The 461,373-nt window shown below is 37.6% G+C and carries 435 protein-coding genes, 1 tRNA gene, 8 pseudogenes, 2 riboswitches and 2 other annotated features (2 of these 448 running past the window's edge); of the genes and pseudogenes, 177 read left to right on the forward strand and 267 right to left on the reverse strand.

Annotation, left to right across the window (positions count from 1 at the left end; translation table 11 throughout):
- The 11 genes from QNH29_RS15750 to QNH29_RS15800 form a co-directional block, all read left to right on the forward strand.
- A protein-coding gene (locus QNH29_RS15750; protein ID WP_283860338.1) for an ABC transporter permease crosses the window boundary here: on the forward strand, positions 1-329 show its end. Its footprint begins 415 nt before the window's first position; only the last 329 of its 744 coding nucleotides appear in the window; its start codon lies off the left edge, out of view; its stop codon occupies positions 327-329.
- Between the two features lie 13 nt (positions 330-342).
- Positions 343-1,341, forward strand: a complete 999-nt coding sequence (locus tag QNH29_RS15755; RefSeq protein ID WP_283860339.1) for an ABC transporter substrate-binding protein — start codon at positions 343-345, stop codon at positions 1,339-1,341.
- Between the two features lie 9 nt (positions 1,342-1,350).
- Positions 1,351-2,121 carry a 3-oxoacyl-ACP reductase gene (locus QNH29_RS15760; protein WP_283860340.1) on the forward strand — a complete coding sequence of 257 codons (771 nt, stop codon included), beginning with the start codon at positions 1,351-1,353 and terminating at the stop codon, positions 2,119-2,121.
- A 268-nt stretch (positions 2,122-2,389) separates the two neighbouring features.
- Positions 2,390-2,734, forward strand: coding sequence for a heterocycloanthracin/sonorensin family bacteriocin (locus QNH29_RS15765; protein WP_283860341.1), 345 nt, complete (start codon positions 2,390-2,392; stop codon positions 2,732-2,734).
- Between the two features lie 170 nt (positions 2,735-2,904).
- Positions 2,905-4,824: a putative thiazole-containing bacteriocin maturation protein gene (locus QNH29_RS15770; protein ID WP_283860342.1), complete on the forward strand. Its 1,920-nt coding sequence runs from the start codon at positions 2,905-2,907 to the stop codon at positions 4,822-4,824.
- Positions 4,821-6,767 (forward strand): TOMM precursor leader peptide-binding protein, encoded by a 1,947-nt coding sequence (locus QNH29_RS15775; RefSeq protein ID WP_283860343.1) that lies wholly within the window; start codon positions 4,821-4,823, stop codon positions 6,765-6,767. Before QNH29_RS15770 ends, QNH29_RS15775 begins: the two co-directional genes overlap by 4 nt.
- A gap of 23 nt (positions 6,768-6,790) precedes the next feature.
- On the forward strand, positions 6,791-8,368 hold the full coding sequence (locus QNH29_RS15780) for a SagB family peptide dehydrogenase (RefSeq protein WP_283860344.1): 1,578 nt from the start codon (positions 6,791-6,793) through the stop codon (positions 8,366-8,368).
- 387 nt (positions 8,369-8,755) lie between these two features.
- Positions 8,756-9,709 (forward strand): MBL fold metallo-hydrolase, encoded by a 954-nt coding sequence (locus QNH29_RS15785; RefSeq protein ID WP_283860345.1) that lies wholly within the window; start codon positions 8,756-8,758, stop codon positions 9,707-9,709.
- A 263-nt stretch (positions 9,710-9,972) separates the two neighbouring features.
- Positions 9,973-10,425, forward strand: a complete 453-nt coding sequence (locus QNH29_RS15790) for a DMT family transporter (RefSeq protein ID WP_283860346.1) — start codon at positions 9,973-9,975, stop codon at positions 10,423-10,425.
- Positions 10,426-10,681: 256 nt separating this feature from the next.
- Positions 10,682-11,116, forward strand: coding sequence for a hypothetical protein (locus QNH29_RS15795; RefSeq protein WP_283860347.1), 435 nt, complete (start codon positions 10,682-10,684; stop codon positions 11,114-11,116).
- A 77-nt stretch (positions 11,117-11,193) separates the two neighbouring features.
- On the forward strand, positions 11,194-12,117 hold the full coding sequence (locus QNH29_RS15800; protein WP_283860348.1) for a patatin-like phospholipase family protein: 924 nt from the start codon (positions 11,194-11,196) through the stop codon (positions 12,115-12,117).
- 30 nt (positions 12,118-12,147) lie between these two features.
- Here the strand turns inward: QNH29_RS15800 and QNH29_RS15805 are convergent, their stop codons facing one another.
- The gene (locus QNH29_RS15805; protein ID WP_283860349.1) at positions 12,148-12,702 is read right to left on the reverse strand and encodes a DUF3967 domain-containing protein; all 555 of its coding nucleotides are present in this window, start codon (positions 12,700-12,702) and stop codon (positions 12,148-12,150) included.
- Between the two features lie 369 nt (positions 12,703-13,071).
- On the opposite strand from QNH29_RS15805, the gene QNH29_RS15810 reads away from it, so the two are divergent.
- The 10 genes from QNH29_RS15810 to QNH29_RS30485 all read left to right on the forward strand — a co-directional run bounded on the left by QNH29_RS15810 (position 13,072) and on the right by QNH29_RS30485 (position 20,755).
- Positions 13,072-13,242, forward strand: a complete 171-nt coding sequence (locus QNH29_RS15810; RefSeq protein ID WP_283860350.1) for a hypothetical protein — start codon at positions 13,072-13,074, stop codon at positions 13,240-13,242.
- Positions 13,243-13,818: 576 nt separating this feature from the next.
- The gene (gene ftsZ / locus QNH29_RS15815; protein ID WP_283860351.1) at positions 13,819-14,985 is read left to right on the forward strand and encodes a cell division protein FtsZ; all 1,167 of its coding nucleotides are present in this window, start codon (positions 13,819-13,821) and stop codon (positions 14,983-14,985) included.
- Positions 14,986-15,152: 167 nt separating this feature from the next.
- Complete coding sequence (locus QNH29_RS15820; protein WP_283865650.1) at positions 15,153-15,737, forward strand: cupin domain-containing protein; 585 nt, start codon at positions 15,153-15,155, stop codon at positions 15,735-15,737.
- Between the two features lie 368 nt (positions 15,738-16,105).
- Complete coding sequence (locus QNH29_RS15825) at positions 16,106-16,471, forward strand: STAS domain-containing protein (RefSeq protein ID WP_283865651.1); 366 nt, start codon at positions 16,106-16,108, stop codon at positions 16,469-16,471.
- Positions 16,472-16,474: 3 nt separating this feature from the next.
- The gene (locus tag QNH29_RS15830) at positions 16,475-16,888 is read left to right on the forward strand and encodes an anti-sigma regulatory factor (protein WP_283860352.1); all 414 of its coding nucleotides are present in this window, start codon (positions 16,475-16,477) and stop codon (positions 16,886-16,888) included.
- Between the two features lie 3 nt (positions 16,889-16,891).
- Positions 16,892-17,896 carry a PP2C family protein-serine/threonine phosphatase gene (locus tag QNH29_RS15835; RefSeq protein WP_283865652.1) on the forward strand — a complete coding sequence of 335 codons (1,005 nt, stop codon included), beginning with the start codon at positions 16,892-16,894 and terminating at the stop codon, positions 17,894-17,896.
- Between the two features lie 74 nt (positions 17,897-17,970).
- Positions 17,971-18,582: a PP2C family serine/threonine-protein phosphatase gene (locus QNH29_RS15840; RefSeq protein ID WP_283860353.1), complete on the forward strand. Its 612-nt coding sequence runs from the start codon at positions 17,971-17,973 to the stop codon at positions 18,580-18,582.
- A 91-nt stretch (positions 18,583-18,673) separates the two neighbouring features.
- On the forward strand, positions 18,674-19,495 hold the full coding sequence (locus QNH29_RS15845; RefSeq protein ID WP_283860354.1) for an STAS domain-containing protein: 822 nt from the start codon (positions 18,674-18,676) through the stop codon (positions 19,493-19,495).
- A 144-nt stretch (positions 19,496-19,639) separates the two neighbouring features.
- Entirely contained in the window at positions 19,640-20,551 is a 912-nt protein-coding gene (locus QNH29_RS15850; protein WP_283860355.1) for a TIGR01777 family oxidoreductase, read from the forward strand.
- A 120-nt stretch (positions 20,552-20,671) separates the two neighbouring features.
- A complete protein-coding gene (locus QNH29_RS30485; RefSeq protein ID WP_369689651.1) occupies positions 20,672-20,755 on the forward strand; it encodes a putative holin-like toxin in 84 nt (27 codons plus the stop codon).
- Positions 20,756-20,977: 222 nt separating this feature from the next.
- Here QNH29_RS30485 and QNH29_RS15855 read toward each other — a convergent pair whose 3' ends face one another.
- Positions 20,978-21,652, reverse strand: coding sequence for a response regulator transcription factor (locus QNH29_RS15855; RefSeq protein WP_283860356.1), 675 nt, complete (start codon positions 21,650-21,652; stop codon positions 20,978-20,980).
- Positions 21,653-21,814: 162 nt separating this feature from the next.
- Here QNH29_RS15855 and QNH29_RS15860 point away from each other — a divergent pair, with 162 nt between their 5' ends.
- Complete coding sequence (locus tag QNH29_RS15860; RefSeq protein ID WP_283860357.1) at positions 21,815-22,759, forward strand: alpha/beta hydrolase; 945 nt, start codon at positions 21,815-21,817, stop codon at positions 22,757-22,759.
- 48 nt (positions 22,760-22,807) lie between these two features.
- Entirely contained in the window at positions 22,808-24,457 is a 1,650-nt protein-coding gene (locus QNH29_RS15865; protein WP_283860358.1) for a flavin-containing monooxygenase, read from the forward strand.
- A 410-nt stretch (positions 24,458-24,867) separates the two neighbouring features.
- Here the strand turns inward: QNH29_RS15865 and QNH29_RS15870 are convergent, their stop codons facing one another.
- Positions 24,868-25,545, reverse strand: a complete 678-nt coding sequence (locus QNH29_RS15870; RefSeq protein ID WP_283860359.1) for a hypothetical protein — start codon at positions 25,543-25,545, stop codon at positions 24,868-24,870.
- A gap of 347 nt (positions 25,546-25,892) precedes the next feature.
- Between QNH29_RS15870 and QNH29_RS15875 the strand changes: the two genes are divergently transcribed.
- Complete coding sequence (locus QNH29_RS15875) at positions 25,893-26,972, forward strand: NAD(P)H-dependent flavin oxidoreductase (protein WP_283860360.1); 1,080 nt, start codon at positions 25,893-25,895, stop codon at positions 26,970-26,972.
- 111 nt (positions 26,973-27,083) lie between these two features.
- Positions 27,084-27,712: pseudogene (locus QNH29_RS15880) on the forward strand (5'-methylthioadenosine/S-adenosylhomocysteine nucleosidase); the annotation flags it as partial.
- A 97-nt stretch (positions 27,713-27,809) separates the two neighbouring features.
- Here QNH29_RS15880 and QNH29_RS15885 read toward each other — a convergent pair.
- The gene (locus QNH29_RS15885; RefSeq protein ID WP_283860361.1) at positions 27,810-28,820 is read right to left on the reverse strand and encodes a metal ABC transporter solute-binding protein, Zn/Mn family; all 1,011 of its coding nucleotides are present in this window, start codon (positions 28,818-28,820) and stop codon (positions 27,810-27,812) included.
- 411 nt (positions 28,821-29,231) lie between these two features.
- Here QNH29_RS15885 and QNH29_RS15890 point away from each other — a divergent pair, with 411 nt between their 5' ends.
- Positions 29,232-29,822 carry a copper resistance CopC family protein gene (locus QNH29_RS15890; RefSeq protein WP_283860362.1) on the forward strand — a complete coding sequence of 197 codons (591 nt, stop codon included), beginning with the start codon at positions 29,232-29,234 and terminating at the stop codon, positions 29,820-29,822.
- Positions 29,823-30,026: 204 nt separating this feature from the next.
- Positions 30,027-31,142 (forward strand): mechanosensitive ion channel family protein, encoded by a 1,116-nt coding sequence (locus QNH29_RS15895; protein ID WP_283860363.1) that lies wholly within the window; start codon positions 30,027-30,029, stop codon positions 31,140-31,142.
- 121 nt (positions 31,143-31,263) lie between these two features.
- Here QNH29_RS15895 and QNH29_RS15900 read toward each other — a convergent pair whose 3' ends face one another.
- A complete protein-coding gene (locus tag QNH29_RS15900; protein ID WP_283865653.1) occupies positions 31,264-31,350 on the reverse strand; it encodes a YjcZ family sporulation protein in 87 nt (28 codons plus the stop codon).
- 172 nt (positions 31,351-31,522) lie between these two features.
- Between QNH29_RS15900 and QNH29_RS15905 the strand changes: the two genes are divergently transcribed.
- Together QNH29_RS15905 and QNH29_RS15910 are read left to right on the forward strand one after the other, a co-directional pair.
- Positions 31,523-31,816 carry an RNA polymerase alpha subunit C-terminal domain-containing protein gene (locus tag QNH29_RS15905; protein ID WP_283860364.1) on the forward strand — a complete coding sequence of 98 codons (294 nt, stop codon included), beginning with the start codon at positions 31,523-31,525 and terminating at the stop codon, positions 31,814-31,816.
- Between the two features lie 103 nt (positions 31,817-31,919).
- Positions 31,920-32,804 carry an alpha/beta fold hydrolase gene (locus QNH29_RS15910; protein WP_283860365.1) on the forward strand — a complete coding sequence of 295 codons (885 nt, stop codon included), beginning with the start codon at positions 31,920-31,922 and terminating at the stop codon, positions 32,802-32,804.
- 85 nt (positions 32,805-32,889) lie between these two features.
- Here QNH29_RS15910 and QNH29_RS15915 read toward each other — a convergent pair whose 3' ends face one another.
- Both QNH29_RS15915 and QNH29_RS15920 read right to left on the reverse strand, forming a co-directional pair.
- Positions 32,890-33,402, reverse strand: coding sequence for a GNAT family N-acetyltransferase (locus QNH29_RS15915; RefSeq protein WP_283860366.1), 513 nt, complete (start codon positions 33,400-33,402; stop codon positions 32,890-32,892).
- 104 nt (positions 33,403-33,506) lie between these two features.
- A complete protein-coding gene (locus QNH29_RS15920) occupies positions 33,507-34,475 on the reverse strand; it encodes an NAD(P)-dependent alcohol dehydrogenase (protein WP_283865654.1) in 969 nt (322 codons plus the stop codon).
- Between the two features lie 241 nt (positions 34,476-34,716).
- Between QNH29_RS15920 and QNH29_RS15925 the strand changes: the two genes are divergently transcribed.
- The 4 genes from QNH29_RS15925 to QNH29_RS15940 all read left to right on the forward strand — a co-directional run bounded on the left by QNH29_RS15925 (position 34,717) and on the right by QNH29_RS15940 (position 36,427).
- The gene (locus QNH29_RS15925; protein ID WP_283860367.1) at positions 34,717-35,130 is read left to right on the forward strand and encodes a RidA family protein; all 414 of its coding nucleotides are present in this window, start codon (positions 34,717-34,719) and stop codon (positions 35,128-35,130) included.
- Positions 35,131-35,301: 171 nt separating this feature from the next.
- Positions 35,302-35,451 (forward strand): hypothetical protein, encoded by a 150-nt coding sequence (locus tag QNH29_RS15930; protein WP_283860368.1) that lies wholly within the window; start codon positions 35,302-35,304, stop codon positions 35,449-35,451.
- 135 nt (positions 35,452-35,586) lie between these two features.
- Positions 35,587-36,084 (forward strand): NUDIX hydrolase, encoded by a 498-nt coding sequence (locus tag QNH29_RS15935; RefSeq protein ID WP_283860369.1) that lies wholly within the window; start codon positions 35,587-35,589, stop codon positions 36,082-36,084.
- A gap of 100 nt (positions 36,085-36,184) precedes the next feature.
- A complete protein-coding gene (locus tag QNH29_RS15940) occupies positions 36,185-36,427 on the forward strand; it encodes a hypothetical protein (RefSeq protein WP_283860370.1) in 243 nt (80 codons plus the stop codon).
- A 389-nt stretch (positions 36,428-36,816) separates the two neighbouring features.
- On the opposite strand, the gene QNH29_RS15945 is transcribed toward QNH29_RS15940, so the two are convergent.
- Positions 36,817-37,233 (reverse strand): ribosomal maturation YjgA family protein, encoded by a 417-nt coding sequence (locus QNH29_RS15945; protein WP_283860371.1) that lies wholly within the window; start codon positions 37,231-37,233, stop codon positions 36,817-36,819.
- 114 nt (positions 37,234-37,347) lie between these two features.
- Between QNH29_RS15945 and QNH29_RS15950 the strand changes: the two genes are divergently transcribed.
- The 6 genes and pseudogenes from QNH29_RS15950 to QNH29_RS15975 all read left to right on the forward strand — a co-directional run bounded on the left by QNH29_RS15950 (position 37,348) and on the right by QNH29_RS15975 (position 41,571).
- A complete protein-coding gene (locus tag QNH29_RS15950) occupies positions 37,348-37,533 on the forward strand; it encodes a hypothetical protein (RefSeq protein WP_283860372.1) in 186 nt (61 codons plus the stop codon).
- Between the two features lie 3 nt (positions 37,534-37,536).
- On the forward strand, positions 37,537-38,040 hold the full coding sequence (locus tag QNH29_RS15955) for a GNAT family N-acetyltransferase (RefSeq protein WP_283860373.1): 504 nt from the start codon (positions 37,537-37,539) through the stop codon (positions 38,038-38,040).
- A 248-nt stretch (positions 38,041-38,288) separates the two neighbouring features.
- The gene (locus QNH29_RS15960; RefSeq protein WP_283860374.1) at positions 38,289-38,948 is read left to right on the forward strand and encodes a DUF429 domain-containing protein; all 660 of its coding nucleotides are present in this window, start codon (positions 38,289-38,291) and stop codon (positions 38,946-38,948) included.
- A 26-nt stretch (positions 38,949-38,974) separates the two neighbouring features.
- Positions 38,975-39,838 carry a PhzF family phenazine biosynthesis protein gene (locus tag QNH29_RS15965; protein WP_283860375.1) on the forward strand — a complete coding sequence of 288 codons (864 nt, stop codon included), beginning with the start codon at positions 38,975-38,977 and terminating at the stop codon, positions 39,836-39,838.
- 24 nt (positions 39,839-39,862) lie between these two features.
- Positions 39,863-41,116 (forward strand): MFS transporter, encoded by a 1,254-nt coding sequence (locus QNH29_RS15970; protein ID WP_481858732.1) that lies wholly within the window; start codon positions 39,863-39,865, stop codon positions 41,114-41,116.
- A gap of 52 nt (positions 41,117-41,168) precedes the next feature.
- Positions 41,169-41,571, forward strand: a pseudogene (locus tag QNH29_RS15975) (PNPOx family protein).
- A gap of 169 nt (positions 41,572-41,740) precedes the next feature.
- Here QNH29_RS15975 and QNH29_RS15980 read toward each other — a convergent pair.
- Both QNH29_RS15980 and QNH29_RS15985 read right to left on the reverse strand, forming a co-directional pair.
- Positions 41,741-44,053 (reverse strand): thiamine pyrophosphate-dependent enzyme, encoded by a 2,313-nt coding sequence (locus tag QNH29_RS15980; RefSeq protein ID WP_283860377.1) that lies wholly within the window; start codon positions 44,051-44,053, stop codon positions 41,741-41,743.
- 18 nt (positions 44,054-44,071) lie between these two features.
- Positions 44,072-45,082, reverse strand: coding sequence for a 2-oxoacid:acceptor oxidoreductase family protein (locus QNH29_RS15985; protein WP_283860378.1), 1,011 nt, complete (start codon positions 45,080-45,082; stop codon positions 44,072-44,074).
- Positions 45,083-45,438: 356 nt separating this feature from the next.
- On the opposite strand from QNH29_RS15985, the gene QNH29_RS15990 reads away from it, so the two are divergent.
- Positions 45,439-45,909, forward strand: a complete 471-nt coding sequence (locus QNH29_RS15990) for a hypothetical protein (RefSeq protein WP_283860379.1) — start codon at positions 45,439-45,441, stop codon at positions 45,907-45,909.
- 251 nt (positions 45,910-46,160) lie between these two features.
- Here the strand turns inward: QNH29_RS15990 and QNH29_RS15995 are convergent, their stop codons facing one another.
- Positions 46,161-47,228, reverse strand: a complete 1,068-nt coding sequence (locus tag QNH29_RS15995; RefSeq protein ID WP_283860380.1) for a sulfite oxidase — start codon at positions 47,226-47,228, stop codon at positions 46,161-46,163.
- 154 nt (positions 47,229-47,382) lie between these two features.
- Here QNH29_RS15995 and QNH29_RS16000 point away from each other — a divergent pair, with 154 nt between their 5' ends.
- From QNH29_RS16000 to QNH29_RS16025, 6 genes are all read left to right on the forward strand, one after another.
- Positions 47,383-47,808, forward strand: coding sequence for a DMT family transporter (locus QNH29_RS16000; protein WP_283860381.1), 426 nt, complete (start codon positions 47,383-47,385; stop codon positions 47,806-47,808).
- A 33-nt stretch (positions 47,809-47,841) separates the two neighbouring features.
- The gene (locus QNH29_RS16005; protein WP_283860382.1) at positions 47,842-48,540 is read left to right on the forward strand and encodes a Crp/Fnr family transcriptional regulator; all 699 of its coding nucleotides are present in this window, start codon (positions 47,842-47,844) and stop codon (positions 48,538-48,540) included.
- Between the two features lie 96 nt (positions 48,541-48,636).
- Positions 48,637-49,125: a DMT family transporter gene (locus QNH29_RS16010; protein ID WP_283860383.1), complete on the forward strand. Its 489-nt coding sequence runs from the start codon at positions 48,637-48,639 to the stop codon at positions 49,123-49,125.
- Positions 49,126-49,147: 22 nt separating this feature from the next.
- A complete protein-coding gene (locus tag QNH29_RS16015) occupies positions 49,148-49,858 on the forward strand; it encodes a YjjG family noncanonical pyrimidine nucleotidase (protein ID WP_283860384.1) in 711 nt (236 codons plus the stop codon).
- A gap of 26 nt (positions 49,859-49,884) precedes the next feature.
- The gene (locus QNH29_RS16020; protein ID WP_283860385.1) at positions 49,885-50,409 is read left to right on the forward strand and encodes a GNAT family N-acetyltransferase; all 525 of its coding nucleotides are present in this window, start codon (positions 49,885-49,887) and stop codon (positions 50,407-50,409) included.
- 145 nt (positions 50,410-50,554) lie between these two features.
- Positions 50,555-51,169 carry a DedA family protein gene (locus QNH29_RS16025; protein ID WP_283860386.1) on the forward strand — a complete coding sequence of 205 codons (615 nt, stop codon included), beginning with the start codon at positions 50,555-50,557 and terminating at the stop codon, positions 51,167-51,169.
- A 62-nt stretch (positions 51,170-51,231) separates the two neighbouring features.
- On the opposite strand, the pseudogene QNH29_RS16030 reads toward QNH29_RS16025, so the two are convergent.
- A pseudogene (locus tag QNH29_RS16030) lies at positions 51,232-52,592 on the reverse strand (IS3 family transposase).
- A 306-nt stretch (positions 52,593-52,898) separates the two neighbouring features.
- On the opposite strand from QNH29_RS16030, the gene QNH29_RS16035 reads away from it, so the two are divergent.
- The 3 genes from QNH29_RS16035 to QNH29_RS16045 all read left to right on the forward strand — a co-directional run bounded on the left by QNH29_RS16035 (position 52,899) and on the right by QNH29_RS16045 (position 55,438).
- The gene (locus tag QNH29_RS16035; RefSeq protein WP_283860387.1) at positions 52,899-53,639 is read left to right on the forward strand and encodes a TerC family protein; all 741 of its coding nucleotides are present in this window, start codon (positions 52,899-52,901) and stop codon (positions 53,637-53,639) included.
- Between the two features lie 76 nt (positions 53,640-53,715).
- A complete protein-coding gene (locus tag QNH29_RS16040) occupies positions 53,716-54,549 on the forward strand; it encodes a VOC family protein (RefSeq protein WP_283860388.1) in 834 nt (277 codons plus the stop codon).
- A gap of 34 nt (positions 54,550-54,583) precedes the next feature.
- The gene (locus QNH29_RS16045) at positions 54,584-55,438 is read left to right on the forward strand and encodes a P-loop NTPase family protein (protein ID WP_283860389.1); all 855 of its coding nucleotides are present in this window, start codon (positions 54,584-54,586) and stop codon (positions 55,436-55,438) included.
- Between the two features lie 60 nt (positions 55,439-55,498).
- On the opposite strand, the gene QNH29_RS16050 is transcribed toward QNH29_RS16045, so the two are convergent.
- Entirely contained in the window at positions 55,499-56,200 is a 702-nt protein-coding gene (locus tag QNH29_RS16050) for a Na-translocating system protein MpsC family protein (RefSeq protein ID WP_283860390.1), read from the reverse strand.
- Positions 56,201-56,343: 143 nt separating this feature from the next.
- Here QNH29_RS16050 and sda point away from each other — a divergent pair, with 143 nt between their 5' ends.
- From sda to QNH29_RS16065, 3 genes are all read left to right on the forward strand, one after another.
- The gene (gene sda, locus QNH29_RS16055; protein ID WP_283860391.1) at positions 56,344-56,496 is read left to right on the forward strand and encodes a sporulation histidine kinase inhibitor Sda; all 153 of its coding nucleotides are present in this window, start codon (positions 56,344-56,346) and stop codon (positions 56,494-56,496) included.
- A 294-nt stretch (positions 56,497-56,790) separates the two neighbouring features.
- Entirely contained in the window at positions 56,791-57,297 is a 507-nt protein-coding gene (locus QNH29_RS16060; protein ID WP_283860392.1) for a GNAT family N-acetyltransferase, read from the forward strand.
- A gap of 83 nt (positions 57,298-57,380) precedes the next feature.
- Complete coding sequence (locus QNH29_RS16065; protein WP_283860393.1) at positions 57,381-57,803, forward strand: DUF1801 domain-containing protein; 423 nt, start codon at positions 57,381-57,383, stop codon at positions 57,801-57,803.
- A gap of 50 nt (positions 57,804-57,853) precedes the next feature.
- On the opposite strand, the gene QNH29_RS16070 is transcribed toward QNH29_RS16065, so the two are convergent.
- A complete protein-coding gene (locus QNH29_RS16070) occupies positions 57,854-58,690 on the reverse strand; it encodes an RMD1 family protein (protein ID WP_283860394.1) in 837 nt (278 codons plus the stop codon).
- Between the two features lie 187 nt (positions 58,691-58,877).
- On the opposite strand from QNH29_RS16070, the gene QNH29_RS16075 reads away from it, so the two are divergent.
- Positions 58,878-59,012, forward strand: coding sequence for a hypothetical protein (locus QNH29_RS16075; RefSeq protein ID WP_283860395.1), 135 nt, complete (start codon positions 58,878-58,880; stop codon positions 59,010-59,012).
- Between the two features lie 36 nt (positions 59,013-59,048).
- Here QNH29_RS16075 and QNH29_RS16080 read toward each other — a convergent pair whose 3' ends face one another.
- Positions 59,049-59,819: a cell wall hydrolase gene (locus QNH29_RS16080; RefSeq protein WP_283860396.1), complete on the reverse strand. Its 771-nt coding sequence runs from the start codon at positions 59,817-59,819 to the stop codon at positions 59,049-59,051.
- A gap of 308 nt (positions 59,820-60,127) precedes the next feature.
- Here QNH29_RS16080 and QNH29_RS16085 point away from each other — a divergent pair, with 308 nt between their 5' ends.
- The gene (locus QNH29_RS16085) at positions 60,128-61,327 is read left to right on the forward strand and encodes an MFS transporter (RefSeq protein WP_283860397.1); all 1,200 of its coding nucleotides are present in this window, start codon (positions 60,128-60,130) and stop codon (positions 61,325-61,327) included.
- A gap of 4 nt (positions 61,328-61,331) precedes the next feature.
- Here the strand turns inward: QNH29_RS16085 and QNH29_RS16090 are convergent, their stop codons facing one another.
- The 3 genes from QNH29_RS16090 to QNH29_RS16100 form a co-directional block, all read right to left on the reverse strand.
- A complete protein-coding gene (locus tag QNH29_RS16090) occupies positions 61,332-61,802 on the reverse strand; it encodes a divergent PAP2 family protein (RefSeq protein WP_283860398.1) in 471 nt (156 codons plus the stop codon).
- Positions 61,803-61,971: 169 nt separating this feature from the next.
- A complete protein-coding gene (locus tag QNH29_RS16095; RefSeq protein WP_283860399.1) occupies positions 61,972-62,229 on the reverse strand; it encodes an HPr family phosphocarrier protein in 258 nt (85 codons plus the stop codon).
- Positions 62,230-62,417: 188 nt separating this feature from the next.
- Positions 62,418-62,660 carry a glutaredoxin family protein gene (locus QNH29_RS16100; protein ID WP_283860400.1) on the reverse strand — a complete coding sequence of 81 codons (243 nt, stop codon included), beginning with the start codon at positions 62,658-62,660 and terminating at the stop codon, positions 62,418-62,420.
- Between the two features lie 190 nt (positions 62,661-62,850).
- Here QNH29_RS16100 and QNH29_RS16105 point away from each other — a divergent pair, with 190 nt between their 5' ends.
- Both QNH29_RS16105 and QNH29_RS16110 read left to right on the forward strand, forming a co-directional pair.
- Positions 62,851-63,573: a TerC family protein gene (locus tag QNH29_RS16105; RefSeq protein WP_283860401.1), complete on the forward strand. Its 723-nt coding sequence runs from the start codon at positions 62,851-62,853 to the stop codon at positions 63,571-63,573.
- A gap of 118 nt (positions 63,574-63,691) precedes the next feature.
- A complete protein-coding gene (locus QNH29_RS16110; protein WP_283860402.1) occupies positions 63,692-64,570 on the forward strand; it encodes a proline iminopeptidase-family hydrolase in 879 nt (292 codons plus the stop codon).
- 38 nt (positions 64,571-64,608) lie between these two features.
- Here QNH29_RS16110 and QNH29_RS16115 read toward each other — a convergent pair whose 3' ends face one another.
- Positions 64,609-64,923, reverse strand: a complete 315-nt coding sequence (locus QNH29_RS16115; protein ID WP_283860403.1) for a spore coat protein — start codon at positions 64,921-64,923, stop codon at positions 64,609-64,611.
- Complete coding sequence (locus tag QNH29_RS16120) at positions 64,920-65,129, reverse strand: DUF892 family protein (RefSeq protein ID WP_283860404.1); 210 nt, start codon at positions 65,127-65,129, stop codon at positions 64,920-64,922. The genes QNH29_RS16115 and QNH29_RS16120 overlap by 4 nt, the downstream gene beginning before the upstream one ends.
- 186 nt (positions 65,130-65,315) lie before the next feature.
- Here QNH29_RS16120 and QNH29_RS16125 point away from each other — a divergent pair, with 186 nt between their 5' ends.
- On the forward strand, positions 65,316-65,990 hold the full coding sequence (locus QNH29_RS16125) for a nitroreductase family protein (protein WP_283860405.1): 675 nt from the start codon (positions 65,316-65,318) through the stop codon (positions 65,988-65,990).
- A gap of 131 nt (positions 65,991-66,121) precedes the next feature.
- Here QNH29_RS16125 and QNH29_RS16130 read toward each other — a convergent pair whose 3' ends face one another.
- Positions 66,122-66,586 (reverse strand): hypothetical protein, encoded by a 465-nt coding sequence (locus tag QNH29_RS16130; protein ID WP_283860406.1) that lies wholly within the window; start codon positions 66,584-66,586, stop codon positions 66,122-66,124.
- Positions 66,587-66,900: 314 nt separating this feature from the next.
- Between QNH29_RS16130 and crcB (QNH29_RS16135) the strand changes: the two genes are divergently transcribed.
- From crcB (QNH29_RS16135) to QNH29_RS16150, 4 genes are all read left to right on the forward strand, one after another.
- Entirely contained in the window at positions 66,901-67,287 is a 387-nt protein-coding gene (gene crcB, locus QNH29_RS16135; protein WP_283860407.1) for a fluoride efflux transporter CrcB, read from the forward strand.
- Positions 67,284-67,637 (forward strand): fluoride efflux transporter CrcB, encoded by a 354-nt coding sequence (gene crcB / locus QNH29_RS16140; RefSeq protein ID WP_283860408.1) that lies wholly within the window; start codon positions 67,284-67,286, stop codon positions 67,635-67,637. Before crcB (QNH29_RS16135) ends, crcB (QNH29_RS16140) begins: the two co-directional genes overlap by 4 nt.
- Before the next feature lie 92 nt (positions 67,638-67,729).
- Complete coding sequence (locus tag QNH29_RS16145; RefSeq protein ID WP_283860409.1) at positions 67,730-67,870, forward strand: hypothetical protein; 141 nt, start codon at positions 67,730-67,732, stop codon at positions 67,868-67,870.
- Between the two features lie 2 nt (positions 67,871-67,872).
- A complete protein-coding gene (locus QNH29_RS16150; RefSeq protein ID WP_283860410.1) occupies positions 67,873-68,127 on the forward strand; it encodes a DUF1292 domain-containing protein in 255 nt (84 codons plus the stop codon).
- Between the two features lie 74 nt (positions 68,128-68,201).
- Here QNH29_RS16150 and QNH29_RS16155 read toward each other — a convergent pair whose 3' ends face one another.
- Positions 68,202-68,342: a hypothetical protein gene (locus QNH29_RS16155; protein WP_283860411.1), complete on the reverse strand. Its 141-nt coding sequence runs from the start codon at positions 68,340-68,342 to the stop codon at positions 68,202-68,204.
- Between the two features lie 400 nt (positions 68,343-68,742).
- Here QNH29_RS16155 and QNH29_RS16160 point away from each other — a divergent pair, with 400 nt between their 5' ends.
- A complete protein-coding gene (locus QNH29_RS16160) occupies positions 68,743-69,870 on the forward strand; it encodes an NADH-dependent flavin oxidoreductase (RefSeq protein ID WP_283860412.1) in 1,128 nt (375 codons plus the stop codon).
- A 37-nt stretch (positions 69,871-69,907) separates the two neighbouring features.
- On the opposite strand, the gene QNH29_RS16165 is transcribed toward QNH29_RS16160, so the two are convergent.
- Positions 69,908-70,261: a hypothetical protein gene (locus QNH29_RS16165; RefSeq protein WP_283865655.1), complete on the reverse strand. Its 354-nt coding sequence runs from the start codon at positions 70,259-70,261 to the stop codon at positions 69,908-69,910.
- 193 nt (positions 70,262-70,454) lie between these two features.
- Between QNH29_RS16165 and QNH29_RS16170 the strand changes: the two genes are divergently transcribed.
- The 3 genes from QNH29_RS16170 to QNH29_RS16180 all read left to right on the forward strand — a co-directional run bounded on the left by QNH29_RS16170 (position 70,455) and on the right by QNH29_RS16180 (position 75,525).
- Complete coding sequence (locus QNH29_RS16170; protein ID WP_283860413.1) at positions 70,455-71,783, forward strand: MDR family MFS transporter; 1,329 nt, start codon at positions 70,455-70,457, stop codon at positions 71,781-71,783.
- Positions 71,784-72,198: 415 nt separating this feature from the next.
- Positions 72,199-72,448 (forward strand) — a binding site (T-box leader).
- Between the two features lie 83 nt (positions 72,449-72,531).
- Positions 72,532-73,803 carry a threonine ammonia-lyase IlvA gene (gene ilvA, locus QNH29_RS16175; protein WP_283860414.1) on the forward strand — a complete coding sequence of 424 codons (1,272 nt, stop codon included), beginning with the start codon at positions 72,532-72,534 and terminating at the stop codon, positions 73,801-73,803.
- Between the two features lie 129 nt (positions 73,804-73,932).
- Positions 73,933-75,525, forward strand: a complete 1,593-nt coding sequence (locus QNH29_RS16180; protein WP_283860415.1) for an amidohydrolase — start codon at positions 73,933-73,935, stop codon at positions 75,523-75,525.
- 37 nt (positions 75,526-75,562) lie between these two features.
- Here the strand turns inward: QNH29_RS16180 and yyaC are convergent, their stop codons facing one another.
- Positions 75,563-76,165: a spore protease YyaC gene (gene yyaC / locus QNH29_RS16185; RefSeq protein ID WP_283860416.1), complete on the reverse strand. Its 603-nt coding sequence runs from the start codon at positions 76,163-76,165 to the stop codon at positions 75,563-75,565.
- Between the two features lie 190 nt (positions 76,166-76,355).
- Here yyaC and QNH29_RS16190 point away from each other — a divergent pair, with 190 nt between their 5' ends.
- The 4 genes from QNH29_RS16190 (at position 76,356) to QNH29_RS16205 (ending at position 79,098) form a co-directional block, all read left to right on the forward strand.
- Complete coding sequence (locus tag QNH29_RS16190; protein WP_283860417.1) at positions 76,356-76,727, forward strand: DnaJ family domain-containing protein; 372 nt, start codon at positions 76,356-76,358, stop codon at positions 76,725-76,727.
- A 129-nt stretch (positions 76,728-76,856) separates the two neighbouring features.
- Entirely contained in the window at positions 76,857-77,318 is a 462-nt protein-coding gene (locus tag QNH29_RS16195) for a flavin reductase family protein (RefSeq protein ID WP_283860418.1), read from the forward strand.
- A gap of 85 nt (positions 77,319-77,403) precedes the next feature.
- Positions 77,404-77,634, forward strand: coding sequence for a hypothetical protein (locus QNH29_RS16200; protein ID WP_283860419.1), 231 nt, complete (start codon positions 77,404-77,406; stop codon positions 77,632-77,634).
- Between the two features lie 195 nt (positions 77,635-77,829).
- On the forward strand, positions 77,830-79,098 hold the full coding sequence (locus tag QNH29_RS16205; protein WP_283860420.1) for a S8 family serine peptidase: 1,269 nt from the start codon (positions 77,830-77,832) through the stop codon (positions 79,096-79,098).
- 42 nt (positions 79,099-79,140) lie between these two features.
- Here QNH29_RS16205 and QNH29_RS16210 read toward each other — a convergent pair whose 3' ends face one another.
- Both QNH29_RS16210 and QNH29_RS16215 read right to left on the reverse strand, forming a co-directional pair.
- On the reverse strand, positions 79,141-80,058 hold the full coding sequence (locus QNH29_RS16210) for a DMT family transporter (RefSeq protein WP_481858837.1): 918 nt from the start codon (positions 80,056-80,058) through the stop codon (positions 79,141-79,143).
- Positions 80,059-80,168: 110 nt separating this feature from the next.
- On the reverse strand, positions 80,169-80,573 hold the full coding sequence (locus QNH29_RS16215) for a hypothetical protein (protein WP_283860422.1): 405 nt from the start codon (positions 80,571-80,573) through the stop codon (positions 80,169-80,171).
- 284 nt (positions 80,574-80,857) lie between these two features.
- Between QNH29_RS16215 and QNH29_RS16220 the strand changes: the two genes are divergently transcribed.
- Positions 80,858-81,256 carry a c-type cytochrome gene (locus tag QNH29_RS16220; RefSeq protein ID WP_283860423.1) on the forward strand — a complete coding sequence of 133 codons (399 nt, stop codon included), beginning with the start codon at positions 80,858-80,860 and terminating at the stop codon, positions 81,254-81,256.
- A gap of 304 nt (positions 81,257-81,560) precedes the next feature.
- Here QNH29_RS16220 and QNH29_RS16225 read toward each other — a convergent pair whose 3' ends face one another.
- On the reverse strand, positions 81,561-82,829 hold the full coding sequence (locus QNH29_RS16225; RefSeq protein ID WP_283860424.1) for an S-adenosylmethionine decarboxylase related protein: 1,269 nt from the start codon (positions 82,827-82,829) through the stop codon (positions 81,561-81,563).
- A 56-nt stretch (positions 82,830-82,885) separates the two neighbouring features.
- Here QNH29_RS16225 and QNH29_RS16230 point away from each other — a divergent pair, with 56 nt between their 5' ends.
- Together QNH29_RS16230 and QNH29_RS16235 are read left to right on the forward strand one after the other, a co-directional pair.
- Positions 82,886-83,032, forward strand: a complete 147-nt coding sequence (locus QNH29_RS16230; RefSeq protein ID WP_283860425.1) for a hypothetical protein — start codon at positions 82,886-82,888, stop codon at positions 83,030-83,032.
- On the forward strand, positions 83,004-83,600 hold the full coding sequence (locus QNH29_RS16235; RefSeq protein WP_283860426.1) for a class I SAM-dependent methyltransferase: 597 nt from the start codon (positions 83,004-83,006) through the stop codon (positions 83,598-83,600). Before QNH29_RS16230 ends, QNH29_RS16235 begins: the two co-directional genes overlap by 29 nt.
- Before the next feature lie 236 nt (positions 83,601-83,836).
- Here QNH29_RS16235 and treR read toward each other — a convergent pair whose 3' ends face one another.
- The 3 genes from treR to treP all read right to left on the reverse strand — a co-directional run bounded on the left by treR (position 83,837) and on the right by treP (position 87,734).
- Positions 83,837-84,553 (reverse strand): trehalose operon repressor, encoded by a 717-nt coding sequence (gene treR, locus QNH29_RS16240; RefSeq protein ID WP_283860427.1) that lies wholly within the window; start codon positions 84,551-84,553, stop codon positions 83,837-83,839.
- 12 nt (positions 84,554-84,565) lie between these two features.
- Positions 84,566-86,233 (reverse strand): alpha,alpha-phosphotrehalase, encoded by a 1,668-nt coding sequence (gene treC, locus QNH29_RS16245; protein WP_283860428.1) that lies wholly within the window; start codon positions 86,231-86,233, stop codon positions 84,566-84,568.
- A 76-nt stretch (positions 86,234-86,309) separates the two neighbouring features.
- On the reverse strand, positions 86,310-87,734 hold the full coding sequence (gene treP, locus QNH29_RS16250) for a PTS system trehalose-specific EIIBC component (protein ID WP_283860429.1): 1,425 nt from the start codon (positions 87,732-87,734) through the stop codon (positions 86,310-86,312).
- A gap of 485 nt (positions 87,735-88,219) precedes the next feature.
- On the opposite strand from treP, the gene QNH29_RS16255 reads away from it, so the two are divergent.
- The gene (locus tag QNH29_RS16255; protein WP_283860430.1) at positions 88,220-88,630 is read left to right on the forward strand and encodes a VOC family protein; all 411 of its coding nucleotides are present in this window, start codon (positions 88,220-88,222) and stop codon (positions 88,628-88,630) included.
- Between the two features lie 155 nt (positions 88,631-88,785).
- On the opposite strand, the gene QNH29_RS16260 is transcribed toward QNH29_RS16255, so the two are convergent.
- A complete protein-coding gene (locus tag QNH29_RS16260) occupies positions 88,786-89,178 on the reverse strand; it encodes a thiol-disulfide oxidoreductase DCC family protein (protein ID WP_283860431.1) in 393 nt (130 codons plus the stop codon).
- Between the two features lie 153 nt (positions 89,179-89,331).
- Here QNH29_RS16260 and QNH29_RS16265 point away from each other — a divergent pair, with 153 nt between their 5' ends.
- Positions 89,332-89,703, forward strand: a complete 372-nt coding sequence (locus QNH29_RS16265) for a DUF2500 domain-containing protein (RefSeq protein WP_283860432.1) — start codon at positions 89,332-89,334, stop codon at positions 89,701-89,703.
- An 87-nt stretch (positions 89,704-89,790) separates the two neighbouring features.
- Here QNH29_RS16265 and QNH29_RS16270 read toward each other — a convergent pair whose 3' ends face one another.
- The 5 genes from QNH29_RS16270 to QNH29_RS16290 form a co-directional block, all read right to left on the reverse strand.
- Entirely contained in the window at positions 89,791-90,981 is a 1,191-nt protein-coding gene (locus QNH29_RS16270; protein ID WP_283860433.1) for a M14 family metallopeptidase, read from the reverse strand.
- 191 nt (positions 90,982-91,172) lie between these two features.
- Complete coding sequence (locus tag QNH29_RS16275; protein ID WP_283860434.1) at positions 91,173-91,844, reverse strand: DUF2642 domain-containing protein; 672 nt, start codon at positions 91,842-91,844, stop codon at positions 91,173-91,175.
- A 176-nt stretch (positions 91,845-92,020) separates the two neighbouring features.
- Positions 92,021-93,229 (reverse strand): hypothetical protein, encoded by a 1,209-nt coding sequence (locus tag QNH29_RS16280; RefSeq protein WP_283860435.1) that lies wholly within the window; start codon positions 93,227-93,229, stop codon positions 92,021-92,023.
- 65 nt (positions 93,230-93,294) lie between these two features.
- On the reverse strand, positions 93,295-93,840 hold the full coding sequence (locus QNH29_RS16285; RefSeq protein ID WP_283860436.1) for a hypothetical protein: 546 nt from the start codon (positions 93,838-93,840) through the stop codon (positions 93,295-93,297).
- Positions 93,841-93,992: 152 nt separating this feature from the next.
- Positions 93,993-95,078, reverse strand: a complete 1,086-nt coding sequence (locus QNH29_RS16290; protein ID WP_481858733.1) for a CotH kinase family protein — start codon at positions 95,076-95,078, stop codon at positions 93,993-93,995.
- Positions 95,079-95,357: 279 nt separating this feature from the next.
- Here QNH29_RS16290 and QNH29_RS16295 point away from each other — a divergent pair, with 279 nt between their 5' ends.
- The 16 genes and pseudogenes from QNH29_RS16295 (at position 95,358) to QNH29_RS16370 (ending at position 111,370) form a co-directional block, all read left to right on the forward strand.
- Positions 95,358-96,935 (forward strand): hypothetical protein, encoded by a 1,578-nt coding sequence (locus tag QNH29_RS16295; RefSeq protein WP_283860438.1) that lies wholly within the window; start codon positions 95,358-95,360, stop codon positions 96,933-96,935.
- 248 nt (positions 96,936-97,183) lie between these two features.
- Positions 97,184-98,539 (forward strand): arsenic transporter, encoded by a 1,356-nt coding sequence (locus QNH29_RS16300; protein ID WP_283860439.1) that lies wholly within the window; start codon positions 97,184-97,186, stop codon positions 98,537-98,539.
- A gap of 72 nt (positions 98,540-98,611) precedes the next feature.
- On the forward strand, positions 98,612-99,958 hold the full coding sequence (locus QNH29_RS16305) for a flavin monoamine oxidase family protein (RefSeq protein ID WP_283860440.1): 1,347 nt from the start codon (positions 98,612-98,614) through the stop codon (positions 99,956-99,958).
- A 3-nt stretch (positions 99,959-99,961) separates the two neighbouring features.
- Positions 99,962-100,195, forward strand: a complete 234-nt coding sequence (locus tag QNH29_RS16310; RefSeq protein ID WP_283860441.1) for a hypothetical protein — start codon at positions 99,962-99,964, stop codon at positions 100,193-100,195.
- 145 nt (positions 100,196-100,340) lie between these two features.
- Positions 100,341-101,240 (forward strand): mechanosensitive ion channel family protein, encoded by a 900-nt coding sequence (locus tag QNH29_RS16315; protein ID WP_283860442.1) that lies wholly within the window; start codon positions 100,341-100,343, stop codon positions 101,238-101,240.
- A gap of 108 nt (positions 101,241-101,348) precedes the next feature.
- A pseudogene (locus QNH29_RS16320) lies at positions 101,349-101,647 on the forward strand (cobalt transporter).
- A 135-nt stretch (positions 101,648-101,782) separates the two neighbouring features.
- Positions 101,783-102,466 carry a helix-turn-helix transcriptional regulator gene (locus tag QNH29_RS16325; RefSeq protein ID WP_283860443.1) on the forward strand — a complete coding sequence of 228 codons (684 nt, stop codon included), beginning with the start codon at positions 101,783-101,785 and terminating at the stop codon, positions 102,464-102,466.
- 21 nt (positions 102,467-102,487) lie between these two features.
- The gene (gene folE, locus QNH29_RS16330; protein WP_283860444.1) at positions 102,488-103,132 is read left to right on the forward strand and encodes a GTP cyclohydrolase I FolE; all 645 of its coding nucleotides are present in this window, start codon (positions 102,488-102,490) and stop codon (positions 103,130-103,132) included.
- Positions 103,133-103,287: 155 nt separating this feature from the next.
- The gene (locus QNH29_RS16335) at positions 103,288-104,088 is read left to right on the forward strand and encodes a hypothetical protein (RefSeq protein ID WP_283860445.1); all 801 of its coding nucleotides are present in this window, start codon (positions 103,288-103,290) and stop codon (positions 104,086-104,088) included.
- A 170-nt stretch (positions 104,089-104,258) separates the two neighbouring features.
- Positions 104,259-104,978: a YebC/PmpR family DNA-binding transcriptional regulator gene (locus QNH29_RS16340; RefSeq protein ID WP_283860446.1), complete on the forward strand. Its 720-nt coding sequence runs from the start codon at positions 104,259-104,261 to the stop codon at positions 104,976-104,978.
- Positions 104,979-105,046: 68 nt separating this feature from the next.
- The gene (locus QNH29_RS16345; RefSeq protein WP_283860447.1) at positions 105,047-105,682 is read left to right on the forward strand and encodes a pentapeptide repeat-containing protein; all 636 of its coding nucleotides are present in this window, start codon (positions 105,047-105,049) and stop codon (positions 105,680-105,682) included.
- Positions 105,683-105,811: 129 nt separating this feature from the next.
- A complete protein-coding gene (locus QNH29_RS16350) occupies positions 105,812-106,567 on the forward strand; it encodes a GTP cyclohydrolase II (RefSeq protein ID WP_283860448.1) in 756 nt (251 codons plus the stop codon).
- A complete protein-coding gene (ribD, locus tag QNH29_RS16355; RefSeq protein ID WP_283860449.1) occupies positions 106,560-107,663 on the forward strand; it encodes a bifunctional diaminohydroxyphosphoribosylaminopyrimidine deaminase/5-amino-6-(5-phosphoribosylamino)uracil reductase RibD in 1,104 nt (367 codons plus the stop codon). Before QNH29_RS16350 ends, ribD begins: the two co-directional genes overlap by 8 nt.
- 1 nt (position 107,664) lies before the next feature.
- Positions 107,665-108,237: a 5' nucleotidase, NT5C type gene (locus tag QNH29_RS16360; protein ID WP_283860450.1), complete on the forward strand. Its 573-nt coding sequence runs from the start codon at positions 107,665-107,667 to the stop codon at positions 108,235-108,237.
- 224 nt (positions 108,238-108,461) lie between these two features.
- Positions 108,462-109,934, forward strand: coding sequence for a SulP family inorganic anion transporter (locus QNH29_RS16365; RefSeq protein WP_283860451.1), 1,473 nt, complete (start codon positions 108,462-108,464; stop codon positions 109,932-109,934).
- Between the two features lie 290 nt (positions 109,935-110,224).
- The gene (locus tag QNH29_RS16370; protein ID WP_283860452.1) at positions 110,225-111,370 is read left to right on the forward strand and encodes a glucose-1-phosphate adenylyltransferase; all 1,146 of its coding nucleotides are present in this window, start codon (positions 110,225-110,227) and stop codon (positions 111,368-111,370) included.
- A gap of 77 nt (positions 111,371-111,447) precedes the next feature.
- Here QNH29_RS16370 and QNH29_RS16375 read toward each other — a convergent pair whose 3' ends face one another.
- The 10 genes and pseudogenes from QNH29_RS16375 to QNH29_RS16420 form a co-directional block, all read right to left on the reverse strand.
- Positions 111,448-112,149, reverse strand: a complete 702-nt coding sequence (locus QNH29_RS16375; RefSeq protein ID WP_283860453.1) for a hypothetical protein — start codon at positions 112,147-112,149, stop codon at positions 111,448-111,450.
- A gap of 127 nt (positions 112,150-112,276) precedes the next feature.
- Positions 112,277-112,603: pseudogene (locus QNH29_RS16380) on the reverse strand (thioredoxin domain-containing protein); the annotation flags it as partial.
- A 15-nt stretch (positions 112,604-112,618) separates the two neighbouring features.
- Positions 112,619-112,786 carry a hypothetical protein gene (locus tag QNH29_RS16385; RefSeq protein WP_283860454.1) on the reverse strand — a complete coding sequence of 56 codons (168 nt, stop codon included), beginning with the start codon at positions 112,784-112,786 and terminating at the stop codon, positions 112,619-112,621.
- Between the two features lie 145 nt (positions 112,787-112,931).
- Positions 112,932-113,288: a cytochrome c551 gene (cccB, locus tag QNH29_RS16390; RefSeq protein WP_283860455.1), complete on the reverse strand. Its 357-nt coding sequence runs from the start codon at positions 113,286-113,288 to the stop codon at positions 112,932-112,934.
- A 198-nt stretch (positions 113,289-113,486) separates the two neighbouring features.
- On the reverse strand, positions 113,487-113,828 hold the full coding sequence (locus tag QNH29_RS16395) for a hypothetical protein (protein ID WP_283860456.1): 342 nt from the start codon (positions 113,826-113,828) through the stop codon (positions 113,487-113,489).
- Between the two features lie 66 nt (positions 113,829-113,894).
- Positions 113,895-115,061 carry an MFS transporter gene (locus QNH29_RS16400; RefSeq protein ID WP_481858734.1) on the reverse strand — a complete coding sequence of 389 codons (1,167 nt, stop codon included), beginning with the start codon at positions 115,059-115,061 and terminating at the stop codon, positions 113,895-113,897.
- A gap of 265 nt (positions 115,062-115,326) precedes the next feature.
- The gene (locus QNH29_RS16405) at positions 115,327-116,964 is read right to left on the reverse strand and encodes a PhnE/PtxC family ABC transporter permease (RefSeq protein WP_283860457.1); all 1,638 of its coding nucleotides are present in this window, start codon (positions 116,962-116,964) and stop codon (positions 115,327-115,329) included.
- A gap of 1 nt (position 116,965) precedes the next feature.
- Positions 116,966-117,718, reverse strand: a complete 753-nt coding sequence (locus tag QNH29_RS16410; RefSeq protein ID WP_283860458.1) for a phosphonate ABC transporter ATP-binding protein — start codon at positions 117,716-117,718, stop codon at positions 116,966-116,968.
- 13 nt (positions 117,719-117,731) lie between these two features.
- Positions 117,732-118,640, reverse strand: a complete 909-nt coding sequence (locus QNH29_RS16415) for a putative selenate ABC transporter substrate-binding protein (RefSeq protein WP_283860459.1) — start codon at positions 118,638-118,640, stop codon at positions 117,732-117,734.
- A gap of 346 nt (positions 118,641-118,986) precedes the next feature.
- Positions 118,987-119,910 (reverse strand): DNA-3-methyladenine glycosylase family protein, encoded by a 924-nt coding sequence (locus tag QNH29_RS16420; protein ID WP_283860460.1) that lies wholly within the window; start codon positions 119,908-119,910, stop codon positions 118,987-118,989.
- A gap of 145 nt (positions 119,911-120,055) precedes the next feature.
- Here QNH29_RS16420 and QNH29_RS16425 point away from each other — a divergent pair, with 145 nt between their 5' ends.
- From QNH29_RS16425 to QNH29_RS16450, 6 genes are all read left to right on the forward strand, one after another.
- Complete coding sequence (locus QNH29_RS16425; RefSeq protein WP_283860461.1) at positions 120,056-120,565, forward strand: methylated-DNA--[protein]-cysteine S-methyltransferase; 510 nt, start codon at positions 120,056-120,058, stop codon at positions 120,563-120,565.
- Positions 120,566-120,636: 71 nt separating this feature from the next.
- Positions 120,637-120,777, forward strand: a complete 141-nt coding sequence (locus QNH29_RS16430; RefSeq protein WP_283860462.1) for a hypothetical protein — start codon at positions 120,637-120,639, stop codon at positions 120,775-120,777.
- A gap of 115 nt (positions 120,778-120,892) precedes the next feature.
- Positions 120,893-121,084 (forward strand): spore germination protein, encoded by a 192-nt coding sequence (locus QNH29_RS16435; protein WP_283860463.1) that lies wholly within the window; start codon positions 120,893-120,895, stop codon positions 121,082-121,084.
- Positions 121,085-121,189: 105 nt separating this feature from the next.
- Positions 121,190-122,695: a spore germination protein gene (locus QNH29_RS16440; protein WP_283860464.1), complete on the forward strand. Its 1,506-nt coding sequence runs from the start codon at positions 121,190-121,192 to the stop codon at positions 122,693-122,695.
- 20 nt (positions 122,696-122,715) lie between these two features.
- Positions 122,716-123,822 (forward strand): GerAB/ArcD/ProY family transporter, encoded by a 1,107-nt coding sequence (locus tag QNH29_RS16445; protein WP_283860465.1) that lies wholly within the window; start codon positions 122,716-122,718, stop codon positions 123,820-123,822.
- Positions 123,823-123,824: 2 nt separating this feature from the next.
- The gene (locus QNH29_RS16450) at positions 123,825-124,946 is read left to right on the forward strand and encodes a Ger(x)C family spore germination protein (RefSeq protein ID WP_283860466.1); all 1,122 of its coding nucleotides are present in this window, start codon (positions 123,825-123,827) and stop codon (positions 124,944-124,946) included.
- Between the two features lie 38 nt (positions 124,947-124,984).
- Here the strand turns inward: QNH29_RS16450 and QNH29_RS16455 are convergent, their stop codons facing one another.
- Complete coding sequence (locus QNH29_RS16455) at positions 124,985-126,295, reverse strand: nucleobase:cation symporter-2 family protein (protein WP_283860467.1); 1,311 nt, start codon at positions 126,293-126,295, stop codon at positions 124,985-124,987.
- Positions 126,295-126,888 carry a xanthine phosphoribosyltransferase gene (locus QNH29_RS16460; RefSeq protein ID WP_283860468.1) on the reverse strand — a complete coding sequence of 198 codons (594 nt, stop codon included), beginning with the start codon at positions 126,886-126,888 and terminating at the stop codon, positions 126,295-126,297. Before QNH29_RS16460 ends, QNH29_RS16455 begins: the two co-directional genes overlap by 1 nt.
- Positions 126,889-126,999: 111 nt before the next feature.
- Positions 127,000-127,101, reverse strand: a riboswitch (purine riboswitch).
- A gap of 208 nt (positions 127,102-127,309) precedes the next feature.
- On the opposite strand from QNH29_RS16460, the gene QNH29_RS16465 reads away from it, so the two are divergent.
- Positions 127,310-128,308 carry an NAD(P)H-dependent flavin oxidoreductase gene (locus tag QNH29_RS16465; RefSeq protein WP_283860469.1) on the forward strand — a complete coding sequence of 333 codons (999 nt, stop codon included), beginning with the start codon at positions 127,310-127,312 and terminating at the stop codon, positions 128,306-128,308.
- A 24-nt stretch (positions 128,309-128,332) separates the two neighbouring features.
- Here QNH29_RS16465 and QNH29_RS16470 read toward each other — a convergent pair whose 3' ends face one another.
- Positions 128,333-128,623, reverse strand: coding sequence for a hypothetical protein (locus tag QNH29_RS16470; protein ID WP_283860470.1), 291 nt, complete (start codon positions 128,621-128,623; stop codon positions 128,333-128,335).
- A 264-nt stretch (positions 128,624-128,887) separates the two neighbouring features.
- Between QNH29_RS16470 and QNH29_RS16475 the strand changes: the two genes are divergently transcribed.
- Together QNH29_RS16475 and QNH29_RS16480 are read left to right on the forward strand one after the other, a co-directional pair.
- Positions 128,888-130,078, forward strand: a complete 1,191-nt coding sequence (locus QNH29_RS16475) for a glycine C-acetyltransferase (protein WP_283860471.1) — start codon at positions 128,888-128,890, stop codon at positions 130,076-130,078.
- Between the two features lie 56 nt (positions 130,079-130,134).
- On the forward strand, positions 130,135-131,109 hold the full coding sequence (locus tag QNH29_RS16480; protein ID WP_283860472.1) for an L-threonine 3-dehydrogenase: 975 nt from the start codon (positions 130,135-130,137) through the stop codon (positions 131,107-131,109).
- Positions 131,110-131,344: 235 nt separating this feature from the next.
- Here QNH29_RS16480 and selD read toward each other — a convergent pair whose 3' ends face one another.
- Entirely contained in the window at positions 131,345-132,397 is a 1,053-nt protein-coding gene (selD, locus tag QNH29_RS16485; RefSeq protein WP_283860473.1) for a selenide, water dikinase SelD, read from the reverse strand.
- A 152-nt stretch (positions 132,398-132,549) separates the two neighbouring features.
- Here selD and QNH29_RS16490 point away from each other — a divergent pair, with 152 nt between their 5' ends.
- Entirely contained in the window at positions 132,550-132,789 is a 240-nt protein-coding gene (locus QNH29_RS16490) for an Rdx family protein (RefSeq protein ID WP_349654858.1), read from the forward strand.
- Between the two features lie 55 nt (positions 132,790-132,844).
- On the opposite strand, the gene QNH29_RS16495 is transcribed toward QNH29_RS16490, so the two are convergent.
- Positions 132,845-133,237: an Hsp20/alpha crystallin family protein gene (locus tag QNH29_RS16495; protein WP_283860474.1), complete on the reverse strand. Its 393-nt coding sequence runs from the start codon at positions 133,235-133,237 to the stop codon at positions 132,845-132,847.
- 97 nt (positions 133,238-133,334) lie between these two features.
- Between QNH29_RS16495 and selA the strand changes: the two genes are divergently transcribed.
- Positions 133,335-134,741 (forward strand): L-seryl-tRNA(Sec) selenium transferase, encoded by a 1,407-nt coding sequence (selA, locus tag QNH29_RS16500; RefSeq protein WP_283860475.1) that lies wholly within the window; start codon positions 133,335-133,337, stop codon positions 134,739-134,741.
- 260 nt (positions 134,742-135,001) lie between these two features.
- Here selA and QNH29_RS16505 read toward each other — a convergent pair whose 3' ends face one another.
- Positions 135,002-135,142 carry a small acid-soluble spore protein P gene (locus QNH29_RS16505; RefSeq protein WP_063254270.1) on the reverse strand — a complete coding sequence of 47 codons (141 nt, stop codon included), beginning with the start codon at positions 135,140-135,142 and terminating at the stop codon, positions 135,002-135,004.
- Positions 135,143-135,256: 114 nt separating this feature from the next.
- On the opposite strand from QNH29_RS16505, the gene QNH29_RS16510 reads away from it, so the two are divergent.
- Entirely contained in the window at positions 135,257-135,535 is a 279-nt protein-coding gene (locus tag QNH29_RS16510) for a hypothetical protein (RefSeq protein ID WP_283860476.1), read from the forward strand.
- Positions 135,536-135,576: 41 nt separating this feature from the next.
- Here QNH29_RS16510 and sspO read toward each other — a convergent pair whose 3' ends face one another.
- Positions 135,577-135,726: a small acid-soluble spore protein SspO gene (sspO, locus tag QNH29_RS16515; RefSeq protein ID WP_034673441.1), complete on the reverse strand. Its 150-nt coding sequence runs from the start codon at positions 135,724-135,726 to the stop codon at positions 135,577-135,579.
- Positions 135,727-136,084: 358 nt separating this feature from the next.
- Between sspO and acnA the strand changes: the two genes are divergently transcribed.
- The 4 genes from acnA (at position 136,085) to abc-f (ending at position 142,210) form a co-directional block, all read left to right on the forward strand.
- Entirely contained in the window at positions 136,085-138,796 is a 2,712-nt protein-coding gene (gene acnA / locus QNH29_RS16520; RefSeq protein ID WP_283860477.1) for an aconitate hydratase AcnA, read from the forward strand.
- 104 nt (positions 138,797-138,900) lie between these two features.
- On the forward strand, positions 138,901-139,266 hold the full coding sequence (locus QNH29_RS16525; RefSeq protein WP_283860478.1) for a DnaJ family domain-containing protein: 366 nt from the start codon (positions 138,901-138,903) through the stop codon (positions 139,264-139,266).
- A 26-nt stretch (positions 139,267-139,292) separates the two neighbouring features.
- On the forward strand, positions 139,293-140,258 hold the full coding sequence (locus tag QNH29_RS16530; protein ID WP_283860479.1) for a phosphotransferase enzyme family protein: 966 nt from the start codon (positions 139,293-139,295) through the stop codon (positions 140,256-140,258).
- Between the two features lie 257 nt (positions 140,259-140,515).
- Positions 140,516-142,210, forward strand: coding sequence for a ribosomal protection-like ABC-F family protein (gene abc-f / locus QNH29_RS16535; protein ID WP_283860480.1), 1,695 nt, complete (start codon positions 140,516-140,518; stop codon positions 142,208-142,210).
- Between the two features lie 115 nt (positions 142,211-142,325).
- Here the strand turns inward: abc-f and QNH29_RS16540 are convergent, their stop codons facing one another.
- Positions 142,326-143,366, reverse strand: a complete 1,041-nt coding sequence (locus tag QNH29_RS16540; protein WP_283860481.1) for an NAD-dependent epimerase/dehydratase family protein — start codon at positions 143,364-143,366, stop codon at positions 142,326-142,328.
- A 145-nt stretch (positions 143,367-143,511) separates the two neighbouring features.
- Here QNH29_RS16540 and QNH29_RS16545 point away from each other — a divergent pair, with 145 nt between their 5' ends.
- From QNH29_RS16545 to QNH29_RS16585, 9 genes are all read left to right on the forward strand, one after another.
- Positions 143,512-144,300, forward strand: coding sequence for a class II aldolase/adducin family protein (locus QNH29_RS16545; protein WP_283860482.1), 789 nt, complete (start codon positions 143,512-143,514; stop codon positions 144,298-144,300).
- A gap of 137 nt (positions 144,301-144,437) precedes the next feature.
- Positions 144,438-144,971, forward strand: a complete 534-nt coding sequence (locus tag QNH29_RS16550) for a redoxin domain-containing protein (RefSeq protein WP_283860483.1) — start codon at positions 144,438-144,440, stop codon at positions 144,969-144,971.
- A gap of 347 nt (positions 144,972-145,318) precedes the next feature.
- Positions 145,319-145,450, forward strand: a complete 132-nt coding sequence (locus QNH29_RS16555) for an FbpB family small basic protein (RefSeq protein ID WP_034672833.1) — start codon at positions 145,319-145,321, stop codon at positions 145,448-145,450.
- Positions 145,451-145,517: 67 nt separating this feature from the next.
- Positions 145,518-145,661 carry an acid-soluble spore protein N gene (locus QNH29_RS16560; RefSeq protein WP_179595565.1) on the forward strand — a complete coding sequence of 48 codons (144 nt, stop codon included), beginning with the start codon at positions 145,518-145,520 and terminating at the stop codon, positions 145,659-145,661.
- A 126-nt stretch (positions 145,662-145,787) separates the two neighbouring features.
- Positions 145,788-146,003 carry a small acid-soluble spore protein Tlp gene (gene tlp, locus QNH29_RS16565; RefSeq protein ID WP_283860484.1) on the forward strand — a complete coding sequence of 72 codons (216 nt, stop codon included), beginning with the start codon at positions 145,788-145,790 and terminating at the stop codon, positions 146,001-146,003.
- 119 nt (positions 146,004-146,122) lie between these two features.
- Positions 146,123-148,465: an AAA family ATPase gene (locus tag QNH29_RS16570; protein WP_283860485.1), complete on the forward strand. Its 2,343-nt coding sequence runs from the start codon at positions 146,123-146,125 to the stop codon at positions 148,463-148,465.
- A 4-nt stretch (positions 148,466-148,469) separates the two neighbouring features.
- Positions 148,470-148,898 (forward strand): acyl-CoA thioesterase, encoded by a 429-nt coding sequence (locus tag QNH29_RS16575; RefSeq protein WP_283860486.1) that lies wholly within the window; start codon positions 148,470-148,472, stop codon positions 148,896-148,898.
- 25 nt (positions 148,899-148,923) lie between these two features.
- Positions 148,924-149,214, forward strand: coding sequence for a hypothetical protein (locus tag QNH29_RS16580; protein WP_283860487.1), 291 nt, complete (start codon positions 148,924-148,926; stop codon positions 149,212-149,214).
- A 19-nt stretch (positions 149,215-149,233) separates the two neighbouring features.
- The gene (locus tag QNH29_RS16585; protein ID WP_283860488.1) at positions 149,234-150,145 is read left to right on the forward strand and encodes a Gfo/Idh/MocA family protein; all 912 of its coding nucleotides are present in this window, start codon (positions 149,234-149,236) and stop codon (positions 150,143-150,145) included.
- A gap of 50 nt (positions 150,146-150,195) precedes the next feature.
- On the opposite strand, the gene QNH29_RS16590 is transcribed toward QNH29_RS16585, so the two are convergent.
- From QNH29_RS16590 to plsY, 5 genes are all read right to left on the reverse strand, one after another.
- The gene (locus QNH29_RS16590; RefSeq protein ID WP_283860489.1) at positions 150,196-150,489 is read right to left on the reverse strand and encodes a HesB/YadR/YfhF family protein; all 294 of its coding nucleotides are present in this window, start codon (positions 150,487-150,489) and stop codon (positions 150,196-150,198) included.
- Between the two features lie 75 nt (positions 150,490-150,564).
- Positions 150,565-151,308, reverse strand: a complete 744-nt coding sequence (locus tag QNH29_RS16595) for a CPBP family intramembrane glutamic endopeptidase (RefSeq protein WP_283860490.1) — start codon at positions 151,306-151,308, stop codon at positions 150,565-150,567.
- A gap of 40 nt (positions 151,309-151,348) precedes the next feature.
- A complete protein-coding gene (locus QNH29_RS16600; RefSeq protein ID WP_283860491.1) occupies positions 151,349-152,500 on the reverse strand; it encodes a CapA family protein in 1,152 nt (383 codons plus the stop codon).
- Between the two features lie 460 nt (positions 152,501-152,960).
- Positions 152,961-153,134, reverse strand: coding sequence for a hypothetical protein (locus tag QNH29_RS16605; protein WP_283860492.1), 174 nt, complete (start codon positions 153,132-153,134; stop codon positions 152,961-152,963).
- A 131-nt stretch (positions 153,135-153,265) separates the two neighbouring features.
- A complete protein-coding gene (plsY, locus tag QNH29_RS16610; RefSeq protein WP_283860493.1) occupies positions 153,266-153,853 on the reverse strand; it encodes a glycerol-3-phosphate 1-O-acyltransferase PlsY in 588 nt (195 codons plus the stop codon).
- Positions 153,854-154,011: 158 nt separating this feature from the next.
- On the opposite strand from plsY, the gene QNH29_RS16615 reads away from it, so the two are divergent.
- The 6 genes from QNH29_RS16615 (at position 154,012) to QNH29_RS16640 (ending at position 162,590) form a co-directional block, all read left to right on the forward strand.
- Positions 154,012-155,751 (forward strand): glycosyl hydrolase family 18 protein, encoded by a 1,740-nt coding sequence (locus tag QNH29_RS16615; RefSeq protein ID WP_283860494.1) that lies wholly within the window; start codon positions 154,012-154,014, stop codon positions 155,749-155,751.
- 235 nt (positions 155,752-155,986) lie between these two features.
- Positions 155,987-156,487 carry an ATP-binding protein gene (locus QNH29_RS16620; RefSeq protein ID WP_283860495.1) on the forward strand — a complete coding sequence of 167 codons (501 nt, stop codon included), beginning with the start codon at positions 155,987-155,989 and terminating at the stop codon, positions 156,485-156,487.
- A gap of 132 nt (positions 156,488-156,619) precedes the next feature.
- Positions 156,620-157,033, forward strand: coding sequence for a CoA-binding protein (locus QNH29_RS16625; protein ID WP_283860496.1), 414 nt, complete (start codon positions 156,620-156,622; stop codon positions 157,031-157,033).
- A gap of 283 nt (positions 157,034-157,316) precedes the next feature.
- Positions 157,317-159,296, forward strand: a complete 1,980-nt coding sequence (gene parE / locus QNH29_RS16630) for a DNA topoisomerase IV subunit B (RefSeq protein WP_283860497.1) — start codon at positions 157,317-157,319, stop codon at positions 159,294-159,296.
- A complete protein-coding gene (gene parC, locus QNH29_RS16635; protein WP_283860498.1) occupies positions 159,293-161,731 on the forward strand; it encodes a DNA topoisomerase IV subunit A in 2,439 nt (812 codons plus the stop codon). Before parE ends, parC begins: the two co-directional genes overlap by 4 nt.
- Before the next feature lie 97 nt (positions 161,732-161,828).
- A complete protein-coding gene (locus QNH29_RS16640; protein ID WP_283860499.1) occupies positions 161,829-162,590 on the forward strand; it encodes a YybI family spore inner coat protein in 762 nt (253 codons plus the stop codon).
- A gap of 230 nt (positions 162,591-162,820) precedes the next feature.
- Here the strand turns inward: QNH29_RS16640 and xerS are convergent, their stop codons facing one another.
- Complete coding sequence (gene xerS, locus QNH29_RS16645) at positions 162,821-163,903, reverse strand: tyrosine recombinase XerS (RefSeq protein ID WP_283860500.1); 1,083 nt, start codon at positions 163,901-163,903, stop codon at positions 162,821-162,823.
- Positions 163,904-164,126: 223 nt separating this feature from the next.
- Here xerS and QNH29_RS16650 point away from each other — a divergent pair, with 223 nt between their 5' ends.
- Positions 164,127-164,426, forward strand: a complete 300-nt coding sequence (locus tag QNH29_RS16650; protein ID WP_283860501.1) for a protein YxiS — start codon at positions 164,127-164,129, stop codon at positions 164,424-164,426.
- Between the two features lie 29 nt (positions 164,427-164,455).
- Positions 164,456-164,540: transfer RNA gene (locus tag QNH29_RS16655), tRNA-OTHER, on the forward strand.
- Between the two features lie 44 nt (positions 164,541-164,584).
- Here the strand turns inward: QNH29_RS16655 and QNH29_RS16660 are convergent.
- Together QNH29_RS16660 and QNH29_RS16665 are read right to left on the reverse strand one after the other, a co-directional pair.
- Entirely contained in the window at positions 164,585-165,592 is a 1,008-nt protein-coding gene (locus QNH29_RS16660) for an LLM class flavin-dependent oxidoreductase (protein WP_283860502.1), read from the reverse strand.
- An 18-nt stretch (positions 165,593-165,610) separates the two neighbouring features.
- On the reverse strand, positions 165,611-165,895 hold the full coding sequence (locus QNH29_RS16665; RefSeq protein WP_283860503.1) for a DUF3219 family protein: 285 nt from the start codon (positions 165,893-165,895) through the stop codon (positions 165,611-165,613).
- A 137-nt stretch (positions 165,896-166,032) separates the two neighbouring features.
- Here QNH29_RS16665 and QNH29_RS16670 point away from each other — a divergent pair, with 137 nt between their 5' ends.
- Positions 166,033-166,293 (forward strand): DUF2533 family protein, encoded by a 261-nt coding sequence (locus tag QNH29_RS16670; protein WP_283860504.1) that lies wholly within the window; start codon positions 166,033-166,035, stop codon positions 166,291-166,293.
- Between the two features lie 101 nt (positions 166,294-166,394).
- Here QNH29_RS16670 and yiaA read toward each other — a convergent pair whose 3' ends face one another.
- From yiaA to QNH29_RS16690, 4 genes are all read right to left on the reverse strand, one after another.
- Entirely contained in the window at positions 166,395-166,865 is a 471-nt protein-coding gene (gene yiaA / locus QNH29_RS16675) for an inner membrane protein YiaA (protein WP_283860505.1), read from the reverse strand.
- Positions 166,866-166,998: 133 nt separating this feature from the next.
- Positions 166,999-168,096: a Ger(x)C family spore germination protein gene (locus tag QNH29_RS16680; protein WP_283860506.1), complete on the reverse strand. Its 1,098-nt coding sequence runs from the start codon at positions 168,094-168,096 to the stop codon at positions 166,999-167,001.
- Positions 168,089-169,168, reverse strand: coding sequence for a GerAB/ArcD/ProY family transporter (locus tag QNH29_RS16685; protein ID WP_283865657.1), 1,080 nt, complete (start codon positions 169,166-169,168; stop codon positions 168,089-168,091). Before QNH29_RS16685 ends, QNH29_RS16680 begins: the two co-directional genes overlap by 8 nt.
- An 11-nt stretch (positions 169,169-169,179) precedes the next feature.
- On the reverse strand, positions 169,180-170,631 hold the full coding sequence (locus tag QNH29_RS16690; RefSeq protein ID WP_283860507.1) for a spore germination protein: 1,452 nt from the start codon (positions 170,629-170,631) through the stop codon (positions 169,180-169,182).
- Positions 170,632-170,751: 120 nt separating this feature from the next.
- Between QNH29_RS16690 and QNH29_RS16695 the strand changes: the two genes are divergently transcribed.
- Both QNH29_RS16695 and QNH29_RS16700 read left to right on the forward strand, forming a co-directional pair.
- Complete coding sequence (locus QNH29_RS16695) at positions 170,752-171,591, forward strand: DUF2935 domain-containing protein (protein ID WP_283860508.1); 840 nt, start codon at positions 170,752-170,754, stop codon at positions 171,589-171,591.
- Between the two features lie 75 nt (positions 171,592-171,666).
- The gene (locus tag QNH29_RS16700) at positions 171,667-172,032 is read left to right on the forward strand and encodes a carboxymuconolactone decarboxylase family protein (protein ID WP_034672468.1); all 366 of its coding nucleotides are present in this window, start codon (positions 171,667-171,669) and stop codon (positions 172,030-172,032) included.
- Positions 172,033-172,084: 52 nt separating this feature from the next.
- Here QNH29_RS16700 and QNH29_RS16705 read toward each other — a convergent pair whose 3' ends face one another.
- The 6 genes from QNH29_RS16705 to QNH29_RS16730 all read right to left on the reverse strand — a co-directional run bounded on the left by QNH29_RS16705 (position 172,085) and on the right by QNH29_RS16730 (position 178,353).
- A complete protein-coding gene (locus tag QNH29_RS16705; RefSeq protein ID WP_283860509.1) occupies positions 172,085-173,269 on the reverse strand; it encodes a DHH family phosphoesterase in 1,185 nt (394 codons plus the stop codon).
- 99 nt (positions 173,270-173,368) lie between these two features.
- Entirely contained in the window at positions 173,369-174,280 is a 912-nt protein-coding gene (locus QNH29_RS16710; RefSeq protein WP_283860510.1) for a CBASS cGAMP-activated phospholipase, read from the reverse strand.
- A gap of 69 nt (positions 174,281-174,349) precedes the next feature.
- The gene (locus QNH29_RS16715) at positions 174,350-174,958 is read right to left on the reverse strand and encodes a DUF6944 family repetitive protein (RefSeq protein ID WP_283860511.1); all 609 of its coding nucleotides are present in this window, start codon (positions 174,956-174,958) and stop codon (positions 174,350-174,352) included.
- Positions 174,959-175,042: 84 nt separating this feature from the next.
- On the reverse strand, positions 175,043-176,770 hold the full coding sequence (locus QNH29_RS16720; RefSeq protein WP_283860512.1) for an aromatic amino acid hydroxylase: 1,728 nt from the start codon (positions 176,768-176,770) through the stop codon (positions 175,043-175,045).
- A 26-nt stretch (positions 176,771-176,796) separates the two neighbouring features.
- The gene (locus QNH29_RS16725) at positions 176,797-177,093 is read right to left on the reverse strand and encodes a 4a-hydroxytetrahydrobiopterin dehydratase (RefSeq protein WP_283860513.1); all 297 of its coding nucleotides are present in this window, start codon (positions 177,091-177,093) and stop codon (positions 176,797-176,799) included.
- A 162-nt stretch (positions 177,094-177,255) separates the two neighbouring features.
- The gene (locus QNH29_RS16730; protein ID WP_283860514.1) at positions 177,256-178,353 is read right to left on the reverse strand and encodes a metallophosphoesterase; all 1,098 of its coding nucleotides are present in this window, start codon (positions 178,351-178,353) and stop codon (positions 177,256-177,258) included.
- Between the two features lie 181 nt (positions 178,354-178,534).
- Here QNH29_RS16730 and QNH29_RS16735 point away from each other — a divergent pair, with 181 nt between their 5' ends.
- Complete coding sequence (locus QNH29_RS16735) at positions 178,535-179,686, forward strand: glycoside hydrolase family 18 protein (protein ID WP_283860515.1); 1,152 nt, start codon at positions 178,535-178,537, stop codon at positions 179,684-179,686.
- 42 nt (positions 179,687-179,728) lie between these two features.
- Here the strand turns inward: QNH29_RS16735 and trhO are convergent, their stop codons facing one another.
- From trhO to QNH29_RS16755, 4 genes are all read right to left on the reverse strand, one after another.
- The gene (gene trhO / locus QNH29_RS16740) at positions 179,729-180,676 is read right to left on the reverse strand and encodes an oxygen-dependent tRNA uridine(34) hydroxylase TrhO (protein ID WP_283860516.1); all 948 of its coding nucleotides are present in this window, start codon (positions 180,674-180,676) and stop codon (positions 179,729-179,731) included.
- 147 nt (positions 180,677-180,823) lie between these two features.
- On the reverse strand, positions 180,824-181,603 hold the full coding sequence (locus QNH29_RS16745) for a DODA-type extradiol aromatic ring-opening family dioxygenase (protein WP_283860517.1): 780 nt from the start codon (positions 181,601-181,603) through the stop codon (positions 180,824-180,826).
- 17 nt (positions 181,604-181,620) lie between these two features.
- Positions 181,621-182,040: a DoxX family protein gene (locus tag QNH29_RS16750; RefSeq protein ID WP_283860518.1), complete on the reverse strand. Its 420-nt coding sequence runs from the start codon at positions 182,038-182,040 to the stop codon at positions 181,621-181,623.
- 24 nt (positions 182,041-182,064) lie between these two features.
- Positions 182,065-182,709: an alpha/beta hydrolase gene (locus QNH29_RS16755; RefSeq protein ID WP_283860519.1), complete on the reverse strand. Its 645-nt coding sequence runs from the start codon at positions 182,707-182,709 to the stop codon at positions 182,065-182,067.
- Between the two features lie 193 nt (positions 182,710-182,902).
- On the opposite strand from QNH29_RS16755, the gene QNH29_RS16760 reads away from it, so the two are divergent.
- On the forward strand, positions 182,903-183,430 hold the full coding sequence (locus tag QNH29_RS16760) for a helix-turn-helix domain-containing protein (RefSeq protein WP_283865658.1): 528 nt from the start codon (positions 182,903-182,905) through the stop codon (positions 183,428-183,430).
- A gap of 63 nt (positions 183,431-183,493) precedes the next feature.
- Here QNH29_RS16760 and QNH29_RS16765 read toward each other — a convergent pair whose 3' ends face one another.
- From QNH29_RS16765 to QNH29_RS16775, 3 genes are read right to left on the reverse strand one after another with little or no spacing between them, the layout of a single operon-like run.
- Positions 183,494-184,648: a thiolase family protein gene (locus tag QNH29_RS16765; protein ID WP_283860520.1), complete on the reverse strand. Its 1,155-nt coding sequence runs from the start codon at positions 184,646-184,648 to the stop codon at positions 183,494-183,496.
- Positions 184,649-184,691: 43 nt separating this feature from the next.
- Positions 184,692-185,459 (reverse strand): 3-hydroxyacyl-CoA dehydrogenase, encoded by a 768-nt coding sequence (locus tag QNH29_RS16770; protein WP_283860521.1) that lies wholly within the window; start codon positions 185,457-185,459, stop codon positions 184,692-184,694.
- A 21-nt stretch (positions 185,460-185,480) separates the two neighbouring features.
- Positions 185,481-186,617: a CaiB/BaiF CoA transferase family protein gene (locus QNH29_RS16775; protein WP_283860522.1), complete on the reverse strand. Its 1,137-nt coding sequence runs from the start codon at positions 186,615-186,617 to the stop codon at positions 185,481-185,483.
- A 216-nt stretch (positions 186,618-186,833) separates the two neighbouring features.
- Here QNH29_RS16775 and QNH29_RS16780 point away from each other — a divergent pair, with 216 nt between their 5' ends.
- A complete protein-coding gene (locus tag QNH29_RS16780) occupies positions 186,834-187,439 on the forward strand; it encodes a TetR/AcrR family transcriptional regulator (RefSeq protein WP_283860523.1) in 606 nt (201 codons plus the stop codon).
- Positions 187,440-187,469: 30 nt separating this feature from the next.
- On the opposite strand, the gene QNH29_RS16785 is transcribed toward QNH29_RS16780, so the two are convergent.
- A complete protein-coding gene (locus QNH29_RS16785; protein WP_283860524.1) occupies positions 187,470-187,718 on the reverse strand; it encodes a hypothetical protein in 249 nt (82 codons plus the stop codon).
- A 143-nt stretch (positions 187,719-187,861) separates the two neighbouring features.
- Between QNH29_RS16785 and QNH29_RS16790 the strand changes: the two genes are divergently transcribed.
- The gene (locus QNH29_RS16790) at positions 187,862-189,229 is read left to right on the forward strand and encodes an aldehyde dehydrogenase (protein ID WP_283860525.1); all 1,368 of its coding nucleotides are present in this window, start codon (positions 187,862-187,864) and stop codon (positions 189,227-189,229) included.
- A 48-nt stretch (positions 189,230-189,277) separates the two neighbouring features.
- Here QNH29_RS16790 and QNH29_RS16795 read toward each other — a convergent pair whose 3' ends face one another.
- The 6 genes from QNH29_RS16795 to pruA all read right to left on the reverse strand — a co-directional run bounded on the left by QNH29_RS16795 (position 189,278) and on the right by pruA (position 198,149).
- A complete protein-coding gene (locus QNH29_RS16795; RefSeq protein WP_283860526.1) occupies positions 189,278-190,879 on the reverse strand; it encodes an amidohydrolase in 1,602 nt (533 codons plus the stop codon).
- Positions 190,880-190,925: 46 nt separating this feature from the next.
- Complete coding sequence (gene brnQ / locus QNH29_RS16800) at positions 190,926-192,257, reverse strand: branched-chain amino acid transport system II carrier protein (RefSeq protein ID WP_283860527.1); 1,332 nt, start codon at positions 192,255-192,257, stop codon at positions 190,926-190,928.
- A gap of 230 nt (positions 192,258-192,487) precedes the next feature.
- Positions 192,488-193,858 (reverse strand): sigma-54 interaction domain-containing protein, encoded by a 1,371-nt coding sequence (locus QNH29_RS16805; protein ID WP_283860528.1) that lies wholly within the window; start codon positions 193,856-193,858, stop codon positions 192,488-192,490.
- A gap of 196 nt (positions 193,859-194,054) precedes the next feature.
- Positions 194,055-195,320, reverse strand: a complete 1,266-nt coding sequence (locus tag QNH29_RS16810; protein WP_283865659.1) for a Glu/Leu/Phe/Val family dehydrogenase — start codon at positions 195,318-195,320, stop codon at positions 194,055-194,057.
- A 68-nt stretch (positions 195,321-195,388) separates the two neighbouring features.
- Positions 195,389-196,579 (reverse strand): ornithine--oxo-acid transaminase, encoded by a 1,191-nt coding sequence (locus QNH29_RS16815; RefSeq protein WP_481858838.1) that lies wholly within the window; start codon positions 196,577-196,579, stop codon positions 195,389-195,391.
- 25 nt (positions 196,580-196,604) lie between these two features.
- Entirely contained in the window at positions 196,605-198,149 is a 1,545-nt protein-coding gene (gene pruA, locus QNH29_RS16820; protein ID WP_283860530.1) for an L-glutamate gamma-semialdehyde dehydrogenase, read from the reverse strand.
- 206 nt (positions 198,150-198,355) lie between these two features.
- Between pruA and QNH29_RS16825 the strand changes: the two genes are divergently transcribed.
- Together QNH29_RS16825 and QNH29_RS16830 are read left to right on the forward strand one after the other, a co-directional pair.
- The gene (locus QNH29_RS16825; protein WP_283860531.1) at positions 198,356-199,780 is read left to right on the forward strand and encodes a sigma-54 interaction domain-containing protein; all 1,425 of its coding nucleotides are present in this window, start codon (positions 198,356-198,358) and stop codon (positions 199,778-199,780) included.
- Positions 199,781-199,879: 99 nt separating this feature from the next.
- Positions 199,880-200,293 carry a hypothetical protein gene (locus QNH29_RS16830; RefSeq protein ID WP_283860532.1) on the forward strand — a complete coding sequence of 138 codons (414 nt, stop codon included), beginning with the start codon at positions 199,880-199,882 and terminating at the stop codon, positions 200,291-200,293.
- Positions 200,294-200,329: 36 nt separating this feature from the next.
- On the opposite strand, the gene QNH29_RS16835 is transcribed toward QNH29_RS16830, so the two are convergent.
- The 11 genes from QNH29_RS16835 to QNH29_RS16885 form a co-directional block, all read right to left on the reverse strand.
- Positions 200,330-200,602, reverse strand: coding sequence for a DUF1292 domain-containing protein (locus tag QNH29_RS16835; protein ID WP_283860533.1), 273 nt, complete (start codon positions 200,600-200,602; stop codon positions 200,330-200,332).
- An 83-nt stretch (positions 200,603-200,685) separates the two neighbouring features.
- Positions 200,686-201,210 (reverse strand): type 1 glutamine amidotransferase domain-containing protein, encoded by a 525-nt coding sequence (locus QNH29_RS16840; RefSeq protein WP_283860534.1) that lies wholly within the window; start codon positions 201,208-201,210, stop codon positions 200,686-200,688.
- A 96-nt stretch (positions 201,211-201,306) separates the two neighbouring features.
- Entirely contained in the window at positions 201,307-202,680 is a 1,374-nt protein-coding gene (locus tag QNH29_RS16845; protein WP_283860535.1) for a nucleoside recognition domain-containing protein, read from the reverse strand.
- Entirely contained in the window at positions 202,677-203,372 is a 696-nt protein-coding gene (locus QNH29_RS16850; RefSeq protein WP_283860536.1) for a FeoB small GTPase domain-containing protein, read from the reverse strand. The genes QNH29_RS16845 and QNH29_RS16850 overlap by 4 nt, the downstream gene beginning before the upstream one ends.
- The gene (locus QNH29_RS16855; protein WP_283860537.1) at positions 203,362-203,616 is read right to left on the reverse strand and encodes a FeoA family protein; all 255 of its coding nucleotides are present in this window, start codon (positions 203,614-203,616) and stop codon (positions 203,362-203,364) included. The genes QNH29_RS16850 and QNH29_RS16855 overlap by 11 nt, the downstream gene beginning before the upstream one ends.
- A 131-nt stretch (positions 203,617-203,747) precedes the next feature.
- Positions 203,748-204,611 carry a DUF3307 domain-containing protein gene (locus QNH29_RS16860; protein WP_283860538.1) on the reverse strand — a complete coding sequence of 288 codons (864 nt, stop codon included), beginning with the start codon at positions 204,609-204,611 and terminating at the stop codon, positions 203,748-203,750.
- Positions 204,612-204,631: 20 nt separating this feature from the next.
- Entirely contained in the window at positions 204,632-205,402 is a 771-nt protein-coding gene (locus QNH29_RS16865) for a hypothetical protein (RefSeq protein ID WP_283860539.1), read from the reverse strand.
- A 93-nt stretch (positions 205,403-205,495) separates the two neighbouring features.
- Positions 205,496-207,772, reverse strand: a complete 2,277-nt coding sequence (locus QNH29_RS16870) for an ATP-dependent DNA helicase (protein WP_283860540.1) — start codon at positions 207,770-207,772, stop codon at positions 205,496-205,498.
- 154 nt (positions 207,773-207,926) lie between these two features.
- Positions 207,927-209,168, reverse strand: a complete 1,242-nt coding sequence (locus tag QNH29_RS16875) for a glutamate-5-semialdehyde dehydrogenase (protein WP_283860541.1) — start codon at positions 209,166-209,168, stop codon at positions 207,927-207,929.
- An 8-nt stretch (positions 209,169-209,176) separates the two neighbouring features.
- Positions 209,177-210,289 carry a glutamate 5-kinase gene (proB, locus tag QNH29_RS16880; protein WP_283860542.1) on the reverse strand — a complete coding sequence of 371 codons (1,113 nt, stop codon included), beginning with the start codon at positions 210,287-210,289 and terminating at the stop codon, positions 209,177-209,179.
- Between the two features lie 344 nt (positions 210,290-210,633).
- Positions 210,634-212,877, reverse strand: a complete 2,244-nt coding sequence (locus tag QNH29_RS16885; RefSeq protein WP_283865660.1) for a DEAD/DEAH box helicase — start codon at positions 212,875-212,877, stop codon at positions 210,634-210,636.
- Between the two features lie 492 nt (positions 212,878-213,369).
- Between QNH29_RS16885 and QNH29_RS16890 the strand changes: the two genes are divergently transcribed.
- Both QNH29_RS16890 and QNH29_RS16895 read left to right on the forward strand, forming a co-directional pair.
- Positions 213,370-214,776, forward strand: coding sequence for a multicopper oxidase domain-containing protein (locus QNH29_RS16890; RefSeq protein ID WP_283860543.1), 1,407 nt, complete (start codon positions 213,370-213,372; stop codon positions 214,774-214,776).
- A gap of 52 nt (positions 214,777-214,828) precedes the next feature.
- The gene (locus tag QNH29_RS16895; RefSeq protein ID WP_283860544.1) at positions 214,829-216,142 is read left to right on the forward strand and encodes a multicopper oxidase domain-containing protein; all 1,314 of its coding nucleotides are present in this window, start codon (positions 214,829-214,831) and stop codon (positions 216,140-216,142) included.
- A gap of 49 nt (positions 216,143-216,191) precedes the next feature.
- On the opposite strand, the gene QNH29_RS16900 is transcribed toward QNH29_RS16895, so the two are convergent.
- From QNH29_RS16900 to QNH29_RS16930, 7 genes are all read right to left on the reverse strand, one after another.
- Entirely contained in the window at positions 216,192-217,547 is a 1,356-nt protein-coding gene (locus tag QNH29_RS16900) for an aspartate aminotransferase family protein (protein WP_283860545.1), read from the reverse strand.
- Between the two features lie 16 nt (positions 217,548-217,563).
- The gene (locus tag QNH29_RS16905) at positions 217,564-219,030 is read right to left on the reverse strand and encodes a CoA-acylating methylmalonate-semialdehyde dehydrogenase (protein ID WP_283860546.1); all 1,467 of its coding nucleotides are present in this window, start codon (positions 219,028-219,030) and stop codon (positions 217,564-217,566) included.
- A gap of 81 nt (positions 219,031-219,111) precedes the next feature.
- Positions 219,112-219,330: a hypothetical protein gene (locus QNH29_RS16910; RefSeq protein WP_283860547.1), complete on the reverse strand. Its 219-nt coding sequence runs from the start codon at positions 219,328-219,330 to the stop codon at positions 219,112-219,114.
- Between the two features lie 29 nt (positions 219,331-219,359).
- Complete coding sequence (locus tag QNH29_RS16915) at positions 219,360-220,829, reverse strand: NCS1 family transporter (RefSeq protein WP_283860548.1); 1,470 nt, start codon at positions 220,827-220,829, stop codon at positions 219,360-219,362.
- 148 nt (positions 220,830-220,977) lie between these two features.
- The gene (gene hydA / locus QNH29_RS16920; protein ID WP_283860549.1) at positions 220,978-222,396 is read right to left on the reverse strand and encodes a dihydropyrimidinase; all 1,419 of its coding nucleotides are present in this window, start codon (positions 222,394-222,396) and stop codon (positions 220,978-220,980) included.
- A gap of 15 nt (positions 222,397-222,411) precedes the next feature.
- Positions 222,412-223,698 carry an NAD-dependent dihydropyrimidine dehydrogenase subunit PreA gene (gene preA, locus QNH29_RS16925; RefSeq protein ID WP_283860550.1) on the reverse strand — a complete coding sequence of 429 codons (1,287 nt, stop codon included), beginning with the start codon at positions 223,696-223,698 and terminating at the stop codon, positions 222,412-222,414.
- 79 nt (positions 223,699-223,777) lie between these two features.
- Positions 223,778-225,142 carry an NAD(P)-dependent oxidoreductase gene (locus tag QNH29_RS16930; protein WP_481858735.1) on the reverse strand — a complete coding sequence of 455 codons (1,365 nt, stop codon included), beginning with the start codon at positions 225,140-225,142 and terminating at the stop codon, positions 223,778-223,780.
- A gap of 505 nt (positions 225,143-225,647) precedes the next feature.
- On the opposite strand from QNH29_RS16930, the gene QNH29_RS16935 reads away from it, so the two are divergent.
- Positions 225,648-227,282 (forward strand): Na/Pi cotransporter family protein, encoded by a 1,635-nt coding sequence (locus tag QNH29_RS16935; protein ID WP_481858736.1) that lies wholly within the window; start codon positions 225,648-225,650, stop codon positions 227,280-227,282.
- Positions 227,283-227,342: 60 nt separating this feature from the next.
- On the opposite strand, the gene QNH29_RS16940 is transcribed toward QNH29_RS16935, so the two are convergent.
- The 4 genes from QNH29_RS16940 to QNH29_RS16955 all read right to left on the reverse strand — a co-directional run bounded on the left by QNH29_RS16940 (position 227,343) and on the right by QNH29_RS16955 (position 230,990).
- On the reverse strand, positions 227,343-228,020 hold the full coding sequence (locus QNH29_RS16940; protein WP_283860552.1) for an NAD(P)H-binding protein: 678 nt from the start codon (positions 228,018-228,020) through the stop codon (positions 227,343-227,345).
- A 33-nt stretch (positions 228,021-228,053) separates the two neighbouring features.
- The gene (locus QNH29_RS16945) at positions 228,054-228,818 is read right to left on the reverse strand and encodes a cobalamin-binding protein (protein WP_283860553.1); all 765 of its coding nucleotides are present in this window, start codon (positions 228,816-228,818) and stop codon (positions 228,054-228,056) included.
- Positions 228,819-228,874: 56 nt separating this feature from the next.
- Positions 228,875-229,339 carry a branched-chain amino acid aminotransferase gene (locus QNH29_RS16950; protein WP_283860554.1) on the reverse strand — a complete coding sequence of 155 codons (465 nt, stop codon included), beginning with the start codon at positions 229,337-229,339 and terminating at the stop codon, positions 228,875-228,877.
- A 118-nt stretch (positions 229,340-229,457) separates the two neighbouring features.
- The gene (locus QNH29_RS16955) at positions 229,458-230,990 is read right to left on the reverse strand and encodes a DHA2 family efflux MFS transporter permease subunit (protein ID WP_283860555.1); all 1,533 of its coding nucleotides are present in this window, start codon (positions 230,988-230,990) and stop codon (positions 229,458-229,460) included.
- A gap of 187 nt (positions 230,991-231,177) precedes the next feature.
- Here QNH29_RS16955 and QNH29_RS16960 point away from each other — a divergent pair, with 187 nt between their 5' ends.
- Positions 231,178-232,101 (forward strand): TetR/AcrR family transcriptional regulator, encoded by a 924-nt coding sequence (locus tag QNH29_RS16960; RefSeq protein ID WP_283860556.1) that lies wholly within the window; start codon positions 231,178-231,180, stop codon positions 232,099-232,101.
- Between the two features lie 119 nt (positions 232,102-232,220).
- Here the strand turns inward: QNH29_RS16960 and QNH29_RS16965 are convergent, their stop codons facing one another.
- The gene (locus QNH29_RS16965; protein ID WP_283865662.1) at positions 232,221-233,099 is read right to left on the reverse strand and encodes a cation diffusion facilitator family transporter; all 879 of its coding nucleotides are present in this window, start codon (positions 233,097-233,099) and stop codon (positions 232,221-232,223) included.
- A 192-nt stretch (positions 233,100-233,291) separates the two neighbouring features.
- Here QNH29_RS16965 and rluF point away from each other — a divergent pair, with 192 nt between their 5' ends.
- The 3 genes from rluF (at position 233,292) to QNH29_RS16980 (ending at position 236,534) form a co-directional block, all read left to right on the forward strand.
- Positions 233,292-234,008 carry a 23S rRNA pseudouridine(2604) synthase RluF gene (rluF, locus tag QNH29_RS16970; RefSeq protein WP_283865663.1) on the forward strand — a complete coding sequence of 239 codons (717 nt, stop codon included), beginning with the start codon at positions 233,292-233,294 and terminating at the stop codon, positions 234,006-234,008.
- Positions 234,009-234,119: 111 nt separating this feature from the next.
- Complete coding sequence (pepF, locus tag QNH29_RS16975; RefSeq protein ID WP_283860557.1) at positions 234,120-235,934, forward strand: oligoendopeptidase F; 1,815 nt, start codon at positions 234,120-234,122, stop codon at positions 235,932-235,934.
- A 135-nt stretch (positions 235,935-236,069) separates the two neighbouring features.
- On the forward strand, positions 236,070-236,534 hold the full coding sequence (locus QNH29_RS16980) for a YndM family protein (protein ID WP_283860558.1): 465 nt from the start codon (positions 236,070-236,072) through the stop codon (positions 236,532-236,534).
- Between the two features lie 69 nt (positions 236,535-236,603).
- Here QNH29_RS16980 and QNH29_RS16985 read toward each other — a convergent pair whose 3' ends face one another.
- The 5 genes from QNH29_RS16985 to QNH29_RS17005 all read right to left on the reverse strand — a co-directional run bounded on the left by QNH29_RS16985 (position 236,604) and on the right by QNH29_RS17005 (position 242,626).
- Entirely contained in the window at positions 236,604-238,388 is a 1,785-nt protein-coding gene (locus tag QNH29_RS16985) for a bifunctional metallophosphatase/5'-nucleotidase (RefSeq protein WP_283860559.1), read from the reverse strand.
- Positions 238,389-238,616: 228 nt separating this feature from the next.
- Positions 238,617-239,486: a DUF1259 domain-containing protein gene (locus tag QNH29_RS16990; protein WP_283865664.1), complete on the reverse strand. Its 870-nt coding sequence runs from the start codon at positions 239,484-239,486 to the stop codon at positions 238,617-238,619.
- 171 nt (positions 239,487-239,657) lie between these two features.
- Positions 239,658-240,704 carry a VanW family protein gene (locus QNH29_RS16995; RefSeq protein WP_283860560.1) on the reverse strand — a complete coding sequence of 349 codons (1,047 nt, stop codon included), beginning with the start codon at positions 240,702-240,704 and terminating at the stop codon, positions 239,658-239,660.
- Between the two features lie 193 nt (positions 240,705-240,897).
- On the reverse strand, positions 240,898-241,470 hold the full coding sequence (locus QNH29_RS17000; RefSeq protein WP_283860561.1) for a DNA-3-methyladenine glycosylase I: 573 nt from the start codon (positions 241,468-241,470) through the stop codon (positions 240,898-240,900).
- Between the two features lie 22 nt (positions 241,471-241,492).
- Positions 241,493-242,626 (reverse strand): acyltransferase family protein, encoded by a 1,134-nt coding sequence (locus QNH29_RS17005; protein WP_283860562.1) that lies wholly within the window; start codon positions 242,624-242,626, stop codon positions 241,493-241,495.
- 263 nt (positions 242,627-242,889) lie between these two features.
- Here QNH29_RS17005 and QNH29_RS17010 point away from each other — a divergent pair, with 263 nt between their 5' ends.
- Positions 242,890-243,300, forward strand: coding sequence for a CHRD domain-containing protein (locus QNH29_RS17010; protein ID WP_283865665.1), 411 nt, complete (start codon positions 242,890-242,892; stop codon positions 243,298-243,300).
- Positions 243,301-243,351: 51 nt separating this feature from the next.
- On the opposite strand, the gene chbG is transcribed toward QNH29_RS17010, so the two are convergent.
- The 13 genes and pseudogenes from chbG to QNH29_RS17075 all read right to left on the reverse strand — a co-directional run bounded on the left by chbG (position 243,352) and on the right by QNH29_RS17075 (position 257,337).
- Positions 243,352-244,059, reverse strand: coding sequence for a chitin disaccharide deacetylase (gene chbG / locus QNH29_RS17015; RefSeq protein WP_283860563.1), 708 nt, complete (start codon positions 244,057-244,059; stop codon positions 243,352-243,354).
- A gap of 16 nt (positions 244,060-244,075) precedes the next feature.
- On the reverse strand, positions 244,076-245,398 hold the full coding sequence (locus QNH29_RS17020) for a 6-phospho-beta-glucosidase (RefSeq protein WP_283860564.1): 1,323 nt from the start codon (positions 245,396-245,398) through the stop codon (positions 244,076-244,078).
- Positions 245,399-245,414: 16 nt separating this feature from the next.
- Positions 245,415-245,735 carry a PTS sugar transporter subunit IIA gene (locus tag QNH29_RS17025; RefSeq protein WP_283860565.1) on the reverse strand — a complete coding sequence of 107 codons (321 nt, stop codon included), beginning with the start codon at positions 245,733-245,735 and terminating at the stop codon, positions 245,415-245,417.
- A gap of 63 nt (positions 245,736-245,798) precedes the next feature.
- Positions 245,799-247,115: a PTS cellobiose transporter subunit IIC gene (gene celB / locus QNH29_RS17030; protein ID WP_283860566.1), complete on the reverse strand. Its 1,317-nt coding sequence runs from the start codon at positions 247,113-247,115 to the stop codon at positions 245,799-245,801.
- Positions 247,116-247,137: 22 nt separating this feature from the next.
- On the reverse strand, positions 247,138-247,443 hold the full coding sequence (locus QNH29_RS17035) for a PTS sugar transporter subunit IIB (RefSeq protein ID WP_283860567.1): 306 nt from the start codon (positions 247,441-247,443) through the stop codon (positions 247,138-247,140).
- 223 nt (positions 247,444-247,666) lie between these two features.
- A pseudogene (locus tag QNH29_RS17040) lies at positions 247,667-248,668 on the reverse strand (MFS transporter); the annotation flags it as partial.
- 221 nt (positions 248,669-248,889) lie between these two features.
- Positions 248,890-250,845, reverse strand: a complete 1,956-nt coding sequence (locus QNH29_RS17045) for a TRAP transporter permease (RefSeq protein ID WP_283860568.1) — start codon at positions 250,843-250,845, stop codon at positions 248,890-248,892.
- A complete protein-coding gene (locus tag QNH29_RS17050; protein WP_283860569.1) occupies positions 250,832-251,347 on the reverse strand; it encodes a DUF1850 domain-containing protein in 516 nt (171 codons plus the stop codon). The genes QNH29_RS17045 and QNH29_RS17050 overlap by 14 nt, the downstream gene beginning before the upstream one ends.
- A gap of 75 nt (positions 251,348-251,422) precedes the next feature.
- Positions 251,423-252,415 carry a TAXI family TRAP transporter solute-binding subunit gene (locus QNH29_RS17055; RefSeq protein WP_283860570.1) on the reverse strand — a complete coding sequence of 331 codons (993 nt, stop codon included), beginning with the start codon at positions 252,413-252,415 and terminating at the stop codon, positions 251,423-251,425.
- A 146-nt stretch (positions 252,416-252,561) separates the two neighbouring features.
- A complete protein-coding gene (locus QNH29_RS17060; RefSeq protein ID WP_283860571.1) occupies positions 252,562-253,545 on the reverse strand; it encodes a proline dehydrogenase family protein in 984 nt (327 codons plus the stop codon).
- 146 nt (positions 253,546-253,691) lie between these two features.
- The gene (ftsZ, locus tag QNH29_RS17065; protein ID WP_481858839.1) at positions 253,692-254,819 is read right to left on the reverse strand and encodes a cell division protein FtsZ; all 1,128 of its coding nucleotides are present in this window, start codon (positions 254,817-254,819) and stop codon (positions 253,692-253,694) included.
- A 304-nt stretch (positions 254,820-255,123) separates the two neighbouring features.
- Positions 255,124-256,044, reverse strand: a complete 921-nt coding sequence (locus tag QNH29_RS17070; protein WP_283860573.1) for a DUF1002 domain-containing protein — start codon at positions 256,042-256,044, stop codon at positions 255,124-255,126.
- Between the two features lie 117 nt (positions 256,045-256,161).
- Positions 256,162-257,337 (reverse strand): MFS transporter, encoded by a 1,176-nt coding sequence (locus QNH29_RS17075; RefSeq protein ID WP_283860574.1) that lies wholly within the window; start codon positions 257,335-257,337, stop codon positions 256,162-256,164.
- A 280-nt stretch (positions 257,338-257,617) separates the two neighbouring features.
- Here QNH29_RS17075 and QNH29_RS17080 point away from each other — a divergent pair, with 280 nt between their 5' ends.
- Positions 257,618-258,607 (forward strand): NADPH:quinone oxidoreductase family protein, encoded by a 990-nt coding sequence (locus QNH29_RS17080; protein WP_283860575.1) that lies wholly within the window; start codon positions 257,618-257,620, stop codon positions 258,605-258,607.
- Positions 258,608-258,650: 43 nt separating this feature from the next.
- Here the strand turns inward: QNH29_RS17080 and QNH29_RS17085 are convergent, their stop codons facing one another.
- The 13 genes from QNH29_RS17085 to QNH29_RS17145 all read right to left on the reverse strand — a co-directional run bounded on the left by QNH29_RS17085 (position 258,651) and on the right by QNH29_RS17145 (position 272,863).
- Entirely contained in the window at positions 258,651-259,427 is a 777-nt protein-coding gene (locus QNH29_RS17085) for an IclR family transcriptional regulator (RefSeq protein WP_283860576.1), read from the reverse strand.
- A gap of 51 nt (positions 259,428-259,478) precedes the next feature.
- Positions 259,479-261,662 (reverse strand): malate synthase G, encoded by a 2,184-nt coding sequence (locus QNH29_RS17090; protein ID WP_283860577.1) that lies wholly within the window; start codon positions 261,660-261,662, stop codon positions 259,479-259,481.
- Between the two features lie 18 nt (positions 261,663-261,680).
- The gene (locus QNH29_RS17095; RefSeq protein WP_283860578.1) at positions 261,681-263,129 is read right to left on the reverse strand and encodes an FAD-binding oxidoreductase; all 1,449 of its coding nucleotides are present in this window, start codon (positions 263,127-263,129) and stop codon (positions 261,681-261,683) included.
- Positions 263,110-264,462, reverse strand: a complete 1,353-nt coding sequence (locus QNH29_RS17100; RefSeq protein WP_283860579.1) for a (Fe-S)-binding protein — start codon at positions 264,460-264,462, stop codon at positions 263,110-263,112. The genes QNH29_RS17095 and QNH29_RS17100 overlap by 20 nt, the downstream gene beginning before the upstream one ends.
- 1 nt (position 264,463) lies before the next feature.
- On the reverse strand, positions 264,464-265,780 hold the full coding sequence (locus QNH29_RS17105; RefSeq protein WP_283860580.1) for an FAD-binding oxidoreductase: 1,317 nt from the start codon (positions 265,778-265,780) through the stop codon (positions 264,464-264,466).
- A 164-nt stretch (positions 265,781-265,944) separates the two neighbouring features.
- Positions 265,945-266,727, reverse strand: coding sequence for an NAD-dependent protein deacylase (locus tag QNH29_RS17110; RefSeq protein ID WP_283860581.1), 783 nt, complete (start codon positions 266,725-266,727; stop codon positions 265,945-265,947).
- Positions 266,728-266,881: 154 nt separating this feature from the next.
- Entirely contained in the window at positions 266,882-268,075 is a 1,194-nt protein-coding gene (locus tag QNH29_RS17115; protein WP_283860582.1) for a MalY/PatB family protein, read from the reverse strand.
- A gap of 147 nt (positions 268,076-268,222) precedes the next feature.
- Complete coding sequence (locus QNH29_RS17120; protein ID WP_283860583.1) at positions 268,223-269,287, reverse strand: sulfate/molybdate ABC transporter ATP-binding protein; 1,065 nt, start codon at positions 269,285-269,287, stop codon at positions 268,223-268,225.
- A 48-nt stretch (positions 269,288-269,335) separates the two neighbouring features.
- On the reverse strand, positions 269,336-270,184 hold the full coding sequence (gene cysW, locus QNH29_RS17125; protein ID WP_283860584.1) for a sulfate ABC transporter permease subunit CysW: 849 nt from the start codon (positions 270,182-270,184) through the stop codon (positions 269,336-269,338).
- Between the two features lie 15 nt (positions 270,185-270,199).
- The gene (gene cysT / locus QNH29_RS17130; RefSeq protein ID WP_283860585.1) at positions 270,200-271,036 is read right to left on the reverse strand and encodes a sulfate ABC transporter permease subunit CysT; all 837 of its coding nucleotides are present in this window, start codon (positions 271,034-271,036) and stop codon (positions 270,200-270,202) included.
- A gap of 19 nt (positions 271,037-271,055) precedes the next feature.
- Positions 271,056-272,102, reverse strand: coding sequence for a sulfate ABC transporter substrate-binding protein (locus QNH29_RS17135; RefSeq protein ID WP_283860586.1), 1,047 nt, complete (start codon positions 272,100-272,102; stop codon positions 271,056-271,058).
- Positions 272,103-272,235: 133 nt separating this feature from the next.
- A complete protein-coding gene (locus tag QNH29_RS17140) occupies positions 272,236-272,397 on the reverse strand; it encodes a YezD family protein (RefSeq protein WP_481858737.1) in 162 nt (53 codons plus the stop codon).
- Entirely contained in the window at positions 272,381-272,863 is a 483-nt protein-coding gene (locus tag QNH29_RS17145; protein WP_283860588.1) for an RrF2 family transcriptional regulator, read from the reverse strand. Before QNH29_RS17145 ends, QNH29_RS17140 begins: the two co-directional genes overlap by 17 nt.
- A gap of 359 nt (positions 272,864-273,222) precedes the next feature.
- Here QNH29_RS17145 and QNH29_RS17150 point away from each other — a divergent pair, with 359 nt between their 5' ends.
- The 3 genes from QNH29_RS17150 to QNH29_RS17160 all read left to right on the forward strand — a co-directional run bounded on the left by QNH29_RS17150 (position 273,223) and on the right by QNH29_RS17160 (position 276,519).
- Entirely contained in the window at positions 273,223-274,893 is a 1,671-nt protein-coding gene (locus QNH29_RS17150; RefSeq protein WP_283860589.1) for a ribonuclease J, read from the forward strand.
- A gap of 216 nt (positions 274,894-275,109) precedes the next feature.
- Complete coding sequence (locus QNH29_RS17155) at positions 275,110-276,237, forward strand: CAP-associated domain-containing protein (RefSeq protein ID WP_283860590.1); 1,128 nt, start codon at positions 275,110-275,112, stop codon at positions 276,235-276,237.
- Between the two features lie 87 nt (positions 276,238-276,324).
- Positions 276,325-276,519: an alpha/beta-type small acid-soluble spore protein gene (locus QNH29_RS17160; protein ID WP_283860591.1), complete on the forward strand. Its 195-nt coding sequence runs from the start codon at positions 276,325-276,327 to the stop codon at positions 276,517-276,519.
- Positions 276,520-276,569: 50 nt separating this feature from the next.
- Here QNH29_RS17160 and QNH29_RS17165 read toward each other — a convergent pair whose 3' ends face one another.
- Positions 276,570-277,412: a dimethylarginine dimethylaminohydrolase family protein gene (locus QNH29_RS17165; protein ID WP_283860592.1), complete on the reverse strand. Its 843-nt coding sequence runs from the start codon at positions 277,410-277,412 to the stop codon at positions 276,570-276,572.
- Between the two features lie 100 nt (positions 277,413-277,512).
- On the opposite strand from QNH29_RS17165, the gene QNH29_RS17170 reads away from it, so the two are divergent.
- Positions 277,513-277,881: an SET domain-containing protein gene (locus QNH29_RS17170; RefSeq protein WP_283860593.1), complete on the forward strand. Its 369-nt coding sequence runs from the start codon at positions 277,513-277,515 to the stop codon at positions 277,879-277,881.
- Positions 277,882-277,889: 8 nt separating this feature from the next.
- Here the strand turns inward: QNH29_RS17170 and QNH29_RS17175 are convergent, their stop codons facing one another.
- The 3 genes from QNH29_RS17175 to desA form a co-directional block, all read right to left on the reverse strand.
- A complete protein-coding gene (locus QNH29_RS17175) occupies positions 277,890-278,075 on the reverse strand; it encodes a hypothetical protein (protein WP_283860594.1) in 186 nt (61 codons plus the stop codon).
- A gap of 94 nt (positions 278,076-278,169) precedes the next feature.
- Positions 278,170-278,679 (reverse strand): response regulator, encoded by a 510-nt coding sequence (locus tag QNH29_RS17180; protein WP_283860595.1) that lies wholly within the window; start codon positions 278,677-278,679, stop codon positions 278,170-278,172.
- A 75-nt stretch (positions 278,680-278,754) separates the two neighbouring features.
- A complete protein-coding gene (gene desA, locus QNH29_RS17185) occupies positions 278,755-279,789 on the reverse strand; it encodes a Delta(5) desaturase DesA (protein ID WP_283860596.1) in 1,035 nt (344 codons plus the stop codon).
- 223 nt (positions 279,790-280,012) lie between these two features.
- Between desA and QNH29_RS17190 the strand changes: the two genes are divergently transcribed.
- Positions 280,013-280,408, forward strand: a complete 396-nt coding sequence (locus QNH29_RS17190; RefSeq protein ID WP_283860597.1) for a hypothetical protein — start codon at positions 280,013-280,015, stop codon at positions 280,406-280,408.
- 78 nt (positions 280,409-280,486) lie between these two features.
- The gene (locus QNH29_RS17195; protein ID WP_283860598.1) at positions 280,487-281,815 is read left to right on the forward strand and encodes an NAD(P)/FAD-dependent oxidoreductase; all 1,329 of its coding nucleotides are present in this window, start codon (positions 280,487-280,489) and stop codon (positions 281,813-281,815) included.
- Between the two features lie 45 nt (positions 281,816-281,860).
- Here QNH29_RS17195 and QNH29_RS17200 read toward each other — a convergent pair whose 3' ends face one another.
- A complete protein-coding gene (locus tag QNH29_RS17200; protein ID WP_283860599.1) occupies positions 281,861-283,108 on the reverse strand; it encodes an MFS transporter in 1,248 nt (415 codons plus the stop codon).
- A 322-nt stretch (positions 283,109-283,430) separates the two neighbouring features.
- On the reverse strand, positions 283,431-284,348 hold the full coding sequence (locus tag QNH29_RS17205; protein ID WP_283860600.1) for a ketopantoate reductase family protein: 918 nt from the start codon (positions 284,346-284,348) through the stop codon (positions 283,431-283,433).
- Positions 284,349-284,464: 116 nt separating this feature from the next.
- Here QNH29_RS17205 and QNH29_RS17210 point away from each other — a divergent pair, with 116 nt between their 5' ends.
- Both QNH29_RS17210 and QNH29_RS17215 read left to right on the forward strand, forming a co-directional pair.
- Positions 284,465-285,280 (forward strand): S1C family serine protease, encoded by an 816-nt coding sequence (locus QNH29_RS17210; protein WP_283860601.1) that lies wholly within the window; start codon positions 284,465-284,467, stop codon positions 285,278-285,280.
- Between the two features lie 133 nt (positions 285,281-285,413).
- Positions 285,414-286,196 carry an aldo/keto reductase gene (locus QNH29_RS17215; protein WP_283865666.1) on the forward strand — a complete coding sequence of 261 codons (783 nt, stop codon included), beginning with the start codon at positions 285,414-285,416 and terminating at the stop codon, positions 286,194-286,196.
- 163 nt (positions 286,197-286,359) lie between these two features.
- Here QNH29_RS17215 and QNH29_RS17220 read toward each other — a convergent pair whose 3' ends face one another.
- The 5 genes from QNH29_RS17220 to QNH29_RS17240 form a co-directional block, all read right to left on the reverse strand.
- A complete protein-coding gene (locus tag QNH29_RS17220; RefSeq protein WP_283860602.1) occupies positions 286,360-287,706 on the reverse strand; it encodes a multi antimicrobial extrusion protein MatE in 1,347 nt (448 codons plus the stop codon).
- 165 nt (positions 287,707-287,871) lie between these two features.
- Positions 287,872-289,422, reverse strand: coding sequence for a DUF4145 domain-containing protein (locus QNH29_RS17225; protein ID WP_283860604.1), 1,551 nt, complete (start codon positions 289,420-289,422; stop codon positions 287,872-287,874).
- A gap of 127 nt (positions 289,423-289,549) precedes the next feature.
- Positions 289,550-290,026, reverse strand: a complete 477-nt coding sequence (locus tag QNH29_RS17230) for an aminodeoxychorismate lyase (protein ID WP_283860605.1) — start codon at positions 290,024-290,026, stop codon at positions 289,550-289,552.
- Positions 290,016-290,396: a hypothetical protein gene (locus tag QNH29_RS17235; RefSeq protein WP_283860606.1), complete on the reverse strand. Its 381-nt coding sequence runs from the start codon at positions 290,394-290,396 to the stop codon at positions 290,016-290,018. The genes QNH29_RS17230 and QNH29_RS17235 overlap by 11 nt, the downstream gene beginning before the upstream one ends.
- A 230-nt stretch (positions 290,397-290,626) precedes the next feature.
- Positions 290,627-291,130: a DinB family protein gene (locus QNH29_RS17240; protein WP_283860607.1), complete on the reverse strand. Its 504-nt coding sequence runs from the start codon at positions 291,128-291,130 to the stop codon at positions 290,627-290,629.
- Positions 291,131-291,312: 182 nt separating this feature from the next.
- Here QNH29_RS17240 and QNH29_RS17245 point away from each other — a divergent pair, with 182 nt between their 5' ends.
- On the forward strand, positions 291,313-292,464 hold the full coding sequence (locus QNH29_RS17245; RefSeq protein WP_283860608.1) for an SLC13 family permease: 1,152 nt from the start codon (positions 291,313-291,315) through the stop codon (positions 292,462-292,464).
- 102 nt (positions 292,465-292,566) lie between these two features.
- The gene (locus QNH29_RS17250) at positions 292,567-292,803 is read left to right on the forward strand and encodes a hypothetical protein (protein WP_283860609.1); all 237 of its coding nucleotides are present in this window, start codon (positions 292,567-292,569) and stop codon (positions 292,801-292,803) included.
- A 9-nt stretch (positions 292,804-292,812) separates the two neighbouring features.
- On the opposite strand, the gene QNH29_RS17255 is transcribed toward QNH29_RS17250, so the two are convergent.
- From QNH29_RS17255 to QNH29_RS17275, 5 genes are all read right to left on the reverse strand, one after another.
- The gene (locus tag QNH29_RS17255) at positions 292,813-292,986 is read right to left on the reverse strand and encodes a hypothetical protein (protein WP_283860610.1); all 174 of its coding nucleotides are present in this window, start codon (positions 292,984-292,986) and stop codon (positions 292,813-292,815) included.
- 8 nt (positions 292,987-292,994) lie between these two features.
- Positions 292,995-294,116: a phosphatidylglycerol lysyltransferase domain-containing protein gene (locus tag QNH29_RS17260; RefSeq protein WP_283860611.1), complete on the reverse strand. Its 1,122-nt coding sequence runs from the start codon at positions 294,114-294,116 to the stop codon at positions 292,995-292,997.
- Positions 294,117-294,418: 302 nt separating this feature from the next.
- Complete coding sequence (locus QNH29_RS17265) at positions 294,419-295,171, reverse strand: GNAT family N-acetyltransferase (protein WP_283860612.1); 753 nt, start codon at positions 295,169-295,171, stop codon at positions 294,419-294,421.
- Between the two features lie 27 nt (positions 295,172-295,198).
- Entirely contained in the window at positions 295,199-295,891 is a 693-nt protein-coding gene (locus tag QNH29_RS17270) for an NUDIX hydrolase (RefSeq protein WP_283860613.1), read from the reverse strand.
- An 80-nt stretch (positions 295,892-295,971) separates the two neighbouring features.
- Positions 295,972-296,475, reverse strand: coding sequence for a hypothetical protein (locus tag QNH29_RS17275; protein WP_283860614.1), 504 nt, complete (start codon positions 296,473-296,475; stop codon positions 295,972-295,974).
- Between the two features lie 435 nt (positions 296,476-296,910).
- On the opposite strand from QNH29_RS17275, the gene QNH29_RS17280 reads away from it, so the two are divergent.
- Entirely contained in the window at positions 296,911-297,738 is an 828-nt protein-coding gene (locus QNH29_RS17280) for a formate/nitrite transporter family protein (RefSeq protein ID WP_283860615.1), read from the forward strand.
- Between the two features lie 58 nt (positions 297,739-297,796).
- On the opposite strand, the gene QNH29_RS17285 is transcribed toward QNH29_RS17280, so the two are convergent.
- From QNH29_RS17285 to QNH29_RS17310, 6 genes are all read right to left on the reverse strand, one after another.
- Positions 297,797-298,747, reverse strand: a complete 951-nt coding sequence (locus QNH29_RS17285; protein ID WP_283860616.1) for a ribose-phosphate diphosphokinase — start codon at positions 298,745-298,747, stop codon at positions 297,797-297,799.
- A gap of 253 nt (positions 298,748-299,000) precedes the next feature.
- A complete protein-coding gene (locus QNH29_RS17290) occupies positions 299,001-302,837 on the reverse strand; it encodes a hypothetical protein (protein WP_283860617.1) in 3,837 nt (1,278 codons plus the stop codon).
- Entirely contained in the window at positions 302,834-304,999 is a 2,166-nt protein-coding gene (locus QNH29_RS17295; RefSeq protein WP_283860618.1) for a hypothetical protein, read from the reverse strand. Before QNH29_RS17295 ends, QNH29_RS17290 begins: the two co-directional genes overlap by 4 nt.
- Before the next feature lie 24 nt (positions 305,000-305,023).
- A complete protein-coding gene (locus QNH29_RS17300) occupies positions 305,024-308,383 on the reverse strand; it encodes a tubulin-like doman-containing protein (protein WP_283860619.1) in 3,360 nt (1,119 codons plus the stop codon).
- 25 nt (positions 308,384-308,408) lie between these two features.
- Positions 308,409-310,631 (reverse strand): vWA domain-containing protein, encoded by a 2,223-nt coding sequence (locus tag QNH29_RS17305; protein WP_283860620.1) that lies wholly within the window; start codon positions 310,629-310,631, stop codon positions 308,409-308,411.
- 285 nt (positions 310,632-310,916) lie between these two features.
- Positions 310,917-311,669 (reverse strand): hypothetical protein, encoded by a 753-nt coding sequence (locus QNH29_RS17310; protein WP_283860621.1) that lies wholly within the window; start codon positions 311,667-311,669, stop codon positions 310,917-310,919.
- 227 nt (positions 311,670-311,896) lie between these two features.
- Between QNH29_RS17310 and QNH29_RS17315 the strand changes: the two genes are divergently transcribed.
- Positions 311,897-312,598, forward strand: coding sequence for an AIM24 family protein (locus QNH29_RS17315; RefSeq protein WP_283860622.1), 702 nt, complete (start codon positions 311,897-311,899; stop codon positions 312,596-312,598).
- A 101-nt stretch (positions 312,599-312,699) separates the two neighbouring features.
- On the opposite strand, the gene QNH29_RS17320 is transcribed toward QNH29_RS17315, so the two are convergent.
- The 3 genes from QNH29_RS17320 to QNH29_RS17330 form a co-directional block, all read right to left on the reverse strand.
- Entirely contained in the window at positions 312,700-313,473 is a 774-nt protein-coding gene (locus tag QNH29_RS17320; protein ID WP_283860623.1) for an NADPH-dependent oxidoreductase, read from the reverse strand.
- Between the two features lie 96 nt (positions 313,474-313,569).
- On the reverse strand, positions 313,570-315,384 hold the full coding sequence (locus QNH29_RS17325) for a LysM peptidoglycan-binding domain-containing protein (protein WP_283860624.1): 1,815 nt from the start codon (positions 315,382-315,384) through the stop codon (positions 313,570-313,572).
- Between the two features lie 186 nt (positions 315,385-315,570).
- The gene (locus QNH29_RS17330; RefSeq protein WP_283860625.1) at positions 315,571-317,277 is read right to left on the reverse strand and encodes a 2-isopropylmalate synthase; all 1,707 of its coding nucleotides are present in this window, start codon (positions 317,275-317,277) and stop codon (positions 315,571-315,573) included.
- 54 nt (positions 317,278-317,331) lie between these two features.
- Positions 317,332-317,551: a binding site (T-box leader), on the reverse strand.
- A 212-nt stretch (positions 317,552-317,763) separates the two neighbouring features.
- Between QNH29_RS17330 and QNH29_RS17335 the strand changes: the two genes are divergently transcribed.
- Positions 317,764-318,117, forward strand: coding sequence for a DUF1516 family protein (locus tag QNH29_RS17335; RefSeq protein WP_283860626.1), 354 nt, complete (start codon positions 317,764-317,766; stop codon positions 318,115-318,117).
- Between the two features lie 101 nt (positions 318,118-318,218).
- Here QNH29_RS17335 and QNH29_RS17340 read toward each other — a convergent pair whose 3' ends face one another.
- The 6 genes from QNH29_RS17340 to argH all read right to left on the reverse strand — a co-directional run bounded on the left by QNH29_RS17340 (position 318,219) and on the right by argH (position 325,591).
- Positions 318,219-318,659 (reverse strand): hypothetical protein, encoded by a 441-nt coding sequence (locus tag QNH29_RS17340; RefSeq protein ID WP_283860627.1) that lies wholly within the window; start codon positions 318,657-318,659, stop codon positions 318,219-318,221.
- An 80-nt stretch (positions 318,660-318,739) separates the two neighbouring features.
- Positions 318,740-320,005 (reverse strand): MFS transporter, encoded by a 1,266-nt coding sequence (locus QNH29_RS17345; RefSeq protein WP_283860628.1) that lies wholly within the window; start codon positions 320,003-320,005, stop codon positions 318,740-318,742.
- A 66-nt stretch (positions 320,006-320,071) separates the two neighbouring features.
- Positions 320,072-320,827: a class I SAM-dependent methyltransferase gene (locus QNH29_RS17350; protein ID WP_283860629.1), complete on the reverse strand. Its 756-nt coding sequence runs from the start codon at positions 320,825-320,827 to the stop codon at positions 320,072-320,074.
- Positions 320,828-321,076: 249 nt separating this feature from the next.
- Entirely contained in the window at positions 321,077-322,054 is a 978-nt protein-coding gene (locus QNH29_RS17355) for an NAD(P)-dependent alcohol dehydrogenase (RefSeq protein ID WP_283860630.1), read from the reverse strand.
- A 179-nt stretch (positions 322,055-322,233) separates the two neighbouring features.
- Positions 322,234-323,742 (reverse strand): malate:quinone oxidoreductase, encoded by a 1,509-nt coding sequence (locus QNH29_RS17360; protein WP_349654859.1) that lies wholly within the window; start codon positions 323,740-323,742, stop codon positions 322,234-322,236.
- 328 nt (positions 323,743-324,070) lie between these two features.
- Positions 324,071-325,591 carry an argininosuccinate lyase gene (argH, locus tag QNH29_RS17365; RefSeq protein ID WP_283860632.1) on the reverse strand — a complete coding sequence of 507 codons (1,521 nt, stop codon included), beginning with the start codon at positions 325,589-325,591 and terminating at the stop codon, positions 324,071-324,073.
- Between the two features lie 152 nt (positions 325,592-325,743).
- On the opposite strand from argH, the gene QNH29_RS17370 reads away from it, so the two are divergent.
- Positions 325,744-328,245 carry an NEW3 domain-containing protein gene (locus tag QNH29_RS17370; RefSeq protein WP_283860633.1) on the forward strand — a complete coding sequence of 834 codons (2,502 nt, stop codon included), beginning with the start codon at positions 325,744-325,746 and terminating at the stop codon, positions 328,243-328,245.
- A 216-nt stretch (positions 328,246-328,461) separates the two neighbouring features.
- On the opposite strand, the gene QNH29_RS17375 is transcribed toward QNH29_RS17370, so the two are convergent.
- Positions 328,462-328,986 (reverse strand): CBO0543 family protein, encoded by a 525-nt coding sequence (locus QNH29_RS17375; RefSeq protein ID WP_283860634.1) that lies wholly within the window; start codon positions 328,984-328,986, stop codon positions 328,462-328,464.
- Positions 328,987-329,152: 166 nt separating this feature from the next.
- Here QNH29_RS17375 and QNH29_RS17380 point away from each other — a divergent pair, with 166 nt between their 5' ends.
- Positions 329,153-329,317: a hypothetical protein gene (locus tag QNH29_RS17380; protein WP_283860635.1), complete on the forward strand. Its 165-nt coding sequence runs from the start codon at positions 329,153-329,155 to the stop codon at positions 329,315-329,317.
- A 37-nt stretch (positions 329,318-329,354) separates the two neighbouring features.
- Here QNH29_RS17380 and QNH29_RS17385 read toward each other — a convergent pair whose 3' ends face one another.
- Positions 329,355-329,918, reverse strand: coding sequence for a class I SAM-dependent methyltransferase (locus QNH29_RS17385; protein ID WP_283860636.1), 564 nt, complete (start codon positions 329,916-329,918; stop codon positions 329,355-329,357).
- Between the two features lie 249 nt (positions 329,919-330,167).
- Positions 330,168-330,791, reverse strand: a complete 624-nt coding sequence (locus tag QNH29_RS17390; protein WP_283860637.1) for an NAD(P)-dependent oxidoreductase — start codon at positions 330,789-330,791, stop codon at positions 330,168-330,170.
- On the opposite strand from QNH29_RS17390, the gene QNH29_RS17395 reads away from it, so the two are divergent.
- The gene (locus QNH29_RS17395) at positions 330,679-331,260 is read left to right on the forward strand and encodes a LysR substrate-binding domain-containing protein (protein ID WP_283865667.1); all 582 of its coding nucleotides are present in this window, start codon (positions 330,679-330,681) and stop codon (positions 331,258-331,260) included. The genes QNH29_RS17390 and QNH29_RS17395 overlap by 113 nt on opposite strands.
- Positions 331,261-331,447: 187 nt before the next feature.
- Here the strand turns inward: QNH29_RS17395 and QNH29_RS17400 are convergent, their stop codons facing one another.
- From QNH29_RS17400 to QNH29_RS17415, 4 genes are all read right to left on the reverse strand, one after another.
- Complete coding sequence (locus QNH29_RS17400) at positions 331,448-331,831, reverse strand: VOC family protein (RefSeq protein ID WP_283860639.1); 384 nt, start codon at positions 331,829-331,831, stop codon at positions 331,448-331,450.
- A 33-nt stretch (positions 331,832-331,864) separates the two neighbouring features.
- The gene (locus tag QNH29_RS17405) at positions 331,865-332,143 is read right to left on the reverse strand and encodes an ArsR/SmtB family transcription factor (RefSeq protein ID WP_283860640.1); all 279 of its coding nucleotides are present in this window, start codon (positions 332,141-332,143) and stop codon (positions 331,865-331,867) included.
- Positions 332,144-332,303: 160 nt separating this feature from the next.
- Positions 332,304-333,158, reverse strand: a complete 855-nt coding sequence (locus tag QNH29_RS17410) for a glycoside hydrolase domain-containing protein (protein ID WP_283860641.1) — start codon at positions 333,156-333,158, stop codon at positions 332,304-332,306.
- Positions 333,159-333,549: 391 nt separating this feature from the next.
- Entirely contained in the window at positions 333,550-333,852 is a 303-nt protein-coding gene (locus QNH29_RS17415) for an MTH1187 family thiamine-binding protein (RefSeq protein ID WP_283860642.1), read from the reverse strand.
- 217 nt (positions 333,853-334,069) lie between these two features.
- On the opposite strand from QNH29_RS17415, the gene QNH29_RS17420 reads away from it, so the two are divergent.
- A complete protein-coding gene (locus QNH29_RS17420; RefSeq protein WP_283860643.1) occupies positions 334,070-334,501 on the forward strand; it encodes a DUF192 domain-containing protein in 432 nt (143 codons plus the stop codon).
- A gap of 199 nt (positions 334,502-334,700) precedes the next feature.
- Here QNH29_RS17420 and QNH29_RS17425 read toward each other — a convergent pair whose 3' ends face one another.
- The gene (locus QNH29_RS17425) at positions 334,701-335,429 is read right to left on the reverse strand and encodes a MurR/RpiR family transcriptional regulator (protein ID WP_283860644.1); all 729 of its coding nucleotides are present in this window, start codon (positions 335,427-335,429) and stop codon (positions 334,701-334,703) included.
- A gap of 189 nt (positions 335,430-335,618) precedes the next feature.
- Between QNH29_RS17425 and QNH29_RS17430 the strand changes: the two genes are divergently transcribed.
- The gene (locus QNH29_RS17430) at positions 335,619-336,947 is read left to right on the forward strand and encodes a 6-phospho-beta-glucosidase (RefSeq protein WP_283860645.1); all 1,329 of its coding nucleotides are present in this window, start codon (positions 335,619-335,621) and stop codon (positions 336,945-336,947) included.
- A 299-nt stretch (positions 336,948-337,246) separates the two neighbouring features.
- Here the strand turns inward: QNH29_RS17430 and QNH29_RS17435 are convergent, their stop codons facing one another.
- The 3 genes from QNH29_RS17435 to QNH29_RS17445 all read right to left on the reverse strand — a co-directional run bounded on the left by QNH29_RS17435 (position 337,247) and on the right by QNH29_RS17445 (position 339,255).
- Positions 337,247-337,522 (reverse strand): sporulation initiation factor Spo0A C-terminal domain-containing protein, encoded by a 276-nt coding sequence (locus tag QNH29_RS17435; protein WP_283860646.1) that lies wholly within the window; start codon positions 337,520-337,522, stop codon positions 337,247-337,249.
- Positions 337,512-338,033, reverse strand: coding sequence for a response regulator (locus tag QNH29_RS17440; RefSeq protein WP_283860647.1), 522 nt, complete (start codon positions 338,031-338,033; stop codon positions 337,512-337,514). The genes QNH29_RS17435 and QNH29_RS17440 overlap by 11 nt, the downstream gene beginning before the upstream one ends.
- A gap of 460 nt (positions 338,034-338,493) precedes the next feature.
- The gene (locus QNH29_RS17445) at positions 338,494-339,255 is read right to left on the reverse strand and encodes an MBL fold metallo-hydrolase (RefSeq protein WP_283860648.1); all 762 of its coding nucleotides are present in this window, start codon (positions 339,253-339,255) and stop codon (positions 338,494-338,496) included.
- A gap of 117 nt (positions 339,256-339,372) precedes the next feature.
- Here QNH29_RS17445 and QNH29_RS17450 point away from each other — a divergent pair, with 117 nt between their 5' ends.
- Positions 339,373-339,783 carry an Lrp/AsnC family transcriptional regulator gene (locus QNH29_RS17450; protein WP_283860649.1) on the forward strand — a complete coding sequence of 137 codons (411 nt, stop codon included), beginning with the start codon at positions 339,373-339,375 and terminating at the stop codon, positions 339,781-339,783.
- Between the two features lie 87 nt (positions 339,784-339,870).
- Here QNH29_RS17450 and QNH29_RS17455 read toward each other — a convergent pair whose 3' ends face one another.
- The 4 genes and pseudogenes from QNH29_RS17455 to QNH29_RS17470 all read right to left on the reverse strand — a co-directional run bounded on the left by QNH29_RS17455 (position 339,871) and on the right by QNH29_RS17470 (position 343,638).
- Positions 339,871-341,142: an L-lactate MFS transporter gene (locus QNH29_RS17455; protein ID WP_283860650.1), complete on the reverse strand. Its 1,272-nt coding sequence runs from the start codon at positions 341,140-341,142 to the stop codon at positions 339,871-339,873.
- Between the two features lie 48 nt (positions 341,143-341,190).
- The gene (gene purT / locus QNH29_RS17460) at positions 341,191-342,333 is read right to left on the reverse strand and encodes a formate-dependent phosphoribosylglycinamide formyltransferase (RefSeq protein ID WP_481858840.1); all 1,143 of its coding nucleotides are present in this window, start codon (positions 342,331-342,333) and stop codon (positions 341,191-341,193) included.
- A 315-nt stretch (positions 342,334-342,648) separates the two neighbouring features.
- Positions 342,649-343,014, reverse strand: a pseudogene (locus QNH29_RS17465) (SDR family NAD(P)-dependent oxidoreductase); the annotation flags it as partial.
- Between the two features lie 30 nt (positions 343,015-343,044).
- A complete protein-coding gene (locus QNH29_RS17470; protein ID WP_283865668.1) occupies positions 343,045-343,638 on the reverse strand; it encodes a YdeI/OmpD-associated family protein in 594 nt (197 codons plus the stop codon).
- A gap of 231 nt (positions 343,639-343,869) precedes the next feature.
- A riboswitch (guanidine-I (ykkC/yxkD leader) is annotated at positions 343,870-343,967 on the forward strand.
- A gap of 66 nt (positions 343,968-344,033) precedes the next feature.
- Between QNH29_RS17470 and QNH29_RS17475 the strand changes: the two genes are divergently transcribed.
- Together QNH29_RS17475 and QNH29_RS17480 are read left to right on the forward strand one after the other, a co-directional pair.
- Positions 344,034-344,375, forward strand: a complete 342-nt coding sequence (locus QNH29_RS17475; protein ID WP_283860652.1) for a DMT family transporter — start codon at positions 344,034-344,036, stop codon at positions 344,373-344,375.
- A complete protein-coding gene (locus tag QNH29_RS17480) occupies positions 344,375-344,689 on the forward strand; it encodes a DMT family transporter (protein ID WP_283860653.1) in 315 nt (104 codons plus the stop codon). Before QNH29_RS17475 ends, QNH29_RS17480 begins: the two co-directional genes overlap by 1 nt.
- 277 nt (positions 344,690-344,966) lie before the next feature.
- Here QNH29_RS17480 and QNH29_RS17485 read toward each other — a convergent pair whose 3' ends face one another.
- Positions 344,967-345,746: a glycosyltransferase family 8 protein gene (locus QNH29_RS17485; RefSeq protein ID WP_283860654.1), complete on the reverse strand. Its 780-nt coding sequence runs from the start codon at positions 345,744-345,746 to the stop codon at positions 344,967-344,969.
- Between the two features lie 528 nt (positions 345,747-346,274).
- On the opposite strand from QNH29_RS17485, the gene QNH29_RS17490 reads away from it, so the two are divergent.
- The gene (locus QNH29_RS17490; RefSeq protein ID WP_283860655.1) at positions 346,275-347,510 is read left to right on the forward strand and encodes an IS110 family RNA-guided transposase; all 1,236 of its coding nucleotides are present in this window, start codon (positions 346,275-346,277) and stop codon (positions 347,508-347,510) included.
- Positions 347,511-347,727: 217 nt separating this feature from the next.
- On the opposite strand, the gene QNH29_RS17495 is transcribed toward QNH29_RS17490, so the two are convergent.
- The 12 genes from QNH29_RS17495 to QNH29_RS17550 all read right to left on the reverse strand — a co-directional run bounded on the left by QNH29_RS17495 (position 347,728) and on the right by QNH29_RS17550 (position 353,932).
- Entirely contained in the window at positions 347,728-348,039 is a 312-nt protein-coding gene (locus tag QNH29_RS17495) for a hypothetical protein (RefSeq protein ID WP_283860656.1), read from the reverse strand.
- A 217-nt stretch (positions 348,040-348,256) separates the two neighbouring features.
- Positions 348,257-348,691, reverse strand: coding sequence for a hypothetical protein (locus tag QNH29_RS17500; protein ID WP_283860657.1), 435 nt, complete (start codon positions 348,689-348,691; stop codon positions 348,257-348,259).
- Between the two features lie 124 nt (positions 348,692-348,815).
- Complete coding sequence (locus QNH29_RS17505; RefSeq protein ID WP_283860658.1) at positions 348,816-349,301, reverse strand: hypothetical protein; 486 nt, start codon at positions 349,299-349,301, stop codon at positions 348,816-348,818.
- Positions 349,294-349,488: a hypothetical protein gene (locus QNH29_RS17510; protein ID WP_283860659.1), complete on the reverse strand. Its 195-nt coding sequence runs from the start codon at positions 349,486-349,488 to the stop codon at positions 349,294-349,296. Before QNH29_RS17510 ends, QNH29_RS17505 begins: the two co-directional genes overlap by 8 nt.
- A 177-nt stretch (positions 349,489-349,665) precedes the next feature.
- Entirely contained in the window at positions 349,666-350,133 is a 468-nt protein-coding gene (locus QNH29_RS17515) for an HAD domain-containing protein (protein WP_283860660.1), read from the reverse strand.
- Between the two features lie 192 nt (positions 350,134-350,325).
- Positions 350,326-350,856 (reverse strand): dual specificity protein phosphatase family protein, encoded by a 531-nt coding sequence (locus QNH29_RS17520; RefSeq protein WP_283860661.1) that lies wholly within the window; start codon positions 350,854-350,856, stop codon positions 350,326-350,328.
- 218 nt (positions 350,857-351,074) lie between these two features.
- Positions 351,075-351,593 (reverse strand): O-acetyl-ADP-ribose deacetylase, encoded by a 519-nt coding sequence (locus QNH29_RS17525; protein WP_481858738.1) that lies wholly within the window; start codon positions 351,591-351,593, stop codon positions 351,075-351,077.
- 189 nt (positions 351,594-351,782) lie between these two features.
- Entirely contained in the window at positions 351,783-352,133 is a 351-nt protein-coding gene (locus QNH29_RS17530) for a hypothetical protein (protein ID WP_283860663.1), read from the reverse strand.
- Positions 352,134-352,299: 166 nt separating this feature from the next.
- A complete protein-coding gene (locus QNH29_RS17535; protein ID WP_283860664.1) occupies positions 352,300-352,695 on the reverse strand; it encodes a nucleoside 2-deoxyribosyltransferase in 396 nt (131 codons plus the stop codon).
- 173 nt (positions 352,696-352,868) lie between these two features.
- Positions 352,869-353,114 (reverse strand): hypothetical protein, encoded by a 246-nt coding sequence (locus tag QNH29_RS17540; RefSeq protein WP_283860665.1) that lies wholly within the window; start codon positions 353,112-353,114, stop codon positions 352,869-352,871.
- Positions 353,114-353,350: a hypothetical protein gene (locus QNH29_RS17545; RefSeq protein WP_283860666.1), complete on the reverse strand. Its 237-nt coding sequence runs from the start codon at positions 353,348-353,350 to the stop codon at positions 353,114-353,116. Before QNH29_RS17545 ends, QNH29_RS17540 begins: the two co-directional genes overlap by 1 nt.
- Before the next feature lie 240 nt (positions 353,351-353,590).
- Positions 353,591-353,932 (reverse strand): hypothetical protein, encoded by a 342-nt coding sequence (locus tag QNH29_RS17550; RefSeq protein ID WP_283860667.1) that lies wholly within the window; start codon positions 353,930-353,932, stop codon positions 353,591-353,593.
- A gap of 435 nt (positions 353,933-354,367) precedes the next feature.
- Between QNH29_RS17550 and QNH29_RS17555 the strand changes: the two genes are divergently transcribed.
- A complete protein-coding gene (locus QNH29_RS17555) occupies positions 354,368-355,171 on the forward strand; it encodes a hypothetical protein (protein ID WP_283860668.1) in 804 nt (267 codons plus the stop codon).
- A 283-nt stretch (positions 355,172-355,454) separates the two neighbouring features.
- On the opposite strand, the gene QNH29_RS17560 is transcribed toward QNH29_RS17555, so the two are convergent.
- From QNH29_RS17560 to QNH29_RS17595, 8 genes are all read right to left on the reverse strand, one after another.
- Positions 355,455-356,468 carry a glycosyltransferase family 2 protein gene (locus tag QNH29_RS17560; RefSeq protein ID WP_283860669.1) on the reverse strand — a complete coding sequence of 338 codons (1,014 nt, stop codon included), beginning with the start codon at positions 356,466-356,468 and terminating at the stop codon, positions 355,455-355,457.
- Between the two features lie 11 nt (positions 356,469-356,479).
- Complete coding sequence (locus tag QNH29_RS17565) at positions 356,480-357,682, reverse strand: glycosyltransferase family 2 protein (RefSeq protein WP_283860670.1); 1,203 nt, start codon at positions 357,680-357,682, stop codon at positions 356,480-356,482.
- A 103-nt stretch (positions 357,683-357,785) separates the two neighbouring features.
- The gene (locus QNH29_RS17570) at positions 357,786-358,856 is read right to left on the reverse strand and encodes an NAD-dependent epimerase/dehydratase family protein (RefSeq protein WP_283860671.1); all 1,071 of its coding nucleotides are present in this window, start codon (positions 358,854-358,856) and stop codon (positions 357,786-357,788) included.
- A 327-nt stretch (positions 358,857-359,183) separates the two neighbouring features.
- Positions 359,184-360,236: a glycosyltransferase family 61 protein gene (locus QNH29_RS17575; protein WP_283860672.1), complete on the reverse strand. Its 1,053-nt coding sequence runs from the start codon at positions 360,234-360,236 to the stop codon at positions 359,184-359,186.
- A 199-nt stretch (positions 360,237-360,435) separates the two neighbouring features.
- Entirely contained in the window at positions 360,436-361,614 is a 1,179-nt protein-coding gene (locus QNH29_RS17580) for a glycosyltransferase family 2 protein (RefSeq protein WP_283860673.1), read from the reverse strand.
- 300 nt (positions 361,615-361,914) lie between these two features.
- Positions 361,915-362,217, reverse strand: a complete 303-nt coding sequence (locus tag QNH29_RS17585) for an NAD-dependent epimerase/dehydratase family protein (protein ID WP_283860674.1) — start codon at positions 362,215-362,217, stop codon at positions 361,915-361,917.
- Positions 362,204-362,380, reverse strand: coding sequence for a hypothetical protein (locus QNH29_RS17590; RefSeq protein WP_283860675.1), 177 nt, complete (start codon positions 362,378-362,380; stop codon positions 362,204-362,206). Before QNH29_RS17590 ends, QNH29_RS17585 begins: the two co-directional genes overlap by 14 nt.
- A gap of 296 nt (positions 362,381-362,676) precedes the next feature.
- Complete coding sequence (locus QNH29_RS17595; protein ID WP_283860676.1) at positions 362,677-363,660, reverse strand: glycosyltransferase family 61 protein; 984 nt, start codon at positions 363,658-363,660, stop codon at positions 362,677-362,679.
- A 311-nt stretch (positions 363,661-363,971) separates the two neighbouring features.
- Between QNH29_RS17595 and QNH29_RS17600 the strand changes: the two genes are divergently transcribed.
- The 3 genes from QNH29_RS17600 (at position 363,972) to QNH29_RS17610 (ending at position 367,474) form a co-directional block, all read left to right on the forward strand.
- On the forward strand, positions 363,972-364,877 hold the full coding sequence (locus QNH29_RS17600) for a hypothetical protein (protein ID WP_283860677.1): 906 nt from the start codon (positions 363,972-363,974) through the stop codon (positions 364,875-364,877).
- Positions 364,878-365,042: 165 nt separating this feature from the next.
- On the forward strand, positions 365,043-365,996 hold the full coding sequence (locus QNH29_RS17605) for a UDP-glucuronic acid decarboxylase family protein (RefSeq protein WP_283860678.1): 954 nt from the start codon (positions 365,043-365,045) through the stop codon (positions 365,994-365,996).
- A 164-nt stretch (positions 365,997-366,160) separates the two neighbouring features.
- Entirely contained in the window at positions 366,161-367,474 is a 1,314-nt protein-coding gene (locus tag QNH29_RS17610; protein WP_283865669.1) for a UDP-glucose dehydrogenase family protein, read from the forward strand.
- 210 nt (positions 367,475-367,684) lie between these two features.
- Here QNH29_RS17610 and galE read toward each other — a convergent pair whose 3' ends face one another.
- From galE to QNH29_RS17630, 4 genes and pseudogenes are all read right to left on the reverse strand, one after another.
- Positions 367,685-368,668 (reverse strand): UDP-glucose 4-epimerase GalE, encoded by a 984-nt coding sequence (gene galE / locus QNH29_RS17615; RefSeq protein WP_283860679.1) that lies wholly within the window; start codon positions 368,666-368,668, stop codon positions 367,685-367,687.
- Between the two features lie 358 nt (positions 368,669-369,026).
- Positions 369,027-369,752, reverse strand: coding sequence for a glycosyltransferase family 2 protein (locus tag QNH29_RS17620; RefSeq protein WP_283860680.1), 726 nt, complete (start codon positions 369,750-369,752; stop codon positions 369,027-369,029).
- A gap of 233 nt (positions 369,753-369,985) precedes the next feature.
- A pseudogene (locus QNH29_RS30490) lies at positions 369,986-370,345 on the reverse strand (sugar phosphate nucleotidyltransferase); the annotation flags it as partial.
- Positions 370,346-370,793: 448 nt separating this feature from the next.
- Complete coding sequence (locus tag QNH29_RS17630) at positions 370,794-371,612, reverse strand: purine-nucleoside phosphorylase (protein ID WP_283860681.1); 819 nt, start codon at positions 371,610-371,612, stop codon at positions 370,794-370,796.
- Between the two features lie 239 nt (positions 371,613-371,851).
- Between QNH29_RS17630 and QNH29_RS17635 the strand changes: the two genes are divergently transcribed.
- From QNH29_RS17635 to QNH29_RS17645, 3 genes are all read left to right on the forward strand, one after another.
- Positions 371,852-373,069, forward strand: a complete 1,218-nt coding sequence (locus tag QNH29_RS17635) for an ROK family protein (RefSeq protein WP_283860682.1) — start codon at positions 371,852-371,854, stop codon at positions 373,067-373,069.
- A gap of 170 nt (positions 373,070-373,239) precedes the next feature.
- Positions 373,240-374,151, forward strand: coding sequence for an EamA family transporter (locus QNH29_RS17640; RefSeq protein WP_283860683.1), 912 nt, complete (start codon positions 373,240-373,242; stop codon positions 374,149-374,151).
- Positions 374,152-374,470: 319 nt separating this feature from the next.
- Positions 374,471-375,829: a TrkH family potassium uptake protein gene (locus tag QNH29_RS17645; protein WP_283860684.1), complete on the forward strand. Its 1,359-nt coding sequence runs from the start codon at positions 374,471-374,473 to the stop codon at positions 375,827-375,829.
- 50 nt (positions 375,830-375,879) lie between these two features.
- Here QNH29_RS17645 and QNH29_RS17650 read toward each other — a convergent pair whose 3' ends face one another.
- The 3 genes from QNH29_RS17650 to QNH29_RS17660 form a co-directional block, all read right to left on the reverse strand.
- Positions 375,880-376,173, reverse strand: a complete 294-nt coding sequence (locus QNH29_RS17650; RefSeq protein ID WP_283860685.1) for a hypothetical protein — start codon at positions 376,171-376,173, stop codon at positions 375,880-375,882.
- Positions 376,174-376,277: 104 nt separating this feature from the next.
- Positions 376,278-377,051: a YibE/F family protein gene (locus QNH29_RS17655; protein WP_283865670.1), complete on the reverse strand. Its 774-nt coding sequence runs from the start codon at positions 377,049-377,051 to the stop codon at positions 376,278-376,280.
- Positions 377,051-378,187, reverse strand: a complete 1,137-nt coding sequence (locus QNH29_RS17660) for a YibE/F family protein (RefSeq protein ID WP_283860686.1) — start codon at positions 378,185-378,187, stop codon at positions 377,051-377,053. Before QNH29_RS17660 ends, QNH29_RS17655 begins: the two co-directional genes overlap by 1 nt.
- Before the next feature lie 403 nt (positions 378,188-378,590).
- Here QNH29_RS17660 and gltC point away from each other — a divergent pair, with 403 nt between their 5' ends.
- Entirely contained in the window at positions 378,591-379,502 is a 912-nt protein-coding gene (gene gltC / locus QNH29_RS17665; protein ID WP_283860687.1) for a glutamate biosynthesis transcriptional regulator GltC, read from the forward strand.
- 634 nt (positions 379,503-380,136) lie between these two features.
- Here the strand turns inward: gltC and QNH29_RS17675 are convergent.
- The 19 genes from QNH29_RS17675 to QNH29_RS17765 all read right to left on the reverse strand — a co-directional run bounded on the left by QNH29_RS17675 (position 380,137) and on the right by QNH29_RS17765 (position 400,945).
- Positions 380,137-382,170 carry a YhgE/Pip domain-containing protein gene (locus tag QNH29_RS17675; protein ID WP_283860688.1) on the reverse strand — a complete coding sequence of 678 codons (2,034 nt, stop codon included), beginning with the start codon at positions 382,168-382,170 and terminating at the stop codon, positions 380,137-380,139.
- 479 nt (positions 382,171-382,649) lie between these two features.
- Entirely contained in the window at positions 382,650-382,790 is a 141-nt protein-coding gene (locus QNH29_RS17680; protein WP_481858739.1) for a hypothetical protein, read from the reverse strand.
- A gap of 12 nt (positions 382,791-382,802) precedes the next feature.
- A complete protein-coding gene (locus tag QNH29_RS17685) occupies positions 382,803-383,978 on the reverse strand; it encodes a thiolase family protein (RefSeq protein WP_283860689.1) in 1,176 nt (391 codons plus the stop codon).
- 62 nt (positions 383,979-384,040) lie between these two features.
- On the reverse strand, positions 384,041-386,197 hold the full coding sequence (gene scpA / locus QNH29_RS17690) for a methylmalonyl-CoA mutase (RefSeq protein ID WP_283860690.1): 2,157 nt from the start codon (positions 386,195-386,197) through the stop codon (positions 384,041-384,043).
- Complete coding sequence (locus QNH29_RS17695) at positions 386,185-388,335, reverse strand: acyl-CoA mutase large subunit family protein (protein WP_283860691.1); 2,151 nt, start codon at positions 388,333-388,335, stop codon at positions 386,185-386,187. Before QNH29_RS17695 ends, scpA begins: the two co-directional genes overlap by 13 nt.
- 265 nt (positions 388,336-388,600) lie before the next feature.
- Positions 388,601-389,170, reverse strand: a complete 570-nt coding sequence (locus QNH29_RS17700; RefSeq protein ID WP_283860692.1) for a hypothetical protein — start codon at positions 389,168-389,170, stop codon at positions 388,601-388,603.
- Between the two features lie 61 nt (positions 389,171-389,231).
- Positions 389,232-390,320, reverse strand: a complete 1,089-nt coding sequence (gene phaC, locus QNH29_RS17705) for a class III poly(R)-hydroxyalkanoic acid synthase subunit PhaC (RefSeq protein WP_283860693.1) — start codon at positions 390,318-390,320, stop codon at positions 389,232-389,234.
- A gap of 71 nt (positions 390,321-390,391) precedes the next feature.
- Entirely contained in the window at positions 390,392-390,805 is a 414-nt protein-coding gene (locus QNH29_RS17710) for a hypothetical protein (protein WP_283860694.1), read from the reverse strand.
- Between the two features lie 30 nt (positions 390,806-390,835).
- Positions 390,836-392,386, reverse strand: a complete 1,551-nt coding sequence (locus QNH29_RS17715) for an acyl-CoA carboxylase subunit beta (RefSeq protein ID WP_283860695.1) — start codon at positions 392,384-392,386, stop codon at positions 390,836-390,838.
- 32 nt (positions 392,387-392,418) lie between these two features.
- Positions 392,419-392,961 (reverse strand): acetyl-CoA carboxylase biotin carboxyl carrier protein, encoded by a 543-nt coding sequence (gene accB, locus QNH29_RS17720; protein ID WP_283860696.1) that lies wholly within the window; start codon positions 392,959-392,961, stop codon positions 392,419-392,421.
- Between the two features lie 29 nt (positions 392,962-392,990).
- Positions 392,991-394,343 (reverse strand): acetyl-CoA carboxylase biotin carboxylase subunit, encoded by a 1,353-nt coding sequence (gene accC / locus QNH29_RS17725; RefSeq protein WP_283860697.1) that lies wholly within the window; start codon positions 394,341-394,343, stop codon positions 392,991-392,993.
- Positions 394,344-394,373: 30 nt separating this feature from the next.
- On the reverse strand, positions 394,374-395,342 hold the full coding sequence (locus QNH29_RS17730) for an electron transfer flavoprotein subunit alpha/FixB family protein (RefSeq protein ID WP_283860698.1): 969 nt from the start codon (positions 395,340-395,342) through the stop codon (positions 394,374-394,376).
- A gap of 20 nt (positions 395,343-395,362) precedes the next feature.
- Positions 395,363-396,127, reverse strand: a complete 765-nt coding sequence (locus QNH29_RS17735; RefSeq protein WP_283860699.1) for an electron transfer flavoprotein subunit beta/FixA family protein — start codon at positions 396,125-396,127, stop codon at positions 395,363-395,365.
- 106 nt (positions 396,128-396,233) lie between these two features.
- Entirely contained in the window at positions 396,234-396,644 is a 411-nt protein-coding gene (locus QNH29_RS17740) for a MaoC/PaaZ C-terminal domain-containing protein (RefSeq protein ID WP_283860700.1), read from the reverse strand.
- A gap of 31 nt (positions 396,645-396,675) precedes the next feature.
- Entirely contained in the window at positions 396,676-397,119 is a 444-nt protein-coding gene (locus QNH29_RS17745) for a MaoC family dehydratase N-terminal domain-containing protein (protein ID WP_283865671.1), read from the reverse strand.
- Between the two features lie 70 nt (positions 397,120-397,189).
- Positions 397,190-398,332, reverse strand: a complete 1,143-nt coding sequence (locus tag QNH29_RS17750; protein WP_283860701.1) for an acyl-CoA dehydrogenase — start codon at positions 398,330-398,332, stop codon at positions 397,190-397,192.
- 127 nt (positions 398,333-398,459) lie between these two features.
- A complete protein-coding gene (locus tag QNH29_RS17755) occupies positions 398,460-399,242 on the reverse strand; it encodes an SDR family NAD(P)-dependent oxidoreductase (protein WP_283860702.1) in 783 nt (260 codons plus the stop codon).
- 253 nt (positions 399,243-399,495) lie between these two features.
- On the reverse strand, positions 399,496-399,972 hold the full coding sequence (locus QNH29_RS17760; RefSeq protein WP_283860703.1) for a 2,4'-dihydroxyacetophenone dioxygenase family protein: 477 nt from the start codon (positions 399,970-399,972) through the stop codon (positions 399,496-399,498).
- A gap of 184 nt (positions 399,973-400,156) precedes the next feature.
- Complete coding sequence (locus QNH29_RS17765; protein ID WP_283860704.1) at positions 400,157-400,945, reverse strand: SDR family NAD(P)-dependent oxidoreductase; 789 nt, start codon at positions 400,943-400,945, stop codon at positions 400,157-400,159.
- Positions 400,946-401,087: 142 nt separating this feature from the next.
- Here QNH29_RS17765 and QNH29_RS17770 point away from each other — a divergent pair, with 142 nt between their 5' ends.
- Entirely contained in the window at positions 401,088-401,993 is a 906-nt protein-coding gene (locus QNH29_RS17770) for a LysR family transcriptional regulator (RefSeq protein WP_283860705.1), read from the forward strand.
- A gap of 129 nt (positions 401,994-402,122) precedes the next feature.
- Here QNH29_RS17770 and QNH29_RS17775 read toward each other — a convergent pair whose 3' ends face one another.
- The 3 genes from QNH29_RS17775 to QNH29_RS17785 form a co-directional block, all read right to left on the reverse strand.
- A complete protein-coding gene (locus QNH29_RS17775; protein WP_283860706.1) occupies positions 402,123-402,296 on the reverse strand; it encodes a hypothetical protein in 174 nt (57 codons plus the stop codon).
- A gap of 33 nt (positions 402,297-402,329) precedes the next feature.
- Complete coding sequence (locus QNH29_RS17780) at positions 402,330-403,619, reverse strand: MFS transporter (protein WP_283860707.1); 1,290 nt, start codon at positions 403,617-403,619, stop codon at positions 402,330-402,332.
- Between the two features lie 154 nt (positions 403,620-403,773).
- Positions 403,774-404,826 carry a TauD/TfdA family dioxygenase gene (locus QNH29_RS17785; protein ID WP_283860708.1) on the reverse strand — a complete coding sequence of 351 codons (1,053 nt, stop codon included), beginning with the start codon at positions 404,824-404,826 and terminating at the stop codon, positions 403,774-403,776.
- A gap of 453 nt (positions 404,827-405,279) precedes the next feature.
- On the opposite strand from QNH29_RS17785, the gene QNH29_RS17790 reads away from it, so the two are divergent.
- Positions 405,280-406,053 (forward strand): SDR family NAD(P)-dependent oxidoreductase, encoded by a 774-nt coding sequence (locus QNH29_RS17790; RefSeq protein ID WP_283860709.1) that lies wholly within the window; start codon positions 405,280-405,282, stop codon positions 406,051-406,053.
- A gap of 104 nt (positions 406,054-406,157) precedes the next feature.
- On the opposite strand, the gene QNH29_RS17795 is transcribed toward QNH29_RS17790, so the two are convergent.
- The 6 genes from QNH29_RS17795 to QNH29_RS17820 form a co-directional block, all read right to left on the reverse strand.
- Positions 406,158-407,102 carry an alpha/beta hydrolase gene (locus QNH29_RS17795; protein WP_283860710.1) on the reverse strand — a complete coding sequence of 315 codons (945 nt, stop codon included), beginning with the start codon at positions 407,100-407,102 and terminating at the stop codon, positions 406,158-406,160.
- A 182-nt stretch (positions 407,103-407,284) separates the two neighbouring features.
- Positions 407,285-408,283, reverse strand: coding sequence for a TauD/TfdA family dioxygenase (locus QNH29_RS17800; RefSeq protein WP_283860711.1), 999 nt, complete (start codon positions 408,281-408,283; stop codon positions 407,285-407,287).
- Between the two features lie 151 nt (positions 408,284-408,434).
- Positions 408,435-409,814, reverse strand: a complete 1,380-nt coding sequence (locus QNH29_RS17805; RefSeq protein ID WP_283860713.1) for an MFS transporter — start codon at positions 409,812-409,814, stop codon at positions 408,435-408,437.
- Between the two features lie 16 nt (positions 409,815-409,830).
- Positions 409,831-410,886, reverse strand: a complete 1,056-nt coding sequence (locus tag QNH29_RS17810) for a TauD/TfdA family dioxygenase (protein WP_283860714.1) — start codon at positions 410,884-410,886, stop codon at positions 409,831-409,833.
- A gap of 32 nt (positions 410,887-410,918) precedes the next feature.
- Positions 410,919-412,433 carry a long-chain-fatty-acid--CoA ligase gene (locus tag QNH29_RS17815; RefSeq protein ID WP_283865672.1) on the reverse strand — a complete coding sequence of 505 codons (1,515 nt, stop codon included), beginning with the start codon at positions 412,431-412,433 and terminating at the stop codon, positions 410,919-410,921.
- 263 nt (positions 412,434-412,696) lie between these two features.
- A complete protein-coding gene (locus tag QNH29_RS17820) occupies positions 412,697-413,587 on the reverse strand; it encodes a LysR family transcriptional regulator (RefSeq protein ID WP_283860715.1) in 891 nt (296 codons plus the stop codon).
- A gap of 108 nt (positions 413,588-413,695) precedes the next feature.
- Here QNH29_RS17820 and QNH29_RS17825 point away from each other — a divergent pair, with 108 nt between their 5' ends.
- Entirely contained in the window at positions 413,696-414,745 is a 1,050-nt protein-coding gene (locus tag QNH29_RS17825) for a YeiH family protein (protein WP_283860716.1), read from the forward strand.
- A gap of 83 nt (positions 414,746-414,828) precedes the next feature.
- On the opposite strand, the gene QNH29_RS17830 is transcribed toward QNH29_RS17825, so the two are convergent.
- From QNH29_RS17830 to QNH29_RS17850, 5 genes are all read right to left on the reverse strand, one after another.
- Positions 414,829-415,644, reverse strand: coding sequence for a M15 family metallopeptidase (locus QNH29_RS17830; protein ID WP_283860717.1), 816 nt, complete (start codon positions 415,642-415,644; stop codon positions 414,829-414,831).
- 279 nt (positions 415,645-415,923) lie between these two features.
- Positions 415,924-416,850: a LysR family transcriptional regulator gene (locus tag QNH29_RS17835; protein WP_283860718.1), complete on the reverse strand. Its 927-nt coding sequence runs from the start codon at positions 416,848-416,850 to the stop codon at positions 415,924-415,926.
- A gap of 177 nt (positions 416,851-417,027) precedes the next feature.
- A complete protein-coding gene (locus tag QNH29_RS17840; protein ID WP_283860719.1) occupies positions 417,028-418,137 on the reverse strand; it encodes a Ger(x)C family spore germination protein in 1,110 nt (369 codons plus the stop codon).
- Positions 418,134-419,231, reverse strand: coding sequence for a GerAB/ArcD/ProY family transporter (locus QNH29_RS17845; RefSeq protein WP_283860720.1), 1,098 nt, complete (start codon positions 419,229-419,231; stop codon positions 418,134-418,136). Before QNH29_RS17845 ends, QNH29_RS17840 begins: the two co-directional genes overlap by 4 nt.
- The gene (locus QNH29_RS17850; protein WP_283860721.1) at positions 419,232-420,668 is read right to left on the reverse strand and encodes a spore germination protein; all 1,437 of its coding nucleotides are present in this window, start codon (positions 420,666-420,668) and stop codon (positions 419,232-419,234) included. It abuts the gene before it with no gap.
- A gap of 265 nt (positions 420,669-420,933) precedes the next feature.
- On the opposite strand from QNH29_RS17850, the gene QNH29_RS30495 reads away from it, so the two are divergent.
- Together QNH29_RS30495 and QNH29_RS17855 are read left to right on the forward strand one after the other, a co-directional pair.
- Positions 420,934-421,134: a helix-turn-helix domain-containing protein gene (locus QNH29_RS30495; protein ID WP_481858740.1), complete on the forward strand. Its 201-nt coding sequence runs from the start codon at positions 420,934-420,936 to the stop codon at positions 421,132-421,134.
- Positions 421,080-422,153, forward strand: a complete 1,074-nt coding sequence (locus tag QNH29_RS17855; RefSeq protein WP_283860722.1) for a transcriptional regulator — start codon at positions 421,080-421,082, stop codon at positions 422,151-422,153. Before QNH29_RS30495 ends, QNH29_RS17855 begins: the two co-directional genes overlap by 55 nt.
- A 93-nt stretch (positions 422,154-422,246) precedes the next feature.
- Here the strand turns inward: QNH29_RS17855 and QNH29_RS17860 are convergent, their stop codons facing one another.
- The 10 genes from QNH29_RS17860 to QNH29_RS17905 all read right to left on the reverse strand — a co-directional run bounded on the left by QNH29_RS17860 (position 422,247) and on the right by QNH29_RS17905 (position 446,228).
- Positions 422,247-430,223, reverse strand: coding sequence for a S8 family serine peptidase (locus QNH29_RS17860; protein ID WP_283860723.1), 7,977 nt, complete (start codon positions 430,221-430,223; stop codon positions 422,247-422,249).
- A gap of 545 nt (positions 430,224-430,768) precedes the next feature.
- A complete protein-coding gene (locus QNH29_RS17865; RefSeq protein WP_283860724.1) occupies positions 430,769-434,296 on the reverse strand; it encodes a S8 family serine peptidase in 3,528 nt (1,175 codons plus the stop codon).
- Positions 434,297-435,160: 864 nt separating this feature from the next.
- Positions 435,161-435,547 carry a hypothetical protein gene (locus QNH29_RS17870; protein ID WP_283860725.1) on the reverse strand — a complete coding sequence of 129 codons (387 nt, stop codon included), beginning with the start codon at positions 435,545-435,547 and terminating at the stop codon, positions 435,161-435,163.
- Positions 435,531-437,729 carry a S8 family serine peptidase gene (locus tag QNH29_RS17875; RefSeq protein WP_283860726.1) on the reverse strand — a complete coding sequence of 733 codons (2,199 nt, stop codon included), beginning with the start codon at positions 437,727-437,729 and terminating at the stop codon, positions 435,531-435,533. The genes QNH29_RS17870 and QNH29_RS17875 overlap by 17 nt, the downstream gene beginning before the upstream one ends.
- Before the next feature lie 49 nt (positions 437,730-437,778).
- The gene (locus QNH29_RS17880; protein WP_283865673.1) at positions 437,779-437,925 is read right to left on the reverse strand and encodes a S8 family serine peptidase; all 147 of its coding nucleotides are present in this window, start codon (positions 437,923-437,925) and stop codon (positions 437,779-437,781) included.
- A gap of 80 nt (positions 437,926-438,005) precedes the next feature.
- Positions 438,006-438,707: a protease inhibitor I9 family protein gene (locus QNH29_RS17885; RefSeq protein WP_283860727.1), complete on the reverse strand. Its 702-nt coding sequence runs from the start codon at positions 438,705-438,707 to the stop codon at positions 438,006-438,008.
- Between the two features lie 626 nt (positions 438,708-439,333).
- Positions 439,334-439,672, reverse strand: a complete 339-nt coding sequence (locus tag QNH29_RS17890; protein WP_349654911.1) for a M15 family metallopeptidase — start codon at positions 439,670-439,672, stop codon at positions 439,334-439,336.
- Positions 439,673-439,745: 73 nt separating this feature from the next.
- Complete coding sequence (locus QNH29_RS17895; RefSeq protein ID WP_283860728.1) at positions 439,746-439,892, reverse strand: hypothetical protein; 147 nt, start codon at positions 439,890-439,892, stop codon at positions 439,746-439,748.
- A gap of 502 nt (positions 439,893-440,394) precedes the next feature.
- On the reverse strand, positions 440,395-441,126 hold the full coding sequence (locus tag QNH29_RS17900; protein ID WP_283860729.1) for a M15 family metallopeptidase: 732 nt from the start codon (positions 441,124-441,126) through the stop codon (positions 440,395-440,397).
- Between the two features lie 440 nt (positions 441,127-441,566).
- Positions 441,567-446,228 carry a S8 family serine peptidase gene (locus QNH29_RS17905; RefSeq protein ID WP_283860730.1) on the reverse strand — a complete coding sequence of 1,554 codons (4,662 nt, stop codon included), beginning with the start codon at positions 446,226-446,228 and terminating at the stop codon, positions 441,567-441,569.
- 448 nt (positions 446,229-446,676) lie between these two features.
- Between QNH29_RS17905 and QNH29_RS17910 the strand changes: the two genes are divergently transcribed.
- Positions 446,677-447,462 carry an SDR family NAD(P)-dependent oxidoreductase gene (locus QNH29_RS17910; RefSeq protein ID WP_283860731.1) on the forward strand — a complete coding sequence of 262 codons (786 nt, stop codon included), beginning with the start codon at positions 446,677-446,679 and terminating at the stop codon, positions 447,460-447,462.
- Positions 447,463-447,940: 478 nt separating this feature from the next.
- On the opposite strand, the gene QNH29_RS17915 is transcribed toward QNH29_RS17910, so the two are convergent.
- From QNH29_RS17915 to QNH29_RS17960, 10 genes are all read right to left on the reverse strand, one after another.
- A complete protein-coding gene (locus QNH29_RS17915) occupies positions 447,941-449,281 on the reverse strand; it encodes a 6-phospho-beta-glucosidase (protein WP_283860732.1) in 1,341 nt (446 codons plus the stop codon).
- Positions 449,281-449,592, reverse strand: a complete 312-nt coding sequence (locus tag QNH29_RS17920) for a PTS lactose/cellobiose transporter subunit IIA (protein WP_283860733.1) — start codon at positions 449,590-449,592, stop codon at positions 449,281-449,283. Before QNH29_RS17920 ends, QNH29_RS17915 begins: the two co-directional genes overlap by 1 nt.
- A 149-nt stretch (positions 449,593-449,741) precedes the next feature.
- Positions 449,742-450,050, reverse strand: a complete 309-nt coding sequence (locus tag QNH29_RS17925; protein WP_283860734.1) for a PTS sugar transporter subunit IIB — start codon at positions 450,048-450,050, stop codon at positions 449,742-449,744.
- 14 nt (positions 450,051-450,064) lie between these two features.
- Positions 450,065-450,601: an RDD family protein gene (locus tag QNH29_RS17930; RefSeq protein WP_283860735.1), complete on the reverse strand. Its 537-nt coding sequence runs from the start codon at positions 450,599-450,601 to the stop codon at positions 450,065-450,067.
- 133 nt (positions 450,602-450,734) lie between these two features.
- A complete protein-coding gene (gene celB / locus QNH29_RS17935) occupies positions 450,735-452,075 on the reverse strand; it encodes a PTS cellobiose transporter subunit IIC (protein ID WP_283860736.1) in 1,341 nt (446 codons plus the stop codon).
- 75 nt (positions 452,076-452,150) lie between these two features.
- Positions 452,151-455,798 (reverse strand): hypothetical protein, encoded by a 3,648-nt coding sequence (locus QNH29_RS17940; RefSeq protein ID WP_283860737.1) that lies wholly within the window; start codon positions 455,796-455,798, stop codon positions 452,151-452,153.
- Between the two features lie 135 nt (positions 455,799-455,933).
- Positions 455,934-457,865, reverse strand: coding sequence for a BglG family transcription antiterminator (locus QNH29_RS17945; RefSeq protein ID WP_283860738.1), 1,932 nt, complete (start codon positions 457,863-457,865; stop codon positions 455,934-455,936).
- Between the two features lie 313 nt (positions 457,866-458,178).
- Positions 458,179-458,895 carry an SIS domain-containing protein gene (locus QNH29_RS17950; RefSeq protein WP_283860739.1) on the reverse strand — a complete coding sequence of 239 codons (717 nt, stop codon included), beginning with the start codon at positions 458,893-458,895 and terminating at the stop codon, positions 458,179-458,181.
- A gap of 27 nt (positions 458,896-458,922) precedes the next feature.
- Positions 458,923-460,314, reverse strand: a complete 1,392-nt coding sequence (locus QNH29_RS17955) for a nucleotidyltransferase family protein (RefSeq protein WP_283860740.1) — start codon at positions 460,312-460,314, stop codon at positions 458,923-458,925.
- A 69-nt stretch (positions 460,315-460,383) separates the two neighbouring features.
- On the reverse strand, positions 460,384-461,373 hold the 3' portion of the coding sequence (locus tag QNH29_RS17960; RefSeq protein WP_283860741.1) for a MupG family TIM beta-alpha barrel fold protein. The gene runs 138 nt beyond the window's last position; the window shows 990 of its 1,128 coding nt (coding positions 139-1,128); its start codon lies beyond the right edge, outside the window; the stop codon is at positions 460,384-460,386.

Here is a 461,373-nt window from a genome sequence, read left to right on the forward strand (position 1 = left end):
TTCAATACACCGATCCTAAAAAAATAGAATTGTTTCGGGTGTTAGGGGCAAACAGATGGCAAACATTGTTTAAATTAAAAATACCTGCTGGATTGCCGAGCATTATGGCGGGTTTCCGGGTTGCCGTTGTTCTAGCTGTTGTCGGTGCTGTAGTGGGCGAATTTATTGGCGGCAGTGAAGGATTAGGCGCTTTGATTATTGCTTCTCAAGGCATGATGGACACACCCTTGATGTTTTCGGTCCTTATTTTAATCACGATCCTTGGAACCTTTCTCTATCAAATTATTTATTTCATTGAACGTAGAATGTTTCAATATAAAAAGCGGTAAGGAGTGTTTACAAATGAAAATGAAAGTAATGGTTACAGCACTCATCTTAGTATTATTATTAACGGCTTGTGGTTCAAAAAATAATCAGCAGGCAGCTACTGTAACAGCGGTAGAAAACGTAAAAATCGCAAGCTGGAGTCAGCCGATTTCAGAACAAACGAATCTTCTTGTAAGTGAGGAAAAGAATTTTTTTAAAAATGAAGGTTTAGAAGTTGAATTTATCCCAGGTGCAGGAGGCGGAGATGCCATCAAAAATATTCTCTCAGGTAAGGCAGATATCGCCTTTACCGATCCTGGTTCACTCTATTTTGCGTTAAATCAGGGTGAGAAACTAAAAGTCATCTATAATATTTATCCCCAAAACGTATTCAATGTCGTTTCTTTAAAGGAAAGTAATATCTACAAACCAGAGGACCTAAAAGGGAAGAAGATCGGCGTATATAGTCTTTCCAGTGGTACTAGACAAAATCTTCTTGTTCTGTTAAACCAAGCTGGCCTTACAGAAAAGGATGTAACCATTGTTGAAACAGGTCTTTTGAATTTTGCCCCGCTGATGCAGGGTCAGGTCGATGCAACGGCTGCAACTGACACTGGCTTAATAACGGCAAAAGAAAAGGGATTGGCGGACGTCAATGTACTTGAGGTTAAAGATTATCTTAATATCCCAAGTGATATTTTTGTGGTAACCGAAAAAACATACAATGAGAAAAAGGATATTCTGAAAAAGTTTGTTGAAGCTTATCAAAAAAGTGCGGAATGGATGATCAAAGAACCAGAGGAAGCGGCTGCTTTAGCCGTAAAACATGCGATTGATGGCAAGGATGAAAAACATAATTTAGAGATTATTAAACTGCGAAACGACGCTAGTATTTCGCCGGCAACAAGCGAAAGGGGATTGGGTGCATTAGAAATGGATATCTTACAGCAGGGTGCTGATATCTATAAAAAATTGGGTCTAATCGAAAAAGAGTTACATATGTCAGATGTTAACGTTGAAGACTTTGTGAAATAGGAGGAGCATGTGAAAAAATTTCAGAATAAAACCGTACTTGTTACAGGTTCAAGCAGAGGAATCGGTGCAGCCATCGCAAAAGGTTTTGCAGCTGAAGGGGCGACAGTGATTGTTAATTACCTTCAAAATAAGGAGGCTGCAAATAAAACAGTTAACTCATGTCTTGAGCTTGGTGGTGATGCTTGGGCGATTCAAGCAGATGTATCATCTCAATCTGACGTTAAACGGATGATGGAGCAAATTGAACTCGAAGTAGGAAAATTAGATGTTGTCGTTAATAATGCCTTTAAATCCTATGTCTTTAATCCAGATACACGAAAAATGTTCTCACAAATAAAGTGGGAAGACTATCAAGAACAAATGGATGGAGCATTGAAATCAACTTATTATGTATGTGAACAAGCCGTCCCCTTAATGAAAAAACAAACGAAGGGAAGCATTGTTAATATCGTTACAAACTTAGTGCAACGTCCACTCATTCCTTATCATGACTATACAACCGCAAAATCAGCGCTAATCGGGTTCAGCCGCAATCTGTCAGTTGAACTCGGAGCCTTCGGGATTAGAGTGAATTGTGTGGCACCTGGTTTAGTGTATCCAACCGATGCAAGCCGACAGACAAAAGATGAAGTAAAAGAAATGATTATTGCTCAAACTCCGCTAAGACGAATTGCTCAACCGGAGGATATTGTAGGACCCGTCTTGTTCTTATCCTCGGAATGGAGTCAGTTTATGACAGGGCAGACACTTTTAGTCGATGGCGGGTTGGTCATGAGTTAAATCACTCTAAGGAAAAGCTTATGTAAATGTTTATAGAATAAAGGGGCCCATCGCTGGGCCTCTTTTCCTATTTATCCGAGGAACATCATATCACAAACTTGGAGGTTAGAAACAATAAAATAGGCTTTTGTATTAGTAGCAATACCCAGCCATTATACATATTTTGTTGGGGAAGGTATAGCGGTATTTACCTATTTTTTTTGTTTGTTCTGTGCCTTTTTACAAGTTGCTGCTGCCCTTTTTTAAATATATAAGGAGGTATTTAAAAATGAATGATTTCCAAAGTCAACTCCAGGGATTAAGTCTTGGAGATTTCCAAGCAACCCAGGCAGTTCCTTATGACCCAAGCTCGTATTATACTGATCCTACTCGATTTGGTGGTTTTGGCGGTATTGGTGGTATTGGCGGTTTTGGCGGTATTGGTGGTTTCCATCGATGTTTTAGTTGTTTTAGTTGCTTTAGCTGTTTTAACTGCTTTAATTGCTTCCATAATTGCTTTCATAATTGTGGTGGACATCGCTGCCATAATTGCGGCGGAGGTCATCGCTGCGGAGGCCATAATTGCGGAGGCGGACATCGTTGTGGTGGTGGAGGCCATCGTTGCGGCGGTTGATCGTTTTCGGTTTATAATGAAAACTCCGGTTCCATCTGAAGAGGAGAAGAGCCCCTACAATTGTAGGGGCTTTTCTCTATAACAATTAACATAAGGGACAAAATGAGATACATAAGATAATAGTGATGATAAATAAAAATGAGAAAAAGCTTCGGCTAAGGAGGAGCGCAATGACGAATATGAACCCTTCTATGCGTCTGAAAGTGAAAAGGGACACGTTTTTTCTCCCCGATTCCAACAGTGGTGTGTATTTTCGAAACAATGTAAGCTCATTTCGTATGGAAGGCAGTATGATCGATCAATGGGTTGAAAAGCTGATACCAATGTTTAATGGCGAGTATACCTTGGAGTATTTGACAAACGGTTTGCCTATTCCATACCGTGATAGAGTGTTTGAAATTGCAGAGGCACTATATCGAAATGGGTTTGCTCGGGATGTTAGCCAAGATCGTTCACATCAATTGAAGGAACCGGTTCTAAAAAAGTATGCATCTCAAATTGAATTTGTTGACAATTTGGTTGATTCGGGAGCGTTTCGTTTTCAGACCTATCGGCAGGCAAAAGTGTTGGCAGTTGGCTCTGGTCCATTTTTTGTTTCATTGATTTCTTCCTTACTTAATTCTGGGTTGCCCAAGTTCCATATGCTAATCAATGACAGTGTTCATACAAATAGAAGGCGGTTGATGGAACTTGAGGAACATACACGTAAAACAGACGCTGAAGTGGAGATCGAAGAGGTCACACTAAACCAGCAAGGGGAAAATTCCTGGCAGGAGATTATAAGACCATTTGACTATATTTTGTATGTGTCACAAAAGGACGATGTAGAGGAACTCCGGCTTCTACATAAGGTTAGCAGGGAAGAGGGTAAAGTGTTTCTCCCTGCTATTTGCTTAGAACAGGTTGGTATAGCGGGTCCGTTAGTGTATCCAGACTCAGAAGGGTGCTGGGAGTCTGCATGGCGACGAATTCACCAATCGGCTCTCTTCAAAGACCAACCCTTATCCGATTTCTCTCCCACAGCCGGAGCAATATTAGCTAATGTTATCGTATTTGAGTTGTTTAAAGACGTTACGGGTGTGTCCCAAAAGGAACAGAAGAATCAATTCTATCTTCTAGATTTGGAAACGTTAGAAGGAAACTGGAATTCGTTTATGCCTCATCCACTGGTAACAGGACAGCAAACAGCTAGATTGGTAGAAGATATTGATTTACGAGTAGCAGATGACATGGAGAGCGGAGATCCAGGTAAATTACTTCTTTACTTCAACCAGTTGACATCAAAGGTAACAGGGATTTTCCATTTATGGGAGGAGGGGAATTTAGGGCAGCTGCCGTTAGCTCAATGTCGAGTTCAGGTATTCAACCCGTTGGCAGCTGGGCCACCCGAACTATTTGGAGATATTGTCTTATCAGGTCTTACACATGAGGAGGCAAGACGGGAAGCAGGTTTGTCAGGTATTGAAGCGTATGTTTCACAACTTGTCGGTTTGTTCGACCTTCCTCATGAAGTTGAGGTTGGAGCTGGTGAAACGTTAGCGGAAAGTGTTTGTAGAGGATTGCAAAGATGTTTGGACGAAGAGTTAATCCAACAAACCCTTGAAGAGAAATATACCGTTTCTCGGGTACAATTGAGTACGGTAGAAGATGAACGCTGTCGGTTTTATTTGCAGGCACTGACTATGCTGCAGGGAGCACCAACTATAGGGGTAGGCGAAGAAGTATCAGGATTCCCTGTGGTGTGGATTGGTTCAGAAGATGGATGGTATGGCAGTGTTGATTTGAATATTACTAGGGCATTACGAAATGCCCTACAACAAGCACTTATCAAGATCCAAAATGAACAAGAAATCGTTACTGCCAGGTCTTTGGAGATTTCGTCCTTGCTTTTTGATGAAAAAGTGCCGCTAAACGTTGACATTCCTGCTTGTGAAGAGAGGATACAATCGGAGGACTTGCTGACTGCTATGAAAATCTTGAAACAGAACGGAAAGCAACTCTTGGTGTTTGAACTAGGACTTGAACCTTTTTTGAATGAGGGATTGGCAGGGGTATTTGGGGTGTTGGTTCAGGAGGAGGGATTAAGGTGAGTGCTGTCGTATTGGTTGTAGGAGAAGGGCTGCTGGCAGACCACATGTGTGAAGAACTGTCATCTCAATACTTGGTATTTCGCCAAACCGATTTCGGAGCAATCGTACCGGGAAGGATTGATTTGGCATTGGTTTTACATGATGCCTGGAGTCCTAAGGTTCATCAAAAAGCTGAAGAGTTGTTTCACCAAACCAACACTCCTTGGCTCCGAGGCTTTGTAGCTTTTGGAGAGGGGATTGTAGGTCCTTTGGTTCAACCTGGTATATCAGGATGCTCTCAATGTGCTGAATTGCGGCGTCATATTACAGCACGTGATCGCACAGAGGCGTGGAAGATGCAAAAGGGGTTGGAGTTATCGGGAGGAATTCAGCAGGAAGCATGGGCAACGCGCTCGGGAATATTACAGATTGCCCACTTGATAGGGGCTGAAGTACAAAGAATTATGCAGGGAGAACAAGCTAACTCTGAAGGAAAGATTTGTATCATCAATCTGAGAACATTGAAGAGTTCCTGGCACCGGGTTCTGCCAGTCGCCTTGTGTGAGGTATGTAGTCAATTACCTGACGATTCACCAGCCTTGGCTCAAATAACAATGCAGGAAAGTCCTAAGGTTAATAGCAGAAGTTATCGCAGCCGTTCATTACTTGACTTTTCTAACGTTCTCGTTAATGACTATCTTGATCCTCGAACAGGCATTATGAATGATAAAATGGTTAACCTCGTGCATACATTTGCTGATGTAGGTGTTAATTTGCCTTTGTTCGAAGGGGACGAGGGAACAGCAGGACGGACTAATTCCTTCGCGGTAAGTGAATTAACGGCCATTTTGGAAGGATTGGAGCGGTACTGCGGACTAGAACCTCGCGGCAAACGGACAGTGGTCTATGACAGTTTTAACAATTTGAAAAATCAAGCACTTAATCCAATCGAGGTGGGTGTACACGCAAAAGAACAGTATGAGAGACCAGGTTTTCCATTTATAGAATTTGATCCAGATCGCCCGATTGATTGGGTATGGGGATATTCGTTTTTGCAGGAGCGTCCGATTCTGGTTCCAGAGCTGCTTGCGTATTACAGTTTGGGAGGGTGTTCAAGAGGATTTGTCTATGAAACCTCCAATGGATGTGCGTTGGGAGGAAGTCTCGAAGAGGCCATTTTTTACGGAATTTTAGAAGTGGTGGAACGTGATTCGTTCCTAATGACTTGGTACGCGCAGATGTCACTCCCGCGTCTTGACCCAGACTCCATAGATGACCAAGAACTGATGTTAATGATTGAACGGATGCGTACGGTCGCGGGATATGACCTATATTTATATAACTCTACAATGGAGCACGGAATTCCCAGTATTATGGCAATAGCGAAAAACAGAAAGGAAAAAGGAATGAACCTTATCTGTGCGGCTGGAGCTCATTTAGACCCGGTACGGGCAGTGAAAACTGCCGTTCACGAGTTAGCGGGTATGATGCTGTCATTGGATGAGAAATTAGAGAAGAACCAGGAGGAGTATGTACGAATGTTGCAGGATTCTTCCTTAGTACAACAAATGGATGACCATGGCATGCTGTACGGTTTGCCGCAAGCAGAGGAGCGCCTGCAGTTTTTGCTCGACGAAAATCGCCCATTACGACCATTTCACGAGGAATTTCAGTGGAAGTCAAACCATTTAGATCTTACCGAGGATCTTCAGGATATTCTTCAAGTTTTTCGCCGATTAAACCTCAATGTGATTGTGGTTGACCAGACAGCACCAGAGACAATCCGAAACGGACTCTATTGTGTAAAAGTACTTATACCGGGGATGCTGCCAATGACATTCGGACATCACCTTACTCGTGTAACAGGGCTCGAGAGGGTGTTCAGGGTCCCTATGGAACTAGGATATTCAATTGAACCACTGACAGCCGAACAGCTAAATCCACATCCTCATCCGTTTCCATAAGCGCATCACTAGGAGGATAGCGTATGATTCTAGATGAGTTTCTGCACCATTTACATTTTGATATTGAAAAGGCCAACGTGCCAAATTGGGAAGTGGATTGGGAAGATGGACCACTTCCTTATAAACTATACCGGGGATTGCCTGTGGTCCCATTATCTTTAGAAGTACCACTGACACTTGAAGGACAGAAACAACCCTTACTGCCTGACCTGCGTCAAATGGGGCATTTCCTTTGGTATGTTTATGGCCTTACTCAATTTAGCCAAATGCTCTTTAACTTGGATCCTTCAGAACAAACAACAGAACGAATGCAATCAAACAGGAGGTTTGCTCCCTCGGGTGGAGCACTGTATCCAAACGAATTATACGTATATTTGAAAATCGAGGATTTACCAGCTGGCGTGTATCATTATGATGTGGCACACCATCGCTTAGTTTTATTGCGGGAAGGAAATTTCGATTCCTATATTGCCAGGGCACTTGGTAATCGTTGTGAGATTCCAGCATGTTTTGGAACGGTTTTTGTTTCGACCATGTTTTGGAAAAATTTTTTCAAATACAATAACTTTTCTTACCGATTGCAAGGATTGGATGCGGGAGTCTTAATCGGTCAATTATTGGAAGTATCGAAAGTGTTTGGTTTCGAATCTGGCGTATACTTCCAATTTCTTGATCGGGCCATGAATCATTTGCTTGGAATAAACGAAAAAGAAGAGAGCGTGTATGCGGTAATTCCGCTATCGGTGGAATCAACCATTTGGTCAGCCAACGGGAGTGAAAAGGACAGAATGGTTTCTGCTTCGGGGTTGTGCCAAGAATTAAAATTGATTCAGCCCGACCACTATGTAAAGTCACAGTGGGTTAAAGAGTATCCGATGTTAACCAAGTTAAATGAAGTGTCCATGTTGGAATCTACAACAATGTTTACGTTGATCGAGGCGAAGGAAAATGTGATTTGTGAGGGTCAATCTGTAGCTCTGCCTCATGTGGAGAGGCTGTCGTATGATCTGGGATCAGTTTGTAGAGCCCGATTTTCTCCAGATATGGATTTCATATTGGGAAAGGTAAGTCAAATCGAGCTGGCAAATCTGCTACACGAGGCAACAAATTCCTTTTTGTATCGAAATGATTTGGAGGCTGTCCATCAGAAGCATGGGCACCGTGTCTCGCTGAATGTCTGTTTGTATAATGTTGAAGGAATTCCTAATGGTGCGTATGAATATAACAGCACTGCTCATGCATTACGTCCGGTCCATCTCGGAGATCATCGACTCCTGCTGCAATCTGGTATGTCGTTATATAATGTAAATTTGCTCCAAGTACCACTCTGCATACATGTCACAGGAGTTAGGGATTACTATAAAACAACACTTGGATACAGAGGATATCGAATCCAACAAATGGAGGCAGGTATGCTCGTGCAACGATTACTATTATCGGCAGGAGCAATTGGAATGGGAGGGCACCCTCTCCTCGGATATGATTCCAACCTGTGTGATGAAGTTTACAGGATGGAACCACAAGGAAAAACCAGCTTAATTCAAATTCCGATTGGTCCCTATCGACATCGTCCTTGGTTATTGGGTGGTTTGTGTAATTAATAGCTTTACTTATTAATAGCAAAGTAGGAAATTTCCTAGTTCAATAAAACAAAAGGCTCAACAAAATAAAGCTCACCTTTGTAAAGTAGCTCGAATCTCAAAAAAACGGCATTTCTATTGGAACATAGAAATGTCGTTATGTTTTTACATAATATTAAGAAAAACAAACATTTCTAAAGGACGCTGAAGTATAGTGAAGACCACGAAATAGACAAAAGTAATCTTCACATAGAAACGAATGCTTGCCAGAGCAATTATTAAAGTTATAAGATCGATTAAATGAATTAGGTATTGCCTGTTATTCGGTCCATAAACGAATATGCGATAATCATACTCATTAAAAGACCGTAACAAATCCTATACTTAAGATAGAGGAGGTTCTAATAGATGGACCAGTACCCAACGCTAACTAAAATCTCGGAGGAAATCTATCAACTAGTTGTTCGGTATCCGTTTGGAATGTTTGAAATGAACAGTTATTTATTTCGAGGAGAAAACGGCTTTACGATTGTCGATACAGGTAGTAAGGCAAAAGAATCGATCGAACTTTGGGAGAAAACGTTAGCCTCGGGAATCACTGTTGAAAAATTAGTTTTAACACATGCCCATCCAGATCATTGTGGACTAGCTAAATGGTTTCAGGACCATTATCGCGTTCCTGTATTTATTTCAAGTCTAGGTTATCAAGAATTACAGAGAAAGCGAAACCATAAGAGAGTCAATTGGCTTCACAATTTCTTAAGATCACATGATTGCCCCGAAATCTCTCAAAATATTGGTAATTCAGAAGCTGATGCCTATGAATTTGAACCGGATGGTGTGTTTGAAAACCAACAATTGATCAAGTTAGGGAACGTAACGTATAACACGATCTGGACTCCAGGACATTCTTATGACCACTTCTGTTTCTATAATCAGAATCAGCAGGTGATGTTGACAGGAGATCATGTGTTAGGTGGACTTTCACCGATCATTGCACCATGGACCGAGAACGATGAAAATCCAATAAAAGATAACTTTTCCTCGTTGGAAAAATTAAAAGCATATTCTACGAAACTGGCACTTCCTGGTCATGGTGAACTGATTTACAACCTTAATGATCGTGTAGATGAAATGATAAAGAGTCACCAATTTCGCTTACAGCAAATTTTAAATATTGTTGGGAACGAAGAAAAAACGGCGTGGCAAGTTTGTCAGGACATTTACGGGACTCTCTCTGCTCCCAAATTCTTTCCTCCACTAATGGCAACCATTGCACGGCTTATTTACCTTGAAAAGAGTGGAAAATTACATAGTATCCTGAGAAACGGGAAATTGTATTATAAGCGCGATAGTAAATAGTAAACATAATATTGTCCAGTTCATTACAACAAAAGGAATATATATACGTAGACCTCGTTTTAGAATAGTTCTCTCCAGAGATAAGGTAATTGCAGCTCGTGCAAAAGAGAATAAGGAGTGGGACGAAGGACCTGTCCCTATGTCACATCACGTCCTTTTTTAAACAAGATTTACGATAATGTATTAGTCATTCAGCTAAAAGCATACTAATTAGTATTAATCTACCCTTTGGTATTGCCATAGGGATTTAGGTGGAATCACCCATGTATATGATTTTTTATTTATTATTAGCCATTATTGGCGGTACTTGTATTGGATTACAAGCTGGAATAAATGGAGTGTTGGGAAAAAGGATTGGAGTAATAGAGGCTTCTTTTGTTTCCTTTTTTATTGGAACAATTATTCTCTTATTACTCGTTATTTTTGCAGGGAAAGGGGATTTATTAAAAGTAACGAACGTACCGAAATGGCAGCTGTTAGGTGGAGCGCTTGGAGTTGCTTATGTCTCTATTATGGTAGCCATTGTACCAAAAATTGGCGTAGCCTCAGCCATCACGGCAGTCATTGTTGGACAGTTATTTATCAGTGTTACCCTTGATCATTTTGGAATCTTTACGAATCAACGAATTCCAATTGATTGGTACCGCATTTCAGGTTTGGCGTTATTACTTGTCTCGTTATTCTTAATCTTTAAAGGAAATATTAAATGGTTTTAAATAAAAAAATAATTTGCACCAAAAAGTGTCCCGCACCGATGAACGTCTAGGTTATCCAAGGTGTAGGATGCTTTTATTTATGTTTAGGGATTATTCCCCAATTCGCCAGTGGCTTTATAGGTACCAAGATTTGTTTTATTATGTACTTATTAAATTTTGGTATTATAGCTTTATAGTTTTAATTCCTATTTGTAAAATAGAATAGTATAGGAAAATTCAGATAGTAAACGCATACAGTTAAAGGGAAGTGTGAATTATGCTTTATATCAGAAATATTGAGAAAATCATTGATGAAACTTTAGAAAAGCACAAATTAGATATAAATTATGAAATTAACAATAAACTCACTGTGCCTATGAGTTTTAACGTTTCAACTAACACAATAAAATTTAATTACCTTCAAGTTAATGGTTATATTAATAAAATTAGAATTAAAGAGACAGATGAAAACTTGGTTAAGATTATTCTTTATCATGTGATTGGATATTATTTGGATTATAAGAAAAACAAATATGATTTACGAACCTTAATGTACGGAGAAGACTACGAAATAGCAAAGCTTAAAATGGAAATAGAAAGGAATGCTTGGGGGTATGGGAGAACATTGGTGCCTGAACAATTATTACAGTCATATGATCTAGTACGTGAATTAGATAAAGACCTAGTACATGGTCAACTTACCAATATATAATTATTCGTTTTTTGTAAACTTTGCGTGAAAGAACCTAGTATTTTAAAATTTATGTCACAGTACGTGAGGTGTAAAGGATGAAGGCAGACGCTGTTTTCGAAGGTGGTGGAGCAAGGGGAATTGCTTTTGTCGGAGCCATCCAAGCAATGGAAGAGGAAAAGGTTGAATGGCAAAGAATAGCTGGAACCTCAGCTGGAGCCGTAATCGCTGCTCTTCTGGCCAGCGGCTATAAAAGCTATGAAATTAGAAAGCACCTGAGTGAACTGGATTTTTCTAAGCTTCGCGGCAGGACGTTCATGAATCGAATTCCCATTATCGGCAGTTTACTTGAATTGATGTTTAATCTTGGTATCTATAAAAATGATTATTTAGAAGAATGGGTTGATTCACTTCTTTTAAAAAAGGGGATAAAAACATTTGCAGATCTTCCAGATGGAAAGTTAAAAGTCATCGCTTCTGATGTTTCGAATGGCAAAATGCTTATTTTGCCGGATGATTTAGTGCGCTATCGAATGACACCTGCAGATTTGAAGGTTTCAACCGCGGTAATGATGAGTGCATCAATCCCATTTTTCTTCCGTCCAGTTATTTGGAAATCAAAAGATCGTAACAAATCTTACATATTAGATGGCGGTTTGCTGAGTAATTTCCCCATTTGGATTTTTGATACGCCAAACCCTAGGTTTCCAACCTTCGGCTTTCGTTTTGTAAAAGACAAAGTTAGTATAGACCCAGTAATACCCACGCCGCTGCATCTTTTTAAAAATATATTTAAAACGATGCTTCAAGCACATGACTTACGGCATATGAACGAAGCTACACTAGAGCGTACAATAAAAATTCCGATAGGGGACATTCACGCAACTGATTTTAAACTGAATGAGGAGGAAATCGATTTTCTCTTTCATTCAGGCTATACTTCCACAAAGAAGTTTTTAGCTGGGTGGGATTTTGAACAACATAAGGCCAATAGATTAGAACGAATAGAGAAAGGGAGATAGAAAACGCCATTCAATAAAGAATGCCGTTTTTTATTTCCAAAATTGCCACCATTTCTTTTGCTGTGCAGCTGCAATCTGCCTTTTTGTTTCTTCCAACATGAAATTACTACGTTCCTCTAACAGTTGCTCTGTCCGTTCCACATACTTTAAGATTTGGTTCATTTTATCTTCTACATACGCTTCCCGTACAGCCTTCTCCTTTAGAAGTTTGATTAGATCCATGTTAATTCGCTCTAAATTTTCTATCCGTTCCATTAATTCATTAAACTCACCATTCAGCGACATTTCTTTGTCTGGTTCAGTTAATGCAAGATTGTCATTCGTAATGGTGATTGCTTTATTTTCATCAGAAATCGAGGTCATTAAGGCTTGGACTGAAAGTTCCAAGGTCATACCATCTTTCCTGATATAATCTTTCAATTTGCGAAGGGCGTTAATATCCTGTTCAAAATAGCCACGGTGCCCTCTGCTATTTCGGTGAATGTGATAACCGTGTCCTTCTAGCAGCGTAGCATACTTCCGTAATGTATTGCTATCTATGCTAAGCAATTCTTGTACATGACTAGGGGAGTGTAGTTCCGTCATAAAATGCCTCCTCTATTTCAATCAATTTTTTAAAATATATAGATAAGGTCATTATAACAAGTGATAATTAAGATTTTGTCGAACCAACAGATAATTAACGATTTGTATGTAGACGGTTAAATACTTGAACCATGGTTATCCGAAACTAATTTCAGTCCTCCGCAACTAAATCCGGCTTTCCGCAACTAATTCCTGCCTATCCGCAACTAAATCCAGCTATCCACAACTAATTCCGGCTATCCGCAACTAAATCAAAATCACCCTAAAAACTAATACAAAAAATTCTCTCTTATCGTGATATAAATCACATCAGAACGGAGGGTGAATCCCTTAAAATAACATTATGATAATGACAAAGGGGGAAATACAATGTTTCTTACTTGGTTAATGTGTATCAGTTATTTTATAGGTTCTTATTACATTACTGTTGTTATTTTCGATCGACTTAAAGAGAAAGATCAAGAAGATTTAGCTCAATTAGAATCTCAACTTCAATATATGTCTGCGAATCATAAACAAACTATTAAGCAAGCAGTTTAATTATTGTACTTAAATTAAGGCCAAAAGGCATCTGACTCTTCAGATGCCTTTTTGGTGTTATCATAATAAATAATTTGCATTTAAAGGAAAGCAGGTTGTTTTACTTTACAAATAAATCAAAACCAATTGTAATCAACCAGCCAACAGCAAGAGTAACGGTGAGATATGTACCTAGATAAAGCAATATTTCCGCCATATTACCTCCTTAACTTCCTTCTTCTAAGATATAAAGCCATTATAAACAAGCGAATTTTCAAAATTTGTCGAACCGACGGTTATTAAACAATTTGTAATTAGACTGTTAACTTCCTATAACAAAAGAAACACATTGAAAATAAACAGGACCTTGTCCCCCCTTTAAGGAAAAATATTACTGTAATTCTCATGGAAAAAGGGTGTGCATTTTCCCATTTGACCTTTTTTAATAATAGGTAACACTTAACTAGACAATAAAATTAATGTTCCGTAGACTAAAAACTATATTATTTTTCTAGTATTTTACTTAGGGGTTAAAAGTATCTCTACTAATTATTTAAATAATCATAAAGTAGGATTTGGGTGCAGGGAGGAATATCCATGTTAGAATTTGATACAAGTATGGACCAATTAGCCACGATTAAAGTAATCGGTGTAGGCGGCGGGGGAAACAACGCGGTAAATCGTATGATTGAGGATGGAGTTGGCGGTGTCGAATTTATCGCCGTCAATACGGATTCACAAGCGATCAAACAATCAAGTGCAGCAATTAAAATGCAAATCGGTTCCAACTTAACAAGGGGTTTAGGTGCCGGAGCTAATCCTGAAATAGGTAGAAAAGCTGTGGAGGAAAGTAAACATCAGATTGAAGAAGTATTAAAAGGGGCTGACATGGTTTTCGTTACCGCTGGAATGGGCGGCGGCACGGGAACAGGTGCAGCACCTGAGATTGCGAAAATTGCCCGAAAGCTTGGTGCGTTGACGATTGGAGTGGTAACGCGTCCTTTCAAATTCGAAGGCCACAAGCGTGCCGTAAACGCAGAAAATGGAATAAGCGAAATGAGGGAAGCAGTAGATACATTAATCATTATTCCAAATGATCGCTTATTGGAAATTGTCGATAAAAAAACACCGATGATTGAAGCCTTCCGGGAAGCGGATAACGTTCTTCGCCAAGGTGTTCAAGGTATTTCTGATTTAATTGCAGTGCCTGGTTTAATTAACCTTGATTTCGCAGACGTGAAAACCGTTATGTCGCATAAAGGAACGGCCTTAATGGGTATTGGAATTGCAAAAGGGAATAATCGTGCAATAGAAGCAGCGGAAAAAGCTTTAAATAGTCCTTTATTGGAAACCTCTATCAATGGAGCTCATGGAGTGATTATGAACATAACGGGGGGCAATAATTTAAGTTTGTTTGAAGTACAGGAGGCAGCAGAAATCGTTGCATCATCAGCCAACGAGGATTTAAATATGATTTTTGGTTCCGTTATTAATGAAAATTTAGAAGATGAAATTATTGTAACCGTTATTGCTACGGGTTTCTCGGAGAAAGAGGAAACCGTTGTCCAACATTCTACACAGCCAGCCATAGAGGAAACGCCGCGTCATAATCAAAGGGAACAACGTATACGATATCAAGAACCTGAGCCAATTATCCATTTTGAAGAAGTTCTAGACTATATTCCGTCATCAGATGAACTAGGAGAAAATCAGGATATACCAGCTTTTTTACGTAATCGAAGAAATCGTCTTCGTTCCTATTAATATAGGATCTTGTCAGAATAAGGGAAAAGTTTAACAGATATGGGCTGCTTATTTTGGTCAAATTTCCTTTATCCATACATTCAATTTAAATTGTTGTAGGGAACTAGTTACATTCCTTATTCAAAAAGAATATGATAACGGGATAAATCTCGAAGGGAATGAGCAGTATGTACTATGTTCCTTATATGTACCCCTATCCATATCAAGATCCTTATTATGACAGCGTTCCAATCTATAACCAAGAAAGACAAACCATGTATGGCGGCTACACAGACGAGTTTGACTGCGCACAACCATATCGTCATTGGCATCCGATTATTGAGGTACGAAACGTAGAAATAAAAGATTACGGAAAAGAACCGTTTGCTGTAAATATTAATGAGGCTACGAAACAAAACAATACATTTCGTACCGCCCTTTGGACAGGAAGTCATCTTCAAGTAACCTTGATGAGTATTGACGTTGGGGATGATATCGGTCTAGAAGTTCACCCAAATTTGGATCAATTCTTCCGCATTGAAGAAGGCCATGGAATCGTTCAAATGGGTGATGCAAAAGATAACTTAACGTTTCAAGAAAGGGTCTCAGATGATTTTGCCATCATGGTACCTGCTGGTAAATGGCACAATATAACCAATACAGGGAATAAACCACTCAAGCTTTATTCTATCTACGCACCACCACAGCACCCATTTGGTACTGTTCATAAAACAAAAGCAGAAGCAATAGCTGCTGAAGAAAACCATAGCTAACAAAGTAGTAGGAAAAAAGCTAAACAGAATATTATAAACTATATAAAATTAAACTGATAAAATGACCATTTTTTCAGTTTAATTTTTAAAAATACGGGTATGTAATAAATAGTTGCTTTCCCCTATATCCCCTTACTTTCTATTAAATTTGACTATCTTATTGATAGTCCTTTTTTTTGACTTGTTGGGATTTGAAATTATTCGTAAATGTAACAAGTATTTCGTCCAATGCTTACAGATTAGAGACCAAAGAACGATAAATCAAGCTTAAGGTACTATATAATTTAGAACTAAAGTTATGTTAATAACAGGAGAATCTAGTGATACGATAGTAATACCGAATCGAAAGGTTACACAATTGGAGGAATATAATGAATACCAAAATACCAATTTTAAAATTATATAATTATCTGTTTGTTTCCATTCAGTGGGAGCTTGATGATCAAACAGCTTTACAGTTTCAAGAATCTTTACTCGAAAGAATACACGAAACCGGTGCTAGCGGCGTAGTAATTGATTTAACTTCTGTTGATATGATTGATTCGTTTATTGCTAAGGTTCTAGGCGATGTAATTAGTATGTCCAAAATGATGGGTGTAAAAGTTGTATTAACAGGCATTCAACCAGCTGTAGCGATTACGTTAGTTGAACTCGGAATTCATCTCCAAGATGTCGATACAGCATTAGATTTAGAAAAGGGGTTAGAAATATTACAAAAGGGGTTGGGGGATTAAATCATGGAATATGAATCCTCTATAAAAATATTATCAGAATGGGATATTGTTACAGCTAGGCAGCATGGTAGAAACATTGCCAAAAAGCTTGGGTTTGGTACAGTTGACCAGACAAGAATTACCACTGTAATTTCTGAGTTGGCACGAAATATTTATTTGTATGCCGGTAAGGGAGAGATTCATTTCGAGCCTGTCAGTGCTCTTGAAAAACGAGGTTTAAAAGTAATTGCTCGTGATTATGGTCCGGGAATCCAGGATATTAGGAGAGCGATGGAGGATGGATATTCCACATCTGGTGGTTTAGGGGCAGGTTTACCCGGGGTAAAACGATTAATGGACGAATTTGATTTGACCTCCACAGTTGGGAAAGGGACAACCATCCAGGTAGTAAAATGGCTTCGCGGGAGGTTTCGATAAATGATAGATTTCAAACCAATTTTAGAATCCAGTTATCGGGAGATACTTCGCAGATATATAGAAGAATGTTCTGAAGCATCATTGTATCAAGCACAAATGTTCAGCAGGAAATCCATTAAACAGCAAATACCCCCTGAAGAAATTATTAGTATCCATTGTAAAGTCTTAAAGGATATATTTCCTGATATTAGAGAGGAAATTTTGTCTTCTTTTGATTTCCTTATTGAATTTATGATGAACTATGGCTTAGCTTATCAAGAATACCAAAGCTTGAGGGACAAGCAGTTTGAAATTAAATCGGAAATTGAAATGGCTGCGAGCATACAAGAAAACTTTTTAGAAACGTCCATTCCGCGGCTGGATGAAGTGGATATTGGCGCCATTAGTGTACCGGCGAAGAAAATAAATGGAGACTTTTATCGCTTTATTGAGGACGAAAAAAGTATTAGTGTTGCCATTGCAGATGTAATTGGAAAAGGAATACCTGCTGCACTATGTATGACTTTGATTAAGTATGGAATGGATAGTTTACCGAAGTGCATAAAGAATCCAAAAGAAGTGTTAGCAAATTTAAATAATGTCGTAGAAAATAATCTTGATTCCAGTATGTTTATTACCATGTTTTACGGAATTTATGATTTTTGTAACCATACATTTACATATGCTGCTGCTGGCCATGAACAAGGGTTCTATTATCATGCGGCTTCACAATCCTTTGAGGATCTTACTACAAGAGGCATGGTCTTAGGTGTACAACAGAATATTACATATGAGCAATTTGAAAAGAAGGTTAAACCTGGGGATATGATTATTATGCTATCTGATGGTGTGACTGAATCAAAGACAGAAAAGGGCTTTATTGAACGATCAATCATAACAGATTTAATTAAAACTTATATGCATTTGTCCGCACAAGAAATGGTAGAGAACATTTATCGTGATATTGAGAGATTACAAAATTACGAGATAAGGGATGACTTTACGCTAATTATTTTTAAAAAGCTATAGTGGATGTTCAACATCATATTGTGCATCGAATATAACAAAAACTAACCAAAAATTTATGAAAGGCACTGGTAAAGATGGAGGGTAAAAAAAGGCTTGAATGTAGCAACCAACATATTCAGGCAATTGCCTATCAAGCTCCTAAGGAAGGAAATGCATTTAACGGGGATAGCATTTATATGAAAGTAACGGAAGAATACTTTATTTGTGCGGTTTGTGACGGTTTAGGCAGCGGGGAGCATGCCTTTCATTCGTCGGATGCAGTTCGTAAGGAAGTGGAAAAAAACCATGATAAAGATGTAGAGGTATTAATTGACTATTGCAATCAGGTTCTCAAAAATAAAAGAGGTGCCACTCTTTCCATTTTAAAGGCACATTTTTCACAAAAGACTTTCACCTATAGCTCAGTGGGAAACATTCAATTTGTTCTTTCGTGCCCTTCTGGAAAGTTTATCTATCCACTGCCTATTCTAGGATATTTATCTGGGAGGCCTCAAAAATACCGATGCGAAACATTTACGTATGAGAAGGGATCCAAATTTATTATCCACACGGATGGTCTTACGATAACCGGTATAAAGTCATTAGCAAGCTCCTCTAGTTCGATTGAAGAAATCTCTAATTATATTGATAACCATGCAAAAACAGGGAAAGATGACCTGACTTATCTTGTAGGTCAACTTTTTTAAAATAGCCAAAAAAAGTTTAATTACTCAAAATTCGGGTATTAATATCGAGTTAACACTGTAAGCGTAAGAGGGAATTAGGAGGAATTAAAAATTGGAAACATTCTATGATACTACAAATATATCCGAATATATTACAATTAATAAACAGGAATTTCAAGAAAAACTATTATCAGAGGCTGTTAATGTTGCCACTAATATCGAGAGTATATTAAAAGATGGAAATATTGATTTATTAAAAAATGCTCAAAAGCTAGTTCTTTATGTAGTGGAAGATAGAAACGAAGAACTCATTGCATTCGCTAATGAAGAAGGCATTGCCTGGGCGAGATATTCATTAACTGTTGCGTTCAAATTGGAATGGGTTCATGCAATTAGACGTACGTTATGGTATTTTATCAAACAATATGATCAAATAAAAGAAGATGTTAATTTTGCAGACAATTTTTTCGAATTGGAGGAAAAAGTTAATGATGGGATTGATGAGTTTTTAAACTCGTTCTTTATTAGCTATTCTCAATATAAAGATGAATTAATCCTTTCCCAAAGGAAATTAGTAGAACATCTTTCGGTACCTATCATACCAGTCAGCCAAACGGTAGCTGTATTACCGTTGATTGGTACATTTGATGCTTATCGTATGGATATTATTGAAGAAAAAGTATTAACAGATATTGCAAAGTTAAGGATTATGACATTAATTATGGACTTATCAGGAATATCAGATATGGATGAAGTAACCATCGCTCGTTTTCAAAAAGTGTTAATTGGTATCACACTGATGGGGGCTAAGTCAGTTATAACCGGATTACGACCCGAACTTGTTAGACAAATGGTTCATTTAGGGATCGATCTTACTAGTTATACAGAAACAAAAGCAACACTGCAGCAAACATTAAATAATTATCTTAGTTAACTCTATAAATATATATAATACCCGGGAAGGTTCGCTTCCCGGGGTTTTATGCTTTTTTTCAATATAACTCACATCACCAACGATAATTTCTGCTATAAAATGGTATAATTTATGCAAGAGTATTGTCCAATTGGGGGATGTGTAATGAGGATAGTTATCGCTGGAGGATCAGGATTTATCGGTAAAAAGTTAACAGACTTGCTTCTTTCAGAAGGGCATCGTGTTGTTATTTTAACAAGAGGAAAACGTGAACCTTCCGAGAAGGTACAATATGTAAAGTGGCTGGAGAAAGGTAGTTCACCAGAAAAGGAAATAGGACATGCAGATGCTTTTATTAACTTAGCGGGTGTTTCCATCAACGATGGCAGATGGAGTGAAACCCATCAGAAACAAATTTATGAAAGTAGGATGACCGCAACAGATGAGTTACTAAGAATCATTGCCTCACTACATGAGAAACCTTCCGTTCTTGTAAATGCAAGCGCCCTAGGAATCTATCCTTCCTCGGTTCACGCAGTATATACAGAAAATTCCCCAGAACGCGCAAATGACTTCCTTGGAAAGACAGTCCACGACTGGGAAAAAAAAGCAAAACAAGTGGAAGAACATTCTGTTCGTGGGGTCTACATGAGATTTGGGGTAGTACTTGGTAAAGAGGGGGGTGCCCTGCCGCTTATGGCTCTGCCTTATCGACTATTTGCCGGAGGAAAAGTAGGGTCCGGCGAACAATGGGTTTCCTGGGTGCATGTCTTCGATGTTGTCCGTGCTATTCTTTTTGCCATAAAGAACGATCGACTGCGAGGACCGGTGAATGTTACTTCACCATCACCACTCCAAATGAATGATTTCGGAAAGGCCATTGGATCGGTTTTACATCGACCTCATTGGATTCCTGTACCTTCTTTTGCAATGAAAATGGTCCTGGGGCAAAAAAGTGCACTCGTTTTGGAGGGGCAGCAAGTGGTTCCTCAAGTGTTGCTGCAAGAAGGTTTTGAATTCATGTTCCCAACACTCCGTTCGGCTTTAGAAGATTTGCTTATACATAGTAATAGATAATTTTGATAAAGAATCGAATGTATGTTCTTATATTATGTTGTTTATGGTATACTAAAATGGCAATAGTAGGGTTGTCTCATGTGTGGCCGGTATGCTCCCAATGGAGGGGGGTGATGCTGGTTGACAGTTTTTGAAACGTTGATGATTATGTTTGGTTTTGCTAGTTTAGTTATTGCGATCCTAACATTTAATCAAAAAAAATAACCCTCCCATGAGTTAGAAGGCAAGGGAGGATTACAGATTACGTTATAAAACAGCCGTCCCATTTGAGAGGACCAACTATTGCCGGACCGACATGTTGCACCATGTTCGGTCTTTGTATTTTATGTTCATGCTTATCTATATTATAACGAAAAATAGTAAAAAAGAAACATAAATGACGGATAATCTAAATAGGAAAATCGATAGAAAGCGTTTACATTTCAACTAAGAGATAATACCTCTTCTTAAAAGTTCACCTACAGCATGGGAACGATTTTGTGCACCAAGTTTTTTAATTGCAGATTTTACATATTGCTTAACTGTCAGTTCACTAATATCCATTGCTGCTGCCATTTCTTTTGTGCTTTCTCCCCATGATATTTTTCTCATTACTTCTAATTCCCTTTTACTCAAATCTGGTGTTTCTTCAGGTGAGTTGGACTTCTCGAGATACTTTCCAACCATCCTTCCATAATCAGTAAGCGAGGTAAGCGTTCGTTCATCGATCACTGCAGTTTCTGAGAATTCTGTCGTGCAAATATAGCCTGTCACCACTTTACCAAAACAAATGGGGACGACGGCCAATGAATTCACATTCGAAGTAAGGATATATTTACTGCTTGTTTGTTTTAAAAATTCAATTCCACAGCAATATTTTGCTCTTCTTTCTAAGATGGCAGAGTAGATGAAAGGCAACGTACGTATATTATCGCGAATTTCGTTTATGTAAACAATTCCAGTTGAATTTAACATGATAATCCCTTCACCTAAATAACCTAATGGTGAAAAACGGAATAAATACGAATTCCGTGCAGGGTAGATCGACATGTATAATTCTAAAATTTTATACAGTTTCTCTTCATGATTAGCCGTTTCCTCTAACTGTACAATCTTTTCCATCAGGGTATGCTGTGAAGCCAAATTATCATCTCCTTTTGGGGGATTAGGTAGATACAAAATTAGGAATATTCAAATTATACAAAATATTTTAGTATTTAGATAGTACTTACTATGCTTATACAAAAAAAGATAAAAAATTTTTTATACGAAGGGAAGATGACAATGGCAAATTTAAAACCACAATCACAACTCTACTTAGAGGCATTTAAGCAAATGCCGCCAATCGCATCATTAGAACCGCAAACGGTAAGAGATATGTTTGCGATGGCACCGCCAGTAGAGGTAGAACTTGCTCCGCTGTCAAAGATTGAAGATCGTCTTGTTCCAGTGAATGGTGGAGAAATTAACGTAAGAATTTATACACCAGAAGGTCAAGGTCCCTTCCCGGTATTTGTATATTATCATGGCGGCGGCTGGGTATTAGGAGATATTCCAACAGCTGATGCCAGCTGTAGAATGTTAGCAAATAAGACCCAAAGAATAGTCGTCTCTGTCGATTATCGACTCGCTCCAGAGCATAAGTTCCCTGTACCGGTCGAAGATTCTTATGCAGCTTTACAATGGGTAAGTGACAACGCTGCGGCATTAAATGCAAACGCTTCCAATATTGTTGTAGGCGGCGATAGTGCAGGGGGCAATCTGGCTGCTGCCATGACGTTAAAGTCACGGGAAGAAAACGGACCCGCCATTGCTGGTCAGGTACTTATTTACCCGGTAACGGCCTTAAGTTACGATTCGCCATCCTATGAAGAATTTAAAGAAGGATTTGGTTTAGATCGAGACCTGATGATTTGGTTCGGTAATTATTATATCCGTAATGAAGAGGACGCGAAGAATGTATTGGTTGCACCGATTCTCGAAGAAAATTTACGTAATCTCCCGCCTGCCTATGTACTGACAGCAGAGTATGATGTGTTACGAGATGAAGGGGAAGCCTATGCAGAACGGCTTCGGGAAGCTGGAGTGTATGTAGAAACTTCACGTGAGGAAGGCTTAGTCCACGGATTCTTTACGAATATGGCGGTTTTCCCGGAAGATATTAAAGGGTCCATCGACAAATTTGCTTCTTTTTTAGCAAAAGTAGATCAAGAAGTAAGTAGAGTCTAATTCTTATAGAAGCTTTATCTGAACCTAATTTTAGGGAGGGAAATGCTAATGGCAACGAAAAATGAGGGTAATCAAACAAGTTTTGATGCAGTTGTAATTGGTGCAGGCTTTTCAGGTATGTATATGCTTTATCGCTTACGTGAAGCGGGATTATCAACTCGAGTATATGAGGCTGCCGATGGGGTTGGCGGTACTTGGTATTGGAATCGTTATCCTGGAGCGCGCTGTGATTCGGAAAGTATCTATTATAACTATACTTTTTCAGAGGAGCTTTATCGTGAGTGGACTTGGTCCTCACGTTATCCAGAGCAGCCTGAGATCTTAAAATATCTTAACTTTGTTGCTGATAAGTTCAATTTGAGACCTGATATACAGTTTAAAACCCGCGTACAGTCAGCGCATTACGATGATGGGAATAAGCAATGGCTGATTTCTCTAAATGATGGTACTTCTGTCACCGCGAAGTATTTTATCACGGGTGTCGGTTGTTTGTCTGCATCAAACCTTCCTAAATTTAATGGCTTAGAAAACTATAAAGGGAATTGGTACCACACTGGTCATTGGCCGCACACAAAGGTTGACTTTACAGGAAAACGAGTGGGGATTGTCGGGACTGGTTCAAGCGGTGTTCAAGCGATTCCAGTCATCGCCGCCGAAGCAGAGCATCTCACCGTCTTCCAACGGACACCGCAATACAGTGCACCAGCAAGAAATCATCCTTATGATCCTGAGTATATCCTCAATGCAAAGGAGAATTTTCAAGAAATTAAGCGCCAAATTCGTGAATCAGTAGGAGGAGCACCTGCAGAAGTGCCAACGAAATCAGCACTGGAGGTAACACCTGAGGAACGCTTGGCTAAGTTCGAAGAGGCGTGGGAGGTTGGCGGTCAAGGTATATTCACCTCGTACTATGACATTACCATTAATCCAGAGGCAAATGAGCTGGCGGCCGAATTCATCCGTTCTAAAATCCGCTCCATCGTTACAAAACCAGAAGTTGCAGAAAAGCTTCTGCCTTCCTATTTTTACGGAACAAAGCGCCCAATTATCGACACCGATTACTATGAAACCTATAACCGGGATAATGTTTCGTTAGTCGATGTGAAGAAAAATCCAATTGTAGAAATTACGGAGAAGGGTATACGTACCACTGAGGGAGATTATGAACTAGACGCCATTGTGTTCGCTACCGGATTTGATGGTATGACAGGTCCATTGTTAAAAATGGACATTCGAGGTAAAGATGGTGTGTCACTGAAGGAAAAATGGAATGGGGGAGAAAATACAAGAACCTACCTCGGCGTTGCCAATGCTGGTTTCCCTAATTTCTTCATGATTACCGGACCAGAAAGCCCTTCCGTTCTTAGTAATATGCCGGCATCCATTGAGCAGCATGTAGAATGGGTCTCGGATTGCATTGAATATATGGAAGCGAATAGGTTAGAGACTGTTGAAGCAAATGTTGATGCGGAAGAAGCATGGAGCAAGCATTGTGCCGAAGTTGCAGATGCCACATTGTTTACGAAAGCAGACTCCTGGTATACCGGGGCCAATATTCCTGGAAAAACGCGCAGATTCTTAATCTATTTAGGCGGCGTCGGTGCATATCGCCAGAAATGTATAGAAATCGCTGAGAAGGGATATGAAGGGTTTACATTTGAAAAATCATCGGTACCTATTCAGGGGAGTATAAAATAAATCATTTTTTTCAGAAATAGTCCCTAGACATTTGTCTAGGGATATTTGTATGGTGTGAAAATGGAATCAATAGTGAGCATGAACCCGAAAATACCAGTGATTTCAGAAAGTGGTCTCATGAATGGTTCATGAGACCAAAGTCATCAGTGTTATCAGAAAAGGGGACCTCATGAAGGGTTCATGAAGCCCAAAATTATAAATAATATCAGAAAAAAGTCCTCATGAAAGGTTCATGAAGCCCTAAATTATAAATATTATCTGAAAAGGGGCCTCATGAAGGGTTCATGAAGCCCAAAATCATAAATGAAATCAGAAAAGGAGTCTCATGAAGGAAATTCAATATTAAACACTAGCATGCTACTTTACTAGTCACCTGTAGAGTAGCATGACCATCATACTTACGGAACCTATTAATTTACTTCCGTAACTCCACCTTCATAAAAAATCTCAAAATACCGATTAACGCTATTGCCGGATTCATTCGTGGCAGTTATTCGGTATGCACGATAGTTTGGAGCTGATTCATCAAAGTGAATACTTTTTTCAAATGAATTTGATAACTGTTCTGTCATTTCCTCGTCAGTAAAAATGATACTCGGAGCATCCGAACAACCTTTGAATACGATATCATGTTCCCCTAAAGGAAGGTGTGTCACAAGCTGGGCTGGACTTTCAAGGTTTAGTTTTGGGAGTGTAGTATCTGGAGCTTGCTTAAATGTTAGACCTTTTAGGATAAAATGATACGAAAGCAGGGATGGATCTTCCGGTGATTCTGCTGGATTTGACGTAATCACTAACATATACTCTCCTGCTGGCAATTCATCGCCATTTCCATACATTGCAGACCAGTTTTTATCTGTGATGATATAATCGGATCCCACTGTATCGGGTCCCCAACTAATGTCAATGGTTCCTTTCTTTGAAGTTGAAAATAGGTAGTAATGCGTCTCCAAATCACGATGGATCTTGCCTTTATATTCAACCGTCATTTTGACTTTATCCTTTTGCTTTTTCTCTGTTTTCATCTCAGCCGCTGATATTCGCTCATTAACCGGCATAGGAGAAAACATCATAGGCGTAAAAAACATCAGGGACACCAAAAAACTGATCAGAAAAAAACGAAACCTTTTTGATTGATACATAACAATCATCCTTTCTTGATGACAATTAAAATTTGGATTACGACCAGTGCTTGGTTGTATGCTGCAACATTTTTCTCTATAAAGTAGACGTTTTCCAATGAGTATGGTTACACTGGTTTCTGTAAAGATGAGGGGTAATTTCAATTTTTGGGGCCTATTTTTATGAATCCTTTGTATTGTCCTTATTCTAATAAAGTAATAATATGGTAATATACAAATTTAAAGAAACAATCTTAAAGACTCATAGTGTTTGAGTAGAGGGATTTGAAAATATAAACCACGAGGTATAATGCATGTTTAATAATAAAATGACACAGCTTTTAAAAATCGATTACCCCATTATTCAAGCTCCTATGGCGGGAGGAATAACGACTTCCAACTTAGTCGTGGAGGTTTCTAATGCTGGAGGTCTTGGAATGATAGGAGCAGGCTATATGACTCCTAATCAAATCCGTGAGCAAATCAAGGAAATAATACAGTTAACAAAAAGGCCATTTGGCATTAATTTATTTGTTCCGAACGAGTTTGCTTATACAGATAGTGATATAAAGTCAGCCGATCAGCTCTTACAGCCATTTCGAGATCAATTACAATTACACGAGGATCAAAACATAGATATCCCTACATATGACCAACTAGTTAAAACATTCAATGAACAAATCAAAGTAATCATCGAAGAAAGAGTCCCCGTTTGTTCATTTACATTTGGTATTCCTTCTGAGGAAGTTATAGAAGAATTAAAAATTAATGGAATTATTCTAATTGCAACGGCTACAACAGTAGAGGAAGCCATTGAAGTGGAAAAATCAGGAATGGATTTGGTTGTGGTACAGGGTAGTGAAGCGGGAGGACATAGAGGAAACTTTATTCGTGAAAGTCATGAATGTTTAATAGGTTTAATGTCTTTGATTCCACAAGTAGTCGATCATGTTAGCATTCCGGTTATTGCAGCTGGCGGAATCATGGACGGAAGAGGTTTAATGGCTTCTCTATGCTTAGGTGCTATGGGCGTCCAAATGGGTACTGCTTTCTTAACCTGTGTGGAAAGCGGTGCACAGCAGATATACAAAGAAGCTATCATAAATGCGAAAGAAGACCAGATGGTGTTAACCCGAGCGTTTTCTGGCAAATGGGCAAGAGGAATTAAAAATAAATTTATCGCGGATATGGAGAAACACGAAGATTTATTACCAGATTTCCCAATTCAAAATGCACTAACTCAACCTATAAGAAAAGCTTCTTCTTCTCAACAGAACACAGATTATCTTTCACTATGGTCTGGACAAAGTCCTCGATTAGCGAAAAATCAGAGTGTTAAAATGCTATTCAATACCATTTTAACTGAAGCTAAAATCATTACTATAAAGATATAGAAGTAGCAGCGATCCTTCCGTACGAAGAATCGCTTTTCTTATTAATAGATGGGAATCACAGCCAGAAACATGTTACTTTTAACCTGAAATACGAACATTTTATTAGTTATTGTTATCGTTACGAAAACAGGAAAGGGAATGGAAAATTCAGCTGCTGCAACCGCAGTCGCCATTGAAAAATATAAACCGATCGCGATCATCAACCAAGGTACATCAGGTGGACATAATCCAGAGCTAAATGTATTTGACATTGTGTTAGGGGAAAGAACGACAAACATTGGTTCATTAAAAACAACCCATATGGAAGATGAACAAGGAATGATCCAACTACATGGATTCCGATGGATTTAATGGCTTCGGAAGGAAGCGGATCGGATGAAAATGCTAACAAGGTCCGTTACTACTACGGAGATGAAGATTTGCTCGCTGCTGCTAATGCAGTAAAAGACACATACACAAAGGGTAAGATTGTTGAAGGTACAATTGGTTCAGCAGACTTTTGGAATAGCGAGGTAGATAGAATTCAATGGATCCATGAAGTATACGGTACTGATGTAGAAGAAATGGAAGGGGCATCCGTGGCACAAATTGCCGATGCATACGATGTTGCATTCCTGGGTATTCGAATCCTATCGAATAATAAAACAAATGGCGGTACGTACGATCCTGGTACAGCGGCCGCAAATCAGGAATATGTTTATGAAGTTGTTAAAGAATACATCTCTAAGATCGAAAAATAAATAATTAATCTGTAGGGTGCGTTTCTACTTTTTGTGGAAACGCATTTTAAATTAAATCCTGCCACCATTCAGTGTGGCAGGATTCAATTTATTTTTACTAATTCAATGCCGTTTTAATAACATCTATGTTTTTTCTCATAATGCTTAAGTAGTCTTCCTGCTCTTTAACATTTTCCTTTGTTAAAGCCTCGAGATTGTGAAGAGTGAGCGACTTAGCGCCGATTTCATTTTGAATGATTTCAGATACTCTTTGTGAGACATTCTGCTCAAAAATCACATACTTGATTCCATGTTGTGTTGATTCTTTAATAATTTCCGCTAATTCTTTTTGTGAAGGTTCTTGTGTAGGTGAAAGACCATTTATCGCAATGGTTTCAAGACCATAACGTTCCTCCCAGTAGCCATAGGCGTCGTGGGACACTAATAGATGTTTAGTTTTTGAGTTTTCGACAACTGTCTGAAACTCTTGATCTAGTGTTTCTAATTCACCTTTTAACTTTAGAAAATTAGCCTCAAAATCATCTGCATGCTCAGGCTTTAACTCAGTTAGTGAAACTTTAATATTATTGGCCAAGTCAATGGCTAGGACAGGGTCCAGCCATACATGGGGATCAACATCTCCATGTTCATGTGCTTCTTCTACGTGTCCATGTTCTTCATCTTCGTGGGAATGTTCTTCATCTTTGTCGGCATGATCCTCCGCAGCCTCATGCTCATGACTATGGGAGGACGCTAAAAGATTTATTCCTTCAGCCGCCTTTACGATTGTGACATCTTCTTTTTCTAATGTTTCCACTGCTTTATCTGCAAAACCTTCAACACCAGCTCCCGTGTAAATGAATAGATCAGATTCAGCAAGAGAGACCATATCCTTGGTGGTAGGTTCAAATGAATGAGCATCAACCCCTGGAGGATAAATACTCTGGATTTCAACAAAGTTCCCGCCGATTTTTTTAGCAAAATCTTCAAGGGGATATATGGTAGTGGATACCTTTAACGTACCATTCTTTTCTGTTTCTTCACTTGTTTGAGTTTCTTTCGCGCTGCAAGCAGTTAACAATAGAGCAGACATCAGCATGGTTGAAAAAATAAATTTTGGTATTTTCATTTCTAAACTCCATTCATAAATTATTTATTTTGCGCAAATCGTAGTGATTACGTTTTGTATTATAGTATTAAATTATGAATCTGTAAATGATTTTAGGAATCATTTCGAATTAAAAAATATTACGACAGTTATGCTACATAATAAATAAAAGGGAGCTTCGTTATTTAGAATAAGGTAGATTGAATATTTTCAAAGACCACATGGAGCTTCCTAGTGAAATCAGGAAAGCTCTTAATTTGTTTATAAAATTTAATACTGATAATAAATTGTGAGACTTTTATGAAATTTTTCCATAGACTTAAAAACACTTATTCGTCGTGTTAATATGTATAAAGCTAGGAACAGCTACTAGAACTGTAACTAATTTAATCATTACAGAACATCAGTAGTCAGAATGAAAGGAGTCTTATCTTGAAAAAAATCATAATTATCTTGTTTTCTATCATTATGATAGTACCGACATTTGTAAGTGCACACACAAGTCTATCCACCTCCAATCCATCAGAAGGACAGGTTGTCACAGAGAATCTTGAACAAATCATCCTTACTTTTGCTACTACTATCGAGGAATTAAGCACGATGGAATTAGTTAAGGATGGAAATGTCATTCCATTAGAAGGAATCAAAGTTGAACAAAAGCATTTAATGGGAACAGTAACAAAACCATTAGAAAACGGATCATACAAAATCCAATGGAAAATTGTTGGAGAAGATGGTCACCCAATAAAAGGTGAAATTAATTTCGTTGTTCAAATTGAACAAAATGGAGTAGAATCTAATCCTGTTACTCCTGAGGATAGTGCTGTAAATCAAGGAGATGACAGCCAAACTGATCAAGGAGAAGAAAAAAGCGAAGAACAAAATATTGCTTCTGATGCAGTGGAAAATACCGATAATCAAAATAATAATCTTTCATCCATCATGTTCGTACCTTTTATTATTATCTTAATCATTATTTTAGGAATTGTACTTTTATTCTTTACTAAAAAGAAAAAGAGTTAATTGAATTGGCTGAGCATCCACTAAAAATCATGACAAAAAAGACAGGAAACCATTGTTCTCTTGTCTTTTTTTTCGAGGAGCAAAAAAATCTATAAATCTAAGACTTTGGTTGTATTCAAATATCAAGTTTAAGAAGTTATTATATTGAAATGTGATGGTTTTTGACCATTGTAATAGCTTAGAAAAAAGAAAGAGGTTTTGTGAATGGCGATTGATTCATTTGTCATGGCTTTTTTAGGTATGGATTTAGACTATGAAATGTGGAAAAACATAGGGATTTCTATTGGGATATTACTTTTATTCATACTATTTAGAAACTTATTTACCAAGTATGTATTCCGGTTAATTTTAAAATTGGCAGGTAAAACACCTACAGATTTTTTCACAAAAATCTTTTTAGCTTTTGAGCGTCCTTTAGGATGGGGTTTTATTATTTTAGGTTTATATCTAGCCATGGATTATTTTCCATTTATCGAACAGCATAATGCGTTATTTTTAAAATTCTTACGTTCGATGGTGATTGTATTAATTACATGGGGATTATTTAATCTGTCCTCTCCAACTAAAGGTATTTTAATTAGTGTGAATGAAAAGATTAATAATAAGATAGATCAAATACTGCTTCCGTTTATTTCAAGAACCATCCGCGTCATCCTGATTGCGATCAGTATCAGTATTATCGGGCAGGAATTTGATTATGACGTCAATGGATTGGTCGCTGGACTTGGTTTAGGAGGTCTTGCTTTTGCTTTAGCAGCAAAAGAAGCGGTTGGGAATCTAATTGGCGGTATCGTCATTGTCACAGAAAAACCTTTTTCGATTGGTGAATGGATTTTGACACCTAGTGTTGAGGGAACGGTAGAAGATATAAACTTCAGAAGTACTAAGATTCGAACCTTTAGTCAAGCGCTTGTAACCGTTCCAAATTCAACGCTAGCGAATGAACCGATTACCAACTGGAGCCGGATGGGGAAAAGAAGAATTACTTTCCATTTAGGATTAAACTATCAAACTTCTAAAGAACAAATTGAAAGAGTCGTTTCGCGGATTGAAAATATGTTGAGGACTCACCAAGATATTCATCCTGATACGATCATGGTAGCATTCGACCATTATAATGACAGCAGTCTTGATATTCTTTTATATTTTTTTACGAATACTACCGTTTGGGGAGAACATGTGAAAATTAAACATGAAATCAACCTGGCAATCATGGGAATTCTAGAGGAAGAGGGAGTAGAAGTCGCTTTTCCAAGCAGAACCATTTATGTATCTCCGCAATCTAGTGAACTATTTCAGACAATGGGATCATATGAATAACCAACTTTAAATAAACTCGCCAAAAGGTAACTCCAGCCTACATTTCAGAAATGTGGACAGTTAGCTACCTTGGCGAGTTTTTTCATTTACACAACGAACACATTAATGCCGGCAGCTGGAATCAGCATACAGCCCAAATTATAATTAACAGGATAAATAACACAACAATTAAATGAAAACCAAAACCTACTTCATATTCATTACTCATTTTGAAATACCTCCTTATTCTGGGAAGAATACATCTTATGATATTCGCCTAGAGATTGATACTAAAATGGAATAAAAATAAAAAAATACAGTGAATCAGGTTAAACAATTTAGCGGGCTATGTAGTATGATTAAGATTAATTCCAGTCTTTTTAAGTAGAGGTGACTAAAAAATGACTACTTCAGAAAAAAATGCAAGAACTTGCCCCAATGGACACAAGTATTATAAAAGCAGTGATTGTCCAACCTGTCCGGCTTGTGAGCAAATAAAGAAACCAAAAAATGGATTTCTTTCACAGCTCTCCGCACCAGCAAGACGAGCATTGGTGAACAATGGGATCACATCTTTACAGGAACTATCCACCTATAGTGAAAAAGAAATTTTGAAATTTCACGGAATGGGACCTGCATCTCTACCTAGACTTAGATCAGCATTACACGACGAAGGTTTATCATTTAAAAACTAACATCCTAGCTGTTAGTTTTTTATTGAACTTGCCTAAGCAGGATATTTTCAAAATAAGGAGAAATTAATAGTGATTATTGAAATAAAATGGGATGAGGAATTTCATGAGGTTGAAGAATGGGGAATATCAGATTCAAATTAATTCAATTAAACATTGGATAAAAATAGAGGGTAGTGAACATCAGACCACACCTTTGGTTCTTCTTCACGGCGGCCCTGGAGGAAACCATTACACTTTTGAAAGAACGATTGGCCCTTTACTCTCTGAAAAAAGGACAGTCGTCTATTACGAACAACGCGGATGTGGAAGAAGCCAAAAGCCTGTTTCTGATGAAGATTATAAAATTGAACAGCTTATATCTGATTTTAGTGAAATTAAAAAATGGCTCGATGTAGATAAGGTAGACCTATTGGGCTACTCCTTCGGCGGAGAGTTAGCGCTTGAAATTGCCTATGCACTGCCTGACGCTATCAATAAAATCGTGCTCTCTGGACCAAGTTTAATTGATTTAGAGATGGGAAAATTCATTCAAATTGCTGGCCTTATGTCAGTTGGTGAAACTCCTTTATTAAAACAAATCAATGAACTGCTAAAACAAAATCTCCCTATAAACATTTTATATGAAAAAGTTTGGAATTTGGTTGATACCAAAACAGTTGATCGGCTGTTATTTCAAAATCAAAGTATAGCGAGTCAGAACAGAAAGCTTTGGAGTGAAAGTCAGCTCACTAATACAGGATTAATGGCAAAAATAATTATGAGTCATCCTTTGGAAATTCCGTTACTGGATCGGTTAAACCACATTAATCAACAAACTTTAATTATTACTGGTATTTTTGATCGAAATACAGGTTTAACCATTTCCAAGCTCATACATAGTGCATTAAAAAATAGCCAATTGGTGCTCTTTAAAGAAAGTGCACATTTTCCTGACTTAGAAGAACCCTATCACTTTAGGGATACCGTATTAAACTTTTTAAATTCTTAATGTCCTAAATAGGAATCGCTCAATTAAAGAAGGATAAATGAATAATTTTAACCCCCAAAGCTATCGCTATGGGGGTATGCAAACTTTAGTCTTCTTCAGGGTTTTTAGGTCCGTTTAGATCCAATTGATAAAAAGCTAAATCCAGCCACGTATTGAATTTATATCCTGCATTTTTAATTGTCCCTGAATGAACGAAACCAAACTTCTCATGCATGGCAATACTTTTTTCATTTGCTGCATCGATACCAGCAATTAATGTTTTATACTCTCGTTCATTAGCAATTGAGATGATTTCTTTTAATAATGAAGTTGCAATCCCTTTTCTTTGAAAATTGGGATCTACATATATAGAATGTTCAATTGAATATTTGTAGGCAGGCCACGGTCTAAAGGGACCAAACGTTGCAAAGCCAACAACCCGTTTATCTAGCTCATAAACGATAACAGGATATCCTTCATCCATTTTTTGTTTTAACCAAATTTCTCGACTTTCTAGTGTTTGAGCCTTATAGGTATATACAGCCGTAGTGTGAAGGACTGCATCATTATATATATCTAAAATGTTCTGTAAATCCTTTTCCTGTGCAGATCTAATCAAAGTTGACACCCCTAAATTATAAATATGACGTTAATTATAACAGTGTAGGACTGCTATGAAAATAACTTTAGACAATGTTTGGATGGGTGCCAATTTTTTTCATATCATATGGTTATAACAACTTTTCCTTGGGCGTGACCTTGTTCGAAGTAACTAAACGCTTCTGACACATCACTTAACTTATATTTTCTATCGATAACAGGTTTAACTTCTCCGGTTTCGAGAAGTTCTTTCAGAAACAAAAGATCATGTTGATTGGGTCTTTGTAAAAAGCTGCCCATTTTCTTATTCGAGGTCTTGGAAATCCATGGCCCCAAGGTCATTGCCTGAAACATTTGCGCCTCCGAACCTCCAACATGAACAAAAATACCATTTTGATTTAAAGCACGTTTATAATCTGAAAGTGGTTGGTGCCCGTTAACACCAAGGATTACGTCATACCGGTAATTATTTTCGGTAAACTTTTCCTTTGTATAATCAATCACATGGTCAGCGCCAAGTGATTGCAAAATCTCTACATTTCTCGTACTGCACACACCGGTTACCTCAGCACCAAATGATTTTGCAATCTGTACAGCGAAAGTACCAACACCTCCAGAGGCACCATTAATCAATACCTTCTTTCCAGGTTGAATCTTTCCTTTATCCCGAAGACTCTGTAAGGCGGTCACACCAGCCATCGGAACGGCTGCTGCTTCCTCAAAGGATAGATTGGCTGGTTTTAATGCTATTGCGTTCTCAGGTACAGCTGCATATTCAGCATATCCACCCCAGCCACAGCCTGATAAGTCTCCGAACACTTCATCACCTGTTTGAAACAGTGTAACATTTTTTCCAACTGCTTCAACCGTACCTGCTATATCTCCACCAGGAATCGAATACTTTGGTTTAAACAAACCGAATGCGAATCGTGCTAAGAAAGGTTCTCCTTTTAAAAGAACGAGGTTCCCAAAGTTGACGGAGGTGGCGTGTACTTTTACCAATACTTGATTGTCCTTAGGAATCGGTTTTTCGACTTCTTTTACTTCAAGTACATCAGGTGGACCATATTTTTTATACACAATTGCTTTCATCATTACCTCCATAAAAAGTAATTACTGCATAAATAATGACTCTACAAGTATTAAAGTCCTAGATAAATAGATATTCCACAAATAGGGCTTCCATACATTGTTGTTAAAAATTTATGATGGAATCTCCTAGTAATGATGCTGGTATGTTGAATAGTGAGAAACTGCTGGCACAAGAACAACCATAGAAATTGCATATCTGATACAATATTCTAAATTGGAATAATTAGGAGGAATTAAAAAAATGACAAGGAAATTAGAGCTTATACATTCTAACCATTTAGCTCAAGTTGACTATGCCTATGCTAGTCGAGTTCCAGCAGGTATGGACTTATTATTTTTAGCCGGAGCATGTCCACTTACGAAAGAGGGAATCGTTCCTGATTCAAGTGATTATGTGAAACAGGCAAACCTTTGTGTGGAGAATTTGAAAGAAGCATTGAAAGAATGTGGTGCTGCTTTAGAAGATATCGTTTATACTAGAGTTCTGGTTGCGAGTCAAAACCAGGCGGACTTGGTAACAACGTGGGAAACGATTAGAAAAGAATTCGGTAATCATGATGTCCCAAGTACATTATCCGGGGTAACGGTATTAGGATATAAAAATCAACTGGTGGAAATTGAGGCAGTTGCTGCCGTAGAAAACCATACAAAATAATGATAGAGGACTCGATTTTTGAGTCCTTTTTTTCTAGGTGCAAGGTTACTATTTTCTAATTATTCTCTATTATTTTCCTATTCCGCCTATTTTGTAAGCGCTTTTATGTGAAGTGTCTCACATGTATAATAAGAGTATAGAAATCCAATAACCATAACTGGAGGAATCAAGATGCTGACAGAGCTTTTTCTTGAATTCAAAAATTGGTGGTTCGGTGAGTCAATGTATAATGAAGAGATAGAAGAATTTGAAAGAATTGAGTCTAAACACACAAGGGTTCATCATGATGAAGATATATATGAAATAATTCGAGTACATTAAATAATTCTATATTCTTAAGGAGACTCATTTGTGGAGTCTTCTTTTTTAATAGAGTCATTTCTTTATAGATATATAAAGGAGATGGCAACGTATTAGAGAATAATATCTTTATACTAATTAAAGGTAGGTAAAGAAATGGGAATGTCTCCATATTATAAAAAGATCAGAGAAAAAGTAGGCAGTGGATTAATTTGCATGCCAAGTGTTGCAGCCATAATACGGAATGATTCAGGAGATATATTATTTCAAAATAAAGGAAATGGCGAGAAATGGAGCCTTCCTGCAGGTGCAATGGAACCTGGTGAAGCTCCAGCAGAAGCTGTCGTTCGTGAAGTATGGGAGGAAACAGGATTAATTGTAGTTCCATCGAAGTTACTAGGAGTTTTTGGCGGCAAAGACTTTCGCTATCAATATCCAAATGGCCATCAAGTGGAATATAACATCTGTTTATTTGAGTGCAAGGTACAAAGTGGAACCCTGAGTCCAATTGATAACGAGACAGCCGAACTACGTTATTTCAGCCCAAAACATATGCCTGAGCTGGCATTACCTTATCCAAAACATTTATTTTACCAAAAGCAACATGATGAGGTATTTTTTCAGTGGGATGATGAGTGGTTAACAATCGAATAAGTTCATAATCTGTTTGATTTTTTGAGAATCGGAGGTTATTTTTCTATGCTATTCTTATTCTAATAGGAAGTCATATATCATATCCTTGGAGGGTTAAAGAATGAGCTGTGGTTGTTCAAGTCATATAAGAGATGGAAAAGATATCGTTGACCATGTGAAAAGTAAAGGAAAAGATAAACTTGCTCCAACAGTGGCACATGAAATTCACTGCGAATGTGGAGAAACATTCACGTTAAAAACAGTTGTTATGAATTGCCCAAAATGTGAAATGACTTACGCGGTAACACCTTGTGGGTCAAGTGATATCAATAATATTAAGCTTGCTGGTATAAAATACGCTTAGGTCAATATCTTAATGTTTAAGTTGCTGAAACAAAACCAGGCTGTCGAGAAAATCTCGACAGCCATTATTTTTTTCTCTTAACTTTTACCATACACCGGGAATATGATCTAATTCTTCTGACCGCATGTTAGCAATCCCTAAAACCCCTAGATGAAGGACTAATCTTTCTGGCGACTTGTTAGATTTGTCCTTAAGAGCCAAGATGAAGGACTAATCTTTCTGGCGACTCGTGAGATTTGTCCTTAAGAGCCTTTATGAAGGACTAATCTCTCTGGCAACTCGTAAGAATTGTTCTTAAGAGCACCGATGAAGGACTAATCCTTCTAGCGACTCGTAAGATTTGTCCTTAAAGGCCAAGATGAAGGCACAAGTATTCTGGAACATTGAATTTATTTGTTCTTCTGTTTTTTTATGATCGCTATCTTATCCAAGCTAGAGGCAATCACAATTCCCGTTGTATAGCGAATTAAATCGACAATAAGGAAGCCTTTACCAAGTACCAACGCTCCCAGTTGAGTTCCGCGAATCTGATTCATCCACTCCTCTTGATACAGCTGACTGAATTCGATACCATAGCTGAACAAAAAACTGAGAATAATCGCTGTCAACATATTCTTTTTCAAAAATAAGAAGCGTAAACCAAAATAGACCATCATTGCCCATAGGGCATCGCCAGCATTCTCTGCTATAAAGGAGAATAAGAGCTGGCTAAATTTTCTAGATGCTAGGCCCAACAGAATCGTGATTACAACAGCAATAAAATAGGTTTTCCTCAGTGGATAATGAGATACATTTTTAGAAATCATTGGCAGCACCTTTTTTCCAACGTATAATCTTCATTATATTAACACTTTTTTTAAGTATACAAGCATGAAATGTTAGATGGGGGGATTATAATGGACATATTTTTTATAGTGAGCATGTTGAGAAATATTATCGTTACTTTTTTTCATGATGCAATATGGGTGGCAGGCTTTTTTTTCTTATTACATAAGACCTTTGTAAGTGAACGACTTAAACAATTCTCTAAATATGTAATTCTAGTTGTTTTGGCTTCACTATTGCTTCATTCGGTTTTAACCAGTATCTATTTAATAGAGGTGTAAAGTATGCTAATAATTGAAGAAATTGAATCAATCGAGACCTATTTAGATCAACTCTCTAACCTTTTGGTGAAAGTGGTGGATGACGGTGCGTCCATTGGATTTTTACCGCCTATGAACTTATCAGATGCGAAACAATACTGGCAAACTGTATTAAATCCAAATGTCATTTTATTTATTGCTAAAATTAATAATGAGATCGTTGGAACTATCCAAGTTCATTTATGTACCAAGCAGAATGGTCTCCATCGAGCTGAAATTGCAAAGCTAATGACTGGTCCTAATGCACGACGAAAAGGGGTAGCTCGTGCCTTAATGAAAGTTGCCGAGGAGCGTGCGGTTAATGAAGGAAGAACGTTACTTGTTCTTGATACAAGAGAAGGGGATCCTTCCAATCATCTCTATCAATCCATAGGATTTATTCCAGCTGGAAGAATTCCGCACTTTGCTCTTTCCGGAAAAGGTGAATTAGATACCACTGTCATTTATTATAAAAAATTATCTAATTAACAAAGATTCTTTGTTCTTTTATTATATTTAAAAATATCAAGCATAAAGTGAACACAGATATCGAAATTAGCTTGTAGACCAGAAAAACAAATCCTTGGATACGTTCATATCCAGGGTTTATTTTTTTTAGAAGCATATGCAGGAGATATTAGTCGTGACGTATAGTGATAATGTTGATAAGATTATAAAAAAGAAGCTGACAAAAAACATTCATTAATGTGACTAGCGGGCTGAAAGCGGGATTGTTTATGAGAGTTATAGGTATTGATCTATCTGGGCCAAGTAATCATAAAGATACAGTTTTATCGGTATTTGAAAAACAGGATAGGGAATTGAAATTTCTTAAATTAATGAGTGATGTAAGTGATTTTACGATATTGGAAGAAATTAAAGCTCAAAGTAAGATTGATGAAGTTATCATTGGATTCGATGCTCCCTTGTCATATGAGGATGGCGGAGGGGATAGACAAGGAGATAAGCTTCTAAGACAGTTTATTATTTCGTTGGGGATGAAGTCTGGATCCATCATGCCTCCCACTTTCAATCGAATGGTCTATCTTACTTTGAGAGGGATTAAACTTACAAGGGAAATTGAAGATATGAAAACTTTCAATCCCATCTCCATTGTCGAAGTTCACCCAGGAGCTGTAATCGGTTCAAGACTTCCTCATGAAGATTTAAATTATGCCTTAAACTACAAACAAGATTTATTAGCTAGAACTTTTATAAGAAACTGGCTTGGCAAGCAACAATTAAAAGAGCTGCCTGCATTTATAGAAAAAGAAAGTCATACAATTGATTCGTGTGCAGCTGCTTTAGGAGCTTGGCATTGGAGGGACCCGTTGTTTCAGCCAAAATGGCTGCTTCCTGCAAATCCTCCGCTTCATCCATATGACTATTGTTGTTAATTTTATAAAGTAAGGGGGAATTAAGAGTGAGATATTATATTGTGGATGTATTTGCTGAAAACAAATATGAGGGAAATCAACTGGCTGTTTTTATTCCAGAGGGGAAAATGGAAACGACCGAAATGCAAAAAATCGCAAGAGAAATGAATTTCTCAGAAACAACCTTTATTTTGTCAGGGTTACAAGCTAATGGAGGGTATGATGTTAAGATTTTCTCTCCTGATTCTGAATTGCCTTTCGCAGGGCATCCGACCCTTGGAACAGCTTATGTTATCAGGAATCTATATGACCGTTCAGAAGAAAGGGAAATAAAACTTAATTTACCTGTCGGACAAATACCAGTTGTGTTTGAAGATCAATACGCCTGGATGACCCAAAATCAACCTGAATTTGGTTTGAATGTTGAGATTGATAGAATAACAGCAGCACTCCAAATTAGTCGAGAAGATATTAACACTGACTTTCCGATACAGGCTGTATCTACAGGATTACCAAGTGTAATTGTCCATTTAAATTCATTGGATGCTGTAAGTCGTTGTAGAATTAACCACGCTGCCTTTGAGAAGCTATTGCAAGATATTGGAGAAGTTAATCTACTAGTATTTACAACAGAAACTGCAAATTCCGAAAACGATCTTAACGTAAGATTGTTTATGTGCAATGCCGGATATTTAGAAGACCCGGCAACAGGAAGTGCGAATGGAAACTTAGCAGGCTATCTATTGAAATATAACTTTTTCCATTCAATCGAAATAAACTATCGTGTTGAACAAGGTGCTTTTATCAACAGACCATCGCTGCTAAAAATACATGGAAAAAAGACCGACGACCACTATCTGATTCAAGTCGGCGGCCGTGTTTTTGTCATTTCAGAAGGTAAATGGTATTAAGAATCAAGTGAAGGGATATTTACTATGCAAACATTGCCTCAAACACAACCAGTAAAAAAATACATACCACTTTCATTTTTTGTTATTTTTCTAGGATACCTCGTTTTTGGTTTATCAGAGAATATCAAGGGTCCAGCGATTCCTCAAATGCAACTCGATTATGGGATTGACGAGCTGCAGGTTGGGTTCCTATTAGCCATTAATTCGATTGGATTTTTAATTGCGTGCAGCTTTACTGGTGCTCTTTCATCAAAAGCCGGCATTAAGCTTACGAGTCTAATCGCTTTTGGTGTCATGGCAATATCAGGGGCATTTATTTATTTTTCTAGTAACTTTGCTATCTTTTCGGCATCCTACTTCATTATGTATTTAGGAAACGGGATGTTGGAAATTGTGCTGGCCATTTTAGCTGCCAGAATTTTCACAAAGAATACTGGCTTTATGATGAACCTGTCTCATTTCTTTTATGGACTTAGTTCAACTGCTGCACCATTAATGGCAGCGGGCTTAATGGGTATGACGTTTATCGGCGGTCAAGAGCTAGGCTGGAAGGGAATGTATTTTTTTATGCTCTCCTTATGCATCATCCCTATGATCCCAGCATTTTTTAGTAAACTTCCAGTTGATCAAACAACTACTCACGAGCGCCTGCCGATTAAGATGTTCTTAAAAGATCGGGTAGCATGGTTCATTATTATCATTCTGTCGTTTGGGGTAATTTTGGAAATTTCGATTGCAGGTTGGCTCGTAAACTTTCTTGAAAGATCTTTTCATTGGAGTGGAGCGGCGGCTTCCGGTATGTTATCCATCTTTTTTCTCTGTTTTATGATAGGAAGGTTACTTCTAGGCTTTATTACCGATAAGGTTGGATTTATGATATCCATCATTGTTTTTTCTGGTCTTGCCGGAATTACGACCATTTTGGCTACTTTATTCGGACCTTCAGGGGTTTGGTTATATGCAGCTGCCGGGTTTGGGATTGCCCCCGTATATCCAACCGTTATGGCATTAATAGCAAAAAGATATCCGAATGGAATTGACGCTGCTATAACAGTGACCGTAACAATTATGGGCATTGTCGTTGTGGTCAGTAATTTATTCTTAGGTGCATTGATTGAATTTTTTAAAAGATGGTTTACTAGTTTTCTTGGAGCAGAGATGGGTCTTATGAGAGGTTTTCAGGCAGGGTTTATTTTCATGGGCGTCTGCGGGTTGTTATGCTCTGTTTTTAGTATTATGCTATATCGCTATTTGAAGAAGCAGAATGAAGTGATGTAAACGAGGTGACCGTTTAGGTTGCCTCTTTTCATTGAGAGGAGGGGAAAGATCGGTGAATAAACCATTTAAAGAATTGATCCATTCCGAAGAAGAATTGCGTACGCTGATTGGTTTTCCAAGTGAATTAGTAGAAAGAAAGACCATTTCATACCTAGACCATAATTGTGCTGAATACATATCTAAATCACCATTTTAAGGATAGTGAGCAGCTTGAACAGATGGCAGTAAGAGGGCGTACTCCTTTATTGGGTATTGGAATAGAAGTAGAGGAATGTTTCATCCATTGCGCAAAAGCGTTTAAACGTTCAGGTGTATGGGATCCAAGTTCGTGGTTGGAAGAAAAATCATTACCGTCTGCTGCCAAAATACTATTTGAACATGCCAGGTTACCTGATAGCTGTACCGAGTCCATTGAAGAAAGGCTAAAAGAAAGCTATACAAAGAGACTCTATTAAATTTTGAACAAGCATATCTCGATACTCCGATATATACTTGTAAAAGAAACGTTTGATTCCCTTTCAGGATAAAAACCAGAGGTAACGGGAACCAAAGAACTTTGCCAGTATCCAAAAAAGTAATCTATAAAAAATCCCAAGTGAACCAAAATCACTTGGGATCTTATTTTTATAGATACGGACTTTCATGCTTCGCCTTAAGCATATTCCAACGACGGTCAACTTCCTTATCAAACATCTCTAACATGTCTTTGCTGTTCTCATTAAGCAAATGTTTCGTTTTACCCATCAGCTTTAACCATTCGGATACGGCTAACCGTTTATTTTTTTCTTCAGGATTATAAGTAACCGTTGTAATCCCGTGTTCGACTTCATAAAGAGGGAAGAAGCACGAGTTAACAGCAGCCTCAACAATCGTCTGACCTAATTCATCCTTTGATTTCCAGTTTAATGGACAGGTAATTAATATTTTGCCATAAACCAAGCCTTCATTGTTGGCATACCACTGGGCTTTAGCAGCTTTCTTTAAAAGGTCGCGATCGAAAGCTTCGGTACCGGTAAATACATAAGGAATATGAGTAGCTGCCATTATTTGAGCAGTATCCTTGTGATGGAATGGTTTTCCATTCTGGAACCCACCAATATTAGATGTGCTCGTCATATGCCCCATCGGAGTAGAGTAGGACAGCTGACTGCCTGTATTCATATAACCTTCATTATCGTACTCAAGGATAATCATTTTATGGTTCCTTAATGCCGTTCCAATCGCAGGACCCATGCCGATATCCATACCACCGTCACCTGTCACCATTACGAATGTAAAGTCATCGCTCAATCCTAATTCCGCTAATTCACCGCGTCTCTTTCTTTCATGGAACATCTCCACAAGCCCGGAAAGGGTAGCAGAGCCATTTTGGAATAGGTTATGAATATACGTGGCTTTATGAGAGCTATAAGGGAACCCAGTGGTTACAACCATTGCACACCCTGTATGGAATAAGGCAACGATGTCACCTTCAATTCCTTTAAAAAACAACTCCAGCCCTGAGAAAATACCACAGCCTGGGCAGGCACCGTGACCTGAAGCTAGTCGCTTTGGTTTCTTCGTTAAACTCCGTAACGGCGGGATTTTGACTTTGAGTTCCCCCGTTTTTTCATCAGGGGTTACCGTGATGAGGCCCGTATTTAAGTCTTCTTTTTTCATCGGATTTAAAACTCGTTTAGGCGCAAACTCTGGCTTCCCAGGATTATGCCCAAAGTAGTCGAACGGCTTTTCAACAATGCCTTTCTCAGTCGCTTCTAATGCTAACTGGAAAAATTGTTCCGCATCATCTGCATAAAAGTCTTTCCCGCCTAGTCCGTAGATTCGGTTGATCACCTTCGTATGTGCATTTCCAACCGTTTGCAGTGCTGCTCTTACTTCAAGCGCCATGTTGCCGCCATGTGCTCCGTAGGAATCGGCACGATCACCGACGGTTACCGCTTTTACGTTTTTCAAGGCTTCGGCAATTTGTTTTTGAGGGAAGGGACGTATCATATTTGGTGAAATCACACCAGCTCTAATCCCTTTCAATCGTAGGCGGTCAACCACGTCTTTACAAACCTCAGCAGCAGAATTCAGCATAAATACCGCCACCTCAGCATCCTCCATACGGTATAAATCAAGGATAGGATACTCACGACCCGTTAATTCAGCATATTCTTTTGAAATTCGCTCGAAAACGGCTTCCGCATTGTACATCGCTTCTGATTGTTGATAGCAGTTATTAATATAATCAGGTTCATTCATATATGGACCAATGGTTACCGGGTTCTCACGGTCTAAAGCATGAGGGAAGTTCCTTGGCGGTTCCCCGATAAATTTTTGGACATCACTTCTATTTTTAATCACCTGAACTCGGCGTTTTTGATGGGAAGTAAAGTATCCGTCAAATGAAACGATGACTGGCAGTCGGACAGCCGGATCTTCTGCTAATTTAATCGCAATAATGTTCATGTCATAAACAATTTGCGGATCACGGGCCATTAGGATTGGCCATCCAGTATTCAACCCGAAATATAAATCTGAATGATCACCATGGATATTTAATGGACCTGAAACAGACCGGTTAACTAAATTTAATACCATCGGAAACCGGGTTCCTGATTGAACAGGGAGCTGCTCTAACATATAAAGGAATCCATTCGCACTAGTTGCATTAAAAACACGCCCGCCGCCAGTTGAAGCCCCATAGCATATCCCTGCAGAACCGTGCTCGCCATCTGCCGGGATTAAAACAATATCATGTTCTCCTCTGGATTTCATCCCATCAAGGAATTGGGCAACCTCCGTTGATGGGGAAATAGGGAAGTATCCCATGACATGATAATTTATTTGATGAGCAGCATAGGCCGCCATTTCATTACCAGATTCAAATACAAAACTTTGTTCGACCGTACCTAGTTCGGTTTTGAGGTTTTCTTGGTTTATTTCAATGGACAAATTGATCCCGTCCTTTCCTTAGTTTTGAGTCACTAAATCAAATAAATGGGGTACACGGTTGTTATCCGCATAACCGTCATTGTATTCACGTTCTCCTGATAGCGCTTCCACAGGGCAGGCGGTGACGCATTTCAAGCAGCCTTTGCAATATTGGTAGTCAATTCCTTTAAGAAACATTTGCGGCCGGCCTTTTTTATCTGCTTTTTCTTCCCATACAAAGCAGAAATCTGGGCAGGCAGTATCACATGCGGCGCAATTGATACATTTTTCCTCATGAAAATGAGGGAGCATACCGGCGCGTGAAATACTTAAATCCTTTAAAATGCTGTTGCCTGGATTAATGATCATACCGCCAATGGCCTGAGTTTCATAACCAAGAACAGGTTCTGGTCTTGAAAAAGGTTTTGGTTCGACGCCATTTTTCGGAAGATACGTTTTAAATTCTACTTCATTAAATCCACGGTCAAATGTCCGAATATTCGGATCAACCAAATGTGGATATTTTTTTTCAAAGGTACGACGAATCGTTTGTTTCATGGACTCTGGATCTAAAAAGTCCAAAATACGATAAAGCGCACCGAGCATAGCAGTGTTTGCCTTTGTTTGTTCTTCAAGAGCGATACCAGTCGCGTCAATGATGGCAATGGTTCCACCCGCAATTTTCATGAGATTTTTTAGTTCGTCAGGGGATTTTTGTGAGTTTACTAAGATTGTGCTGTCAGGGAAGATCCCGCTTGTGCAGTCGATGGTTTTAAACAGGGCATCATGGAAAATACCGACAACATGAGGGCGTTCTATAGGTGTGGTGTCTCGAATGTTTGTTTCTGGTTCACAAAACCGAATATGGGCTTTTACTGGGGAACCTTTTTTCTCTGAACCGTATGATGAAAAACCGACTCCATTCAGTCCGTTTCCAACCACTCCATCCTCAGAAAGCATTTTACCAGCCAGATTCGCACCTAACCCGCCAATGGACTCAAGGCGGATTTCAAAAAATCCTAATTCATTTGTTTTTGGTAATTTTGACAAAAGTATTCCTCCTATCAGTGAATCGGAGTTTAATATAGAATATTATAAATATTCTATAAATTAAATTATTTTAATTGTAACAGGTCACCAAAACAAATACAACAGATTTTTGAAATCAGATGTAGGAACACATATGGTGTTGGTTTTATGAGATTATTGAAATATGAATGTGATATATAACAGATTTAATTATGTTATATAACATAAAGAGAGGACGAGAATGATAGGTTGTTTGTAGTTCACTTGTGCCCAGTTTATTCATATAATGCTAAAAGTAAAAGACATGAAAAACTAAAAATTCATCAAAGCCTTTTCAAAGTTAAGGTAAGAATTTTTAAGAGCAGGAGGGGAATTATGTGAAATTTACCATTCAATATATACCCCTAAATAAAATCAAACCTGATGTATCCTTGAAAGTAACAGAACACATAAAAAGAATGCAGAGATTGATGTGGGACTGCATGTTTGTATTGGTTGTCAGAAAAAATCGAAGGGATAACAGCTATACAATTATTAGCGGTCAAGATCGTTATGATTCCCTCCGAAAACACACGAAAAGTATTTATGCTCCTTGTATCGTTGATAAAAGCACACCTTCCGGAACCTTATCTTGGTTACATCGCTTTCGCAGAAAACAACCGCTGGATGATTTTCCGTTAATGCCATCAAGCTGGTCCATCGTACGTTCCTTTTTAAAACAAGAGCCTCGTTTTAAAAAACTTTCCCGATCACAACAAATAAGAGTCCTTCTTTTAGCTGCCCACTATAAAAAAACAGTCATTTATTCAATGAAAACGACTGTTGATGATCTATTAAGGGACCGATAAAAAAAGAGTTTGGATATTTCCAAACTTTTTTCTATTTTATAAGAAAAAAATAGAAAAACATATGTATGAGAATGCCAACTCCAATCATATTAAACTAATTAATAATCACCTTGTTTATGGCATTGATATACATCTAGTAGTATTTTACCATAATTATCCAAAAACAAGAGTAAAATCATACTTTTCTCCTTAAATGATGATGACTTAAAAACGGGGAGAAGAGCAGAAACTCATTTCCTGCTCTTTATTTACTACTCAATCTTTACCTTAATGTGATCGATCGCATTATATCCATAATCCTTTCTATTCCAATAAGGTTTGATCGGCTGCGTTTGACCATAAGAATCCGTCGCTTTGGACATAACGGTATAGTTACCTTTTTTAACTGCATACCAGTCAAAAGACCAAGAAACCCATTTGTAGCCCAAATTGTAATTTGTTACCTCCGCAATAGACCATGTTTTTCCATGATCTATACTGATTTCTACCTTTGTGATGGAGCCTTTACCAGTCCAAGCTATCCCTTTTATTTCATGTTTACCAGCATTTAAACTAGCCATATCTATCGGTTTTTGGATCGTTGAATTTACATTCATAGTGGTGACCGGGTGAGCACCATCGTCATTATCTTGATTTGGATAATACATATAGTCAATCTTCTGGAAAGGGCCAGTAAAATGGGAACCTATGACACTTATTTGCTTTATCCATTTAACAGACGCCATACCATACCAAGATGGAACAATCAATCTGAACGGAAATCCATGTTTAAAGGATAATGGTTGATGGTTATATTCATAGGCTATAATCGTATCTGGATGTAATGCCTTGTCTAATGGTAAACTTCGAGAATAAGAGACCTCCTTGTCTAAGTCGGTTCTTTTTCCAACATCATATCCTTCCACGACCACTTCTTTTGCTTCTTTTTTTATTCCCGAGATCTCAAGCAGAGTACGCAAAGGCACACCTTTCCAAACGCCTTGGCTCATAGCACCCTTTTCCCATTGTTCGCCAAATACCTTTGGCTCGAATAGGCTGCGCTTATTACCCGCACATTCAAGGACACCTTCTATGGTTTTAGAGGGCAATTGAAGGATATTTAGCATGGAAAGCAGTAAGGGGGTAGAAACCAATCCATTTATTAGAATAAAGTAGTTTGAATAGGTGAGTTTTGGATAAGAAAAGTGGTTACGCCGATAAAATAAAGGGGTTTGGATTATATCATTCTCAATAAAGTGAATCGGTGTTTCCTGATTTTCAGGTTCTAAACTACGTGTTGTTAAAAAAGGTTTCACAACAGGATGTTTTGGCTCCATCATTTCCTCCTTAAAAAAGCAGTCATTTAAAATGTATGTTTTATGTGGTCGTAAGAAAACCTTAAATTTACTTTTTGAGGACATATGTCCTAACGAAAAACTCTTGATTTATCATTTAATTAGAATATAAATCTAGATAAAATTGGAGAGAAGAGAGATGAAAGGGAGTTTATTTGCATTTTTAGGCGGTGCTTTTATTACACTTCAGGGTGTGGCGAATACACGTATTAGCGAAGATATCGGCACGTGGCAGACAGCAGCCATTACACAATTCACGGGATTTATCGTAAGTTTAATGATCATGATATTTGTAAAAGATGAGAAATGGAAAAGGTTAAAGAATGTAAAACCCCTATACTTGACTAGTGGTGCTTTTGCAGCAATTATTATTTTTAGTAATGTCGCATCCATACAATACGTGGGTGTTACCCTTTCGATTTCGGTCCTATTAATAGCACAGTTAAGTCTGACCTTTTTAATTGATGGCAAGGGCTGGTTCGGAATACCGAAGCAAAAGATGCGGTTACCTCAGTTCGTAGGAATTGCGATGATGATAGCGGGTGTGGTCATACTAAGGTTTTGATGTACCGAATTGCTCAATGTTGGAGGTAGAAACATGAAAGAAATAAAAGATCCCAAGTTATTACAGTCTTATTTGCAGGCTCACCAAATAGAATCCATTTTTAATGAAGCAATCATGCCATACTTATCAATATATCATTTCGACCAAGGGGAGCTGATCTTATCCCAGGGTGAACCATCCAAGTATTTGTATGTCCTGGTAAAAGGTAAAATAAAAATCTACACCACTTCAGCAGAAGGGAAAACACTTATTTTATCCTTTAAAACACCGATTGAAGTGATAGGGGATATTGAATATGTGCAGGAGATCGATACCATCAATACGGTGGAGGCTGTTTCATCGGTCTATTTGATTGGCGTGCAACATACTTTACTGAAAAAATTAACAAATGATTATTCACCATTTTTACAATTTATCTTATCAATTATTACCGAGAAGTTTTACTTAAAGAATAATTCAATGAGCTTCAATTTGATGTATCCGGTTGAGGTTCGTTTAGCAAGTTATTTATTGTCCGTTACCCAAGATGAAAATGAATCTTTATTTTCTGGGCAGCTATGTACCACTAGCTTGACTGATACCGCAAACCTTATCGGTACCAGCTATCGCCACTTAAATCGAGTTATTCGGCAATTTTGTACTGATGGTCTGGTAGAGCGTAGTAAAGGATACATCCTTATTAAAGATAGAGAAGGCTTAAAAAATTTAGCCGGAGGTAATATTTACGAGTAGATAAGATGAGGACCAAAAACGAAGCGTTGGAATCGTTATAGCTTGCAGCTAATCATGAGCTTCTATTAAAATATTACACATTGGAGTGAATCAAATATGATTCTAGGACTACTATTTGCCATACTGGCTGGAGCATTAGTCGGTCTGCAAAATATATTCAATAGTAAAGTGGGGGAACACGCTGGTTCATGGACAACAACTACCTTAGTCTTAGGTTTAGGATTTGTTGCTTCATTTACTCTAGGTTTCCTGTTTGAAGGTAAAGAACTTTTTCAATTACAAAATATGAAAACATGGTACTGGTTTAGTGGGTTGATAGGAATTGGAGTAGTAACCTGTGTCGTGCAAGGTATAAAGTTGCTTGGTCCAACCTATGCGATTTCCATTCTTCTTATATCACAGCTGGGAATTGCATTATTGTGGGATTCATTTGGCTGGATGGGAATTGAAAAGGTACCATTTACCCTTCAACAATTAATAGGTGTACTCGTAATCGTTGCTGGCATTCTTGTTTTTAAAATGAGCGGTGAACCTAACTCGACAAAGATGCCTAATGGCTTAAAAAGTGTACCTGCAGAAAAGTAAACAGAGGATGGAGAGTTACCTTTTGAAAAATTATAAAACGTTGTTTTTTGATGTAGATGATACTTTATTAGATTTTGGTGCAGCGGAAAAATTAGCGTTACAACTTCTTTTCGAGAAGCAGAATATTCCGCTTACTACTGAAATGGAAGAAAAGTATAAGAGAATAAATCAAGGTCTTTGGCAGAGGTTTGAAGAAGGAGAACTGAGCCGGGATGAGGTTGTCAATACACGCTTTTCTCTTCTTTTTCATCAATATGGAAAAGATGTTGATGGGACCTTACTAGAAAAAAACTATCGATCATTCCTCGAACAAGGACATCAATTGGTGAACGGTGCTTTTGAACTTATTACAGAACTTACTTCCCAATATGACTTATATATTGTCACGAATGGCGTGTCTAGCACACAGGATAAACGATTACGTGCTTCAGGTTTATATCCACTGTTTAAAGGGATCTTCGTTTCCGAAGATACAGGTTTTCAAAAACCAATGAAGGAATATTTTGATTATGTTTTCGCCAGAATTCCTCATTTTGAAGTGAACCAATCAATTATTATCGGTGATTCGTTAAGTGCTGATATTTTAGGCGGGGCACAGGCCGGGATGGATACCTGCTGGTTTAATCCCAAAATGAAACCGAACTATACTGATATTAGTCCAACGTATCAAATCCATAAGCTTGAAGAATTGAAACGAATATTAAATGTAAAGGATAGAATAGGTGCCTGTTAATTTGACATATAAAAGGAGTGTGGACGATGGAGTTAAACTATGAAATCATTACTGATGAAGAAATTGAAACCTGTAGAGATTTATGTAATGAACTGATGGCGTTTCAAAAATCGAAAGCTCATATAACCCCTGAGCTATTTGATCATATGAATTTTGACACTCGGATGGTTCCTTCCGTAAAAAACGCCATACACAATTACATTGTCGTTGTAAAAGATGGTGAGAAAATTATCGCTTACGTTTATTCCAATATCTCTCCGAAAGAAGCCTATTCTAATGATTTCGCAACATTCTTTGACCTGACATCGGTTCAAAAAAAGAATGTAGGTTGTCTATCGCAATTTTATATAAAAGATGAATATAGACACTATGGGATTGGATCTAAGCTTTTCAATATGTCCATGGAGTGGCTAAAACAATTTGATAATGTAGAGGATTATTTTATCTTTGTCTCAAATGGTAATGATCACGCCTTGGAATTTTATAAATATAAAGGATTTTCAGTAAGTCATACCATATTGGATGGTTTTATCACGGTTTTACGAAAATAGGATGTGACCATTCTTCCATACATACCTTGGGTCCTAGACACTCCTCTACTCCTCAAGTCTTAGATAAACTTACTACTTCAGTATCTTCAGCCAAATTTAATACTCTACTATACTAAGATTACATTATATAATGGAGTGGAGAAAGATGACTGAATCAATATTATCCCTAATTAAAGAATGGGGGATATGGGGTGTGTTATTTTCCTTATTTATTGAAGGAAGTGCTCTTCCTTTTATCGGCTCGTTCATCATGGTTACAGTGGGATTTATTTTAGATTTAACCTGGTTTGAGAGGGTATGGATTTCATTAGCAGGCAGCTTCTTGTATGCGATTGGGAGTTGGATTCCTTATTTTATTGGATATAAATTCGGAAAATCTGTTGAAGACAGGTTAAGTAATGCAAAAAAAGAAAAATTATCCAAGGCTAAGATGGCCTTTAGCAGGAATGGAATTTGGAGTGTGGCCATTTCAAGCCCGCTTCATTTAGGGAATTTTGTTCCTTTTTTAGCAGGAATGTCACATATGAAACTTCGAACGTATACACTACTTACAATAATTGGGATTGCGCCATCCACCTTACTATTTTTAAGTATTGGTCATTTTTATCCAGGTGATTTCCAAACCATTATGAATACAATAACGGATTATCAACGATTACTATTCATTTTGTTTGGCTTCATCACTTTATCTTATATGGGTATAAAATTATTCGGTTATCGTAAGCAAAAGAAATTGCTGAAGCATAATGTGTTGAGCTAGATATCCTTTTACTAAAAACACCTGAAATGAAGTGACCCCGTAAAGTTAGACAGGTTATTTCGTTAGGCAGCTTGTTGGGCCTGAACTCGGTACTGTACTGGGCTCAGGCCTTTTAATTTTGCCTTAATTCGTTTGTGATTGTAGTAATCTATATATTTTTCTAGTTCTTGTTTGAAATGGTCGACACTTTCAAATTCTTTTAGATACAGAAATTCTGATTTCAAAATCCCGAAGAAATTTTCTATAACGGCGTTGTCGTAACAGTTTCCTTTACGGGACATACTTTGCGTAATACCTCGCTCGTTTAGGGAATGTTGGTATTTTTTCATCTGGTAGTGCCAACCTTGATCTGAATGAATAAGTAGTTTATTGCCGTCGGTTAACCGTTCAAAGGCTTGATATAACATCCTTGAGACAAGTGAATAGGTCGGTCTTGATCCAATTGTATATGTAATAATTTCTCCATTATATAGGTCCAATATCGGGGATAAATATAGCTTCTCTCCAAATAATTTAAACTCTGTAATGTCTGTAACCCATTTCTCATTTGGTTCTTCAGCTTTGAAGTTGCGATTTAAAATATTTGGTGCAATTTTACCTACTTTACCTTTATAAGAGCGATATTTTTTCATTCTGACGAGACATTTTAGACCTAGTTCTTTCATGATACGCTGTACTTTTTTGTGATTTACTTTGTGTCCACGATTTCTAAGTTCATCACGAATACGGCGGTAGCCAAAACGGCCTTCATGTTCGTCATAAATGGATTGAATCAATCCCTTCAGCTCTGCATCTGTATCAGGACGCCCCATGTTTTTCACCCAATAATAATACGTACTACGGGGGATATCTGCGAGTTGTAAAAGTGCTTTCACCGGAAATTCATGCCTTAATTCAAAGACTACTTGCGCTTTGTCTTTTTTGGTGATTTTTCCTTGTTTTGAACTAAGGCATTCAACTTTTTTAAATATGCATTCTCCATACGTAAACGTTCTAATTCCATTTGGAGTGCTTCCATTGACCCTTCCGCTGGTACTTGTTTATTGGATGTTTTTTGATTCTCATTTTACATAAATGGACGTCCCTCTTTCTTTATTTGTAGGGCATCCAATCCTTCTGATTCATAAGCGATTTTCCATTTTAAAAGTGTTGAAGGTGATGGAATATTAAAGATCGCTGCTGTTTCCCTGATAGACGTCCCTTGCTCGTTCATATAATTGAGTACGTCTAGTTTATACTGTTGAGGATAGGATGTATACCGTTTTTCAAAGGCATCTTCACCAAAAAGATTATATTGTTTGATCCACTGAAGGAGTACACTATGATCTACACCGATTGAACGAGCAATTGTTTTCACTCCATCATTACCATTTAGATATTCTTTTACTGATTGTATTTTTTGCTCTGTCGAAAATTTCGCCATTAAAAAATGCACCTCGAATTGTTAGAGTGTGTCTAACAATTCGGGTGCACTTCAAAAAAAGGTGTTTTTTCCTTTACATGGGTGATACCCCGGAAGGGAAACTTATACAAGAGTAAAATCAATCAAGTGGATTTTTTTCGAATTCCGAGATTAAATTACCTATGTTCGGGGTATTTCATGTATATCAATTTCTATTTTTATTATAATAATGGAAATTTTTATGAAGAAATTGGTGCAAAATAGTATTAAATGGGTATAAACATAAATTATACTATTATCAGATTGCATCATGCATAGGGGGATAAAATGGAACTTTCATTGTTATTAGAGTATGGATGGGTTTTACTTATTTTAATTTTGTTAGAAGGCTTATTATCTGCGGATAATGCTTTGGTGTTAGCAATTATGGCAAAGCATTTGCCTCCAGACCAGCAAAAGAAGGCGATAAATATTGGTTTAATGCTTGCCTTCATCTTTAGGATTGGTGCGATCTTTATCATTTCGTTCTTGTTTCATGTTTGGTGGATTCAAGCAATCGGTGCTGCGTATTTAATCTTCATCGCATTAAAACACTTGCTTAAAAAAGACCATGGCGATAGAGACAAAGCAGGTAAGAGCTACCGGGCTACTGTCGCTCAAATCGCGTTAGCTGATATCGCCTTTGCTGTAGATTCCATTTTAGCAGCAGTTGCTCTCGTTATTGCACTACCGGGCACGCCAATGGGTGAAATTGGCGGAATGGATGGCGCGCAATTTATCGTCATCTTACTCGGTGCAATCGCTGGCTTAATCGTCATTCGGTTTGCAGCCGGTTTCTTTGTTAAAATCCTGACACAAAGACCAGCTCTTGAAACAGCGGCGATGTTACTAGTTGGCTGGGTTGGAGTTAAGCTATTAATGCATACTCTTGCTCACCCAGCACTGCACATTATTCCGCATGATTTTGTAGAAGGACCGATTTGGAATACCATCTTTTGGTCGGTTATGCTTTTAATTGCTTTAGGCGGATGGTTCTTATCAGGAAAAAAAACACAACACTCAACTTAATTTACGTCAATTAGAAAATGGCTTGGAATCATACCAAGCCATTTTCCATGGAAAATTGGGAGGGAAAATCGTAATAATGAATAGAAAGGATGAAAATATGAATTTTTCCTTCGATCATTTAGTCTGGTTTAACCATAATCCTGAAAACGCAATACATTCGCTTTCAGGACAGGGTATCCATGTGGTGCAGGGCGGCCGTCATGAATCATGGGGAACCTACAATACACTCAGTTATTTTGGTTTAAGCTATATTGAATTTTTGGGAATTGAGAAAATAGAGATAGCTGAACAACACAAAGAAAATCGATTAATTACACAAATTGTTCAGCAGCTCAATAAAGAAAATAGGGAAGGTCCTGCTAAAATTGCCATTCGAACCAATCAAATAAATGAATTGGCGATAAAGCTGAAACAAGACGGGTTTACCGTATACGGTCCGCTTCCTGGACAACGAGTTACTGCGGCTGGTGAAGTGATCGGCTGGTCACTACTATTCATCGAGGATCATCCTAATCAGCTATCACTTCCTTTTTTCATCCAATGGGAGAAAAGTGATAAACAAAGATTAGCTGCGTTTGAGGAACAAGGAATGTTAGGCAGGCATAGCGGCACAAATTCGCAATTTAAAAGTGTCGGTTTTGTTGTAAGGGATTTAGATGAAACGATAAGAACTTGGGGAAAACTCTTAAATCTAACCCCGTGTAAAGAGTTCTGGGACGAAGCCTTACATGCACGGTGTCAAACATTAGAATTACCTGGAACTGATCTCATGTTTTGCACACCACTTGGAGAAGGAACAACAGAAAAGGTCTTACATGAAAGAGGGGAAACACCTTTTCTTGTAAACCTGTCTGAAACAAACCAAAGCAAATTTATTGAAATCATGAATGGCTATTGGCGTTTTCGGTAGTCAGACTATTCTTAATTAATAGAGGGACGTTTACATGACAAAGACAAAATTAATTTTAGTAGAGGGACTGCCTGGTTCGGGAAAGTCGACAACTGCGGAAATGACACATGAGCTTTTAAAAGAATGGAATGTCGATACAAAGTTGTTTCTTGAGGAAAATGTGGAACATCCAGCAGATTATGAGGGACGCTCTTATTTCTCAAAAAATGAATTTGAGCAGTTTTTGGAACAATATAGTGAAGCAAAGCCCATATTATTAAAACATTCACTCGAACGCTGTGATGGATTTGTATTGCCGCAAAATAAGCTAAGACAAGACCTTGGTGAATTCAAAGTTCGTGATTCCTTTTGGGATCACATTTGGAATCATGATGTCTATGAACTGCCGTTAGAAAAGAACATAGAGCTAATAACGGATAAATGGAAAAGGTTTGTCGACCAGGCGTTATCGGGAAATGAGACGTATATTTTTGAATGCTGCTTTATTCAAAATCCTGTAACCATCAGTATGATCAAATATGGTGCCTCTCAGGATGTCGTCATGAATTATGTAACGCAATTAGCTCATATTATTGAGCCGTTAAACCCCGTTTTACTTTATGTAGAACAACAAGATTTGTCTCGATCCTTTAAAAAAGCTGTTCAAGAACGTCCAAAAGAGTGGTCAACTGGTTTTATGGATTACTATAATAACCAAGGCTACGGGAAAATGCATGGTGCTCAAGGAATCGATGGAACCATTGCAGTCTTAGAAGCAAGATATCAAGTAGAAACGGTTATTTTCAATTCACTCAAAATGGTGAAACATAGAATTGATAATTCAAAGTTTGACAAATCCCTTCACGCAAGCCAAATCAAGGAAAAGTTCTTGAATTCGGTAATAATGTAAAAATGTAAGGCTTGAAATCAGAGTGTGCACATTGCCTCTGATTTTTTTATCGTATTTTACTTATTTTGTTGGATTTACGACAAAGACAATAACACTTTTATCTAAATCAAAATCCCAGTCGACAAAAACATCAATGATTTGTGTATCCAGTATTCCTTCAAAGTGGTTATTGTTATGAAGCAGTCCTTTTTCGAGTGTCCGTTTTGCCAGTTTAAGTTGTTCCTGCATACCTTGTCTGATTAATTGCTTTTCAATTCTGACCAATATTCCATTTCGGATAACCAGAATGGACCGGTGATTTAGTTTGCAAGCATAAATTTCTTCAGGTTTCTTTTCTGATTCTTCACTTAAATTCATAATCTCACGAATAAGTTCTGCTTTCCCTGTAAACTCTTCATTAATAGGTACATCGATACTCGTTGAATCACTGCAAATTCCTGTGAACATCGCCGACTTGTTATGTAATCCCCAGTCATAGTAGAATTCTCTTATTTCCATTCCGGTAACAAATTTTATATAGGCTTTCATTTCAGGAATTAATGTCTGCATTACTAAATCTCGAGTTTTTTGCACACTTTCATCTTGGTTTTGATTCATAAGTACCCTTTCTGTTGGGGAAAGGAAATTACGAATATAAACGATCATAAAGGTTTTACCTAATGTAACATGTACGGCTTCAGGACCTTTCCCAAAATAATCGCGCAGGGTTTTACTTATATAACTGCTTAACTCGGCAGTTTTTTTGTAAATGGGTGTTTCCATTTTAATGGACTCCTTTCAACTAGGTATGTTTACCTTAGTGTACCCTTTTTACTGGAAATAATTAGCATGGTTTGTTGTTCGAAATAAAAATATAATGTAGGTAGGTGAAGGGACAGAAAGCCATTCGCTTTGAGGAGTAGGATATGTTTTCAAGCTTGGGCAACAAAGTTTTAATAGACACATATTTTAATGCAGTAAGATTAAAGTTAGACGAAGACTTTATTCAATTGTTAGAAGAAGAAATTGATCGGAGAGGGATACAATTAGATACGGTAGAAAGAATGGTTAAGCCATAGCTTTTTACAAAAGATATTTTGAACCTTCTTCAATGGTAATTGAAATGTAATAGAAACAGCAGCGATTGGCTTCTTGCTCTTCACTTCTTTCATAGAAATCGTACCAATTAAATTATAAGACTACTAATATTATTTACATAAGCTAGGCCATCAGCCTAGCTTTTTTCTTATAGATATTTTGACTAAGTGGTTTTTTTCCCTTATATAACTTTCAATAGTTTTGTATAATTTTATATAATAAGGAACTTTAATTTTGGGACAGTAATGATATTTTGGGAAAATGGAGTGTTTGTATTGTTAACTATACGTAACGTGACAATGAATGATTTACCTGATCTTGTCATCATTGAACACATTTGCTTTCCACAAGAAGAAGCAGCTACGGAAAAAGCGTTTAAACAGCGTATTCAATTAATACCAGATAGTTTCTTTGTGGCAGAAGAGTGTGGAGTGATTGTGGGTTTAGTCAATGGACCAGTAATTGATAAGGAATTTATTACAGATGATTTATTTGAAGAAATAAAGCCGAACCCTCCTTCCGGTGGTCACCAAACTGTCTTAGGAGTAGCGGTAACTCCTCATTTCCAAACCAGAGGAGTGGCAACAGCTTTACTAACACATCTTGAAAAAGATGCAATGTCAAAAAATCGTGAGAGCATTACACTTACTTGCAAAGAAGAACTAATACGCTTCTATGAAAACTTAGGATACCAAAATAAAGGTGTTTCGAAATCGGAACACGGCGGGGTAATGTGGTACAACATGAATAAAAAATTAAAGGGAATTCAACCCTCTAAATAAAAAAAGCTTGATGTTTAAACTTCTTCAAAAAGGAAAATAGTGGTGAATGTAATAAGAGTCCTAGCAACAGGGGAGTGATATAGATGTACGAATTAAAGACAAAAGAAACAGACAATAGTGTGATTGAATTTATCGAACAGGTCGACAGCCCGAAAAAACGGGAAGATGCCTATAAATTATTAGATATTTTTACAGAGACCACTGGTTATGAAGCAAAAATGTGGGGACCAAGTATTATTGGTTTTGGATCTTATCATTACAAATATGAATCTGGTCACGAAGGAGATGCTCCTCTCGTTGGTTTTTCGCCGAGAAAAGCAAAAATCAGCTTGTATTTTGCACCAGGTGAAACAAAGCGGGAAGAATTATTAAAACAATTTGGAAAACACACCACAGGGAAAGCGTGTGTGTACATTAATAAAGTAGCGGATATTGATATTGAAGTTTTAAAAGCATTAATTAATGAATCTGTTTCCTTTTTGCAAGCAATGTATCTGGCTAAATAATCCGTGCGAGGCCCTTAATAAAAAGTATAAGGGCCTCTAATTTTATACCGTTATGGCAGCAATCCTGCTATACCTAGTAATGATAAAACAATTTCAAAAAGGATCAGTATTACAATGATCCATTCAACAAATAGTCCACGAATCGAATGAGAGATGGTTGAAAAGCCATCCATGATGTTATAGAGGATTTCTGTTTTGCTTTTCAAGATTTTGTAGCGATCATTCAGTTCGAAAAACTCAAGCATTTTATCGTAAAATTCACCGGCTGTACTGCTTGTCCAAGTGATATCAGGCTTATCTAGAATCATAATATAAGCAAGAGTATTATACTCATGTCGAACAATTTTTGCTGTCGTTCTTGCCAGTTCTTTATTTCCGATTCGCAATTTTCCTTTTTCTAACCGATCAATCATCGTTTCTAATTTATCATTAATTTTCCCCAGCTGTTCCTCAGTCTTTTCCAAAGCTACGGACTTTGCCAGCACAGTAGAAATCAACTCGGGGTAGTATCTTTCATATTCAGGAACGACCACATATTCGTCTGTTAACTCAATGCTTTCGGTTTCTTTAATATGCAAATTGTAATCATCGGTGTATCGGTCTGCGTCTTTAACATCAATGTCTGGCTCAAAGGAGTGGAGGTAGTTCAACAAAGCAGTAACCTCATTCGGAGTTGAGTGATTAATGAAGACAATGCTGCCGAAGGAAAATACTAGAACCATTTGTGATTCTTCCACATCTTTATGGAGGATTGATTTTAATATTTCACCCCTTAGAATTAATGGCTCCTCCCAGGTAAATTTCTTGGGGATTCCGCAATGAACGGCGATTTTGTTCAGGTCAATTTCATTGGTAATTGCAAAGGCTTTAAAGGTTAGATCTCTCATATCCACCACTCATTTCAAATATTTTTGCTGCTTGTCTATAATAGTATATGAACCCATTAGGCAAAATAATGAAGGATTAATGACATGAGCGAGAATTTAATTAAAATTTTCTCCGCTGTAGATGGGAAAAGGGATGTAATACTTTCTCCTTTGTGTTGAATACTAAAAATAAAAAGGAGAGATAAGAATGGAAAATGAAAAAGATTATGTAGCTGCTGACCTGTCTTCAAACTTAATTAATGAAATCAAATCATTAGAAGAAAAATTAAGTCAGCAAGCCAATAAAGAAGTAGTGGTAATTGCATACGAAAAAGAAGAATAAAATAGCAAAAAGAGCCGATATCACCGGCTCTTACCTTTATTTTGCAAATACATGATTTCCAATTGTCTTTACTGTTTCGCGAGTCGTAATCCAAGTATCGGTTGCGATTTCTGGGTTATAAAAATATACGCTACCGTTTAAACGATCTTGTCGTGTTAAAGCTTCTTCAACTGCTCGAATTGCATCTTCTGAAGCGGGTTTATTGATTGCACCATTTTGTACGGGTGAGAAGGCATAAGCGTTACCAACGACTTCATGAATAACATCATTCACTGTGTTTGGAAAATCAGGTGAATCCACTCGATTTAATACCACTATCGCAACAGCTACTTTTCCTTCGTAAGATTCTCCTTTTGCTTCTGCTTCCACTAATCTTGCAAATAAGTCTTTCTCTTCATTGGATAAAGAAACGGCAGGTGTTGCTGGCGCAGCTGCTGTTTCCGAAGTGACCACTTCAGATTCATCTGCTTGTGGCTCGGAACTAATTGGGGTTGCAGCCTCCGGTTCAGCTGTTTGTTCATCTGCTTGTGGCTCGGAATTGGCTGTTGCTGCAGCCTCCGGTTCAGCAGAAGGTACTTCTACTAAATCCGGTTTATTAAGAATGAATTCTTTTTCTCCATTATATTGATTATCTTCTTGTTTCATTTCGTACATGATCGGACCATAGGCTTGTCCAATTTCAGCAAGGCTGTCTACTTTTACCATTTGGTATTTCGTAATCGCTTCAGCTGTCGGATTGTGTATACCAATGAATGCTAAAGTAGCTACACAAGCTACTGTAACTTTTTTTAAATAAGTGTTTTTCATGTGTGCTACCTCCTGATGTCTTGTATGTCTATAACACTAACATGGATAAGCACACGTTATACAGAACGAGAAAGTTACATTTCTTTAATGTTTGATGAACAACATTACAGTAGAGATGTGAATGTGACATTATACCCATAGGTTTGTCATAATCAAACCAATTTTACGGAATAGAGGAATATTTTGCATGAAAATAGATGGATACAGAAAATATTTCTGCAATCAAATATTTCGGGAATGAAAATAAATGGTAATTATGCTACTATTACACTATTATAGTTGATTAATATAATTGGAGATGGATTTACGTGCTTATTTGGAAGCGTAACTTATGGGTACTATGGATAGGAGTTTTCTTCGTATCAGCAAGTTTTTCCATGGTTATCCCATTTTTGCCTATTTTTTTGCTTGAAATTGGTGTACATGATCATACGGAAGTCTGGGCTGGTTTGTTATTTAGTGCAGCATTTTTCGCAGGTGCGATTGCTTCACCGTTTTGGGGAAGGGTCGCAGATAAATATGGAAGAAAGCCGTTGTTAATCCGAGCTGGCTTTGTTTTGTTTGTTGTCTATACATTAACAGCTTTTGTTACAAATCCGTATCAGCTATTAGGATTGCGAATTATGCAGGGGTTGTTAAGTGGATTTATTCCCGGAGCGATCGCCTTAGTTGGAACCAACACACCTAGCAATAAAGTGGGATACGCACTTTCGATGATATCCTCCGCTTCTGCTTCAGGTGGTATTGTTGGACCTCTTTTAGGAGGGGGGATTGCCTCATTGGTCGGAAATCGCGTGGCATTCGGAAGTGCTGGAATGTTCTCGCTAATTTCTACATTACTCGTAATCTTTTTCGTAATCGAGGAAAACTTCGTTCCCAGTAAAGAAAAAGGGTCAATTAAGAATGATTTCCGACTGGCACTCTCCAACCGTTCATTGATGACGGTTCTTGGATTAACCAGTCTTACAACTGCTTCCATAATGACGATAGAACCGGTACTTCCTTTATATATAGTGGAACTTGGTGGTTCTTCTCAGCATGCATCATTACTTGCGGGTATTGTTTTTTCCCTGCCTGGTATCGCAAGTGTAATTTTTGCCCCCATGTGGGGAAAATGGGCGGATAAGGTTGGTTTTCAAAAAATTCTATTTATCGGATTAATGGGTGGAGGAATCGGGACCATCGCCCAAATTGTTTTCAGTAATATTTGGGGGTTCTCCATTACCCGATTCATTTTTGGTGTCTTTTTCTGCGCCGTTTTCCCAGCGTTAAATGGACTAGTCGTAAGGTCAACACAAAGCGATTTTCGCGGGCGGGCGTTTGGTTTACACCAAACCTCTAATCAAATTGGCGGGATGATTGGACCTATTATAGGTGGAATTCTTGGCGGCATTTTTCCAGTACAAACTGTGTTTGTTGTGACAGGTATCTTACTTCTAGCAGCCACCGGTATGGCTTATTGGCATTCAAATGACCCAAATCGAAAACTTAAAACGAATGTTACATGAACTGTTAGAAAGGATAAAAATAAAATGTGAGACCACCAACAATAATTCCTGTTACCGCTCCAAAAAATACTTCTGTTGGTTGATGACCTAATAATTCTTTTAATTTTTCTCTAGACTCCCGTTTCTTTAAATTTGGGTCTTTTAGAGTTTCTATCAGAATATTAAAATCGGCTAAAAGCGTATTTAGTATTACCGCGTGGTACCCTGCATGCCTGCGAACTCCCATCGCATCATGCATAACGATCACAGCTACTACAAGGCAAATAGCAAACGCATTTGATTGTAATCCGGTCATTAATCCAATTGCTGTGGTTAATGAAACAATCATCGCAGTATGTGAACTAGGCATACCGCCTGTGCTAAACATTAATTTCCATTTCAATTCTTTCGAAGCCAGAAAGTGAATCGGTACTTTTACGAATTGTGCGATGAACATGCCCATAAAAGCAGCTACTATCGGACAGGATAAGAACATAATAACCTCCTTAGATGATCATCTATGTATTTATATTACCAATATATAACCTCTATTAATACGCATGAAACATGAAGAACGTGAAAGAATTATGATTCATTTACCACTTATTTAAAACAAAGAAGTAAGAGTGTTATTTTTCACTCTTACTTCTTTTATGTTATGAACTTTAAGCTAATGATTCTATCGTTTCAATTAATCGATTAAGTGCTTCGCGATCATCGGAGCCTGATGCTTCTAAACTAATTTCTGCATTGTTTGGTATGGCTAGGGATAAAACGCCCATTATCGATTTACAATTCACTTTATGCCCATTATACGTTAGGTAGATATCTGACTCAAATTGAGATGTCACCTGAACCAATTGGTTAATTGCGCGACTGTCTAACCCGGCCTTTCGTTTCAGTTGAATCGTCTTTAGTACCATTGAGGGATCCTCCTTACTATTCAAGTTAAATCACACTCTTTTATGTATGAGAGATTAAATACAAATATGATTTATTTAATCATTTAAGCTCATCTTTTACCCGATTGTACGTAACATTTTTTTACAACAGCACCAAAAATGAAAAAACAGTCACTCCTTATTTGGAATGACTGTTATGAGCGTTCTATTTAAATTCCTAGAAGTTCCGCTAATTTCTCTTGGTTAAACCCAAACACAACTTCTGAACCATTCTCATTCTCCACTACAGTAGCTGGTGTGGCAGAAGCACCTAATTCCACAATTTCATCTAGGTATTTAGGGTTCTCTCTGATATTTTTTTCTTCAAACTCAATACCATTATCCTTTAACCATAACTTCTCAGCTGTACATGGACCACAGCTTTCTTGTGTGTAAATAACTACCTTACGCATAGTACATTCCTCCTTCATTTCATTTTATTACAATTAATAAGAAAAGTCCCATCACTTGATTTTATAAATTTTACTTGTCATAGTACTTATCCATTTAAGGTTCATATAATCGATTGCCTAACATACATATACAATAAGATGACAAGCAGTTATCAAGGAAAATTCATGAAAAGGAGATAAGTACAAGGGGATGGAGTTCTTACAAGAAATCATCGCGAATTATGGTTCATTTTTATCATTAGACGCCTTGGGAGATGTATTAACAGATCCTGCTAGTTGGGGAATCATTGGTACCTTGGTCATTCTAGAAGGTCTATTATCGGCTGATAATGCGTTAGTACTTGCTGTTTTGGTCAAGCACTTGCCAGAAAAACAACGAAAGAAAGCACTTTTCTATGGAATAATAGGAGCATATCTATTTCGGGTGATTGCGATTGGAATTGGTGTTACGATAATTAATATTGGCTGGATAAAGATTGTTGGCGGTCACTATCTCCTTTGGCTGGTCCTCCAACACTTTGTAAACAAAAGAGATGGAGAGGAAGAAATCCAAACCAAACGTGTAAGTTTTTGGAGCACCGTCTTAACCGTAGAACTTATGGATATTGCGTTTAGTATCGATAGCGTTATCGCGGCGTTTGGGGTATCGAATCAGGTCTGGGTGTTGTTCTTAGGAGGAATTCTTGGAATTTTAATGATGCGTGGTGTTGCACAATTATTCTTAGCTCTAATTGAAAGAATACCTGAGTTTGAAACCACTGCATTCGTATTAATTGGAATGATTGGATTAAGAATGATTGGTGCAGCTTTTGGCCTGCAAATGCAGGAAGTGATCTTCTTTAGTTTATTAGTAGGAATCTTCATAGGAACATTCTTCGTACATTTTTTAAAAGGAAAACTGGTAACAAAATAGAAAACTTTAAGAGACCTGCTTATTGGTCTCTTTTTGATTAAGTTAAAATTTTCAACTAATTAAAAATAAGTTACTATTAAATTGTAGTAATATTGTTGTTTTACAAGGGGGAAGATTTATGCGTGAAGAGGGATACATAGCGGTAACAGGCGGGAGAGTCTGGTATCAACAATTCAATAAAGATTCTGAAGCTACTCCCGTCATCATTTTACACGGTGGACCAGGGTCTTCTAGTTATTCATTAGAAGGTTTACAAGCGCTTGAAAAAGATAGACCAGTTATATTGTACGATCAATTAGGCTGCGGCAGGTCAGATCGTCCAAGTGACACTTCTTTATGGCAGCTTGATCGTTTTGTTGAAGAATTAGCACTGGTACGAGAAGCTTTAAGATTGGATGAAGTACATATTTTAGGTCATTCATGGGGTACAACACTGGCAGCCGCCTATTGTTTAACAAAGCCTCTTGGAGTGAAGAGTGTTATTTTTTCAAGTCCATGTCTAAGTGCGCCGCGTTGGAAACAAGATCAAATGGAGAATCTTAGAAAGCTTCCAATTGAAATACAGGATACCATCAGGAGATGTGAAGAAGAGGGAATGACCGATTCCGAAGAATTTAAGGCAGCTATTAAAGAATTTAATAAAGAATTTGTTTGTAGAGTGCAGGGTGAACCAGACCCGGAGTGGGTTAAAAAGGGAGCTGGCTTTCGAAATCCTGAAATTTACAACATTATGTGGGGTCCATCTGAATTCAGTGTAAAAGGAAATTTAAAATATTTTGATTGTACCCCTCGACTCCATGAAATAAGTTGTCCAACACTTTTTACATGTGGACGATATGATGAGGCAACACCTGAATCCACTGAATACTTCAGCAGTCTTGTACCAAATGGGAAATTTCATGTTTACGAAAACAGTGCTCATTTGGCCTATTACGAAGAAAAAGATAAGTTTTTACAAGTAGTAGGAGACTTCCTAAAAGCAATTGACAGAGAGTGATTATTTAACCAGCCTATAGTAAAAGGCGGGTTTTTAATTTATGAATTCGTATTTTGGGATTGATTTAAATTAAGTGCAGTTTGAGCAGCTTTTAGGTCAACATTAAGTTGCTCTGAAAGATTATTCGGATGATAGTAGCCTTTATCTACCATATATTTTGAAATTTGCTCGTGTGTATCTACAGCATCCATAAGATATTGCTTTAATGCATCTCTTACTTCAGGGGTAGAGGTTTCTGTTAAAGCCAACGCAATATTTTTTACCCCTGACTTTGCAGCGATTAAAAAATCTGTTGCAATAACTTGGTCCGTCATTCCACCCATACCTACCATGTTTTGTACCATTCCATTCATGAATGTTCACCTCTGTTTGTCATAAATTCCTGAATACGTTGAATTTGCCCTGTTGTTTTCGTAACATCTTGCTGTAAGATACTTTTAAGTTGTGGGTCCTGGACAAGCGCACTCATGGTAGATGATTTCGTTAAACAAAGGTTTTTAAACGTTAATAATTCATGTAATTCATATGTCTCATGTGGTGCTAAATAGTGTGTGTTCACTGGATATCCTCCTTGGAATGGTATTTGCCACACAAAAAATAGTTTGACCTGATATAACAAATAAATGGGAGGGAATAAGTGGTTTTTTAAAGCGTTCAAGCGTGGAAAATCTTGTTTTTAATACACTTGGATTAATAGTAAATATGAAGGGAAACTATATTTAAAAATCGAACTGGGGGATACTGAATGCAGGAGACCAAAACACGAAAGCAAGAAATTATAGATGCATTTCATTTTCGCTATGCAACCAAACGGTTTAATGCTGCTAAAAAAATCAAAGAAGAAGATTTTCACTTCATCCTGGAAACCGGTAGATTGTCGCCTAGCTCAATCGGATTAGAACCTTGGAGATTTCTAATTGTCCAAAATCCTGATTTACGTGAAAAAATAAGAGAGGTATCGTGGGGAGCACAAGGCCAACTGCCAACTGCTAGTCATTTTGTTGTCATACTTGCAAGCAAGAATGTAAGATATGATTCCGAATATGTGATTGAACATTTAAAGAACGTTAAGCACTTTCCCGAAGAAATTCTCGGGGGCTTATTAGAAAGAATGAAAAGTTTTCAAGAATTTGATTTACCCATGTTAAATAGTGAGCGTGCGCTTTTGGATTGGAGCTGCAGGCAAACCTATATAGCATTAGCGAACATGATGACTGCTGCTGCATTAATTGGTATAGATTCCTGTCCTATAGAAGGATTTGACTATCAGGCAGTAAATGAGGTCCTCCAACATGAAGGTTTATTACAAGATGAAAATTGGTGTGCTTCCGTAATGGTTGCATTTGGTTACCGAGAAGAAGACCCACACCGTCCTAAAACAAGAAAAACTATCGATGAAGTTGTGCAATGGGTAAAATGAATACATAACCCTTAGTCAACACCGTTGTTATCTAAAGTATTAAGGAATAATAAAGGCTGTCTAAAATTTGACGACAGCCTGAAAAATTCACCATTATGGTATTTTTAAGTTCAAAGTCTATTTACTAACGATTACTCCTTCATTTCATCCTGATCTTTAGCTTCGATTCCATGTTCATTTTCATCCGAAAGCTGTTCTAATGCGTTGAAAAAACGAGCTAATGCCTCGGTTTCTTCATCCTTTTCATGTGAAACATCGGAATTTTGTAACGGAGCTTGGAATACGTCTGCCTCTTGAATAATAGATGGATCATAATATACAAATTCAGCTCGCTGGCTATCATCGAAATTCTGTCTTTTTAACGGCTTGTCCTCGACATGAACGTCTGAAGATTTATCCTTATGACGCTTCTTCTTTTCAAACTTCTTATCCTCGACTTTAGATTTATCCTTATGTTTCTTTTTTTCGACCTGCTTATCCTCGCTATAAGATTTATCCTTATGATGCTTCTTTTTTTCGAACTGCTTGTCCTCAACATAGAAGTCTGAAGATTCATCCTTATGGTGCTTCTTTATATGTTTTCCTTTAGGTGACATTCTTTTACACTCCTTAATTCTTTTTGGTTTTTCAATGGTGTAAATAATGGAACATAATTTGAATTGTTTCACTATTGGCACCTTTAAATTAAAATTTCCATTATCAGCATATGCATTTGGTTATTAAAATTCCTGCACTATTCGTCCAAAATTAAACAATAATAAGGCTATAAAAGAAAAATATGGTTTCATTCGATATTATATTAACTGTATAATTTCGGAGGGATATATAATTGAATAAAAATCTGACTTATTGAGGATTTGCAAAACCATTCAAAAAAAGCAATGTAAATTGTGAAAGAAGGCTGAATGTATTGAAAGTAATTGCTGTTATGCTTGGAGGTTTTTTTGGAGCGATAACTAGATATGGGTTTGGAGAATGGATTCAAACAGAAAATGGATTTCCTCTAGGAACCTTATTAATAAACCTCATAGGTTGTTTTTTCCTTGGATGGTTTCTTACGTTCATCACGATTAGAAAAAAGATAAAAGCGGAATTAACTTTATTAATTGGAACGGGCTTTGCAGGGTCATTTACCACTTTTTCTACTTTCTCTCTAGAAACAATTCTTTTATTTCAAAAAGGACAAGGTGTTTATGCTGTCTTTTATATTTTAACTAGTATTATTTTTGGTTTAATGATGGCGTACTTCGGCTTAAAACTGGCATCGATAAATGGGCGAAAAGGAGAATCAATTTGATTTGGTTAATTGGTATAGGAGGATCTATAGGCGCAGCATGTAGATATTTATTGGGCGATTTTATTAAAAAAAAGAAACCTGGACATTTCCCATTGGGAACATGGGTCATAAATATTACTGGATCCTTACTCTTAGGGATTCTTTATAAGCTTCATATAACAAACGAAATAAGTGATTGGGTGTGGCTTTTTGGGGGAATTGGTTTTTGCGGGGCCTATACCACTTTCTCGACGTTCGGTTATGAAACCATTACCTTAATGCAATCGAATAAAAAAATTTTAGCAGGTCTATATGTTTTAACTTCGTTAATCGTTAGTATTATAACTGCTGCTATCGGTTTTACCATTTAGCACCTACGCAAAATCTAAATATATTGATGATTAAATTGAAAAAAAGAATGCAAAATAAGAGGGGAAGATACTGATTATATAGGAGGATTTAAATGTCTAAGAAAAACTATACCCCATCTCCAGAAGTCGATCAAAAGCAATTACTTAATGATAAAGTAGAAAATGCCCGAAAAAACAATTTTGAAGATGATCATACTCGAAGAGTAACACCAAATGGCGGTCAGGGACAGTAAGTATGGTGCACGATGAACCCCGTGATTATATAACCATTAAGGACGATGATGGAAACCTTAAGGATTTCGCAGTTGAAGCGTTGTTCGAGATGGAAGGTAAATCGTATGCCCTTTTGGCAGCAGAAGATGAAACCATGGTGATGCAGGTTGAGGGAGAAGAAGGAAACCAATATTTGGTTGGAATTTCCGATCCAATCGAAAGCCAATCCATTTTGGATGCATACCAAATTGCTGTGGAGGAAGCTCCAGCAGAATAACTAAATGATTACATAATCATGTTATGTTAATTAGAAAAACGAAAGCCAGTCGTATCTGACTGGCTTATTTGCGGTTATTGGTCATTTAATTCATAAATATTTATTTTACGTGCTGAATATAATTCATCGACATACTTATTTTTCTTGAAAGTAGGTATATGCAGATGAAGTGTAAAATACATCGGTGTAATTGCAGAAAGGTCTGGTCGATTCAAAACCGAAAATTAAAAAATACTGCCCAATCTATTCTTCTTATTGGTGAGTGGTTTGCTGAATTAAAACCCGAAAGGAGTTGTGAGCCGAAAGGTTTTGTCGCAACGAAGAGGAGTGAGCACATAATCTTAAATCCACCAAACAAATATATGGAAAAATTTATAATTATTGATAAACTTATTTATGATAAGAAAAACGTCAATTTCAATATAAAAAACGGAAAATGTTTATTTTTTGCTGAGGATGGCATTTGTTATATCCTTAAAGAGGTAAAAGACCCTTAACAATGAATTTACCTTGCAAAAAGCAAGGTGATTTTTTTGTATTATTTACAAGTTTAATTTCGGTCTAGTAACTGAAAATAAGGAAGGGCAATAATAGATATTAGTATGGGGGTACATAATGATGAATAAGAAATATGCACCATTATTTGAAACAATGACATTTAAGAATGGAATACAATTAAAAAACCGAATTGTAATGGCACCAATGACCAATTGGTCTTCCAATCCTGATGGAACTGTTTCGGAGGCAGAGGTAAAGTATTATGCAAGACGCTCTAATGGGGCAGGGATGGTTATTACCGCTTGCACATACGTTACAGCAAATGGCAAAGGATTTCACGGAGAATTTGGCGGGGATCGGGATGAATTAATACCAAGCTTACGACAACTTGCAACAGCAATTAAAGAGCAAGGAGCCATCGCGATCTTACAAATGTTCCACGGTGGGAGGCAGGTGCCGCCTGAATTGATACCGGATGGTGATGTCGTTAGCGCCAGTAACATACCGGCAGAAGGGAATGGGAAGCCAGAACCACGGGAGTTATCCGATCAAGAAATTCGTTCCATTATCCGCGACTTTGGTGAAACAACACGACGTGCGATAGAAGCGGGATATGATGGAGTTGAGATTCATGGCGCCAACGGCTATCTCATTCAGCAGTTTTTCTCTCCTCATTCTAACCGTCGTGAAGACAAATGGGGGGGCAGTCTAGAAAAACGTTTAACCTTTCCTATGGCTGTTGTGGATGAAGTAAAGAGAGTAGTGTCTGAAAACGCTAAGAGACCGTTTATTGTAGGATATCGCTTTTCACCGGAAGAGGCTGAAACTCCTGGGATTACAATGGCAGATACTCTTGTTTTAATAGATGAACTAGCTAAAAAAGACCTTGATTATCTTCACGTTTCTTTACAAGAATTTTGGTCAAAACCAAGAAGGGGTGTGGACGATACACGATCACGGATAGAAATCATACAAGAACGAGTAGGAAATAGAGTTCCTGTGATTGGGGTTGGTTCCATTTATAATCCAGATGATGCTTTAAAAGCTTTCCAAACAGGGGTGCCGCTCATTGCCCTAGGACGTGAATTGATTATTGATCCTGATTGGGTACAAAAAGTATTAGATGGTAAGGAAAATGAAATCATTACTGAGATTAATAAGAATAATCAGGAACAGCTTGTGATTCCAGACCCGCTGTGGCAGGCGATTATTCACACACCAGGTTGGTTTCCAGGCATCCATTAATGGAAAAAGAGTTCATCCTCGGGTTGGGATGAACTCTTTATTGCTTATACTCAGCGTTATATGAATTTTCGCCGCAATGAACAGATAAAAGCGTATCAGCATAGCCTACCAGTCGATTAACAATTTCATCTCCAAGAGCATAAACAAGTTGATGCTGTTCGCTTTTATGCAGGCAAGGATCATCAAAAATAATTGTGGTATTAATAAAAATCTGTTTTGTATCATACAGGTTATAATGAATAATGGTTTTTCCTGCCGCCCCGCCAGTTACCGGGTCAGTATAACTGGGGAGAAAAATATACCATTCCTCTGCTGTTGGTGACCGAAAATTTTTCGTAAACTTCATTCCTCTTATTTCATATTTAATTTTTTCTTTCAAGCTTTCATCCATTACCTCTACAATATTATCTTCCAAGGTTATTCCTCCTTCGCTACTAGCATACCCAATTAAAAGAAGTGACTATCCATTAAACCATCATTCGAAAAAGTAGTTACATAAATATCCATTTTGCTATAATGGTAGAAGTGAATTTTTTCTTTATAAAAAATTTGAAAAGATCAACAACACCACCAGGAGGAACAAAATGAACAAGAATAAGTATGTGTTTATAGGGCTTGTGATTACGACACTTATTTCAGCTCTTGATACAAATATCATGCAAACAGCTAGTCCAACTATAGTCAATCAACTTGGTGGTTTGGAATTGTTTTCATGGATATTTGTTGTTTATATGTTAGCAAGTACGATAACCGTTCCTCTTTACGGGAAACTATCGGATATGTATGGCCGAAAAAAACTATTAATGATGGCGGTCGTTTTGTTTACCATCGGATCGATTCTTTGCGGTTTAGCTAATTCAATGGTCACTCTTATTATTTTCCGAGGAATACAAGGATTAGGTGCCGGTGGAATGATCCCACTATCCATGATTATAGTGGGGGACTTATTTACGATTGAAAAACGCGGGAAAATCCAAGCCGTCTTTAGCGCTATCTGGGCGATATCTTCAATCATTGGACCTATATTAGGATCCTTCTTTGTGGAAGCGTTGAGCTGGAGATGGATATTCTTTATTAATATCCCAATTGGTATTGCAACGGTTCTTTGCCTGATACCATACAAAGAAGCAGCAGTATACAAAAAGACGTATATTGATTATAAAGGTTTTTTCCTTTTTGGATGTTCTATAACACTTTTATTGCTATCAACCAGCTTGAGCAATCCTTTCTGGTATGTCGTAAGTGGTGTTATAGGATTAGTGCTATTTGTATTTGTAGAAAGAAAAGAGGAGTATCCATTTCTTCCTGTTACCTTATTAAAAAATAAAGGGTTGCAATCGACGAATCTTTTTATGTTAATTTATTGCCTATCTTTTTATGGAACATCCAACTTTATTCCATTATATTTGCAGGAAGGCAGTCAAATGAGTATATATAAAAGTGGGTTGATCCTGTTAAGTATCGCACTTGGCTGGATGTTTGGGAGTACCCCTGCAGGAAAATGGATTATCCGTTTTGGCTATAAGGTTTTATTTATGATTGGCAGTATTGTGACAACACTTTCAGGGTTGCTGCTCTATTTATTCATTCAAGATTTATCCTATCTTGGTTTGTTCATCATCTTAACCATTCAGGGTTTTTGCTTTGGTTTATTATTTGCCCTTGGAACCATTTCCTCACAGGAATTTGCGGAATCCACTATTAAAGGGATGTCTACTTCTCTTCAGATATTTTTACGAAATATCGGAACGTCTATAGGTGTAACTATTATGGGAGTGATCATTAACCATAGCGTTACACTCACCATAGGGATAAAAAATGTCTTTCTTTATGCTCTCATTTTGAGTTTCATTACTATTTTTCTTAGTTTACGAATCCCTCAAAAAACATCGCCTGGTGGAGAGTCAGCTTGATTGGAGTAAGGTTTATCGTGTTTTGAAATAAAATACTTAAGGAGATAAATAATAGACTTAGTGTTATCCAATAACACTAAACTTCAATGTGGAGGGATATACTTTGAATATACTTTTTAGCTTATTAAGATCCTTAATCCTTCTAGGGATTCGGTTAACTTACTTACTTAATAATGTTCAAGGTACATTGAACTTTCTTATAAGGAAACCAGTAAGACTAAGCCCAGTGTATTCGTAAAGTAGCATCATTTCGCATTGCAGGAACAGAAGGTGAGCATAACACTATGCTTGCCTTTTTATTATAGAAAAAAGTAGTTCGCAAAATGTAAGCGCTTTTATAATTAACAAAATAATTAAAATAGTCAAAAAACATTGACTCTGTCGCTTTACAGTGATAATCTTATTTATAATTTAAAACGAATTGATGACGAGAACAGTAGGTTAAGCACCTTGTCCAAAGAGAGTCGACATTTGCTGAGAGTCGATGGCAGGGCTTATCTGAAGATCATCTCTGAGATGTACAGCTGAAAATTAAAAGTAAGCTATACCGGAATAATCCACCGTTACATGGAACACGTATCATGACAGATACGTTAATCGAGAGCCGCAGTCTGGTGATTTGCTGCGGAAGTAGGGTGGTATCGCGAGTTAAACTCGTCCCTATACAAGGGGCGGGTTTTTTGTTGTTTTCAAATAACATGCCATAAAAGGCGATAGGTTTCATCAAGCAAAAGAGGAGGAAAGTGAAATGAATCAACAATTAGATCAAAAAGAAAAAACTGTACATGTAGAGGATATCATTATTGCCAGCCACACTATTAAGGATGTGATTTCGCCAACTCCTCTGCAGTATAATCACTTATTATCAGAGCGGTATAACTGTCATATTTATTTAAAAAGGGAGGACATGCAAAGTGTTCGATCCTTTAAAATCCGTGGTGCGTATAATCGCATTAAAAGGCTATCACCAGAAGAATTGGAAAATGGTATTATTTGTGCAAGTGCCGGAAATCACGCACAAGGGGTTGCATATTCTTGCAATCACTTAAAAATTAACGGAAAAGTTTTTATGCCGAGTACTACTCCGAAGCAAAAGGTGAATCAAGTAAAATTTTGGGGTAAGGAACATGTGGAGATTGTTTTAGTAGGAGATACATTTGACGATGCATATGAAAAGGCGATGGAATGCAGTCAATCAGAAAATAGAACGTTTATCCATCCATTTGATGACCCAGATGTGATTGCCGGTCAAGGTACTGTTGCAGTCGAGGTGCTGAATGATTGTCCTGATAAAATTGATTACCTATTTGGAGCGATTGGTGGAGGCGGCCTTTTATCTGGTGTTGGTACCTATATGAAGCATATTTCACCCGATACGCAATTAATTGGTGTAGAACCCCAAGGAGCAGCCGGGATGAAGGAGTCTATTTTTAATGGAGAAGTAACCTCTCTAAAAGAAATTGACCCATTTGTCGATGGGGCAGCAGTCAAGACTGTCGGTTCGATGACGTTTGAGATTTGTAAAGAGGTCGTTGATAAAATTGTAGTCGTTCCTGAAGGAAAAGTCTGCACTACACTTTTATCCCTCTACAACGAAAATGCAATTGTTGTTGAACCAACCGGTGCACTCTCGATTGCGGCACTCGACCAATTTACAGATGAAATTAAAGGCAAAACGGTTGTCTGTATCGTAAGTGGCGGAAACAACGATATCGGCCGAATGCAGGAAATCAAAGAGCGTTCGAAGTTATATGAGGGACTGCAGCATTACTTTATTGTACAATTCCCACAACGCCCAGGGGCATTGCGCGAATTTTTAGATGATGTCTTGGGGCCAAATGACGATATCAGTCATTTTGAATATACGAAAAAGAACAACCGTGAAACGGGTCCAGCCTTAGTGGGAATTGAACTGAAGTGTAAAGACGATTACTTCCCGCTAATGGAACGTATTAAGGCAAAGGGATTTGTTTACCGTGAAGTAAATAAAGACAGTACCCTGTTCCAAATGCTAGTTTAGAACCATTTTAAGAGCCCAGTTTTTGGGCTTTTTTTGCGTGGAAAATCTAATGGATAACAATTTTACCACTAGAAATGATTTTTCCTTTATAATGGTTTCAAGATGAAAATAAGGTAAGGTGGGGGCTACGTGTCGAAAACAATTTATACAAATGGGATTATCTATACCCTCGATGCTAACCAGTCAGTGGCTGAGTCTGTGGTCATAGAGAATGGCAGGATTATAGATTTAGGTTCACATCACGAGATGAGTCTACAATGGGGAAGAGCTGGTGTAAAAGTAATCGACTTACAAGGAAAAATGGTTACTCCAGGTCTAATAGACAGCCACTTACACATGTCAGGTGTGGCATTTAATTTCTTAGATTTAGATTTAACAGGTGTCACATCTAAATCCGAAATGCTCAATAAAATAAAGGAAAAAGCAGCTGCCGTTCCTCCCGGTAAATGGCTGATTGGAATGGGCTGGGATGAGAATCTTTTTACAGAAGGATCGATTCCAACGATTGAGGAATTAGATTACGTTGCTCCACATTGTCCGATTTACCTAAAAAGGATTTGCTATCATGCCTTTTTAGTTAATAGCAAAGCACTAGAAATGAGTCACTATCATCCATCCATTGAGGTCCCGCAAGGCGGAAGGGTGGTTTTGGATTCACATTCAAAAAAACCGACAGGGCTTCTGCTGGAGTCTGCTTCGCAATTAATTACCAAACATATCCCGGATAAAACATACGATGAGTTAAAAAGCGGGTTAGGTCAAGCCATGAAATTTGCAGTAAAAAAAGGCTTAACCAGCGTGCATACAAATGACCCGGCTTATTTAGGCGGTCTGGAACAAACTTATCAAATGTATGATGAATTACTGAATCATGAACAACAAGGACTACGCTGCAACCTTTTGATTGATTATCCCTATCTCCCTGCCTTAAGGGAAAGAGGGATGTTTGCTGGTTTTGGCAGCGAAAAGCTGCAAATCGGCGCGATTAAAATATTTGCAGATGGTGCATTTGGAAGAAGAACTGCTTTACTTTCGAAGCCTTATCATGATGAACCAGGTCAATTTGGAGAAGCGATGCAAACGGAAGAAGTTCTTTTTAACATTGTAAAGGACGCCCGTGCGCAATCTATGCCTATAGCTGTTCATACAATAGGAGATCAGGCATTGGAGAATGTTCTTAATATTTTAGACCAATTTCCAAAAGTGAACTATCGTGATCGGATCATTCATACCTCCCTCGTTAGGGAAGATTTACTAGCACGATTAGCAGACCCGAGTATCGTGGCCGATATTCAACCTAGGTTTGTTGTTGGGGATTATCCATGGGTACTCGAACGGATTGGCAAGGAAAGGGAACCCTATTTATATGCATGGAAATCCTTACTATCTAAAGGGGTTATTTGTGCCGGAGGGTCAGATGCACCGGTTGAACCTGTTGACCCATTACTTGGGATTCATGCTGCGGTTACACGCAAAACGCCAGGTAAGAATGAGTGCTGGAATGAGAATCAAAAACTCTCTATGCTTGAAGCCGTTAAGCTATTTAGCGTTGGCGGGGCTTATGCCACAAATGAAGAAGCAATAAAGGGTACCATTTCCAGAGGAAAGCTAGCGGATATGACGGTATATTCTAAGAATCTCTTTGAATTGGACAATCCTGATGAACTATTAAATACAAAAATCGAAATGACCATTATTGATGGCGAAATACAAGAAGTATAATAGAAAGGAGCATCGCAAATGGATGCTCCTTTCTTATTTAGCAAATTTGTATCAGGGAATGATTGGATGGGTATTTAAAATATTGTCTGACCGTTAATGAGATTCCCTTGGCAATCATAATGGCCATTGTATAAATAAGATTTAGATCTGTACATAACAGTGAATTTTTTAATGAAGGATCATTCTCTAGGACCACACCTGTTATACTGCAGTTCCCAATTGGGGGAAGTGTATTGCCTAACCCGCTGCCCGGTACCACCGGTCCGTCCTTGACCACGATAGAATTTAGGAATTTTTCGCTGCCTAAAACACTATCAATTGCGAGAACAAAACTATTTTTGCGCAAGTTGAGCTGACTTAGTTCAGGAACAAGAGACGTCGCATCAAGCGGGGCACGCAGGTTTCCAAGAACGGTTAAGTGATTAGGAAAATTGTTGTTTAACAGACTTCCAACAAAAGGACCAAGGCTATCACCATTAATCCGGCTAGAGCCGATGCCAATCACATAAATATGTTCAATACCATCTGGTATAAGAGAATAAAGCGCCTGGCGAATAAAGAGAGGTGCTAATCTATTATTATAGGGAATAACTATATTCGGTCTAGATTGTAAACTACTACTAACAGTGCTGCTACCCATGCTTTAACACCTCACCATTGTTTATATTGTCAAAAAATTCTTCACTCCTAATTAAAAATCCTTCTATTCTCGAAAAAATTATCAAACTGAAATTTTCCGAAAAGTCAACGTGCGATTCATAACAGGAATATGAAGGTAAAAAATAGAATAAAAGATAGTAAGTATTTTCAGAGGGGAGACTATTCTAGTCATGTCAAATAATAAAGGGAAATACGACCCATACGCTAGTAATGAAGATTTAGAAGAGGCAAAGAAACTGCCCGGTTTTGGGAAGCCGCTTCCAAAAAATTTGTTCTCTGGTGATATCTACTCTAATTTTCTTAAAACCGCCAAAGATGCTGGATATTTACCACCATTTGTTGCATTGCAAAAGGAAATTAGAAATGATATGTCAAAGCTGCTTAACGCAATTGAAGGTGGATCTACAGAAGAGGAAATAAATCATTTAATTGATGAAATAAATGTGAAGGTAAAAAAATATAATATAGAATGTCCATCGAGTATGCAAAAGATGTTGGTTTCCTTAGAGGATATAGAACTTCATACAAAAATCTGGAAATAGGTTACGGAATGTACTATTCATAATATTAGATAACAGGTACTAAAATTAACAACGAGTATCTCGTTATTTAGTTAACATACAAATGACTAAACAATTAGAGCTTCGTAAAATGATTAGGAGTGTGGAGATATGGACGATCGTTTTTTTCGAAATGCAATGGGGAAATTTGCAACGGGAATAACCGTTGTTTCAACGGAAGTTGAGGGTGAAGCACATGGTATGACAGCGAACGCATTTGTATCTGTCTCACTAAATCCTAAATTAATTCTTGTTTCCATCGACAAAAGGGCAAGGATGCTTCCATTGATTCAAAAATCCAAAAAATTTGCCGTTAGCTTTCTATCCGCAGACCAGCAAACAGAATCTATGCGTTTTGCAGGGCAAATCAAAGAGGAAACTCCCTATAACTTTGAACGATTTGGTAATCTGCCCGTTATCAAGGGGGCCCTTGCGAACATGACATGTAATCTTTATAACGAGGTTGAGGCAGGAGATCACGTTTTATTTATAGGTGAGGTTACTGAATTAAAGGTAAACGAAGGGAATCCGTTGCTATATTTCGGTGGCCAATATCGAAAATTATCAGAATAACGTCTTAGAAAAGCTGTCACATGGCAGCTTTTTCTTATTGTGATTCTGCTCAGGTTCTGTACAATTAGAAAAGGAGGGATTGTCCGTGTTAAAGAAAATTAGACTTATTTTAGGCATTATTGTATTAATTTTAGCTTTATTTGGATTGATTACGAAGAACTTTGTTGCTCAGCCCTTTATGATGTTAGGTTTATTTGCCTTCATCTTAGTGGGAGGTATAGATGAACTGAACCAAGGAAAAAAACGACGTGGTTATGTCAGTATCTTTGCAGCAATATTCGTTTTTGCGGTTGTAATCAAAACTATCTTTCCATAAAGCAGTGAATGGAAGAGACCTTCAATGATTTGAAGGTCTTTTTTATATTATCGGGGACCAAATACGAAAAAAATTACCCCAAATTATTTCCCAACTCTACTGTACTAACAATCTATTGATTTAATGGAAATTTCTAAATAAACTCAATATTGCAGCACTAAGTAAGCTGTACATAAAAATAGGAGGGAAAATTAGATGAAGAAGAAAAAAAAGATTGCCTCTGCATTACTAGCATTAACAATGGGGGTTTCGTTGTTTGCATCTGCCGCTTATGGGGAGGTCACGGATTCAAAAGAAACCTACCGAGTCATTATTAATGGTCCGAGTTCTGAAAAAGCAAAAGCAAAACAAACAACGGGAGCACGCTGGGATTTTGGGTCTGAAGGATATACCACAACGGTAAATGCGAAGCAGTATCAAGCATTACAAAATAATAAAAATTTAACGATTGACATGGTTTCTGAGGTCCAGTTAGATCGTATTGAAAATACTTCAAAAGACAAAATTGGAACAACTGCGATTACATCACTTCCAAGTGACCGAACACCTTGGGGTATGCAAGCTATCTACAATGATCCAAACCTTACAAGCACATCAGGTGGAGCTGGAATTAAGGTAGCCGTTTTAGATACAGGTACGTATATTAACCATTATGATCTAGTAGGAAGTGCTGAACAATGTAAAGACTTTACACAATCTTCATCACCTATTATTAATAATTCATGTACAGACCGGAATGGACATGGTACTCATGTTGCGGGAACTGTTCTCGCTCATGGTGCTTCAGATGGATTAGGTATCTATGGAGTAGCACCGCAGGCAAAGCTTTGGGCATATAAGGTTTTAACGGACAGTGGGTCTGGATATTCAGATGATATTGCTGGTGCCATTCGTCATGTAGCAGATGAAGCCGTAAGAACAGGTTCAAAAGTGGTACTATCGATGTCACTTGGATCCAGCGGCAAAGATACCTTGATTGCCAGCGCAGTAGATTATGCCTATGGCAAGGGAGTCCTAGTTGTAGCGGCTGCCGGGAATGACGGCTATGCTTCCAATACGATCGGGTACCCAGGTGCATTAAAGAACGCAGTAGCAGTATCTGCTTTAGAAAACGTTCAACAAAATGGCACCTACCGCGTGGCTAATTTCTCATCTCGTGGTAACCCTTTAACCGATGGTGACTATGTTATTCAAGAAAGAGATGTAGAGATATCCGCACCAGGTGCTGCAATAGAATCAACTTGGTATGATGGGAATTACAATACGATTAGTGGAACCTCCATGGCAACTCCTCACGTTTCAGGCTTAGCAGCAAAAATTTGGTCATCTAACACATCTTGGTCGAACGCTCAGCTTCGTTCTGAGTTACAAAGAAGAGCCAAACTGTATGATATTAAGGGCGGATATGGTGCAACAACCGGGGATGACTATGCTTCAGGATTTGGTTTTGCAAGAGTAAGATAATAATAGAGAATAAGCCATCTGATTTATCAGATGGCTTTTTCATTACCTTTTGACAACAGAAAGTATAAAGATCGTTGCGATAATCATAAAGGCTCCCATCCATTCAATTGGACTGAAAGGAACATGAAGCCAAGCTACTGCAAGAAATGCGGCAGAGAGTGGTTCAATACAGGCTAGCAGGCTTGCCTCAGATGCTTTTATGTATTTTAAGCTTTCCATAAAGCATAGAAATGCGAGTAATGTACCCACGAGTACGACAAAGGCAACTCCCATAAACGAAGCAGGTGACCAGTGGCCTTCAAATTTCCATGGAGGATGGAAGAAGCTCAAACCAATACCTCCAATTAACATACCCCAGCCGACTGTTAACGTTGTTCCCCATTTTGAGAGCAATTTTACCGGATAAAGAGTATAAAATGCCAAAGCAAAAGCAGATAGTATCCCCCAGCCAAAGGCAGAGGGTGATATCGATAATGACTGGATATTTCCTTTTGTGACCAGCATGAATGTCCCGCCTAGCGCAAACACTATGGCGGTCACCTCATGTTTTACCGGCAATGACTTTGTACGGAAGCAGAAATATAAAGCAATTAATACCGGGGCCAAGTATTGCAAAATGGTGGCAGTGGCAGCATTGCCTTGTTCAATCGCCATAAAAAAAGTATATTGAACACCGAGCATACCAAGAATACCAAACACCACTAGCTGTAAACTATCATGCTTATTTTTCCAAATACTCCAGATGTTTTGTTTCCCAACTATATGAGCAAAAAGTAATAAACCCATACCAGCCAAAAGTAGCCGTATTACTACCAGCCAGTTAGTACTGAAGCCTTGCTGATGAAAAAGGTATTGAGCAACTGTTCCTGAAACACCCCATGACGTCGCGGCAATTAGGACTAGTAGTATTCCTTTTGTCCGCGGGTACGACAAAGTAGCACCAATCGTGGTCAAAGATATCCCCTCCCAAATAAACCATTCTATAAATTTACCAGAAATTAAAAAAGTTTAAAAGAGGAAAAACTCAAAAGAAAAGTCATTAGACCGGTTCAGGTCTAATGACTTTTCAATCACCTTGGTGTTAATGTCTTTACAGAAATCGCTGGGGAGTAGGAGGTAACAATACAGCCGTCTAGATTGCTTTCATTCAATAATCCCAGTTGGAGTGCAGACTTAATTTTGACGTCATCTGGTTTTTTTACAACCTGAATGAGATCGTTCATCTGTAATTCTTCTAATCTTTTGACTGTCACTTCTTCATTATATTTTTCCGTTTTTCTAATTTGACGCTGAAGCTTATACCCATTTATTGTAATTTCGGCCTTTTTTGCAGGACCTACAAGTTTATTAAAATAGTCTTGAAATAAATCCTTTAATTGATTCATTTCCAGCTCAATTTCCTTTTTCTTCTTATTAAGCTCATAATATTTTACCAACATCTCATCTGTAATGAAGGAATCATTCTGTTTAACCAAGATCCTCTCCTCCTCATCGAACGTATATTCTATTGTATTAGCACCATTAGGGTATTAGTACCATTAACCTTCTACAAATATTTTAAAATACGCAATTTTTGAAAATGGGATGGGATGCGAATGCGATAAAAAATTTCCTTCTGACCGCTGCGTTTGGCTAGGTATAATTAAGGATATCAGAAAATAAGATGAAGGTAGGATTTGCCCATGCACATCGGTTTCGCTACATAGGGATAAAGACTCCCATGTATGGGCGATTTAAAAATTGAATAGAGGTGATAGGGTTGAAGAAGATTTTAAGTATTGTATTTTTTATGTTCCTAGCAGCTCTGCTGGCTGCTTGTGGGAATGAAGAACCGACTGCAAGTGATAAGCCTGCAGCTGAAGAAACAGCTGGCGGTGAAGATTCAAGCGGGGACAGTGATTCTGATACTACAGGAGATTCAACAGCAACATCTCTAGCAGGCAATGAAGTTTTCCAAAAGAGCTGCATTACATGTCACAGTTCTGGTGACATTACAGGTGGTCAGGCGAAGCTTGATGGTGCCAAAATTCATGCAGATTTTAAAACAAAAGAGGACCTCTTAGGTTTTGTTGAAAAAAACATGCCGAAAAGTGCTCCTGGCTCCTTATCGGCCGCAGAGTACCAAGCAGTAGTAGACTATTTATGGGATCAAAAATAATAAAAAAAGGTATTGGTTCGAAAGCGAACCAATACCTTTTTAACGTCACATAAAGAAGGAAAAAGTGTGCACTATAAAGGTACATAAAATATTGGATGGGATTCTTGTGCACTTATTATTTGAATTAATTGTTAGTTTCATTGTAGAAGTTCTTTTTCATGGTGTCATTCGATGGATAGGAAAATTGTTTCTTTTGGTTGGCAGGCTGCTTAAAATGTTTAAAAGATAAGTCTTATTTTTTCTCATCCAGCATCGTGCTGGATCGTATACATGCCTAATTATCTAAAATTAAGCTTAAGCAGTTTTAATCCTGAAATTCTCTCATACGGTCTAATAGCAATCCGTCTGTTTGAGGATTTTCTCCAATTACAAAATCTGTCATATAGTGGGTTAAATATTGCCCAAATTGGTTCGTTGTTTTTAGTAATAACTCGTCCACATAATAAACACTGTTTGGTATATTGTCAAGAAGGAGCACGGAAAGGGAAGCATAGATCCCGCATGCGACTTGGAAATACGTTGCGTTTGTTTTGTATTGAGCAAAGATTCTTTCGTTATCCAACACGTTATACATGTATCGCTCTTTATCTGGAAAAGCAAGCAGAACACCCACTAAATCCTCGCCTGTCAATGGGGCCTCCTGGGGATCGAGAACTTTCATTTCAAAGTCCCATAAAACATCTGTGTCATCTATATGATCGCGGATAATTTTAGTAGTATGCTCATTTACTTTATACAAAAATCCACTTTCCATATCATAAAGCTGACCTAACGTATAAACCTCTTCATGTGGCATTAAACTACCATAAAATATTTTCTTCCCTAAAGTTACTTTAAATTCAATATCATAAACGTTTTCATATAAAAACAGCGGTGTACCTTTTTTCATAAACATTGGGTAACACGAAATGGCTTCGTCCAAAAAACATTCAGGAGACCAAGTTGTATAAATGACATTCTTTTTTGCCTGAGACTTTTTCTTAAAAAAAGATGTATCGTGCTCAACAATGTAGCAGCCCAGCGGTTGTTCATCACCGTTTTGATTCATTAGTTCGAATGCCATCCACTGTACCACTCCTGGATTCATTCCGGAACAAACGATAGCACTGGTATTTTTAAACATGTCCTTATGTTTTTCAAAATAATGAATTCGTTCAATCAGCGGAAAACCAGCAAACTGTTCTTCATGGTCATCAATATACGTATTTTCTAGTGCCGAGTTAACATACTTTATACCTAATTCGTCACAGCATTGGAGCATTTCAACGGTATCGGCCCATGAAACATCGATGACAATACTCGTCTTGGTACCGGTTAGATGATTTTTCACCTGAGCTTTATCTTTAAGGTCGAATTGATGGCAGTGTATTTGGTTAGTTAAATGAGGAAATAGGTTTTGATAATACTGGGGTTCCTTTTGTTTAAGATCTATTAAGTGAATCGGACTATTTGTAATAAGATGATGTATAGGGTCTTTGGTATCACTTGCTGAATGATTTAAAATGGAAAGAACAGATTTTGCGACCCCGCCAGCACTTCCGAAAATGGATATGACTGTTTGGTGATCTTTCATTTCAACACCTCGTCCATATTTTTTATAATATAATATGTTCAAAGGGTGAATAAGGATTGGATGATTATATGAGAATAATAATATATGCAATTTTTAATATACCAGTAGACCTTAAGCCAGCAGAAGTGTTAAAAATAGTAGATATAGCAGCACTTAGATTAGGAGTTGAAGTAAGTGAGCAGCACATTTCCAAAATGGTATGATTTTTTTATGAGTCCACTGGAACGTAAGAAGTTTAAAAGGGTACGTAAAGATCTGCTTAAAAGCGCGACAGGGAAGGTACTTGAACTTGGTTCAGGGACGGGAGTTAATTTTCCACTGTATAGGAATGTTGATCATGTCATCGCCATTGAACCGAGTAAGCACATGATACAACAATCACTGGCAAAGCGTAATTTAGCAGTGGTACCCATTGAAATGGTTAATGCAAGTGCGGAGAGGCTTCCATTTGAAGATCATACATTTGATACCATCGTTGCAACATTGGTTTTTTGTACCATACCAAATGTCGAAGAGGCTATTAATGAACTAAAAAGGGTATGTAAACCTCAAGGAAAAATTCTATTATTTGAACATATTAAAATGGAAAATAAGGTGCTCAGCAGTTTACAGGGTGGTCTAACACCGCTTTGGAGAAAAATTTGTGATGGCTGCTGCCTGGATAGAGAAACATTAAAGGCATTTACGTCTCAAGGACTAAGGATTGAGAAAGTAGAAAAATTTTATAAAGACCTCTTTATTGTAGCTGAGCTGAGAAATAGAAAGGAGTAAGTACCTTTTGATTCCCGCTAATCAGCTTTTTTTACCTTGAAGGGAATCAAAATCAACTTTTGATTCCCACTTATCAGCTTTTTTCACTTAATCGGGAACCAAAGACACTTTTTGATTCCCTCATATCCACTTTCCTCACTCAGCAGGGAATCAAGGACAAACTTTGTTTCCCTCTAACAACCATTTTTCGAGTAGAAGGGGAACAAAAAGAAAAACCTCAAAATCGATTGAGGTTTTTACTGTGTTCTGCGGGCAAAGTCGACAAATCTAAACTTGTCAGGACGGTGCCGGGATTCTGTGTATTGGAAAAGATTTGCATCCTCTAAATATACATAGTTTTTGATGACGACAATATTATGAAAACCTTCTAAGTCTAAAAATGAACGGTCTTCCGCAGTGGGTTCTTCTACGACGATCTCCTTTTTTGCAAAGCTAATCTTTAGGTTTAAATCATTTTCAAGGTAGGCATAAATCGAGTTTGCACAAATCTCTTCGGTAATCGAAGGGACGTATTTTGCGGCAAGATAATCTTTATCAAGTATAATTTTCTTGCCGCCAATTTCCCGAGTTCTAACGATTTTCCATACTTGATCCTTTCCTGAAAGCTGAAGCTGTTGCTTGATATAGGCATCTGGTTTGATTATTAACGATAACTCATTGACAATCGTCCTTGGCTTTTTTTCCATTTTATCAGCCAGTTCTTTAAAACTGACCAGGCCCGAAACCGGAAAATCAAATTTATTGATATCAATGACAATCGAACCTTTACCCCTTACTTTTTGAATATAACCATTTTGAGCAAGCAGGTTTAATGCTTTTCTTATCGTTTCTCTCGATGTATCGTATTGTTCCTTTAATTCATTTTCAGAGGGGAGAAGGGAATTCGGCGGGATTTCCCCGCTTTTAATCTGATCCACAATCGTATTAAAGATACTTTGATACTTATTCGTCATAAAAATCTCCCATTATTTTTTCAAATGATAAACAATGGACTCATAAGGCCGTAAAGGAATTTCTTTGGCAAGTGGTGCTGAGTCCTCATAGTTTGAGAGTAACACACCAGTTGACAACCCATCAATGTCTAACTTTACTGGAAGAACATAATTCGCATCTTTTCCATAAAAATTATTAATCACCAACAACATTTCATTTTCCGTTTTACGTACAAAAGCAAAGATCGATTCATGGTCTTCAGAAATCAATTCATAATCCCCGTTCGTAATCACATCAATTTCTTTCCGCAAGCGAATGAGTTCTTGATAATGATAAAAAACAGAGTCTGAATCCTTCATTGCATTTTCTGCATTAATTTCCTTATAGTTTGCTGCGGTATGAATCCAAGGATTACCAGTGGTAAATCCAGCATGTTTGCTCGAGTTCCATTGAACTGGAGTTCGGGAATTATCACGAGATTTTTGTTTTAAAATCTCGATTATCTCTTGTTCTGGCACACCTTCGTTTTTCTTAATTTCAAATATATTTAGTGACTCGACATCTCGATAATCTGCAATCTTGTCAAAGTTTGGATTGGTCATCCCGAACTCTTCCCCTTGATAAATATAAGGAGTTCCTTGCATCATATGGATGGTCGTCGCAAGCATTTTTGCTGACTCTTTGTGGTATTGTTGATCATCACCAAATCTTGAGACTACACGAGGCTGGTCATGGTTGCACCAGAAGAGGGCATTCCAGCCGCCGCCTTTATTCATTTCAACCTGCCAATCTGACAGAATGTTTTTCAACGCTTGGAAATCAAAATCCGCTTTTGTCCATTTTTCTCCATTAGGATAATCCACTTTTAAATGATGGAAGCTGAACGTCATATTAAGCTCTTCTTCACGAGGACTTGTGTAGCGAATGCAATTATTGATCGACGTAGAAGACATTTCGCCAACCGTCATGATGTCGTATTTTGAAAATACCTCTTGATTCATCTCATGGAGGAACTCATGAATTCTTGGACCATCTGTATAAAATTTACGTCCGTCGCTGTCATCCTCAGGGAACTGTTGATTTTTTGATATCAAATTAATTACGTCTAGTCGGAATCCATCGACACCTTTTTTCAGCCAAAAGTGCATCATTTCGTATAATGCTTCACGAACTTTTGGATTTTCCCAGTTTAAATCTGCCTGGGTTACATCAAATAAGTGAAGGTAATACTGGCCAGTTGCTTCATCCCATTGCCAAGCTGAACCGCCAAATTTCGATTCCCAGTTAGTAGGAGGGAGGCCATCTTTACCATCTTTCCATATATAAAAATCGCGGTATGGATTGTCTTTTGAGGATTTCGCTTGCTTGAACCACTCGTGTTCAGTGGATGTATGGTTGATGACAATATCCATAATGATTTTGATTCCGCGCTTGTGTGCTTCTGCAAGAAGCTGGTCGAAGTCATCCATCGTACCGTATTCTTCTTGAATGTTGTAATAATCGCTTATATCGTAACCATTATCTCGTTGTGGGGATTTATAAATCGGGGTAAGCCAAAGTACATCTACACCAAGCTCCTTTAAATAGTCGAGCTTTTTGATAATACCTTGAATATCTCCTGTACCATTTCCAGTCGTATCATAAAAACTTTTTGGATAAATTTGATATACTACTGCTTTTTTCCACCATGATGTTGACATGATATACACCTGCCTATATTTTTTGAGACTCTAATAATGAAAAGGAGGGAGATGATCTCCCTCCTAAATTGGAGTCTTATCTTTTAAAAGTAAATTTGTTCATACCTGTTTTTGCAAAGATAATAGTTAAAAGGAATGGCACTACAATCGCAACTAACATTGCTACTGCAAACATCATCATATGCTGCGGCTGGATGGAAAGGAAACCAGGAAGTCCGCCGACACCGATTGAGTTGGCCATTACATCACTGCCTACAGAGATAACTGCTGCTACTAGAGACCCAATCATCGCTGCAAGGAAAGGGAAGCCATATTTTAAGTTAATCCCGAACATCGCCGGCTCTGTAACACCAAGGTAACAAGAAATTGCTGCTGGAATGGAAACTTGTTTTTCTTCTTCATTTTTACGATTGATGTAAATCATCGCCAGAACGGCAGAACCTTGAGCAATATTTGATAGAGCGATCATTGGCCATAGATTTGTTCCGCCAAGCTCAGACATTAATTGAAGATCAATTGCATTTGTCATATGGTGTAAACCAGTGATAACAAGTGGTGCATACGCAAAACCAAAGATGGCAGCAAATAACCAGCCAAATGCAGAAGTTAAACTTGTATATACAACATCAGAAATCCAAGAACCAATTGTCCAACCGATAGGACCTAAAACGGTGTGTGCAATTAATACAGTTGGAATTAACGCTAAAAATGGAACAACAATCATAGAGATTGAATTCGGAACAATTTTTCTAAGTCTTAATTCTAAAAACGATAGTACAAATCCAGCTAAGATAGCAGGGATAACTTGAGCTTGATAACCAATCATTTCAATTTGAGCAAAGCCAAAATCCCAAGTTGGAATTTCCTCCGCCCCAGCAACGCCGTAGGCATTTAGTAATTGAGGAGACACTAGCGTAATACCGAGGACAATACCTAGAATAGGTGTTGCACCCATTTTTCTAGCGACAGCCCATGTTATACCGACCGGAAGGAAGTGGAACACAGCTTCACCAATTAACCAAAGGAAGGCGTGAACACCGGCCCAGAATTGAGAAACTTCAACAATCGCCTTCGTTCCATCTTCAAGCAATTTAATATCACCGATCACGTTTCTAAATCCAAGGATTAAACCACCTACAACGAGCGCAGGAATTAACGGTGTAAAGATATCTGCAAGATGGGCGATTATTCGTTGCAGCCAATTCATATTTTGCTTTGCAGCCACTTTTGCTTCGTCTTTCGTTGTTTCACTAACACCGGCAACTTTAACAAAGTCATTATAGAAGGTAGAAACATCATTTCCGATGATTACCTGGAATTGTCCTGCCTGGGTAAATGTACCTTTTACAGGTTTAAGAGCTTCAATTTTTGTTACATCCGCTTTGCTTGGATCGTTTAACACAAAACGCATTCTCGTAACACAATGGGTTACGGCCGCAATGTTTTCCTTACCCCCAACGTGTTCGAGCAGTTCTTTCGCTGACTCAGTGAACTTCGTCATTATTTCTTCCCCCTGTGGAATTGGAAATCTCCAATTCTATATATTGTGTATTATGCCTTGTATTTACAGATAAATGTGTCCGTTTTCAATAGGATACTCGCAACCTGTATATACAAGTTCCTTGGTTACGTTTACATTCTAACTTGTATATACAAGACTGTCAACAAATTTATTTTCACTAAAAAATGAGGGGTTGACCGTTCCTAATGATTTACTTATTATAGTAGGTATTAATATAAGTTCATAACTTTTCAACTTTAACGCTTTAAACTGTTGAATGAATTTTCGGAAAATGATATAATAAACTTGTTTAAATTCTTCTGAGTTTAGACCTCCTAAAACTAGAGCTTAGCCTTGACCACTAAGCTCACTTTTGGCCTTTGACTTCTGTCAAAGGTTCTTTTTTTTGAGTTCTTTTGATTAAAATCTGTCGTTTATGAAAGACTAATATATTGTTATTTAATTAATATAAGGAAGTGTTGAGTATGAAAGGGCAGATTACACCCTATTTATCGTTTGATGGAAACGCAAAGCAAGCTCTGGAGTTTTATAAAGAAGTATTAGGCGCAGAAATTATTGGTCTCCAAACATTTGGTGAAGCTGATTATCCAACTCCGCCAGATGCAGATCATCGTGTCATGCATGCAAAGCTAAGTAAAGGAGACCTTTCACTTATGTTTTCAGATACCTTTCCAGGTCAGTCGGTTGTTGTAGGGAACAATATTACACTTACGCTTGAGCCTGAAAGTGAAGAGGAAATTCAACAGTTGTATGACTCTCTAAGCAAAAATGGAAAGGTACTCATGAAGCTGGAGAATACATTTTGGGGTGCCACATATGGAAGAGTTCAAGACCAGTTTGGGGTAATCTGGGAATTGAATTATCAAAAATCTTAGTCCCAAAGCACTTTTCTAAGTGCTTTTTTGATTGCAAAAAAAAAAGAAAGTGGTGGGGCCACTTTCTAAAGGAGGTATTGTATCATGGGTTAATATAATATATGTACGTCCTAGTACAGGCATGTAGTGAACATGTCCATTTTCAAAAATATTTTTTAATCTAGAAACCGTTTTTTCATTTCTTCAGTAGGCAGTATGCAGCTTTCCATTTTGCCAAACCAGTTATAACGATTTTTTGCTATCAGGTCATAAAGGAAATCTCTAAATATAGGAGGGAGGACCCTTAGTATCGATAGCAACCTCCAACATCCATTTAAATTTCTGCATATCTGTAATGCTGCACTTGATTTCATATATAGTTTTTGATTTTCAATGACAACGAGGCTGTCAATCTGTTTATTAACCTTATATTGTTGTAATAACCGCTGTCCTGTTTCACTTTGGAGTGAGGCGAACTTGAAATATCCCGTTGGATCTCTCTTGATAATAAACTGAACACTGCTATTACAGAGGTTACATATGCCATCAAACAAAATAATTGCTTCCATTGCCTCACTCCCATCCTTTTTACATTATAAACAATTTTTACAAAAAAAGAGAAATGTTAGCGAAATATAGAAAATTTCCTTGAGACTCTAGAATTCTATAGATATATTAAGAATATATTAATGATGATTTTGATGGAGTTAGGAGGGAAGTATATGGTCGTTGATCAGGGGTTTGATATGTTTTCCGTAATGGGTACGCTCTTTCCAATATTTTTTATCCTTGTATTTGGAATTATTTTATTTACTATTTTTAAAGGAATCAAACAATGGAACTACAATAATAAACAGCCAAGGTTGAATGTGGATGCAGTCGTGGTCTCGAAACGGACTCAAGTTAGTGGAGGAAGTAATGATTCCAGCGCCAGCACTTGGTATTATGTTACGTTTCAAGTTGAAAGCGGTGACAGAATGGAACTAGCCGTTAGGGGGTCTGACTATGGTATGTTAGCTGAAGGCGATTTCGGTGAATTGGTCTTCCAAGGAACGAGATATCATCGTTTTACACGGAAGCAGCAAGTGAATTAGGACACGTGATTATTCGTGTCCTAATTAATGTATAGTGGGTTAAGACTGGTAGAAATTTAGTTGCGGATAACTGATTTTAGTTGCAGATTACATATACAATCCAGCCAAAAATATCCCCAGCGCCTCTTCATAAATTTCATCAAATTGCGTAAGTGGGAGAGGGTTCGTACCTGTTCCGAGCTCGACCGTAAATCCTGGCCTCCGCCAATCTTGGATAAACCAATCCTTATACCCGGCATAGCTTTCGATTGTCTTGACAGGCTCATATCCACTAACTCTTGCAAACTCGTTTACCAGCACCTCAGATTCTGGCGGCTCCAAATTTTCAAATCCCCAGTAGATGACCTCACCTTGGGTATGAAAGGCTAAGACGCGGGCAAAGTCACGTCTTCTCGTCAAATCTGCCATCGCAATGGCCTCTGGCTCCGATAATGGCCGTTCACCCACATAATCCCGCGGACCAGGCTGAGCAGGATTCCTGGCCTTCTCCAATTCCCAGCGGGCAGGGAACTGGTCATTAAGGTCAACACCTCTTATATTTGCTTTCCAACCAGAAAAATCAGTACTTCCCCGATTTAGTTCAATCACTCTATTACTCACCGTTTCATTTTCTGGCGGACCATTCAATACTAGACTTACTCCGTCCGGGTTAACCATCGGAACAAGGGACAGCAAACTTTGCCTATATAGAGGAAAAGTCGAAAGACCACGGATGGAACTTCCATTCGTCAGCGATAAACAATAATCATTTAAAAATGTCATTAGAATAGGTGTAGTAATCCATTCATTTGCATGAAATGAAGCATTATAATGAACTCTTTTACTTCCATTGCCAATTAAAACCTCGGGAATACGATTGCCAAGTACTGAATTTCCTGCATTTGTTACCCGAAGGAATGGATAAACGTTTTGCAAACGTGCGATATCACTCATCATACGGCTAAAATCATAATGCTGCTTTCCTTGAACAAGCCTCCAAGTAATTCTTAAGGGTACCTTAATATTTTGTCCGACTACAAGACGATTAGGGTTCACATTAGGGTTAGCAAGCAGCAGCGCATCAAGTGAAAGATTACGGTTTTGCGCAATACTCCAGAAAGAATCCCCACGCCGGATCTGATAACTCTGCCCAACAAAACCCGGTATTCGGATTCGCTGTCCTGCTGCGATCTGGCTTGGTTGAATCTCACGATTAGAATCCAAAATAAGTTGAATATTAACTTGATACAGTTGGCTGTAATACCATAACGAGTCACCTTGTCTCACATAGATGTCCATGGAAACCTCCTGTGTCCAAAAATCGGCTTACTTTAAATGTATGCAGGAAAGCTGAGCATATATGTAGGTTTTATATTTGATAAAATTGAGAGGGGGCTAATAAATAAAAGAGTGCCGCCCTTAGGACACTCAGTGATAAATTATATAGAGCGAAATGTCGCTATTACCGAACAGCGGCTATCCCTCATCATTTATGTCATATGAACCGTTTTAATATGCTGAAGATTTAAATAAACAGGGTCACCTTTTGCCGTTGATACTTCTACAAAGTTATTTTTTATTCCCATTATTTTCCCCATATAACTCTCATTTTCTCCGAGATTAAATACAATTAGTGTCCCCATTAATTTTTCAATCTGGACTTCAAATGACCGTGCAAAGGTTATGTTAGAGGGGTTAACAGGTAAATTTGCATTGCTTAATCCATAGGGACGCTGGTTATTGGTATAAGGAATTAACCATTTTAAGTGGTTAAGGGAAATAAACATTGTTTTGTAAATAGGGGAGTAAAAAACAAAATAATTATTCATAATGCTGATAATGTAGCCGTGTATGGCTTGTTTACTTGTCACAAATATTTCTGTAAATATACCTTTAGCGGCAGTAAGGGTTTTTCGCAGTGAGATTTCTTCGTTAGGATTGAAGATAGGGGATTGGTCTTCTGATAGCGTAATTATTTCATCTATTTCTTCTATTTTAGGAATCTTCCAATTTTGAATATGAACAGTAGGAACATATAAATAATCATACCCATTGTAAATAACCCACAAATCACTGCCAATGTCGATTAAGATTCCGCTTATATGTTTATTTCCAGATATTTCAAGTTTGATATAGGTACCAATATGGTCTTTTACTTTCATTTCATCACTTCCTTTCTATTAAAATCATTCTACAAAAAGAGCAGGTGCACATAACTAGATACTACTGCGAAAGAATGCCCAGCTCTTTTTTGTAAAATTTATAATGGATAGAAATTGGCAAGGGAATTAGGAATTTTGCTTTATAAATAATCATTAGGTTGCAGATAGGGGAGTAATTAAATGCGTCTTTGTGAGTTATCTCGATTTGGCCATCCTGAGAAGATAGATCTTCGGTCAAAATTACGGGTTACGGGCTCACCTGAGAAACGCGATGCCCCAACTTCTTGTGCCTTTGGTTTATTAACCTCGTTTTTACTTTCTACGGCGTTTATTTTTGACTTTTCTATTTTCATTAGCGGATTGGTATCAATTGTTTCTTTTACCTTTTTCACTTTATTTAATAATTCCTTCGTAGAATTTGCAGTTACTTCTTTTTTCGGTGCAGGTTCAGCTTTCAATTGCTCACGGACTGACTGTTTGACCTGAGCCCTTTTTTCCATGGAAGGAGCAGCGGGTTGTTGAACATTTTCTTTATCATGTTTGACAATATTTTGAATCACCACTTCTGCTTTTTGCTTTTTCACTACTTCCTGAGGAGTTTGTGGTAATTCCGTTCTGGACCATTTACTTTCCTTGCTTTGTTTTGCAATTTGCTTAACGTCTTCATTGTGAACTTTTTGCTTTTTCTCTTCTTTTTTAGTTTCCATACTGATTTTTTCGAGTGATAATGAGGATTTGATAGGTTCTGCCCAAACCTTTTTCTCATTTTCTGGTTGATTTACAATTACTTTCGGTGAAGTAATGACATCATCGTCAACCATTTTCACCGCCGGTTGAACATCCGCTTCCTGTTTGTCAGCCTTCATAAAAACTTCTGTTTCAACATAATTGTCGTCTGAATCTTCCACTTTACTATCCGCAACAGCTGATTCGGTTTCATTTTTGTTTTCTTCTTGTTTTTCTTCTTTCCGAAAGCCTTTTAAAATATTGGAGATGTGTGAGATTTTGATTAATATTCGATTCTCACCATTGATTAACGTAACAAAGTCAGTATCAACAAAGCCTAGGACACCTTCAAAAGATTGCTTATTTAAACACAATATAGATACCCATGAATTTTTTAATGAGTTTAATAAGTCTGCTAGACTCTGAGTTTGCAAAAATTCGGTGGTGATTTCTTCACCTTTAAATTGTTTCGTGTTTTTTGTTATAGCATGAATTTTATCAATGCTATAGTAGTAGACGTATTCATTTTCATCTTCTAGGATGATATGGTCCGTCTCAACACCCATTAATTTTCCTTTTATAATTTCTTCACCAACATAAAGATTTACATTGTAACCTTTTAGTAAATCAACAGTCGATGAAAAATTATCAGATCCCATTCAACTTTCCTCCTTTGGGTAAATTTGTCGCTTCTTTTTAAAGAAGCGACAAGAGTTTTATATTTTTACTGTCTTACTTGTGCGTTTTCTGCACGTACGACTCTTTGTCTCACAACTTGTTTTTCTGTTTGAGACATTGTGTTTTCTTCTTTACCTTGATTTTTATTTTCTTCTTGTTTTTCACTTTCGATTTTTAATCCGTAGCTAACATTTCGGATATGCCACATAGAAACACGAACAACTTCTTCTTTGCTAATTAATGATACAAAGTCTTTATTAACTTCGCTTATTACGCCTTCAAGTTTTTCCGGACCTCCACGGTTAATTCTTACCCATTGGAATTTCAGGCATTCTAAAAGTCCTTGAAAGCTATCAGCACTTTTAAATTCGAAATTCTCCGGAACCTCAATACCTATATCCATAGTGTCCTTTGAATTTTCTGTTACACTTTTGACATGGTGTGTATTGTAATAAAGCACACCATCATCTTTAGTCAAAAGTACTAGATGGTCATCCAGAACGGCCATTAATTTACCAATTCTTGATTCTGGTCCTCCTCTGTCAACCTTGATCGTCTTCCCCACTAAAGACTTCCACATGTCGTTATTCACAATATTTATCCTCCTTTAAATAAATAAACATTTACACTGCATTTATATGTGTCACGGTGTGATGTTGTACTAAACGACGAGCCTTTTTTCTTACCTTTTTACAAAAATAGGCATAAAAAAAAGTATATGGAATCCATATACAAGGAAAAAGGTCATAATGATGCCAATTCTTTCTTTAAATAGCCATTTCTTTTCTTAATAAATTTGAGAATGACATCTTTTTCTTTATCAAAATATTTCTCATCCCTATTTATATAGGGATCTGTCCTAATAAACGGTTTTAATAGTTGAAATTGCTCTAAGATTATTGGCTCTAATGCTTCGATTGTAAAGTGCGTTTCTAAGATGGAGGATAAGATTTCTTTGTATTTCATTCTATATGGTTGAATATGGAGAAGTCGTCCAGTTAAGGTATTATACCCCGTGATGGGTACGAAATCGTAATCGAGCTTCCTTCCGTGAAGATCTCGTCCCCAGGTCCCATCATAATCCCAAGGGGTAATTTCAATCAAATTCGATTTACTATTTAGATAGAGAGCGTAGTTATGGATAAAGCCATCAAAGTTCTGTGTACATACAACACCAGCAAGCCATCTAAGATATTTCTCAATATCTAGGAATTTACCAACTTCTTTTTCAAACTCCTCATTTGGGAAAGTATTGATCATTGCAATAAATTCCTCTAATAATGACAGGTCTTTTTCCTCACCATATTTGATTGTATAGCCCTCATCTAAACTCGTTTTCAATTCGTTCTCAGGGGAGATTAAAGAGAAGTTTGCAAAATAATTAGTGGCATATATGATGGGTCCATCAGGAAGATTTCTTTTTTTCAAAAGATGTTGGTCAAAGGATTCAAGTTCTAAATAAATTCCTTTACAAAAACCATTAATATAAAGCAGTACGTGCTTGGAGTGTGGTGAAACAACTCCAATGGTATCAAAAAAATCAAGAGATAGTTTGTTCCGGCTTAGTGAAATATCATCGTATTCCGCATTCAGATGAATTTCGTGAGCACCATCATAAAGAAAAGGTTTTTGAAAAATGATATTATAGGATTTTTTTTTCTTCTTTCTAATTACATTTCCCCGATAGGTGAGTCCTATTTTGTATCGTTTATTCGCAATTTTCAATAAGGCTGGGACATGCTCATCCTCCCAAATATCATCCTCCAACTTTTGCAGCCACTTAGGATTAATGAAGATTTCATATTTTAACACGTAAATACTCCTATACATACATTTTTTCTAGATAGTATGCGGCATCTAGGAGGATTGTGCAGTACAAACATCTAGTATTTTGGTATAGGACAAATGTTGACCCTCAAATATTGGTAAAGTGAATGCAAAAAAATAAATGTTTGTCTATATCAAGAACCACTTTATTACCATAAATTAGAAAGTGAGAAGAATATATTTATGGAAAGTGGTGGAAAACCAACATGGGGATGGACATGAATCAGATGCTGTCAAAAGCTAAGGAAAATGGAGTCGTTTTATTTCTAAATAACAATCCAGATGAAAAGCAAGACAAAAAATGCTTCTGTGAAGATAATTCAGATTCCAGTGGCAGCAAAGGGTCCGATGGAAGTCAGGGTTCTAAAGGAAGTAAAGGTTCAAGGGGCAGTCATGGGTCTTGCGGCAGTGAAGGCAGTAAGGGCTCTAGCGGAAGTAAAGGCAGCAAGGGCTCTAGCGGAAGTAAAGGCAGTAAGGGATCTGGCGGAAGTAGTGGTTCAAAAGGCTCACGCGGTTCTTATGGGTCTCGACGGAAAAAGGGTCCGAAAGGTCCGAAAGGTCCAAAAGGTCCAAAAGGTCGTAAAGGACCGAAAGGAAGAAAAGGAAAACATAGTTCGGGTGGAAGCAGAGGTTCTAAAGGTTCACATGGTTCCGGTGGAAGTAAAGGATCAAAAGGATCTCGTGGTTCCGGTGGAAGTAAAGGATCAAAAGGATCTCGTGGCTCCGGTGGAAGTAAAGGGTCAAAAGGATCTCGTGGTTCCGGTGGAAGTAAAGGGTCAAAAGGATCTCGTGGTTCCGGTGGAAGTAAAGGATCAAAAGGATCTTGTGGTTCCGGTGGAAGTAAAGGATCAAAAGGATCTCGTGGTTCTGGTGGAAGTAAAGGATCAAAAGGATCTCGTGGTTCTGGTGGATCTGGTCGTAAAAAAGGTCCAAAAGGCCCTAAAGGTCCTAAGGGTAGAAAAGGCAGACATGGTTCTGGCGGAAGCAAAGGATCTAAGGGTTCACATGGATCGGCCGGAAGTAAAGGGTCTAAAGGCTCTCATGGTTCTAACGGAAGTAAAGGATCCAATAGCGGTTATGGTTATGGGGGTAAAAAAGACTCCAAAGGCGATAAGCACTCCGGCGGTAGCAAAGGTTCCAAAGGCGGCAAGCACTCCGGCGGTAGCAAAGGTTCCAAAGGCGATAAGCACTCCGGCGGTAGCAAAGGTTCCAAAGGCGGCAAGCACTCCGGCGGTAGCAAAGGTTCCAAAGGCGGTAAGCACTCTGGCGGAAGCAAAGGTTCCAAAGGCGATAAGCACTCCGGCGGTAGCAAAGGTTCCAAAGGCGATAAGCACTCCGGCGGTAGCAAAGGTTCCAAAGGCGGCAAGCACTCTGGCGGAAGCAAAGGTTCCAAAGGCGGTAAGCACTCCGGCGGTAGCAAAGGTTCCAAAGGCGGCAAGCACTCTGGCGGAAGCAAAGGTTCCAAAGGCGGTAAGCACTCCGGCGGTAGCAAAGGTTCCAAAGGCGATAAGCACTCTGGCGGAAGCAAAGGCTCTAAAGGCGATAAACACTCTGGCGGAAGCAAAGGCTCCAAAGGCGGTAAGCTTTCCGGTGGAAGCAAAGGTTCCAAAGGCGGCAAGCACTCTGGCGGAAGCAAAGGTTCCAAAGGCGGCAAGCACTCCGGCGGAAGCAAAGGTTCCAAAGGCGATAAGCACTCTGGCGGAAGCAAAGGCTCCAAAGGCGGTAAGCATTCCGGTGGAAGCAAAGGTTCCAAAGGCGGTCACGGTTCAGGGGGAGGAAAAGGCAGGGACTCAAAAGGAAAAAAATAATTTATCAAAAACCGGTACCTGTGGAGTACCGGTTTTTTTTGTTTTCCATTAAATATGTATGACAGCAGCCTATTAAGATACCCGCTAGGCATTGGTTTAGTTTCAAAAAGATAGGCATTTATCCAACCATTATTTCAAAAAAATTTCTAGTTACCTGCTGATTTACATAAAAACAAGATATTCGTTTAGTTCAAGCCTCCAAGGGTCTACGTATGATAAAGCAAAGGACAAGAAAAGACATGAAAAGGAAATTTCTTAGAATGAAATTTTAGATAAATCGAAAGGAGAGAAATAACATATATGTATCATCCATCGACGGTAATCATAACCATATTCGCTTTTACTCTAACCATGGTGATGATATTTATCCGTCCGAAAAATATGAATGAAGCTATTCCAGCAACGATTGGCGCAGTTATTGTTTTATTAAGTGGCAGCGTTTCGATGCTTGATTTAATGGATATAAGTTCGAAGGTAACCGGGGCTGCAGTAACGATTATCGCAACCATCGTTATGGCAATTGTACTTGAAAGTTTCGGCTTCTTTAGATGGACGGCGGCATTGATGTTAAAAGTATCAAAAGGGTCAGGAATTCGGTTATTCTGGTATACATTATTACTTTGCTTTTTGATGACGATGTTTTTCAACAATGACGGAAGTATTTTAATTACCACACCTATTCTCATCCTGATATTTAAAAATATCGGTTTAAAGAACCGCCAAAAAATTCCATACCTATTAAGCGGCGCCTTAATCGCGACTGCATCAAGTGCTCCAATTGGTGTAAGTAATATTGTAAATTTAATAGCATTAAAAATTATCGGAATGGATCTTTACCTTCAGACTGCTATGATGTTTGTTCCGAGTACCATTGGTTTACTATTCTTATCTTATCTGCTCCTCATTGTTTTTAAGAAGGACATCCCTAAAGAAATCAGACTTCATTCCTACACACTACCATTGTTGAATAACAACCGATTTCACCCATTACAAAGAAAAAACGAGGATATGTTTGAAAAACAAAAGAAGTTAATGATCCAAATGCTCATCTTTGTCTTTATCGTTAGAATCAGCCTTTTTGTCGCCTCTTTTTTAAACATTTCTGTTTCATTGGTAGCTGTACTTGGTTCAATCATTTTACTAGTCTGGAGATGGATCCATCTAAAGAAAAATCCAAAAGACGTTTTATTTAAAATACCTTGGCATATCTTGATTTTCGCTTTTTGCATGTATGTAATCATATACGGATTACACAATATCGGTTTAACAGCCTTTTTGGTAGAACATCTAAGTTCTATTGTTAATGGCAGTTTACTTCACGCAAGCGTTACCATGGGGATCATAACAGCTTTCCTATCGAATCTATTTAACAACCATCCTGCCCTAATGGTATCGACACTTGCATTAACGGAGATGGGATTAGAACCATTATTAACGCAGACAGTTTATTTAGCAAATATCATAGGAAGTGATATCGGTTCCTTAATCTTGCCAATTGGTACCCTGGCAACATTGATTTGGATGGATATCCTTAAGAAAAATAATATAAAAATAACATGGCTGGAGTATATTAAAGTTACAATAATTGTCATTCCGCCAACGCTCGTTTTTACTTTAATCGGACTGTACTTATGGCTGCTTCTGGTATTTGTTTAAAAATTAGTGCGAAGGATTCACCTCATGGTGGTCCTATTTTTTTCTTTGGATAGAAAGGATGGGGTGAACCACATGCATAATAAGGAGAAGCAAACAGACGTGATTATTATTGGAGCAGGTTTATCAGGCCTAGCAGCTGCACGTACCTTAAAAAAAAATGGGAATACTGTTACAGTCCTTGAAGCGCAATCTCGTGTAGGCGGAAGAATACTTAGTACCATCATTAAGGGCAGTATTTTAGATTTGGGTGCTCAATGGGTTTCTCCACACCAACATCGCATTCAGACCCTAATAAAGGAGTTCGGACTTACCACCACTCCTACCTATAAACAAGGTACCTCTCTATATTCCTTATTAGGCAAAAAGAAACGAGGATTAGGTAATAAACCACCTTTCTCACCATTGTCACTACTTGATATTACATTAATCGAACATACAGTAAAGAATATGTTAAAAAGCATCGGGCCAGCCAAACCATGGGAGGTTCCTTTGGGACAAAAATTAGATTCACTCACAATGGAAACATGGTTAGATAAGAAAATGTTTTCAAAATACGGTAAAGCTTTTTATCGTCAGGTTTATGAAGAAGGGTTATGTGGAAGATTGAGTGAAGTTTCCGTATTGGATATACTATGGAATATTAAATCAACTGGAAGTTTTAATGAGTATCTAAGTGCCGAAGACGAATGGATTACAAATGGTGCGCAAGAAATCCCAAATCGAATTGCCGAAGAGTTAGGTAACAACGTCCTGCTAAATCAAAAAGTGTGGCGGATTGATTGGGACGAAACAGAAGTAAAGGTGTACACAGAGGAGGGAGTATGGTTCAGTAAAAATGTAATTTTGGCGATTCCGCCAACGCTAACCAATCGAATTGTCTACCATCCACCATTACCTTCTTCAAGAGACCAACTATGTCAACGGATTTGGCAAGGATCTGTCATTAAATGTGTATTGGTATACGAAACTCCTTTTTGGCGAATTCGTGGTGAAAGCGGAATCGCTTTTAACAACTATGGACCAGTTAAGGCTACAATCGATGGTTCGAATCCAAGCCAAAAGGAAGGGATTCTAATAGCATTCGTTACCGGTGAAGAGGCACGTAGACTCGGAGAACTTTATAAAGAGGAAAGAAAAATACAAGTATTGAACTGCATCTCCTATCTTTTTGGACATGAGGGTTTGTACCCTAAAGAATATTTCGATAAAGACTGGTCCGCAGACCCATGGGCAAGAGGTGGTTACGCCGGTCATTTCCCACCAGGTGTTCTATCACAATTTGGAGAGGCACTAACCAAACCCATTGGACCCATCCATTGGGCTGGAAGTGAGACTGCGACTGAATGGCGGCTATACATGGAAGGTGCCTTAGAAGCAGGGGAACGTGCTGCTATAGAAGTGATAAAAAAACTTACATAAAATATGAGAACTATAAACTTTACCACCTATTTCCCTTTTATTTCATCAATCGTGCCGTATTCCAAATTTGTAATGGGGGAGATTAGCAAACTTGAAGTATTAATAAGTGGAACTGTCTTAGTCATTTCAGTTGGATTGATTGCTTATGCTGCATCACGAATTAATGTTAAAGGTGTAATGGTGTACGGGGAAAAATTCAAATGGACTCAGTTGAGTGCCATGGAAAAAAAATACTGATTCAAATAAGCCATCAGGACTAAGTTAATGATCCTGTTGGCTTATTTTAGTAAGTCCACTCTTCCTTTTATAATAGTACTTAGCTTTTCAATTCTTTTTTGATTTATGGGAATAGTAGTAAGGATATTATCTGAGGACGTGAATTATGGATTTTTTGTCAGTCTCACAAAATGTCTTGGAATATATAAGAGAGTATTTAGTCTTAAAACTGCTCATTATGATTTTGTTTTTGATGACAGCTACTTATTTAATTAATCGGACCGTCGCTTGGTTCTTTACGAAATCAAATTTATTGGATGAGGAAGTAGAACAAACCATTCAGGGTGTCATACGGTCCACTCTAAGATATGCAGTGGGAACGATTCTTCTTATTTTTATCATTGGTCAATTTGTTGATTTAAAAGGAATTCTCGCTGGTGCGGGGATTGTAGGGGTCATTGTAGGGTTTGCCGCACAGCAAATGTTAAAGGACATTCTACTTGGTTTTGTCAGACTATCAGATAAAGAATTCCGGGTCGGACATTTTGTCACGTTTAATAATCAAATTTCTGGGACGATTGAGGAAATCGGCATTCGTTTTATGCAAATTCGGGAATGGTCAGGAAAGCTTCTTACGATTCCACATGGTGAAATTAGGACAATACATAACTATAACAAAGGAAGAATGCGTGTTATCGAGAAAATTACTGTCAGCTATCAAGAGGACCCTAGAAGAATAAAGGAATTATTAGAGAGTGTGTGTGTTATTTGTAACGAAAAGCTTGGTCATAGTTTACTAAAGAACCCAGATGGATCACCAGAAGAAGGTTTTCAATACGTTGGAATAACGGACCTGAATCCCAACATAAAATATGTTGGTTATGAATTTTGTATAATAGGTTTAGTCAATCCCGATGATTATTTTGAAACCTCACGACAGGTTAGGTTTGAACTGATGTCTGTCTTCTATGAACATCAGGTACAAATGCCAGCGTCGAATTTAGCCCTGCTGCCGCAGCCGAATTATCATGAAAAGCGTGGTAATGAATCGATCAATAATCATTGAATATTGAAATTAACCATGATTACCTAATCTACTTACGTTTTTCGCCCATCCATTGGACATCTATCCTACATACAGTAAAAGGATAGATTTTTGCAGGGGGATGAAAATATGTTAAATGAAAGATTCGGCGGGCATCATCATGGAGGACACCATCACGGAGGACACCATCATGGCGGACATCCCATCACGGACATCATCATCATCACGGACACCACGGCCACTACCATGGTTATGGGTATGGTGGCTTTGGAGGAGCACCATTTGTAGGAGGTTTACTGGGAGGTTTAGCTGCAGGAGCATTAGGTTCCCCGGGCTACGGTGCCTATCCTTATCCCTATCCAGTAGCCACTCCTTATACGGCACCGGCACCATATCCTGGTTATTATAGCGGCTACCCATATTATTAACTTATTCACGTACATCCCTTTCAAAGCGAAAGGGTTTTTTATTTCTCTAATTAACCAAGTTTTCCATTGAAAAACTTGAACTAATCAACCTACACCTGAATATATTTTAGAAAGAATACTTAGGGAGGGAAGAATATGGGTTTACACGCTGACCATATGTCAGAACCACGCAGGAGGATTATACTGTTTATAAAAAACCACGGATCCTCATCAATGAGCGAGCTGGCTTCCTACTTAGATATTAGTGGTGAAGGTGTACGGCAGCACCTTCTTCATTTAGAAAAAGAAGGATGGGTAACTCGTTATTCAGAAAACAATGGGATTGGCCGTCCTGTATTACACTATCGATTAACCACTGCCGGCGAACATCTTTTCGAAAAAAATTACGATCACTTGACCATTGAAGTTTTAGATACATTGACAAATTTTCTTGGGGAAGGAGCACTAAAACATTTACTTTCAGCTATGATTGAACAAAGAATTCGCCTTTGGGAACCAAAATTAGAAGGATTAAATACAGACGAACGCCTCAATGTATTAAAGGATTTCTATCAAAAAGATGATTCATTTATGGAAATAGAAAATAAAAATCATGTTTATTCCTTAATTGAACGTAACTGCCCTTTCCATAATGTTGCATTGCAGCGACCTATTCTTTGTACTGTAAGCGTTTCTGTGTTAACTCATTTGTTAGGTTGTTCGGTAAAAAGAGAGAAACGACTTCAGAATGGTGATGGTTGTTGTGTATTTAAGGTTCTTTTGGATGAACCGGTGAGTGAAAACACGCCAAAAATCATCATAGAAGATGAGTATTCCTAAAATTTATAAAGGGATGATGTGATGATGAAGAGTGAGCAGTTACAGGTATTGAACAAAAAGTTCCCTCATTTATTTACCCAACAAACTGCATCTGAAAACTTTACCAACCTTACTCAGTTTTCAGAAGCAGTAAAACAGTTAATTAAACTTTGCGGCGATGATCCGGAGCGGGATGGTCTACTTGATACTCCTTTTAGAGTCCTTAAAGCATTTCTTGAGTATACAGAGGGTTATCAGGAAGATCCAAAAGTACATTTAGAGAAGACGTTTGATATACATCATAATGGGCTCATTTTAATAAAAGATATTGAGTTTTACTCTTTATGTGAACATCACTTTTCTCCGTTTTTCGGTGCTGCTCATATTGGCTATATTCCAAAAAAGAAAATAACAGGCCTTTCAAAAATGGGGAGATTGGTGGAAGGCTATGCAAAAAGGTTCCAGGTTCAAGAACGGCTTACCACTCAGATTGCCGAGGCCATCGAAGAAGTATTAGAGCCAGAAGGTACGATTGTTGTAGTGGAAGCGAAACATATATGTATGTGCAGCAGAGGAATTAAAAAGGCGAACACCATTACCACAACATCGAGTCTTCTTGGAATCTACGAAAATCGACCAGATCTTCGTGCAGAGTTTTATTCACTAATAAAAAACACAAGAGAATAAGAATTATAGAGGATGGCATCCGTATGATGTCGTCTTTTTTTATCTTTATAATCTTTATTAGAGCCTTTTTTTTAAAATTGCCTTTAAGGGAGGGTTTGTCTTTAACCTTTAATGCTTGCCTTCAATACTATAGTAATAAAAGGCAGGTGAGTAACATGTACTTGGTCGGCTTTTATTCGCCAAAGGCGAAATCGGGTGTAACCGAATTATCATTATCAATTTATCATTGGCTAAAGGCAAATACAGATTTATCCGCTGCGTTTATTTCTTATGGATCATTGGAAAAAGAAGGTCTCTCTGAAGAGGTTATCCATGAATTCTCTAAGTTGACATTAACAGAACAGAAACGAATCGTAAAAAATATGAAAAAAGAGTACGATATTATTATCTATGATGCCTCGAGTCAGCTTTCTGAAGGAGTATTAAAGCTTTTGCCGATTGTAGATAGATTATTTGTAGTCGGTGAAGAAAATACAGACCTTGCTGTCAAACTCCATCAAATTATTCAATTCAACAAAATCTTTGATAAAAGTGTAAAAAATTTTATACAACATTTAAAAGGAAATAAAACCTTTATTATTCGGGAGAATAAGGAAGGCCGTGTGATCGGCTTTAATCATACAAAAAAAGAAACAAATGATATTGGGCAAATGGTATATAGAGATTATGTTACACGGTATCTGGAAGAAAAATTTATTGAAAAAAACGAAAAAATCTATAGTAAAATTAAACAAATACCAAAAGAGACTTTGTTTCGCGGCTTATATGACCTTGGAATCGATTTCGAGAAAGCATTGTTATTTCATGAATATGTTCTTTTACGTGAAGCGCTAGGACAAAATTATGATGAAGCACTAGAAAATCTATTCCCGCTATTAATAAATTCATCGTTTGAAGAAATACTAGAAAAATTTCAAAATGAACTTAAATTTATTGCAAAACTAAAATTATCCTAAAAAGTCAGGAACCAATTTCCTGGCTTTTTACTAATTAGAATCATCAGTTGGGGCTTTTTTACTTAACAACTCTTTCAATTGCGGTATAATATTTTAGAAAATGGTTGAAGATGTAATCTATTTCTATTACTATTTTTATGTAGAGCCAAAGTTGAAAGTGAGTGGACAATATGGGCCGTAAATGGAACAATATTAAAGAAAAGAAAGCATCAAAGGATGCAAATACCAGTCGTATTTATGCTAAATTTGGAGTCGAAATTTATGTAGCAGCAAGAAGAGGCGAACCGAACCCTGAATCCAATCAGGCATTAAAATTCGTTCTAGAACGTGCAAAGACTTATAATGTACCTAAACACATTATCGACCGTGCTATAGACAAAGCAAAAGGCGGTTCAGAAGAAAGCTACTCGGAGCTTCGTTATGAAGGTTTTGGACCGAACGGGTCAATGGTTATCGTCGATGCCTTAACAAATAACGTGAACCGTACAGCTTCTGACGTACGTGCTGCCTTTGGTAAAAATGGCGGAAACATGGGGGTCAGCGGTTCTGTAGCCTATATGTTTGACGCAACAGCGGTTATTGGTCTAGAAGGTAAAACTGCAGATGAAGTATTAGAAATCTTGATGGAAGCGGATGTAGATGTTCGTGACATTATAGAAGAAGAAGAATCTGTTATCGTTTATGCTGAGCCTGAACAGTTCCATGCAGTACAAGAAGCTTTTAAAAATGCTGGTATTACTGAATTCACAGTTGCAGAATTAACGATGCTTGCTCAAAATGAAGTGACACTTCCAGAGGATGCTCAAGCAAAGTTCGAAAAAATGATTGATGCATTAGAAGACCTTGAAGATGTTCAACAAGTGTACCACAATGTTGACTTAGGTGAATAGGACTTGAAGAAGACCTTTGCTTATGACAAAGGTCTTTTCGTTTAGATAAAGCTTAAGGTAGGTGGAAAATGTCTAAAACAATAAAAATTCAACCCCCAAAAATTCCAGATGGTTTAACGTCTAAACCCTTTCAACTCATGGAAGATCCTTTTTATGAAATGTGTTTAATCAGTGATTGTTCTATTTTAGGTGAAGAAATACATAGAATACGTTTTGAACAAGTGATTTTTAAAAATGTCACTTTTTTGGATGTTTCGTTTAGAAATATCGAATTAACAGATTGTTTGTTTGAACACTGCGATTTATCTAATACGGATTTTAGAGATGGCAGCATTCATCGCGTAGAATTTAAAGAATCTAAAATACTCGGACTTAATCTTTCGGACGCTTCCCTTGGCAATGTTTTATTTGAAAATTGTAATGCAAATATGATTTCTTTTGGATATTCCAAACTAAAGCAAGTATACTTTGATTCTTGTTCACTGCGTAACGCTGACTATTACGAATCGAAATTTAATAAGGTAGCATTTAAAGACTGTAATTTAAATGAAGCCAATTTTGAACAAACCCCTTTAAAAGGGATTGATTTAAGTACTTGCAGCTTTGATCAATTAAATGTATCGATAAAAGACCTTGCGGGCTGTGAAGTTTCTTCAGATCAAGCCTTAGGATTTGCACGATTATTAGGATTGATAATAAAATAAACCTATTCGGGAGCAGCCTTATCGGATTGCTCCTACTTAAGTAATAGGAAGAATACATCGCTTATCAGCAAACCATAAGCATGAAATTAATATGGGTACGCAAACTATATAAAAAAAGGGGATATCTACATGAAACAAGGTCTGGATTCTAATGTATTATCAGTATTAGAAGATAAAATCCAATTAATAAAAACAGATAAAGGTGCAATTTATTTGGTCGGACCTATAAAGCTTCCTGTTAATTTATACGGAGAAACTGTGGAGTTTAAATGGTACTGCTGGTTAAATTGTGATGAAGTTACAGAGGACTACCAAAGGATTATTGATAAATTATCCTCATCAAACTTAGCGGAATTACAACAGTCAAGTGTCTTAGTTTATGGAGACTTTGAGTATGCTGATGAAGCGATTATTCGTATGCATTCTATTTGCCATACCGGTGATATTTTTGGAAGTAAAAGATGTGATTGCGGCTATCAGCTTAAAAAATCAATGAAAATGATCCAGGAACACGGAACAGGTGCCTTATTCTATTTAGCAAACCATGAAGGAAGAGGAATTGGCTTATTTAGTAAGGCAATGGCTTATGTGCTTCAAGAAAACGGGTATGACACGGTTGAGGCAAATGAAGGTCTTGGGTTTGTAGATGACTCCAGAAACTATAGCGATGCCATCCAAGTGTTAAAGGCGATTCGTCAAAAACCGGTTACTTTAATGACAAACAATCCTAAAAAATTGAATGCCTTAAAAGAAGCTGGTTTAGAAGTTTCAGGAAGACAGCCATTATGGGGAGATATCTCCGAATATAATGAGAAATACTTACAGACCAAGATTAATAAGTCTGGGCATCTTGAAGAGGATGAGGGGACTTGTCCAAATGACTAATCACGAATTTTATATGGATTTAGCCTTAAAAAATGCCCAGGCGATGAAAGGGCAGACTGACCCCAATCCATTGGTTGGCTCCGTTATTGTGAATGATAACCGTGTCGTGGGAATAGGTGCTCACTTGAAGGCAGGGGAGCCTCATGCTGAAATTCATGCCATTCGCATGGCTGGTGAAAAGGCAAAAGGCGGTACTATTTATGTGACATTAGAACCGTGTTCTCACCATGGCAGAACTGGTCCTTGTGCTGTGGCGATTGTTGAAGCTGGAATTAAGAGGGTTGTCATTGCAACTCTTGATCCCAATCCAGTAGTGTCAGGAAATGGTGTAAAAATATTAGAGGACGCAGGGATTGAAGTAATTATTGGTGTACGTCAAGAAGAGTCACAAAGGATGAACGAAGTTTTTAATAAGTTCATTGTTGAAAAAACACCTTTTGTGACATTGAAAGCAGGAATCACTCTAGATGGAAAAATTGCGACCCATTCATTTGATAGTAAATGGATAACGTCTGAAGATGCGCGAAAAGATGTGCATCACCTTCGAAACGAAAATATGGGGATTCTTGTTGGAGTTAACACCGTTATTAAAGATGATCCTGAGCTTACGACCAGGATACCGAACGGCCGTAACCCGATTCGAATTGTTCTAGATTCTACCTTAAGAATTCCCTTAGAATCTAGAGTCGTTACGGATAAGCTCGCTGAAACATGGATCTTTACAAGCGAAAATTATGATAAAGAAAAGCGCAAGGTATTAGAAGGTTTAGGAATTTTAGTTATTCCAACTAGCGGTTCCAAACATGTTAATCCAGCTGAAGTGCTTCAAATACTAGGCGAAAAACTTGTATCCTCTTTATTAATCGAAGGAGGAGGCACCGTTAACTGGGCTTTCCTCGAAAATAAATTAATTGATAAAGTTGTACTATATGTAGCACCAAAAATTATTGGCGGCCATAACGCTCCGTCCTTTTTAGCAGGAGCAGGGATGGATAAAATGAAAGATGCAGTGCAGTTAGCTGGCTTATCTGTTCAGCAAATTGGACCTGACTACAAATTTACTGGATATCCGATTTACTCACACGAGGGGCATTAAGATGAAATTTGGTTTCGATATTGATGATACACTTATCAATTTAAGAGAACATGCATTTAATATATACAATAAAAAATTAAACAAAAATGTACCAACTGAAGTATTCTACGATTTAAAAAGAGTGGAAATTCATGAGCCCTTTGGATTAACCGAAGAAGAGGGGGGCAAAATGTGGAAATCATCTTTAGAAGAGATTTATTATACAGACTGTCCGCCTTTTCCAAATGCGGTAGAAACGTTACAAGAACTAGATAAAAAAGGGCACGAAATCTATTACATAACCGCACGTCCAAAAGAACATGGAGAGCGGACGAAAAAATGGATGATTGAACAAGGCTTTCCTGTTCGGGATGACCGTTTTTTCTATGGAATGCTGGATCATGAAAAGGTAGAAATTATTAAAGAATTAGAGCTTGACTATTACTTTGATGATAAGGCTGAGGTTTTAGATACTTTAACGCATGACTCGTTAAAAGTGTTTGTAAGGGACCAGTCCTATAATCGACATTTGCAATATCCCCGGATTTTAAATTGGACAGAATTAAATGAAATTTTGAAAAAAGAACTTGAATAGGTGAAAGAAACAGGAGGGATATATAGCCCTTCTGTTTTTTGGTTTTCACCAATTTTGGTGATATCAAGAGAATGATCGTGAAAAACAGTAAAAATCACAAATGTGTGCGTTTACATTCAATTTCACAAATTTGTCACATTCGGATATACTGTGTTTTGTTCACAACGGACCCGGCTTTCATGAGAGTTGAAAGTCATAAATAAAAAAATAGAAAGAGGTGCTTCATGAACCTTAACACAATTAAATATGAATGGTTCGGAAATATAAGAGGAGATGTATTGTCCGGAATTGTTGTTGCTATGGCATTAATCCCTGAGGCTATTGCATTTTCGCTCATTGCTGGTGTTGACCCAATGGTGGGTTTGTATGCATCATTCTGTATTGCTGTTGTCATCGCATTTACAGGGGGAAGACCTGGGATGATTTCGGCCGCAACGGGTGCAACCGCCTTGGTAATGGTGACGTTAGTGGCAGACTACGGTTTACAATACTTACTCGCTGCAACCATACTTACGGGAGTAATACAAATTATAATGGGTGTACTCAAATTAGGGCGTCTAATGAAATTTGTGCCGCGTTCTGTTATGGTCGGCTTTGTAAACGCACTTGCCATTTTAATTTTTTCTGCCCAGTTAACACACTTTGCTGGGGAATCTTGGGTTATGTATGCCATGGTAGCAGGATCTCTAGCTATTATTTATATTTTTCCTCGGTTTACAAAGGTTGTACCTTCCCCATTAGTTGCAATTATAACAATTACGGTTATTGCGGTTATGACGGGAAGTGGAGTTCGAACGATTGGAGACATGGGAGAATTGTCTCAAACTCTGCCATTTTTCTTAATTCCTGACATTCCATTTACTTTTGAAACACTACAAATCATTTTCCCATATTCACTATCCATTGCGATTGTTGGTTTGGTTGAATCTTTGTTAACAGCTTCAATTGTGGACGATATGACGGATACAACTAGTGACAAGAATAAGGAAGCAAGAGGGCAGGGAATAGCCAACATCGTTTCAGGATTCTTCGGCGGTATGGCTGGTTGTGCTATGATTGGACAATCTGTTATTAATGTAAAATCTGGCGGTCGTGGAAGACTATCGGCGTTTGTAGCTGGTGCCTTTCTAATGGTCTTAATCATCCTCTTAAATGATTTCTTAGTCCAAATACCAATGGCAGCATTAGTGGGTGTTATGTTCATGGTTTCCATCGGAACATTTGATTGGTCATCTATTAAGAACATTCCCAAAACTCCCATTTCCGATACTATTGTAATGATTGCAACTGTTGGAACAGTTCTTATGACACATGATTTATCAAAAGGTGTTTTTGTAGGAATTCTATTAAGTGCGATTTTCTTTGCATCAAAAATTTCCAAAGTGAGAATAACAGCTTCAAAAACTTCACATAAAAAAGTCTATACTGTTTCAGGTCAATTATTTTTTGCTTCTGTTACTGATTTTGTAGAGGGCTTTGCCTACAATGAGGACGTAAATGAAGTAACAATTGATCTAACACAAGCACATTTATGGGATGATTCAGCTGTTGCCGCTATTGATAAGGTAGTCATCAAATATCACCAGAACGGTATTAGAGTTCAGTTAATCGGTCTGAATAAAGAGAGCAATAAATTGATAGAAAAACTGGCAGTCCATAATAAACCAGGCGGACTTGAAAAGGCTGCCGGTCACTAATAAATTTACTAACACGCTGATGATAGAATCAGCGTGTTTTTTTTAAGTAAATTCACAAACTATCCATATATTTCAATTATTACATCGATACAATTCGACATAAACAGTTTGTATATCTTATCTGCCCATCACGATATTTTGATAATTTTTGAAGGTATCAATGATATTAGTCGAATATGCATTTTACTCGTCGCAATTTATTGATATTTTCCATTTCGTACAGATGCTACAATGAGGGCAACTAAACAAAGTATTACATACGGAACTTGTCTATGAAAGAGGTGATAGAGATGACAAAAAAACAATGCATTGCTATGTTGTTAGCAGGAGGGAAGGGATCAAGACTAAAAGAATTAACTCGCAACTTAGCAAAGCCAGCTGTCCCGTTTGGGGGTAAATACCGGATCATAGATTTTGCTCTAAGTAATTGTAAAAACTCTAGCATTGATACAGTTGGAATTCTTACTCAATACAAACAAGAGACTCTTCAGAATTATATAGAGAATGGAGAAAAATGGGGCTTAAATCGAAAAATTGGAGGAGTAGCCATCCTTCAGCCTAAACATAGTGAAAATAGTTATGAGGGGACTGCACATGCGGTTTATGAGAACCTCCGATTTATCGAAAGTCAAAATCCAGAATATGTCCTCATCCTATCCGGCGATCACATATATAAAATGGATTATAGTCATATGGTCAATGAGCATAAACGTTCTGGAGCTGATGCAACGATTTCCGTTATTCAAGTCCCATGGAGTGAAGCCAGCAGATTTGGAATTATGAATATTAATCCAGAGAATAGTCAGATTATCGAGTTTGAGGAGAAGCCTGAATATCCAAAGTCTAATCTTGCGTCAATGGGAATCTATTTATTTAACTGGCCAATCCTAAAAAAATTTCTAGAAAAAGAAGAGAACAATCCATCTTCCTCAAAGGATTTCGGAAAAGATGTTATTCCATCAATGCTTCAGGCTGACTGCCATTTACATGCCTATCACTTCTATGGTTATTGGAAGGATGTTGGTACCGTTCAAAGTTTTTGGGAAGCTCATATGGATCTTCTATCAGTAAATACTAACCCGATATTAAAAAATGAGGAATGGATTATTTATACGAACGGAATGAGCCAGCCGCCCATGTATTTGGATGGAAAAGCAACCTTGCAACAATCTATTATAAGTGAAGGCTGCAAGGTTTATGGAGAGGTTGAAAATTCGGTGTTATTTTACGGAGTTATTGTAGGAAAAGGGGCAATCATAAAAGATTCGGTGATTTTGCCCAATACCATAATAGGAGAAAACGCTGAGATTTATCGCTCCGTTGTTGGAAGCGGAAGTTTCATTGCCGCTAATGCCAAGGTTGGTGATTCTACACCATTTAGTGACATTACTCTAATAGGTGATAACGAAAACATTCAAGCACTCGTTTATAAATAATACCTAAGCGAAATCCTAAGGATTTCGCTTTTTTAGCAGACTGGTATTAATAGTATCTTATAAGCTAATCAAATGGATTATTTTCCCTTAAGAAAGGTTTCGATGTCATTTGATAGAATTTCCGTATCCCATGGAAACCAAAAGTAGGTAGTACCATCATATTGCACGTTATACTGATAAGCTATAGGTTCGTCTGTATACAAAACAATATGGAAATGGACCGGGTCGCCTTTTTCCATATTGGGCTGAAAATTCGGTGACTCTTCACTATTCTCTAATAGCTGAAGAAGGGGAGTAAACTCTTCACGATTTGTATAATTACTTAGAAGTTTATTTCCCTCAGTTGTATAAGGTTGATAGATCTCTACTTTATTAACTTTATCAAGTGGCACATTATGAAAATGCCATTTTTGATCGATTCCGTCCCTTGAATAATAAACCCTATAGCCATTAATTTGGCTGGCATCCTTTACCGCTATTAAATATGGCCGCCCAATAATGGCGAAAATCTCGGTTCCTTTTTCGTGAAAGGCGGCGTCACCATTTCTAATTTTGTAGTTTGGATTTGTTACGTTGTCAGCGACTTTATATTTAACTGTGCCTAGTTTTTCCCCGATATATTTTTCATCCGCTAAAACACCTGAATAAATCCCGTTGTACTCAATTCCATCCCACTTAATAAAATCAATCCAGTCAATAACACTATGTCCGTCAAATGGTGTTGACCGACAACCAGTTAAAACAAGCAATAGTAAAATAAACAGACCCCATTTTCTCATTCCATCACCCCTCATAAATATAGACGAATCCTTTAATTTTTGGTTCCATCTAATTTAAAAAACGACAATCCACAATCGAGTTGATTGTGGATTGTCGCAAGATGAGGTAAATTTAGATAGTTCAAATTTAGTTTAAATTATTATATTCATCCTTAATTTCTTCTACTGTTTTATCAATTTGCTCTCCCCAGTGATCATTAACTGTTTTAAAAACAACTTTCCCGTCTTGATCAAGCATGCCATAACCTCTATATGCGACATCGCCATTTTTCATCCCCATGTGGTCTATTAATTCTAACTCGGGATCAGATATGAAGGAGAGACTTTTTCCATAAATACTCTCTAATTCTTTGTATAATTGAAGCTGTTCTTCGGGTAAATCTTTGCTAATGATGTACATTTCTACATCCATACCATCTAGTTTACCAAGATTTTCGTGCAACTGAACTAGTTGCTGATGGCAAAGTCCTCAGGTGTATGTTGTAATAAAAAAGAAAACTGTCAGTTTTTCTAATGGAAATGTGACTTCTTTCCCATTTTGGTTATGTAACGTAATTGGCTCGCTGAGTGCCTTTTGTCCACATGCTGTTAATACTAAAACTGCTATGAAGAAAAAAACTAGTACTTTTGTTTTCATATAGTGCTCCTTTTATTCTATTGAATTGTGCATTAACACCTTAATTGTAGTGTAAACTATTTTACCAATCAAATAATTGGATTAGATGTAAAACCTTTTTCAAAATAAAAAACCAGATTGGATTTTCCATTCTGGTTTTTCCTGCTTATTTCTTTTCTGCAAGCCATGAAGCTACGGCATCTGCGTCTTCACCTGTAAGGATTCCTCCAGGCATACCGCCTTTACCCTTTACAATAATTTCTTCAATTTCATCTTTTGAGTATTTAGAGCCGACCTTGTCTAAGTCAGGAGCTCCTCCACTTTTTAAATCTCCACCGTGACAAGAAGAACAGTTTTGTTGATAAAGCGCATCTCCATCACCAGCATCTGCGGTTTGTTGTTCATCGCCAGCCTGTTCCTCAGTAGTTGTTGTATCCTGTTCAGTTTCATCGTCACCGCCGCCGCAGGCTGTTATAAAGCCTAGTAAGGCAATAAAAATTAACCCATAGAGCAGTTTTTTCATATATTATCACCTCCGTATAATACTATGTTTTCTAAGTAAGCCGTTGAATATTCTGCAGTAAGTGGTTTTTCTATGTCAATGTACAGTTTAAAGTGGGATATAATCATTCAAATAAATATGAGATCTTTTTATGTAATTTTTATTTATTGGAACGCTTTGCATACAAAAAAACAGCTGACGATGATTAATCGACAGCTGCTACGGTTCCATTTTAAGATCTTCTTCCCAGTATCGGATACTCTCGGTTTTTGATGTAGGTTCTCGTTTAACCACTTTTCCATCTTCATCGTAATAGACTTCATATTCCTGATAGGTCTCGACGAAGTATCCATTCATTTTTTTTACATCGTCCAGCATATATTCCAACACTGGCACATCTGTTGGCGGTTCTACGTCTACTGGTTGTACCACTGCAGGTTCACTGGTTGTCGAATAGGAATAACTGCTATGAATAATTGAAAACGGTGAATCAAGATAGGCTGCGAGCGCAACAAAACCACACAGGAATAAAAACGTCGTGAAATGAGAATTTTTTTTCATTCATCTCGACTCCTTTTTACAAGTACATCTCCGTAACCTATCTTATGCATGTCCTTATTACATATGCTAGTTTGTTTTAAACACTACAGCTTTTCTTCGATAAAATTGAAATAGAATCAAGGCCAAAACAGATATGATGGCTCCAGATAGATAAGGTAAACCGATTGAAAGAGAGAATAACCATCCTCCAAGTGGAGGACCAATGATTCTTCCTAAGGAATCAAAAGAAGATAGCAATCCTGTTGCGCTTCCATGGCCTGCATCAGTAGTTTTCGTCAGCAGGGAAGAGACGCTGGGACGAATGACGCCGTTTCCAATACCAAAGATTGATAAAAATATAGCAGCAGTTGTAAAACTGTCAACAAATAGAATTAATCCAAAACCAATCGCAGATACAATAATTCCACCTTGAATAACTGTACCTTCACCGTATTTTTTTGTTAATCTGCCTACCATGCCACCCTGTACCATGGCACCAGCAAACCCCATAATCATAAAAATATAACCTAGCTGAGCAGCTCCTAAACCAGCCTTCTTTGCAGCAAAATAAGCGAACGTTGCTTCTAAGCCAGAAAGTGAGAGAGAAATTAGTAGTTGTAATAAAAACAATACGGACGCAGGGCCAGAGAATGCCTTCCATCTCGATTGCGTTCTACTTTGATCTGCATTAGAATTATTTTTTTGTAAAGACTCTTTCAAGAAAAAGAAAATGATGACTAACGTAATCAGGGAAGAGGCACCTGCTAAATAAAATGGCATGCTCATACTTGATTTTGAAAATATTCCGCCAATAGCAGGACCAAATACAAAGCCTAATCCTACTGCTGCACCTACAATCCCCATTCCTTTCCCACGGTTTTCCGGAGTGGTAATATCGGCGACATAGGCCATCGCAGTCGGCATATTGGCTGAAGATAGGACTCCTCCAATAATACGAGCGGCAAATAACATCCAAAGATCAGTGGCCATCGCTTGGATAAAGAACGATAAAGATAATCCAGCGATTCCTATCATCATGATTGGCTTACGACCAATACGATCGGATAATTTCCCCCAAAACGGTGCAAAGATTAGCTGCATCAGAGAATAAACAGCCATTAATAATCCTAATTGCGTAGGGGAGGCACCCATTTCTTCGGCGTAAAATGGCAGAACCGGAATAATGATACCAAAGCCTATCATGACTAGGAACATAACTAAAAATAAAATGAGTAAAGCTCTTTTTGTTTCCAAATAACTCCAACTCCTAAATAATCTAAACAGCCTTAAATTTTTATGTAAAAAGTACTACAAATTTTGGCGCTATGCTTAGGATAATAGAAAACATGAATCTAATACAAGCATTTCAAATTATTATTTAAAATAAATTTCTATGATGATAGGATAACCTCTAATTAACTCCTATCAAAAAAGTAGCAACAATCTATCACCTGCTAGCTAAATTATAGCAGGGAGATATAGATAAAAAAGAGCACAAGCCTAAAGGGACAAGTGCTCATTATTTTACTGCTTTCCGGGTTGATTCGGATGCAAAGTCTGCAATGAAGACAAGAATCATATAACATAATAATAGTAACGTAATTTGTGTATAGTTAAAATAACTCATCGCAAGCTTGAATTCCATTCCTAGACCACCTGCACCAACAAATCCTACTACAATCGTCGTCCTCATGATAACTTCCCATCTATATAAAATATAGGTAAGAAATCGCGGAAGAACGAGAGGAAGAATGCCATAAAAGAAGATTTCCATTTTGGAAGCTCCTGCGGCTGCTAAGTTACGAATAGGTCTAGGATCCATATCTTCCACAACTTCTGCCCAAAGTTTCCCAAGGATACCAAAGTTGTGAAGGGCTAATGCCAACGCACCTGGTAAAATTCCAGGTTTAAAAATAAAGATAATCATCATGGCCCAGACTAACTCTGGAACAGACCTTGAAAAAATATAAAGAAGCCGGATAAAAGCAAATAACGGCCAATTATACCATCTCTTTTTTAATGTAAGATTCCCATTGGCAATATTTCTTGCGGCAGGAATGACCGTAATGAAAGCGACGAGTGTGGAAAATCCAATTGCCATAATGCTCATTTCAAGAGTTTCCATTGTAAGTTTGAGTGCCAATGCCCAGCTTTCTCCATCCAGGAATGCTGGATTATCGTGATGGATTCCTAGAAGGCCGCCGAAAAACGTATTCGCATATTCGATATTTTTTTCAGATAATAGCTCAAATAAACTAGCATTTTCACCAATTGAGATATACATCCACGAACCAACGATTAAGAATGAGGCAAATAGGACAGACATCCAGCCCGAACCAAAACCTATTTTTCTTTTATGCTCAGTTAATCCCTTTCGGACCAAGTGGCTCCATCCATCGACCAATATCACAAGTGCAATTAAGAAAAAAACAAAAGTCCAAACGGCATTATATTTTAAATCCGCCAGTGCCAATTGAATTTGAAAACCGAGCCCGCCCAGTCCAACAAAACTCATAATGGCGGAAGAACGTATTGCACATTCAAACCTGTACATGGTATAACTTATAAAATCTGCCCAAACCAATGGGAGGTACCCATAAAACAGCGTCTGAAACCGCGAGGAACCTGCTGCTTTTAAGGCGATTATTGGTTGCTCGGGAACATCATTTAGCATATCTGCAAAAATACGACCAAGAATCCCGCCGTAAGGAATCGCTAGCGCTAGGATTGCAGCATATGGGGATAATCCTACGGCTGCTACAAAAAGCCATGCCCAAATTAATTCATGAATGGAACGAGTAAAACCTAGTATACCTCTAAAAAAAACCTTAGAAATCATACGCGAAAATCTACTTGAAGTTAAGGTTCCAGAGGCAAGAACACCCACAATAAAAGCATATACAATGGCCAGCGACATACCGGCAACAGCATAAGCCAGCGTAATCCATGCTGACTCTAACCCGGCCAATAATATGCTTGATTCTAAATTTGGCTTGATTAGACCTTCAAATATCTGCAGCATGGTTGGTATACCACCTGCATGAAATAGCTCGGAGTTCCATTGAATGGAGGTAAGACTCCAAACGAAAACTGCCAGCAATAGTAAAGAAAGGATGAATCTTTTATGCAATTGAAGGGAGGGGATTAGCTTCATCATATTAATCCTGCTCCTTAAGCTGATAAAGATCATTTAATAGCTCATCACTTACTTGTTCTGTTGGCAAATCAAAAAATATTTCACCGTTTTTCAGTGAAATAATTCTTGTGAAATATTTCCTTGCATACTCCACTGAATGCAGACTTGCAACTAATGTTTGATTTTCCTCTGAAACAATTTTTGTCAGTATGGAAAGGACATCGTCGGCACGAGCTGGGTCGAGGGACGCTACAGGTTCATCTGCTAGAATGATTTCTGGATTCTGTACCATTAATCTTGCCATTGCCACACGCTGCTGTTCACCGCCCGACAATGTTGCCGTTATTTCGTAAGATTTATCTCTGAGCCCGACTCTTTCTAGTGCTGTTAGGGCGGATTCCTTTTCTTGAGGGACTAGTAGTGAAAATAATGATTTGACTAAACTCCACTCTGATAATTTGCCCGCGAGTACATTATGAATAACCGCTAGAGGACCAATTAAATCGAACTGTTGGCGGATGACACCAATTTTTTTGGCAAACTTCTTTCCTCGTTTGTATTCTGTAAGAGGCAGACTGTCTATTAGGAGCTCGCCGCTTTGAAGAGGGACTAGACCGGCAATGGTATTCAATAAAGTGGTTTTTCCTGCACCGCTGGGACCGATTAATGCCACCAATTCACCTTGATTAATAGAAAAAGAAAGGGAAGATAAGGCTATCTTCCGCTCAAAATGTTTCGATATGTTTTTTGCTTCAATCATTGTCTTTGAAGACATGTAACAACACCTACTACTTAATAATCTCTAATTCTTTTGCAACTTCCTCAATCTTTTTATAGTTATCATTTTTTGTTTCAATAAATTTGTCGGTTTGGAACAAGTCGGCAATCTCTTTTGAATCGCCTGGCATAGAAAGAAGCGAGTCTGTTACTTTTTGCTTAGCTTCTCTGCCAAATACTTCTTCCACGTTGCTATTGATTGTCCAGTTATAATCGTAATAATCTGGAGTTGTATAGAAAACCTTCACTTTATTTGTATCAACTTTACCTTCTTTTACTGCGGCTTCCCAAACAGAAATGTTTAACGCACCAGCTTGAAATGAACCAGATTCAATTAGCTTGTAAGTGGTATCATGTGAGCCTGAGAAGTTAGGCTTTCCATTAAAATCAGTGTTAGGGTCAATACCTTCTTCATTTAAGAAATAACGCGGCATTAAATGTCCTGAAGTAGAGCTTTCACTGCCAAAAGTAAATGATTTTCCTTTTAAATCCGCTAATGTATTAATTCCTGAGCCTTCTTGCGTAATAAATACGGATTTGAACTCTGCATCACGCGGGCGCTGTACGATGGATTCAGCTTCCGGAACAAGATTTCTAGCCTGAACGCTTGTTAAACCTCCAAACCAAGCTAAATGGATTTCACCACGTTGGAATCCAGTAACTAAGGCTGCATAATCAACAGAAGGGACGAATTCTACCTTCATGCCGGTTTCTTCACTTAACTGCTTCGCAACTGCATCCATTCCTGATTGAAGAAATGCAGCATTTTGATCGGGAATTGCACCGATTTTAAATACTTCCTCTGTTTTTGTTTCCTTATTTCCTTCTTTTTCTTCTGTTGTTTTATCTTCAGTTTGCCCACAGGCTGCTAATGAAAAAACAAGCATAAATAAAATAATGCCAGTTAACCATTTTTTCATAAAATCATTCACCTCATAGATTTGTCGTTTAACACCGTAGTTATGTTACCTGCCAACTTGATTATAAAGAATTGTTTATTTTGATTAAATTCATTTTATCTATTTATCCAATCGATTTTCATCTAAAATAACGATAGTTAAATATTAGGATAGTAAGAATAAAACCTTGATAATAAAGAAATCTCCCGCATATTTTACGGGAGATAGAAAATTATTGCGCGTTTATTTTTGTGACCATTCTTCGACATTCCAACCTTTGGTTACCTAATTTTCGTAAAAATAGGTTCCTGGCATACGAAAGCGTCTGTGTCTTAATGGTTGACTCAGGTAAAAAAATAAATACGTATCAATAAAGAAATCTCCACAAATAGAAAGTTGCATAGGATTCCCAATTAGCCCAATTTACCGCTAATTTAAGAATCTCTTCTTTGGTGGGTTTCTTTTCTTTATCTAATCGGTGTTTAATGGAATTCTGCAGTCCTACATCATCAATAGGGAAAGCAGAGGGATACCTTAAACAACGCATTAATACATAATTAGCCGTCCAGGGACCAATACCGCGTATTTTGACTAGGATATTCTCAGCACTTTTATAATCTCCCATCTGTTGCAACATTTCTTTGGATAATTTCCCATCTACGATTTGTTGTGCTACTCCGATGATATATTCTGATTTCTTCTTCGTCATGCGCAAGTTTTCCAATTCCTCTACAGGTAGTTCTGCAATTTCTGCTGGGGAAGGAAAGACCCAATAAGTGGCACCGTTATGCAAAACACTTCGACCAAATTTTTCAACCATTCTCCTTTTTAAGGTGTAGGCAAAAGAGAGATTTATCTGCTGCCCTAATATGCCCCAGCAAAGTGCTTCAAATATATCGGGAATTCCGATAATCCGCAAACCGTAAAAGGATTCAACAGCTTCACCCAAAAGGGGATCATCCTTTGCCATGGAATAAAACGGACTTAAATCCCTGTCTAAATCAAACCACTCCCTGACATGGAGGGCTACATCAGAACGGATTTTTCTACTAGTTGGTATTTGTTCGCCTAGAAAACGTACGATTAAATGGTTTTCATCTGCAGAACGTACTTCAATAATTGGTGTTTCTTCTCCTATCTGAATGGCTTTATAAATACGATTATCATGGATGTGAAAAAGGCATTCGTTTCGATTCCTCGATAAGTAATTTATATTTTCTTCAAAGTCGAATTCTTTCGGTAAAAACAGTTTCAGTTCATACCCGTTATCTTCCCAAGATTGGATAGTCATGATCAACCTCCGCTTTTAAAGTACTAATTTCAGTTATAACACTTAGGCAAATTAAAATCTTGTATTTTCATTCTGAAAGACTTAAAACTGATTCTCTAAATAGGTATACTGATAGAAGAAAGCTGATAAGAGTGGAGTGTTGATAATGCACCAAATACTATATTGGACACAATTGGTATATGAAAATTGGAAACTGTATATGGCAGCAACTTCAAAAGGACTCTGTTACGTTGGTTCTCAGGATAAGCCGTTTGAAGAATTAGAGGTTTGGGTATATAAACATTATCCTGTTAGTCAATTGGTTAGGGATGATAAGGTCATGGAGCCATATGCAGTGGAGTTTAAGGAATTTTTTCAAGGTAAACGTAATACTTTTACCATTCCCCAAGAATTAAAGGGAACCAAATTTCAGACTGATGTGTGGGAGGTACTCTGTAAAATTCCTTATGGAGAAACATGGACATACTCAGACATTGCTAATGTGATTAAAAGGCCAACAGCTGTTCGTGCCGTTGGTGCCGCCATTGGCGCCAATCCCGTACTCTTAACGGTACCGTGCCATCGAGTTATTGGGAAGAACGGGAAACTTACTGGTTTTCGCGGAGGATTAGACATGAAGGAACAGCTTTTAAAGCTAGAGCAGGATCACCATTAAAAAAATAATAAAACTAGCTAGATTTTGGACATACTATTTCTTATGAATTAAGAAAACGAGGTGATTATTTCATGGAAGAAATCGAAGAAGTTAAATTTTGTGAGAACTGCAGCAGAGATACGGTACATATGGTAAGAGAAGACCCTTTGGAAATCGAATATATCTGCAGGGAATGTAACAATCACCAAGAACTGTTTAAATCGTTTTTTTAAGAGATAATAAGAATCATTCAGGAAAGAGCCCTATATAGGTTCTTTCTTTTTTGTATATCAAGAACCATGACTCTTCCCTTACATACCATAATAGTAACACCAAGGAGGGGTTACTTTGGTTACGAACCATAATAATGTTTCAATTGGGACAGTTTCAGGCGGGATTGTTAACTTTGGCGGTGCTGTTTACATTTCACCCATCTCCATCACCAAAACCATTGGCGGCTCTGGCGAAGACAACACAGGCGCCGATTCTGAGATGGATTCTGTGAATGAACAAATCCTGAGTTTCCCTAAGCGTTGCTAAAAGCACCGCTTTTTTTTTGCCACAAAAGAGAGGATGGTATAAAGAGGTTTAGTTGGTAAATAATACTCTAAGCAAATGTCTTTATTGGAAAGAGGGTGGCTGAAATTGTTCTTTAAAAAGCTATTTTCACCTAAAGGGAAATTACAACAAAAGAACATGGATCTAATTCCAGAGACAAGAGAAAAAATGTCGGTTGAGTTTAAAAAAAGACTTCAGGATAGCGCAGACATTTTAGAGAATCAAATTGGAATCTCCGGGATTACCTTATTCTCAGTAGGGACATTAATAGACAAAACAATGCTACATAGAGATATTATCGATCCGCTAAAAGACCCAGCCTTCGATTCTATCCAAAAAATCATGGAGCATTTGTCAATTGGTGAGATTGAAAAGTCAAATCAGATGGAAAAGGCAGTCCAAGCTGCTCTAGACGGAAATGTAATCATATATTTAGAAGGGAATTCAACCGTTCTTTTAGCAAAAATCCCTTCAAGAGTTGGACGATCCGTTTCGTACGCTCAAAACGAATCTCAGGTCATTGGGCCACAAATGGCATTTACAGAAAGCTTAATGAACAATATCACCCTTGTTCGAAATTACATAAAGGATACGTCCTTATGTATTGAAAATTTACAGGTAGGATCTCGAACAAATAAATTGGTGTCTATTGTCTACATTAACGGTATTGTTTCAGAACAAATGGTTGATAGTCTTAGAAAAAGGATTCAAGAGATAAAGATTGATGGAATTATTGACAGTTCGGTGTTAGAGCAGCTTCTTGCAGAGAATTCATTAACCATATTTCCGCAAATGGCGTTAACAGAACGACCCGATCGGGTCTCAGATTGGCTGCTAAAGGGAAAACTGGCTATTTTTGTAGAAGGTAGCTCATTGGCGATTGTTTGTCCACAATCTTTTATGGAATTTTTTCAAAGTATGGAGGATAGTAATGTTAATTGGCAGATTGCAACATTCTGGCGATTATTACGATTCATTGCCTTATTCCTTTCCGTTTTTTTTACTGCACTCTATGTTGCGTCCCTAACCTATCACTATGAGGTTATCCCACAAACTTTGTTATTTACACTAACTGAGTCGCGGGCGAAGGTACCGTTTCCTCCGATAATAGAAGCACTTTTATTAGAATTTATAATGGAATTATTACGAGAAGCGGGTGCCCGTCTGCCAACAAAAGTAGGTCAAACGATGGGTATAGTTGGCGGTATCGTAATCGGAACAGCTGCTGTTGAAGCAGGTTTTACGAGTAACATCCTCATTATTATCATTTCGTTAGGAGCTCTTGGTTCGTTCGTAACCCCAAGTTATACAATGGGAAATGTTATTCGTATCGTTCGATTTCCACTAATCATATTGGCTGGTTGCTGGGGATTTTATGGAATGATGTACGGTTTTTGCTTTTTGCTTCTGCACCTATTAAGACAATCCAGCTTGGGAAGTCCTTATCTAGCACCATTTTATCCGCCTCGTTTTAAAGACTGGAAGGACAGCATCATTCGACTGCCATTATCCTTCACAAACAAAAGACCGGACTTAACAATGGCTGAAGACGAATATAAATATGACCCAACAAAGGCAAAAAAACATAATTGACCTAGGCAGCGGGTGACTCAATGAAAGTTCAATATCAACCAAACCCTCAATATATTTTAAATACCTTTATTCTATTTTTTATTATTCATTCGATACAAGTTGGGATTGGAATACAGGGGTTCCAACGAATCATTTTTATAGAAGCGAAGCACGATGCGTGGATTTCCGTTGTTTTAGCTGGCCTTTTCACTCATGTTGTTGTCATGATTATGATTAAGACGCTGCAATTATACGGACCGACAGATATTTATGGCATCCACAATGAAGTGTACGGAAAATGGATTGGAAAGATCGTTAATAGTTTATATATCCTTTATTGCTTATGGATGTTTGTGATTGTTTTAATTAACTATATTGAGGTTATGCAAACATGGGTGTTCCCAATCGTACCTACATGGGTATTTTCAATCTCAATTCTATTATTAGTTATTTATGGGGTGACTGGCGGATTAAGAGTGATCGTAGGTGCATGTTTTTTCAGCATCATTCTATCCGTTTGGATGCTGGGTGTTATTGGCTTTCCTTTACGTTTTTCTGACTATCACCATCTCCTTCCCGTAATGGAATCAAGTATTTCATCGATTCTAAAGGGGACGCATAAAATGACGCTCACCATAATAGGCTTTGAAATTCTCTATGTTGTATACCCTTTCTTAAAGGAAAGAGAGAAAGTTTCAAAGTTTGCACATCTAGGAATCGCCGGAACAAATCTATTATACTTGATGGTTATCCTCATCACGATTACCTATTTTAGTGCTGGTCAATTGGAGAATACGATTTGGCCAACTCTTTCCTTATTTAAAATCGTAAAACTGCCTTTTATCGAAAGAACGGAGTATGTGGCCGTTTCTTTTTGGCTGCTCATCATCCTTCCAAATCTATTGCTATATTTTTGGGCAGCCGTACGCGGAGTAAGGCGTACTTTTGAGAAAAAACGGAAGGGGCTCATCTTGATTTTTTCGTTTGTCATTTTTTTGGTCAGTTTGTTTTTCAATTCACGAACTAAAATTAACCAATTTAACGACCTTTTTGCCAGTATGGCTTTTTATATTACGTTTTGTTATCCATTTATTCTTTATATTTTGGCTTTGATAAAAAAGAAAATGGCATCCCTTAAGGAGAAATAAAAATGAGAAAAAAAGGATGTTTTTGGTGCTGGACATTTTCCTTTTTGTTGCTGTGCGGGTGTGCAGAACCTAGAATTCTTGAAGAAGTCGGTCTTATCACTACTTATGGACTTGATCTTGCGAAAAATGGCAGTATTTTAGGAACCATTGTTGAGTTAAAAATAGACCCTGCCTCAACCCAAGATGTGGTGGTTTTAGAGACTGAAGCTTATTCAATAAGAGGAATTCGAAATAATGCAAATAAAAAGTCCTCAAAAAGGCTTGCCTCAGGGCAGCTTCGTGTAATTGTATATGGTAAAGAACTTCTTAAACAAGGTAACACAGGGATAGCAGAAACCTTGACCAATGACCCATCCGTAAGTGATTTGACATACTTAGCCATGGCAGATGGGACAGCACGTGATATATTAAAGGTGAAAGCTAAACATATTCCTGATATCGGAACTCATCTTTTTGACCTTATCAATCAAAACACAGAAGGAAAAGTAATACCATCCGCTACTTTGCAAGAAGTTTTACATAACCATTTCTCGGTTGGCAGAGAACCCATTTTGCCCATTCTAAAAAAAGAAGGGAATGAGGGAGTAGGTTTTTCAGGGGTAGCTTTGTTTAAAGGAAGTAAATTTGTTGGAAAAATAAGTACACAACAAAGCTTTTATCTTAACCTGGTCATTGACAACTATAAAGGCGGAATCAAGGATATAGTGATTAAAAGTTCGAAATTCAAGCCCAGGAACCGCCGGCTTAACAAGACGGTTGCCTCAATCGATTCCCTCGACAGCAGTAGTGAAATTAAGCTAGTAAACAAAGAAAAACCGGAATTTGATATTAATATTAAACTATCTGGCAGGCTGCTTGAACTGACGAGTAATGTTGATCTTGGAAATCCAGAAACAATTAAGCTAATCGAGAAGGCCATTACGAAGAGCGTGACAAAAGAGATTGAAAAACTCATTGCCTATTGCCAAACAAAGGAAACTGATATCTTTGGTCTCGGAGAAAGATATAGAAGTTCAGTAAGGTACTCAAAACTTACCGATGAAAAATGGTATAAAATGTTTAAAGAGGCTAAAGTCAATGTAAATGTAGACTTTAATGTAAAAAGAACAGGGCTTATTGAGTAAAAAAGCTGCCATTGAATTTGGCAGCTTTTTTACTAGTATTAAGCAGCACCTTGACTGCTTGGATTATTTGTTTGACTCTGCTTTGAAGATTTAGCAACATTAAATACAATATTTAAGAAAATAGCCGTCAAGCTTCCAGCAACAATACCATTATTCGTTAGGATTTTCACACTTTCAGGAAGCTGTGCAAATAAATCTGGCACCGCGGTAACTCCAAGGCCCATTCCAACAGAACAAGCAATGATTAATAAGTTTTCCTGTGAAGCAAATTCTACTTTACTTAACATTTTAATTCCATAAGCAATAACCATTCCGAACATTGCTACCATCGCACCGCCTAAAACAGGGGTTGGAATAACAGTAGTTAAGGCACCAATTTTAGGAACGAATCCTAAGATCACTAACATGGCACCCATTGTGTAGATAACATTTTTGGTTTTGACACCTGAAAGCTGTACAAGTCCTACGTTTTGTGAGTAGGTTGTATACGGAAACGCATTGAACATAGCTCCTAAGATAATCGCAAGGCCCTCTGCACGATACCCTTTAGCCAAATCACTTTCCTTAAGCTTTCTTCCAGTGATATCACTCAGGGCAAAATAAACACCAGTTGATTCAACTAAACTAACAATCGCGACTAGGGTCATTGTAATAATCGGCGTCCATTCAAAGGTAGGGGTACCAAAGTAAAATGGCTTCACCATATGGAACCATGATGCTTCTCCAACAGCTGCAAAGTTTACCTTGCCCATTAATGCCGCTGCAAGGGTTCCACCCGCAAGACCGAGGAGAATGGCAACGGAACGAATAAACCCTTTAGTAAAACGATAGAGTAGAATAATGAATAACAGTGTTCCAAATGCAAGACTGATATTTGAGAGGGAGCCAAAATCAGGGCTGCCTTGTCCGCCTGCGACATTGTTCATCGCCACTGGGATTAACGTAATACCAATAATTGTAACCACAGATCCTGTAACAACAGGAGGGAAGAATTTTATTAACTTGCTAAAAAATTGTGCAATCAAGACGACAATTAAACCTGAAACGAGGATAGAACCATAGATTGCTGAAATACCGTACTCTCCGCCTATGGCAATCATCGGACCTACAGCCGTAAAGGTACATCCAAGGACAATCGGCAACCCGATTCCGAAGAACCGATTCTGCCAAACTTGTAATATGGTCGCAATTCCACACATTAAGATATCAATGGAAACTAAATAGGTTAATTGCTCTCCAGTAAGGTTCAAAGCACCGCCCACGATTAGAGGGACGATGACAGCTCCGGCATACATCGCTAATACATGTTGAATACCTAGTGATGCGATTTTAAACGGATTTTGTTTCATTAGACCAATTCCTCCATTTTCTCATGTTTAAACGTTACTTCTCCATTTGAAAGAGAGGCTACTCGAGCTAATGACTCAACTCGTAATCCTTTATCCTTCAATTTCTGAGCCCCAGGCTGGAATGATTTTTCAATCACGATACCAATACCCGCAACGGAAGCATTTGCTTGTTGGACCATGTCGACCAAAGCGAGAGCAGCTTGACCGTTAGCCAGAAAGTCATCGATAATCAAAACTTTATCATTTTCATTTAAATACTTGGCTGCAATTGCAAGCTCATTCGTTTCATTTTTAGTAAAAGAATGGACACTTGCTGTCAGAAGGTCATCTGTTAAGGTTACGGATTTTCTCTTTCGCGCGAAAATCACTGTAACATTCATATATAATCCAGCCATCACAGCAGGAGCAATCCCAGAAGACTCAATCGTAACGATCTTCGTAATTCCTTCCGCTGAAAATCGCTGTGCGAATTCTTTTCCAAGTTCATTCATTAATTGAGGATCAATTTGGTGATTTAAAAACGAATCTACCTTTAAGACATTGTCATTTAAGACTCTGCCATCCTTTTGAATTTTTTCTTCTAATAATCTCATGTTTATCCCCCTATGAAAAAATAAAAAGCCCAAACGTCATTGCTCACATCGAATTTGAGTGAGGCAATGACATTTGGGCTTTTTGACCAAATGTATGAACGCAAAAAAGCGCCGTTTACATTACCCACTCATAGTCAGATTGTTATCGGCAATCCGGTAGAAACTTGCAGGCCATATCCCTGCGATTATATGAGTGAAACCTTATAAATTTATTTTCATTATAACCATGGTGAAATAGGATGGCAATGCTTTTTTCACCAAAAGACGAACGAAAGGTTTTTTTTTAGGTCCATCGTTCGTGTAAGGAAAGCGCTTTATTCTTTATTTTAAAAGGTTCACTCTATGATTGAATAACCATTCATTTTCCGTTACTATTAGAATAGGAAATTTATTCAGAAAATTCCATAAAGGAGAGTTGACCATGGAAAAATCAATCCCTGATACTTGGTGGAACCAGTTAAGACTGCCTGTTATTTCTGCACCCATGTTTTTGGTGTCCGGTCCTGAACTAGTAAAAAACTGCTGTTTAAATGGTGTAATAGGGTCATTCCCAGCCCCAAATGCAAGACCAATTGAGGTACTTGATCAATGGATGGGTCAATTGAACGAAGAATTAGAACAAGCCCGCGCAGTGGAGCCTGACCGAAAAATTGCTCCTTGGGCGATGAATATGGTTGTACATAGCACCTATAGCCGTCTTCAGGATGAATTGGAGTTAATCAAAAAACACAAGCCACAATTGGTCATTACATCCTTAGGCAGTCCAAAACACGTGGTCGACATTGTTCATGAATATGGGGGTTTAGTCTTTTCGGATGTCAGCGACCTTAAATTTGCCCGTAAGGCCGCAGAAACGGGTGTTGACGGTCTAATCCTCGTTGCCAGTGGTGCTGGCGGTCACGCTGGACAAATTAATAGCTTTGCGTTTGTCGATATGGTCCGTAGTTTTTGGGACGGCATTATTGTTCTTGCTGGTGCCATTTCAACTGGAAAGGGAATATTAGCCGCACAGGCAGCCGGTGCGGACTTAGCTTATATGGGTACAAGATTTATTGTTGCGACTGAAAGTATGGCAAATGATGAGTATCGCGAAATGCTTGTGAATTCAAGTCAAGAGGATATCATGCTAACGGATGCTTTTTCTGGTGTCAGGGCTAATATGCTCATCCCGAGTATACAAAAAGCAGGACTTGATCCTGCCCAGTTGGTTAAAAAAGAAAAAGTGGATTTTGATAAAATGCACGGTAAACCAGAAGCGAAAGCGTGGCGTGATATTTGGAGTGCAGGTCACGGCGTAGGAGCCATTGATAAAATTGAGTCCGCTGCAGGGATCATTCAACAATTAGAAGCAGAATATCAAGAAGCCCTCAAAAAAGTGAACCAAAGTGCTTCAAAATTAAGTAGATTAAAAGTGAATTAATAATGTTAAAAGAACCTTTCCTAATTATTGGGAAGGTTCTTTTTGCTTAGGTACTACCTTTATTATTTTATAGCCAGGCTTTATTTTCAAACGTTTCGTTTCCTTCGTTGTTTTCACTTGATATAAAGTGAATTGTTTCGGCTGGTGCTCCAGCATTTCGACCTTTTGGACTCCTTCTTTTCGGTAATAGTTATGAATCTTACGAATCTGTTTTTCTTGTTTTTCACCAAAAAGCCAATCATAAAGGTAAATAAAAATATACACAAAAATGCCTCCAACAATAATTGTATATAGCAGTGATAAAATTGATTCCACGTATTACATCCTTTCTAAACCTATAAATTTATGCTCTCCATTATACCTTTTTTACTTCAAATGAAAAATAACCTGATTTCAAAATGGATAACCTAAAAATGAAAATTTTTTTATAACAAATGTCCTTTTGGGGTGAACATTTTAAAAAATATGTGATAAAGTATATTAAAGAAACCCTTTAACTAAGGGCATTCATCTAATATTCAATTGTCCGTCTCAGGTGGACGATTGTTTTTCTAAAAGCGACAATAAGGGGGAATAATAATGTCCAGCACTATTTTGGAGCAATTCTTAAACGAAAACTTAGAAGATTTAAAGGGCAAGGGTCTATATAATGTCATCGATCCATTAGAAAGTCCAAATGGTCCGATGATTACGATAAATGGAAAACAGCTAGTCAATCTTTCATCGAATAACTATTTAGGTTTAGCTACAGATGAGCGGTTGAAGCAGGCTGCTGCTGAGGCAATTGAGAAGTATGGGGTAGGTGCCGGTGCAGTTCGTACCATAAACGGAACATTAAAACTTCACGTTGAATTGGAAGAAAAATTAGCAGAATTCAAACATACAGAAGCAGCTATCGCGTATCAATCAGGCTTCAATTGTAATATGGCAGCGATTTCTGCCGTAATGGATAAAAATGATGCGATCTTATCTGACGAATTAAACCACGCTTCCATTATTGATGGCTGCCGGTTATCGAAAGCAAAGATTATTCGTGTAAATCATTCCGATATGGAAGATTTACGAGCAAAAGCAAAGGAAGCGAAAGAATCAGGTCAGTACAACAAAATCATGGTTATTACCGATGGCGTATTCTCCATGGATGGGGACATTGCATTATTACCTGAAATCGTAAAAATTGCTGAAGAATTCGACCTCATTACATATGTAGATGATGCACATGGATCAGGTGTCCTTGGTGATGGTGCAGGTACGGTTAAGCATTTCGGCTTGTCTGATAAAATCGATTTCCAAATCGGGACCCTCTCAAAAGCCATTGGTGTAGTAGGTGGATATGTAGCAGGGAAGAAGAATTTAATTGATTGGCTAAAAGTAAGAAGCCGTCCATTCCTATTCTCTACATCACTAACACCAGCAGATGTAGCAGCAAGTAAACGTTCCATTGAAATCTTAATGGAAAGTACCGAACTTAATAAAAAACTTTGGGAAAATGGGGATTACCTCAAAAAAGGCTTAAAGGAACTAGGCTTTAATATAGGGAACAGTGAAACCCCGATTACTCCATGTATTATTGGCGACGAGTCCCTGACACAGCAATTTAGCAAGCGATTAAATGAAGAGGGAGTATATGCAAAAGCAATTGTATTCCCAACCGTTCCAAAAGGAACAGGACGTGTTCGCAATATGCCGACTGCTGCTCATACAAAAGAAATGCTGGATCAGGCCATTGCTATCTATGAGAAAGTCGGTAAGGAAATGGGCATTATTTGATCACGAAACCCTTCGATGGGCAGATTTCTTAACATAAGTGAGGAGGACGGAGAAGAATGAAACGGATATTAATAACAGGTGCATTAGGTCAGATCGGTTCTGAGCTCACCATGAAATTAAGAGAAACGTATGGGTGTGATAATGTAATTGCTACAGATATTAGAAATAACGGTAGTGAAGCTGCACAGAGCGGTCCATTTGAAGTCCTAGATGTTACGGATTTAAATATGATGGGCGAAATTGCGAAAAAATATAAGGTTGATACCATAATGCACCTAGCCGCCTTATTATCGGCCACTGCAGAGGCAAAACCTGTCTTAGCTTGGAACCTAAATATGGGCGGTTTAATGAATGCATTAGAAACAGCAAGAGAGCTTAATGCACAATTTTTCACTCCAAGTTCAATCGGTGCCTTTGGACCCTCTACACCAAAAGACAGTACACCACAGGATACGATCATGCGCCCCACAACCATGTACGGCGTAAATAAGGTAGCTGGCGAGCTTTTGAGCGATTACTATTATCACAAATTCGGAGTCGACACGAGGGGACTCAGGTTCCCAGGCTTAATTTCATATGTAGCACTGCCTGGTGGCGGAACTACAGATTACGCTGTGGAAATCTACTATGAGGCCATCAAAAAAGGCAGCTATACTTCCTATATCGATAAAGGCACGTATATGGATATGATGTATATGCCGGATGCCCTAAATGCCATTATTGATTTGATGGAGGCTGACCCATGCAGGCTTAAACACCGTAACTCCTTCAATGTTACGGCAATGAGCTTTGATCCAGAAGAAATTGCAAACGAAATTAAAAAACATATTCCTGGATTTAAACTAAGTTATAATGTCGATCCTATCCGCCAAAGAATTGCCGACAGCTGGCCAAATTCAATTGATGCGATTGCAGCAGAAGAAGAATGGGGCTTCAAATTCAAATATGACTTAGCGAAAATGACCGAAGATATGATTCAAAAATTAACCAATAAATTGACTATGAACAAAACAAAAGCGAGCGGAATTTAATTCTTTTTTTAGGAGATGACCTGTTTTATCAGGTCATCTATTTTTTTTGTGCTGAATTTGTAGAACCTGTACACTTTTTTGTAAAAACTGTTCGGTTCTTTGTAGAAACTGTACACTTTTTCGTAAAAACTGTATGGTTCTTTGTAGAAACTGTACACTTTTCTGTAGAAACTGTACGGTTTTGCAAGGCAACTACTATAAACACGAAAAAAACAGCGTAGCATAAGCCACGCTGTTATCTTTTTGCATAAATTAATTTCTCTTTCTTCTCCATAACCCTGCCGATAATCGCAGCATGGTTTTTACCAGCTGAATGAAGATTGTCTACATATTGAATAGCTTCTTCTTCACTAATAGAAACGAGCAGACCTCCAGAAGTAATCGCATCACATAGAACCAATTGTTCCTCGAGGGAAAGGTCCTCATAATCCACATCACCAAGTATCCATTTATGATTTGATTTTGATCCTCCTGGAACGACTCCATCCCTAGCTAACTCCAACGCGCCATCTAGGATTGGAACCTTTGAATAGAAGATCTCAAAGCTTACGTTACTGCCGCGAGCCATCTCACTACTGTGTCCCAACAATCCAAATCCCGTTACATCTGTTACAGCATGTGGTTGATAGTTCATTAAGCATTCAGCAGCTGTTTTATTTAACTCTGCCATGGTATCCGTAACAATTTGTTCTTGCTCAGGGGTTACCACGCTCCGCTTAATCCCTGTAGTGATAATTCCTACACCAATCGGCTTGGTTAAAACTAACACATCGCCAGGCTTAGCGCCAATATTCTTCCAAACTTTTTCAGGATGTACAATTCCAGTTACAGAGAGACCAAATTTCGGCTCTTGGTCATCAATTGAATGACCTCCAACTGTCAATGCACCAGCTTCTTTTACTTTATCGGCTGCACCGCGCAAAATGTCGGAAAGCATTTCGGCGCCAAGCTTTTTAATCGGATACCCTACAATATTTAAAACTGTTTTTGGTTCTCCACCCATTGCATAAACATCGCTTAATGCATTTGCAGCAGTAATCTGTCCAAACATATAGGGGTCGTCCACTATTGGGGTAAAATAATCTACCGTTTGTATTAAGGCAATCGAGTCGGTTAACTGATAAACACCAGCATCATCAGATGTTTCATGTCCCACCAATAATTCTGGTACTGGGTCTTGCTTTGGTAAATGACGCAAAACTTGCGCCAGGTCCTCAGGACCAATTTTACAGCCTCAGCCAGCTTTAGTTGATAAAGAGGTTAGGCGTATTTTCTCTTGTTCACTCATCGTTCCACCTCCATTAATTAGTATAACTGTTTCCAAAAAAAACTGCACACACTATGTACAAGCAGAAGATTTGCATGGAAAATAACGTTGCGATAAAATGTTTTTACTATAGTGATGTAGGAAATTAGATTATAAAATGGAGGAGTAAAAAGATGAACAACTATCACGTTATTGTTGAATTCTGCATGCAATGAAACTACGCACCGAAAGCCGCGAGTCTCGCGGAAGAACTTTTTACACACTTTAATCGTAACATTGGAAAAATGGAATTAATCCCTGTTTCAGGAGGAGCATTTGAAGTAACTGTCAATGGGGAAAAAATATATTCCAAATTAGATACCGGGGTGTTTCCTGACACCCAAGATATTATCAATAAAATTTCACAAAAATAAAATTGTACCCTCATATCAAATTTGGTATGAGGGTTTTTTGTTTTAAAAAAGTATCTTAAGGCAATGTAATATAGCAATTTTTCCCAAGACCTTTTTCAGTTTTAGAAATAAGAACCTCTAATATACCATTAATATAATTTGCATTTACTTTTTGATTTATAACTTCAAAGGGGAACTGGATAGTTCGTACTTTTTTTTGTTGATTAGAGGTAGTGGAGGATTTAACAGCTGTTATAACGAGCTTATTTTCTTCAATAAAAACTTTAATTTCCGAGCTGTTATACTCGTTAAGTAATGCCTCGACGATCCATTCTTGATCTGTCTCATATAAGTCGATGCGAAATTGCGTCACATCATCTTGTGTCGTTAAAGGGTCGAGGCAGTAGTTTTCCAACCACTTCTCCACAAGGTCAAAATCGATGGGCTGTATATTTTTTTTGGATTTCATAGCAATCCCCCTTGCATGGTTTATTTTATTCATTCAGAATGAAAGGGTGAAATAAAACAGACGGAAGTAAAGAAGGTAAAGTAAAGGAGTTTTTTTTGTGAAAGAATGGTTACGCTCAATTCCGGCAGTGCACGAACTGCAAAACCATGAGAGATTCGAATCCCTCATGAGGGAAAATGACCTCGATGCCACGCAACTAACAAAGCAGCTCAAAGAAGCACTCGATCAAATAAGATCATTATTATTAAACGGCAACTGGAAAGGCGCCAACCCTGGCACAAAACAGTTTATAGAGGATGTTTTTCAACTAATAGGCAGGAATATAAAAGAACAATACTCTTATACCATCGAAAGAGTAGTCAATGCGACAGGCACCATCCTTCATACGAATCTTGGACGAGCAAGGCTAAGTGACAACGCCATCCATCACGTAGTCGAAACCGCCCAAAATTATTCAAACCTGGAATATAAATTGACTGAAGGGGAGCGCGGTTCTAGGCATAGCCATGTAGAAACCCTTCTTAAAGAAATTACTGGTGCTGAAGCTGCTATGGTCGTCAATAATAATGCTGCCGCCGTTTACCTTGTCTTAAGAGCGCTTGCAGAAAATAAGGAAGTGATTGTTTCACGGGGACAGTTAGTAGAGATAGGCGGCTCGTTCCGAATCTCATCCATAATGGAAGAAAGCGGTGCGAAATTAGTTGAAGTTGGAACTACAAATAAAACTCATTTATATGATTATGAAAAAGCCATTAATTCAGAAACGGCTATTGTCATGAAAGTTCACACAAGTAATTTTAAGATTATTGGTTTTACAAAATCAGTCGAAACAGAAGACCTCATTAAACTGACTCAAGAGGCAGACGATGTTATTTTTTATGAAGACCTTGGCAGCGGCGCCCTTTTTGATTTTAGAAAGCACGGAATTGGAGAGGAACCGGTTGTCAGAGAGGTAATTGAAATTGGCGCAGATGTTGTCACGTTTAGTGGGGATAAGCTCCTGGGCGGACCTCAAGCAGGAATCATTGCTGGTAAAAAGAAAATCATCGATACTCTAAAAAAACACCAATTAGCACGCGTCGTTCGAGTAGATAAGATGACTCTGGCTGCGCTGGAAGGTACGCTAATTGATTATGCACGTGGAGAAAAGGGAGTACATAACATTCCCACCATCCGTGATTTATTAGTTTCTATTGATGTATTAGACGAAAGAACGAAGAGGTTTGTTACAAACTTGTTACATGGCACAGATTATTTTCAGGCGAAAATTTTTCCTGGCACAAGTCAAGTAGGCGGAGGAACCCTGCCGGATGTACAGCTGCCAACCTTGGTCATTTCTTTAAAACATCATACGCTAACAGCAGAACAGGTTGGAAGAAAATTACGAACACAATTTAAACCAGCCATTGTTGGACGGATTCAAAAAGATGAATTTCTCATTGATTTAAGAACCGTTACAGAGGAAGAGGAACAGCTGATTCTTCAAGCCTTACTTCAATTATAAAAGCAACCCCCTCATAGGTCTAGAGGGGGTTAGCACTATTTCAAAAGTCCCAATAAATATATTTTTCATTTAGGAGTATTGACAAGCGTCTCGGGGTCATAAGCCAATCCGGCTTAAAGGGCGCCTTCCGCTTTTCTATTGTCTAGCTTCATGCGCCATCGGCTCGGGGTCATAAGCCAATCCGTCTAGAAGGTTAAAGAACAACCTTCCAGCCGGCTCGTCTTATGCCTGTCGCCGATAGGCAGGCGCCTTCCGCTTTTCTACATATCATGATGTGATTTACTTTTTTGACGTGTATGATTACGGTTCTTTACTTTCTTTGAACCGCTTAAAGGCTCAGGTTGGCCTGATATCTTAGGTTGATTTCTACGCATATCTTTGCCATCGTTTTTGTTCACCATTTTCATCCCTCCTATAATGTTAGGATGCAAAGCTGAACACATTTTATGCTGAATAATTTGTGATTCCGCTGTGCAATTTAACGTTATAGAAACGTGAGGGGAGTGAAACAGTCGATGCCGGAGATTGATCGATTTCCATATAATAAGGATAAACAGCAAGCTTTTCAGGCTGCACAGCAGGGCTATGAAGAAGCACAAGGATTATTTAAAACCATCATTAGTGACAGTGCTAGTTACGGTCATCAGCTAAAGCATTTAAAAGAAGAAGTAAACGAAGCTTATCAGCAGATTGAGAATGCGTTAGAAGTAGCTTCAGAGCACCAAAGAGCACAACTTGAACGCTTTCAGCAGGATTTGCAAAGCATCGTAGAGGAAGTAAATCTGCCAGAATAGAACATTTTTAAAAAGCAGGGGGGCACTCCTGCTTTTTATCGTTATTGATTTTTCTTTCGTTTTTTATTGTTCATTTTTTCTTTAATCGTTAGTGGTTCGTTTGACATTTCTTCATTATATCCAGCACCCATACCTTGGCCTTTAGCTGCGTTTGCACCTGGAATTACATGATTTGACTTTTTTCGTTGCATGCCATTCACCTCCCTATAGAGAATTCTTAAGGAATTCTCTCTAATAGAGATAATATTTCCTTTTAAGTAAAAATAAATGACAAGAAATAAGTTTTTTGAGATAATAAATAAGTATACAATTCTAATCTTTAAGACTATTCAGTTATAGGGTGTTATAAGATTTTTCTAAATATTTTGAACAATATACATAAAAACCATAAGAAAAACTTATCAATCACAATAACTTTCTTGTTATTTACTTATGTAAAACGTTGTATTAAGATTAGAATTGTGAGAAAAGTGATGCTGGATATGAATATTCAAACTTTTCGACTTTTCGTTAATTTTAGTTAATGATGACGAATGAGGGGGCTTTACTATGGTGAAAAATGATGTATTTAACGCACGTACTTCGTTTGAAGTGAACGGTAAACGTTATCACTATTACCGATTAAGTGCACTTGAAGAGGCTGGCATTGGCAACGTTTCTAAATTGCCATATTCCGTAAAAGTATTACTTGAATCTGTGCTTCGTCAATATGATGGCCGTGTTATCGGAAAAGAGCACGTTGAAAACTTAGTAAAATGGGGAACAGATGAGCTTAAAGAAGTGGACGTTCCATTCAAGCCATCACGTGTAATCCTACAAGACTTCACTGGTGTACCAGCAGTAGTTGACCTAGCTTCTTTAAGAAAAGCTATGGCTGACCTAGGCGGAGACCCAGATAAAATTAACCCTGAGAAAACAGTTGACCTCGTTATCGACCACTCTGTACAGGTTGACGCTTATGGTTCCGCTGACTCTTTACGTGTTAACATGGATTTAGAATTTGAACGTAATGCTGAGCGTTACCAGTTCCTAAGCTGGGCTCAAAAATCATTCAATAACTATCGTGCTGTTCCGCCTGCAACTGGTATCGTACACCAAGTTAACCTTGAGTATTTAGCGGATGTTGTACACGTAGCTGAAACTGCTGATGGTGAGCTGGAAGCATACCCAGATACTTTAGTTGGTACTGACTCTCATACCACTATGATCAATGGTATTGGTGTACTAGGATGGGGCGTTGGTGGTATTGAGGCAGAAGCTGGAATGCTTGGACAGCCTTCTTACTTCCCAGTACCAGAAGTAGTTGGTGTTAAATTAACAGGTGAGCTTCCAAACGGTGCAACAGCAACTGACTTAGCATTAAAAGTTACTCAAGTTCTTCGCAGCCACGGTGTGGTTGGTAAGTTTGTAGAGTTCTTCGGTCCTGGAGTATCCGTACTTCCATTAGCAGACCGTGCAACGATCGCTAACATGGCTCCAGAATATGGTGCAACTTGTGGTTTCTTCCCAATCGATAGTGAGTCATTAGAGTATATGCGCTTAACTGGACGTGAAGAAAGCCATATCCAAGTAGTAGAAGAGTACTGCAAAGCAAATAGCCTTTTCTTTGATCCATCATTTGAGCCAGTATACACTGATGTTATTGAAATCGATCTTTCTGAAATTGAAGCTAATCTTTCTGGTCCTAAGCGTCCACAAGATTTAATTCCACTTTCAAAAATGAAAGAAGAATTCGTTAAGGCTGTTTCAGCACCACAAGGAAACCAAGGCTTCGGCTTACAAGCAGATGAGCTTGAAAAGTCTGCTGTCGTTAATTTCCAAAATGGAGACGAAACAACAATTAAAACTGGTGCAGTAGCAATTGCTTCTATCACTAGCTGTACAAATACATCTAATCCTTACGTTCTAGTTGGGGCAGGTCTTGTTGCGAAGAAAGCGGTTGAACTTGGAATGGAAGTTCCTAAGTTTGTTAAAACTTCTTTAGCACCAGGATCTAAGGTTGTAACTGGATATCTTCGTGACTCTGGATTACTTCCATACCTTGAGCAAATCGGCTTCAACCTTGTAGGTTACGGCTGTACAACATGTATCGGTAACTCCGGTCCATTAAAAGAAGAAATCGAAAAGACAATCGCTGAAAACGATCTTTTAGTTACATCTGTTCTTTCAGGTAACCGTAACTTTGAAGGACGGATTCATCCGCTTGTAAAAGCAAACTACCTAGCTTCACCACCTCTAGTTGTGGCTTATGCACTAGCAGGTACAGTGAACATTGATTTCGCTAATGAAGCAGTTGGTAAAGATAAAGATGGAAACGATGTATTCTTCAAGGATATTTGGCCATCAACTGCTGAAGTAAATGATGTAGTGAAACGCACTGTAACTCCTGAACTATTCCGCAGAGAATATGCGAACGTGTTCGGTGACAACGAGCGTTGGAACGAAATCAAAACGAGCAATGAGCCATTATATACTTGGGATGAAGATTCCACTTATATTGCAAACCCGCCATTCTTTGAAGGCTTATCACCTGAACCAGGTACAGTTGAACCATTAACTGGACTTCGTGTAGTAGGTAAGTTTGGAGATTCCGTAACAACTGACCATATCTCTCCTGCAGGTGCTATTGGCAAAAATACACCAGCTGGAAAGTATTTATTAGAAAAAGGCGTTCAGCCTCGTGACTTTAACTCTTACGGTTCTCGCCGTGGTAACCACGAAGTTATGATGCGTGGAACATTTGCAAACATTCGTATCCGTAACCAAATCGCACCAGGCACAGAAGGCGGCTTCACAACTTACTGGCCAACTGGTGAAGTTACATCTATCTACGATGCTTGCATGAAGTACAAAGAAAACGGCACAGGACTTGTTGTTCTTGCTGGAAAAGACTACGGAATGGGCTCTTCACGTGACTGGGCTGCTAAAGGAACAAACCTTTTAGGCATTAAGACCGTTATTGCTGAAAGCTTTGAGCGTATTCACCGTTCTAACCTTGTGTTAATGGGCGTACTTCCACTTCAATTTAAAGAGGGCGAAAGCGCTGAAACACTTGGTTTGACTGGTAAAGAAACTATCGATGTACAAGTGGATGAAAACGTAAGACCACGTGATCTTCTAAAAGTTACAGCTACTGACGAAGCTGGAAACAAGAAAGAATTTGAAGTACTTGTTCGCTTCGATTCTGAAGTTGAAATTGATTACTACCGTCATGGTGGTATCCTTCCAATGGTACTTCGCGAAAAATTACAAGAAGCCTAATATTCTAACCACCATGCAGCTTTGCATGGTGGTTTTTTACCGGGTATTAACATATCTTTTAGAGAAAAATAAAGTTTACTTGTAGTGCGAAGGGTGTGATGTAATTGGATTTTTCAAAAATCGCTGAAGATAAAATTAAGGAAGCCATAAAGATGAAAGAGTTCGAAAATCTTCCTGGAATGGGGCAGCCACTAGAAATAAAGGATAATTTCCCAGGAATGTCTGATGAATGGAAAATGGCATACCGCGTGTTAAATAATGCAGGCTATTCACCTGAGGATGAAAAAAAAGAAATTTTTAGGATGGAAGAATTGCTAGAGGGAGCAGTGGACGAAGAACAGAAAGAACGTCTGCAGGCAAAACTGATGAAAAAAAGGCTGGAAATGGAGAGATTACTTGAAAAAAGAGGAACCGCGACGAATTCTCGTTTTGGGAGCTATGCAGATAAAATTTATAAAAAATTAAAATAGGTACTCATTTAGAAAGAGAGATTAACATGATTACGGATCGTATTTTACCTTTATATGGCTATACGGAAGGTGAGCTCGTACCAATCAATGACGGCTTTCATAATACCGTTTATTCCTTTGGTAATCTCATATTTAGAGTTTCACCTTCCAGCAGGCGAAATCTTGAGGATATTATGAATGAATTGGCATTTATTAAGGGGTTATGGGAGAATGGTCTACCAGTATCTTTACCTGTAAAATCTTTGCGTAAGCAATTGGTCGAACTAATCGGCAGGCATCATTTTGTCGTGGCATTCGAGAAAGCGGCGGGAACATCCATTGATGTCACCAATCGTAAGGTATGGAACAAAGAACTATTTTTTCAATGGGGAAATGTAATGGGGATGATGCATAGTGCTGGGAAAAAAATAAAAGTAAATCGGCCAATTTGGACAGTACACCAGCCCGATTTATTAAACCTATTCCCAAAAATCTCTTCAGAAACAATAGCAGAAAAGTACAAACAACTATTAATGCTGTTAGCAACGTTCCCGCTAACCCCTAACCTATTCGGCCTTATACATAATGATTTTCATCAAGGTAATATTTTTGTCAATGAAGGACGGCTGACACTTTTTGATTTTGATGATTGTGCTTACCATTGGTTTGCTTATGATCTAGCCGCTTCCTTTTATCATGCCTATTGGCAGGCATCATCCTATACACCAGAAAACACCCAATTTAGCAGGGAGTTCTGGGAGCATTTCTTAAGGGGATATCAACAGGCACATACACTCAGCAAGGAACTCATTCAACAAATTCCTATCTTTTTAAAAATTAGAGAGATCTTTTTATATACATTATTTTTGGAGAAATGGGATTTGGAAAATTTGCTGGATTGGCAGGCGTATACTCTTACCAAATTAAAAAATAATATTGAGAGTGGAAAGCCTTATTCCGATGTTAATTTTACGGAAATGATTGACAGTTTTGGTTTAGGTACAATAAAATAAACATAACAAACGTAAAGGAATGGTAAAGAGGAATGAAGTTATAATCTTATTTTTTCAGACATTTATTCGAATAGCGAAAAAATGGTGAACCTGAAGAATAGGATTAGTCTGTCCTTTTTAAGTCCTGAACGTTTATATTTCAATCAAAACATCGTTAACACATGCCTTTTTCGGCTTATTAACGTATGATTTTTTATGATTGCATAAACGACATGACTCAAAAACTCTCTTCAGGTTCAATCGAAGGGAGTTTTTTTATGAACAACAATCCTGTAATAAAAGTAACTGGAATAGAAATGAACTTTAATCTGAGGAGAATCTTAGACAATATTTCCTTTGATATAAAAAATGGCGAAAGAATTGGTCTCGTAGGGTATAACGGCACCGGGAAAACAACATTGGCCAATATCCTTACTGGTAAAATCACACCTGATAAGGGTTTCGTTGAAAAATCCCACGAATTAAAGATTGGTTACCTTACACAATCAATAGATTATGAAGGTAATGAATTATTTTCAATTGAGGGAGACCTATTGCAGCACTCAAGTAAGTTAGGACTGAAAAAGGTTTCTACATGGGAAGAGAAGCGTTTAAACCATTTAAGCGGCGGCGAGAGGTTAAAACTCGCATTATCAAACGTGTGGGCCTCAAAGCCGGGATTCTTGATTCTCGATGAGCCTACAAACCACTTAGATTATAAAGGGATAGAATGGTTGATTGAAGAGCTGGAGAAATTTAAAGGTCCGGTATTAATCATTTCTCACGATCGCCATTTCTTAGATAAAACGGTGACACGTATTTTTGAAATAGAGAATACAAAGATGAATTTCTACAATGGGAACTATAGTGATTATCAGAAGGAAAAGCAGCACCGACTTGAAACCCAAATGCACCATTATGAGGTGCAGCAGCGTAAGAAAGAAGAAATCGAAATGCAAATGGAGCAATTATCGTCCTGGTCTGAGAAAGCTCACAGAACCTCAACCAAGCAAAGCAGAGATTATGGTTATAAGGAACATCATCGAATGAAGGCAAAGAAACGTGACAAGCAAGTAAAATCCAAAATGAAACGTCTTCAAAGCGAGCTTGAAAAGAACAAGGTAGACAAACCTCTAGAGGAGACAAAAGTCAGATTTCAGTTTGATACAAAAGGAAATAGAGGAAAAAGGATTATTGAGGCGAAGAACCTATCGAAGTTGTTTGAGGATAGGCCACTTTTCCGTGATTCTCACTTTTATATTAATCACGGTGATCGTATTGGTTTATTAGGAGAAAACGGAAGCGGTAAAACCACCTTAATTAAAATGATCCTTGGGGAAACATCGGTTACTGGAGGCGAACTTTGGAAAAGTGAATCGTTAAAGGTTGCTTACTTAAGCCAGGATGTTGACAACTTACCCGCAGATAAAACGGCTTTAGAGGCATTAGGGTTTACGGACCGAGAAAACATTCTCAAGGCGAGAACATTATTTGCAAATCTTGGACTGAAAGAACAGTTTATTACGAAGCCGATTGGGACTCTAAGCCTTGGAGAAAGAACGCGCGTTAAACTAGTCGACATGCTAATGAAGGATTATGATGTTCTAATTCTAGATGAACCGACAAATCATTTAGACTTGCCAAGCAGGGAACAGCTTGAAAAAACACTAAATGAATTCGCAGGTACGATTATTACCGTTTCGCATGATTACTATTTCTTAAATAAGCTTTGTGATAAACTCCTTGTATTTGATAATCAGAGGATAAAGCGTGTAGAAATGAAGCCGGAAGAGTACTTTAATAAAACCAGCACGGCTGAACCTACGGATAGTAAAGAACATTTAATGATAATTGAAAATAGAATAGCCACGATTTTGGGTGAATTATCACTAATTGAACCCAAAAACCCTAAATATGTGGAATTAGATAGGGAATTTAACGAACTCTTGAAGCAAAAAAGAAAACTATTATAAATCCACATTCAATAGCCCCTCCCTAAAGAGGGGCTATTCTATTATATCTGCGATAAATGAGATATATCGCGTTAATTGAATTATATCCGCGTTAATTAGATTATAACCGCGAACATCATTTGCTCGTTTGTTGAGACCACAATTTAAGCAGCTCTTTTTCACGATCAGCACGCATTCCAGATTTCCATTCATCCGAAGGTAAATTACGGTGCTTTTCCCATTCATAAATATCCGCTAGACTCTCCTCTAAAGGCCTAAAGGTAAGTCCGCTCGCAATGGCTTTTTCAATATTCACGTTGAAAGCACCCCTCCATGGATCCTTAAGCTCTGGCTCCAAAGGAAACTCTTCAGGCACCCAAAGAGGCATTTCCGTCCACGGTGCAACCTTATTCTCGAGGAGAAACTTTTCTGAAGCCCAAACGATTTCTGATTCGGTGCCTGTCACCTTCATACATGCTGCAAGAAACTCTTTCATTGTAAGTGTATAATCCGGTCCAGTTGCATTAAAAGTTCCCGCCGTTTGATTAGCCATCATTGACAACATCCAATGTGCCAGGTCCTTATTATCAATCACCTGTACAGCTCTGTTTGGATTCCCTGGTGCTAAAACCTTACCTCCAGCAGCGATTCTATGTATCCAATAGGGAATGCGATCAGTATAGTCATTAGGTCCGATTAATTGGCCAGCACGAATATTCGCTACACGACCCGGCATAGCTTTTTCAGCAACCACTTCACACAAAGCTTTAAATTGTCCGTAATACTCATATATTTTACTGTCTTTAGCAAGCTCATTTGCTTCCTCTAATGACATATCGTAAACCGGATAGGTTTCATTAAAATTTTCTTGGACCCAATCTTTGTAAACAGAAATGCTCGAAATAAAGGTGTATTGCTTTACACGGTCTTTTAGCAGTTCGGTGGACTTTAAGACCGCAGAAGGGATAAATCCACTTGTATCTAATACAGCATCCCAATAGCGATTTGAAAGTTTGCTTAAGTCAGTAAGACGATCACCAGTAATAATCTCAACATCTTTAAACCCTTCATTTTGATTTCCCCGATTAAAAATAGTTACCTCATGGTTTAGCCTCTGTGCTTCCTCAACAAAAGTTCTGCCTAAAAAGCGACTTCCCCCTAAAACAAGTATCTTCATTTTCCCAACTCCTCTCTGTAGATACATCTTAACAAATTTTCATAAGATTGCGTTAATTTAAACATTGTATTAATCTCTAATATCATCAAGAATAAGGGTATACTACTAGGTAACAATGGATTCATAATTGAAAGCAGGGTTCAGGATGATTATTGAGATAAAATATAAAAAACTTATATGCGATATTGGAAAACGTGTGTATGAAAAGGGATTCGTTGCGGCTAATGACGGAAATATCTCTGTCCGCATCGATGATAATGAGTTCTTAATTACTCCAACCAATGTAAGCAAAGGAATCCTGACCCCAGAAATGATTATAAAAGTAGATGGGGAAGGAAATGTAATTGAGGGAGACTACAAACCTACTTCGGAAATGAAAATGCACCTCCTTGTTTATCACGAGCGTCCAGATGTCCATTCCGTTTTACATGTACATCCTCCATATGCAACGGCTTTTGCTATTGCAGGGATCCCTTTGGATCAGGCAATTATGCCTGAAGCTATTGTCTCCTTAGGAACGATTCCATTAGCCCAATACGGAACACCTTCAACAGATGAAGTCCCGAAGGCAATCAAAACACATGTCTACGATTATCAAGGTGTGTTATTAGAAAACCATGGCGCCTTAACATGGGGAAAGAATTTAGACCATGCTTATTATTTAATGGAATCATTAGAGTTTACTGCAAAAATAAATTGGATATCCAGACAATTAAAAGGGGATCGCGAACTTTCTAAAGAAAATGTCGCTAAACTCATTGATATTAAAGCGATGATGGGTGTAAAAGGTATTTCACCATTAGGTGTTGATATACCTGAAGGCACGCAGGCAAAGAAAGTAACCGCCGTTAATGAACAGACCTTATCTGAAAGGGATATTGATTTGATTGTAGACCGCGTGACAACCAGTGTCCTTAACGCCTTAAATAAGTAACTTTATTTGCTTTTCTAGAATACTTTTACTAAACTATGTTTAAATTGTCACATATTTGGCATATACAACCTGTATTTCAACTTACTTTATAGTGTAAAATCGATGTAGCATATTATTGAATCAAGGGGGTTCGGGGTATGGTGAAGAAAGTCATTGCTGCAGTTGTGTTAATAGCCTTACTTGGAGTAGCGATTGTGCAGGCTATGGATAAAAAGGCTGAACCCGAAAATGCAAGTCAAGAAGCCGCTAATATGGGCGGATTAAAAGTAGGGGCAAAAGCTCCAGATTTTGAACTTAAAACATTAGCCGGCGATACAGTTAAACTTTCTGATCTAAAAGGGAAGAAGGTTATGCTCAATTTCTGGGCGACTTGGTGCCCGCCGTGTAAGGCAGAAATGCCAGCCATGGAGGAATTCCATAAAGAAGCTGGGGACGATGTTGTTATTTTAGCCGTTAACATTGACCCGCATTTAGATGTAAAAGCTTTTATAGATGAAAATGGGATTACTTTTCCAATACCGTTAGATGAGGAAGATAGAGTAAACGAAGCGTATCAAGTCCTATCTATTCCAACAACGTATTTTATCGACACGAAGGGGAATATCGGAAACAAATATATTGGTGCGATGAATCTTGACGCTATGAAACAATATACAAAGGATTTGAAGTAGACAATGGATGTGTAATCCATTGTCTTTTTTTAATTGGTTGGCTGTGTTAAATTTGCCTGTTGATTTCCACTCCAGGCACTTCGCGCACCTTAGGGCGTGCCGAGGAGCCTCCTCGGCGCTTATGCGCCTGCGGGGTCTCCCCAGCCCCGTACTCCCGCAGGAGTCTTCGTGCCTTCCGCTCCAATCAACAGGGTGCAAAATCAAAAATTAGCTTTAACACAGCCAATTGTTTAGCCCTTTAATGCTTTATCGAATACTTTTCTTTATAATTTTCAAAAAGTTGTAATAATTGCAACCGTTTCCGGGCATAATAACTGTTAGAATAGGTCATAAGGAAGGTGATATACATGAGAAAGCCTAGAAAACGTTCTTTTGCAGAACTTGTATCCGAAAATAAAAGTCAACTTTTGAAAGATAGAGCGGCAATGGAGAAAATTGAAATGCGTTTAGAAGAAAAGCGTCTTGGTAAAGCCGAATAAACTCACATAGATTACCAATCATGTTCCTCCTTAAAACGGACAAAATGTTAAGGAGGAGGGATGTTACATGAGTAATCCAAAACATAGTCAACAGGGTTTCAGCACCGATGAGCTTGGAAATAAGTCCCAGCGCTACGGCGGTAACAAAGGGAAAAAATATCAAGATACATCAGGTAAACACGCACAAGTAATACAAACTAAAGGCGAATAATGAATGGATAAGACTCGTAGGCATTTGCCAGCGGGTCTTTTTTATAGCAAATATTTTCTGTGATATTTTTTTCACTTCGAAACAAACTATATCTGTACCACGACACCACGAAGGAGGAACCATTCCATGACTTATAACAACAAACCGAAACCAGATGATCGAAGTGATAATGTAGAAAAGCTGCAAGCAATGATTCATGATACGATTGAAAACATGGAAGCAGCAGAAGAATCACTTCGTTTTACGAATAGTGAAACACAACGCCGGGAGATCGAAGCTAAAAACGAAAGACGCCGCGAAAGCATTGAATCCTTCCGTTCAGAAATTAAGGATGAAGTATAAGTAATGACTAGGACCTGTTCAATACGGACAGGTCCTTTTATTAGAGGTCATTCAATTTCGTGTCATTGGATAGGTTATGGTAAGATATAAGGGAAATTTTAAAGAAGAAGTGATTCCTAATGATAAGACAACAAATGAATTCGATAAACGATAATGAAAAATTACTCCAGTGGGAAAATGAACTGAATGAAATAGGGTTTATTTCCAATGAAAATGAGCTATTAACAGCCCTACGCACGGAATCTAATCCGGTCCTTTTATCAAGGATGTTAACAGTCGCTGCCTTATCGCGTCTAGCACATAATAACCAAGATTCATTAGCTTCGGCGTGGCTTCAGAAAGCATTAGAATTATATCCAGAAAATAAAAAGGCAAAGTCTTATTTCATTCAATACGACTGGAAGAAGAAGAAAGATATTTTAGATGTTTTAACGTTCCCTGCTATACGGGAAACAGATAATCGAACAGCAAAGAAAAAAACCGCGGAACAATACATACAAATTTGCCAAAGTTTCTTAGCAGAGGCAGATGATCAATTCGAGGATCTAAACGGAAAAATGAATCTCGCTCAAACGCTTGGAAACGAGCCGCTGTTCAATCAATACAAAGACCTTACTGAAATTCTGTCTACTGTAATTGAGGTCTGTGGTAACCTCCTGAATGCCGCTGAGGATTATGAGGAATCCATTAAGGGTGTTTTCCATACAGCAACCTATATCGATGACTTGAAATTACATTTATCTCACATCGAAGACATAAAAAAAGACTGGCACAAGGTCTTTTTAATCGAAGAAGATGATAATCAAGATTCAAAAAATGCCTTAGACGAATTAAATGAAATGATTGGAATGGAAGTCGTAAAAAAACGAGTCAATGATTTTTATCAGTTTTTAAAATACCAGAATGACCGTAAAAAACTAGGATTCCAAACAAAAGATGAATTAAGTCTTAATATGGTTCTCACTGGAAATCCTGGTACCGGAAAAACAACCATCGCTAGGTTATTGGCGAAAATCTATCACGAGCTCGAGGTCCTGCCGCGGCCAGAAGTCATTGAAACGGATCGATCGCAGCTTGTAGGGGCGTTCGTAGGTCAAACCGAGGAAAACGTACGAGCAGTAGTTGAAAAAGCAATTGGCGGAGTTTTATTCATTGATGAAGCTTATAGTTTAAAACGAGAAGGACAAACAGGAAATGATTATGGGCAAACAGCTGTTGATACGCTTGTTTCCCTTATGACGGGAAAGGAATACGGTGGTAAATTCGCTGTTATTCTTGCAGGTTATCCGGATGAAATGCGTATTTTTTTGGATGCCAATCCAGGATTAAGGAGCCGCTTCCCTCAATCCAATCTCATTCATTTGCACAATTATTCCAATGAAGAATTAATTTTAATTGCGGAAAAAATAGCCTCTGAAAATGATTATATTCTTACCGAGGAAGCGAAGATAGAAATCAATCATCGCCTTGAACAGGAACGGGTAGATGATACTTTTGGCAATGCTAGATCTGTCCATAATATTGTCTTGGATGCAATTTTCAAAAAAGGTTCCGATCATCTCTTTTCCGAGGAAGATATTCTTACCTACACGTTTTTGGATAAAGAAGACTTTAAGGTAGAAAAGGATGAACACCGGGAATCACCGTTTGATAAATTAGAACGGTTAATTGGCTTAAACGAGCTTAAAGGTGAATTGGAGAAACTCGTTTCCTTTGTTAAAATGCAGCAGTTTAGAAAAGAAAAAAAGCTTCCAACAGTACCCATACAGCTGCATTCTGTGTTTACAGGTAACCCGGGCACTGGTAAAACAACCGTAGCTAAAATTTACGCTGAACTTCTAAAAGAATGCGGGATGTTAAAAAGAGGTCATTTAATTGTCGCCAGCAGGGCCGATTTCGTTGCAGGGTACGTGGGTCAAACGGCAGGAAAAACAAAGAAGAAGATACGGGAAGCGCTGGGCGGGGTGTTATTTATTGATGAAGCCTATTCACTCTTAAGCCAAACAGCAGGGGATTTTGGTAAAGAAGTAGTAGACACCCTTGTAGATGAAATGACCAAGCATAATGAGAATCTTGTAGTGGTGCTTGCTGGTTATCCAAAAGAAATGGATCAGTTATTAGAGAGCAACCCTGGGCTGCGTTCTCGGTTTAAGAAGTTCTTTCTGTTCCCAGATTATTCAGCAGAAGAGCTGCTAGCCATTATCGAGACTTACGTAGAAAGTTTTAAATACCACCTTAGTGAAGGAGCACGCGCTCTTTTAAAACAAAGTATTGAAAATCATACATTCACTGGAAACGGAAGATTTGCTGCTAATTTGGCAGATGAGATGATTCAAGCCCAAGCTATGAGGCTTATGGGAGCAGCAGAGGATGAGGAGTTATTAGAGAAAGCCATTCATATCGAAAGTGAAGATGTGGAAAAGGCGCTAGATAAATTTCATTTAAGCAGAGAAGGGGAATAAAAGAATGGACAATGTATTTATTTCTACAAGAGAGATTCAACTTTTATACGCGGATACCGATATGATGGGAGTAATCTATCATGCTAACTATTTGAAATATTTTGAGCTCGGAAGAAGCGGGTTGATTGAGGATCTTGGATATAGTTATGTAGATATGGAGAACGCTGGATATTTTGCGCCCGTATATGACATCCAAGCAACCTATAAAAAACCGTTACGATACGGCGATAGGGGTTTCGTAAAGACGTGGATTGAGAGTAATAATGGACTTAAAACAGTCTATGGCTATGCCATTATGAATGGTGACGAGGAAGTTTGTGCAGAAGGAACCTCGACTCATATTGTTGTCAAAAAGGACAACTTTAGACCAATCGCTTTTAAAAAAGCGTTTCCTGAATGGTTCCTGAAATATGAAGAAATAAAGAAAAAGTAATGGAATGAACTTTGGGGTGAGTTTATTGGCATTTGGAATCAAAAAACAGGAAGTAAGAGATTGGAAAAAAAAAATTGATAATGGGGAAATCGCATTTTTAACCCATTATTGGCTGGATGATCGCTTCCCAGGCTGTAAAACCGTTACTAAGGTAGGCTGCCATGACCTTGAAAAGCTGGCTGAATGGGGAAGAAAATATGGGTTGAAAAAAGAATGGATACATCACCGCCGTGACGGGTATTCACATTTTGATTTAATTGGCGAAAGGCAAAAAGAAATATTACATAAAGAAGGGTTACAAAATCATATTTGGTGATAAGAGAGGAGATGAACCCATGATGAAATTGGGTATCATCGGAATTGGGGATATTGCTAAAAAAGCATATCTGCCCGTTATTAGTAAGCTGGCTAATGTGGAAATGCACGTATTCACTAGAAATACAGAGGTCTTAAGGGAAATCAGTAATCAATATCGCTACCCCAATACTCATTCTAGCCTCACATCAATCATTGAAAGCGGGATAAAGGGAGCATTTGTTCACTCGTCAACCGAATCACACGAAAACATTGTAAGAGAACTCTTACAAAACGGTATTCATGTTTATGTAGACAAGCCAATCACCTATCACTTGGAAACCACCAAGGAGCTTGTAGAATTAGCTGAGAACAAAGGTCTTATTCTAATGACTGGTTTTAATAGGAGGTTTGCCCCTTTTTATCGGACTATGGCAGAAGTGGATGAACCAACTATGATTATCATGCAAAAGAATCGCCATGCACTCCCTGGTACTATTCGTGCCTTTGTTTATGATGACTTCATCCATGTTCTAGATACGGTCCGTTATGTATTCAAAGATGAAATTGAGGACATCACCGTCCATGGAAGAGTAATGAATGGCTTACTTTATCATGTTGTAGTTCAATTGATTTCTAAGGCCACAACAGGCCTGGCAATTATGAATCGCGACAGCGGAGCGGTTGAAGAAAAGTTAGAGGTAATGGGACCAAAAGAGAAAAGGGTCGTACATGATCTTGACCAATTAACGATTCTCCGTGATCAGGAAGTAATTGTAAAATCTTTTGCCAACTGGGATTCTACTTTATACAAAAGAGGATTTGAACAGATAGTCGCAGAATTTATTGATGCCATCACTACTAACCAATTTCCATCGATTACAGCAAGAGATTCGTTAAGGACGCATGAAATTTGTGAACATATTGTCGAACAGCTTGAGAGATTGGTATGAGAGAAAGCACACATGAAGAAATAACTTCATGTGTGCTTTCATTAGGTTGATTAAGCTTTTTTGTAATCGAGGATAGGCTCTGCATATTTTTCATGTAAATCAACGATTAAATCGTGTTCATCGAAATACCATAAATCTTTTTCTTCCACATAAAACGTTATTCCATCTTGAATTGTCTTTGCACCAATATCATCCGGTTCATCATTAGAAATTCCCAGCGAAAATCCTTTTTGCACCGGGCTATGCCCTCCATAACGAACATAGAAACGGACAAAATCTCCGGTTTTTAGATTAAGTTCTTGTTTGTACCACGCTGCTGCGGCACTGCTGATTTGGATGTTCATCTGTTTCTCCTTTCAAAATACCTCTGTCGTTATTATATAATAAAGCTCCTAAAATTATCGATGATGTTGCTTCAACTATAAGATTGGCAGTTGAATCCAGCCAATTAGGAATGCGGACAATAACACCAATGTATGAACCCCAATAGCTGGAAAAATGCTTGTAAATTTAGTGGTTAAGAATCCAAATATTAGCCCGAAAGTTAGATACAATAGAACAACAGATGGACCAAATCCAAATATCGTCGTATTAACACTAAAGGCGATGCTAGTATACAGAATGGCAGTTTTTTCACTCATGATTTTAATCATTTGTGTTAACAGAATACCGCGCCATATCACTTCCTGTACGATGGCATGAATAAGTGAGAATGTGAAAAGAGCGAGGAAAACGTCAATCCTACCCTTTATAAAAAATAAAAAAAGAAATCCTGCAGCAATAAGAAGCAAATAGCTGAAAAAAATACGAAATGATTTCGGTTTATTAAAATAGAAGCTGATTCTTTTATGGAACTGCTTGATGACATAACACATCGTTAGGGTAGGAATGATAAACAAAATTTGATTCACGAGTACCAGGTAGAAAGGATTCTCAATCAACCCATCGATAAACTTATCTAGGTAAATGACAATCAAATTACTACCAAAGAAAGAAATAATTACCCATGCAAATAAACGATTTTCTTCCCTAAGGAATGAAAGCACCAGTAATAAACCTAGGATCATCCAAAAGAAGGGACTATAATGATTCCTAGTAAACAAATAAACTAAGACAATAAACAATAAGGATAAAAAGTTACCTTGATAGTAGTTTTGTTTCATTCCGGAACATCCTTCCAAATACTTATAAAAAGGCTCCGTTCTAACGGAGCCTTTGAGTCATATGATCTTGAATTTCCTGATATTTTGCTGAAGCATTTTGGAGTCCAAAAGAACCGGCTTTTTCGAGTGGTACTACTTGATAGTTTCTATTTTGTTGGCTTGAAACATAGGTTGGATAAAATGCAGGGTTGGACAATTCGATGGACTTTCCTGTTTCGGTAACATGTTTTGTAATTTCAACGGTTGCCATGCCGCCAATATCTTTATAGTCCCGTACCTGCCCAGAAATGAAATTACCTAAGGAATAAATAACAAATGAGTTTCTTCCATCTACTGTTTTAATCCATTCCATCGGCTGAAGCACGTGTGGGTGAGAGCCGAAAATGATATCTACACCTTCGTTTGCAAGGAAGTTAGCCAAGTCCTTTTGTTCACTTGTGGGGATTCGCTGGTATTCATTTCCCCAATGGATACTCATGATCACAACATCCGCTTCTTTTTTCGCCCTATGAATTTCATCGCTCATTATATCACGATTAATCAGGTTTACTAAGAAATCCTTTCCATCTGGTACAGGTATTCCATTTGTGCCGTATGTATAAGATAGAAAAGCTAATTTTATGCCATTTTTATGAAGGATTCTTAATTTTTGACGGTCCTGTTCATTTAAAAAGCTTCCGACATGGGGCAGACCAATACTATTTAAATAATCTGTTGCAGAAAGAATACCACGTTCACCTTTGTCTAACGTATGATTGTTTGCAAGAGAGACGATATCGACCCCTGTATTAACGAGAGCGTCTGCGACTTCATGTGGACTATTAAACATGGGATAACTTGACACACCAATATCAACGCCGCCTAACATACTTTCTTGATTCGCCGTAAGAACATCAGGGGATTCTAATATACTTTTAACATTTTCGAAGATAGGGTTGAAATCATATTGAGTGCCATTAAAAGCATCCTGATAAACAGTATCATGAATCAAAATGTCTCCGATTGCACCTATGGTTAATTTTTCAGTCAATGTCCTGGCAATAACGGGTTGATATCTCAGAGAATGCTCCTTGGCGGAATGTACTTTGGCTTCATCAGCCTTATTATTGTGTTGTTGAATCAAAACTGCCGACGCAAGAAGAATACACGCAGAAATGATGAATACAGACGTAAAAATGGCTTTCTTTTTCATAATTTCTCCTCCATGTTTTGTTTTGAGGCAAAATATTTTAAACCATTCTACCCATACTATAATATATTTATATGCTATTTTTCGACTTTTTTCTTTATAATTCGGAAAAATTTAAGGAGGTGGTTGGTTTTGTTTAAAATAACAGAGAGTGCATGCCATATATTAGAAGATGTTATCGCGAGAGAAAGGCAGACACCTAATGAGGAACTTTTAGTCCGATTGAGTATGGGGGTTGGTTGAGGCGGTCCCAAACTCAATCTGTCTCTGGAAGAGCGGAAAATTACTGGGGATCAACTATTTGAATTTGGAGGGGTCAAGATCCTTATTCATGAACAAGATTACATTCATTTTAATCAAACCAAGCTTGACTATAGCAGTAATGAAAAAGGAAGGTATTCATTTAAGCTAATAAAAATGTAATAAAAGGAGTCTCCGATGAGGGACTCCTTTTTACGTATTACTATTCCAGTTCTTCGAAGAAATCGATTAGTTCGTCAAAATTCTTTGTTACTTTGTATGGAAATTTTTCCGGCAGGTCATCCATTAAACACTGATAAAATTCAATGACAAATTCTTCGTCATCATTTGTTGTAACGTCGGTTGAAAAAAGTAAGGTTTGTTTACGGTCAGACATCATCATCCCTCCAAGGGTTCCTTTACCTTTATTTTACTTTATCAAAGGGAAAGAAAATGACTGGGATTATGACTGTTTCATGAAAGTTAGTTTCTAAAGAAAAATGGCTCTAAGGAGCCAAAATCGATTCCTTAAAGCCATTTAATTTTAGGTTCTGTTTTATTCATGATTCTTTTAATATTAGCACGATGACGATAAATTACAAATGAGGCCAAAAGAGTTACTGCAATAAGGAGCGGTACATCCCCATCAATCGCAGCATAAATCACTGCACAAATTCCAGCGAGCATAGATGATAACGATACGTACTTTGTTAAGTAAAGACTTAGAAAAAAGACCAAGAAAATTGTTAAAAACATAAGCGGGGAACAAAACAATAAAACACCGCCAGATGTGGCTACTGCTTTGCCGCCTCGAAAGCCAGCAAAGATTGGATAGGTGTGTCCGATAACGGCAAAAACCCCAGGAAGTAAAGGATTTATATCATCTAGTCCAAATATGACAGGCAAGGAAGCAGCTAATGTTCCTTTTAGGATATCAGCCAATGTTACAGCTATACCTGCTTTTACTCCTAATGTTCGAAATGTATTTGTTCCTCCTAAGTTCCCACTTCCATGTTCACGGATATCTGTTTTATAAAAAACTTTACCAATGATTAAACCAGAGGGAATGGACCCTAACAGGTAGGCGATTATTAAAACTAAACCAATTTGAACCATCAATGATTTCTCCTTCTATAAATAGTGCATGTCCTGTTATTTTACCATGTAATGGTGAAATAACACTACCCACTGCATGTAACTAATTCAAAAAATGCATAAAAATCCCTTCTCAATTTTTCGTGGATACCGTACCATAGAGGTGAGGAGGAAAAAAGATGGCCCAAACTGAATACCAGAAAAAGAAATCATTATCACAAAAATGGATCCTCGGAGGATTGATGATTGCAATTCTACTAATTGCATCTTCTATTTTCTATTTATTATATCCGTTTGCATCTAATGAAAGAAAAGCCTATTTTACAGATAAAAACCCAATCCTTTTCGAAGGAATTCAACGGGGTAATGCATTAATTGAAGGGGATTCTATCTTTGTTCCACTTTCATTTATGCAGGAAAACATTGATAACAGTATACTTTTTGATGAAAAATCAAAGTCTATCATCATCACGACTGCAGAAAAAGTCATCCAAATGCCTACTGATTCCTTAACATTCTTTGTTAATCAGAAACCGGTCGAACTTCAACTATCTCCGATTATCTCGAAAGACGGCCAACTATATGTGGCTATTGACCCGCTGCTAGCTTATTATCCCATTCAGTATAAGGTTTTAGGAGATACGGGAGCCATTTGGATTCAAAAACATGGTGACCACTATGTCCAAGGTGAAATCACTATAGAAGATGTTCACCCGGAAAAGCTGCGGTTACGAACAGCACCTTCTCTAAAAGCACCTTATACCTCTGAAATGTTAAAAAAAGAGGCTGTAATGATTGAGGCTGAAGAAGAGGGCTTTTATTTAGTAAGAAAAGAAAATGGTATAAGTGGATACATCAGCAAGAAATATGTAAAGAAAAACAAAGAGGTTACCATTACAATCTCACAAAAAAATAAAACGGCTGACATACCAAAAATCAATGGACCGATTCAACTAACCTGGGAAGCTGTCTACACGAAGAATCCAGATCATTCCCAAATACCCGATATGATAGGGGTTAATGTTGTCTCACCAACTTGGTTTTCCTTAACTGGAACTGACGGCACAATTAGTAATTTAGCGTCTTTAGAATATAGCAAATGGGCACACTCCAGAGGATATCAAGTATGGGGATTGTTTTCAAATTCGTTTGATCCAGTGCTGACACATGAAGCGTTAAAAGACTTTGAAACACGTCAAAAAATCATTGTTCAGCTGCTTCATTTTAGTCAGATGTACCAATTACAAGGGATTAATTTTGATATTGAGAATGTCTATCCTGAAGATGGTCACCTTGTTACTCAATTAATGCGGGAAGCAACACCATATTTACATGAAGCAGGGTTAATTGTATCAATGGACATTACGTTTTATGCAGGTGAAAACAATAATTGGTCATCCTTCTATGAAAGAGATAAGCTTGCAAGTATTGTAGATTACCTCATCATTATGGCATATGATGAACACTCTGGATCATCTCCTGTAGCTGGCAGTGTATCCAGCCTTCCTTGGGTAGAAACAAACCTGCAAAACTTGTTAAAAGAAGTACCAAAAGAAAAGTTAGTTCTAGGTGTCCCTTTATATTCAAGGCTGTGGAAGGAACAAGTGAAAGAAGATGGAACGACAGAAATTTCCTCACAATCTATGTCGATGGCAAAGGTAAAAGAATGGCTTGCGGAAAAAGGGATTCAGCCTGTGTATGATGAGGAAAGCGGCCAAAATTTTGCAGAATACTATGCAGAAGATGAAAATTCTACCTATAAAATATGGATTGAAGATGAATTATCGTTAATGAAACGAGCAAATCTTGCGGCTAGTTATCAGCTGGCAGGTATGGCTTCCTGGTCCAGGGTCTTCGGAGATCAGACGGCGTGGACTGCGATGAACATAGATCCTAATAAAGCTGTAACTCAGAAATAGACCACAAAGTTGGTCTATTTTTTGCATTTTCTAATTTAATATTCTGTCTAAGTTAAGAACAATTAAAGGCTATTTTATTACAAATATATGGAGAATTTTCAAACCATTTTGTTATTGATTGAAAAGAATTATACCCCGAAATATAATTTAGGAAACAATCTTGTTTTAAAGTCAGCTGTCGATTTGCTGAATGAGTTTCCTGATGGGAAATTTAGAATGATAAAGAGGTGAAAATATGCCACATACCACTAATTTTCGAAAATTAGATCGCGCTAGAAATGAAGAATGTTCGTTCGCTGTTTCAGATTCGATTGAAGAAGCATTGTCTATTTTTTTCTCTAGCCTTAAGAACCACGATATTCATATGGATTTCGAATACAGAGGCCTGCAGATGGTGTATGGATCTCCTACTGTTTTCAGTCAAATTATTTTACATATATTAATCAATGTAAGAGAAGCTTTTAATTCAAACAAAATAATGAATAGGAAATTAAAAATCCAGATTCATAATGATGAAGATTTTATTGTTGTGGAATTTACGGATAATGCAGGTGGTATTGACCCTGATCTGATCTCAAAATTATCCGAACCAACCTTCTCATCACAACATAACGGAAATGGGAATGGCCTTTATATAACAAAGCTATATATTGAAAAGATGGGTGGTTTCATTAACGTTGAAAATACTGAGGACGGAACTCGTATTATTTTATCTGTTCCTAAAGCACTTTCTTGAAGTCTCCAACTCAATATTGTTACTCCCCTCAAAGCTCCTGGACTTCGGGAGTTATTTTTTTGGGCAAATAATTGATTTATGTTATAGTGAAAGCGGATAGTAAAATTACGGAAATAAAGGAAGTGTTTGTTCATGGCAGTTGAAAATCCATCATTAGAAGAACTAGGAGCAATTTTAAAAAAATCTAAACGCATCGCTGTTGTGGGATTAAGTGACAAACCTGACAGAACTTCGTATATGGTTTCGGAAGTTATGCAAAGAGCAGGTTATGAGATTATTCCGGTCAATCCAACTGTCGATGAAGTACTCGGAGTGAAAGCGGTGGCATCACTAAAAGATATTGAGGGTCATATTGATATTGTGAATGTTTTCCGCCGTTCAGAACAATTGTTCGATGTTGCAAAAGAATTTGATGAAGTCGATGCGGATGTTTTTTGGGCGCAGCAAGGCCTAGTAAATGAAGAAGCATATGAGTTCTTGAAGGAAAAAGGGTATACTGTTATCATGGATCTTTGTATAAAAGTTGCACATGCGTTAACAAAATAAAGTTTTATCGAAAGAAAAGCTGCTAACATTTGGCAGTTTTTTTTCATTTTTCCCCTAAAAATACTGTTACAAAAATATGTTGTTTTAAATAAGACATTTGCCAAATCGAAATAAATCGCTAAAATAAAGCATAGACGCCGCAAACATGTGGTACAATTAAAATCGGCAAACATTCGTTCTAAATTATGGAAATAACTTTTTTAACACGAATGAATCAATTTACTCATAAAGATAGCAATTAAAAGATGTTTTTTCTTTTGCAGGGAATGAAAGGGGTATTTTAGTGGCAAGTAATCAGAAAGCTTTTGAATATAATGATGATGCCATACAGGTACTAGAGGGACTGGAGGCCGTCAGGAAGCGACCAGGAATGTACATCGGGAGCACTGATACACGCGGATTACACCATCTTGTATATGAGATTGTCGACAACTCCGTCGATGAGGCTTTAGGAGGATTTGGGGACCAAATCATTGTAAAAATTCACAAAGATAATTCAATCAGCGTAATGGATAAAGGACGCGGAATGCCGACTGGCATGCATAAAATGGGGAAACCGACTCCAGAAGTTATTTTAACTGTTCTCCACGCTGGCGGTAAATTTGGTCAAGGCGGTTATAAAACCAGCGGCGGCCTTCATGGTGTCGGCGCCTCTGTTGTTAACGCCTTATCTGAATGGTTAACTGTTACGATAAAAAGAGATGGGTTTATTTATGAACAACGGTTTGAAAATGGCGGTAAACCCGTAACTACCTTAGAAAAAATAGGGAAGACCAATCAAACCGGTACAACGATCCACTTTAAACCAGACTCATCTATTTTTTCTACCACCACATTTAATTTTGAAACATTGTGTGAGAGGTTAAGAGAATCTGCATTTCTTTTAAAAGGATTAAAGATTGAAATTATCGATGCCCGTAATGATTTTCATGAAGTTTTTCATTATGAAAATGGGATCGAGGCCTTTGTATCTTACTTAAACGAGGAAAAAGATGTTCTTCATCCTGTGGTAAGTTTCGAAGGCATTCATAATGGGATTGAAGTCGAATTTTCCTTTCAATTTAATGATGGCTATTCCGAGAATATGCTTTCGTTTGTAAATAATGTGCGTACAAAAGATGGCGGAACGCATGAGGTTGGTTCAAAAACAGCGATGACGCGAGTTTTTAATGAATATGCCCGCAAGGTTTCCCTTCTGAAAGAGAAGGAAAAAAACCTTGACGGTGCAGATATTCGTGAGGGATTATCTGCGATTATTTCTGTCCGAATTCCTGAACAATTATTACAATTTGAGGGTCAGACGAAAGGAAAGCTGGGAACGAGTGAAGCAAGATCGGCGGTAGACGCCGTGGTTTCAGAAAACCTTACTTACTTCCTTGAAGAAAATCCGGATATTAGCTCATTGTTAATTAGGAAGTCTATTAAAGCTTTCCAAGCCCGTGAAGCAGCACGAAAAGCACGGGAGGATGCTAGAAGTGGTAAGAAACGAAAGCGATCTGATGCTCTTTTATCAGGGAAGCTTACACCTGCTCAATCAAGAAATCCTCAAAAAAACGAGATTTACTTGGTAGAGGGTGACTCCGCAGGCGGGTCTGCTAAACAAGGTCGTGACCGCCGCTTCCAAGCCGTACTTCCGCTGCGTGGTAAAGTTATCAATACGGAAAAAGCGAAACTGGCTGATATCTTTAAAAATGAAGAAATCAATACGATTATTCATACGGTTGGCGCTGGTGTCGGTTCTGATTTTAATCTAGAAGATGTAAACTACGATAAAGTCATTATTATGACAGATGCCGATACAGACGGTGCACATATCCAAGTGTTACTTTTAACCTTTTTCTATCGGTATATGAAACCACTTATCGAAGCTGGTAAAGTATTTATTGCTCTGCCTCCTTTGTATAAGGTTAGTAAAGGCAGCGGTAAAAAAGAAATCATCGAATATGCCTGGAACGAGGATGAACTTCAGGGTGCCATCAAAAAAGTTGGCAGAGGCTATATCATTCAGCGTTATAAAGGTCTTGGCGAAATGAATGCCGATCAGCTTTGGGATACAACGATGAATCCAGAAACTCGAACATTAATTAGAGTAAAGATAGATGACGCAGCAAGAGCAGAGCGACGTATCACCACACTTATGGGTGATAAAGTTGACCCTCGCCGTAAATGGATTGAAAGTAATGTGGCGTTTGGGTTAGAAGAAGATGATACGATCCTTGAAAATGAAAATATTACGGTCGTTGAGGAGGAATCTGAAGAATGAGCACAAATGAGAAATTCCGTGACTTACCTCTTGAGGATGTACTCGGCGATCGTTTTGGCAGATATAGTAAATACATCATTCAAGAGCGGGCCTTACCCGATGCGAGGGATGGCTTAAAACCAGTACAACGAAGAATACTTTATGCCATGCATGTTGAAGGTAATACACATGATAAGGGCTTCCGTAAATCAGCAAAAACAGTGGGTAATGTAATTGGTAACTATCACCCGCATGGAGATTCATCCGTTTATGACGCGATGGTGCGGATGAGTCAGGACTGGAAGGTAAGAAATGTCCTCGTTGAAATGCATGGAAACAATGGAAGTATGGATGGTGATCCTCCAGCAGCGATGCGTTATACGGAGGCACGCCTATCTGCAATTTCCGCAGAGTTACTTCGTGATATAGAAAAACAAACAGTCGATTTTATTCCTAACTTCGATGATACTTCAAAGGAACCAACTGTACTGCCAGCTATGTTCCCAAACTTGCTGGTAAACGGCTCAACAGGGATATCTGCGGGGTACGCAACCGATATTCCGCCACACAATCTCGGTGAAGTCATCGATGGAGTCATCATGCGAATGGACAATCCTAACGTATCGGTTGATGAATTAATGACGGTGATTAAGGGGCCTGATTTTCCAACTGGGGGTATTATTCAAGGCGTTGATGGGATTAAAAAGGCCTATGAAACTGGTAAAGGGAAAATCATTGTTCGCAGTAAAGCGGATATTGAAGACTTAAGGGGCGGAAAGCAGCAAATTATCGTGACCGAAATCCCTTATGAAGTCAATAAAGCGAATCTTGTTAAGAAAATCGATGAATTCCGTTTTGACCGTAAAGTTGAAGGAATATCAGAGGTTCGTGATGAAACAGATCGAACTGGGTTACGTATTGTCATTGAATTGAAGAAAGACGCGGATGCAAATGGTGTCCTAAACTATCTGTATAAAAATAGTGATTTGCAAGTGGCATACAATTTTAATATGGTTGCTATTGCAAAAAAACGACCTAAATTATTAGGTATACGTGAATTACTTGATGCTTATATTGAGCACCAAAAAGAAGTTGTTCTTAGAAGAACAAAATTTGAGCTAGACAAAGCAAAGGAACGTCAGCATATCGTTGAAGGGTTGATGAAAGCATTATCGATCCTTGATGAAGTAATTGCGACTATCCGAGCTTCAAAAGATAAACGTGATGCAAAAGATAATTTAATTGCAAAATTTGCGTTTACTGAAGCGCAGGCGGAAGCGATCGTTTCTTTACAGCTTTACCGCTTAACCAATACTGATATTACCGCTTTACAGAATGAAGCAGAAGAATTAGCTAATAAAATTGAAGAATGGACTTCAATTTTATTAAGTGAGAAGAAACTAGTTTCAGTTATAAAAAAAGAATTGAAAGACGTCAAAAAACGGTTTGCTGATCCTCGCCGTTCAAGTATAGAAGCAGAAATTGAAGAATTGAAAATTAATCTTGAAGTAACAGTTCCTAGTGAAGACGTTATTGTAACGATTACAAAAGAAGGCTATGTGAAACGGACTAGCCAGCGTTCTTTTGCTGCTTCTAGTGGACAAGATTTAGCCATGAAGGACTCAGACCGTTTACTTGCTCAGCTTGATATGAACACAAAGGACGTAGTACTCCTGTTTACGAATAAAGGAAATTACTTATATTGTCCTGTTCATGAACTGCCTGATATTCGCTGGAAGGACTTAGGTCAGCATATTGCGAATATCATTCCAATTGATCGTGATGAAGATATCATTCAAGTGATTCCAGTAAAAGATTTTGAGATTGATGCTTACTTAGTATTTGTCACGAAAAATGGAATGGTAAAGAAAACAGAACTTAAGCAATATAAAGCACAGCGCTATTCCAAACCATTAGTAGGTGTTAATCTTAAGGATGATGATCAAGTAATTGATGTACATCTTACCGATGGTACGAAAGAATTGTTCTTAATTTCAAATTTTGGCTATGCTTTATGGTTCCATGAAGAAGAAATTAGTATTGTAGGTATTCGAGCAGCCGGTGTAAAAGGCATTAATTTGAAGGACGGAGACGTTGTTGTTGGCGGTAAGGTTATTACTCCAGACAGTAAAGAAACCATTGTCATTACCACACAGCGTGGTTCCATTAAGAGAATGAAACTGAAGGAATTCGAAAAGGCAACACGAGCTAAACGAGGAGTTGTCATTTTACGAGAGCTAAAAGCAAATCCTCATCGTGTAGTAGGCTTCGTGGTTGCGAATGACGAAGATACTATTTACATTCAAACGGAAAAAGGGCACATCGAAACCGTCGTAACCTCAGAAATACGCTTAAATGACCGTTACTCAAATGGTTCTTTTATCCTTGATGAAAACGATAATGGAAAAGTTACGACCATTTGGCAGGTAGAAGGAACACCCAAATCAGAAGAATAAATATTATTATCAAAGACTCCCTAAATATTGGGAGTCTTTTTCATGTTTTTACCAAAATTGGGCATACTATGTGTATCAGATTTTGGAGGGGAAAAGAATGAAAAAAGAATTACTACTAGTTGCTGCTGCATTTTTTCTCATGTCCGTTACTGCGATTACCGGTGTTCACGCTTTTGACGAAAATGCTAAAACCGTCACAATCTCAAAATATGAGTCGGATGTCACTGGAGATGGAATCCAAGAAAATATTCAGTTAAAAGGGGTTCCATACGAGGATGATGAGAGCTATTTAAAAGAGATTTATATTGATATCTCTACCACAGATGAAAAACAGTACAAAATTCCACTTGAAAGCGGGTCTAAAGCGTCATTAAAGCTGGTGGATCTCAATCATGATGGAGTAAAGGATATATTTTCAAATGTATTAACAGGGGGAAGTGGTGGAATAAGCCTAAATTATTTATATACATTGAAGGATTTTACCAAACAAGAATTGGTTGTTCCAGAACCATTAGATATTGCCAGTACATTTGAAAATGGCTATAAAGCGAAAATAACGATTGGTCAAACAGGGAAGACCTATATGTTTGATTTAAAAGACCGTAAAAAATATTACAAAAAACTTGGACTTTATTATAAAGGGCGGTTAAATGAACCAACAGAATTAACGGTAAATTCATTTCAATCTCTAAAGCCAGTTAAGTTAGAGACGGGTGAGTTGGCGTTAAAAGGGGTACAAAGAATTACAGGGATAGCCAATGCTGATACAATTGCATTCGTGGAGTCTACCTGGAAATATGGAGACAGCAAATGGAATCTGAATACAACAAGTGTTCACACTAGCCAAAAAAGCAAGTAAGGCAGGAGTACGCCAATTACACCGTACACAAAAGACACAGGTAAATCTGTGTTTTTTGTGTATTTTTCAGAAACATACTAATGAGTGGTTTAAAAGCGAAAAATTTCATTCTGTCTCATTTTCTTAAGTATACTTGGATTTTGAGATAACAAATATTTTTTTAAAAATAATTATATTATGTAAACTTATAATAATAAAAACCAGCAGGTTATTCTACCGGCTTTTATTATTTATTCCTCTTTTGGCATATCCATTTTATCTACCGCAATTTTCAAATCATCATTTTTGATATGTGTATAGATCATAGTGGTTTGGATCGATGAATGACCTAATTGCCGTCGTAATTTTGGTACATCATTAATTTCTGCATGGTATCTTGTAGCAAAGGAATGACGCAGCTTATGTACAGACAACGATGGTTTACCAAACGCTACAGCGTATTTTTCAATCAAATACTCAACAGCTCGAGCTTTTAGTCTTTGTGATGTTCCTTTTGGACCAGTTGGGCCGCCGACAAATAATGCCTTTTCATTTTTATCAACGTTATATTTTTGAGTTCTTACAGCTAAATAGTCTTGCAAATCTGCCATGGCCACCTGGCTAAAATAAACGAATTGTTCTTTATTTCCTTTACGGATAACGCGCACACAGTATTTGCTGAAATCAATATCGTCTAAATCAATCCCCACCAACTCCGAAAGCCGGAGGCCCGATCCTAGGATTAACGATACAATAGTTGTATCACGTTCTCTATTTAATTGATAAAAGTTATACAACCGCTTGTTTTCTTTGTTTAATTCACCATAATCATTGGCAATAAATAAGCGGAATTTCTCATATTCATCACCAAGCAGAATTTTTCCTTCCATTTTCGTTGCTTTCGTTTCCATACTATCTTTAACATCATTAAATTCAATTTTCGCCATTACATTTCGGGTAATATACGGTTTTAAATCAGAAGTTTCGGCAATATTTTGTAAGTAATTAAACAATGATTTCAAAGCAGATAATTTCCGATTTATAGTAAGTTCTTTATTATTTAATTGGTAGTGCAGGAAGTTTAAAAAGCTATCTACTTCTACAACCGTTAATTGCTCTAAACGCTCAATTGGGATATCTTTAATATTGCCATCCCATAATTTTTCGCTGACCATCCAATTGAAAAAGATTTTATAGTCATGGCAGTAATTAAAAAGTGATGCCGTGGAAAGCTTTCGTAATTTATGATTTATGTATTCATCAACATACCAGGGTAATTCTTGAAGTAAGGACTGAAGTTTTTTATAATTTGTTTGATTTGATTTATTTACCATATAAACACCTCGCTATCATATTTTAGCTTATTTATCTTAATTGCGTCAAATTTATATTTTACGCAATTTACATTCAGATAAAGGTTTCAATAATTCTAGTTCAAATTGTTCATTAATCTCACTCTTTTCCCTCTACTCTTGAAATTTGTGAGTTATGAACACGATATTTAAATAGATTTCCTTTATAATAAAATTTAGTCATGATTTTAAAGGAGAAATGAAAATGGATCATAAAAAGTTAGAAGAAAAGATCATTCAAAACTATCAAGGCGAGGAAAAAATGATGATCCTCGTATTTGCTCAATGGTGTATCAATCATGATATAAATCCTGAGGAATTGTATTTGCGCGCATATCCTAATCAGGCCACAAACATCGCTTTAAAAGAAGCAATGGAATTAGTTGTACCTAAAGATGAAGCTGGAGAAATTGCTAATGAAACACTTCTTGGTGTTTTATCGTTGTTTGGCAATGATGATCTTGCATTTGTTGTGACTGAGGAAATTGCTAAAATGAATGCATAATATTTCGTTTTAAAACCAAAATAAAAACAGGGCTTGTAGCTCAAATGTAGAGCAACCAACAGTTTCAACCGTAAACTGTTGAGTATCTTGTGGGTTCGAATCCCACCAAGCCCTGTAATCTTTGTCTACCCCCCTTTTTTCTTACATTCTACCTCCATTTAACCTCCAGTGTTATGTAAGATTTCTTCTGCAATCAATTTATATGATTGGATTTTATCTGCTGGTGAATGTGTGATGGTTACAATCATAATTTCATTTGCATGAAATTTTTCCTGCAGTTCTTCTAATTTCTTTTTTACCTGTTGAGGATTCCCTATGATCATACTGTCTTTCATCTCTGAAAGTATATCTTTATCTTCTTTCTGAAGATATTCCTTCGCTTCTTGGATGGAAGGAACTCCCATCTTCCCCTCTCCCCTTTTTCGTTGCAGCCCCCATACCAATGAACTTAAAGCTACATCATCCGCTTTTTCTGAGGTTTCTGCACAAATCGCTGTAACAGTTACAATCACTTGTGGAACATCATTTTGTTTCCTCGGTTTAAAATGATTTTTATATAGATCGATTATGGCAGCCCCATCTTGGTCACTCATAAACTGTCCAAACGCGTAAGCAAGGCCATTCTCTGCAGCAAGTATTGCACTTTTTTTACTCGTACCAAGCAGCCAAGGCATTGGTGGAAGTGCTGGAACTGGAGCTGCAGTTACTTTCGCATGTTGGTGTTCAGGGGGAACATTATTATCTAGAAAATGCAGCAAATCTTTAACTGAGTTCGGCATGTTCCACACCTGTTGTAAAAAGTTATCAGATAAAGCATTGGTAGCTTCTGCTGAACCACCGGGAGCCCGGCCAATCCCCAAATCAACTCTATCAGGAAAGAGGGCAGCCAGCATATTGTATACCTCGGCAACTTTATATGGTTTATAATGCGGTAATAAAACTGCCCCTGCACCGATCCTAATTTTATTGGTATTAGCACCAATATAACCTAACATTACTTCCGGCGCAGAACATGCAAGGCCTGGTAAATCATGATGTTCGGCAACCCAAAATCTCGTGTACCCTAAGGTTTCTCCAGCTTGCGCTAACTTCATTGATTCATTAAGTGCCTCTGCAGCAGTTTGATTAGAAGAAATTGGAGCTTGATCCAAAATACTTAATCTCATTGCTACCAGCCCTCCCTCCTATTCTTTTACTTCCAGCAAGGTTAGTTTAAACTCTCCAACATTTCCTTCTATATAAAGATTTGTAAAGGAAGTAGAATATTGCTGGATACTTGCTCTAAATGATAAATCACGCTCAGGAACCTTTACATCAAATGTACCTTTATACAAAAGTGTGGTGATATCATGATATTCCTCACTTGTTACGTCGAATTCCACTGAGATTTTATGTAAATGTTCTATTTTTTCTTCGTTATACTTGTTAACTTTAATCGATTTTTCATTTAAAACAATCTCTTTCACCATTCTAAGTATCTCCTTTTTATCTTTATAAAGTATAATAGCACTTCCGTTGATAAATACAAAAATCATGCTTCAGTGCGATTCCTGCTTCCTTTTAAAATATGGTATGATAATAAAAGTTAATATCGAGGAGTGGAATCATGAGCGTACATAAAGACTTAATTAAACATGCGAAAAATCAAAATCAAAGTTTCCAAGAGTTTAAAGCTTTGGACGAGCTTCGTGAAAAATATATTGAAGAAGCTGTTGAATTATGTAAACAAGGAAAACCTTTTACAACAGGTAAAATTAATGAAGTGACCAATAAAATGAACAAAATTAATTTACGAATCATCTCACTTAGAAAAAATGTTACAACTAAAATGGTTCAAGAGTATGTAAAATCATTAGAGAATAAATAATTTAGCCATAAAAAACACCCCGTAAAAGTTAGAATGGTGTCTAACTTTTACGGGGCAGTTCAATTTTGTTTCTGTCGTTTTTTACTGGGGCCCACAAATAATCAATCTCTTTCTCTTGCCCTCTGTGTATCTCGAATATTCTTTTGAACCGTAATGGCTGCGAATAAACTAAGAACAAATGACATGCCATAAAATCCTTTTTCGCTCAAATCAATACTGCCAGCATTGTATAAACCGATACCCATTAATGAAATTGATACAATAAGTGCAAGCCAACTAATACCATAATAAATATTTGTAACAGGAATTCCCTCTTCTTTATCTCTAACTGCTTTTTGTAAAGAAACCGCTGCATAGAGCCCGAATATTAAAACAGCAAAGTAATATCCTTTTTCATTTAGTTGCATCTCCGCGTTAAACAAGCCTATGAAATAAGCCGTAACACCAACTAACAGCGCACCCCAAGAAGCCCCTATGAAAGCTGGAGTGGGTTCTCCCTCTTTCCTTGCAACTTTCAATTTAGGATCCTTATGTTTTCCATTATCTAATAAAACCTCATTTTCATTAGACATTGAAAGTTCCCCCCCATCTTTTTCTCTGTAAAAATAGAAAACCGCGGATACACTGTAGTGCTCTCACCTCATTCTATTATATAGAAAATTCTTACAAATAAAAGATGATTTTTTCTTAAATTTTTTAATTGACCTACTTCCATTTTCCTGAACTATTCAAAGTAATTTTTGCTTCGATATTTATGTTCATATCCTGGTAGGATTGATATTTGTCTAATGCTTGCCAGTTATGGTAGGTCATTTTATTTCGTACATATCGATTTATGCCAAGTGGGTCCAATTGGAGTTTCTGTAACTTTGCAATAAGTTCCTTACCCTCCTGATTAATTTTCTTGATAATAATATTTTCGATCTTTTTTTGTATTTTTGGATCCGAAATATCATCTTTCCCGGTATATTCCAGTACATCCCCTATTAATTCTATATGAATTGAGGCTTTTTTTGGATTAGTTGATGTTGAATGAACGACAATATGGTGCTCCTTAAGTTCATAATTAAGCATTATTGAGGCTTGTTCTTCCTCTCCGACGTTAATTTGCTCGACGAAATTACCTTGTTTCATTTCTTCTCGAAAAAGGAAAAGATATCGGGCTTCAGATGGCTTAAGGATTTCTACAAGTTTGTCTTCATGAAACAAACCGATGCCATTATAAGCAATGTTATTTTTTTCAACTTTAAAGACCGGCAGAATCGGATCGATTCCGTCGTCATAGTAATCTCTAAGGAATTGATAAATATTATAATTTGTCCTTATATTTTCTCGGTTTAATTTCGTTAAAAACTGCTCCAAATACGTAGCATTTTGCCCCTCGTTCTTAATCTGCAGCATCAAAATATCACTAGCTTGATCTTCTGCTAATGCCAATTTAGCTCTTGTTCCAATACTGGGATCACGAACTAAGGATTGTAAGTACGGTAACATCCCCTGTTTCGCCAATTCCTGTCCATACAAAGTAACACGAATTTGTCCGCTCTCGAGTTTTAAGTTTGTCTTCAATCTTACTTTTTCCCTTGCCTCTTTGCTTGATTTGCCTTCAACCATTATCGTTTTTCGATCATATTTTCCATCTTTTGTAATAATTGGAAAGGTACCTGTTAATTTTAAAGGATTCTTTTCGTTATCCGTAACATCATAGCCTACTGCATTAACCAGCGCTAAATCATCTATAATCCGCTGCTCGGCACATCCACTCAGAACAAATATTATGATTATGAAGAAAACCTTATTCATTTGCTGATTTCCTGTTCATTTTTTTAGTTATGACAACGATAAGCAATAAAAGAATTGGTAATAGAAAGGCAATGGCTGTTGCTGCATAAGTAATATAGTTTAACCATTGTTCAACATCTTTTATTACCTTTGGTATAAAGGAAACAAAAAAACTAATAATCAGAATACCTATTAGGAGAAAGTTTGATTTTACCCTTTTAAACTGATATTGTAATAGTTCTTTTGTCCCCCATAAATACATGACCGTTGTCAAAAGCACCTTTAAACCGAAAACTGAAAAGGTAAAACTTTCAACGCGTTCAAGGACGGGAAATGATATGTACCCCAATAGTGTTACTACCGGGTACCACTCCCTTAACAATTGCTCAAAGCTGAAAAAACCAAAACTGACGAAGGTTACCCCTAAATATATCATGGATGTAATCGTATTCCCTGCTATAAGAGATTTTAATTGTTTCCTCTCTATCATATGGATAAATAAAATGGACAGTTCATATCCTAAAAGGGCTGTAAAAATAGATAATCCCCCTTTTACCATATCCGTATCACCTTTAAAAATAAACGGTGTAAGCCGATTAAAGCTAAATTCCGGAAGGTGGAAAGCTAATAAAAACACGGTCCAAACCGTAAAATAAAACAATACCACCGTTGATTTAGCAATTTGATAAAGATCCCTTTTTAGCAACATATACGATAAGATGTAACCCATTGAAAAAAAGTAAAATAGGGATACGTTATTGTAGAACAAGATTTTAAGGATCATTGAAAACTTAACCATCACAAATACCCCTAGCAGCATCCATACGACAGCAATAAACAAATTAACCGGAAATGTAATCCATTTCGGGAAAATCGAAATGATTTCAAAGAAGGACTTCCCTTTGCTTACTTTATATACGAGCCAAATGAGAACTAGATTGATATTAACAATGAGAGAGATTAAGATAAGTCCAATCCAGCCGTTTGTCCCAAAAGCTTCTGCAACAAGCCGGGGTAAAGTAAATAATGTAACACCCGACTGAATTAAATAAACCAGAATCGAGGCTTGAAAGGGTGATAACTTTTCTTTCATTTGCACGAATGTTAACCCCTTTCAGCTTTTTTCTTAAAAGGTCCCCTTATCAATGAGAATTTAAAAAACTTTGGATACATGGGCGATATAGGAAATAAATAGGGAGAATTTAAATTAGTCATGCTGCTTAAATGGATAATCAAAATCCCCATCCCGAAAACAATCCCAATATTACCCCAAAATCCTGAGATTATTATAAATCCAAAGCGAACAATTCTTATTGATGCACTTAATAAATAACTTGGTACCACAAATGATGCGATAGCGGAAGCTGCTACTACAATAATGAGAATATTACTGGTAATCCCTGCCTGAACAGCTGCCTGCCCGATTACAATCCCACCTACAATACCAATTGTCTGTCCAACTTTGGTTGGAAGCCTTGCTCCGGCTTCTCGGAGCAGCTCTAGTAAGAATTCTAGAAAAAGAGCCTCAATAACTGGCGGAAACGGTACTTTACTTCGTGATTCCAGTAATGTCGGGAGTAATGCCTGCGGAATCATTTCATAATGATAGGTTGTAACGCCCACATATAGGGCAGTAAATAATAGGGTAACCAAAATGGCAATATATCGCGTTATTTTAATAAAAGTACCGACAATCCATCTTTGTCCGAAATCATCCATGGATTCCATAAAATCAAAAAAACTGACTGGTGTACAAAATGCAAACGGACTGTTGTCCATTAGCCCTACGATTTTCCCTTCAAACAATTTATATACCGTTACATCTGGTCTTTCTGTGGTATAAAATTGTGGAAATGGTGAATTTGGATGTTCATCGATAAATTGAACAAGCATATTCGTATCCGCTATTCCATCATTATGAACGGATAAAATCCTTTTTTTAATTTCTTCAATATCCTTATTTGAAGCGACACCTTCGATATATAGTAAATAAACTGTTCTTTTAGACGTCGTACCTACATGCAATTTTATCGTCTTAAGTTGGGAACTCATCACCCTTTTTCGAATAAGAGATAAATTTACATCAACAGTCTCCACAAAAGAGTCATGCGAACCAAGAATAACTGTTTCTGTTTCAGAGGGTGAAATCGAACGCCCTTTTCCCTCTTTAAAAGGAAGTTCATAGGCTTGTTTCTCAGTAAATAAAATTGCACTTCCAGATAATATTGCTTCTTCAAGACCGTTCATATCTTGCACTATTTTGAACTCTGAATGGGCTAAATAAGGCTGCAACTCTTCAGGTGTAATATTTCTTAATTTTGGTAAAAATTGTTCATAAAGATCCTTATTCATTAAATAACTAAAGTAATAAATTCTTACTGTTAAATGCGGAAACTCTGTGACACTTAAATCAGAACTATTCTTAAAATTGTTAATAAATTGTTGTAATAATTGCTCTCCCGCTAATTTGTATCCTTCTTTATCACTTGAATTGGTTTGTAAAATGTTTTTCTGCAGTTTGAAGTCCTTCAAAAAGCGATTGCGATCTTTACGCATTTCGCACCCGCCCCATCTTTTTCTTTTATTTTTTGCTAACAATGGTAATTTATACATTTATTTAAAACTTGAATAATAATTTGTATAAGAGAGGCAGATTGCAGTTAAAGGAGGTTACCGGTGAAAAACTTAAATCCATTTTCTCCTTGGGAAGAGCATTATTTTTGGGTCAATATACTCTTGGATCATGCCATTTTTGTTCGAGATTACCTATCACCCGTCGAGGTAAACCTTATAGAAGAAGCGGCAACGTATATTAGCAGATTCACAGAGGTAAGAAACAGGTTAGAACAAATTCCAAAAACAAGTAATATAAATTCTCAGGCGTTGGTTGAATTCTCAAAGCTTGCCGCTCAGGTTTCCTATGATTATTATCTCTTTGAAGGAAAGATTCTTAACTTACAATTAAATAATAAAATTCTAATCAACATAACCCCCACCTATTTTAATGGAACATTAAATGAAAACGGTGAATATTTACGGATTCTGCAGTATTACATGAATGGAACTGATTATCCTCCACTTCCATTAGTGGATTTGTTAGACCTTTGGTTAGAAGATCAGATTGGTCATGCTGCATTATTGAATCGAGCACTGGATGGTATCGAACTAATACTTCATGAAAGAGTGAACACACTTAGTAAGCTATTTTCAGCACACACATTAAAAAATGACGCCATAAAAGGTTATTTACGGTTTATGCCTCCTCATTTCCCAATCCAAATCTCCTTTGCACGTGAAGTAAGTGGAACAGTGCTTGCTTTTAATCAATTAGTCGAACATGTTATTAAGCTATATAAAGGAAAAGAAGTTTTAAATGCAACAACGCTGCGATTTCTAGAACACCATTTTCCCGAGTCCTGTTATTTTTTAACCAAACTAAGTGCATTTGTCCCTGATATGGAAAGGCCTCCATGTTCTTTAACAGCCTATTTTAAAAACTACCATAATGGGTATTAAAATGGTTAATCCATTCTCTGTTTGCTCATACTAATTTTGGATTGATGATTATTAGAAATGGAGTTGAACATTTGAATGGAATTCGAAGCAAGAAATTCTACAGAAGCAGCCTTACATGAGTATAAATCTGGTTTAGGGGTATTTACTCAAAAAATGCCGGAGTTTGCTAGACACTTCAATGCCTTTACAGAAGAATGTTTTAAAGAGGGTGCATTATCTCAACGGGAAAAGCAATTAATTGCATTAGGCATTAGTTTGTATACACAGGATGAATATTGTATTATTTATCATACAAAGGGATGTCTTGATCAGGGATGTTCCGAACAGGAAATCCTTGAAGCTGTTGGTGTTACGGCAGCATTTGGCGGCGGAGCAGCAATGAGCCAGGCAGTTACGCTAGTTCAGGAATGCATTACGGATTTAAATCAACTAAAACAATAAATTACTTTTAAAAAACCACCACAGAACACTAGTTCGTTCTGTGGTGGTTTTTTCAGTGAATATGGTTTTTAACTTGTTTCATAAGGTACTGAACGAAATCATCATCTTTTACTAACCACACCTCATAATTTCTTTTCAAGTAACTTTCCCCTTCTCCAAAACTTGCAAAGGTTTCTTCCAATCGTTTTTGGCCTTTTTGAATGGCCCATTCATCGTCATTTACTTGATGAAGCAGGAAGTAATCTTCTCTTCTGCTTTTATATAATGTACCAAACTCAGAACCCTTAAGGTTATAACGATTTCGTCTCGCATCTTCTGGAATTGGTTCCAGGTGAAAGGTTTCGGTTACAAAACTTTTATATGCTTCTTCGGTTAACGAACACCCCGATGCCTTTGCATGTCCTCCTCCACCGTATTGTCCGGCAACTTCAGAAACATCAATATGATCGTGAATGGTTCGGAAACCCATCCGCTTTCCGCCAATATTTAAAATTGCTATATAATCAAGATGAGGATATTCTTTCCCTAATTCATTTCCGAGTTCTGAATGATAAGATTCCGCATAAACAACACCTGCGAAAAGACCTCCCAGTTCCGCTTGAACAAGCTCTCTCCTTTTCCTGCGAATATAGCGGTCAATTTTGTCTTCTTCCATATCTAAAATTTTCGTTTCAAACTCATCAAAATGAAAGTGGTCACTAGTCTGTAGCCGATTAATCATTTTTTCTTCAAATTCGTCAATGGAAACTAGAAAAAATAAAGCATTTAGACGCTGGGCATTTTGATTATCATTCTTCTCCCATTCCCATGTATCGTATTGTCTCACCAGCTCGACAAATTCTGTTATTGCAGCTGACTCCTCAATCAACTGATGGGAAATTAGATAGCCATATAATAATGATGTCGCAGAAGTTAATTTTCCTTCATCGTCCTCAACAACGACATGCCCCCATGGATAATCATTGTAATGCAGTGCTGTTTTATGATGGTCGATTAGCTGTACTTTTCCACCAGCTTGATAAAACTCATTAATCCTCTGTTCATTTTTTTCATTGACAGACAAATCGGTAATGAATAAAAACGTGTTTTTGTCTTCATTTTCGAAAAACCATTCTACTTCACGATTTAAACCAGAAATGGAATTGTAGCGGACCTTTACGTCTTCCCCAAAGGCAAGCTTTGCTAGAATTCCACACCCGACACCATCTAAATCATTATGTGACAACAGTTTGTACATGCTCTTCACCTCATAAAGTAGTATGGTATCAAAAGGGTAAAAATATTGAATGACGTCAAACAAAAAACCCGCCGCTTCTAAAAGTGCGAGTTTTGTCCGTTAAATTCCTAGAAAAGAAAGGATATCATTTTTCTGTTTCTGAAAGACAGTTCTACCCAATTCACTAAGTATATCCATATAGTTGACCTCATCGAAAGGTACTTCCTCTCCTAAGTCTTCATTGATTCGAAGGTAATGGTCCTTAAGGAGAAGCTGACAATGATAGGTCACAGATTCTGAAGAAAGGTGAAGGGCCAAATCGAGAAGCTTTGGTGTGACCTTCAGCGAAGGCAAATGAAATGGGAGCCATTGATTGATTCCCCAATACTTATCATTATTGTTTGTAAAATCAATATTCTGTAATCCAGTGCCAATCGATAAGATATTGATATCTTTCATACTTTTTTGAAAGAAATGAATCGCTTCGGTTAAGCAGACCAATGAAGGATTATTTGCCCATAACCCGCCATCTATGGATAAGTATTGATCCCCTATTTTGTTAGGAGGGAAATAGACAGGTGCCGAGCAGGAGGATAGGACAGCGTCCCATACTTTTATGGATAGATCATCACAATCAGGATGCCCGTAGTTTGAGCGGTGTGTAAACGGTTTTCCATGTGTAATGTCCACGGCAGGAATAAGCAGGGGCTTGGTTATATCCTTTAGCTCCACTTCACCAAATGCATTTTTTAAAAGATGTCTTAATGCTCGGTCACTGTAGACACTCTTGAATAGTCCGACCTTTGCCTGTCTGGTAAAAATCTTCCCGCCATAATACCTGTAGCTTTCATAGATTTCTCTCATATCTTTATTCAGTGAAACAGAGGCAGCGATGATTGCTCCTGTACTAGTACCAGCTACTACATCAAACAACTCTCCAACAGGATGGCCCACTTCTTCTTCCAATGCTTGTAAAATGGCAATTGCAAAAATACCTCGTATGCCACCACCATCAATACATAGTAATTTCATTTAAATTTCACCTTTATTAACCTTCTTTTCCTCAGTGTGCCCCTACTTCACTTTCCTTATCACCGTCAGTTAATTTAATTCTTCTATGCTTTCCTTTGTTTGAGATATTGCTGAGATCACTGAACCAACCGCTTGTATCCAGCTCCCGTTTATGGATAAAGATTCGCTGGAGGAGATTACTTTGGACTCATTACTTTCCCTATATCCTTTAAATCTATCTTCGTTTTTTTTACGTAAACTTCTTAGCTCTTCAGCTCCGCCAAATGCTTGCAATGAATTACCGATAATCTGTAAGACATTTCCGGCAATGTTAAGTGTTCTAATAGTGGAAGGCTCATCAAGTAAATCCTCCGGAAGTGCGATACCACCACCTACTGCTTGCAGCAAGTTTCCATTAATATCTAATTTGAGCTTGTTCTCTTCAGAAATATTTAATAATATTCCAGCTACAACCGTGGTATTACCAATTGCTTGGACTTCATTGCCTAGCTTCTCTAGTGTAAATCCTTCCTGTGCGTCGGCGATTATTGCATTTCCTGTACCTTGAAGGACATTTCCCCATAAGTTCAGACTTTGTTGTGTATTTTCGTTAAGTGATGGTGTACTCCCAACAGCAGCTGTTACGGTACCTATTGCTTGAATCCATGCCCCGAAAAGTTCTTTTAGTTGATTTTCCATAGAAAAACCGCCCATCGATTCAACCTTTAATAAGTATATTCAATGGGCGGTGTAGTGTTAATTATTCATTTATTTTAGTATCCATCATGTATTTGTTAGCATAAGACCTCTCTCTATTAACACAGGATATTCTTCATGCAACAACTTTATATTTTCAAGCTGGTGTTTGAGCAGTAGCTGTTGGTCTAGTAACAGATGATGTTTGACCAACAACTCCATTACTTCAATCCTTAATAACCAATCTTCCTTAAAATCTGTCGTTAATTTTTCAATTACCTCAAGAAAAACAGATTCCATGTCATCAATATCATTTTCGCGGATACTTCTAACTTTCCCATACAATTGCTCTAACGAAGATAACTCCCTTTTTATAAGCGGTTTTGTCTCTACTTCCTCTAAGTCCGCATAAAATTGTTCCGAATCAGCTGCACCTGCGAAAACCGAGGTAATTCGATCTCCAACTGCCAAATCATAGCTGCCCCAATCACGATGAAATAAAATTTGTTCTCCATATAAAGCACTACATTCATTAAAGGATATCAGCAGTAGTTTGCCATCTTTACGAAGGAAATGTTGTGGAGTACCAGATAGCTTAACTCCACACAAATACTCTATGGTACATTCTTTACCTATCTCTATTCCAATTCCTTTAAGCTCCTCATCAGTAAACTCCTCTAGAGGTTTTAGGCTATTTACAATCTTTCCAATTGGAGCTCCGAAACCATCATGATGTGTACTTTTCCCATGACCAGGCAGTTCAATATTTTGATATGCTAATGCTGTAGGGCCTTCTGTTTGGATGTAAATCGCTTCACCATTTTCATCTTTCATGATGTTACGTAATGTTCCGGTTAGCTGCAGCCCTGAGCTAAATTGAATCGTAGCAGTATGATTTGAACGAAGTGCTTTATCTAAACCTTTTGTTCCACCAACCTTAAACGCCATTGTTTTCGAAAATTCGAGCACTGCATCGATTAACTGATCAAAGCTGTTACAAACAAAAAGCTGCGGCTGTGGTTTGGTAATATCAAAGCCGGTTTCAATAACCGTCTGCAGGTCGAATGGAATTTTCTTTACCGAATCTGTTAGACTGCTCCTTCCTTCCGATACCGAAGATAACAATCCGGCACCATATATTTGTGGATGGTCGACACTGCCAATTAGACCGTATTCAACGGTCCACCAATATAAACGAGAAATCTGTTCCGCTTCTGATAATTCGGTTACAGCTGTTTGCTTTTCTTCAAAATTAGCTTTCGCTGCCTCAATTTCTTCTTTTGTTGCTTTTCCGCTTTCTAATAAATTTGAATAGGTTCGCACTGCTTCAAATAATTCATGCTCTTCACTTGTAGCTAATGCTTTTGAACCAATTTGTCCAAATAGCTTTACATACTCAGAGAATTTCCTTTCACATAAAATTGGTGCATGTCCTGCGGCCTCGTGGATAATATCAGGTGCAGGTGTATATTGAATGTTTTCTAGTTTACGAATGTCAGACGCTATCGGCAGAATCCCATGAGCCTGAAAGTCGAAGAAAATAACACCTGGAATAAAGCCATCAATATTGGCAGCTCCCCAGCCATACGGCTCTAAGGCTTTATTCATATCTGTTACATTAGGTATTTTCTCAACAGAAATACCAGAAGACTTTAACCCGCCAACATACGCTTGATGAGCCGTGTCTTTTAGATAGTTATGGTTTTGTCTCATCACATAACGCCAAACAGCATGATCAATCGGTGTGTATTTTTCATACTGCTGGTCAACCACATATTTTTGTAAGTGTCTAGGAATTTTTCTTGCTTCCCCCATAAAGAACCTCTCCCTCTAGAAGAAAATTAACTTTTCGTTTGTAAGTAAAATTCATCGTATTTTGTGGCCAATTCAAAATCTAAAGCAGTTAAACCCCTTGCATTCCATGAAGAAATTCTAAGTGTCACAACCTTATAGTCTATTGAAATAAAAGGGTGATGGTTAACCTGCTCAGACAGGGCAGCAACTGTTTGGACAAACTCAATTCCTTTTAGATAGTCGCGAAAACGATATTTTCGCTCGATCCATTTATCATCCGTTAATCTCCAGTCTGGAACGGACGATAACTTTTCTTGAACCTCATAAGGGGTTAATTTTTCCATTGTCTTCACTCCTTTAAGCAAATAAAGCGCTTACATTTTAGAAGTCAAAATCTACAGTCATCAATTAATAGTATTCAATTACGAATAAAAAAACACTGTATGTCTGTTATCATTTTATATTACATAAAAAATCCACCTGTTCTCAGATGGATTTTGGATACTTTATGGTTTGAAGGTTACATCAATTTGGACGATTTCAGATCGTGTCCCTATTCGAAGCGGCAAGCCCCAGACGCCATAGCCTGATGAGACAATCGATTGCAGCTCCCCTTTCTTCAGATAACCCCAATCATTTTCAAAAATCATGTTCGTAATCAGGTTCCCCGGTGCAACCTGACCTCGATGTGTGTGGCCAGATAGAATCAAATCAACCCCATTTTTTTCAGCAATATCTAAATCATAAGGCTGATGTTCGAGTAGAATGACAGGCTTCGCCACATCGACCTCTTTCATTAATGCTTGAAGCTCAGCTCTTACAACATCCTGATATCCTCTATCTTTTCTGCCCACAAGGACAATCCCTTCAGGAAGGTTCAGTACCTCGTCATCCAGTACCCTCATACCACTGTTATTAAAAATCGGTACGAGATCGACATCATCACGGTCATGATTTCCGAGAGAAGCATAAACAGGAGCTTCAATTTGTTTTAAGATCTCTGGAATTCCTTTTTCAAGAAATGGTGTGATATCATCATCAATAATATCCCCTGGAAAAAGTACTAAGTCTGGTTTTTGAGAATTAATATACTCAACGAGTTTTTTCGCCTGCCCGCTGCCAGATAAATCCCCGAAATGCATATCCGAAGCCATTATAATTTTCAAGCTTGGTTTTCCTTCAACCTGCTTAGGAATCGTAATCTGATATGTTTTTGCTTTGGGACTATATGCATTGAACATTCCAAATAAAAATGAACCAACAATCAATACCAATAGGGTGTATCCCGTCCATTTAATAAATGTTTCTTTCTGTATCTTTGTAAATCTTCTTAAAAAAACGCCTATATTGGCCGCTGGCAGAAACAATATTAGAAAATAAAATAACGACAACCACGCGGCACCAAGCCCAGTGAAGAATATGCTCTCATCCAGCCAGCGTGAAAAAACAAAAGAATAAGCGAAAATAACGAGTATAACCCAGAACATAATTTTTATACTTTTACGGTCACCGCTGATTTGCTTCAGCCAAACCCAAATATTATAGCCAATGTAAAAAATTAATAAATTATATAGTAAGATAATGCCTATTCCAACAGCCCACACAGAAGTAAATCTCCTTTTCTCTAGAAGTCCTATTATAATTAGACAATATTTCAGCTCAATTAACAAATAATTAGGACTCGTTATTTGCCATTTATTCGCAAGGTTGATATTACCAACACTTCCTCCTCTTATTTTTTGATACAATTTTAAAGTCAGAGAATAATAGGGAGGAATACAATCTATGAAGAAACAAACGGTCCTCCTGATCTTGGTAATCCTTATTACCTTTACAGGGGGCATTTTCACAGGAGTGTTATTTTCCAATAACAAAATAGAAAAAGCATCGAAACCGGTTAAAATAGAAAAAGCTTCTCAATCAGAAAAAAATCTTGAGAAAAAAGAAATTCCAGAGGAAAGTAAAGAGGAATCCAAAGTGTTATTGGGTTATGTACAAGACTTTCGTGATCCGAATGTAGTTGATTATTCCAAATTAACACACGCAATCTTCTCGTTTGCCCATCCGACCCCGGATGGAGATATATTACTAAATGGTGATTCAGCCATTAATAATCTACGAGCGATGGTTAAGAAAGCTGCAAACCACGATACAAAAGTAATTTTAGCGGTTGGCGGCTGGTTTCATATAAATGGCGGAGAATCCTACGAACCATTTAAAGCAGCCATCAGCAATCCTGACTCTAGGACAAGACTAGTGAATGAACTAGCAAGTATCGCGGACCGCGAAAAACTAGACGGCATTGATATCGATTTTGAACATCCACGTTCAAAAGCAGATGCTGCAAACTTGGCTGCATTTGCAAAGGAGCTAAGCGATCAGCTTCATCCAAAAGGTAAAGAGCTATCCATTGCTGTTTATTCAAAAATTCATGCGGTGACAGGCACCGAGATGGGCTTTGTGGTTTATGAGCCTTCCACTTTTCAGTATGTGGATCATGTAAATATTATGGCATATGACGGTCAATGGGATGGCGGATACAATGCAGCGAACTTATCTCCTTACCCATTTACGGAGAAAATAGTAAACTATTGGACAAAATTGTTTGATACAAACAATTTGCCAAAAGAAAAGCTTGTTTTAGGAGTTCCCTTTTATGCACAGCCTGAAGACCCTGCTATTAAACAGGTTTCTTATGCCGCTATCGTTAACCGTGATCCTGCAAATGCTGTGACTGATACGGTGAGTATGAATGGGACTATTTATCATTATAACGGTGTAAAAACCATTCAGAAAAAAACCAACTTAGCAATGGAGCACGGGTTTGGCGGAATGATGCTGTGGGAAGCAGGTCATGATAGTAAAGGCACACATAGCCTAACATCGGCTATTTTCCATGAACTAGAAAAATTCAACCATGTTTTGGCGAAGAAATAACAAAAGGCTGCATACTCTTACTGTGAGCGTGCAGCCTTTTTCTTATGCTTGTAAATTCATTAATCTTTCTTTTACTTCTTCCTCACTTAATCCGTGCTGAGCCACATAGCGGTTTCGTGGATGTGTTCTGCATTCATGTGAACAGCTCCGTAAGTGTCGGTGTTCGTTTTCTTCAGAGCAGAGAATCTTTTTATTACACTCAGGGTTGGCACAGTTGACGTAACGCTCACAAGGCTCTCCTGTGTAGTAATCTTTACCGACAACAACGTGCTCTTTTTGATTTACAGGCACACTGATTCGTTCATCAAATACATATAACTTGCCATCCCATAATTCTCCTTGAACTTCCGGGTCTTTTCCGTACGTCACAATACCGCCTTCCAGTTGGGAAACATCTTCGAACCCTTCCTTCACAAGCCAGCCAGAGAACTTTTCACAGCGAATACCGCCTGTGCAATAAGTAAGGATCTTTTTACCTTCGAATTGTTCCTTATTTTCTCGAATCCAGTCAGGGAGGTCACGGAAATTTAAGATATCAGGACGAACGGCGCCTCGGAAATGACCTAAATCGTATTCATAATCATTACGTGCGTCAATAACAACTGTATCTTCTCTTTGCATCGCTTCAAAAAACTCTTTTGGTTTTAAATGTTTTCCTGTTGTAACAAGAGGGTCCACATCATCCTCTAGACGAAGTGTAACAAGCTCTGGTCGATAACGAACGCGCATTTTTTTGAACGCGTGCTCTGTTGATTCATCGATTTTAAATACTGTACCTGCAAAAAGCGGGTGTTCATTCATATATTTTATATAAGCATCAGTTTGCTCCACTGTACCTGATACTGTACCGTTAATTCCTTCAGAGGCAATGATAATTCTACCCTTAAGGCCTAACTCATTGCAAAACTGAAGATGCTCATGCTGAACCTCTTCGGGATTTTCTATATGGACATATTTATAATACAATAACACACGAAATTCTTGATTCATATTTACCACCTTATTTACTTTTATACATTCCTTATATTAATAACCGAATTATTATATCAATAATCCTGTAAATAATTCAATTGATAAGAATTATTCTAACTTGCATGAAAAATAACACTAACGCTGGGTTAGTGTTATTTTTAGCTATCATCCAAATTGCCATACACTATGACTTAGGTTTCCATATCGGAAGCTGCGGTGTAATAACTTTGCTGTTTTGCTATCATCTGCTGCTCCCATGGCATAAAAGATGGGTATAAAGTGTTCATTTCCATATGGAGGTACGGCATATTGCGCATTAGGTGCAAGTGTATCATACTTAAACAATGAATCCGTATCCCATGTATGAAGATGATGAGCTAACCAATCATCAAACTCTAGTGCCCATTGATCAATTTTTCCATTGTCAGCAAAATTTACGGCTCTCAAATTATGAACCGTGCCCCCGCTGCCTATAATTAAAACATCGTTAGCACGTAATCGTGTCAGCGACTTTCCGACTTTATATTGTTCTTCCGGAGTTAAATTAGGATTTACCGACATGGCAATGACAGGAACATCTGCCTCTGGGTAAAGTAAACGAAGCACCACCCAAGCACCGTGATCCAATCCGCGTTTCGTTTCTACATCAAAAGGAATACCATTTTCTTTGAATAAATCTATAATTTCATTTGAGATTTCTTGTGAACCTTTAGCTGGATATTTAATTGTATATAATGATGGGTCAAATCCACCGAAATCATAAATCGTGTCATATTGGTCTACTTCGCTTACTTTTTGCGTTTTAGACTCCCAATGGGCGGAAAATAAAACAATTGCCTTTGGGCGCGGTAAAGAATGTCCCAGTTGATTTAAAAATAGAGTATACTCATTGTTTTCAATCGCTAGCAATGGGGCACCATGAGCAATAAACAGTGATGGCATCATAGTATTTTCCTCCTATATTAAAGAGATTGTGTTTGGTTATTTTGTCCTTTAAAAAACACCTTATCTAAAGCAAACATCTTACTATCATTGATAGCAATGAATAATGCGATCGCTAGTAATGCTAAATCTAATTCCCAGCCCGCGCCTTGACCATTTCCTAAAAAACCGCCTGCTAATTTTGCTTTGACAATCGCACCAAGCATTAATAAAACAAACAGTGCTGAAACAATTCTGCTTCCTAAACCAACTATTAATGCAAGTCCTCCAACCATTTCTAACAATGCAACACCATAAGCAAGAACTCCTGGTAAGCCAATGGAATCAAACCAGCCCACGATATTTTCAATCCCGCCTTGGAATTTCACTAATCCATGGATAAAAAACGTAACCCCTAATACTAAACGTAAAACGAATGTACTTACTTCAATCTTCTTCATCTTTTCTACCTCTCCTTTAATGAATTATTTTTCTAAATCTTGTATTAACCAGTGTGTAAAATCCTGCAAGTTACTTAAAGATACGCTATGTCCTTCTTGATACGTCTTAAAAGTAACGTCTGCACCTAACTGACGAAAATACTCATTGTTGGCAAGTCCCCATTCAAAAGGAAGCACTTGATCCATTTCTCCATGCGAAATAAATACCGATACGTCATCCACCGGTTTAATCTTATAATCTTCTTTTACGAATGCTGGAATGTAACCACTTAGTGCCACAATCCCTTTGATTTTACTTCCTATAGTTAATCCTAGTGTCATCGCTAAAATGGCACCCTGACTAAAACCTAATAAGTATAAATGGGAAGTATCTAGCGGATACTGTTCGCAAGCATAGTCAACAAAGCTAGTCAACTTTGTTACGCCCTCATCAAACACTTCTCTATGTGGCTTGCCGTACCCTTCAATAGTAAAGAAGGCAAAGCCTGGGGGCTGCGAGAGATGACCGCGAATACTGAAAATGTAGAACTGTTCTTCTAATCCGTTTACCAAAGATAGCATGTTTTGTTCATTACTGCCGATACCGTGCATAATAAACAATGCGGGATACTTTTTATCCGGATAGACCTCTTTTGGACGGCGAAGCTCATAAAACATAGGCGCATTCATTTCTATCATCCTTTCCGTGAGTATTTTAATAATTAATAAATATTCATATTTGTAAACATTGACTCCAAAAAATGTTTTTTGATATGAACATTTGTTTCTCATAGGATAACAGCAGATCTTGTGGATTGTCAATAAAATATTTGCTAATATATAAATATGTTCTATATTAGGAAACTATAAAGGGTGATCAAAACTGGATATCGGCGCAAAGATTCGAGCAATTAGAAATCGAAAAAAAATTACAATAGCCCAAATGTGTGAGGCTACCGGCCTTTCAAAAGGATTTATCAGCAATGTAGAAAACAATAATACATCGCCATCTATTAATACGCTTCAAACCATTGCCAATTATTTAGAGGTACCTTTACCTTACTTATTATTAGAAAAAAAACAACATTTACGCGTCGTCAGAAAAAATGCTAGAACAACGACTACGTTTAATCAGTTGAAAATTGAGCACATCTCATCAATGGGAGGTTTGAGTTTAAGAAGTGTAGAGTTTCCTCCAGGCGCTTCGATTGGAGACGCCCATGCACATGAAGGAGAAGAATGTCATTTAGTACTTGAAGGGAAAGTTCTAGCTGAGCAAGGAGAAGATTCTGTCATCTTAGAAGAAGGTGACTCCTTCAGCTGGAATGCCAGTGTTCCACATACAGTTAGGAATATTGGGGATTGTAAAGCGGTGGTATTAATAGCGGTTTATTCAAACAAAGAACTATAGTTTCTATGTAAGAGAAATAAGCAGCAAAAAAGAATTTTTTTGCTGCTTAATCAATACAATTTGTTATTCGCTGATTCTCTCAATAATGGTTCCGTTTGCCATACCTCCGCCTTCACAAATTGCCTGTAAGCCATAGCGCCCGCCTGTTCTTTCTAATTCATGCATCATCGAGATCATCAATTTTGCACCGGTTGCACCTAGAGGATGACCAAGAGCAATGGCTCCCCCATTAGGATTCAATTTCTTAGGATCCGCTTTTATTTCTTCTAACCAGCACATTGGCACCGGAGCAAAAGCTTCGTTTACTTCGTAGGTGTCCATATCCTCAATTGTCAGCCCAGCTTTGGCAAGGACTTGTCGAGTCGCTTCGATGGGACCTGTCAGCATCAATGTTGGATCAGAACCTACTACCGAACGTGCTATAATACGGAATCGAGGTTTAAGTCCTAATTCTTCCGCTTTTTCCCGAGACATTAATAAAACCGCAGCAGCACCGTCGCTCATTTGACTGGCATTACCTGCATGAATTTTTCCATCTTCCTTAAAGACTGTTTTTAACGTGGACAATTTTTCCACTGTGGAACCTTTACGAGGTCCTTCATCCTGCTTCACTACCACCTTACTTCCATCCTCTAAAGTCACCTCTAAAGGCATAATCTCTCTGTCAAATCTGCCTTCTTCTTGGGCTTTTAACGCACGATTGTGGCTTTCTACTGAATATTCATCTAACTGGGTACGTGTAAATCTCCACTTATCAGCAATTCTTTCTGCCGATAAACCTTGATGAATGAGTTCATACCTTGATGTAAGCTCTTCACTGGCTGTTGAATGTTGACGAGTCGAACCAAGAGGAACACGTGTCATGCTTTCTACTCCCCCGGCAATGACAATATCCATATCCCCGCTAAGAATGGCCTGGGCTGCAAAATGAATCGCTTGCTGACCTGATCCGCATTGACGATCAATAGTGGTCGCTGGTACTTGAATTGGAAAATCCGCCATTAATACTGCATTACGTGCTATATTTATACCTTGTTCTTCCACCTGTGAGACACAGCCCATGATGACGTCCTGTACGATTCCAGATGAAATGCCCGCACGACTTACTAATTCTTTTAAAACTTTTGAGGCCAAATCATCTGGACGAACGTTGCTTAATAGACCTTTTCTTTTTCCTACCGGTGTACGAACTCCTTCAACGATAACAACTTCACGCATAGTGTTTCCTCCAATTTTTATATTTTAAGAGTAAAAAATCAGTTTACCTAGGCGGCATACGAATGGCGCCATCCAAACGTATGGTTTCTCCGTTAAGCATGACATTTTCAATAATCGACAGAGTTAATTGAGCATATTCAGATGGTCGTCCGAGTCTGGATGGGAATGGAACCTGGGATTCCAAGGCAGCTTTAGCCTGCTCAGACAATGAAGCGAAAAGCGGTGTTTCAATGATGCCAGGCGCAATCGTCATTACCCTAATCCCAGACTTCGCTAAATCGCGTGCAATTGGCAATGTCATTCCAACAACACCACCTTTAGAGGCACTGTAAGCTGCTTGACCAATTTGACCATCAAATGCAGCAACTGAAGCAGTATTAATAATTACTCCTCTTTCACCTTCTTCGTTGGGTTGATTATTCACCATTTTGACAGCAGCTAGGCGAATGACGTTAAAGGTACCTATTAAATTAATCTCAATCACTTTTTTAAAATTTTCAAAACTATGCGCTTGGCTTCTGCCTACTGTTTTTTCGGCAACAGCAATACCTGCACAATTCACCACCGTATTAATGCTGCCGAATTGAGCTATCGTAGAATCAATCGCACGTTGTACATCTTCCTCACTTGTTACATTCGTTTTGAAAAAAACAGTATTCTCGCCTAGTTCCGCTGCTAACGCCGAGCCTTTTTCCTCAGAGAGGTCAAGAATGGCTGCCTTACCGCCGTGTTTCACAATATTCCTCACTGTTGCTTCTCCTAGTCCGGATGCACCACCTGTAACCAAAGCAATAGAATCTTGTATTCTCATATCCCTTTCCCCTTCCTCTTCTTAAAAACCTAGTTCTTTTAAAATTTCTTTTGTATGTTCCCCAAGACCGGGTGCATGCACCCTTGTTGTAACAGTTGAATTTGATAGTTTAATAGGATTCCCTATTTGTTTCATTACTCCTATTTCTGGGTGGGTGATGTTTTCAATCATATGACGATGTTTAATTTGCGGATGATCTGCGAGTTCTTCTGGAGTTAAGACTGGGGAGACACAGGCATCAATACCATCAAAAAGTTCAAGCCATTCGGTTAATGTTTTTTGTTGGATGGCTGTTTGAATTTCCTGCTTCATTATGCACTGCTGTTCTAGGGGTTCATTGAGTTGTTGAATCAGTTCTTCCTTACCGATGACACGGCAAAAATTCTTCCAAAACTTATATTCAAGTGCGCCAACGGAAAGGAATCGACCATCTTTTGTTCTATAAATCTCATAACATGCTTTACCGCCATTTAAAGTTAGTTCCCCACGCTTAGGCATTTCGCCGGTAGTCCAATAGTTGGGCAGAATCGTATGCATCCATGAAAGAGCACCATCTAGCATAGAAATATCGACAAATTGTCCTTTGTTCGACTTTTTTGCTTCAATAATTGCCAGCAGGATTCCCACTGCAGCCATCAATGCTCCTCCGCCTATATCTCCAATTTGAACGGACGGGATAAGCGGCTTTTCATTTGGAGTACCTTGTAAATGCAGCATTCCTGAATAGCTCAAGAAATTCAAATCATGGCCAGCCTCTTTTGCATACGGACCGGATTGACCATAACCGGTTATTGCACAATAAATCAGTTTTGGATTATGTACCTTTAGTTCCTCATATCCTAGACCAAGACGGTCCATAACCCCAGGACGGAATGATTCTATCAGGACATCTGCTGTTTTCATTAAAGAAATAAACACATCTTTATCCTTTTCATCTTTAAGGTCTAGAGTAATGCTGCGTTTATTGCGATTTAATGAGATAAACATGGCACTTTGATCATCATTTACTCTTGGCTCGTACCAGCGGGCATAGTCTCCAATATTAGGATCTTCTACCTTTATCACATCTGCCCCATAATCAGCCAGTAATAAAGAGCAATAGGGGCCAGGAAGAAGCCTTGTGAGGTCAAGTACTCGTATACCTTCAAGAGGTAACAAACTATCATCTCCTTTTCTTGTGAGCGTTTGCACCCATATTTTAAATAATAACAATATTCTTAAAATTTTACAATTGATTTATTTTTTAAACCCAAGTTCAAATTCCATTGATTTTTCAAAAAGGGTGGCCTATATTTAAACAAAGAGTTAAAAATATAATCAATAGGTCAATTATAGATAGATTACATAGTTTATAGAGTTAGGAGGTAAAAAAACATGTCCTCTTTCAGAGCAAAAAAGATGGTGAAAAAAAAGCAGGAAATCCTCCGTTCGGCTGCGGCTGTTTTAGTTGAAAAAGGATACCAAGGAACGACGATGGAAGAAATAGCTGCCAAACTTCTAATGACAAAAGGTTCGATGTATTACTATTTTAAAAATAAGGATGACCTTCTGTATCAATGCCATTTAATGATTATGGAAATCTGTTTGGATTGTATTGAGCAAGTAATCGAAAGTGATCGTAACCCAATCGAAAAGCTAAGATGTGCGATTAAAGAACATATTCTACTTGCAACTAGTGAAAAATCAATGTTCATAGCGTTATCAAAGCCAAATCATAATTTTTCAGAAGAGCAACTACAGGAAGTTCTGGCGCTGAAAAAAAGTTACTCTCACTATTTTGATAGAATTATTCAGGAGGGTATTGATAAACAGGTATTTGCTGCAGTTGACGTAAGAATGGTACGTTTAATTATTTTGGGTGCCCTTAACTGGATTCAAGAATGGTACGATCAAAACGGCCCTCAAAGTGCAGAAGAAATCTCTGAAGCCTATGCTGACAATTTATTAAAAATGTTAATGACAGAAAAAGAAAATATTTAACCCTCCTTGTCATACATGGAGGGTTTGCTGTCAGCCTATTTTCTCTTCATGATCTGTATTTAATAACACTCTTTTATTAGAAGTAATTGGGGTAAGGTTGGATCGCTTTAATAAATAGTGTAAATGATCCAGCGGCATCGACCCATGACCTTTTCCATCCTCTAGTGTAAATTGAACGGTAATCCCATTGTTAGTGGTAACCGTCAACGATTCAGCCGAATTAAAATTCCCCTTGATGTTTTGAGAAATTTGATATTTCATTCCTGTTTCAATAGACATTTGCTATCTCCTTTTACTGGTATTTAATCATAGTATTCTCCGATAATTTTTATTCATTCAAAATTATTCCATTTAGCTTCAATCAAAACTGGTTATTAAAATATGTTGTGTTAAAATATCATTATTTAGGAGGAGGTGCGCTTATGGAAGGGTTTAGTGATTTATTGAAAAGGCAGCGTAATTTCTTTCAAACCGGAAAAACAAAAGATGTATCATATCGAATAGAAGCATTAACATCGTTAGGAAACATGATTCGCTCACATGAGACTGAAATTATGGCGGCACTTAAAAAAGATTTAAATAAGAGTGACTTTGACTCATATATAAGCGAAATGGGTATATTACTTGAGGAAATCCGCTTTACTCTCAAACATATTAAAGAATGGACACAACCGAGAAAAGTAAAGACGGCAATGACTCAAATAGGATCAAAGAGTTATATCTATTCTGAACCATATGGGATAGCATTAATTATTTCTCCTTGGAATTATCCTTTGCAATTAGCTATCGCTCCTCTAATTGGTGCGATTACTGCGGGGAATTGTGCGGTGCTTAAACCATCTGAACTAACACCAGAAACATCAAAGCTTATGGCAGATCTTATTAATAAGACATTTCCTGAAGAGTACGTTTCTGTCGTCCAAGGTGATGCCGAAACCACGCAGTTATTATTAAAAGAAAAATTTGATTATATCTTTTTTACTGGAAGTGTTGCTGTTGGAAAGGTAATCATGGAAGCGGCCGCAAAGCACTTAACACCTGTTACGCTTGAATTAGGCGGGAAATGTCCTTGTATCGTACACCATGACGCGAATCTTAAATTAGCAGCAAAAAGGATTGCCTGGGGTAAGTTTATCAATGCTGGTCAAACTTGTGTGGCTCCTGACTATTTATACGTACACAACGATATTAAGGAAGAATTTTTAAAAACCTTCAAAGAAACGATTAATGAGCTATATGAGGAAATCGTCAAAAATGGTGAATTTACAAGAATCGTAAGTGAACGTCATTTTAATCGAGTCACAGGTTTACTATCGAGCGGAGAAATTATTCATGGCGGCAATTATTCTAAGGATACACTTACAATTGAGCCGACCGTACTTGGCAGTATAACATGGGATGACCCAGTGATGCAGGAGGAAATTTTCGGCCCCGTCCTCCCTGTCCTTGAATATGATCAAGAAGCTGCCATGATTCAAAAAATTAATGAACACCCTAAACCATTAGCTCTTTATATTTTCTCAGAAAGCAAGGCATTTCAAGATACCATCTTAGATTCTATCTCTTTTGGTGGCGGATGTATAAACGATACTGTTATGCACTTAAGTTCACCTTACCTTCCATTTGGCGGTGTTGGTGAAAGTGGAATTGGTGCCTATCATGGCAGGGGCAGCTTCGATGTTTTCTCCCACCAGAAAAGTATCTTAAAACAAACGACTACCTTTGATTTACCATTCCGATATCCAAATCGTAAAGACGCACTTAAACAAATTAAACGCTTTATTAAATAATAACGTTAAAAAGCCTTGCAGATAAGTGACTACAAGGCTTTTTTCGTCTTATTTATTTGTTACTCCCTCACGCTGATAGACCAATTCACCACCCATATAGGTTTCTAGTATTCTTATTTCATCTATTTTTTCTGGATCTATTTCAAGAATATCTTGATCCAGAATGATAAAGTCGGCTTGATAACCAGGCGTTAATTGGCCGATATAAGGAATTCCAGATATCTCCTGTGCGGCTCTAGTATATAGGGTAATCGCAGTTTCAATATCTATCTTTTGATCTTGACCTGTATCAGTTCCATCATATGCTTTTCGAGTAACTGCAGATTTAATACCAACGAATGGATTTACAGGATCAGACCATGCTGTCGCTGGTGCATCAGATGAAAAGGCTATCTTCACTCCAGCTTCTAACATGGATTGGAAAGGATACGTTAATTTAGTCCGCTCTATTCCTAAGTTTTTTAAATAACTTTCGATTTCTGCAAAAAGGAAAATGGGCTGGGTAACAAAGGCAATTCCAGTTTCGGCAGCCTTTTTAAGTGCCCGAGGTGTCGGCATTGCGGCATGTTCAATCCGGATGGATGGTGTATCCTTTAACCAGCCTTCTGTACCATAAAATGTATCAATGATTAAATCAATCGCCTGTTCACCCATCGCATGGACAACCAATTGAACATTATTTTCTACTGCAGCTTCTTTGGCAGCTAATAACTCTTCCTTAGTTGTCATTTGAATACCATAATTATCCCCATTCCCTAAAAATGGAGGGTTTACCCATGCCGTTTGTCCTGATACACTTCCATCTGAAAATAATTTAATACCACCAATGTATATTTGTCGCTGTTTATTTGTGTATTCACCCGTTAAAAGGCTCTTACCTTTTAAATCTTCCCATTCATAATGAATAACCGTTCGTTGTTTTAACCCTTTTTTCGCTGCAAGATTATACATTTCATAGTAATCTACAGGATTTGCCTTACCCATAAGCTCTGAAATCGCTGTTATTCCTTTTGAGAGTAAAATTGGACTTAATTCAGCTAACAATTCAGCATTTTCTTCATGGGTCTTTACCGGCATTATCTCGGTGACCAAGTCTTTTGCATTTTCACGCAAAACCCCTGTCGGTTCACCATTTTCATCTCGATCAATCTTTCCTCCTTGCGGGTCAGGTGTATTTTTCGAAATACCTGCTAATTCCAATACCTTGCTATTAACAGCAACAATATGTGCACAGGTTCGAGTGATAATGACAGGGACATCTGCTGCAGCTTCATCTAAATCCCACCGTGTTGGTGAACGCCGCTCCAGTAACTTACCTTCATCATATCCCCATCCTTCAATCCATATATCTGGGCTTTGTACAGCTCGCAGCTTTCTTACTTTTTCCTTTAACTCTGCAATTGAATTGACATTAGGCGCAGTACAGGCAATTTGTTTGGCAGCGCTTGCTAAATATAACGGATGTAAATGGGCATCAATGAGTCCGGGAAGTACGCATTTTCCATTAAGATCTTTGATTTCTCCTTCTATATTCTTTAATTCCGACTGATCTCCTGTCCAAACAATCTTGTCTTCTCGGACCACCATTGCATTTGCGATTGGCTGATTAGAATTCGAAGTAAAGATTTTACCATTAATAAAAGTTGTCATTAGCTTATAAATCTCCTCTCGATGCACTTAACTATTTGTTTTACCATTACTCATTGTTAACAGAATTTATATCTATTCCATATTTATCATTTTTTGAACCTAAGGTATGAATAACTGCACCGGCAATAAACCCAATAATAGCTGGCAGCAGCCAAGCAAATCCAACTTCACTTAAAGGAATCCTTAAAATCCACACATTTGCAAATGAAACCTTCATACCAAAGGCTCCTAATGTTTCAAATATACTAATTAATACGGTTAAGATAACAGAACCTTTATACGCACCTGCATTGGGAATATATTTACGAAATATCCCTAGAAAGACTAATAATATAGAAACGGGATATAACCCTAAAAATAATGGAAGTGAGAAGCTAATAATTTTCTCCACTCCTATTAATCCCACAGAGACACCTGAAATACAGATTAATATCACCCAAGTTTTGTAACTAACTTTATTTTTTGTTAATTGGCTGAGGAAGTCAGCAATGGCTGCTGTAATCCCGATTGCAGTTGTAAGACAGGCTAATGCGACAGCTACAGCAAGTGCAATCGTACCATAATCACCTAGTAGTTGATTAATAAGTCTTGTTAGTAAAGCTGTACTTTCAATGTCTTTTGAAAACAAGCCGCTGCCTTCTGCTCCTAAATAGAGCAATCCTCCATATACGATTAATAGACCCATTCCAGCTATAACTGTTCCGTTTATAACAATTTTCCGCATATCTGTAGATTTGGTGTACCCCTTCCCCACAATACTTGCGATAAAGACGGAAGCACATAATAGTCCGGTAAAAACATCCCCTGTTTGATATGCTCCTAAGAAGGAATGACTAAAAGAGTTTTCGAGATTAGTATGAATCGGTTCCCCAATTGGATCCATAGTACCTTTCAATACAATAAATACGAGAATAGCAAATAATGCGGGAGTTAAGAACTTTCCAACCTTATCTAATAGATTTGATTTATCCATAGCAAAATAGTAATTAAGACCGAAGAAAATAATCATCGTACCTGACACCGGGAAATCAGGAAAAAGTGTACGTACACCAATTTCATGTGTGGTGGCGGCAGTTCGCGGTACCGTAACAAGCATCGCGATAAAAACCATACAAATAAGGTTAAATGCTTTATGAAACCATGGACTAATTGGATTGGTTAAATTTTCAAATTTACCTCCTGCATTTAATACCGCAATCAGAGCTAATAATGGAAGGACAATACCAGTAAGCACAAAACCAACTAAAGCCAACGGCCACTCTGATCCTGAAGCAAAACCAATCGATGGAGGGAATATTAAATTCCCTGCTCCAAAAAATACAGCAAAAAAGGCAAAGCCAAAAATAATACTATCTCTCATTATGTTGTTTGTTTTCATCCCTTACTCCCCTTTGCAAATTTAAATTTAGAAAAACTTATTTTTTATAAACCCTCCCTTTTTTCATATTTTTTTGAAATTAACTATTGCCTTATTTTCAATAATGCAAATTTCGTACCAAGTTTTTTAATACAATAAAATCGAGCTTTCCTAAGAAAAATATTGATATATCGCCATAAAAGTAAAAAAAATTTTACGTACCCGTAAAATTTTTTTTACTCATTCTTTATTTAATTTAAATGATACTTGTCCATTTTATATTTTAATAATTGTTTTGATATCCCTAGCCTTTTCGCTGCCTCAGTGATTTTTCCGTTCATTCCGTTTAATTCCCAGCTAATCAATTCCTTCTCGTACTGTTCAACAGCTTCTTTCAAAGAGTGTGTGCTCGGTTCTACCCTTTTTACTGGTAGGGACTGGTTAAATTCTTTCATTCTCTTTGGAATATCATCCATTGTTATACGATGAGTAGTCGCGTGATTAAATGCCGTTTCTACCGCATTCTTAAGCTCTCGTATATTTCCTGGCCAATGGTAGCGCTTAAAACATTCTAAAACATCGTCTTCCACACCTTCGATGATGATGTTCATATGGTTATTATAAAAATTAATATAATAGGTAAGTAAGCTTTCGATATCTTCTTTTCTTTCATTTAACAGTGGTAAATCGATTTGGACTACACCAAGGCGGTAAAAAAGATCTTCCCTTAATCTTTTCTCCGATACTAATAGATCTGGATCTTCATTAGTTGCTGATATTACTCTTATATTTAAGGGAATGTTTCGATTGCCACCTATTCTCCTTATCATTTTTTCTTCTATTGCTTTTAATAGTTTTACTTGGAGATAAATATCTAGTGAATTTACCTCATCTAAAAACAGAGTGCCTCCCTCAGCTTGTTCAAATAACCCCGGCATATCAGTGGAACCTGTAAAACTTCCCTTCACTGTACCGAATAAGGTACTTTCCAATAAGTTCGGCGGAATCGCACCGCAGTTTACAGATATAAAAGGTCCTCCAAAACGGTCACTTAAGTTATGAATGGACTGAGCAATCATTTCTTTACCAGTACCTGTTTTCCCATATATTAAGATGGTTGAATTTGTTCTAGCGATCTGTTTTATTTTATTTTTAATCATTTCCATTTTTGGATTAATGCTAATGATATCTTCGATGGTATAGTATGTATTATTTTTCCGATACACCTTATGATGAGCCAATTTATCCAGTGAATTTATATTTTCCTTTGTATAAAAGTGTTTGGAGAATTCAATCGCTCCAACAATTCGCTCATTTTCGATAATCGGGTAGGTGGAATTAACAGTCATTACAGTATTCCCAAATTCCGTAATGAGCTCTTGTTTAACATTCGTTACTGCTGCTCCTTCAGCTAGCACCTTCATGATCGTACTATTTTCCTTTGTTAGGTTTTTATAAAATGTCGTAATATGCTTTCCCATAAAATCTTCCGGTCTAAGCCCAATTTGCCTAAGGACATTAAGGTCAACTAAATCGTAAAAAATGATAACCCCATGTTCGTCACAAACTAAAATATTGTCAAAATCCGTTAAGTGCTTAAAATCTTCAATTTTAATTTTCAAAAGGGCAGCCTCCTTTCAGACAATGATTTAACATCATTTATTTGAATTAATGCAAACTTTCAATCAATTTAATTATATTAGTATAAAGTAAAATTTTAAAAAAGAAAATGGAATTTAAAAGCAGCAGATTCTTTCTGCTCATTAATAAAAAAATACCCTTTCCTTTTAAAGAAAAGAGTATTTTTTAATTCTACTATTATACCCAGCCTCTGAAACGGGAGGCTTCTGCTACTTTCTTTATTCCAACCATATAGGCCGCTAAACGCATATCCACTTGATGGGTCTCAGCTAATTGATAAATATTGTCAAAAGAACTAACCATTACTTTCTCAAGTTTTTCCATTACTTCTTCTTCTGTCCAATAGTACCCTTGATTATTTTGCACCCATTCAAAATAAGAAACTGTTACACCGCCTGCACTGGCAAGAATATCTGGTACGAGAAGAATACCTCGTTCTGTTAAAATCTTTGTCGCTTCAAGTGTGGTTGGTCCGTTTGCTGCTTCAACGACAATACTTGCTTTAATATTAGCAGCATTCTCTTCGGTGATTTGATTTGAAATTGCCGCAGGCACTAGAATGTCGCAGTCTAATTCAAGTAATTCTTTATTACTGATCGTATTATTGAAAAGCTTTGAGAACGTACCGAAGCTATCTCTTCTATCAAGCAAATAATTGATATCAAGTCCATTAGGATCATAAATCCCGCCGTATACATCGGAAACAGCGACGACCTTCGCACCTGCATCATGCATAAATTTAGCTAAGTAACTTCCCGCGTTTCCAAAACCCTGGATCACCACTCGAGCTCCATGTAATTCTTTTCCTATCTTCTTAACTGCTTCATTTATACAAATGGTAACACCACGAGCAGTCGCTGTTTCACGTCCATGTGAACCGCCTAAAACTAGTGGTTTACCCGTGATAAATCCCGGTGAGTCAAACTCACGCAAACGGCTGTACTCATCCATCATCCATGCCATAATTTGTGAATTCGTATAAACATCCGGAGCAGGTATATCTTTTGTTGGTCCAACGATCTGGCTGATTGCACGAACATATCCGCGGCTTAATCTCTCAAGTTCTCTGAAGGACATGTTTCTAGGGTCACAGATAATACCGCCTTTTCCGCCGCCATACGGAAGATTCGTAATTCCACACTTTAAGCTCATCCAAATCGACAGGGCTTTTACCTCAGCTTCATCTACATCTGGGTGGAAGCGAACACCGCCCTTTGTTGGTCCAACTGCATCGTTATGCTGCGAACGATACCCGGTAAATACTTTTACGGTACCATCATCCATACGAACAGGGATTCGAACGGTTAATAGACGAATCGGTTCTTTTAATAATTCGTACATTTCGTTATTATAACCTAGCTTATTTAGCGCTTCCTGTATCACTGTTTGTGTAGAATAGTATAAGTTTAAAGATTCTTTTTCCTTTTGTTGTTCTTTTGACATTTCATTTATCACTGTCTTAACTGACATGGCTAGACACCTCTTAGTTTAGTGGGATATGAAATCTTTTTTTAAGCGAAAATTTTAGTAATCTTCTCAATTGCCCAATCGATTTCTGCCTTCGTAATTACAAGTGGTGGAGCAAAACGAATAACGGTATCATGTGTTTCCTTACATAATAAACCTTCTTCCTTTAATTGCTCACAGTATGGTCTTGCTTCTTCTGTCAGTTCCACACCGATAAATAAACCTCTGCCTCTTATTTCTTTAATCACAGGATTAGTGATTGTTTTTAATTGTTCTAAGAAGTATGCACCTAGCTCCTTTGAACGTTCAGCTAGTTGTTCTTCCTCAATTACTTCTAATGCTGCAATTGACACGGCACAAGCAAGTGGATTTCCTCCAAAAGTGGAACCATGTGAGCCTGGATTAAATACTCCTAAAATATCTGAGTTGGCCACTACACATGAAATTGGGAATACTCCGCCACCTAAAGCTTTTCCCAAAATTAACATGTCTGGGGTCACTTCTTCCCATTCAGTCGCAAACATTTTTCCTGTCCGAGCTAAGCCAACTTGAATTTCATCGGCAATAAACAATACATTGTTTTCTTTACATAAATTAGATGCTGCTTTTAAGAATCCATCAGGAGGAAGGATAATACCTGCTTCACCTTGAATTGGCTCAATTAAGAATGCAGCTGTATTAGGTGTAATTGCAGCTTTTAATGCTTCAATATCCCCATAAGGAATGAGCTTAATCCCTGGAAGCATTGGACCAAAGCCGCGCTTATATTCAGGATCAGAAGATAAGGACACCGCACCCATCGTTCTTCCATGGAAGTTACCTATACAAGCAATGATCTCAGCTTGATTCTCAGCGATTCCTTTTACATCATATCCCCATCGGCGTGCTGCTTTAAGAGCAGTTTCAACCGCTTCTGCACCTGTATTCATCGGAAGTGCCATTTCTTTATTGGTTAATTTACAAATTTTTTCATACCAGGGGCCGAGCTGGTCATTATGAAATGCACGTGAAGTTAACGTTACCTTGTCTGCTTGGTCTTTTAAGGCTTGAATAATTTTAGGATGACGATGTCCTTGGTTTACCGCAGAATAGGCACTCAGCATATCCATATAACGATTCCCTTCTGGACTTTCAATCCATACTCCCTCTGCTTTTGAAACTACGATTGGAAGTGGATGATAGTTATTAGCGCCAAATTTCTGTGTTTGTTCGATAATTTCTGTTGTTTTATTCATAATGGTATTCATTGTTCCTTCCCCCTTATAGCATTTCGGATGTTGTTTTTGCTTGCATATGGAGCAGTAGGTAGTCAGGACCGCCTGCTTTAGAGTCTGTCCCTGACATATTGAATCCGCCAAAAGGCTGATATCCAACAATTGCTCCTGTACATGTACGGTTAAAGTAAAGATTTCCAACATGAAATTCTTCTCGGGCACGTTCAATATGTTCACGGTTGTTGGAAATTAAAGCTCCTGTTAGACCGTAATCTGTGTTGTTGGCGATTTGCATCATATGATCAAAATCACGAGCTTTTGAGAAAGCTAGAACTGGTCCAAAAATCTCCTCTTGCATAAGACGTGCATTTTCATCTAAATCTGCAAAAATCGTTGGTTGGATAAAGTAACCCTCGGTGTCATCGCCTTCTCCGCCAGTCATTAATCTTCCTTCCTGTTTACCTACTTCGATATAATTCATGATTTTCTTAAATGATTTTTCATCGATTACTGGACCCATATAATTAGAATAATCTTCTGGGTTACCTATTGTCAGTGTTTTGGTTAGCGCCACAGCCTTTTCTAGCACTTCTTCGTAAACATCTTGATGAACGACCGCACGAGATCCTGCAGAACATTTTTGACCTGAGAATCCAAAAGCAGAGTACACAATGCTCGCTGCAGCTAAATCCAAGTCTGCATCATTGTCGACAACAACCGTATCCTTACCGCCCATTTCAGCAATGACGCGTTTAATCCAGATTTGACCTTGGTGGACTTTTGCAGCTCGTTCATTGATTCTGCAGCCTACTTCACGAGAACCAGTGAAGGAAATGAAACGAGTTTTTGGATGGTCAACTAGGTAATCACCAATTTGAGCACCGCTTCCAGGTACAAAGTTTAATACTCCATTTGGAAGGCCTGCCTCATGCATTAGCTCGACAAACTTTGCAGCCACGATCGGTGTTGAGTTAGCAGGCTTTAAAAGTACGGTGTTACCAGAGACAATTGCTGCAACGGTTGTTCCTGCCATAATCGCCAATGGGAAGTTAAATGGCGAAATAATGATTCCCACTCCTAGGGGAATGTAATGATATTGATTGTATTCACCATCACGGCTTTGTACAGGAAAACCTTCTTTAATTCGCAGCATTTGCCTTCCATAGTATTCGATAAAATCAATTGCTTCTGCTGTATCTGCGTCTGCTTCCTTCCATGGCTTGCCTGCCTCTTTTACTAGATAAGCAGAAAACTCATGTTTGCGGCGGCGCATCATTGCAGCAGCACGAAATAAAATATTGGCACGGTGCTCAGGCTTCCATTTTTTCCATGATTCAAATGCCGTTAATGCGGTTTGCATCGCCTTTTCAGCAAGTTCTTGGTCTGCCATGGACACACTGCCGATGACTTCTTCTTTATTTGCTGGATTAATAGATTGAATCTTTTTATCCGTCGTAATGTTCTCCCCGCCAATTACAACTGGATATTCCTTTCCAAGCTGGGATTGCACATACGCAAGAGCTTGTTGAAAAGCTAGTTTATTTGATTCATCACCGAAATTAGTAAATGGTTCATGAGTATACGGTTTCATTTATTTTTCCCCCTTGTTGTTTGTTCAAATATAATAATGCAAGTATCGTGCCAAATATAAAATGCTATATTAATAAGGGATTTATGTTATTAAGAGCAAAATATTTTTGCGCAAAATTATTAAATATTTTTTAACGCAAAAATATTTTGCTCTAATTTAGATTATTTGTTTTAATAGAAAGATAAACAATAAGGGGAATGACTCACATGGTACAAACAAAAATGACGGTTGAATACCTGCGCTATCTTAATTCCATGTATAAAAGAATCTTAGATGAAGTGGATGTTGGGGTCCATGCTGTAGACGCTTCGGGGAATACGGTTATTTATAATCATAAAATGGCTCAAATTGAATCAATGGATGTCGAAGATGTAATGAATAAAAATCTCTTAGATGTCTTTATGTTTAAAGAAGATCAATCTAGTACACTTGTAAAAGCACTGCAGGAAGGTAATGAAACAAAAAATGTTAAACAAACCTATTTTAATAACAGGGGCAGGGAAATTACTACCAACAATAATACCATTCCAATTTATGAAAACGATCAACTGTTAGGGGCAGTAGAGATTGCAAATGACGTGACAAAGCTGGAACGATTAATAAAAGGCAATATCACACGTAAAGGAAGTACTAGATATACATTTGAAAGTATTACAGGAAACAGTACAGTCATGAAGGAAGTCATTGAAGGAGCAAAGCGTGCTGCACGGACCTCTTCTTACGTCTTAATTGTTGGAGAAACAGGAACTGGAAAAGAACTGTTTGCCCAAAGTATACATAATGCCAGCAGTCGTTTTTCTGGTCCCTTTATCTCTCAAAACTGTGCGGCATTACCTGATAACTTAATAGAAAGTCTTTTATTTGGAACAAAGCGCGGTGCTTTTACAGGAGCCATCGACCAGCCAGGACTATTTGAACAGGCAAACGGCGGAACGTTGTTACTTGATGAGATTAATTCTCTTAATCTAAATCTTCAGGCTAAACTACTTCGTGCACTTCAAGAAAAAACCATCCGCCGGGTTGGGGATACAAAGGATACCCCTGTCGATGTTCGTGTGATCGCAAATATTAACGAAGACCCAATTGATGCGATAACCAATAATCATATGCGTAAAGACTTATATTACCGCCTTGGAGTAGTTACTGTCTTCATTCCGCCTTTGAGAGAACGAAAAGAAGATATCCCTCTGCTCGTCCAACATTTTATTAAAAAATACAATGAGCTTTTTCAAATGAATGTAAAGGGTCTATCGGATGAAGTGAAGCAATCGTTTTTGGAATATGATTGGACAGGTAATGTCCGTGAGCTGGAGCACATCATTGAAGCGGCAATGAATATTATTATGGATGATGAAGATATCATTAGCTATTCACATCTGCCTTATCAATACCGCAGCAAAATGCACGGAAAAGAAAAAAATATTCCCGCTACCTCGGTGGATAGCTTTATTAAAGAACGGACCGATATACCTGCTTCACTGAAGGATCAAATGGAATACTTCGAAAAGTCCTATATTGAACATGTCTGGAAAGATAATGACTACAACATTTCAAGAACTGCAGATGTACTAGGGTTAAGCCGCCAAAGTCTTCAATATCGTATGAAAAAGCTAAACATCAAGAATAAGTAACAAGAACTAGTAAAATTGTCCAAAAAAATTCACAATATTTGCAGGAAATTGTCGAGAAATAAAGGAATATATAAGTAGAACACAAAAGGAGGAAAATATATGAAAAAGTTGTTAACATTACTTTTTACTAGTTTGATTGTTTTATTGATGTTTGTAGGCTCAGGGAATGTAGCTTTTGCACACGAGGGTGAGGAAGATTGTTTTTGTGATTCCTTTATAATTCTAGATGGTGCCGAAAAAAACAAAATTGTTGCGGAGTTTTTAGCAAGTGACGAGTTTAAGACATTAAAATTAACTAACTTAGAAAGCGGCTATAAATGGAAGGGAATTAGTAAAGCTGAAGTTACCAGATTTATTAAGGATGTTCACTTAGTTCCCAATGATCCAGAAAGTCCAGTGATTATTGAAACTGGTGCTATTGGTGTTGCTGTACCCTTTTTTACAAGTGATGGAAAGTTGGAAGTATTCTATTTCCTAAATGGAGAACCTGGTGGTAGTCAAGTGATTGAATAATACATTTAAAAAAGCTGGCTAAATGCCAGCTTTTTTCTATTCTTCTTCCTCATCCATAATCTCCTCAAAAGCTGCCGAAACTTTATCAAATTCTTCATCGCTTTCGATTGCAGTTAAATCTCCATCTTCGTCCACTTTCAAGAAGAAAATATCAATATCTTCGTCTGTTTCCTCTTTAATATCTTCCACAAAACCTACCGCCACATAATTGGTTCCTTCTATATTGATGGAAGCTAGTACTTCTACTTCTTGTTCTTGCTCTGTTTCATCACTGATTGTAAAAACTTCGCCTACTTCGATATTAGCCATGTTGTATTCTCCCTCTTATTTAGAATTAGTATTTCATTCCATCAGTATCTCTAAAACAGTTGGAAATAATGCTTAAAAATAACTTATTTTTGCTCAATGACTTTAATAAATTCGCGCATATAATCCGGTAAATCCGGTGGGCGTCTGCTTGATACAAGATGTCCGTCGACCACAACCGGTTCATCATACCAAGTTGCACCGGCATTCTCCATATCATCCTTAATTCCTGGTGTACTAGTTACCTTTTTGCCCTGCAAGATTTTTGCAGAGATTAAAACCCAGCCAGCATGACAGATTTGCCCAATCGGCTTCTTGTTTTGTTCGAAATGTTGAAGCAGTGAAAGGACTTCAGGAAAGCGGCGAATCTTATCGGGTGCCCAGCCTCCTGGAACCAAAATGGCATCGTACTCTTCTCCTTTAATATCACTATAGGAGAAATCCGATTTTGCCGGTACACCGTATTTTCCTATGTATTCATCCTCAGCCTTCTCACCCGCTAAATGAACAACTGCTCCTTCTTCTCTAAGTCTTAGTATGGGATACCATAATTCAAGATCTTCAAAATCATGATGAACAAGACTTACTACCTTCTTACTTGTTAAACGCATAATTGTTATCTCCTCCTTCTTGATTATTATGACATAGAAAAAACAAACCAACAAAAAAGACACCACTTTAACGAATACACAGTGGTGTCTTTCACATTACAGCCAACCAAAGAATCTAACCGTTTGGGCAATAATTAGAGGAACAAGGATCGCTATCACCGTTGGAATCAGAAAGGCCAGGAACGTCCATTTTTTACTTTTCGTTTCCTTATAAATATTTAATAGCGTTGTTCCGCACGGATAATGCAGCAGTGAAAATAACATCATATTTAGCGCAGTTAGCCACGTCCAGCCATGTTCAAGAAAGATTTGCTTTAAATCGACTAAGCTATCCACCTCTGTTAAGGATCCTGTCGATAGATAACCCATTAACAGGATGGGCAGGACAATTTCATTCGCTGGCAAGCCTAAAATAAACGCCATCATAATATATCCATCAAGACCTAGCAACTTTCCAAAGGGATTTAAGAACTCGACTGCATACATCAGAATACTGGTATCACCAATAAAAATGTTAGCAAAAACCCATGTTAGAATTGCTGCAGGTGCTGCAACTTTCACGGCTCGCATTAATACAGACCATGATCTTGTTAGGGATGAGCGGACCACCGTATCAAAAATCTTAGGTTTCCTGTACGGCGGAAGTTCTAACGTATAGTGGCTTGGAATCCCTTTTAATGCTGTTTTGGAGAGCACCCAGGAGACAAAAAAGGTGACAATGATACCAAACAGTACGATTCCGACAATCACTCCAGTTGTAACTAGTGATTTAAGCCCGCCTGTAAAATTGGCGGCCATGAATAATGAGGCCAATACAATTAACGTGCCCCAACGCCCGTTACAAGGCACAAAATTATTTGTCAATATCGCCAGCATACGTTCTCTAGGAGATTCAATAATCCTCGTAGAAATCACCGCAGCTGCATTACAGCCAAAACCCATAGCCATCGTTAAGGATTGTTTACCATGGGCACCTACCCTTTTAAACAAGCGATCCATATTAAAGGCAACACGTGGGAGGTAGCCATAATTCTCTAAAAGAGCGAAGGTTGGAAAAAAAATCGCCATTGGAGGCAGCATGACACTAATAACCCATGTTGTTCCACGATATAAACCAAGAACAAGAATTCCATGAACCCAGTCAGGTGATTGAATAAACGTAAAAAATGCAGTTAAATACTTCTCCATTGAACCAAAAAACTCTGCTAACATTGAGGATGGTATATTTGCTCCTGCAATGGTTAAATAAAACAATACTCCCAACATCGTAAGCATAATCGGAAAACCAAAGATCGAAGAGGTGAAAATCGCGTCAAGCTTTTCTGTCCTAGTATCTTTTTTGGATTCTGTATATTTTATCCCTTCCCTACATAGTCGGTGGCTATGTTCATAGAGCTGCTGAACAATATCATCTCGCAACTTAGCAGTTGAAAGCTGCTGCGCTTCTGTGTAAAGCTGTTCTATACTCATTCTTCTGCCTCCTTTTGTCCAAATCGCTTCGAGATTTCATTCAGTAATTTTTCATCACCATCCAACAATCTTAACGAAACCCAACGGGCCGACAATTGATTTCCAATAAACTCAGTAACTTTTGGTTCAATTTTCTTTATTTGCTCTTCAATATCATCAGGGTAGGTCGTTTGAACAGGTTGACATTCGATAGCCCCGGTCAGGATTCGGTCTATTGTATCAAGAAGCATAGGAAATCCTTTTTTGTTTCGGGCCGATATTTTAATGACTGGAACTCCTAACCGATTTGTTAAAACTCGCTCATTAATGTTAATCCCTCGTTTTTCTGCCACATCAATTAAGTTAATACAAATAATTACATTCTTTGTCATTTCTAAAACTTGTAAGGCTAAATTAAAGTTCCTTTCCAGGGATGTAGCATCCAATACAACCACAGTAACATCGGGTTTTTCGAACACAATATAGTTTCGTGCCACCTCTTCATCACTTGAATTGGAAAAAAGCGAATAAGTGCCTGGTAGATCAATCAAATGAAACGTTTTATTTTTATACTGAACATTCCCTTGTGCGAGCGAAACAGTTTTTCCAGCCCAGTTACCTGTATGCTGTCTTAAACCCGTTAAGGCATTAAATAAAGTACTTTTACCGGTATTCGGGTTTCCCGCCAAGGCCACTCGATAACTATTCCCCATCTGTCATCAACACTCCTTCTATCCGTGAGCTTTCCTCTTTTCTTAACGCTATTGTCGTCTGACTCACCCGAAAAGCAATTGGATCACCTAAAGGGCTTTTTCTAATGACCTCGACAATCGCCCCTGCAACAAAGCCTAAATCCAACAATCTTCTTCTCATCACGCCGTCCAGATTCAAAGAAGTAATTTGAATAAGATTTCCCTTCTCACCATCAACAAGTTTCATTGTTTTTGGTATGCTCATATCTCTTTCCCCCTTGTTAAAGTTTTTCCTTCGTGCAACTTTTTCTTAATTATATGCTAAAACATACAACTTGTGTTATGGTTTCGAAAAAAAAATTAGCTGCCTACTTTTAGGCAGCTAAAAATTAAAATTTAAGTCAATACTTCCCTTAAGAGTATTCCAAGTGTTATACCTATGAACATCGATGTAAGTGTACCCAATAGAAAATACTCTGCCCAGTTCCGGTCATCCATTTGTTTGAACCGTGCAATGGACTTAGCAGCGACGATAAATCCAATGGCTGGATAAGCACTATAAAAGGTCAACACTAAGACTAATAATCTCTCAATATAGCCAATCAATCTCCCCCTAGAGAGGTCATGTTTACTAAAGATTGTATAATTATATTCCTCCGCCAACACTCTATTACCCGTATGATTCTTTGCATATTGAGCCTCTTGCCGTTCGTTTTTGAATGTATATTTACCTTCAAAGGTTAAAAGCTGATTCGGCAGTGAACCTAACAGGATTTTTATCATATGCCCACTTACACTTGTGGCAAGAATCATAACAATAATAATAAATAAAATCGAGTTAATCGTACCCAACTCTTTCCCGTTCAGAAAAACTTCTTGAATTCCTGCAAGTTTAAACCCTAAAAAAATCCATGCAGCAAGCAGAATCATAGCAAGGTGTATCAGCTGATCAACAAGAAAAAAACTAGCTCTTTTTAAATTTTCTTCATTGGTTATTTTCAAGGTATCCAAGAGACGAATTTTAAGGATGTCGATAAAAAAATGGCTGCTAACAATAAAGACCAATGGAAAAATAAGACCATTATAAACACTCGTTTCTTGAAAAGAAAAAAGGTAAAAAACAGTCAGCACAAGTAGATTTACAAGGAAATGATGGAAGATATGCTTTTTTATATTTTTCATCTTATCTACTACCATTTCATCTGTCTGCAAGTAAAAATCCGCTATGAGATGGCCGAGAATAAGGGATAATAATGTCATGGAAACTCCTCTCTATCAGATTATTGCTTAAAATAATTTATTTTCAAATGATTTCTAATAGATTCCATTAATGATTCACTATTTGCTTTCACTTGGTTAAATGATTTTTCCTGCAATGAATCTAAAATCGTGACCAGTTCAGTAAAAATTTTAATGATTTCTTCAGATTTCCCTTTTTTGTAGTGACTCGAAATTGTCGGTGCTGTTTTTTCAAGCAGTTTTGCTACTGCCTTTTGCTGCTGTAAAATCAGATGGCAGGTAAAAACCTGTTCCTGAATAGGAGTTTGTTCTTTCAACATGATCATCTGAACACGTAATAATGAATTGATTAAAACCTCAAACTCATTGCGAAACTGGTTATATGGAAAGGGTGAATTATTTTGATAAAATTGATCAAGTTCAAATTTAAATAACGGTCTGACTTGCTCTTTTTTTAACAAATCATTTGCATATCTCGCCTGCTTAATTAACGGGTGGATCCACTTTTCAATATCGATTTCTTCTAACTCCTTATCACTATCACCAAAGGACAAACCAAAATAAGGGGTATGGTCACGATACCTCCAAACCCGGCTTATAAAAAAAGCGATAATATAGGCAGTAGAATAACCATAACCAGCAAAAATAATTTCATCACCCGCACGGTGTTTTACTTTACAATGGCCGGACTCCTGAGTCCAAACAGTAATCCAGTATACCAGCTCATCAAGGTAGTTGGTTAATTCTTCTCCCATTTCTGCGGATGAAGAGTTACTTACATCTAATATAAAAATTGAAACAGGATGATTCATCACTTACTCCTTTAATAAATTAGATTATATAGTCTAATTTTAATGAATATAGAGTAAATAGTCAAACTTCCATCCCATTCGATTAAAATGCTCCTAAATAACGGTAAAACGTCGCCACTCTAGCGGAAGTAATTCTCGATACTGCCTTTGTAAAAACCGGTCGTCTACGAGCACAATGGTTCCATGATCCTCTTCCGAGCGGATTAACCGCCCTCCTGCCTGTAATACTTTGTTCATTCCAGGAAATACATAAGCATAATCATATCCGCTTTTTTCCTTTTGATTAAAATGATCTTTTATCAAATTACGTTCATAACAAAGCTGCGGCAGGCCGACACCTATCACCACTACACCATTTAACCGGTCACCCTTTAAATCAACACCTTCTGAAAAAATACCGCCTAATACGGCGAAACCGATTAATGTCTCGCTTTGATTTGGTTTAAATTCTGCCAAAAATAATTCTCTTTCCTCTTCAGACATTCCCGCACCTTGAAGTAAGGTATTGATTCCAGGGAATTCTTTTTTAAATTGTTCATACACCGCTAGTAGATATTGATAAGACGGGAAAAAGACTAAATAATTACCTGGTCGATTCTGTACTAAGGCATGGATCATGGAGGCAATAGGCTCTTTGGTTTTCTCTCTGTCACGATATCTAGTCGAAAGCGGCTTGATAAAAATATCTGTCTGTTCCTCTTTAAATGGTGAAGGAATCGAAAGTGAATAATCGTCCTCTTGGCCGCCTAGTATATCACGATAATAAGATAGCGGCGACAGCGTGGCAGAAAACAAGGCTTTCGAACGATAGTTTTTTCCCATCTTCTGCAGCTGTTTGGATGGGTCGATGCAGAACAACTTTAGTGTTATATCGTTATTATTTTTCTCCCCATAGATGACAAAGTGGTCATCAAGTAATTCAACAATTTTCAAGAAGGCATTCACTTGAAAGTACAGCTCCAAAAGGTTTGGAGCATTTTCCTTTTGTAGAAAAAGCTCTGCACCTTCATTAAATTGGGTTAATAACTCAACCAGTTCTTCATCAAGCTGCTCTAAAGTAAATTCACTCTGTTCCGGATGATTCTTTTTCAAAGAGATAAACCAAGCATTTATCTTAGAAGCACCATCATAAACAATCTTATTAACCGTTTTAAATTCCTTTTTCAATTGAAGAAAAGAATATTTCTTTAAAGAGGCAGAAAACATTTCTCGACCTCGGTCAACCAGATTATGAGCTTCGTCGATTAATAAAACTGTGGACTTCTTCTGATCCTCAAACAATCGTTTTAACGAGACGCGAGGGTCAAAAATATAATTATAATCACAAATGACAGCGTCAACTGCATAAGCAAGGTCAATTGAGAATTCAAAAGGACAAATGGTATGCTTACGGGCGTAAGTCTCGATTACCTCACGATTCATAGAATTTTCATTCGATACGATATCTAATACAGCTTCATTTATTCGATCATAATAGCCATCAGCAAACTCACAATAATCCTTTTGACATTTCGTTTCATCCTTAAAACAAACCTTATCCTTAGCGGTAATCGTTACGGTTTTCATACATAACCCGCAGGACCGCATACGTTCTGCAGCCTCTTCTGCCGTTGTCCGGGTTATAGTTTTCGCGGTAAGATAAAAAATACGATTTAAATATCCTTCCCCCATGGCTTTGACTGCCGGGAAAAAGGTTGAAATCGTTTTGCCAATCCCAGTCGGAGCCTTTACAAACAAACTTTTTTCTTCTGATATCGTTTTATAAACAGCGCCAGCTAATTTCCTTTGTCCAGCACGGTAAGATTCAAATGGGAAAACCAGTTGTTTACTACTATTATTCCGTGCTTTCCGATGATCATGAAGTAATTTAGCATAAGGGTAATAACTCTCTGCTACCTCATGAACAAATATCTCTAAATCCTCAAGGGTAAAACACTGTTTATAATATTTTTTCTCATCACTCTCAACCTGTACATAGGTAAGCTGTACGAAAATTTCCTGTAACTGATGATCCTGAGCATAAATATAAGCGTACATTTTTGCTTGGGCCCAATGAACAGGAAGACCTTCTTGTCCAAGGTGTTCCAAGTGATGAGAGGTGGATTTAATCTCATCTATGATTACCTCTCCGTCGCGGAATAATAATCCATCACATCTGCCATCAATTGTAAATACAAGGTCTTTAAAAGACAGGTCAGTCCGGAGATAAACTTCCTTTTGATCTGATTCTTGATAGGTATGTTGGATTTTTTGGTGAATTCTTGTTCCATCTAACAACGTGGACTGTGATCTGAACTTGGAATCAATACTGCCGCTTCTATAAACATGTTCCACAAGCGTTCTAACCGCTATTTGTATGGTAGTTGCCAAGAATATCCACCTACTCCAAAATAAGAATATATGTTTGTATATTATTATAACAGAATCCGATACATTTGGGACAATTACTCAAAAATCTATCTTCACCTTATGGAATGAACAAAAAAAATAGAGAACAAGAATCTCGCTTGTTCTCCATTACTTATTATGAACGAATTTGACCTGTCCCCTGCACGATTGCTTTTGTTGTAGTAATGGCTTTTAGCCCCATCGGTCCGCGAGCATGTAGCTTTTGTGTGCTAATTCCAATTTCAGCACCATAGCCAAATTGTTCCCCATCAGTAAAACGGGTGGATGCATTATGATAAACAACAGCTGCGTCGACTGCTTGGAAGAACAACCGTACATTTTCATCTTTTTCACTTATGATCGCTTCCGAATGCTTTGTACCGTATTGGTCAATATGTTGGATGGCTTCCTTCACACCTTTAACTACTTTCACGGCTAGAATTGGTGCTAAAAATTCATTCTGCCAGTCCTCTTCAACTGCTATTTTTACAAATGGGTATTGAGCAGCAAGCTCTTCATCACCTCTAAGCTCAACACCTTTTTCCTTTAAGGAATGAACCACCTCTGATATATATGGCCAATTCTGATGAAGGAGAAGGGTTTCAGCAGCATTACATACGGATGGACGATGCAATTTTGCATTTATTGTAATATCAATCGCCATTTGCTTTTGTGCACTTTCATCAATAAATATATGACAATTCCCAACACCCGTTTCAAGCACAGGTACTGTCGCATTTTGAATAACAGATTGAATCAAACCGGCACCGCCGCGAGGAATCAGCACATCAAGATATTCATTTAGTTTAAACATTTGCGAAGCTGTTTCCCTACTCGTATCCTCGAGCAGCTGAACGGCATCTGCCGGAATTTTACTATCGGCTAGAGCCTCACGCATTACTTTAACAAGGGCCTTATTAGAGTAAAGAGCCGAAGTGCTTCCTCGTAAAAGAACAGCATTTCCCGCTTTTAAGCACAGGCTGCCTGCGTCAACCGTAACATTCGGACGAGCTTCATACACCATTCCGATGACACCGAGCGGAACACGAACAGTATGAATCTGTAAACCATTCGGGCGCTCCCAAGCTTCAATGGTTTCTCCAATTGGATCTTGGAGTTCAATCAACTGACGAATCCCTTCCACGATTTGTTCGATTCTTTCTTCAGTAAGCAATAACCGATCCAACAAAGAAGGAGAAAATCCATTTTCCTTTCCTGCTTGAATATCTTTAGCATTTTCAGAAAGGATCAATTCCTTTTCTGTAAGTAATCGGTCCGCCATTTTTGCTAAGGCTTCATTTTTCTCCTCTGTAGAGAGAATAGCAAGATCCTTTGAGGCTATTCTTAGTTTTTTTGCTTTTTCTAGTAATTCACTCATCACAACATTCACTCCTCTGGCAAAGAGACCCAGTTATTTCGATGGATCACTTCTGCACGTTTATTGATGGAATAATTTTTCGTTTTCTCTCCAGGTAATCCTTTAATCAAATGTAAATTCTTAGAAGAATAATAGATTTGTCCTTTACCAATCAATTCACCTCTTTGATTGTGGACCTCGACAACATCCATTGCACTAAAATCACCAATTACCTTCGTTACACCAACAGGCAGCAGACTTTTACCATTTGTAACAATTGCCTCTTCTGCCCCGTCATCAATTTCGACAATGCCAGCTGTATGAGAATGATAGGCGATCCATTGCTTTTTCTTTTGCATTTGTGTCTGAAAAGAACCTCCAATATAAGTACCGTCGCCTCTGCCCTCTAAAATAGTTAAGAGTTTTTCCTTCCCTTGACCTTTTCCGACAAAGACACTAACTCCAAATGAAAGAGCCTTTTTGGCTGCCAAAAGCTTTGATTTCATTCCGCCTGTTCCCACGGAAGAACCACTTCCTCCTGCTGCTTCAAGCAGTTCATCGTTTATCCTCGGAATGAAGTCATATTTTTTCGCATCCTTCATCACTTTTGGATTTCCATTATATAAGCCGTTTACATCTGTTAAGATGATTAAAGCATTGGCATGTAAAAACCCGCTGACAAGAGCAGACAGCATATCATTGTCCCCAAAGGTTAATTCCTCAATTGAAACAGAATCGTTTTCATTAATAATCGGTATAACGCCCCTTTGAAGCAGTTCCGACATGGTATTGTAGAGATTGTGGAAACGCTCAAGACTGTAAAAATCTTCTCTAGTTAATAGAATTTGGGCTGGGACAATACCAAACTCTTTAAATTGTAAATGATAATGCTGCATTAATAATCCCTGCCCAACTGCAGCGGCAGCCTGCTTTCCTGCTGTACTTTTTGGTCTCGTCTGATAACCAAGCGCCCCAAAGCCTGCTGCGACTGCACCGGAAGAGATCAGGATGACATCATGTCCTTGTTCTTTTATGCAGGCAAGTGCTTCGACATGGTCACGGATTTTCTCTTCAGAAATACTTCCTGAAGCTGTAGTTAACGAACTGCTTCCTATTTTTACTACTACAAGTTGTTTCTTCATCGTACTCTTACCCCTCTAAAAAAAATAAAAAACGACTCTTCTGTCCTTATAAAAAGGACGGAAGAATCGTTTCCGCGGTACCACCTTCATTGATGCGTTAAGCACCCACTTTGACTCCGTAACGAGGGAGAACGGCTCATGTTTTCATAAGCGGTGTAAAAAGGGCAGGTTCAATCTCTTTCCCGTGAGAAACCTTACAGCCTTTGGGTTTCACTCTCTATCACGTTCCCAAGTTTACTAATCCCATACCATTAACATTTTGTAATTTTATTTATTATCTAAAGAAATGAGTGAATTGTCAAGGATGTTTTTTGAAAATTAAAATATTACTTCTTTCTATCATCTTAGTCATTTGATAAAAGAGGTCCGATTAAATAATCGGATACTTTTTCTGAATCTAATCTTGCTGCGATAAATGGCGGCTGCAGCCCTTTTCCTCTTCCCAGCTGGAAGCCGAGCCAGAGAACATGGCCGTCAATAACAACAAACGGGAATGGACATCGATCCTCCTGCCATAAGTCGGGCTGTATGTCTTGCCATGATTTCTCCGATATAACAGTGAGTGTGGCTGAGTGACTGCGATGAAGTAACACATTAGTCCATGACTCAGGTAAAACAATCGTTTCAGGCAAGGAAATAACAATTGAAGTACGGGCATTTTCTATGTCCTTGAGGACCTTATCTAATTTTAGTGCATGAATCCACTTTAATTTAGGGTGCTGATTTCTAATCCAAGTGCCAATATCCTTTGTTCTAACACTTTGCTGATGTTTTTCTTGATATTCAACAAGCTGTCTAATTGTTTTCCGATTATAGACGTGTTTACGGATAAAAGCGACATTACATACGTGGATAAATTTCCCTTTAGTTCTTGTAATTGCTACATTAATAAGCCGTTCACTATCTTTTCCGGTTAATAGCATTCCCGCTCGTTCCTGTGGATTGGAATCAACCGTATCAAAGATCATAACATCTCTCTCACTTCCTTGAAAGCGGTGCACGGTAGCAGAAATGATATCTGCAGTTAACCGTTCTTTTTCATATAAATCCTGAAGCAAGAGATCCATTAAATTTGCTTGTGCCCGGTAGGGTGTTACATATCCAATCGAACGAGCACCGCTTAGATAGGCTTCATGAATCAATTGAAAAGAAATCAGAACCTGCCATAAATTTGACCTAGAATTAGAACTTTTTTCATTAATACAAAAAGCACCCATATAGCTTGTATCTAAAAGAATGGCAGCCCGTTCAGAAAAAGGGGCTTGTTCAACAATCCTTCTTCTGCTGTTTTGTACACTTTCATGGTCACCTACAAGAGAATGATAAATGTATTCATTGGTAAATGCAGAGATATCTGGGTGCATCCTTCGTTGTTCTTTCAATAAGAATAAATGCGGATGGAGCTTTCCTTCCTCCACCCACTCTGCCACACCTGCGCTATGAAAAATATCCTCTTTCAGCCATTCAGTAACGAGAGAGTCTCTAGAGGAAGCGATTGGCGGTAATTGTTTAAAATCTCCGCAGATGATTACTCTTTTACCAAGTGAAGCAGCGAATGCTGCCTGTGGTACGTACGCCATACTTGCTTCATCAACAATAACAACATCAAATTCCTTCCCATAAATAGCCGGATCACTTGCTGCTTTTGCAAGTGTGGACCCAACCACAAGGGCATTCTTCACAAACTCTATTTCTTTTTGACGTATCTTTTCAAGCACTCTTGCAATCTTTTTCTCAATTTCCAATAGCTGATTCGTATCTCTTTTACTAAAGGAACGTGCTATATCTTGTTTTAGGTTTTTTCTTTCTTCTATTAATACATTTTTATCTTCTACAAGACCGTGTTCATGTTTCAGCAAAAGCTGACTGGTCGTAAGTGCTACTTCATTTTCCTCTCCCACACCGGTATTTGATCCGTACCGAAGAACATCCCCTTCTTTAAAACGGTTTTTCTTTTTAATAAAGTCTGAAGTTTCACTGATTAATACATCGACTGCTTGGTTACTATGCGAAAGAATAAGCACCGTTTTTTCTTGGAAATATTTATTCGCTGCAACCCGTGCAAGGGTGTAAGTTTTTCCTGTTCCTGGCGGTCCCCACACAAAGGTGACGGGATTGTATTTTGAGCGCAGCACTAGTTCATGGACATTACTTTTAATCTTTTCCACAGGGTGCTTTGCTGGCATTGAAGGGTTCATTAATCGGTTGACTCTTAAACGTTTCTGCTTGCTATTGTTGACTTCATCTAATCGTTGATTGAGTTGTTCCAATAGTTCCCAAGGATCGTGATAGATATAAGCTTCAGGGATTAAATCACCTAACGATTGCTCAAACTGAACAATCATTCCCTTTCCCTCAGAAGAAAGGGTCCGGCCTCCTTGTTTAACTCCTCCCCATACAATCGTAACGGAAGAACCTACTGGTATTTTTAATGAAAAGGCAGTATCAAAATAATAAGTAAAAGTTCGATCGTTAGATAGCAGCCTGCCATTTGTCACTCTATATTTGTTACTGCCATATTTTTTTAAGTATAGTATTTCATTTTGAAGTGCCTGGTGCCACTCTTTTAAATAAACTGTCTTGGTCATCATTTTCATCCTTTAACTACTCTAAATGGTCAATTTACTATAGCATGTTTTATCAAAAAAAATAAATCTAACTCGAAAAAATATAAATCTTTGTACCTAGTAAATTGTTATACACAAGATAGTTTCGACAATAAATTTATTATTTACCTAGATACCTTCGTTGTAAAGCCAACATTAAATTTACTTTGTTTCTAATTGAGTCATTTTTCCTATTTTACTTCTCGATCTCGCGAGTATTTTGTCATATTTAAAAAGATTCCCTCGATAAAAAAATTGCTGTTAACGTGTGGCAAAGAAAGGTATTTTCAAACTTAAAATTGAATAGTTATTTAGTACCAGCCGCACATGGTTGAATACTCAAAACAGCTTAAAACAAGGTCTTTATTTCGAGAACGGTTTGTGACTTTTGACCGGATATCCCTAGGTTCTGTGGATATACATAGGCCATTTGCTTGGTAAAACCATTTCTCTAGACTGTTTAAGGAGGTAAAGATGAAACGAAGAGATTTTGTTAAATATGCGGGAGGCGGTCTTGCTGCATTGGTTGTAGGGAGTGTGATGCCTGCTTGGATTTCCAATAATTCTCTTTTTGCGGTTAAACAAGTCCAAGAACTCAAATTTACGATAACCGACGCTTTAAAGGACATGATCACGCACAACAAAAACACTAAGGCACAATCCTACTTCTGGTTGTTCAAAGAGGCCAATTTTCCTGCAGAAATTCCTGGACCTCATATCTTTACAACGGAAGGCAGTCTCATTAAAGTATCCATTACAAATGGACTTGATGAACCACATGCTTTTTTCATACCTGGGATGGTGAACAGTGGTCCTATTGCACCTGGAGCAACAAAAAACGTCCAATTTGTTGCTTCAAAGGCTGGGACCTATTTATATTACGATAATTTAAATGCTCCAGTAAACAGAATTATGGGACTGCACGGTGCTTTGGTTGTCATGCCAAATCAGGCAGCGGCCGGACATAAATTCACACCTTATGCTGCTCCTACACCAGCAGTGCAACAGTTATTCGATGATTTAGGAACGACCTCTCACTTCCCGGGACTATCATGGGAACAGGGTGACGATACAACGCATACACCAAAATTCAGACAATATGTGTGGATACTCCATGCTGTCAGCTCACGTCTTTTTGCTGAAGTTGGAAATTATCCGCTAGGAAGAGACTATCCAGCAGCACAATTTATCAGTGCGTACCAAAGAGATCGGTACAGGTCAGATGGTTTGAATCGCAAACCAGACTTTTTTACGATAAATGGGCAATCAGGGTGGTTTGCAGCCCACAACCCTTATATCACACCGAGTCATCGAGTTGGCGAACCTGCGGTGATTCGAATATTAAATGCAGGCCTATCTCTTCATTCCCTGCACATTCATGCAAATCATGTTTATGTAACAGGAGTGAATGGTGTTGTGCAGCAAAATCCCCTTTGGGTAGATACCTATACAGTCAAGCCGTTGGATATAATCGAATGGGTTGTTCCTTTTACAAGGCCGCCTGATGTTCCCAATGAGCGTGGGATTGGTCTAGCAGATAAACCGCTCATTTCCATCGCAAATCCAGCCATTGAAGGATCTGTTCCTCACCCTGTCTGGCCGCCGACAGAGGAGTTGAACACCCACTTTCCGAAGAAAGGAACAAAGTCTGGGAATGTTGATATCTCTGTTCAATTATCGCCAATTTGTTATCCTATGCACGACCACTCGGAAACCAGTCAATCTGCTCAAGGTGGGAATTATGGTATGGGCATGATGAGTGGATTAGATTTTATTGGGGATCGAAACACTCCAGGCGGAGTCACAACCTTTCCTGATGCTGTAATGAGTCATGGTCCTTATGAGACTGGTCCAGCAGCAGGGCATGAGAAAGCACATTAACAATTGCTTGCAACCATTTAAAAATAAACGGAATAAATAAAGGAGCAATGCTATGTCTTTTACAAATCCCCAACATCAGATTGCACGCAGGTCAGTGGTTGGTCATGAGGGTGAATGGGTGAAATCGTTCGATCCACCACAAGAGAGTCCGCCGACTCCTGAGCTTTTGATTCCAACGAATCCTGTACCTAAGTTTGTTGCTGAAACCATCCCTGGTGCAACTATGCAAATTCCAAATAATCAAAGAGTCCACCTAATGCACGGCAGAGATCTAACGATGTGGGACGGAAGAAAATTAAGATTCTTCCTAATTAGTAACCCTGATGTACCAGAGACATCGGAAGGAACCTTTCCTGGTCCGACGATCCGGGTACCGCGCGGTGTCGTTTTTCATAGTTATGTTGAAGCACATGGTCAACCTGCTCATACCATTCATTGGCATGGAATCGAGCCTACTGCTATGAACGATGGGGTTGGACACACATCCATGGAATTGGGAGAATACACATATCAGTGGCAGCCAAATCATATCGGCAGTTATTTTTATCATTGCCATCGAAGTACGATTCAGCATTTCGACTTTGGCTTATATGGGTTTCTGATTGTGGAACCACCTAACGCCTATGACGCTAGTGATGGAAAAAATGTCGGCGGCTATCCACGTCGTACAGCTGCTAACCTAGCGAAATATCCAAATTTCCCTGGTTTTGTTGGAAGCAGCCTAGAGAGTGGAAATCCACACGCCATGACCGTGCCTTATGATGTGGAAGCTCTTTGGGTAATTGATGACATCGATTCTGTTTGGCGTGAGCAGGCTGATCATGCGCATCAGACTTTCCCAAAGATGGGGGATGAACCAGGTGTCAATGATGATTTTCATAAAAATGACAGAGGTAGCTATGATTTCTTTGCCTTTCATGATTACAATCCTGATTACTTTGTCGTCACGGGAGTTAATTTTCCAGGACGCATAGGCAGTACAGTATCAATCCGACCTGGATTAACGGTTCCAGCTGGGCTAAATAGCGGTGTTGCTGGAATGCAGATTTCTATCAACGCTAAAAGAAATCAGACGGTCCTAGTCCGATTACTATGCGCTGCCTATACAAAAATAAAGATTACCTTTCCGGTTGATGTAGTGGTTATCGCTGTAGATGGCAGGGCACTCGGTGTTCCTCCATTTGGCCGTTACAATCAACCCTATACGATTCCAGGCGGAGAGCCTATTGAAATGTCGACTGCCCAGAGGATGGATGTGCTATTTAGGTCTAGCAGATCTTTAAGTTCTTTTGGTCAGATCGAATATAGACATCATTTGAGCGATGCATTCCTCATAAACGGTAGAATACCTATTGTGATAAAATAAAGAAATAGCGAAAAGTCCTAAGTACATCAGACTTAGGACTTCTTTAATTTTAATTGATTTTTTTTATGCTATCACTAACAGTCTTAATAATGAAATTGATTTCTTCCTTCTTTATGTTTAATGGCGGAGATAGGGTTAACACATTATTGTAACCCGCTACAGTTGCTCCGTTTTTACCAATTAATAATCCTTCCTGCTTACAGGCTGCAATCACTTGATTAACCAGCGTTACCTCTAAAGGTTCCTTTGTCTTCTTATCCTTCACTAATTCAATTCCAACCAGCAATCCTTTCCCGCGAACATCGCCAACATATGGATGGTCCTTAAGAAGTCCTGTTAATTCGCTGACAATATGTTTACCAAGGTCACGCGAGCGATCAAATAGGTTTTCTTTTTCCATAATTTCTAGGTTTTTCAGCGCCAAGGCACAAGCAGCTGGATTACCGCCAAAGGTGTTAACGTGACGGAAGTAATCATACTCCTCTGTTCCTTTAAATGCTTCATAAATTTCTTTCCGGACAGCTGTAGCTGAAAGCGGCAGGTACCCACTCGTAATTCCTTTAGCCATTGTGATAATGTCGGGCTTAACATCGTAATTCATAAAGCCAAAAGCTTTTCCAGTTCTGCCAAATCCACAGATTACTTCATCGACGATTAACAGAGCACCATGTTTTTCACAAACCTCTTTGGCCGCCTTCATGTATCCCTCAGGCGGAACTAAGATTCCACCGCCCGTAATGATTGGCTCCATAATCATCGCAGCGATCGTTTCGCTTAGCTCCCACGTCATGGTCCGGTCAATTTCTTTTACCGATGAAAGTTCTTTTGAATCCGATACATTGACGTCATCCCGATAGGAATCTGGCGGAGAAACATGTATGAATCCAGGGGCTAGCGGCTCATATTTATATTTTCTTTGCGCTTGGCCGGTTGCTGCTAGTGCTCCAATTGAATTTCCATGATAACCGCGGTAACGGGAAAGTATTTTATATCGATTATATTCCCCTCTTTGTTGATGATATTGACGGACAATTTTAAAAGCCGTTTCATTTGCCTCTGACCCGCTGTTCGAGAAAAATATCACGTATTCATCGCCAAGCATTTCATTTAATTTTTTAGCCAGTTTGATAGCCGGAACATGGCTTTGAGTAAGTGGAAAATACGCCATTTCTTTTAGCTGTTCATAAGCGGCGTCGGCAAGTTCTGTTCTTCCATAACCTACATTCACGCACCATAATCCGGCCATTGCATCTAAGTAGCGCTTTCCATCGGTATCGGTTACCCAAGAACCTTCTGCCTTTGCAGCCACGATGGTGGACTGTGGATGATAGGGCTTCATCGAGTGCCATAAATATTTATCATCTTGTGCTAGTAATTCTTCATGTGGACGACCTGTTTGAACCATGTCCCTCCCTCCTTTACTATGCTTCAAAACGGGATGTAATCATTTTTTTACGAGTATAGAAGTTTAAGCCGTCTTTGCCATTAACATGGAGATCACCATAAAAGGAATCCTTCCAGCCTGAAAATGGGAAGAACGCCATTGTTGCCGGTACACCCACGTTAATACCGAGCATACCGGCATCTGCTTCTTCACGGAATTGCCGGATTGCTTTTGCATTATTCGTATATATCGTAGCTCCATTTCCATATCTTGATTTCCGAATATACTCCAATCCCTCATCTAAATCGCTGGCCCGGAGCAGACTTAAAACCGGGGCAAAAATTTCTTCCTTAGCTATCGTCATTTCAGGTGTAACATGATCGAAAATGGTAGCCCCTAAGAAGTTTCCTTCACAATGTTCACTTATCTCTTTACGTCCATCACGAATTAAGTCCGCACCTTCTTCAATCCCTTTCTCAATGTAGCCAAGAACTTTGTCACGATGTTCTTTTCTAATCACAGGAGTTAATAATACCTCGTCATCCATTCCATTCCCGATGACCAACTCATCTGCTTTTTTCGAAAGAGCCTTAACGAACGAATCATTGTCACCGACAACGACAACCGCGCTGCATGCCATACAGCGCTGTCCTGCACTTCCAAATGTAGAAGAGATAATATGCTGTACTGCCTTATCCATATCGGCATCCGGCATAACAATATGATGATTTTTCGCTCCGGAAAGGGCTTGAACTCTTTTTCCTTTAGCTGCTGCTCGTTCGTAAACATACTTTGCCACAGGCTGAGAACCAACAAAGGAGATGGCAGCGATATCTTCGTGATCTAGTAATCCATTTACAACATCGTGTGCACCATGGACGACATTTAATACTCCAGGAGGCGCACCCGCTTCAGAAAACAATTCTGCTAGTCTATTAGCCAATATCGGTGTCCGCTCAGATGGCTTTAACACAAAAGTATTTCCGCATGCAACGGCTAGAGGGAACATCCAAAGCGGCACCATCATTGGGAAGTTAAATGGAGTGATTCCCCCAACCACTCCTAATGGGTAGCGGAACATCTCCGAATCAATTTCTTCCGCAATTCCAGATAATGTTTCACCCATCATCAAGGTAGGTGCTCCAGAGGCAAATTCTACACACTCAATGCCACGCTGAACCTCCCCGTATGCTTCTTTAAATGCTTTACCATTCTCCTGGACAATCAGTCTAGCTAACTCTTCATGGTTATCACTTAATAGACTATGATATTTAAAGAGGATTCTTGCCCGTTTTGGTACCGGAACCTTTTTCCACTTGTTAAACGCTTCCTTCGCTGCTGAAACAGCCTCATATACATCCTCTTTCGTCGAAACAGGAACTTTTGTGAGTAATTCATTTGTTGCAGGATTGGGGACATCGAGTGTCTGGCAGCTGTTTGAACTCACCCAAACTCCATTAATAAGATTTTGTAGAACCGTAGTATCCTTTTTTGTCACGCTCATTAACTCTCCTCCCTAATGGTAGTGCTTAAACAAAAAATTCTAAAAGAGGATAGGTGAAGCACCATCCCCTTTCTTCGCAACTTACTTAATGCCTAGATTCTGTTTGATAAGTAAACTAGAAAAATACTTTCTTGCATTGGCAGTACCAATGAGCAATATTTCTTTTTCCTTGCTCGTTGGATGATAAAACTCAACTGAAGCCCCATCTAAATGTTCATGGACAGCATTAATTCGAAAACCCTTCTGAATGAAAAAATCAAGCTTATCTCGTTCATTAAGATATCGTTGATAATCTGACATCGTATCCTCCTACCATTTAGATATTCTCATTAGTCCAATTTTAGACTTGCTGGTGTTTCCTCTATAACCGGCTCGAATGCTTCTACAATTACCCAATCACGACCGACAGAGATTCCTAGATATTTTGCATCACTTGGATCTTCGATTTCTGCTTGTCGATACTTCCTAAACCACCAGTATTTCGCCAGGACATAATAAATAGCAGCACCAAGTAAGAATCCTACTAAAAATCCATATGCAGGAAATAAATAGGAAATACATCCGCCGATAATCCAAGCAATAAAGCCTGCAAGATTTACGCCGCCCCAATATCTAAATTGACCATGGTCTTCGTATAACTCCGGCACATTTACTCTTCTTTTTCGGATTAAATAATAGTCGGCAAACAGAATTCCAACGATTGCTGACAATATACCGCCAACGATAAGAAGAATGGGAATAATAACCCCGAATAACTCCCACGGTTGAACAATCGTGCCAACGATTCCAGCAGTAATAACACCCGCCCAAAATGGAAACTTTGGTCCGCCTACATTTGAGAAAATCGTTGCAGCTGGGACCACATTTGCAGCCGTATTCGTTGACCATTGGGCTAATACAATCATCAATAGTAAAACCGCTAGGACAATCCCGCTCGCTGACTTTTGAAGCGCAACCACTGGGTCTGCATTTAATACTGCAATGTAGGAGACTGCGCCAATGATAATCATAAAGGTTTGCGTTATTGGCATGGCAATAAGGTTGCCGATTAAAGAACTTTTATTTCTCTTAAACCAGTTCTTTTCGTTCACTGGAGCTTTCATGAAACGCGAAATGGACGGAATATCCGCACTCAATGTTGCCCAGAAGCCCATGTTACTAAAGATAACAACCATAAAGGCCGTGAACGCTGCACCACCTGTAACTGGGGATTCTACCCAGCTCCAAACCTCTCTGCCAGCAGCTTGCGCTTGGTCAGATAATGAAGAGTACATCCAAATCGAGATTAGTATAATAATTGGCGCTGCTAAATCTGCAAATCGTTCAATCGACTTAATCCCTAATGCTGTATTTATCAATTGAAAGATTGCAAAGATAATGAAGCAAACAAACCAATTATCAAAACCAGATAAAATATTTAAAATTCCGTTCATTGCTGTAGCACCAAAATAGGTATTGATTCCAAACCATGCGGAAGCTGTAACTCCCCTCGTGATGGAAGGAATATGAGTTCCAATCGTCCCAAAAGGAGCTCTCATGTACACTGGAAATGATAAACCATGCTCAATGCCTATATCCCCAATTAAGGAAATAAAAAATCCAATTGCAAGTGAACCAATGATGGTCGCTAGAATAACGAGAGGTAACGAAAGGCTTTGCACCCCTGCACCGCCAATGGCAAAGGTAGCGAGTACGACAACCATTCCGACCCACATAAATGAATAGCCTAATTTTGTGACTTTTCTGTCCTTTTGCTGAATGGGTAATAAATCAGATGACTTTAAGTGGCTTTTTTTCATATGAACACTCCTTTTCGGTTTATAGTACTAGAATTTAAACATTCAAATTCAATCACCGACAACAACAGAGGTTTTTTAAGGTAATTGCTTGCTGTAAAAGCAAGCAATTACAGGAGTTGTTCAACAATGTGGAGAAAAGGAATTACTGTTAAATGGATAAAGTTTCGCTTTGGTTTACTGGAGCATTCACATTGTATTTGGCTCTCTTTAGGTATTGACCTGAACCCGGTTTGCCGACGAACTGCTTATCGCGCACAACGAATTCACCTCTTGATATTACAGAAACTGGTTCTCCTGTGATTTTCATTCCTTCAAAGGCATTATAATCGACGGCCATGTGGTGAGTTTCAGCAGAAATCACTCTTTCTGCCTGAGGATCAAAGATAACGATATCGGCGTCTGCCCCTACTGCAATCGTTCCTTTTTTCGGAAATAAACCAAATAATTTTGCTGCTCGTGTGGATGTTAGTTCGACAAACTGATTTAGACTTATGCGTCCCTTCCTCACCCCCTCAGAGAAAAGAATTGAAAGACGATCTTCAATTATTGGTCCACCGTTTGGAATTTTGGTAAAATCATCTCTACCTAAATCCTTTTGACCTTTAAAATCAAAGGAGCATTGGTCAGAGCCAAGCGTTTGAAGCTGACCGCTCTTTAAGGCATTCCATAGGACCTCTTGGTTCCATTTTTCTCGTAATGGAGGAGACCAAACATATTTTGCACCCTCAAAATTTGGTTTTTCTAAGTAGCTTTGATCTAAAACTAAATATTGTGGACAAGTTTCACCCCAAACATTAAAGCCTTTGCTTCGTGCTTCGGCTATTTTTTCTACCGCATCTGCGCAAGAAACGTGCACCACATATAATTGCGAATTTGCCAGTCCGGTCAGTTTAGCTGCTCTTCCTGTTGCCTCCCCCTCTAATTCTGGCGGTCTAGTTAATGCGTGATAGATTGGAGCCTTGTTCCCTTCTGAAATCGCCTTTTTCGTTAAATAATCAATAACATCTCCATTTTCTGCGTGTACCATGACAAGTGCCCCATGTTCTTTTGCGGAAACGAGGGTGCGAAATAGTGTTTCATCATCTGCCTGGAAGACATTTTTATAAGCCATAAACACTTTAAAAGAGGTGATGCCCTCTTCATTGATTACATACGGAAGTTCATTTAAGACATTCTCATTGATTTCAGCAATCATTAAATGGAACCCATAATCGATAACTGCTTTTTCCTTCGATTTAGCATGCCAGGTTTGAATGGAATTTTTTAAGGGTTCACCTTTAGTGGTTAAGCAAAAGTCGATTATCGTTGTCGTTCCCCCGAATGCAGCGGCAATAGTACCCGTTTCAAAATCATCCTTGGTCACGGTTCCTCCAAAAGGCATATCTAAGTGAGTGTGAGGATCAATTCCCCCAGGAATAACAAGACAGCCATTGGCATCAATTATTTCTGCTCCTTGTTCTGAAAGCTGAGTGCCAATCTGAGAAATTTTTCCGTTTTCAATTAATATTTCTGCTGTATAAGTATCTGAGGCTGTTACAATCGTTCCATTTTTTATCAATTTCTTCATACCATTTCTCCCTTCTTATTTTTGACTATCAATCTTACATTCTACTGCGAGATTCAAGGCTGTCTGTCTTTCATTCCAGGTCATTGGAGGCAATTCATTTGGTACTTCAACCATATCGATTGCGCCATCAACCGGGCAGACAATAGAGCAGAGATTACAGCCAACACAATCTTCTTCTCTCACTTTCAAATAATCCTTCCCGTTTTCATCTGTTAACCGATCAATACATTGATGGGAGGTATCCTCACAGGCAATATGGCACTTGTTACAGTTGATGCACACATCGGTATTGATCTTTGCGACAATATTATAATTTAAATCTAAATTACCCCAATCCGAATATTTCGGGACGGATTTACCGATGATTTCGCTAACGGATTTAATACCCTTGCCATCTAAATAATGATTAAGTCCTTCAATCATATCTTCAACAATACGGAATCCATGATGCATAGCAGCAGTACATATTTGCACACCCGTTGCGCCCATTAACATAAATTCAACGGCATCCTGCCAGTTAGAAATCCCGCCAATACCTGATATAGGGACATTAATATTTGCATGCCGAGCGCACTCTGCCACCATGTTTAAAGCAATTGGTTTCACAGCGGGACCACAATAGCCGCCGTGCGCACCCTTACCGGCAACATGCGGTATGGTATTCCATGTATCAATGTCAACACCCATTAAACTGTTAATCGTGTTAATCATACTGATAGCATCGGCTCCGCCATTACAGGCTGCTTCCGCAGTAGCTGTAATATCCGTAATATTCGGTGTTAGTTTTACGATGACTGGAGTTTTTGCCACTTCCTTTACCCAATAGGTCTGACGTTCTACTAGTGCGGGAACTTGCCCAGAAGCAGATCCCATTCCACGTTCTGCCATTCCATGCGGACAGCCAAAGTTTAATTCAAGACCATCCACCCCTACATCCTCAACACGTTTAACCAATTCATGCCACTTTTCTTGTTTTGGCTCCATCATTAAAGAGGCAATAATGGCATGGTTTGGAAATCTCTTTTTCGTTTCATAGATTTCTTTTAAATTAACATCTAATGGCCGGTCGGTTATCAATTCGATATTATTGAACCCCGCCACCCGCTGTCCGTTAAAACTAATAGCTGCAAACCTAGAAGAAACATTTAAGATTGGGTCACCTAATGTCTTCCAAACTGCCCCGCCCCACCCCGCTTCAAATGCCCGCTGAACCTGATACCCAGAATTAGTTGGCGGCGCAGAAGCTAACCAAAATGGGTTAGGAGATTTTATTCCTGCAAGATTAATACTTAAATCAGCCAAATGAAATCACCCCTTTTTAATAAAAACACACTTTAATATAGGAAAGCGCTTACATCTTTTTATCCTTTGTAATGTTCAATTATTGTGCTAGCCCAGATGCTGTTAAATGTTGATGAATATTATAGGCTGCCAGTTTCCCTTGTTGTGCAGCAGTAACCACCATTGCGTCGCCATTCCCTTTTCCAAAAACAACATCGCCGCATGCATATATTTTTGGATTGGAAGTTTGATAAGTTTCTTTATTTACTTGAACGACACCACTTTCATGCTGTAGTTCCAGAGCCTTAATTAACTCCAAATGCCTTGTTTGGCCGATTGCCTTAATGACCGCATCCACCGGAATAACATATTCAGATCCTTCAACTGGATAAGGTCTTCTGCGCCCGTCTTTATCAGGCTCACCAAGATTCATTTTGATGCATTCAATCCCGATTACCTTTCCATGTTCATCCCCAATAATTTTTTTTGGTGCTGTTAACCAGCGAAACTCGACACCGTCTTGTTTGGCAAATTCATATTCAAAATCATAGGCCGTCATTTCTTCTTCTGTCCGACGGTATAGAATTTTTACATTTTCTGCACCTAAACGAACTGAACAAGTGGCACCATCAATGGCTGTATTACCTGCTCCGATGACAACCGCTCGCTTCCCAACAAAATCCTTAGATACTATTCCGCTTTTTGTTTCCTTTACAAACTCAATGGCATCGTACACTCCCTCTAGGTCTTCCCCTTCAATACCTAAATCAGGAACATGCGCCATACCAATCGCTAAGACAATACAATCAAAATCTTTAACTAAATCCTTTACGGACACGTCTTTACCAACTTTTGTTTTGGTTTTAATTGTTACATTAAGTTTTTCAACCTGTTCCACTTCCCAATACGAAATGGATTGTGGAAGACGGAATGAGACAATTCCGTACGTATTTAATCCACCCGCTTTTTCACCTGCTTCAAATATCGTCACTTCATATCCAAATCGTGCTAATTCCCTCGCTGCGGAGAGTCCAGCAGGTCCTCCACCCACAACGGCAACAGATTTACCATTCGGTGTCCCCGGCTCAAACAAGGTTTGTTCATTTTTAATTGCCCAATCTGTGGCATAGCGCTGGAGGTTACCTATCATAATAGGTTTTGTGGAATGGTTTAAGACACATGCCCCTTCACACAGCTCTTCTGTTGGACATACTCTAGCACAGCTTGCACCAACCGGATTCGAAGACATAATCGTCTTCGCGGATCCAAGTAAGTTACCTGATGAAATTTTTTTTATAAAAGTCGGGATATCGATACCTGTTGGGCATGCCTTTATACATGGAGCATCGTAGCAATAAAGGCAGCGATTCGATTCTTCCAATGCTTCTTGATTTGTAAGCGCCTGTTCTACTTCTTGAAAGTTTAGTTCTAGATCTGTAGTTGAAATTCGCTGTATTTTTTTCAATAAAAAAACCCTCCTTTGTTAAAAGTGATTTTACTGAAAAACTGCCTATGGCTGATTTTGCAGACAAAAAATATTGCCCGTATTTTACGAACCATTATTAAATTAGAGTCAAGAAGACATGCAATGTGGTACTTATTATTAGATGATGTTTTGAAGGAAAATTGCGATGTAAGGAGTAGTTGCGTTATTGAGAGAGTTATTCTTGTACCAATGTTACTCATTTATCAATTTATCACATATGAACAAAAAATTTTGTAAAATTACCTCGAAGCTGCTAATAATCATTGTTAAGAATATAAAAATTAAATTTTGTGGGAAAACCAATATTATTACATATTAAATAGAGTTAATATAAAAATCATTGGCAATTGATCTAACAAATAAATTTCCGACATTAGTAAATTAATTGACGAACAAAATAGCTATTTGCATAGCATAAAAATAATAATGTCACAATATCAAAAGATTAATGTATGTAGTTAATACACCCAAAGGGGATGTTAGAATGAACGTTCAAGAAATGATATTTGAATTTATAGGCGGTTTAGGGATATTTTTATTTGGGATTAAATATATGGGAGATGGGCTGCAAAACGCCGCAGGTGACCGTCTTAAAAATATTTTAGACCGATTTACAACCAATCCGTTTATGGGAGTTTTGGCAGGAATTTTTATTACTGCGTTAATTCAATCAAGTTCTGGTACAACAGCGTTAACGGTAGCATTGGTCAGCGCTGGATTTATGAAGCTCCGTCAAGCTATTGGTGTCATTATGGGAGCCAATATTGGGACCACTGTGACGGCCTTTATCATTGGAATCGATATAGGTGAATACGCCTTACCAATTATCGCCTTAGGTGCTTTATTATTATTTTTCTTTAATAAAAGAACAATTAATTCTTTTGGACAAATTATCTTTGGTTTCGGAGCGCTTTTTCTGGGATTGGAATTAATGAGTGGTGGAATGAAACCGTTACGCTCTTTAGAAGCGTTCCAAGACTTAACCGTTTCAATGAGTGCTAATCCGATACTCGGTGTGGTAATTGGGACTGTTTTTACCGTTATTGTTCAAAGTTCGAGTGCGACAATTGGAATTTTGCAGGAGTTATTTGCAACAGGTGCCATTAATCTCAAGGCTTCCCTTCCTGTGTTATTTGGCGATAATATTGGTACCACAATCACAGCTGTTCTAGCAGCGATCGGTACATCTTTAGCCGCAAGAAGAGCCGCAACGGTACATGTAATGTTTAATTTAATTGGTACACTGATATTCATGATTTTCCTAATTCCGTTCACCAAATTCATTGGCTATTTACAAGTTGCTTTAAATCTGAATCCGGAAATGACCATTGCCTTTGCTCATGGGATTTTTAACGTTTCCAATACGATTATACAATTTCCATTTATAGGGGCACTTGCTTGGATAGTGACGAAGATTATCCCAGGGGAAGAAAAATATGTAGATATGACTGTTCAGCATTTAAATCCAAAGTTAATCGAACACTCTCCATCGGTTGCCCTGGGACAGGCTAAAGAGGAAATCTTACGGATGGGAGATTATGCAAAGGATGGATTAGCTGAGGCAATTCATTTTTTAAATACACAAGATAAGAGCAATGCAGCACTCGCTTATCAATATGAAGAGGCAATAAACAAACTGGACAAAGCAATCACTGATTATCTTGTCGAAGTTTCTAAAAGCTCATTAACTTCTGAGCATTCTGAAGATCATATGAATTATATGAATATTATTCGAGATATTGAGCGAGTAGGAGACCACACTGAGAATATCATAGAACTTTTAGAACTTAGAACGACTAGAAAAGCACCATTATCCACTGAAGCTTTAGGTGAATTAAATGAAATGTTTCAATTAACTCTTGAAACACTAAACCATGCTCTTGAATCACTGGCAAAAAATGATCTAACACTTGCAAATGAAGTACTTTCTAAAGAAGTGAAAATCGACCGGATGGAAAAAGATTTTCGGAAAACACATATTTTGCGTTTAAATCAAGGTGCTTGTACGGGAGATGCAGGTATTCTCTACGTGGATGTCATTAGTAATTTAGAACGGATCGGCGATCATGCAGTAAATATCGCACAGGCTGTGCTCGGGGAGCAAAAAGCCCCTCAGTAATACAAGTAGTATAAAAAACAGGGATCATTCGTTTGAATGATCCCATTTTTAATTCATTTCCTACTCTACGAACCCAACCATTGAATCAATTTCATGTGAAAGATAAATTTGTTTTCCCTTCTTGCTTGACTGTGCTACAAAGGCCATTGCAGCTGCAACTTTTCTTGCTTGTATCCCGCGGTATGGACGAAGGGGACCAATCATAAGCTTGTTCAACATCCCGCTAACTTTTTCTGCGACTTTCTCTCCAAATCGGAACTCTTCCCTCTTTCCCAATAATAATGAAGGTCTAAAAATATGAAGAGAAGGTAAGTTTACTTTATACAGTGATTCCTCTACATCTCCTTTTACTTGACTATAAAAGAAAATTGACTTAGAATCTGCACCCATAGAACTTACAATGAGAAATTTTTCAACACCGCTTTCCTTTGCTATTCTTGCAGCCTCAACTGGATATTCGTAATCTACTTTACGAAATGCCTCTTTTGTCTTTGCAACTTTTATCGTCGTACCTAGGCAGCAGAAAACATCTGTAACTTGAAATAACTCACTGTAATTATGTAATTTATCGTATTCAACGAAATGTACTTCACATACTTCAGATTTCACTTCAATTGGTCTGCGAACCAATAAATGTACTTTCTGATATTGTCCATTTTCACTAAGAATATTAACTAATTCTTTTCCGATTAAGCCTGTCGCCCCGAGCACAAGTGCCGTTTTTTTTATTAGCTCCATATACATGCCCCTCTCAACATTAGGCGTTTTTCATTAATGAATTAACGTAAAAAGTTTTTCCAGCCCCTCCAATAGCCTTGGAGATGGACGGCAGTAAAGTTCTTCTTCAAGTATAAGGATGCTGCTATTGTCAGCAAACCCAAGCGTTTCATAGCCTGGACGATTGGTAACATTATTTTTCTGAACTTTTTCCTTTCTTACTCCTACCCAAGCAAGGCAAATAAAATCAGGTTTTCTACTCAGAACGTCCTCCCAATCTGTCTGCACACTGGCTAATTCCACGTCATGAAAGACATTGAAGGCACCCGCCGCTTCAGATATTTCGGTAAGCCAATTGATTTTCCCCGGTGTAAAGATTGGTTTGGGCCACCACTCCCAATAAAGATAAGGCTTCTTATTTATCTTTAATCCTTGTTGTTTAACTGCATCCAGCCTTTCTCGAAATTCTTTTGCTGCTTGCTTGCCACGATCCAACTGATTCAGAGCTTCAGCAGTTTTGATTAGATCTTCTTCAATATCCGTCAATGATTGGGGATTTAAAACGATGTGAGGGATGCCTCGCTCTACTAACGCTTCAACATTCTTTTCCATCCCTGGCACACTTAAAGAAGCAAGGACAAGGTCTGGCTGCAGTTCTTCAACAAGGTCTATATTGATCGATAAATCCGGTCCTAGTTTAGGCAGACTAGCTATAGACGCTGGCCAATCAGAATAATCGTCGACTCCCACTAAAAGATGAGACATCCCTAAGTATTCCATTATTTCAGTATTGCTTGGACACAATGATATAACTCTCAAAAACGATCCCTCCCTTAGTTTTATGTTACCTTAGATACAAACAAACAACCAGCATTTCAGCTGGTTGTTGTTTGTTTAATGGTATGAACTAAAGTGGATAAAAATTGATGTATTAATTGCAGTGCCTCATGTATGGTTATATCTTCTCTATATCCGTCTACATAATTTAAGGCAAAGTTCAAATCCCATAAACCATCGTCATGGCTAAACATTAAATCAAATTTCGCTTCATCGCTCTGTAATGATTGATTAAGCTGTTCCTTTAGCATTTTTTCAAACTTCTTTTGCAGCTTTAACCCCAGCATAACATCATACGTACCAAAGACATCATCGACCTCGAGTGATATAGCTTCCACACCGATTTCTTCAAATAAAACAGACTCCACATAAAGAAATTCACTCTTATGATCTTTTAAATATGTAATGGGGTGGTTTAAAAAACTCGACGATTCATTTGCAATCATCGTTTCTGTTTCCTTGCTGCAGCGTTCAATATAGGCTTCATTAAAACTTGTATTCATTTTAAACCTCCTATTTAGGCATTTCCACTCTTACTATAAAGTTATATCAATTAAAAAAGCAAATTTTAAAATAAAAAACGCCTACACTCACGAAGAGTTTAGACGTTTATAAATCATATTAATTTTCTGCTAGTTTATTATTTACGATTTTTTTCCCAACAGGGTTTTCTTCAATAGTATCTTCTGCCTGCTTCACACGTTTCATGAAGAAAGCAAGGATGAGCGCAACGGCTGCAATAAAGACGGATACGAAAAACGCAAAATTAATACCATCTAATGTTGCAGTCATCATGATTTGCTGCTTCATTTGAGCTAATGCTTCTTGTGTTGGCTGCTCAGTTAAATTTGCCATAGCAGCTTCACCAAGTTCCTTCCCCTTTGACTCTGCACGGTTAGACATGATGGTCACTAATAATGCTGTCCCAATCGCACCAGATACCTGCTGAAGCGTATTATTCATTGCCGTACCATGAGGGTAAAAACGTGCAGGCAGCTGGTTAAGACCGTTAGTAGAAACCGGCATCATTACCATTGACATTCCTATCATTCGAACAGTATATAAAAGAATTAAATGAAGATACGTAGTCTCAAATGTTAACTGACTGAAAAGGTAACTCGTTATAACTGTGATGGATAAACCAATAACAGCTAACACTCGCCCTCCAAATTTATCAAAAAGTTTCCCCGTAATTGGTGACATAACCGCCATACAAATCGCTCCAGGCAGCATCATAAGCCCAGCATCCATTGGCGAAATACCACGTAATGTTTGCACATAAATCGGCAGAAGCAACATACCAGAAAACATTGCCATCGTAACAACCATTGAAATAGCTGATGATAAAGCAAACATTGGATATTTAAAGATTTTAAAATTAAGCATTGGGCGTTCTTGTTTTAATTGACGTAAGATGAAAACAAGCAATGAGATAGCTCCAATCGCAATCGTCATGTAAACTTGTGGACTATCCCACCCCTGTTTACCAGCTGAACTGAATCCATATAGCAAACCGCCGAATCCTATACTTGAAAGGAATACTGAGAAGAAATCCAGACGAATATCAACCTTTTCTTTCTTATCTTTCAATAGGAAAAATCCGATTAATAGGATAATGATAGCAATTGGGGTAACAAAGTGGAAAAGCATTCTCCAGTCATAATGTTCAATTAACCAACCAGACAATGTAGGTCCAATTGCTGGTGCCCCCATTAAAATTAAACCAAATATCCCCATCGCTGCCCCTCTTTTTTCAATAGGGAAGCTTACTAACATGACATTCATTAATAGCGGCATCATGATAGCGGAACCTGCAGCCTGTGTCATTCTCCCAGCTAGTAAAACAGGGAAAACATGTGCAACCCCAGCAAGAATGGTTCCTGCTGTAAATAATCCCATGGCCACTAAGAAAAGATATCGTACAGAATATTTTTGTATCAAAAATGCGGTGGTAGGAATTAATACCCCGTTTACTAACATAAAGCCTGTAGTTAACCATTGAACAGTTGACGCGTCAACTTCCAAATCAGTCATAATAGATGGAAGTGCAATGTTTAGTAAAGTATTGTTTAAAAAAGCAATAAAGGCCCCAATCATCAGGATCGAGATAATCCCGTATGGGGGACGTTTCATTTCATTTTTTTCGTGTTCCATGTTTTATACCCCCTGTGTAAACTCTTTGTTCATTTTTTTATACCCTTGTTCCATGCTTATTAATAATATACCGGTAGTTCATTTTTTGCAATCAAAAAAGACTACAAAATTATGGATTTGTAATGCCCAAATTTATCATGTAGTATATTTTTATACAGGTAGTATAATTCGGATAATAGGTGATAAAATGAATGATCGAAAACAGCATGTCATAAATAAGGCCCATCAATTATTTATTGAAAAAGGTTTTCAAGCAACATCAATTCAGGACATTTTAGACTATAGCGGGATCTCAAAAGGAACCTTTTACAAATATTTTTCATCAAAGAGTGAACTATTAATTGCCATTTATAAAGCAGTTTTTAAACAACTCCAGAAGGATAGAAATGATTTATTAATTGGGAAAAGCCCTTCAGATATCGAGGTTTTTATTAAACAAATAGAACTGCAAATGATCTCTAATCGAAAAAACAAGTTAATTGCTCTATATGAGGAAGTCAGTTCCACAAATGATGCAGATTTAAAACAATATATACGCGTTGCACGATTACGTTCACTAAGATGGATGGTTACCAGATTTATCGATATCTTCGATGAAAAAAATAAACCATATTTATTAGATTGTGCCATTATGTTTCAGGGACTCTTGCAGAACAATCTCCAATATAATCGCTTGGCAACCGATTCAAATGAGCAAATTAGTAATGTCGTTAGATACAGTGTGAATCGGTTAGTTAAAATGGTTAAGGAAGTAGCTGAAGCTGATGAACAATTGCATCAGCCAGAGTTATTAGAACAATGGCTGCCTAGTCTTCAGAAAAATAATCATGAATTAATCATTCAATTTTACAAAATCGTCAGTCCTATGAGGAATAGCATTACAAAACACTTTCAAGATAAAATCGACCAAGAAAAATTTAATGAATTGCTAGACTTTATCCAGGAAGAAATTATGCATACTAGGGCACCACGAAAATTTCTCATTGAAAGCGCCCTTCAAACACTGCTAAACAACCCAGCAGACGTCTGGAAAAAGGAGCTTCTACTTCTTAACCAGATTATTACTGTCTTTTTTCAACAATTAGAGGAAAATGAAGAAGATGACCACTAAAATAGACATTTTTAAGGAGAATTTTCTAGACTGAGCTTTTGCCCACTAAAAAACTTAGTTAGACAGAACAAAGAAGGATGGAGATAAAAAGCTCCATCCTTTTTGTTTTATATATCGTCTTATTTAGGTTCTACGTGAACATGTACATCATACACGTTATGTGTACGGATTAGTTCTTCTTCGACTTTTGTGGCAATATCATGAGCATTTTTAACATCTAATGTGGAATTAACGAGTATGACGACGTCCACGACAATGTTGTTGCCGTAATTTCTTGCTCTTATCTCTTTTACACCTTTAACACCGGTACACTGATGGATGGTCAGTTTATATAGTTCAATTTCCTTTTCATCAAATCCATCCGTTAAATAGAGAGAGGCTTCTTTAAAAATGTCCCATGCCGTCTTACAGATGAGAAGACCGACAATTACTGCAGCTAAAGGATCAAGCCAAGGGAGTCCAAACTGTGCACCCATGATACCAATAAAGGTACCCACACTGACCCAGGCATCAGAGAGATTATCTTTTGCTGCGGCCATGACAGATTGACTGTTTATGTCTGTTGCTAGTTTTTTATTATACCGATAAACCCAGTACATGACGAACGCACAAAAAAGCCCCGTCCAGGCCGAGATTACATCAGGTGATTCTTTTTGCACGTTAAAAATACTAACAATTGCTTCGTATGTAACCTTCAGACCCACTGCTGCCATAATAAAGGACGCGACCATTGAAGCTACGGTTTCTGCTTTCCAATGTCCATAAGGATGGTCATCATCTGCAGGCCTTTGGGATAATTTTAATCCTATAAGAACTGCAACTGAAGCTATAATATCCGTTGCATTATTTAACCCATCTGCTTTTAATGCTTCAGAATTAGCTACATATCCAACTGCAAGTTTTACTGCAGACAAACAAATATAAGCAATAATACTTATGATGGCTCCGCGCTCTCCTCTTTTCAAATCCAAAAATGCTTGTTCTTCTACCATTTTCATCACCCACTTCTACTCCTTATCTATATTATTGAACAAAAGCATCTAGTGGGTCTAGAGAAACCTTTTTCCCCTCTTCGAACTTTCTAACAAGTACGAAAAAGAGTTGGTTTAGGTAAACAATCGCGATGGCTTAACCTTGAAATTCTGCTGGCAGTTAAGTATTCTAAAAACATATTGAGCAAAATTAAGGATGTGTTTAACCTGCGATTAAATAAATTTATTTCCGAGTCTGGAAAAACATCTAGACGCGGTGCAGATAAATGGATAGAAGAAGGAAGAGTTACGATTAACGGGAAGGTAGCAAAGGTAGGCAGTCAAGTCGAGCCTGGGGATGTGGTCCGTGTTAACGGTGAAACCATCCGGGTAGCCAAAAATAATGTTTACATTGCTTTAAATAAGCCTGTAGGAATTACTAGCACAACAGAAAGACATATTAAGGGGAATATTATTGATTTAGTCAATCACCCGCTGCGCATCTTTAACATTGGTAGATTAGATAAAGATTCAGACGGGTTAATTCTGCTTACGAATGACGGAGATATTGTTAACGAAATATTACGTGCAGAAAATAAACATGAAAAAGAATATATCGTTACGGTTGATAAGCCTATTACTTCAGAATTTTTAAAAAAGATGTCAGAAGGAGTTAGAATTCTTGATACGAAAACTCTCCCATGTAAGGTGGAACAGCTGTCAAAGTATGTTTTTAAGATTATTTTAACACAAGGACTGAATCGGCAAATTCGCAGGATGTGCTCTGCTCTGGGGTATTCCGTTGTTCGCCTCCAAAGAATTCGAATCATGAATATTCACTTAGGCAGCCTCCCTGTCGGTCAATGGAGAGATTTAACGAAAAAAGAAAAGCAGCAATTATTTAGTGATCTTAATTACGAACCGCGAGAGTGGTGAAAAGAATGAGTCGAAACTTGAACAGTTCGACTCATTTTTTATTTGCTTTAATTTTCAAATAATATATGATATTACTTAGGAACACGAAGGTTTTTAAGGAGGAGAGATAAGGTGGTAAATACAGTACAAAAACGCCGCAACCGCTCAGAGGTCCCACAGGAATTAACATGGAATCTTGATGCTCTCTATGTGTCAGATCACGCATGGGAAGCAGAACTTGCTGTAATTGAAAATGAAACTGCAAAGATAGAGGGCTTTAAAGGTACGTTACATATTAGTTCAAAAGAGTTACTAGCATGCTTGATTGCTCAAGAGCAACTGTTAATGAAAATGGTCAAAGCAGCAACATATGCAAGTTTAAAGCAATCAGCTGATGGGACTGATCCTGTCAATCAAGCTAATTCAGCCAAATTAGCTGCACTAAGGACAAAAATGACAGCTGCATTATCATTTATTCATTCTGAGATCCTCTCCCTTGAAGAAGGTACCGTAGAAAAATATCTTCAAGAGAATGCACAACTGCAGCCTTTCCAAAAGGATTTACTCGAGCTGCTTGAGACGAAAAAACATCAGCTGACACCAGAAACGGAAGAAGTATTAGCTGCTTTAGGCGAGGTACATGGAGCTCCATATACTATTTATAACATGGCTAAATTAGCAGATATGGAATTTTCCCCTATCATTGATCGTGAAGGGCTTGAATTACCTGTTTCATTTGCTTTATTTGAAAACCGCTATGAATTCTCTGCAGATACAGAAATGCGTAGAAGTGCCTATGACTCTTTCGTTTCTACACTAAAACAATACAAAAACACAATTGCCGCAGCCTATTCTACTGAAGTAAAAAAGCAAGTGACTCTATCTCGTTTAAGAAACTACCAGTCAGTTGAACAAATGCTCTTAGAACCACAGCAAGTAACATTGGAAATGTACAACAACCAAATCGATATTATCTTTAAAGAGCTTGCCCCTCACATGCGCCGGTTTGCTCAGTTGAAGAAAAAGGCGCTAGGCCTTGATGTCATGAAATTTTGTGATTTAAAAGCACCATTAGACCCTGATTTTGATCCAGAAACTACTTATGAAGAAGCAAGTCAACTTATCCTTGATTCGTTAAAGGTCATGGGACCAGAATATAGCGAAATTATTGAAAAGGGTTTTAAAGAACGTTGGGTCGATCTTGTTGATAATATTGGGAAATCAACAGGTGCCTTCTGTTCAAGCCCTTATGGTGCACACCCCTATATCTTAGTAACATGGCAGGATAATATGCGCGGCTGCTTCACCCTAGCACATGAATTCGGGCACGCAGGTCATTTTTACTTAGCAAACAAAAATCAAAGAATTATGAATGTCCGCCCTTCCCTGTATTTTATTGAAGCTCCATCCACGATGAACGAGCTTTTATTAGGACAGCACCTGTTAGCAAATAAACAAGATAGCGAAATGCGTCGCTGGGTAGTACTTCAGCTGCTAGGAACGTATTATCATAATTTTGTTACTCATTTACTGGAAGCTGAATATCAACGCAGGGTGTATGCATTAGCTGAACACGGAAAAGCCCTCACAGCTAATACTTTATCTGATGTGACTAGAGCTGTACTTACAGAATTCTGGGGAGATACGGTGGAGATTGATGAAGGTGCTTCCTTAACTTGGATGCGCCAGCCACATTATTATATGGGCTTATATCCATACACCTATTCTGCTGGTTTAACTGCCTCCACTGCGGTAGCGCAATTAATTCAGGAAGAAGGTCAGCCTGTTGTGGACCGCTGGCTGGAGGTACTTCGAGCTGGTGGAACGATGAAACCGCTTGAACTTCTGAAACATGCTGGTGTTGATATGACAACACCGGAACCAGTCCGTAAAGCAGTTGCTTATGTAGGTTCACTAATTGATGAACTAGAAAAATCATACGTGTAAAAAAGTGCCTGGCACCATCTCAAATATGAGGTGCCTGGCACTTTTTTTTACTATTTATGAAGAGCCGCTGGTAACGACTGTAATGAATAATAATAAAAAAAATTATACACAATATTTTTTAAAGGAGGTGTTACGATGAAGCATGTAAAAGCTTTAGCCATTAAATTCGTTGCAAGTCTTGTCCTTTTGTCGCTTATCCTTGGTTTACTTTTTGACATGGCATTTAGCAATATCTTTCTCATCACACTTGTTCTAGGTGTAGCAGCCTATCTAATTGGTGATCTGCTGATTTTACCAAGAACCAATAATACCATAGCAACGATTGCGGATTTTGGTTTAGCACTTTTCATCATCTGGCTAATGAGTGAAAACCTAACGTATGGAGACAATCATTTCTTAATGTCTTTAATTGCCGCTGTTGGCGTTGCTTTATTTGAGTATATGTTTCATAAATACGTTGCAAATAATATCGTTAAAAATAAAGGCGGACAGCAACAGCAAACAGGGCAATTACAATACCAAACAGAAGCATCTGAAGAGTTGACCCCAGTAAGACAAGATGTAAGAAGCTCACAAGAAGAAAACCAAAAGCCTCAATAAAAGGTACAAGCTCCCTCTGAATCTACTGAGGGAGTTTGTGTTTTTGTATAAACATATATGATTTTTTTTTTAATACCTAACCTTTTGAATTCTGTTATCCATTTCATAAGTGAAAGGTTTTGGCTGTGCACTAATGAAGTCTACCAATACATCTAAGTCAACAGGTCCTATTTCTTTATTTTGTGCTTTTGTAAATACTGTAAAACCATCTCCACCACCTGCTAGGAAAATGTTTGCTGCTACAGTATAGGTTTTATTCAGATCGATTTGAGTGCCATCTGGCATCAGAATATTTACAACCCTCTGTCCAATCGGAGCATTTCCATCCCAAGTGTAGGTGAAACCGGAAATTTGAAGGATTGTTGTTTTTGCTCCCCACTGTTGATTCAGCACGTCACGTATTTGCTGTCCTGTCATGGTCATTTTCACCATATCATTATTAAACGGTTGAACGGTGTATACTTCTCCCCATGTAATGTCCCCTGGATTAATGTCAGCTCGAATACCGCCCGGATTCATAAAGGCTATGTCAGTATTCAATGCCTGTCTTTGAGCATCGGCTATTAAGTCACCTAGTATCGATTCGCCATTTTCATTACGAAGCGCTGTTAAATTAACTGAAGTGGTTCCGATTACCCTGTTCACAATCGGTTCAACGGTCGCTTCGTATTTTGATATCATCTCAGCGATTTCCTGATCTGGTTCAATGCCCGCTTGAAAAGTTGTAATGATTTCTGCTCTCTTGGAGACGATATCTTTCGTCTTTGGGTCAATTTCAATATCGACATCTGAAAATGCAGTACCATATGAATAGGATTGAACAACTAGTTTATTATCAATTAGGGCATTCATATAAGCGTGATTATGGCCGCCAAAAATGATATCTACTTCATCATCGATCTTATTAGCCATATCAACTAGCATTCCAGTTGGATTTTCACCTTTCACACCCGAAGTACCTGGATTGTGTGCCAATACAACGATAGAGCGAACTCCTTGCTTTTTCAATTCTGCAGCATAACGGTTAATAGCTTCCACTTCATCAGAAAAGGTTAATCCGGCAACTCCGCTTGGGACAACAATCGTCGGTGTCTCAGTCGTTACAACACCGATAAAACCAATTTCCATCCCATTTACTTTAAGAATTTCATAGGGCGGTAAAATGGATTCACCGGTTTTTTGATTGATGACATTGGCTGCCAGCCAAGGGAAATCGGCTCCAGCAAAATTTCCGGTTTCTTCATGCGGCCCGCCATTGATTAGACGAAGTAACTCTTTAGCTCCCTCATCAAATTCATGATTTCCTACTGTTCCAATATCAAAGCCGAGTTTGTTCAAAACCTCTACTGCTGGCTCATCCTGTAAAAGGGCTGAAGCAGGAGGACTTGCCCCGACCATATCCCCAGCTTGTACAAGAAGCGTGTTCTTATTCTCTGCTTCCCTTTGTTTTAAATAAGCTGCTAAATAATCTGCTCTGCCTGCTGGTTTTCCGCCAACATTACGCGTTACATTAATTTGTCCGTGTAAATCGTTAATTCCCAGGAGTTGAACCTGTATATAACGGTTATTTGCAGCAGGCGGTTTTTCCTTTTTCTGTTTTGTTTCTGGACGATTGGAAATATGACCATGATATTCTTCTGATAACCCTTGGTCATTTCCTACGTTTTGATTGGGACTAACATTACCTCCATTGTTTTGCGAGGTAGCTATAGGATTGAAATTGTTGGTATTGTCGGCTACTTGTCTTGGGTGTCGGTTATTTGCTTGGTTTCCATCCGAAGCATTTTGGTTACCCGCACAACCCATTAAACTAATCGTAAGCAGAAATACAAGCATCTTATAAATCCATTGCATAAAATTCCTCCTAGGTTTTTCTATAAACATTGGTATTTTTTGCTTTAAAACAAGGATTATTCAGATTGACCATTTCTAAAAGTAGTTATTATTGATGTCTTGAAGGCTTAGAAACACAAAAAACCACGATGAAGAGTAAACCTTTTCATCGTGGTTTTTTGTTGTTATAAATTTAATTCAGCACCATTAATGTATATTTCAGTGTCAGTAATAGGATTAGATGGCTAGTTATGATTTATTTGGTTTAACTTCTCTTGTGGTTAAAACCGATAGTGCGTCCCTTACATCCAGAGCAAATTCGATAGGTCGATCGATTTTTTCAAAATGAATGTACATTAACCTTGGATTATCAAAAAGCCAGTGGTTATGAAATGCTGTAACAATAATATTATGTTCACGAAGAATACTGATAAAAGGGTTCAGTTCTTCTTGGAGAATAACTGTTTCACCACTGCAAAGTGCCCGTCCGTCTGAGGAAAGCGATTCAAACACAAACATTTGCGGTAAGGCAAGAAATGATCGCGTTCTTCTGCCAAGTATACGCGCCATAATATTAGTCCGTGAGTTCATCACTGTACAAACCCCATTTTCAAATGTGCTCATACCACCGAGAATCTCATGAAACTCCTCGCACAATTCTTCTGCCCTTCTATTGGTGGCCTGTCTAGTCCGGTTCGAACGGCCGATATTTCGTGTAGTCAGTACCTCAAGGGCATCTGCAACCTTACTAGCAAAGTCTAGCGGCTCATCGATGGATTCAAAATGAATATACATTAAACGAGGCTCTTCAAAAAGCCAGTGGTTATGCAAGGCAGTTACGATAATACCCTCCTCGCGCAGCCTCGTAATAAAAGGATTAATCTCCTCCTGTAAAATAACGGTTTCTCCCAGACATAATGCTCTGCCGTCACTTCCCATATTCTCAAAAGAAAATGCTTGTGGAACAAACATAAAAGACTCAGCCCGGCGGCCTAAAACCACAGGATGGATATTTGTCCTGGACCTCGTTGCTGTACATACTCCATTAATTACAGTAGGAGTTGCACCAAGTATTCTAGCGAACTCTTGACATAGATCACTTGGCTCCATATTATTCATATTGTGCAAAACGAATCATCTCCTGATAAAATTTCTCTCGAGATAAGCTATTCCAAATGAAAATTTTGGACAGGGCTGGGACCTAGTTTAAATAAAGTTCACACCAATGAGGCACATCTATTAAGCAAAAAGAAAAGACGTGGGGTTTAGACACGTCTATCTAGGTTATATTTATCTCTTTTGAAGTAAGGATTGGTAGGCTGCTGACGTTCTCATCTCAACAGTTAGGGTTCCATTCGGATTATATATTGCTTTAACTAATAACGGCACACCAGCAGTGTTCTTAAATTGAAAATCTTTTCCGCCATATGAAACCGTCGCATCCCGCCCTACAGGTACATACCCCACTGTTAGAGAATGATGGTGCCATTCCACATATTCAACAGCTAGTTGATCAACTGCATTAAACAAGGTAGAAGATGTTTGACAAATACCACCGCCGATTCCCATGACCAATTGCTTATTTACAATCTCCTGGGCAGGCTGGTATCCATGTGCTGCATCACTTGGTCCAACCGTATGGTTAAAGGAGAAAATATCTCCCGTTCCAACAATCACATTATCAATTGCTTGTGCTGACAATTCAATGTTTCTATTTCTCCCTGTTATACTAGGATTAAATTTTGTTGTATATGCCGCTACGACCACTTCTGATAAATGGGCAGTATCCTCTGGCTTATAGCCGCTTTCAGTCACATAGATTGGCAGGAAAACCTCTCCTCCATCTACTGAAGCCTCAATAATTTTATTAACCAGTTCCGCTTCTTCCAGAATGACTCTTGGCTTCCCTTTGATGATCTGACCATTGGCATCAATTTTATCTAGGACCATCTTCGTGTCATATCCAGGAGTCAAATCTGTTCCTCTTGCTAAATCTCTAGCCCATTTTTCAAGCTCTTGCTTATATTTATCATTATCTATACCATATCCCATTTCAACAGGAATAAGGCTTTTAATAATGTTTTTTGAATTTGGATCCAATACATTAACTACTTTAGGCTTTTTAGCTTCTTCCTCTGCTTTTCGTTTTGCTTCCGCTTCTGCCGCTGCTTTCCTTGCCGCTTCCTCTGCAGCCTTTTGCTCTTCAAGCTTCTTTTCGAGTTCTGTTACTTTGTTCTCCAGTTCTGCTTCCTTACCATTCGTTTTTTCTGCGCATCCCACTAACCCTAGTAAACTACCAGCTAATATGAATGAAATCGCCCAGGCCCGTATAGACATTTACTTCTCCTCTTTTCCCCCAAATCTCTTCATTTCCCACGCAGCACTTCCAAATATTCAGAAAAAGGTTTTGCTTTCATTCTCCTAATCTATTCCGCTTTCCGCTACAAAATTCCTGCAAATACCCCAAATAATTTCCTGAAATTGGATTCATCATATTAGACGGTCTTCATCCAAATTGGTTACGAAACTTTTATGTATTTTTGTCATGCCTATTGTGTTTGCAAATACATGATTCTACATGATCATTTACCATTCCTGTCGCCTGCATAAAGGCATAACAAATGGTCGACCCTACAAATTTAAATCCGCGTTTCTTCAGATCCTTACTTAATCGATCACTTATATTCGTCGTAACTGGAACTTCTGATAAATCTCTAAAGTGATTAATAATCGGCTTCCCACCTACAAAAGACCAAATATACTTGCTAAAGGAACCAAATTCTTCCTTTACCTTCAAAAACGCCTTTGCATTTGTAATAACTGCATTGACTTTGAGTTTATTTCGTACAATACCTTCGTTCTGCAGGAGTTCTTCAATCTTCTTTTCATCGTAGGAAATGATAATATTGGGGTCAAAATGGTCAAATGCTATTCGATAATTTTCTCTTTTTTTTAGAATTGTGTACCAGCTTAGCCCTGCTTGAGCTCCCTCTAAATTCAAATATTCAAATAGTAATGTATCGTCGTACACAGGCACGCCCCATTCACGATCATGATAATCAATATAAAGGGGATCCTGATTTACCCATCCGCATCTATTCATTGCACATTCCTCCTAAATAATTTCATTTTAAATCAATGGAAGTTATTGGTTCAATGCTACGTCCTTCCCTTTTGCCCTTCATCCCAAATAGAATTCGGATGAAGGAAATCCTTGAAATGAGAAAATGGTAGATGGTCATTATGATAACAAAAGCAAGGGTTAGAAGAAAAACTAGCTTTACTTGTATTGAAGAGGCAACATCTGCAATCATAAACCCTAATGTTACAATTACCGGCTGATGAAGTACATAAAATGGCATAGACGCTTGGTTCCCATACTTCAGCCATTTATTGGAGAAAGATAACTTTTTGTCAGCCAAGGTAAAAATTACGACCAGCCAGCTCCAGCAGTTTAAAGCTTTAACAGCTGCTAGGAGGATGGATATCCCCTTACCTGACGCAGGCATACCTGTCATGAATCCATACACAAAAAGTATAGTGGTAAAAATGGCTATGGTCATCGTCATTGGAAGTATCCTTTTAGCCATAGACTTAAAGGATGCTTGTGTGAAGAAATAAAAACCATAAAGAAAAATGACCAGATAAAAACTAATATCCCAGCCTCCTAGGTTTACCACATCTACCAGAACGGATACGATCATCAAAGGCAGGGTTAAAACTATTAGATGAAATGGTTTAATCTCTTTTGTTACGGAAGGTTTCTTTCTCAAAAACACAGGCAGAGTAATGAAACTAAAGACCAGCAGGACCAAAAGATACCATAAATGCAATCCTACAAATGCAAAATTTCCTGACCCGCCGATGTCGAGATAAACTCCATCAAAATACTTCGGAAACCATGAAAAAAACGAACCAGAAAACTGTCCGTGACTTACACGTTCCATATAGATTTGAGGAGGAGTTAGGATCATAACACCAAATAATAGTGGTACTCCAAGCCTAGCTAATCTTTCCTTTATATATTGTTTGCCACTCCTTTTCTGTAGAGCATAGTACGTATTGATTCCTGATACTGCGAAAAAGACAGGCATTAACCAACTACTCATAAATAAAGAAATGGCCGTAATGTAAGTCGGGTCAGTCTCATTATTTTTAACATGCCAAGCCCATGGATTAAAAAACATAAAACAGTGGTAAATAAAAACGGCAAGCGTTGCTAAAACACGAATCCAATCTAAATCATATTGTCTTTTCATTTATAGTCTTTTCTCCTTCAAAAATAGTAAATACTTATTTAACCGGTACTATTTTACTACATAAAAATAATAGTAAATGTCGAAATATGGAATTCTTTCCAAATAACCAGTCGAATTTAGCTCAAAATAAAAACATCGAAAAAATTTCTATGGAAATGTAACGGTTTCATTGACATAGGACATTCGTACAAGCAATTAATCCTCTAGAAAATAAGATACATAAATTAAGTTTTTTTTGGAGGATATATATGGAAAATAATCAACTGTTTTTTGCGATATTAGAAGGTTCAGAAGAGGTTCCACCTGTTCGAACAGATGCTTTTGGGTTTGCAAAATTTAAAGTTAGCACAGATGAAAGAAGGATCGGATATCGACTAACTGTAAAAAATCTTAATAATTTTACTCAAGCTCATATTCACATAGGAAGAAGAGGTGTAAACGGTCCTGTTGTCGTCTTTCTATTTGGTCCTGCTGACCCTAGTATAAGTGTAAAAAAAGGAGTCGTTGAAGGAATCATTACAGCAGATGATCTTGTTGGTCCACTTATGGGACAATCACTTTCAGATTTGATAGAACTTATGAGAGATGGTAAAACATATGTCAATGCTCATACAGTCCAAAATCCTGACGGAGAAATCCGTGGACAAATTAAACAGTTTAACAACCATTGCTAATTAAAACAGGAATAAAAGCTAAACAGCCATCAAACGATGGCTGTTCATATTTTATAATAATCTAATATTATTCGGTAAAGTAACGGAGGTTAGGATACTGGTCTCTTTCACTCTGTCGGCAGCATATGACGATCCACTCAATACATCATAATCTAGGTAACCAGGGTGACACATTACTTCGATAGTTTGATTGTCTACATCTCGCTTAGATATTTCATAAAAATAATCGTCGGTAACACCCTCTCCATAAAAATCATGAAAAAAGCGGTCTGTAAATGAAGTCACCCCTTCAACATGATGTTCTGCTATTCGCCTTACAGGTAAATTGTACTTTTTTGACAACCTCTGTATCACAGGTAAGAATTCAGGAATACTGTGGACATGATGATGACTGTCAAAATGAGTAGCCGTAAGTCCACAGTCTAAAAACCGGTCGATTTGTGCTGTCCATTCCCTTTCCAATTCTATTAACGATAGGTTATGATCTTTTAAAGTATCTTTTATTCTTTTAAACTTCCCCTGCTCATCAACGAGGGAGGGAACGTCTGACATCAAAGGTTTGCCGCAAGTAAGAACAAGATGAATCCCAAGCTTTAGTGAAGGATGTTCTTTTGCCAGTTCTACTGCATGATTTACACCAGGCATATTCATCATCATGGTTGCCGAATTAACAATTCCATATTTATGAGCGTCTATAATTCCATAATTAATTCCTCTGGAATATCCAAAATCATCCGCATTCACAATCAGTTTAATCAATGAATCCTCTCCTCCCTTATTCCTTCTTGAAGAATTGAGGTAAATAATCCTTATGAGCTTCTAACATTTCGTCGACGATTAATTTTGCAATCGTATCAGAGGCAACTAGCGGATTTATTGTTAGAGCAAGTACCGCAAGATTATAGTCACCTGTTACAGCCGCCTCACAAGCAACACGTTCGAAGGACTTAATTTGTTGAACAAGACCCCTGACTGGTACAGGAAGGTCACCCATGACAAGTGGTTTCGGACCCTCTTTTGTAATAATACAGCTGACTTCGACGGCACTATCGGCAGGAATACTGGTAATCGAGCCATAATTGAGGGTGTTTACAGGTTGGATATCACATTTATCATTATATATGGATGAAATTAATCTTACAGCAGCGTCACTATAATAAGCTCCGCCACGTTGTTCCAACTGAGGTGGTTTAATCGAAAGATTAGGATCTTTATAGAGCTCAAAGAGATCGTCCTCTAATTTTTTCACCACTTCGGCTCTGGTCCCAATAGTCTCGGCATTTTTTAGTTCTTTTTCTACCATATCACGTGTTTTGTAGTAATAATTATGGTACGGACAAGGAAAAACACCTAATGCCCGAATAAATTCTGGTTCCCACCCTTGACCTTGAACATTCTTCACAAAACTCGAATTCTCTGGGTTTGTTAAGAGTTCTATAACCCGATTTTTTACACTTACACCGTCAACAAAAACGTCTAAACCGTAAACCATATGATTTAAACCAGCAAAATCAATACGCAAGCGAGAATGTTCTATGTTTAATAGATTAGCTATTCCCATTTCCATGCCAATCGGTACATTACATAAACCTACTACTTTACGATGATCACTGTACCGGAGTACGGCTTCCGTTACCATTCCAGCTGGATTGGTGAAATTGACCAGCCAGGCATCCGGGCAGAGCTCCTTCATGTCTTTGACAATATCCAAAATGACAGGAATCGTCCTTAGTGCTTTGAACAGCCCTCCTGGACCATTCGTTTCTTGCCCAAGGACACCGTATTTCAAAGGAATCCGTTCATCTTTTGCCCTTGCTTCCAGTAAGCCGACGCGGAATTGAGTAGTAACAAAATCAGCACCATTTAATGCTTTCCTCCTATCTAGCGTCAGGTGAACCTGTACTGGAAGTCCAGCTTTTTGAAACATTCGTTTTGCTAGATTTCCAACAATCTCGAGTTTTTCCTTTCCTTCCTCTACATCAACAAGCCAAAGCTCACGCACTGGAAGTTCATCGTACCTTTTGATAAAACCTTCGACGAGCTCAGGTGTATAACTTGATCCACCACCAATGGTTGTAATTTTTATAGATTTATTCACAAATCGTACCCCCTTGTTAATCCTTGTTGATTTCTTGACGGATTTCTACCATTTCTCTTGCCATATCCTTTAAAGTAAGCGCAGTCATTAAATGGTCTTGTGCGTGAATAAGAATAATCGGTATCTCGAATGATTCTCCAGCTGCTTCAGCCTGAATCAATTGCGTTTGGAACCGATGGGCAGCATTTATTTCATTGTCCGCTTCTGATAGTTTTTCAAAAGCTTCTGTAAAATTTTTTTCTTTGGCTGCAAAGATTGCTTCCATGGCTAAACTCCTTGCATTTCCACTATGCAATATTAGTTGAAATGCAAGGTTATATAATTCTTCTTTATTCATGGGTCCCCTCCTAAATTCAACGCCAAGAGCCTGCCTTCTGGCAAGCTCCCATGTATTCTATTTTTATTTATTAACCCCTTGTTCGACTTTGTAATTTTGTTTATCCCACATTCTAAAGAATGGATAGTAGATGGCAAAGGAAACAACTAGGTTGATTAATTGCATTAAGGCACCTCTAATATTTCCCCCTGTCGCAAGGTAGCCGCCGATTATTGGAGGTGTGGTCCATGGAACTGCAACTCCAGCAGTTTTAGGTGCAAACCCAGTGCTCATACCAATATAGGTAGTTATGGTAAGGGCGAGTGGTGCTAATATAAATGGAACGATAAGCAGTGGATTGGCGACAATAGGCGCCCCGAAAGTAATCGGTTCATTGATATTAAAAACTCCTGGGCCAATTGCTAATCTTCCTAACGTCTTAGAGTGCTGACTCCTTGCCATAAACAGCATCATTAAGGCAAATGTAAATGTAGCACCCGAACCACCCATATAAATGAAAATATCAAAAAATTGTTGTGTAACAACATTAGGCAGTTCATCCCCAGCTGTCAACGCAATCCTATTAGCGTCTGTTGCTGCCAGCCAAATTGGGCCCATTACCCCGCCAACAATACTTGCACCGTGTAACCCGGTTGACCATAATAATTGGACAAAGAATACAGCAATTAAGGCCCCAATTAATGATCCTCCAAGTGCACCTAATGGTTCCTGTAGTAACTGACCAACCACATTGTGTAAGGTTTCAAAGGAAGTGTTCTCTATCATTAATCGAATCAACCAAACCACTAAAATAACAATGAATGCTGGAAATAGTGCAACAAAAGATTTACTTACACTTGGCGGAACTCCGTCAGGCATTTTAATAACGAAATTCTTTTGGATAATAAAACGATAAAGTTCAGTTGAAAACATCGCAAGGATCATTGCAACAAACAACCCTTTGCTTCCCAGTAATGCAATAGGGAGTACCCCGCCAACTTGAAGTGCTTCACTGGCCCCCTCTGGTGTGAACATTGTAAAGTACGGTGTGGCAAGAATAAATGCCGCAACAGAAATAGCTCCTGCATTCAAAGCATCAACTTTGTAATGCTCCGCCAAACGATAAGCAATACCAAACCCCGCTATCAGCGCCATAATATCAAAGGTCGCGGTCACAGGATATAGCAATTTAGTTAGCCAAGCGTCACCAAATAAACCAGCCATAAATTCTGGATACCCTTTAAACGGTAAGAAGCCAATAATCAGGAAAATAGAGCCAATAATGATAAGCGGCATCGTTAAGATAATTCCATCACGTAGTGCTTGTAAGTGTTTTTGACCAGCAACCTTACCTGCGATCGGCATAAACTTTTCTTCAAGTATTTGAGTAAATTTGGCCATATCTATTCACCCCTATGTGAAATTATGAACCTATTAAGTTTCTCGCAAACTTTAATACCTCCGCACCATTACACATTCCATAATGTACAGGGTTAATCGCGTCAACAGGAATTCCTTTTTCAAGTCCCTTTTTCTTTAATTGAGGCAGCAAATATCTTACCTGTGGACCTACGAGCAAAACATCTGCTTCGTCCAGATGATTATTGACCTCATTAGCACTCACTGCCCATATTCTCGCTTCAATTCCTTCTGCTTTTGCAGCAGTCTCCATCTTGGCCACCAAAAGACTGGTGGACATCCCTGCTGCACAGCATAACAAGATATTCAATAACAGCCCTCCTCCTCAAAAATGTAATCGCTTACATTTAAATGGAATTTTTTAAAGCTTTTCTGAGCCTTTAGCCCAAACCTTAAAAAAATTAATCCCCCCTGCCTAAAAATATCTTAACCGTACTAAACTATATTCTTGTTTTTTAATTTTAGGACAAATCTAAAATTACCCCAAATAAAAAAGGGAAATCGTCATTAGTACGATTTCCCATTTATTGTGATTAAGTCTTAGCTAATTTATTTACGACCTGCTTACGAGAAGAGGTCTCATCCTGTTGATCATCTGCAGGTTTCGCTCGTTTAATAAAACACGCTAAAACCAGGGCCGCTCCAATTATGATGGCTGATACAAAAAAGGTATAGTTAATGCCTTCTAACATTGCTTCCAATGCAATTTGCTGCTGCATTTCCGCAAGGACTGCTTCTGTTGGCTGCCCGGACATTTTTTCCATGGCGTCTGCTGCAAGTTCTTTTCCATATGATTCTGAACGATTAGACATCACTGTAATTAATAAACCTGTACCGATAGCCGCAGATACCTGCTGCATAGTATTATTCATTGCGGTACCATGAGGATAAAAACGCGGCGGTAATTGATTCAATCCGTTAGTCGACACAGGCATAAACACCATTGACATTCCAAACATACGAACGGCATGTAATATAACCATATACAGATAGGTTGTTTCAAATGATAACTTGCTGAATAGATAAGTCGTAACTGTTGTGATGAACAAGCCTGTAATCGCTAGTATACGCCCGCCAATTTTGTCGAATAAACGTCCAGTAACAGGTGACATGAGAGCATTCACAAGGGCTCCCGGCAACAGCATTAGACCTGCGTCCATTGGAGAAATTCCTCGTATGGTTTGAACATAAATAGGCAGAAGTAAAAAACCTGAAAACATCGCAATATTGACAATCATCGAAATCGCTGATGATAAAGCAAACATATTATATTTAAAAACCCTGAAATTCAGCATTGGCCGCTTTTGCCTTAATTGGCGCAGGATAAACCAAACCAATGAAATAACCCCGACGATGATAGACAAATAAACATGCGGGCTGTCCCAGCCCCTATTACCAGCAGAGCTGAAACCATATAAAAGCCCTCCAAATCCAATGCTCGATAACAATAGCGAAAAGAAATCAAGGGTAATATCCACTTTCTCCTTCTTATCCCTAAGCTTCCAAAAACCTATGATTAGAATAACTGCCGCGATCCCCCTGTTGACGTATTCTTACTATTCTTATTAAATTCACACGAAACCATCATACCCTAATGGTTCCCAATTTCAATAACAAAACTCCCATTATTTTACAAGATTTTGCGACTTCTGTTGCTTAACAGAAGAGTGATGAGAAAAGAATCGGTCAATGTATTATCAGAGGTATAATAAAAAACCTCAGTGTCTCCTTATCATCGGAGGCCCTGAGGCTTTCGTTAATCCTTTTGCACTTTAGTAATGCCATCTCTCTTATAAAAAATTTGCAAGGCAAACAATATGAAAAATAATAGTAACCCGATAATATCACTTAAGTTTTCAGGATAGATTAAGCATAATCCTGCAGCAATCGCGGTAATTCGCTCCATCCAATACATCTTTCTCTGCCAAAATCCAATTACTCCAGCACCGATTGAAATCATTCCAATAACAGCTGTAAAAACTACCCATAGTAAATAGGTCCAGGTTGTATTAATCATGAGTAATTCAGGTGATAAAACAAACATGTAAGGAATAATAAAAGCAGATATAGCCAGCCTTGAGGAATTCACACCTGTTTTAAATGGTTCCCCCCCTGAAATAGCGGAAGCAGCAAAAGCAGCCAAAGCAACTGGAGGTGTAATATCCGCAATAATACCAAAATAAAATACAAACAAATGTGCTGGCAAATCAGGTACGCCTAATAAAATAATCGCCGGAGCTGCAATGGTTGATGTAATAACATAGTTGGCCGTCGTCGGCGATCCCATTCCAAGGATCAATGCAGCAATCATTGTTAAAAATAACGTTGGCAATAATGCTCCACCAGCCAGGTCAATTAGACCGTTCGCCATCTTTAATCCTAAGCCAGTTTTCGTTACTACACCTACTATTATACCTGCAGCGGCTGTAGCAGCGGCAACTCCAAGTGCTGAACGGGCACCATCAACTAGGGCTTCCACCATTCCCTTGAAACCAATCCTAGTCTCTTTTCGAATAGCACTAACGGCAACTGTTATAACAATTGACCAAAGAGCAGCCCTAATGACACTCATCCCCGACATCAACAAGAATATTACCGAAATAATGGGAAGTAATAAATAAAGCTTTTTGAGAACTTCCTTCCGATTAGGCATCTCTTCTTTTGTTAAACCGCGAAGTCCCATTCGCTTTGCTTCAAAATGGGTCATTATCCAAATTCCAATGAAATATAAAACTGCTGGAATGGCTGCCGCTTTTGCTATTTCCCAATAGGAGATTCCTCCGATAAATTCAACCATTAGGAAGGCAGCTGCCCCCATAATTGGCGGCATTAATTGACCTCCTGTTGAGGCTGAAGCTTCAACTGCACCGGCAAATTCCTTTTTATATCCTAGTTTTTTCATCATTGGGATCGTAAAGGATCCTGAGGTTACAACATTAGCAACTGAACTCCCGCTAATTGTTCCTTGTAATGCACTGGAGAAAATTGCAACTTTAGCAGGACCGCCAGTATTTCTGCCTGCTATTGCAATCGCAAGGTCATTAAAATATTGACCCACTCCTGTTTTTACCAAAAACGCACCAAATAATAAGAAGAGGAATATAAACGTGGAAGACACTCCTAATGGTGTACCAAGAATCCCTTCTGTTGTAAAAAACATCGTTTGAACAAGACGATCGAGTTGAAGTCCTCGATGTGCAATAAAGCCTGGCATGTATGGTCCATAAAGCGCATAAATCATAAAAATAATTGCGATTATGGTAATAGGAAGTCCAACAGCACGACGGGTGGCTTCCAGGACTAGTAGGATAGCAGCTAGACCGACATAAAAATCAAGGGTTGTTACATTACCTGCTCTTAATACTAAGTCATCAATGAATAACGGCCAATAGGCACCAATAATAACTGCAAGGAGAGCAAGTATTCCATCATACCAGGCAACTTTATGTTCCTTGCCCCGATTTTTCTTACGTGCTGGAAAAAGTAAAAAGATTAATGCCAATGCAAAACCTAAATGGACGGAACGTTGAAGCTGTGCTGTTAACATTCCAAATATACCTGTATAGAGATGAAACAATGAAAATGACAATAACCCAATAAATACGATCCAGCCAGATACCCCGATTAGCTTTCTCGTTCCTGCCTCTGGGTCATACTTTTCCAAAAGCTCCTGCTGCTTTTCATTAGAAAGTGTATCTTCATAGTGATTCAAGAATGTTCACTCCTTTCCAAAGTTCAAAGTAGTTCAATTTTCGGATTTCCACTTTTACGGAGGTCCCAGGTTTAATTGAACGAGATAATAGATATTCTTTATTTTTAAAAATTACGGTATGATTCGCACGCACCTGTCCGATTCGCAAATAAAAAAAAGGAAAAACACGGTCCATATTTTTAATGTAATAAGATCCATTTATCTCCTCAAACGTTTCTCCCTCTTCAGCATTGGAGGGCATTCCAATTGAAAAGTCCTCATACATAAGCTCATATTGCTGAATCTTCTGTGTGGGAGTAATTTTGTAACTCTCTACAACATCTGATAAATGAATCGAATGTGTATATTTAATTTTAAAATGGGATTCACCATATAGTGGGATGTAAAAGTCCTTTTTATTGCTCGGCTGGAATACAATGGCTTGCTGTTGTGGGATCAGTGCAAGGAAAAAAATGATCGTAATGTAGATTGATAGATAAAAGATTATTTTATGCTTGCTCATGTCTCCCTCCTAGCCAATAGAAAAGGAGGCCGGCTCGTTTTAAGCCGGCCAGTAACTAAAATTCAAGTAAAACCTTTACTGAGCTTTAACGCCCTTTTCATCAAAATACTTTTGTGCACCCGGGTGTACATCAATCCCCACACCAGTTAAGGCGTTTTCCACCTTGATTAATTTACCTTTTGCATGTGTAACTTTATCTAAATTTTCAAAGATTGCTTTTGTGATGTCATAAACAACATCTTCTGAAAGATCACTTTTAGCTACCAGCATTGCCTGCACAGCTACAGTTGTTACTGCAGTTTCCAATCCATAGGTTCCAGATGGAATCTCATTTTTCACATAAAACGGATACTTTTTAATCAAATCGTCAATTTTGCCCTGTTCTATCGGTACAATGACAACGTCCTCAGTAGCTCCAAGTCCTTCAACCGCACCAGTAGGTGTTCCAGCAGTTACAAAAGCAGCGTCAATTGTCCCATCTTGAATCCCTTGTGTAGACTCATCAAATGATAAATCTTGTTTTTGAATGTCAGCAAAAGTCATACCGTGTACTTCAAGAATTTGTTCAGCATTTGCAGCTGTTCCCGATCCAGGTGCACCCACCGATACTTTTTTACCTTTCAGGTCTTGAACCGAAGTAATACCTGAATCTTTAGTGGTTACAATTTGAATTGTTTCAGGGTACAGGGTCGCAATCGCCTTTACATTATCTACTTTATTGGTTTCAAACATTAATTTTCCATTAACGGCATAGGAAGCAATATCCGTTTGGGAAAAAGCTATTTCAGCATCGCCATTCTTTAGGGTCGTCATGTTTTCAGCGGAAGCACCACTTGTTTCAGCATTCGTTTCAATCCCTGTTGCATCTTTAATAATTTCAGCAAACGAGCCACCTAATGGGTAATAAGTTCCACCTGTACCACCTGTTAAAATACTAATAAATTTTGGTTTGACTTCCTTATCATTTCCCGTTTTTTCCCCACTCTCTTCTTTGTTTCCACAAGCAGCTAGAATCATAGAGAGTGTTAAGAAAATCACCATCGATAGAAAAAACCTTTCCTTTTTCATGAGTATTTCCCCCTTTTTTATAATTATGGTAATTAATACATATTATTGATTATTAATAAACTTGTCATTTTTGTCAAGAAGAGTACTAAGATCAAGAAATTCAACAATAGAAAAAACCCTCTCATTTAGAAAGGGCTGATTACCAATTATCTGCGCTTCTTTTTAGCATTTTTTGTGATTCTCCCTAAAAGAAACGCACCTGCAGCAACACCAATAATTGTGTTTGTTTTATTGTTAAATACCTGTTTGGCTACAAGATTTAAGTTCTGAGGTCTTTCTGCCAGACGTCTCATGAAATATCCATACCAGTCATTTCCAAAAGGTACATAGGTACAGAAATTATAGCCTTCTTTAGCCAGTTGCAGCTGCATGTCTTTTCTAAAACCATAAAGCATTTGAAACTCAAACTGATCATTCGGAATGTTGTTCTTTTTAACAAATGCCTTCACATGATTGATGACATTGTGATCATGTGTGGCAATCGAGGTAAATTTTCCATTTAATAAATGCCATTCAATTAGTTTAATAAAATTAGCATCAATATCTTTTTTATTTTGGTAAGCGTATTCAGCAGGCTCCTTATAGGCACCCTTTACAATCCGCATACGAAAATTTTTATATTTTTCTAGGTAATCATCAGCACGAAGTAAATATGCTTGAATAACGGTTCCGACGTTGTCATATTCCTGAGACAAATCATCCAAAAGATCAAAGGTTGGCTGCAAGTGGCCGGTGTCTTCCATGTCAACGTTTACAAAAATACCGTACTTGTTAGCTCTTTCAACAATTTCTCTTAAATTGCTTAAGCAAAAGCTGTATTCAATATCTAAACCTAATTGCGTAGGCTTTAATGAGATATGAGCAGCCACTTTATGCTCATGAATTGCTTCAATCACATTAAGAATTTGTTCTTTTGCTTCCGTTGCCTCTTCTTCTTTAAAAACGAATTCACCTAAGTTATCAACAGTACAAGAAATTCCGTGTGCGTTTAGTTCCTTAATACTTTTAATTACTTCATCAATATTAGTACCTGCAACGACACTCTGTGCACCCATTTTTAACCCATACTTTTTAGCAGCATTATTTAAAAATTGATTTTGAGATAAGCCCATAAAAATATCTTTTAACATAGCGATGTCTCCTTGCTGTTGTTATTTCAATATTATTTTAGCATAAATGTTTCAAATGCTCCTCATAGTTTTAAAAAAAATGTCGAATTTGTAATCTTCCATCAAAAAGGGCTGCCGAGATGGTCTCAGCAGCCCTGGTAGAAGCATTATCTGCGATTACGATTACGCAGGAATGTAGGAATATCCAACGTATCTTCTAAATGTTGTCTTTGTCTATCTTGACTAGGTGCAGGATCTTCTTGAATATTCTGCTCACGTCGTGAGATACCCTGAGATTGAGGTCTTGAGGGAATATCCCGTGAAGGACTCACTGTGTTCTTTTTAGAAGATAATTCTGTTTCTGTAAACCCTGTCGCGATGACCGTAATCATGATTTCATCTTTTAAGTCTTCATTGATAATCGAACCAAAAATCATGTTTAATTCCTTGTCCGCAGCAGATGATACAATATCAGCAGCCTCCTGAACTTCATACAGACTTAAATTGCTGCCGCCAGTAATATTCATGAGGACACCTTGGGCTCCATCGATAGATGTTTCTAACAATGGACTTGAAATTGCTTTCTTCGCTGCTTCAACCGCACGGTCCTTACCTTTCGCCATACCAATACCCATTAAAGCAGTCCCTTGATTAGACATAATCGTTTTCACATCAGCAAAATCGAGGTTTATTAATCCAGGTACCGCGATTAAATCGGAAATTCCTTGTACACCTTGTCTGAGTACATTGTCTGCCTCGCGGAACGCTTGAATCATAGGAGTCTTTTTATCTACTATTTGTAATAAACGATCGTTAGGTACAATAATCAATGTATCTACTGCTTGACGCATTAAATCAATCCCAGCTGCTGCATTTGTTGCACGCTTACGGCCTTCAAATCCGAATGGTCGTGTCACGACACCAATCGTTAAAGCACCCAGCTCGCGGGAGATTTGGGCAATAGCTGGTGCAGCTCCAGTCCCTGTTCCTCCGCCCATACCAGCGGTAACAAACACCATATCTGCTCCTTTTAATACTTCTTGTATCTGCTTTCTGCTTTCCTCGACTGCATTTCTGCCAACCTCTGGATTAGCACCTGCGCCTAAACCTCTTGTTAAAGTTGCACCGATTTGCATTTTAATTTCTGCTTTTGATAGTTTAAGTGCTTGAGCGTCTGTATTAACCGCAATAAATTCAACACCTTGGACACCGTCTTCTATCATTCGGTTTACAGCATTATTACCGCCGCCGCCAACACCGATTACCTTTATTCTAGCAACTTGATCTATGTCCATTTCAAAATCCCACACGATAGATTTCCTCCTGCTCCCGTAATAATTCATTTTCTCATTATTAAAAATTCAAAAAATTCAAATGTTAATGTTTAAGAACTCAAGCTATTAGCAGATTTATGAAGCTAGTATGTACTATAATCTAACTAAAGCAGATTTTCATTGAATTTTGTCGAAACTTTTTCTTTAATTATTATTTTAACAAAAAAATGGGGATTTTTATATAGTCCTGTTGTCATTCCTCTATTTTTTATCATTAAAATTTCATTACAAACGAAAGGCTCAGTTCTATGACTGAGCCTAATCATTACGAGAATATACTTTTAATACTGTCAATTAATTCTTTAAAGAAATCAGCTACTTGCTGTAGAAAATTCTTGTCACCAACTGCTTCCTCAATGCGCTGCTGGATATCCTGGGTAAGATTTTCAAGCTGCGATTTTACATTATCGAAATTAATATTTAAATTTCGCATTTTTTCAAACAAATCTAGTAAAAGCTGGCGGTCTTCAGGACTTAAGCTGATTTCTAGTGTCTTTAATTTTTCATCAATAATTGCTGCAACTTCTTCTTTCGTTGCAGGGTTTTGTTCAGCAATTTCCTTTTTAATTTCTGTTAATAGCTCACTTACCTTATCCTGATTCAGTCCTTCTTTTTTCGCTAAATCAGTAGCTAAGTTTAATTCCTCATTGGCAACTTCGGTCCGCTCCAAATCTAGCGTTGCACCTTCACCTTCATCATAAGCCTTATAAATCCCTACTAATGCAGAGTGTCCACTAACTTTAACAGGAGAAGCAACATCCACGACTGCATCTTGAATTCCCGCAGTCAATAGGGCGTTTGCGTACATTTCATCGGTAACCTCTGTAATATTTTCAGGAGTCACCTGATTAATTACAAGTCCCTCACCGGAATCTTTTCGCGTGATTTTAGCGGAGGAATACATATTAGAGTGACGGTCACCTTTAATATACTTAACTAAGTCTTCTCCAGAAACAGTAATCTCTTTCACTTTGCTCGTGTCCGTTACTTTTAAAAGATCTCGCACTTCTTTCTTTTGGGCAGCTGATAATGCTTCACCGTACACCACGATTGGCAGCCCAAACTTTTCATTGATACTTTCTTCATTATTACCATTACTATCGGCAAACACCTTGCTTGTACTACTTAAAGACACGATTATTGCTACTATAATAGCAAATGCTGTCACTTTATAAAGATGCTTCAAAAAAAATCACTCCTTCTCAAATTTCTAAGCTGCTTCAAATAAAAAGACGGATAAATAGAATAATAGGTTTCAACAAGATTGAGTGTAAAATAATAAAACCACCCCGAAGGATGGCCTCTAATACTTTACAAAGCCACTTTTCAAAATGGAACAGAAAAATAGGAACGATATTGCACCTAAAAATATAAACCCCGATAGAATAGAGAAACTTGATGAAATAATACCAAAGCCGATTCCAACTGTAAAGGTTATGACGCTCTCAATCAAGGATTGAATCGATTCAATCGTGGCTCTAATTTCAGATTTCCCATGGTGATGAAGATAACCAGTTACGACAGGGTCAATCACCCCGCTCGCTAAAAAAATGAGCATGATCATGATGATACCGATAGTACCTGGAAAAATAGCAGTAATGAAAAAGCCAACTGAGGTGATTCCTAGTATAAAAAGAATGATGGATTGTGCTTTGAAATAGGTGAGTAGAACAGCCGCTAGTAAGTTCCCAGGAATTCTTACCAGTGAGATACAGGCAGAAAATAGTCCGAAAAATAGTACGGATAAGCCAATCTCGTCTAAATATAGCTGCCAAAATTCATCTAAATACGTAATACAGGCTGCAATACCCATCGCATGAGTAATGATAGAGACGACCTTTGGGTTAATTTTATAGAAGGAAATCGATTTCCTTACATAAACCATAAAAAACCCCATATTTTTTTCCTTCTGCTCTTGAATACGGTCCCCTTGTGGTTCCTTCAAGAGGAACGTAAGTACCAATGCAAGAAACATACTTACTGCAGACACAATGTAGTTAAATTCAAATCCAAAATATTTAGCCAATACACTCCCAGAGAAGGATGCAAGTAATGATGCAATCAAATCCAGTGAATTCATTCTGCCAACTATTTTTTCGAAGGATGTTTGCTTGTTGACTGTTAATAATGAGTCATATAGAAGTGCATTCCATGCACCACTAGTACACGCACTTGAAATGCCTGCTAAAAAGACAACTATTGCAAATGTCCAAAAATTATAGGCAAAGAGCAGGATTATAAATTCAAACATGGATAAGACTGCCCCAAAAACGAGGAGTGATTTTTTGCCAAATTTGTCAGCAAAAACGCCTGTAGGTATTTCAAAGATAACAATACTGATGGAATAGATAATTTCACAAAGAATAACCATCAATACAGTCATACCCCGCTGTTCCCAAAACAACCTTTCGATAACGTAGGCCGGAATAAGATTATGAAAAAATATAATTAGATAGAGCTTATTTATGTTTTTTACCATTATCCAGTTATTTCCTCCTTTTTGTCCATTTTCATAAGGGGACTAAAGGAGGTGGACGAATGGTTTTCTTTTTAGATTAACAAGGGGGTCTTACGATATACATAACAATCAACTCCTACATTTTTTACCTTTTTCTATTTTAGTTCGAAGTATTGAAATTAGTACACTTATAAGAATGCTAAATTACATTTAATAGCTTCTTTACCCCTAGTTCTATACTTTTCATAATAATGTAGTATGATGAAAATGGAAAATTTTATATTAAAGAGGTGACTATATTTTGAAAGATGATTTCAAAGCTTTAGTCGTGAATAAGACAGAAAGTAGTTTTACGATTGGGATTAAAAATCTTACTTTGGATGATTTATCTACTGGTGAAGTATTAATTAAAGTTGCTTATTCGAGTATTAATTACAAAGACGGCTTAGCCAGTATTCCTGAAGGAAAAATTGTAAGGTCCTATCCATTTGTACCAGGGATCGACTTAGCTGGTATGGTTGTTTCTTCAGATGACCCCCGCTATTCAGCGGGAGATCAAGTCATTGCCACCAGCTATGATATTGGAGTTTCCCATTTTGGCGGTTACAGTGAATATGCTCGGATTCCTGCTGATTGGATTGTCCCATTACCTGAGAACCTTTCCTTAAAAGAAGCGATGATTTATGGAACAGCCGGGTTAACGGCAGCCCTTTCCGTACAGAGACTTGAAGAAAATGGCCTCACTATTGAAAAAGGTAAAGTACTAGTTACGGGTGCTACCGGCGGGGTTGGAAGTATCGCAGTTGCCATTTTAGCAAAAAGGGGCTACGATGTTGTGGCAAGTACTGGAAAATTGAATGAACATGATTATTTACATAAACTCGGCGCTAAAGAGGTTGTGTCACGGGATGAAGTTTATAACGGTAAGGTCAAAGCGTTAGATAAGCAGATGTGGGCGGGTGCCGTTGATCCGGTTGGCGGAGAGTCTCTTGCGGCTATTTTAAGTAAAATTCACTACAATGGTTCAGTAGCAGTCAGTGGATTAACGGGAGGTGGAAACGTTCCTACCACGGTGTTTCCGTTTATCCTTCGTGGTATTAATCTTCTTGGGATTGATTCTGTATACTGTCCAATGGAAGTCCGTAAATACCTATGGGAGAAAATGGCTAATGATTTTAAACCTGACGTATTAGATTCCATTTCCAAAGAAATAAGTTTAGAAGAGCTTCCAGAGACCCTCCCTCTCATTTTACAAGGGCAGGCAAGAGGACGCTTTATCGTAAAATTGTAAAAGAAAAGCCGCAAAACTTTGGACAAAGATTTGCGGCTTTTTCCTATTGTTGATAAATTGAATAACCGAGTCTCGCCGATATTTGCTTACCGGTTTGGATCATAAGCGGTCCGAGTTGGTTCAACCGCTCAGTGTTCATTCTTGTCGTTGGACCAGATATACTGACCGCCCCAACGACTTTTCCTAAATGATCAAAAACAGGTGCAGCGATACAGGTAATCCCATACTCATTTTCTTCTAAGTCTAACGCGTAACCCCTTTGCCTTATTTGATTAAGTTCATGCAGAAATTCCTCTGGCGTAGTAATAGTATAGTCTGTATGGCAGGGCATCCCTTTTCGATCAAGTATGGACAGAACATCATTTTCTGGCAAATGAGATAGGATTGCCTTTCCCACAGACGTACTATGCATCGGAGCTCTTTTTCCAACCTTAGAATGAGTTCTTAAGGTTTCATTTCCTTCTAATTTTTCAATATAGACGACTTCTCCTTGGTCATAGACAACAAGATGTATTACTTCATTCGTCTTATTTTCAAGCTCTTGGAGAAATGGTTTCGCTTCGGACCTTAAATCAATGGATTCTAACAGCTTTGAGCTAATATCCAGGAACTTATAGCCTAGCTTATATTTCCCTGTTTCAGGATTTTGTTCAATATAGCCATATTGAACAAGTGTAGATAGTATTCTAAAAACCGAGCTTTTGTTGATATCAATTTGATTCGCAATTTCAGTTACACCGAGCCCCCCCTTTTTCAACCCTACAATTGCGATAATATCGAGCGCCCTGCTCACGGACTTAACAACATTATCTCTCTGCAAACTAACCACCCTCTTTACCAGGACATTTTGAGATAAATGCCCTGAATATATCTATGATTGGGATTGAATTGAATATTTTGCTTTCGCTTCTAAACGGCGGCTATGCAAGATTGGTTCAGTATATCCACTTGGCTGGTCATAGCCCTTAAATATTAAATCACACGCTGCTTGGAATGCCACAGATTGCTTTAAGTCATCGGCCATAGGTCGGTATGCAGGATCCCCAGCATTTTGTTCATCCACTACTTTAGCCATTCTTTCCAGCGTTTGTAGCACTTGTTCCTTAGTACAAATTCCATGATGCAGCCAGTTCGCAACATGCTGGCTGGAAATACGAAGGGTCGCTCTGTCTTCCATAAGCGCTATATCATTAATATCAGGTACCTTTGAGCAGCCGATCCCCTGCTCAACCCACCTTACGACATAGCCAAGAATTCCTTGAGCATTATTATCAAGCTCTGCTTGGATTTCTTCTGAACTCCAATTCGTATGGTCAGAAACAGGTATTTGTAAAATATCATTCCGTAAATCAGTTATGCTGCTGAATAGATTGTTTTGTACTTCCTTTACATTCACTTGATGGTAATGCAGGGCATGAAGGGTAGCTGCAGTTGGCGATGGAACCCATGCTGTATTTCCTCCGGCCAATAAATGGCCTATTTTTTGCTCGAGCATGCTCTTCATTAAATCGGGCATTGCCCACATTCCTTTACCGATTTGTGCACGTCCTTGGAAGCCTGTTGAAAGACCATTGTTCACATTAGATTTTTCATAGCTTTGCAGCCATAGCGTGGATTTCATTTCATTTTTACGGATCATCGCACCTGCCTCCATCGACGTGTGCATTTCATCACCCGTCCGGTCAAGGAATCCCGTGTTAATAAAGACAACACGCTCCTGTACTTCCTTGATACATGCTTTAAGATTTAACGATGTTCGGCGTTCCTCATCCATTACCCCAATTTTCAGGGTGTTTCTAGCTAACCCTAGTAAATCCTCTGTCCGGTTAAATAGTTCATTTGCAAACGCAGTTTCTTCCGGACCATGCATTTTTGGCTTTACAATATAGATTGAGCCCTTTGCTGAATTTTTGAAAGAGGTGTTACAGATTATGGAATGTTTTGCACATAGTGAGGTAACAACAGCGTCGATAATCCCCTCCTGTACTTCATTCCCGTTACCATCTAGAATCGCATTATTTGTCATCAGATGACCAACATTTCGCACGAGCATTAAAGCACGCCCTGGCAAGGTGAATTCACTGCCATTAGGCGTCAGATACCTTCGGTCAGGATTCAGTGTCCGTGTTAGGGTTTTATTTCCTTTTGTATAAGTTGCACTCAAGGTGCCTTTATTTAAACCTAACCAATTTCGAAATACAAGAACTTTATCCTGTGCGTCAACTGCAGCAACGGAATCTTCACAATCCATTATCGAAGTAAGAGCCGATTCTAGAAGAATATCTTTTATCCCTGCACCATCTGTTTTTCCAATTGGATGACTTCGGTCGATTTGAATTTCAAAATAGTTATCATTATTATTCAGCAGAACTGCTGAAGGCTGATCTGGCTGACCTTGGTATCCAACAAATTTATCTTTATTTTTTAAAGTAGTGATCTCTCCAGTCCGTAAAGTAATCACCAAACTTCCTTGTTCGATCGTATAGCTTACTGCCTCTTTATGTGTTCCAAGCTGCAGAGGGATGGTCTCATCTAGAAAATTCCTGGCGAATTCGATGACTTTCTCGCCACGAACAGGATTATATCCACCCTGGTTTTGTGCGCCTCCTTCAACACTAATTACGTCAGTACCGTATAAGGCATCGTATAAGCTCCCCCACCGTGCGTTTGCAGCATTAATGGCATAACGGGCATTATCCACAGGTACAACTAATTGAGGACCTGCTTTTAGGGCAATTTCATTATCTGCACCTTCAGTAGAAATTCGGAAATCCTCTGGTTCTGGCAGGAGATAGCCGATTTTTTCTAAAAATGCTTTGTAGCTGCTAAAATTAAAATCTTTATTTTGCCGGTGCCATCTATTAATTTTTGTTTGCAGTCCCTCCCTTTTAGCGAGCAATTCCTTATTCCTCGGAGTCAAATCCTTGATAATTTCTTCAAACCCTTCCCAAAAATTATCCTGATCGACTTGGCTTCCTGGCAATGCTTCAGAATTGATAAAATCATATAATTCACTGGCAACTTGTAAATCTCCTACATTCACATAATTACTCATTTCAACATTCCTCCCTATCTATTTGGCATTGGCTTCTTTTTTTATTTCCACGCAGCGACCTGGTGTCGGGAAAAGCTTCCCGGCATTTAAGAGATTATTAGGATTAAATACTTCACGAATTTTGATTTGTGCTAGTATTTCTTCCTCTTTAAAAACAAAACGCATTTCCTCTCGCTTTTCAATTCCTACCCCATGCTCCCCAGTTATTGTTCCTCCTGCATCTGTACAAGCCTTCAAACAAAGACTTCCAGCTTCCAGAGCTTTATCGATTTCTCCTGGTTTACGGGCATCAAATAAAACGAGTGGATGGAGATTTCCATCTCCAGCATGAAAAATATTCGCTATCCGCAAACCAGAATTTTCACTAATCTGCGCAATTTTCTTCAATACTTCCGGAAGCCTGCTCCTTGGAATTACCCCATCCTGTACTAAATAGTCAGGTGAAATAGCCCCCATCGCCCCAAAACCTGTTTTACGATTTGCCCACCACCTTCCTCTCTCTGCCTCATCCTTGGCTGCACGAACTTCACGAACCTTATTTACGCGACAAACCTCCAAAATCTCGTCGATTTGTTCCTCTATCCCTGCCGCAATACCATCCACTTCTATTAATAAAACCGCTTCAATATCCTTTGGATGTCCGACTGGGAATGCAGCCGCCTCTACAGCCTCAATCGCTGTTTTGTCCATCATTTCCAGTGCTGCGGGTACAATTCCTGCTGAGATGATATCGGAAACAGCTTGGCTTCCATCTTGAACCTTATCGAAATAGGCGAGAACCGTTTGTTTTCCTTCTGGGGTTTTTAAGATTCGAACGGTTATTTTCGTAACTATACCTAAAGTTCCTTCCGAACCAGTCAAAAGTCCGAGTAAATCGTATCCAGGCTCATCCAAAACTCCATTCCTTCCAACCTCAATAATTTCTCCATTCGGTAGCACCACCTCGAGACCAAGAATATGGTTCGTTGTAACTCCATATTTTAAACAATGTGCCCCGCCTGCATTTTCAGCTACATTCCCTCCAATGGTACAGCAATATTGACTCGAAGGATCAGGGGCATAGTAATAGCCTCTATCTGAAATGGAGTTTGTTAATTTTAAATTAACGAAGCCTGGCTCAACCACAGCTCTCCTATTCTCTAAGTCAACGCTGATCAGCCTTTTCATCCGGACCATACTAATGATAACTTCTCCATTAACAGGAATGGCACCGCCGCTTAAACCAGTTCCAGCACCACGTGCAAGAAATGGGAGACTGTGATTAGAACAATATTTTACTAGTTTGGATACTTCTTCGGTATTTTTGGGAAAGACAACAGCCTTTGGCAAGTGCTTATGAATAGTAAATCCATCGCAATCATATGCGAGCAAGTCTGCTTTTTTATATAAAATCGAGCGTTGTCCGCCTACGATTGCCGCAAGATTGATAATGTGCTGGTCAGTGGTATCAATCTTTATGACGGACATAGCGGTCAACCCCTTCTTCTTTTTGATACGCCCAGTCAAGAAGCTGAACGGTGTGAACAATCTTTTGGCTTCTTCCGTATTTTTGTACGCCTAGTGCCATTTGCATCATACAGCCGGGATTTCCCATCGATATCATTTCAACATCCTCTGGGACGTTTTCCATTTTACTTTTGAGAATAGCATCAGCCATTTCAGGATTGGTAATATTATAGATTCCCGCGCTGCCGCAGCAGCGGTCTGCGTTTGGCATGTGTACCATTTCTACTCCCGGAATATCAAGCAAAATGTCACGTGGTTCCTGCCTTACACCCTGCCCATGTGCTAAATGGCATGCATCATGATAGGTGATTCTTGTGTTCAGAGTTGCCTTAGGCTTTTCATATCCAGTATCGTGCAAATATTTGGAGATATCCACTACCTTCTGTTCAAATTCTTCCGCTCGTTTTTTCCATACTGGTTCATCACGGAATAATTCAGCGTATTCCTTCATCATGCACCCGCAGCCAGCAGCATTGACTATTACCTTTTCTGCTTTTTCAAAAGCTTCGATATTTTGCTTTGCAAGCTTCCTGCCCATCTCTCTGTCTCCGGCATGAACATGCAATGCCCCGCAGCATGTTTGATTTGTCGGTATACTCACGTCATTTCCATTCCTTATGAGAACATTGATGGTGGATTGATTGATATCTCTAAAAAATACATCCATTACGCAGCCGGTCAATAGCGCCACTTCATGCTTGGTTTCACCTTTAGCTTTTATAAAAGTTTTACGAACAGCCCCTTTGACTTTCGGCATAATCGACTCCAGTTCGATTAAGTGCTGTGGCATGATATTAATTAGTTTTGTTTTACGGACAGCCTTTTGCAATCCACTAGACTGGTAAAACTTTAATAAAATGCCTAGGGAACGTAAGCGATTATGGTTTGGGAACACTCCATGAAGAAAAAACTTGTTTACAGCTCCCTTCCAGCCTTTCAGTGGCACCGCCTGTCTGATCTGCCCTCTTGCTTCCTCAATCAGCCCGCCAACATCCACATCAACAGGGCAGGCAGTCGTACAGGCACGACAATCGAGACAGGAAAAAACGGGATTCGCAAAATGTTCATCCACATTCAGCTTACCTTCTGCTACTGCTTTAATGAGATAGACACGACCTCGAGGTGAGTGCTGCTCCTCTCCAGTTTGTTCATATGTAGGACAAGATTCCAAGCACATCCCACAGTGTACACAATCCGCCCACTTTTTTTCCTGCGGCGGATCACGCCATAGATAATTACCTAGAGAGGATGTGCACGAGGTTTTTTGGTTTATTTCGCTTTGCTTAACACTCATGTTAAATCCCCCCCACATAACGATTCTTATTCAAGAGTTTGTTGGAATCAATTTTGTGTTTAATTCCTTCAAAAAGAAAATGCGCAGCAGTTTTTTCTCCCCAGGCATTAATTTCTTTACGGAGGGAGAATGGAAGGTGCTTTACGATGGCATAACCACCGTGCTTCATAGCAATTTTTCTTATTTGGTGTATCGCAGAGAGCACATCATTGTTTGCACCTCGGATGGACATGTGACATATACCGGTGCCTAAACCTCCATGTGCTTCAATAGACACATGACAAGCATCACTAATTAACTCGGCTTCTCGTAAAATCTTGATGACATTTAAGTTGACAACTCCAATTTTTAGAACTGCCTCTGTTGTGGTTACGTTTGTTAAACTGTTGGGTTGTTGGTGATAAAAGTTATCCCAGAAGGATTTCGCTTCATTTTGTGATAGGGATCTTAGGGTGGTTTTATCAGGGACAATACTTCTGATAACATTTTCTTGATAATAGACGGAGTTCTTCACATCTTCAAACGAAATCAGCAATGTGTATTGATTAATTTTTGTTAATTTTTCAGCTAAGAAGGGGTTTAGTATCTCGAGGCTGATAGGTTCAATCATGGAATCTAGCACTTTTGCTGCAAATGTTTTAATCTCTTCAACATTTTTTTCAGCGAAGGATACAAAAAGGATAGATTCATATTTAGCAATCGGGCGCAGTTTTACTGTCACATGTGAGACAACACCAAGGGTACCCATTGCTCCAATAAATAGCTTATTCATATCATAACCGGCAACATTTTTTACCACTTTTCCGCCAGAACGAATCAGAGTGCCATCGGGATAGACCATCTTGAGGCCAATCACATTGTCTCTCGCTGACCCATAACCCAGCCTTTTAGGTCCGCTGTCGTTAGAGGAAACAATTCCCCCAATCGTCGCATGTTTTGGCATGAAAGGATCTAGTGGAACTTTTTGCTTGTAAGATGTTAAATAATTTTGCATTTCTTGGAAGGTAGTCCCTGCTTTCACTGTCATTATCATATCACCGGGATTGTGCTCAACGATTCCAGTATATTGAGCTAACGATAAGAGAATGTCTGCTTTTTCAAGCGTCCCGCCAAATCCTCTTTTTGTACCGCCTCCCATGATGAAAACAGAATGTTTATGGTTATTGGCATACTCCAAAACAGATGAAATCTCTTGTTCTGTTTTAGGAAAAATCGTTACTCTGCCAGAATTCCCAAGTGGATGATCTTGGTCTTCGTCACTTATCTGTATGTCTTTAAAGACTGACTTTAGTTCAGTTAGGCTTCCGTCAGAAATCAATTACTTCACCTCCAAAAGTTGCGTAATAACAAACAGTGTTTCGGCTTTATTGTAAAAAAATCTACCCTTTAATTTTATTTTTGTTACCTTAAAATGTCAATTAATTTGGAAAATTCAAAAAACAACACAACCGTTTTAAGTTAACGAAAAGAAAAAATCCACCTCTACAGCTTAGGTGGATTAATATGATTATTCATTTTTTCTAATGTTGCTCCGATGGAATCGTGGATGACAAAAGAATCCTTGCTATGGTCAAAAGGGGTATCTCCTTTATTGACTATTATTAAAGGGGTGCCTTCGCTCCTGTATTGTGGGAATGTTGAGAATGGGGTAACCTTCAAACTAGTTCCCAATACTAATATGCAGTCTGCTTGATGGATCATGTTAATAATTTCGTTGAATCCATCCATTGTAAACCATTCACCCGTATCTCCGAATAGGACGACATCGGGCTTGATATACCTTTCCTTTTTTGAAGAAGAACTACAGTGGTTACAAACATAAAAGTCTTCCATCGTGTTTAATCTGTTAATCATTTCTTCGGTGTAATAGGTTTTTCTGCAGTTTTGACAGGAAGCAGTTTTCATTGTCCCATGAAATTCAATCACTTGTCTTGAACCTGCTTTTTGATGAAGACCATCTATATTTTGCGTGATAATACAACTAACCTTCCCATCGCTTTCCCATTGAGCAAGGATTTCATGCCCTAGATTAGGGCGTGCTTCTGGGTGGTATAGATTTTCAATAGCAAATTGATAAAAACCCTCAGGATTATGATAAAAATTATCAAGTGAGAGTATATATTCAGGTGCCGTCTGATAAAGCCCAGTTTGTGAACGAAAATCCTTGATACCTGATTCAGTACTAATGCCTGCACCCGTTAGGACGACGATGTTCTTCGCATTCTTAATTAGATTTGTGCAAGTTTCAAGCATGCTGTTCTCCATGTCATCACTCCTATGTTTTTCGGGGATAGCAAACAGTGTAATATTCGCTATCATAAAGCTAGCAACGTGCTATACACTAGTATTTTCGGCTATTGGCCAGTATTCTTGCTACCCGCAACTAATTCCTGCCATCCGCAACTAAATCTCCCACTACCTATTCTAAGTCTTCAAACTCCCTAGCAATTCTCTCGAAGGCTTCTTTGATCATCGGTCTTGGTGATGGTATACAGATCCTTTGATATTGCAAACCTTCTTCTCCGAACATTTTTCCATCTTCCAATAAGACATTTGCTTTGTTGTAGATCCGGTCATGAACTTCATCTGGAGATATTCCGTAAGCACTAAAGTCCATCCACATAATGTATGTTCCTTCAGGTATTCTCACCTTTACCTTTGGCATTTTCTTCTCTAAAAAGTCCACTGCCCATTCCATGGTTCCGTCGATATACTCTTTAAGCTGGTCTAACCAATCTTCTCCCTCATGATAAACCGCGATGAGGGCTGATACAGTAAAGGGGGATGGTAAATGCATGCCCATAACACCATTGAAGGTGTTCTTCAGCTCAGGGTTCGTAATAATCACATTCGTACAATGAAGTCCCGCGACATTAAATGTCTTATTAATCGCAGTAAACGTGATTATCTTGTCAGCATGCTCAGCTGCTGCTTTGGCAATTGGAATAAAGGTTGTATTCTGTCGAACGATATCGCCATGAATTTCATCAGCTATAATTAAAACATCATTTTCCGCACAAATAGCTGCTAATTTTCTTAGCTCATCCTGATTAAACATTCTTCCTGTTGGATTATGAGGATTACATAAAATGAACATTTTTACATTTTCATCTTTTGCCTTCGCTTCAAAATCCTCAAAATCAATCGAATAATAACCTTCCTCATTACTTTTGAGCGCATTATTTACTACTGTTCGTCCATTTGCCTCAATAGAGGAGGTAAATGGAGGATAGACTGGCCGTTGAATAATGACCCCATCTCCAGGTTTTGTAAATGCCCTTACTGCTACATTCAAGGCATGGACTGTTCCTGGACTATAGATAATTTCCTCCTTCTTGAACTCCCAATCATGTCTCTTTTTAAACCAATGCTGTACGGCTTCAAAATACTCATCAGGAAATACAGAATAACCAAAAATTCGATGATCAACAGTCTTATGTAAGGCGTCGATTAAGGGTTGGGGTACCGGTAAATCCATGTCAGCGGTAAATAAAGGTATGGTATCCTCATCATATCTTTCGGTTAGACCCATATTTTTTATGATTTGACCCCCATCCCACTTTACAGAATAAGTGCCCCTTCGATTTACAATCTCATCAAAATTATATTTCATGTTATCTGCCCCTTTTACGAAAATTAGTGTTGAGTTTTACAAGTTGAAAAAGCCTCTTGTCACTAATTTATTCTTTATATATTTATTATTCAATCATTATGACTTCTCAATAAAATAAGTGCCAGGATATCCTAGCACTTTTTCCTTCTATATTAATTTACTTTTTAATGGGTTTCTAATCCCAATTTTTGCTTCATTTGTTATTTTATTTTCTGAACTTGAATCAAATACGACAACATTTTTAAATTCTGCAAAAAGTATATCTCCTCTTTTTACAGGACCCAAATTGTGATATTGGTCGATACTCATTTCTGCTTCAAATAAAGCACCCGTATCCTGCCGTCTCAATTCGATTCTGACCGTTGAACCGATGATATGAATATGCGAAACATCTGACAAGACGCTATTTCCTTGGTAAAATTTTCGCAGAACAATTTCATGCGGCCGTATATAACTGATTGCCTCTGACTCCTCAGAATCCCGAAACTCGTTGACTCTTCCTAAAAAACTATAAACAAAAGCGTTTGCTGGACTTTGATACACTTCCTCTGGAGAGCCAATTTGTTCAATTTTCCCTTGATTCATGACCACTACCGTATCTGCCATCTCTAATGCCTCTTCTTGGTCATGTGTCACAAAAATAGTGGTGATGTTTAGCTTTTGGTGAATTTCTCTTAACCAGTGACGGAGTTCCTGACGAACCTTTGCATCTAGTGCCCCAAAAGGTTCGTCAAGCAGCAGTACTTCTGGTTCAACCGCAAGTGCCCTTGCTAAGGCAATCCGTTGTCTTTGTCCTCCAGAAAGCTGTGAAGGATAACGATTGGTAAGGTGCTCTAATTGAACTAGCTTCAACAATTCATTTACCTTTTCAGCAATTTCATTTTTTGAAGGACGGGTTTTCCTCGGTCTTACCTTTAATCCAAATGCGATATTATCAAAAATAGTCATATGTTTAAATAACGCATAATTTTGAAAAACAAACCCAACATTCCGTTCTTTTATCGTTTTATAGGTGTAATCGATGTCATTAAAAAAGATTCCTCCAGAATCTAACCCCTCTAAGCCCGCGATAAGCCTTAAAAGAGTGGTTTTACCAGAACCCGATGGCCCTAATAAGGCAACAAAATCCCCAGTTGGTATATCGAGATTGACATGATTTACGGCTGGAAAAGCCCCAAACGCCTTTGATACTTCCTTGATGGTAATCCCCATTCTAATAATCCTCCAATTCAAAGACAAACAATCTTTGACCGTCCATGTTTAATGTTTTTTTGTTTTCCATTCCACAAAGCTCTTTAATATCAGCGTGAGTAAAGCTAACAAAGCAAGTAACGAAGCTGTAGCAAAAGCAGCCGTAAAATTGTATTCGTTGTATAAAATTTCAACATGAAGAGGAATCGTATTGGTTAACCCTCGAATATGGCCGGATACAACTGATACCGCTCCAAATTCACCCATGGCTCGAGCGTTACAAAGAATAATCCCGTAAAGCAGCCCCCACTTAATATTAGGCAGTGTTACTCTAAAGAACATTTGCCATCCGCTTGCACCAAGCGTAATCGCAGCTTGTTCTTCTTCTGTTCCTTGTTCCTGCATGATGGGGAGTAGTTCTCTGACGACAAATGGAAATGTAACAAAAATAGTTGCTAAAATGATCCCTGGTACTGCAAAAATAATTTTTATATCATTGGTTTGTAAAAACGGTCCCAAAACTCCCTGTGAACCAAACAAAAGAACAAACACTAAGCCGGCAATGACAGGTGAAACGGCAAAAGGAATGTCAATTAAAGTAATTAATATATTCTTGCCTCTAAAATTAAACTTTGCGATAGCCCAAGCCGCCAATACCCCGAATATAGTGTTAACGGGTATTGTAATTGCTGCTGTGAGTAACGTTAATTTAATCGCTGATAAGGCATCACGTTCTGTCAAAGACGCGAAGTATAGCTGAATTCCTTTATTCAGTCCTTCCGTGAAAACAGCGATTAATGGTACCAGAATAAAAATTCCCAGAAAGCCAAGCGCAATGGTTATTAACATCCATTTTCTTATTAAACCTGGCTTGGAATTGGCTTTTACATTTTTCTCTTCAAGCTCTTGAACAATCATAATCCCCTATCTCCCCTAGTTCATTTGATACTTTTTCATTGTTCTCCATTGCCAGAAATTAATTAAGAATAATAGAATGAAGGAAAATACAAGCATGACCACGGCGATAGCGGCGGCACCAGCATAATTGAATTGCTCTAATTTTGTAATGATCAGCAGCGGGACAATTTCCGTTTTCATTGGCATGTTGCCGGATATGAAAACTACGGAGCCATATTCCCCTAAAGCCCTTGCAAAGGCAAGGGCAAAACCTGTTAAGATGGCTGGGAAAATGGCCGGAAAGATAATTTTCACGAAAATCTGCATGGAATTTGCACCAAGTGTAGAGGCTGCCTCCTCGTACTGTCGGTCTAAATCTTGCAATACCGGCTGGACGGAGCGAACGACAAAGGGAAGTCCGATAAAAGTTAAGGCAACCATGATACCAAGTGGTGTATAAGCAACCTTTATCCCAATTGAATCAAAGTATTGCCCGATCCATCCATTAGGCGCATAAATCGTGGTAAGTGCGATACCTGCCACCGCTGTTGGAAGAGCAAACGGCAGATCTACCAGTGCGTCAATGATCCGTTTCCCGTAAAACTCATACCGTACTAAAACCCAGGCAATAAGGGTACCGAATATCGCATTCAAAAATGCTGCAATAAACGATGTATAGATCGTCAATTTATAGGAAGCGACCACCCTGTCATCGGTTACGGTATCCCAAAATTCTGCGAGGCTCATTGTTGACGCTTTTAAAAATAGGAACGCAATCGGAATCAAGACGATTAGGCTCAGATAAATTAATGTATATCCCATGGAAAGACCAAATCCCGGTAAAACTCGATGTCGCTTTTTCTTATTAACCACTTAAAACTCTCCTTTATTCTTACGGTTTGTAGATCTCGTCAAATACACCGCCATCATCAAAATGGATCTTTTGGGCATTTTTCCAGCCTCCAAAAACCTCGTCGATTGTAAATAACTTAATCTCTGGGAACTGGTCTGCATATTTTTTGGCTACCTCTTCTGAACGCGGACGGTAATAATTTTTAGCCGCAATTTCTTGACCTTCCTCAGTATACAGATAGTCTAAATAGGCTTTAGCAACCTCTTCTGTTCCATGTTTCTTAGCTGTTTCGTCAACAACAGTAACAGGTGGCTCTGCTAAGATACTTACGGATGGAACAACAATTTCGAATTTATCCTTACCTAGCTCATTCAAGGCTAAGAATGCTTCGTTTTCCCATGCTATTAATACATCCCCAATCCCTCTTTCTACAAAAGTCGTTGTAGAACCACGTGCTCCGGAATCTAAAACAGGAACATTTTTAAAGAGTTTGGTGACAAATTCTTTAGCTTTTGCTTCGTCACCGTTATTTTGCTCTAGTGCATATCCCCAGGCAGCTAAGTAATTCCATCTCGCTCCGCCAGACGTTTTAGGATTTGGAGTAATAACTGATACGTCATTTTTCACGAGATCATCCCAGTCCTTAATACCTTTTGGGTTGCCTTTTCTAACAAGAAATACAATGGTAGAAGTGTAAGGAGAACTGTTATTATCTAGTCGTTCCTGCCAATTCACTGGAAGCTTCCCTGCTTCTGCAATGACATCGATATCATAAGCAAGCGCTAGGGTAACAATATCAGCCTCTAATCCGTCAATAACAGATCGTGACTGCTTACCGGAACCACCATGGGATTGATTGATTGTTACTTTTTGACCTTTTTCTTTTTCCCAATAGGCAGCAAAGCTTTTGTTAAATTCCTCATAAAACTCTCTTGTCGGGTCATAGGATACGTTCAATAGTTCAGCTTCTTTTTTTACAGCAGCAGCTTCTGAGCCTTTCTCATTTGTTGTGCTTTGATTAGAGCACCCGGCAGCCCATAGTAGTAAAGTTAGGGTGATTAGTGAAATCCAAATTTTTTTCATCATGTTTCTTGACTCCTCTATTAGTTAGTAGGCTTTTTCCAATAAAAAAAGCCCCATTAGTTCACACGTGTACATACCTCCATGTACAAGTTACTAAAGGGCCTTCGGGTGTCCGATCGGCAGTTATTCATTTTTTTTACCTGCTTTTAGATTGATTTGCTACCGGGGTAATCTGTTTGCTTTTTAGCGGCAAACGGTGCTTTTCTAAGCGGTCAATTTGGGTTATTTGTGAATCGTGAACAGTAATTTGAACGGTGCCAAATTCCAGGCCTTCTAATAAACTAGCTATTTTTTCCATCACTTGTTGATCCAGACGCACTTTTGACGACAATGATATCCTCTCCTTCTAGCTTCGTAATTCGGTTTAAAAGTAAATCCTCCAATGTGGTTCGTTCTAAAACAAACGCAATCGTATCACGCACCATTGACCACAACGGTTTTAATTGACATCCCCCCTCTAATGGACATGGTTCATATTTTGTAATTGATGCGCAACTCATAGGTGAAAGAGGACCTTCTAAATCCCGAATGACTTCTCCAATATTTATTTCTCGAGGTTCCTTTTGCAGCATATAACCTCCCTTAGCACCACGTTTGCTTGAAACATAACCTAGTTTTTTTAATTGAAGTAAGATTTGTTCCAAATAATGAATGCTCACAAGGGTCTTTTCAGAAATTTCTTGAATGCCTAGGACATTTCCTTGATGGTTTCCGAGGTGAAGTAATGCGCGTAGTGCATATTCGCCTTTGCTCGATACCTTCATTCCATCCCTCCTCACATTAATGTTGAGTAATTCAGTCAACATTCACTCCCAAAAATAATCCACTTGTGTTATGGATAAATGGATTTAAGATAGTTATAAATATATGCACTGTTTACTGAAAGGGCACTTGTCTATAGCGCCCTTTTCTTGGTCTATCATCATCTGCAATTTTAATTCCGATTAAATCTATGGGTTTAATATAAAAATATATTAATTGTTATTTTTAGAAAAATCAATACATTTTTTTTCAAACTTTTTAATTCTTTTTTTGAAGGAACTGTTTCTGATTCCATCATACTCACCTCTTATCAGGGGATACTAATTGTATGTAAGTGTAAATCGGGAGGTATTAATGAAAAATGAGTAAGAATTCTGTATCCATTTTTGCCCTAGGAGGCATTAATGAAATCGGTAAAAACATGTATGTTATTCAATATGCGGACGATATCATTGTTATCGATTGCGGTGGTAAATTTCCTGACGAGAGTTTAATGGGGATTGACCTAATTATCCCGGATATGCAGTATTTAGAAGAAAATCAGGATAAAATCCGTGCGATGCTCGTGACTCATGGGCATGAGGATCATATCGGCGGTATTCCTTTCTTTTTAAAAAGATTTAGTCATGTTCCTATCTATGCTACTCGTTTTACATTGGGGTTAATTGAATTAAAGTTAGAAGAGCACCACCTTCTTCGCGATACAGAGCTTGTGACTATTAACTCTGAATCAAAACTGGAGTTTGGTAAAATCGATGTTTCTTTCTTTAAGGTGAGTCATAGTATACCCGATTGCCTAGGTATTGTTTTTCACACACCTGAAGGAAATATCGTTCATACCGGTGACTTTAAGTTTGATTTAACACCGTCGAATAACCAATATAGTGATATTCATAAAATGGCTGAGATTGGTCAAAAAGGTGTTATTGCCTTAATTTCTGAGAGTACAAATGCGGAACGCAAGGGATTATCTCCATCTGAACAAATGGTTGGTGATCATTTATTAGAGGCTTTTATGAAAGCCGATGGAAAAATTATACTCTCCACCTTCGCGTCAAATGTAAACCGTGTCCAGCAGGTGGTTGAAGCAGCGATAAAGACCAATCGTAAGCTTGCTCTCCTTGGACGTAGTATGGTTAACGTTGTCGATGTCGCACTTGAACGTGGATACCTAGATATGCCGGAAGGGATGCTCATCAGCGCAAATGAAATTGAACAGTTCCCCCCTGATAAGGTTGCGATTCTTTGTACCGGAAGTCAGGGAGAACCGAATGCTGCTCTAGCACGTTTATCAACTGGAAATTATCGAGACGCAACCATTTATCCTGGTGACACCGTTATTCTTGCCGCTTCTCCAATCCCTGGTAATGAAAAGGGTGTTTCTAAAATAATCGACAATTTGTTTCAACTTGGCGCTAAGGTCATTTATGGCTCTGGGAGCTCAACAGGTATGCATGTTTCCGGTCATGGCTACCAAGAAGACCTGAAACTCATGATAACGCTAATGAAGCCAACCTATTTTATCCCGATCCATGGTGAATATAGGATGCTTCATCATCACAGGCAGTTAGCTGAATCCGTTGGTGTGGAAAAAGGCAATACCTTTATTATTAAAAATGGGGATGTCGTTGATATTGAAAATTCAGTTGCCCGTCAGACAAGGAATATTCCTGCAGGAGACACGTATGTAGATGGGATTAGTGTAGGAGATGTGGGGGAAGTTGTATTACGAGACCGCAGACAACTTTCTGAAGATGGAATGCTTGTGATTGTGTTAACGATTAGTAAATCGGATCGAAAAATTATCCAAGGTCCGGATACGATTACACGTGGATTTGTATATGTGAAGGAATCCGAAGATTTAATTAGAGAAATTAACCGCTTAGTCAAGAAAGTGATTCTTGAACTAGAAGCAGATAATATTCGCCAGTGGAACGTGATGAAGCAAAATATTAAAAAATCAGTCGGCCAGTATTTGTTTAAGCATACAAAGAGAAAGCCGATGATTCTGCCTATAATCCTTGAGATTTAAAGTAAATGTCAGGCACCATAATATGGTGGTGCCTGACATTTTTTTGGGCAACGCAGATATATATCGTTTATCGCAGATATTTTTCAATAAACGCAGATATTTTCTAATTTTCGCAGATATAATGAGAATAACGAAAATTTGCCTTGATTTCAGGACTAATTTATTTTACAGTTAATCGAAATTGGCTATACTCCTAATAGAATTGGAGGAAGAATAATGTTTCGTTTACTAAGATTCATTGCGTTATTATTTTTACTATATATTTCCTGGCCTTTTATTACAAAACAGCTCGATAATTCCGACATCCATGCTAATTTTGTAACCACATTAAAAGAAAATATTGAGGTACCGGAAACGATTAGTGTTTTGTATGATGATATCCAGCAGATGTTAAAAGCACTTGGTTTTCAATTAGAGGAAATGCCATTAACCCAACAAAAATCCAATGAGGCGCCACCGAAAAAGGTAGAATTAACACCACCTACTCAACAGACTTTTTCCATTCACAATATCGAACTTGGGAATACAAAATCGGACATCGAACATAATCTAGGCTTGGCAAACCGGATTTCGCTCAATGAGTATGGGACAAATTGGCATGCTTATCATGCGAATTACCATAATTTTTTTATGGTCATGTATGATAACAATAATCAGGCTGCCGGTTTATACACCAATCAAGATTTATTAACTTCTACCAATGGAATTAAAATTGGTACTTCATTAAAAGAAAGTGTTCGTAATATCCTCGGCGAGCCGATTACAAAAGTTCAAAAAGGAATGGTCATTTACCAGCTCCAGGAGGAAAGTGACAATGATTTATTTTTGCTTGATGACGCCTATGTGACCATTTTTTATGATAAACATGAGAATAATACGGTAACTGCGATACAAATCATCAGTAAAACGATGGAGGACCACAAAAAAGATTTTTACACAGAAGCATCACAATCATTAAAAGAAGGCTTTGAATATCAAATGTTTGATTTAACCAATGCAGCCCGAGTGAATCACCAACTCCCTATCCTGACATGGGATGACCATGTTCGGGAAACGGCTCGAGAACATAGTGCCGATATGGCTGAAAATGATTATTTCGATCATAAAAATCTTGAAGGACAATCACCATTTGATCGAATGAAAGAGGATGCCGTTGCATTTCATACGGCTGGGGAAAACCTTGCATATGGCCAATTAAGCAGTATTTTTGCCCATGAAGGATTGATGAATTCACTTGGACACCGTGAAAATATACTACGACAGGATTATGAGTACTTAGGAGTCGGTGTAGCCTTTAATGAGAAATCTCAGCCATATTATACACAGAACTACTATGCCAATTAGTGTAACGAATTAGGATTATTTATAAGGGTAAATTAAATATGAGCAATTCTACATTGCTCAAAAAAACTTCGTCGGGAGTGATGTATCATGGCTAGAAACAAACTACTGGTTCCTGGTTCAGAAAATGTTCTGAATCAAATGAAGGAAGAAATCGCCAACGAGTTTGGAGTTCAACTTGGTGCTGATACGACCGCACGAGCAAACGGCTCAGTCGGCGGCGAAATGACTAAACGTCTTGTCGCGTTGGCTGAACAAACATTGCGAAATCAACAAGGTATATAACTTGGGGTTTCACAAAACGGGCTGTCCGAATGACTCGGACAGCCTTTTTCTTAACCTCTTAAGATGGGAAGTGTACAGCATCGGAAGGATCCGCCTGATTTGATGATTTCTGAAATATCCACTTCAATCACTTCGAATCCACGTTTGCGTAGTTCTTGATTCACTTGCTTATTAATAGGTAAGCTTAAAATATTCTTATTCCCGATACATAATACATTTGTTCCAAGTGTAAATTGTTCTTCCTCCGAAACATCAATTAATTGATAGCGAGACGAAAAAAGGTCTATATCCTCCTCGGTTAATGCAGGTCGATAAATCAGAGCAGTATCAGGAGAGACAACATTGAACACACAATCCAAGTGCAGATATTTTTCCTTAAATGGAATTGCTTTTACATCGTATTGGACGAGAAGACCTTGCAAATGTTCTACGGCCTCCCGATGGGTGCGGTTACTTAATCCAACGTAAATCGTCTCCCCATCAATGATTACATCTCCACCTTCAATTCGGTCTTCTGCCAAATTGAAATAAGACATTTCTTCATCATCAAGCCACTGTTTTAAAACATCTTCCTCGCCGATACGAACATCATGCGCCATCTTCGCAACAAAAATGGTTTGTCCAAGTGTAAAGCCAATATCACGGGTAAATACCTGCTCAGGAAATTTTTTATGATAAGGTAATAAAACAACCTCTATTCCATTTGCTTCTAAGGTTCTAACAAACTCCCGGTGCTGTTCCAATGCTCGTTTTATATGGATTCCTTCATCCTTAAATTCCTTCTGAGTTTCATTTATGACATCACGAATCGTCATATATTGGGGTTGACAAAGGATTACACGTTTCAATGGGTCATACTCATTTGTACAAAATGTTTTATGATTTAGTGTCATACTGCTCCTCCTAAATATTCTTCTTTTATAGGATTACTTAAACAAAATCTCCCATTCATTCATAGAGTAATAAAAAGTGTTAATTGGTGGTGAGGACTCTATGTTTGAAATGAAGAAATCAAAATATGGCAGAGGTATATTTGCAACCCGCGACATCAAAAAAGGTGAGCTCATTCATGAAGCACCGGTGATTGTTTCATCTAAAGATGAGTATAAATATCTGAAAAAAACCATCATGATTGAATATGTATTCTGGTGGGGTAAAGATTTAGAAGAATGTGCATTAGCACTAGGTTATGGTTCCCTGTTTAATCATTCCTACACCCCTAATGCTTTATACAAACTTAATTTAAAAAACCAAACCATAGATATTTTCGCTTATCATGATATCAAAACAGGAGATGAGATATTAATCAATTACAATGGTGATCCAGAAGACAATGAACCAATGTGGTTTGATGTATTTTAATCAGCCTCCTATCCTTCATACGCTTCTTTTAATGTTTTTATATCCATTTTCTTCATTTTGAGCATCGCTTTCATTACCCGTTCTGACTTTTCTGAATCAGGGTCACTTACCATTTCAGATAAATCAGCAGGGATATTTTGGGCTTGGTGGTCAAACCAAAGGTTGGTGGAGATTTTTTGAATTTTTTTATTCATCGTATAAAACCTGCCTTTTTTAATACTTATAGTTAAATCTTAACCCATTTTCTAACTTAAAAACTAAAAAAGCATCCATTGAAAATTGGATGCTTTAACCTGTTGGTAATTTAATTTTGTCCATAATGGATGCTAAATAACTTTTTACAGATCCCGTTTTATTGTGCTGATTAGACTTTTCATGGATTGAAGAGTCATGCTTTTCTCTTAATTCCTCGTCCATAAGTTCATTTGAATAAATTCGCTTTCCAGCCATAATGCTGCGAATAGAGGAAGCTAATTCCTCACTAGGATTGTCTTTCAGTAAATACCCTCTTACGTCAGCCTTCATAGCACGCTGATAATATCCTGGTCTTGAAAAGGTGGTAAGAATAATCACTTTACAGTCAAAATGCTGTAATTCCTCTGCCGCCTCGAGGCCACTTTTTTCAGGCATTTCGATGTCCATCATACAAACATCCGGCTGTAATTTTCGCACCAGAGTAAGTGCATCTTCCCCATTGCCTGCCTGACCAACGACTTCGATATCCTCTTCCAAATTCAACAGATTCCCCATTGCCTCCAACAGCAGCGCCTGATCCTCTGCGATTACTATTCGAATCATTTTCAATCTCTCCCTTTCAGGCAGCTGCTCATTCAGAAACTCCCCTGTAAAGAGAGTCAGCTAAGTTGGGTATCATTACAATTCTGGCTTTGCTTGAACAGAAATTTGTTTTTTAGCTAAAGCTTTCACGTCTTTAAAAGCAACAAAGTTCTTAGCATTTTCATCCCATAATCGGAAACGAAGAGATTTTAAGCTTGTTGCTAGAGAAATTGTTGGAACGTTCTGTAGAGGCTGCGTCTCATTATGAGCCTCTTCAAGCTTATAATTCGGAACCCTTGGGCTTAAATGGTGAACATGGTGATAACCAATATTACCTGTTAAGAACTGAAGTACTTTTGGAAGCTTATAAAAAGAACTTCCTTCCACTGCTGCCTTTACATATTCCCAGTCTTTATCTTCTTCAAAGTAAGAATCCTCGAAAGTATGCTGTACGTAAAACAACCAAATCCCTGCTGATCCGGAAATCATAAAAATAGTGCCTTGAACTAGTAGAAACGACTGCCATCCAACGGCCAAGCAAAGCAATGCAATCAAAGCAACAATTAAAACATTGGTTAAATACGTGTTCATTCGTTCTTTTTTGCGTGCCTCTTTGCGGTTAAAACGGTTCTTAAGCGCGAATACATAGATAGGTCCTAACACAAACATAACGAATGGATTACGATAAAAACGATAAGCTAAACGAAGTTTCAGCGGCGCTGCTAAATACTCATCAACCGTTAATGTCCAAATATCCCCTGTACCGCGCTTATCTAAATTCCCACTTGTTGCGTGGTGAACAGAGTGATCATGACCCCATTGATCGAACGGGAACAGTGTTAATACTCCCATTGCCGTACCAACTGCACGATTCGCCTTTCTGTTTTTAAAAAACGAATGATGGGTACAGTCATGGAAAATGATAAAAATTCGTACTAAAAAGCCTGCTGCAGCAATCATCGGAACCAATGCTAACCAATAAGAAACAGATAAGCTTTGATAGGCAAGGAACCACAATAAGATAAACGGTCCAACCGTGTTAATGATTTGCCAAACACTTTGTTTTGTTGTTGATTGTTCAAAAGGAGCAACTTGTTTGCGTAAATTTTTCGTATTTTCTTGTACTGACATAATTTTAATTCCCTTCGATTTGTGTCGTTAAATCGATTATAGGGAAATAAAATCATTCATGTAAGTACCAGGTGTCATATGCAGAGTATGACAAATGTCATATAGAGGTTGTCTCTTACACCAAAACAGAAAGTTATGCTATAATGAAATAGTTGTATTTTAACAAACTAAAGCGGTGATGTAAGGATTAAACTAGCCTGCCGCTTCAAAAGGATGCTAATAAATGAAAAAAGAAATTGATACAATTTATATTTTAGAAAACCCCGAAAAGAATATTATTAAATTTGCAACAGGTTATCAACTTAAATACGATGACACGATAAAAGATGTTTTTGGTGTGGCATGCATAAACGATTTAGAAATGATGATTCAATTTAACAAGCCCTTCCAAGATAGTATTTGTGCCAATAAGAATATAAGTGTGAAGAATCTTTCATTAAATCAAGTTATTCGAATTGCTTCCAAGAAAGAACTCCTTCAATTAAGGGTAGAATTGTTAGAACAATCAGGAAATTTATCCATTCCTTGTCCTTTCGATTCGGTCATCCAGCTCCAAGAAGGAATTTTCCGCTGGGATGAACAAAATTCTTCATACATTTTAGATCAACTTGGTGCTTAATTTATTGTTCTAGGAAAGTAACTCATCTTTGGTATGGGTTACTTTTTCTATGAAAATTATTATTTTGGCAGGTGTCATATGTCCTCAAAGAATAAAGTGATTATTATCGGTGGAGGGATTTCTGGAAAATTGGCGGCACGTGTATTATCGGATGTTTATAAAGAAGTAATCATCCTTGAACGTGACAGCGAGCCGGAAGGACCAACTTCACGAAAGGGTGCCCCGCAAGGTGAACATCTACACGCCCTCCTTCATGCTGGCGAATATGGCCTCGAAAAGCTATTTCCTGGTATAACAGAAAAATTTTATGAGAGCGGAGCTGTAAAAATCAATTCAACCATTGATCTTGCATGGTTTCACCATGGTGCATGGAAAATTCGATACGATGGCGGGTACAGTACCACACTTCAAACACGACCCCATTTAGAATGGCACATAGAACAATACATAAAAAGAATTCCAAATATTAAAGTGCGCTACAATCAAGTTGTTCAAGATTTTTTATATAGTGAAGCAGAAAATCGGATCATAGGTGTTCAACTAAAGAATGATCCATTATTAGCAGATTTAGTAGTGGATTCCAGTGGTGTAAGCAGTCTTACATCTAATTGGTTACATAAACGAGGAACACATGTCCCTGAGGAGAAAGTGGAAATCAACTTAAGTTATATCAGTAAACAATTTCAGCTGGATGAAAATCAGGAAAGAGACTGGAAGATTAAGATGATATATCCCGACCCGCCTAAAGAAAAAATTGGCGGTACAATTTCTAAGATAGAGGGAAATCATTATATTGTCACAATAATGGGATATCATAACGCAGTAAATGATAAAGAGGTCCTAAAAGATGATATGTGTTTTATTGAACTTTCAAAGAAATTGCCAAGACTTGATATCTATCAAGAAATAGAAAATGCAGCTTCCCTTACCAAAACTAGCCTCTATCGAATCCCACATTTAGTATGGAGAAGAATTGAAAAAATGAAATTACCTGATGGACTTTTACTAATCGGAGATACCTTCTGCAGAATTGACCCTGTTTTTGGCCAAGGAATGAGTATTGCCATTTTAGAGGCGCTTGCACTGCAAAAATTAATACATAAAGATACACGACAACTGGTGCCTGCGGTATTTCATAAAAAAGCTGCGAAAATCATTGCTCCGATTTGGAATATGGTCCTTACAGAAGATTTCCGATATCCCGATACACATGGGAAAAAGCCGTTTGGTCTATCGATTCAGCTATGGTATGCGAAGAATATTTTTCTTTTATCTGCGCAAAATCAAGAGGTCTATAATGCGTTTGTGAAAGTGATGAATCTAGTTAACCCTATAACCTCACTGATGAGACCTAGGATTATTAAAATGGTTTTGAATCGTACATTTACTAATGCTCGAAAACCATAACTCAAAAAAGCAGTTCTCTTTAAGAGGACCGCTTTTTATTTTTCATTAATTGGTGCTTTCTTTTACTAGTGGTTTACCTGCTTCTAGAAGAACCTTACTGCCCACCAAGAAAAACCCTTGGATAAACATTAGTATTCCAGTCCCAATCAACAGCCATTCTATTTCAATTATGTCTGCGATGGGCCCGAAAATGAGCATTCCTAGTGGCATCATCGAGGTTGAAATCATTCCTAGTACACCAAAGACTCTTCCTAAATAATCTCCCTCCACCTTTTCTTGTAAAAGAACAGTTGATGGTGTGTTGAAGATCGGCATTGCCACACCAACGATTCCCATGAACACGATATAAATCCAAAAATTAGGAACGATACCAAGAGCGAAGGTGCAGGCACCCATCACAAGCGCAGCGAGTGTCATCGTATGAATCTTGTTTTTGAATCCACCCCACGATGCCATGAACACACCACCTAGCATCATTCCGATTGAGAAGGTAATTTCGATGGCTGTTAACCGCCATACATCATCACCAAAACTGCGTGTGACCTGCAGCGGTGTTAGGAATGCCACCGGTGCCGCTAATACAAAGAAAAACGCAAAAAAGACAAAAAACTTCTTAACAAAAGCGTGATTTTGAATATAGGTAAAACCTTGTTTTAAGTCACAGTAATAGCTGGTGGTCTGTTTTTCTGCTGCTTTTGCATGAGTGGGAATATGCAAATATGTCAGTAAGATAAATACGGCAATCGCAGCAGTAATAACATCAATAAAGAAGATTGCTTCCATTGAAGCCATTGTCAGAAGTGCTGCACTGACCATTGGCGCCACGAGCATGATTAGCGCTTGGATACTACCATTTGTTCCGTTCACTTTTGTCAGTTTATCCTCTGGAACCATCTGAGGAAGAATAGCTCCAACCGCTGGACCTTGAATTCCTGTTCCTATCGCCCGAATCGCCGACATCAAAAATAATAACCAAAGTGCCTCGTACCCCATTAAAAACAGAATTGCTAACACAAGTGTTGAAATCGCAATCAAGGAATCTGACAAGATAATCAGTATTTTTCGATTGTAGCGATCCGCCCAAACTCCTGCAAAAGGAGAAAGGAAAAAGGTTGGGACAAACCCGCAAATAATAGAAATTGTCATCATGACACCCGATTGAGTATTCAAGGTGATATACCACATAATCGCATATTGAACTAAGGCTGATCCAAAAAGCGATATCGTTTGACTCCCCAAAAAGAGAATGGTATTTCGTTTCCAATGATTTATTTCATGTTTAGGTGTTTCCATAGATTACACGTCCTATAATGTTTTTGTTTGGTATGGTCAAGGACATTTTTATAGAAACTGAATTTACATCTAAAAAAAGACAGCAAAAAAGAGGGCAGAATCGTCCCCTCTTGTTTTACATCACCGTAAAATAAAGGTTTCCCTAAAAATAGACAGACCACTCCCGTTACTCTGCACTCGTGCAAAGTCCTTGAACCTATTCAATTAATTGTTCAAAGCTGGGAATCGTAGTCTCATAGACGCAGTCAAGGGGAAAACCTCCATTTCTTATAAGTTAGAATTAGTTTAACATATTTGTCACTTATATTAAAGATGGTACCTTTCAATAAGTACTTTCAATGGATTTAATGGTATCAAATAGTTTTTTATTTATAGGGGTTGGTACTTGATGTTTTTCACCCATCTCCAACACTGCTCCCGCGAACAAAGCCACCTCGCTATATCGCCGTGCTTCCAAATCCTGCGCCATGGACGGTTTTCCTTCTGGACTTAATGTGGCTAACACACTTAACCAATAATTCAAATCTGCCTCTATTAGATTAATCCCTTCATACTCAGATAAGGTAATGACCTCTCTCATTGCGGCAATCATGGTTTCCCTTGCTTCGCCTTCCCGTTGAATTTCACCGTAATTGCTTTTATAGACAGCAACGGTTTGATTAACTCCGACATTCAGCATGAATTTTCCCCAAAGCCGCTTATTCATATTGGTGTCTACCTCATATGGAAAATCAATTTTATCAAAAAAATCCGCTAGACTCTTAACCTTGTCAGAAATGATTCTCGGCCATTGATCACCAAAGCAAAGCATTCCCATATGGTCGTATGTAAGTTTATTCCCTACTTTTACTGCGTCCATCCCTTGGGCTACACTATAAAGAATCCTATCCCCCCCATAAACTTGACCAATAATCCCTTCACTCGTAATTCCATTTAAGGCAGATAAAATGATGGTGTCTTTTCCCACATGATGGTGTACCGCTTGGATGGCATCAAGTAAACCTTCGTATTTCACGGTAAAAATCAGTAAATCTGCTGGTTCACAGTGTTCTTCAGGCGTCACAAAGTGGAAGTCACACGGTTCACCATTACAATAGACATGTTCTTGTTTATATTTTTCGATGCGCCCTCGGTCAGCAATAATTCTTACATCTTCCTTTTGCAGTCGCTTGGCTATAAAATTTCCAAATAATATTCCCAATGCTCCTAATCCAATAATAGATACCTTTTTAATTTCCATCCCGTAAGTCCTCTCCGCTTTTTCTTAAATTTTATCATGAAAATTTGGTTGATTAATAATGATTCGTTTTTCGTTATAATAGAGAATATAGAAAATTTTGTAATGAGGGATAAAACATGGAAAGAGATAATAATGAAACACAGCATACAGAAGATGATTTCGACTGGGAGACTTTTTTTAATCCTGATGATAAACAGGAATGGGAAATAGAGAAACTTCAAAAGAAAAAGCGAAAAAAGTTCATGGTTAAAATCATTAGCTCCCTGCTCGTACTGGCACTTTTGATCAGCGGATTAGAGGTGTGGATTAACATTTTCAACCTCCCTGCAATGAACTTTGTTAAAGTGTCTAATCAATTATCAAAGCAGCCTGAAGTGAAAGAATACAAAAAATCAGTTGTAACAATTGATTGGGATGGAGTCAAAGGTACAGGCTTTCTGGTCTCACCTAATGGATTAATTGTCACCAATGATCATGTGGTAGAACGTACAAAGAGAGTAAATGTCCATTTTAAATCTGGTAGGTCATATGCTGGTAAGGTAATCGCTAAGCACCCGGAAATAGATGTTGCGATTGTAGAAATTGATGCAGAGAACCTCCCTTTTCTTCCAATTGCTACCGACAAGGATTGGGAAAGATGGGTTGGCGAGGAAATCATTTTTATTGGAAACCCATTAGCTTTTACACAAATAGCCAATAAAGGCACGCTGATTGGTAAAGCACAGTTGACGGACTGGGATGTCCCCGTAATGATGATTAAAGCACCTATTTATAAAGGAAACAGCGGCAGCCCGGTATTGAACGAAAATGGAGAGGTCATTGGTGTCATTTTTGCGACATTGCAAAACCCAGAGATTGAAACGAAAGAAATTGTAGGTGTGGCCATCCCATCTTACTATATTACGAAAATCCTTAATAAAAATATCCCATAACGAGCTTAAGGTTCTATCAATTGCTTCTATCTAGCAGAAAAGATTATACTAATATTTGGTATTACTATGAATCTAAGGAGGAGATCACTTGACTAGTTTACAGGATCCTACCACACTACTTAATGGAGTAAAAATGCCTTGGTTTGGCCTCGGTGTATATAAGGTTCAGGAAGGTGAAGAAGCACTTCAATCTGTAAAGGCTGCAATTAAAGCTGGTTACAGAAGCATTGATACCGCGGCTCTTTACCAAAATGAAGAAAGCGTGGGTCAAGCGATTAAGGAATCTGGTGTTCCACGTGAAGAGCTTTTTATTACCACAAAAGTTTGGAATGAAGACCAACGAAATGATTCAGTTTTAGAAGCATTTGAAACGAGCATTCAAAAACTCGGGCTTGATTATGTTGATTTATATTTAATCCACTGGCCAGTAAAAGAAAAGTACAAACAAACGTGGAAGGTCCTTGAGCAACTATATAAAGAAGGACGTGTTCGTGCAATTGGCGTCAGCAACTTCCAAATTCATCATCTAGAAGATTTACTATCTGTAGCTGAGATTAAACCGATGGTAAATCAGGTGGAATTACATCCGCTTTTAGCACAAACTGAACTTCGCGACTATTGCAGAAAACAAGAAATTCAAATTGAAGCTTGGGCTCCACTTGGCCAAGGAAGACTTCTTGAACATCCACTTTTACAAGAAATTGCGGCAAAGCACAACAAAACAACCGCTCAAGTCATCCTGCGATGGGATATTCAAAACCAAATTGTCACCATTCCAAAGTCAGTTAAAGAGGCCCGTATCATCGAAAATGCCAATATCTTTAATTTTGCATTAACTGAAAGTGATATCCAAAAAATTAACTCCCTAAACGAAAACAAACGATTCGGTGCTGATCCTGATAACTTTAATTTTTAATTTTGTTTAAGAAAAAAACGGACCTCACGAGCTAGTCATGAGGTCCGTTTTTGAATTCATGATCCGTTCTGTTTCTTTAGATAGTTTCTACACACCATGTCATCGTAGATATCTCTGTTTCTACCGTCTGTAACCTCTTTTTTATAAAAATAAGACATAAATCTTAACGATTCTTTCCTGCTTTCAAAAGTCCTCTTATCTGAAACATTGCAGTTTTACCTTCTTTACGTTCCATCGCATGAACGAAGCTGTATACGACGATTAATTCAGCTAATAATCCAAGCGAGAGACCGATCGCTCCAATGGAACCATTCCATTGTGAAGCAAAATTCACACCAATAATTAAGGCTATCAATGTAACTACAAAATTGGCAGACTGAGAAAAAATCGTAACCTTTGTTCTTTTGTACACCATTAATAATCCATTAAAGAAATCAACAAACGGAAACACAAGCGCCATTAACATCGTCACTTTGAATACTTGTATGCTTGCGTCCAACAACCTTCCGCTGACCCCAATTACATGTTCAAAAAACAATTCCCCAAGCGGAGTATACGATAAAATCGCTACTAATATACACGGGACAAAACCAACCACAAGTAGAAACTTTTTTACAATAGCATGATGTTCACCATAAAAATTGATAACAATTTGATGAATATAAGAGAAAAAGCTTAAAATTAATTGAGTTACACTTAGTGCGATGGCGTAACTTGCAATCGCCAGCTCAATATTATAGGTCTTACCTAACGCAATATTAATGGCAGGACCAATCATAACAACAATAATAGAAGATAACATAAGCGGGCTATAAAATTTAAAGATACTTTTCTTTGATTCTATTTTCAGTTCATGTTTCTCAGGCATTTTGCGCACTAACGACCTTGCTTCAATGAAGCTAACAGTACATTCAACTATCATTCCGATTAAAAAAATCAACGCACCGGATACTCCTGTAATATGACCCGTGTGAATGAAATATAAGGACAATATATACATCGCAGCAAGCCTTATGACCATTCCAATCGTTAACCATTTTGTCTGCCGATTATAAATAATAACTCCTTGTGCTAAACAACGAAGAGCAGAAAAAATTGTGACGATGATCAATACTTGGTAAATAGCCTTTATGTCATCCACCATATTCGCTTTAGCTCCAAAGATGTTCGCAAAAATAACATCTCCAGCCGGTGTATAAGCCACTGCAAATGCAACCAACATTAAACTTCCGATTAAATAAAAAGAAAAATGTGACATTAATCTATAGGAACCTCTATCCCGAACCAATGAAGAACAAGTTTGACGAAGCAAATTCCCCAGCCGCTCCGTAATTCCAAATAGACTCATTGCAATTGCATAGCTCGCTAAAATAAATTCAGAATGATCCGCTCTAACTAACGTACTGTTAATAATAATATGTGATATTGTAACAAGACTCGCAGATAATGCTAAGGGAATAAAGAAAATGAACAACGATCTCATATTTAGTTCTTTTTCTAGTTTTTTCATTCTCTACAACACCTTTTAATTTTAATATCTTCTTAAATTTATTTCGGCACACTAAATTTATTCCATTATATTATAAATCTTATAATTATTAACGGATATAAATATTTTTACCTAAATGAAAAAAACACCGACCTCTTTGAACCAATGTCGGTGTTAGAAACGTTTTTAATCATTACTCTCTAATAACGGAATCTTAACTTCTACCCCTAAACGTATCAGTAACTTAGCCAGGGTTTCAAGTCCAGATTTCGGATTGATTTTCGTTTCAAGGTAATAGGTAGTACCTGTGAGTTTTGATTTATACGTATGCAATTGGGTAAAATTCCGTTTATCCTTATGAACCGGTTCAAGCGCCATCGCATAGCGTTTTCCCGAGTCAGTGGAACCTAGGACAACACCCTCTTTTATCTTTTCATGAAGAGGAAGTTGATGATCTTCAATCCAATTTAATCCTTCTTTCCAAAGTGCCGGCACGCTTTCACCACGAATCACCGTATTGCTTTTTCCGTGCCTTACATTAATGTATAAAGAATCCCATCTTTTATTGCTTGCCCGGTAAGACTCTTCAACCTCTGGTACAACAGCTGCTTGTTCATTAACTTTTTTCTTCAACTGCTCAAACAACTTTTCTACTGTCCCAATTCCCACATTTTCATATTTTGCAAGAATCACAAGCTCCTTCGGAAGCTGCCCAACACTTTCAATTTGGTCTTCATTAAGTTGCCTTAATAGACTTGGAATTCCAGTGAATTCCTCCGAGGTAAGCGGGACCTTAGAAAGTTCCTCGGTGACAATAATATGGTCAGCCTTGTAGAAAAAGAACAGTTCACCTGGTCGTTCCAGCGATAGTTTCCTTCTAATTTTTTCTTCCTCAATAAAGGTCCTTAATTCTTCAAAGAAAATTTCGTCATTCTTTTCACTGTAACGTTTCACATGCTTGTGTAAACCTGCTAGGTTCATAGGCAGCTCACTCATGATTCTTGCTTGCTGTTCTGCACCTAATCGAATCAGAAAGGTTTCGGATTTATCAAATCGTTGTGGCAATAGGAAAGCATCGCGAAGAAAATAGGGAACATCTAATTGTTTCCCATTAAATGTAAACGTACGAATTGTCGTTGTACCAGGAATCCCCTCTTCCACTGCAGGTACTTCTGGCTCAGACGTTTCAACGCTAACCGCCGTTTCTGCCAGTGCAGACTCAGGGGAGAGCTTTTCTACTGAATTAGATAGGAGCTCTTCAAGTGACTTAAGTCTAATCTCCAACTCAGACATATCATATCTTTTTTCCATAGCCGGGGATGGATCTTGATAATCCGGAACGGTAATATCGACTGGACCGTATACCTCCACATACCATTTAACAATTTTGTATAATGCCTCCCAAGACAATAGGGCCTCAGAATACCGGAACATTCTTGAATTATGGGCAGCTTGATTCCCAATTTGCCTAACAAAATGGAGTGCATCTCGTATCTCAGGGATCAAGTACCCTTTGTCATTAAGCATATCCAGCTGATCTTTTAAATTGGTTCGAGGATCATCTGGCAATTCCTCGGCTCGAATCACCTGTTGTAATATATTCTCTACAAACACACGTGCATGTGTCAGCATGGTTCTTGGGCTGGTAAAAATACTATTTTCCAATTCTCGTGCAACTAACGCCAGTTCTTTAGAAAGCGGCTCAATAAATTGATAAAAGTAAGATTGTTTATCCATTGTAAAAGCTCCTCTAAATATATAATATTCTTATTTTATCACATCGAAGCACAATTGGAATATACTAGTAGATAGTGCCATAAAGAAAAGCCGCCTCTAGAGGAGAACGGCTTTTCTTGTGCTGTTTTTAATTGGTAAAAATCGTTGCAATAATTTGGTCGTATGACATTCCACTATTGACTGTATAGGAACCTGGGCGCAAAGCGTTTTGTAACCCTCTAGCTTCAATATCTTGCGTGAATTTGAAAGCGTCTGGGATTAACTTTGCTTGAAGAAGTACATTCGCAACATCGATACTAGTCATCCCATCTGCTACGTTGACTACTACTTGGGTTATGGGTTGATCCTTCTCTTTTTTATCAGCAGGCTTCGTTTCAATATCCTTTGCAGCTTGCAAAGTCTTTTCTAATTCTTCTGTTGTTTGAACAACATAACCGGCAGATTCAAGCTCTTCCTTCATCTGTGCTGCCGTTAGTTTAACACCTTCAGACGATTTAGCTGAAGCTTTTTGATTGGTGTTATCATCAGTGAAGTAAACTACTCCACAAATTGTTGTAGCAATAAGGATTCCTGCTGCAAAGCTGCTCAATAAATTAATTCGCATTGGCAACTAATCCTCCTTCATCCTTTATTTTCAGATAAGGTGTTAGCAGCTGTTCAATTTCAGATACTGGTACTTCTTTTTTCTCAGCGATGCTTTCAATCGAGTAATTACGTCTATATAAGTCTATTACTTCACGTATAAAAAGCTTCTCTTCTGCAGAAAGTGGAATTCCAGCTTCTTTTGTTACTACTTCTATATCAAGCTCGATATCTCGGATTGAGTCTTGAATGCTATTGATTTCTTTCATCATCGATACATGTACTAAATCAATTTGCTTTTTTTCAAGCTTAGAGTCACGGTATGTCTTAATTATTGAAAAAACAAGCAATAATGCGGAAAGAAGAAACAATCCGAATAAAGTCCATTCCATCGAAATCTACCTCCTTCTTTTTAATAGACCAACACAAGAATCTATTATACATCCAAAATAAATAAATTTCGATTTTATTCTACAAAATACATCAAAAGTCTGAGAGATTTGTCAAAAAGCAGGTAATTCATTTGCACCCTACTGGTATGTTTTTGGGTAAAGAAGTGAATATTTACCCGAAAAAAAACCGCTTCACAATCGTGAAAACGGCTTAACCATACAAAGTTCTTCTATAGAGAGTTTGCATCCATCCCCATTTGGCTCCATTCTTCTCTTGAAGGCCCATACACACCTGGGACCTTTAAGCCAGCTTGGCGCATAAGAACGGTCATTTGTCCACGGTGATGAATGATATGCTTGTTCAGCATGTTAAGCATTACAGCTCTTGGCAGGTCCATACCAAATACACTTTTTGTTTCACTTAGGGATTGGTCTGTCCATTGTTCACTAATAGCAGCACTTGTCTCTGCACTAACACTACGGAACGTTTCAGCTATTTCTCTAGCTGAAGTTGGAAGGTCCGCTTCGTTTAACGAACTTTTTACTGTCACACCAAACTCCATTAACATACCAGGTGTACTCGCAACAATATGCCAAGCAATTTCTCCTAACGTACGATCTTCCGGTGAAACTCTTTGTTGCAGCGACTCATCTGTTAAGGCATCCAAAACCTTTTGGGTTGAAACTGCTTCTTGATTCCATTCGTTAATAAAATGAGATATAGCTGTATACATTTTATATCCTCCATTACAATTTGTTAATGACTACTTAGCATATTATACCATTTTTGCTATTAATACAAAATTTCACACTTTCACTATTCCTGTGTGATTTTTTTATTCTCATATCCTGATTACCATGATAGAATCTTTACTGGATTAAATCAGTCTGATCAAAAGATTATCGGTGGTGAATTGTGAAAGAGTCTGTACTAATACAAAATAAAAAGAGAACCAAGCTTAATCTAAGCTTTCTAAAGAAGGATATGGTATTTACCATCTCTCTTGTTTTAGCTGCTGGTAGTTGTTTATTCCAAACTCCTCAAAAAGAGTATCTAAATTTTCCTGTATTAATTAGTTTATTTAACCTGATGATTGCGATTAAGGCTTTAGAGGAACTAAGAGTTTTAGATAAATTTGCAATTTCTATATTAAATAGAAGCAGTAATAGTAAATCCGTGTCAGCCATTCTCATACTGTTATGTTTTTTCAGCTCGATGATTTTTACAAACGATGTGGCGTTACTTACATTTGTCCCCCTGTCGCTAGTGATTAGCAGGAAAACAAAGATGCCTATTATGGAAACAATTATCTTACAAACAATCGCCGCAAATATCGGGAGCAGTTTCACCCCAATGGGAAACCCACAAAATTTGTTTATTTACTCTTTTTATAAAATCACGGCTTTGCCTTTTTTTACGACTGTTTTAGTAATTGCTATTCTTGGTATCATTACTTTATATTTCTTCATCCAAAGACTGGATCAAAAAGAATTGAAGGTAGAGATTCCTCTAGTACAGGTTAACTCTTCGAAGAGAACATTGGTTTGGGGGATTGTTTTAGTTATTATCATCGCTTCCATACTCGGTGTGGTTCCTTACCAAGTTGCGTTAGCCATTACTTTAATGACAGTTGCCATTTTAAATAAGAAACTCTTGTTGAAAATTGATTATTTCCTGCTATTAACTTTTATTTGTTTTTTTATCTTTGTTGGAAATATTTCAAATACAACAGCTATGCACACCGTGGCAAGTGCAAGTTTGAAGGACGCCGATTCCGTCTATTTCAACTCGATTCTAGTAAGCCAATTTATCAGCAATGTCCCTGCAGCTATCCTTATGGCAGAATTCACAACCAATTGGAAACCTTTATTATTAGGTGTGAATATCGGTGGCCTTGGAACCATTATTGCATCGATGGCTAGTGTAATTTCCTATAAATTATATATTCAAACCCATCCAAACGATGGTAAAAAATATCTTTTAAAATTTAGTATATATAATTTCACATTTTTAACATTTTTAACTTTTATCCCGTACGTCATTTTAAAAATTTTAAATATATTCTAACCCGCTTTGAAAAATAGCGGGTTTTTTTCACTTTACGACTAAAAATTCCATCAACGTGCATAGTAAAAACAAAACAAAAATATGGAATCAAGGAGTAATCGTATGAACGTAAAATGGAAAATAACGATTTTGATTACTATTCTTACACTAGGATTGTTAACAGCGTGTAACCCTGAAAAAAGAGAATCATTAAATCGAGAAAATGACGTAAATTTCCGTCCTGTTCGGTATGAACGTAAACCGAATATAAACGAGAGCAATAACGATTATAAAAACCAAGATAACAGACTCGACATTCAGGACGAAACACCTAATAAAAAAGATCATAAAAGAAGATAAACCTCCATATTATTCATAAAACCAAACCATACCAACTAACACTGTCCACCCCAGACGGACAAATAGGCCGTTTTGTCCACGTGTGGTGACAGGCACCAAAAAAGCGGCCCCAAAAAGGCACCAGAAAAGCGGCCCCAAAAAGGCACCAGAAAAATCAAAAAAAAACAGGATAAAAGGTGCCATCGGCTCTTTTATCCTGTTTTTTTCATTAGGTATTTGATTTTGTCTACGACGTTTTTTGGATGTGGTGTGCTGTTGATGAGCAGTAACAGCTGAATGATAACAATTGGCAGGAATGTTTTTCTGTACGCTAGGTACTTTGGTTCCCAACCACAGGCAAATTTGCTTTTGAATTCTTTGAGTCCTTTGAAGTTATACAATGAATTACCGTGCAGGTAGGCTAGTCTAAAGAACTTTTCACTCCTGAAAGAGTATTTACAATCCCCTACATTTGAAAGTGGCGCCATACCCAGACTACAAATCTGGTACCCATTTTCTTTCGCCCACTTAAAAATTTGAATAAATAAAACATCCATCGTTCCATGTGGGCTATCTGGTAATTTTCTCATTAAGTCGATGGTAATTGACTTTTTGTGATCAGTTGCAAGTGTAGCAAAAGCTATTACATTACCGGTTGGGTCCTTTAATAGTGCAATTGGAAAACAAGATACATATTCCTCACTAAAGGAAACAACGGAAAATCCCTTTTCCTTCTGGTTACCGAGCCACGAATCTGATATCTCTTTAAGTTCTGAAAGTATTTCCTTTGAATAAGGTGGCATAATTACGCTGAACGTGAAAGAATTACGAGTAAATTTGTTCAATCTTGTTCGTAACTTGGCTCCCTGCTTTCCCTCAATCGAAAAATTATGGAGATTGACAATTCCTTCTTCCCCTAATTTCAAGAACCGATAGCCTGTATCATGATAGAGAGCCATGAATCGCGGACTTATTTGATAGAAGATAGGCTTTAACCTTTTACTTACACTGTATTCTTGAAATTCTTCGATAGACTTAGGAATCAGAGACTCTGCACCTATCGGGTCTCCCAAAACCACTAATTTATTTCCTATTCGCTTATAAACAATTAACACTTGTCCTTCCGCTGCCCAATATACATCCTTATCCTGTAACAAAAGAAGATGAGAAACATGATTACCGCCATTTTCTTCTAAGAATGCAATGACACGTTCTAATTGCGAGTCTATGTTACTTGGAGTTAATTTATTTTTAGCATTAAGCCTATTTATTTTATATGAAATGATAAAAACAAAAATCGGAATGAAAAAATACCATGATATGGTATCGAACATACAGGCATTACCCCCTATTAAAAGTTCACCTTAATAAAGATACCATAATAATAGATTGATATGAATATTGATTTTTTCCATTTTATGAAAATAGATACTACTATACATAAAAGAGTAATGACCCATTTACATTGCAAAACAAAAGCCGCTTACCTTAAAGGTAAACGGCTTTCTTCCAAATTAGTCAGTTCCAAGTGTAACTCCATGTGCTTTTAATTATTTCCGGTATGCAATGCTCATTCGGTCACATTTTTATAATAGTTCTATTTGTAATGAAATCCAAGCATTTTTATTGTTCTATTTTAATCTTCAACCTTTTGCGTGTAATATTGAAAGCCAAGGTATTGATAGTTTTGTTTCTTGTACATATCCTTTGGGGTGTCTTGACCATCTGCAACTAAAATAACGGTCTTATCGTGGAACGTATCCATCACAAACTTTTGTATTCGACTCCCAATTCCTTTCCTCTGAAAAGCTTCATCCACACCTAAGTTATCAATTTCAGCTGTATCTTCTGAGATAATGACATCCACTGCCCCTGCAGGCGTCCCTTTATATAAAGCAAGCAGCTGCATTACATTCGGGTCCTCAAAAATCTGCTTATTTAACTCTACCTTTTGATTGGCAAAATTACTGCCAAACACAATATCCTGCTGATATTGTAAAGCAAGAAATGCTTTCAAATTTTTTTCTGTTACCATTTGAACCTTAATATCTGGGTGATCCTTTACATCTGGGAATTGCTTGGGATCAATACTATATAATTCTAAGAAACCAATATCATAATTCACCTGATTTAAATAATTTACTAAATCAGCTGGGATTTTTTCATAACTAGGAAACTTGAATTTCACATGCTTCTGACCATTTTTCCGGTGGAAATCTCGTAAATAACGTTCGGCCGATTTTAATTCCTCTAGTGTAGGAAAGGTTTTAAACTCAATATAATTACTATCATATCGCGATAACATTTCAGGAAAGTGATAGTGTTGGTATAATTCATTTTCTGCTATCAAGTGAGTATGTTTATGAATATTTTCAAATGTAATTTGCATAACGCGATCCCCTTTTGCACGGATAAACTAGTAATTTTGTTGTAAATCCTTAAGCAATTTCATTAAATCCTCTTTTGTTACGGACATCTTTAGGACACCACTTTTTTGATACTCAATGATCGCTTGCAGAGTAAGAATAGTCGGTGGTGCGAGTTTAATCTTTTTATTTTGAAACGCAGTTAATGCTTCTTCTGGATTAATCCATAACGCTCCATCAATTTCCTTTTGATCTGGTTCTGGAGTTTGTCCTTGAGGGAGTTTTGCAAGAAAAAAACGGGTATCAAAACGAATCGGGCTTTCCTCAGGAGTAACAATTTGACCGAAATAAGTTAAACATTGAGGATCAAAATAAAGCTTCTCTTGCTCTAACACTCGTATAAAAGGTATTTCACCTTTTAGCAGGTCATTTCGGTATTTCATTATTTTTTCCTTTGGTAAAAGTACCGGGAACCCATCTATTGTATTCCCCAACATTATCCCAACTTCTTCAAACAATTCTCTAGCCGCAGCAATATAATGTGTAAGACTAATAGAAAACCGTGCTTCATCATGATTTACGAATTCTTCATCCGCCAATGAATCATGACTTTCTACCGTTCCCCCTGGGAAAACGTGAAATCCACCCATAAACTTCATAGTGAGGGGTCGCTTTGTTAAATAAACCCTTGATAATTCGTCCATCAATACAACGGTAGACGCAGGTTTAGGAGTTGCAGCCATTTGAGATTCACTCCTCTTAAAAAAAATAATCCATAATCCGATAATATATTATTCTACTTCCTATGAGATTACTCCTTTAATCAACTTTCATCCCTTTTTTTCCAATATCCGGATATAAACTCGCTTAACATTTGATTTAAATTAGATTTTTTTTGCGTTTTTAACCATTCGACCTGATCAATAGGCAGATTTAGTTTTAGGCTAATGTTTTCATTTGGCATTTCTACTTTTCGGATCTGTTCTAATGTAATTCCCTCTTCTACATTCGGAAACGATGAACTATTTTCATTCACCAAATCGAGCTCTTCGTACTCATCAATAGTATCAAGGTCAGAATATAAATTAAGCTGGGGCAATCCTCCAGACAAGGTTTTAACGTGCATTATGGAATCAATCAGTCTACCGCTATCTAATTCTATCTCAATAATTAAATTTTGCTCTTTCTTATATTTTCTCTCAGTAACTTCACTAACAATCAAATCCAGTTCAAGTGTATATCCCGAAGTAGATTCAAAGATATAAATGGCACTATTAAAAATATGTATATTCTGACCATCAATTTTAACCGACTTCACTGCAGCCATAAACATTCCTCCATACCATGTTCCACACCATACTAATAATAATCATTATAACCTATTAAGATACAAACATATTTACTATCTATTTTAGTATTTTTTCTTGAAATAAAGAAACCCTAATAAATGATTGATTTATCTATTTCCTTTTGTATTCCACTTGAATTAACTATTATACGGTCACCAAGAACTTAAGGACGTACAATGTGCCTGGAGTTATGATGGCTATCTTGAGCCTATATATCTCATTCCCACTCCTTTCTGAAACCCTTATGGTACTAGCTTACGCACCACGGTCAGAAAGGTGTAGACAAGACTTCCATTATTTATAAAGTTAATGAAATGTTCACAGCATCTTATGCTGTATTGCGTTAAAATAAAGGCGAATCAAAATGTGATGTTCTTCACAATTAAAGCAGTTAGAAAGAAGGAAATATAATCATGTCATTACTTAAACCCGAGCAAATATTAGAATTATCAATTAAAAACGGAATTAAAAAGACAAGTTACCCATTCATAACAACAATACTCTTAGGGTTTCAGGCAGGTGCATTTATTTCGTTAGGATTCCTGCTATATATCCGCGTTACTGCTCCGTTATCCGAGGGTTTATCCGGACTAAGCGCGATTTTAGGTGCCTCTGTCTTTCCAATTGGACTGATTCTAACCTTAATAGCTGGCGGAGAACTTCTAACGGGAAATATGATGGTCGTTCCCTTAGCTAAATTTGCAAGTAAAATAAACACAAAACAAGTTTTCCTTAACTGGATGCTCATCACAATAAGCAATTTTCTTGGTGCTATTTTCGTTGCTTTTTTCTTCGGACATATCGTTGGGTTAACAGAAACAGGCACATACTTAGAGAGTACCATTCATATTGCTGAACATAAAATAAATGCTTCGTTTCTTCAAGCATTTGTCTCTGGTATAGGGTGTAACTGGCTTGTGGCAGCAGCTGTGTGGTTATCGTATGGCAGCGAGGACATGATTGGTAAAATTGCAGGAATTTGGTTCCCGACCATGGCTTTTGTTGCGATTGGATTCCAACATGTGGTTGCCAACATGTTTGTTATACCTGCAGCGATATTTGCTGGACACTTCACATGGATGGATTATTTAGGTAACTTTATTCCTGTTTTCTTAGGTAATGCAGTCGGCGGAGGACTTTTTATCGGAATGGCGTATTGGTTTGCTTACAAAAAGAAAGAATACACTGTCATTGAAGGGGCTAAAAATTCTGGACTATTAGATAAAAAAATTGGACTATAATCATTTGGATTTTGAATTAGTAAAAGAGCCGTAATCAACACGGCTCTTGCTTGTTTAGCTATTCAAACAATGGACTTACTGCTCTTTCATTATGAATGCGGTCAATAGCCTCAGCTAGTAATGGGGCCACAGATAGCATCGTAATTTTATTTATTCTCTTTTCTTCAGTCTGCTCAATCGTGTTCGTGATTACTAATTCTTCAATCGCTGATGATTCAATTTTTTCAACAGCAGATTGTGAGAGAACAGCATGTGTACAGCAAGCATAAACTGTCTTTGCTCCATGCTCTACTAATGCTTTGGCTGCAAAAGTCTGGGTAGCTGCAGTATTAATTAAGTCATCAACAATAATCGCATTTTTCCCTTCAACATTTCCTATGATCTCCAAAACTTCAGAAACATTCGGTTCAGGTCGGCGTCGATCAATGAGGGCAATTGGGGCATTTAAGTATTTAGCCATTTTCCTCGCTCTTCCTACAGCACCGTTATGTGGTGCAACGACAACCACATCCTCAAGTCCCTTTCTCTCAAAGTACTCTGATAAAATTGGCATTCCAATTAAATGATCTACAGGAATATCAAAAAAGCCCTGTACCTGCGGTGAATGAAAATCCATCGTTAGTATCCTGGTAGCACCTGACTTCTCAAGTAGATTCGCAATTAATTTGGCAGTTATTGGCTCGCGTGATCTTGCTTTTCGATCCTGACGTGCATAGCTGTAATAGGGAATAACTACATTAATCATTTTTGCTGATGCCCTTTTTAACGCATCAATCATAATGAGCAGCTCCATAATATGGTCATTATTCGGGTGTGAAGTGGATTGAACGACATAAACATCGGAGCCGCGCACACTTTCTTCTATATTCACCTGAATCTCTCCGTCACTAAATTGATTGACCGAGCTCCTCCCAACCTCACAACCTAAATGCTTAGCTATTTCCTTTGCCAAACTTTGATTTGAATTTAGTGCAAACAATTTAATCCCTTTTTTCAATTGATACGACACTTTATGTCCCCCATGCTCTTGTTTTTTACAATTCCTTAACGCCTCATTTACTTATTTTACATGAAATGAAGTCATTAGAAAAATATTTCATCTAAGAACCCCAGAACTTATCGCTAGTTTACCAAAATATTCATTTAAAAGGACAAATCCTAGTTAGCTGCCACATTTATATTTCATATAAACGACCAATAATCCGTCAATTTTAAAAAAATAGCTTAGTGTGAACTCTTTACACTAAGCTATTTCTATCTAGTTACATGCCAGCCTCATCAGGTACATACAAGTCAAATGGAGTAGCATTGTATGGGAGTATTGATAATTTTTCTACTATAAGTCGGTAACCCCTGCCATAAGGGTCTTGTCGGTTTTCAAGTTGTTCTTTGAGCATGTTCGCGTATGCCACTTCTCCGATTTGGGTCATCATGTGGACCTCTACCCATGAGGCAAATCCCTCAAGTTCTTCGAGTTGCAGTTGGTCCACTTGTAAATTCTCAAATTGCCAAATATGGGTTAATTCATGCGCTAAGGTAGAAAGAGTATTAATTCTCGGTGACCCGTTTTCAACTAATACACTGAGTATGCCATCACTATCCATGCTGGCCTTACCGGTTAAACGAGGATTCCCCGCTTCAGGAATGAAAGGTAAACCGCTCATTTTATGAATTTCCGCTGTACTTATCACGGATAACACTATATCTTCAGGTAAGTTTACTAAATATACATCTTTAAAAAATTGACGAACTTCTCGATAAAGCGGCTCTACTGCCATGACATGGTCGATTGCAGATTCATTACAAGTTAAGCATCGTTGTCTGCCATCATTGAGTTGATGGATATTTGCTGCCGTAACATTTCTTCCACAAAACACACATTGCATTTCACTTGTGCTGATGTTTACGATTTCTCCATCACCCATACGTCCAAGATATTTTGTTCGAACTTCCCTTAGTTTCTTCTTCGTTAACAACTTATCTAATAGCGCTAACGTTTCGTTTAAGGCAAGTTCAGCAGGATACTGGTCGTATCCAAAGTTTAGATAGTCACTCTTCCCGTTACTTTCATTTACTAACCAAAACAAGTAGTCATTTAAAATATCAAAGATTTTATCCCAATGATCACCTATCACTTCTAACATACCCAGATGGACAGGAGAATCCTCAATCATGTATAGCGTAATCTGCCCTTCTTCCTCTTTAGCACCATCATCTATTTGTAGAGACGTTGTAATCAATTGTAAATGTTTAGACTGTGAATCTTTCAAGTTAAAGAATGCTTCATCCAACTTAGCACACACCTTCACTAAATGGTGTGAATCCGGAAATAAGGTTACAAACAACTCATTCAATAAGAGAGATAGCGTAAATTTAATTTTTGCAGTATTTTCAAAATGCCCCTCATTGGAACGAATCTCAAGGCATAAAATATGACCGTTTTCATAATGCCTTGTTATTTGTTCTTCTTGATGATAGGAATGAACCTTCATCAATTTCAGATTCTGCATTTGACTTAATTCTGCATAGCCGCTTGTGTTTATCCTTAAATCGGCCTGCATGGCTCTAATAGAGACATCAAATTGTTCAATTGAAATAGTTTTCCATTTAAAATTGCGTTCTTCTGACATCTTACTTACTCTATATTCCATAATAGGACGGTAATATTTTTGCCCAATTATGTGTTCAAAGGTGACCTCCACTATTCCACGCTCGACATCTACTTTATCGATTTTATAAAGTTCACCCTTAAATGAATGGTATTGACCAGGCAGGTATTGTTGATAGAGGTGACCTTCAAAAATCTCAGTAAGACACTTTTCGTTATGCTTAATCTGAATGAAACGGAACCTTTGTGGTACTATCTTTTCTTTAGCTGTATATGGAATCTTATATCGTGTTTTCTTCACAAAATCCTTTTTGGATCGATCAAAGGTTACAAATTCCTCTGATTCAATACTGTAACGGTATGCTAATTTAGGGCCAAAAGCGGTCGAGAACAACTCATGAACACCTTCGACAATCGAGCGGTAAGAATAAATTTTTGCTCTACTTAAATAGCTCTCTATTTCCTCTTCCATGATATAAAAATGGCATAATCGCTCTAATAAACTATAAGCAATGCTCCAAAGTGATTGAGTTAAGCGTGGAGCTAAAGGAGCAATGGATCGATTGTTACTCATATAGAAATCCAACTGATCTGCTAAGTAATCTCGGAGTAAATAAGGAGGGCTGACGATGTGAAGGAAGGAAGCTGCTTTGCCGGTTCCTTTCCACAAATTTAAATGCCTCACTAAATTGTGCTGATCATCTCGTATGAGTAGAAGTGTGAAATCATCATTCGGCATGGTAAGGTTACTGCCCTGGACCTGAACCATTTTTGCCATTTGATCCAATGTTTCTAAATCAAAACCAAAATCAAATAACGCCTTCTTCATATCCATGATTTCTTGAATGCTTTCATTTACATGGGTGTTTTGCTGGTTGACGAAGTGAATTGGTTCAATATTTGCCATTAAAGCTGGCAAGGATAAGACTACTTCCGCTTCTAATTGACGATGCGAAATTTTTGGCAGGATCTTATGTTGAAACCATTTTTCACCTTCATTTTTCCAAACCATATAGTATAGGTTTTTACTGGTGCTGAATGAAGCAGCGATATCTCTAGGCTCACATTGCAAAAGTGATCGGACCGTATGTTCTAATCCTTCATACCATTCTGTTATAATGATATATTGTGGCTTTTTTCCAAGCAGCTCCCTAACATTTTGGTTAAAAGTATGGATGATGGCAGAATAGTTTGGTATCAGCTTTTCTGCTTGTAACAAAAATATACCTTCCAACAGTTTTGTATTTTCTAACTGACGCATGTAATGCAAAAATCGTTTCTCTTTCAACATATCTGGCGAAACAATTAGTACATCTGAATTTATATTTTGTTCGAGCGCATCTATATAGGTGCTAATTCTCCATAACTGGTCCACTCCGGACACTTCTCTAATTCCATTTGACAACCATGCTGCGGCTTCTGCTGCCGCACCTTGACTGTGAGCAATGATCAGTATCTTTTTATTTTTAGCTAACAAATGATACAACGCCGGAAAAAAATAGAAAGAGAAATCGTTGTAATTGATATCTTCTATAATCACATCATGTTCTTGTATGATCTCTGACATCATCGTTGTATAGCTTTCATCGATGATGATATTCTTCTTTTTTAAATCTTCGCAAATAGATTGAATAATCAACTGATGTTCAGGGTCTTGCGAGAGATTCTCATAGGCGAAATGGTTTTTTCGATGATGAAAATGCTCACTTTCCCTTACAATCCCAGCAGCCAGCAAGCGGTCTTCCCATAATTCCTTGTATTGCTCAAATAATTCCTCATAGGTTGTTAGTCTTCTAGAGATGGCATTATCACCAGTAATAACACCTTCACTATAAGGAAACTTTGTACCATTTAAAAACCACGCAATTTCCATTAAAAGAACAAAGGAGATAACAGGATAAGCAGGCATGTACGTAATAATCGAAAGTTCGTATATATTGGCTATAATAAGAAGCACCAGAAGAAGCAGAGGGAATATAGCTGCTAACTTGAAAAAGACAGACAGATAGGTCCACTCCTTTTTCAAATAGATTTTTCCCCGGTTTTTAACATAAACGAACGAAACGGCCCCTTGCTCGATTAGCTTTGTTTTCGATCGGTCCACGAGTTCTGTAGGATAAAAAATTGAACCCATCTTTTTTACTAGTTTCACCATGGGTTTCAATAAGCGCTTATTTTCAAGAGTATTATAAGGCAAACTTCCGGCGATTTTCCAACACCATTTTACACTCAATACTGTGAACAAAATCGTTATATTTATCAACAGTTGGATATTTGACAATAGAGAAGGCATTCTTTCCGTAAGAAACTCTTCGTAAATACCCGTAACCCATTTATCAAGAAACAGCCAAGATAAACAAATAAATAATGCCACTAGCGGAAAGACAAGTTGTTTATAGCGCTGTTCCTGAGTAAAGTTGGCCGTATAGAGAAGAGTAATGCTAATACCAAAGACGACAAAACTTAATAATAGTTCAAGGTATACGTTCATAGTTTATACACCTTATCTTCTTGGATTCGGATTTGGTCAAGTTCATGAAAATAGGTTGATGGATATTGTTCGATGGCACTGCCGAGATACACTTCAATCCTATGTCCGTTTACCACCTGTACCCCTAGCTGTTGAAATGGGGAATAAATAGGATTTTCGATGACACTCTTTTCAAATTTGATTCCTGGTACTCGAATCTCGTGTGTAGAAGGAAATGGTTCATTATTCATCTGGAGGATATGAAGCAATCGATTCGTCATCTGAACAAATTCGTCTAATTTGATAAGGTGGTAGCGGTAGCGCAGATTCTGTACCTTCTTCTCTTCTCCGAGCTGCGATAATTTTTCGAGATATTTTCGTAATGAAAAAAGTTTGAATAGATGGTTTAAATAGTCATTATATTTGTGCTGGGCTTCGACTTGCATTTGATAAATATTCTCGGTATATTCATAGGTTTTTTCTTGAAACTTCCAAATGTGATAATAGGAGTTTCGTTTGGTAAAAAAATACCCGCAATACGTTACAAAAAGCGTGATAACAAAACAAATACCGTAAACATAGGCTGGTACCTCAGCTGCGTCATTAGACCCCAACATTTGCAAAAAAGGAATGATAAGAATCATAAAAATCAACATACTCATCATCAGGTACTGCCGCTGATTTGGCAGTAACTGGAGAAGAAAGTGCATTTGATTTTTCGCATGTGTCACAAAACTTTTCCATTTAGAAAGAGCTTCTGATATTCCAGGGGCTGAATCGATGACTTCTCTTTGCACCACTCCGATTTGTTGAAGGATGTCCTGCTTATAGTCATTAATCTCAATCGCTTCTTCCTCTTCCAGAAAATCATTTCTTCTTTTTAACACATTCAATTTTTTTATCGCTTCTCTGGATTTTTTTAGCAGTTCATTTTCGCGATCAATGAGAATGGTTTCCGCTTTATAAAGCTGATCCTGCCATTGATCAAAGAATTGATAAGTAATTTTCGAACCCTTTGGCAATGGTTGTTGAACATCTCTTCTCCTTTCAATGCTTGATGCCGTATAAGGGGAAAAATCATCTTCTCGGAATCGATTGGTATGATACTGGTTTTGCAGCAATAGTTGATCCTCTAATTGCCTTTTTGCTATTAGCAAACTGATAAAATAATGATTAAGTAATGTTTCCAGCCCCTCATTTTTTAATGAAATCTGTATCACACTGGTACTTCCCTTATCCAGCCGTTCAATTAGTTTCGGGTGATGGCTGATTGTTAGGAGAAAATAGGTCAGTTCCAAATAACCTTTCATTCGCTCACGGTGAGAACTTTGCACGATTTCCTGACGAATCAAGCGAATATCACCGATTTCACTTTGGATACCCATATGAAACTTCAAACTGCTTGAAAGCTCCCTTGAAGGCGTAAAATGCGTTAAGGAAGGAGTTAGTGGAAGGGTGCATATTTGCTTAATCTTTTTCTCAAAATCCTCCATAACAATATCTAGCTGGTCCTTGGTCATCCATTCATCATGACTCATCTTTTCTCGACGTAACAACAAAAGATCTTTTTTTCTATCAATCTTTTTAGCTAAGCAGGTGGTAACCCGCTCACATCTCATCTCTAAAGCCTCCATGAACTCTGTACCAGGCTGGTCTAAGATAATATCTTGAAGTTGAATGGGTTCCCCCCATTCTTCATCGAGTTGATTAATTTCCTCCTCACAGAAGGCATTACCCACAATTGGCCACTTATTACTTTTCAGCAGATAGCCATAATGGTCAAGTTCCCAATAGCGTTTTAAGCCTTCCTCTATTGGTACATAATTAGAAGTTCTCTTGATCATGTCAACTAATTGGACAATGCTTTGAGTTGGATAGAATCCCTTGTCCTTTAAAGGGTCAAGAAGCTCTCTTCTTATTTCCAAAAGATGCGTTGTAAGCCGTAACCGTCTATTAAGCTCATCATCTAAGTTCAATAGAATAATCAACTGCCAATCCTTAATGCGATGACGATCGAGATGTTCAATCATTCGTTCAACTAACGATAAAAAAAGAGGATTAGAGGCCGGGGCCTCCTCCCAGTAAAACGTTAATTCGTTACTATTCTGCAATTTATAAAAGAATGGCTCGACTAAATGCCAGTCCTCATATTTTTTGCCAAAATGAATTACAATCGAGTGCATCACTGATCACTCCTTTTACAAAAGCTATACTAAAACTCGTTCTTGATTTAGTGAGTTAAGTTTATTATTAATATCATTCAACCACTTGTGATATTCTTCTGAATCCTGTGGTGTTCTTTGTCTGACCTCAGATTCCTTCCAAAGTTGGTAAATCAAATTAGCAGCATCCCGTTTTGCCGACTCCGACCTCTTTACCTTTTTAAAGTATTCACAAATCTCGGTTAACAGACACTGTCGCAGACGGTCTGCTCTCTCTGTTAAGGAAGGATTGGAGATAAACTCTTGGTCATAAGCCAGCACCAAATCTAAGATATTACGAATTCCAGCTTTTCTTACTCTCGAAATTTCTATGGCTCCTTTAATAAAATCATGTTCATCTATGTTTCGGTTGTTTCTGATTTGAGTTTCTTGAGTTTCTTGGAATCTTTCTAGAATTTCATCATAGATAACAGGATTATGAGGCAGTGCTTCATGAAGTAAGTGGGTATCTTCTTCTACCTTTTCTCCAAATTTCAGTAATAATTTTGTTCCTTGGTTTCCACTATATTGATAGACTCTTTTTCCGTCAGAGTTGACTAACTGAAGCCAGCCATAGATGACCCCGAGCAATAACGCCCGATCCGTTCGATTGGTCTCAAGCTCTGCACGTTCCGGATTTAAGTCAGGCATATACGCAGGGAGATGCCAATTTCGGTCCAAATGCGGTGTAATGGTTCGATTTTCATCCTCATTGAGTTTACTCACTAAACGATGATACGCCTCATAATAAACACCTGGCGGTTTCCCATTTTTCCCTGCTGAAAATTTGGTAAAGTCACTGACTGATAATCCATAATGGGCACGGTAGCAAACAATTTCATTGCGCTTAAACGCATCATCGACAATTTGTTTTTCGTTAAATAATTCATTTTGCAGCTGCTCCGAGAGCAGGTTAAAACTTTCCGGATGGAGTCCCCAATATTTCAAACTGCGATAATCATTTGTAATCGGAACATATGGCTGTGCCAGTTCTTCGATGGCCTTCATTCTTTTATACAGATAATCATCTGGGTCCATCCCCAATCGTCCAGCCTCTATTCTGATTGCTTGGGTAATCGTTAAATCTAATTTATCATGTTGCTTACTCGCCAATTCCTTCCGGCAAAAGTTTAAAACATTCTCTCTAAAAAATACTTCAACTTTGGTTTCTCTATAAAACTCCTCAGCCCCGCGGTTGTTTTTCCGCTCAATAAACCGGTTATAAAGACTTTGATAAATTTTCTGAGATATGCTATCTGGCAAGAACCCATGATCAACCGATTGGCGAATCCGTTCCCAGGTTTGCTCCAGCATTTCCTTGTTTGCTAGAACATATCTTTTCGTCGGGTCACTCACTCCATCAAACTTCCTCGCTAATTGATTTATTTCCATTAGAAGGGTTTCTCTTGTTTCAATTAAATGATCAAAGAATCTTTGCCAATCCTCGATCATTTCCTTGATCGATTGATTAAGAGCGGAAAGAACAAGTTCTAACAACATGGAGTATTTATAGCGATTAAGGGTACTCAGCTGATGTGTCGCCTTTTCCATATATTCTTCAATGAAATCTTTAAATTGATTTCGAAATACACTCGAAATGAAACCTTGTTTTAACGCTTTATCCACTCGGCGAACCGCATCATCCACGTCACCATCATTACGATCTAAATCATAAATGTCTTGGTAGCGGTCAATCTGTTCTTTAAATCTACGATTCTCCTCTTTTAATTGCGCTATTCTCTTTATAAGTTTATTGTGAATACTGTAGAGTAGATAACGCACCCCAACAGGATGTATGGGTGTATCTTTTTTTAGTATCCATGTATTTAGCTGGTACCTGCTGCCATTACCGCCAGCCGGTGAATGATAATCACAGTCAATAACTTGGTAGACAATGAAATGACTATACTCATTAATTTTCTTGTTAATTTCTTTGGCATAGTCTTCTAGGGCTGATTCCATTCGATTAATTTCTTGTTTCGCTCGATCCTTTATCTTTAGTTTTCCTCCATCTAGCACACAATGATCTTCATAATCCTCTTTTAATTCCACATCATCTCTCAGCACTTTTCTGGCATATTCCTCTATCTCAGTCAAGAAAATATCAGCTTTTGAAGCTCCTTTTTTACCCTTATCCTCCATTTCATGAACTTGAAAATCAAGTTGACGGAAAAAAGGGTTCGGTTTTTCTTGGTCATTCACCATCTGCTCAAAGTATTTAACATAAAGCTCTCTTATCTTTGGTTTTTCATGATGAATCCCATTTCTTAAGTCATCGTCATGTCGCTTCTTTTCATCATTAAATAACTGATCCAGCCGAAGCCAAGAGTCATCTAAACCACTAACAGACCAATTTAGCGCACAATATTCAACAATCTCTTCATATGGATACGTTAACGAAGCTACACCTGCACCACAGTACCGTGCTTGGCCGTTTGATTCGACCAAACTTCTTATTTGGTTATCTTCCTGAGAGAAGCTTCTTGCTGAGATCGGGCTAAAGAGCTGCAGATAAACGGATCGTGCCACCTGGTCCATATACTCTGAGACATTGGTCAAATGCTGCCCTTTTGTATTTTCATAATCAAACAGAAAGCAAAAATCGTAGGGAAGATGTTTATCGGTAATCGCATGTGCGGTTCTGCCCTCTAAATCAATTTGATTCGGTCGGTACTCGAGCTCAATCGTGACATTTTGTTTATGATTACCTGAAGCGCTTAGTGTAATAGCGTTCAGTTCTTTTAAGCTCGCGTAGCCATTTCCTTGAACCGCTTCCCACTCCGTTTGATCTAACGTATTACTTCTAACTAAAATATCTGGTAGAAGAAAAACACCTCGAATGAGCACACTTTCCGAGTTTAACTTTCGCTCGAGCATTTCACGCAGATAAAGAGCGATTTGAAGAAAAATTCCTGAACCAGTGCCTCCCACTAAGGAACTAATAATAATCACTCGGACATTATACGATTGGGCATGGCTGTCGACAGGGAAAATTCGCTCAATTCCATCCCACATGGCATTTAATTTTCCTTGTGACATCGCTGACCGAAAAGCAAGTCTTGATACCGCCCGAACCTGACCGGCTCCATCCGTCATCGTTTTCCGTTTGATCTGGGGATTATTAGGAAACCATTTTAGTACTTCTTTATTCGCCTGAAGATATTCATTTACAGAATGGCTTGTGCTGGTTTGTGTAGCGCTGTTTCTTAGATGCTCTAATTTTGAAATACTATTGGCATCTGTATCAAACGCATGAATCGCGACTCTTCCCCGCTGTTCAGGGGGAATATTTCCATAAACCATATTGGCTATATTACTCCCAATTCCGCCTAAACCGATTAATATCGTTGGAACATTAAAGCTCATTTGGTTACCACCTCTTAAAGTACTTTTAATGGGATTTAAATATATACACTGAATGATAGTTACTTCTCTCAATTTGAATCTCGTCGTTATGATAGATCGCTATATCTGCCTTTTTACTTCTGCCCTCAAGCTTTTCATGTCTCACAATGAGGTTCGGATCCTGTGATTCTTTCACGAGTAAAACACGATCCTTTTTCCGATCTGCCTTAAACGTTAAATCACCAATCGTCTTTTTTTCCGCCGCAAAGGGAACAAGCCATCGATACACCCAATTGGTATGGAAGTTTTCTGTCATCCCGCGCGCGTCTCGGAGCCTCTCACGTTTCCTGCTTTGCTTGTATTCAATCGAAATCCGGTTTTTGTCAAACCTTGGTTTTATGATGATTCCAATGATATACACAAGGATAGCCAGCCATATTAACGCTTTTACAGCGTCCTTGCCATATTTCTTAACCAGTGAGATATCTTCAATACGGAGGGTAAACGTCTCTTCAGCGATTTCATTTGGATACGGACCGGGAAGGGTTACATGAATGGGCACATCACCTACCGATGTTCGGAATATCGGCGATAAACTCTTAGGGTAGATGAGAATTTGATTCCCTTTTTGTTCTTTTTCAATTTTTATATCGCTGGAAGTTTCAATTTTGAGTTGCTTAAAAACTTTTTTTAGCTCTTCTGAACTCATTTCCTCTCCATTCACCATGGGAGTAATCACAAAGGGCTCCGCTTCGTTTAACTTATCTAACGGTGTACTCCACGTATCGTTACTGGCCACAAGGCTTAACTTTCGAATCGGGTTAATTTGAAGAATTGATTCCTTTACTTTTTGATAGAATCCTTTAATATTAACTTTTACGTTTACAGGAATTTCTTGCTTTTGTGGTAATGTGAAATTCCCAATGAATTTATTAACCTTAGAATCATAATTAAGAAGCAGCTTTACTCCATCAATATTTGCTTCTACTTCAAATAAACTTTTCACATCAATATCGCGTAAATCGATTTCTTCATCATTACTCTCACTTTTCAACAGAGTGGCTTCAAGCCTCATCTTACTACCAGCAAAGAAAACGGCAGGATCATTCGTCAGTTTTCCGACATCATTGTTTTTTTTATAATCAACTCTAAAATCAATCGCCGGTTCAGCTAGTATTTGGATGGATCTTTGTTGTTCTTCCGAGAGTGGCTTATCAAAAACAATTTTGTATGTCCCTCTTTCGATAACCCCGTCACCATTCACGTTTTTAAAATGTGTGAATGTTCCTTGAATGGGTGGATGTAAGTTTGCTGGGTCATCCGGGGTAATAACCTTGTATGGACCCTCCATTCCTTGTTCAATGCGTTGGTTGTTCATATAAAATTCTTTGAAAGAGGCATTCTCTTCAGCCGACTGTTCAATGAGAGTAATTCTCCTTAACGGGAAAGGAGATTCTAATACTAGTTGATTCCCGTCCCAAACCGGATGTAAATCAAACCTCTTTTGTTCGCTCGGATCTCGATTTGTCATGAGTGCTGCAACCTCATTAATACGTTGGATAATGTCTTGCTCACCATTGCTCACTAACACATTTCCTGCAGAACTTTCTATCCATTGACGTTTAAAATCCGCCATAATTTCTAACTCTTCCGTACTTAAATAGGATTCAATTGGAATCAAGGTGCTGTGAAAACTAGCACCATTTTGATCCATTTTCTCTATTAATTCTCTCAGACTAGTAAACAGCGCCTTCTTGTTATCTTCAATTTGTTGAGTTGTCAGTTTTTGTTCGAGATGGTTAATTTCATTAAAGATTCCATCTGTTAGAACGATTAACCAGAATTCCGAATTTTTATTACTATCGGCAGCTTTTTTCAATTCATTGATTGCTGTATGTAAAGATTCTAGTGGTGTACTTTTTTTCCCCGTCCAGGCTCGGATTTGATCAATTCCGTGCTGGCGAAGTCTTTCATCTAGTTCAATTGACTCCGGTTCGGTTGGTGTGCTCATTGAAACAACCCTTAACTGGTCCTGTTTTTCTAAAAGAGCAACAAAGCTTTGGAGAGCGTAATTCGCATATTTCCAATTATCAATCGGAACATTTCCAGACTGTTGCCACATACTCCCTGAATCATCATATACAAGTGCAACTATTTTATTTTTAGGAATACTTGAATCACTTTTAGCTTCCGCAGCGGAAGCTAAAATGCAAAAGGAAAAAATAAACAGAACTTGCATGATAAGAAGATGTTTATACTTACCTATCATTCTTTGAACTCCTTTCACGAACGAGCGAACACCGTAAAAATAACACTGTTTGAATAATTACTCCTATCCTATTCAAAACATTTATGACGCATGACCCAATTGTAAAAGTTTAGCAAAAAACCTGTACCGATTAGGAATTCCTACTTAAAAAGAAAACTCCCATCAATAGAATGGGAGTTTAAATTTGCTATAAGTTAGTGGCATGAAAAATAATATTTTTTGTCGCTATTTGAGTACGAGCATACTAGATCCCACAATCATAAGTGAAGATAAAGCTCTTCCCTTTTATGACAAAAACGTTTTTGAGTTAAATTCTTGAGGTTCGTGATCACAGTCCTTAACAAACGGACATAGATGGCATTCATTTACGTTGCTCGTCTTCAAGTAGTTGGCTGGGTCCTCAATGGAATATTTCATCACTTGTAGATAATTAAGACCTTCCTGCAAGTCCTCAGCTGTCGGTGTGAAGACATGCTTCTTTCCGTCTAGCAGTGTTACCACTTCTATTCTCTTCGGTGTCCTGTTCAATACTTTTTCAGAAAAAACAATCGACAAATGATAATAGAGCATTAACATTTCTGGCGTGGCGTCGACTAAGTACTTCTTTATTACAAAGGAGGAATCAGACCACTCCGCTACATCAAATGTTAAGGATAAGTCCACATCCAGTTCGTCAATATATGTAGTTAGTTTTTCAAATAAAAACAAAGGTGGGGATTCCTTTGATTCCACATCAATATGTTGAATAAGATAATCTGTTATTTGGGCAACTACCAAATAATAGTGAATCCTAGATTCAAATAATTGCGGAGACACATTACTCCAATAGTGATCCACTAACATTAGCACTTTGCCTGAATGACGCTGTTCAGCCGGGAGCTGAAAAAAGGAATACACAACCTTATTCACAACGTGTTGTACTACTTGTCTCCAGTTGATCTTACGTTTTTTCTTTTCATAAAACTCAAAATAAAATTTATAAGGACAAGATATGAAGTCTTTTAAATTTTCCTCTGTAATCGATTGTATTTGATTCATCCCGACCCTCCAATAAAAACATTTGCAGTTAACCTTATAATAATTGATAATGATTATCAGTGTCAATTATTAATGTTCAGAAAAGACAATGAAATCTAATAATAAAATGTAAAACCAGCCCACTACATGGTTAGATTGGACTAATATAGTGGGTTTTCTTTTTTATAAAATCATTGAAACGCAGCGTGGTGGGATTCATAATAAAAGAATGGAAGGATGTGGGAATATTGAGCAGATATTCAATTGAAGAATTTATCCAACAAACAGAGCAAAAGGATAAAGACGAAGGTTTTTTTGAATTGGAGACGCCCAGGATGCTGGAGGTTAACTTAGACGGACAGGTTTGGGCCAAGGCGGGCTCTATGGTTGCCTATCATGGGGAAATGAAATTTGTCCGCGAAGGAATATTCGAGCATGGTCTTGGAACTGCATTAAAAAAGGCATTTACAGGAGAAGGAGCTTCTCTTATGAAAGCCAATGGGAAAGGTAAATTATATCTAGCGGATAGCGGAAAGAAAATTATTATCCTAAATTTAAGAAATGACTCTATTCATATTAATGGAAATGATCTATTAGCATTTGAACCTAGTATTAAATGGGAGATTAAATTAATGAAGAAAATTGCCGGCATGCTTGCTGGCGGGTTGTTTAATGTTCGCTGTGAAGGAACCGGAATGATTGCTTTTACGGCACATTATGAACCTATTACGTTAAGGGTAACACCAGGGAACCCCGTCATTACGGATCCAAATGCAACAGTCGCCTGGTCTGGAAATCTGATGCCAACCTTTCAAACTGATATTACCTTAAAAACATTCCTAGGAAGAGGTAGCGGTGAGTCGATTCAAATGAAATTCGAAGGTGATGGCTTTGTAGTGATCCAGCCTTATGAAGAGGTCTACATGAAGTCTAAGCAAAATATTACATAAATATTTGATAGTCCTCCTGTCTTAACGTAAGGAGGACTTTTCCACATAACTTTATGAAAAAAAACAAGAAATTCAATACACTCCATAGGTACAACCATTACCTATTTTTTACTTTTAGCAAAACCTTGTTGTTTCAGCATTTTTCCTACGTTTTTATAACCGTCATTAACATAGAATGGATCCTTATAAAAATTTGCCATTCTTTGTGTCCAGGTAGACCCTCCACTTTGTCTCCCTTTTGTTGCTTCAATATGGATTTGATTAAACGTTTTAATTTCTTCATGAATATTTTTCTTGTATGTTTCTTCATGAAAAACGGCTGCCTTTGGTAATCGAGGGACCAAATCTGGAATTTCACTAGGGTACCCAATACATAACCCGGTAACTGGGATCACATACTCCGGCAAATTCAGCAGTTCAATGTATTCAAGTGGACTTCTCCGTATTCCGCCGATTGGCACTGTCCCTAACCCTAGTGATTCGGCAGCTGTTATAGCATTTCCTAGAGCAATACCGACGTCAATAGTACCAACTAATAATAAATCAGGATTTTCAGCAGCCTTAAATTCAATTCCTTCCATTTCACACGCCACCTTAATACGGTGGAAATCGGCACAAAACACAAGAAATATGGGTGCTTCAATAATATGTTTTTGGTTTCCTGCAAGCTCTGACATTTTCTTTCTTCTATCTGGATCTTTAATGGAAATGATCGTTACGTGTTGACCGTTTACCCATGAAGGGGCTGCTTGGGCAGAGCGAATAATAATATCCAAATCTTCATTTGAAACTGGTTGTTGGGAGTATTTCCTAATTGAACGATGGGACAACATGGTTTCTATTACTTGGTTCATTTGTTGTTCCTTTTTTTTCATATGTAATCATCCTTACAATAAATTTAATATACATTCTACCGTATCAAAAAAGTTGCTCTATAGGAAGAGCAACTCAATTTTTTACTCAAATTCATCTCACTGAAATGTAAGTGAATGGCTTATTTCAATGATGTGGTTCTGATCGGCCCATAGGATAAAATATTGGTACTCGGTTCCTTCTATTACAACAGAAGAAGGATACAGCACTATCAATGCTGCTTGATTTCTCATTTCAACTGGTTGGTCTTGGGACGGGAAAATCAAGCAGGCTGGTTGATTTCCAAAACGAGTGTGTTCGATTCGTGGCTGTGTACCGTACGGGTTAAGCTGGTGGAAGGCTTCATTCTTACAAACGACATTGATCGGCTGATCAGAGGCTATTGCTCCAATTTGAAAGAAACCGTCTTCTCCTTCGTATCTTTCATCGTTTACTCGCTGCCAATGAGATGGATATTGGAATCGGACTTTATAGCGTGAATTGGAGTATGTTTTTTTGAGTGAAGTAATTGGTAATGGTGACCATTGCAGTGCAGTAATCGCCCCACCATCTACAAGTCTTATAGGAACGGGATGAGTTAAATCTATCAGCCATATTTCACTTGAACTGCCTTGCTGCTTACAACCAGAAAGATAAGCAATTTTTCTGCCATCTGGTGTCCAGGTCACAGGGGTGGCAAAACAATCTGAAATAGCTCTTGTTACTTCGTTCATTCCTTGTCTTCCAGCTGTTTTTATCAGCGAGAAATATCCAATGTCTTCGAATGCTGTTGCACTAAATGCGAAACTAGAAGAATCCGGTGACCAGGTTGGGAAGTAATTTTTCGCTAATGGACCTCCTTTTACTTCTAATACATTTCCTGTTGCAATGTTTACACTGTAAATGATCGAAATACTAGCACCTGGAGTTGTATAAACAGCATAAGCTCCGTCTGGTGATAGTCGAACATTATTAAGCCGTCCACCGGTATTTCGAGTAATTTGCACCTTGCCAGTTCCATTAGTTTTGATGCGATAAAGCTGACTTACTCCCTTGGGATCTTCTGCTTGAAAAAGTAATTCTGTTCCGTTCGGAAACCATTGTGCGTCTGTCGCTCCCGGAGCATTTAGGATTCTGGCTCGATGAGTAATCACATTATAAATGACCAACCCATTTGGTTTTGTATAAACAATTTCTTGGCTTTTCGGAGACCAATCGAGAAAAACACCTAATCCATCTTCAAACTGATCAATTTGCGCGATACTGCTATCAACTAAATTAAGAATGTTGAGGATTCCATTTTTCCCAACAAAGGCGATTTTGGTGCTGTCAGGTGACCAAAATGGAGTTGAATAAGATTCTCCTAATCCATTCGTAATCTGTTGGTTCACACCATTACTTGGATTATAGATCCAAATATCATAGCTGCCACTTCGATTAGATGTATAAGCAAGTAAACCTCTGTCACCAGGAGGAGCGTATGGAATGATGAGGTTCATACCTGGTGTAATAACGGTAGATGACAGATTATTAACTTTCATGATTAACTCGAAATTGTTATTGCCCCCTGTCATGACATTAAAACGGCTAGCTATTTGGAATAAGGTATCTCCTGGCTGGACCACATAGTGAGGAACTCCAGGTGGTACTTTTAACAGCTGACCCACCTGGATTAAATAAGGGTGCTGAAGCTGATTACTCTGGATAATAACAGAAGCAGGAACACCAAAAGTTTGAGAAATTTGATAAACCGTATCTCCTGTTTTCACACGAATAACATCTATACCAGGAGGAATGGAAAGCTGCTGCCCTACATGAATCAAGTTTGGCGAAGACAGATTATTAGCTGCAATCAGCGATTCTACTGGCAGCTCCCAGCGTTTTGCAATCTGGTAAAGTGTATCTCCTGGGCGGACTGTGTAAAAGATCTGCATGAACTTACCTCCAATCTCTTTTACTTTTGTTGAACTCACATCATTTCCAGTTCTGCTGACTGAACAACATGGGCAATCCTTTTGCCTACATGCTATTCACCCGCAGGATGAAAGTTTCATCTTACTGAAATAAAAAAACCAACAGCATGATATTTCTAGCTGTTGGTTCTCTGTATAACCTAAGAATTATCTTCTTTTATTGAGAGAAAAGCCTTTACCTATTGGTGCATCAATAGTGGTTACCATGTTGTTAACGGCGCTAAACAAAGCTTTTACAGAGGACGTCATAATATCAGCATCAATTCCGCATCCCCAATATTCAGCACCATCCGTAGAAGTAATACCAACATAAGAAACAGCGTTAGACCTTGACCCACTTTCTAGCGCATGCTCCTTATAAGCTAAATCTTTAAATTCGATATCGAGTTGAGTTTGAAGAATATTGCTGATCGCATCAAGTCTTCCATTCCCGTCACCCTTAAATTCATGCACTTCGTTATCAATACTAATTGATACACTCGTTTCGTAATGATTGCCTTGGACAGGGCGGTAATTGACAAACGTGAGAGGAGCACTAATATTCACATATTCATGTTTGAAAATTTCGTAGACTTCATCTGGCTTAATTTCCTTATGCATCCGGTCAGATTCATCTTTCACCTTATATCCGAAGTTTTCACGCATTTTTGCAGGCATATCAAGACCATAATGCTGCTCAAGGATATAGCCGATACCCCCTTTACCAGATTGGCTATTAATTCGGATGATATCTCCTTCATATTCTCTGCCAATATCCTTTGGATCAATCAATAGATAAGGTACGGTCCAGTACTGACGCTCTTCTTCTTCACGCCATTTCATTCCTTTGGAAATGGCATCCTGATGGGAACCTGAGAATGCAGTAAAGACGAGGTCGCCGCCATATGGATGTCTCTCATGAACCTTCATTTTTGTCAATTTTTCACACTTTTTAATAATTTCACGGATATTTTCAAAATTAAGCTGTGGATCCACCCCATGTGAATACATGTTCAATGCAAGGGTAACGATGTCTACATTACCTGTTCTTTCACCATTTCCAAATAGTGTTCCTTCAACCCTCTGCGCTCCGGCAAGCATTCCAAGTTCTGCATCAGCAACTCCGGTTCCTCTGTCATTGTGCGGGTGAAGAGAAAGGATGACATTGTCACGGTAATTTAAGTGATCTCCCATAAATTCAATTTGGCTTGCGTAAACGTGAGGCATTGACATGGAAACAGTAGCTGGAAGATTAATAATCACCTTGTTCTCAGCAGTCGGCTGCCAAATATCAAGTACTGCATTACAGATCTCCAGTGCGAACTCCATTTCTGTACCCGTAAAGCTTTCTGGAGAATACTGGAACTGGAAGTTACCTTCCGTCTCAGATGCATATTTTTTAAGCAATTTAGCACCAGATACCGCTATATCGATTATTTCTTCATTTGATTTTTTAAAAACCTGCTCACGCTGTGCTACTGAAGTAGAATTATATAGGTGTACCACCGCTTTGTTTACACCTTCTAGCGCTTCAAACGTCTTTTTAATAATAGCTTCTCTAGACTGTGTCAACACTTGGACCGTAACATCCTCTGGAATCAAATCTTGTTCTATCAATGTACGTAAAAACTGAAATTCTGTTTCAGAGGCAGCGGGAAAGCCAACTTCAATTTCCTTGAAACCCACCTCCAACAGCAACTGGAAATATTCTAGTTTCTCATCTAAGCTCATTGGTACCACTAACGCTTGATTTCCATCCCGCAAATCCACACTGCACCAAGTAGGAGCCTCCGTTATGTACTCCCTTTCTGTCCATTTCAAACTTTTGACTGGGGGCATAAAATATCCTCTGGAATACTTTTCAATATTTTTCATTTAAAATGACCACCTTTTCGACTAATTTCATAACATAAAAAAGCCTATCATCTCATAAGAGACGATAGGCTTTGCCTTCGTGGTACCACTCTTTTTGGTTCGTTAAGAAACAAACGAACCCACTTTAAGACTTGATGACGGCGGTCAACCGTTAAGACCTACATATCAGCCTTACCACTCCTGGGCGAGTTGGGGAATTTATTGACTGTCTTTCACCAGCCGACAGCTCTCTTGACAATAAATGATCCTTAATACTCCCTATCATTGTGTTTTGATCTTTAAATTTTTTATTTTCCTTATTCTATAATAAATTCTGATAATTTCCAAGACTTATTGTAAAACTTTTTAAACTTATTAATACACCTATCGTTTTACCGGAAACTATTTAAGAAAAAATTAATATTTAATTTAGATTCCTTTTATATTTCCCTATTAGACTAGGTTTATACAAAAGATCATTAATTTTATAAAAGGAGTAATATTAATATGACACATGCCCACTTAACATCACTTGTTTTGTCACTGATTTTTCTAATCATCATTGCTGTTCTTCAGAACAAAGGAAAAAATATTAAAATTTGGCATATGGTTTTACGAGTTACATACATTCTTATAATTGTAACGGGAGGTATCCTATTCTTTGCTGCCTATTCCATTCCATTATCTTATTATTTGAAAGCCATGCTCGGTATTATTATGATTGGTCTGTTTGAAATGGTGATTGTCAGGAAACAAAAAGGAAAGAAAACAGATCTAATATGGATTGCATTCTCTATCGTCCTTGTTATTCTCTTTGCTCTTGGATTTACACTCCCAATGGGATTTGATTTAATAAAATAAAAAGGAGTGTTTCTTGGTGCCTGGCACCGTTGAAACACTCCTTTTTATTTTATCGAAGAAAACACAATCCTTATATAAATATCTCCTTTATGAGTATTCACCTAATCGTCTTCAATAATAACCCATGGAATTACTACTTCGAAATCTAGCTGTACGATTGGTTTTGGAAAATCTTCCGGGACAAAAACCAATTCCTTAGAAAGTCCAAGGATAAAGTTCTCGATACTAATTGTATTTTTATCGATCCAGTTTAAATTGGTGCAAAGCTCTCCTTCAAGGACTCTGCCTATAAAATGATAATTTCCTATGTATTGGTGCATACTGCCCTCACCGGGAAATCTTGATAGATGGGCTGGCTTTTGCGGATCAATCCCGAGTGAATAAAAAAATTCTGAAACTGGCGGTGTCATAAACATACAGGCTTTTATAAAATTAGTACAATCCAGGCAATCACAAACTTCCAAATCCCGTTTATAATAATCACTGGTCTGATCCACATTGACCTCAATCAGCCATTTATCAAATTTAATTTTTTTTAGCATGGTAAATGAAAGCCACCTTTTACTCTTTTGCAGTATAAATTTTTCAGATTGTTCACTTATAAACAAATTAAAATTGCATGTTAAGCTTGTAAAACTTTTATACCTGCACTTTTTTCCTCTTTGATCAGAATAGCTCCTATCATCCCCATCAACGAAAACAGAACAGGAATGATAAACCCATAATGATATCCAATGTTGATAGAATTTTGAGGAAATAGATCTAGTACCTTTCCGAAAACAATCGGTAACAAAACGGCGCTTATAAATCCACCCATATTGGAGAATCCTGTTACAACCCCAACTTCTTCTATAGGAAAGGATTTCCGCACCACTGCAAATGTCAATGCACTTGCACCATTTCCAAAACCCACTAGGAAAAACAAAACTACTACCAGAATAAATGGAGGGTTCACACCTAATAAAAACAGTCCTCCCCAACTAAGGAAGGTAATGATGTGAACAATGGTATAAACATTTTTCATAGATCCTAGTCTGCTAGTAATCCAGCTAATTAAAGGTCCGCCAAGAATGGCTCCAAAAAGACCATACATCATTAGCTGGCTAGCTTCCGAACGGGATAAATCCAGTACATGAATTCCATACGGTACTCCCCATGAACCAATAAACCCGACATATGCCCCAACCAGCCCAAAGTGACATAGAAACGTTGCCCAGGCTTGACGTGTTGAAACGATTCGGCGTAGAATCTTCCAAACACTTTCTCGATTATTATTGCTATTCTTTTTCATATCAAGTTCATCTATAAAGATTTTTTTAGGTTTCAAAACAAGCACAGTATAGAGGAGATAAGATAATAATATTAAAATAATTCCTATTGTTAGGAAAGGTGTTCTCCATCCAGCGATTGAAATCCAAACTGAAAAGGGAACAGTCGCCATTAATGAACCGAGGCTCGAAAAAAGCGAAATCACACCCAATAATTTTACAAATTCATTAGATTTAAACCACTGGCTTAAAATGATTACCAGGTTGACAAAAATCATCGAATCTCCAATACCAACCAAAAACCGTGAGAAAATCAAAACATATTCATTTGGCGAAAAGTTGTAAATAATACAGCCAATTCCAGTAAGAATGGTACCCAAAATAAGAAACCGATTGGGACCATACCTGTCCGATAATAAACCTACCGGAATTTGAAACCCTGCATATGCAAAAAATTGAAAACTGCTCACAAGACCTATAACAGCAGCTGAAACATGAAAATCCTTCATCAATTGATCCGTAATAAGCCCTGGAGCAGTTCTTTGGCTTATTATGATAAAGTAAGCCAATAAGACGGTACTAAATACGACCCATCTATAACTGCTTTCCTGTTTTTTCATTTCTAATATCCTCTTCTTTTTGTATAATAAATGAATTACTCTGCTAATTTATTTAATATGGATCCCTTACACCTTACCTAGATAACTCCGGGTAAAATTCGGCATAACGATTTTTCCATCGTGGCTGTATTTTTCAAATAGAATTGTGATGGCTTCAACAAAATGTTGATATTGATCGTCTGACTCTTTAAGTGAATAAGACGCGGAGAGGTTCCTGCCCAAGAATCCTTCAAAATCCATGACTAAATCATTGGGAAACCTTTTAAATTCAAATTCTCCATTCTCGAAAATTTGATGAAATACTTCCTCACCCTCTCCCATCCCACCGCTAAACCCATAAAAGTTAGGACAATATTTTTTGAAGATCTCGGCATTTTCCTTAATGAGAGGGCTGCTAAAATCCCTACTATTCCAAACCAGGGCAACCTTTGCATCCTGCTTCATAATTCGGTTACATTCTAACTTGAACTTCTCTTGATCAAACCAATGTAATGCCTGAGCCGCGATAACCAGGTCCACGCTTTTGTCCGGTAAAGTAGTTTCTTCCGCTGAACCATTAATAGATGTAAAATGTTCAAATTGTTGTAAGTGTTTTTCAGCTATTGTTCTCATATCATCATTTGGTTCCACCGCTATAACACTGATTCCTCTCTCCAAGAGCTGCCGGGTTAGAATACCTGTCCCTGAACCAATATCTGCAACCCTACTAGCCTTATTCAAAAATTTCACTGAAAGTAAATAATCGATATACTCATTTGGGTAACTAGGACGAGCTTTTGAATACACCTCTGCCTTCCCACTGAATTTATCTGTTGGATTCATACGAAATTCCTCCCACTGTTGTGGTCAAGTTTATGTTTAAGGAAAGTACTTTAATAACGGGAATACCTATGTAAGTTCAAAAATACAATACGATCATGGAGATACTGGTGGCGATGACACTGGAGAATAGTATAAACTGAACTCCACTCAAATGTAATCTTACATTACCATAAAATGAAAAAAACATCTCTTACTATATCTTATGTGGAAAAAGCTCTACTTCTATTGAAGTAAAGCACCCTTTTTAGGTTATGTTCTATACAACGTTATGACTACATTCCCCTTCTTGTGCCCTTTCTCAACATATCGATGAGCCTCAACGATTTCATCAAATGTATAATACCGGTCTATGACAACCTTTAACTTCCCTGATCCCACAAGCTCTTTAAGGTAGTTTAGTGCATCTGCTGTTTCAGGTGAATTTCGACTTAATATTAATTTCTTGCTGGTTGTCAATTGGGTCCATAACATTCTAGCATTTGGCAGCGGTTCAGTAATATTTATATAGACACCGTCCTTTTTTAACATTTTCATACAATCTGTAAATTGACTTTTGTTGACAGCTTCAAAGATGACATCATACGTCTCGCCTTTACTGGAAAAGTCCTCCTTGGTGTAATCTATTACCTTATCAGCTCCTAGCGATTTTACCAACTCTAAATTTGACGAACTACAGACCCCAGTAACTTCTGCACCAAAATACTTGGCGAGTTGTACTGCATAACTTCCTACACTACCTGAAGCACCATAAACAAGGACCTTTTGACCTTCCTTTATATTAGCTTTTCTAAGAAAGAATAATGCTGTTCGAGCTCCTATAGGAATGGCGGCCGCTTCCTCATAAGTGATATTAGAAGGTTTTATGGTCACAGGACCATCTTCCGGGAGACACTTATATTCCGCATAAGCACCAAAACTCTCTAGAGAAGCTGCAAAAACTTGGTCACCTTTCTTAAATCTTTTAACATCTTTCCCAACTGACTCGACCTCTCCAGCTAACTCCATCCCTAATACCTCTTTTTTTGGTTGTTTGAATCCAAGTGATATTCGTGCAGGCAGCCAAAAAGCGGGTGGCACCAAAAAACCTCTTGATCGGATATCCGCTACTGTGACAGTTGTCGCTTTTACTTTTACTAGTAATTCATGATCTTTAGGTATTGGTTTGTCTACCTCTTTTAATTGAAGAACATCAGGCGGACCGTACTTTGTGTACACGATTGCTTTCATTTATCCTCCTCCTATTCGCTATAGTAATAAATATCTATAGTTACAATGAATTAGAACAACAGTTTTACAGTATTTGGAATGCTATTAAACATAAAAAAACAGAAAATTTGCAAGTGAATAAGAACTTGCAAATTTTCTGTTCTTTAATGGTTGCTTATTGTTTTTCAACATTTAATGTATTAACTATAAACTAGCTCTTTTTCCTTTAAACCGAGCGACTGCTCAGTCGATGAATGAATGTCGCGCAGCAAATCTGGATTATTCATTAGTGACACACCATAAGAAGGGATCATTTCCTTTATTTTCGATTCCCACTCATTAATATGTTGTGGGAAGCATTTTTTAATTACCTCAAGCATAACGTGAACAGCTGTAGATGCACCTGGTGAAGCACCTAGTAAAGCTGCGATTGAACCATCAGAAGCAGTGATGACTTCCGTACCGAATTGAAGCGTTCCTTTGCCTGCATCCGTATCTTTAATAACTTGTACTCGCTGTCCGGCTACAACTAAATCCCAATCCTCACTTTTGGCGCTCGGGATAAATTCACGTAACTCTTCCATACGTTGTTCTTTTGATAACATTACTTGCTGAATCAAGTATTTTGTCAATGGCATTTCTTTTGCGCCTGCAGCTAGCATCGTTAATACATTATTAGGCTTTACCGATGTTACTAAATCGAGCATAGAACCTGTTTTTAAGAATTTAGGTGAGAAACCTGCAAATGGCCCAAATAATAATGATTTCTTATTATCAATAAATCTTGTATCAAGATGTGGAACAGACATTGGCGGAGCGCCAACCTTCGCTTTTCCATATACTTTTGCATGATGCTGCTCTACAACTTCAGGATTATTACATACCATAAAGATACCGCTTACTGGGAAACCGCCGATATTTTTCCCTTCAGGAATGCCGGATTTTTGGAGTAAATGCAAGCTTCCACCTCCGCCTCCGATAAAGACGAATTTTGCGGTATAGCGTTTTACATTACCGCTAAACTGATTTTGAACCTTCAATTCCCACAAGCCATCGTTGGTGCGTTTAAGATCAGTAACACCATGATTGTATTTAATATCCACATTTTTATTTTCTAAATGATTAAACAACATGCGCGTTAACGCACCAAAGTTAACGTCTGTTCCAGAATCGATTTTTGTTGCCGCAATTGGTTCATTCCATACACGGCCTTCCATAATAAGTGGGATCCAGTCCATCAGTTTTTCTGGATCATCAGAAAATTCCATTCCCTGGAAAAGCGGATTTTTTGTGAGCGCTTCAAAACGTTTCTTTAAAAAAGTTACATTTTGTTCCCCTTGAACTAAACTCATATGTGGCAATTGTCTAATAAATTCCTGCGGATTCTGTATAAGACCGCTGTTTACAAGGTATGACCAAAACTGCATGGAAACCTGAAACTGTTCATTAATACTTATCGCTTTACTAATATCTACAGATCCATCTGGTTTTTCGGTCGTGTAGTTAAGCTCGCATAGTGCGGCATGCCCCGTTCCCGCATTGTTCCATTCGTTAGAGCTTTCCTCTCCTGCGTTTTCGAGTTTCTCAAAAACTTTTATTTCCCATTCCGGTACTAATTCTTTTAAGATTGTCCCCAAAGTGGCACTCATGATTCCGGCGCCAATTAATATGACGTCTGTTTTAGTTTCTCCGTTGCTCATTTTTACCAACCTTCTTTTAGAAATTTGCAGAAAGGTGCACGGTAACGCTAAATCAAGCCGAACAACTCACACCTTTTCTGTATTAATGTTTACCATATTGTAATGTATTAAGATTGAATTATAGATTAACTATATACTATTATATGATAATTATAAATTATTTAAAAGCTTCTAGATAGTGTTAATTACTTTAACAAATCCTAGAAATATTATTAAGCTTCTTGTATAAATATAAATTTGACCACATTGTTTTTTATATTAGAAAACAATGGAAGCCCTCGCGTTAAAAAACGAAGGCTCCTTTATACCGCCTACATCAGCAGTTTCCATGATATTCTTATTCATGCTCAGTCCATCTCTTAATGATTTCCTTAACTTTTAAGACTGTGGTGGTAAGGTCTTCTTGTCTTTCCTTTAACCACTTTACTAATTCTTCCTGTTCCTTTAATCGAACTTTTATTGTTTTTTCCATTCTGCTCGGACTAGGTCCCCCTTGCAGATCCCGAATTTGAACAAAATATTCAGGGCTCAGGCATTGTTTTAATTCCTCTTCAGTTAAAACAGATTCCTTACCTGCAATTTTTTTGGATTGCTCGTTTAAAAGCTCCAATGTTAAGGATTCTATTGAAGTTTTTCCTGTATTCATTAATTCCTTAACTGTTGAACTTACAACGTGGTGAGCCTGACGGAATGAAAGACCTTCTTTTCGCACGATGGTATCTGCCAATTCAGTCACGGTCGCAAAGCTTTCTTTTGCTCTCTTAAGAAGGGTTTCTTTATTAACCTCCATCGTGAGTAAAACAGCCGTTAATAAATCATAAATGCCTCCGAGTCTTTCAATTGCTTTCCAGATATACGGCTGCATATCATCCTCTGTATCCACAATATCTCCGAATGGTGTATTATGGAGCATGAGTAAGACTGTTTGGCAATCTCCTGCTACACTTGATAAAAGAGCCCTCATATGTTCCATTGAAACAGGATTTCTTTTTTGCGGCATAATGGAACTAATTTGCACATAAGGGGCGGAAAGAAGAAATGCACCATACTCTTGTGTACCCCATAATAAGAAGTCTTGCATTGATCTTCCTAAATTTAATGCCGACAACTGAACAGCAGTAGCTGTCTCGGCTATATAATCAGCACCAGCAACCGCATCCCAGGCATTATCAATCATCTCCTCGAACCCTAGAAGGTCTTTCATGCGTTCCCGATTTATCGGAAATCCTGAAGTTGTTAAGGCTGCAGCTCCCATACTGCTGCGATTCACCGTTTTATAGGCTGCTTGCAGCCGATAAATATCTCTAGTGAGCATATCGGTCATCGCATTAAAATAATGACTCAATGTAGTTGGCTGCGCCTGCTGTGTGTGTGTATATCCAATCATGACCGTTTCTTTATGCTCATCGGTCAATTCGATAAGACCCTCCCGAAGTGTTAAGCCCTTTTCTATCAAAAATAAAAGTTTCTTGCGCAATGTCATACGGTAAATGGCAATTCCCATATCATTTCGGCTTCTTGCGATATGAAGGTTTCCTGCAATATCACCTGCATCTTCGATCAGAGAATGTTCAACTTCAAAAAATAAGTCCTCAAATTCCCCTGTGTAGCTTCTTCTTTTAATATCATCCATATCTAAGGTAGAAACGGCTTTCGCTATTTTAACGGCTTCTTCTTTTTCAACAAGACCTTGCTCTACCAACATTATTAAATGAGCTTGATGAATTTCCACCATTGAGTCTAAAAATTGTTGCTTTGCCTCATCATAGGCAGGTTCAAGAACCATGGATGTATAGGTTTTTGAAGGAAAAATCGTACCTTCTTTTTTTATAATTTTCTCTCGAAGTGATATTTTCACCTTGGTCCATCCCTTCTGTCTCTTAAAATTCAGGCCAGTTTTTGATTAGATTAAATATAATGTGTTCCACATTATTACTTATTTACTATAGTACATAAAAGAAAGGAAAAATGGGAACGCTATTTTAGTTATTTGTGAAAGGGGTTTCGAAAATGAGGAAACTTTCCTGTTTATTGATGTCCATTCATTTACTTGCTTCCTTACTACCTCCGATTAGTCTTGCACAAAGACAAAGTGAAACTGATGTCGAGCTTTGGAAAGTCGTTAAACCTCTAAATACTACCCTTACTTTTTTAAACACAGGAGCTCATCCAGACGATGAACAAAGTGATTTACTTGCTTATTTATCACGTGGATTGGGTATTAAAACAGCTAGCTTAATCGCTAACCGTGGTGAAGGTGGTCAAAACGCCATTGGAATTGAATTTGGGAATGCCCTTGGTATTATTCGCTCAAAGGAGATGATCGAAGCAGCAAAGGTAAATGGTGTAAAAGCCAATCATTTAAGCGAAACAACATCAGATTCAATATACGATTTTGGTTTTTCAAAATCACCAGAGGAAACTCTTGAAAAATGGGGAGAAGAAGTGACGTACGAACGTCTAATCAAATTTATTAGAACGTATCAGCCAGACATTGTAATGCCTTCTTTCGAAAATGTTGACAGCCAGCACGGACATCATCGATTGATGGCTGTTCTATCAGAAAAGGCATTTAAAGATGCAGCCGATCCAAATGTTTTCCCTGATCAACTGAAGAATGGCATAAAGACATGGCAAATTAAGAAGTTTTATTTACCTGCGAATGCTAGTACAGCAACAACCACTATCGAAATCGGTGATTTTGACCCAATCTATGGAATGAGTTACCCACAACTAGGTGAAGCATCAAGATATCTTCACAAAAGCCAGGGAATGGGAAATGCTATTCCTGTTGCACCTAGACAATTACATCTTAAATTAACTGAATCAGCTTTACAAACAGATTCAAATGATCTTTTTGCAGGTATTCCGTATGACTTCCATGCTTGGGCGGATATCATTCCAGCAGGGAACGTTAGTGAGCAGTTGAATACTTTACAAAACCAATTAGAAGGTATTATTAAACTGTATCCAGACCGTGAAACGATACTACCGGAATCACAAAAGGCTTTAAGGGCTGTACAAAATATAATTTCCAGTACAAAATCAGCCAATATCGATAACAGCCTTAAAAATGACTTGCTTCATAAGCTTGAAATAAAAGCAGAACAACTGCAGCAAGTAAGTTTCGTTTCTTCCAGCCTTGCTGTTGATACTGAGATCGGTTCTTATGTATTGACTCAGGATGAAAAAACTCAAGTAACTGTTAAGGTTACAAATGAAGGTAAAGAAAAAATCCAACATATTAAAACCGCTTTACATACTCCTGATAATTGGAAACATGAAGGTGTAATGAACGTAAACCATCTTAAGCCAGGTGAATCAAAGACCGTTACCTTTAATGTCACAGTTCCTTCTGATGCAGAATATTACCAACCTTATGGTGATGATGTCATTAAAGTACAACTAGCATTTAAGGAAAAAGGTGTTATAACCACATCTGTCATCGATTTAGACAACACAGTGAGTGTACTCCCTGAATTAGGTGTTACACCTGACCCAGTGAATATCACTGTTAATACTGCAGATGTACAAGATGAAATTCCTATCACTGTTAAAGTGAAAAACTATGCTAATGGTTCTAAAAACGCAAAGGTTTCTTTAAATCTTCCTGATGGCTGGACGAGTGAACCAGCAGCTACAAACGTGAACTTACCTAAAAGATATGAAGAAAAAGAAGTGTCGTTCACATTAGTTCCTCCTTCTACAGTTGTGGATGGTCATTTCTCTATCGCAGCGATTGCTGAAGCAGATGATAAAACTTTTGATATGACAGTACAAGAAATTAAATATGATCACATTAATGACTCCCACTTTATGTACTCTTCAAACATTTATGGTGTGGCTTTTGAGTTATTAAAACCAGCCAATCTGAAGGTTGGTTATATTGACAGCGGCTTTGATACGATTGCGGATTCTTTACAAAATGCTGGATTTGATATTACCCAGATAACACTAGAAGAATTAGCAAGTGGTGATCTTTCTAAATTTGCTACGATTGTCGCTGGAATCCGGTCGACTCTTGGAAGACCAGACCTATTGCAAAATAACGCCCGTTTGCTTGACTATGTGAAAAACGGTGGACATCTAGTCATGCAGTATGTAACTGCTGGAGATCCATGGAATAGAGGTGCATTTACACCGCCATATCCATTAGAAATAGGATCACCTTCTATTCGTGTCCGTGTCACTGACGAAAATGCAAAGGTTACCGTTACTCAGCCGGAACATGAACTCTTTAACAAGCCAAATAAGATTAACGATACTGACTGGGACGGATGGGTACAAGAAAGAGCTCTCTACTTCCCAACTATATGGGATGCAAACTATCAAACATTCGTCTCCATGGCAGATCCAGGTGAAGCTCCATTCAACAGTGGTATCCTAATGGCGGAATACGGTGAAGGAACATTCCTATACACCAACCTTGTATTCTATCGTCAAATCAATGCCCAAGTTCCGGGAGGATATCGAATTTTCACGAACTTAATTAGCTACGGTTCAAATAACTAGGTCGATTTAATTAGAGGTCTTTCCCAAAACTACATAGAATTATGTAGTATTTGGGAAAGACCTCTGTCCTTGTAAAGCCCTATAAATTAAGAAAATGAAGTGTCCATTCACGTCATTTTCTTTTTCAAGTATTCCATCTTAAAACAAATATAAAATTACCATCTATTCCCTATATAAAGTCTGCCGATATAGGCCAAATAGTTGAGAAAATTAACTTTATTTCATTTTTTCAAGCGGAATAGGGAACATTTTTAACAAAAATAGAATCCAAATAACAGATAATCCCCAAGCTAATAGCGGTTTTTTATGATGGATGAACAACATTGGAAACATGACGATATTAAATACCACTGACCATGTCATACTCCAGCCATTATGATGCCTTATTAAGTTTAAATAATGAAGATTTATGTATTCCAATATGGAATAGAGAAACACCCAGAACGAAACCCACATTCCCTGCTTCCATCTTATATTTGGAAAACGCCCTAAAAAAAGTAATATCGTCGACGGATAACCAATAAAAATAATCATTAGGCTTATAATGGTATGATTTAGGAGTACATTCTCCAAAAACAATGTTTCTTTATACGTCCACATCCAATAATTATAGAATAAAAAATTCTTTAATAAATCACCGACCATAAAAAATAAGGTGGTTGGATAATATTCACGCCAATTTCTCCAATCACCCCATATTATTGCTGCAAATAGGAAAAGTGCAACATAGAGTAAGAGCATTTTTTCCACTCCAGGTTTTTATCTATAGTTTTCCCAATTTTTGCGGTTATTACGGTACTATTTACAATTATTTTGGTAGGTCGTTATTTTTAAATACAACTGTATAAGAAGAAAATTTTTAGGAATAATAGTTGAGATAATAATCGAATGTAGGAGGCTAACGTAGGTGAAGTCAAAGAATGGGAAATCAAACAAAGAATTAAACAATGAACCAGTATTAACAAACGAAACAGGCACCTTACAAACTAACAAAAGTATCCCTGCCCAAGAAGACGGTTTTCGATATGATTACAACGACTCCTCTGATTTTAACGATAATAAAATGTCCTAATGGTGAACCGCAGATAAAAATGCGGTTCACACTATCATTAGCGTTTCTGACAAAAAATTGATTGCCAACCCTCTTGTTCATTCTCTTCAAAATAAAGAACCTTCCAATCTCCAAATTCCGCCAACAACTCATTGGACTTTAGTTTGTATTGGTCCGATACTCCTTGCTCCTCTATGTAGGGTGATTGATAGTATGTTTCCATAAAGAAATAACCCCCATCTTTTAAAACATTCTTCACAATTGGAAACAGTGAACGATCTAGGTAATAGGACATAACAATAAAGTCAAAGGGGTTATTTGGCCAATTTAACGTATCCAAATCTGTTAAATCGGTTACTCGAGGCTGCACACTTAGATTATCTTTGGCTGCCTGTTCTTGGACATAGTTGATAGCAACGTCTGAAATATCAATTGCCTCGACTTGATTGTTCATTCCTGCAAGGAACAAACTGTTTCCACCAAGACCACAAGCAATATCCAATGCCGTCCCCCCTTCCTTAAAATAAGATGCCAGATTCTTTAATCTTGGATTGGGTTGAGGTTCCTTTAGCTGAGTGATTCGATCCAGATGTTTCAAATTCCATTTGTCTTTTGTGTTCATACAACAACCTCCTATGTTTCCTCATGGGGCAACTCTCTTGCTATATTCCTAGATTTTAACATAAATCTACGTAATCTACATATAATTCAAACTATTTTAATTATCAATCTTCTGCCATTATTCCAAAAAAAAGGTGCTAGCTCATATGCACCTTGACTGTAGTAGCCGTTTTAAGCAGGTCTATAAAAATCAAAAAATAAGGAAAGCATTCTGTTTAGGCCCAGGACGCTTTCCTATTAAAGAGAATAACTAGGCTTTTGGTTTTTCTTTTCCCATCGAGTCAAATAATTGTATAGATGATAAGGCATTGAATGGTAAGGTTACATTGTGTTTAAGCCCTTCGTTGTAAGCCGCTTTTAAGTCTTTAAGTAAAACAGCTAAGGCAGTGTCCGCTGTCCATTCAGAAACATCTCTCCAATTTCTAGCCACCCAGCTATCACCTGTACTTACCTTTAACAAGCTAACGACCTCTTCTTGAGGTAAGCCATAGTGATTTGCTAATTTAAGTCCTTCCGCTACAGCATTCATGTTAATTCCGAGAATCATATTATTTACTAATTTTGCTACTTGGCTGTTGCCTGGTTCCTCGCCATAGTAGAATGTATTAGATCCAATGGCATCGAAGTAGGGTTTAAAAGATTTTACGATTTCTTCTGAACCAGAAGCCATAATGGATAATGTTCCAGCTTGAGCACCTGAAGCACCACCACTTACTGCAGCGCTACCGCCCATTATTGGTTTTTTATTTTTCCCAAAAATCATTAAAGGGTTTAATAGTTTGTTCCCCGACATAAAAATAAACATCTCTGAAGAAGATTCAAATAGTGTTAAACAGGAAGTACGTGACGGAATATTGGATTTTGGAGTTGTCATGCTGCCGGCGGATGAAAAGGAGTTTGATATAACTCCCTTTGTTTATGAGGAACTAGCGCTCTTTGTCCACTATACCCATCGATTAGCACATAGGGAAAAAGTTGATTTAAGTGAGTTAAAAAATGAAAACTTTATTTTATTTAACCAAGAACTAATTTATAACCTCATTATTCAAAAATGCCTAGGAGCAGGTTTTCGTCCGAGAATTGCTTATGAAATATCTGAGTGGGGTTTTATTAGTGAAATGATTGGTGAGAACATAGGCATTTCGATTTGTCCAAAACCTATATCAAAAAAAATGAATCAAGATTTAATAAAGGTAATCTCCATTGAAAATCCAAGTATTCCTTGGAATCTAGGATTTATCTCAAAAAAGAGAAAACAACTTCACCTGCAGTACGTGAATTTATCAAGTATATTTCTGAACTATTACCTATTAAATTATGATATGGGCTTGGCACCTTTTTAAAATTCTACTTATTACCATTTATAATATTAATATATTGGCTTTAGTTCTATCTGTAGCGGCATAAAAAAGCGACTGTTCATAATTGAACAATCGCCTTCTTTAGCTTTATATTTGTGTAAAAACACTTCACTGGACTTAAAGAATTTCAAAAAATATCGTTTTAGCACTAGCATTCTTCGTTAAGAAGCTACTGCTGAATGATTTGAATAAGATTGCCACAGGTGTCGTCGAAAACAGCTATTGTGACATTGCCCATTTTTGTCGGCTCCATCGTAAACTTCACTCCGTTTTCCACAAGTCGTTTGTATTCTTCATGAATATCTGCAACGCCAAACATTGTTGCAGGGATGCCTTCGGAGGATATCCTCTTTTGGTATTCCTTAGCGGCAGGATGAACATTGGGTTCGAGCAAAAGTTCAGTACCGTTTTGCTCATCTGCAGAAACAAGCGTTATCCATCTATATTCTCCAGTTGGAACATCGTGCTTTTTTATAAAGCCAAGCTTTTTTGTATAAAATTTTAATGCCTCGTCTTGATCTTCAACAAATAGACTGGTAACAACGATTTTCATACTGTATTTCCTCCTTTGATTTAATTTATTAAATTACTCTATCCATCCTTTTAGCAAATTTTTAAGCGGTTCGTTGTTGAATCGTATTACTCGATATTTTCCCTTTCTTATGGATTTCACGAGTCCTGCATCTTCCAATACAGAAAGATGTTTAGCTATTGCTTGTCTCGAAATGGAAAGGTTATGCTTCATAATAAGACGTACCGTTAGTTCATACAACGTCAACTCGTTACGTTCGGTTAGTTCGTCTAAAATGAGCCTTCGCGTTGAGTCACTTAGTGCTTTAAAAATGGCGTCTTTGTCCCAATTCATATTTAGAGTATAAGTAACCCTGTGGTTGCTTGTCAAGAACAAGTAACCGTAGAGTTGCATGATAAAAATGGAACACCCTTTACCGAAGATTTTAGCACTAACTAAACTCTACAACAAAAAAATTAAGAGAGCTCTGAGACTCTCTTATAACAACGATTGATTACCATAAAAAATCTAAGATATTGGATTGGATAAGATTCGTGTCAATGTTACAGGTTTCGCCGTCAATTCCATATTGCCAAATGGAAACTGGTATGTTTTCGGGTGCCCCTGGCTGGAATTGCGGTGCATTGGCCTGCGGAGTTACGCCGGGATCTGGGTTACTACTCCAAATGATGGTTTGAGATTGAACATTCTGATTGGAGAAAATAGCTGCTGTGTATGCGGTGTTAAGAGGACTTTCGTGGGTAAAGACACCGTAGATACCAGGCTTATAAGGTGAACCTAGTAAAGTATCAACCCATCCACGGATAAATGCTTCATCCACAGGGTATGACGGTTCAATATCAGCGAAAATCGCTTTCCCCTCCGGGATTCCTATTTGTTGTGCATAGGCAATCGCCGCTTGTGCTTCCAGCGTCCCTCTTTCATAAGTTGTCGCGTTTGTAAAATGGTTGTAAATCGGGATAATCTTAATCCCTTGTTGATGAAGAAGCTCCACTTCTTCAGGTGTCAAACCAGCCGATACCCCTTCCTTGGTGTCCAGATATCTTCCAAAGACAGAAGGCTTCCCATAGTTATCCACTACACATTGTAAAAATGCTTGGTCTAGCGGACTAGCCGTATCGACTCCCCATAAAATTTGGGTCGGCTCCTGTTGTGTAGCTGGTTCTGGTTGTGACTGAGGTGATTTATCTGGCGCCGCCCCTTCTTTACCTATCTTCGTTACAGTTTGTGGTTCATTTATAGGTTCTGTAGTAGGTTGCATGTTATTTTGGTGAGACAAAACAAGGAGGATTGGGAGGACAAGTAAAACGCCTAATAAAATGACCCAAAACAATTTGCCTGTTTTCATTTTTCTCCTCCATACGACTGACTTCAAAGTTAATTTATTCGGACAGTCGTATAATAGCGTGAGGATATTTACCCACTCCTTTAGAACGAAAAACGCCTAACATCAGTGGCTAGACGTGATTGGTGGAAAAACATACTTTATTTTACTAACCGTTAAAACAATAACCATAAATTCATAAAACTCTTTATCAGTTAACATAATATTATTATCTCTTATATTACTCTATAATTTTATATATTAATGAATCTCGATCATTTGTGTTAAAATTTTACAAAAGGACATCCTTGTGATTTAGTAGTATAAACCATAAAGAAGCCAGAATCCATTTCTATTAAATGGTCCTGGCAATCGTTTTTAAATTTACATAATATTATTATAAAAAGATGTAGATCTATAATTTTGCTTGTACCGACTGTAACTTCCGCTGCATGGTATTTTCCTTGTCGCGTCGGTCATCAATGCGAACGTTCGTACATACTCTCTGTAAGCCTTTCTTAAACGGAACTTCATGAAGTTCGTTAACAATCTCCAGCAATAGTTTTAACTCACCTTCGATTAACGTACTCATTGGGGTTAACTGATACTTCACCCTTCCTTCATACTGTTGAAGTACTTTTTGTATTTCAGCTACATACTCACTAACACTAGGTGTGCCTGTCCCAACTGGAATCACTGTAATATCGACAATTGCCATTTTACGACCTCCTGCTTTCTTCATTCCTCATTAGAATATCATGAATATAGGCAAGACAAAAATCTAATGCAATTAATTTAGGACTAGATATACTGGGACAGAACATCAAAATTACTGAAATAACCCAACGAATGTAACCAAAATCACTATATAATTATAAATTAACTTGATAGTCATTTTTATTTAGATAAGGGAATAGACAAGGTGAGTGAAAAAATTGAAAAACAGATTAAAATTTATAGGATTTCCTTTTCGTCAAAAAAATGAAACAAGTCTTCAAATAAAAAAGCTTAAAGTGTGCAGTGGAATAAGGACAATCAGCATAACCGTTCAAGTTGCAGATACTCCCAAAAAAAGAGATAAGGGCTTAATGTTTGTTAAAAACTTGCCTGAAAACGAGGGAATGCTATTTGTGTTTTCAGCAAAAACATATGGCGGTTTCTGGATGAAAAACACCTTAATTCCTTTATCCATTGCTTTTCTTGATTCAGATGGAAAGATTTTAAGAATATTAGATATGGTGCCATGTAAAGATGATTTTTGTCCTACTTATGATCCTGAAATTTATTATCATTATGCACTTGAAGTCAATTTGGGATGGTTTGATAGGAATCAAATCAAAGAAGGGGATTTTGTAATGTTTGTTTGAAATCATCCCACCTATTTATCACAAGACAGTATCAATATGTGAGAAAATAAAAAACCATCTATATACTACAAAAAATAGACGGTTTATGTAGAAATTATTTAGGGGTGGCAGCACAAATTTCCTTCTCCCTTTTCGAGAGCAGATTTCAGACTTTCAAGAACACTAAACCGTCTGGTGTAAAATATTAAAAATACTTATTTTAAAGTTTTCTACGATGTTCATACACTATCCGTGCCATCTCCTCTAATATAAAAATAACAGGGATTTGCGTGGTAATATTCGAAGAGTCATAAAACTCCTCCGTCACATAATAAGATACATTTTTATCAGAAATCTTGGCAATCATGGACTGTGAGTTATTAGTAATACTTAAAATCTTACTGCCCTTTTCTTTTAATTTATGAATGTGAGAGATGGTAAACTCACTTTCTCCCGAAACAGAAAGAGCCACCGTAATACTATTATGTAAGTCAGCGTGAACAGGCATATACCAGTCTTTTAAATACGTAGAGAACTTGCCTAAACTCGAAAGGTATCTCGCTCCGTATTCTGCAAGGATTCCCGAACTGCCAATTCCTATGAAAAATACATGTTCTGCTTTAGAAATGGCTTCTGCTGCCTCCTCTAACTTTCTAATGAAATTCTCATTTTGCGTGCGCTCGAAAAACTCCGCTAACACATGCTGGCCGCTTTTAATCCTAGGGTCACTTTTTTCTTCAAATAAAAGCTTCAGTTTTACTTTAAACTCAGAAAACCCTTCGCAATTTAATTTTCTGCAGAACCGCATGATGGTGGAAGTGGAAACATGCGCTTCATCCGCAAGATCTCGTATACGCATATAAACGACCTTTTCTTTATTTTGCATGATGTATTTATAAAGTAGCAACTCAAGTTCATTGAAAGTTGCAATGACCTCATTTGTAAACAAAGTCTTCTCTCCCTTCTTGTGAACGTTGTACCTTTTGTTAGTATACTTCAAAAGAGAAACACAGTGTTATTTTTGAGAAACAAATTTCTTTCGGTGGAAAACAAATCTAATGCTTTCAAATCTATATCGAATTCCCTTTTCCTCCTCTAGAATAGGTTTTGTAAATTCGTATTTATTAGGAGGATGACCATGAGTAAAGGAATTAAGATCGTAACGATTGGCGGAGGTTCAAGTTATACTCCAGAATTAGTGGAAGGGTTTATTAAAAGATACGATGAATTGCCTGTAAGGGAATTATGGTTGGTTGATATAGAAGCAGGAAGAGAAAAATTGGAGATTGTTGGAAGTCTAGCGAAAAGGATGATTGAAAAAGCAGGCCTTCCCATTACAGTTCAATTAACACTAGATAGAAGAGCGGCATTAAAAGGTGCAGATTTTGTAACAACACAATTTCGTGTAGGATTATTAGACGCTCGTGCTAAAGATGAAAGAATTCCTTTAAGCCATGGGGTATTAGGGCAAGAAACAAATGGACCTGGTGGACTCTTTAAAGGGTTGCGCACGATTCCAGTCATTTTGGACATTATAAAAGATATAAAAGAACTTTGTCCAGATGCTTGGTTAATCAACTTTACAAACCCTGCCGGCATGGTGACCGAAGCGGTTCTTCGCTATACCGACCATAAAAAGATCGTTGGTTTATGTAATGTTCCGATTGGAATTGAGATGGGAGTCGCAAAGCTATTAGATGTGGACCATTCTCGTATTCGAATTGATTTCGCTGGTTTAAATCATATGGTATATGGTTTAGATGTATATCTAGACGGCGTAAGTGTGAAAGATCGAGTAATCGAACTGTTAACAAGTCCAGAGAACAGCAGCTTCGTGAAAAACGTAGAAGGTCAAGGATGGGAGCCAGAATTTATTCGTGCGTTAAATGCCCTAACATGTCCATATCACCTTTACTATTATAAGAGTGATGAAATGCTAGAAAAAGAGCTGAAAAACTTCAAAGCGGGCACAACAAGAGCAGAGGTTGTGAAGAAATTAGAAGAAGAATTATTCGAGCTTTACAAAGATCCTAATTTAGCCATTAAACCTCCTCAGTTAGAGGAACGTGGCGGTGCGTATTACAGCGATGCAGCGGTTCGTTTAATTTCTTCCATTTATAACGACAAAAGGGACATTCAGCCGGTCAACACGATTAATAATGGAGCAATTGCTAGTATTCCTTACGAGTCTGCAGTGGAAGTAAGTTGTGTTATCACAAAAGAAGGTCCCAAGCCGATTATAAATGGAGATTTACCGGTTGCTGTTAAGGGGCTCGTACAACAAATTAAATCATTTGAACGTGTTGCGGCTGAGGCAGCCGTTACAGGAAACTACGATACTGCACTACTAGCTATGACCATCAACCCGCTCGTTCCTTCTGATAAAATCGGTAAAACGATCTTGGATGAAATGCTTGAAGCACATAAAGAGCATTTACCAAAGTTTTTTCAAACTGTAGAAGTTTAAATTAGTAGGTTTACTTGAAGTAGCTATAGCTCAGTCGAAAAATAGGACTGAGCTATTGTTGATAAAAATTATAAGCGGAAAAATTCCGCCTAAATTGGGAAATACCCATATTTCCTTAAAATTAACCGGAGTTTTTCCGTTTATCTTATCTAAATCTTTGGATTTTTGGCTTTATTAGAGCAGTTAACCGGAATTTCTCCGCTTATATCCGCTTCTTAAGCTTCCCCTATATACATTAGCAGAAAATTCTCCGCCTATGAATACTCATACCTACACAAAACCGATACGGAAAAGACGGATTAAACAGAGGTGAAACCTCCGACTTCCATCCCTTTTTGCACCCTTAAATGCTCAGCAATAAAAGCAATGAATTCACCATTAGTCGGTCGCCCTCTTAATGGACTTACTGTGTTTCCAAATAAAAAATCTAACTGCTCAATTCCTCCTCGATTCCATCCAACTTCAATTGCATGTCTTATGGCTCTTTCTACACGACTTGGAGTGGTATGATATTTTGATGCGATAGCCGGATATATTACTTTTGAAAAACTAGTTTCACTGCCATTATTTATCATTTGAATAGCTTCTCTTAAAAAAAAAATATCCTTTTAGATTGGCTGGAATACCTATAGTACGTAAAATATCGGTAATTTGCAATTCTAATTTTTCATCATTATTTGTGTTTTGTATTACCTTTTCTAATGTTTTTTTTAATGAAACACTTGTTGAACAAATAGACATGATCATGTTTGTTAAATGGTGTAGTTCAATTGGTTTCATCAAAAAATAGGACGCACCAAACTCCTTTGCTTGTGTTATGGTATCCTCATTTCCTATAGAGGTAAGTATTATTACCTTTGTGCTTATATTTTCTTCATATATATTTTTTAATAAAGAAAGACCATCGGAATATGGCATAACCAGATCTAAAATAATTAAGTCTGGTTTCTGATGCTTTATTAACTCCATTCCCCTCATTCCATCATGCGCAACTCCAATCACCTCTATATCATTGAACGTCGAGAGAAAATCTTTAAGTATTTCTGTAAATTGTATATTATCATCAATTATTCCGATTTTTATCATATTATTAATTCTCCTTTTTTGTAAATCGGGATTGATTCTGGTTGTTGTCATGAATTTCCTGTTTTCTGTACCTTTGCTAAGCCACCGGGATCCAAATGGGAAACGCCAAATAAATCTAATTATGTATTGTATCAACCTTTTTAAGCGGGACTTTATTCCTCCTTATTAGTTCGATAATAAAAAAAGCCAAAATAGAATAACCCTCTCGCAGGGTGTATCTATTTTGGCTTATGTTTGAGCTCAATAAAAATATTGTCTAGATCATCTTCCAAATAGGAATATTAAATTATTTTGGTTGCTTTTACCAAATTAAATGGTACCTTACCATTTTAAAATAATCAAGACCAAACAAACATTCGCTGTATTAATCAAAAAGAATGTGGATAGTGTTTTTATCTAAATTACACTATCCACTCTTTACTTACTTGGGATTTTACAGCCATCGTCATCATTACTCAACTTAAAATGAGTATGATTCCCCGTCATTAGGAACTAAAATAGTTGAAGAAATTCCTTTTTCTTTAATAAAGCTTTTTAATTCTGCTCTCGATAATGTCCAATGATTTACAGCTTCCATATGGACAGAGATAATTTTGGCGTTTGGGGCAGCTTTATATACTTCATAGATATCCTCTTTGCCCATCACAAGGGAGCCGCCTTGTAGGAATTGATTATCACCGCCATTGACCACAATAATTTCTGGTGTGTGTGTTTCAATAACTTCTTGAACTGCTTTATACCAAACTGTATCACCAGCTACATATAAAGTTTTCTCTTTTGGATGTTCGAAGACAACGCCACACACTTCACCAGCCAGTTTTAAGATTTCCCCTCTACCATGCTCACCTTTTGTTTTAGTAAGTTTAATATCCTCATAGATTGAATCTTCTTGTAAAACTTCTACATTTTGAAAACCATCGTTTCGAACTGCTTTCGCGTCTACTTCATTCTGAACAAATATTTTAATATCCTTTGGCAAGACCTCTTTGGCCGTATTATCCCAATGGTCTAAATGCAAATGCGTAACAATGACAGCATCTATATTTTTAACAACTTTATCAATCGATGCTGGTAAGCTGACTAAAGGATTATTTTGATTTTGTCGTAATGAATTGGGGAAAGGCGGGTAGGTCCCCTTCTCTGCTAAAAATGGGTCTATTAAGAACTTTTTTCCTGCATAGTGAACAACCAGGGTTGCATTTCGAATTAGTTGTATATTCATGTTTTCTATCTCCTTTTCTATAATCTAGATGTAGTTTATACTATCTCCATAAACAGATACATAGATTAAATCAAGTCTTTTGCCGCTTTTACTTGATTAATGAAAGGAGTTGAAGAAATGTTAGACCCTACAGATAAGCGCATATTAGACGAACTCTCTAAGAACAGTCGTATTACAATGAAGGAATTAGGTGAGAAAGTCCATTTGACTGGGCAGGCAGCTTCAGCAAGAGTGGCAAAGTTAGAGGACAGCGGAATCATCGAGGGATATACCATTAAAATCAATCAAATAAAATTGGGGTATGTTGTTCACGCAATGATAAACATCTTTACAAAAAGCACTCATCATGACCCTTATTTATCATTCATAAAAACTCAGGAACCATACGTAATAAACAATTACAAAATCGGCGGGGATAGCTGTTATCTATTAGAATGCAAATTTCCATCCAATGAAGTTTTAGATACATTTTTAATAAGCTTAAACAAATATGTAAACTACAAATTATCAATTGTTATCAGTAAATAGAGCTAGGAATATTGTGAAAAATCCTTCACTTAACGTCCACAAAAAAAAGCTGCCATTCGGCAGCTTTTTACTCATACTTTTTCATGTCTAAAGATTTTCCACTTTTTTCATCAGTTGGTTTTCACCCATGGTCCTTAGTTTCTTGATATCAAGACGAATAAGGAGTGAAACCGTTAGAGCGACAATAAAGATTCCTGAAAAAATAACCAATGTCCCCTGATAGCTTCCAGTTGTTTCCCTGACCCAGGATACAAAGATCGGTCCTGCAAGGCCAGCTGCTGCCCATGCAGTTAATATATATCCATGAATCGCCCCAAGCTGCTTAGTACCAAACAAATCGCCGATATAGGCAGGTATTGAAGAGAAACCTCCTCCGTAACAGGTCATGATGATATAAACCAGAATTGAAAATAATAACCCAACTGTAATATTTGGAAGCATAAAAAAGGCAACAATTTGAAAAGCAAAGAATAGTGTATAGACATTTGGTCTTCCAATGTAATCGGAAATGGTCGCCCAAACAATCCTTCCTCCGCCGTTAAATAACCCCATTATTCCAACCATGGTTGCCGCCCCAGCTGCCGACATTCCTACTAGCTCTTGTGCCATCGGCGATGCAACTGAAAGAATCGCAATTCCACAGGTAACATTGATAAATAACATCAACCATAAAGCCCAGAACTGTCTTGTTCTCACTGCCTCATTTGCGGTTAACTGACGCAGGTCCTCTTTTAATTTTATACCGCCTGATTTCTGTCCTGCTGCAGCGACACCCTTAGGTACCCAGTCTGCTTTCGGCGGAGCAAGATATTGTGCAGAACAAAAAATGATAATGAAGTAGGCCGTTCCAAGTAAATAGAAGGTGTTGGATATCCCATATTCCACAATTAAATGATTCATAATTGGACTGCTTATTAGGGATGCAAATCCAAATCCCATAATGGCTAGTCCCGTCGCAAGACCTCTTCTATCAGGGAACCACTTTACCAAAGTAGAAACCGGAGTAATATACCCAACTCCTAACCCAATTCCAGCAATCATTCCATAAAATAAATAGAGTAATAGCAATGATTCTACTTGAATGGCAAAACCTGACCCAGCAACTCCGACTCCAAAAAATATAGCACTTAGTGTTCCAGCTGCTCTTGGTCCAAACTTTTCTACAAAATGACCTAAAAAAGCTGCTGATAATCCTAAGAAAAGAATAGCTAAGCTAAAGGTAAGCGATATTTGCTTTAAACCCCACCCCATTTCTTGTTGAAGTGGTTTTGTGAATACACTCCAAGCGTAAACCGAACCAATTGAAATATGTATTCCAACCGCTGATAAAGCAATTAACCAACGATTTTTTATATGCATTCTTTCATCCCTCTCTCCAAATTGTATGGTCTTGTTGACTCTTAAGTCTTAATCTTCATAGGTTACCATTATTTTAGAAGCTGATAATTCAGCTCGTTCTCTAGCCTCATCCACACATTTCCCGTTGCATAACACGACCGCCATTCGTCGTCCCACTTTTGTTTCTGGTTTTCCAAAAACGCGAACCTGTGTATAAGGGACGGCTAAACTTTCAGCGATTCCGGAAATGTGGTATGTCTTACTTTCTTTTGTGGCCTTAATTGTATGACTTGCACCTGGTTTCACTAACTGAACATCTGGTATCGGATAGCCTAAAATGGCCCTAACATGTAAGGCAAATTCTGATAAATCTTGGGTAACCATTGTTACCATCCCCGTGTCATGTGGCCTTGGCGACACTTCACTAAAATAGACTCCTTGTGGAGAAAGGAATAATTCAACACCAAATACTCCGTATCCACCGAGCGCATCCGTGATTTTTTTAGCGATATCCTGCGCTTCTAGGATTTGTTCCTCAGACATGTCATGCGGCTGCCATGATTCTATATAATCACCATCTTTTTGCACATGCCCAATAGGTGCACAAAAGGTTGTTCCGGAGGCAGAGCGTACGGTTAAAAGTGTAATTTCAGATTCAAAATGGATAAATTCTTCGACAATCATTCGGGCTTTGTTCCCTCTTCCACCTGAAATGGCTTCATTCCAAGAATATTCCACATCCTCAATCGTACGACAAACGGTTTGCCCTTTTCCAGAAGAACTCATAATGGGTTTAATCACGCAGGGAGTCCCGATTTTCTGTACTGCATTCCTTAATTCGTAAAGTGTGTCTGCAAAGGCGTACTTCGCTGTTGGAAGCTCAAGTTCTTCACTAGCCAATCGGCGGATTCCTTCCCTATCCATCGTTAGGTTCACGGCATTCGCTGTCGGTACGATACGAAAACCTTCCTTCTCGAGTTCTACTAGAGTTTCTGTCGCAATCGCCTCAATTTCGGGAACCACAAAATCTGGTGTCTCTCCTTCTATCACTCTACGAAGTTCTTCTCCATTAAGCATGTCCACCACATATGAACGATGGGCCACCTGCATGGCCGGAGCATTTTCATAGCGGTCAACCGCAATGGTCTCCAGCCCTAGACGCTGAGCCTCAATCATTATCTCTTTGCCAAGTTCACCTGATCCAAGTAACATTATCTTTTTTGTCTGGGTACTAAACACCTAATGCAACCCCTATCGTTTGTCTTTTGATTATAATAACTCATATTTATTGTAATTTCAAGGTGATTTTTACAATGAAACACGAATGTTTTTTTGAAAAAATAAATTATTGTTCGTGTTTTAAATGTAAGCGGTATCGCGATAGTTAAGCTTTCCAGCCGATTTATAAGGAGTAAACAAGCGGCATGGACTGTAAATGGCACCAATCTTTATAAAGGTAACGAACAAATAGGTATTACTTTCCTAACAACAATAAAGAGCTGCCTAAACAGGCAGCTCCTTTAGCCATTATAGAATTGTGTTTTTCAAATTTGCGTACATCAACATTACTGAATCATCAATTTCATCTCGGGACATCCTCATTGCTTTTTCGGCACGTGCGTAACCAATTTCGGTTTTTCCTCCTTCAAGGCCTTTAAATATCGCATCAGCAAATTCATCTACAGGGGTCCCAAAAGTATGCAGGCCTGCGCCGCCTAAATCGGTATTAACTGCCGGCAGCGCAACTTCAATCACTTCAATGGCCGTATCTTCAAGCTGGTGTCGTAAACTCATCGTAAATGAATGAACTGCCGCTTTCGTAGCAGAATAAATCGGGGCAATTGCCATTGGGGTAAAGGCTAAACCGGAAGAAACATTGATGAGAAGGTAGTCAGCTTATATTCTACCTAATCATTAAATATGCTAATCATTTAATCCCTTCCCATTGAGTATCTGCTGCAAATATTTTTCTATTCTGGACTCTCGAGTTTTGGATTGTTTGGCCTGTGAAAAATAGAGAATATATGCTCTTTGCCGTCCCGGTGTCAATGCTTCAAAAGCAGTTTTCAAGGCGGGGATTTGATCGAATTTATGTTGAAGTTCTTCAGGAATAATTATTTCTATGCTCTTTTTAACATTCACGTCCAAGCCGGCTTTTTCCACTTCAATAGCTTCATAAATATAGTCTTTCAAAATCGGTTCTATGTCATCTATTTCTTGAACATCGGTAAACCGAATCTGGCGCTGTGTCTGCGAATTCTCCCCAGGTTTGACTAGAATATCCTTGGCGTCTTTTAGTAATACACCTTTAAAAAACATAAGCGCACAATATTCTTTAAATCCTTGGATAATGACAATGTTACTTTCCTGAATCGTGTAGCATGGTTTGCGCCACTTCAATTCTTCGGTCAGTCCACAGTCCAGAATGATCATTCTCAATTTTTTCATTTCTTCCTGCCACTTTTTTTCATGTCTTAAATATTCATCAACCTTTAGATTCAGTCTCCTACTTGTCACTAAGAAACCCCTCTCTTTCCATACTTCTGTCTTCTGACAACAAGAATCATCTGCCACTGTATATTCATTAATCTTCCCATTTAGAAAGATTGCTTAATCCTTTTGCCAAAATTACGATTTTCAATGTAATCTACCACTTAAATACCAGAAACAATTTGTCTATACTCATTTTACATATTTTACTATTGAGATAAATTTTTACTATGTATATAATCAATGGTAATTGTATATGTAAATGTTTTCTAGGGTTCCGCAGTCACCTTGCTGGTCTGGTCCGAGAGAAAACTCACAGCTACGCTGTGTCACGGAAGGATAAAAGCCTGGGAGATACTGTTTAACAGTGATCTCTCAGGCTTTTTTTGTTTTAAAAAATTATTAAATGGAGGTTATACGTAATGAATGCGAATTGGATTAAAGTGTTTATTGGGGCATTTTTTGAAGTTTTTTGGGTGATAGGTCTAAAACATGCAAATGGCTTTTGGACTTGGACAGGAACAGTGATTTCGATTATGGTGAGTTTCTATTTTATCATAATAGCCGGACGAAAACTTCCTGTCGGTACTGTATATGCAGTTTTTGTAGGATTGGGGACAGCAGGAACGGTTATCTCTGAAATCCTATTCTTCGGAGAACCCATCAAGATGGAAAAAATAATGTTGATTTTACTATTATTAGCCGGTGTTCTTGGATTGAAGTTATTAACAAAAAACGATACTCATGAAGGAGTTGAATCCTAATGGCGTGGATATCATTAATCTTAGCAGGATTATTTGAAGCATTTGGAGTTGTCACAATCAATAAATTGAATAACAGTCGTAATTGGCAATCCTTATTATTATTAATTCTCGGATTTGGAGCTAGTTTTCTGTTTCTTGCATATGCCATGGAAACTCTACCTATGGGGACCGCTTATGCGATATGGACAGGAATTGGCTCGGCAGGTGGTGCACTATTAGGGATCATGATTTACGGAGAATCGAAAGATTGGAAGAGGATTGGATGTATTGCATTAATTTTAGGTGCAGCGATTGGGCTAAAACTTGTTGGCTAAAAAGTCTAAAATTCCACTAAACGAGATAGATTCATTACTCAAAAAGAACAAAATAACATAGGCAACCTGTTCCGTACTTTCTAATGTTATATGAATAACCTATCAAGAAAAATTAGGCTGCCAAACGCCGGTGTATTGGGAAAATGGCAGCCTATTGTTTTTCCGTCTCATATCACAGTCTAAATTCCATAAGTTTCTTAACTCTTGTTGGTACGCAGCTTTTTTTGATTGCTCAATTTGTCCTAAGTAATTTTCCGTCTTATAAGGAATTCAATAATCAATCTTTTTCATTCCAAATTGTTAAATTTAAATATTTAAAATATTCATTTTGATATTTATGTCCTTTCTTCCAGGGTTTATCCTTTCCTGAAAAGTGAATAATGGAAGGATTAATATTTTTATTTTTTAACCGCTTCAAATCCCCAGTGGTTAAGTTCCATCTCTTATCAAAGTTAAGGTATTTATCATACAAAACACCATTTAATCCATCTTGGTCAACATAATCAATTTTACTTTCATTATTTATCAGGTAGTCTATTACGAGTTGATAAACATTATTTTCACGCCATTTTCTGAGATTGATTACCATGACACCAGAATTAAAATACCCAAATTCATTAGGTATAGAAAGTTCTTTCTGTTTTCTTTTTAAATAAGATTTCCTTGAAGCAGCTAAAAAATAGTCATCTATATTAATGTCCCATAATTGTGTTATATCATCTCTAATAATCATATCACTATCTAAGTAAATGGCTTTCTTAATTGCAGGATTAAGTAAGTCCGCAATTAGCAATCTATAATAATTTTCGTATTTAAAATGCCTCGTGAGTTTTAAGTTATGGAAAATTTTAGGATCCACTTTAAAAAATTTAATGGCTGTTTCGTACCTTTCTAGAGCTTCAACAATTTTCATTTTATTTTTTTCGGAAATTGTTCCGATAATAATGATACTTATAGGATTTGTTGATTTTTTATTTTCTAACAAAGAAGTAAGCATGACGGCTGTATGTTTTGCATATTCATCACTGCTCGTTGTAACAATTTGGATTTCTTCCAATAATTCACACCCCCTGTTTATATTTATATTCAATTAAACTTGGCTATGACTATATCATCAAATCCAGACCACCATCTCTTTCTCCTTCCTCTATTTCTATTACATAAAATAAATCAGTTCCACAAATATGGGGTTATTTTTGTTTTTGGCAATTAAGAAATGTTGCTGATGGCAGTATATTTTTTGAATGGAAAATTAGGCTGAATATACAAGAAGTGCATAAAATCTTGTATATTCAGCCTTTGTTAAATACATATGCTTATTCCATTAACGCACCCGTTCGTATTATAAGGTCAGCCAGATATTTCTGGTTGACCACTATTTTTATCGTTTTATTATTACAGTAGCCAGGGTAGAACGTCCGCACCCGTGGGACTTGATCCCGTCAACTAAACCGTTCGCCCCCTACTTGTAGAAACATGATTGAGGCTGGTTGGGACAAAGATCTCGTATAACAAGCGAAGCTGTGATACTGCATTAGGGATTTAGGGGTTACTGGCAAATGAATTTGGAGGAGGAGATTTTAGAATGAATCCAGTCGTGGGTCTGGATGTGTCAAAAGGCGAAAGTCAGGTTCAAGCATTTTTGGAAAAAGGCAAGCCATATCGTAAGGGATTTAAAGTTTCTCATACTCTTGAGGGGCTGAAAGAACTCTTCGATTTCCTTGAAGAAGTCAAAGGTAAAACTGGAATTCAACCACCTGTAGTATTGGAATCAACAGGACACTATCATTCCCCTGTTGTGCAGTATTTAGAGGATCGTCATTATTTATTAATAATTGTAAATCCATTAATCTCTTATCAAGCAAAGAGTTCAAGTTTAAGAAAGGTTAAAACTGATCCAATTGATGCTAGTCATCTCTGCGAGATGTATTACAAGGAGGATTTAGAGCCTTATAAAAAAAGAGGGATTCAACTCTTAAACCTTCGTAATCTTACAAGACAACATGAGAATGTTACAGGCATCTTTGTACAAACTAAACTTCAATTTCAATCGATATTGGATCAAGTTTTCCCTGAGTATAGAGGAGTTTTTGGGGATTTGTATTCCATCGTTTCTTTGAAGACGTTACTTCAATATCCATCGTCTGAGGATATATTAATGGCAAGTGAGGATGAGTTATCTAATACAATCAATGAATTATGTAAAAGCCGTTCTTTAAAGTGGGCAAATGATAAGGCTAGGATGCTTAAAGCTGCGGCAGCACGCAATCCATTTGAAAGAACCATCTATCAAAGCCATATCTTAAGCCTTAACATGTATATTGATATGCTTCTTCAATACAAAGAGCACCTATCCAAGTTGGAAGCTGAAATAGATGCCCTTGCAAAAGAAATTGAAGAATATAATATCATCAAATCTATCCCAGGTATCGGAGAGAAGATCGCGGCAACGATTATTTCCGAAATTGGTGAGATAGATCGATTTACTAATCCGAAAAAGCTTGTCGCCTTCGCAGGCGTTGACCCTAGTGTCTTTGAATCAGGTAAGTTTAGAGCTACACAAAATCGTATTACCAAAAGAGGTTCTAGCAGGCTACGACATGCTTTATATATGGCAGTTAGTGCAGCCATACGGGACAAGCGTAAAGCCAGAACAGATGAATTACTCCTTCCTCGAAACAAGAGATTAAGAGAGTTTTACGATAAAAAACGTGAGGAAGGTAAACCCTTTAAAGTCGCTGTAATTGCTTGTGTGAATAAGCTTTTACACTGGATTTATGCCCTATTAAAAAGCAAAACAACTTTCCAAGATTTGGCTTAATTACGATATTAAACTAAATAAAACAAAACCTTCCAGAAAGCGTTCAATGGAAGGTTATTTGGCATGTTCTTTTTTAGTATACCATGTCTGTTTTAAGTTTTTTATTGAAAAATGTTGACAAACTATTAGCTGGTTTAGCTTAAGTACAACATTTCACAATCTTTTTGTGGAAAAAGAAAAAAGGCGACCTTCTACTTGAAGAATCGCATCCGTTAACTTAAGAAAAAAACTGGTCAATAGCCATTCCAAAAAACATTAATGCTAAGACAAACCATTTTATATATTCTTTTTTACCTTTTTTGTTAATAATCCAGATTTCTATTCCTCTTAATAGCAGTACAAAACCCGCTATAATTCTTAAAATCCCAGAATATGTGTAATAAACAGGAGTATCAGCTACACTTCTTGCTTGAAACCAAATAAATATTGCCAAAGCCCCTAATATTATTTGAAGAAATATTATTGGTTTAATTCTTCTTGATGACTTTTCAAAAAAAGTAGTAATAATTTTATTTAAGAAAGAGAACATGTTTTATATACTCCATTCTAATTACCTTACTTTCCATCTTAACAAAAAAACCGTTTTAATTATTCAAGAAAAAAGTGCCAATTTATATGAACTAACCTGCCCTTTACTTCATTCAAGAAGAAAAAGGGCATCCCTTGTTGAAGGAATGCACCCTAGTATCTATTAAGTATAAAAAGAGGTAAGAACATTTTTTAACATTTATAACTGCAAACATAAGCTATTTGCTTGTTAATATTAACTTTCGTGTTTTAGCATCATATATTTTATAACTAACTCCAAACTTATGGTCTTTTGTAACTGTCACCTTACAATAATAAGGAATTGACTTTCCATAAGCATCAAGTGCAGGAATATCTCTGAAACTAAACACTTCATCTGTATTAAGCATTTTAAAGTCCGCTTCAGAAGTACGACCTGATGAATCTATTTCGATAACACATTTCCCACTGATGACATCATATTCCTTTAGCACAACATATTTAAGGCTTGGGAGAGTAATTACTAAACATAAAACACCAAGTGATAAGGCTACAAGGATTTTACCTACATTTAATATTGTGTAATCTTTACCGCTATACATGGAAATAAATCTAAATACTGCCACTATTACTAACAAAATTCCAATAATTAGTATCGCATAATACATTAACATTTTTTCACTTCCTGTAACAATTAAATGGAATATAATATAACTCTTCTTCCAGTATACTGCCACGTAGCGGAACAAGAAAAGCGGCTGCTCTTACTGAACAAACGCACCTGTTAGTTGAACAAGGTTAGTCATTAAAACTACCCGTTTCAATAAGGATTCCTTCCTTATCAAGCCTTTTATAATTGTAAGGAATTTGGCTTAATTTCTTGTATTTTTCACTCCAAATTATATTTAAGAATGGAGAAGGTTCTTTAAGAAAATAGTCAGGAGACACGTTTTCGTAACGATAACATTCGTTAGGGTATGTTTCATCGAACCCAAATAATTCAAGAACATCTTCTTCGATTGCAATTCCACCGAGTTTAAACTCATAAACGGAATACAACTCTTTAAGAAAACTTGTAAAGCCTGTAAATTCTTCTTTCTTTATACCAATTTGGTCCCATTCTGGCTCATCAAATTCATCTCCATAAAACCAAAAATTGACCATTAGTGCATTGAGCGAAACCATTTCTATTTGTAATGTCGCTTTTCGTTTCCTTGATAAATAGACATATAATCTTAATCTTAATGAGTGTAAATATATGGATTTCGGGTCTTCTTCATTCATAGGGATAACCTCTATCAAAAAAATCAATAATTTCATCAACGTTTTCGTCAACTATTTCAACTTTATTCGTTACCTTTGATAACTTATTTATAATATCCTTTATTGTTTTCGTTTTCTCTTCCTTAAGTTCCAACAAGAAACTAACTGCAAGGAAAGGACCGCCTTGCAACCAATGGGACCACTCCATCAATAATTCCTCCTAAATCTTTGAATAAATACATCATATATTCTATTTTCTTATTAAACTAACCTGCATCATTACTTGAATAAGAAAAAGACCTTACTCCTGTTGAAGTAAAGCACCCGTTTAATGGTATTGTTTAGTCCCAAATAAATCCAAAATAAAAAACCGTATAAGACGGCTTTAATTCAGCTTTTTTATAACCTCTTCTACGATTTTATTCGTAATTCCGTTAAAAGGAAGACAACGAAGAAAGTGGTTATTCAATTCACCCATACTCCAATGATCATCTAAAATTACAAATTTCTCAACGTTTCTATTTGTACTTAACCATTTGGATATTTCTAATTCTCTTGCTTCGAGCTTCATATTCGTATCAATTATAGGTGTAATATCAATTATAACCTCGGTGTTTATATCGCAAACTTGAAAATTTCTAATAAGTTCGCTCCATAGGTAACCATTTTCTCTTCGATGAATTCGCCAAGTTGAAGTAATTACAATTCTTGCTTTCGTTTTTTCGATAATCTTTTTTAAATTTTCCATTGCTTCTTGATCAAATTTAATACCTTCGATTTGGTACAAATTATTGATTCTAATTTGCCTATCTGTATTTAAAACCCCGTCAATATCAAAAAAAATAATCTTCATAAAGTTCAACTTCCTAACTCTAAAATATTGCTATTAATTATCAGATCCAATCAAAGAGCAATCTAATATTGTTTATAATCTTAACCTTTGATAAGTAGTATTGGTGGATTACAAGCAACTATCTATAACCATTTTGCTTGCCGATGCAGCTCTGCACCTGGTAGTTGAACAAGCTTTTATTACAGTATTTTTTTAGTTGTTAGGTGTATATTTTAATTTCCACTCTTCAAGTAAAGGGATAAAATTCTTATCAGGTTTACTAATGGGTCTTTTTGAACGAATTAACTTATACGCTTTATCAAATGTACCCATAGTTTCACTAAGATACCAAACTAGTAACATAACTGACCTAGACCTTCCTTGATGACAAGTCACTAATACACGTTTCTTATTCGCTAATTTTTCTCCTAATAATTCTTTTGCTACGGGGAGAAAAGTTCTTGCTTCTCCAATAACTCCATCTCTAAATGGAACTGAGATATATTCAACATTTTCAGGCAAAAAGACCTTTCTGTTGGAGTCTCGAACATCTCTTAAATCAATCCAAACATCAATTTGAGGAGTCGGCATATTTTGAAAGAACCCTTTTCCATTAAGATTTCGAGACTCCTCTTTTCCATAAAGGAGGTCATCAATATCATCTTCTCCACCCAGAAAAAGTAACCCATTTATAATTTCTGAGTGACCATATTTTTCTATCCAATTAGGCGGTTGATGGTCCATATAAATCACCCAAATATCTTTTTAATTGTTATATTAAATTCGAATCACGGGTTATATATTCCTTAAAACTGCAAATAGCCACACTATTTTTTCTTCTAGTCTTATTGAAGTAACCTGACCTTTAGCAAAAAAAGCGACTGTTCCTATTGAACAATCGCACCCTTTAGTGTAAGTGAATTTATTCACAAAATTATAAACCTATGCTAAAGAAAAAAATTTTATTTTCCAATTAACTTTTGATAAATTTGATAATTTTCTTCATCAAAACATACAAAAACAACTTCCTTGATTCCTTCGTTGTTTTTAAGGTATTCGGTTACTAATTTTACAGCAATTTGAGCCGCTGGTATTTTCGGGTATCCATAAATGCCAGTGCTGATGTTTGGAAAGGCGATGGTTTCAATTCCGTTTGTTCGTGCCAATTCAAGCGAATTTAAATAACAATTCCTCAATAGTCCTTCTTCGTTTTTATCTCCGCCGTTCCATACGGGACCAACGGTATGAATTACATACTTTACAGGCAAATTCCCGCCCGTTGTAATCACAGCTTCTCCTGTTTGACAACCGCCTTGTTTGTTTCTTATAGCAACGCATTCATCGTATAATACTTTTCCTGCGGCACGATGAATGGCACCATCCACGCCTCCGCCTCCAAGCAGGCTTGAATTTGCGGCATTGACAACGGCATCAACGGTTTGTTTGGTGATATCGCCTTTAATTACTTTTATTTTTCCCATATTCATCTCCCCTGGTTTTGATTATATACGATTTTTTTATCATCCTTTCTTTGAGAAAATTCAACTAAAAATAATTCATTTCTTCTGTACCCCTTTTTTAAGAATCCTGAAGAAATTGGATTGCCGCAGAAACTCAACTTTTCAACTAAACCCAAAAGTTAGTGGAATTAAAAAAAGTTGTGGCAACAACTACTCAAATATTTTCACAACTTCAATTTTTCCTTTTATATATTTATTGAAGTTTTCTAATTCCTCTGCTGGTATCCACAGTTCTTGGTGATAACTTTTTCCCACTGTTTGAATTTTAAATTTGGATATATATACATCGTCAACTTCAAACTTTAAAACAAATCCCTTGTATTGCGAATGTATATCTTTTGTGTTCCATCTCTGGGCAATTTCCTCAGCATACCTTAGATTAAGAACAGGATAAAAAAATGGTTGGTCAGGCAACCTGGGTGGAAATGTAGAATAATTATTAATTTCAATTAGGTCTAATTCTGTATTTCCAACTGGGCGAAAAAGAATCATATAATCCACACCACCTAAAAATTAAATAATCCAGCGAATACTACTATAATTCGGTGGATTTAAAAATTTACCTGCTTTAAAATAGCTATTTATAAATGAGCCTTATTAAAGTAACCTGCCCTGGAACAAGAAAAAAGAGCCGCAGCTCCGACTCTTTGTTAAACTCAAGCTCCCGTTAGCTTAATAAACTTTTTGATTTTAAGTCTATAATATCTACTAACTCATCTATGGTTCCAAAGCACTTTTCGACTTCAGGTAAGTGATAAAATGTACTCGTAGTTTCAATGTTATCATTGTTAGGTGAATAAAGATAAATTTTTTTACCATTCCCAATAGCAATACCTAGTTCAATATGGCTTCCTTTTCCTGCTGGTAATAAAACTATAACAAAGTCAGCTTCTATTACGGCATTTTTCTCCTTTTGACCTATCGCCTTTAGTTCTTCCAATGTTGTTACGTTTTCATTTACAGTCCAATCATATGTATGGATAAATCCTTTATCTTTTAATTTTTTACTAACATATCTAACTTTTTCTATATTTTTAAAGCTTGACGCAATATAAAATTTCATTATTTCTCCTCACTTATTGATTTCAATTTTAACATTATAATCTTAACATCTCTTATTAAGCTATCCTGCCACGTTAGTTGAAGAGTTTTTATCTAACCTTATTGATTGGCTTAATAACACACTAGCACAGCTTTTACTGTGCTAGTTCAACAAATAAATCTATTGTTGGTTTGTTACTGGCCTACCATTTTCTTATATTTCTTAATAAATTCTCTAGCCTCATTAAACGGATTATTCTTATTAGTTAGATCTTCTAGAACATTCAATGCTTTTATCACATTGAATATAGCCTCTCCTTCCTCATCACTTAAAGTAAGAATGTCACGTATGTCCTCTTCTGGTATGTCCGGAATAAATCGTTTTAGGTTTCTGGTTATTACAGAAAGGTAACCCAATAATTCTAATTTTCCTGAATCCATTAAAATTCCTCCATTTCCAGGCTATCGTTCAATGTATTAATTAACTCTAACCTTTGATATTCTTTGTACCTCTTGTTAGATACCATTTGTAATTCTGCTAACCGAAGATCAATTTTTAGCAGCTTCACAAAACTCAAATCCATAGAACCAGAAACCAATCCGTCTAGCTTAATAAATAACGCCTCCATCTCTTTTTGTTCGTATTTCGTTAAAAAATGGACTAAGATTTTTTCCAAACTCTTCACCTCCTACTAATATAGGTGAAAGAAGGTACAAAAAAATAAAACACTTTAGAAAAATTTTTTAAAAAAGTTTGATTCACATATAGAACCTTAACTCTAAAAACCCTCACGATATAGTGAGGGTCAGGGTTCTTATTCAACTAACCTGCCCCATTAGTGCAAGAAGAAAAAGGCTTTAGCTATTGTTGCAGCAAAGGATTCGTAACTTGAATAATAAAAGGGGATTATGAGTCACTAATCTAACATTGTTCTTATTTCATCACTTAAAATGAAAACTTCCTTCCATTCATTCCTTCTTTTTAGTGCCTCCATATTCCATAGTCCTGAGTTCTGTAAGTCTTGTACTTTCTGCCTTAATTCTAAACCCTTTTGCATTACTTCATAGCTAATTAATCCAGCACTATAGAGTTTGGATAGGCTGTCATTGTGTAAAAATGACACAACGCCTATATCAAATTCTTCAAAAATTTCGTATTCAATCGTTTCATCATCCATATTGTATAAATGCGTTCCACATCTTTGAATAGTATCTAAAAACAGTTCCATTAATTGTTTGTTGGTAATCTCATTATTCATCCTTTTTCCCCAATTCTGAACGGCAAATAATTCTTTTCAATTATTCTGTCTTATTATTTCAATAAGGAAAGGCTAGTTTCCTTCTTGAACTAAACTGCTTCATTAATACAATAAGCATAGTTAGACAACTGTGTATAAATATAAGCAGTCATACTGGATCTATCTTGTATATTGATGCGGAATGGTTAATGGATATACCGCCAAAACATACATTATTTAAATGCCAGAAACAATTTTTACCCCAAACCCGAAACATTTAGTGAAAAATTATTAAATGCTTAAACCTCATCCCTAGTTAAAAATACAAGCATTAACAACCGAACCACATATTATAATAGAAAAGTTTTAAATAATTGATATTAATTACGGACATCGGAGTTCTAATTCCTCGGAAATGGTGTTCAGTAGCAATCATATTAATCGGGAGGATTTTATATGAATTACGAACAACAGAAAAAAGATTTAATTCTTACTACAATGGTGAAATATGAATGGGAAACTGTAAAACCTTTTTTTAAATCCCTGGAGAGAACAGGATTTTCAGGAGAAGTGGTTATATTCTTTAATCAAGTGGACAAGAATACTCGGAGAGCGATAAAGATGTTAAATATTTATGTTACACTTATTCCTTTCAGTCAAAAAGGATTGGAATCAATTTTCTATATTGCTGATTACCGATATTATCTATTTAATAACTTTCTAAAAAAATACGGTTACCGTTATAATAATGTACTTCTTTCAGATGTAAGAGATGTTATTTTTCAAATAGATCCCTTTAAAGCAAACTGGAAATCAGATTCAATAACAGTTGCAAAGGAAGCAAAGCTCCTAAAGGAGAATCTTTGGAATACCCGATGGGTTTTGTCTAAGTTTGGAAATTATATTTATAACCAACTACAAAACGAACCAATTATTTGTGCAGGAACCACTTATGGACCGACGAACCAGATATTACATTATTTCAATCAAATGATTCATTATTTATTTTATACTGATTATGTTCTTAATACCGATCAAGCTGTTCATACCTATATCGTTCATACGGGTAAAATTAATCCCGTTACATTTTCTGACAACCATCACGGTCCAATCATGACACTAGAGTTAGAGAATGAATCAGATATAAAAATTAATGAAAATAAACAGATACTATTGAAGAATGGTGATATTGCTCCCATTGTCCATCAGTTTGACCGCTATCCTCATTTAACTAACTTAGTCAAGGCGTTATATAATTAAAGGTCCGCTCACATTCTTCCCCTACATTGCAGCTATGAATCGTAATATGATTCCAACAAGAAATCCTACTTCTCTAGGTTTATTTAGGATTCCCTGATTGTTGTTTTGAGAAAAAATGCAAAATATGCTATTTTGCTGGAGATAGAGCTTTATTTTGCAAAGATAGAGAGCTTATAACATAAGAAAATTGTTCCCTTCTGATGTTCATTTATGAAATCAAACGGAACAATTTTCTTTTTTTAGTTTGTAAAATTATATTTATGATACTCATGGCCTTATAAATTCAAATATTCATATAATCACGAGTATATTTGTAGTTCCAAATAACAAATACGTTTTCGTTAAGGCTTAACCCCATTCTTAATAGTGATTTAAGAACACGGTTTGAGTATTTATCATTTAACAACAAAATGGCATCAGCTTGATTGTGTATCATTTGTTCAAGAGACTTCATCTTTCTTCTATAATAAAAATAGTCTGTTACATTTAAATTTTGTTCAACTTGAATCTTTTCTTTAAAGAGTTGACAACCCTTTTTAGTACCGACAACAACAAATACAGGTTCTCTTTTCAAAGTGCTTTTGAGTGTTTGATAAATATAATCAGTGACAATAGTTTGTAATTCATAACATGTTTGATCAGTTGAGCTTTTCCCCAGTGAATCCGTTGTGATTCTGTAGTTGTATAATTTAGAAGGTAATTTTTGAATTACTTTATTGTCAAACATTCTTAACCATAAGTCATAATCATAGCATATCTTATATTTTGGATTATATCCTCCGATTTTACTAAATAAATCCTTTGAAAAGATTACAGAACCATGACATAAATAACATGTACACAGACGATTATCGTAAACCTTTTGATCGTCGAAAAGTTTATTATAATAGTCTTCTTCATTGTGTACCATTGTCTCTCTAACATGTGTGTTTCCGAAAAAACATTTAATAAGACTGCCTATTCCTATACTCTCAGGATGGGACAATAGATAATCCACTTGCTCTTCTAATCTGGTTGGTTCACTTATGTCATCTGCATCGTGAATTGCAATCCATTTCCCTTTGGCATTCTCCACCCCGATATTCAGAGCGTTTGCTGCTCCCCCATTCTTCATAAGATGGATGATTTTAACCCTTGTATCGGATATTGTATCTAATATTTCTTTGGTTTGATCAATTGATCCATCATTAACAATAATTAATTCAAAGGTTTTATAGGTTTGTCCAAGGATACTATTGATAGCACTTTGGAGATACCTTTCACCATTATAAACAGCCATTACAACTGAAATAAACATTTAATTCACCCTTAAAGGTTTAATAGTATATCGAGAGTTTCTATCAATTTTCTTCCTTTATTCTGACTTATTAATCTATCTCTTTCATTAAATATTGATTCCTTCCATACTAAATCATTTTCAATCCCTGAGTCATTTAGTAGTTTTGTGACCTTTCTATTTTCAGACATAAGTCTAAAGACGGAATTAAAAAGAGCATTGAACCCTTTCGTCATATAGGTTAACATGTCTGGGTGCTCATTAGAAACCTGATAGAATTCCGTTATTATTTCATTAATTTGTATATAGCCTTTTTTCCCGAGCCAAGCTAGGGCCATAACCCCCACGTCAAAATTAGGATGCTTGTTTAAGAATATAAGGAAATTATTTATATTATCTATACTATTATCTGGACTTCTAGGATGTTCTTGGTGGTACACACAAGCATTTGGATTATCAATGATTTTTGCCCCATACTTATATAACCTGTATCCCAACTCCCAATCTTCAATCCCATGTCCTTGAAATTCTTCATCAAAAGGTCCTATAGCTTCAATAAGGCTTTTACGCATTGAGACATTTCGTGTAATAACTAATTTCCATGGAATGGTATAATCATTTAGCTCAGGACCATATTTCTCAATTACCTCAGGAAATGTTGGTTCATGATAGGCGTATACCTTATACCTAGCCTGTTGTATTTCTTCTTTTGAAAAAAACGAAAACTTATCTGTCCCACTTTTAATCCGCTTTTTAAAGGATATACGCTTCTCCCTAGGTACCCACCTGCGTCTCCGTTTTATTAAATGTAATAATCGCCCTTTTTCGTGTTCAAAAAAATCCGGATAAAAAACAGTGTACGCACAATAATGCTTCAGGCAGCCAGCAACCACTAAATTATCATTTGTTTGGTGATATAAATAATGCTGTTCTACAAACTCAGGATCAAGAATCACCTCTGAATCAATAAAAATCAGGATATCTCCTTTTGATTCTTCTATGCCTATATTTTTTGTTTTTGCCCGACCTACGTTTTTTTCACATTGAATATACCTAAATGGGAAATTAAAAGTTTCACTTTGAATACTTGGCGTCTCGTCAGATGAAGCATCATCAATAAGAATTACTTCCATTTTTTCATGATCAAATGTTTGATTTTCGAGTGCATATAAGGAGTAGAGATTTTGTGGGTATTTATTATATGAAATCATAATGATACTAACCTCAATGCTCAAAAATAAACCTCCTTCGAAGATTATACTTCGTAATTTTTTGCAAAAAGGATATTAAAATTTAAATATTTTTCCTTTATTGCATAAATGAGATTGCCTAACTTTTTTAAGCATTTAACCAACGGTCTTTATTTTCTTCAAAAATTTCTTCTAAGATCTCTTTGACTTGATAAGTTAATTTCCAATCTGGATAGTGAGATTTAAATTTACTTATATCACTGATATACCAAATATGGTCTCCCATGCGATTCTGGTCAACATATTGATATTTCAACTTTTTTTGTGTAATTATTTGTCCCAGCTCAATCGCTTCGAGTACGGATACATTTGATTGACGACCTCCACCTAGATTATATACCTCTCCAATTCGAGGATTCTCAAAGATACTATTTATTGCTGATACGACGTCTTTTGAATGAATAATGTCGCGAACTTGTTTACCTTTATAGCCGAATATTTTATAAGGTGTTCCCGTCATAATGCACTTCATTAAGTAATTAAGGAAACCATGCAACTGTGCCCCGGATTGCTTACTTCCCGTTAGAACACCACCCCTTAGACAAGTAGTTTGAAGTTTGAAATACTTCCCATATTCCTGAACAAGAATATCCGCTGCTAATTTTGATGCTCCAAACAGTGAATGCATACATTGATCAATGTCCATTGTCTCTGGAATACCATTTTCAAAGCTGTGCGTGTGGTCTATTTCCCAACGAGTCTCTTGTTCCAAAAGAGGCAAGCGGTTAGGTTGGTCACCATAAACCTTATTTGTAGACATAAAGACAAATACAGAGTTTGGACAATTGTGGCGCATCGCTTCAAGTAAATTTAATGTACCATTTGCATTTATACCAAAATCTAATTGGGGTTCTTTAGCTGCCCAATCATGTGAAGGTTGGGCAGCAGTATGAACAATTAGTTTAATATCATTTGAATACTTCTCAAATACCTGATTTATCTTATCGCTATTACGTATGTCTATACTATAATGAGTATATTGTTTTTTAAATTTTTTACTTAAAAGTTCGCTATTCCACTCTGTATCACCATCTATCCCAAAAAAATATTGGCGCATATTATTATCAATACCTACAATTTCGTAGCCTAAGTTTGCAAAGAATTCTACAGCTTCTGATCCAATTAATCCTGCAGAACCTGTGATAAGAACTACAGACATTTTACACTCTCCCTTATTTCATTTTTTTAAAATGCTCTTCCTCCCACGAAAAGTAAAGGCAGCTTAAAACCTCTCCAAATCTTCTTACCGCTTCATCTAAACTGGCTCTTGCTCTATTCTCTGCACTTAGCAAGTAGATTTTTCTGAATAAGAAGCCTCATTCAATTGACTTGTACCAGTATAATCCTTTTACAACTTAAAACACCTTAATGCTTCCTATTGCAGAATATGATTTACGAATAAAAATGTATAGGCAACAGTAGACGGAATAATTATTAATCATGCAATACTTGTGATTAATAAGGATAATGTAATATTGCTAAAATTTTATTGTAGCTCATTAATAAGAGCCCATTTGTCAATCACCATGTCATCAAAACCAGACCACCATGTTTTTCGACGTTTTCTTCTTCTTTTTCCTATAATAAATCGATAATCTAAATTCATTAGCCTACTAATTAACCAATAATGCATCTCAATATAACTTGATGCAAATAGTTCTACGACTCTAGTTCCAGGTTCGCAAAAAACAAGATTAGCTAATGCTGCACCGTGTGCACTTACGATAATTTTTGCAGATTGAAAAATCTCAATTTGCTTCTGTACAGACATGGTTTCTGGGAATATGATTTTAAAACCATAATCGTTTAATACTTGTAAAATTTCTTTTTCGTTTCTCACCCTCCTCCTATTTGTACGCATGATATAAATCCGTTCGAACTCAATATCCTTTTTTATCCCTTCTGGATTTAAAAGCAAATTGCGTATATATTTACATGACCAAGCATTGGGATAGTTTATATAAGAAGGAACAACCAATTGTTTAGCTTTGAAATGGAAATCATTATGAGGGACTATTATTCGGTCTTCTGGGATCCCGCATGCCTGGAGAGTTTCTAGTTGAAAAGGCAGTGACCGATGATTAATTATATACCTATCAATCTTTATATTACTTTGTTGCATTAAATGAATTCGTGCCATAGCCTCAAGCATCCAATGATAATAGTTGGAAGCTGCTGGATGGTTGAGCAATGCTACTGTCTCCTCACTCATGGTAACAGGAGGTAATTCATTTTTTTTGAAAATAGAGTGTTTTTCTGGAGGTGTCCTCCATTCAACAGAGAGTTCATATATTAATTTATTGTCCGGTGAAATGACTGCATTATCAGACAAAACCCGTCCTCCAGGTAATATTGCAACTAAACCTTTATTGCTGTATTCAGACTTCCCTGAAATTATTTTATATTCTTCTTCTTTACTAACATCTGGGATTTTCAGCTCAGGGTAGATTCCAAACAAGCATTCTTGGTTCCCTGTATTGTTTGCCCAATCAGGTATGGAAAAATAGAAGTCCTTGGGCGGAAGTATTTCCTCGGTCACGTCTTCTCCTCCTATTTCATTATGATAATGGTCTTTTATGGGTGATAATCTTAAATGTCTGTACGTTTGGTCGAAAATAATAACTAATTTGTCTGATTAATTAGTTGCTAGATTCAACATTGTTTGAGACTTTCTAATGAAAGGAGGAGAAGAACAATATGGGGCATTTAAACTGAATACTGCAATTTCGTTTCATCCTTTAAAGATTTAGTAAATAATCGAGTGTTTCGACTAATTTAGTACCCTTATTTTCATTTGTTAAATTTTCTCTTTCTTTAAATATTTGTTCCTTCCATTCCAAATCATTTTCTATTCCCGAAACCGAAAGAAGATTGGTCACTTTTCTTCCCTCGTATAAATTGTTCAATACTGAATTAAAAAGTGCATTGAAACCTTTAGTCATATAGGTTATCATTTGTGGCGACTCTTCAGAAATACGGTAGTATTCAGTTATGATTTCATTTACCTCAAAAAAGCTTTTCTTTAGCCAAGCTAAAGACAAGGCTCCTACATCAAAGTTCGGATGCTGATTCAAAAAAGTGAGATAATTTTTTATATTTTCTTTACTATTTTCTTTGCTTCTAGGATGCTCTTGATGGTATACACAAACATTTGGATATTCAATAATTTTTGCCCCGTACTTATATAACCTGTAACCAAACTCCCAATCTTCACATCCATGCCCCTGAAATCCTTCATAAAAAGGTCCTACTGCCTCAATTAGGCTTTTCTTTAATGAGACATTTCGTGTTATAACAAATTTCCATGGCATAGTATAATCTTTGAGCTCTAGGCCAAAAAACTCAATTATTTCCCGAAATACTGGTTCGTGGAATGCCAAAACTTTATATTGCGCTTTTTGAATTTGCTCCTTTGTAAACAACGGAAATTTATCAGTGGTTTTATTTTCAATCCTTTTTCTAAATGAAACTCTTCTTTCCCTTGGAATCCACTTGCGTTTCTTTTTAATTAATGCTAATAATCGTCTTCTTTGCCTTTTATTAAATCCTGGTTCATATACTGTAAAGGTACCATAATGTTGAAGACAGCCAGCAACAACTAGTTTCTTTTCCGTTTGGTGGAGTAAAAAATGTTGTTCAACAAAATCAGGATCTAGTATCATTTCTGAATCAATAAAAATAAGAATTTCACCTTTTGCTTCCTCTATACCAATATTTTTTGTTTTAGATCTGCCGACATTTGTATTACATTGTATATACTTAAATGGGAAATTAAAGGATTGATTTTTTATTGTATACGTCTCATCTGTAGAGGCATCATCAACAAAAATGACCTCCATTTTTGAATGATCAAATGTTTGATTTTCTAATGCATATAATGAAAAAAGATTTTGTGGATATTTATTATAAGAAATCATAATGATACTTACCTCAATACTCATAATCGACCACCCCTCCAAAAATTTTATACGGTGTTCCTGTCATATGTCATAATACATTTCAATAAATAGTTTAGAAAACCATGTAATTGTGATTCAGATTATTTACTCCCTGTTAGTACGCAGCCTCTTAAAAACAAGCCGTTTGCAGATCAAAATATTTACCATATTCCTGAACAAAAATGTCTGCAGCTAATTTCGAAGCCCCGAACAGCGAATGCATATATTGATCTATGTTCATTTGTTCCGGTATACCGTCTTAAAAAGGGTGTATTTGTTCTATCTCCCAACGAGTCTCTTTTTCAATAAGGGTAATTGATTTGGCTGGTCACCGTATGTGGACTTAAAAACAAAAACGGAGTTGGGGCAATATCGACGTATAGCTTCAAGAAGATTTAACGTACCATTTGCATTAATTCCAAAGTCTAAATGAGGTTCTTTTGCAGCCCAATCATGAGATGGCTGGGCAGCAGTGTGGATGATAAGTTTAATATTATTTGAATATATCTTAAAGAGTTGATTTATTTTATTATTATCACGGATATCTATAGTATAGTGAGTATATTTTTTAAAAAAATTCATTACCTAAAAATTGACTTTTCCAATTAGTATCCCCATCTGCACCAAAAAAATATTGACGCATATTGTTGTCAATACCAACAATGTCGTAACCAAAGTTTGCAAAAAATTCAACAGCTTCTGATCCAATTAATCTTTCAGAACCTGTTATTAGAATTATAGACATATAATACAATCTACCCACAGCCCTGCTTTACTGCTACATAATATGGAAGAAGAGAAAAAATGTATAGGCACTTTGATGGTTATTTTGTTTCATTTAACTTCACCAGCAAAACAATACAAGAAAAACTACACAGAATATCTACTGTACATAACAATTTAGTTATATTGAAAAAGTAACTCCTGTTTCATTCACAGATAATGAAACAGACTCAATGTTCCCTTTTATGAGTAAATTATTTCAGTTTATTTATAATTTCCAAGCCATTAATCTCCAAGTCATCGAAACCAGACCAATTACTATTTGGATTTTTTGTTTTCCCTATGAGAAATTTGATAATCTAAATTCATTAGCCTGCTTATTAACCAATAGTGCGGTTCAATATAAGTAGGTGCAAATAATTCAATAACTCTAGTTCCTGGACGACAAAAAACCAAATTAGTTAACCCTGCACCATGTGCCCCTATGACTATTTCTGCTGAGTAAAAAACCTCCATTTGCTTTTCCAATGACATAGATTCAAGTGATACGGCTTTGAACCCATATTTCCCCAAAGTACCTAGTATTTCCTTTTCATTTGTTATCTTCCTTCTATTTGTACGTTTAATATAAATCCGTTCATACTCTTTATTCTTAGTTATTTTTACCCTGTTGAAAAGCAAATTTCTAACATATTTACATGACCAGGCATTAGGCAAGTTTACATAGGATGGAACAACTAATTGTTTCGCCTTAAAATGAAAATTTTCATGCGGAACTATTATTTTTTCTTCTGGGATTCCGCATGCCTGAAGTATATCATGTTGAAATGGAAGTGAACGATGATTAATGATATATTTGTCGATCTTAATTTTACTCTGCTCAATTAAATGGAAACGCGCTATAGCCTCAATCATCCAATGGAAATAATTATAGCCTGCTGGGTGGTTCAACATTGCAACGGTCTCATCAGTCATGGTAACAGGAGGCAATTTTTCTTCTTTGAATATTGAGTGTTCATCTGGAGACGCCATCCATTCATAAGAGAGGTCATATAACAGTTTGTTGTCCGGTGAGATGACTGCCCTGTCTAACCAAACTCGTCCACCTGGTAAAATCGTAACTAAAGCTTTATTACTGTATTCAGGCTTTCCTACTAGTATTTTATATTCTTCTGCTCTGCTAACATCTGGTATTTTTAATTCCGGGTAAATCTCAAACAGACATTCTTCATTCCCTGTATCCTTCACCCAATCAAGTGTTGACAAGTAAAACCCCTTGGGTGGAAGTAATTCCTCTGTCAATGTCTTCTCCTCCAACTGAATTAAGTTAATGCATTGTATGTGTAATTCAATGATTGTGCTTTTGATTGGGAATACATTCTATTTACTGTTTTGAAAAACAAGCAACTTTTTCACGCTTTTTCCGAAAGCAGCTGGAGTAAAGCCATTCAAGTGCCCCGAATCCATCCTAATCAACATCAAACACTAGATCATTTAATAATTATCCATTTACTTAATAGTTGAATAGAATACTTAAAACAAGCTTTTTGGATATGATAATTAACTTATTGAAAAAGGAATCTTAAATTTTAAAATTGTAAGGAGGCTTTATTGTGAAAAAAAGGAAAACAAAAAAAAGAAGAAAATTTCGAGACACTGGGAATTGGGGGGATTCATTATCTATTAAAGAAAATATGGAGGAGATAGAGAAATTCTTTAAATATCGCGAGAACTTAGATAAAATTTGTCCCATGGAAAAACCGATTGATATCGTCTTTGCAATTTCATTAAAAAGCAAAAAGGTTTCTCATAATTGGGCGATTGTAGAAAGAAATTTATCAACAACTTTAAAAACTCTGTTAAGTAATACGGATCAAAATTTCCGAGTTATTATTGCCGGTCATGAAAAACCTGAAATCGAAGAACTACAACATAAAAATGTCGAATGGATTGCAGTTGATTTTCCAGCACCTGAAAATCCAAACGATTATGAAAATGACAAAATGAGGAAACGTTATAGTATCGGTAGGTATTTATCTGATGCAGGCTATTCAGGTTACTTTATGCCCTTAGATGGTGATGACTGGGTCCATTATCGGTTAGTTGAATATTTACGCTCATTACCTTATCATGATGCATTTATATTAGACAAGGGTTTAATGGTTAATCATTTCAGAAAAACAATGTGGTCAAGATATCGATTCCATTATGGATGCGGGAGTAGTTCCATATTTTATTTTGCTAATGAGGATTTCCCCAAAACCCCTAACCTAGATCTATCTAATAATGTTCCATTTCATATTGTTTTGAAATATCATCCAAAACTTACTGTTTATTTAGAAGAGGATAATAAAAGTTTTCAAATGATAAACCTTCCCTTTGTCACTTGGGTACTTGCGCATGGAGACAACCAAAGTATGGATCAAGGCTGGAAAAGTAAAAAAATTTCAGCTAAAAAATATGGCGCGAATGAGGAACCATTAGAAAATTGGTTGTTTGAATATTTCAAAATTAATTGAAATGAGATAGAGATTTAAGTTCTGCTACTTAACCAGAACTTGCCATTTTCTTATAGATAAATTCTAAAAGTCCATTAAATACCCAATCAAATTGATTTTAGTCGGAATAGCATGGTTACTGTAGCACAATTTGTGAGACAAAAGAAATCAATGGATGGTGTTAGGATGAAAAAAATTGTCGTAACCGGGGTAGCAGGCTTTCTTGGATCACATCTAGCTAAAGATCTTATAGATCAAGGCCATGAGGTTATAGGGATTGATAATCTTTCGAGTGGAAAAATAAAAAATATTATGGAGCTTAATAAAAAGAAATTTACCTTCATTAATATTGATGTTTGTTCGGATGAATTATTATTGAATCCACAATTCAATAACATTGATGAAATTTACCACTTAGCTTCACTAGCATCGCCAAAATACTATCAAGCTCTTCCTCTCGAAACGATAAATGTTAATACACTTGGAACAATCAATATGCTTGAATTAGCAAAACAAAATAGAGCAAAGATCCTTTTTGCCAGTACTAGTGAAGTATATGGAGATCCAGAAGTAAGCCCCCAGTCAGAAACGTATAAAGGGAATGTCAATACATGGGGACCAAGAGCTTGTTATGATGAATCAAAAAGATTAGGAGAAGTTTATTGCTACCTTTATTATTCTTTATTTCAGGTAAAAGTTAGAGTAGTGAGGATTTTTAATACCTACTCAGCAGGTTTAGCTAATGATGATGGAAGAGTGATTTCAAACTTCGTTACTCAAGCATTAACAGGTAAAGATATAACCGTCTATGGAAGTGGCGAACAAACCAGATCGTTTTGTTATGTAACAGACACGATAAATGGATTTAAAAAAATGATGGAAAATGAAAATGCTACTGGTGAAATTATTAACATTGGGAATCCAACCGAATACACAATCATTGAGATTGCTCATCTTGTTAAAAAACTTACAAATTCTAATAGTAAAATTGTATTTCTCCCACTGCCTGAAGATGATCCTCAACAAAGAAAACCAAATATTCAAAAAGCAAAAAGACTTTTAAATTGGGAACCAACAGTTCCTATTGAGGAAGGTCTGAAATTGACTATAGAGATGTATAAAGAGAAATTAGGAAAATAATCAGTTTTTTATGTTGATAGTTTCTTAGATGATTAGAATAATTAATTCTTAGATCGTTAGAATTAATATAACGATTTTTTTGAACCAACTTTTAAAACGTTAAACTGTTATGTAATAACAACATAAGAATTGAAACAACCTAGAATGAAAGGGTTAGATAATTGATGCGAAATCTTTCTGTTATTGGTACAGGCTATGTTGGTCTTGTAACAGGTGTATGTCTGTCTGAAATTGGACATCATGTAATTTGTATTGATGTGGATGAAGAAAAAGTAAAAAATATGAAAGCTGGAATCCCGCCTATTTTTGAGCCGGGTTTAGAAGAATTAATGATCAAAAATATTAATAATGGTCGACTTCAGTTTACAACTGACTATGGTGAAGGATTAAAAAAAGCAGAAGTTATTTATATTACAGTAGGTACTCCTCAAAATATTGATGGATCAGCTGATTTAAAATACATTAAGCAGGTAGCCAGAGAGATTGGCTTACATTTAACTCATGATGCCATTATAGCAACTAAAAGTACCGTTCCTATTGGAACAAATGAACTTGTTTATAAAATAATTCAAGAAAATTTGAAAGAAAACGTCCAAGTTGATATTGTTTCTAATCCGGAATTTTTACGAGAAGGATTTGCTATCCATGATACTTTCCATAATGATCGAACAGTAATTGGTACCAACCAAGATCGTGCAGCAAAAATCATGGCAGAAATAAACAAACCTTTCAATGTCCCTATATTCATTACAGATATTCGAAGTGCTGAAATGATAAAATATGCATCAAATGCTTTTCTTGCAACAAAAATTAGCTTCATTAATGAAATTGCCTTAATTTGTGAAAAAATAGGTGCCAACGTTGAAGATGTCGCTTATGGTATGGGACAGGACTCTCGAATAGGTCCCAAGTTTTTAGATGCGGGGATTGGTTACGGGGGATCATGTTTTCCTAAAGATTCTATTGCTCTTGTTCGAGTGGCAGAGAATGTCAATCATTCTTTTAAAATCCTCAACTCTGTAATCGATGTGAATAATAAGCAAAAACTGTTACTTGTCGAAAAAGCAAAAGAACGATTTGGAAGTCTAAAAGGAAAAAAATGTGCAATGTTAGGACTTGCCTTTAAACCAAATACAGATGATGTTCGTGAATCTGCTTGTATCTATATTTCAAAACGATTAATTGATGAGGGAGCAGAGGTTTCTGCTTATGATCCAATCGCTATTGAGAATGCTAAAAAAATATTGGATTCAAAAGTTAAGTATGGTGCAAACATGGAGGAAACCCTTCAAGATGCTGATTTTGTTTTCATTTTAACTGACTGGAAAGAATTTATTGATTTTCCATTAGATAAATTTTCAAGTTTAATGAAATTTCCTATTATCTTTGATGGACGAAATTGCTATAAATTAGAAGATGTGAAACAATATCCTATTGAATATCACTCTATTGGCAGAGCGAGTATTATCAATAAATAATATAACATTACCTGAAGTGATACCTATTAAGAAACCCTCTAACAAATAAACCTCCTATAGAATTATTTACTCCTAACAAATAGTAACTTCATATAAGTGATGCAAAATTAGATATAAAGCTTTCAATCAATATAGATAAAAGTACCCTATAGAGTAGATACTTTAGAAAAGACTATTCTATAGGGTACTTTTATTTTTTATGCTGACTGCTTAATAGCCGTATGGATGAGATGTATGCCAATTCCAAGCGGTATTGACAATGTCTTCCAAAGTATAAACCGGCCGCCAATTTAACTCTTTTCTTATTTTTTCATAATTAGCAACTAAATATGCCGGATCCCCAGTTCTACCAGGTGAAATAACAATGTTTGCTTTATTCCCCGTGACTCGCTCACACATTTTAATTACTTCCAGCACCGAATATCCTTTGCCATTGCCAAGGTTATAAATTAATGCTTGATTTTCTCGAGTGGCAAACAAATGCTCTAATGCTCGGATATGCGCGTCCGCTAAATCAAGTACATGAATATAATCGCGGACACAGGTGCCGTCATTTGTTCCATAGTTGTCACCAAAAATTTCAACACTCGATTTCTTTCCGAGTAAATGCAAGAGAACATTTGGAATTAAATGTGATTCAGGTGTATGATCTTCACCAATTTCACCCTCAGGATCTGCACCGGCAGCATTAAAATAACGTAAGACAATATAGGAGAGACCATACGCTTTACTGAAATCCGATAAAATTTGTTCGACCATTAACTTCGAATGACCATACGGATTAATAGGCTTTGTAGGACAGTTCTCATCGATTCTCTCAGCGATTGGGATTCCGTAGGTTGCACATGTTGAGGAAAAGATAAACTTCGTTACATTATGAAGAATCATTTGTCTTAATAATAATAAAGTCGCTGCAACATTATTCTCATAATAAATAAAAGGTTTCACGACAGATTCACCCACTAGACAATGAGCGGCCAAATGCATTACCCCTTCAATTTTGTAGGTTGTAAAAATATGAGTTAATAGTGACTCGTCACGAATATCCCCTTGGATAAAATCAGCACGTGAATCAACAGCCTTACGGTGACCAGTCGATAAATTATCCAAGACAATAACTTGATGTTTTCGGTTTAGAAGTTCCTTAACCACATGACTGCCGATATATCCTGCTCCACCGACTATTAAAATCATTAAGATTCTCCTTTTCTAGGAAATTAGCTTTTTCCTTTTTTGTGTTTTTAGGCATATTAAATTTATAACCTCATTTAGCCACATGTTGGCACTGGCCTTACGTGTTTATTTAGGGAGAATGAATTTCCATTACTATTGTTAGATGAAGTATATCGAAAACTCTTTTATAGAAAGTGAATCAAACTGTTCTAATTTGATAAAAACCCACCCCAAGCAAATTTTTTTATAAAATTGGATAAAGTGAATCTCCAGTAATCGACAAATAGTCCCGCCCTTTATAAAGGCAAGGACTTAAAATCCGATAAAGGAAGGTATAAATAATAAACACTGCTCCAGAGCAAAATAAGCTATAAAAATATTATTCTTCAGCATCAAAATTTTTATTAACCAAATGTTTAAAATTTGAAGTTTTTTCTATGACTATACTTCTATTTTTTAAGATTCTGTTAGATTTTTTATAAGTGTGATCTAGTTTTGCTCTCCTAATGTATACATAATTATACCTGCTGGTTGTATATATTTTGATATTTCTTCTTTTACAGGTCCTAAGAAATAACCTGTCTGTCCCAGTTCCATTTTGCCCGGAGCTTTTCCGTGAAGGAAACTTTATCTCAGGATAAAGATTTTTTCTAAACATAAGTGTACCACCTTTTAGAAAACTTTTTCCTGCATGATTTTCTTTCCCGTCTTTATAGGTATATAAAGTTAACAGTTGATTATTCTCAAAATACATGAAAGAGACTCCTTTACCAACTAACTGGGCGTCAGTCGAATTGAACACTTTCATGGCCTCTGATAAATAAAATGGAGAATAATAGTCATCATCATCAAATTTTGCAACAATATCAAACTTTGATCTTTCAATTCCAAAATTCAAGCAGTCTCCTAACGTCTTTTCTTCTGGAAGTTGAAAAACTGTTATATTGTCATATTCCTTAGCTTTTTCTTCCCACATTGACCTATTCATATTGTCATTATTTAAAATAATAATTAATTCTTTTTCCTGCCAAAGTTGGGAATTAAAATTATTAAAAACATTCTCGATCATTGTATCTCTAATCGTACAAGCAATGACTGAAACCACTTTTACACCTCAAAACCATTTATATTTAAACTTTTCTACAAAGTCCTACCTTTTAAGTCGGATCTAATTAACCTAGTTAAATATTCTCCATATTCACTCTTTATTAATGTATGAGCAAGTGTTTTCATTTGTTCTTTCGTAATATACCCTTTGTTATATGCAATCTCTTCAATACAACCAATTTTTATATGGTGTTTTTTTCTATCTCATGAATAAACTGGCATGCATTATATAAGGACGGAGGGCAGGCCTTCTCCGTAAAAAATGTTATCCCCAAGTATTAATGCGACATGGTCTCTACCGATAAAATTTTCGCCAATAATAAATGCCTGGGCTATCCCTCTAGGAGCAGGTTCTACTTCGTACGTGATTGTTAATCCTAATTTTGTACCATCCCCTAATAACTCTATAAACCTCTGCTTGTCCTTCAGCAGAGTGATAATGAGAATTTCTTTAATATTAGCCTCCATAAGAATGGATAACGGATAATAGATCATTGGTTTGTCATGAACAGGCAGCAGCGACTTAGAAATGACCTTTGTTAAAGGACTAAGTCTAGTTCCATTTCCTCCTGCAATGATAATCCCTTTCAATTTCACTTCTCCCTCCTATTTGGATTCTCTCCAAACTTTTCAGGCCAATCCAAACTGATCCTCATCATAAAATGGTTATATAAAGAACATAGTCAAAGAAATTATTTAATAAAAATATATTTTTTATATTTTATTCACTAATACTCTTATTGATTAGGTATTTATCGCTATCAAAACTAGATTTTTGACTAAATATGTCTAAAAGATTAAGCAATTAAAACCAATTTGTTTGGTATTTAAAAATAATTCAAAAAGGTCCTAACTTTAAGTTAGAACCTTTAAAATAATAAACAGCTATTCATGTAAATTTCCTATTGGTTGTTAGAATCGATGCTGATGATGCTGGAAGCTTGATTAAATAAAATACTTTAAACTATTAAACTGTTTCGCTAACATGAATTAAAACATGACCCAAGTGGTATTTATTCACTTGGGTCTTTTCTCGCACTTACATTCTAGAAATGGTTTCTTTAACTAGTTTAATAAATTTCTCTCTTACCATAGCAGCCACTTCAATAACTTCATCATGACTCAAAGGTTGATCAAGAATCCCACATGCCATATTCGTTAAACAGGAAATACCAAGTACTTTCATCCCTCCATGAATCGCTACAATCGCCTCTGGAACAGTTGACATACCAACAGCATCTGCTCCTAATGTTCGAATCATACGAATCTCAGCGGGAGTTTCGTACGCTGGTCCGCTCCACCAAGCATAAACGCCCTCTTGTAATGTAATGTTTTGTTCTTTTGCTACAGCTGTTGCAATATTGCGTAAGTCACGATTATATACTTGAGAAACATCAGGGAAACGTGTTCCTAATTCATTATTATTTGGCCCTATCAATGGATTCGTGCCGACTAAATTAATATGATCTGTAATTAACATTAAATCTCCAGGCTTGAAACTTGTATTAATCGCACCGCATGCATTTGTGATAAGTAGATTCTCTACCCCCAGCGCCTTCATAACACGTACTGGAAAAGTCACTTCAGCTAAAGTAAAGCCTTCATAATAATGAAAACGTCCCTTCATCACCACGACCGTTTTTCCCATTAATTCCCCGATCACTAATTCGTTTGCATGGCCGACTGCTTCCGATTTTGCGAAGTGTGGAATCTCGCTATAAGGAATTGTGAAAGGATTTGCAATTTCGTCTGCAAGCGTTCCTAGTCCCGATCCTAAAATCATCCCAATCGTTGGGCGATAGTCAGTCTTACTCATGATGAAATCTCTAGCTTCTAAAATATCTTGTATTTTATGCATAAAAAATATCTCCTTTTTTGCAATTTATAAAGAAAGTGTAATTGATTTTGCTGCTATTGTAAATGACTAAAAACCATTTTGAAAAAAAGTTCATTAGGTTCCTTCTTTTAAATACTGTTAATCACTATTTTCATGCCCCTCTTTTTTTCAAAAATTAAATAAGATTTGGTTACTATCTTCTCCTTTATAAACAAATCAGATAAAATATAAACAACCCTTAGTCATTTTGGAGGAATTATATGTTAAAGCAATTTGCAGGCTTAACATCACCTAAAATAAAGAGCCTAAAACTTTTATATAGCTTAGTTCGTAAGTTAGGACCAGTCAGGATTAATACCCTCACTGAATTAACTGGATACAAACATGTAACCTGTACGCGTTTACTTGACGAACTAGTTCAGGAAGGACTTATTTACGATAGTGGAATTGGGGAGTCAAGTGGTGGACGTAAACCATTAATGTATGTTATAAACCCTGACCCCTATTATCTAATCGGCGTAGAAATCACCAACTTATACACCACCGTGCTGCTCCTTGATTTAAAACTAGAGATCATAGATGTTGAAAAACTAAAGATGGATTCGCAATGCACTGGAGAGTACACCTTAAATTTTGTTTCCCAATGTGTCGATGAACTTCTGTCCAGACACCAAATACAAAGAGAGAAATTGCTGGGAATTGGAATTGGTGTTCTTGACCCAATTGATAAAGAAACTGGTGTTATAATTAATCCGAATTTGTTTCCTGCAGGCGGCTGGGATAACCTTAACATTGTTGACTATTTACAACAAAATAATCATACTAAAGTAATGATTGATAATGGAACAAATCTTGCAGCTTTAGCGGAGTACCGTAAAAACTACTGGAAAGAAACAGAGAATTTAGTTTTTGTTTCTAGTGACATGGGAATTCGTTGTGGTACCATCTTACAAGGTAGATTGGTTCGTAATAAAATAGAGATGGATGAAGCCCTTGGCCATATGGTGGTGGATATACATGGACCGCGATGCTCATGCGGATCGTATGGTTGCCTGCAAACCTATAGCAGCTTGCCAGCCATCCGTAATGAGGTAGTCCGTCGAATGAAGCGTGGGCATGTTTCTATTCTTCAAGAAAATGTGAACGATGTAGAAGATATCGATTATCATCATATTTTAAATGCTCTAGAGCAAGAAGACACTCTTTGTCTAGAGGTTGTAAAGGATGCAGCTTATTATTTTGGTATCGGTCTAAGTAATCTCATTTTCCTTTTACGACCGGATTTCGTTGTCTGCGGGGGAACCTTGGTGCCGAAGCCACTTTTTTATGAAGTGGTCTCTGAAACAGCGCATAATCGACTCATGCATTTTCCAAATAGTGATGTTCAGATTATAAAATCATCAGCAGCATATAACATCGTAGCACAGGGAGCTGGATGTATGGTTCTGGATTTTTTCACTGAAGAGATTCTGCCATGAAAAGTTGTGGATTGACATTCATTGTGAATCGATTTAGAATAAACAAAGTAAATTGAATCAATAAAAAAATTTGTTAGTGGACTTTTCTAGAGACATCTCTATTTTCGCCACACAGCTGTTATAGCTGTGTGGCTTTTTATGTTTTATAGAATGAAAGGGGTATTTAAAAAATGAAAACTTGGCATTACGCACTACTTGTTTTACTTGGGGGATGCAGCTACGGTGCATTATCAACTTTTGTGAAGTTAGCTTATTCTGCTGGGTTTACCAGCTCAGCCGTGACAGGAAGTCAATTCTTAATGGGGACTCTCTTAATCTGGATCGCCGCTCTCTTTTCGAAAAAGAAAAAACTAACACTTCCAAAAATAGGAAAATTACTGTTATCGGGGATTCCACTTGGATTAACAAGTCTATTTTATTACCAATCACTGCAATCACTTAACGCTTCTCTTGCGATCATTTTTTTATTTCAATTTGTCTGGATTGGAAGTTTATTTGAATGGTTTTTTTATAAAAGGAAACCAACTATGGGAAAGATTGTCTCCATAGCTATTCTGGTGATTGGTTCTATCCTTGCCTCAGGAATTATTGCTGAAGGCAGCGGAGGAATGACATGGCAAGGTACCATTTGGGGAATGCTTTCTGCGCTAACCTATACCACCTTTATCTTTCTAAGCAGTAGTGTGGAAAAGGATACACCGGTTGTGCAAAAAAGTGCCCTATTCACCACTGGAGGCATGATTACCGTGTTCCTTCTAAGTCCGCCAACCGATTTATTACATTTACCGGTCTTAATAGAAATTGCACCGTACGGTTTTTATCTAGGTTTATTAGGAGTAGTCTTACCGCCAATCCTATTTACCATCGGCATGCCACATATCGGACCAGGTCTTGGGACCATTTTAACATCTGCTGAACTCCCTATTGCTGTTATTCTATCAGCTCTAGTCTTGACAGAACAGGTCAGTATGACTCAATGGCTCGGAGTTGCTTTAATATTAGGCGGGATTATAGCGGGAAATCTGAAGATAGCCAAAACTAAGATAAAGCCATCTTATTTGGAAAGAGAATCTACATTATAAGAATGATATTTAGGGGAGGGAAGCTTTTTAGTAAGCCTCCCTCCATTTATTTACATATGTTTCTTCTAAATAACCTCTATTTTTTCATTAAATCCCCTGCTTACTTCACATCATATCCCTTAAAATGCAAAATCAGGACATTTCCTTGTTCGATAGACGCTCGATTGCTAAAAAAATTTCTTGACTAAAATTTATCATTATAATGATACAATCACTAATGTTATTGTTATTATAAAGAAATATCTTACAATGTCATTGCTTATACTAGGCATGTACACTAAGATGATTTAGTGACAAGAAAATACTAAGAGGTAAAGAAATGAATTTAAATTCACATTCTAGAAAGAAATTGCGTATTACATCCGTACAAATGCTAGTTATGTTTTATTTTGCTGCAGTGATTCTTTCAACAATATTACTGATTTTGCCTATCACATTAAATGATGGAGCCGAATTAACACTATTAGATGCTTTATTTGTCTCTGCAAGTGCTGTCAGTGTTACAGGACTATCGACTGTTTCAATAGCAGAAATACTCAGTGTTCCAGGGACGTTTATTTTTGCATTTATCTTACAATTTGGCGGAATCGGCGTTATGACGCTTGGAACCTTTATTTGGCTTTTATTGGGTAAAAAAATTGGTTTAAAAGAAAGAAAATTAATCATGACTGATCAGAATCAATATAATCTCTCAGGATTAGTTATATTAATGCGTCAAATCCTTCTCATCATGATTGCGATTGAATTTATAGGAACGTTAATTTTAGGGTTTTATTTTTTAAACTATTTCCCTACATGGGAAGAAGCGTTTCTTCAAGGCTTTTTTGCTTCGATAAGCGCAACAACGAATGCAGGCTTCGACATTACCGGTGAATCATTGATTCCTTTTGCCAACGATTACTTCATTCAAACAATCAACATCCTGTTAATGATTTTTGGCTCGATCGGCTTTCCAGTCCTTATAGAAATTAAGCAATATTTTATTAAGAAGCAGAAGAAGTCATTTAGGTTTTCACTTTTTACAAAATTAACCACTTTTACTTTTTTTGCATTAATCATAGTCGGTGCTTTATTTATTTATATCTTTGAGTTCAATCATTTTTTTGCTGATAAATCATGGCATAAATCTTTATTCTATGCTCTATTTCAATCCGTTACCACACGCAACGGGGGTTTAGCAACAATGGATATGAATGAATTTTCTACGCCAACACTATTAATTCTTTCAACTCTAATGTTTATCGGTGCCTCTCCCAGCAGTGTTGGTGGAGGGATTCGAACGACTACATTTGCCATCATGTTACTATCTATCTATAGTTATGCAAGAGGAAAAAACAGTATCAAAGTTTTCAAAAGAGAGATTGACCATGAAGATGTGACTAAAGCATTTGTTGTCATTACAACTGCTGCAATAATCTGTGGAATCGCAGTTGCCCTATTAACCTTTCTAGAACCAAAAATGAGTTTACTTCCACTTTTTTTTGAAGTGTGTTCAGCGTTTGGGACCACAGGGCTTTCTATGGGAATCACGGCAGATTTAAGTATAGGCGGGAAAATCGTCATTATTCTACTAATGTTTATCGGACGTATCGGTATCTTTTCCTTCCTATTCCTATTAAGGGGTGAAACAAAAGAGGAGCACTACCATTATCCTAAAGAAAGAGTCATTATTGGATAGGATCTTAGGAATAAAAAAGGATGTCCAAAAGCAATGCTTTTGGAACATCCTCATTCATACTTATTTTCATCTGTACCAGAGTAAGACTCTATCGCATTTTGAAGGGCATTGTGGGCTTGACCGAAGGCTGCAGCAGAAGATACATCCCCTGCATTTTCCAAGGCAACAATGGCATTTCGTGCTTGCGTTACCGCTGTAATACAGTTCTCAATCATATTCCCTTTATCACCATACTGTTCTCTAGCAGCCTGAAGCTGCAGAAGGCATTGGTCTAAATTGTTGGTCTGTGGATTATCATATGCCTTTTCTAACTCCTCTTTCACTTGCTGTAAAATTTGCTTCATTTTCTTTCCTCATTTCGTGCGAATTAGTAACAGATGGTATTTTAACCTAGATATCCAAAAAATATTCGACAGCTAAACGTAGTTCAACATTTATGTATCATTTATTAATGATTTTCTTTTTTACTCTTGGTTTTAGTTAAAAAATAAGAATTAATCCAGGCAGTAATCGGAATAATGAGAGCGACACCTATTCCTGCACAAAAGATGGTGATGATTTCAGCACTAAAGATTTTTGAATTGACGATTTCTTCTAGAGTATAAGATAAATCTTTAAACCAAATAAGCAGGGCCAAATAACCTCCAAAGAAGGCAAAGAATAACGTATTTGTACTTGTTCCTAATATGTCTTTCCCAATACTAATACCAAAAGCAAATAATTCTTTTCTGCTTATGGATGGATGATGTTGAAACATTTCCCGCATAGGAGATGAAATGGCTATGGCTGTATCTGTAATGGCACCAATGGTACTCATAATAATGACAGAAGCAGCTATTTTAACAAAATCCACCCCAATATAAAGGGAAAAGACGGAAAGCTCCTCTGCTTCTTCTGCGCCAAATCCTTGGATCATAGCGTTTTCTGTCAAAATCAGAATAAAAAAGAGCAGTATAACAACGGTTATAATAGTAGAAATGAATGCTGTGATGGTTTTCTTATTCAGTTCATTAATATAAAAGAGATTTATACAACTAATCACAGTTGAAGCGATCAATGTTATGATAATAGGATCAGCTTGGGGTATTGTCATAATAAAGACAGTAAAAAAGAGTACGCCAAAGTTTAGGAATATTGCAATAAATGACCGTTTCCCTTTATTACCGCCAATAATAATCATCAGGATTAATAAAATGGCAGCCAGCCACAATAATACATTCATCATCTTGCCCTCTTTCGATTAACGAAAAAAATGGTAGTATATAGCCCTATTGGGATTGTCAGCACGATTCCTATACCGCCTGCCAGGGCCCGAGCCATTTCTAATGATAGATTCATGGAAAGAGTAAATATCAATGGAGAATTATTCTTCAAATACAGAATAAGCATTGGAATGGAACCACTAATATAAGCAAAGAACAAAATATTTGTCATAGTTCCCATTATATCTTTACCAATCTCCATTCCAGAAGTTTTAAGTGCTTTTACTGGTATATTGTGATCTTTCTCATATAACCCGAAGATAGAAGAAGACATAGTAATGGCCACATCCATTACGGCTCCTAACGATCCGATAAATAACCCTGCCATAAACACTTCCTTGTAAGGACGAGTTATAAATTGCATTTCTTCATATCGAAGTCCTTTTTCAGCCGTTAACCACATCACCAGATATGTGATGGACAACGAGATAAAAGTTCCCAATAATGTAGCAACAATTGCGGCATATGTTTTTTCATTAAAGCCGTTCACCAGCAATAAAGAAATGATCGTAAATAAGATGACACTTATACTGCATATCCATAACAAACTGGTGCCTGATGTATTTAAATAAACATCCAATGCATAGGATAACAAAACGGCATTGACAGCCAAGCTGATAATAGAAAACAACCCTTGCTTTTTTCCGACGAAAAGGAGAGTAAAGATAAACACCCATGCTACCAACAATATGTATTTATCACGCTTTACTTCCATTATGGTTCCTATTAAATTTGTATTTTCTTTCTTTTTCGTATTTATTGAAACAAACAATTCATTTCCAATGTGATATTCTTGATCATACGCTCCCGATCTGGAATACTCATTTTTTAAATGGATAAGCTTTCCTTTGTGGTCACCGTTTTTTATTTTGGCTACGATCCGTTGTGTGTAAAGATGATCTTTATTTTCATGCAAATCAATCATTTCCTCAGAATCACCCAAAACTATTTCAATGACTTCAGCTATTGGTCTTTCGTAAAAAGAATGATTATGAAATACAAAAAGAACGGAGGAAATAAAAATAAGAAAGACTATCGAGTACCAAAATATTTGTTTATAAGACACTTTTTTAAATAGATTTACAATAACATTCAAAAAAAAACCTCCAATAAGTAAAAAACATCGTTCTAGGTAGTACCTAAAATACTGCGCAGGAGAGTTCTATTACAAAAGTTTATCGTTTACAATGGACTAAGAATAACAGGAATGATTTTTAATCGTCAAGTGAATCTTCATCTGCCTCTATTGGGGCTAAGACACAATTACATTCGTAACTCTGAAGTATAAACGTATTATATTTTTCAATTTCTCAATTATTAGCGATTGATTTTTTTCTACTAATTTCGTGGGAATTCATGACATTCAAACTCTAAACTATTTTAAAATTGATGGATTTCCTTTTCTAAAAGGTGTTTACAACTTATAATTTACTAAAGATTAGTTCTTGAATTTTTACTGAATGTATGCATAAAACGCATCAACGTGGAGTGGTATATAAATGGAAACCAGACAAATTCAATACTTCCTAGAAGTAGCAAAACGAGAGCATGTAACTGAGGCAGCAGATGCGTTACATATTGCCCAATCTGCTATTAGCAGACAAATTTCTAATTTAGAGAAGGAATTAGGTGTAGAACTGTTTATACGAGAGGGAAGGAGCGTAAAATTGACCCCTCTTGGCAAAATTTTTTATGAACGGATTAAACAAGTGTGGTATTTGATGGAGGATTCAAAGAGAGAAATTAGAGAATATCTAAATCCTGAAAAAGGGACTGTGCGAATTGCCTTTCCGATTAGCATGGCAGCCCATACATTGCCTCACATCATTTATTCATTTCGTACCCGTTTCCCTGAAGCAAAATTTCAAATGAGCAATGCCCTTTATTATAAATTAATCGATGGTGTTGTAAATGGCCAATTTAATTTGGCCATGATTGCCCCGATGCCAAATCTGGAAAAAGAAAAAAAGATTAAAGGGGACATTTTATTCACTGAAAATATCGTTGCCCTGATCCCTCTTCATCATCCTTTATCTGACCGGCCAGCGATTCGATTACGGGATTTAATAAATGATCCCTTCTGCGTGCTTCCTGAAGGGTTTGTATTTCGTGAACAAGTTGTTCAAGCATGTAATGAAGTGGGTTTTTTACCTAATATCGCATTCGAAGGGAAAGACATTGACGCATTAAAAGGGTTAGTTTCCGCAGGCTTGGGTGTAGCCTTAATGCCTGAGATGACATTGGTCGATAATACACCACGATCAACTGTCGTTATTCCCTTATCAGATTCAAAACTCACTCGAACTGTTGGTGTTATCTACCCAGCAGAACGTAATTTGCTTCCAACAGAAGAGCTGTTTTATGATTTTCTTATTGATACTTATGAAAGATTAAATGAGTTTAGAAAGTAGAAAAGCAATCATTCTAAGTTTCATTATTTTGTATTAAACAAAAATAATTATATCCAATTAACTAAAAAAACGAATCATTAAATAAATCCCCGGGAACTAGATCATTATATGGTCGGTAAATGATGAAAAACAACGTGTTAGGTCAAAATACCTGGTTCCTGGTTTTTATTATTTTAATATGTTGTATGTCTCGATAAGCTCTTTCAAGAACTGGAAACTTTGTGTGAAAATATACTACAGATTGGATTTTCCTCTATATTCTGCAAAAAATCGGGATACCTCCCTGCCCGTGTCACGCCAATTAGCTAAAACGGCATTTGGTAATAATGTCTGCATCGTGACATCAAGACCTACAAACGTGACAGGCAGGCCAGAAGAAAATACACAGGCAGCTTGCTTCAGGGTCAGCTAAAACATTGGCTTCGCTATGCGGAGTGACATTTCCTTTTTACTTTATTCAGATACACTAATATCTTAACTCGCCTTAACAGGTACAATTAGTCCTTCTCAAACCTTAAATGAGCCGTTGGCATCCCTACATCATAATCTTAACCAAAATACCCTGATAATGTAAAAATTAAACACATTAAAATTCACATTACACTTTTCATTTGAATGTATAGATGGTACTTTCTTATGAAACTATTTTGGTTGACTTTGCTCTTTCTGCTGTACGGTGAATCCACGACCCCAACGGCCGTTTTAAAGCAAGTGCCACAAGGAAGCTAACTCCTACAAAAGTTAGTAGAAAAAGGGAATCTTTTACAACGATTTCCTTAATCGTTCCACCCACCGTTTCACGCAGTATACTGACCGCATAGGTGAATGGCATGAACGGGTGCAATGTTTGAAAAAAGGATGGAGTCAGGCTTACCGGAAAGGTTGCACCTGAACTGGAAATTTGCAGTACCAATAAAATGATAGATAGCGCTTTTCCAATATTGCCAAACACCGAACATAAGGTATAGATAATAATGGTAAATACAATGCTGATAAAAATACTAAATAGCACAAACCATAGTTTGTCCGCTACATACGCATAGATTATATACAAATCTCCCATTGATACAATAACCGCTTGGAGAATGCTAATGGTCAAAAACGTTAATAGTCTACCAAAATAAATTTGGTAGTGCTTATATTGACTTTCCCCGTCTTCTACATCGACTCGTAGTGAAGACACCAGTAGTGTGCCGCCCACCCAAAGTGCCAGCATGGTATAAAACGGTGTCATCGCTGAACCGTAATTCGGAATTGGAAAAATCCTCTCTGTTTTTAACACAATCGGTTTTGCTAAAAAACTGCTTTCCTTATTCGGATCATGCTTTAAGTATTCAATCAAATCGTAAATATTGACACTGCCCTTAAACTGTCTAAGTCGATCTGCTGCATACCTTACTTTTTCTTCGAATCCCGGCAAATCATTTCTGGCAAAGTCAGCTGCCTTATGGATCGCTTGTTCTGCTGCTGGAAGCTTGGTACGAACAAGATCTGCGGCTTCACGTATATCGGACTTCACTTTAGGCAGGTCGTTCCGTACAAAATCAGCTGCCTTATGGATTTTTTGTTCAACAGTGGGGAATACATCTTTAACAAAATCGGCTGCTGTGTTAATTCCACCCGTAACCTGATCTACCTTTTGCTGTAAATCCGTCCGGGTAGTTTGAATGGTTCCGTGAATGTTCATTAATTCATTGTATAATGAAGTTATCTGTTCTGCATTGGTAGTTGTACCAGATTGACTCGCCTCATTTACGCTATCCATTGCTTGTTTAATTTGTGTCTCTATCTCGGTGATATTATTCACAACGTCATTGATGATGGCTGTGGTTCTAGAAATATCATTGAGCCTTTCCTGCATAGCTAACACTTGTTCACCCGCATCCCTGACGAGTGGCAGGCTTGCCTCTACTTTTAGGATACTCTCTCCTACTTGGTCAAGTTCAGGAATCCTCTGTTCCATGGCAATAATTTGTTGCCCTTTCTCATGAATTTCAGGCAATTTCCCTTCCAATTCAATCGCTTTACGCCCCATTTCTTCAATTTGCGGGAGTGCCTTTTCAAGCTCAAAGATTTGATTTTCTACGGAAAAAATGGACGGTAAATCTTTTTCAAGCTCCACTCCTGCTTTATAAAATGCCGAGAAAATCGCGTCTCCTACTGTTTTAATAAAAGCTTCACTAATTTGGGCAGTTACACCGGTGGCACCGGTGGCAGCAATTTTAGGAGCAACGGCATTAATTTTTTCATTAACACCAAAAACGATTTGCGGCTTTTCTGGATTCTCTTCTAAAATACTTGAAATTTTCTTAGAAAAATCTTTTGGAATAATAAGGTAGGCATAATAATCTCCATGTTTTACACCACGTAAAGCTTCTTTCTGGTCGACAAACACCCAGCCAAGCCTTTTATTCTTTTTTAGATTTTTTACCGTTTCTTCTCCAACATTAATCTTCTGCTTGGTTAAACTTACTACAGCCCCATTATCTTCATCGGCAACGGCAACGATGATTCCTGAAGTATTTCCATACGGATCCCACATCGACTTGATGTTAAACCATGCATATGCGGAAGGAAGCAGCATAAGTCCAACTATCAATAATGCCACTGTTGGAACACTGAAAATATTTTTCCAATCAGCAGTGTAGATACTCCAAATTTTCCTCATTTATCGAAACACACCCATTTCAAAACATACTATTTCTATTGTTGTAAAAAATGGTGTTTTTATCCCAAATCAAAATTGCAACGTGCAAGTTAATTTTGGGGTGAGGTTGTTTGTGATAGAGAATTAATTAACTATTTTTTGTAAAGCTTTGTTAAATTTCATTGTTGATTATTAGTACAACGGTATAAAAGGTCGATGAAAGACAAATCAAAAGATTCCTCATTGAGATTAGTCCTTCAACAGGTCTTCGTGAGAAAAATCAACATCTGCCTTTAACAAAGCCTTTGTAAAAAAAACACTCACAGCTACTATTGAAAAATCAATAATAGTTATGAGTGTCTTCAATCTTTTTCAATAATTCAGGGGCAGGGGCGAACAATACGCCTGTACCAATCAAGCTCCTTTCTTTAAGCGGCCTACAAGAGGTATTACAATTATACCTGCTAGTGTAACCTGCATCCGTTACCCATTATGGGGAGCTAAATGTTAATGAACATCGTAGCAACAAGGGTCAATGCGATGAAAAGAGAATTGATGACGATGGCTTTTGTTTTCGTTGATTCTTTCGGTGCAAATAGTGAATTCATAAAGACAACCTTTTCTTTTTTTTTTAATATCATAGTAAAACTATATTATACTGCTTCAATGATAATTGAAACGCCTTGTCCCCCGCCTACACATAAGGATGCTAATCCAATTTGTTTCTTTTGGCGTCTTAATTCATGAACTAAGGTAACCAAAATCCGTGCACCAGAACATCCGATTGGGTGACCTAATGCTATCGCACCTCCATTAACATTAATAATCTCCTCTGGTAAACCTAATTCCTTATTTACTGCCAGCACTTGTGCTGCAAATGCTTCATTTAGCTCTGCCAATTCAATATCCTGTATGGTAAGATTTGCTCTCGTTAAGGCTTTTTGTGTTGCCGGGACTGGTCCAATGCCCATGATAGAAGGAGCTACAGCTGCACTAGCAACCGAACGGATTTTGGCAAGTGGTTTTAAATCGTATTCCCTTACAGCTTGTTCCGAAGCAACAATGACTGCAGCTGCCCCATCATTTAATGACGAAGCATTTCCAGCTGTCACCGTCCCATTTTCTTTAAAAGCTGGTTTAAGAGTTAATAATTTCTCTAGATTAGTATTTTTTATATTCTCATCTTCTGTAACCAAAGTAGAACCACGCTTGCTTTTAATAGCAACAGGAATAATTTCTTTTTCGAATTTACCTTGTTCTTTAGCTTTAATAGCTTTTTGCTGGCTTTCTAAGGCAAAAGCATCTTGTTCCTTTCGGGAAATATGATAGCTTTCTACTAAATTTTCAGCTGTTATCCCCATATGGTAACCTTCTATTGCACAGTGAAGTCCATCATGAAAGAGTGCATCCACTGTCCGTAAATCTCCCATTTTCTGTCCCCACCTTGCATTCAACACCAAATGCGGGACATTACTCATACTTTCTGTACCACCAGCAATCACAACATTTGAATCACCTGCAAGAATTTGGTGATAGGCTAATGTAATTGCGCGCAATCCCGAAGCACATTGTTTATCAATGGTAATGGCCGGTACAGACACAGGTAACCCAGAATGGATTGAAGCTTGTCTTGCTGGGTTTCCTTTGAGTCCTGATTTTAGTACATTACCTAGTACTACCTCATCAATACATTCACCCGGAAGATTAGATCGTTGCCACACCTCCTTAACAACATTCGTTGCAAGTTGCACAGCACTGACATCCTTCAATGAACCACCGAAACTCCCTATCGGAGTTCTGAGTGCCTCAACTAAGTATACATTTTGCATTCACTATCCCCCACTTTCATAAAAATAGCGGTTTTGTCCGCGGTTTTACTTAGCACTTCACTTTAATCGTTCCAATCTAAACGTCGATTGATTTCTTCTAATACTTTTTGTGCTGCAACAGGTATTACTGTTCCTGGACCAAAAATAGCTGCTACCCCATTTTTTGTTAGAAATTCATAATCCTTGACCGGGATAACACCTCCAGCAACCACAACGATGTCTTCACGATCGAGCTTCTTCAATTCAATCATTAGTTTTGGCAATAGGGTCTTATGACCACCTGCCAGGGAACTTAGCCCAATAACATGAACATCATTTTCAACTGCCTGAAGTGCTGCTTCTTCTGGTGTTTGAAAAAGAGGACCAATATCCACATCAAATCCCAAATCTGCAAATGCAGTTGCTATTACCTTTGCCCCGCGATCATGACCATCCTGTCCCAGCTTGGCAACCATGATTCTTGGTCGGCGTCCTTCCCTCTCTTCAAACTCATGGGTTTGTTGTCGTACATCATTGATTTCTTGCTCAATAGCATATTCGGCGCTATATACTCCCATCACCGAGCGAGAATTTGCTTTGTGACGCCCAACAACTTTTTCATATGCATCGGAAATCTCACCAAGACTTGCTCTTGCCCTTGCTGCTTCAACTGCAAGAGCTAATAAATTACCTTGTCCCGTTTTAGCAGCTTCGGTAATGGCATTAAGCGTGGCTCGCACCTTTCTTTCATCACGGCTTGAACGCAGCTCTTGTAAACGCTTAATTTGCGTTTCTCGTACAGCCCCATTATCAACTTCAAGGATGTCTAATTGATCTTCATTTTCTAACCGATATTTATTGACCCCGATAATGGTTTCTTTTTTCGAGTCAATATGGCTTTGGCGACGAGCTGCTGCCTCTTCAATTCTCATCTTCGGCAGTCCTGATTCAATGGCTTTAACCATCCCACCTAGTGACTCTACCTCTTGAATATGCTTCCATGCTTTATGTGTTAATTCATGTGTTAAAGATTCCACGTAGAAAGAGCCGCCCCAAGGGTCAACGACATTGCAAATACCGGTTTCTTCTTGTAAATAAAGCTGTGTATTCCTAGCAATTCGCGCAGAAAAATCTGTTGGTAATGCAATTGCTTCATCCAAAGCATTTGTATGCAATGACTGTGTATGTCCCAATGTTGCCGCCAATGCTTCGATACAGGTTCGAGTTACGTTATTAAAAGGATCCTGCTCGGTTAAGCTCCAGCCTGATGTTTGGGAATGTGCACGCAGAGCCATTGATTTTGGATTTTTAGGTTGAAACTCTTTCATCAGTTTCGCCCACAAAAGACGCGCTGCCCGCATCTTCGCTACTTCCATAAAATAATTCATTCCAATACCCCAAAAGAACGATAACCTTGGAGCAAATGAATCAATATCCAGTCCAGCCTTCAGTCCGGTTCTAACATATTCTAATCCATTGGCTAAAGTGTACCCAAGCTCAATATCCGCAGTTGCACCAGCCTCCTGCATATGATAACCAGATATACTAATACTGTTAAATTTCGGCATATGTTGAGAGGTGTAGGAAAAGATGTCTGCTATTATTCTCATTGAAGCTTCAGGTGGGTAAATAAAGGTATTCCGAACCATATATTCTTTTAAAATATCATTTTGGATGGTGCCGGATAATTGTGATTGATGAACGCCTTTTTCTTCAGCTGCCACGATATAAAAAGCTAAAATCGGAAGTACTGCACCATTCATTGTCATGGATACCGACATTTTATCCAATGGTATTCCATCGAATAAAATTTTCATATCCAAAATTGAATCCACAGCTACCCCTGCTTTTCCTACATCTCCCTCGACACGGGGATGATCAGAATCATAGCCACGGTGGGTTGCCAAATCAAATGCAATCGATAGGCCCTTCTGTCCTGCAGCTAAATTCCGGCGGTAAAAAGCATTGCTTTCCTCTGCAGTTGAAAAACCAGCATATTGTCTTATTGTCCATGGTTGGTTAATATACATTGTTGGATAGGGTCCTCTTAAAAACGGTGCGAGTCCAGATACAAATTCCAAATGTTCCATATCTATAAGGTCAGTAGATGTATAAACCGGTTTCACGTCAATGTTTTCCAATGTTTTCCACCTTGCAGCATTTTCTTCTTTTATTCGAGGAACAGGGGAAGTAAAAGTGTCGTAAAATGACATTTTAGTAAAATCAACTACTTTGTACATTCTCTAATTCCTCCCTTTATTTGAAGAGTGACCAATTTTTCATAGAAGTTAATTTTAGAATGAATAAAGTCATCTACGCCTTCTTTCATATACCGTTCTCTATCATCTGTCGGTGGATAACCAGCCAATAGAATGGTTACGTCGCTTTTACATTGTTTCAACCTTTTCGCTAGAGAAGGTACCACTTCAGGAAATTTCTCCTCCTTACACAATATGACCACAATATTGGATTTGGAAGATTGGAACGCATGTAGAGCCTCGGAATTCGATTGATACTCTTCATGTTGGCTGACCTGGAATCCCCCTACTTTTAAAAATTCAGTTACGAAATCTGCATGATGCTTATAGGTAGAAACCGGTCCAATCTTTGCTACAAATACCTTAGGGAGATAACCAATCTTATGCTTGTATTTTTCTGCATGCTCACGAAGTGACTCAAAAGGTTCTGCTGCTCTGTGAAAATTAAAACGACGAACAGATGGGTTCATATTTGTTGTTACACACATAGCTTGTAAGAGTTCATCCATTGTCACACCGGCTTTGACCGCTTGTATAGCATTCTCTATAGAATTATTTTTTGTAAATTTTTCTAATAAATCTTGTAATAACGCGGATTCCACGTTAGAATTCAGATGGTTAATATTATTTAGCTCGTCATTTTTGCCTCGAGTCTGGACCTGTTCAATGTTTACGTCGGTACCCCATGGATTCTCATCCAAATTTGGAAAGATGTTTGTCCCCACGATCTTTTCATTCCTGCTTTTGATCTTATTCATTCTATCTTCAGCTGTTGCGGCAACTGTCTCTTGTGGAAAACCATCAATGAGCGAATTATACATTCCACCTAAATTTTCAATTTGTTGAAAAAGCTCCCATGCCTTTTCAGCTAGTGAATAGGTGAGTGTTTCGATGTACCATGAACCTCCAGCTGGGTCGGTAACCTTTGACAAATTAGCCTCATTTTCTAGAATGAGTTGAGTATTTCTTGCAATTCGACGTGAAAACTCATTAGGCGGACCAATGGCCTCATCAAACGGTGACACATGCAGACTATTAACACCACCAATAATCCCACCAAAAGCTTCGATTGTGCCACGGAGAATGTTTACATAAGGATCGTGAATCGTTTTTGTCCAGACGCAAGTCCTGGCGTGAATGAACATCTTTTGAGAAGTATCATTACCGCCTAATTCCTTCACAATTCTAGCCCACAACATACGAGCTGCTCTAAATTTTGCAATTTCCATAAATAAATTTGAACCTATCGAAAAAGAAAAACCTATCCGCATTGCTACATCATCAATAGAAATTTGGTGATTTTCCATAGTGCGAAGATATTCCAAACCTGTAGCAATTGCAAAAGCCAATTCCTGTACCGCATTTCCTCCCGCATTATGGTATGGATGGGTTTTGACAACAATCGTTTTCAATTCAGGAGAGTGTTTCATCGACCACTTGGTTATCTCTGCCATCATGTTGTATGCTTGATTAATAGAAAATGGAAGATCTCCCTTTTGTACGAGTTGTCCAATTGGATCAATACCTATACAGCCTCTAACTCTTTTGGGAGATTGATTTTGTTGAATGATATGAGCCATAAATGTAGCGAAAAAAGGAAATCCGCTTATACCAGGTTCGATATAGATTGGGACTTCTTCCGTATTTATATCTTTGAATGCTTTGTGAATATCCTGTAGAGAGGCTATTATAACACCTCTGCTATTTACCTTTTCCTGATCCAAAGGGTCAATCCATCTCTTTTCGTCCAATACCAAATGAAGCATTGTTTGCCCTTTTTCTAAATCATTTCGTACAGCTTGATTAAACTCTTCTGGATCCGAATAAGTTAATTCCTGACTCACTTTCCAAGGTTCATGCTGATTACCAATTTCATTGGTTCCCCGTAAATATGGGAAATTACCTGGCAATGTAGATAAAAATGGATATTTTTTAATATCCTCTAGACGATACAAAGGTTGAAGACGAATTCCTTCATAAGTATCGGAAACTAGATTTTCATCAAGATTAGCTCCATTTAAGGTTTTCTCTGCCACTTCTCTCCACTGTTGATAAGCTGGTGTAGGAAAATCCTCCAACAAATGTATGTTAGATTCTGTAATCTTACTATTAGTACTCACAGTGACAATCCACTCCCTTTAATTTGTATTTTTAACCTGATTTTTCCTGGGAAGTTTTTGACAAAGAATACATGGATTGTTTTGAAAAATGGTAAGTCTTGTAAGAATAATAAACTTTTGCAATCGCGAAAGTGTCACAAAGGGAACACTTAATTTTATACGACGCTTTCCTAACATGAGGAGCATCTAAAAATGGTAGTGCTTGTTTCATATGTGTGTTACATACCCACATAATTTCACCTCTCTCACAATTTTTTTTATTCATTTATTCGTTTGAAGGCACCATATATTTATTTAAGGGAAAGAATACATTCTCAAATGGATTTGTTAAAAAATTAAGGAATGATATCTGATTTTTTTGGATAATAGAAAATGTTTCTTTTATATTTTTCACATGCAAATTTCGAACATTTCGTCTATGTTCAATATATTTATCTAGTGTGTTTATAATAGTTTCAGAATAATTACCTTTTAATAGATTATCTAAAGGACTTGTAAGGAGCTCTGATGATAGATTTTTAATTTGATTCACTTGATTATTAATTTCCTCAAATGAATTTAATAGGGTTAGATTGTGCAAGCTTGTAGTGGATGCCAATAATTGTTCTCGAGACTTTTCTTCCAATTCAAAGAGTTCTTTTGTAATTTGGTTTATGAGTTCGCTTACATTTGTTTGATTTTGTTTCACATTTTCAGCCAATCGTTTTGAAGATTGCAGAAGAACTTCCTCTTGAAAATTCTCTCCTTCATCCCAATCATCTATGTTTTGAATCGCTTGATTCCATAATTGGTCTATAAATGAACCATTTTTTTCGAATTTATTAACTACAGTCATTTCATTCCCTCCTAATAGGACACATTTAACTCCTGGTAAGTTAAGTGAAATCTATTTACGTTTAATTTGATCTTCCTTCTAACCAATCACCAATCGTTGGATACGTTATTTTTGAAGCTTTACTTCCAAAAGCAATAGACGTATGCCCAACTGGTAGGTTTATATATTGTTTGTCTTTACTGGATATGCGATTCATTAATGCTTCTACTTGATGCGGTGGAGCAATGTTGTCAATCTCACCCGATAAGTTTAGGACATTAGCAGTGATTTCCGCAAGACTCACCTGACGTCCACGAATAACAAGTTCCCCTTTAATCAGCTTGTTTTTTTGATAAAATTCACGAATCCACTGACGATAGGATTCACCCGGAAATGGAATGCCATCGTTTAACCATTTTTGCAGAAGTTTAAAGCTCTTTATAAAACTTTCATTCTCAGCACGTTCAAAAAGACTAACATAAGGGCCATAAATATTTGCCATTGGTTTTAGTAGTTTGTTTCCAAAGTCAATCATTTCAGGTGGTATATTACCGTATGTTTGCACCACTTTATCAATATCAAAATGTTTCTCATCTAGCATAGCACCATAAAGGCCTGTATCTTCAAAATCAAATGGAGTCGTCATAAAGATAAGGTTACGAATTGGCATTTCAGGGTGCAAAGCTGCAAATATTGAAGTAATTGTACCGCCCATGCAATATCCAAGAATGGATACTGCATCCGCATTTGATTTTCGCAAAACTTTACGAACTGCCCGAGGGATGTAGTCCATAATATAATCATCTAATTTCATATTTTTATCTTCAATGCCTGGTGTACCCCATTCAAGGAGATAGACGTCAAAGCCCCGATTCACCAGATATTCAACTAAACTGCCACCCTTTGTTAAATCCATGATATAGGGCTTATTAATCAGTGCATAAATCAAGAGAAGCGGAGTTTTATGTTTTTTCGGTTGTTCTGAAATATAGCGATATAGCTTTGTTTTATTCCGAGTCCAAATGACTTCTTTCGGTGTTGGGCCGACCTCTGGTTCGGCATCCTTCACTAACACTTGAGTTACGCTTTTTAAACGTCTATACATCTGTTGATACTCCTCAGGTATCATTTCGATAAAATTTTCGTATTCTTTTGACATAAGATTGGTCATAACTCTCCACCCTTTAGCATGTATAATTGTTAAAAATAAAGCGTTTTCAATTCGCGTTTTTCACTGTACTGTTAGACAGATCCTTTTGTATTCGTAACTTTCGGCGAATTTAATAAAGTTAAGATTTGATTCAGTTTAGCATCAAGACTCTTCATATCTTTTTTCAAATTTGTTATTTCACGTTGCAGTTCCACTGCCTCTCTTTGATTATCCTTCGATTCCTGCAAAAATCCTTCTAAATCATCCACTTTGGCATCTATATTTACAATCTGAGAGGAAACATGCGCAAGGTCATTTTTTGATGGTAGATTTGCAAACTCATAATATCGTTCAGTTGTTTCATTCAACATTTTTTTAAAGTGAAGATTCATCTCCAATATCTGGCTGATCGCTTGAGTTGGAAATTCCTTCGTTACTTGATCATCTAACAGATTACTATACTTCGAATAATAATTTTTCCACATATCATAAAAATTGTTTTCCATCTTTTCTCCTCCTATTTATTGGAACACATCCTACAATGGAATGTTTCCATGCTTTTTTTTCGGTCTTACTTCTTTTTTTGTTCTAAGCATCTCTAAAGACTGTTTCAGAACTTTTCTTGTATCTCTTGGATCGATTACGTCATCCACCATTCCATGAGAAGCCGCAACATAAGGATTCGCAAACATATTTCGATATTCTTCAATTTTTTCCGAACGTGTTGATGCCGGATCACTGCTTTGATTAATTTCTTTTGCAAAGATAATATTTGCTGCTCCTTCCGGTCCCATTACGGCAATTTCCGCATTTGGCCAAGCAAATACAATGTCCGCACCAATTGCTTTTGAATTCATAGCGACATAGGCCCCGCCAAATGCTTTTCTTACTATGACGGTTATTTTAGGAACTGTTGCTTCTGAATAGGCGTAGAGAATTTTTGCACCATGACGAATGATACCTCCGTGCTCTTGATTGACGCCAGGGAAAAAACCTGTAACATCTTCAAAAGTTATGATTGGGATGTTAAAAGAGTCACAGAATCGAATGAATCTGGAAGTCTTGTCCGAAGAATTAATATCTAGACCGCCAGCCATTACTTTAGGCTGATTGGCAACAACTCCTACACTATTCCCATCAATTCTTCCAAAACCAACGACGATATTTTTTGCATAGTCCTTTTGAACTTCCATAAAGTACCCTTGATCTAAAACTTGTTCTAATACCTTACGAATATCGTATACTTTCGTTCCATTGAGAGGTACTAGGTCAAGTAAATCTTCCCGCCAATCATCCTCTTCTAAGCATTCCATAGACTGCGGCTTTTCCGTATTATTTTGTGGCAGAAAGGAAATTAATTTTCTTACTTCATCTAAGACCTCTGGTTCGGAATCGCTAGTAAAATGCGCACAACCACTTATGGAGGAATGAACCTTTGCACCGCCCAGATTCTCCGCAGAAATCTTCTCTCCCGTTACCGTTTCAATAACCTTTGGCCCTGTTATAAACATTTGACTTGTTGTATCTACCATAAATACAAAATCAGTAATGGCTGGAGAATACACTGCCCCACCTGCACATGGGCCCATAATGACAGAAATTTGCGGGATTACCCCTGAATAAATGGCATTCCGATAAAAAATCTGACCATATCCGTCCAAGGAAACGACTCCTTCTTGAATCCTAGCACCGCCAGAATCATTTAACCCAATAATCGGAGCCCCATTTTTGGCTGCCAAATCCATAATTTTGCAGATTTTTAATGCATGCATCTCACCTAATGCGCCGCCAAAAACGGTAAAATCTTGGGCAAATACGTAGACTAGACGGCCATGAATTTTCCCGTAACCCGTCACAACTCCTTCCCCTGGACTTTCCAATTTATCCATACCGAAGTTGGTTGCACGGTGCTTGATAAATGAATTTAATTCCACAAAGGAATCATCGTCCAACAATAAATCAATTCGTTCCCTTGCAGTTAGTTTCCCTCGATTATGCTGGGTATCAATTCGCTCGTCACCGCCGCCAAGCATGATCTTACTTTTCCTATCCCATAAATCATAAATTTTCTCATAAACTGTGCTCATTGGAAATTTCCACTTCCTCTGTTCGAATTATGTTATGAAGTCTGCTTCACTAAGAAAAGAGGTTGGCCGTATTCTACCAGTTGACCATTCTCGACGAGTACTTCAACGATCTCTCCATCCATTTCTGCTTCAATTTCATTAAACAATTTCATTGCTTCAACGATACAGACAACTGTTGACTTTTCAACCTTATCCCCAATTTTTACATAGGGAGCCGCGTCGACTGAAGGTGCCTTGTAATACGTCCCAACCATAGGAGAAACAATTTTTAATAGGTTTTTAGTTTCCGGAATTTTTGGTGTTATTTCTTCTTTTTCAGTGTTTTCCTTCGTCGCTGCGGCTTGACTAGACGCTACTGAAAGTTCATTCGACTTGCTTGCGGCTAAAAGAACAGGTGCCTCCAAAATAGCAGGAGCAGCCAGATTAATAGATTTATTTTCTTGTATAACAGAATGATTAATCATTGAACTTTTTCTAACGAAAATTCGAGCATCTCCCTTTTCAAGTTCTAAGCAGTCTACTGTCGATCCATCAATAAGTTTAATGATTTCTCTTATTTCCTGAATTTTATACATCTTAATCTCTCCTTAATTAACTAGATGAATTACACTTCTAACGGTAATGGATTCGTTTCGATAAATTTTGTGTTAAACTGTCCTTTTACAAAACTCTCATGTTCAAAAAGTTTTTGATGGAATGGAATAGTAGTTTTGATTCCACTAATAACAAATTCATCAAGTGCCCTCTTCATGCGCGCGATCGCCTCTTCACGATTTTTTCCCCAAACAATCACTTTTGCTGCCATCGAATCATAATAAGGAGAAATTTCGCATCCAGGATAGAGAGCGCTATCTACTCGTACACCATATCCCCCCGGTGGAAGATACATTTCAACTCTCCCTGGAGAAGGCATAAAATTCTTTGCCGGGTTTTCTGCATTAATACGGCATTCAATTGCCCAGCCATTGATTTTAATATCTTCCTGACGATAAGAAAGAGGGTAGCCTGCTGCCACCGAAATTTGCTCTTTGATTAAGTCAATGCCAGTAACCATTTCTGTAACAGGGTGTTCTACCTGAATGCGGGTATTCATTTCCATAAAATAGAACTGACCGTTTTTATCTAATAAAAACTCAACAGTCCCCGCTCCATGATAGTTAACAGCTTTTGCTGCGGCGATTGCGGCTGCACCCATCTGTTTACGAGTATCTTCCTCAAGGGCTGGTGACGGTGCTTCTTCTACCAGTTTTTGATGGCGTCTTTGAATGGAACAGTCTCTTTCCCCTAAATAAATGACATTACCAAGCCTATCCCCAATAATTTGAATTTCCACATGGCGTGGTTCCTCAATGTATTTTTCCAGATACACACCGGCGTTTCCAAATGCGGTTTCAGCTTCTTTCTGTGCTTGACGAATTGCTTTTCGTAATTCCTCTTCATCCCCTGCTACTCTCATTCCCTTGCCACCGCCGCCAGCTGTTGCCTTAACAATGACAGGGAATCCAATATCCTTAGCTATCATAATAGCTTCTTCAAGATCTTCAATTAGACCATCTGTACCTGGAACGGTAGGCACTCCTACACTTCTCATGGTATCTCTCGCGACCGCTTTATCCCCCATTTTATTAATGGCTTCTGCTTCTGGGCCAATAAATGAAATATTGTAATCACCGCAAATTTCAGCAAACGTACTGTTTTCTGCCAGAAAACCATAACCAGGGTGGATCGCATCCGCATTCGTTAATTGAGCAACGCTTATTATATTTACAATTTTCAAATAGCTTTCTGAAGATGACGAGGGTCCTATACAATAAGCCTCGTCCGCCATTTGCACGTGCAGGGCTTCTCGGTCTGATTCAGAATAAACCGCAACCGTGGATATCCCCATTTCCTTGCACGCCCTAATTACACGTACAGCAATTTCTCCTCGATTCGCAATAAGAACCTTTTTAAACATGTACAAGTTCCTTTCCAATTGTAATTTTATTTAAGAGTTTACTAGTACTTTTTTGAACTCTTCCGCTAGTAAAGGAACCACCTCAAACAAATCACCCACAATACCGTAGTCGGCTATTTGAAAGATTGGGGCTTCCGGATCTTTGTTAATCGCCACGATAACTTTGGAGTTGGACATCCCGGCTAAATGCTGAATTGCACCTGAAATTCCACAGGCAATGTACAAATCTGGGGTGACAACTTTTCCCGTCTGTCCGATTTGCAGTGAATAATCGCAGTATTCAGCATCACAGGCACCACGGGAAGCACCTACCGCCCCGCCTAGGACATCAGCCAATCCCTGAAGCGTCTTGAAACCTTCAGGGGATTTAACCCCTCTTCCACCAGAGATGACGACTTTAGCTTCTGATAAATCTACACCACTAGTTGTTTTTCGCACTACTTCTTTTACAACCGTCCGTAATTCTTTGATTTCAGCATAAAAATGGACAATCTCAATTGTTCCGCTGATTTCTTCCACCGGGATGTTATTTGGACGTACAGTTGCGAATGGGATGCCAGATACTACTTTCTTTTTCTCAAACGCTTTTCCGGAAAAAACAGGACGTGTAAAGATAACGTCATCTTCTTCCACCTGAACATCAATGACGTCAGATATAAGTCCAAGCCCCAACCGCGCTGCAATGCGCGGTGCGAGATCTTTCCCGATTGATGTATGTGGCATGAAAATAGCTTCTGGTTTGACTTCATTAATAACCTGTCTCAAGCTTTGAGAATATGCATCCGTTGTATAAACATCGAGTTCTTGGTTGCCTACAATATATACTTTATTTGCCCCATGTTTCCCTAAAACATTTGCATAATGAGCAGCATCACTGCCGAATGCCACAGCTATTATTTCTCCGCCTTCCGCAATGCGTTGCGCAGCTGTCAACGACTCCAGTGAAACACCTCTTAGGTTCCCAGCTTTAGCTTCCGTCACCACTAGTACTTTTCTCATGTTAGTTCTCCTCCTGTGTGTTAGATTGCCTTCGCTTCACTGCGAAGAAGTACAGCCAGTTCAGAAACTTGAGCTTTGATGTCACCCTCCAAGATACGTCCTGCTCCTTTTTTCGGCGCAAAAAATGTCTCGGTAGTTATTGTCTTTACTTCTAGCACTTCTTCCATATGTAAATCATCAATCTCAATCCGCTCAATTGGCTTTTTCTTCGCTTTCATGATGCCATGCAAGGAAGGATAGCTCGGTTCATTTAATCCCTGTTGCGCTGTGACCAAAACTGGAAGAGATACCAAGACAACCTCTTTATCTCCTTCAACATCACGCTCGATCACCGCTTCGTTTCCAACAATCGCAAGCTTCGTAATCGTCGTCACTTGTGGAATATTGAGTTCCTCTGCAAGACGCGGACCAATTTGTCCACTGCCATAATCAACTCCCACATTACCGGCTAATATGATGTCAAATTCCCGATTTTTAATAACGGCCTCAAGAATTTTAACTGTACTGTATTCATCAAGATTTAAATCATCGCTATTAATGATAATCGCTTTATCCGCACCCATCGCAAGCGCCGTTCGCAGCCCATTCTCTTCACGTTCCGGTCCTACCGTGATAACCGTTACTTCCCCACCGTGCAAAGACCGCAATAGAAGCGCTTCTTCAATCGCATATACATCGTAAGGATTGATGATGAAGTTTACCCCTTCTTCACTAACGGTGCCGTATTGGAACGCAATTTTTTCCTCCGGATCGAACGTTTGTTTCATCAATACTAAAATGTTCATGTTTTCGTATCCCCTTCTGATGTAATATTTTTAATGCAGTATAGAACTGAAAAAGGATTTTCGTTCTTAAATAAAAAACATTGTAAGTTTGGAGAATATGATTGCTCTACTGAATCCTTGATGGTAATTTCGCTTCAAAAATCCCTGAAACTTTTACATCGCCTTCACAGTCTTTCGCCAGTACTTCAGCTATCACGAGGTTGTCAGCTTTTTTCTCTATCACTCTGCCAACAATTTCGATAGATTCTCCGGGATACGTCATTTTACTAAAACGTACTTGTATTCTCTTAATGTTTTTTCGTGGTATCCATGATGTAACTCCTTGGGATAACATCCCCATGATTAACATTCCGTGAGCAATAATTCCTGTGCCAGCTTGCTCCCCAACCTCTTCAACGGTATGTAGTGGATTAAAATCTCCAGATGCCCCTGCAAATCTTACGAGCTGAACTCGTGTAATTGGATCTTTTTTCAGAACAGGAAATGAATCTCCCACCTGCAAATCTTCAAAAAACATGATTTATTTCTCCCCTATCATCAGGTACTATTTAATGACGGTGAACTAACGTAATTTTAGCAATTGCCACTAATTCGCCTTTTTGTTTGGTAAATCTGGTTTCTTCCGTAACAAAATCCATTCCGCCAGAAGAACCGATTTTGGTATCTGCCCGAACAATCTTACTCGTAACATGAAGCTCATCCCCGGCATAAATATCGCCAAGATATTCATACTCTTGTTCGCCATGCAATATTTTTAATGGGTTTAATTTCAATACTTCCATTTTTTCTTGAAAGCCATATCCGCCATGATATTCAATGACTTGCAAAAAGGTAAGCGGAACGGGAATGCCATCATAACCTGCATCCCTCGCTGCCTCTAAGCTATAGTAAATCGGGTTATCATCACCAATGGCGATGGCTAATTCTTTTATTTTCCCTTTTTCCACTGCCATTCTGTAAGGTTCTAACTCAAGTCCAAGTAAATCTTTCACATCCGACAAGTTCTTCCACCTCTTTAAAATAGTAGCTTCTTACTAACTTTGATTAAATTTTGAATTTTTTTTATTGTTTCAGCAGATTTCCAGCTATAACAAGACGCTGAATTTCTTGTGTTCCTTCATAGATTTGAGTGATTTTTGCATCTCTCATATAACGTTCTACCGGGTATTCCCTTGTGTAGCCATATCCTCCAAATATTTGGATAGCCTCTAGCGTAACTTCCATTGCAGTGTCTCCGGCTAAAAGTTTGGACATTGCCGATTGATGCACATAAGGGATTCCTTGGTCCTCTCGCCAGGCAGCTTGATATGTCAATAAACGAGAGGCTTCTATGTTTGTAGCCATATCGGCTAGTTTGAATTGTATAGCTTGAAGCGCGCTAATCGGTTTGCCAAATTGGAAGCGATTCTTCGCATATTCGACAGCTTTATCAAACGCTCCCTGAGCAATTCCCACCGCTTGGGCAGCTACACCATTTCGACCGCCGTCAAGGGTCATCATGGCAATCTTGAACCCTTCGCCCACTTGTCCCAAGAGATTTTCCTTTGGAACGCGGCAGTCCTCAAAAATCACTTCCGTTGTTGCGGAGGAGCGAATGCCCATCTTTTTCTCCTTCTTTCCTACAGAAAATCCTGGGAAGTCCTTTTCCACAATAAATGCGGTAATCCCCTTATGCTTTAGTTCCGGATTGGTCTGGGCAAAGACAATATAGGTATCCGCATAACCACCGTTGGTAATAAAAATCTTCGAACCGTTCAAGATCCACTCATCGCCTTTAAGTACCGCAGATGTTTTCATTCCGCTGGAATCAGATCCGGATCCTGGTTCTGTCAAGCAATACGCACCCATGCTTTTTCCCTCTGCCATGACTCGCAAATATTTTTGTTTTTGTGCCTCCGTTCCGAACTTGAAAACAGGCCATCCGGCTAACGATGTATGGGCGGCAAGAGTAGTCCCTATGGAAGCATCCACCCGGGAAAGTTCTTCCACCGTGATCACATAACTCATATAATCGGCACCGGCACCACCGTATTCCTCTGGCCAAGGGATTCCGCATAAGCCAAGTTCTGCCATCTTCCGCCAAATCTTGATATCAAAGTATTCTTCTTCATCTCGCTGTGCTGCAGTTGGCTCACATTCGTTCAGTGCAAATTCGCGCACCATTTTTTGCATCATCTGATGTTCTTCTGATAATAAAAAGTTCATTGTTAGACCCCTCTTTAATATATTTTGTGCATCCTATTTCGCCCGAGTATGTTGAGCGAGCGATTGCTCAATACGAAGATAGCTGTAATAACTCCCACCTTTTCAAGGATGGGAATTTAATCGCAATTTACACTTTTTGCTCGATCATCTTTCGGGTATAGACGGTTACCCACTTCCTTGGCAGCAGTCCCACTGATTTAGCCATAATTTTATTTTTAAAGCCTGGAATAATCACTGTTTTATTCTTCATTAACCCTGCAAAGCCACACTTGGCAACTGCTTCTGGGTCCATCAAGTTCTTTATGAAAATTTTTGTTCCTGTTGCTGCCAACCCTTCCGTGAGCGGTGTTTTCGTTGAAGGGGGACATAATACACTAACATGAACTCCGGTTCCTTTTAGTTCTTCCGCAATCGCTTCTGAAAAGGTTAAGACATACGATTTGCTTGCCCCATACATCGACATCCCTGGAGTTGGCTGAAAGGCCGCCGTTGAAGCCACATTTAAAATTTTACCTTGCTTTCGTTTAACCATTTCACCCGCTATCAGTCTGGTTAAATACGTGAGTGAAATCATGTTAAGCTGCAGGCATTCCAATTCTTTCTTAATATCCAATTCCGTCATTAACCCTAATCCGCCTGCACCGGCATTATTAATCAAAATATCGATGTTGATACCTATGTTTTTCAAGTGCAGATGCAAGTTCTCTACTGTTACATGGCTGCTTAAGTCACCGGCAAAAGTATTTACTTTCACTCCATACTCCTTTTGTAAAATCTCAGCCTGTTGTTCCAACAATGTTGCGTCTCTAGCAACTAATACCAAGTTATAGCGATGGCCTGCGAAAACTTTTGCGAATTCCAAACCGATCCCTTTAGTAGCGCCTGTAATCAAAACTGTTTCTGTTGGCATATGTTTTTTAGCCCCTTACGTTTGGAATATTCTAAAATTTATAAATATTATCATATTATTGATTATACTCATTAGTATAAATTAAATAAAATTAAAGATTTTAATATATAAATAAGTGTTATTAATATTAAGATAGTGAAAACTATTAATTTTTCTAATTTCCTGGAATTAAAAAGAGTTACGCATAATAAAAAGAGAAGCCTCGTCGTCACTTAGACACCCGGGCTTCTCTTTTTATTACCAGATTTATTTATTAAAACGCAGTCACATCAACGGGTTCAATTCCTTCAGCCTCGCAATAGTCAAGGTATCTTTTCAGGAATGATTCCCAGTTATCTCGTGCAATAATTTCTCCATTCTCACCCAGATAGTCTAATGTTCCTTCCACAATATTGAAGGTAATAACGTCTTCATCCCCTACAGCTGAAGGTGTATGTGTGGAGCCAGCAGGTTCAAAAACCATGTCGCCAGGTTTGGAGATCCAAGACTCCTCTAGATATCTCCAAGATCCTTGTACGGTATAAACAATGACTTGTCCAGGATGAAAATGGGCAGGAAGCTGCATTTTCGCAGGTACATATAATAAGGTAATATTCTGTCCTGTCACAGGGTTGACTTTAAGCAATTTAAATTTCGCATCTCCGAAATAAGGAACCCAAGGCAATTCATCTACATTAACATTTCCTGCATGATATGCTACTGCTGCTTGTACATTTTTTACATTACTCACTAAAATTCCCTCTTCCATTGTATATTTTTAAATTCGCATGCTGTTAACGCTTACATTATTCAGCTACTTAACTTCTTTGAATTTATAATCTCAGTATATTTTTAATTTTCAGCTAAGTAAAATTAACATTTTTAATGTGCAATTAAGTTTGATTAATTTACACTGTTCGTTGTTTGGATGGAATTTACTTAGCCCCAAGGCCCCCATCAAGAACCAATATTTGTCCCGTACAATAATTAGAAGCTGCTGAAGCAAAGTAAAGGAGAGCACCTACTAAATCATTGTCATTGCCTAACCTTCTAACTGGAACTTGGGAAGCAATGAAAGGACCTGCTTTGTGTACAAGTGTTCCCGGTATTTCTGGGTTATTCATTCCAGTAGTGAACACTCCAGGAGCAATGGAATTTACATACACTCCATGGCGACCCCACTTAACTGCAAGATCCTTCGTTAAAGTCATAACGGCACCCTTACTAGTTGTATACCCTACAGAATCTACTGCTTCTGGATCGACGCCTTTAAAACCAATACTAGAAGAAATGTTAATGATTTTTCCGTATGCGTTTTCAATCATATGTTTTCCTACAGCTTGACACATTAAGAATGTACCAGTCACATTTGTATCAAGCATAGCTTGCCATTGCTTTAAAGGCATTTCAGTAGCAGGTGTTTCAAAAACCGTTCCGCTGCTGTTGACTAAAATTCCGATTTTCCCAAAATGAGAAACCGCTTTCTCTAAGCCTTGAACGACAGATTCAGGATTTGTTACATCCACTGCTAGAGCAAGTGCTTGTTTTCCTAATGCCTCTATTTCTTTTACAACTTCTTCGCAAACCTCTAACCGACGAGAACATACTACAACGTTTGCACCTGCCTCAGCTAGAGCCAGTGCCATTACACGCCCTAGACCGCTGCCGCCTCCGGTAACGATTGCTGTCTGTCCGGTTAAATCAAACAATTGTTTTAATGACATTTTACATTTCCCCCTAATTAAGAATATTCAAAGATTTTAAAAATCTTATTGATATTGATTGTACTAGTAAATTATAATGAAATAAAATTAAAGATTTTAATGTGTAAATAAGTATTACTAATATTGAAAAAGGGGTACAGCAATGAATATTGAACAATTACTATATATCGTTGAAGTTGCTAAATACAATTCATTGTCTATTGCGGCACAGAATCTACATGTAACTCAATCCACAATCAGTCAGTCCATTACCAACTTTGAAAAGGAGCTAGGGATTAAAATTCTTAAACGGTCACGGGGACATGGTGCTGTCCCAACCGATGAAGGCAGAATCATTCTAAAGCTTGCCTACGAAGTACAAAAAAAACTTGAAGAAATAAAAGAGACAGCCAACTTAATGAATTCCACAGAAGTGGGGGAACTAAAAATTTCTTCTCTACCAGGTTTAATGACCTTTCTAGTAAAAGCAATATCTGCTTTTAGACATGATTATCCTCACGTAAATCTGGAGGTAACCGAAAAAAGTGGTACTGCTGTGATTGAAGATGTCAGGCAGCATAAGACTGATTTCGGATTGATTACATATTCTAGTGATTTGACCGTAAACATGGAAGGAATAGCTTTTGAAGCACTCATAGAGGGGAAACAGAAAGTATATGTTTCTAAGCATTCGCCCTTAGCGTTTCTAGGTACCGTAACACCAAATGATATACTTGATCAAACTCTCGTCACCTATAAAGGTGAATTAATGCAACATTTTGTAAAAGATTTTTTTAACAGATATAAGCCCTTGAAAATCCTATTTACATCAAATAATATGGATGGTCTTCTCCAAGCGATCAATGAAAATTTGGCCATTTCATTTGCTCCTGATTTCGTAATGAAAAATTATCCCTCTGTCATCAATGGAGATATAATTCCGGTAGATTTGATAAATCATAGCACTGTAAATATTTCTTTAGGGTTGGTTCGATCAGAAAATAAACATTTATCCACTTTTGCCAACAAATATATTCAATATCTGAAATCTGAAATTATTAAAAGTTAAGACAGAAAAAAAGAGAAGCAACTACGTCCAAAATGGACTTAGTGCTTCTCTTTTTATAGGAATCTATTAGTATTATTAAATCCTGAGTTCCTTTTTCCACCAACGCCAGGATCAGATTCTCGGGAATTCCTATACACCCGATTTTATTCCATCTTCCTCTTCAATATGATCATCAGCATAAGTCTCGGAAATCTTATCCAGACAATTCCAGCACTTACTGCGATTTCGCTCCATAATGGCCAATTCTTCATTGCAATCTACACAACAATCCATTCCATCAACAGCTTTGTTATTTTTACACATATTTCTTCCCCTCCTCGATTAAATCATGATTTTTTAAACAATCACTGTTTCCTCAGCTTTTATCGTTGTGTCAGTTTGCTTCGCAGGACGTACAATCGCCCAAAACAATAATCCGAAAACAAACATAACCAATGAAGTTACTAGGAACCCATAACCATATCCAATTGCCTCAGTTCCTGAATTTTCAATAAAATTCCCGAATATAACTGGAGCAATAATACTTGTTGAACTAGAAAGAGCAACATATGTCCCTTGTGCTTTTCCTATGTTTTTGGTAGAAAAGAAATCCATTAACATGGCAGGTGCGAGTGATAGAATAACAATCGCAAAACCTGGAGCAAGGATGAAGAACAAGATGGAGATAGCACTTGAATTCACGACACTTCCTAGATATAAACAAATAGCGGATAGCACCATTGAAATACCTGCAAGATTTACTCGTGCTTTTCGAATATCTCCTGTTTTACGATAAAGCCGATCTGATATCAAGGCAAATCCAATTTGGCAAATGGCAGCGAAGAGAAAAGGTAAAGACACTGCCATTTTTAATATTTTTCCATCAAAATGTTGAATTTTGGCAAAGTATGCTGGGAACCAAACCGCTTGAACAGACAATAACCAATAGGCACAGCCTGCACACAAAACGGTAAAAATAAAATTTTTAGAAAGAAGATGCGGAAGAAATTGACGCCAAGAAACCTTAGAAGGGATGAATGAGTTCTTATCCTCTTGTTCAAATGTAGGCAACCCGATTTCTTTTGGGCTTTCTTTTCCGAAAATCATCCATAATACTGTAACAATAAGTCCAACAATCCCCATTGCGATAAAAGCAGATCTCCATCCATTTTGACTGATCAAGGAGATTAATAATGGAGAAGCAATCGCTGGCCCGATTGTTGCTCCAAAGAGAACTGCGCCAAAACCTATACCATGTCTGTGTTTAGGGAACCATTTTCCTATTAAAGAAGTGGATATCGCGATGGCTGGACCTTCTCCTGCTCCCAAGATCATTCTTGAAAACATTAATAAAGACAGACTGGAAACAAAAGGTGTGGTAAATTGAACAGCCAGCCATATAAACATGATCCAAGTAAACATTTTTTTCGTGTTTTTGGAATCGGCCATGCCCCCAATAATTAAAGAAGATATGGTAAAGAACCAAAAGAATGAGCTTCCAACAACTCCCCATTCTGAAGGACTTAAATTTAACTCTTTCATTAAGGGAACGGAAACTAAACCGATGATAATTTTATCAACTTGGTTGACCATTCCGGAAGCAACTAGAATTAATAATATAATCCAAGAATATTTTGGTGTTTTCAATGTAAAATTCTCCCCTTCTTTTCTACTAATTAAGGAACATCTTTTCATAAAAATCTGCAAGGCACTCCCATCAACATAAAGCTATTCGTCTTCTTATGAAAATGATTGTAAAGGTAATTCTTCTATGTTTAAACACCTGTTATTTATTAAAACATTACTTCATTTTTCTAATTGCGCCAGCTGTTTTTTCACGTACAGGTATACCACCGCGACCTGCTTTACCTGTTTTTTCATCAATAAACATAGCGAAATCGGGAGCAATTTCTCGCCCATTTGGCATCGTGAGCCACAATCTTAATAAATGACGTTTGCGTTCGGGTTCTTCATAATCTTCATATAAAGTACGTGAATGAAGAACAGTATAATTATTTACGAATTGCATATCACCAGGTTCCATCATCATATCGATATGCATGTTTTCATCATGAAGGAGAGAATCCATTAAGTTATATGCTTCTATTTCTTCCTTTGACAAAAGGATACCTGTTTTCGCTTGTGCTGATTCGACATATCCACGATTATATCTGCAGCTTAATTTACCTTTGTAATAGCTAAAGACTGGTGATGAATATACTGGAGATTCTCCTGGGGCTTCTTCACCACGACGATCCAAGCAGTATGGACGATAAAGAATTTCAAGGTACTCTGGGTACTTCTCCAGAATTTCATTATAAACAGCCATCGAGCTTACAATACTGCTAAATCCCCCGGATTTAGCCTTCCGAAGACTTAATAATCCGACTACGTCAGATCCATCTGGGTGAAAGGGAAGATGTGCATTCGTTTGGTAACCGCGTACATTGGAATCATTAATGTTCAAACCTTGGTCAACGACATGCCCTAAAAGATCACCTTTTGCGTTTTGAGTTACCGGGATGCCCAAATGTACTCCGAGACCCCAGTAAATAATGCTTGCCTCTTCATCCGTATACCTTTCCATTGGTAATCCACGAATTAACAAAAATCCTTTCCCATTTTCCAACTCGTCAATAAAGTAATCGATTTCATTAGAGAGATCAGGGATGGGGAAGTCCTCCTTGTTAAAATCTGGTGCTTTTAAACCCTTTTGTTTCACAAAATATAAAGCGCTTTCAAGAGAAGCAATTGTTTTCTCAGGCAAATAATAAATCCATGAATCATCTTTAGTTAGATCAATACCTTTCCACGCTGCAGGTCCTTGAATTTTTTCCTTTAAAATGGGCGGCACCTATATTCCTCCTTCCTTTTCTAATACACTTTTTATCTGTAGTAGACAATGTTCGGGCTGTTTCCTACTAAAAGAGTAACTCCCTCGTTTTTACCATTCTTCTTGATACAATTAATCCTATTGAACGATGTTCCCCCCTTTATTAATATAGAATCGCTTTAATAGCATTGTGACTGTGATAATAGTCATTACATTAATTATATTCATAATTTTCAGTTAAATAAAATTAAAGATTTTAACTTACATGTAAATAATACTAATATATATAAATATTACCTCCATTTACAATGGAAAATTTCAACATCCTATTATATTAGTCCAACTAAAGTACAAATTAAAATCTTTAATTTTATATAAATATTATTTAAAGGTAGAATCAAATAAAGAAAAGAAACAATATTCTAAAAAATCACCATCCACTATTACTAGGGAATCAATACAGGAGGTTGAACGATGGACTTAAAGTTATCCGGAAAAAAGGCACTTATTGTTGGGGGAAGCCGTGGTATTGGTAAAGCTATTGCCCGCCAGTTGGCTCTCGAAGGTGTAGATTGTACGATTTGTTCAAGAAACGAATCCACTCTAAAGATTACTGCAGAGGAATTGGCAAAAGAAACGAACCGAACTATCTATCCGATTGTGGCAGATACCACTGACCCTAACTCTATCCTAAATCTAGTTGAACAATCCGCAGCAGCAATGGGAAGTATTGATATATTAATCAACAGCGGTGCCCGCGTTGGCGGCCAGGAGCCAGAGGATTTTTATAGTATTAAAGATGAACTTATTATGAAAGATTTTGAAGAAAAGTACATGGGTTATTTTCGCTGTATCCGAGCTGTTGCACCTTATATGATAGAAAATAAATGGGGCCGTATCATAAATATAAGTGGTCTTGCTGCCAGAATTGGCGGTAATTACTTTAGTTCCGGTCCGCGTAATGCATCTGTTGTCCATATGACGAAATCCGCCTCATTGGAATTAGGAAAGCACGGAATTAACGTTAATGCTGTTTACCCAGGTATAGTCGATACGGAAACGTTTAGAGATCGAGTCACTAATGAGGAAGCTATACGCCAGGTAGAATCACTAAATTCCCTCGGCCGCTTGATAACTGCAGAGGAAATTGCTTATGTCGTTACCTTCCTAGCCTCACCTTTGTCAGCATCGATTACTGGTGATGTTATCCCGGTAACTGGCGGCATTGGAAATACCGTTTATTTCTAAAATACTTGGTTGTTACTATTATCTGTTTCATAGATTTCCAATTAATAGTCTATAAAACAGATAAATATAAAACGAGCCTCATTAACTTGTGAGGCTCGTTTTATTTAGATTTTTATCGAATATTTTGCTGTAAGTAAGAATTTGTTAATCTTAGAAACAGTTGCTTCAATGTTGTTAGAGAAAATAGCCATGTGTGCAAAAAAGCCGTGTACCATACCGGGTTCACATGCATATTCAACCTGCACACCAAATTTTTTCAGACGATCAGCAAAAGCCCTACCTTCATCCCGAAGCACATCATTTTCCGCTGTGATAACTAATGCTGGCGGGAGACCACTTAAATCTTCAGCGACCAAGGGTGAAGCGTACTCATTACACTTGTCCTCTTCATTCCTTAAATAATGATCACGGAACCAAATCAGCTGTTCGCGATCCAGACCAAATCCTTTCTCAAATGTTTGATGGGATTCCGTATTGCACTCAAGGTTTGTCGGAGGATAAAGTAAGACCTGAGCAGTGATGTCGGGACCTTTTCTATCTCTCGCCATCATCGTAACTACTGTTGCTAGATTTCCACCTACGCTATCCCCTCCTACTGCCAATCTTGAAACATCTCCGTTAAAGGAAGTCCCTTTTTCATACACCCATTCCAAAGCCGAATATGCGTCTTCGACAGCAGTCGGAAACTTATACTCTGGTGCAAGACGATAGTTTACGGATACAACAATACTATCCGTTCTATTAGCGATCATTCGACAGCTTGCATCCGTTGATTCAATGTCTCCGAGAACCCATCCCCCACCATGGTAGTATATAAATAGAGGAAAGGGACCTTGTCCATCTGGTATGTAAACCCGACATTTTATTTTTTCATTCTGGCTTACTGGAAGCATCAAATCCTCTACCTTTGAAAGCGGTTCTAATTTTACAGCAGGGCGAGGTGCCTTTGCTAGCATATCTCTAACTGTCTGAGGATCCATTTTATGAATAGGCGGCATCTGATTAAATGCTTGTAAATATTTTTCTGCTCTCGGATCTAAATTTATCAAGGAGAATCAACCTCACTTCAATTAATTTTAAAATTAACTCGGCTATATCCTAACCTTTTATTCTGGCCATAAGGCATTTTAAAAATCATAAAATGGTGATTTTATCCACCATATTTCGTTGAATAAAATCACCATCTCACTTGATATTAGAAATAATGGTGTTTTTTACGCCCACCAGCTTTTTATCTTTTTACAGGTACCCCGCCGATATAAAACTCGAAATCTGGGGCAATTTTACGACCATTTGGCATCATGAGCCATAATCTTAATAGATGGCGTTTCTTGTCGTCTTCTTCGTAATCTTCAAAATGAGTCCGTGAATGAAAAACGGTATAATTATTAACGAATTGCATATCACCAGGTTCCATCATCATATCAATATGGAAGTTTTTATCATGAGTGAGGGAATCGATAAAATCAAATACTTCGATTTCCTCTTCCGACAAAGGGATACCTGTTTTCGTTTGTGCTGATTGGACATATTGGCGAATATATCTGCAGCTTAATTTACCATCGTAATAGCTAAAGATAGGTGTATGAACAACTGGAGATTGACCTGGTGATTCTTCCCCGCGAAGATCATGGGCAAATGGACGATAGAGAATTTCAAGGTATTCTGGGTGTTTCTCCAGAATTTCATTATAAATAGACATCGCACTTGCGATACTGCTTAAACCGCCAGATTTCGCCTTGCGAAGACATAGTAATCCCACCACATCAGCTAAATCTGTGTGATAATCAAGATGTACATTCGTTTGGTAACCACGTACTTTTGTATTATCATTAAAGTCTTTACCTACGTTTTTGATATGCCCTAAGAGTTCCCCATTTTTACTTTGGATTATCGGTAGTCCCAAATGAAGTCCGAGACCCCAGTAAATAATGCTTGCTTCTTCGTCAGTAAACTGATCCATTGGTAATCCACGAATCAATAGAAACCCTCTTCCATTCTCCAGTTCGTCAACAAAGTAAGTAATTTCGTCAGCGAGTTCAGGAATCTGGAAATCCTCCTTTTTAAAATCAGGTGCTTTTAATCCCTTTTGTTGAACATGTAATACAGCCTTCTCCAGCGCAGTAATCGTTTTCTCGGACAAATAATAAATCCATGATTCATCTTTAGCCAGTTCAATTCCTTTCCACGCTGAACGGCCTTGAATTTTTTCCTTTAAGATGCCTGCCATAAATATGCCTCCTTAGGTAATTGGGTTGTTTCACTATAATTTGACTGACTATTGCGAATTTATTATTTAACTTATCTTTTAATTTTTAATTAAATGAACATATTATTTATAATTAAGTTTTATTAATATTAACTTCTAAGAATCTAACAAACTACCTGTTTAAAATACTCACTTGCTCCTTTGCCTCAATCACTTTGTGGCTTTCCTTTGCGGGACGTACACCGATCCAAAATAATAGTCCGATAATCAGCATCCCTATTGAAGAGGCTTGAAACGCATAACCATAACCTAATGCCTCAGTCCCTGCATTTTGGATAAGATATCCAAAGACGAGGGGAGCAATAATACTTGTTGTACTTGCAAGAGCAATGAACGTCCCTTGTGCCTTTCCAATGTTTTGAGGAGAAAAAAACTCCATCAATATAGCGGGCGCGAGTGAAAGAATGACATACGCAAAACCAGGTGCAAGGGTAAAGTATATTATGGACATAGGCGTTGAATTCACAGTATTTGCTAGATATATACATATAGCAGATAACATCATCATGAAACCAGCAAGATTAATTCGTGCTTTACGAATATCTCCTGTTTTACGATAAAGACGATCTGATAGTAAAGCAAACCCAAATTGGCAAAAAGCTGCAAAAAGAAATGGTAAAGACACGGCTAGTTTTAATGTTTGACCATTAAACTGTTGAATTTTGGCAAAGTAGGCTGGAAACCATACTGCTTGAACGGACAATAACCAATAGGCACACCCACCGCACAAAACGGTCAAAATAAAGTTTTTAGATAAAAGATGTGGGTAAAACTGGCGCCATGAAACCTTAGTGAGGCTAGACGACTGTTGCTCCTTTTGATGAATGTCAGGCAGCCCGATTTCTTTTGGACTCTCTTTACCGAAAATCAGCCATAAAACTAATACAATCAGCCCAAGAATACCCATGGCTAAAAATGCAGATCTCCATCCATATTGTTCAATCAAGGAAATTAATAATGGCGAAGCAATCGCTGAACCCCCTGTCGTTCCTAAGAGAACAGCACCAAAGCCTATTCCATGTCTATGTTTCGGGAACCATTTTCCTATGATTGCCGTAGATAGAGCGGGAGCTGGACCTTCACCTGCTCCCAAAAGCATTCTTGTTAACACTAGCAAAGACAAACTGGAAACAAAAGGGGTTGCAAATTGAACAATCAACCAGATTAAGGATATCCACGATAACATTTTTTTCGTGTTTTTAGAATCGGCCATGCCTCCAAGAATGATTGAGGAGAAGGTAAAGAACCAAAAGAATGAACTTCCTACAACTCCCCATTGCGAAGGGCTTAAATGTAACTCTTTCATTAATGGAACGGAAACCAAACCAATGATAATTTTATCTACTTGGTTGATCATACCGGAGAGAACAAGAAATAATAAAATAATCCAAGAATACTTTGGAGTGCTTGACATATATATATCCTCACTTTTTCCTATATAAGGAACACCTTTTCCTGAAATGAGAAAAGGTGTTCCCACTAGTTTTAACAAAGCTGCAGATGCAAAATTACTTTAAGGTTTCAACAATGCCGCCAGCTGTTTTATTACGAGGAGGCACACCGCCGCGACCCGGTTTTCCCGTATTCTCATCAATAAACATCGCGAAATCCGGGGAAATTTCCCGGCCATTTGGCATCGTGAGCCACAACCTTAATAAATGACGTTTTCGATCCAGTTCTTCATAGTCTTCATATTGAGTGCGTGAGTGAAGAACCGTATAATTATTGACGAATTGCATATCACCTGGCTCCAACATCATATTAAAATGCAAATTTTCATCATGAAGGAGGGAATCCAGTAAGTCTAATGCTTCAATTTCAACTTTAGACAGCTGGATACCTGTTTTCGCTTGTGCTGATTCGATAAATAAACGGACATATCGGCAGCTTAGTTTTCCATCATAATAACTAAAGATTGGTGATGTAAATACTGGAGATTCTCCTGGAGCTTCCTCTCCACGACGATCAAAGTTAAATGGTCGACAGAGAATTCCTAGATATTCGGGGTTCTTCTCCAGAATTTCATTATAAACAGCCATCGAGCTGATGATACTGCTGTGTCCACCGGATTTTCCTTTTCGCAGGCTTAACAATCCAACAACGTCAGATCCATCAGCATGAAAAGGAAGATGCAGTTTTGTTTGGTAACCGCGTACATTTGAATTTTCCAAGCTAAGACCTTGATCTCTAACATGCCCTAAAAGGTCACCATTAGCGTTTTGCGATACCGGAGTTCCCATATGAAGGCCGAGACCCCAGTAAATGATGCTGGCTTCTTCATCTGTATACCTTTCAATTGGTAATCCGCGAATTAATAGGAACCCTCTCCCATTCTCTAGCTCTTCAACAAAGTAATCAATTTCATCTAAAAGATCTGAAATCGGGAAGTCCTCCTTGTTAAATTCAGGAGCTTTTAAACCCTTTTGTTTAACATGTGCTAAAGCGTTCTCAAGCGAAGCAATCGTTTTTTCGGACAAATAATAAACCCAAGATTCATCTTTAGCCAAGTCAGTGCCTTTCCAAGCTACTGGCCCTTTAACTTTTTCCTTTAAAATGGTTGACATAAGTAATCCCCCTTTAATAATTTGGTATTTTCTTACTTTATTTCAGTCAATTCTCTTAACTCTCTTCGCAATATCTTCCCTGTTGAGTTCTTTGGCAGCTCTTTAAAAAATTCTACTTGTTTAGGAAGCTTGTACTTCACCAGCTTATCCTTACAGAATTCAATCATGTCATTCATGGAGAATTGCTCATCCTTGACTACGACGTAAGCTTTTACGCTTTCTCCGTATTCTCCATCAGGAACTCCAACTACGGCCGCCTCGACAACTGCAGGATGCTGATACAGGACTTCCTCCACTTCACGGGGATATACATTGTACCCCCCCACAATAATCATGTCCTTCTTGCGGTCAACAATGTAGATGTATCCTTCTTCATCCATTTTTGCGAGATCACCTGTGTAAAACCACCCGTCTTTAAAAGCTGCTGAAGTAGCTTCCGGCATCCCTAAATATCCCTTCATAACATTTGGTCCTTGAACAACTAATTCTCCGACTTCACCTCTCGGCAATTCTTTACCGAACTCATCTACCACTTTGCTTTGGACAGCTGGAATATTCAGGCCGATAGAACCTGGTTTGCGAGTTCCTTTTAATGGATTAATTGCGACGAGAGGAGCTGTTTCCGAAAGTCCATATCCTTCTAAGATAGAAACATTAAACTTGTTTTCAAAATTATGCAGCAGCTCGACCGGAATCGAGGCACCTCCAGAGATACACATGCGAATAGATTGGAAATCCTCCGCAGTTGCTTCAGGTAATTGATTGATAAAACTGTACATCGTAGGTACTCCTGCAAACACAGTTGCCTTTCTTTCTCGAATGGTGCTGACCACTTCGACAGGGCTGAAATTAGGCTGGATCAGGACTGTTGCCCCGCAAGCAATTGGTGCATTCAAACAAACTGTCATACAGAAAACATGAAACATTGGCAGGACAGCAACTACACGGTCATTTTCATTGAGTTCAAGTAATTTTGAAATAGAGTCTGCATTCGATGCTAAGTTCCGATGTGATAACATCGCACCTTTTGGTTTCCCGGTAGTACCTGATGTATACAGAATGACTGCAAGGTCTTCTTGATCAATGTAAGGGCTTCCACAAATATTCAGGCCTGTCTCCATGAGATGCTCCCATGCCCATTCCTGATTCTCAGCTTCTGTATAAATGACCAACTTTAGATTTTTCAATTGTTTCTTTACTTCTGATAACTTCGGCTCTACAGAGACGTGAGCAATGACCGCTTTGGCTTGACTATTATCTAATATGTAGCTGATTTCCCCTTGGGTAAACAAAGGATTGATCGGTACAACAAATGCACCTAGTCGTAAAATGCCGTAGTAGGCAATGAGAAATTCAGGGCTATTTCCTAATAAAAGAGCCACTCCATCTCCCTTCCCTATTCCTTGTGCAGACAAACCAGCAGCCAATTGATCCACCTGCTGATCTAGTTCCTTATAAGTAACACTCTTATCTCGATAGATATAAGCGATACTATCAGGGAAATTCCTTGCGCTTTTTTTTAGATTTTCGTATAAATTATTACTTATCAAATGATTTCCACCCCTTCTCCTCATTTAGAAGCGTTTTATACGCTTACTATTGTGAATATTTTAAATATTACTACATTAAGTATACTCATAAATAATAATTAAATAAAATTAAAGATTTTAAATTGTATATAACAATCACTAATATACAAAAGTAAGGTTCAACATAACTAGATCCAGGTTGGCTGCTTCCACGCTTTCTACATTCATTTCTAATTAAAAAGACAAAGCCCAAGTAAAGAAGGCTTTGTCTTTTATTTTTGCTATCTTTGATTCGTTAAATAATTTTCTATTAACTCAATAAATAAGTTCATAGATTTCGTATGCAATTCAGGAGATTCTGTTATAACCGAAAAATTTCTCTTTATTGGTGTTCCTTTTACATTTAATAATTGAATCGTACCAAGCAGTCTTTCTTTTTTAACAGTAAGCTCAGATAAGTAACTAATACCAAGCCCCGCTTCGACAGCTTCTTTAATGAGTTGTGTGCTGCCGAACTCCATTAATTTTGGAGGACGTATTTCTAAAGATTGAAATAATTTTTCTGTTGCATCTCTTGTGCCAGAGCCTTCTTCACGGACAATCCAATTCTCTTGTTCAACCTGTCTTCGTGTAACTTCCTTATTATGATAAATTGGATATTTACCTCCTGCCACGATATACATTTGGTCTGTGGAAATTGTTTTAATATATATATTTGTATTAGATATTTCCCCTTCAACAATCCCTACATCAATCTCATGACATATGATTGCTTTGGCAATATCTCTTGTGTTTCCAATCTGAACGGAAGGAACGATATTCGGGAATAGGTTATTCAGTTTTGCAAGTATATGTGGTAAGACATATTCACCAAAAGTATAACTGGCACCAATTTTTAATAATCCTGTTGGCTCGTTATGTAATTCATTGACTAACCCAGACATTCGTTTGTATAAACCTGTTATTTCCTTTGCATGTAAATAGACTATTTCACCTGCTTTTGTGAGCTTCACACTTTTGTTTGTACGCAGAAGCAGTTTTGCGCCAATATATTTTTCTAATAATTGAATTTGCTGGCTAACGGCAGGCTGCGTCATATGAAGCTCTTCGGCAGCTCTGGAAAAGTTTCTTTTATCAGCTACAGAAATAAATACAGATAATAGTTGATCCATACGTTCACCTCCTATATATCGTTTTAACTTATTATAACTATAATAATCATTTATTTTCCTTATTGTAAATCATTCGTTACGATAATTATTAATAAAACAATCGAGGGGATGAAAGCATTGGAACAAAAAGCATTAATATTGACCAGCCCTAATCATGAAAAAAAAGCTAAAAAAAAGCTAAATGTATCATTGGTATATGGAATAGGTTTTACCTTTATCATAGCCCTGTCTGGCTTTTTTTTGGCAGCAATACCTGGTCTTAATCGCATTGGACCACTTGCTTGTGCAATTTTACTTGCAGTTATTTATCGACAGGTATTTGGCTATCCGGAAAGGTTGCGTACTGGTATTCAATTTTCAGCAAAAAAACTATTAAGATTTGCCATCATACTTTACGGATTAAAGCTTAATATGATCGTTATATTTCACGAGGGCTTTCCACTATTGCTTAAAGGAGCCTTAACAATTATTTTTTCGATTGTTGTTCTTATGTTCATTGCAAAATTGATTAAAGCAGATTTAAATCTTTCTTTATTATTAAGTGTTGGAACTGGTATTTGTGGTGCTGCTGCCATCGCGGCCGTATCGCCCATTATTAAAGCAAAAGATGAAGATACGGCTATGGGGGTCGGCATCATAGCATTAGTAGGCACGGTTTTTTCAATTATCTATACGTTATTATTCCCTTTATTGCCTATTAGTTCTATAGACTACGGAACCTGGGTTGGAATTAGCCTTCATGAAATAGGTCATGTTGCATTAGCGGCCGTTCCTGCAGGGCAAGATGCTCTTGCTCACGCATTACTGGCGAAACTTTCACGAGTATTTCTATTAATTCCGCTTTGTTTTATCCTAATGCTTTGGATGAAAAAGAATGGAAAAATGGAGGGTGAAGCAAAGTTCGAGTTTCCATGGTTTTTAATTGGTTTTATCGTCATGAGTTTTGTGGGGACCTATATCATGGGTCATGAGGTTTTAGTATCAGATTCAATTATGTCTGATATTGCAACATTGACATCATTTATTTTAACGATGTCTATGACCGGCTTAGGATTAAATATTAGCTTAAAAGAATTACGTACCAAAGCCATACGTCCGCTTATTGCAATTATCATTACATCTTTGCTTTTGTCTTTTCTAACATTTTTTTATATTTAACTAATCATTTCATTAGTTTTAAAAGATTAGGCGGAGCAAATGCTCCACCTAATCCTCATGTTTTCACCTCGGTGAAACGCAGATTACTTAATAATAGGGAAAATACCGTAGTACTCTTCTAATGTCAAATTACGTTTCTTCATATCTTTTGCAATATCAGGGCCTACATAGCGAAGGTGCCAAGGCTCATATTTGTAGCCCGTCACATGCTCTTTTCCCTTTGGATAACGCACAATATATCCAAAATTAGCGCTATTTCTATCTAGCCATTTCGCTTCTTTTGTATTGGCAAAGCAAGAAGCCGCTGCACATTTCCCAGTACTTCCGCTAACATCAATTGCCAAGCCCGTTTGGTGTTCACTTGTACCCGGAATAGCACTATATGTTATTGCCTTTTCGTAACCATCCCTTTTTACATATCGATTAAAAACCGCCGTTTGAGTCGCCTCAGAACGATATCCAGATACTCCACTCAAATAAATTTTATCCTTTTTTGCTGCTGCAAACATTTTTTCTAAAGCAACCGCGGCTTCCTTCCGCAATTTACGTTTTTCTACCTTTTCCTTAAATATAAAAGAAGTATTGGGATAAATTAAATTCTTAGGAACATAATTTTTGGGCAAGTAAATTTTTTTGTTTACAACAACAGCTATTGATGCAGGATATTTCGTGGTATAGATCGTTTTTCCATTCTGCGTCTTCTCCTGTTTTATATAAGAAGCTTTTGTTATGTTGACTTTTTGATTAGAATTTGAGCGATTTTGAAGCGGAGTTATGGATTCTTCTGAACTGTTATGTGTTTTTTTAGATGAAGAGGACATATCGGAATCTCTATTACAACCAACGACAGTTATTAATAAAAAGAGAATGAACCATGCATTTACATATTTTTTTAACATAATAAACGATTCCTCCAAACCATAATCAATAATCTTAGTCAACTGTTTTTCTAACTAGTAGTGTTTTTTTCGAAAGAATAGCTATTTATTTAATAGGATTTGAAACAAAATTTGAATATATGCTTGGGATTATTTGACAAAAAGACAACTAGGCGCGGAAGCAAAGAGCGGTAATAATGTCTTGCACCAAGCTAAACTAATTCATTGTATCCAAATAAAAAAGACGGTAACTTCGGTTACCGCCACGCAATCTTCAATTTGAAGTCTGAGTAAAGAACTTTAGCTTGAAAATTTAACTGGGTTGCTTATTTTACTATTTTTTAGGTTTTTATAAAAGTCATCAATAAATTCCTTAGCTACCTTCGTTAACCCTTTTGTTTCTAAATATATAAGCCAGAAATCAATTGGAAAATAATTTTCTTCCCTTAGAGGGATAATTTTTATTTCTCCATTTTTAACCATGGGACTATGAATAATAGAAAAATCATGCAAAAATAAAACGGCTTGACTTTCTTTAACCAACTCGAAAAGAAGGCTGCTGCTATTTGTTCTAATTAAAACTTGATTGGGATTCAATTTTATTAATTTTAAAACCTTTTTATAATCCGATGAATTATATAGAACAAATTTTGAATTCTCTAAATCACTAAGAGTTACATAATCAAAAGTATAGTAAGGTGAATTTTTACCAACCGCTATACAGATGTGACCCTCATGAATATGTTCAAAACAAATATTTTTTTCTTTTTTTAATTCATTTTTAGATGCATGTATTAAAGCGAAGTCATAGTTTTCTTTGTTGAAATTCTGAATAATATCTGTAGGGTTTTGCTCTACAAATTCGAATGTAATATTATTATTTCTCGAATTAAACTTAACCATTGTTTCTTGAATTACAAAAGCAAAGGTTGGCGCTGTCATAATTTTCAAATGAGTTTGATTACTATTTTTATAATCATAAATTTCTTTGTTCAGTTCTTTAATCGTCTTAAGTAAAGAGATTGCTTTGGAAATAACTATTTTACCTTCAAAAGTAGGAGTAACTCCTTGTTTTGCTCGGTTAAAGATTTTTATTCCAAGCTCATTCTCTAGCTGTGTTATTGATTGACTCATCCCTGAAGGTGAAATAAATAATTTTTCTGCTGCTTTTGTAATTGACATCTCATTGGCGACATTTACAATATATTCCATTTGCTCAAAATTCATACTAGCACCTCAACTTCAGTTAAACCGTTCCACATTATGACCTATGAAAACATTTTACACTTGATTTTTATTCTCCGCCAAACACAGTTGTTCTGCAAGGAATTTCTGAAAAAACAAAATAATTTTGGTCATTCAGTGGACGCGTTCCCCAATATGGGGATGCGCCCACCCGAACTACTATTCTGACGAGTTAAGGATTTGCACATCGAAATTCGGTTGAATTGACATTTTCGGAAAGTCTTTGCGCCAATTTAAAGACTTCCATATGTTCGAATGGTATGCCTTAAATTCCTTACCGATGCCAAGAATGTCACAATTCGCTTTTTGCAAAGTCTCAATCGTCGCTGCAGCTTTTTCTTCCAGATGTTTACTCAATTCTTTTTCCATACGTTTAACGTAATCAGGCTTAAGCATTTCGCCTGACTTGCCAAGTTCGAATACATTAATTTGCAACCTGACTCCTATGTTCACTTTTGGCAAACCTTTTGAATCAGGATTTACAGTGATCTTTGATTTTCCTTTCTTGACGGAAAACCCGTATTCGATGTTTCGTCCCTCACCGTTTTCCGCCATATGTCCGGTAAATCTTTGCCTTCCTTTGTCCATCCCAAACATCAACATCAACATCTGGACTTGTTCTTTGCTGAGAGTCACCCCTGAATTCGTACCTTGACGAAATAATAGAGCGCCGCTTAATTCCAATCCCGAATTAAATGGTTTCAACAAGGGTAACGCGATATCTCCCAATGGTTCTTTCCGGGATAGAATAAAACGCATCATGGAAACGGTGGGCATCATTCCATTCCTATCCAAAGATATAATAAAATCATTCAGATTTTTCGTAAACTCTTTATTTTTTTCCGTCTTAGCTTTCAAAAGCTCTGAAATCCTCCCATCGATTACAATTACGGGGGTGTTGATAGACGAATAGGGGGCGTGAAGTAAAAAAGCAAGTTTTGAAACAGGATCATGCGAAGCAAACCTCTTGCTTAGAATATAAAGTCTCGTGTTGATTCCTAAGAAAGGAGCTCGATCGATGTAATCTCCTTGGCCAACCGCTTCAACTAAACTAGCTCCTCTGAGCTCCGTCAACTTCGAATTCGGCTCCCCTTCTCCTTGGCCCGCACTTTTGAGGTTCGTGACTATCATTTCAAGTTTTACGTCCCCACTCTCCTCGTCCAAGTCCAACCCTGCGATGTCCACCAACTGAAGATTGCGCAGAGGCAATCGATCCCAACAACCGGTCAAGAGCAGCATCGACAAAATTCCAATTGCCGCTTTTTTCATCCTCCAGCCGCCTTTCCCCGTACCAAAGAAATGAGAAGCAGAATTGTCGGCATAATGGCAATCATAATAGCGGTAGCGATATTATGATAGTCTGAAAATCTTGACTGCAATTGCTTGTCGGAGAACCATATTCCGACCCCGATGCAAACGATTGCAATAATCCACACCAAAAGAGGATAGTTGCGGATTTCCTTCCCTCCGATGAACGCCAGATAGCGGGCGGCCAAAAACAAATAAACATACAATGTAACCATAACCACAGCTAGCCAAATCGACATAAATAGAATATCGAGGCTTTGAACGACTGGCCACCTGAATTTACGGAGAATGAACACCATCGGCTCCGAGATGGACTTCAATTGACTTTCGCTGTAGTTGTACGTAACTATGACTGTTATCATTACATAAAAAAAGGTCGTAAATCCATTGGCGGCCGACACTGCGATTACGATATCCTTCTTCTTGGGGGACCTTACTAATGGAAAAGCGTACAGGAGAAGCTCATATCCCGAGTACAACCAAAATGAGGGGATAGCACCCTTTAAAAGTGGCCCGATTCCGTGGGTGCCCATTGGCAGAAAATGACGGAAGTCCCCTTTTCCCATTCCACTTATCAATACGATCACAAAGCATATCAGAAACATAAGCATAATCATCTGCGTAATCGTGGCGATTGATCGGAGCGTAGATGAAGCGATATACGCTCCAATTGTGAAAGTTACTCCAATTAACACAGACCAGGGAGTCTCAAATAACACCCAGCGGTTGATGACATCAGAATAAGTGATAGTAACCATAATACAATTTTGCGCAAAGTACGCGGCCAGCAAGAAGTTTACGACCGATCCTAACGGCTTTCCAACAATATCAGATATATACTGGGGCAACGGCCGATCGGCATATCTCTTTCCAAGTTGATAGATGATCAGAATGACCACTTGGGCAATCACTCCCCCGATCAATATGGACATCCACGAGTCGTTGCCTGAGTAGTTAATTTGTGCGTAAGGGATCGTTAAAACGCTGACGCCGACTTGGGTTAGAATAACAAGGCATATAAGTTGGTTGATTGAGATTTTTTCTAAGTGGATCATTCAGTCCCCCCCCCTTCGAGCACTTATTCTCATTTCGTCTTTTGCCAAGCTTTCCTTAGGGCGGTTTTTCAAGCTTTTGATTGGTCCTCTGAACCATGTATCCTTGAATGTATCACCACTAATCCCCGAGTAAAAGTACGGTATGCCCATCGTGTTTAAACGGGCCAAGTGCGTCAACACCAAAAGGAATGAAAGCACCAAGCCGATTAGCCCGAAAATCGAGGCCATAACCATTAACGGGTACGTCAAAAATCGGGCGGCAGTACTCATTTCGTAGGAAGGAATAATAAATGAAGAAATTCCCGTAAGCGCCACTACGATGACCATCATATTGGAAATCAGATTCGACTCAACAACGACGGTACCGATGACAATTCCTCCTACTACGCCGATCGTATTGGCGATTGAGCTTGGGAGCCGGATGGTCGCCTCTCGCAGGATTTCGAGTATGAACAGCATGGTTAACGCTTCGAGTACTGGTGGTAACGAGATGTATTGCATAGAGCTTTGCAGCGTCAGTGCGATTTCAAAAGGTAAAATACGTGGATCGAACGTGACAAGGGCCACGTAAGTACCAGGCAGGCTAATCGCGAAAATAAAGCAAAAGATTCGAAGAAACCTTAAGGCGCTGCCGAGAAACCAGCCGATTTGGTAATCGTCGGGGGTTTGGAAGAATGCCCAGAATGAAACCGGTACGATTAGGCAATTGGGCGAACCGTCGGTTAAAATCGCGATTTTCCCATCCATCAGGTAAGATCTTACCCGGTCCGGTCTTTCGGTAACAAGCATTTTTGGAAACATCGAGAATTTTTTGTCTTCAATCATTTCTTGAATAAACCCTGGGGCTTCGACGTAATCAATGTCGATGCTTTTGATCCTGCGTTCAAACTCCTTTAGGACACTTTCGTTGGCAAGAGACTGTAGGTAAAGTACGGCTACTTTTGTATTCGACCTGCGGCCAAGCTGATAGAACTTTACGACCAGATCGGTTGTCGAGATTTGCTTGCGCATCAGATTGAGATTCGTATCCAGGTTTTCGATCAACGCTTGGTTGGAACCCCGCAGCACCCGTTCGTTCACCGGGATGTTTACCGCGCGTTCCTTTTTAAGTGGGGTTTCAAATAAATAGAGCTTCGCTTCGCCTTCAATTTGAACCACCGTCTGCCCTTCGACCAGCGCTTGCGACGCAACCGACAGAAGATCCGTCTCGGCGTATTCAAGAATGGACACGGCATCACGAACGCTGATGTTTGTAGTGCGAAGCATAGGGCGGATGATATGGTCTTGCACCGCGGCTAACTCGATCATTGTATCAAAATAAAAAAGCCGAAAATGTCGGTCGCCGGCCACGAAATCGCTCGATTTGAAGTCTGAGCTATGGAATAGCATATCCTTCAGGGACTTCTCGTTATTGTCTAGTGATTGGTCGGCTTTCATTAAAGGTACCTCTTTTCTCCAAATCGGAAAGTTTTACATATTTTCCCCACAATTTCTATTCCTATTCCGTTTCAAAGCTATTGAAATGAACATTTCGCTGCATCGAGTGGCGCTTTATTTTTTTGCATATTTCATTTAAATGTCTTCTTAAGTATTACTTCACAAGATACTCCATTTTTCTAAATGTACTTAATATTTTGATGAATGTAGAATGTTATTTGGTAAGTTGTTTCTATGGGCATCTTGGCCAAGGAGGATATTAGTTATGTATGAGGGCAAAATAATCAAGTTTTATCGTGAGAAATACAAACTAACTCAAGAGCAATTAGGGAAAGATATATGTTCAATTACACATATTAGTAAAATCGAATGCAATCAAACAACATTCGCAACTGAAATCATTGCTTTATTATGCAAACGCCTAGGAATAAATATGGAGATAGAAAAAAAAAACTTTTACGTGTAAAACAACAAATATTCAAACTGCATGAAGCCATCATTATGCAATCTTTTAAAGATATGTCCCAAATTTATTGTGAACTAGAACAAGAAGAATTAATTGAAATTTCTGAATATTTTTATATGTATCAATTACTTCGAGCTAGATTTCTATTAATGAATCAGAAGTGTTATGAAGCATATAAAATCATTAAGAAAATCCAAAAAATAGATAACAAACTAACATCATTTGAAAGCAATCTATTAAAACATGTTTTGGGCAGTTACTATTTAGAAAAACAAGAGTACGTCACAGCGATTGAAACATTAAAAACCATACAAATTCAAAATTATAATAATCCTGAATATTATTATCACCTAGCAATAGCTTACCACACTATACAATCACCCGTTTTGGCTTATTATTATGCAGAAAAATCCCATCATTTCTTTCAGGATATAAATAATTATCTTCGAGTTATTGATGCAGAAATGCTTATGATCATTCAAGTTGAAGATGATGATGGTAATGATGAAATCATAAACCGATATAATAAATTAATTATAAGCTGTGAATTATGTAATGCCCCCGAGCGAAAGGCAAAAGTTTTGCATAATTTAGCAGCAGAATACTACCGAAGAAAAGACTATGAGCAAGCATGTAAGTATTATAAAGAATCTATGTCATTAAAGAAACTAGATTCTCCTGTTTACTTACTATCTTTAGAAGGCTTTATTCGCAGTTCGTTTGATGGGAACCTTATGGCAAATGATCAACTCATACAACACGCAGAAAATGGTTTAACGATTGCAATTAGAATAAAGCAATTATTATATATCCATCTATTTAAACTTCTACTTTATTTATTAAAATCTAAAGAAAAAGAATATCATCAATATTTATTCAATAAAGCATTACCTATGTTTATTAAATCTGGGTATACTTATTTGATTAAGCGTTCAAAAAAGGAATTATTTCATTATTATGCTAATAATAATTTGCAGGATAAAGCATTGGAAATGGCAAACTTTTTAATAAACACTTAAAACTTATTTATAGTATAAAGGAGGATGATTCATCCTCCTTTTTCAATTAAACAAGAAAGATCCCTGAAAATTTTCAGGGATCTTTCTTGTTTCTTATTTACTTACAGTTTCCTTTGTAGCAGAACTTTCGTTTCCAGCTTTGTCAATTGCTGTTACATAAAGGTGTGTACTTACAGTTTGTTTTACAATTGAAACAGTGAACTTACCATTGCTATCAACTGTTCCTGTGCCAAGTGTTTTTGTGCCTGCTTTTATTAAAATTGTAGAGCCAACTTCAGCTTTACCTGTTACGATTGTAGCCGTAGAGGTCACTTTATTCACAATTGGTGCTTTGGGAGCTGTTTTGTCAATTGTAAATTTCACGGTTGATACGTTTCCGGCTGCGTCCGTTATCACTAATGTGTAGTTACCCTCTCCAGTAACGGCCGTACCGCTTGTGAAATTTTTGCCATCTAATTTAGCGGTTGCTTCATTAAAGCTAATGATGACATCCTTGTTGTAAACTCCATCGTTTTCTACACCAGCTGCCCATTTTGCGTAAAGTATTGTATCCCCAGCCACTTTATTACTCGCAAAATTCCATGCTGTTTTACCTTCAGCATCCTTATACCAACCAAGGAATGCATAACCTGATCTTATTGGTGCTGTTGGAGCATTGATTGTTTTGCTATAATCTCCTGTCTTACTTTCTACTAAGCCACCATCCTGTCTATCAAAGACAATAGTAAACTTATGAAGTGACCATTTTCCATAAAGTGTTTTTGCAGAATAGATCGAGCTTGTGAAATCCCAAGGAATTGTACATTCTTCATCTGCGAACCAAGCTAAATCATAACCATAAACAGTCGGTGCTGTTATTCTGCGTGCTACTATTTGATCTTTTACTACATCCTTTAGCTCAGTAGGAGCATCACCTGGAAGGACGAAATGCACATTATATCCACTCACTACTTTTTGGATTACGATCACATCTGCATAATCAGTAGCACTGATATTGATCGTGAAGTCTCCAGTTTTTGTGAAGACACTCTTATCCAATGTTATCATACGTGCAACCTTATCTACTTTATATTTTGCTCCATCTAAAGTAATTGCACCAACTTTAATTCTAGTAATCGCATTTGCCCACTCAGAATCAAGGAATTCAAGTGTAATATCGTTACCAAACGCGTTATCTGTCGTATCTGTTAATACAAGAGAACCGACTAAAGCGTATTTTGCATATAGTGTAATTGGTTTTGTTACAATGTTTGCAAAATCATATGGTGTTGTTAAATTTTGATCCGTATACCAACCGTAGAACTTATAGCCAACCTTTGTAGGTTCTAGTGGCTTTGTTGCATTTCGATCTACGATTTGAGCTGGAACAGGATCACCGCCATTTGATTCAAACGTTACTTTATATCCGATTACTTGATCTGTAACGAGTGCATCTGCATAACCTTCAGACACGATTACCACATTGACCTTTTGTCCTGCTGTAAATAAGTCATGGTTTAAGTTAATAGCGTTATTGCTAATCGTATAATCCTTATCTAAAACTAATTCTTTTGAACCAATTTTCACTGCTTTGATATTATTTTTCCATGTTCCATCATCTGTAAATGGTAAGGTAATATCGCTACCTACAATGTTTTCAACAGTATCCTTCAATACGGTTGGAGGTGTTTTAATCCAACATAAATAGTAAGTTGCATTATCGGTTAGGAAAATGCCGTTATTTTGTGAAATCGTTGACACCTTGTCACTTGAGCCGGCACTGTCTAGATATAATTTTTCACTTAGTGAAAGCGTTCCATTTTTTACAAATGATAATGCTGTTTGCATACTAGGTACATAAGCTTGACCATTAACAAGGGCATCGGCCAAGTATAAGTCAGTTGAATTCTTTAATGTTCCGCCATTTAAGTCAATATGACGTCGATAACTAAGTTTAACATCTGGAACATCAAGCGTTTCACCTGTTTTTGCTGTAATTGTTAATTTATAGCCAGCATTTGGACTACCCTTAGCTAAGCTTGGTGCTGCACTAAACGCAAATTTTTGATCTGGATGTTCAGTTGCAAATTTTTCCGTCGCAGTCGTAAATGAAAGCGTTCCAATTCGATCATTCGTTGACATGTCATATGTGCTTGGATCTAACGTATACTTTGTTTCCGTAGCCTCTGTCGTTCCATCACTCTTTAATTTATAGTAAGTGGCTTCGATTTTGGCAATTTGATCCTTACTTGTTAACCAAGGAATATTCGCTGCATAATCTGGAATATTGATTTTCAGATCTCCCTCGCCAAGTACCCAACCAATACCGCTTGCTCCACTTGTTCCGTCAAACTTGAGTCCATTTGGTTTCGTTACATCAACAGGTGAATAGCTTTGCGTAAAATTCACTTGCCATTTCGCATAAACGGTTTGATCTGCACCTATATCATTAGTTGGTTGCCACTGACTTGTACCTGATGGATCGTTAAACCATCCAATAAATTTATAGCCAGGTCTTGTTGTACTAGGATTGATATTAAATCCAATACTATTAGAAATGACATCATTATTTACTCTGGTTCTACTCGGTCTATATCCAACCGCGATTGGAGTAACTGGAGCGCCACCTTGACTATCAAACGTAATGCCATATCCAACTGCTTGAGTATAAAAACCGTTTGAATCAAGTCCGATTGTTTTAACCGGGTAAATGGTATTATCTGCACCCTTTGAGCTGATATCAAACTTATACAACTGAGGCAACCAGTTGGTTCCACCAGGATTGATTGGCGAAGAAGAACCAGCAGGTGATACATTCGTTTTAAATAAATCTGCCTTAAAGGTAATTTGCCCTGGTACACTGATGTCGTAATATTTATTACCACTACCATCTGTCAAATCTGTGATATCTAGAACGGTTGAGTTTTGTGTCTTAACCTTTATATTATTAATTCCATTACGCCAATTCGCATCATCTGTAAAGGTAAACGTTAAATCCTTCCCTACATGTGCTTTTGATGGATCAGTCACTTCTGGTATAGTAGGCGTCGGAATTGCTGTAGTTGATACCGTAAAGGTATTGGTTACATCTTGATAACCAGTCGCCTTGATGGTAACTGTGTAATTCGTAGCCGTCGTAAATAACGAACCAGGTAACGTAATTTTAGAAGGCATAACCGTTAGCGTGCCAAATTGATCATAATACGTAGATGCTTCTGAGATTTTCACTAAATTTGTAACATCTGTTGAACCTAACATCACTTTTGTGATTGCTTTTCTCCATACTACATCATCTTTAAACACATCACTAACTGGGATGAGAGAGATTGTCGAACCATTTTGTAAGTCTTGTAACTTTGGAATGGTCGTATCACTTGTTTTTTGTCTTGGTCCTGCAAAATTTAGCGCTGCTCTGATTTGTTCGATTCCATCACCAGCATGTAAGGTGAATGTTTTTGCAAGAGAATCGAAATTTGGATTTGTATAACTTCCTCTGTTTGTCCCAATCGTCACATCTTGCGTTAACGTTAGTTGCGGTTCTGGAACCGTTAACCCTGCGTCGATCGCACTTTGATTTTTCAACCCGAAGTTTTTGAAAATAAAATAGAAATCATTGTAATCAATTTTACTTGTCGCAATCAGTGAACCCGTATAGTTAATATCATTGTTACGAACGCTTTTTAATAACGATTTAACGGATGGATCGTTTCCACCAAGAAGCGCACTAAGGAACGAATAATCGTTATAAGCCTGGATCTCCGAAAGAATGTCATTGATATCAATGACGTTATCCCCATTCACATCTCCACCTGAAAGAATCGGGAAAAGACCTCTGATATCTTTGATTGTTCCTGATTGATAGCCAAATTTATTTTCACCAATGACTGGTGTTTTTTCATATCCTTTGAAATGTCCTGGTACACTCGCTTCGACTGAATATGGCGAGTTACTGACATCCATTGTTACAGCATAATACGGGTTAATAAACGTATAAGCAATTGTGTTATTAAAAGATGTCGGATTATCCGTTGCAAACGTTTTACCCTTTTCATCTTTCACCGTTACCTTCGCTCCTGAATCAACTGTGAATTGAGGGTATTCATTCGTTACGTTGTTTCTTGCAAAAGCTTCAGCAGCCAATTGACCTCTAAGCACGGAAATTGACTGTCTGACATAAGGTACATTTGTTGGGAACCACGTAACTTTCGTATCCTCACCTGATAAAGTTAAATTCGATTTTAATACGATAAATTCAAATGGTCCTGTAATCGGATCAGGGTTTGAATAGGTTACATCTGCTTCGATAATATTCATATCATGGTCAAGTGCACCGTTTGCACCAATTCCAGATATCGTAATATCTACGTTTTTACCAACTTGATAGACTGGATGGGTATAAGGTTCACCTACAGTTAATACCGTATTAGGGTCAACCCCTTTACTGATTAAATAATTTTTATACTCATCTGTTAATCTGATATTGCTAAATTTGTAAACTTTATTATCATTAAGTGTAATTTTAGCGCCTGTCATACCCACGCCGTACTTTGTTGCGATTGTCGTTTTGAACGGTTTATCCGTATCGACAACAACTTTATCTTCATTGCCTGGTCCTGCATCTACACCTCCAGAATTGGTAAGTGTCAAATATGGGGTACCTTTTTTAATAAAATAATATTCCTGTTTCGTAGTTGATGGATCACCCGCCCCTGCATAATCAACTGGATACATCCAAAAGTAGCTGCCAAAATTTGATGTTAAGTCCTCAGGAGTAACTCCAAAATGGAAACGACCTTTCTCATCTGTATGGAAGAATACAGTTGGGAATTCACTATCTTGGTAACCCAAAACTGTGTTCAATGCTTGATCTACAGGTACAGGTGTCCTACCATCTATTGGACTTGTCACCGACGTTTCGCCATTATTCTTCATCACTTCGACGTTAGAATCGTAGACTGAACCATAAAATCCTTTAATCTCTTGACCAGGTTGATAGCCTGTAGGGTCGATTTCATAAATCCCTGGCTTTGAATCACTGTCCATGGCAATCGTTGGAGGTGTATTGTCTACATAAAGTGTATCTTCTGCTGTGTAGCGTTTTCCAGCTGCATCCGTCATAATCATCTCAACAGAATAAGTACCTTCTGTTATCGCTACGGGCTTTGTTGCGATTCCGGATTGATCAAATGAGCCATCATATGGCTTAGTAAATGGAAGATATTGTCCCAAAAATAGAATTACCCCATTATATTGGACACCTGGGGAAATCCAATCAGCATCACTTAATCTGTTTATTACTCCTAAATAATTTTCGTTCTTATCTTTTAATACAATATATGAGTCTTTCATTGCACTATTAATCGAATAGCTAGTGGTTGATAAACTACCTGGCGTCATTGCCTTTGTTGTAACTTTAAACGAATCAATTCCTTTTTCCGCAACGGTAATCGTGAACGGAATACGATATGACTCCTTTGAGTCCGCCGCATTTACAAGGTTAATATAACCCTCGTAAGTTCCCTCTACTGCATTTGACGGAACGGTAATTTTTGCAGTTGCTTTAACCGTACTTCCACCGTCAACATTAATGGATGTCACGTTTGTATCACCGGTTGAAAAATCGATTTTGACATCATTTCCTGTGCCAGGACCTACTTTATTGGATCCAGCAAATTTTGTTGAAATAAATTGATTACTTACATTATATGTTTTTCGGCTAGTTCCTTGGTTGGTTATGTTAAAATCTTTTGTTGAAATCACATCATCAGAGCCGTTCGTTGCGCCTTCTCCTCTACCTTTAAAGCCAAAGAACATGCTTCCTGTAAGGTTATCAACTTGACTCAGCATAGAATCTGAATTGACTGCATATGCCTTATCTAAAACTTGGATTTTTACATCCTCATTAATAGCTCGTGCAGGATCAACACGTCCAGCACCAACTTGGTAAACGCTATAAGTCTTTGAATCTGTATTAATATCCTTAGCTGTATTCATTAATGCCGACTTGACATCTGCCGGAGTATATTCTGGATTTGCAGCTAAAATCAATGCTGAAATCCCTGCAACATGAGGCGTTGCCATTGAAGTACCTGACATTAATTCATACGAATACTTATAATCTCTGTTTTCTACACTTACATCTGCTTGTGGTTCCCAAACGTCATATGGAACGGTCGACGAAATGTCAACACCAGGCGCTACAACATCTGGTTTGATTGTCCAATCTTTTACTGGTCCTGTTGAGCTAAAGTTTGCCAACTCGTCACCTTTTTTTGCGATTGGCGCATCAAGTATAACTGGGAACGTAATTGTTGCTGATTTAGGATCCTTGTAAATGGCATCTGAAAGTGCTTGTCCCTGCGCTTGAGTCAATGATACAGAATAAACATTATCCATGCTAACGCCTAAGAAGCTATTTATATATCCTAGGTTATCTTCATCGGCAGTATTGTTCCAAATGATCATTCCTGCTACGCCGGCTTTATGAGCATTTGCCATTTTTGTAGTTAAAAACTCTCCGCCACGTTTCACAAGAGCAATTTTACCAGACATATCTAATCCATTATAATCTGCCGCACTACCTCGGCCGACATCAACAATTGGAAATGTTTGTCCTTTAAATGCATCGTCAGATTGTGCGAAGTTTTTACCAATTAAACGAGCTGGATAGGAAGCTGATCCGTTCTTTAGAGTCATCGCTGGGATTTCTCCTGGGATTGAACTTGCACCAACCGTTATCCCTAGTGCAGCAGTTCCTGGTGAGCCTACAGTAGCTGTACCTGGGCCAGCATTACCTGCTGCAACATCACATACAACACCGGCTAAAGTAGCATTGTTAATCGCAATACTGGTTGGGTAAAACGGATCATTAATCGTTGCACCAAGTGAAAGATTGATAACATCCATCCCATCCTTAACAGCTGCATCAATACCGTTCAATACAGAGTCAGAGGTGCCACGTCCACCTGGTCCTAGTACACGGTAACCATAAAGATCGACATCTGGCGCTACACCATTTGCTGAATATACATCGTTATTATTTGTCGTATTTGCTGCGATTGTCCCTGAAACGTGAGTTCCATGAGATGTAATATACTGCTTGTAATCTGCAGGAGGTGGTCCAGCAATTATATCTGGAAGCGCCTTCGCAGCTACCCAATCCTCATAAGTTGTTTCCATTGGATCATGGTCATCTACATATTTGACATTGCCATCTTCATCGATGCCTGTATTGTTGACAAGGTCATGCCCACCCTTATATACCGCCTTCAAATCAGGGTGATTGTAATCAATACCAGTATCAAGTACACCAACCTTAACTTTTTGGCCTTTTCGAGGACCGGATTTAAAAATACCTGTATGACCTTCAGCTTGCAGTTTGTCTAGTCCTAATAAAGAAAGACCTGTTGTAGGCTTTCCTACAGATTCACTTGCCTCTAAAGCTTTTGAAGTAGTTCCTTCAGCAGCCGTATATTCTACTTGAGACCAAACAGAGGCAACTTCTGGATTTTCTGCAATTGTTGCAACCTGGTTTGCAGGTAAAGATAAAGCTACTCCGTTAAATGCTTCTGAATACTCTCTAGTAATCTTCATACTATTTTTAATAGACTTTCCGCCAATAATTTGCGCCTTTGGTTGGTTTTTCTTCACAAAGCTTTTAAAATTAGCGTGAGAGGCTTCAACCTTTTTCTTTGCTTCAGAATATTCGCTTGCAAAAGCTTGGCTTTTTAATGAAGCCCCACCTTTAGCCAATGATTGCTTGATCATTCGAATCTTAGCTGGATCCACTTTAAATTGAACGATGACATTAATATTTTCTTTACTACGCAAATCCTTTTTATCCACATGGATTTTTTGCGAATGTTCTGCTCCAGTCAGCTTATTAATATTTGCTTTTTGCTCAGGAGTTAGTCCGTCTAGAATACGGTTTACTTCTTTTGCATTAAAAGTCTCACTTGACGGACTTTTCTGACTTGGGTTAGCAGCAGCATGTACGGGTGTTAAACTCTGAGGTAGTGCAAAGTTTAAAAGCATTGCACTCAACAGAGAGATAGATAACATTCTCTTTGTTTGTCTCATTCTCTTACTCATTTTTTACCCTCCTTATAAAATATTAAAATAGGAGCCTATGAAATCCAAAAACTTTCAGGGTTCAAGGTTTAATAAGCTGTTGAGCATTTTAAAATTAGCGCTCAAATATTTAAGTATTAATAATTTTCTTAATACTTAAATATACTAAAATATTAATTCAGAATATAAAAATCGTACATTGGGGGAATATAAGTCTTAATAATTCGACAATTTTCGCCAAAAATACAACTTTATACCTATTACTTTACTAATATTGAAAATATTGTGTGATTTACAAGAAAAATCAATTAAGAAATTGGGGTTTTTTAATTAAAAAGGAATTTTATCACTATTTCTATTTGGGGGAATATAGGCTTTTTGCGAGAAAAAGTTATTTAATTTTTGGTGTGTTCCATTAATTACAATTTATTAATTGTTTAAACGACGGTACTGATACCAAAGTGAATTCCCTATAAATCCAGTAACTTAAAAATTCACCAAATTAAAAAGCTATCAAATTCCTAATATAAATAGGATTGATAGCTTTTAAATAAATCAATAGATTTCTAAGGTTGTTGAAGAACTGTTACTTGTTTTGGTTTAGTAGTTAATGTAAATCCGTCTTTTGTGACCACATCGGCTGTGATAAAATACGTACCATTTGGTACAGTTGTTTTAGGCTTCCATTCGGTTTTTAGGGAATGTTCGTCCTTTACTTCCCACGAATCAATCACGTTTCCATTTACATCTTTCACCTTTAATGTCCAATCCACTCGGTTGTGAGCCCATGCTGAAATTTTCGCTGGCTTCGCTTGGTTCACATTTGAAGATGGAGAAACGCTGATCGTTTGAACAACCGCTCCCTCATAGGTGTAGCCTTGGTTATCACCCCATGTTTTCCAAGACATATTTCCAGCATAATCGACCGCTAGGGCAACGATCCCTTTTGGTTCTTTTGTGACCGTGACGGATTTGGCTCCAAGCGGTAAATACGTGTATACCCCATTGACGTAAAGAACAGCCGAGTTGAAATCGCTCGCATTGTCTGTCGCATCAAACGTAATTTCCCATTTTCCGTTCTTTGGCGTCACTTGAATGTTTGAAAGAACTGGAGCTACGGTATCCACCGTAATTGGCATTTTGACAATTTGCGGCTTTGCATTTGGATATGCAAGCGTTGTTTTAAGAACGTAATTGTAGACACCGTCTTTTACATATTTTCCTTCTTCATCCATCATATCCCATAAATAAGCGCTGTACGCATTATTTCCGTAGGCCATGATGTTTTTTCTGAACTTATATGGATTTCCGTCGATTTCCGTAAACTCACCTAGTTCATACACTTTATTTCCAGATGCATCCTCAATATAGGCTTCTGCATGATCGATGTTTCGTAAGGCCGAAAACGTCGCATAAATACCACTCACTTGATAGTTACGAGAGAAGGCAATACGATTCAGATGGAATCTTTGTGTATAGGGGTCAAACCCCATTGGGTATCTTTCACTTGTGTCATCCCAAAGAGCGGTATAGCCTAAGAAACGACCCTTTTCCCATGCCGGAGCATCAATGTTGCGTAATTCATCCCACTTACCGTAGAAGCCCATATATGGAACTGTTAATGGAACCGCTTTGCCTTCGTTCGTTCCAACCGGTACAATGCGGACAAATCCTTCCACAAATTGATTTTTATTCAAACCTTCTGGAAGCGTAATGTTGACGGTTACGTTTTTCTTTTGCCCTGGTTTGATTTTGATTAACGTTCCATCTTGGTCGGTGACACTTTGTTCATTAACTGTCACTTTCGCCCCTTCAATTCGCTCGCTCTTTAACGTTAAATACTCTTTTTGGTCAAGGTTTCCATCCATATCAAAATCAAATTCCTTCGTTTGCGTCTGATCCTTTAAGACATCCACGAATACTTTGTACTCAAACTCAGACTTTCCATTATTGCTTTCACCCTTAGGGAGATCGAATGCTTCCATTTCCAATTGGAATTGTGTTTCTTTTCCGATTTCTTTTAAGGATACCGCACCTGCTTGTTCTAGTGACGTCCCTTTTCGTGTGACAATCACAGGTGTTTGAATGGCGTTCTGAATCTTCATATGCCCAGAACCTTGTAAACGCGGTGTATAGGGAACCGTTCCGCTTGTTCTTGGATCCATAATGACATTCGCCGTATTCATTAGCGCGATTTTCGCTTTTAATACGGTTTCCTGCGAATGAGAAAGTCCTTTTTTGTAAAGAGATTGTAATAATAGGGCAGAACCACCCGCTACATGAGGGGTTGCCATCGACGTTCCACTCATCACTTCATATTCATTTCCTGGCATCGTGGAATAGATATTTCCGCCCGGTCCTGAAATTTCTGGTTTGAAATCGAGTGTGCTCGGTGCACCGTACGATGAGAAGTGAGACATGTTGTCTTTCGCTGGATTATCCACCCACAGGCCGCCTGTAAACTTCATCTTCACACTCTGTCCGCTCTTTAGCTTGTCCACAAGGGTGGCACCGATAACCTTACTTGTCGTTGCTGATGGTACACCGGCTGCTGAAAATTGGAAGGTTTGATAATCTGGAATAAAATCAGCAGGTATCACGATAAGTGCTTTCGCTCCAGCCGCTTTGGCTGTGCTGTTTTGTGAATAAAGCGAATAGGAATTTAACATTTTCGCAACCGCAATATAACCTGTTTTTCCTACAGGATAATCCGCTTTGTTTTTCCCTTCACCGACAAACACCATTTCATACTCTTCGGTGGAAGATAGATTTTTGGAAACCTTAAAAGCTGGACCATACCCTGTAAAATCCTTAAATGGAAGGGTAATACCGGATTCGTCTGTTAATCCGTTTACACGGTACTTCGTATTTTCATAGGAAGCAACCGATAAGGCAAATGGGCTGATACCAGGCGCTCCAACGGTTCCGATATCCGGATTGTCCGCATACGGTTGTAAAGATGAACTGATCACATTATTTTTTGTGCTGTAAGATGAATTTCCAGCCGCGACAACGACCATTGACCCTTTTTCCGTTGCGACGCGGATGGCTTTTTGAATCGGGTCAAAACTTTCATCGACGTAGCCTGCGTCGACACCCAAACTCATGTTGATGACATCTGCTCCCATCGTGACCGCGTGCTCAATCCCAGCGATGATATCATCTTCCATTGCACCGCTGCTGAAGTCTGAAAATACTTTCTCCGCTAATAGCTGAACCCCAGGTGCAATCCCAGCGACGCCATCTTTTGTTTCATCGCCGTTTGCCCCTACGGTTCCTGCTACGTGCGTTCCATGTGGATTTCCTTTTGCCCCAGAAGGAATGACATTGGTATCATTGTCCGCCCAGTCGTAGCCGGTTGGCACTTTATCGGAATACCACACTTCGCCCACTTCGGTTTCGGCCATTTTGTTGTTCATTTTTTCTTGTGTCCACTTTTCTTTTGTTTTTGCGTCATTGGATAGCGTAAAATCTTTATGATTGTAGTCAATACCGCTATCGACGATGGCAACAACCATTCCTTCACCTTTATAGCCATATTGCTCCCACACCTTTTGGGCTTGTACTAACTCTTTACTTGCCGCCATGTTTTCCTCGAAAGTTCTGGCAATGTGAACATGTTTGACGCCAGGAAGGGACTTGATGTCTTTCACGTTTTGGTACTCGGTTTCCACGCTGATTCCGTTAAACCCTTCAAAATAGCGGTGTTTGACTTGGATCGGCGCATTTTTCCCTTTTTGAACATTGGATAGCTGATGGATGACGCTATCTTGCTTTTCTTTATAGGAATCTTTTTTATTTTTAGAGGCTACTTCACTTTCTGATGGTTGTTCCACTTCGACGATTAAACGAACCTTTTCAGTTGGCTGGAAGGCTTTTATTTCCTTCTTTCCACCCTCCTGATACATCGAATTCTCTAAATCATTTCCTTCGTAATTCTTATTCACGCCTACAATCTGATTCTGTTCCAGGATTTCATTGATGGTTTCTGGTTGCGCATTGTTGTCTGCCGCGACCGGTAACGACGTAAAAATCAATGATGTTAAGGCAGCTGTGGTCATGACTTTATTCGCTTTCAATTTTCCATTTTTCATAATGTCTCTCCTCTTTTTTATATAAAATAAGAACTTCAATATTTACATTTATTCACCTAAGATTAATAGATTAATAGCTATTAATTGCCATTTTAATTTAACAATCTATTAACCAAAGTGAGTCCAAATAAATACAATTCAAATTTTACTTACATCTTATAAAACCGTACATTGGGGGAAATTCAACTAATACAAAAGTCCTTTTTTAAGGATTTTAATTTAGGATTTGTCATATAAACTCTATTAAAAAAGAATTCTAGGATATTTTAGGGAAGGACGAAATAGTAGTTTGTCGAAATTATTATATTAAGTAGGCGTTGTAATCTTAAAATTGGGGGAATATATCATAATTATTCGAATTTTGCCATTTTACAAAAAATCATTTTCCAAAAACAGTACTAAAGACTTAAAAAATAATACGAAAAAGATCAGATACACGATAGGTTTAAAAATGAAATGAAAAAAATCGACAAGTGATTAATCACCTGTCAAAAGAAATTCTTACCCTCCTAATAAAGGGATCCTACCTTTATATTTATTTATATATTTTACGATTATGTTCTCGTAGAATCGTCCGCATTTCCACTTTTAAAAATCGGTGGAGTAAAAATTATTTTCAATCATAATTTTAATAGCTTCAACTACTAATCCATTTACTACCGCAGAACCAATTATTGTTGATCCGGATTCATATGGTGTATAACTGATTAAGTCGTTTTTTTGAATTTGCCTATAAAACAAAAGGGCTCCAGTTTTCACTAGAGCCCTTTTGTTTTTATTAAAAATAAGGAAAGAAATTAAACATTCTTTCAAACTTTTCGAAGACAAATCTTGTCCTTGGAAGGTACATAATACAAATATTGATTATTGTACAACTGTTACTGTTTTTGGCAGTGATGTTACTTTAAAACCGTCTTTTGTCACGAGATCTAGTGTGATTGTATACGTGCCATTTGGAAGATTTGAATCAGGTGTCCATTGTTCTCTTAATGTATGTTCATTCTTCACTGTCCATGAACTTACAATTTGACCACTTGCATTTTTTACAGTAATTGTCCAGTCTAATCGGGTATGGCCCCAAGCAGTAATTTTTGCTGGTTTGGTTTGGTTAATACCAGTAGACGGAGTTACACTCCACGTTTGCATCGCCATACTCCATTTATTATAGCTTTGATCTCCCCAAGTAGTCCAAGATACATTTCCTGCAAAATCAATCGCTAAAATGACAATTCCTTTAGGCTGTATTGACAAGTAGAGAAGTAGTCTCATAAGGCAATGAATATGATTGTCCATTTACAAAAACAATAGCAGAATGAAAGTCACTTGCATTATCATTCGCATTAAAGGTAATTTTATATTTACCATTCGTTGGCGTTACTTGAATATCTGAAACTTTTGGAGCGACGGAATCAACTGTTATTGGCATTTTAACTATCTGTGGTCTTGCGTTTGGATAATCCAATGTTGTTTTAAGCACATATTGGTATACTCCGTCTGGAACATATTGTCCGGATGGGTCTTTCATATCCCATGTATATCCTTTATGTTTAATATTCCCAAATGCCATAATATTTTTTCTAATCTTCCTTGGTTGTCCATTTCCAGTATTTTCACTAAAGTCGCCTAAATATTCTATGAGATTTCCAGATGGATCTTCAATATAAGATTCAACTTTTTCTAAATTACGTAAGGCTTGGAATGTACCATAGATACCTGTTGTGTTCAAATAGTTTGGCGAAAAGGCAATACGATTAATATGAAACCTTTTTCCATCGAATCCCATTGGAGTACTATTTTCTTCATGATCATCCCAAAGGGCCGTATATCCTACAAAAGCATCTTTTTCCCAAGCTGGAGCGTCGATATTTCTTAGTTCATCCCATTTTCCATAGAACCCCATATAAGGAATGGAAAGAGGGACAGCTTTATCTTGATCCTTCGCAACTGGAACGAGACGAACAAATCCTTCTACAAAACTATTTTTCGTTAAGGAATCTGGTAATGATACATGAACAGTCAGCATTTTGTTTTGACCTGGCTTGATTTTCACTAATGCTCCTGTGCTTTCTGTTACGATTTGATCATTCACAGTAACTGTTGCACCATGAATACGTTCGCTTGTTAGAGTTAAATACTCTTTTGAATCTAATTGTCCATCAGCATCTAAATCAAATTCCTTCGTTTCGGTTCTATCTTTCAATAAATCTACATAGACATTGTATTCAATGTCAGCACTATTATTAATACCTTTAGGAGATTCGAATGCTTCCATATTTAATTTAAAGCTTGTAGTTTGACCAATTTCCTTTAAAGCCACGGCTCCAGCTGCTTCTAAAGGTGTATCTCTTCGTGTGACAATAACTGGTGTATCAATAGCATTTTGAATTTTCATTAAGCCAGACCCTAGAATACGTGGTGAATATGGAACTTCACTGTTTGTTCTAGGATCCATAACCACATTAGCTGTATTCATTAAAGCCAGTTTTGCTTTTAAAACCGTATCTTTTGAATGGTCTAATCCCTTTTGATAAAGTGCCTGTAATAATAAGGCAGATCCACCTGCAACATGAGGAGTTGCCATAGATGTACCGCTCATCACTTCGTAATTATTACCTGGTATTGTAGAATAAATATTTCCACCAGGAGCAGACATTTCCGGTTTAAAATCTAATGTAGATGGGGTACCCATCGATGAAAAATGGGACATCATGTCTTTTGCTTGGTTGTCTACCCAAGCATCACCATTAAATTTCATACTTAAATATTGACCACTCGGCAGATTACTCATTTTATTCAGTAATGCTTCACCTATCGTTTTACTTGTTGTAGCAGTTGGTGTATATACTGGCGATACCTGTAGAGTAGGATAATCTGGCAAATCTGCAGGTGGAATCATAATGATCGCCTTTGCTCCAGCACTCCTCGCTGTCATTTGAATGCTATAATAAGATGAGTATTGATTTAATAACTTTACGACAGCAATGTAGCCTGTTTTTCCTTTAGGATAATCTGAAGCAAGCTTTCCTTCGTTTACGTACACCATATCATAGCTGGTATCCTGTACGAGATTTTTAGATACTTTAAAATTATATGTTGCTGGAAATTGCGTTTGATCTTTGAAAGGAAGTGATTGACCACTGTCATCTGCTAATGAATGCATATGCATTTTTGTATTTTCATAGGAAGCAACCGATAATGCATATGAACTAACACCCGGTGCACCAACTGTTCCAATATCAGGATCTTCTGCAAATGGCCTTAAAGATGGGACAGAAATAGTATTCTTCGTACTGTAGCCTGAATTTCCGGCTGCTGCAACAACAAGTGTCCCGTGTTCAGTCGCAACTCGGATTGCTTTTTGAACCGGATCATACTCTTCATCTACATAGCCTGCGTCAGAACCTAAGCTCATGTTGATAACATCTGCACCCATTGTGACAGCATGCTCAATACCAGCAATAATATCATCCTCTTGGGCTCCGCTAGCATTTATCTGAGAATACTTTCTCAGCTAATAGCTGAACACCAGGTGCGATACCAGCGACTCCACCCTTTGTTTCGTCTCCATTTGCTCCAATTGTTCCGGCCACGTGTGTACCATGCGGGTTACCTTTTGATCCAGTAGGAATGACATTTGTATCGTTGTCTGCCCAGTCATAGCCTGTTGGAACTTTATCAGAATACCAAGTTTCATTTACATCTGTCTCTGCTAATTTTTAGTAATACTTTCTTGAGTCCATTTTTCTTTTGCTTTTGCAGCATCAGATAGTGTCATATCTTTATGGGTATAATCAATCCCGGAATCTACGACCGCTACTAATAAACCTTCACCTTTATACCCATATTGCTCCCATACCTTTTGGGCTTGTACTAATTCTTTACTTGCTGCCATATTTTCCTCGAAGGTTCTAGCAACATGAACATAAGTAACCCCTGGGATAGATTGGATCTCTTTTAAATTTTGAAACTCTGTTTCTACACTGAATCCATTGAATCCTTCAAAAAACCGATGCTTCACTTTGATATGAGCATTCGATTTAGAATTATTTTGTTTTGAGATTGGGTCTATAACTTTGTCTTGCTTTTCTTTAAATAGAGTTCTTTTATTTTGTACCGTTTCCTCGTTTTCAGCCTGCTGCTCCAATTGGACAATGAAACGAACAAGTTCATCTGGTTTATATTCTTTTGTTGGAGCTTCATTTTTAATGTCTTTATAGATCGAGTCATCTTGATCAGTTTCGATATTATTCTTGACTAAAAGTGGAGCTCCTTGTTCTACGATATCATCTGCCGATTCTGTTTGGGATAAAATGTCGTTGTTGTCAGCAAAAGCTGTAAATGATGAAAAAATCAATGATGTTAAAGCTGCTGTGGTCATAACTTTAAATGCCTTTATTTTTCCCTTATTCATAGATGCCGCTCCTTTTTTATATTAAATTAAAAAACTTCTAAATTTACTTAAATCACTTATGATTAATAGAATAATAGTTATTAAATACCTTTTAATTTAACTATTTCTTAACCAATAGTGAGTGGAATAAATACTAATCAAATTGTACCTATGCCTTAAAAAATCGTAAATTGGGGGAATTTCAACTAGTACTATAGCCTTATTTTTTGAAATTTTATAAAAGGATTTGTCATTTCAACTCTATTAAAAAAAGAATTTTAGGTTATTTTCGAGGGAAGATAAAATAAAATATTGTCGAATATATTATGTTAGGCAGTCATTATATTCTTGAAGTTGGGGGAATATATGGGTATTTTTTGATTTTTATGATTTTTTCAAAGAATGATTTTAGAAAACAACACTAAAGACCTAGGAAAGAGGTAGCAAAAAGGCTTGATGATTGATCGGCTAACAAAAGAAACGATAAAAAACGACAAGTAGGTTTAGGACATCTGTGTTCCCATAATAAAAAAGACTTAAATATCCTTTTTCTTGTTATTCCTTTTATTAGCTATTATTACAATGATGTTTATGTACTTTGCTTTTCTAGATAATCACTAGGTATTTAAATTCAACATCAAAAAGCGTCAAGCTCCTAAAGGAAATTGACGCTTTTTGTTATTTATTAACTGGTTCTGGATTAAATTATTCTTAAAGTGTAATTCCTTTTTCATAATTTCAAGTGCGATAGATTTGCCAACAAACCGAAGATGCCAAGGCTCGTATTTATAACCAGTAATAGCTTCTTTGCCCTTTGGATATCGAATAATAAAGCCATATTCTGTTGCATGCTCTTCTAGCCAAATGGACTTTTTTGTTTCTCCAAAGCAGTCTTCTGCAGGGCACCTACCATCTCCTCCGGTAGCATCAATTGCAAGACCGGTTTCATGTTCACTCGTGCCTGGTAGAGCACGTCCTGTATAGATTCAAATTTCATTCAAATTCTATTTATAAAATAGTTAATTTAATGGAGAATAGAAATGCTATTTTTAAGTTAACTTAATTCTTCAGTTTTAATTCAGAGAAGTGAACTAGTTTAACTTCTTGATTGTAACTATCTTCTTTCCTTATTTCACAGTAACCACATGCATATTGATGCAGAATAATATATTCTTGGCCTTCAAAAATTACTAACAATAGCCCCATTTATGACCACACTCCCTATGACAAAAATTGTGTAATGCCTTTTTAAATGGTCTACTCCTATGTTGCTGTTATTAAATAGTCTTATAAACTATTGAAAACACCTACAAATTATTAACAAAAATATTAAAATACGATTTTACAATAAAGCCTCTGCAATAATTCTACAATTTTCAACATGATTAAGAAATCTTGGATTTCTTAACTAAATGTTAAGTATCTCTTATATTTTGAATACGAAACTGAGATAATCGAAGAACAAAGCATAATATTGAATATTAATATTTTCCGGAAAGGAATCTCTGTTATGACTCTTGATAATTCGAGGTTAACAGCTTCGCTATTTGGACGATGTCGATTACATTTTGGGGAATTTCTTTTGTCTCGACGAAGGCTGTGTTATTAACTCTTGCCCCCTATTCGTTACTTGTTCTTCTGCTGGGAAATAAAAGGTAAACATAACATCAAAAAGCGTCAAGTTCCTGAAGGAAATTGACGCTTTTTGTTACTTATTAACTGGTTCTGCATGAAAATATTCTTCCAGTGTAATTCTTTTTTTCATAATTTTAAGAGCGATAGATTTTCCAACAAACCGAAGGTGCCAAGGCTCGTATTTATAACCAGTTATAGCTTCTTTTCCCTTTGGATATCGAATAATAAAGCCGTATTCTGCTGCATGCTCCTCTAGCCAAATGGCCTCTTTTGTTTCTCCGAAGCAGTCTTCTGCAGGGCACCTACCATCTCCTCCGGTAACATCAATTGCAAGACCGGTTTCATGTTCACTCGTGCCTGGCAAAGCACTGTACGTTCTTGCTTTGTCATACCCATCTTTACTTACATAATTGTTAAATAATACAGTTTGAGTTGAATGTGATCGATAACCCGAAACACCTAATAAGTAAATACCTTGTGTTCTTGCCTCAGTAAATAATTGATTAATCGCTTCCGCTGCCTCTTTACGCATTTTTTGCTTTTCAGTTTTCTCTTGAAAAACAAATGGAATATCCGCATAAATAAGCTCTGATGGTGAATAATTTTCTGGCAGCTTATGTAGGTTATTTACGAGAACAGAAATGCTCTCTGGGTTGGTGTCAACATGGATACTGCCATTATTCTGTTTTGCATGTACGGACGGTGTTGATTCAGGTTTGATTTTTGTATCTCGAAAAATATCTGTAAAACTAGTTAATAGCACTGCAAATATAATGATGCAGTCCCTGATTAATAATTTATCCAATTTGAGCACATCCATTATTAAAACTGTATACATAAATTCATTTGAATTTTAAATTAACAGGTGAATTTTATCATGGTGACTTGATTTAATGAACTCCAGAACACTTAACATGTTATGAAGTAAGGCTTAAAATTACCGATCTTTTAAAGCTTGCGAAGTCAACTTTACCATCAAGAAACCTTGTCCACTTTGCTACTATTAAACTATTAATTATTTTAACCTGTCCCTTTATCAAATAGAAAAAGCTACAGTAGCAGCCTTAACTTCTTGAATTCAACTCACCGTTAGTATCAGTGAAGTAAAATTTATCCAAAAGTCTTATTGTTTTTTCCTTCTCAAAATATCATTAAAAAAAAGACCGCATACTTCATAACTGAATGCGGTCTTTACTATTAAAGCAATTCATTGTAAATGCTTGGATTATGGCGTTCCCTTGTTTATTACTTACTATTACGTTTTACATTTATATTAATAACGTTTGAAATACCTGCGTTCAAACCACCTGTTACTTTTATTCTAAACTGGTAGGAAGTATTAGCCGTTAATCCAGTCACAACCGCTTGGTGTGAGTCAACGGTAACCTGCTGTTCTGTTTTTGCAGGACTCCATGTAGCTCCATTATCGATTGATTGCTCAACTTTCACATCAGTTGCATTGACAGCAGCTAGCCAGCTAAGTGCAGCCGTATGATTAGACTTTGACTGATTTTTCAATGTGATAATTGGAGTTGCAATTCCTAACATATTGAAGAAATCTGTAGCGTATTTACCGTCAACTTTTTCTTTTGGTTTAACGGTCGCATCTGGGTTTGATTTGTATAAATTCTTTACAAGGAAATTCATATCAGTTGCATTGACAATGCCGTCTTGGTTTAAATCTTCTATTTTGAACGTCACATTATCCTGCTGACCGAATTTATCTGCTACATGCTTCACGTCAAGGACATCAATAACACCATCACCATTCACATCACCTGCAGCAGCTCTAGGCTGAAAACCTAAAACAGCAGCATACGAACCAATTTCCTCGCCCCAAGTCGTTTTAGTTCCTGGATTCACTTTTTGGATGCTCTTTAGATGTCCAGGAGCTTCGACCACAATATCATATGGATCCTTTGATAGCGGAAGATTCTTTACACTGAAATACCCTTGCGGAAGATCAATGGTACCTGGGTATTTCACTCCATTTGAATCTTGCGCGTATACTTCTGCTCCAATTTTTGTTAAATCTTTACCCCATTGACCAGCGAATGCTTCAAGGCGCATATATGAATCTACATAGGAATGCTTAGGGATAATTTTGTAGCTGTCAATTTGGTTAAACGATGTGATTGTCGTTGGCGTATTTTCGCCAAACTTCGTGTAACTAAATGGTTTCGTATTTTCTTCACCGTCCATTGTATCCGCAAGAATGTAGAAATGATCATCTACAAGCTTGAACGTTACATCAAGGAATGCAGTGTCTCCACTAAAACCTTCGAATCCTTGTCCACTAATATGAGCTCCTACATTAACAGTGTTTTTACTCCAAGTATAAATTGGATGTTCTTTCACGACTGGTGCGTCAACTGATACGGTCAGACCGTGTTCGTCTGCATATGATTGGAACTCTTTATTTACTTTTACATCTAAAAATTCAAAGTTCTTATAGAATCCAACGTCGTACGTTCCTGACATCAGCTTTTCAACATTGTTCAAGCTTAACGTCATCGTTAATGTATCGTTTTTATACACTTTTTCTTTGTCATAAGTTGGCACAACATAAGGCGTACCTTCTTTCACAAAGGCATAAGGATAAAAATCATTTAATAAATGGCCGTTTGTTGCCTTATCCATAGGGAATAAGATCATGGTTGCTGGTCCATTTTCTATATCCGATTTTTCAATTCCAAATTTCACGTCCCCGTTCTCTTCTACTGGGAAATCTCCATCCGGGAAAAACTTCTGATTGTAATAATACCAAAGAGTATTATCAGATTGTGACCCAAATTGAGCCGTTCCTTCATCAGACAAATTCGCATGAATCCAGAAAGCATTGTACGCATTGCCATTCATCGTCTCTTGTGTAAAGTCTGAATCCTTTAGCTCATATACTTTACCTGGTTGTTTGTCCTTGAATGTCAGTTTAGGCAATGTATTGTCAATTACAATCATATGATCTTTCTCGTAAGTTTTGCCATCTGCCTCTACTGCTCTAAACTTCAATGTATATTGACCTTCTGGTAATGTTGCCATTGTATTCTTATCCGTCTTCTCTTCCTTTGGATCGCCAATAAACGGATAGTAAGAAGGTGTGAAATTTAAAAATAAATCTTTGTCTATAGGTGCTGTTGAAGCATCTACCGGCATGAAACTATTGCTTCCGAGTGGACGGCCGTCTTTGTCATAAATATACGCACGAACTGACTTAACTGGGCTATTTAATTTAAACTTTATATATCTAAAAGGGCCTGCCATAAATGGATGTCCAGGAGTCCAATTCATCGTGCTGATGGCTGGCATATCTACTTCAATAGACTCTATCCCCTTATCCACGACGCGAACAGCAAATGGTACACGATAGCTTTCTTGTGGATTTGCACGATTGACAATTTTCACATAGCCTTCGTATCTACCCTTTTCTGCCGTTCCTGGCACACGAATCGTCGCAGTCAAATCAGCAGACGCTCCAGCCGCAACAGAAATCGACTGTGCAGATGTTGTCATTTCCAGCTTATTGGCTACTGCATCAAGAACACCATTTTTCGGGTTCGAATATACGTAACTGATATCGAAATCTTTTTGCTGAGTTCCTTTATTTTTAATAACGATTTGTCGACTGTCTTCATTTGTCGCATCTTCTTTTCTGTAGATCGTGCCATAAGCAATCGATCCTGCTTCTTCGTTAATTGTGACAAGTGAACCATTATTTTCACGGTTTTCTGTTTGGTCTATGACTTTAATCGATACATCAGCTTTAACTGATTCTTTTACATCAACTAATCCTGCTCCTACTTCGTATACAGAATAATCGCTAGATAACTTATCTGCGGTATTCATTAACGCCGCTTTTACGTCAAACGGTGTGTATTCTGGATGTGCTTGTAAAATAAGAGCTGCAATACCCGCTACATGAGGCGATGCCATTGACGTACCAGAAATACGAGCATAGGCTGTCGAATAATCGATTCCGTCTTCTGGACTATGAATGTATTCCGGATAAGTGGAATAGACAGATACACCTGGTCCTACTACATCTGGTTTAATGTCATAGTTGTTCGAAACAGGTCCTCTTGAGCTGAAACTAGCAAGGTGATTCCCTTCGGTCACAACGGAAGCGACACTACCAAACGTTATTTGGGAATCTGCTGCTGCTTTTAATCGTTCTCCATCCGCTTTTGTTAAACGGAACGCTGGAATAAAGTTTGTATTTTGTGCTAAATAATTATCAATTTGTCCATCGATATTGTTATAAATAATTACAGCTGCAGCTCCCGCCTTTTTAGCGTTTGCAACTTTCTCCGTAAATGCGTACGTACCACGCTCAATTAATGCTACTTTTCCAGTTAAATCGATCGGTTGACCATTCGCATCTTGATAATCGCTCTCTCCACCTAAGCCAACAAAGACGATCGGATACGATTTGTTTGTTAACGTTTCTAAGTTATCCTTAAAATCTTTTCCTAAAAGCATCATATTGTCGAACGTTTCACTGCCAACAGTTGCCGATACTGTAGGAATCGCCATTGGAAAGTCGCTTGCTCCAACGGTAATACCTAGTGCTGCCGTCCCTGGTGAACCAAGCGTTTTCTCACCTGGACCTGCGTTTCCAGCAGAAATGACACAGGTCACACCAGCAAGTGTAGCATTATTAATCGCAACGGATTCTGCTATTAACGGATCGTTCAGTGCAACACCTAATGAAAGGTTAATAACGTCCATACCATCCTGTACCGCTTTATCAATACCACCAATAATGCTGCTTGAATATCCCTGTCCATATGGACCTAACACACGGTAGCCATATAAATCAACATCTGGTGCTACACCTAAAGCTGGATTGTCAACCGTATTTTCACCTTGCGCTGCAATCGTACCTGATACGTGAGTACCATGAGAAGTATAATACGCGTGATCACCATAATTTGGTTCTCCTGAATTCACCCAATCTTCATATGTCGTTTCCATTGGATCAGCATCGTTATCGACAAAATCCCAACCCTTTACCGTCGTTTGATTGATTGTCGTTGGATCTTCTCCCTCAGTTTTACGATATCCTTTGTATACATTCTTTAAATCTGGATGATTATAATCAATACCCGTATCAAGGACACCGACTTTAATTCCATCACCAGTTACACCGTCATTATGCAAATCTTCAATACCAGGAAGAGGTATTGAATTCTCTTTCAACGTATTTGTAGAAGTGCTTTGCACAGACACACTTGGTTGATTGATTGACGCTGACTTTGATTTCAATTGCCCATTACCAGCTGTTAAACTATTAGTATTTGAACCTTCTGGACCAATTGGATCAATTTTTACTACTTTATCTTCAAAAATTCGACTTACTAAGCCTGACTCTAGTAATTTTTCTACATCGGTTCCTAGGAGTGTCATCGCTACCCCGTTAAACGCGTGTTTGTATTCATTCGTAATTTTAATAGTTGATAGATTAGTAGAATTAAACGGAGTTACAGCACTAACTCCTTCTTTTTGTTTAGCTAATGTTTGAACATAATCTTTAAACTTTTTATGACTTTCCTTTACCTTTTTAGTAGCGTCTGATAACGAAATCTCATTTCCGAATATTTGCTCCTGAATGACTGAGACTTCTGCTGGAGCTTGTTTAAATTCCACAATAACGCGTACAAGCTCAGAGCTGGTGACGTTAATTTTTGGAGAAATGGTTATTTCATTCTCAGTATAAATTTTGTTCATAGCCTCGATCTGCGCTTGGGTTAAACTTAATGACCCTGTTTGAGATGAACTACTTTGAAGCGTACCTTGGATGATACTTTGGCTTGGGCTTTCAGCCAAAACATTATAAGGTACGACAGAAGACATCAATAAAAGCCCCATTGTTGTCTTAGTAAGGATTTTTTTAAACCTATTTTCACCCAAAACGATTCCCCTCCCAAATGTAAATTGTTTTTTTTTATAAAATTTTTCGACAATTTACTATTTTTATTTTACTTTAGGTACTTTTTCTAGTAAATTGGGGGAATTTGATACAAAACGAATAAAAAATGAGGCGCATTATCGCTTAAATATGTATAAATTTTAAACTTTTTATTGTTATGGCTTATGTTTTATGCAAAAAGAACTTGGGGAAATCCAGATAATTTAATTGGAAACAATATAAGAACCTATAGCTTGTTTTGTAATATTATTAATTAACCATTCTCCAAGACTATCTTAAGGGGGATTTGTTCTTGAAGCCTTTTTTAATATTAGTAATACTTACTTACACATTAAAATCATTAATTTTATTTAATTATCATTTATGAGTATGATAAATAATATTAAGATTTAAAATCTTCGAATATTTTCAATACGGGAGGAAAGCAGCATGTCATTGAACCAATTTTTTGATTTAACAGGAAAAACAGCAATCGTTTCTGGAGGCGGCAGCGGGTTAGGCCGTCAAATGGCAATTGCACTTGCAAAAGCTGGTGCTAACGTTGTAGTAGGTTCACGTCGTTTAGAAGTTTGCGAGAACGTTGTAAAAGAAATTGAAACGTTAGGAGGACAAGCATTTGCCCTATCATTAGATGTAACAGATCCTGAATCTGTTGGACAAGCTATAAAGAAGGTAATTTCTCAATTTGGCAAGATCGAAATTTTAGTCAACGCTAGCGGAGTAGCTTATGAAATCCCAGCGACGGAGATGCCTATTAAAGAATGGCAAGTTATGATTGATACAAATTTGACAGGTACATTCTTAATGTGTCAGGCTGTTGGAAGACATATGATTGAAAACAAATACGGAAAAATCATTAACATTTCTTCAACAGTTGCAACTAGGGGTACCGACCCAGAAGTAGTAGACTCCGTAGGATATGCAGCAAGTAAAGGTGCCGTTAACACGTTAACGAAGGATCTTGCAGTTAAGTGGGCTCGTCATGGACTAACTGTGAATGCTATCGCACCTGGAATTATGACAACTGGAATGAATGATCCACAAGTAGAAGGTACACTTGCAAATAAATTGGGCGGGGAAGGTTCTAAGACTCCTTCAAGGAGATTAGGCGGGGATAATGATATAGCTGGAGCTGTTATTTACTTTGCTTCGGCATCTTCTGATTATTGTAATGGAAATATATTGGGGATTGATGGCGGACTTGGGGCTAAGTAAATTTATACCCAACATTTGTTTGCGATTTGATAGAAATCTTAATTTTTCTTGATTTGAAAGTTACGCGTGTTAATTTAGCAAGTGAGTTAATCTTATAATTCCTGCCAAAATTAGAACATAAATTAGCAAATAAAAACAGAGGCTTTCTAATCCTCTGTTTATTAATATTGATTTTTATAATCTCTATGGATTATTACATTTGAATTGATGGATTATTTAAAGAAAAGGCTCTCCCGGTAAACCAGTAATCCCTTTTTTGTTTTTTTACCGATATAGGGTGTCTTCAGGGTAGAGCCTATAGTATAAAAACTGTATATAGTATTGAAAGAGAGACTGCGCTTTCTTGTTGCGTTCATGCTGTTTATCAAAACTCTTACTTTCTCATTCATTAACACTAATAACTACAACAATCTCAATAGGCCCCTTTATGCTCAGTGGTTGCACTTTAATTGTCCATAAGTCTTCTAGAATTTGAAATTCACATATCTGATAATGGGTTTGCTATTTTAAAAAACCTTGGTAAATATTCTTTGTGAGCCTCTAGCATTTCGTCTACTATAGCTAAAGCCACTTTATCATTAGCAACAAGCGGATTGATCGTCAATGCAACGATTGCTTTTTCACGACTTCCTTCTACCGCAGCCTCAATTGCCATCTGTTCAAAAGATTTAATCGTTTGTATCAATCCTCGAACTGGAACTGGCAATTCTCCCATCGTTAATGGAACTGGACCATCCTTTGTAATCACACAGCTAACTTCAACAGCACCGTTATATGGCAGGCCTGATATAGCCCCTTTATTCATTGTATTTAATGGTTGAATATCCCGCGTATCATTGTAAATAGATGAGATCAAACGACAAGCCGCATCAGAGTAGTATGCTCCTCCTCGTTTTTCTAGTTCAGGTGGTTTTACATCCAGCGTTTGATCTTTATATTTTTCAAATAGTGATGCTTCAATCCGTTGAACGACCTCTGCTCTTGTTTCATTAGACTCAAATTCTTTCATTTCCCTTGCCAGCATCTCAGATGTTTTGTAGTAGTAGTGATGGTACGAGCATGGAATGACATTGATACCTTTTAGGAATTCAGGTGCCCATTCCTCCGCGTCAATATTTTTTACAAAACTTGCATTTGCAGGATCCATTATCATTTCAAGAACTTTATCTTTTACACTTACTCCATCTAGATAAACATCTAATCCAAAAACCATATGATTAAGACCTGCAAAATCAATACGAATACGAGAGTGATCCACGTTTAATAGTTGTGCAATACCCATTTCCATTCCAATCGGTATATTACAAAGGCCAATAAATCTCTTATTATTTGAGTATCTTAATGCTGCCTCTGTCACCATACCTGCAGGGTTTGTAAAGTTAATTACCCATGCATTTGGACAAAGCTCTTCAACTTCCTTACAAATATCCAATATAACAGGAATCGTACGGAGCGCTTTAAACAAACCACCTGCACCATTGGTTTCTTGACCAATTACACCATGTTTTAATGGAATTTTTTCATCAAGTGTACGTGCAGCCAATTGCCCAACACGAAGTTGTGTAGTAACGAAATCGGCATCTACCAAAGCTTCACGACGATCATACGAAAGATGAATCTCTATTGGAACACCAGCTTTTTTTACCATACGCTTTGCTAGCGCTCCAACAGTTTCTAATTTTTCGCGACCTGCTTCGATATCAACAAGCCAAAGTTCTGTAACTGGTATTTTTTCATAACGCTTAATAATGCCTTCAACTAGTTCCGGCGTATAACTAGAGCCTCCACCAATTGTCACAACTTTAAATTTCTTTGACATTACTTAAGGCCCCTTTCATACATGTCAACGAACTCTGTTGCCAAGTCTTTTACGGTCATCGCATTCATCAAGTGATCTTGGGCATGAATCATTAAAAGTGAAATTTCTGTTGGATTTCCACCTATCTCAGATTGAATGAGCGATGTTTGAATATGATGTGCCTCATTTAAAGCATCATTTGCTTCTTTTAACTTCTCACGTGCTAAATCCATATTCCGTTCTTTTGCGGCATGAATGGCTTCCATTGCTGCACTTCGACCATTTCCACCATGCAAAATCAATGTAAAAATTTCTGTTTCATGTTTTACCATAAAACTGACCTCCTTTCTCTTTCAAGAGAAATTTTGAAACTCTGAAACCTAATGGCCGTAAATTTTCCAGGTTAATAACCCTTTGGGTATTCTTGTATTCTATAAAAATCTTCAAATTATATAGGAAGAAAGACGTGTAGAATTGTATCCTACTTTTTTTCTATTAGTTTAATTGCCTGCTCGAGAATAGCTTCACCATCACACATGCCATAATTCATCATATCAATAACTTCAACTGGAATGTTTTTCTCACCACAGATGTTTTTCATTTCGTTCAAAATAAAACGTACTTGTGGTCCTAACAATAACACATCAGCATCGTCGATTTCTGAGCGGACAACTGATTCAGAAACTGCCCAAATGCGTGCTGAAATCCCTTTTGACGCAGCAACTTTTTCCATTTTTGTTACGATAAGACTTGTAGACATGCCGGCAGCACAACATAGTAAAATATTCATTATGATTTCCCCTTCTATTCTAAGCTTTTAACGTCGTTCTTATTGACTACGACTAATCGAGCTAAACGATCGTGTGCAGCTAATGAGTTTGGATTCGCAAATATGCTTATAACGGATATCAAAAATGGAAGGCCTTGAAAAAGAAACATCGATAAAAATTTAAAGAAACTTCTAACAATCACTAATAATACATAAGCAAGCTTACCTTTTTTGTTATGGATGTGTGTTAGTTTCAATCGAAAGATGATCTTCCCAATTGTAGATCCTCTTAATAATAAGGTTGTTAAGACATCATAACAAAACCAGATAAGAAGCGATTGGAGAAAGGCTTCATTAAAAAGAGCCATTACCTTTACAGTAGCATCCTGACTTGCTGCTTCACCCATTGTTTTTTGAATTTCAATCATCATTGTTAAGACTCCAGGAAAGTCTGCAAATCCTGTTACTCGATAAACAATTGAAAGCAGGATTGAGATAATCACCGCATCTATAAGAAAAGCACCTATTCTTTTTAAACGTAACGGAGTAAATATTTTCTTTTTGATGTCCATAGTAGTAGGTATTCTCCTATAAAAATTAAGACTTCCGTTTGGATCTATCCTAATCAACAAAGGGTATGACGGGTGTCAAACTTGAAAAGATTGACACCCGAAAGAAGACACACCTTAATTAATTAGTAGAGTTCTACATTTCTAAGTTTTTCTTATCCGACATCTTAATATTAGCAGCTTTCTCCATTTCTAAGTTTTTCTTATCCCACATCTTAATGAATGGGAACCAAATTGCAGAGGCAACTGCAAAAGCAACCAATTGCATGACTACACCCATAATTTTACCACCAGTCATAAGATAACCACTGATGAAATATGGTGTTGTCCACGGAATAATCGTACCAGTCGTTTGTGGGAAAATACCCATTGACGTACCAAAATAAGTAACGGTTAATACTGCTACTGGTGCAAGCATGAAAGGAATCATTAAGAATGGGTTTAAGACAACCGGAACTCCAAACACAATTGGTTCGTTGACATTAAAAATGGAAGGTCCAATCGCCAAACGTCCAACTTTCTTAAGAAGGTTTGATTTTGCTAAAAACATCATATAGATAGCAACTGGTAAAGTAGCACCTGATCCACCCATCCAGATACCATTCTCATAGAATGTATACGTAATGATATGCGGCAGTGTCTCCGCACCCTCTTTTACTGCTGCTAAGTTTGCATCTGCATTTGTAATCCAAATAGGTTCCATAACAGAAGTGATGATGGATGAACCATGGATTCCAAAACTCCATAGGAGGTGTTCCATTAAACTTGCGATAAGCGTACCAATGTAGGTTGAACCTAAAATTGTAAATGGTTGTGTGACAACGACCTGGATAAAAGTTGCGAAAGTTTCCCAACTAGTTTGCGCAAATCCAAATCTAACAAATAAGAAGAAAATAATAATAACTAAACCAGGAATAAGGGCTGTAAAAGAACGTGAAACCGTTGGCGGTACAGTATCTGGTAACGTGATGATCATCTTCTTTTGTAAGAAGTAACGATAAATTTCAGCAGTAATAATGGCAACAATTAATCCAACAAACAAATACTGTGCACTAAAAAGATCAGGTGACCAAGCGGATATGCTTTCTTCATCAACCGTGAAAGTGCTCATAATGTTAACAATTAAATATCCGGCTAATGCTAAAACACCAGCTGGAACACCATCAATATTCTTTCCATCGACTTTATAACTGCCTGCTAATGAGTACGCTACACCAAACACAGCAATTAAAGCGATGATACCCATTGTACCGTTATAAACGATGTCTCCAAAAGCATTCCAATTGTCCCCAAAGGTTTTTGCCATGAAGTTTTGATACCATTCTGCTTCTAACCAAGCTACGATAATGAAAAACGAACCAATTATCATTAGCGGCATTGCAAACATAATACCATCACGTAAGGCAAGCAAATGTCTTTGATTACCTATTTTCGAAGCGATCGGTAAAAATTTCTCTTCAAAAAAATTACTTTTCATTGAATTATCACTCCTATAAGGATAAGGATCTTGGTAAATCAGAAATTTCCCTTATACCAAGATCCTTAAAAATTATTAACGCTGCGAATTCTTAGAAACAGATCTTACAAAAGTCATCACGTGGCTATCGTTTTCAAATCTAGGTTCTCCATTAATGGTCATTGCAGAGTATACAACAGTTGCAATGATATTTGCCGGCTTATCTGTTTTATACGTAACTTCTCCAGTTTCACTATCAACAGCTACATCGTCTGGTGAAGATGATTCGTAACGAACTTCTACAAATTTGTTTCCATCTGTATTTAATTTTGATTCAGCCATTGCATTTTTTAACCATGTTGGATAGGCAAAAGAATTCTTGTCAAGCTTAGTAGGAGCAATTGTTTTTTCTGATTTCTTATGGTCAACAACATTGATTGTGTATGTTATTTTAGCCGGAGTTCTAAAGAATCCATCAATAACATACGCCGTAACCGTAGCTGTTCCTGGTTTTAAACCAGTTGCATAAGCACCATAGTACTCGCCATTTACACTTAAATCGGTTGGTCTTACGTTTCCTTCATCACCGTACGTTGCTATATTTCTTAGGTCAATAACTTGAGATACATTTGCTTCAGCATTGATTTGTGCAGGTAATCCATTTCTATATCCTGCTTGATCCCAAGCATTCGTTGACCAAGACACATTCTTAATATATCCCGTTGTTTTAGCATCAAGCTTTACAGAGTCACCCACGTTAATCGTAAATGTATGTGTATCTGCATTATATTTAGCATGAGGATTCATAGTTGCTAAATTAGTTGGGTATTTAATGCTTTCTGTACCATTATTTACTGGAGCAGTAACAGTTGATCCTAATTCCTCTACATAAGCAGCATCCTCGGGATTTTGAGTCAACCAAAAAGGCATAGAAATGACTGTTGATGATTCTAATTTCGTACTGTTGCCAGAATCAATCGTTCTTCTATCCATCGTACCGAAAATGTTCGTATTGTACTTAGACATCATAACTTCATCACGTGGAATTAATTGGTCAACCATAAGATTTGGTGCTTCGTGTGTTACGTCATTTCTGTTTGCAGAAAGAACATCAAAGTTTATAAAATTGTTAGGTATACGCGTCATTTGCCAAGTTGAACCTGCAAGGTCAACTTTTGCGTTTCCGATATCAAATCCTTTTGCTTTCAATGCTCCAATAGAGGCTGCATAGAAAGTTGACATGAATGGATTTTTCTCTCTTTTTTCGTTAGTCCACCATTGATTCATGCCTTCTAAGATCGCTTTAGCGTTAAAGCTCTCAGCGTGGTGAGATAATGTGTAGTATGCTAGTGCTTCTTCTTCTTCATCAGAATAATTCATGTATGATTCGTGAGTTACACCATTTACACCGATAGCATCTCCATTATGAGCAGCAATACCAAAGTATCTTGCAAGGTATTGTAAAGTCATTTCAAGCATCGAAGATGAGTTATATGTTTTTGGATATCGTACTTCAAAGTCATTATGTTCTGTAGCTTTTGTAGACGCTTTCAAACCATTCATTACTTTGTATTCATTTGCATAATCAAGCGGTTCAATAATATCAATGTTTTGACCTTCAATGATTTCTCTTTCAGCGTCCGTATAAGCACCCATATCTCTTGCAACTACAAGCATTTGTAACAGCAATTGTGCATTTAGTGGACCATCTTCATAGTCCTGTCTATTCCATGCGTTATTTGCACCGTCAAGGAATTCAGGGTTCATATTTCCCCAAGCTGTTTGAGATGAAGGACCGTTCAGTCCATTACCAGGAGCAACGCTACCAAAACGGCTCTCAATTGGGTTCTCACCAGTCACACTCACTTGGTAATAGTTGTTTAATATCACTGCGTTCGTATGGTTAAATAAATTGTTTTTAATAAGCGCAGCAAGTTCAGGATCACTATCTTTGAACGAATTATATGCTAAGTCAAGTGTAAAGTAATGACCAACCAACTCATCTGTTGATGTAGTTGATTTATAGTAAACTTTATCACTATCTAAATTATTTTGTGTGTCGCCATTGTTTAGGTCTGCATGAACTTTTACTAAACGATCAGGGACAGCTACTGTGTCATAAGCTTTCAAATTAGTCGCGACACCGCTTTTAAATGCTCCAACAGCAGAATATTTAACTTCCTTGCCATTAATATCTGTTGTAGTTCCAGCATTCTTCCTCAACCATGCTGTATTAGCAGTAATTCCAGGAGTACCTTCAGTACCTTCTACTGTTGTAGACCCATTTTTCGAATCAAGTACTTTGTAAGTTCTTGCAAAGAAACCAGCAGAAGCAGGCTTGCCTGTATCTGTTAACGTATATTTACCATTATCATCAACGAAGACTGGCTTTCCTTCGTTCGCTGCAAGCCACGTTTTTGCTTCTTCAACCGTCTTGACGTTGCCACCTAGAGAGTTAACAACATACACAAAGTCGTTTACATTGTTTTTTGAAGGAACCTTTAATTGCATACCAGATACATAACCAAGGGTTACAATAGCTTCAACGGCACGAACTGCAGAAGCTTTCGCATCCACTGTTCTAGCATCAGATTCACCAAAGTTCTCCTTCATGTAGTTGTATCTCCAAATTTCTCCCGAAGCGTACATAGTAGTCCAAAGTCCATCGTTATCTGTATGGGTAATTGAACTTGTAGCGTCTTTATCCGCTGTCATTAATGCTTTCACCATGTCTGCTTGAGAAGCAAAGCTAACTGCACCTGATTGGAAGCCAAAACGATCAGCGAAGTTACGTGAGATTTCCTCTTGAACTAGCGCTTTACCCATTAGTGACATTTGCTTTCTAACAATATGCGTTGCATTACCTTTTTCACCCAAAACCCAAAGTCCATTATTACCATCAGACATAATGTTGGTAATCACTTCTTTGGCGTTAAATTTAGTTGAGGTTGGGTTACCATTTTTATCAAAAGCAGTACCTGAAGATTCACCAGTTTGAGGTATATATCTTCCACCCTGCAAATATTGAATTTGATCAGCCGAAGGTAAGTTGGGATCGTAGAGTGTAATGGCATCAGATACAATACCAGTAATGATTGGATGAGTATTTTCCTCACCAAGAATAATTTTATCGTTTGACTTTATTAAAGTATCTTTTGAAACCAACCATTTTACCCCGTCTTCTCCATCAATATATCCAACATAGTTTTTAGAAGGGAATTTAGTTCCTGCTGGAGCAGTAGGAATATTGGCTGTTTGCCAATTTGTTGTATAAAGGGCAGCCGGAATTTTCGGATCTCCTGCATTGTAATAGTAAACTACCTTTTCAAGATTTGTAGTGGTCTGTGACTCTATTACAGTAACTGTAATATTCACAGTTTTCGAGTTTCCATTTACATCTACTCCAGTACCAGTGATGATTGCCGAACCACCAGATACCCCTAAAATCTTTCCGCTGTAATCACCTTTTTCGTTACCAATCATATCAACATAGGCAACATATGGATCAGAAGTTGTCCATTTTACTGGCTTGGTTGTATCTAATCCGGTTGGTTTTGCATGAGTGATTTGTGTAGTATTCATATAGATGCTTGTGCCAGTTGAAACAGGAGCTACCGTAAAAGATTGAGTTGATTTAGTAGGTGCAGCGTTAACACCTACACTGCCAAAATTACCTGCAACCATTGAAGCTGCTAAAAGTGCAGCCGTAACAGGTTTACCAAAACGCCAGTTACTTTTTTTCATTTACCTTCCTCCTAAGCAAACCTTTTTTGATTGTAAAATTACCTTCTAAATCATAGATTTAACCATACATTCTAAACCCTTTTTTTCCCCTTCTGCTCTCAACTCCTTTCAAATAATTGCCGGAATCTTGTTAATCTAGCAAAATAATATTTTAGAAATCTCGTACTGAAAATCATTGAAGTTAGTTGACTTGAGAATTCTCTGTTTCGCTTCGGGATGTTCCATTAAATGTAAAACTAATCGACTTAACTCCTTGTGTAGAAACAAGTCACCTGCACGTAGGTTAATTAAAAAAAGTATTTGTACTACCTTTCCGTCGTAAGTCGGTGGATTCTTAAATATCACAACACTTATCGAGTCTTGAATAGCAACCATTTTTAATGCATGTGGTACTGCAATCCCATTTTGAAGAATCGTCGATATTTTTTCTTCTCGATCGACAACCAAATCAGGATAGTCAGGTGTTGCAAAACCCAGTTCAACAACTCTTTTTGCTTTTTCTTTAATGAAAGCTTTGTAGTCAAAAGACTCTCTACTATCCTCTATATAAAAAATTTCTGAATGAAACAGAGATAAGAGTGATGGTGTATTATCCTTAACTCTACTCGCTGGGTATCTTGTGAGCGATCGACGCATTCTCTGGATATCCGTTTCAGTTAATATTGGTGCTACTTGAATATACGGAATAGAAATATTGTCAAAGCGAATCGGAATGGAAGAAACTAATAAATCATATTCTTCTAGATGAACCGATTGAAGTTCACTATACAGAACGACGTTAATTGATGCCCCTTGGAAAAGTGTTTCGAGTTTCATTTTAAGTAAATCAGCCGACCCTGCTCCTGATCCGTACGAAAGTAGAATTCTTTTGTAGGAACTTAATTGTTTTTGCTTCTCCCTTTCCATATGGGCTGCAAAATGCATCGTAATGTATCCCATTTCATCACTAGAAAGTTCAAATCCCCATATTTCCTTTATCATTTCAGAAAATTTTAAAGCAATCATAAAAACATCGGAATATCTACTGTAAACATCATCTATTAATGGATTCGTAAGTTTTAAATTGAAATATATCCTTCTTAACAAAGGATACATATGCATCATAAGCATATCCAAAAGTTGCTGATCACCTGTAAACTGTGTCAAGAAAGTTTGATCTAATTTTTCGAAACACTGCTTTAGTTTTTGTTTCAAATCATTCTTTTCCTGCTCCTCAATATCATCCACACTCGATTTACCACTTATATGTGCAGCAAGATAGATAATCTCACTTTCTGGTAGTACGACATGATATAGGTCAGAAAGAACTTCACAAATTTTCTTGGCTATATTCATAAACGATGGCTTGATCAGGGAAACATCAAACTTCTTTTCTTGATTAGGCAGTATAAAATTGTGTTGAGTTACTCGAAACGAGAGTATTTGAATATGTACTAAAATGTTCTCAAGTGCAAAATAACTTAACTTCAAATGATTGTTTTGTACTTCTTCAGTCAAAACAGTTCTAATTTCTTTAAACGGAAACGCTTTCTCGAAATTTAGATAATTAGATTTTTTTAACAATCCTGTTTCTTTTTGAGTTAAGAAATAGGAAAACGCCCTTCTAAAATTTGTTTCGTCACCTAGTAAACGAACACCGTAACGTGATTTAGTTTCTACTTTTAAATCAAAAATCCTAACTTGTTTTTCAACTTCAACCATGTCGCTAAGCACTGTCGATCTGCTTATCATTAAGCTATCAGCGAACATATCAATGGTTTGAAACTGAGTCGTTTGAAGCAGGAGCATAATGATATTGCTTACACGAACACGAGGTAAATCTGGGGCTAAAGATCCCTTAATTTCCTTCAAATACGATTGCACCATTTCTTGATTTACTACATGAAGTAAATATCCTTCACCACGTTTTTTCTGAATAACAAATCCAAATTTTTCTCCAATAACGTTTAATTCTTTCAATTCATTTCGTAATGTCCGATTTGAAATGGCGAATTCTGTTTCAAGTTCTTGTGATGTAAGTGATTTTCCTTTTTGATACAAATATTGCAAAATTAGATCTCTTCGCATACATTACCTCATCACTCTAGATACTCTTCTAGTTGATTTAAGTTTACTTCCCGCCAAATACATTTAACAGTTTGATTTTTTCCAACATATTTAGCAATATGAAACAAACCTGAACGAATCTTAACATAGTTCTACACGTTTAAAAATTAAGTATTTCTTCATACTTGTTAAGTAAAACTTATATATCTCTAATATTTCCCTCTATATCCAGTACATGGCACATTTCCTATAAGCAAAAAAAACGTTCCCATGACCTGGGAACGCTTTTCTCATTATACTCCTATCCACATTTCTAGTGACTGATCAGGATAGATTAAACACCATAATACTTTGCAAATAGTTCTTTATTCCATTCATCTCCGCCATCAACATTAGAACTCTTAAACACTGGCGGTTTCAGTCCATCTTGGTGGTATTTTTTTGCTAACAAAATAGAAATGGTTTGAGCAACAAAAGCTCCCGCAATAGTAGAAGTTGCCCCCATACCTGTTTTTGCTTCTTCTACATAAAAAGCAGCATCCCCAGGTCCAGTACAACTATCAATAACTACATCACTAAAGTCACAAAGATATTTTCCGCTACTGTGTCTTGATTTTGTGCCTGCAGGATGATTCGGATTTGTAAAAGCAATAACCTTTGTACCACATTCCTGTGCCATTTTTGCAAGTTCAACAGTCATTCCATTTCTTCCTGAATTGGAAGCAATGACAAGTACATCCTTTGAGTTGATTTTATATAAATCAAAGATAACTTTTGCATAGGCTTCTAAGCGTTCAATCACAGTACTTTTTAACGGATGATCATGTAAAAAAAACTCATTCGGCAAAATAGGCGAGACTTGTGCAAATCCCCCCGCTCTTACGTAAAATTCTTCTGCAAACATATGGGAGTGGCCTGAACCTGTAACTAGGAAGCGACCTCCATTTTGAAGTACTTCAAAAATGCATGTGGCCGCTTCATCCATTTTATCAATCTGTGTCGTATACAGTTTTTTGAGATTTTTTGTCACATATTGGTAATAATTCTCCATGATGAGTATTCCCCTTTTATTGATTTGTTACCACCCGTACTTGTTTTCGCTCCATTTTTTTATAATTAGATCTTGTTTAACGAAAACAAGACTATTTTTTTCGATATCTTTATCTATGATTGCACCAGCTCCAAGAACACTATAAGAACCTATTTTACAACCAGGCATAATAATCGTATTCACGCCCGTTCTGCAATAGTCGCCAAGATAAGCAGCATTTGAAAAATGTAACGGTACTTCTTTTCTTCCATTTACTACGTGCTCAGTTTCGCCGTCATCAAAGCGTAATGTTCCGCAAACGGTTGCTGCTCCGATATCCGTATGACTGCCAATTGCACCATAAAACTCGCCATAGTGGTAAAGATATACCTTATCCATCACCATTCCACCAAGGAACTCTGCACAATGGTCGAATATACAATTCGATCCTATCGATACTCCATCGTAAATGATGCAGTAATTACTAATTTTTGTATGATCACCAATCACAGCATTGCCATTAAAAATAGCTCCATTATCAATGATTGTATTGTCGCCCACAAGCAGGTTACCGTGAATGACAACTCGATCACCAATGGAGGAGTTCTTGCCTAGTTTTACATGGCCATGAATGGTTGCATTTGCTGAAATCGTCGCACCTTCCGCAAGTTGGTTCTCTTGTAGTGCATTACAAAAATGATCCACCATAAATTGGTTCGCTTCTAACATATGCCAAGGCTTGTCAATATCAAAGAAATATCCACTACATTCGATAGCTTTCAATTTTACTTTATCAAGCGATTTCAGAAGTCCAGCTTCAATAAATCTCTCTTTGGGAACACCTACACCTACTTTTACATCTGGAAAATAATCTGGAGTTCTTTTCACATAATCTAAAAGGGTATCGTCAAAGTGAAATCCTGCAAATTGATGGGTTATGCTGTTCCCACGATAGTGGGCACCAATCGATTGAATAAACCCATTCTTAATACTCGCACCAATCCAGTTTCTTGAGGATTCCTCCAAATTTTTCAACAACACAGCAGGTTTTATAGAATTCACTAAGTTCTCTAAATCCTTTTGTTCAACTATGGTATCCCCATAGAGAACGATAAAGTCTTTCGTATCAGAGAGTTTCTCAGCTCCTTTTACCAGACTTTCTGCGCTTCCTAAATTTGTCTGATCACTTACAAATTTAACGTTTTCTATATCTGATAAAAGATTTTCTATTTCTCTTTGATGTTCCTCATTAACGACAACAACAATTTCTTTTATTCCCATTGCCACAATGGATTCAATGTTAAAGCGGATTAATGACTTCCCTGCGATTTTTATTGTTGTTTTGGAGCGAACTGCATTGAAAGGAAACATTTTATTACCTTTGCCTGCCGCAAGAATAATGGCGCTTTTCACCATTCCACCACCTCTGGTTTCAGTCACGTTTTATAAATTTTGTTTTTTAAACACATCAAATAACAGTCTAAAATCATTTATCTACTATAAAATTTTTTACTTATATTCTACTAATCGAAATTTATTTCTGCCTGCTAAAAGATAAGGCAATAAATCTTTTGCAAAAGGATGAACAAATCCAATGACATTGTGCTCAACCGATTGTCCTAAATCTTTCAATGAGATTTGTAATTCCCCTTCATATTGCGCACTTCTATTATTTAAAACAGAAATTGTAAACTTTCCTCTTGGTGCACAGTAGCATGGAGTCACTTCCATTCCTCTCGTATCCGTCGCCCGAATTAGGTTGGCAGGTTGATCAACTCTTGAAAGCAGGATGGACTCTTGTATTTTTATTTTTGTATTTTGAGGAACAAACGGATTAAATACAACTGGAATCTCTATATAATCTTGTTTGTAACATCTTGCCATTTCGGTAAGCTCTGAAAGATCCGCAAACGAGTCACCAATTAGCACATCATCAAAACCATTTGCAAATAACTCTAACATAGAAATATGACAAGGCAAAAAGCGGTGTTTTTCAATCGTACAAACCCCATGACCTAAGTGGTGCAAATCTTTAGGCGAAAGTTGCGATGCAACAAACCCACCGACCGGCACACCGAATGAGGCAAACAAGTCGTTAATTGGACGAATGTCCTCAAGAGACAATGCTGTATCTGGCAGCGGGAAAAAATTGTGGCAGGCAGTTAGTTGACCAATATTTCCTTCTTTTTCTATCTTTTCTAAAAATGCACGACATTCACGTAAAGCATTTCCATTCTGATTATCAGAAGAAGACATTGAGGCATTTACTTCTATTTGTATCCCTTGCTGATTTTTTGAAAGAAGTGCAATTTCTTCGCTCGTAAAACCTCCATCAATGCGGAGTTTAGTGATGCCCATCTTTTGTAATGCTGTAAGGTCGGTCAATGTACAACCCAACTCGTTGAAAACTTCATCATTCATATCTGCTGATACATTCATACCAAGTTCTTTACAGTAACTCAGTAGGTCATTCCAAGTGTTCGCATTTACATCCTCGGC

Source organism: Neobacillus sp. DY30, assembly GCF_030123065.1.
Taxonomy (GTDB): Bacteria; Bacillota; Bacilli; order Bacillales; family Cytobacillaceae; genus Neobacillus.

What these genes read in the sequence shown, in the direction of transcription:
- QNH29_RS16325 (WP_283860443.1), top strand. Translation starts at nt 101,783, where the DNA reads ATGGGTTTACACGCTGACCATATGTCAGAACCACGCAGGAGGATTATA.
- QNH29_RS16990 (WP_283865664.1), bottom strand. Translation starts at nt 239,486, where the DNA reads ATGAATAATATGGAGCCAAGTGATCTATGTCAAGAGTTCGCTAGAATA.
- QNH29_RS15970 (WP_481858732.1), top strand. Translation starts at nt 39,863, where the DNA reads ATGCAAACATTGCCTCAAACACAACCAGTAAAAAAATACATACCACTT.
- QNH29_RS17220 (WP_283860602.1), bottom strand. Translation starts at nt 287,706, where the DNA reads ATGAAAAAACTAGAAAAAGAACTAAATATGAGATCGTTGTTCATTTTC.
- QNH29_RS17090 (WP_283860577.1), bottom strand. Translation starts at nt 261,662, where the DNA reads ATGAGTAATTATGTGAATGTAGGAGATTTACAAGTTGCCAGTGAATTA.
- QNH29_RS16595 (WP_283860490.1), bottom strand. Translation starts at nt 151,308, where the DNA reads ATGAAACAAAACTACTATCAAGGTAACTTTTTATCCTTATTGTTTATT.
- QNH29_RS17480 (WP_283860653.1), top strand. Translation starts at nt 344,375, where the DNA reads ATGGCGTGGATATCATTAATCTTAGCAGGATTATTTGAAGCATTTGGA.
- QNH29_RS16530 (WP_283860479.1), top strand. Translation starts at nt 139,293, where the DNA reads ATGATTACGGATCGTATTTTACCTTTATATGGCTATACGGAAGGTGAG.
- QNH29_RS17450 (WP_283860649.1), top strand. Translation starts at nt 339,373, where the DNA reads ATGTTAGACCCTACAGATAAGCGCATATTAGACGAACTCTCTAAGAAC.
- QNH29_RS15955 (WP_283860373.1), top strand. Translation starts at nt 37,537, where the DNA reads ATGCTAATAATTGAAGAAATTGAATCAATCGAGACCTATTTAGATCAA.
- QNH29_RS17115 (WP_283860582.1), bottom strand. Translation starts at nt 268,075, where the DNA reads ATGAAATATAATTTTGATGAGATTGTAAATCGAAGGGGCACTTATTCT.
- QNH29_RS16115 (WP_283860403.1), bottom strand. Translation starts at nt 64,923, where the DNA reads ATGAATGGAATGGTACAAAACATGGTAGGTATGGGTGGAATGACGGAC.
- QNH29_RS15920 (WP_283865654.1), bottom strand. Translation starts at nt 34,475, where the DNA reads ATGAAAGCAATTGTGTATAAAAAATATGGTCCACCTGATGTACTTGAA.
- QNH29_RS16855 (WP_283860537.1), bottom strand. Translation starts at nt 203,616, where the DNA reads ATGAGCATACCAAAAACAATGAAACTTGTTGATGGTGAGAAGGGAAAT.
- QNH29_RS16375 (WP_283860453.1), bottom strand. Translation starts at nt 112,149, where the DNA reads ATGAGAAAATGGGGTCTGTTTATTTTACTATTGCTTGTTTTAACTGGT.
- QNH29_RS17060 (WP_283860571.1), bottom strand. Translation starts at nt 253,545, where the DNA reads ATGTTAAAAGATATTTTTATGGGCTTATCTCAAAATCAATTTTTAAAT.
- QNH29_RS16910 (WP_283860547.1), bottom strand. Translation starts at nt 219,330, where the DNA reads ATGTCAGATTATCAACGATATCTTAATGAACGAGATAAGCTTGATTTT.
- QNH29_RS16735 (WP_283860515.1), top strand. Translation starts at nt 178,535, where the DNA reads ATGAAGAAACAAACGGTCCTCCTGATCTTGGTAATCCTTATTACCTTT.
- QNH29_RS16950 (WP_283860554.1), bottom strand. Translation starts at nt 229,339, where the DNA reads ATGAATACAAGTTTTAATGAAGCCTATATTGAACGCTGCAGCAAGGAA.
- QNH29_RS15910 (WP_283860365.1), top strand. Translation starts at nt 31,920, where the DNA reads ATGAGGTTGAAGAATGGGGAATATCAGATTCAAATTAATTCAATTAAA.
- QNH29_RS17930 (WP_283860735.1), bottom strand. Translation starts at nt 450,601, where the DNA reads ATGGACATCAAAAAGAAAATATTTACTCCGTTACGTTTAAAAAGAATA.
- QNH29_RS17920 (WP_283860733.1), bottom strand. Translation starts at nt 449,592, where the DNA reads ATGGTAAAACATGAAACAGAAATTTTTACATTGATTTTGCATGGTGGA.
- QNH29_RS17765 (WP_283860704.1), bottom strand. Translation starts at nt 400,945, where the DNA reads ATGTCATTAAAACAATTGTTTGATTTAACCGGACAGACAGCAATCGTT.
- QNH29_RS16160 (WP_283860412.1), top strand. Translation starts at nt 68,743, where the DNA reads ATGATGAATAAGAAATATGCACCATTATTTGAAACAATGACATTTAAG.
- QNH29_RS16550 (WP_283860483.1), top strand. Translation starts at nt 144,438, where the DNA reads ATGGTGAAGAAAGTCATTGCTGCAGTTGTGTTAATAGCCTTACTTGGA.
- QNH29_RS17605 (WP_283860678.1), top strand. Translation starts at nt 365,043, where the DNA reads ATGAAAAAAATTGTCGTAACCGGGGTAGCAGGCTTTCTTGGATCACAT.
- QNH29_RS16425 (WP_283860461.1), top strand. Translation starts at nt 120,056, where the DNA reads ATGCACCAAATACTATATTGGACACAATTGGTATATGAAAATTGGAAA.
- proB (WP_283860542.1), bottom strand. Translation starts at nt 210,289, where the DNA reads ATGAAGAAACAACTTGTAGTAGTAAAAATAGGAAGCAGTTCGTTAACT.
- QNH29_RS16100 (WP_283860400.1), bottom strand. Translation starts at nt 62,660, where the DNA reads ATGCGTAAGGTAGTTATTTACACACAAGAAAGCTGTGGTCCATGTACA.
- QNH29_RS16510 (WP_283860476.1), top strand. Translation starts at nt 135,257, where the DNA reads ATGCCGGAGATTGATCGATTTCCATATAATAAGGATAAACAGCAAGCT.
- QNH29_RS16190 (WP_283860417.1), top strand. Translation starts at nt 76,356, where the DNA reads ATGTCAAATAATAAAGGGAAATACGACCCATACGCTAGTAATGAAGAT.
- QNH29_RS17145 (WP_283860588.1), bottom strand. Translation starts at nt 272,863, where the DNA reads ATGAAGGTATCGAGCAAAGGCGAATATGCACTACGCGCATTACTTCAC.
- QNH29_RS16955 (WP_283860555.1), bottom strand. Translation starts at nt 230,990, where the DNA reads ATGGAACACGAAAAAAATGAAATGAAACGTCCCCCATACGGGATTATC.
- QNH29_RS17520 (WP_283860661.1), bottom strand. Translation starts at nt 350,856, where the DNA reads ATGGACCATCAACCGCCTAATTGGATAGAAAAATATGGTCACTCAGAA.
- QNH29_RS16905 (WP_283860546.1), bottom strand. Translation starts at nt 219,030, where the DNA reads ATGAGCGTGACAAAAAAGGATACTACGGTTCTACAAAATCTTATTAAT.
- QNH29_RS17700 (WP_283860692.1), bottom strand. Translation starts at nt 389,170, where the DNA reads ATGACTGTAGTTAATAAATTCGAAAAAAATGGTTCATTTATAGACCAA.
- QNH29_RS17585 (WP_283860674.1), bottom strand. Translation starts at nt 362,217, where the DNA reads ATGAATTTTTTTAAAAAATATACTCACTATACTATAGATATCCGTGAT.
- plsY (WP_283860493.1), bottom strand. Translation starts at nt 153,853, where the DNA reads ATGGTTCAAATTGGTTTAGTTTTAATAATCGCCTACCTGTTAGGGTCC.
- QNH29_RS16050 (WP_283860390.1), bottom strand. Translation starts at nt 56,200, where the DNA reads ATGGAAACACCCATTTACAAAAAAACTGCCGAGTTAAGCAGTTATATA.
- QNH29_RS16865 (WP_283860539.1), bottom strand. Translation starts at nt 205,402, where the DNA reads ATGAATCATCCTGTTTCAATTTTTATATTAGATGTAAGTAACTCTTCA.
- brnQ (WP_283860527.1), bottom strand. Translation starts at nt 192,257, where the DNA reads ATGAAAACAAACAACATAATGAGAGATAGTATTATTTTTGGCTTTGCC.
- QNH29_RS16875 (WP_283860541.1), bottom strand. Translation starts at nt 209,168, where the DNA reads ATGAGTGAATTACTAGAAAAAGCAAAAAAACTAAGAATAGCCTCAAAG.
- QNH29_RS15960 (WP_283860374.1), top strand. Translation starts at nt 38,289, where the DNA reads ATGAGAGTTATAGGTATTGATCTATCTGGGCCAAGTAATCATAAAGAT.
- QNH29_RS16750 (WP_283860518.1), bottom strand. Translation starts at nt 182,040, where the DNA reads ATGAAGAAGATTGAAGTAAGTACATTCGTTTTACGTTTAGTATTAGGG.
- QNH29_RS16555 (WP_034672833.1), top strand. Translation starts at nt 145,319, where the DNA reads ATGAGAAAGCCTAGAAAACGTTCTTTTGCAGAACTTGTATCCGAAAAT.
- QNH29_RS16145 (WP_283860409.1), top strand. Translation starts at nt 67,730, where the DNA reads ATGTCTAAGAAAAACTATACCCCATCTCCAGAAGTCGATCAAAAGCAA.
- QNH29_RS16830 (WP_283860532.1), top strand. Translation starts at nt 199,880, where the DNA reads ATGAAAAAGTTGTTAACATTACTTTTTACTAGTTTGATTGTTTTATTG.
- QNH29_RS16640 (WP_283860499.1), top strand. Translation starts at nt 161,829, where the DNA reads ATGAAAAAAGAATTACTACTAGTTGCTGCTGCATTTTTTCTCATGTCC.
- QNH29_RS17925 (WP_283860734.1), bottom strand. Translation starts at nt 450,050, where the DNA reads ATGAATATTTTACTATGTTGTGCTGCCGGCATGTCTACAAGTCTTATC.
- QNH29_RS17295 (WP_283860618.1), bottom strand. Translation starts at nt 304,999, where the DNA reads ATGCACTCGATTGTAATTCATTTTGGCAAAAAATATGAGGACTGGCAT.
- parC (WP_283860498.1), top strand. Translation starts at nt 159,293, where the DNA reads ATGAGCACAAATGAGAAATTCCGTGACTTACCTCTTGAGGATGTACTC.
- QNH29_RS16395 (WP_283860456.1), bottom strand. Translation starts at nt 113,828, where the DNA reads ATGAAAAAAAATTCTCATTTCACGACGTTTTTATTCCTGTGTGGTTTT.
- QNH29_RS15840 (WP_283860353.1), top strand. Translation starts at nt 17,971, where the DNA reads ATGGAGGGTAAAAAAAGGCTTGAATGTAGCAACCAACATATTCAGGCA.
- QNH29_RS16540 (WP_283860481.1), bottom strand. Translation starts at nt 143,366, where the DNA reads ATGAAGATACTTGTTTTAGGGGGAAGTCGCTTTTTAGGCAGAACTTTT.
- QNH29_RS17750 (WP_283860701.1), bottom strand. Translation starts at nt 398,332, where the DNA reads ATGAACTTTTTATTATCAGAAGAACATCAGATGATGCAAAAAATGGTG.
- QNH29_RS16900 (WP_283860545.1), bottom strand. Translation starts at nt 217,547, where the DNA reads ATGGTTCAAACAGGTCGTCCACATGAAGAATTACTAGCACAAGATGAT.
- QNH29_RS17675 (WP_283860688.1), bottom strand. Translation starts at nt 382,170, where the DNA reads ATGAGGAAAATTTGGAGTATCTACACTGCTGATTGGAAAAATATTTTC.
- QNH29_RS17175 (WP_283860594.1), bottom strand. Translation starts at nt 278,075, where the DNA reads ATGAATAAAAAAATTCAAAAAATCTCCACCAACCTTTGGTTTGACCAC.
- accB (WP_283860696.1), bottom strand. Translation starts at nt 392,961, where the DNA reads ATGTATAAAATTCAGGAAATAAGAGAAATCATTAAACTTATTGATGGA.
- QNH29_RS17400 (WP_283860639.1), bottom strand. Translation starts at nt 331,831, where the DNA reads ATGAAAATCGTTGTTACCAGTCTATTTGTTGAAGATCAAGACGAGGCA.
- QNH29_RS16385 (WP_283860454.1), bottom strand. Translation starts at nt 112,786, where the DNA reads ATGAAAACAAAAGTACTAGTTTTTTTCTTCATAGCAGTTTTAGTATTA.
- purT (WP_481858840.1), bottom strand. Translation starts at nt 342,333, where the DNA reads ATGTTACTTGGATCAGGTGAACTTGGCAAAGAGATAATGATTGAGGCT.
- QNH29_RS17260 (WP_283860611.1), bottom strand. Translation starts at nt 294,116, where the DNA reads ATGTTCGATACCATATCATGGTATTTTTTCATTCCGATTTTTGTTTTT.
- QNH29_RS17800 (WP_283860711.1), bottom strand. Translation starts at nt 408,283, where the DNA reads ATGGCAGGCATCTTAAAGGAAAAAATTCAAGGCCGTTCAGCGTGGAAA.
- ftsZ (WP_283860351.1), top strand. Translation starts at nt 13,819, where the DNA reads ATGTTAGAATTTGATACAAGTATGGACCAATTAGCCACGATTAAAGTA.
- QNH29_RS17845 (WP_283860720.1), bottom strand. Translation starts at nt 419,231, where the DNA reads ATGATCCACTTAGAAAAAATCTCAATCAACCAACTTATATGCCTTGTT.
- QNH29_RS17350 (WP_283860629.1), bottom strand. Translation starts at nt 320,827, where the DNA reads ATGAATCCAACAGATAAATTCAGTGGGAAGGCAGAGGTGTATTCAAAA.
- QNH29_RS17110 (WP_283860581.1), bottom strand. Translation starts at nt 266,727, where the DNA reads ATGGAGAACAGCATGCTTGAAACTTGCACAAATCTAATTAAGAATGCG.
- QNH29_RS16745 (WP_283860517.1), bottom strand. Translation starts at nt 181,603, where the DNA reads ATGATGCCATCACTGTTTATTGCTCATGGTGCCCCATTGCTAGCGATT.
- QNH29_RS17240 (WP_283860607.1), bottom strand. Translation starts at nt 291,130, where the DNA reads ATGTATACAGCTATATCTCATTTTATTAACGAATGGAATCAAGAAGCA.
- QNH29_RS17270 (WP_283860613.1), bottom strand. Translation starts at nt 295,891, where the DNA reads ATGGCTGCAACTCCTAAACCTGCGTCTACCGTTGTATTGATGGACGAA.
- QNH29_RS16665 (WP_283860503.1), bottom strand. Translation starts at nt 165,895, where the DNA reads ATGGTGAAAGAGATTGTTTTAAATGAAAAATCGATTAAAGTTAACAAG.
- QNH29_RS16560 (WP_179595565.1), top strand. Translation starts at nt 145,518, where the DNA reads ATGAGTAATCCAAAACATAGTCAACAGGGTTTCAGCACCGATGAGCTT.
- QNH29_RS17715 (WP_283860695.1), bottom strand. Translation starts at nt 392,386, where the DNA reads ATGAGCACAGTTTATGAGAAAATTTATGATTTATGGGATAGGAAAAGT.
- cccB (WP_283860455.1), bottom strand. Translation starts at nt 113,288, where the DNA reads ATGAAAAAACTGCTCTATGGGTTAATTTTTATTGCCTTACTAGGCTTT.
- galE (WP_283860679.1), bottom strand. Translation starts at nt 368,668, where the DNA reads ATGATTTTAATAGTCGGTGGAGCAGGATATATCGGCAGTCATGTGGTT.
- QNH29_RS17455 (WP_283860650.1), bottom strand. Translation starts at nt 341,142, where the DNA reads ATGCATATAAAAAATCGTTGGTTAATTGCTTTATCAGCGGTTGGAATA.
- QNH29_RS17640 (WP_283860683.1), top strand. Translation starts at nt 373,240, where the DNA reads ATGAAAACTTGGCATTACGCACTACTTGTTTTACTTGGGGGATGCAGC.
- QNH29_RS15780 (WP_283860344.1), top strand. Translation starts at nt 6,791, where the DNA reads ATGATTCTAGATGAGTTTCTGCACCATTTACATTTTGATATTGAAAAG.
- QNH29_RS17630 (WP_283860681.1), bottom strand. Translation starts at nt 371,612, where the DNA reads ATGCATAAAATACAAGATATTTTAGAAGCTAGAGATTTCATCATGAGT.
- celB (WP_283860566.1), bottom strand. Translation starts at nt 247,115, where the DNA reads ATGGCCAAATTTACTCAAATACTTGAAGAAAAGTTTATGCCGATCGCA.
- QNH29_RS16620 (WP_283860495.1), top strand. Translation starts at nt 155,987, where the DNA reads ATGCCACATACCACTAATTTTCGAAAATTAGATCGCGCTAGAAATGAA.
- QNH29_RS15885 (WP_283860361.1), bottom strand. Translation starts at nt 28,820, where the DNA reads ATGAAAATACCAAAATTTATTTTTTCAACCATGCTGATGTCTGCTCTA.
- QNH29_RS15855 (WP_283860356.1), bottom strand. Translation starts at nt 21,652, where the DNA reads ATGGAAAAGATTGTACAGTTAGAGGAAACGGCTAATCATGAAGAGAAA.
- yiaA (WP_283860505.1), bottom strand. Translation starts at nt 166,865, where the DNA reads ATGTCTAATGAAAATGAGGTTTTATTAGATAATGGAAAACATAAGGAT.
- QNH29_RS16850 (WP_283860536.1), bottom strand. Translation starts at nt 203,372, where the DNA reads ATGGGGAATAGTTATCGAGTGGCCTTGGCGGGAAACCCGAATACCGGT.
- QNH29_RS15830 (WP_283860352.1), top strand. Translation starts at nt 16,475, where the DNA reads ATGGAATATGAATCCTCTATAAAAATATTATCAGAATGGGATATTGTT.
- QNH29_RS15810 (WP_283860350.1), top strand. Translation starts at nt 13,072, where the DNA reads ATGTTTCTTACTTGGTTAATGTGTATCAGTTATTTTATAGGTTCTTAT.
- QNH29_RS16445 (WP_283860465.1), top strand. Translation starts at nt 122,716, where the DNA reads ATGAAAGTTCAATATCAACCAAACCCTCAATATATTTTAAATACCTTT.
- scpA (WP_283860690.1), bottom strand. Translation starts at nt 386,197, where the DNA reads ATGTACAAAGTAGTTGATTTTACTAAAATGTCATTTTACGACACTTTT.
- QNH29_RS15925 (WP_283860367.1), top strand. Translation starts at nt 34,717, where the DNA reads ATGACAAGGAAATTAGAGCTTATACATTCTAACCATTTAGCTCAAGTT.
- QNH29_RS17735 (WP_283860699.1), bottom strand. Translation starts at nt 396,127, where the DNA reads ATGAACATTTTAGTATTGATGAAACAAACGTTCGATCCGGAGGAAAAA.
- QNH29_RS16035 (WP_283860387.1), top strand. Translation starts at nt 52,899, where the DNA reads ATGGAACTTTCATTGTTATTAGAGTATGGATGGGTTTTACTTATTTTA.
- QNH29_RS16255 (WP_283860430.1), top strand. Translation starts at nt 88,220, where the DNA reads ATGAAAGGGCAGATTACACCCTATTTATCGTTTGATGGAAACGCAAAG.
- QNH29_RS17320 (WP_283860623.1), bottom strand. Translation starts at nt 313,473, where the DNA reads ATGAAAAAAAAGGAACAACAAATGAACCAAGTAATAGAAACCATGTTG.
- QNH29_RS15940 (WP_283860370.1), top strand. Translation starts at nt 36,185, where the DNA reads ATGAGCTGTGGTTGTTCAAGTCATATAAGAGATGGAAAAGATATCGTT.
- QNH29_RS17250 (WP_283860609.1), top strand. Translation starts at nt 292,567, where the DNA reads ATGAACGTAAAATGGAAAATAACGATTTTGATTACTATTCTTACACTA.
- phaC (WP_283860693.1), bottom strand. Translation starts at nt 390,320, where the DNA reads ATGACCAATCTTATGTCAAAAGAATACGAAAATTTTATCGAAATGATA.
- QNH29_RS17215 (WP_283865666.1), top strand. Translation starts at nt 285,414, where the DNA reads ATGCCTTGGTTTGGCCTCGGTGTATATAAGGTTCAGGAAGGTGAAGAA.
- QNH29_RS16080 (WP_283860396.1), bottom strand. Translation starts at nt 59,819, where the DNA reads ATGAAAAACACTTATTTAAAAAAAGTTACAGTAGCTTGTGTAGCTACT.
- QNH29_RS16755 (WP_283860519.1), bottom strand. Translation starts at nt 182,709, where the DNA reads ATGAATGCGCCTATGTTTTATGAGCTTCGCCGTCCAAAAGAGGTCTAT.
- QNH29_RS17265 (WP_283860612.1), bottom strand. Translation starts at nt 295,171, where the DNA reads ATGCAAATTACATTTGAAAATATTCATAAACATACTCACTTGATAGCA.
- QNH29_RS16095 (WP_283860399.1), bottom strand. Translation starts at nt 62,229, where the DNA reads ATGGTACTAAAGACGATTCAACTGAAACGAAAGGCCGGGTTAGACAGT.
- QNH29_RS16935 (WP_481858736.1), top strand. Translation starts at nt 225,648, where the DNA reads ATGAACGTTCAAGAAATGATATTTGAATTTATAGGCGGTTTAGGGATA.
- QNH29_RS17945 (WP_283860738.1), bottom strand. Translation starts at nt 457,865, where the DNA reads ATGCGAAGAGATCTAATTTTGCAATATTTGTATCAAAAAGGAAAATCA.
- QNH29_RS17525 (WP_481858738.1), bottom strand. Translation starts at nt 351,593, where the DNA reads ATGGGAAAAATAAAAGTAATTAAAGGCGATATCACCAAACAAACCGTT.
- QNH29_RS16660 (WP_283860502.1), bottom strand. Translation starts at nt 165,592, where the DNA reads ATGAGATTAAGTATTTTGGATCAAGCTCCAATTTCTTCTAATCAAACT.
- QNH29_RS16310 (WP_283860441.1), top strand. Translation starts at nt 99,962, where the DNA reads ATGAGAACTATAAACTTTACCACCTATTTCCCTTTTATTTCATCAATC.
- QNH29_RS16835 (WP_283860533.1), bottom strand. Translation starts at nt 200,602, where the DNA reads ATGGCTAATATCGAAGTAGGCGAAGTTTTTACAATCAGTGATGAAACA.
- sspO (WP_034673441.1), bottom strand. Translation starts at nt 135,726, where the DNA reads ATGCAACGAAAAAAGTCAAATCATGTAATTCCAGGTGCAAACGCAGCT.
- QNH29_RS17505 (WP_283860658.1), bottom strand. Translation starts at nt 349,301, where the DNA reads ATGAATGAAGAAGACCCGAAATCCATATATTTACACTCATTAAGATTA.
- QNH29_RS16410 (WP_283860458.1), bottom strand. Translation starts at nt 117,718, where the DNA reads ATGTCTTCAAAGACAATGATTGAAGCAAAAAACATATCGAAACATTTT.
- QNH29_RS17155 (WP_283860590.1), top strand. Translation starts at nt 275,110, where the DNA reads ATGTTTCGTTTACTAAGATTCATTGCGTTATTATTTTTACTATATATT.
- QNH29_RS17515 (WP_283860660.1), bottom strand. Translation starts at nt 350,133, where the DNA reads ATGAAGATTATTTTTTTTGATATTGACGGGGTTTTAAATACAGATAGG.
- QNH29_RS17140 (WP_481858737.1), bottom strand. Translation starts at nt 272,397, where the DNA reads ATGGAAAAAATAGCTAGTTTATTAGAAGGCCTGGAATTTGGCACCGTT.
- QNH29_RS16480 (WP_283860472.1), top strand. Translation starts at nt 130,135, where the DNA reads ATGAAACGGATATTAATAACAGGTGCATTAGGTCAGATCGGTTCTGAG.
- QNH29_RS16890 (WP_283860543.1), top strand. Translation starts at nt 213,370, where the DNA reads ATGAAACGAAGAGATTTTGTTAAATATGCGGGAGGCGGTCTTGCTGCA.
- QNH29_RS16720 (WP_283860512.1), bottom strand. Translation starts at nt 176,770, where the DNA reads ATGGGGGAAGCAAGAAAAATTCCTAGACACTTACAAAAATATGTGGTT.
- QNH29_RS17200 (WP_283860599.1), bottom strand. Translation starts at nt 283,108, where the DNA reads ATGGAAACACCTAAACATGAAATAAATCATTGGAAACGAAATACCATT.
- tlp (WP_283860484.1), top strand. Translation starts at nt 145,788, where the DNA reads ATGACTTATAACAACAAACCGAAACCAGATGATCGAAGTGATAATGTA.
- QNH29_RS17405 (WP_283860640.1), bottom strand. Translation starts at nt 332,143, where the DNA reads ATGAATTGGGACAAAGACGCCATTTTTAAAGCACTAAGTGACTCAACG.
- QNH29_RS17000 (WP_283860561.1), bottom strand. Translation starts at nt 241,470, where the DNA reads ATGAATAGATGCGGATGGGTAAATCAGGATCCCCTTTATATTGATTAT.
- QNH29_RS17865 (WP_283860724.1), bottom strand. Translation starts at nt 434,296, where the DNA reads ATGAAAAATGGAAAATTGAAAGCGAATAAAGTCATGACCACAGCTGCC.
- QNH29_RS15820 (WP_283865650.1), top strand. Translation starts at nt 15,153, where the DNA reads ATGTACTATGTTCCTTATATGTACCCCTATCCATATCAAGATCCTTAT.
- QNH29_RS17500 (WP_283860657.1), bottom strand. Translation starts at nt 348,691, where the DNA reads ATGTTAATGTATTATGCGATACTAATTATTGGAATTTTGTTAGTAATA.
- QNH29_RS15900 (WP_283865653.1), bottom strand. Translation starts at nt 31,350, where the DNA reads ATGAGTAATGAATATGAAGTAGGTTTTGGTTTTCATTTAATTGTTGTG.
- QNH29_RS16000 (WP_283860381.1), top strand. Translation starts at nt 47,383, where the DNA reads ATGAAAGGGAGTTTATTTGCATTTTTAGGCGGTGCTTTTATTACACTT.
- QNH29_RS17375 (WP_283860634.1), bottom strand. Translation starts at nt 328,986, where the DNA reads ATGCTCTTACTCTATGTTGCACTTTTCCTATTTGCAGCAATAATATGG.
- QNH29_RS16575 (WP_283860486.1), top strand. Translation starts at nt 148,470, where the DNA reads ATGGACAATGTATTTATTTCTACAAGAGAGATTCAACTTTTATACGCG.
- QNH29_RS16370 (WP_283860452.1), top strand. Translation starts at nt 110,225, where the DNA reads ATGACAAAAAAACAATGCATTGCTATGTTGTTAGCAGGAGGGAAGGGA.
- QNH29_RS16495 (WP_283860474.1), bottom strand. Translation starts at nt 133,237, where the DNA reads ATGAAATCCAAAAAAAATATACAGCCCATCGATTTTGACCTTGTGGAG.
- QNH29_RS16290 (WP_481858733.1), bottom strand. Translation starts at nt 95,078, where the DNA reads ATGTATAGGAGTATTTACGTGTTAAAATATGAAATCTTCATTAATCCT.
- QNH29_RS17910 (WP_283860731.1), top strand. Translation starts at nt 446,677, where the DNA reads ATGTCATTGAACCAATTTTTTGATTTAACAGGAAAAACAGCAATCGTT.
- QNH29_RS17230 (WP_283860605.1), bottom strand. Translation starts at nt 290,026, where the DNA reads ATGCGAATTAATTTATTGAGCAGCTTTGCAGCAGGAATCCTTATTGCT.
- QNH29_RS17755 (WP_283860702.1), bottom strand. Translation starts at nt 399,242, where the DNA reads ATGCCAACAGAAACAGTTTTGATTACAGGCGCTACTAAAGGGATCGGT.
- ftsZ (WP_481858839.1), bottom strand. Translation starts at nt 254,819, where the DNA reads ATGGACATAGATCAAGTTGCTAGAATAAAGGTAATCGGTGTTGGCGGC.
- QNH29_RS17855 (WP_283860722.1), top strand. Translation starts at nt 421,080, where the DNA reads ATGCAAACGCCTAGGAATAAATATGGAGATAGAAAAAAAAAACTTTTA.
- QNH29_RS17180 (WP_283860595.1), bottom strand. Translation starts at nt 278,679, where the DNA reads ATGATTCGAATAGTAATCGCAGAGGATCAGGCGCTGCTGTTGGAGGCA.
- celB (WP_283860736.1), bottom strand. Translation starts at nt 452,075, where the DNA reads ATGAAAAGTAATTTTTTTGAAGAGAAATTTTTACCGATCGCTTCGAAA.
- QNH29_RS16860 (WP_283860538.1), bottom strand. Translation starts at nt 204,611, where the DNA reads ATGACATTATTATCCCTTATTCTCGGCCATCTCATAGCGGATTTTTAC.
- QNH29_RS17005 (WP_283860562.1), bottom strand. Translation starts at nt 242,626, where the DNA reads ATGAAAAGACAATATGATTTAGATTGGATTCGTGTTTTAGCAACGCTT.
- QNH29_RS17875 (WP_283860726.1), bottom strand. Translation starts at nt 437,729, where the DNA reads ATGGGTGCAGATGTTATCAACATGAGCTTAGGTTCTGACGCAGGCTAT.
- QNH29_RS16885 (WP_283865660.1), bottom strand. Translation starts at nt 212,877, where the DNA reads ATGACCAAGACAGTTTATTTAAAAGAGTGGCACCAGGCACTTCAAAAT.
- QNH29_RS16685 (WP_283865657.1), bottom strand. Translation starts at nt 169,168, where the DNA reads ATGAAAGAAAAGTTATCACCCTTTCAAGCCTCGATTCTGGTTTATTTA.
- QNH29_RS17385 (WP_283860636.1), bottom strand. Translation starts at nt 329,918, where the DNA reads ATGAACACAAAAGACAAATGGAATTTGAAACATCTGGATCGAATCACT.
- QNH29_RS16465 (WP_283860469.1), top strand. Translation starts at nt 127,310, where the DNA reads ATGGAAAAATCAATCCCTGATACTTGGTGGAACCAGTTAAGACTGCCT.
- QNH29_RS17095 (WP_283860578.1), bottom strand. Translation starts at nt 263,129, where the DNA reads ATGTCCGTCATAAAGATTGATACCACTGACCAGCACATTATCAATCTT.
- QNH29_RS16450 (WP_283860466.1), top strand. Translation starts at nt 123,825, where the DNA reads ATGAGAAAAAAAGGATGTTTTTGGTGCTGGACATTTTCCTTTTTGTTG.
- QNH29_RS16170 (WP_283860413.1), top strand. Translation starts at nt 70,455, where the DNA reads ATGAACAAGAATAAGTATGTGTTTATAGGGCTTGTGATTACGACACTT.
- desA (WP_283860596.1), bottom strand. Translation starts at nt 279,789, where the DNA reads ATGTCAGTACAAGAAAATACGAAAAATTTACGCAAACAAGTTGCTCCT.
- QNH29_RS17495 (WP_283860656.1), bottom strand. Translation starts at nt 348,039, where the DNA reads ATGTTCTCTTTCTTAAATAAAATTATTACTACTTTTTTTGAAAAGTCA.
- QNH29_RS16690 (WP_283860507.1), bottom strand. Translation starts at nt 170,631, where the DNA reads ATGCGTAAAGATCGCAATCGCTTTTTGAAGGACTTCAAACTGCAGAAA.
- QNH29_RS17275 (WP_283860614.1), bottom strand. Translation starts at nt 296,475, where the DNA reads ATGGCTGCAGTGAAGTCGGTTAAAATTGATGGTCAGAATATACATATT.
- QNH29_RS16070 (WP_283860394.1), bottom strand. Translation starts at nt 58,690, where the DNA reads ATGAGAGATCTAACCTTTAAAGCCTTTGCAATTACCAATGAAATTGAC.
- QNH29_RS17825 (WP_283860716.1), top strand. Translation starts at nt 413,696, where the DNA reads ATGAAAGCATTGGAACAAAAAGCATTAATATTGACCAGCCCTAATCAT.
- QNH29_RS16715 (WP_283860511.1), bottom strand. Translation starts at nt 174,958, where the DNA reads ATGGAAAATCAACTAAAAGAACTTTTCGGGGCATGGATTCAAGCAATA.
- QNH29_RS17225 (WP_283860604.1), bottom strand. Translation starts at nt 289,422, where the DNA reads ATGGATAAACAATCTTACTTTTATCAATTTATTGAGCCGCTTTCTAAA.
- QNH29_RS17655 (WP_283865670.1), bottom strand. Translation starts at nt 377,051, where the DNA reads ATGAATGTATTATTGTGGCTGGCTGCCATTTTATTAATCCTGATGATT.
- QNH29_RS16980 (WP_283860558.1), top strand. Translation starts at nt 236,070, where the DNA reads ATGAAGCATGTAAAAGCTTTAGCCATTAAATTCGTTGCAAGTCTTGTC.
- QNH29_RS17840 (WP_283860719.1), bottom strand. Translation starts at nt 418,137, where the DNA reads ATGAAAAAAGCGGCAATTGGAATTTTGTCGATGCTGCTCTTGACCGGT.
- QNH29_RS17730 (WP_283860698.1), bottom strand. Translation starts at nt 395,342, where the DNA reads ATGAGAAAAGTACTAGTGGTGACGGAAGCTAAAGCTGGGAACCTAAGA.
- QNH29_RS16275 (WP_283860434.1), bottom strand. Translation starts at nt 91,844, where the DNA reads ATGAAAGTAAAAGACCATATTGGTACCTATATCAAACTTGAAATATCT.
- QNH29_RS16315 (WP_283860442.1), top strand. Translation starts at nt 100,341, where the DNA reads ATGGATTTTTTGTCAGTCTCACAAAATGTCTTGGAATATATAAGAGAG.
- treR (WP_283860427.1), bottom strand. Translation starts at nt 84,553, where the DNA reads ATGACGAATAAGTATCAAAGTATCTTTAATACGATTGTGGATCAGATT.
- QNH29_RS17370 (WP_283860633.1), top strand. Translation starts at nt 325,744, where the DNA reads ATGAGGAAACTTTCCTGTTTATTGATGTCCATTCATTTACTTGCTTCC.
- QNH29_RS16270 (WP_283860433.1), bottom strand. Translation starts at nt 90,981, where the DNA reads ATGGACATCTATGTGAGACAAGGTGACTCGTTATGGTATTACAGCCAA.
- QNH29_RS16405 (WP_283860457.1), bottom strand. Translation starts at nt 116,964, where the DNA reads ATGATGAAGCTAATCCCCTCCCTTCAATTGCATAAAAGATTCATCCTT.
- QNH29_RS17170 (WP_283860593.1), top strand. Translation starts at nt 277,513, where the DNA reads ATGTTTGAAATGAAGAAATCAAAATATGGCAGAGGTATATTTGCAACC.
- QNH29_RS17580 (WP_283860673.1), bottom strand. Translation starts at nt 361,614, where the DNA reads ATGATTTCTTATAATAAATATCCACAAAATCTTTTTTCATTATATGCA.
- QNH29_RS17510 (WP_283860659.1), bottom strand. Translation starts at nt 349,488, where the DNA reads ATGGAGTGGTCCCATTGGTTGCAAGGCGGTCCTTTCCTTGCAGTTAGT.
- QNH29_RS15770 (WP_283860342.1), top strand. Translation starts at nt 2,905, where the DNA reads ATGACGAATATGAACCCTTCTATGCGTCTGAAAGTGAAAAGGGACACG.
- QNH29_RS17415 (WP_283860642.1), bottom strand. Translation starts at nt 333,852, where the DNA reads ATGGCAATTGTCGATATTACAGTGATTCCAGTTGGGACAGGCACACCT.
- QNH29_RS17540 (WP_283860665.1), bottom strand. Translation starts at nt 353,114, where the DNA reads ATGGATTCAGGAAAATTAGAATTATTGGGTTACCTTTCTGTAATAACC.
- QNH29_RS17075 (WP_283860574.1), bottom strand. Translation starts at nt 257,337, where the DNA reads ATGGTAAAAAACATAAATAAGCTCTATCTAATTATATTTTTTCATAAT.
- QNH29_RS16810 (WP_283865659.1), bottom strand. Translation starts at nt 195,320, where the DNA reads ATGTCAAAAGAACAACAAAAGGAAAAAGAATCTTTAAACTTATACTAT.
- QNH29_RS17895 (WP_283860728.1), bottom strand. Translation starts at nt 439,892, where the DNA reads ATGGGGCTATTGTTAGTAATTTTTGAAGGCCAAGAATATATTATTCTG.
- QNH29_RS15935 (WP_283860369.1), top strand. Translation starts at nt 35,587, where the DNA reads ATGGGAATGTCTCCATATTATAAAAAGATCAGAGAAAAAGTAGGCAGT.
- QNH29_RS16110 (WP_283860402.1), top strand. Translation starts at nt 63,692, where the DNA reads ATGCGTGAAGAGGGATACATAGCGGTAACAGGCGGGAGAGTCTGGTAT.
- QNH29_RS15865 (WP_283860358.1), top strand. Translation starts at nt 22,808, where the DNA reads ATGGCAACGAAAAATGAGGGTAATCAAACAAGTTTTGATGCAGTTGTA.
- QNH29_RS16625 (WP_283860496.1), top strand. Translation starts at nt 156,620, where the DNA reads ATGGCAGTTGAAAATCCATCATTAGAAGAACTAGGAGCAATTTTAAAA.
- accC (WP_283860697.1), bottom strand. Translation starts at nt 394,343, where the DNA reads ATGTTTAAAAAGGTTCTTATTGCGAATCGAGGAGAAATTGCTGTACGT.
- QNH29_RS16280 (WP_283860435.1), bottom strand. Translation starts at nt 93,229, where the DNA reads ATGGGATCTGATAATTTTTCATCGACTGTTGATTTACTAAAAGGTTAC.
- QNH29_RS16260 (WP_283860431.1), bottom strand. Translation starts at nt 89,178, where the DNA reads ATGGAAGCAATTATTTTGTTTGATGGCATATGTAACCTCTGTAATAGC.
- QNH29_RS16590 (WP_283860489.1), bottom strand. Translation starts at nt 150,489, where the DNA reads ATGAACATCCAAATCAGCAGTGCCGCAGCAGCGTGGTACAAACAAGAA.
- QNH29_RS17940 (WP_283860737.1), bottom strand. Translation starts at nt 455,798, where the DNA reads ATGAAAAAAAGTAACTGGCGTTTTGGTAAACCTGTTACGGCTGCACTT.
- QNH29_RS16365 (WP_283860451.1), top strand. Translation starts at nt 108,462, where the DNA reads ATGAACCTTAACACAATTAAATATGAATGGTTCGGAAATATAAGAGGA.
- QNH29_RS17300 (WP_283860619.1), bottom strand. Translation starts at nt 308,383, where the DNA reads ATGAGCTTTAATGTTCCAACGATATTAATCGGTTTAGGCGGAATTGGG.
- trhO (WP_283860516.1), bottom strand. Translation starts at nt 180,676, where the DNA reads ATGAATCAAGAATTTCGTGTGTTATTGTATTATAAATATGTCCATATA.
- QNH29_RS16915 (WP_283860548.1), bottom strand. Translation starts at nt 220,829, where the DNA reads ATGAAAAAAAGCCACTTAAAGTCATCTGATTTATTACCCATTCAGCAA.
- QNH29_RS16785 (WP_283860524.1), bottom strand. Translation starts at nt 187,718, where the DNA reads ATGTCTATTGAAACAGGAATGAAATATCAAATTTCTCAAAACATCAAG.
- QNH29_RS16455 (WP_283860467.1), bottom strand. Translation starts at nt 126,295, where the DNA reads ATGAAACAAAATCCGTTTAAAATCGCATCACTAGGTATTCAACATGTA.
- QNH29_RS16545 (WP_283860482.1), top strand. Translation starts at nt 143,512, where the DNA reads ATGATTATTGAGATAAAATATAAAAAACTTATATGCGATATTGGAAAA.
- QNH29_RS17680 (WP_481858739.1), bottom strand. Translation starts at nt 382,790, where the DNA reads ATGATATTAAAAAAAAAAGAAAAGGTTGTCTTTATGAATTCACTATTT.
- QNH29_RS17645 (WP_283860684.1), top strand. Translation starts at nt 374,471, where the DNA reads ATGAATTTAAATTCACATTCTAGAAAGAAATTGCGTATTACATCCGTA.
- QNH29_RS15895 (WP_283860363.1), top strand. Translation starts at nt 30,027, where the DNA reads ATGGCGATTGATTCATTTGTCATGGCTTTTTTAGGTATGGATTTAGAC.
- QNH29_RS17790 (WP_283860709.1), top strand. Translation starts at nt 405,280, where the DNA reads ATGGACTTAAAGTTATCCGGAAAAAAGGCACTTATTGTTGGGGGAAGC.
- QNH29_RS17775 (WP_283860706.1), bottom strand. Translation starts at nt 402,296, where the DNA reads ATGTGTAAAAATAACAAAGCTGTTGATGGAATGGATTGTTGTGTAGAT.
- QNH29_RS16605 (WP_283860492.1), bottom strand. Translation starts at nt 153,134, where the DNA reads ATGTCTGACCGTAAACAAACCTTACTTTTTTCAACCGACGTTACAACA.
- QNH29_RS17330 (WP_283860625.1), bottom strand. Translation starts at nt 317,277, where the DNA reads ATGAAAAATATTGAAAAGTATTCCAGAGGATATTTTATGCCCCCAGTC.
- QNH29_RS17335 (WP_283860626.1), top strand. Translation starts at nt 317,764, where the DNA reads ATGACACATGCCCACTTAACATCACTTGTTTTGTCACTGATTTTTCTA.
- QNH29_RS16420 (WP_283860460.1), bottom strand. Translation starts at nt 119,910, where the DNA reads ATGACTATCCAATCTTGGGAAGATAACGGGTATGAACTGAAACTGTTT.
- QNH29_RS16995 (WP_283860560.1), bottom strand. Translation starts at nt 240,704, where the DNA reads ATGTCTATACGGGCCTGGGCGATTTCATTCATATTAGCTGGTAGTTTA.
- QNH29_RS16615 (WP_283860494.1), top strand. Translation starts at nt 154,012, where the DNA reads ATGGCCCAAACTGAATACCAGAAAAAGAAATCATTATCACAAAAATGG.
- QNH29_RS16105 (WP_283860401.1), top strand. Translation starts at nt 62,851, where the DNA reads ATGGAGTTCTTACAAGAAATCATCGCGAATTATGGTTCATTTTTATCA.
- QNH29_RS16195 (WP_283860418.1), top strand. Translation starts at nt 76,857, where the DNA reads ATGGACGATCGTTTTTTTCGAAATGCAATGGGGAAATTTGCAACGGGA.
- QNH29_RS17205 (WP_283860600.1), bottom strand. Translation starts at nt 284,348, where the DNA reads ATGGAAATTAAAAAGGTATCTATTATTGGATTAGGAGCATTGGGAATA.
- QNH29_RS17850 (WP_283860721.1), bottom strand. Translation starts at nt 420,668, where the DNA reads ATGAAAGCCGACCAATCACTAGACAATAACGAGAAGTCCCTGAAGGAT.
- QNH29_RS15805 (WP_283860349.1), bottom strand. Translation starts at nt 12,702, where the DNA reads ATGACGGAACTACACTCCCCTAGTCATGTACAAGAATTGCTTAGCATA.
- ilvA (WP_283860414.1), top strand. Translation starts at nt 72,532, where the DNA reads ATGAATCAACAATTAGATCAAAAAGAAAAAACTGTACATGTAGAGGAT.
- QNH29_RS16570 (WP_283860485.1), top strand. Translation starts at nt 146,123, where the DNA reads ATGATAAGACAACAAATGAATTCGATAAACGATAATGAAAAATTACTC.
- QNH29_RS16840 (WP_283860534.1), bottom strand. Translation starts at nt 201,210, where the DNA reads ATGCGTTTAACAAGTAAGAAGGTAGTAAGTCTTGTTCATCATGATTTT.
- QNH29_RS15930 (WP_283860368.1), top strand. Translation starts at nt 35,302, where the DNA reads ATGCTGACAGAGCTTTTTCTTGAATTCAAAAATTGGTGGTTCGGTGAG.
- QNH29_RS17325 (WP_283860624.1), bottom strand. Translation starts at nt 315,384, where the DNA reads ATGCAGATCTTTTACACAGTCCGCCCAGGAGATACACTTTACCAGATT.
- QNH29_RS17950 (WP_283860739.1), bottom strand. Translation starts at nt 458,895, where the DNA reads ATGGAGAATTATTACCAATATGTGACAAAAAATCTCAAAAAACTGTAT.
- QNH29_RS16075 (WP_283860395.1), top strand. Translation starts at nt 58,878, where the DNA reads ATGGAAAATGAAAAAGATTATGTAGCTGCTGACCTGTCTTCAAACTTA.
- QNH29_RS15795 (WP_283860347.1), top strand. Translation starts at nt 10,682, where the DNA reads ATGCTTTATATCAGAAATATTGAGAAAATCATTGATGAAACTTTAGAA.
- QNH29_RS17535 (WP_283860664.1), bottom strand. Translation starts at nt 352,695, where the DNA reads ATGAAATTTTATATTGCGTCAAGCTTTAAAAATATAGAAAAAGTTAGA.
- QNH29_RS16300 (WP_283860439.1), top strand. Translation starts at nt 97,184, where the DNA reads ATGTATCATCCATCGACGGTAATCATAACCATATTCGCTTTTACTCTA.
- QNH29_RS17410 (WP_283860641.1), bottom strand. Translation starts at nt 333,158, where the DNA reads ATGAAAACAGGCAAATTGTTTTGGGTCATTTTATTAGGCGTTTTACTT.
- QNH29_RS17160 (WP_283860591.1), top strand. Translation starts at nt 276,325, where the DNA reads ATGGCTAGAAACAAACTACTGGTTCCTGGTTCAGAAAATGTTCTGAAT.
- QNH29_RS17835 (WP_283860718.1), bottom strand. Translation starts at nt 416,850, where the DNA reads ATGAATTTTGAGCAAATGGAATATATTGTAAATGTCGCCAATGAGATG.
- QNH29_RS17190 (WP_283860597.1), top strand. Translation starts at nt 280,013, where the DNA reads ATGAAAAAAGAAATTGATACAATTTATATTTTAGAAAACCCCGAAAAG.
- QNH29_RS16475 (WP_283860471.1), top strand. Translation starts at nt 128,888, where the DNA reads ATGTCCAGCACTATTTTGGAGCAATTCTTAAACGAAAACTTAGAAGAT.
- QNH29_RS16090 (WP_283860398.1), bottom strand. Translation starts at nt 61,802, where the DNA reads ATGTTCTTATCCTGTCCGATAGTAGCTGCTTTTATGGGCATGTTCATC.
- QNH29_RS16040 (WP_283860388.1), top strand. Translation starts at nt 53,716, where the DNA reads ATGAATAGAAAGGATGAAAATATGAATTTTTCCTTCGATCATTTAGTC.
- QNH29_RS17100 (WP_283860579.1), bottom strand. Translation starts at nt 264,462, where the DNA reads ATGAGTGTTAAGCAAAGCGAAATAAACCAAAAAACCTCGTGCACATCC.
- QNH29_RS16725 (WP_283860513.1), bottom strand. Translation starts at nt 177,093, where the DNA reads ATGGAAAAATTAACCCCTTATGAGGTTCAAGAAAAGTTATCGTCCGTT.
- QNH29_RS17355 (WP_283860630.1), bottom strand. Translation starts at nt 322,054, where the DNA reads ATGAAAGCAATCGTGTACACAAAGTACGGTCCGCCTGATGTTCTTCAA.
- QNH29_RS17555 (WP_283860668.1), top strand. Translation starts at nt 354,368, where the DNA reads ATGAATTACGAACAACAGAAAAAAGATTTAATTCTTACTACAATGGTG.
- QNH29_RS17570 (WP_283860671.1), bottom strand. Translation starts at nt 358,856, where the DNA reads ATGTCTGTAGTTCTTATCACAGGTTCTGCAGGATTAATTGGATCAGAA.
- QNH29_RS17740 (WP_283860700.1), bottom strand. Translation starts at nt 396,644, where the DNA reads ATGTTTTTTGAAGATTTGCAGGTGGGAGATTCATTTCCTGTTCTGAAA.
- QNH29_RS17435 (WP_283860646.1), bottom strand. Translation starts at nt 337,522, where the DNA reads ATGATAAATAATGGCAGTGAAACTAGTTTTTCAAAAGTAATATATCCG.
- QNH29_RS15950 (WP_283860372.1), top strand. Translation starts at nt 37,348, where the DNA reads ATGTTGAGAAATATTATCGTTACTTTTTTTCATGATGCAATATGGGTG.
- QNH29_RS17280 (WP_283860615.1), top strand. Translation starts at nt 296,911, where the DNA reads ATGTCATTACTTAAACCCGAGCAAATATTAGAATTATCAATTAAAAAC.
- QNH29_RS16360 (WP_283860450.1), top strand. Translation starts at nt 107,665, where the DNA reads ATGAAATTTGGTTTCGATATTGATGATACACTTATCAATTTAAGAGAA.
- QNH29_RS16765 (WP_283860520.1), bottom strand. Translation starts at nt 184,648, where the DNA reads ATGCGTGAAGTTGTTATCGTTGAAGGAGTTCGTACACCGGTAGGAAAA.
- QNH29_RS15945 (WP_283860371.1), bottom strand. Translation starts at nt 37,233, where the DNA reads ATGATTTCTAAAAATGTATCTCATTATCCACTGAGGAAAACCTATTTT.
- QNH29_RS16335 (WP_283860445.1), top strand. Translation starts at nt 103,288, where the DNA reads ATGTACTTGGTCGGCTTTTATTCGCCAAAGGCGAAATCGGGTGTAACC.
- QNH29_RS17120 (WP_283860583.1), bottom strand. Translation starts at nt 269,287, where the DNA reads ATGGGGATTACCATCAAGGAAGTATCAAAGGCGTTTGGGGCTTTTCCA.
- QNH29_RS16790 (WP_283860525.1), top strand. Translation starts at nt 187,862, where the DNA reads ATGGAAGGGTTTAGTGATTTATTGAAAAGGCAGCGTAATTTCTTTCAA.
- QNH29_RS15800 (WP_283860348.1), top strand. Translation starts at nt 11,194, where the DNA reads ATGAAGGCAGACGCTGTTTTCGAAGGTGGTGGAGCAAGGGGAATTGCT.
- treP (WP_283860429.1), bottom strand. Translation starts at nt 87,734, where the DNA reads ATGACGAAGTTCACTGAGTCAGCGAAAGAACTGCTCGAACACGTTGGG.
- QNH29_RS17635 (WP_283860682.1), top strand. Translation starts at nt 371,852, where the DNA reads ATGTTAAAGCAATTTGCAGGCTTAACATCACCTAAAATAAAGAGCCTA.
- QNH29_RS17490 (WP_283860655.1), top strand. Translation starts at nt 346,275, where the DNA reads ATGAATCCAGTCGTGGGTCTGGATGTGTCAAAAGGCGAAAGTCAGGTT.
- QNH29_RS16345 (WP_283860447.1), top strand. Translation starts at nt 105,047, where the DNA reads ATGTCTAAAACAATAAAAATTCAACCCCCAAAAATTCCAGATGGTTTA.
- QNH29_RS16770 (WP_283860521.1), bottom strand. Translation starts at nt 185,459, where the DNA reads ATGAGAATACAAGATTCTATTGCTTTGGTTACAGGTGGTGCATCCGGA.
- folE (WP_283860444.1), top strand. Translation starts at nt 102,488, where the DNA reads ATGATGAAGAGTGAGCAGTTACAGGTATTGAACAAAAAGTTCCCTCAT.
- QNH29_RS16295 (WP_283860438.1), top strand. Translation starts at nt 95,358, where the DNA reads ATGAAAAGCAAGACAAAAAATGCTTCTGTGAAGATAATTCAGATTCCA.
- QNH29_RS16125 (WP_283860405.1), top strand. Translation starts at nt 65,316, where the DNA reads ATGCAGGAGACCAAAACACGAAAGCAAGAAATTATAGATGCATTTCAT.
- QNH29_RS15765 (WP_283860341.1), top strand. Translation starts at nt 2,390, where the DNA reads ATGAATGATTTCCAAAGTCAACTCCAGGGATTAAGTCTTGGAGATTTC.
- pruA (WP_283860530.1), bottom strand. Translation starts at nt 198,149, where the DNA reads ATGAAACCGTATACTCATGAACCATTTACTAATTTCGGTGATGAATCA.
- QNH29_RS16825 (WP_283860531.1), top strand. Translation starts at nt 198,356, where the DNA reads ATGGTACAAACAAAAATGACGGTTGAATACCTGCGCTATCTTAATTCC.
- QNH29_RS17590 (WP_283860675.1), bottom strand. Translation starts at nt 362,380, where the DNA reads ATGTCTATAATTCTAATAACAGGTTCTGAAAGATTAATTGGATCAGAA.
- QNH29_RS17310 (WP_283860621.1), bottom strand. Translation starts at nt 311,669, where the DNA reads ATGAATCAAATACAATCGATTACAGAGGAAAATTTAAAAGACTTCATA.
- QNH29_RS15755 (WP_283860339.1), top strand. Translation starts at nt 343, where the DNA reads ATGAAAATGAAAGTAATGGTTACAGCACTCATCTTAGTATTATTATTA.
- cysW (WP_283860584.1), bottom strand. Translation starts at nt 270,184, where the DNA reads ATGATTGTTCAAGAGCTTGAAGAGAAAAATGTAAAAGCCAATTCCAAG.
- QNH29_RS17305 (WP_283860620.1), bottom strand. Translation starts at nt 310,631, where the DNA reads ATGATAGGTAAGTATAAACATCTTCTTATCATGCAAGTTCTGTTTATT.
- QNH29_RS17650 (WP_283860685.1), bottom strand. Translation starts at nt 376,173, where the DNA reads ATGAAGCAAATTTTACAGCAAGTGAAAGAGGAGTTAGAAAAGGCATAT.
- ribD (WP_283860449.1), top strand. Translation starts at nt 106,560, where the DNA reads ATGACTAATCACGAATTTTATATGGATTTAGCCTTAAAAAATGCCCAG.
- QNH29_RS16780 (WP_283860523.1), top strand. Translation starts at nt 186,834, where the DNA reads ATGTCCTCTTTCAGAGCAAAAAAGATGGTGAAAAAAAAGCAGGAAATC.
- QNH29_RS17810 (WP_283860714.1), bottom strand. Translation starts at nt 410,886, where the DNA reads ATGTCAACCATTTTAAAGGAAAAAGTTAAAGGGCCAGTAGCTTGGAAA.
- QNH29_RS16065 (WP_283860393.1), top strand. Translation starts at nt 57,381, where the DNA reads ATGTACGAATTAAAGACAAAAGAAACAGACAATAGTGTGATTGAATTT.
- QNH29_RS17255 (WP_283860610.1), bottom strand. Translation starts at nt 292,986, where the DNA reads ATGGCACCTTTTATCCTGTTTTTTTTTGATTTTTCTGGTGCCTTTTTG.
- gltC (WP_283860687.1), top strand. Translation starts at nt 378,591, where the DNA reads ATGGAAACCAGACAAATTCAATACTTCCTAGAAGTAGCAAAACGAGAG.
- QNH29_RS16265 (WP_283860432.1), top strand. Translation starts at nt 89,332, where the DNA reads ATGGTCGTTGATCAGGGGTTTGATATGTTTTCCGTAATGGGTACGCTC.
- QNH29_RS17830 (WP_283860717.1), bottom strand. Translation starts at nt 415,644, where the DNA reads ATGTTAAAAAAATATGTAAATGCATGGTTCATTCTCTTTTTATTAATA.
- hydA (WP_283860549.1), bottom strand. Translation starts at nt 222,396, where the DNA reads ATGAAGAAATTGATAAAAAATGGAACGATTGTAACAGCCTCAGATACT.
- QNH29_RS16585 (WP_283860488.1), top strand. Translation starts at nt 149,234, where the DNA reads ATGATGAAATTGGGTATCATCGGAATTGGGGATATTGCTAAAAAAGCA.
- QNH29_RS16205 (WP_283860420.1), top strand. Translation starts at nt 77,830, where the DNA reads ATGAAGAAGAAAAAAAAGATTGCCTCTGCATTACTAGCATTAACAATG.
- QNH29_RS15995 (WP_283860380.1), bottom strand. Translation starts at nt 47,228, where the DNA reads ATGATGGAGCCAAAACATCCTGTTGTGAAACCTTTTTTAACAACACGT.
- QNH29_RS17550 (WP_283860667.1), bottom strand. Translation starts at nt 353,932, where the DNA reads ATGAATAATGAGATTACCAACAAACAATTAATGGAACTGTTTTTAGAT.
- QNH29_RS16795 (WP_283860526.1), bottom strand. Translation starts at nt 190,879, where the DNA reads ATGACAACTTTTATTAATGGTAAAATCTTTACTTCGAATTCTAATCAG.
- QNH29_RS16165 (WP_283865655.1), bottom strand. Translation starts at nt 70,261, where the DNA reads ATGGATGAAAGCTTGAAAGAAAAAATTAAATATGAAATAAGAGGAATG.
- QNH29_RS15860 (WP_283860357.1), top strand. Translation starts at nt 21,815, where the DNA reads ATGGCAAATTTAAAACCACAATCACAACTCTACTTAGAGGCATTTAAG.
- QNH29_RS15870 (WP_283860359.1), bottom strand. Translation starts at nt 25,545, where the DNA reads ATGTTTTTTACGCCTATGATGTTTTCTCCTATGCCGGTTAATGAGCGA.
- QNH29_RS17210 (WP_283860601.1), top strand. Translation starts at nt 284,465, where the DNA reads ATGGAAAGAGATAATAATGAAACACAGCATACAGAAGATGATTTCGAC.
- QNH29_RS17560 (WP_283860669.1), bottom strand. Translation starts at nt 356,468, where the DNA reads ATGTTTATTTCAGTTGTAATGGCTGTTTATAATGGTGAAAGGTATCTC.
- QNH29_RS16940 (WP_283860552.1), bottom strand. Translation starts at nt 228,020, where the DNA reads ATGGAGCTAATAAAAAAAACGGCACTTGTGCTCGGGGCGACAGGCTTA.
- sda (WP_283860391.1), top strand. Translation starts at nt 56,344, where the DNA reads ATGTTTTCAAGCTTGGGCAACAAAGTTTTAATAGACACATATTTTAAT.
- QNH29_RS16010 (WP_283860383.1), top strand. Translation starts at nt 48,637, where the DNA reads ATGATTCTAGGACTACTATTTGCCATACTGGCTGGAGCATTAGTCGGT.
- abc-f (WP_283860480.1), top strand. Translation starts at nt 140,516, where the DNA reads ATGAACAACAATCCTGTAATAAAAGTAACTGGAATAGAAATGAACTTT.
- QNH29_RS17440 (WP_283860647.1), bottom strand. Translation starts at nt 338,033, where the DNA reads ATGATAAAAATCGGAATAATTGATGATAATATACAATTTACAGAAATA.
- QNH29_RS17430 (WP_283860645.1), top strand. Translation starts at nt 335,619, where the DNA reads ATGAGTAAAGGAATTAAGATCGTAACGATTGGCGGAGGTTCAAGTTAT.
- QNH29_RS16700 (WP_034672468.1), top strand. Translation starts at nt 171,667, where the DNA reads ATGGAATTCGAAGCAAGAAATTCTACAGAAGCAGCCTTACATGAGTAT.
- QNH29_RS17915 (WP_283860732.1), bottom strand. Translation starts at nt 449,281, where the DNA reads ATGTCAAAGAAATTTAAAGTTGTGACAATTGGTGGAGGCTCTAGTTAT.
- QNH29_RS17050 (WP_283860569.1), bottom strand. Translation starts at nt 251,347, where the DNA reads ATGAGCAAGCATAAAATAATCTTTTATCTATCAATCTACATTACGATC.
- QNH29_RS16815 (WP_481858838.1), bottom strand. Translation starts at nt 196,579, where the DNA reads ATGAATAAAACAACAGAAATTATCGAACAAACACAGAAATTTGGCGCT.
- QNH29_RS16225 (WP_283860424.1), bottom strand. Translation starts at nt 82,829, where the DNA reads ATGAAAGATCACCAAACAGTCATATCCATTTTCGGAAGTGCTGGCGGG.
- QNH29_RS17150 (WP_283860589.1), top strand. Translation starts at nt 273,223, where the DNA reads ATGAGTAAGAATTCTGTATCCATTTTTGCCCTAGGAGGCATTAATGAA.
- QNH29_RS16710 (WP_283860510.1), bottom strand. Translation starts at nt 174,280, where the DNA reads ATGAAATTACTATGTATTGATGGTGGTGGCATACGAGGTATTTTTGCA.
- QNH29_RS15875 (WP_283860360.1), top strand. Translation starts at nt 25,893, where the DNA reads ATGTTTAATAATAAAATGACACAGCTTTTAAAAATCGATTACCCCATT.
- QNH29_RS17135 (WP_283860586.1), bottom strand. Translation starts at nt 272,102, where the DNA reads ATGATGAAAAAAATTTGGATTTCACTAATCACCCTAACTTTACTACTA.
- QNH29_RS17345 (WP_283860628.1), bottom strand. Translation starts at nt 320,005, where the DNA reads ATGAAAAAACAGGAAAGCAGTTATAGATGGGTCGTATTTAGTACCGTC.
- QNH29_RS16670 (WP_283860504.1), top strand. Translation starts at nt 166,033, where the DNA reads ATGAGCGTACATAAAGACTTAATTAAACATGCGAAAAATCAAAATCAA.
- QNH29_RS16680 (WP_283860506.1), bottom strand. Translation starts at nt 168,096, where the DNA reads ATGAATAAGGTTTTCTTCATAATCATAATATTTGTTCTGAGTGGATGT.
- QNH29_RS17340 (WP_283860627.1), bottom strand. Translation starts at nt 318,659, where the DNA reads ATGCTAAAAAAAATTAAATTTGATAAATGGCTGATTGAGGTCAATGTG.
- QNH29_RS16340 (WP_283860446.1), top strand. Translation starts at nt 104,259, where the DNA reads ATGGGCCGTAAATGGAACAATATTAAAGAAAAGAAAGCATCAAAGGAT.
- QNH29_RS16845 (WP_283860535.1), bottom strand. Translation starts at nt 202,680, where the DNA reads ATGAGTATAGAACAGCTTTACACAGAAGCGCAGCAGCTTTCAACTGCT.
- QNH29_RS16305 (WP_283860440.1), top strand. Translation starts at nt 98,612, where the DNA reads ATGCATAATAAGGAGAAGCAAACAGACGTGATTATTATTGGAGCAGGT.
- QNH29_RS16460 (WP_283860468.1), bottom strand. Translation starts at nt 126,888, where the DNA reads ATGAGATTATTAGAAGAAAAAATTCAAAAGGATGGCAGAGTCTTAAAT.
- QNH29_RS17235 (WP_283860606.1), bottom strand. Translation starts at nt 290,396, where the DNA reads ATGGAATGGACTTTATTCGGATTGTTTCTTCTTTCCGCATTATTGCTT.
- QNH29_RS16150 (WP_283860410.1), top strand. Translation starts at nt 67,873, where the DNA reads ATGGTGCACGATGAACCCCGTGATTATATAACCATTAAGGACGATGAT.
- QNH29_RS30495 (WP_481858740.1), top strand. Translation starts at nt 420,934, where the DNA reads ATGTATGAGGGCAAAATAATCAAGTTTTATCGTGAGAAATACAAACTA.
- QNH29_RS17820 (WP_283860715.1), bottom strand. Translation starts at nt 413,587, where the DNA reads ATGGATCAACTATTATCTGTATTTATTTCTGTAGCTGATAAAAGAAAC.
- QNH29_RS17055 (WP_283860570.1), bottom strand. Translation starts at nt 252,415, where the DNA reads ATGAAAAAGGAAAGGTTTTTTCTATCGATGGTGATTTTCTTAACACTC.
- QNH29_RS16985 (WP_283860559.1), bottom strand. Translation starts at nt 238,388, where the DNA reads ATGCAATGGATTTATAAGATGCTTGTATTTCTGCTTACGATTAGTTTA.
- QNH29_RS17390 (WP_283860637.1), bottom strand. Translation starts at nt 330,791, where the DNA reads ATGACAACTCCAAAATCCAATATTCCGTCACGTACTTCCTGTTTAACA.
- QNH29_RS16705 (WP_283860509.1), bottom strand. Translation starts at nt 173,269, where the DNA reads ATGTACAAACTGTTGTCACATAATGATTTAGATGGTGTCGGGTGTGGA.
- QNH29_RS16600 (WP_283860491.1), bottom strand. Translation starts at nt 152,500, where the DNA reads ATGAAAAAGAAAGCCATTTTTACGTCTGTATTCATCATTTCTGCGTGT.
- QNH29_RS17165 (WP_283860592.1), bottom strand. Translation starts at nt 277,412, where the DNA reads ATGACACTAAATCATAAAACATTTTGTACAAATGAGTATGACCCATTG.
- QNH29_RS17860 (WP_283860723.1), bottom strand. Translation starts at nt 430,223, where the DNA reads ATGAGTAAGAGAATGAGACAAACAAAGAGAATGTTATCTATCTCTCTG.
- QNH29_RS17290 (WP_283860617.1), bottom strand. Translation starts at nt 302,837, where the DNA reads ATGAACGTATACCTTGAACTATTATTAAGTTTTGTCGTCTTTGGTATT.
- QNH29_RS16045 (WP_283860389.1), top strand. Translation starts at nt 54,584, where the DNA reads ATGACAAAGACAAAATTAATTTTAGTAGAGGGACTGCCTGGTTCGGGA.
- acnA (WP_283860477.1), top strand. Translation starts at nt 136,085, where the DNA reads ATGGTGAAAAATGATGTATTTAACGCACGTACTTCGTTTGAAGTGAAC.
- QNH29_RS17885 (WP_283860727.1), bottom strand. Translation starts at nt 438,707, where the DNA reads ATGAATAAGGGAAAAATAAAGGCATTTAAAGTTATGACCACAGCAGCT.
- QNH29_RS16350 (WP_283860448.1), top strand. Translation starts at nt 105,812, where the DNA reads ATGAAACAAGGTCTGGATTCTAATGTATTATCAGTATTAGAAGATAAA.
- QNH29_RS16005 (WP_283860382.1), top strand. Translation starts at nt 47,842, where the DNA reads ATGAAAGAAATAAAAGATCCCAAGTTATTACAGTCTTATTTGCAGGCT.
- QNH29_RS15790 (WP_283860346.1), top strand. Translation starts at nt 9,973, where the DNA reads ATGTATATGATTTTTTATTTATTATTAGCCATTATTGGCGGTACTTGT.
- xerS (WP_283860500.1), bottom strand. Translation starts at nt 163,903, where the DNA reads ATGGTAAATAAATCAAATCAAACAAATTATAAAAAACTTCAGTCCTTA.
- QNH29_RS15905 (WP_283860364.1), top strand. Translation starts at nt 31,523, where the DNA reads ATGACTACTTCAGAAAAAAATGCAAGAACTTGCCCCAATGGACACAAG.
- QNH29_RS16020 (WP_283860385.1), top strand. Translation starts at nt 49,885, where the DNA reads ATGGAGTTAAACTATGAAATCATTACTGATGAAGAAATTGAAACCTGT.
- QNH29_RS17685 (WP_283860689.1), bottom strand. Translation starts at nt 383,978, where the DNA reads ATGCAAAATGTATACTTAGTTGAGGCACTCAGAACTCCGATAGGGAGT.
- QNH29_RS16415 (WP_283860459.1), bottom strand. Translation starts at nt 118,640, where the DNA reads ATGAAAAAATGGTTAACTGGCATTATTTTATTTATGCTTGTTTTTTCA.
- QNH29_RS16430 (WP_283860462.1), top strand. Translation starts at nt 120,637, where the DNA reads ATGGAAGAAATCGAAGAAGTTAAATTTTGTGAGAACTGCAGCAGAGAT.
- QNH29_RS16960 (WP_283860556.1), top strand. Translation starts at nt 231,178, where the DNA reads ATGAATGATCGAAAACAGCATGTCATAAATAAGGCCCATCAATTATTT.
- QNH29_RS17445 (WP_283860648.1), bottom strand. Translation starts at nt 339,255, where the DNA reads ATGAATATACAACTAATTCGAAATGCAACCCTGGTTGTTCACTATGCA.
- QNH29_RS16130 (WP_283860406.1), bottom strand. Translation starts at nt 66,586, where the DNA reads ATGTCACCTAAAGGAAAACATATAAAGAAGCACCATAAGGATGAATCT.
- QNH29_RS16965 (WP_283865662.1), bottom strand. Translation starts at nt 233,099, where the DNA reads ATGAAAATGGTAGAAGAACAAGCATTTTTGGATTTGAAAAGAGGAGAG.
- QNH29_RS15850 (WP_283860355.1), top strand. Translation starts at nt 19,640, where the DNA reads ATGAGGATAGTTATCGCTGGAGGATCAGGATTTATCGGTAAAAAGTTA.
- QNH29_RS17770 (WP_283860705.1), top strand. Translation starts at nt 401,088, where the DNA reads ATGAATATTGAACAATTACTATATATCGTTGAAGTTGCTAAATACAAT.
- QNH29_RS16895 (WP_283860544.1), top strand. Translation starts at nt 214,829, where the DNA reads ATGTCTTTTACAAATCCCCAACATCAGATTGCACGCAGGTCAGTGGTT.
- QNH29_RS17710 (WP_283860694.1), bottom strand. Translation starts at nt 390,805, where the DNA reads ATGGAAAACAATTTTTATGATATGTGGAAAAATTATTATTCGAAGTAT.
- QNH29_RS17475 (WP_283860652.1), top strand. Translation starts at nt 344,034, where the DNA reads ATGAATGCGAATTGGATTAAAGTGTTTATTGGGGCATTTTTTGAAGTT.
- QNH29_RS17610 (WP_283865669.1), top strand. Translation starts at nt 366,161, where the DNA reads ATGCGAAATCTTTCTGTTATTGGTACAGGCTATGTTGGTCTTGTAACA.
- yyaC (WP_283860416.1), bottom strand. Translation starts at nt 76,165, where the DNA reads ATGGGTAGCAGCACTGTTAGTAGTAGTTTACAATCTAGACCGAATATA.
- QNH29_RS17195 (WP_283860598.1), top strand. Translation starts at nt 280,487, where the DNA reads ATGTCCTCAAAGAATAAAGTGATTATTATCGGTGGAGGGATTTCTGGA.
- treC (WP_283860428.1), bottom strand. Translation starts at nt 86,233, where the DNA reads ATGTCAACATCATGGTGGAAAAAAGCAGTAGTATATCAAATTTATCCA.
- QNH29_RS16025 (WP_283860386.1), top strand. Translation starts at nt 50,555, where the DNA reads ATGACTGAATCAATATTATCCCTAATTAAAGAATGGGGGATATGGGGT.
- QNH29_RS17025 (WP_283860565.1), bottom strand. Translation starts at nt 245,735, where the DNA reads ATGAATAAAGAAGAATTATATAACCTTGCATTTCAACTAATATTGCAT.
- QNH29_RS15785 (WP_283860345.1), top strand. Translation starts at nt 8,756, where the DNA reads ATGGACCAGTACCCAACGCTAACTAAAATCTCGGAGGAAATCTATCAA.
- QNH29_RS16650 (WP_283860501.1), top strand. Translation starts at nt 164,127, where the DNA reads ATGGATCATAAAAAGTTAGAAGAAAAGATCATTCAAAACTATCAAGGC.
- QNH29_RS16505 (WP_063254270.1), bottom strand. Translation starts at nt 135,142, where the DNA reads ATGGTGAACAAAAACGATGGCAAAGATATGCGTAGAAATCAACCTAAG.